Genomic DNA, 458133 nt, shown 5'->3' on the forward strand with positions numbered 1-458133 from the left:
AAGAAGCCGGACGCGCCGGCGGCCGCATAGGCCCTCTCCCGCTGCAGGGCCTCTTCGACATCGGCGCTGTTCCCGAGGAAGACGTCGGTTCGAGCGTTGATGAAGAACGGGATGCTCTTGTGCTCGGCCGCGCGACGAATTGCGGCGATGCGCTTGGCCTGCCGGTCGATGTCGTAAAGGCCTTTGCCCTTCACTACGCGGTCCTCGAAGTTGATGCCGATTACGCCTAGGTCGAGAAGCTTCGAGATATTGGATGCGAGCTTGTGATCGTCGTCGCTGTAGCCGCCTTCGAAGTCCACGGTGACTGGCACATTGACGCTTGAAGCGATCTTGCTGGCGACCTGTTCGGCAATCGCGATCGGAAGATCTTCGCCGTCATCGTATCCTTGCGCGGCCGCGACAGACCAGCTGCTCGTCGCGATCGACTTCGCTCCTGCCTCGACGATCGCTTTGGCGCTGCCCGCATCCCAGGCATTGTACAGAATTACCGGATTCCCTTTGACGTGAAGGGCGGCAAACTCCTTGGCTTTCTTTGCTTGGTTCACTGTGGTTCTCCTGTCCTAGACTCGCGAACACGCGCAGGCGGCGCGCCTCATGCGCCGTGGCACACCGGATTCGCCTTTACCGAACCATGCCGGGTGCTTGGCTATCTATCGATAGATTGCTAGTGTGATGGTTACGGGCGGACGGTGCCGCTGTCAATCTCTATCTACTGATAGAGCAGCCCCGTGGCCGGTCTTCCAGATCCGCCGGCCTTGAGCGAGACAATCGACCGATTACGCACCTGCGGTGAAGCTTTCACGAAACCGCCGGTGCGGTCCTCGAGGACCACGCCTCCACGCGTGTCGCATAGGGTGTCACCTCCTGGCTCATTGTCCGCGCAGACGAAGGGACCTTGGTTCGTTGAGGCGCTCGTCGCCGGTGATGACTATCCGCACAGGCTTGGCCTGCGCTCGCGAAGAGCAGGGGCGCCTGGGCGTGCTAACGGTCGAAATCGCTGGCGTCGTGACGCTCCTGCAACGAGCCTGGCCAGTCATTCTCCTTGCGGTTCACGAGCCGCCCGCGCTGGACAGCCGTACGTTTCGCGATCGCCGCTGCCCAACGTTCTACGTTTGGATACTCGTGCGTGCTCAGGAATTCGCGCACGTCGTTGGCCCAGCCGAGGACCAGCGCTCCGTACCAGGGGAAGATGGCGATATCGGCAATCGTGTATTCATTTCCGCTAATGAAGATGCGGTCTGCGAGACGGCGATTGAGCACGTCGAGTTGGCGCTTTACTTCCATGGTGTAGCGGTCGATGGCGTACTCAATCTTGACAGGCGCGTATCGGTAAAAGTGAGCGAAGCCGCCGCCAAGATAAGGCGCACTTCCCATTTGCCAGATGAGCCAGTTCAGGGTTTCAGATCGACCCCGCGTGTCGTCGGGCAAAAAGCGTCCGAATTTCTCGGCAAGATACAGCAGGATCGCGCCCGACTCGAACAGGTGGACGGGCTTCTCGATACTGCGGTCGACCAGCGCCGGGATCTTCGAGTTCGGATTGACTTCGACAAAGCCCGATCCGAACTGGTCGCCCTTCATGATGTCGATCAGCCAGGCGTCGTATTCTGCCCCGGTCTCGCCGACCGCAAGGAGCTCTTCCAGTAGGACCGTGACCTTGATGCCGTTCCAGGTGCCTTGCGAGTAGAGTTGCAATGGATGCCGACCAACCGGCAGATCTCTTTCATGTGTCGCACCGGCGACGGGACGATTGATCGAGGCAAAAACCCCGCCGCTGACTTTGTTTGTCCAAACTTTGGGTGGGGTGTAGTTGTCAGCACTCATCGGCCGCTCCGTCTAATTCTCGCGCAACGCAGGATTCTAGCGCGCCGGGCAGCGGCAACGTTTCGGCGCTGATCGAACTATGCCGCGTGCGATCATAAGACCCGGCTCACGCTTTCGTCGTCTTCTCCGTGAGCAGCAAGGCCGCGATCACACCATGTGTGGCTGCCAAGGCTGTTCGCACAATCAACATTCTTGAACATTTTGCAGAAGAAAATACAAAATGGCCTGTTCGCGTCCGGTGGGCATCAAAGCCGCCGGCTCCTCGATCCGTCACTTGGCGACGCCCGACGGCTACCCATCAACCAAGATCCTGTACGGCACACGTTCTCTGCTCTCGAGCAATGGCACCGCGCGTTGGAGGACCAGCTCTTTGAAATGCGGTGTCGCCTGGTGATCGGCGAAGTCCTTTTCCTCACCATAGTGTTCGTACAAGAGAAACTCGTTCGGCCGCTCGACAGACTGGTGCGCAATGAAGCTTCGGCAGCCGGGCTCGGCACGGCAATGCGGTACGAACTCCTGCAGAATGTTCTCGATTTCGCTTTGATATTCCTTTCTTGCCACCCAGCGCGCCACAACAATATAACTCATTTATTCGATCCTCCCGGCTTCGCCGTCTTGCCTGCAACCCACACCGGTTTCGCGCGCCGCAAGGTCCTTCACCCAATCAGTTTTCGCCGCATTGCTTTTACTTTAGGAGGTCGGTTTGATTATGGATGAGCTCAGCGCGGATGTCGCCTGATCGAAGGCGCCGATGTCGCCATAGGCACGAGCAAGAATCATCCCGCCCTCCAGTGTGGCGATGACGTGGTGAGCCCGCGCGGTCGCGCCAGGACCTCCGACGCGGCCGGCGAGATCCTCGATGCAGCGGCGGAAGAACGACTGCACCTCGGCCGTCACCTCCGGTGTCAGCGCGCCGGCCTCGGCACCAAGAATGCCGCAGAGGCACATGCGCCCGTCGTGCTCGATCGTCTTTCTGACCGCTGCACGATAGGCGCTGATCGCATCCTCAGGGCTCTCATCGGGTTTTGCCTCGACAGACGCGAGGAATCGCTTCGCGTAGCGCTGGGCCACGGCCGCCGCCATTTTCGCCTTCGTCGGGAAGTGGTGATGGACACTCGCGCTCTTGATTCCGACCTCAGCCGCCAGGTCGCGGAAACTAAAACCGGCGTACCCGCGATCTCGAATGTGGGCTTCGGCGAGATCCATCAAACGTTCGGCCGTTCCGCTCACGAAGCTCTCCTGTCTATCGATAGATAGACTACTTTAGCGCGATTGGCCAGTGAAATTTGTCTCGTGAGACCTAATGGAAGCGAATAACTCGCGTCATGATTCCGGAAACACCCTGTTTCGGGTGCCGGTTCTACTACTTGAGACGGCGCGCCGCCGCCTTCATCGGCGCAGGCTTCTTGCTCTTGGTGAATTCCCTTGTGGCGTTGTCGTAGACGCTGAAATCGTTCACCGCGTTGGCGACCACGAGTGCGCCGGTGATTGTGGAAAGCAACTGAGACGCCTCGTCCGGCGGCAAGCCTTCCTCGACAAGCTTGTCATGGCACATCTTGAAGAAGCGCTTGACCTCGGCGGCCACCTCCGGGGGCAGATCCTGCGATGAAGCTCCGAGCACTGCGCACGGGCACATCCGATCCTGCGAGTGAAGCGTTCCGCGAAACGCCTTCACCCAGACCTTGATCGGGTTACTCTCCTTGCCGAGCTCGCGCTCGATCAGTTCCGCGGTCTCGGCGGTGTAGCGCTTGATGACAGCTGCAGCGAGATCTTCCTTGGTCGGGAAGTGGTAATGCACGCTCGAACTCTTCACGCCGACATCCGCGGCGATCTCGCGAAAACTGAAACCGTTGAAGCCGCCTCTCCGCATCCGCCGCTCAGCGGCGTCCATGATGGCGGCAGCGACATCACTCATCAGGTCTGCTCCCATGGGCTATCTCTCGATAGGTAGGGCTTTGAAAGACCAAAAAGCAACAACTTTAATCTATCTATCGATAGGACATTGTGCTAGACGATTCGGTCGGCATTCGAATAAGGAACGGTTCTGCCTGACCAAGGTGTTGCGGACCGTGATCCGCCGAGACGGCGGCGCTGTTCCCGATTGAAACTCCAAGCGAACGGGTTCAGCAGAATGTTCTCTGTTATTTTCGAAGTCCACCCAAAGCGCAGCGAATTCGAGCTTTACCTCGCGCTCGCCAAAGACCTGAAGCCAATCCTTGAGGGGATCGACGGTTTCATTGACAACGAACGGTTTGAGAGCAAGCGCCGGCCAGGGTGGATTCTCTCACATTCGACCTGGCGCGACGAAAAGTCCGTCGTTCGATGGCGCACGATCGCCAAGCACCATGAGACGCAACAACGCGGCCGCGACGAGGTTTTTCAGGACTACCACCTGCGTGTCGGCGAGGTCGTGTCCGATTCAACGCCGCCGGACGGGGTAAAGCTCGTCGAGCAGCGGCTGGACGAGACCGAGGTCGGCGACGCAAAATTTGTTGCGCTGACTGAAATCTCTCCCGCCGGCAACCCCGTCCCCGAGAACCTCGCAGAGCTACTGGCGCTCGATCGACACCGTCCGGCTCTGCTGGACCATGACGTCTTCGCGAGCATCTACAACGAGGGGAAATTGGCGCTCCTCACGTCGTGGCGCGACCGCCGATCGGCGGAGGCGTTCGACGTCAGTCCTGCCGCCAGCGCTGGCGTGGTCAGGCATCGCGTCGTGCGCATCGTGCGCGACTACGGCATGCTCGACCGACGCGAGAGCCCGCAATACTACCCAGAGATTGCGCGCGTAGCCCAATAGGGCTTCCGCTACGGCACCCGGAGATATCGGCCGGACCGGCGCAACGGTTTTTCGGCGCTCGTTCTTCAAGATGACGCCGTGCTCGCGGCGGTCGCTTGCCGATGACAATCCCAACGGATCGTTTATCCGAGGAGATCGATCGCCGTCACCTCGCACCCTCGCTCTGCGAGCAAGGGCACGACGTGGCGCCACAGGAGGCGGGACGTCGGAATCCCGTGCAGCAGCGCGACGCGGCATCCCTTCCCGGTCTGCGAGAAGGCAATCCGCTGTCCCTCGATCAGCACGGAGTGCGGGATATCCAATTCGGCGTCCACGACCTGGCTCTTCTTTTCGGTTCAACGAAAACAACGGGAACGACCGGAACGGAGACCAGCAACGCGCCGATCTCCGTCCCGGTCGAGGTCAAGCGGATTGGGAAACCGAAGCCTCCTCCACCGCATCTGCCTTCTTTGCCCGGAACCTCTGGATCATCACATAGAAGGCCGGCGTGAAGAGAAGCCCGAAGATCGTCACCCCGAGCATCCCGAAGAACACGGCGGTTCCGAGCGATTGCCGCATCTCGGCGCCGGCGCCGGTCGCGGTCGCGAGCGGCAAGACGCCCAGGATGAATGCAAACGACGTCATGAGGATCGGCCGAAGGCGTGTCTTCGCCGCGCCGACCGCCGCCTGTTCGGGCGACTCGCCCCGCGCCTGCTCTTGCCGGGCGAACTCGACGATGAGGATCGCATTCTTTGCGGCGAGGCCTACCAGCACGACGAACCCGATTTGCGCCAGGATGTCGATCGGCATACCGCGCAGCTGCAAGCCGGCGGCTGCGGTGAGAAGGCACATCGGCAGGATCAGCACGATCGACAGCGGCGTCTTCCAGCTTTCGTACTGAGCGGCCAGGACGAGGAAGACGAAGAGCGCGGCCGCCGCGAAGACGAGGATCGTTGGCGTGCCCTGCTGCTTCTCCTGATACGACAGTTCGGTCCACTCGAACGCGACACCCATCGGAAGCGCCTGCTTGGCCAGCTCCTCCATCCGCGTCATAGCCGTGCCCGAAGAAATGCCCGCTCCGGCCGCTCCCATGATCTCGGCTGCGGGGTAGAGATTGTGGCGGGGGACTCGGTAAGGCGCCGTCTCGTTGCGGAAGGTCGCGACCGAGCCGATCGGCACCATCTCGCCGGCGGTGTTGCGCACTTTCAGACGCGCGATGTCGTCCGGCGTTCCGCGGAACTGCCCGGCGGCTTGCGCAATCACCTGGAAGGTGCGGCCGAGGTAGTTGAAGTCGTTGACGTATTGCGAGCCGATATAGAGCTGCAGCGTCGAGAACACGTCGGTCGGCGTCAGACCGACTTTCTCCGCCTTCAACCGATCGATGTCGGCGAAGAGCGACGGCGATCCGGCATTATAGAGGGTGAACACGCCCGCGAACGTCGGATCCTTGTTCGCGGCCGCGACGAGATCGTTTGCGGCTTTGGCGAGCGCCTGGGCTCCAAGACCGCCGCGATCCTCGAGCATCAGCTTGAAACCGCCTGCCGAGCCGAGGCCCTGCACGGGCGGCGGCATGACCGCGATGACATAGGCGTCCTTCAAGACGGCGAGCTTCTCGCGAAGGATCTTGAGCATCGCCGCAGCGTTCACGCCCGGAATATTCTTTCCATAGAGCGACGGCAGCGCGACAAAGATCGTGCCGGCGTTCGGCGCGACCGTGTTCGTCGTAACGTCGAAACCAGTGACCGGCGAGGTATGCTCCATTCCCGGAATGTTGAGCGCGATGTCGTTCACCTGACGGACAACCTCGTCCGTGCGGGCAAGGCTCGATCCAGGCGGAAGCTGAATGACCACGACCAGGTAGCCAATGTCCTGCTCGGGGATGAAGCCCGTGGGCATCCGCGACATCTGGAAACCCGTGAGACCGATCAGCGCGACGTAGACGAGGGCGATGATGGCGGTGACGCGGACGAAACGCGCGGTCAACTTGCCATACGCAGACGACAGCCACTCAAAGCCGTGGTTGAAGCGGCCGAATACGGCACGCGTGATCCGGCCGAGACCACGCGGCTTGGCGTGCTCGCCGGTCGGATGCGGCTTGAGCAGGACGGCGCACAGGGCGGGGCTCAGCGTCAGAGAGACGAAACACGAGATCACGGTCGAGGCCGAGATCGTGATTGCGAACTGCTTGAAGAACAGACCGCCGATCCCGGAAATGAAAGCAGCGGGAACGAAAACGGCGCAGAGCGTCAACGCGATGGCGATCAATGCCGTCGAGACGTCGGTCATCGTCTGGTGCGCGGCCTCGCGCGGCGACATGCCCGCTTGCATGTTGCGCTCGACATTTTCCACCACGACGATCGCGTCGTCGACGACGATACCGACCGCGAGGACGAGACCGAACAGCGACAAATTGTTGATCGAAACCCCGAAGACGGCGAGGATCGTGAAGGTACCGATGAGGGAAATCGGGATGGCCAACACCGGGATGATCGTCGCCCGCCAGTTTTGCAGGAATACGAACACCACGATCACGACGAGGACGATGGCTTCGAAGATTGTGTGCACGACTTCGTCGATTGACTGGCTGACGAAGGTCGTCGGATCGTAAATGTTGAGGTAGTCGAGACCGGCCGGGAAGCTTTTCTTCAGTTCCGCCATCTTGTCCCACACCGCTTTCTCGACCTGGACGACGTTTGCGCCTGGCTGAGCAATCACCCAGAACGGCGACGAGTCGTAGCGGTCGGCATAGGCTTTCGAGCCGTAGTCGGCGGCGCCAAGCTCGACGCGCGCGATATCACGGATCCGCGTCACCCGGCCTTGCGCGTCTGACTTGACGATGACGTCGCCGAACTGTTCGGGCGTAGTCAGACGGCCGAGCGCCTCGACGCTGATCTCATAGGCCGCCGGATTCGCCACCGGCGGCTTGTTGAGGACGCCTGCCGAGACCTGGGCGTTCTGGGCGCGCAATGCGCTCAGGATCTCATTTGCACTGATATTGGAGGAGGCGGCCTTGTCGGGATCGACCCAGATCCGCATGGCATATTGCCGTTCGCCGAGATTCCACAGGTCTGCAACGCCCGGCAGTCGGGAAATTTCGTCTTTGACGTGGAGGATGAAGTAGTTCGAGATATATTCTGCGCTGCGAGAACCGTCGGGCGAGTAAGGATGCACGCCGAGCAGGAGCGCCGGGATGGTTTTCTTGACCTGCACGCCCTGAAGCTGCACCTCCTGCGGGAGGCGTGAGAGCGTGTCCTGGACCCGGTTTCGGGTCAGCATCAGTGCCGTGTTGGGATCGGTGCCGACCTTGAAGATGACCGTAATGGTCAGAAGGCCGTTCCCGGTTGACTGGCTGGTGATGTAGTCCATGTTCTCGACGCCGTTCACCGCCTGCTCGAGCGGGGTGGCGACCGTGCGCGCCACGGTCTGGCCGGAAGCGCCAGGGTAGGCCGTCGTGATCTGCACTGTCGGCGGAACGATATTGGGATATTGCGCGACTGGCAGCGACGTCAGCATCGCGAGACCGATCAGCACGAAGAAGATGTTGATCACCGTCGCGAAGCGGGGATGATCGATGAAAAAATGCGCGAGCTTCATGGTTCGACTCAGCCTGGTTTTTGACTAGACGCGGCTTGAGCGAGCACGGTCGACACCGCGTGAAGTTCAAACCGTAACTATCTATCGATAGATTGTTTGGACAATTAGAGGGACGGGCGGGGGCGAGTCAATACTCTATCTATCGATAGGGCTGTGCTTTCGTGCGCTTTTCTCTCAATTAAGCCTTCGAGACGGAGGAGCGACCAAACGCTCATCCGTCTTGGAGGGGCTCGGGACGACGCCGAGACTGTCTTTCCTCATGCAGCCTGATATCGGCTGCATCGCGGCCTCATTCGGTCGCGGTCTTGTTCCACGCGACCTTGGACGGCGCAACGCGCGGGTCGACGACCGAGCCGGGACGAGCCGCCGGGATACCGTCGACAATGACCCTGTCAGTGGGAGCGAGACCCGAGCGGACGACGCGCAGGCCGTCGCGCAGGTCACCGAGCTCTACGGGCTTCGGCACGACGACGTTCTTGTCGCTGACGGTAAGGACGATATGCGACGACTGATCCGCAAGAACCGAAGCGTCGGGCACGAGGAGCGCGGGGGCCGGAGCGGTCAAGCCGATGCGAACACGGGCAAACTGTCCGGGTGCCAGGAAGAGATCGGGGTTCTTGAATGTCGCGCGAGCATGAATCGTGCCGCTCGAGCGATTGACCGTGTTGTCGAGGAAGTTGAGTGCGCCCTGGTAGCCATAGCTGGTTTCATCGCTCAGCGATGCCTCGGCCTTGTTGTCGAGCGGGCCGGCTTGCTTCTGGCGCTGCCGCTGGAAGGTCAGGTAGTCCTGCTCGCTCATGTCGAAGTCGAGGTAGATCGGGTCGAGCGAGACGAGCGTCGCGAGCAGCGTCGTCGGGCTCGTGGCGGCGCGGCTGCCGGCAATCAGGCCGCCTACTGAGACCTGCCGGGCGCCGATGCGGCCCGTGAAGGGCGCCGTCACCTTGGTGTATTCGAGATCGAGCTGTGCGTCGCGGATGCGCGATTGAGCGTCGTCGATCGCGGCTTGGGCGGCCTGCTGCTCTGAAACGCGCTGGTCGAAGATTTCCCGAGTCGAGTTGCCGGTCTTGAGTAGAGCTTGCGTCCGCTCCAGCTGGTTGGTCGCGAGCCTGTGACGCGACTTGGCAGATTCGAGCGCGGCATTCGCCTGGCCGAGCTTGATCTCATAGGGCCGAGGGTCGACGACAAACAAGAGGTCGCCCTTATGGACAATCTGCCCGTCTTCAAAGTGGATCTCGGAGAGCGTGCCGCCGACCTGGGCGCGCAGCTCGACCCGATTGATGGCCGAGAACTGACCGATCGCTCCGAGGCGCGCTTCGACGTCGCGCTGCAAGGGGTTGATGACGGTCACGGCCGCTAGTGGAGCCGCGGGGGGCACCGAGGCATGGGAGGCCTCCTGGCTGAAATATGCAAACCCGCCCACGCCACCGGCGATGAGCAGAGCGAGAAGCGGGAGCTGCCAGCGCAACATCTTGCGATGGCTGGATTTATTGGTCGCTGCGCTGTCGACCGGGGCTTTCAGAAGATTGTCGCTCATGGTGTGCCTGCCGTGTTTCGAGGGATATTCGAAAGGGTCTTTATTTTTGGAGTAACTGCTCCTATAATCATCAATACGGCGAGAGGCCAAACCAAGTCAAGCGAATTTTGGAGTAAGGGCACCAAAAATGTCAGAGCCACAAAAACGCGGCCGCGGTCGGCCGTCGACATTCGACCGCCCATTAGTATTGCGCGAGGCGATGAAGCTGTTTTGGGACAATGGCTACGAGGGCACGACCTTCGAGGAGCTCATCTCCAAGATGAGCATCAGCCCGTCGACCTTTTATAACTCGTTCGGCAGCAAGGAGCGCCTCTACCGCGAGGCGACCGAGAACTTCATGGATTATGCCCAGAACTGGATCCAGGGCGCGCTGTCAGAGGAAGGTGCGACGACGCGCGAAGCCTTTGCGCATCTCCTGGAGTCGGCTGCGGAGCAGTTCACCCGCGAGGACTTGCCGCGCGGTTGCATGGTTTCGCTGTCGGGGACGCATCAGGCGCCCGACCTCGTGCCGATCCGCGACATGATGGTCGAGTATCGCGCGGCGTCCGAGGTCTACCTCGCCGACCGGATCCGAAAGGGAATCCGTGACGGCGACATGCCGAGCACGATCGATGTCGATGCGCTTGCCGCCTTTATCCACGCGATCGTTCGCGGAATGGCCGTTCAGGCCCGGGATGGAGCAAGCCGCGCGAAGCTTGAGAACATCGGCCGGGTTGCGATGGAAGCCTGGCCAGAAGCGAGCAAAGTGGCTGAGTGACACGATTTCGGAGCTGGTCTGCGCGCGACGGCCGTCGCGTGCCGTGCTCCCTCAGGCCACGCGCCAGGCGCGAAAGGCCCTTTCAAGGTCGATGCTTCGAGAGGCAGAGAAGAACGGTCGTGCGCGTAACGTGCGACGCAGCCGGGCATGCGCTGGCGACAACAGCTGGTGCGCCCTGACCGAGATCGTGGGCAGATACGTCGCTGCCCGTCTGGTTGACGCTGCTAGTCGATGGCCGCGTGCGGCGGCGAGGCGCGCCCTGCGCCTAAGAGATAAGCGACAATCGCCGCGACCTGAATCGCAACCGATGCGACGAATATGATCTGGTCAGACCAAAGTTCGCGGAAGAGACCGAACACGGCGGGAGCGATGGCATAAGCGCCCTGCGAGATGGCGACGATCAACGCCACAGCCCGGGCAGCGTCTCCCTTGGTAAATTCGAGATTGGCGATCACCGGCGGAACAGAGATGGCATTACCGACCCCAAGGCCGAAGAGCACGACACCGAACACGAGGAGGGCCGGACTGCTTCCGTGCGCGAGGAGAAACACGCCGCATCCCAGCGCTTGCGCAACAAGGCTGTATGACGCGATAGCGCGCCAGTTCGAGGTGCCCGATGCGCGCCAGCCGACGGCGACGCGGCCGACGACGGCCGCCACGCCAGACGCGCCAGCGGCAAGCCCAGCGCCTTGCCTTCCGAGCGTGGGCGCGAGCACCGAGACGAGGTGCGCCACCAGCCCGGTTTGCGCGAACAGGGCCAGGGTCATTCCGATGCATAGCGTGAGAAAGGCGCGATCGCGGAAAAGGCGGAGGCGGGCAGGCGGGGCGGCCGTTTCAGCGGGCGCGCCGGCGAAAAGAACCGCAGCGGTGAAGGGGCCGCCGTCGGGGGCCTGGTTCAGGCCCTCCGGTGTTCGCGTCAGCACGAAGACTGCCAACGCGCCGAGAGTGGCGAGCATCGCCGCACTAACCACCAGTGCCGCGGCCGGGAAGCCGATCCTGTCGATCAAGGCGACCCAGAAGGGCGAGAAGATTACGCCTCCGACGCTGCCACCGTTGAATGCCACGCCTAGCGCCAAAGGACGTTTGGCGGCAAACCAGGGGGAGACGATGGCGTTGACGGCGACCGCGCCGAGGACGGACCATCCGATACCGGACAAGAACGCCGCCGCGTAGAGCTGCCACGGCGCGTTCGCCAGGGCCCAGCCCAGAACGCCGATCGCCATGACGACACCGCCAGCGACGGTGACGATCGGCAGTCCGAAGCGCCGATAAAGGCCGGGCAGGTTCGGGATGAGGGCGAGGCCGACCAGGAAATGCAGGGTCACGGCGCCTGAGATGAGCGCGATCGGCCAGCCTCGCGATTGGCGCACGACCTCGAGATAGACGGGCGGGCCGTAGAAGCCGGTGCCCCAGCCGAACACCGCGACGGTGAAAGCTGCGGCGACGACCCGCCAGCCGAAGAAGCCAGGCGTAGCGCTGATCGCGTCGACCACCGCCTCCACCGGCGGGTTGGTCAGATTTGTGTTGCGATTGGCCACGATGATATCTCCTGCGCGTCCGCACCCACGCGTTGCGGGCCGCCGTAGCGGCCCTCGACCGGGGCGTCAGAACATCGTGTTGTCGTTCTTCGACGCGTCGGGGATGGGGGCGAGGACGTCCCAGTGCTCGACGAGCTTGCCGTCTGCGACACGGAAGATATCGACGCCGACATCGCCATTCGGGCCGATGAGGCCGGTCCAGTGGGCGTGAACGGCGACGATGTCGCCGTCGGCGATGACGCGGCGAATGTCGCCCTTGGCGTTCGGGAAGGTCTTCAGGAAGAAGTTGATGTAGGCGCGCAGGCCCTCGACGCCGTCCTCGGCGGCCGGGGTGTGCTGGATGTAGGTGTCGCCGACATAGCGGGCGATGGCGCCATCGACGTCGCCGTCGAAATGGGCCTCCTTGTAGAAGGCCAGAACGGTCTTCTTGTTCTGTTCGGAGATACTTTCGGTCGTCATGGTGATGTCCAATCGTGTGTCGTCGACGGCGCGTGCCGTCGCGGATGAAGGGTTTCTATGCGTGGGTGACCCGGCGGGCGGGCGGCAGCGCGATGGCCTGGCCGGGCCGCTGTCACGGCGGGACGCTCGTCACGCGGCGCGCTGCTGCGGGGGATTTGCAACGCGCCGCGAGGAGAACGGCTGCTCGACGATCCGCCGAGAGACGTTCGACAGGGGTGCGATTATCGCCTATTCCGTCTTGGGTGGGATCTGCGCGTCGAACTTGTTTTGCTGGACGATGTAGATCTGGCACGGCTCCTTGGAAACGCACGCGGTCGTGTGAGCCTCCTTGCCGCGCTGATACCAGTACGAACCCGGTCCCAGCTTCACCTGCTTCTGGCCCGGCTGGTAGTTCTCCAGCTGACCTTTGATGACGACCGCATAGTAGTCGTAGGTATGGGTATGGAGCTTGCTCACAAACCCCGGATCGAAGCGGAAGAACGCGCCGTGAGCGCCCTGCGTGACGTTACCCCAGACGTTCGAAACCTGGATGCCGGTCTCGGGGTTCACGCCCCTCGCGCCGGTGTCGGTGAAGGAATAGTGGCTCGCCGGATTGGTGACCGACGTACCGCCGTTGGCCGGAGGAAAGGACGCGTCCTGCGCCTGCGAGGAGGTCGTGAAAGCAAATAGTGCGAGGCCTGCTACCGCGAGTGATCGGAACTTCATGTTACTTCGCCTTTGTGTTGCTCTGCTGGTGACGGTGACGAGGCGGCCTCAGGCCGCCTTCTTGAGGGCCTCGATGAACTTCGCGGCGAGCTCGTGGTCCGACATCGGGTTCTGAGCGGTAATCAACTCGCGGTCGACAACGACGAACGAGGTGAAGTTGTCGGCGTTGGCGACCTTGGCGCCCGCTGCTCCGAGCGCGTCGGGCATGTTGAAGATCAGCTTCTTGTGGAAGACGTTATCTTCGGCATATTCCTCCTCGCTGCGCGAGAAGACGGTCATGCGATAGCCGGCATACTGCCAGCCCTTGCCCAGCTCGCGCGCCTTCACCTCGTTGCCGTCGATCAGGGCCGCGCGGAATTCGCGTGCCTTGTCGAGCGCGGCAAGAACGCTGATCGGGCCGTGGCAGATCGCGGCGGTGGGCTTGTTGGCACCGTGGAAGTAGCGAAGCACTTCGCCCGCGTCGGGGTCCTGCATCACGTCCACGATGGGCGCGTGGCCACCCGGGAAGAAGACGCCGGCGAACCGATCAAGTCCGGCATCGATCACCGAGCGGATCGTCCGGACGTCGTTCATGGCAGGATCGTTGTTGAAGAAATTGCGAGCCTTGGTGCGGGCCTCGTTGTCCTGCGCGAAGTAGATCAGCGCATCCGAGTCCTTGTCCATGTGCGGCTTCTCGCCGGTCGGGGTGGCGAGGACGAAATCGTAGCCGGCGGCCACGAGCGTCATCAGCGGGACGGCGGTTTCGTTCAGGAATTGGCCGATCGTGATCGTGCCGCCGCCCTTTGCCTCAAGCTCGGTCCCGTTCGAACCGATGACGAGTATAGTGCCCTTACTCATTTGAATCTCCTGTGATCGAAAAGTTGGTTGTGCTTGCTTGCGGGTGATGCTGAGTGGACGCGCAACTCAAAGTCTCGGCGGCGCGCCATGTTCGATGGTCGTTTCTTTGGCGACGGCCTGCGCGGGCCGCGTCGATTTCAGGCGGTCGCCTTGGCCGCCTCGGCCATCCGGCGCACGGTCTCTTCTGTGGTCCACACCGCGTTTGCCATGAAGCGCCAGTTGATCATGGCGGCGTCCAGGCCAGAGCCTTCCTCGTTCGCCGCTGCGGCGACGGCGTCGCGGACCATCACGGTCTCAAAGCCGTCTCGAATGAGGTTGCGCATGTGATCTTCGAGGCAGAGGTTCGCTACGGGACCGGCCATGATGACGGTCTCGATCTTCCTTCGACGCAGCATATAGGCGAGGTCGTTCGTGGGCGCGTAGGTGACATGGCGCGACACGACCGTTGTATTCTCGTCTTCCATGTATTGCTTAAACCGGTCGGGAATGTCGGCGCCGCCGCCGGGGACATCGTGGGCGTGAAGCGGGCTCTCGCGCGCGACGACCCCCCGTGGAGCGCAAGGTCTTCCATCGGGCTCAGGCGGGTCTTGCCTTTGTGATCGTGCGGAAAGAAGTAATGAGGCGACATGAACACCGGATAACCGTGATCCTTGGCAGCCCGAAGCAAGGCTTCCAGGTTGGCATTCACGTTGTTCTTCTTCATCAGCTCCTCGATCATGACGAAATATTTGCCGCCGTCAGTGAGGAAGTCGTTCTGGATATCGACAAGCACGAGCGCGGTCCGATCGCCGCTGATCTCCATATTGACCTTGTGTTGGAACAACATTTGAAAGCTCCTTGCGATTTGGCGAGCGCTGACTGCGCAGCGTATGGTCTGTAAAGACAGTTGACGCTATCTATCGATAGATAGATAATGGAGCTACATCGCGGAGTCAAGCTCTATCTATCGATAGACCGACGACGTGTTGGTTGACTGAAAGTGGGTACCTGGTCGCGCCGCTCGCTTTGCCGTCACGGTCGCCTCACCTCTATCGGTAGATGGAGCTTTCGCAGACCTGCGCCAGTCAGCGTCGAACAAATCAACGCCTCGCCATTGACTGCCGTCGGCGAGGCGGAAGGACCCGCCCGCTCAAGACGCTCTCAGCTTGTACCCTTGGCGTCGAGATCTTCCAATCGCACTCTCGCAAGACGATCCTTGGCAGCGGTGAAGACGAGGTCGATCACCTTGCTGTCGTGGCCAAGCCTGAAGCACTCGACGACGACGCCAACCAGGACGCTTTCGCAGATCACGAGAAGGTCCGAATAGGAGCCGCCCGCCGCTTTGGTCTCGTTGATGATCTGTGCGACCACCTGCCGAGCGACCCGATTGTGCAGCTCGGTCGCCGCCGCAGCGGACAAGTCAGAATTCATGGTCATTTCGGCATCCCTCTCGCATCGTCGAGGCAACTGCGCGTAATGGCGGCGGCTGTGGTGCACGAACCGACCGCTCTGTTTGACCCAGGCCGCCGCGCGCCAACCGCTCGCATTATATTTCTGTTCCTCTCTATCGATAGATAGAACTTGACGACGAAGATTTCCAGCGATTAATCTCGGCGACCCCAATTGATCTATCGATAGGTAGATTTTCAGGAGAGTTTTCATGCGCTTTCAGGATAAGGTCGCGATCGTCACAGGTGGTAGCTCGGGCATCGGCAAGGAGGTTGCGACCCGGTTCGTCGCAGAGGGCGGGTCCGTCGTGGTCAACGGCCGCGACGCCAGGAAATCAGCAATCGCCGCTCAGGAAATTGACCCGAGCGGTAAGCGTGCCGTCGTCCACGCTGGTGATATCGCGCTCCCCGGCACCGGCGAAGACATGGTGAAGGTCGCGCTCGAACGCTTTGGGCGACTCGATGTCCTGTTCAACAATGCCGGCATCTTCGGCCCCAAGCCGTTCCTCGAGCTCACCGAAGTCGAATACGACCGCTTCATCGACACGATCCTGAAGGGCAAGTTCTTCGCTGCGCAGGCCGCCGCGAAGGCGATGAAGGACGCCGGCCATGGTGGTGCGATCGTGCAGACGGGCTCGATGTGGGGCCTCCAGGCGATCGGCGCCACGCCGTCCTCCGCGTACTCCGCCGCGAACGGCGGCGTCCATGCGCTCGTCAAGAACCTCGCGATCGAGCTTGCGCCCTACAAGATCCGCGTGAACGCGATCGCGCCGGGGGTGATCGAAACGCCGGTCTACAACACCTTCCTGACGCCGGAGCAGGTCAAGGCTGTCCTGCCGACCTTCAATGCGATGCATCCGCTCGGACGCAACGGCCAGCCGGCTGACGCAGCCGAAGCCCTCCTCTTCCTCGCTTCTGACCAGGCGAGCTTCATCACCGGCGTCATCCTTCCGGTCGACGGCGGCATCATGGCCGGCCGGCAGTGACCCGCACCCCCAACCGCCCAAGGCCAATGCGTCCCGCGCGGGACGCAGCACTTCAACTCGCGCCCATGGCGCGCAGCCTCAATACGACGGAGAATTCCGATGGATAACCATGCCGAAAAGACGCTATTTACGCCCGTGCAGGTCGGACCGCTCACGCTGAAGCATCGCGTGGTCATGCCGCCGATGAGCCGGCTGCGCGCGCAGCCGGGAACCGGCATCCCGAGCGACCTGCAGCTTGAATATTACACGCAGCGTGCATCGAACGGCGGCTTGATCATCACCGAGGCGACGGCGATCGCACCGTCTGCGCGCGGCTATTATCACGCGCCCGGCCTCTACACGGACGAGCAGATCGCGGGTTGGAGGCGCATCACCGATGCGGTTCACGCGAAGGGCGCCTATTTCTTCACGCAGCTTTGGCACGCCGGCCGCACCACGCACATCTCGATCACGGGCTCGGAGCCCGTCACCGCTTCGGTCGATCCAGCTTATTGGGCTGATACGAGCATCACCGTGGACACGCCCGACGGCTTCGAGCCGACGTCGCCGCACCGTGCGCTCGAGACGGCGGAGATCGCCACGATCCTGGAGCAGTATCGCAGCGCCGCGCAGAACGCGAAGGCCGCCGGCTTCGACGGTGTCGAGCTCATGGCTGCGAACGGACACCTGGTCGACCAGTTCCTGCAAGACAACACGAACAAACGCACCGACCAGTATGGCGGCTCGATCGAGAACCGGACGCGGTTTCTGGCCGAGGTCGCCCAAACGCTGGCTGACGTCTGGGGCGCCGATCGCGTCGGTGTCCGGCTCGCGCCGAGCGGCACGTTCAACGGCATGGGCGACAGCGACCCACGAGCCCTGTTCCGCCACGTTGCAGAGCGGCTCAACGACTTCGGCCTTGCCTACCTGCATCTCATCGAGCCGCGCGTGAAGGGCGGTGAAACAATCGCCGAGGCGCAGGCGCCTGTCGCCGCGCAGGAACTGAGCAAGATCTTCCGGGGACCGGTGATCGCCGTGGGCGGATTCAACCCGGAGACGGCCGAGGCGAGCGTCGCCAACGGCGATGCCAGCCTGATCGCCTTCGGGCGGCACTTCATCGCCAATCCCGACCTGCCGAAGCGCATCAAACTCGGACTGCCGCTCAACCCCTACGACCGCAGCACGTTCTATGGCTACACCGGTCGTGGTTACACCGACTATCCGTTCTACGAGGCCACGGTGCCCGATCCGCTTCCCGCGGCCTGAGATAATCCGCAACTGCCCTGCCGGATGCATCCCGGCAGGGCTCTGTCGCTGTCAGGTGGCGGTGTCAGGAATCCGTGCGGCGGTTCGGACAGTATTTTGTTTCCGGCGCGAGCTTCACGCCGTATCTCCCGCAACCGACGAGAGGCGCTTCACCGGATCGTAGCGCGAGGCCATGTCCGCCTCGTCGCCGCGACCGACAACAATCGGCAAGGCGATGTCTATGCCGAGCGCATCCAGGCGATCGCGGCCGAGGCCGGGCTGGCTACATCCGATCGCGGCCACGCGGCGACGGACTGGAACGAGGATCTGAAAGCGTTGCCGGCGAGATTTTCCCGTCCCCAACTCGTCGCGTTCGCGTGAGAGCTCGCTTTCAATCCGAATATTGACGGCCGCCTTTGCTTGACTGGGCACGGCCGCGTGTTATGCTGAACCTATCGATAGATAGATAACGATCGGACGCGACGTGCCCACAGGTGCAGGTAATGGCGTCGGCGCGGCGACGCCGGCGCCAGGGGACGAGACACTTCCGCCGCCGGCGACAGCGCGGTTTTCGGGCCGCAAGCTGCGCATGTTGCTGTGCTGCGCCGGCGCGCCGTTCCTCATCATGCTCGACACCAACATCGTCGCGGTCTCGCTGCCGTCGATCGCGCGCGACCTCAAGGGCGGCTTCACCGACGTCGAATGGGTGGTGAGCGCCTACATCCTTCCCTTTGCCGCGCTCTTGATGCCCGCCGGCGCGCTCGCCGATCGACTCGGACGCCGGCGCATGCTGATCCTCGGATTGTCGATCTTCACCTTCGCCTCTTTCCTGTGTGGCGCGGCGCCCGATCTGCTCACGCTCAATGCAGCGCGCGCGTGGCAGGCGGTCGGCGCCGCCCTGCAGCTCACATCCTCGCTCGCTGTCGTCGCCCAGGGTTTCGAGGCGCATGAGCGCGCCAGGGTCTACGCGATCTGGGGCACCGTTATGGGTATGGCGCCCCCTCTCGGGCCGATCGTCGGTGGCCTGGTCACGTCCTATCTCGGATGGCGATGGGCGTTCTACATCAACCTGCCCTTGAGTGCGGGGCTGATCGCACTCGCCCTCACCTCGGTCGGTGAGTCCCGCGACCCTAAGGCCTCAGGCCTGGATTATCTCGGCATCGTGCTCTTCGGCGCCGGCCTGTTCAGCGTGGTGTGGGCGCTCATCGACGCCAACAGCGTGGGCTGGGAGAGCCCGCGCACGATGCTGCGCCTCGTCGTCGGCGCGATCCTGCTGGTCGCCTTCGTCTTCGCCGAACGCCGGCATCAGCGCCCGATGATCGACCTGTCGATCTTTCGCGATCCGACCGTTGTCGGCGCCGCGGTCGCGATGCTCGGTTATGCAGCGGCTGCTCAGGTCATGATGACGATCCTGCCGCTCTATCTGCAGGATGCCTTCGTTCTTTCGCCGGCGATCGCCGGCCTTGCCATGACGCCCTTCGCCCTGCCGCTGCTGATCGGTCCGAGCATCGGCGGCAGGCTTGCAGCAAGCATGTCGAGCCGAGCGATCCTGTGTTTCGGCCTCGGCCTGGTCGCGATCGGCATGTTCATAACCGGGTCGGGCGCTGGGCTGCTGAACAGCGAGACGGCGAAAGCGCAACGAGCGCGCCGGCATGGCCTCGGGCCTTGCCAGCACGACGCGGTTCATCGGCATCATCACCGGCGTCGCCGGTCTCGGCGCGGTCCTCGCCGGCGTTGCGGAAGCCAACCTGCGCAACCTCGGGACATCCCTTGTGCCCGACCACGCGGTCGACTGGCACGATCTCAGCCTGCGCATCGTCGGTGGCGACGCGCAAGGCGCGTTGGCCGCGCTGCCGGCTCCCATCCAGAACGCCCTCGCCGGCGCCGTGCATGCCAGCGTGGGCGCCGGTTTCGGTGCGGCGCTTATCGTCGCGGCGTTCATCGCCGTCCTTTCAAGCCTGGCGAGCTGGCGGCTGATCCGGACCGCCGGAAACAGCCCGTCCTAAAGCGCCCTTGTCGAACTTCGGTCGGGTAGCGCGGCAGTCGACGTGTTCGGGTTGCCGAGGAGCTCGGCCACAGCGCTTCGATTGGTCCACTCCAACCGCTCGGGGAGATCCGACAGCGAGGAGGGAAGCGCGTCATCGCATCCGCCGGCGAGGGCCATTTTGACCCGGCGGCGCTGACCAGCAATACCTTCGATATCGAATGGCCGCGCCGAAGCGGTCGACGGCAGAGCTTTCCCGAAGTAGACCGCGCGGAATGGTTCGATATCGAGTTCGCGCGGACTAAGATGCTGTCCGCTCAGGTAGAACTTCTCGATCGTCTTTTGGCGATCGCGGCTGAGAGCGACGAAAAATGATGTTCAGGATTGGAATCATTTCAGACACGCACGGCCTGTTGAGGCCCGAGGCGGAACGAAGCCTGACGGGCGTCGATCACATTATTCATGCCGGCGACATCGGGCGCCCCGAGATCGTCGACGCGCTTCGCCGGATCGCGCCTGTCACCGCCATCCGTGGAAACGTGGACGATGGCGAGTGGGCTCGCGAATACCCCGACACGAACCTTGTGCGCTTGGCGGGAAAGTCGATCTACGTTCTGCACGACCTGAAGACGCTGCAGGCCGATGCCCGCGCCGGCATCGACGTCATCGTTTCCGGACATTCCCACGTACCGAAGATCGACACGGTCGGCGGCATCCTTTACCTCAATCCCGGCAGCGCGGGACGGCGACGCTTCAAGCTGCCGATCACGCTTGCGACGCTCGAAATCACGCCTGGGGGCATGCTACCGAATATCCACGACCTTGGAGGGGACTGAACACACGACCGCGGAGGGAATTCTCAGCGGAAGAGGTGAAGGCGTTAATTCGTTCCGTTTGCCAGTTACGCCCGAAGGGAAGCGCTATTTGCGCGGACGTTCTCGCTCGTGCACGACATCCTTCGCCCGCTTGTCGGACCTGAGCCCGAGGTAGACGGGTTGGCGCAGTTCGCCCTTGCCCGTCCACTCCGCGAATTTGACCTCGGCAACCAGCGAGGGCTTTACCCAGGTCGTGGCGGCCTCGTCCTTCACTTTGGCAGGGAAGGGTGATTTAGGAACCGTCAGCCTCACGAGCTTGGCATGGAGGTCTTCCAGGACCTTGTGGCTGAAGCCAGTGCCTACATGTCCGATGTAGCGCCATGCGTCGTCTTCCCGCACGGCGAGGACCAGGGCGCCGAAGAACGGCCTGGTGCGCCTGGGCGCCGTGAAGCCGGCGATCACCACTTCCTGTCGCTTTGCCGTCTTGATCTTCAGCCAATCCGGGGTCCGGCTTCCGGACGTATACGCGCTGTCGGCGCGCTTCGCCATGACGCCTTCCAAACCCTTCCGCTCTGCCTCGGCAAAGAATTTGGTACCATCCCCTTTGCGGTGAGCGCTGAAGGCGACCAGCTTGTCGCGCGGTAGAATCGCCTTCAGTCGTTTCTTGCGTTCGAGGAGAGGCTGCTTGCGCAAGTCCACTGCGTTCTTAAACATGAGATCGAAGGCGCAATACAGGAGCTTCGCTTCATGGCGCAGCGCATTTTGGAGCAGCTGGAAATGCGAGACGCCGTCCTTTCCGATCGCGACGAGCTCGCCGTCGATCACGGCGTCGCCCTTCACGCCCTCCAGCGCTTTGGCGACCTCGATATAGCTGCGGCTGATGATCTTGCCATTGCGGCTGTAGAGCGCAACCTTGCCCCGCCGGATTTCCGCGATCATCCGGAAGCCGTCGTACTTGTCCTCGAAAACCCAGCCGGGATCGTCGAACGGCGCGTCGGTGAGCGTAGCGAGCATCGGCTGCAGGCGCTTGGGCAGGGTCGACGTCCGGCTCATTCGAAGCCAATCCTTTTAAGAGCGCGTTGCGAAATGCATGGACGTCCTTCAAGGATTAGGGAACGCTTCGAGGCCGCGTCGTGTTCCGCAGGCTCCGTGGCGTGCGTGACGTTGACGATCGATCGAGGAGGGCGGATCAGGCCGATGGTCAGAAAACTGAAAACCTATCAGACCTCGCTGGGCTTTTTCGATCAGGCGATCGCCGCGCCATCCATGAAGGCGGCTCTGGAGGCGTGGGGCGCCGACAGTAATCTCTTCCACCAGGGCGCGGCAAAGGAGAGCCACGATCCGGATGTCGTCGCCGCGACCATGGCAAAGCCCGGCGTCGTTCTCAGGCGCCCGGTTGGAACCGACCGGCCCTTTAGTGAGCATGCCGAGCTCTCCACCGATCTTGGCGGTACGGGGGCAACGAAAGCCGCCCGCAAGTCGAAAGGTCCTAGGCCGAAAGGGCCTTCGTCTCGCCCCGTCGACAAGGCGGCGGAACGAAAGGCGGCTCTCGCCTACGAACGAGAGCAGAAGCGTGTCGAGCGTGAACGGGCGAAGGAAGAGGCCACCAGGCAGAAGGACCGTGAACGGCGTCAGCAGGCCATCGACAAGGCGCAGGCTGCGTTGGATAAGGCCGAGCAGGAGCACGGGAAGCGGGCCGCCGTCATCCAGGCCGAGGTCGAGGCTCTCGAGAAGAGATTGCAAGCCGAAAAAGCCCGCTGGGATAAGGAGAAGGAGCGATTGGAAGCTGCGCTGCGGCGCGCGCGAGGTTAAGTCTTTGGCCGTACCAACGGGTGCAGGCCAGCGGTCCCCTTCAAGCGTTCATCGTTCGGGATCTAGCACGCGTGCTGCAGCTTGGTTCAACGCGGCCCGGTCACGTCGGTTCTCAGGAGTGAGCTCCATGACTGCCTGATGTAGCTCGGCCGGAATCGTGAGCGGACTTTCCGACGGCTTGTCCGCCCACCGCCAGAACCGATCGAAGGCATCCATCACAAGTCCTCCCGCAGGCCCCGGAAGAACGGGTGCCGGACCTTTCCCTCAGCCGACTTCGCGCGATACTCGATCTCGGCCAGAAGCTTGGGTTCAACCCAGATGCCCTTGTGGCCGATGCGCTTGGCATAGGGCTGGGTCCTTCGGATGAGGGGTTTAAGCCGCTTCTGCAGATCGGCGGCCGAGACCTTGTCGAAGCCGTGGTCGACCTTGCCGGCGTAGACCAGATCGTCGCCCTTGCGCCGGCCGACGTAGAGCCCGTCCCACTTCGTACCATCGAGCGCGAAACCGGCAATGGTCAGCGTTTCTCGCTGCGCGCAGGTCTTCTTGACCCAGTCGTTCGTGCGTCCTGTCGGATAGGCGCTGCCCCTAGCCTTTGATACGACGCCTTCGAGGCCGAGCTTGCAGGCGTGTGCGAACATCTCCCGGCCGTCGATCTCGAAACTTTCGCTGAACTGGATATCGGTGCCGTCTAAGATCTTCTTCAATTCGGCCTTGCGCTGAAAGAGCGGTAGCTTTCGGAGATCGCGGCCGTTCAGATAGAGCAGATCGAACGCCACAAGCATGATGGTCGTCGACTTGCCCTTAAGCTCGTTCTGCAAGACCGAGAAGTCGGTCGTGCCGTCGGCGGCCGGTACCACGATCTCGCCGTCCACCACGGCCGAGTTCGCCTTGATCCGCCAGGCGTCATGGGCAACCTTCTTGAAGCGATGCGTCCAATCATGGCCGCGCCGGGTGAAGATCTTCGCAGCCTCGTTGGCTAGATGGACCTGAACACGTAGCCGTCGAACTTGATTTCGTGAATCCAGCGATCGCCGGACGGCACCCGCCCGATCGAGGATGCCAGGGCCGGCTCGACGAAGTCGGGCAGGGCCGCCTTAACGCCGATCACCTCATTCTTTCGACCCTGAAACGCCAATGAAGAACTCCACGCAACGACGATTCAAAGTGACAGACTAGGAATCGTTCCGGAACTGCTGAATCCTTGTTGCGTTGCCTCTACGCCATGAACAGGAGGAACCCATGGCGGTAGCGAAGAAGACGAAGACGGCGCGCGGGCGAAAACAGGACCGAGCGAGGGTGGCCGGCGGGCAGGACTAGAAGTGCGATATGAGGCGAAGAAGACCGGAAAGGCAGCGGCGGCGGTGAAAAAGGCCGTCAAGAAGGTCGGCAACGCGCGCAAGCGCGTGGAGAAACGGCTGGGCCGCTGAGTCGCAGGGCCGGGCTGGCGTCGATGTTCGGCGCCGGCCCTTCTAGTCAGGGGGGCATTCTGGGCAGGTATCACCGATCGAATCCAGCACGTCGCGAACCTCTGCCGCCGCTTCATTAGGGGAGATGCCAGCTGGCGGGTCTCGACGGGCGATATCGAGGGCCCGCTCCCGCGCATGCGAATCGGTGCGATCCTGCATCCAACCGTGTTCCTCGCACTCGCGGATGGCGCCCTCTTCCTGGAGCACGTGGATCGCCCATCCGCGCAGCGACCGTATCGCCGGCCTTCGTGCATTCGTCATCAGCATTGTAATAGCTCCTGATACGACGAATCTTTATGTCCGCCATTCGTTCCCCTGCTAACACAAGGCTGGGATTCGTAATGGCGGGAGCTCAAGCTTTGGAGTGCAGTGCGCGCCCGCGAACTACCCGCTTCAGGTCACGCGCTTGGAGTGGCTAGCCGACTGAAGGCCGCATTTGCGATCCGGGACGGCGCCACGGCAGTTGAAGAGGCTGTGAAAACGTTCCCAATGCTTCAGATTCGAATCTTTGACGCGCAGACCAAAGCTCGCGAGGAGGTCCCAGATTCCCTGAACTTAGTTCCTGGCTTTCGTTGGTGCGCGTGCGGCAACGGCCGCACCGGGCTCGGTGAACCGAGCCGCAGGGCGTCTCGGCCATACGGCTTCGATCCCTCGCGCGATCATGAGTCGCTCGCCGGTGGCACTCGCCTTCGGGTCCCGCCGTCATTTCATTCCGGCGTCGCTATCACTGCCCCTCTGCGGGTGCCTTCTTAACCGGTCTCGCGACTGCAGTCGGTCCCGCGTCCCGCCGCGGTTCTCGCGTCGGCGCTATGCTGACGCTCCTGCGGCGGCCTCTTTCTGCTGCCTGCGCTTCGCTCCGGCGCTATTTAGCGACTCCCTGCAAGACCGGGCTGTCGGCTGCGCTGAAGCCCCGCTTCGCAGGTCTTGACCCTTCGGGCTTCCGTCCCTGACGCAAAGACCGCCGCGCGGTCGAGAATCCCGCTTCCCAAAGTGTACGCGGCGTCACGGTCGCTAAGAGTGAGAGTGCGGGCCGGGTCTGCCGCGACGGGTTGAAGATCGGAGGAGAGGCTTCCGGCGCCCGTCGCGGAGAACCGCGATGTCCAAACACACCGCCCGAGTTCGTGCCGGCAACGACCGCGCGAGCCTTTACACCGAAATCACCGACAAGATCATCGCCGAGCTGGAGGCCGGCCGTATCCCGTGGGTGCAGCCATGGGGGACGGCGGCGATCAAGGCGCCGCTCGCGATGCCGCGCAACGGTGCGACGCAGCGCAGATATTCCGTCCGCAGGGAGCGCGACTCATCGGAATCTACGACAGCCAGGTCGCCTACGGCCAGTCGCGCACCCTCTTGGTCTGGACACGCTTGATTATGCCGAACGGCCGATCGATCATCCTTGAGCGCCAGCCGGGGGCCGACACAGCGGGATATGCTGGGCTTCAGGACGAGGTCGATCATCATTGGGGCGAGCTATTCAAGGCGGCGCTGCTGTCAACCTTGCTTAGCGTCGGGGCCGAACTCGGCGCTCGCGCCGGAAACGGTGACAGTGCCGTCCTCCAGGCGCTTCGCCGTGGGGCAGGGGACTCTATTAATCAGACCGGCCAACAGATCGTTCGGCGTAACCTCAGCATGCAGCCTACCCTGACTATTCGACCGGGTTTCCCGGTGCGAGTGATCGTCAATCGCGACCTGGTCCTTGAACCGTACAAAGTGTGAGGGAAGAAATGGCCAAGTTAAAGCTCGGCGCCATTGCCGATGCCAAGCCTGTCAAGCTACTGTGGATTTGCCAGCAAATTGTTCATCGGGACCTCGCCGTTTACGCCGACCTGCTCGCCCGTGAGACCGGACAGTCGATACCGGATCCAGCAAAGCTGGTCGCGCCGATGCTGGCGCGGTTCATGGCGACCGATCGAGCTTTTGCGAAAGCGCGCCGCAAGAGTCAGCCTGCGCAGGGCAAGGGATAGCGTTCGCTCAACAGTTTGAGAAAATTTGCGAGCGCCGGATTATCGTTATCCTTGCGCCAGTGCGCTGAATAGTGAACTTGGCTTGGCCCTGTGCCGTCACGTACCTCTCGATAGGTGAGGCCAGCAAAATTGACGCCGATGTCGGATTCTGCGACCAGGCTGACACCCAAGCCTATGGTGATGAGGGTCTTGATGATGCCTCTACTAACGTCATGTCGCTCGATTTTGGGACGATCTGCTGTCGAAACGAGCTTTGCCATCAAGAGATCTTCGAGTTCTCGTCCCGGATCATACTGGCTGAGAAGAACTGTCTCATTCCGGAGATCGGTCCAGTAGATCGATTTCTTGGTAGCTAGTTGATGACCCTCTGGCAGGGCAACCAAAATGCGTTCGCTCCACAGCGGCACGACCTTACTTTCAAAAAGAGGCCCCGCATCCGTTGCGATGACAACATCAATTGCACCATTGCATAATGCGGTCACCAAGCGCATCCGGGATCTTTCAACCATGCGAAGTTCGACCTGCGGGCACCGCTGCCTGAAATCAACCAACGTCGCCCGCAAGTTGCCGGCGGACAGAGACGTATAAAAACCCACAGCCAGCCTACCGGCCTCTCCGCGGCCGTCGTAGCGCGCGGACGTAACGAGCGCATCCATTTGTTCGAGGATAGATCGCGCCGTTCGGAGGAAGTTTCGTCCAGCCGTCGTCGTACATACGCCGCCACTCGATCGCTCGAACACGGTCACGCCAATGGATTCTTCGAGTTGGCGAATGCAACGGCTCAGCGTCGACTGCCGCATAAGCAGGACCTCGGCAGCCCGGCGAAAGCTTCCGTATTCCGCGGAAATTACTGCGTATCGGAGCTGCTGGAGGGCGACGGTCGATGATTGATTGCGAAGAGACAGGTACTTATATTCTGGTTCGTTGATCATCTTGATCGTCTGATGCTTTTGAAAAGGCAAGAGCACCGACAAAATATCCAGAATGGGGTGATTTTCAGCGGCTGGTTGTGTTCTTTCTTGGGCGTTGTCATTTGGCGCCGTGGTGCCGGCCTTTAGCGCTGGGGGACGTTGGAGCCCGCGCGTTCCTGCGTCCACGAGCATACCGTAAGCATCACGGTGCGGAAGCCAACGAGCCGATTTAATTGCGATTGGAGGACTCAGGTGAAGATTCGGGTCGGCTATGAAATAATCTACGACTTTCCGCAGCCCACACCCATGATCATGGTACTGGGTGCACATTTTACTCGCGCCTCGGATGTTATCGTACCCGATTATCTAACAACTGACCCCTCAGTTGCGATCGTCCCATACCGTGATGGCTTCGGTAATTGGTGCAGCCGCATCGTTGCTCCAACTGGTCGGATACGCCTGGCGGCTGACGGCATAATTCGCGACACAGGCTTGCCGGACATCATTGTGCCCTCGGCTTCCCAACACGCGGTCCAGGACTTGCCGGCAGAGACGATCGTATATCTCCTTGGCAGTCGCTATTGCGAAACCGACCAGCTGTCCGATGTCGCCTGGAAGCTCTTTGAGAAGGAGCCGCCCGGATGGAGGCGCATTCAAGCGATCTGCGATTTTGTTCACAATCACATTCAATTTGGCTATGAGCACGCGCGTGCAACCAAGACGGCACAGGATGTCTTCAACGAGGGCAAGGGCGTTTGTCGCGACTACGCACATCTGGCCATTACATTCTGCCGCTGCATGAACGTTCCGGCAAGATACTGCACCGGCTATCTAGGCGACATCGGCATGCCACCGCCATATGCCCCAGGCGATTTCGCTGGTTGGTTCGAAGCTTACATTGGCGGGCGTTGGTACACGTTCGATCCGCGTAACAACATCCCACGAATTGGACGTATATTGATTGCTCAAGGGCGTGACGCTGCTGACGTCCCGATTACCCAGACGTTTGGACCCAATACCCTGGTCAGTTTTAAGGTGTGGACCGATGAGATTACGTCCTAGCGCCCCGCCGATGAAGAGGCCTTTGTAACGGGATCGATTTTCTGCTGGAGCTGGTGCAGTACTGCCCATCAAAGAGCTAGTTGATCTGAATCAAAACGTCCCTTGCGCAATTTAACTACGGTATCGCACATACCGCAATGGTGATCTCTGCCTCGTAAGGTATCCGCGGGGAGTGCCATGAAGAAGCGGTGCCGCTTTAAGCAGACAAAGTCCCTCGACGAGCGCCTTGCCGAAGAGGTGAAGCGGTTGCGTGAGGCAGCCAAAATGGCTTCCGACAGGCGCGAAGCGCCAGGAACTGATACGTAAAGCCCGGCAGGCCGAAATCGGCCTGAACATAAGCGAATGGCTACGAAGACCGGGTCTCCAGCCGGCGGATTAGCTCTCCTACTTGGCCCCGGGGTGGAATACCGGGTTCACCACGACTGTTGCTTTTGGAGTAGACCATGAGTGACGCACCCACGTCTCGGCAACAAACTTTTGTTCAAGCAGCGGCATTTCAACGGCCCCAAGATTGCCCACGCGCATTTTGCATTGCGATTGAGGCGGGGCAGAAGGAAATCGAAAGGCTAAATCACACAGAAGCCCAATTACGCGACGCTCTCGCGCGCGAACAAGTGCTGTTAGATCAGAAAGAGGAATTAATTAAGCACAAAGATCTTATGGGCCGTGAGTCTGACCATAGACTGATGAACGGCCTTCAAATGGTTGCAAGCTTGCTTTCATTGCAAAGCCGTGAAACGCGGAACGCGAAGGCAGCCGAGCAATTAAAAATCGCCGCAAATCGCGTCGCCACAATAGGCAGCGTACATAAACGTCTTCACGCTCTTGATCACGTCGGAAGTGTCGAGCTTAAAAACTATCTTGAGAACCTCTGCCACGACCTGAGCGGGATCCTTCCGGGCGAGCATCGCGAGCGTAATCTTACAGTTGAAGGGATTGCGCTGGAAGTGCCGACCACGATCGGAGTACCGCTGGCATACATTGTCAGTGAGCTTGTTACGAACTCCGCCAAACATGCCCATGGAAAGATTACAGTAAGGCTGGGCATGAATGCGGGAGGCTACGAACTTTCGGTCTCTGACGATGGTCCCGGCTTTCCGAGAGGGTTTGATCCAACGAAATCGAACGGTCTCGGGATGAAGATCGTTTCATCTCTGGTCAATCAAATTGGTGGTCAGGCGATTTGGGGCGCAAATCCTCCTGGGCAAGGCGCGCGTTTCGCCGTGCGGTTCGCGCTCGACCCGCGCGCAATCGGGGCGGCTACGATTCCTGTTCCGGAACGCGTTTCATCTGGCTTGGGTGGTAAAGAGATGACTGCATCTCTAAACACGCGGCCTATGTGTCCGGTATGTAAGCACCGGATGGCATTGGCGCGCATATCTCCGGGCAAACGTGGATTCGAGGAGCGCACTTTTGAATGCTCGACCTGCGAACGCACGGAAGTTGTATCTTTCGCCGTGGATCCAATGAAGACGGATGCGGTCGGCTGGCGGGCAGGCGAGGTAAAGCCGCCGCACTAATTTGGCAGCTTCGTGTCACTGCCACTGGCCTGGTTCATCGCTCCCATGATGATCTCATTCAAGCGCGCCAAAACCACTGATCCGCTCAAGTGCAATCCGTGCGCGAGGATGCCCCGAACTCCGCTATTGATTCGGTGTTTTGAATTGGGTGTTTTCGAGTAACAAGAGCTGCGAAAGCCGAGAGCGAGCGCGGTTCACCCGGCTCTTAATCGTCCCGACGGCGCAGTGGCAAACTTTTGCTGCCTCTTGATACGAATATCCGGACACACCAACCAACGTTAGCGCTTCGCGCTGATCGATCGGGAGCTTTGCGAGCGCATCACGGAGTTCCTGGAATTCTAGATGGCTGATTTGACTGGGTTGTGATTCCAGCTTTTCGGCAAAGCTGCCGTCGACGTCTTCGACTTCCCGCCGTTGCTTACGATATTCCGACCTAAAATGATTGCGTAGAATCGTAAAAAGCTACGCCGACATGTTTGTGCCTGGCTGAAACGAGTCAATGTGAGAAAGCGCGCGCAGTAGGGTCTCCTGCACCAGGTCGTCGGCCCGGTCGATATTTCGGCACAATGAAATTGCGAAAGCACGAAGGCTCGGGACCGCAGCGAGCATTAAATCGCGGGATGCAGACACCGGACTTGCAATGACGTAGCCTCGTTGGCTGACCTCCTGAATCAAGGAAACGGGTTGCCGGATACACAAGGCGTGTGTTGGTTGAATTGCTACGAGGCGGATTGCGGGCAACTCCGCAGAACCGGTCGAACTACGGCAATCATCGAGTATACTCCAGGTGCGCTTATTCGGCGGACACCGCGCCTTTTGGCAAGTTAGTGGATTGAGTTATGATATGGGGATGCCGTCCCCGAATTGCCATGCATGATTTCAAGCACGCTGGAGACATGCGATGTGACCGCTCGACAAGTTCGTACTGATAACCGGCGATGAGATCGGGCGTAAGCCAGAACGCCACAGTATGTTAATTCGGTCTAGCTCTCAGGGAAGTTCACGTTACATCATAGACCATTGTGGCGTCGGCAGCGGATTGGACCGCCGAGTTCAAACGATACCCGCGAGTTTCATGGACGGTGGCGCTACCTATAACAGGTTGATGCAAATCAATGTTGCCCTTTCAAATTTCCGATCTGATTTCAGTGCCTCGAACGGATTGAAGTCCGCGGCTGTCAGAGATGGAGCCTAGTGATGAATTTCGTGAAAACGCTCCTCGGTGCCAGCTTCGTTGCCGCAGCAACGTCGGCGCTCGCGGCCAACGTCACCGGTGCAGGCGCCACGTTCCCGTTTCCGCTGTATTCCAAATGGGCTGACGCCTATCACAAGGAGACCGGAAACAATCTGAACTACCAGTCGATCGGCTCGGGCGGTGGCATTAAGCAGGTCCAGGCCAAGACCATTACATTTGGCGCCACCGACATGCCACTAAAGGTCGAGCAGCTCGAGAAGGATGGGTTGATCCAATGGCCGATGGTGATGGGGGCAATCGTTCCCGTGGTCAATCTCGAGTCTGTAGAGCCTGGTGAGCTTGTATTCGACGGTGAAGCGCTGGCCAACATCTATCTCGGCAAAGTCACCAAGTGGAACGATCCGGCGATCAAAAAGCTCAATCCTAATGTGAAGTTGCCGAACGAAGCGATCACTGTTGTGCGCCGTTCTGATGGCTCGGGCACGACCTTCAATTTCACCAACTACCTGTCCAAGGTTAGCGCGGACTGGAAATCCAAGGTCGGGGAGGGCACCGCGGTTGAGTGGCCGGTCGGCGTCGGCGCTAAGGGTAACGAAGGCGTCTCCGGGAACGTGGGCCAGACGAAGAATTCGATCGGCTATGTGGAGTACGCCTATGCCAAGCAGAACAAGATGACCTATAGCGCGATGGTCAATAAGGCTGGCGCGATCGTGCAGCCGAACATGGAGTCCTTCCAAGCTGCTGCCTCGAATGCCAACTGGGCCAACGCCCCGGGGTATTATCTCGTCCTCACTGATCAGCCTGGAGAGAAATCGTGGCCCGTTACCGCATCGACCTTCATCGTGATGCGCAAGGAACCGCCTGACAAAACCGCCTCCGCGGAGGCCATCAAGTTCTTCAGATGGGCATTCGCGAAGGGCTCCAAGACGGCCGAGGAACTCGACTACATTCCGATGCCTGACGCCGTGATAAAGCTAATCGAGAAGACTTGGTCGGCCGATATCAAGAGATGAGTCTAATCGTTTTCTGCCCCAAACGCGTCGGCTACCGTCCATTCATGAAGTCGAATTGAACGCATAACCCGCGGACCCGTCGGCGAAACGGATGGAGTTGCGGGTAAGAATCCTGGAGCCTTCGTTGAAGACGTTTCTCGCAAGCACAGGGCGCCGTTCCCCGACGGCATCACTGAGATGGCGTCGATAGTGCATTGGGAGGCCGTCCCTCGCCAAGGCCACTTGCGGAACGAACGAGCAATAGCCATCTAAGGTTTATCGAGTTTCGGCCGAACGACTTGGCCTCGCCGCCTAAAGCGCGCCTGACTGACGACCCTCCCTCCAGATCTCGAACTAGCTTGCTGCGCCCTTGAGCGCGGCTCCAAACACCTATCCTAAAGGACGATCACCCATGAATACGGGAACTGTGAAGTGGTTTAACGGTCAGAAAGGCTTCGGCTTCATTCAGCCAGACCAAGGAAGCCAAGATGTCTTCGTTCATATCAGCGCGGTTGAACACGCTGGCATGAGCACCCTCGACGAGGGACAGAAGGTTTCTTTCGACGTCGTTGCAGACCGCCGGACCGGCAAGTCTGCCGCAGAGAATCTGCGGGCGGCGTAAGCTCGCAATCGATGCCATGCTGTGCTTTGACCACGGATGTACTGGCAGAGCCTTTGGTTTCGCCCCGTGACCGGTTTACCGGCCGCGGGGTTGTTTTTTACTACCCCGTTAAGGCTGCCAGCCAGCGCGTGAGCCCTCCTACCGGTGCGACAGTCCCGCACTGAAACAACGAGGTCGCAAGAGTGTCTACCGATATTGATCCAGGTCAGGAACACGACGACATCATCTACCCGCAGGTCCTCCCATTTCTAATGATCCATGCTGGGTCCCTCATGGCGATCTGGTCGGGTGTCTCATGGCCAGCGATTGCGTTGTGCGTCGTACTATATTGGTTGCGCATGTTCGCGATCACCGCCGGATATCACCGATACTTCTCGCATCGAGCTTACTCAACGAGCCGGGCATTTCAATTCATTCTTGCATTCCTCGCGCAAAGCAGCTCGCAGAAAAGCGTCCTTTGGTGGGCTGCGAAACATCGACATCACCATCTTCATTCCGATACTGAGAAGGATGTGCATTCGCCAAGCCACAAAGGATTTGTTTATAGTCACGTAAGCTGGATATTCTATCGACAGAACGATGCTACAGATCTACCGAAAGTTTCGGACTTTTCGTCATATCCCGAGTTGATGTGGCTGCACAAATTCGAGCTTTTGCCAGCGATCGTGACGGCAGGTCTTTGCTTCCTCATTGCCGGATGGTCAGGACTTGTGGTCGGATTCCTCTGGAGCACAGTGCTTCTGTATCATGCAACGTTTTGCATTAACTCCCTCGCACATGTTCACGGACGCAAGCGATTTGTTACGGGTGATGACTCCCGCAACAATTGGCTTCTGGCTCTGTTTACGATGGGTGAGGGTTGGCACAACAATCATCACGCTTACCAAAGTAGCGCCCAACAAGGCTTCCGTTGGTGGGAGGTCGATGCAACCTATTGTATCTTAGTGACCTTGTCGTGGTTCGGAATTGTCTGGAATTTGAAGAGGCCGCCGGAGCAGGTTCTCCGCAACGAGCAACGCTTGGGATCTCGCGCAATAAAGCGAACGGCCGAGCAGCTCGTTGCTCGCTTCAATCCTGAAAGCATCGTGCTGGCGATCAAATCATCAGTCCATCAGACCGAGTTGTCCGTGAGGGACGTGCTTGTTCAATTGCACCATCGGGCGGACGTGCATCTGCCTAACATGCCGACTCGCGGCCAATTACTGGCTGAAGCCCAGGCCATGTTCGCGAAGACGACATCTTTGGACGACATCGTCGACCGTGCATATGAACTCTTGGTCGAAGCGGTCGGTTCCTTTTTGGTCGTTCCGACCCTCGTCGCCGTGGCAAATCCCAATCTTGAACGGAAAGTTGGCATTTTGCTCCGGCATCCCCATATAAGATGAATGGCAAAATGGCAAAAATCGAGCGCGCGGCAACCACAGAAGACGAAGGCTGAACTCCGTCAGATGCTGACCGAGGCGTTCTGCAATACGCCAAGTTTGGCCCCCCGACCGAAGCGCCTCGTGAAACGCGACGAGATTGCGAATGTAGTGGCGCCTTGCGTCGATTAGCTTCGGCGGTCACCTTCTGTCCATTGACCATCGAAAAGAAGGCCCGTGACGCTCTCGCGGCGGGGACACATTGAAGACGGCCAGATCAAGCTCACAGTGAACTGAGCAGTCTGAACAACCGAACAAGTCCAACTCTCGCAGCTAACCGCTTCCTTTGCTCTCGGGGCGTATTTTCGGCTTACGGATGCTTAGACATGTCCCGCCGCTCTTCCCGCCTGGCGGGCTCCTCCTCGTTGGCCTCTTTCTCAGCCAGCAGCTTCCGAATTATATTCCGCCTTCCTCGTCTTTCTCTTCTTCGAGAAGTTTGCGGCAGCGGCGAATGTTTTCTGGTGGATGAATCGCTCCATCGCGAACCTCCGTTGCGCTGAATACCCGACTTTAGAAGCCTATGGCTGAACAACCACAAAAGATTGCCACCCAAACTGGCGCTATAGTGAAAATAGCCCATTCTCGTTTCAATACGCAAACACAGGTACATTTCGAAGATGGTACGCAAGCTGTTCGCGAAAATCGCAAAAGAGAAGCAAAACCTAACGTGACGTACCGCGGGCGGCCGTTGGCGCGGCCATATCGCAGAGACGATATAATCCTGATTGGCTTTTCCATATTCCGCACATCTCACGCCGAGTCAGTCGGCTAAGTTGTGTGTGCGGCTGGCGTCAAACGATGTGGAACGTTATATCTCACGAGAGGAGTCGGCACTGCCACTGTCCTCGTTGAAGAGCGCTCTCAGCAAACGCCATAGCTTGCGGTGACCGGCGATTTGACCGCCTTGTGTTAGATAGGCGGCATTTTCCATCGTCGTTTTTTCGAATTCAACTGTGCCCCCACGGGCTGTCTCCAAAGCGCCACTCTCGCTCGATATCCAAGCTTTTGGTGTCTGTATCGAAGAGCGACCAGCAAACCTCGTGCGTGGTCGGGGCCCCGTACCTGACGATACAGTTCTCTCTTTAAGAAGGCCATTTTCGCTCTCGATGAGACAATGCTACAGCTGCGTGTCCTAGCTCAATAAGGTTCGGACCTTTGTAACGGCGTCATAAATTTCAATCTTGAGCATCGGATAAGCCGATTTCAGTTTACGACCCGATGATTCGGCAGCTTCGGCTGTGTTAAACTCCGACTTGAAGTGCCCGTCCACAATCACGACAAATCCTTCTGTCGGCGGTCTGTCAGCACGTGGCGCCCCCTGCTCGGGTTCGTCAATTGAGCGAACTGGCTTTTTCATCGGAGCTCTCACATCGTATCGCGGAAGCGTAGGAGGCGACTCTTTCAGACCGACAGCGGAGTCAGCCGCGAAACTCACCACGGCATTAGAAAAATGGGAATGACAAAACCCGGAGACCGCAACCGGCTTGTCTGGTCAGGAGTGCCTTCGAATGCGCTTCTCGCGACCGATCAGAGGCCGACGAAGGAAGGACGTACTCGCGGCGAAATATCAGACAAGATCTGAACCGCCGCAGTACCATTTGTCATAGATCGTTTCATCACGAAAGAGAATGTCTCGCGTCTCGAAGCCGGGCTTCCGAAACAGACCGCCCCGCGCAGGAGCTGCTTGAGCCGCTATTGGCTAAAGAGGGAACTACGTTTGCGGCGATTAACCCAAGACAAAATCCCGGCACGAACAAAGGGTCCTTCTTGAAAGCATTCCAAGACGGAATACAATGCTCAAAGCAGGCCGCGACTGGCTCGCGCCGTCAATGGTGCGTTGCCAATACGGCTGTTGCTGGCCTCGATCTCTGCGAAAAAATCCGCGAGCATTAACCGGCGGGCTCTTGTGGCGAAGTCAAAGAACTGAGGGGGCGGCCGGCGACTGGCCGCGATGTCGGTATTCGTCTGCCGCAATCTCTCCTGGCCAAAATCGCGAGATGGTCGGAAAGAAACGACGCCGCCTCCCGCTCCGAAGCCATCCGTCGCCTGATCGAGATCGGGCTTCAATTCGACGGACAGAAGCGATCTTTCGATGTCAGTCACGGAGCGCGCGCAGAGGAGCTTGCCGGAGCTCAGATCGACAAGATGGACGATGCATCGGCCACGCGAGGAACGTATGAAACGCAAGCGCCGGCTGACAAGAGGACCCTCCGAAGTTCGCGAAGGCCGCGTCGACCAGCGGAGGAAGCGGCGGTTCAGATGATGATGCAAGCTAGGGCCGAGGCGCCGCCTCCGACCGTCTTCGTGCTGGAGATCGACGGTCAGCCGATTTTGGCGTTCAGAGCCGCGACGCTTCGTCAGGCCAGAGAACTCGGCAAGGAGGACTGGCTGCAAGAGGACTTGAAGCGAATGACGATCGGGCACAGGCCGCTTTGGGATGGGAAGTCCCTGATCAGGGTGCGTCGCGCCAAGCCAGCAGAAGAAGTGTACTACATTGACGCGAAAACGGAGAACGCTGCAGGCGACTTGCCTTTGGTCTATCTGGTCCAGCGCGACGATGAAATGGATACAGCTGGTTCCGTCACTCGTGGATCATTTCCGCCCCGGAGATGATCTCGAAGTAACCACCTTATCGGCGGACTGGAGCAACCTCGTTGACGAACGAGATTATCGCGACCTGCTGCACCGATGCCCCGTTCCGAACAATCCCGAGCTAGCGCCTAAGTGCCCCGAGGAAACTCTCGCGCCACGCCGTAATGCTATTGCGGCGCAGTACCACCATCATGGCCCGCCAACGCTCGCATCGCTCCTCAAGTGGCATCCCCAGCGCAGTCTGCAATGCTTCGGCGACGGCGTCGGGGTCATACGGGTTGGCAATCACAGCAGCGTCGAGTTCATAGGCCGCGCCCGCGAATGGCGAGAGAATGAGCACGCCGGGGTCATCGGGGTGCTGTGCAGCGACATACTCCTTGGCAACCAGGTTCATTCCGTCGCGCAACGGAGTGACAAGAGCGACGCGACTGAGCCGAAAGAAGCCCGCGAGCGAGCGCTGGGAAAAGCTCCTGTTCAAATACTGGATCGGTGCCCAATCGAGTTCCGCGAACCGACCGGCCACGTCGCCCGCCAGCGCACCGAGCCTCTGCCGCAGCGCACGGTATTCAGGAACGTCGCTGCGCGTCGCGGTGGCGATCTGCAGCAAGCGGACATGGTTGTGATGTGCGGGATAGCCGTCGAGAAAGCCGGCGAACGCTTTGAACCGGTGCTCGAGACCCTTGCTGTAATCCAGCCGGTCCACCCCAATGATGAGCTGGCGCCCCCGGAGACTCTCCTGCAGCCGGCGTGCCGCCAGGGATTTCACAGCGCGATTGGCCATTTCGGCAATGGCTTCAGTATCGATCCCGATCGGGAAGGCGGCGGCGCGAAGAACGCGATCGAAAGCCTGAACGTGGCCATCGGACGAAACCTTGCCTCCTGCGCGGCGAACGATGGCGTCATGAAAGGCAGTCAGATCCTCCACCGTCTGGAAGCCGACGAGATCATAAGCGCACAGTGATTTTAGCAGGTCGCCGTAGTGGGGAAGGGTCGCCAGCACACCCAAAGACGGAAACGGCGTATGCAAGAAGAACCCGATCCGTTGTGTGGCCCCGGCGCGGCGAAGTTCCTCGGCCATCGGGATCAGATGATAGTCATGGACCCAGACGAGATCACTCGGCCTGAGCAGGGGCGCGAGGGCGTCCGCGAGTAGGGCGTTCACCCGTCGATAGGCGGCCAAGTCCCGTCGGGTAAAGTTCATGAGATCGAGCCGATAGTGGAATAAGGGCCACAGTGCCGCGTTGGAGAAGCCGCTGTAGTAGCCGTCATGGTCCGCGCGGGTAAGATCGACCGTGGCGTACGTCACTCCCTCGCTTTCGAAAACGTTCGGCTCTGGTGTTGTTTCTCCTAGCCTGCCACTCCACCCAAACCATAAGCCTCCAGCCTGATGCAGAGCGTCGACAAGGCCGGTCACAAGTCCGCCGCTGCGCTGCGCAGCTTCTCCCGGCAAGGCGACACGGTTGGAGACGATGACCAAGCGGCTCAAGCGGGTCCTCTCCGCGCTGTCAGGGTTGCGTGACGCCGAGCCGCCAAAAAATCTCGGCGAACACGGCAACGCAAATGATCGAGCGGTGACATCCGCCGGTGCCCACATTCACGCCGCTCCCCACGCGAAATCCACAAGTCCTTCCATCGGAACCAATGGTTCCGTCATCAGGCAATCTCGCGCTTGAGGTCGGGCGCGACGCATGGATGTCGAGCGGCAAGATCAAGGCGCTACTTGCAAACATATAGATCTTCTCGCGGGAAAGATAGGATACTCTGCCGAGCTGAGCTATTGGGCGCCGTCTAAACCGATCTTCGCAGTCGCGGCATTCTCGGTACTGGAAGGATTGACGCTGCGGATCGGCCCGCGATCGACCGAATGGCGCTTACCTGCGATATGTGCGATTATGTAGCATGGTCAAAAAGAAAGGTCGAAGAACAGCGCCGGAAGAAGAAATGGCAACCGCTCTCGACCGTTGGGACGAGGAAAGCGGAGCGCAGGAGTTGGCGTGGCCTTTACCCTATGAAGCCAGCGATTTGCGGGACGTGGAGCGCAGAGTCCTGGAATGTCTGGGTGCCGCCCTTGTCAGCGAATGGAATGATCTGCCTACTGACGTCCAACGCAGGCTCTTCGAGCACGCGGCCTCGGGAAAATCGCACGACGCCACCGCGTTGACCCGTTTCCTGCACGATCATAAAGGCGCCTCGCGTGTGCGCTGAAACGACCTTGGCAGATTTGTCCTCGCCGTTGCTTTTCGCTGACCTGTGTTCTGCAGTATGGGTATCGCGGATCTGATGGCTGAAGAATGAGAGCGACGATGGCGGGACGTACGGCCGGCAGGCTGGGCTGAGGTGGTGGCCCGTCGATTCATTTTTGCGCCCCGTTTTGGCAATGCGGCAGTGCGGCAAGAAGGAGTAAGCAATCATCGTCATAAGAGCGTGACGATAAAGACCGTGTCACGATCATCCCTCGAAGTGATCGAGACCTAATTCCTCTTTAAACTGTTGATGCGCTTGCTCGCAGATCAATCGCGCCTTGACCGTTGCTGCCAACCGCCGCAGGCCTATCTCGGCTGGTAGATTTGCGAGATAGCATTTCTGCTTCCCAATGCTCGCCGATCGCCAACGCATTTTTCCACTTAGCATCAGCAAGCATCTCGTCGGCCGGCATCACCAACAAATCCGGGACGTGTATTGCCTTGTATTTGGTGACTTCGCAGCCATCTCATGATAAAGAGATAGCTAATCTCGGCACAAAGATCACGGTAAACGGATTGCTTCACTATAGTGCCGATGCGAAGCTGTTTCTGACGGATAGCCGATCATGACCATGCGCTCCCGACGCGAAACGGTCACCTTCAAGCATCCCTTCCGAATCAAGGGCATCGACCGCCTCCTGCCTCCGGGTGCCTACGAGGTCATCACCGATGAGGAGATGATCGAAGGATTATCGTTCGCGTCGTTTCGCCGAGTTGCCACTGTGATCACGGTGCCGGCGGCGCCGCCGCGCACTTCAACGATGGAGATGATTTCCATCAGCCCGGTCGATCTGGCTGACGCGCAGCGCATTGATGCCGACGCGCCTCACGAGTGACGAGCCACTCGATCTCGACAAGCACCGCTGAATGGCTGCACAAGAAGCGACCGACGTCCGGCGTATTCTGGCGCACGTCGAGAACAACGCAAAAGCTGCGTGATGGGTGGCTTTCTTAATGGCCCTGCGTCCAACGACTTAGCGCCACACAGCTGGTCTTGACCGGATCCTTAGCCGCCGCTGCCTTGGCAGGTATTTCGTGACGTTCTGAGCAGAATATCATTTTTGGACGGTCTTGTTCGTCCTCCTGCGGCCGCTTATGTGCTGATTAGCACTCGTTGGCCGCGACTGCTATTTCGTCCAAAGCAACAACAACCAGAAAATAGGAGGACAGCATGAAATTCCGTCCGCTTCACGACCGCGTTGTGGTCAAGCGTATCGAAGCCGAAGAGAAGACCACTGGCGGAATCATCATTCCGGACAGCGCCAAGGAAAAACCCTCGCAGGGCGAAATCACGGCGGTCGGCCCGGGTGGCCGTGACGAAGCCGGCAAGCTGATTCCGATAGACCTCAAGGTCGGCGATCGCGTGCTGTTCGGCAAGTGGTCCGGTACTGAGGTCAAGCTCGATGGTCAGGAACTGCTGATCATGAAGGAAGGCGACATTATGGGCGTTCTCACCGATCTGCCCTCCGCCAAGAAGAAGGTCGCGTAAGCGCCAGTCAGTTTTCTTTGTCCTGAGCAGTCGGCGCAGCCGGCGTCTTGAAGGATGAAGCCTGTAAGTGCAACTCGTCATTAAGAGCTCGCGCAGTCGCGCGGTCCTTGGGATCTGACCAGTCGAAAACGGAGATCACTATGTCGGCCAAAGAAGTCAAATTCGGCGTCGACGCCCGCGACAGGATGTTGCGCGGCGTCGACATTCTCGCCAACGCCGTGAAGGTCACGCTCGGCCCCAAGGGCCGCAACGTCGTGCTCGACAAGTCGTTCGGTGCCCCCCGCATCACCAAGGACGGCGTCACCGTCGCCAAGGAGATCGAGCTTGAGGACAAGTTCGAGAACATGGGCGCCCAGATGGTGCGAGAAGTTGCCTCCAAGTCGGCGGATGCGGCCGGCGACGGCACCACCACCGCGACCGTGCTCGCGGCTGCGATTGTCCGTGAAGGCGCCAAGGCGGTTGCCGCCGGCATGAACCCGATGGACCTGAAGCGCGGTGTCGACCTCGCGGTGGAAGCCGTGGTCGCCGACCTCGTGAAGAACTCCAAGAAGGTCACCTCGAACGAGGAAATCGCCCAGGTCGGCACCATCTCGGCTAACGGCGACGCGGAAATCGGTAAGTTCCTCTCCGACGCCATGAAGAAGGTCGGCAACGAGGGCGTTATCACGGTTGAAGAAGCGAAGTCGCTCGAGACTGAACTCGAGGTCGTCGAAGGCATGCAGTTCGACCGCGGCTACATCTCGCCCTACTTTGTTACCAACGCAGACAAGATGCGCGTTGAGATGGACGATGCCTACGTCCTGATCAACGAGAAGAAGCTGTCTCAGTTGAATGAATTGCTTCCGCTGCTCGAAGCCGTGGTGCAGAGCGGCAAGCCGCTTGTGATTATCGCGGAAGACGTCGAAGGCGAAGCGCTCGCTACTCTCGTCGTCAACCGCCTGCGCGGCGGTCTGAAGGTCGCTGCCGTCAAGGCGCCGGGCTTCGGCGATCGCCGCAAGGCCATGCTGCAGGACATCGCGATCCTGACCGGTGGTCAGGCGATCTCGGAAGATCTCGGCATCAAGCTTGCGAACGTTACGCTCGCCATGCTCGGTCGCGCCAAGAAGGTGATGATCGACAAGGAGAACACCACCATCGTCAGCGGCGCCGGCAAGAAGGCCGACATCGAGGCGCGCGTCAACCAGATCAAGGCGCAGATCGAGGAGACCACCTCGGACTACGACCGTGAGAAGCTGCAGGAGCGTCTGGCCAAGCTCGCAGGCGGCGTCGCGGTGATCCGCGTCGGTGGCGCGACCGAGGTCGAGGTGAAGGAGCGCAAGGATCGCGTGGATGACGCGATGCATGCGACCCGCGCGGCCGTCGAGGAAGGCATCGTGCCGGGCGGCGGCGTCGCCCTGCTGCGTGCCTCCCTGCATCTCAAGGGCCTGCGCACCAAGAACGATGACCAGAAGACCGGCGTCGAGATCGTGCGCAAGGCGCTATCCTATCCGGCGCGCCAGATCGCGATCAATGCTGGCGAGGACGGCTCCGTCATCGTCGGCAAGATCCTGGAGAAGGATCAGTATGCGTACGGCTTCGACTCCCAGTCCGGCGAGTACGGCAACCTGGTCACCAAGGGCATCATCGACCCGACCAAGGTCGTTCGCGTGGCGATTCAGAATGCGGCTTCTGTTGCGGCGCTGCTGATCACTACCGAAGCCATGGTGGCCGAATTGCCAAAGAAGAACGCCGGCGGTGGCGGCATGCCTCAAGGTGGCGGTATGGGTGGCATGGATTTTTAGTCCAACTCGTTCAGAGCTCAACAATAGCGAAGGCCCGGCAGAAATGCCGGGCTTTCTTGCAGGAATCAGCTCAAGCGGGCGCTTCTGCTTTCAAGTTAGCGTCAACGCAGAGACGCCTGGTCAACGTCTCGCTTACTCGTCGCGCAGCGCTTCGATGGGATCGAGCGGCTCTCGCGCGGAGTAGTAGCCGAAGAAATGCCAACGGCTGCCGAGAACAGGAACCCGCCGGCGATCGCGGCCAGTGATACCGGCGCCGGTCAGCCTGTGAGGGCGGAGATGGCGACGGACCAGGTTGGCCTTGGCCTAGGTGAGCGATGCCTTGTCCTTTTCCAGCTGCGCCTTGGCGATGGCAAGACTGGTCTTCGCTTGATCGACGATGCTCTGGTACGGGCGAGGATCGATCTTGGCGCAGGTCTGGCCGCGCTTGATCTCTGTGTTGTAATCGCAGCTCAATTCCTGGATCACGCCGGATACATAGGTCCCGACAATGATCGTCAATTCCGGATTGACCGAGCCCGTGGCGTTTACGTCGCGCGCGAGGTCACCAATCGCAACAGGCACCGTTTCATACCGGACCGACGCGTCGCCGCTGAGGGACCACCAGATGCCCAGAGATGCAGCGGATAACAGCACCGCGATCGCCACGGCAATCCGATACCTCGTCGCAAATCGCGGCTGCGCGAGCGGCTCCTTGACCGGGCGCCCGGCCGGCGGCAGTGGCACATAGGGCAGAGCGTCCCTGCTTTCGGCTGTGGCACCAGTGCCGAGATGCGTGTTCGCCTTGGCCAGGCGTCGGATGGCCGCCACCTTAGGCTACCGCTGGGCCGAATTGTTGATTGGGATCAAGGTCTGGGAGCCTGGCAAGCCTTCATCGCGCTCGCCCGACGGGCGGTGACCACTAACGAATGGTGCCGTCCTTCTCGGCGACTTGCCTCGATGCCGAAAATATATCCCAAGCCGCGATGAACATGGCCGCGATCACCGGACCGATGACAAATCCGTTGAGACCGAAGGTGGCGATTCCGCCCAGCGTGGAGATGAGAACGACATAGTCGGGCATCTTCGTGTCTTTGCCCACCAGCATTGGACGCAAGAAATTATCCACGAGTCCGATGATGAGCGCGCCGAAGGCGATCAAGACTATGCCCTGCCAGATAGCAGCGGTCACGAGAAGATAGACGGCGACCGGGATCCAGATGAGGCCTGCGCCTATCGCCGGCAATAATGAAAAAACGGCCATCACAACGGCCCAGAGCAGCGGAGCGCTGATCCCAAGAAACCAGAATATCAGGCCTCCGAGCGCTCCCTGCAGCAGGGCCACAAGCATGTCGCCCTTGACCGTGGCGCGGATGACGATTGCGAACTTGAGGACGAAGGCGCTCTGCTGTTCGGCGCGTAGCGGGATAGCATCTCTGATCCGTTTGGACAGCGCGTCCTGGTCGCGGAGCAGGAAGAACAACAGATACAGCATGACGAACAGGTTCACGATGAAGTCGAACGTACTCTGACCAATGTTGAGCGCCTGTGCGGCGATGTATTGGCTGCCTGTCATGAGGGCGGCGGAAAGCTTTTGCTGCACCGCATCGAGACTCGCCAGGCCGAAGCGGTTCAGCAGATTGATCGTCCATACAGGCAAGAGGTCATGGACCTGCTGAAAGAATCGACCGAGATCCAGCTCTCCCGACTGGACTTTCCCATAGAAGCCCACCGCTTCCTGCGTCAATGCCGCCGCGATCAGCGTCATTGGCAGGATCACGATCGCGATGATGATCATGACCGCAGACAGGGCGGCAAGGGAGCGCCGCTGCCCCATCGATCTCAGCAGCCAACGATGCAATGGCGCAAACAATACGGCTGTGACGATTCCCCAGAGAACCGCTCCATAGAATGGCAACAAGATCCATGCGAATGCCAGCGATATCGCAATGGTCAGCAGCAAAAACGCATTGTTTTCAATGGTACGCATCGCGCCATTCCATCGGGTAAGAGGAGCCGTCCAGGCCAAGCCGTGCTCCGCCATGCGGCTGCTCTTAAAAGCTCAAACGACACATGACGACACCGGACGGAAAGCCACGACCAAGCATCTCGTTGGGGCTGGCTGGGCCCCGTTACGCCGATGATAGGATGGTCTGCGATAGCGCCCGGTCGACGCAGCCGACACTGAGGATCAGAGTCGACCCAGCAGCAGCACTACGACCAGGATGACCAGGATAATGCCGATGACACCCATGCCGCCGTGGCCGAAGCCGTAGCCGTAGCCGCCAAAGCGGCCGCTGAAGCCACCAAGCAGGAAGATGATGAGGATGATAACGAGGATAAGTCCGATCGACACTGGCCGACTCCTTTGGTGGGACCTTATGGGCTATTGGGCCTTTTGGCAGTCCGAGTTGTGCGCGCGGTCCTCAAGCTCCGGCGACGGTTGTCGCCAGCATAGGCCGGAAAACGGCCGTGCTATTTCTTTTCGATTGAAATGCCACGCTCGCCGATGTTGATCTCGACGCCAGTGGTTTTCTGTCGCTCCCGGTACACTTGATAGCCCAGTGTCACCGCGACGACGGCGAGCCCGCCGATGACGAGGTAAAGAATATTGCGAGACATTGTCCGGGATTCCTGATTCGTGTGCTTCGCTCTTGATGCCAAGGCATGGCGAAGCTTACGAGGGTGTCACCAAGTCATTTTGATGCAAATCAACGGACTCAAACGAGACTTCGGCTGTAGTTCAAGAAATTTGCGATGAGGCATGAGCGAGACCTGAATCAATCAAGAAGGTTTGCTCCCTCAGTTATCCTCGTCATCTGATGGAAGGCGCAAACAGGAGCTGTGAATGTTCGGGCTAAAACGACCAACTCGCATTGATCTCCGTTCCAACGACGCGGCTATCGTCGTTCGCGAAAATGGTGAGATGGAAATGTTCATCCGGCAGGCAAAGAGTGACGAGGAACTTCCGCCCGGCCAGGTCGTTCTCGCCCTTTTCGGAATGGCATTCCACGATGAGCGGGTACGCAAGCTGTTGGCGCAAATTGTAAAAGAGAAGCAAGGCCTGACATGACACACGCTGCCGTGCGCGTCGCCGGGGCAGTCAGTTGGGTGCGCAGGTCATCAGATGATGGTTGTGAAGAGGCGCGGCGAAGTCATGTCTCGCGAGAGGCGCCGTCACCGGCTGTCCTCATTGAATAGCGCTCTCAGCAAACGCCAAAGTTCGCGGTGACCAGCGGTTTGGCCACCCTGTGTGAGATAGTCCGCAATATCCATCGTCGATGTGTGGAATTCGACTGTGCCCCCGAGTCCTGTCTCCAGATGCGCCATCTCTCGCTCGACATACAAGCTCTTGGTGTCCGTATCGAAGACGAGCAAAGAACGGTCCTCGTGTGTGATCTCGGGGCCTTTCACCTGACGATATAGTTCTCTCTTGAGGAAGGCCATTCTCCGCTCCCCGATGAGGACGGTGCGATAGCTAAGTTTCCGAGTCCAATAAGGCTCGGACTTTGGTCGCGGCGTCATAGATTTCGACCTTGAGCATCGGATAGGTCGATTTCAGTTTACGGCCGGCTGATTTTGCCGCTTCGGCCGTCTCGAACTCCGACTTGAAGTGCCCGTCGACAACCACCACAAATCCTTCTGTCGGCGGCCGGTCGGCACGCGGCGCCTTCGGCTCAGGCTCGTCAGTTGAGCGAACTGGCTTTCTCAATGGAGCTCTCATCGTATCGCGGAAGCGTGACGGGGGGCCTCTCGGGGACCGACAGGCCGATCACGCTGCGCAACCTCACTCGACCACATCGGAAATGGCGACGCCGAAATCCGGAGACCGCAACCAGCTTATCTGGCTCGGACCTCCGGATTTCCGACTGCACGGGTTAGGCAGCCTTGCCGGGTGCGGGGGCCTTGTTCGGTCCGGGGCTCGCGCTCGGCGGAGTGCCTGTCTTGATATCGATTGTCTTGGTGGTCTTCACGGCCTTGGCGGGCTTCTTGATAGCGAGATGCAGCACGCCCTTGTCGAAATGAGCTTCGACGGCTCCCTCTTCCGGCTCGAAGGGCAGGGACATCGATCGATAGAATGAGCCGTAGCTGCGCTCCTCGACGTGCCAGTTCTTTTCGTCTTTCGTGCTCTCTGCCTTTTTCTCGCCGGAGATAACCAGCTGGTTGCCGTCCAGGCTGACCTTGATGTCCTTGTCGTCCACGCCGGGAAGTTCGGCCGTCACTTCGAAGGCATCCTTGGTTTCCGCCACATTGATTGCCGGCGCCCCCGCCCCAATGCTGGAAGAAGGCGAACCCTGATCGAAAGCGCGAAGCGCGTTTTCCATGTCACGCCGCATGGCCCTGAACGGGTCGAAGGCAAGCTCCTGGCTGGTAGTCCACAATCTCGGAAGGGTCATCTGGTTTCTCCACAGGTTGAAGAAATATCAGAAGACAGCGTGCTCTTCGCGGCCGCGGCGGCGTTGACATAGCGCAAAACGGCCGCGGTATTTCGAAGCGGAGGGGGCCATGATCATCATGAGGATGAAAGAGAACGCGTCAACAAAGTTGACCTAATGACACCCAATGAGCCTGCATCGCTGCGCTGAACGCCGGTAGGCTCAGCGCATGCGCCATGATGAGCAGATGCGGCAGAGGCAATCTCAAGCCACCCGTATGGAATTAGCGGAATTCTTAACCCGTGACCTGCTCACCGGCCACCCGCTTGGTCAGAGTTTGCCGAGCAAAAGCAGGATCAGCAGAATGACAATCACCAGTAGAACGGACCGCCACCGATCCCGCTAAAGCCGCCCAGCAGCGCGATGATCAGAATGATCAGAATGATGGTCCCGATTGACATTTCGATATCTCCCTTTGCGGTCTGTCGCGACGTCATTGTCTCGAACATTGCTCGGTCAGCAGCAGATCCCGAGCAAGTTCCCAACAGGGAACCCATCCTGTTACGAAGATCGCGAAGCCTGGTTGACCCAAATCAAAAATGTGGCCGTACGAAAAGTGGCCTCCCGTTATGGTCGGATAGTCTGCAGCCAGTCGTCGAGCTGCTGCAGCCAGCGCCGAGGCGGAGGTGGGGCAGGGGGCGGCTTGAGCTTGAGGCGGTCACCGTCACGTCCATGAACAAGCTGAAGCGTTCGGGTGTGATAGACGGCCAGATCCGGACGGTGACCAATGCTCAATACCGTGGCCTGCTTCAGTTCATCATCGAACAAAGCCATGAGGCGGCGCTGGCTGTCTTCGTCGAGCGCGGCCGTCGCTTCGTCCAGAAAGACCCATGCCGGCTTGTGCAGGAGAAGGCGCGCAAAAGCGAGGCGCTCCTGTTCGCCCAGCGAAAGCTCCTTGTCCCAGCGCTCGGTCTTGTCGAGCTTGGGAACGAGATCGCCGAGATCACACCGCACCAAGGCCTGTCGCACATCCGCATCAAGGAAGGCGTTGGGCGGGCTCGGATAACTCAGGGCGTTGCGTAACGTCCCCAGCGGCAGGTAAGGGCGCTGCGGCAGGAACGCCATGGCCCCGGGCGCAGGCGTGAGGATGATCCCGGATCCCCACGGCCAGAGGCCCGCCACGGCGCGAAACAGTGTCGATTTTCCTCTTCCGGTGTCACCGACAATCAGCACGCGCTCGCCTGGGGTGATGCTGACCGTCGCGTCATCGATGATGATATGTCCGTCCGGCAAGAGGATGCGCACGCCTTCGAAAGCGAGATGTCCCTCCGGGTGCAGAGCGCGCTTGATTTCCTCCGCGCCGTGTTCGATCGCTGGGAGACTGTCGAGCGCTTCGCGGAAGCGCGCGACCCGGTGCACCGCAGCACGCCAGTCGGCGAGCCGCGAAAAATTGTCGACGAACCATCGCAACGCCAATTGTACCTGGGTGAACGCGCCCGCCACCATGATCAGGCCGCCCAGCGTCAGATTGCCGCCGAAGTAGGCCGGTGCGGCCACCAGTATCGGTACGACCAGCGACAGCCAGCCAATGCCCGATGTGATCCAGGTCAGGTGAGCGAGCGAAGTGGATATCCGTCGCATCGTGTCCACGACAGCCGCGAGCCCAGCCTCGAGATGCCGTCGTTCGTCGGTCTCGCCGCCATGCAGTGCGATGCTCTCGCCGGATTCGTTGACGCGAACGAGTGCGAAGCGGAATTCCGCCTCGCGCGCATATCGCTCGCCGTTCAGGGCGATCAGCGGCCGCCCCACGATCCAGGTCAGGGCAGACCCGGTCAAAGCATAAGCCAGCGCACACCAGACCATGTAACCGGGAATGGCGATGTCGTAGCCCCCGACCTGGAACGTGACCTGCGCCGATAGAGTCCAGAGCATGCCGACGAAAGCGACGAGCTGAAGCAAGGAATAGACGATGCCGCAGCCGAGGTCGGCGGTGTAGTCGCCCAAGAGGCGCGTATCCTCCTGGATGCGCTGGTCCGGATTGTGTCCATACTCGCCAGCAAAGCCGAGCTGATAGACGCGCAACGGCTTGAGCCACTCGGCCAGGAGGTGACGGGTGATCCATTCGCGCAGTCGAAACTTCAGGCGCTCCTGGAGGAAGGTGTTTGCGACCGTGAGCGCTAGTAAAATGACGATGATGACAGCGAACGTCTGGAGATCATGGACGAAGCCCGACAGGTCCTTGCGGCCGACGGCGTCGAAGAACCGGCCGTTCCAATCATTGAGTTGGACCTGTCCATACATATTGGCGATGGTGACGACAGTCGAGGCGATGAAGATCGCTATCACCCGTCGCCCGCCTGAAGCCTGCCGAAGCACGCGCGCGAACAAGCCCAGGTCCCGGGCAAGATTGAAATCGTGTACCGGCGCAGCTCGGATGAGCGCGTCCGCGAGAGGAGGTCTGGCGGCCGCGCCCGGCATGATCGGCAGCAGCGGATCTGCGGGCTGCGGCAGCTTCGGAACTGCCTCGGCCGGAGGGGGGACGGCCTGGGGAGCCGCGGGTGATGCAACGTCAGCCTTCATACGTTCGCGTCACCCCTGTTTCATCGGCCGGAATCACTGCGTTAGCCAAGCAGGCCCGGGCGATCAGGATATTGACCCACCGCAATGACTTCCCCCGGCGGCATCATCACTATGCTACCATGAAAGCGCCTGTTTCAGGAAGAAGCCTGCAGAGCCCTGGTCACGGCACGGCCTGCAAAGCGCAATGATCGACCGGGGACATGTCAGAGATAACGGAAAAATCTGGCCGGCAGAAAGGTGCCGAAGCCGCAGTCGAGAGCTTTCGGAAGGACCTCGGCCCGTTTGTCGTCGCCGCTGAAACGACCCGAATGCCCATGCTGTTCACGGATGCGGCAAAACCCGACAACCCGATCATCTTCGCCAACGACAGTCTTCTCGCTCTGACCGGGTATGACCGGGAGGAAGTGCTCGGAAAAGACTTCAACTTTCTGATGGCCAGCGGTTCGGATGCCGAGCCTTGACGCGAGCCAAGGCCGAGTTCGAGGGTTCATCCAACGGCGCCGAAGTGTTCTGCCGCCGCAAGGATGGCAGCGAATTTTGGGCCGCGCTCTTCGTCAGTCCGGTACGCGATGAAGGCGGCGACATCGTTCAGTATTTTGCATCGCTGATTGATCTCACCAAACTCAAGGAGAAGCTCGATCCAGGATGCTGATCGACGAGCTGAACCATCGCGTCAAGAATACCCTTTCCACGGCGCAATCGATCGTCTGGCAGACGTTGCGAACGACGACCGATCCCAAGCAGATTCGACAATCCATTGAATCCCGGTTGTCCGGCTCTCCGGTCGCACGATCTGCTGACCCGCGAGAAATGGGAAAGTGCCGGCCTGCTCGATATCGCTCACGATGCGCTGGAACCATTCGGGGGGGCCGGCGGACGGGCGGATCGCATCGTGATCACGGGGGAGAACATCCGCTTTCCACCAAAAGCAGCTTTGGCCCTTGGTATCGCGTTCAACGAACTTGCGACCAATGCCGTGAAATACGGTGCGTTGTCCAACGCGGTCGGATCGATCCAGATCTCGTGGACGGCGGAGACGACACCCGCCGGGAAAAGGCTCTTGCTGAGCTGGAGCGAGAGAGGTGGTTCCCCCGTCCCGCCGCCGGTACACAAGGGATTTGGCTCGCGGGTGCTCGAGCGTGGCCTCGCCCATGAGCTGGGAGGCGCGGTGCAACTGGACTATCAGCCGAACGGGCTTCATCTGCACGATGGACATTCCGTTACCAAGAGGTGCTCCTGTTGGATAAGTTGCTTTGCGGCCGGCGAGCCCTCGTGGTCGAGGATGAGATGCTGATTGTCATGATGATTGAAGACATGCTTGCCGACCTCGGCTGCAAGTCGGTGACTTCCGCCGCGAAGGTCGATGAGGCGCTCGCGCTGATCGATGCGCAAGCCTTCGACGTCGCGCTGCTCGACATGAACCTGGGTGGCGACGATAGCTATCCGGTAGCGGAGGCGCTCTGTGCGCGCGGAGTTCCGTTCGCCTATTCCACCGGCAACACCGGTCAAAGCGTCAGAGACGGTAACCCGGACAGGGTTGTGCTGAAGAAGCCCTTCAAGCTTGAAGAACCTGGTGGCGATACTCACCCGCCTCAAGCTCGCGCCGATCGAATAAAAGGCTCGATGATTGTCAGGTTCCAGGAAGCCACAGGATCTTGAGGCACACCTTCGTCAAATCGGCGAAACCGAGCTCATGTGCGGCGATTTGCGATAGATCATTATTCTTCCACTGACGAACGGGCCGCGATCGGTGACCCGTACTACCGACTGCCCGTTTTCTTGATTGTCGACCCGGACGAGCGTCCCAAACGGCAGTGACCGATGCGCGGCGGTTCGATCGTTGACGCTGGTGTCCTGTCCGCTTGCCGTCTCTTCGCTCAGGGTCGAATAGACCGAGGCAATACCGCACTCGTCCGGCTTTGCATCGTCCGCGCGTCGGTTCGAACAGAATGAGTTGCAGCAACGCGGTCGCAATCACATGCGACCTTGCGACGGTTGCTCGCTTCGCGAAGGGCTCGCGAAGCGAACAAATTCGCACCTTTGGCCTATTTTCCTTTGAGCGTGTCCTTGAGACCGCCGACGGCATTTTGAACCTGCCCCTCGATCTTCTCGGCGTTGCCCTCTGCCTCCAGCTTGGCGTCGCCGACGATCTTGCCGACCGCTTGCTTGACGGTGCCCTTGATTTGCTTCGCCGATCCGATGACGCGGTCCTTGTCCATGAGGTATCCTCCGATGATCAGTTGCGGGAAGTAAGCTGCGGCGCGAACCGTTGGTCGTCGTTGACTTGCATCAGCGATATTCGCTATCGATTTTTGAGAGGAAGCCCGCCCATCGAACGGCCCTTCGAGCATACCGCTGATGAAGGCCGCGCTATGCCCGATGACTCTGTCCACACCACATTAGACAGCCGAGATTCCGGTTGCCATCATTAGGGGCATGGGTGTCGCAGGCCGTCGTAGCCGAGATAGGTGCCGGAATACGGGTCATAGGACCTGAAGCGTTGCGCGCAATAGCTGACCGCGTCGCCAACATAGGGAGCCGGAGCGACATAGGCCGGCCCGTAATAGCCGGGGCCGTAGCCGTAATACCCGTAGGGTTGCGTTGCGCAATGATCGCTCCGCCGATCAGGGCGCCAGCGATGCCTGCACCAACTCCTATGCCTGCATCGCCACGATAGCCGCCGCGCCAGCCGCGGCGATATTGCACCGTCTCTACCGATGGCGCCACGGCGCTGCGCAGCATCAGCGGGCGGTTACTGGTGTCGCAGAGACCGGCGCGACGAGCCACTGCGTGGTGGCGGCGATGAGCGCAACAAGCATAGTTTTGGACGACTTGTTCATGACAGCATCTCCAAATGGGTTTTCGGGTAGCGCGGCTGTCTGCAGCCGCGCCTTCGGAAAAGACGCGTAATAATGATCCAGAAAGGCTTACGTGAATTGATCTAGCGCAACGTGAGCGTGCAACGATTAGACAGACTTGATTTTGCTAATTGGAGACATTCGCGCCTTGCGCGCGAGCCAGTGGCCGATTTTTTTGTTTCATCCGCAGTAGCGCACGCGCGTCGTTGCCGCGGTAGCACAGGGGGCTTCCATGCTTTCGCTCATCATCGGGATCTTGATCATTTGCGTTGTCGGGGCACTTTGCTTCTGGGCCATCGACAGGTTCGTCAACGAATCCCGCTTGGCAAGCCTTCTCAAATTGTTGGTAGCGCTGATCTGCCTGGCGGCCATCCTTCAACGGCTGTTGCCGTTGGCGGGAATCAATTGGCTGTAGCCGATCGGCAAGCCGCCGAAGGTCGATCTAGGACGTGACAAGAACTTCTACGGACATCCCGGCGAAGGCGCCGGTGCTACCCACGAAGCTGCCGGACACCGGGATCATCTGGCGGATATCGCGCGCTACCGCGACCGGGATTAGATTGAAGCCACCGAGGCTACGATTCGTCGGATCGAATGTAATCCAGCCGGCTCCAGGTACGAAGACCTCCGCCCACGCATGGGTCGATCCCGCACCGCTCGACCCGATGCTCCGTAGTTCCGGATTGTAAAGATAGCCGGACACGAGTCTGGCTCCGAACCCGAGCATGCGTGCCGCTTCGGTGAATAGCACCGCGAAATCCCGGCATGACCCCCAGCCGCGATTTAGGGTTTCTACCGGCGTTTGGGTGCCCTCATCCTCACGGCTCTGATACCGGACAGCTTCGGACACGCCGACGCTGAGGTCTTTTAGCAGTGACAGCGTGTCAGTCCGACTTCCGCGAACGAACATTTGTGCCCAATTTCGCAGGACACCATCCTGGTCTGAGAACTGGGGAAGGGCGAGGGCGCCGAGATCGGTCCAATCGTCATCAGAATAGCGGAACGGGTACGACATGGCGGAGACCGCTATATCGAACACCGGCCACGCAACCGCGTCGAGCTGAAGCTCAGCGACGCTGGCGATCACCAGGCTGGATGCCGTCATCTGAAACGTGGCCGTCGCGATTGTATTGCCGAATACATCGTGCGCCCAGGTCAAGGCCGCAGGCGGCGTCACCGTGATGTTGCTTGAAATCAGACGAAGCTCGCGGCTTTCACGCGGACGAAGGATCAGGCGGTGGGGCAATAGGCGCACGGGTTCGTTGAATCGATAAGTCGTCGTGTGAAGAACCTTCAGCGTAGTCAACGAAAGCTCCAATCGGGTAGCGTCTGACCAGGCCCCTTATCCGGTAGTCCCTGGGAAGTATGGCCGAGTTGAGTGTGCCCATGCAAATGTCGATCCAGATCACCGAAACCCGTACGGATTTGTGGTCGAGTTATCGGACAGAAACGCTGCGATTCATCCATGTGGACATATTGACGTGTATCGAGGTGCAAGCACAACATCGGGTTCGCGATGCGACATGATCCGACGGGTGTGACGCGACCGCTGGTCGGAGGGCTGCAAATGTGCGGACGTCGCGTCGGCGCGCCGACCTTGGATGGTTGAGGTGGAGGGAATACACCATGAAAAACCGGCCACCGCTCCCGAAACATCTGGGCCGCCATAGGTATCACACGCTCCTGATCCGGCTGCAGATCGAGCTCGTGAAGCTGCAGCGCTCCGTGGTTGAGCGCGGCCAGCGTATCCCCGTCATCGTCGGAGGTCGCGACGCCGCCGGCAAGGATGGCACCATGGACAAGATGCTGGAGCGACGCACACCGCCACCTCGCCCTGGACCCTGGTCCGGGTCGGCGACAAGGAACATGCGCGACCCAACGTTATTCGCGATGTGCTATGGCGGCTGAACTATCTGGCAAAGCACCGTCGCCTCCACAGACCCGATCCGGCCGTCGTGTTTCCCTACGATAAAGCCTGTTACGAGCGCGGCCTGATCGAAGCTTAGACCGCACCCGACCGGTGATCTCGGAGCGCCGGGTTCACTCGGAAACCGTCGTCATGCGGTACCCTGTTGATTTAGATCATGACGGGAAGCGCCCAGTTCGGGAGACTAGGAACCGATCTTGATGCACCTGAGCAGTGATCGTGATCGAACATCACACGAGGGTAAAGAAGTATCACACCGGCTGTTTGCCGTTAGCAAGCTCTTCGCCAGGCCCTCCGCAGGGCAGGCAAGGGCGGTCGAGAGAGTATTGGACAGATGAGCCGCCTCCATAAAGAGACCCACCTCGTTGCGCGCATCGGCTGGTTGAGAGCGGCCGTGCTCGGCGCTAATGATGGGATCATATCAACCGCTAGTCTTATCCTGGGAGTGGCGTCGGCTGCCGTCTCCCGAAGCGATGTTCTCTTGACCGGGATCGCCGGGTTGGTTGCCGGCGCCATGTCCATGGCGGCTGGCGAATATGTTTCAGTCAGTTCGCAGTCCGATACGGAGCATGCCGACCTCGCGCGTGAGAAGCGCGAACTGGCAGGCGACCCCGCGTTCGAGAGAGAAGAACTCGCTCAGATCTATGTCGCGCGAGGCGTCGAGGCCGGTCTCGCTCGCGAGGTTTCAAAGCAATTGATGGCAAAGGACACGTTGGGCGCGCACGCCCGGGATGAACTTGGCATTTCGGAAATCAGCACCGCTCGTCCGGTGCAGGCAGCATTGGCATCGGCTGCGACCTTCTCCGTCGGAGCGGCAGCGCCGCTTGCGCTTGTTCTAGTCTCGCCATCCAATGTGTTGATGCCGGCCGTCGCTGCAGGCTCGCTCCTCTTCCTGTCGCTGCTCGGCGCGATCGGTGCCAAGGCAGGAGGCGCCGGCTTGTTAAAGCCAACCGTGCGAGTGACATTCTGGGGGTTGCGCCATGGGATTGACCGCCGGAATTGGCGCAGTTGTTGGGAGGGTTGTGTAAGCGCCGGTAGTGCTTACGACTAGCAGATCTTTGCTTGTTGCGGACTCGTCTGTAAACCCGCCACGTGTGTTGAGATGATCAAGTCTTCGTTCTTAGGATCATCTGCTTCGTCGTTCTCGACAATATCGGTCGCCCGCGTGGCGGCGTGCGATGGGCCTGCTGTCGTGGGACTTGCGCGATCACCAACCTGAGCAACTACTTTGCGCAAACTATTGGGCCATTTGCGCTGTCGCGCGCCGGAATCGGAAGAGCGCCAGGCCAAGAAATACGCCGCCGATCAAGCCGATCACCAGAAACTGCGGCCACACAACGCTTAACCCCGCGCCCCGGAATAGAATTGCTTGGGCAAAGGAGACAAAATGCGTCGGAGACGACGCCTGCAATACGACACGCAGGAATTGCGGCATGCTTTCCGGCGGCGTGTAGCTGCCCGACAGAATCATCATCGGAATCGCAACGAGCATGTAGAGCAGGCCGAACTGGGGCATCGAGCGCGCAACGGTGCCGAGAAATATTCCGATCGCTGTGGCGAAGAACAGATAGATGGTGACCCCGGCCAGAAACAGTAGAATTGAACCGTGGACGGGGATGTCGAGCAGCGCTTGGATGACAATCGTCATCGAGACGGCGACCGCTACCAAGATGACGAAGCCGTTGGCCCAGACTTTCGACACTGCGGTTTCGAACGGCGTGAGCGGCATCACCAGCAAATGGTCCGTGCCGTGTTCGCGCTCGCGAATGATGGCGGCGCCCGCGAGGATGAGCGCGAGCATCGTCACGTTGTTGACGACTTCCATCAGGCCGGTGAACCAGGCAGCCGTGAGGTTCGGATTGAACGCGATGCGAACCTGCAGATCGACTGGCGAAACGGACGGAGTATCGTTGCCGGCAAGGGTCCTGGCGATCTCGGTGGAGATGATCTGGTAGATATAGCCCGCTCCGATTCCCGCCTGCATCATTGCGGTGGCGTCGATAGCGACCTGGATTGCGGGTTGTCGCCCGCCCAGGAGGTCGCGCTGAAAGTTGGGCGGGATATGGATCGCGAACGTAATGTTTCCATCGTTCATCAGGCGATCGACGTTGCGTTCGCTGATCGCTTGCGGAGGATTGAAATAGGGCGGGGGGAATGCTTCGGAAATGCGGCGCGACAAGACCGAATGGTCCTCGTCGATGATTCCGATCGAGGCGTTGTGCAGGTCCATATCGGCGTCGCGCTGCAGGACATCCCCTCTCTCAGCGATAGTGAACGCGACTCTATCATGACGAAGCTTCACGAAGGGCCTTGTGCAGCGCTGTCGCCTGCACGTGGGCGATGTGCTTTGGATGCGAGCGGTCGCTTAGTTTCCTGTCGGAATGCGCGCCGGCGAGTTCAATGATCTTGAGCGCCGTCGTGGTCCCCACGCAGGAAAACTCGTCGACCAGAAACCGCAGCAAGGTGCGGCTTTTGGTGTTGTTCAACATCTGGATCAGCCGGCCGAGCTCGATGCCGTAGGGATGGGGCTTTATCTCGACCGGTCTTGGAGCTTCCTGGTGCTGCGGGTGAAATGCAGCTCCTCGCCGTGTGGGTCCTTGTAAGTGATGGTGAGGTGTGGATTGGCTATGGCGGCTTGCTTCAGATAGACCTCGACCGAGTGCGGCCCCTTCTGATAGTGACCCTCCATCTCCATCTCGACGCGCGTGCCGTGAGGACGGTCCCACTTCAGCCGCTTCTTCCGGTAGATGTCCGGCTGATTCCTGGCGGTATCGATCGAGACATACATTTCCGAGGCAAGCTTCTCGCCCTTGACGCGGCTGACGATGTGCAGCGGCTTGCCGACGGTGAGCTGTCCGTACATGCCCGCTGCGATCGGATGCTGGAATGCCTCGCATCCACGCATCTGCGCGTATGCAAGATGGCCCAAGCCGACCCGCGAATGGTCACCGGAGAGGGGCTTGGGATTTTGCGCGCGCAAGTAACTGAATTGTCCGCCTGGATCGATTTCATCAAGAAAGCGACCTGTTTGTGCATTGTCATTCGTCTGCAGCGCCTTGCCTAGGAGTTCGAAACGGAATCGCTCTGGCAACACAAGCACCTTCAGCAGGAAGATCTTGTCGGATAGGTTCAAGAGAACTGAACAATCGATGTCGTCACTGAACGGCATCGCATTTTCCGCTCGCTCCAAATCTCTCCAATAGGAGACCACAGAGAACAGCCTCGGAGTGAGACACTCAGGAATAGGAAGAGGATTGGCACATCTCATCTTGATATTGAATAAGCGAAGTCATTGGACCAGTGTGATCCAGATCAACATTCCTCCCTCCATCGGCTCCAGTCTTTTTTTCTTGGCGGGAAAAAGACAGGAATGACAGGCAGTATTCCGCAAGTTCGCCCAACGGGCAGGGGACAAGATTGCCTTTCGTGTGGAGCGTCTCAAGTTCGAGGTTCAAATCGAAGGCGTGGCTCGAGCGCAGGAGCCGCTAAGCAAAAAACTCCGAGGCGTCGGCGTTGCCTGCCTTCGCGTGCCTGAGTTCCACGAGCCGCGGCTCAGGGCCTCGCCGACTGTCATCAGTGTTGATGGCACAGCAGCGCTCCTTCGTGATTGCGACAGCAACATCAAGGGCGCGCTAGGATGGCTCTGATCAATAGACTGCAATAACGCAGCCGGTGGATTGAGCAGAGATTGTTCCTCCAAGCCGTGCATTGGATGAAATTCCCTGAAACTGACATTGATTTTGCTCAAAGCCGAAGGCGTTTCATGTGGTTAAAGAATTAGAAACGAGTTTGGAGACGATCATGCAAACGCCCGCCCAAATCGAGTTTGAAGGTGTCCCAGCGACACCTGAACTTCAAGCGTCCATTGACCAGCATATTGCAGAGCTCGAGAGCCGGTTTGGACGGCTTACCGCAGGCCGCGTCGTGGTAAGGGGGCCGGGCGATCGGCACCGGACTGGCGGGCAATACCAAGTGAGTATTCGACTGGCATTGCCAGATGGCCGCGAGGTCAACATTGCACGCATCCCCAAGCAGGACGAACGCTATGCCGATCTCACCTTCGCCGTCGATAATGCCTTCAAACGCGCCCGCAGAAGATTGCAGGACCAGGCCCGGCTGATGCAAGGACAGACTAAGCAGCACGAAAGTCGGCCGATAGGCACGGTCATTCGGATCGATCCGAGCGGCGAGTTCGGGTTCATCGAAAGTGCCGACAGTCAAGAAGTATACTTCAACTGCAATAGCGTTCTTGACGGCGCATCGAACATCGCGCCGGGCACGCGCGTCAGTTATGTCGAGGAGATCGGCGAGAAGGGACCTCAGGCGAGCACGGTCGAGATCCTCGGCAAACATCGCCTCCGCTTGTAGGGGTGAACATGGCCGGCAGCTTCAGAACTTGGTCGACTGCACGCTCACTGGAGCGGCTGCGGCTGTTTGCTCTGAATGGCACCGAGGTGCTCGGCGAGAAGATTGCGGGTGCGTTGGGCTGTGACCTCGCTGCGCTGGAGGAGCGCAGTTTCGAGGACGGCGAGCACAAGGTGCGTCCGCTGGAGACGGTAGCTGGCTTTGACGTCTACGTCGTGCACAGCTTGCATGGCGGGCCCAAGGAAAGCCCAAACGACAAGCTATGCAAGCTGCTGTTTTTCGTGGGCGCATTGAAAGACGCCGGGGCGGCGCGGGTGACGGCGGTCGCGCCTTATCTATGCTACGCGCGGAAGGATCGCCGGACCAAGGCGCAGGACCCCGTGACGATTCGTTACCTTGCAACCATATTCGAGGCCGCCGGCGTCGATGCCATCGTCACGCTCGAGGTTCACAACGAAGCGGCTTTTGAAAATGCGTTTCGATGCCCCTCGGTCGCGCTCAGCTCGGCGCCGCTCGTGATCGAAAGGATCAGGGAACTCGCCGCGGATCGGCCGATCTGCGTCGTTTCGCCGGACCTCGGCGGTGGCAAGCGGGCCGACTTGCTGCGCGAGGTGTTGGAGAAGGCGCTTGGTCGCCCGATCGGCAAGGCGTTCGTGGAGAAGCATCGCAGCTCGGGCATTATTTCCGGTGATCTATTTGCCGGTGAGGTGGCAGACGCGCTCTGTGTTGTCATCGATGATCTTGTCAGCACGGGAGGCACTTTGGTGCGGGCGGCCAAGGCGGCGCGCGCCCATGGCGGGAAGGAGGTGGTCGCCTGCGTCGCCCATGGCCTGTTCATGCCAGGGGCCGAGAGCGCGCTGGCGGATCCCGCGATCGACAGCATCATTGTGACGGACAGTGTGCCGCCGTTCAGGCTTCCGTCCGGGCCGGTGCTCGCGAAGCTTGAGATCATTTCCGCGTCGCCTCTGCTTGCGGAGACAGTTCGCAGGCTGCATCGTGGGGAGGCAGTTGCTGATCTGCTTCACTATCAGGCGTGACCGGCGAGCAGTCGCTCCAGTATCATGGCGTCTCCCCTAGCGATTGCAAGATAGGTGCGCGCAAGGCGCGGCCATTTTTCCGGCGTGCGCGGCTTGGGGTCGAGCATGTGCGCGATTGCCAATCGTGCGCGCAACATCGCGCGGGCGATGCGATAGAATAGGAATAGGCCTGTCGAGGGATCGTCATGCAGCAGGACCGCAAGCCGCCGTCGCAGCACCTCGCCAACCCACTGGCCTCCGAGCCGTTCGCATTCCAGGTGGAGGAAGGCCAACTCATCCAAAGCATCGAGCGTCCGCAGCTGGGCATTGAACTCCAAGCAATCTATGATCGGAAACGGCGCGTTCAGCCAGATGTGTTCGGGTCTAAGATCTCCGTGCGCATCGACTATGAACCGATGGCGGACCCGATCCGCGAGCAGCCGGCGACGTTGCCGGAGGATACGGCGCTGAATATTGAAAATGCGCTCAAGTGTACCCTGATTCAAGTCGAAAGCTTGGTTGAGCAGAACATGTCGATCAAGAATGGCGGCTTGTTCCAATGACAACAAATAGCGCTCGGGATATGATGTCGTAGACCGCGAAGCGTGAGAATAAAACTGGTGCAAATTGTCGGCCAGCCGCTGGACCTGAGCAGGCGAAACCTTGCGAGCACGTAGCAATTCTTCAAGGGTCTGGGTTTCATCGAGCCGGCGCATCACGACCAGCCAGTCCGCGACACGGCCGCTCATTCCGATCGCGTAGCCCTTTGAAGTAAGCGTAAGCTGTGCCACGCCAAGGTAGACATCCGGCGCCAGCCTCCCGTTAAGGGCAACCTCCGCCCGGCACGCCGCGGCCCGGCGTGCAAGCGTGGAAAAATCGAGATAGGGAAACCGCACCGGCTTCTTGAGCTTGAAGACGCGGTCACCCGCCATGAAGACCCAGGACATGTGGGTTTCGCGCACAGTCACCATTTCGGGCGCCGGCGTGTAGCTGTCGGGACGGCTCAGAAATGCGACTTTGCGGGCCAAGGCGAGCCAATCGTCCTCGCCGTTCAGGTCGGGTACTTCGCTTTGCCGGTCGTGCATCGTAACTCTATGGCCATTCGAGCGCCTCTCCGGTTTGACGCCGATCAATAATTGTCCCGGTCGGGCTGATAATGTGGTTATCTAGGAGGTCGCTTCGACATGCTGTTTCAGGATCGAACCGACGCTGGCCGGAAGCTGGCGCGAGCGCTGACGAAATACAAGGCGCAGCATCCTGTCGTGCTTGCCTTGCCGCGTGGAGGTGTGCCAGTCGCTGCCGAAGTAGCGGCTGCGCTTGACGCCCCTCTTGATCTCGTGCTCGTGCGGAAGATTGGCGTACCAAGCCAGCCGGAGCTTGCGATGGGCGCGGTCACCGACGGCGGGGAGCCCGCCATTGTTCGTAACCGCGAAATCATCGAAATGTGTGGCATCAGCACGCAGGAATTCGACGCGGTCTGCGATAGGGAACTTGCCGAAATCGAACGACGGCGCAACCGTTATCTCGGCGGCCGAGCGCGTGCCGAAGTCGAGGGACAGGTGGTGATCATCGTCGACGACGGCATTGCGACGGGCGCAACGACGCTTGCTGCCATCAAGGCGGTTCGCGCTCGTAAGCCGAAGGAACTGGTGCTCGCGGTGCCTGTGGCCGCGTTCGATACTGTCAAGAAGCTACAAGCGGAAGTCGACGCGATCGTCTGCCTCGATACGCCCGAGGAGCTCGGCGCGATCGGTTATTTCTATTGCGATTTTCGTCAGGTCGACGACGAGGAAGTTGTCGCGATATTGAAGTGCTTTCCGGCCAGCAGGGCATTGCATACTTCCAGCGACTCGGCCTGACGGAACAACGGGGTTTAGCTGATGGAACCGGCGCCGGGTGCCCTGCTGACCGACCTTTATCAGCTGACCATGATCCAGGCCTATCTGGACTCGGGCCAGACTGACACGGCGGTCTTTGAATTCTTTGTCCGCAAGCTGCCGCCACCGCGCGGTTTCCTGATGGCGGCGGGACTTGAACAGGCGCTTGAGTTGCTCGAGAACCTGCGCTTCACAGCGGATGAACTCGGTTGGCTGGAAATAACAGGGCGTTTCAGCGCGCGCCTGATCGATTATCTCGCCAATTTCCGTTTTAGTGGCGATGTTCATGCGATGCCTGAAGGCACCCCGTTCTTTCAAAACGAGCCTATCCTGCGGGTGACAGCGCCCCTGCCTGAGGCGCAGCTTGTCGAGACGCGTCTCATCAACATCTTGCATTTCCAGACGCTGATCGCCTCTAAGGCGGCGCGCATGGTGCAGCTTGCGCCGGACAAGCTGTTGGTCGACTTCGGCTTGCGCCGTGCTCATGGGGCGGACGCCGGCTTGATGGCCGCTCGCGCCAGCTACATTGCCGGATTTGCAGGGACTGCTACCCTTCTTGCCGAGAAAGCGTTCGGTATCCCGACATACGGCACCATGGCGCATTCGTTCATTCAGTCCTTTGACGACGAAGCTGCAGCCTTCGAGGCCTTTGCGCGCGCCCGCCCCCATAATCTTACCCTCCTGATCGATACCTACGACACGGTAGCCGCCGCGCGAAAAGTGGTTGCGCTGGCGCCGCGGCTGAAGGAACTCGGAATTTCGGTGCGTGCGGTACGGATCGACAGCGGCGATCTCGCGGCACTGGCCAAGGTGGTGCGCAGCGTTCTGGACGAAGGCGGATTGAAGGATATCGGAATTTTTGCCAGCGGCGGGATCGACGAGGAGATACTTGTCGGATTTGCGCGGCAAAATGCGCCGATCGATGGCATCGGCATTGGCACCAGCCTTGCCACTTCGTCCGACGCGCCCGCGCTCGACTGCGCCTATAAACTGCAGGAGTATGCCGGGTTACCGCGTCGCAAACGCTCGACCGGAAAAGCAACTTGGCCCGGCCGCAAGCAGGTCTGGCGACGGTATGACAGGAACGGTCGCATGATGGTGGATATTCTGTCCGTCGAGGGCGATATTCACGAAGGCGAGCCGCTGATCCACGAGGTCATGGCGAGCGGCCGCCGCATCGGGCCGCGTCACACTCTTCACGACATCAGGGCGCGTGCGCGGCACGAACTGGAGCGATTACCGACAGAACTACGGGGAGTCGGCCCGCTTGTGCCATACCCCGTGGAAGTGGCAGCCTCATTGGAAGAACTTGCGGCAGTGGCGGATCGCATGACGGGCCCGGCGGAGGTGCAATCATGAAAGTTTCCAGCAAGGATGTTCTCATCATAGTCGACGTCCAGAACGACTTTTGCACCGGGGGCGCGCTGGCCGTGCCCGGCGGCGAGAAGGTCGTTCCGGCGATCAACCGCATCGGCGAAAGATTCGAAAATGTGGTGCTCACGCAGGACTGGCACCCGGCGGACCATGTCTCTTTCGTCTCCAACCATCCGCGTAAGCGGCCCTATGACACCATCGAATTGAGCTACGGGTCGCAGGTTCTCTGGCCCGATCACTGTGTCCAGGCCAGCAGCGGCGCCGACTTTCACCGCGGACTGGAGACTGTTCGGGCGAGCCTCGTGGTCCGGAAGGGATTTCGTCGCCATATCGACTCCTACTCGGCCTTCTACGAGAATGACAAGAAGACACCGACAGGCCTTGCCGGCTATCTGCGTGAACGCGACTTGAAGACGCTATTTTTCGCCGGATTGGCCTTCGATTTTTGCGTCCGCTATTCGGCGGAAGACGCCCGCAATGCGGGATTTGACGCTGTCGTCATTGAAGAGGCCTGTCGCGGCATCGATCTCGACGGCTCGGTCGCCGCGACGCACCACAGCCTGAAATCACTCGGCATTCCCGTGGTCGGCATCGAGGCGTTCTTCTGAGCGCCGTGTCTCAAGGATCGGCCGATCTGAGTCTCAGCGTTGCGAACCGGCTACTGGACCGCGGTCACTGTCATTTGTACGTTCGCCAATTGATCGAGCACGGAGCGGTCGAGGTGGTCCATCAGGGCGCCAATGCTTGTCTCTTGATTCAATTGCCGCTCGCGCAATGCTGTCCAAACGCTGGTGCACAGGCTTTGCCGAAACCGTCCGCATTGTCGATTTCGTAGATATCGCTATGGAGCACAGCGCCGTACCTGGTAATCTGCAGCCGGGCTTTCATTCGTCCCTCCGAATAAGTACAATCACGCAAGTGATTTCAGAACATCGATGAAATCTCCGACCTCGCGCGGGTCCAGGTGAAACTCACTCCGGCACACGTGGATGGCCGGTCGATATCCCTTCAGCAAGCGCGTCTTCGAGCATTTCGACGGGATACCGCTCATGAAGCGTTCGAAAAGGAGGCGCGTCCTTTGCGCGGGCTGCGGGAGGACCGGTCGATCGAATGACAGTAAGAAGTCGTGCGTGAAGAACTTCCAAGCCATTGAGCGGGAGTCGAATTTTCTGGCGAGAGGCGTTTTGAGATTGCAAGCTTTCGGGCTTTGGGGGCCCAAAAGCTTGCAATTTTGCTTTTGAGGATTCCGTCGAATCGCGGGTCATGATTCCTTCGGTGGACCGGAGGGAACGATGAAGCCAAAGGAACGACGCGACGGCGGCCAAGCCGATCTTCTGCGCTCGCGGCTGGACGCGATCATCGACTTGAACCATGCCCTGGTAAAGCTGGCGCGGACGATCGACTGGTCGTTCCTCGAAGAGCGGTTCGGCGCGGTCTACGAGGACAAGCCGGGCCGGCCGCCGCTGCCGACACGGCTGATGGCGGGCCTGGCCATCCTCAAGCACACCTACGACCTCTCCGACGAGGTGCTATGCGAGCGCTGGGTGGAGAATCCCTATTACCAGTTCTTCTGCGGCGAGGAGTTCTTCCAGCACCGCCTGGTGTTCGACCGCTCCTCGTTGACGCGCTGGCGCCAGCGTATGGGCGAGGAGAAGCTGCAAGCCCTGCTGCAGGAGAGCCTTGCGGTCGCCACCAAGACCGAGGCGATCAAGCCGTCCGACCTCAATCGGGTCATCGTCGACACCACGGTGCAGCCCAAGAACGTGATGTTCCCAACCGATGCGCGGCTCTTGAACCGGGCCCGCGAGATCCTGGTTCGGCTAGCCAAGGGCGCCGGCATCAAGCTGCGTCAGTCCTATGGGCGAGTCGGCAAGTTTGCCCTGATCAAGCACCAGCGCTATGCCCATGCCAAGCAGTTCAAGCGCGCCAATCGGGCCTTGAGGACGCTGCGAACCTATCTCGGCCGCGTCATCCGCGACATCGCCCGCAAGCTCGACGGCAACGTCGGCTTGTTCGATGGGGTCGCGCTCGACCGCATGCTGGCGCTGGCGCGATGCGTGCTCGACCAGAAGCAGCGCCAGCGGGGCCCCAAGGTCTACTCGCTGCACGCGCCGGAGGTGGAGTGCATCGGCAAGGGCAAGGCTCACCGGCCTTACGAGTTCGGGGTCAAGGTCTCCGTCGCCACCACGCTATCGCACGCCAAAGGCGGCCAGTTCGTCACCCATGTGAAGGCGCTGCCCGGCAACCCCTATGATGGTCACACGCTCAAGATCGTGATCCCGGAAATGGAGGTGCTGATCGGCAACATCATCGAGCGCCTCGTTCTCGACAAAGGCTATCGCGGCCACAATGCGCCACCCGACTACAAGTTCAGGGTGTTCATCTCAGGCCAGAAGCGGCGGGTGACGCCAAAGATCAAACGCGAGCTGCGCCGGCGTTCCGCCGTCGAGCCGGTCATCGGCCATCTCAAATCCGAGCATCGCATGGGGCGTAACTACCTGTGGCACCGCCAGGGCGATGCCGCCAATGCCGTTCTCGCCGCAGCGGGCTACAACTTCCGGCGTCTCATCCGCTGGCTCGAGCTCTTGTTGCGCCAGTTCCTCGCCCAGCTCACGGTCCGACTTCAATTCGTCCCGAGTTGAAATCCGGCGTTCTTCACGGCCGACTAAGAACATTTGGCCCGTGCAAAGGCCTTGCCGCGCTGGACGCTGAGTGCGTCCGCCCACGCCGGAACGCTCATCGTGAAACTCAAACTGACAAGTATTGAACACACACGACAGCGAAGACGGCTGCCAGATGGGTCCGAACGTTTCCGCGCAGAAGGTGTGGACGTTTACGTGATCGCTCCTCAAGGCCTCATTCATTGCCAAGCCAAACGGCGCCTTGGCGAATAATGACGCATCGCGCGCGCCCGACTCGCTCGGCCATCTACGGATCGAAGCCAGGAAGCTTCGGGTCTACGCTAGTGTGACATCAGCGTCGGCACAGTCATCGACTGCAGCATGCCTCGCGTCACCCCGCCCAGCAGCCATTCCTGCAATCGCGAATGACCATACGCGCCCATCACGATCAGATCCAAACCCGTGGCGGCGGCGATCGAGAGAATGGTGGGCTGAACGTCAACATCGTCCGCGCTGGCGCGCTCGACCTTGGCCGTCAGACCACGCCGGGCCAGATGAGTAGCCAGGTCTGCCGCCGAAGGATTCTCCTGCTTCGAGGGTTCATCGACGCTGATAATCGAGATTTCCTTCGCGTCCTTGAGAAATGGCTTAGAATCGCGGACGGCGCGCGCAGCGAGGCGGCTCCCGTCCCAGGCAATGCCGATGCGTTTGAAGCCGACCGGGCCCTTGTGGGTGTGAGGGATGAAGAGAACGGGACCACCACACTGAAACAGGACCTCCACCGGAAGGACGTTGTCAAATGTATCGCGCTCATACTCAGGCTGCAGCAAGATCGTGAGATCCGCAAGACGTGCGATGGCGCTGACTTGTGCCGCCGCGTCGTGCAGGGCTCCGGTGACCGCCCGCAGGCTGAAATCGATGCCGGAATTGCGCGCCTCTGCCTCGAAGACCGATAGGGCCGCGTCGGCACGTTGCTGGGCGCGCTCATGTTCCAGCTCGAATACCGCGGCGACCGCCGCGCCGCCCCCAATCGGGATCCCGATGTTTGCAGATTCGTATCCGACCGAAACGGCTTGAAGGCGGGCGTTGCGCGCCATCGCACGTGAAACCGCGCCATCCACCATAGGACGGACCGGGCGCTCGCAGGGAATATGAACCAGAATATCTCTTGGCATGCTCGCCTCCGATGCCCTTTGCTGCTCAGACATCGTTAAATGCAAAAGGTGCGAGGGATTTGATGCAGGTCAATCGCGACTCGGCGGCTTGGACGAATAATCTCCACTGGAGAATAAGGACCCGAGCGAATGCACGACAACGAATTGCGGCAACGCGTCATCGACGAATTCGAGTTTGATCCGGGCTTTGATGGCGCTCATATCGGGGTTGCCGTCGAAAATGGCATTGTCATGTTGACCGGTCATGTCGAGAGCTGTGCGCAGAAACTGGCCGCCGTGTCCGCAGCCAGGCGCGTCAAATGTGTGCACGGCATCGCCGACGAGATCGAGGTTCGCTACCCCGACCAGAAGAAGACCGCGGATGATCAGATAGCGAGGCGCGCGCTCAACGTGCTGAATTGGGATTCGACGCTTTCGCCCTACGACATCGACGTTACCGTGAGCGCCGGCTGGGTCACCTTGAATGGCATTGTCGACTGGCAATTCGAGAAGGAGGCTGCGGAGCTGTGTATTCGCAAGCTGTCCGGCGTCGTCGGTGTACGCAATGAAATCAAATTGAAGCAGCGTGCGACAGTCGAGGACGTCAAGTCGAAGATCGAAGCGGCACTCATGCGTCACGCTGAAGTCGAAGCAAAGGCGATCCGGGTTTCGGTTGCCGGTGGAGATCACGTGATTCTCGAAGGCGTGGTGGATAGTTGGGATGAACGGCGCGCCGCAGAGACGGCGGCTTGGTCGGCGCCGGGCGTGATGCTGGTGGATGATCTGATCACGGTCAAATGATGTTCCCGAGGAGTGAGCCAGGGAGGTGACGATGAAGCGTTCCAAGGGCCCCGCTGAGGCTGTGGGCCGGATGTCAGGGCCGGCGAAGGGACGGCCGGCTCCTCTCAAAGGAGCTGACGAATCCATCGATACGCCAAGCGGCGATGCGGAGTATTGGCAATCTCGTGCAGAACGGACGAGGAATGAGTCGCGCCGTTACAAGCAAAATGCTGTTCGTGATCACTTTCTGAAGATTGCTGCGGGATATGACGAACTAGCGCGGCGTGCCCGCGAATCATCTCGCTAGCGAGCCGATTGTCCTCCGTAAGGCATGAATCCCACTCGGGCGCCAGACCATCGGACGCGTCTCAATGCGGCCTACCCAGTATGGACGCAAAGGGCAGGGCCAATATTTCGGTCCCGAGATCGTCGCTGACGTACAATACCCAGCGGCGCCAGTCTTGGGGACCTGGCCGCATGATGAGTGACCGGACGATAAGCTCGGCATAGGGGCGTGCGTCCGCCAGATCGGTAACGACGGCCGCGCGCCGATCGACCAACGCGCCCTTGGCGTTGGAATAGTGGAAGTAGATCTCGGTCATCGACACCTCCCGAAATGGATCATGCCAAGGCTAGCCCCGGATTGGCGGCCGAAAAACTCCGATCGATCACCTAAGGGCTTTCACGAAGTGTCAATGAGGTCGCCACAGTGACGCCTCGGTACGATCAGCCCTTGCCGGAATGGCTCGGTCGGGTCTCAGATCCGGGGGATGGGAGACTAGAAGAAACAAGCAGGACGGGAACCTGCAACAGATTCCGCCGTCGGATCGCGCGTTCGCGACCAGTAACAAGGAAGCCAGCCTTGACGTGCGCCGGCAGCAACAGATCGCCTTGGTGGAATACGGCGTCGGCCAACGTCGTCGCCACTCCAGCCGTCTTTGCCCAATCCAAGGCGCTAGCAAGAGATCCCATTGAAGACATCGTTGGAACGAAGATCAGTCTCTCCTTGGCGGATGCCGCGATAGCCACCGCGGCGGAAATACAGGGATCGTGGGGCCCGTTTGCAATGACAACAACCGGTCCGGCAAAGCGCTTGGTCTCGCTGGGCACCCATAGAACGGATGACGTGGAGCGGTCGACGTCTTCAAGCAATTCGCTGAACTGCCGGGTTGCGCGTTCGATCGGGCTCTTCGGTTCAATAACGACGATAATGTCGTCGTTCTCGGCTTCCCGTGCGGCTGCGTTTGCATTGTCAACGATCCGGAAAAACGGGCGGTGCTGTCCGGCACTTTGCAGGAACAGGCGCTCTGCCTCGCGCGAAGCAGACGCAAAATCCAGCGCGAGCTGGCTTGGATTCAACAATTGCTAGGCCCCCGCTCGAAACTCGCGTGCGTCCGGCAAACCCACCAGATTGCGGAGACTGCCATCGTCGACGTAGGTGCCGATCAGATCGGCGCCAAGCAGGTTCGCCAGCTCTGCAATCGGTGAGACTGCCGCGTAGTCGTTCGGGCTATGCGGCAGCCGCAGCAGCATTCTCTTGAAGTCAGGTTTCCGTCTGCCCATTCGACAGCGCCTTTCGCGCCAGCTCTTGCGTCCGTGCAAAAGACCGTAGTCGCGATTCAATCAGCCCATTAATGCTGTCGACGGCATAAGCGCCTTCTGGGCTACGAGAACCGGCGGCCCTCCCGGTAAGAAGTGTGATTCCTTCATCGATCGTTCCGATCGGATAAATGGAAAATGTTCCCACGGTGCATGCCGATATGACGTCCCGCCGCAACATCAAATGCTGGACGTTGGATTTGGGGATCAACACTCCCTGCTTGCCGGTCAGGCCACGCGCTGTGCAAATATCGAAAAAGCCCTCGATCTTCTCGTTGACGCCTCCGATCGCCTGAACCTCGCCGTTCTGATTGACCGATCCCGTCACGGCCAAATCCTGCTGCAGCGGAATATCCGCAAGCGCCGACATGAGCGCATAGAGCTCCGCAGACGATGCGCTGTCGCCCTCGACGCCGCCATAGGATTGCTCGAAGACGAGACTTGCAAATAGCGACATTGGCGTGTCGAGCGCGTATCTACCCGCGAGAAAGCCGGTAAGGATCAACACTCCCTTGGAATGAATTGGTCCGCCGAGTTCTACCTCCCGCTCGATATCGACAAGCTTGCCGCTGCCCGGGCGCACACGGCATGTGATGCGGGTCGGTCTTCCGAACCGGAAGCCGCCGAGTTCGAAGACGCTGAGCCCGTTGATCTGGCCAACCTTGGTGTCGACCAGGGAGATGTCGCGGAGGACGGCGTCCTTGGCGCGATCCCGGATGCGGGACATCCTTGTCGTGCCCTCATCAAGCGCGCGCTGAACATCGTGCCGCTGAGTAATATCGTGTTTGGCCTCGCCCGCCCAAAAATCAGCTTCGGCCAGGATATCTTTAAGGCGATCCGTAAGAAGGGTCAGCTTTTCCGAATCGTCTGCAAGACGAGACGAATGTTCGAGGACCAGCGCGACGCCATCCCGATCCATGGGCTGGAGGTGTTCCTGCGCGAGCAGGGAAGCGATGAGCTGTGCATGCATCGCTTCGCTGCTTGGAGTTCTGTCGATGTCATCTTCAAAATCAGCAAGAACCTTGAAGAACTCACCGACTTCCGGATCGTAAGTGGAAAGCAGATAGTAAAGCAGGCGATCACCGAATAGAATTACCTTGAGGTCAAGTGGAATTGGGTCGGGCTCCAGCGAGACCGAGTTGGTCAAACCGACAAAGCGCGTGACGTCTTCGATCCTGATCTCCTGCTGTCGAAGCAAGCGCTTCAATGCTTGCCAGCTGAAGGGTTCGCTCAAGAGATGCCTTGCATCGAGCAGGAGGAAGCCGCCGTTGGCGCGGTGCAGCGCTCCCGCCTTGATCAGGCGAAAGTCTGTAACCAGGAAGCCATGTTGGGAAACGTATTCGATCGATCCAATCAGGTTCCCGAGGGTCGGATGCAGCTCTTCAATGATCGGGATCGAGCCATTCGGATCCTGGCTGACGAGAACATTGACGTGATAGCGATCGGTAGTTTTGCCAAGAGCCGCACCGAAGAATGCGCCTAGCTCACCCTGTGGCTTGGCTAGGAAGATAGCCGTATTTTCGATCAGGTCGGCACGGACACTTTCGAAATACTTCAGTACCTCGGCAATGGTTGAAAATCGGTCCTTGGCTTCATTTATGCTTTGATCGATGGTGACCAGCGCCGTTTGCCGGTCGAGCGACTGGATTTCCTCGCGGTGTTCTTTCTCCCAGCCCGGAACATGGCGGACGATCTGCTCGAGTTCGTTCTGGAGAGCCGCAATCGTATCCTGGGCCGCCTTTTGATCTGCCTCCGGCCAGGCGTTGAACTCATCGGGCTCAACGAGCTTGCCGTCTCGAACCGGCGCAATCACGAAGCCCATTGGCGTGCGGACAATGGTCATGCTTGCCGATGCGGCCTTTTCGCTGAGGCTGCTGAAGGCGTCGCTCTGCTTTGACTGAAACTTCTGCTCAATTGCTGTGCGCCGCGCCTGATAATCGTCGCTTTCGAAGAGTGCCGGCAGGGCGACTTTCAGATCTTCGATTACTTCCTCCATGGTGCTGCGCAGCTCAGTCGCGCGGCCGGGCGGAAGGCGAATGGCAACCGGCTTGCGGCTGTCTTCGAAGTTGTTGACATATACCCAATCGTCAGGCCGGGGCCGATCCCACCGGGAGCTCTTCAGGAGGCTCTCAACGGTCTTCTGCATGCGACTGCCGGCAGAGCCGGTCACGAATAGATTGAACCCCGGCTTGTTGAGCTTGGTACCCAACTGAAGTGCGCCCAAGGCACGCTGCTGACCGACCAGCCCATCCAGCGGCTGAAGATCGGTGGTGGTCTGAAAATTGAGAGCCGAGGCATCCGCGTAGCGATAGAGCACGGCGGCAGGCAGCGGCGCAGGCTTGGCATCGGCGCTCAAGCTTATAGCCGGGCCCGAGATCGGCTCGGGCGCGCGCAGTGCGGCAGACGGCGCTGGATCGTTGGCCATTTGTTCCTCCGTCGACTTTGATAGCGTGAGGGAGAGGGTCGGGTTTTGATCCGCGTCAACCGGTCTTCAAGACGGACGGACGCGCCCGAGAGAGTTCAATGACAACACTTCTCCCGGGCTTTCCTACACGCCGACAATATTGGACCAGATCGTGCGCATAGGCATCCGCATTTACCCCTACGGGTACCGTATGCACTTTCGCACATTGATCTTGCGCAAAGTAGTGCAAGCAAGTGCGGCTAAGCTTCGCAACGTTGGAGTGCCAGAACATGCGATCGATACGGATCATGGCCATTGCCGCGAATGCGCTTCTCGCTGGTGGCCTTGTCGTGCCGACCAGCGCTGATGCTCGCAACGGTCGGATTGCCGCCGGTGTCGTCGGAGGCTTTGCGGCCGGAGCGCTCTTTGGCGCGGCAGTTGGAGGACATTGGGGCCTCGGGTCCTATTACTATGGCTATCCCGCTCCCGTCTATTATTATCCGCCGGCTCCATACTATGCGCCCTACGGCCATTACGGTTACTACGGCTGCTATCGCCGCGCCGTCTGGAGCGGGCGTCATTGGCGCCGCGTTGTTGTCTGTGGCTGAGGGGTGGGCATGCCAACGAGTCCAGACTTTGAAGCGAAGGTGCAGGTGGTCGAAGGTTGGATCGCCGCGCTCTTGTACCGTCTCGAGTGGCATGATCGCCGGCGGACGTGGTTAGCGCTGGTGGCGGTTCTTCATGCAATACGGGATTGCCTCGGCCGCGACGAAGCGGTTTACCTCGGAACAGAACTGCCGACGTTGTTGCGCGGATTCTATTATGAGGGCTGGCACCCGCGCGCCCGCAGGCTGACCAGCCGGGAAGCCTTCCTTGAACGCATCCGTGATGGGTTGAAGCATGATTTGGCGGTCGATGCCGAGGTGGTTGCCCGCGCGGTCATGCTGGAGCTTGCCAAGCGCTTACCGGCCACAGAACTGGAAGATGCCAAGGCAGCGACGCCGCCCGACATTCACGGTTTGTGGCCATCCTAGCTAGCGAGGCGTCCGCGGCCGCTGCAAACTTTTCGTTATAGGGCAGCAATCTTAGCCATTCGGACTGCTCGAGTTCGTTCTGGAGAGCTGCAATCGTATCCTGGGCCGCCTTTTGATCTGCCTCCGGCCAGGCGTTGAACTCATCGGGCTCAACGAGCTTCCGCAATCACGAAGCCCATTGGCGTGCGGACAATGGTCATGCTTGCCGATGCGGCCTTTTGGCGTCGCTCTGCTTTGACTGAAACTTCTTCTCAGTTGCCGTGCGCCGCGCCTGATAATCTTCGCTTTCGAAGAGTGCCGGCAGGGCGACTTTCAGATCGTCGATTGCTTCCTCTATGGTACTGCGTAGCTCAGTCGCGCGGCCTGGCGGAAGGCGCATGGCAACCGGCTTGCGACTGTCTTCGAAGTTGTTGGCATACACCCAATCGTCAGGCCGGGGCCGATCCCACCGGAAGCTCTTCAGGAGGCTCTCGACGGTCTTCTGCATACGACTGCCGGCAAAACCGGTCACGAACAGATTGAACCCCGGCTTGTTCAGGCTGGCACCCAACTGAGGCGCGCCCAAGGCACGCTGCTGACCAACCAGCCCGTCCAGCTGCCGAAGATCGGTGGTGGTTTGAAAGTTCAGGGCCGAGGCATCGGCGCAGCGATAGAGCAGAGCGGGAGGCAGGGGCGCAGGCCCGGTACCCGCGGCGCTCGGCGGCGACGGTGGCCGCCTGACGTGCCTCTACGACGGTGATGATGCCGCTGAGGTGGACGATCCCGTCGCGAACGATGACATTGAGGCCGAGCGGACACCAATCCTGTTTCTCCATCGCGTGGATGATGCGACTGCGGATGTGGTCGTCATCGGCCGTCGGGTCGGGCACATGTCGGGCAAGACTCGCGACAGCCTGAAGCACATTGGCGCGCGTGATGATGCCGACGTCTTCTCGCCGCTCATCACGGGCAGCCGCTTGACGCTTTTCGCCTCCATCAGGTCGACGACGTCGGCCAATGGCAAATCCTCCGTCACGGTGAAGGGCTCCGGCGTCATGACTTGCGATACTTTGCGACCATGCTCGACGACAAAATCGCTGGCCCCGGAACCCGGCCCCAAGATGAAGCTGAGCCAGCGACTTCGGCGGCGCTTGGTGCCGATTTCACTCCTGCGGAGGAAATCGTGCTCGGAGACGATACCGACAAGCTTGCCCGTCGCGTCGACGACCGGCAATCCGCTCACATGATTTCTCAACATGATCCCGGCGGCCTCGACAATTGTCGCTTCCGGCGTAACGGTGATAACCGTCTTGGTCATGATCTGGTGAGCGCGCATGGATGACCTCGATACAGCAAGTGGGTTTAGAAGCAGTGCCGGCGCCTTTCTGGTGTGGGAAAGCGCCGGAGTGGGCTGGATCACCGGTGGTGAGCCGAAACCGCACGCAGGACTTCGCCGGATTGCTCTATGCTCATCTTGTGCGAGATGTCGCCAAGGCTCAACATGCCAACCATGGCCTTGTGGACATCGGTCACCGGCATCCGACGTACTTTCTTATATTCCATCGCCTTGATTGCCATGGTGAGATCATCATCCGGCGAGCAGCAGATCACGTCCTTCGTCATGATGTCCTTAGCGGTGAGTTTGTCGATCTTGCCGTCGAGCGCGACAGCGCGGCACGCGATATCGCGATCGGTGACGATACCGACAAGCCGGCCGTTCGCGCTTACCAGTATGGCGCCGACATCAGCGTCTCGCATGCATTTGGCGATCGTGACCACCGGAGTGTCGGGATCGACGCAGTTCGTTCCCCTGCGCATGGCGTCCTTGACCTTCATTGCAGGCTCCTGAGTATTTTGAGACACTAATTCTGATCGAAGTTCAAATAGGTGGATTGATAGAAGTCAACGACGCGCGACCACTTGTTTAAGTGTTGTTTCTCTGGAGAGCTAGCAAGCCCGCTACGATGCTGCGAGCAGCGGCACCCACTTGTCGCCTCGTTTGACATAGGACCGCTTCACAGCGAACCACGCGGTTCGATGAGCGATTTCCTCCTGACGCGGATCGCCTCGATGCGAGGCAAAGGCGTGGTTGAACGCCTCCCGATAAATGTCCTGGGCGTGCGGCGGCAGATGGTTGCGCACCGTCAGAGGAAGATCTTGGTTATGGCGGTACGGCATGGCGGGCCTCGTCTGAGCGGCTGCTCAAATTCTTCCGCGGAATGGCCAAATTGCGCGAGCGCCTCTTCGAGATCATCGCCTAGAGTAGGCATCCCGAGAAGGTATTCAGCCGTCCGCTTGTTGTGGGCGCGCGCGGCTTCTGCGCGGAGGTCATCCCAGTCAGCAAGGTCGCCGTCGCCGCGCCCAAGCCAGGCCAAGGCAACTAAGTCGATCTGTTCGTCCTCATTAAGTCCGCGAATGATCGACTTCAATTCGTTTTGCACGGGACCATCGCGATCATCTTCTAGTACAGAAAGCATAGCATCATCGCTGGCGTTCGAGCTGGTATCGGTATCGGTCACGACGTCCTTGATCGAACTGTCTGGCTTTGGCGATGATGGACGAAACCTTTGCGGCCGATATCGCGAGATCCGGGATCCTGTCCATGGTCATTGACCTCTTCATTCAGTAGATGAACGCGGTCTCTCGCATGAGGTGATCGTTGACTGCTACGACGCCGGGGATGGATTCGGCCGCAACCCTAATTGCCTGCCGCTCCTTTTCGGATTCGGCAAAGCCCCAGAGATCGACAATGCCGTTTGTGACAGTCGCATTTAGCTTATGAACGTGCGACCAGGATTGCTTCTTGAGTTCCGTGATCAGCTTTTCGCGGATCATCGTGTCGGGGAGGCTGATCTCAAGCTTGGGGCGCGCGCTCGCGACGGCTTGTACGATGTTCGCTCGGCTGACAATGCCGACCAGCTCGCCGGCATCATTCACGATCGGGACTCGCTTGATGTGCTTCTTCTCGAACATGTCGGCGATTTCAACCAGAGGCGTATCGGGGTGCGCCTTTTGGACATCTGTGGCCATCACGTCCTTCACCTTTAGCGCGTGGCTTTGGATGTATTCGGCTGCGAGGGCTCGTTCGCCTGAAATGAGTGCCAACCACCAGGAGAAAGGACGCTCGGTGCCGGTCTCCGAACGATGCATCAGGTCAGCTTCACTGACAATTCCAACCACTTTACCGCCTGAATCGACCACCGGGACGGCGCTGATGCGGTTGGCGAGCAGGAGCTTGGCGAGATCGTGAATGGTGCTGTTTTCGCTGACGGTAATAACCGGTGAAACCATGACATCTCGGGCTTTCATCGGAGGGTCTCCCTTGATCAGATTCCGCTGCAAGTGAAATTCACTACTGGGTCGAGGAGGTGCAAGTGGCCACCGCGTCCGGCGGCCAGGTCCGGCCTTTTTACCGAAGATCTCGGCGGTCATCTTGTCGAGGTCGACGCCTTGGCGATCGCAACATCATGCGGGCGGTGGGTGGCGGTGACCGTGTTGCCAGCGCGGTCCAGCCGGAATTGGATTTTGGCATCGATGCCTCCTGAATTGAGCAGCCACGCCCATGGTGACGCCCGGACCCATTGCTGGCCAGATGACCAGATTGGACGTGGGCGACCTTGATCAGGATCAATCGTGCACCGACTGCGGCGAGGCTTGATAGTGGTCGGCCTCGAAGGCGCTCGGGAAACTGAGCCATGCAAACAATGTTCGCCGAGCGCCCCGACGCTCCAGATCGCGACGAGCCGAAACCACGGCGGCTGCCCCGCCATATTTTGGTGCTCGGGATTATCAGTCTGCTTACGGCCATGTCTTCCGCGATGGTCTATGGACTTTTGCCGGTGTTCCTGGTGCGGGTGCTGGGTGCCACCGTGGCCTCGGTCGGCATTATCGAAGGCATTGCGGAAGCGATGACCTCGCTTGCGAAGATCGTTTCAGGGTTTGTCAGCGATCGGATGGGCCGGCGGAAGCCGCTGGTTCTGCTGGGCTACGCCGTGTCGGCTATCAACAAGGTGATGTTTCCGCTTGCCGGCGACGTGTTCACGGTCCTGGTGGCCCGCGTCGTCGATCGCGGCGGCAAAGGCATGCGCGACGCTCCGCGCGACGCGTTCCTGACTGATGTGACGCCGGTGAGGGTCCGAGGGTCAGGATTTGGCTTGCGGCTCGCGTTCTACACGACTGGTTTTGTCATCGGTCCGCTCGCCGCGATCACCCTGATGAGATTGAGCGCCGATGATTTCCAATTGGTGTTTTGGATCGCCGTGATCCCCGCCTTCATGGCCGTCCTCGTGGTGCTTTTTGGCCTGAAGGAACCGGTGCGCAACTTCTCTGCAGGGTCCTTTCGAATGCCGCGAAAGGCCGATTTTGCCGGCCTTACAGCCCCGTTCTGGTGGGCCGTTGCCATCGCGAGCCTGTTGTCGCTGGCGCGTTTCAGCCATGCGTTTCTGGTGCTGAAGGCTCACCATGTCGGCATCGACGCGGCATTTGTACCGATCATGCTCGTTATCATGCATTTGGTGTACGCGGCGACAGCTTACCCGTTCGGCATTCTTGCAGACCACATCGATCGTCGGCTGCAACTGGGTCTTGGCGCTGGCATCCTCGTCGGTGCCGACATCGTGTTGGCGGTTGCGCAAGTCGGCTGGATTAGCGCTGCCGGAGCCGGACTGTGGGGGCTGCAGATGGCGGTGACGCAGGGGCTGCTATTGGCATCCGTTGGTGACGCGGCGCCAAGGGAGCTGCGCGGGACGGCGTTTGGGATCTATGATCTGGCGGTTGGCGTCGCGACCTTCGTCGCAAGCTCGGCCGCCGGGGCGCTATGGATGGCTGGCGGCCCGGAATTGGCATTTGGCTTCAGTGGTCTGATCGCGGTCGCGGTTATTGTGCTGCTATTGTTTCAGCCCGCGCCGAGGCTGGTCAGCCGGCCCTCATGAACGGCAGATTTGGTGGGCGCGTTGAGGCGGTCGGCGAACTTCGTCGCGTGGCCGAAAAGGTTCGGCGTATCGTGCGCTTAAGACTGTCGCACCGGGACACGATGAGGGTCGGCGAGCTGCATGAAAACTGGCTGGGCTCCCTGTGCTGTCCCTTGGTTCCTCTGCACCTCCCAAGGAGAAAGAGCACGTGAGGCTTGCGAGCGCCGATCCTCTGTTGGTCTGCTTATCCCTTGTGATCGTCGGGAAGCGTGTAAAATTAAGGGTATTCCTGGGTCGACGATTAGCTCGCAAGCCCATTTCCGCATGCTGCTCGCTTCATCACGGCGCCAGACGCAGCTGCTCGAGCTGCGATGGGTGCTTGGAGGGCCTAGGCACCTGAGATACCGAGCCAGGAGGTTCGCGGTCGCATTGCAGGACAGCCGAGGCTTTGAAGAGACAAGCTCGCGTGCGCCTCCGGGAGCCGTTATCGGCCCACCAAGTGGGAGCTAAAGCACGCCATTCTGGTGGAGAGTGTGATGCTTAGCGTGCCACTTTGGGCCGGGGCCTCGCATGTAGTGACGCTCGGGCCGATACGGATCGCGGACCGTTTCGAGCAGCTTCCGCCACCTCGTCATGGTCATCTTTAGCTGACCGAGAACCATCACTGACTTTCGGGCAACTGGCATGGCACCCTCCTCAATGTGGCTTGCCGAGCACGAAGGCGAAGGGCATGACGAAGATCTCGTCGCCGAGATCGTCACTGACGTGCAAGGCCCAACCGCGCCAATCCTCGGAGCTGCGCGTCATTAGGAGCGAGCGAACCACACGGGTGGCGTGGTCACGTGCTTCAGCCAAATCGGCGATCGCAGCGCCGTATCGATCGATCAGTGTCCCCTTAGCGTTGGAGCAATGGAAATAGAGCTGACTCATGTTCCGTCTCCTTCGAAAAAAGTACTGCCCCCTGATTCGATAGCACCGTGAATGTCAGGGGAAAATTCGGGCCGTTACCTTAAGGGGAGGTCCGGAGGACGCGATCTGGTTGCGTAGCTGCCCGGCGGGATGGTGAGCCGCCAAGTCATCACGATCCCTTTAGGTCAACGCAATGTCTCCCTAACTGCAGCCGCGCTTATCGCTTGAACTACAAACATGTTCTGGGCCGAAGGTGACATCTGTCAGTGCGTAGTGGACCTTGACGTCCTGCACAATCGCAGGCAGATCGATCTTGCCAAGCGAATGTTTTGCGAGATGCAGGGGTTATGACTGGACCCTGCATGCCGACCGGATCGAGATGAAGCCCGCCGACTTTCCATCGTAGAAGATGAAAGATGGGGGCTGCGCGGCATCCCCCGACGAACTACGCGCTAGCTTGATCAGCCGGCCCTACTTGATCAGCGCGCCGTGGGCAGTCCAATAACAGCACGTGTTGGGGCAGTATAGCGCGTTCAAAATGTGCAAAGTCCTCCTCGCTCGATGCCTTAGGGGCGAGTCCCTACGTGGAACTCCGGAGGTGCAGAACTAGGGCGCTGACCGCGGCGTCGGGCGAAAGCTCATCGATGTGCGGCTGCAGAGGCTTGCGGACCGACTAGTCGGTCCAGGCCGCATCCACAGAGCCGTTCGGCGCTGTCGGGCTTGCTTCCACTCAATCCTTAAGCGCTCCGGCCCGTATGGCCAGGCGGACCAATTCCGAAAGACTCGAAGCCTGCATCTTGGTCATCACATTGGCCCGGTAAACCTCGATGGTGCGTGGGCTGATATTGTAGTCGCGCGCGATCATCTTGTTGGAGAGTCCAGCCACCAGCCCCTCCATCACCTGCCGCTCGCGTGGACTGAGGGAAGCGATCCTTGCTGCGACGTTCTGCGTCATCGCCTCATCGTGGGCGCCGGCCTCGGCTTGCCGCAGTGCGGCGTCGATCCAGGCAACCAGGCGCTCGTCCTCGAATGGCTTTTCGAGGAAATCGACGGCGCCGAGCTTCATGGCCTCCACGGCAAGGGGAATGTCGCCGTGGCCGGTCATGATAATGACCGGCAGGGTGGCACGGCTCGCTTTGATGCGTCTCAACAGCTCGATGCCGTCGACGCCGGGCATGCGGATGTCAGAAACCACGCAGCCGAACTCGATCGTGGAAAGCCGATCCAGAAAAGTTTGCGCTGAGTCGAACAAGCTGACCTCGAAGTCTGCGGAATCGAGCAGGAATTGCAGTGAATCTCTCATCGCCTCATCGTCATCGATGACGTAGACTTTTCCCTTACGTGCCATCTGTCAAACTCTCGCTGCGGGCGGCCGGCCCCGTGAAACGGAAGGTCGCGCCGCCTGCATGATTGGACTCGGCCCACATCCGTCCGCCATGGGCCTCGATGATAGAGCGGCTGATCGACAGGCCGACTCCCATGCCGGTTTCCTTGGTCGTAAAGAAGGTCTGGAACAGGTTTTTCTCGACGTCGTCAGGAAATCCGTGACCGGTATCGAACACTGAGACCTCAACCATCTCGTCGTCGACCGGCCGGTTTGAGGCGATCAGTTCGCGCCGCGCTGACTGGGCCATGGCTTCCAGCGCGTTGCGGAACAAATTGACCAGGACCTGCTGGATCTGGACGCGGTCGACCAGCAGCAGATCATGATGCGGGTCGAGGCTGAAGCGGGTCCGCACGTCCTGCTCACGCGCGCCAGCGAGGCCGAGCGCGCCGGCTTCCTCGATCATCTTCGAGAGGCTGACGACACGTTTCTCCGATTCGCCGCGGGCGACGAAATCGCGCAAGCGCCGGATGATCTGCCCGGCGCGGATCGCCTGCTCCGAGGCGTGGTCCATCGCGTTCTCGATTTTGGCGCGGTTCGGATCGTCGCTCGCCGCGAGCAGGCGTCGCGACCCCTTCATGTAGTTGCTGATGGCGGCAAGCGGTTGGTTGAGCTCATGCGCGAGTGCAGACGACATCTCACCCATTGCGCTCAGGCGCGAGATGTGAACGAGCTCCGATTGCAATTCCTGCAATCGCGCCTGGGTCTGTTGATGCTCGGTGAGGTCGCGGACGAAGCCGGTGAAATAGGGCATCCCTCCGGATTGCATCTCGCCGATCGACAGATGCATCGGGAAGGTAGTGCCGTCCTTGCGCTGGCCGGTGACGATGCGGCCGATGCCGATGATGTGCGGCTCGCCGGTGGCGGCATAGCGAGCCATGTAGCCGTCGTGCCTCGAACGGTCGGGCTCCGGCATCAGCATGCTGACGTTCTGACCGATGCCCTCATGCTTGAGATAGCCGAACTGCCGTTCCGCCGCGCTCGAGAAGAACTGCATGATACCGCGGCCGTCGATGACGATCATTGCGTCCGGGATCGTCTCCAGGATCGACTGCAAGTGCCGTTCGCGCGTACGCAAATCCTCCTCTAGCCGCTTCTCCTCGTCGATATCGAGCACGACGCCGGAGAGATGGGACGCCGCGCCATCCTTGTCTTTAGTAAGGCTACCGCGGGCGCGGATCCAATGGCTGCGGCCGTCTTGCCGCTGTAGGCGCCAGGAAAGGTCGAACGACGCGCCGCTCTCGATCACTCGCGCAATCGCCTGTTTGGTGCGCGCGCGGTCGTCAGGCTCAAGCAGCGAAAGGAACAGGTCGTACGTGACCGGGACATCAGCGGGAACCCCGAATAACCTTCGCGCGGTCTGCGACCAGACCAATTCCCGGTTCGAGAAATCGAGATCCCAGCCAGCGACGCCGGCGGCCTCCGCCCCCAGCCGAAAGCGCTGATCATGGGTGCGGGAATCTAGTGGTGATGAAACTCGGCCACTCAAAGCATTATCCAGTTCAGCAATCCGCCGAGGATGAGTTCCCCATTATGGTCCCAATGTCCCGTTTTGCTCAAGGGAGGTGGCTGCGTCCACATACCGCTGCACCGCAGCATTAACGGGTGGCCCATGCCGAATTCCTGATCAACCCCGTCTAGGATCGCCCACACGCAAGGCTCCAAGTCGGCGGCGCAAGTCTCGTCCTCCACGCGCCGTTGTCCCGTTGGGAGGCGATCCTTGACCTTCCTCAACATCTCTGCCGCACGGCATGCTTGAATTGATTATCAAGGAAAGCGAGGGTCTGCCTTGTACAAATTCCTCGAGCAAATCGTTGCCGACTACATGACGCGTGAGCCCAGGACGGTCGCGCACGACATCACGATGCGTGAGCTCGGCGAGCTCTTCGACAAGGAAGACTTCAACGCCTATCCCGTCACCGACGGCGGGCAGGTGCTCGGCATCGTCTCGAAATTCGACTACCTGTCCTGTTTTGTGTTCACGCCAGCGCGCATGATTCCGCGCTATCGCGATCTGATGCAGCGTAAGGTGGCTGACGTGATGACGTCGGAATTCATCTATGTTGTACCGGAGACCAGGTTGACGCGGGTGCTCGAACTGATGGTCAATCACCGCCTCCGCAGCATGCCAGTGCTTGAAGCGGACCAGCGGCTCGCCGGCATCATTTCCCGGGAGGATGTAATGCGTGCCCTGCAGAGTTCCACCGCGTCGGAAGCGGCACAACCCTGATCGAGGAACTTGCATAAAAATCGGACGAGCGAGCCTCAGCTCGCCTTGGCCCAATCCGTCTTCCGGCGAGAGTACGTACAAACCCGACATCGGATCGACCCAGAACAGATGGTCATGAGCTGTCTTGACGCCGGGGGCGTTCTCGGCGGCGACAGTCGCTGCCTGCCGGGTGACCGGTGACGACGCCGCTGGGGTGCACGATGCCGTCGCGGACGATCATGGTGAGCCCATGCGGGGCACCAGTCCGTCCTGCGGTAGGTGTGCATATTCTTGCCCTCGGAGCTCGAAAAGTTCACCCGGGATGAAACGCTCGTCCTCGAAGTGGAATCCAACTTCGTCGGGCTTGGCGGGCGAGGAATCATAATACAACACCCAGCCGCCGCCCTGACAGTCGGATTGCGTTGTGCAGTTTGATTGGGTGGCGACCGCGCCGAAGCAAGGTCCCCCCGTTGCGCCCCATCTCGAAACCCCGGTCCCAGCGGCCGGGGTTTTTGTTTTGAGGGAAATCGCCAAGATTCCGGCTAGATCGCCCCGGACGTCGATCTTCAATTCGCCAGCCTCGGGAGAAGGATGATCTCCTTCACGAGGGAACGCAGGATCTCGCTAGCCCCTGGATACTGCGAGGGCCTTCGATCGGACGACCTCTGGTTCTGGCGTGCTGGATCGCATTTTGGCGTCGCGCGAAAACTTGCGTGCTTCGGCTTGATTGGAAGCCAACGATAAATGCGTCATCGGATCATGCCAAATTGGCGACAGAGGGCGGCAGCTCAACTCAGCAGATGTATTACACATCTAGATAGTTCTCGGACGTCGATCGTGCGTGCCGCTGCAAGACTTGATTTCGAAATGGTCCGACTGCACGATAGCTACGATGTTGCGAGGTCTATGCACGACGTACGCCAGATTATGGGGCTATCTTGATACTGCCGGCGCGAGCAACCGCTCGCCGCCGTTCGAGATCCGCCGTGATGATGCGCGAAAATTCTTCCGAGGAATTGCGGACAGTTAGGTCATACCACCCCAAAGCGTCGTCGCGCAGCTTCGTCTCAGCACTGCATCAAGTAGCCCGCTGGCTGATAGGGTTTCATTATGAAGGCGAGCGTCCTGCGGCACGTAGGGTGAATCGCGGCCGTTCGGGCCGGGGAATTTGCGCTTGGCGAATTGTGTCAGTTCCAAGCCGACATCGCTTCGCCAAGCTCCACATCTGCCACTAATGCTCGGGGTTCGGTGCCGGTCGAAACCAGCAATTTCGACATTCATTCCTCCGGCTGTCCAATCCCGAAACACCGCTTTGTTCAATTTGAGCTGTAAGGTGGCGCTTTAGGCACGCCGATTATTCCGCTTCTCAATGGTCATAGCAAAAACAATCCGGGCCTCCCCAGGGAAGCTCCCGCAAGCAAGGGAGGCGTCGTTCTCGGACGATCTCCACGAGGAGGAGGCGATGCTCGACTGCTGCGGACCGGCCAGTAAGCGGACGACGCTTCTGTGCCAAAAACCGACGTTGTGGGAATGGTCGCTTTCTCGCGCAAAAGCGGACGTTCGATCCCGTCACGCTCGAGCTCCTGAGCACTATTCCCCAATGATTTGGGGAGAGCCCGGTCACCATGCCGAGCCGAGCCCTGCGGAAACAGACATCAAGATCCTCGCCAAGGGAGAGCCGCCCGCCCATGGCGTCAACAGCGGTCATCATCCTTGCTGGGATTGCCGCTTCCGCATTGACTTTCGGCCGTAGAACAAGACCTTGGCTCCCTCCGTCGCTGCAATGTAGCCAATGAGGATTGCGGCGATCGTGCCCATCTGTAGGGCTGATAGCGGCACAAAGCCAAAAATCGAGCTCAAGTGTCCGAGGAACGGAATCGCGAGCGTCCCGGCTGCAACGACAAGCGTGGTCCATAATAGCAGGCGACTGGGCCTGCTGCGAAAAGCGGGTCGCTGTGTCCGCAGGACAAGCACGACGGCGAGTTCGGTCAGAAGCGAGACTATGAACCAAAACGTTTGAAACGTCGGCTGGTCGGCATGAAAAACAAGTAGCAAAGCTGCAAATGTTACGAGATCGAAGGCCGAGCTGATCAGTCCAAAGACGATCATGAAACTGCGAATGTCCTTGATGTTCCAGCGCTGAGGCCGACGCAAGCGGTCAGGATCGACATTGTCGCTTGAGATCGCAATCGACGGCACGTCGGAAAGAAAATTGTTCAGCAGGATCTGCTTGGCCGCCAGTGGCAGGAACGGAAGCAGCGGCGCGGCCAGCGCCATGCTCAGCATGTTTCCGAAGTTCGCGCTGGTGGTGATCGAGATATATTTGAGCGTGTTGGCGAAGGTTCGCCGTCCATCCTCGACGCCGCTGCGCAAGCAGTCGAGATCGCGGCTCAGGAGGATGATGTCGGCACTCCCGCGCGCGACATCCACGGCCTGCTCAACCGAGATGCCGACATCGGCCGCATGCAGGGCCGGTGCGTCGTTGATGCCGTCGCCGAGATATCCGACCGAGTGCCCGGTCTTCTGCAAGGCGCGGACGACCCGCTCCTTCTGTTGAGGATCGATTTCAACGAAAAGGTCGGTGCGTGGCGCGAGGTGCCATAATGCCTCATCTCTGAGCTTCCCCAAGTCGTCGCCGGTCAGCATCGACTTCGGATTGAGACCGACGGCTGTGGCCAAATGTGCCGTTACATGGCGGTTGTCCCCGCTGATCACTTTGATGCTTATCCCGAGCTGGGCGAGATCGTGGATCGTCCGCTGCGCGTCCGCTTTGGGAGGGTCGGAGAAGATCAGAAAGCCACGAAACGTCATGTCTTGCTCTTGATCTCGTCCATATTGCGACTTGGCCGCGATTTTGCGCGTAGCCAGAGCCAGGACCCTAAACCCCTCGGTCCCCTTCGCCTCAAAAACCCTATTGAGTTCGGTACGCAATGCAGGCGTCAGGGGGATATCGGCGGTGTTGCGCTGGAACGACGAGCAGATACCGAGTACGCTGGAAAATGCGCCCTTGGTAACAACGAGATGCTCTGTCTGATTGCCGTCTTCCGCCACGACGATGGTCAGCCGGCGGCGAAGAAAATCGTACGGAATTTCGTCGATCTTGGTGAAGCCGTGCGTCGTCAAGCCTGCGCCGCTGCCCGCGGCCATGATCGCGGCATCGAGCGGATTTTCGATGCCGTTCTCGAACGCCGCGTTGAGGAAGGCAAGCTGGCTGATTTCGGTGGAAGACCGATTGTCCGCATCCAACGCACCATTGAGAACGATGGTACCTTCGGTCAGGGTACCGGTCTTGTCGGTGCACAGGATATCCATGCTGCCAAGGTTCTCGATGGCTTCCAGGCGGCGGACGAGGACGCCCCGCCGGCCCATATCTCGGGCGCCCGCGGCCAGGGTCACACTGACGATCGCAGGCAACAGCTCTGGCGATAGGCCGACCGCAAGCGCCACGGCAAACAGCAGGGACTCGACCGCTGGACGACCGAGAAGCAGATTCATTGTCAGGACGAACAGAACGATGATGACCATCGCGCGAAGTAGAAGATATCCGAACTGACGCACGCCGCGCCCGAAATCCGTCTCGGGCTCGCGGGCTCCAAGCCGAGCCGCGATTGTGCCAAAGACAGTCCGGAGACCGGTTTTGACGACAAGAATCCTCGCCGTGCCGCTTTGGACCGAGGCACCCAGAAAGACTGCATTTGTCCGAGCAGAAACTGCCGCCTCCGCCTTTATGATCCCAGGCTGTTTCTCGACCGGAAAGGATTCGCCTGTCATGCCCGCTTCGCTGACTAGGAAGTCCACGGCCTCGATTACAAGGCCATCGGCCGGGATCAAATTCCCCGCCGACAGCTGGATGATATCGCCGGGCACGATTGTGCTAACAGGCACTACCCGTTCCACGCCGTCGCGTACGACGCGACATGTCAGCGCCAAGCTGCGTTTCAGCTCCTCGACCGCCGCCGACGCGCGGTACTCCTGAAAAAAGCCGAGTAGGGTGCTTCCAAGAACAATCGCCAGAACGATGGTCGAGTCCATCCACTGTTGCAGCACTAAGGAGATCGCCGCGGCGAATATCAGAATGAGAACGAGGGGGCTTTCGAATTGCCGCAGAAGCAAACGAAGTGCGCTTAGGCGCGATGAGTCTTCGACGACGTTGGGACCCACCAGGCGAAGCAACGCGGTGGCTTTCTCCGAGCAAAGGCCGCCAGGACCCGATCCCAACGTGGTCATCAGCGCAGCTGCGTCCTGGCTCCAGTAGGGAGTATCAAGGCATGGATCGCTCATTTACTTCAGTCCGGGGCGCGCAAGATCAAGTGTCGGGAATTTGGAGATGCGACAAAATGAGCGTTGCTTGTCTTCCGCGCCAACCAGCGCATAGTGGATTGGGTTACAAGCATCCCGCGACAATGGCGGCCGTCACGCCTCGATTTTTGCTGCATTGGCTTCGGCCTCGATCACCACAGTCATGGTGCGAAACACGCTTGAGGGATTGACGCTGATCGAATCGATACCAAGCTGGGTCAGGTAGCGCGCGATTTCCGGGTAATTTGCTGGAGCTTCTCCGCAGATGCCGACGTGACGTCCGTTTCGCTTGGCGCCCGTCACAGCCTGCCGAAACATCTCCAGCATTCCCGGATCGCGCTCATCGAAATCAAAGGCGACGATATCGGAATCCCGGTCGACGCCGAGCGTAAGCTGGGTGAGATCATTCGAGCCAATGGAAAAGCCGTCGAACAGTTCCGAAAACGCGTCGATCTGGATGACATTGTTCGGAATCTCGCACATCACGTAGATCTCAAGCCCGCCTTCGCCGCGCTTGAGTCCGTTGGCGGTCATCGTCGCGATCACACGTCGCCCTTCCCCGACGGTTCGGCAGAAGGGCACCATGATGCGCAAATTGGAAAGACCCATCTCCTCGCGCACCCGGCGGAGCGCTGCACACTCCAGCTTAAAGCCATCGGCGTAAGCGGGGTGGCTGTAACGCGAAGCCCCCCGGAATCCCAGCATCGGATTCTCCTCTTTCGGCTCGAACGCTTCGCCGCCGAGCAGACTGGCGTATTCGTTGGTCTTGAAGTCGGAAAGCCGGACAATCACGGGCTTGGGATAGAATGCCGCGGCAATCGTGCCGACGCCTTCCGCTAGCGTCTGAATGAAGAAATCGGAAGGGCTCTTGTAGCCTTTGACAAGACGAGCGATGGCAGCTTTCGCTTTGGCCGAGGCGATCATCTGCGGCTTGAGAAGCGCCATCGGGTGGACGCCGATATGTTCGCTGATGATGAATTCCATACGCGCGAGGCCGACCCCGGCTTGTGGTTGCATCGCCACCCGGAAAGCCATTTCAGGCGTGCCGACATTGACCATGATTGCGGTGTGCGGCTGCCGGAGTTCGTTCACGGGCGTCCGGGTGACGTGGAAGGCGACCTTTCCTTGATAGACGCTTCCAATGTCGCCTTGGGCGCAGGAGATCGTGACGTTTGTCCCCGTCTTGAGCTTCTCCGTCGCATGCGTCGCGCCCACTACTGCGGGGATGCCCAGTTCCCGAGCCACAATCGCCGCATGACAGGTCCGGCCGCCTTTGTCGGTGATGACCCCGGCCGCGATTTTCATGACCGGCTCCCAATCCGGACTGGTCGACGGCGCGACCAAAATCTCGCCGGGCTTGAAGGCGGCGAGGTCTCGGGCTGTGGCAATCCGGCGGGTGGATCCCGATACGATCTTTTCCCCCACCGCGCGACCGGTAACGATTACGGTTCCGGTTTCCTTGAGATCGTAGGTTTCGTAAACGTCCGGCGAGCGCTGCGAAGCAACCGTCTCGGGCCGCGCCTGAATGATGTAGAGCTTGCCATCGGCACCGTCCTTGGCCCATTCGATATCCATGGGCATGGCAATGCCAGCATGCTTTGAATAGTGCTCCTCGATGTGCACGGCAATGTCCGCAAGGCTCAACACTTCGGTATCGGAGATGCAAAACCTTTGCCGCTCGGCGCTGGGCACCGTTCGAACAAGCGTCGCCCGGCTGCCGCCGCCCGTGCCGTAGATCATGCGAATTTGCTTGCCACCGAGCCGCCGCCGCAGGACGCAGCGAAATCCTTGCTTCAGGGTCGGCTTGTGAACGTAGAACTCGTCAGGATCGACCTTGCCCTGGACGATGGTTTCGCCGAGGCCGTAACAGCCCGTGATGAAAACAACATCGCGAAACCCGGATTCGGTATCGAGCGTGAAGATGACGCCGCTGGCGCCAATATCCGAACGAACCATTTTCATCACGGCGACGGAGAGGGCGACCTTGAAGTGGTCGAAACCCTTGTCGAGGCGGTAAGAAATCGCGCGATCGGTAAAGATTGAGGCAAAGCAGCGCCGGCAGGCCTCGAACAAGTCCTTCGCGCCACGCACATTAAGGAAGCTTTCGTGCTGGCCGGCAAAGCTTGCGGTCGGCAGATCTTCCGCCGTCGCAGAACTTCGTACCGCAACGGCGACGCCGGTCCCGGATTCCCGCTCAAGCTGCCGATAAGCTTCCACGATCTGTTCGCGGAGAAGCGGCGTGTCCATTGCCCTGTATATGATCTCGCGGGCCTTGGCGGCCTTGCTCGCAAGCTGCTTGATCTTGCGCTTGTCGAGACCGTCCAGAAGCTGGTGAAGTTCGTCCGCGACATCGCCCTGCGACAGCGCATCGCGATAAGCGTCTGCCGTGATGGCAAAGCCGTTGGGGACAGCAACCCCTTGTGACGACAAAACGGAATACAATTCGCCAAGCGAGGCGGTCTTGCCGCCGACAAGCCCGACGTCGTTCAATCCGAGTTCGAGGAATGATCTGATATATTTTGCCATGCAACCAATAAATCAGGCTGGATTCGGCCGGTATTGACGAAGGTCAATCATCTCGCACGTCCGCAGCGGAGTGCCTGATGGGGTCGTGAAGGGCCAAAATTGGCCGTTAACCAGGCCGTCCCTCGGGGTATCGGGAAGGTGGAGAAGAATTGTACTTGACGCACGTCAAGCAATGGTGCGGGGCACCATGGTAATTGACAACATGGGCGATAATCGCTTGGAAACCTGCGGAGATGCGCAAATGCCTATGCAAAGCAACATCCACTTCTACGTAAATTGGGCTAAAGAGCGCCTCGATGAAATGGACGCCACGCTGACGTCATTTGAGAACAAAGTCGCTGAAGTGCAAGCCGATGCCCGCGATAGGGCAGACAAGGTTCTTTCAGCAATGCGCGAGAAACGCGATGAATTTAGGAACATCGTCAAGAAACAGGCGGAAGCGAATGAGGCCGGCTGGATCACTGCTCAGGCGCAATTGGAGTCTGAATGGGGTTCCTTCGAGACCGAATCAAGAAAATATGTCGAGAGCTTCGTCAAGCAGGTCGAGCAACAGCAGGCAACGTTTAAACTTCAGGCCGCCGCCCAACTGAACGCCTGGCGCGAAGCGGCCGACAAACTTGGCTCCGCTGCCAACGATTTCGCTGCCGACCGTCGGAACGAAATCGACGCGGCGCTGAAGCGTATGAACGCTGATGCCGTCGCAGCGGAGGCGAAGCTCCTGAAGCTGAGTGAGGCGGGAACCCAGTCCTGGTCGGTACTGACGGCCGCTCTAACGGAAACACGCGCTACCTTCGATCGCGCCAATCGGGCGTTGCGGGAGCAGTTCAAGCGATCTGCCTGATCAAGATAGCTGGCCTTTCCAGCCTGGCGGTCCTTGGCGGGATTAGTCGCAGTGGCGAAAGGCGCCACTGCATTACGATGTAGGGTAGATCCGTGCGGTTGGCCTATCGAGAGCCGTATTACAGGATCGCAGCGGCGCTGGTCGCATGGCTCTGCCTTGGCGCGCACGTCAGGATCGCGAACGCTCAAGCAAATAATCCGCCTGCAATTGTCGAGGTATGTAGGCCCTGTCATGGTGTGGATGGCACCGGGGGTGATGTTGAAAAGCCAAATCTCGCCGGACAAAAGAGCATCTATATTCGCGAGCAACTTTTGGCCTTCCGATCAGGCAAGCGCAAACATCCCGACATGAAATCGATCGCCCGGGATTTGTCAGACCGGGAGATTGATCAACTGGTAATTTATTACTCTACTTTGTCGTCCAACTGATACGTTTCCGATGCGATCCGCATCGTTGCAGACCCCGAGGTGTTTCTTGAAAGCCGAAAGATCTGAGTGGTGCTCTTGTCGGCCAATGCTACATGTCCTATGCGCTTGTAGTGGGACATCAGAGAGACTTTCCATGACGAGATTCTGTCTCGCATTTCTCATGACGTGCGCCTGGGGTGAGGCCAGTTATGCAATAGATCGCGGACACCAGCGGGCAAGGAGCATGCTCGAAACGATGTGTGGACGATGTCACGCTGTGGGTCCAACCGGACAGAGCCCGCACACCGACGCACCACCGTTTCGAACTTTCGGAGAAGACAAGCTTTACGACAATGATTTTGGAAAACGACTACAAGACGGCTTAAGCACCATCCACCGTGACATGCCAACTTTCAAATTTAGCCGGCGTGATGCTGATGCTGCAGTCAACTATCTCAAATCCGTTCAGCGTTCCAGGAAGTCAAAGCCATAGCGACACTTCCTGGATGTGGCCAACTATCTTGGCCGTGCTTTCGTGGCGTAACCCCGCGGGGTTTATGCGGCCCGTTCACTCGTAGCGTAATGCTTCGATTGGATCGAGCCGGGCGGCCTTCCGAGCAGGGTAGTAGCCGAAAAAGATGCCAACGGCTGCCGAGAACAGGAACCCGCCCGCAATGGCGGCGAGCGATATCGGCGCCGCGCAGCCGGTGAGGCAGAAATGGCGAGTGTCGCGCCGACGATATTCCCGCGGTGCCGCCGCTGAAGGGAGGGGTACATTTGCAGCGCATCTTTGCTGCCGGTTTCGCCAGGGCCCGACTGCTTGTTCATCTCGCCTAAACCTCACGGAATAGTTGTTAAATCTAGCCCGCTGGTGACCGAGGCAGCTGATCGGCATCAAGGCGATCGGTTGACACTTGGTTCAGCTGAAAGCCATGCTGCCGGTAGGAAGCAGTGTGAGGTGTGCAGCAGAGCTAACCAGACCCTTGCGGACGGTTCATGGCGTCGGTAACGCAAGTGCAAGCCGTCTGTCCTCAAGTCGCGCCTTGGCCTTGATGACATGGGCCGTCTGCGAATATTCGTTGTCAGTGTTGACGCGGACCGCGATCCCGAAGCCCGCGACTCCGATACCCGCCACCAGTGCAGCGACCACGATTTTCATGTGGGTCGTGCGATCTGCGGTATAGATCGAGTGGTTCATCGCGGACCTCCAAAAGTGGCGATTCTTGAAGTCGTATTTCCTGCCTTATGCGACTGCGATCGGGTGGACGAGAGATGTGTGCCCTCACGCATCCATATTGTGCAGGCGCTGTCTGTTACGAAGCATGATCTGGCGAGCGCCGGAAAAGCCAAGCACGCCATCATTGTGAAGTTGTGATAGGGCGCGGGAGACTGTTTCAAGCGTGAGCCCCAGATAGTCTCCGATGTCCCTGCGGCACATTGGAAGCGCCATCATGCCAGTCCCGGCCAAACGACGATCCATCTCAAGCAGGAAGCTTGCTACGCGCTCCATCGCGTTCTTGCGGCCCAGAAGCAGCATGTGGTCTTCGGCATGTCGAAGTTCGCCGGCCGTGATGGTCCAGAGGCTCCGGGCAACATGGGCGGTCATGCCGGCTGCCTGTTCGAGGCTGCGGCGTTTCACCAGGCGAACCGTGGTGTCGACAATCGCTTCGGCGGTCAGCCGATGGACCGGTCCGGACTCCAGCCCGAAGACATCGCCTGGAAGGTGGAATGCGCCAATCTGGCGCCGTCCGTCGGAAAGCAGTTTGTAACTCCGGACCGAGCCGCTAATGACCTGATAGACGTAGTCCGAAGGCTCATCCTCCCCATAGATTTCCTCATCCTTCTTGTAGGAGAATTCCGTGGCGACAAGGCCCGCATGACCGGTGATTGTATGGAATTGGTCGGGACGGCTGCTGGCAGTGCCGACTTTGGGATTTGCGACGGGAACGCTGATCGATTGAGTGAGCATGTGCCATCTCCTGAGCGGACTGATGGCCAATTGTTAGTTTAGGTCACTGCGTCGCGAAATTTCGTTTCTTTTCTTAAGGGCGGATCCCTAAGTAGTTTACCGGAGGTCTCCAGCCTTCAAAAACCCTCCTGGAAGCAAATGAGGATACGACCCTTAACCAACTTCTGAAGTCCAACGAGGTCGATATAGGTCAGCGCGGGCGTCAGGCGCCATTAAGAATGCAGGCTACAGTTGGTCGGTGCCGGTGAAATTGTCACCCGGCGACATGGCTGCGACAATCGCGGCTTGAATGGTCTTGTCCTGCAACCTTATGGCACGGGTCAGCGACAGGAGGCGCCGGCGGGTGTCATAGAGCTGATCGAGCAGGGACAGCACCACCGGAAGCGCGCTGCGATCAATCTCGAGTTCGTAGGTCAGGGTGCAGATGAGACGGATCCGGGCACATTCCATGTCCGAGAACGACAAACCCGCGTCCCGCTCTGCAATGACCAGCTCGTCGCGGATCCAGCCTTCGAGATCGCCCCGTTGCAGCGAGGGTACGGTCGCCAGCAGGTCATCGATTGCCATCATTGCTCACATCTCCCTGCGCGGATTCTGCTCGTTTTTCGGTTGCCATGTCTCCAGAAATTCGACCAGTTCGGGTTCTTCGGCTGTGGGCAGCACCACCTTGAGGGCGATCAGTTGATGCCCGCGCTGTCCGGTTTTGCGGTTGCGAATGCCCATTTCACGCAGCCGCAAGGTGGTGCCCGTATTCGATCCCTTCGGGACGGTCATCGTCACTGATTGACCTATTGTCGGCACCTGGATCCGGCCACCGAGCATCGCTTCCCTCAGGGTCACTGGAACCTCGACATGGATGTTGTCGTCCTTGCGGCGAAAGAACGGATGCGGCTGGATGTGCAGCTCGACATAGGCATCGCCCGGCGGCCCTCCGCCATAACCGGGCATTCCCTGTTCTTTCAGCCGCAGCATCTGCCGGTCCTCGGCGCCTTCGGGAACGATCACCTGCAAGGTCTTGCCCTCGGGCAAGGTGATGGTGTGGGTGGCGCCATTGGCAGCGTCCAGGAAGGCCACAGGAAGCACATAGCTCACATCCTGCCCGCGCGCCCGAAACGTCCTCTGTTGCCCCCTGCCGGCAAATGCTTTTGCCAGGAATTCCTCCAGTTCCTCGTTGTTGTCGAAACCGTCCTGCGCGGCATGCGAGGTGTAGGCGGGCCCGTCGGCGAAGTCGCGATAGAATCGTTCCTGCGGCCGCTCCGCACCGCTGGCGTCGATCTCACCCGCATCAAACTTCCGCCGCTTCTCCTTGTCCTTGAGCAGATCGTTGGCAGCCGATATGTCCTTGAATTTTGCCTCCGCCTCCTTGTCGCCCGGGTGAAGATCGGGATGAAATCTGTGCGCCAGTTTCTTGAAGGCGTCCTTGATCTCCTTGTCGGTCGCAGATCGGGCTACGCCGAGCGTCTCGTAAGGGTCTTTCATTCTTCCGATCCCTTCAAATCAGCCCGCGCGCGATCAATGTGATCCAACCCAAGCAGCAGCGATGCGACCCGATTGGCGGAGGAGGCCCATTCCGCAAGGCGTGCATAATTGTCGGTGAACCAATTGAACGCGCTTGTCACGATGACGAAGGCGGCTGCGGCCTGAACCACTTCCCCGAGACTCATCGCACCTGCAAGATATTTCGGGGTGCACAGCAGCAAGCCGACGATGGGTGTCATCAGGACGCTGGCGTGTGTGATCAGTGTCAACCGCATCAGCTGCCAACAATAGGTTCGCCAAATGGCGATCACCGCCTTCAAAGCCGAGCCAACAGCCTGGCGCCCATCCTTCTTGCTATCCTTGAGTGCGGTACCTTCACCGATTTCGCGCAGATGGGTCCCGATCGATCTCAGTTCGGCTTCGCTTCGTTTGTTCTCTTCCAGCACGTGGACCAGGTGCCGGGCAATCAGCAAGGTAGCGGCCGAAAGCAGGATGGAATAGACGACAACCGACACGACAAGGTAGCCGGGAATGTTGAGCGTAAGGCTGGCGAAGCTTACGATGAGGCCATCTCCAACGGACCAGAGCACGCCGATAAACGTAATCGCCGTGAGGAACGACGAGAATAGTCCGATCGTGAGGTCAATGGGAAGATCAGTCGCGATCCTCACGTCCTCGGCGATCCGAAATTCGGGAGTTTGATGGTCCCCGGGTACGAACCTCAGCCGGACATAGTGATCCTTTTCCAGCCAATAATCGTAGAGATGGTTGCTCAGCCACTCTCGCCATGTGCGCTGCATGGTCATCCGGCCCCAGACCGAAACGATGGCGAGAAAAATGCTGGCGGCGGCCAACGGAATGAACCGCAGCGCCTGCTCCCAGAGACCCGTCGCATCCCTGCGGCCGATTGCATCGAAGAAATCGCGATTCCAGAAATTCAGCCCGTACTGCACCCATAGTTGCAGGAGCACCGTGGCGACCAGCAGGACGACCAGCGGCCATGCGCGCCACGCTGAACGGCCGCTCCAGAAGCCGGAGGCACTTTGCCAGAAGCGAGAGAGCAACTGCCCTTCGTCCGGAGCAACGTAAACCTGATCCGGCATTTCGCTTCGTGTTGATAGCGGCGGGGCCTGCTCGATGGATGGTACGATACCACTAGTGGACATTGGCGTACCTACTTCAAAAAGGCGAACGCCATCATGGCAATGCAGGTCGCAAATCCGGCCGCCGGGACGAGAACGGGGATGGTTACATGTTGCGTTTTGGACCGCACACCGCGATAGCGAAGCCGGAGCAATGATAGATTGACAAGCGCAAAGACTACAAGGGTTGCCAGAGAAGTACCTTCTGCAAGCGATGCCAGTGGTACGAACAGCGCAAGGGGGACGACCATCGCTACAATCAGCACTGTCGCGACCAAGGGAGCTCCAGTTCGCGGGCTCACCTGCGCGAGGACGGCAGGCAACTGGCGCTCCCGCGCGACGCCGTAGATAACCCGCGCCGCCATCGTCATCTGCGCAAGTATCGTGTTCAGCGTTGCGACAATGGCGATAGCGCTGATCGTCGCGGGGCCGCCCCCGGCGACTTCACGAAAGACCAGACTCAGCGGTGCCGACGAGGACGATAGGCGGTCAATCGGCACGGCGGTCACCGCGACAGCGGCGACGACTACATACAGAGCTGTCGAGATGAGCAACGTCAGTATCATGGCACGCGGGATGTCGCGGTGCGGAACCTTCGCTTCCTCGACAACATTCGCAAGGTCCTCGAAGCCGATAAAAGCAAAAAATGCGAGCAGACTACCGAAGGCGATTCCTGACAGCCCGGTTGCATTCAATGGTGGTGTGTGTGCAGTCGTTGCGACAACGGGAAGGTCTGTGTAAACGGCAGCGACGACAACGATAACAAGACCACCGACCTCGATCAGCGTAAAGATACTCGCCAGGACAACGGATTCCAGAATTCCCCAGCATGCCACGCCTCCAAGAACCGCCAGAACCGCGATCGCGATTGCAGATTTGGGAAGGCTGACGAATTGCTGGATATAACCGGCGGATCCAAGCGTTACGGCTGCCGAGGAAATCACCCCGGTAGCAACGGTCAGCAGACCGACGGTCGTCGAGAATCCACGCGATCGAAAGGCTGCCCTGACGTAAGCCGCTTCGCCGGCGCTGACCGGAAAGCGTGTTGATAAATCCGCGTAGGAGGCAACGGTCAGACCCATCACCACCGCCGCAAGGACGAATGACCATGGAGCATAAATACCTGCATGGCCGGCAACCGCACCGATCAGTACATAGATGCCTGCGCCGAGCGTGATTCCTGTCCCGTATAAAACAAGTAGAGGCAATCCAAGACGGCGGCGCAAGGGCACAAAGGCTTCAGTCGCTCGCTCGCTCATCATTTGAAGCCTCAGGCCGCGATAGCTTGGCGCTTGCGCCGGTCCGACCGCTGAGCGATTGGTATCCGGTGTCCTCTCTTGAGATCATGATTGCGCGGATCGTTCTCGCTTTCTCAAAGAGACTGCTTGGGTCCGGAATATCAGGTCGGTTCCTGAACGTCGGGGTAGACGCGCTCTCGATGTACCTCCGCACCCGACTCGTTGATGACAACTATAGAAAGCATGGGGTCTTTGCGAGGCTGCTCGTTGCTTAACCGCCGTGCAAGCTCTTTGCTATGCTCGATTGCATCCGCGACCTCAGGAAACTCCAGTCCAGCTCTATCCCTGATCGGGATGCCGTCTTTCCTGTCAAAGTAAAATGTTGGCATGAATGGTTCCTGTATAATCGTCACGGTTTGAGCGGATGCTCTTGAAGCCGATGAGGCCTCATGAACATCCGCGAATCTGACGTCCAGAGAAGCGTGCTCAGTATCGTTTGGCCGCGGGCCTCCTTTACGCTTGCGTCCAATAGATCACTGCGAAGGCACCGACCATGCGATAGATCAAATATCCCCTTGCGTTGTTGGTCTCTCGTTCCCGACAATCGTGTGAGCAAGTCCAGCCACGCGGGCACCTGGACACGGCAGATGGGCAATCTGGGCGAGAGATCAAAAACTAGCGCGACGCCTTATTCGAGTGACTTCAGAAAGCTGATGAAATCACCGACCTGACCGGGATCCAGCCGAAACTCCGGCATCCTTGGGTGGCCTGTCGACAACCCTTCGCCGAGTGCGTCCTCCAGCGTTTCGACCGGATATCGCTTGTGAAGAGTTCGAAATGGGAGCGCGGCGACGCGAGGGCTTCGGGTCGTTCTGTCGATCGAATGACAACGCGAACAATTGGCTTGCGCAAAGGCCCTTCCGCGCCGGACACTTTCTATGTCGGCAAGTGCGGGAAAGCTCATGGCGATGCTTGAAACAATAAATATTGAAAGAACATTTGGCGTAAATGCCTGTCGCTGCGTGCTCATCTGAATGGTTCTTTCAACCTGCCAAGCAACTATCATCCATTCGTTCCGGTCTCGTTTGATGCAGATCAAGCGCGATAATTCTGCTCCAAGCCGGCGGTCGCGCTTGATCTGCGTCAATGGTAAGGCGCTCAATGTGGATAGCCTTGATCCAAAATTGGAGGCTGTGAATGCGCGCGCATCAAATCATGACCCGCAAGGTCATCACGGTGAAAGCCGATACCTCAATACGGGACGCTGCAAATCTAATGCTGCAAAACCATATCAGCGGACTCCCTGTGGTCGACGAGGCTGGCCGGTTGATCGGTATTGTCTCGGAAGGAGACTTTCTTTGCCGCAGCGAGATCGGCACGCAAACACCGCGCATCCGATGGCTCGACTTTCTCATGGGTTCCGGGAAATCGGCCGTCGATTTCGTGCGTGAGCACGGTCGCAAGGTTAGCGAGATTATGACGCAAGACGATCTCTACACCGTGACAGAGGACACGCCACTGGAGGATCTCGTCCGGTTGATGGAGCGAAAGAATGTCAAGCGTGTGCCTGTTGTGCGCGAAACCGCTTTGGTTGGAATTGTGACGCGGGCTGACCTGCTCCGGGCCGTCGCAAGCCTTGCTCGAGACATTCCGGATCCGACTGCCGATGACGACCACATCCGCGGTCGCGTGATCGCATCCATTGAGAAGAACGAATGGCAGCCGGCGCAGCTTGGTGTCACGGTGCGAGACGGGATCGTCCATTTGAGCGGTATGATCATGGATGAGCGCTTTCGGCGGGCGACCATCGTTGCCGCTGAGAATGTCGACGGGGTCAAGTTGGTCCACGATCACCTCTACCTGTTCGACGCGATGTCCGGGCTTTCGTTCCGGTCGCCAGAAGATGAGGACTGGGGCAAAGACCGGTTAATGCAGTGGCGTTTCGGGTGTACGAGGGGGATTCAAGCATGAGTGAGACCTTCTTGCGTCAAATCATCCTCGAGGAACTGGAGTATGAACCCAGCCTCGATGCCACTCATATCGGGGTTGCCGTAGAGAAGGGGGTCGTCACATTGACCGGCCATGTCGCAAGCTTCGCACAGAAGCAGGCGGCGATCGCCGCTGTGCGACGAATTCATGGCGTTCGAGCGATCGCCGACGAGATGGAGGTGCGCTATCCTTTCGAGCAGAAAATTGACGATGAGGAAATCGCCAAACGGGCTGTCGATGTCTTGGGCTGGAATAGCGTCGTGCCCGATCGAGCGATCCAGGTCCTCGTCCGAAATGGCTGGGTGACATTAACAGGCGACGTCGATTGGCACTTTCAGAAGCAATCCGCCGAAGATGCCATTCGAAAGCTCTCGGGCGTCCGTGGCATTATAAACCGTGTTGCGATCAAACCTCGAGTGCAAGCGACAGACATTAAGAAGAAGATTGAGGACGCGCTGCGGCGGCGCCTTGAGTCAGAAGTAAGAGGGATACGCCTTACTGTCGAGGACGGCGGCGAGGTTACTCTTGAAGGCGTTGTGGACAATTGGAATGAACACCAGGCTATCGAGACTGCCGCATGGTCAGCGCCAGGAGTGATAGCCGTCCACAATCGGTTGTCTGTGGGCGCATAGCAACCGATCCAGGGTAAACCACGGAGCGCGCGAAGTTGTGCGACCTAATCCTGAGTGACATATCTACGATGCTAAAACACTCAAGAGCGTCCGAGCCATCAATTGCCACTGTGATCGTCAACAGGGCACCATGCGAGCAAATGCGTCTGTTGTCAGCGTGAAGGCGGGGCAGTCATTCAGCCTTCGCCCGGGAGACGGGCGTCGAGCGCGACGCCTCAGCGGGCGGCGCTGGAAGTAGAGCTGAAGCTCGATGCTGCCGCGGAACATCTCGACATTCTGAAGAAGCACCCTCTTTTTCGCAAGAGTAGATCGAGCTGAAAAGACGAGGTATTTCGATCTATTTAGACACCAAGGACCGCGTGTTTCGCCGACATGGTCTATCGTTTCGGCTTCGGCGTAAGGGTGAGAAGGTTCTTCAGACCATCAAAGGACCTTATCGCGGAGTTCTCGATCGCAGCGAGCGAGAAACTCCGTTCACTGGCGATGGTGACGATCATCCTGGTGCAGTCGAGGTGTTTATGCGCCACCTTGATGGAAATTTGCCGACATCGCTAAGGCCCGTCTTCAAGACGAGAATTGAACGTGAAACCTACCCGATCGGAGGCATTTGAGGTTTGCCTGGACAAAGGTGAGATAATCGCCGGCCGGCGCTCCACTCCGATCGCCGAGATCGAGTTGGAGCTGAAAAGCGGCGACCGGGGACAGTTGTTCGCTCTTGCGAGACAGATTTCTGCGATTGTACCGGCTGAAATCTCCTTTAAGTCCAAATCGGAGCGGGTTACGACTTCGTAGATGGAATCAAGGACCGATGTACCATGGCGCGGTATCCGGTTTTACCGCGATTTCCCAGCACGGCCGAGGCTTTTCAAATTATCTGTGGCGAATGCCTGCATCAACTGATTGCGAACCGGGCCGGAGTGAGGGCCCACATAGCAGAAGCGCTTCACCAGGCACGAGTCGCGCTAAGGCATTTGGATGCCGCCGTAAAGCTCTTCAGAAAGATCCAGAGCGAGAAGGCAACGAAGGTCGCTGGCGAGCATGGATTGGCGATGAACTAGCAAGGGCGCGCTAGCTGGACGTGTTCATGACTGATTTCCTTGTGCCGCTCAGGAGCAAACAACCGACCAACTTGCGCTGACGAAGGTTTACCGTGCCTGCGTCCAGTTACGCGAAGAAGCGTATGAAAAGGCTAATGCCGCGCTATCCTCGCAACGATTCCGTACGTTCCTTATTGATGTCTCAGAGTGGATCGAAACCGGGAACGAAGAGCGAAAGGCGAGATCGCGAAAGGGTGAGCCATCGGCAAAGGACATTGCATCCAAGACGCTATCCAAAACGTCGCGCGAGATGATGGCCATAAGACAAATTGACAAGCTCGATCTGCGTTGTCTTCATAAGCTGCGTCTGCGTGCAAAGCGCATGCGCTATACCATTGAATTTACCAGAGGCCTGTGCGAGGTAAATCCCAATCGCGTCGAAGGAATGCTTAAGCAACTCGGGAAGCTACAGGCGGTCCTCGGGCAGTTGACTGATAGCGAGGACGATATTGAGCCGAATTGCTGGGGAGGCAGAAGCCGACCCCGAGAGTGTCCGAAGGATCACGTTCTGGATCTGAGGGCGTCTGCCGATTGCCGCGCCGGTATCGTGCTATTCAGGCCTGAAAAACATATGACCCAGGTGCCGGACCATAAGAGGGTAAGCCGCCAGCGGCGTTTGACAGGTATGATGGAGTAACTCTCACAGACGAAGAGTGGGCATCAAGCCAACGGAGCCATTCCGGCCACCATGATCCCTGTTTTTGCGAGGCTGAAGCAAGCCACGTATCGGGATCGACATATTTGTCGGAAGCGTCAGAAGTGCTGATGCGATAGTACGCGCCGGACTTTCCCGGCGGGCTCACGACGGAGCTGTTATGGCCTCCGCCCGTGAGAATGAACTCGGTGTCCGCGGAGCTATAAAGCTCCACCTTGTAGACCGACCGCCAGGGCGCGATGTGATCCCTTTCAGCTCCAAGCGCAAATAAGGGCGTCTTGATATCCTTCAGCGCCACGGCGCGGCCATCCACGAGATAGTTGCCGTGAGCGAAGCTGTTATCGAGGAACAGCTGGCGCAGATACTCGCTGTGCATTCGCGCCGGCATGCGCGTCGCATCGGCTAGCCAGGCATCGAGGTCGGTTGGGGTACGAGGCTGGCCGAGAAGGTAGCGCTCAATAAATTGAGAGAAGATCATCTCATTGGCGCGAAGGACGGAGAATGCGCCGGCCATTTGCCGTGTATCGAGAAAACCCTGGACGTGCATTATGTCCTCGAGCAAGGCGAGCTGGCTTTCGTCGATGAACAGCATCAGCTCGCCGGCTTCTTCGAAATCGGTCTGGGCTGCGAGCAGACTAAGACTTGCAAGCCTGTCATCGCGGTCTCGATCCATGGCCGCCGCGGCGATAGCCAAAATGGTACCACCCAGACAGTATCCCACGGCGTGCAGCTTCCTGCCGGGGACGATCTCGCCGATCGTGTCCATGGCAGTCATGACCCCCCTGCTTCGGTAGTCATCGAATGATGTGTCTCTAAGTTCTGCGCCGGGGTTCTTCCATGATATCATGAACACCGTGAAGCCCTGGTCGACCAGATAACGAACGAGGGAATCTGCCGGGCGGAGATCGAGAACATAGTACTTCATGATCCAGGCCGGGACGATGAGCAACGGTTCTTCGTGCACTTGCGGTGTCGTCGGAGCATATTGGATTAGCTCCATCAGTTCGTTTCGAAACACCACCTTGCCTTCGGTCAGCGCAATGTTCTCGCCGATCTTGAACTCTTCCAGTCCTTTCAATTGTTTTCCCCGGGCGAGCCGAGCAATATCCTCAGCCAGGAGCGACGCTCCGGCAGCAAAATTCGCGCCGGCTGTCCGCCAGGCGGCATCCAGAACTGCCGGGTTGGTCCAGGCGAAATTGACGGGCGCGAGCGCGTTCAGCATGAAACTGCCGAGGAAGTCGATGCGTTTGGCGTGATGGCGCCCCATGCCGGGGATATCGCGAGTGGCGGCGCGCCACTGCGCTTCAGCCGCCAGCTGAGCCTGAGCCAGAATATTGAATGGCGGACGCTTCCAACTGGGGTCACGGAAGCGGCGATCATCAGAATTTGGTCCAAGGCCGTCGCCCTGGGCTTCACCTGTCAGAAGCGCGCGATAGAGAGACAACACCGCGCCCGAAGCAAGTTCACAAAGCTCAATCTGCTTGCCGCTTGAGAGCATCAGATGGAAAGCCCAATCCTCCCAGGCTTGCAAGGCGGCCCAGGGCGACTGCCCGCCGAAAAGTATTCCAAAGCGGCCGCGACGTCTGCGATCGAACTCGCGGAGAAGCGACGTGGAGCGACCGGGGAGAACGGTTCCGGCGTCAGAGCGCGTCGCCGGCGCTTGGTCGGGAGTCATATTGGTGCTTTCTGACCATGCGGTCGGGATGCGCTCTTCCAGAGCATTTCGAGACGATCGAGAAATGGGCGCTGGCTTGCAAGAATCTTCGCCCGCGCAAGGGGAAGACTGAACCACGTAGCGCGGTCGATTTCGGGAAAATAAGTGGTCCGGCCGCTTCGGAGAGGCCATTCAATCGCGACGTCGTTGCTGTGAATGTTACTGATGTCAAGATCGCCTTCCAATGCATAGCCTTGAACAATCTTGCCGGCACGCTGGCGCACCTCGCCAAGCGGCTGCAGTGGCCCGGGACCTTTTACGCCGAGTTCTTCTTCGAATTCGCGTCGAGCTGCGACTTCGGGTCCTCTCCGTCGTTCAGTTCTCCCTTCGGCATGGACCAGGCGCCCAAATCACGTTGGCGCCAGAAAGGCCCACCCGGATGGACGAGGAGAACCTCGATCCCGTCGCCCGTGCGGCGGTACATCAGGATGCCAGCGCTGTTGATCGGCATGGTGTGAAATCCAATCACCTCATCATTCCGCAGCGGCGGTGGCGGTGGTAGCCTGTGTCTCAAGTACCGCCGCCGAGATCGCATCATCAACCCGCTCGAGCCACACGAACTCCAGCCTGTCGCGGGCACCGACGGGAATTTCGTCGAAGTCGCGACGGTTCCTTGCCGGCAGCATGACGCGGGTCAGTCCAGCGGCAGCGGCGGCGACGACCTTTTCCTTGATGCCGCCGACGGGCAGCACCAGGCCCCGCAGCGAAATCTCGCCGGTCATGGCAGTGTCGCTCCTCACGGTGCGATCCGTGAGCAGGGAGGCGAGGGCGGTGAACATCGCGACACCCGCGCTCGGTCCGTCCTTCGGCGTAGCGCCTGCCGGGACATGGACGTGGATGTCACTTTTCTCGAACACCGACGGATCGATACCGAGTTGTGCGGCGCGGCTCTTCACCAGGGTCAGGGCGGCCTGCGCGCTCTCGCGCATCACTTCGCCAAGTTGGCCGGTCAGGATCAGCGTTCCCTTTCCGGGCGTGCGCGTGGCTTCGATGAAGAGAATATCGCCGCCGACCGGCGTCCAGGCGAGGCCCGTTGCCACCCCAGGAACACTGGTGCGCATGGCGATCTCGTTTTCGAAGCGGGGTTGGCCAAGGACAGACCCTATGTCCTTCGTCGTGAGAACAACGCGACTTGTACTGCCTTCAGCGATCTGAACCGCCACGTTGCGGAATAGCTTGCCAATCTCTCGCTCCAGATTCCGCACGCCAGCTTCGCGGGTATACCCCCTGATGATGAGCTTGAGCGCATCAGCATCAATCTCAACCTGCGCGGCCTTCAGGCCGTTGGCCTCGAGCTGACGGCGGACCAGATAGCGCCGGGCGATCTCCGACTTCTCATCCTCGGTGTAGCCGGCGAGACTGATAATCTCCATCCGGTCCAGCAACGGACCCGGGACCGTGTCGAGCATGTTGGCGGTGGCCACGAACACGACCCGTGAGAGGTCGAATGGCACCCCAAGGTAGTTGTCGCGGAAGGTCCCGTTCTGCTCGGGATCGAGCACCTCGAGCATCGCAGCCGATGGATCGCCCTGAATTCCGCGCCCCATCTTGTCGATCTCGTCGAGCATCATCACGCAGTTGCGCGCGCCCGCTTTCTTGATTGCCTGAATAATGTTGCCGGGCAGCGCGCCGATGTAGGTGCGCCGGTGGCCACGGATTTCCGCTTCGTCATGTACGCCACCCAGGCTAACCCGAACGAATGGTCGTCCCATTGAGCGGGCAATGGATTGGCCCAACGAAGTCTTGCCAACCCCGGGCGGACCGACGAAACAAAGAATGGGCGCCTTGCCTTGTGGCGCAAGCTTTCGGACTGCCAGATATTCAATGATGCGGCTCTTGATCTTCTCCAGACCATAGTGATCCTCGTCAAGGATTCGCCTGGCCTCAGAAATGTCGATCGATTTCTCCTCCGGCAAGCTCCAGGGCAGTTCAATCAGCCAATCGAGATAGCTTCGGACCATGCCAGCCTCGGCGGCCGCCTCTGGCATGCGCTCATAGCGACGAACTTCCTTTCGCGCCTGGCTTTCCGCTTCGGCCGGCATCCCGGCCTTGGCGATGGCCTCGTTCAGCTCCGCAACCTCCTGTGCCTTGCCGTCCCCCTCTCCAAGCTGGCGCTGAATGGTCGCCATCTGCTCCCGAAGAATCGCTTCCCGCTGACGCTCATCAAAAGTTGCCTTTGTCTGCTGTCCAATCTCATGGCTGAGCCGAAGCACTTCGATGCGCTCGGCCAGATGGCGCGAAACTTTGTCCATACGGAGCACGAGATCGACGGTCTCAAGGATTTCCTGTTTCTCCTGAGGTTTAATGTCCATGTAGGACGTTGTAAGGTCGGCTAGGTTCGAGGGTGAGGTGGTGCCTTGCAGCACAGCGATCAGTTCCTGGGGAGCTTGTGGAAGCAGCTCTGCAGCCTCAATGGCCTGCCGCTGCAAGTTCAAAAAGCGAGCTTCAATTTCCGGAGAAGTCGCTGTCGGCTCCGGAATGTGAAGAACGCGGGCCGCTAGAAACGGAGTGCCCGGAAGATAGTCGAGCACCCGCATGCGCTGCACTCCCTGACACACGAGGTGATGACTCTCATCAGGCCCGGTGATGTAGCGCACGATATTGGCGACAGTGCCGATGCGGTATAAATCGTCGGGTCCGGGTTCACTCAACTCGCCATCACGCTGAAGCAAGATGCCGATCTGCCGCTGCTCGCGGACGGCCTGTTGTGCCGCAGCGATCGACTTCGCCCGCCCTATGGTGATCGGGATGACGACGCCCGGAAACAAAACCGTATTACGTACCGGCACAATGATGAGGGCGTCGTTCGGAATCTGAACCGGTGAATCAGATGACGAGGCAGAGGCTGGCCCCTGGGCGGGCGTTTCACTGTCCGGTGACATGGCCGTCTCCTCAGTTGGATTTGGCAAGCCGCAATCCGACGCAACCGTTTGTGGCGAAGCGGCTTATGGCGTACCGGCCGGACGGTAGAGCAATGCGACGCTCGAAACGGCCTTGCGGCAGTTCGAGGCGGAGAATGCGCGCGTCGCGGAGTTCGGTGGGCAACGTCCGGCGTCCGCTCACTACAAGGATTCCATTTTCGAGTTTGGCTTCGACCTCATTGGGATCGACGCCCGGCAAGGCGATGAAGATGAGTATCTCCCGATCGGTCTCCAGAACGTCGATGGGCGGCTCCCAGCTCGGCTCACGCGTTCCGGCCAGCGGCTTCAGATTCAAGAATTGCTGGTGCAACCGCTCGGCACGGGCGATCGTTTCGATGGCGTCGGAAAGCATCCAGTTGATGGAATCCTTCGGCGGCATTTCGCTTCTCCGTCCCAGCGTTCGGGCATGAAGTCACCCATGTTCTTTAGCCCAGCTCCCGTTCCTGGGCCGAGGTCAAAGCTGATTGTTCACGCTTGCGACGATTGGTAACGCATATGGAATAGACATTGTTCTCACAAGCCGGCGACTGGTTCGGTGCCGTTCATGCCCTGATTTGGCGAACTGGCTTCCCCCGTCGGGCTGGGCGCGCCGGAGGTTTCTTCGCCCAAAAGGGGGGCCGGTTCTGCCGTGAGTTGCTGGCCTGCGATGACTTTTCGCCAAAGCTTAAGAATATTCTGCTGGGTTATCCGCGTTATGAAACAATGTCCTTCGCGGTCAAAGCCGCAGAACGTCGCCTCCGCATCGTCGCCCACCCGACTAAACGCCTGACTAATCACATCGAGGCAGGCAATGACTTGACCTACGTTTTGGAGCCGAGCGTGGTGAGCGATATCGAGCAACCGGAACGCCTCGACATCGGGCTGGCCAAAGACAGCGCCCTGGCGACCGAATTCAAAAAATACGTTCACGGCGGGTAACACGCCCTGAATCTGTGAGAGAATTGCCGCGACGTCCTGTTCGCTGCAGGCCGCCAGATGCTCGCCGTGGCTCTTGCTGCCGTTTTCAGGCGCGGCTTGCGGACCCACGGACATCATCACTTCCCGCTCGATCCAGCGGCGAACATCCGCAGGTGCATTGCGAATTTGCTCCGAACTCAACGTAATGCCGATCATGGCCTCGCCTCCTTGATGATCCCCTTAGTGGCATCGTTCCCCAAAGCCGATATTGATCGGGATCAATCGCAACTTCGCTGACTGTGGGCCAGTACGATCTGCGTCAGCGACGCTGACGTGGAACCCAGCGGTCGCCAGATTTTTTGTATTTATGCTTCACGGCCGCCCAGGCGACACTATGGGCGATCCGTTCGCGCTGTTCGGGACCTCGCGCTTGGTACTCGGTCGAGGCGTTATTGAAGGCGGCTGCGTAGATTTCCTGGGCGTGCGTTGGCAGATGTGCCCGAACAGGGGCCGGGAGATCTTCAATCGATGGATATGGCAAGCGCTGTTCCTCCGCCTTCAGGACAGATGCCGAGAAACCATAGAGCTGACCGATGAAGCCAAATTGATCCAGAACAAGCCGCGATGTCTGAAGCCAGCTAGAGAGGTGGCAGCGTCGTTAAGGCGAATTCGGAAAATGACATGGCTCCCGATCACGCATCACGAAAACAAAAAATCGCAATTGCCATTATGGCCGCTGCTGCCCTCGTTTCGCTTGCGCTGCAATGGGTGTGGGTCTCCTACGCCGAGATCGACACAATTCCCTTCAGTCAGTTCGAACAACTGGTGGCTGCGGGCAGTGTTGCTGAGGTGGCCGTCAGTTCGGATACGATCCAGGGCAAGCTGAAGGACAAGCTGCCGAGCGGAAAATCGGCATTCATAACTGCCCGCGTCGATGCGGCGCTCGCCGAGAAATTGGAGGCGAAAGGCGTGATCGTGACAGGTGTGCCGTCGGGCGGGCTGCTTCAGAGCGTCCTGTTATGGATCATGCCCGCTCTGATGTTCTATCTGGGGTGGGTTTTCATTAGCCGCCGCCTTGGAGGTCAGCAAGGCTTCGGCGGATTGATGTCGATCGGCAAGTCGCGAGCCAAGGTCTATGTCGAAAAGGACACCAAAGTCACATTTGCCGACGTGGCCGGCGTCGATGAGGCAAAATTCGAACTGCAGGAGGTCGTATCCTTTCTCAAGGACCCCAAGAGTTACGGCCGGCTAGGAGCTCATGTTCCCAAAGGGATCCTGCTGGTAGGCCCGCCAGGCACTGGTAAAACCTTGCTCGCCCGAGCCGTCGCGGGCGAAGCCGGCGTCGCATTCTTTTCCATTTCCGGCTCGGAATTCGTTGAAATGTTCGTTGGAGTCGGCGCGGCACGGGTTCGCGACCTTTTCGAGCAGGCCCGCCAGGCGGCACCTTGCATCATTTTTGTCGACGAACTCGATGCGCTTGGACGCAGCCGAACTCCCGGCGCGTTCGGTGGCTATGACGAAAAGGAGCAGACTTTGAACCAGTTGCTCGCCGAGCTTGACGGCTTCGATCCCAGGGTCGGCGTGATATTGCTGGCGGCGACGAACCGGCCGGAAATTCTCGATCCCGCACTGCTACGCGCAGGCCGGTTCGATCGACAAGTGCTGGTGGATCGACCGGACAGGAATGGACGCGTTGCCATTCTCAAGGTGCACATTCGCAAAATCCGGGCCGGCAACGACGTCGATCTGGACAGGATTGCGGGTCTCACCACCGGCTTCACCGGCGCCGACATCGCCAATCTGATCAACGAGGCTGCCATCGCCGCAACCAGGCGGAAGGCCGAAAACGTCTGTTTCGATGATTTTACGATTGCCATCGAGCGGATCGTCGCCGGAATCGAAAAGAAAAGCAGGGTACTCAGCAAGGAGGAGCGCCGTAGGGTCGCCTTTCATGAGATGGGCCATGCGCTTGTCGCTGTAAGTCTGCCCGGCGTCGATCCCGTTCACAAAGTATCCATCATTCCCCGCGGCGTTGGTGCGCTCGGCTACACGATGCAGCGACCGACGGAAGATCGGTTTCTGCTTTCCGCCAGCGAGTTGAAAAGCCGGATAGCTGTATTGATGGGAGGCCGCGCCTCCGAACGGCTGATCTTCGACGGCGACGTGTCGACGGGGGCCGCCGACGATCTGCAGCGGGCGACGGAGATTGCAGTCGAGATGGTGACAAAATACGGTATGGATCCCGGGCTCGGGCAGCGAACCTACGCATCCCGGCCGCAGACCTTTTTGTCCGCGACGCAGGACATCGTGGTCAGCGCAGCGGAAGCGACAGGGCGTGAAATTGATCTTGCCGTGCGCCAGTTAGTCGAAGCCGGAGATGCCTGCGCCCAGCAGATTCTGGAGAAGCGGCGGGCAGATCTTGAGGCTGGGGTCGAGCTTCTGATCGCGCATGAATCCCTGACGGCTGAGCAATTCGCGCCCTTGCGCTCTTCAGGCGCCACCGGTAGCGGGCAGGCGGCAGCCTGAGGCACAATTACCTTGGGTCAGTAGACAAACGTTGAACTGACGGCGAGGTGGTCATTGACCAGCGTGACTCCCGGAATAGCCTCGGCAATCACGCGGATCGCTTGCCGTTCCTCGCCGGACTCAGCATAGCCCCAGAGATCGACAATTCCGTTGGTTACGGTCACGCTCAAATTATGGGTGTGCGCCCAGGAATGCTTTTTCAGTTCACCAAGCAATTGCTGTCGAATGGTCGCGTCGGGAAGGGTCACCTCGAGCTTTGGCCGGGCGCTGGCGACTGCCTGGATCAGGTTGGCGCGGCTAACGATTCCGACGAGATTGCCATCCTTGTTGACAATAGGAACGTGCTCGATCCGGCGTTCCTCGAGCAAGGTCGCGATTTCATGTAGGGGCGTTTCCGGGGCAGCCGTTACAACGTCGGATGTCATGACATCCTGAACCTTTGTGGCGTGCGATTTGACATAGTCTGCCGCGATCGTCGCGTTATCGGTCAGGAAATGCAGCCACCACGAATAGGGCCGTTCAGTTCCGGCTTCCGCGCGATGCATCAAATCGCTTTCAGTTACAATGCCGACCATATTGTCGGCATTGTCGACCACGGGAACCGCACTTATGCGCTCCTTGAGGAAGATGTGCGCTACTTCTCGAACGGTCGCATGTTCCCCGACGGTGATGACGGGTGAAACCATCACGTCGCGCGCTTGCATGACTAGAACTCCTCGTTGGTCTGACAGTATCTTGGGATTTGCGCATGATTCAGAATTGATCCTCCTCAAGCCGACGCACTCGCAGTGCGTCGAGGAGTGTAACGTTCAGTCCAGGGTAATGATCGCGAGGATCCATCGGAAGATCTCCCATCCCGCCGCGACCAACAACGTGCCAACGATCAAGAGCGTGCCGTACCAGGAAACGGTGATGGTTTTTCGCCGGCGTTGGCGTTTGGAAGTCGTCGCCTCCTTCGTCCGCTCTGGCGATGACGTTTCACGCGCTTTGGTCGCATGCAGAGGTTCTGGCGATGCTGTTGTCATGCGGTGTCTGATCCCGGAAAGGCCACAGTTCCTACGAAAGCCAATCAATCCTCGGAAGTTTCCTCGAAACGTGAGAGGAACGGACTTCGGATGTCCGACGATTATTGGGGTAAGCGGGATGTCGGTCTCGGGTAGCTTCAGGGCCGGTTTGCCTTCGCAGGTTCCGAGCCAACCTTGCGCAAACCCAATCCAGCACGTCCCGAGCCCAGCCGCGTGCGCCGCGAGCATCAGGTTCTCTGCTGCGAACGAAAAATCTGCGAGGGCCCAAGGACCTGCGGCTGCGGAGATCACGACCAGCCCGGGAGCGCCGTAGAAGATATCGAACTTCGGATCGTTCAGGATGTGCAGGAAGTGGTGCGAGGCCAGCGCCCTGAGAAGTTGTGAGCATATGGGCTTTGGCTTCATTCGAAATGTGCCCCAGCAACTCTCTGTCCTTGACGACCGTAAACAGCCATGGCTGCTGATTCACTGCGCTGGGAGCCTGGACCGCTGCGTCGATCAGCCCGCGCAATGCCCCTTCTTCCACCGGCTCCGTCGTGAACTCGCGCACGGCTCGCCGACCGTAGATTGCTTCTCTGACGTCCATTTCTGTTTCCAATCAAACTTGGCGACATTTGTAGTCGAGCCCGATATACTCGCATTGATCTCGATCAAGACTGCGGGGGCCGCGATGTGGATACCTTCAACTCCAATGGAGGATGGAATGAATATGCTTGGCAGGATTCGAATTGCGGCCGCTGCGATGATTATTGTCGTGTTGGCCGGGGGCGCTGTTTCGGCGGCTCCGCGGCTCCCGTCGCGCATCTCGGCAATCTCCGAGGCTGTCCCTGATGGGGTGCCAGTCCGCTGGCGTGGTCATCGCGGCGGAGGTGCGCTTGCTTACGGCACCGCGGTACTACGATGAGCCGTATCCCTAGTGCGGCTATTACGCTCCGCGATCGGCGGGCCGATCGGCTACGGCGCACCGGGCTGGGAGACCTATTGTTTCTCACGCTATCGTCTTTCGATCCTGTCAGCGGAACATATTTGGGGCGTGACGGTCGTAAGCAATATTGACGATAGTCGAGAATTCCAGCCTCGACGCGCGGCTTCTGAGGAGCGTACGAACATGGTAAAAATTCCGCATAACGCTTTGGTGTTTGTCGGCGACGGCCGGAAGGCTTTGTTTCTGCGAAATGAGGGCGACAACAAATTTCCGAATCTCAAAACTGAAAAGGTGTTTGAGGCGGAAAATCCACCGACCCACGAGCAGGGTAGCGATCGGCCAGGACGGGTCAGCGAGGCTGCCGTGGTCGGCCGCAGAAGCGCTGTCGAGCCGACCGATTGGCATGATATCGAGGAGCATCGTTTCGCCCAAATGGTGGCAGCCGCCATGGAGCAAATGGTCCGAACGAGCGAGACGAAGGCGCTCATCGTGGTAGCGCCGCCAAAGACATTGGCTGAATTGCGAAGCGCATTCCATCCCGACGTGAAGGCTTGCATTATCGCCGAGTTAAACAAGGACCTGACCAAGCACTCGATCGGAGAAATTGAAAAGCATCTTACCAGCGAGTCTTGAACCCTGGTGATGCGGCCGGCGGCCCCAAGCTCGCCGCACCAGAAGTTGATCTGGCTCAAGGTACCCGCGCCCGGACGTGGACGTAATGTGTGATCACCGAGGGTGGAGACTGCTATGTCCTATGCAACGCTGATGGTCTGGGTCAATGTCGATCACGTCTCGAAACAGCTGGTCAGCATCGCTTCCGGTCTAGCAGACAAGCTCGCGGCCAAGCTGCTCGGGTTATCGGCTCTTGCGATCATGCCGCCGTTTGTCGCCGATGGTGTCGTGATCGTCGACAACGCGACGGAGTTTGATATTGCCAAAATGAAGGCCAGTCTGGCGGAAGCTGACACAAGTTTCAGCCGCCGGAGCTGACCGCCAGATCGAATGGCGGTCAGCTCTTGAGTCTCCCACGCAGACGTTGATCGACGAGGCGCGACGTGCTGACTTGATCATGGTCGAGAAAGCAAGATCGGGCGATATCTATCGGACTGTCGACGTTGGCGCCGCCATCCTGGGAGCCGGCCGTCCTTTCCTGGTGGTACCTCCGGCAGTGAAATCCCTTGCCGCTGACCATGTCGTGATCGGATGGAAGAATACGCGGGAGGCCCGGCGAGGGGTTCAGGATGCGTTGCCGTTCCTTCATGAGGCCAAACGCGTGACCATCATGGAGATATGCGGGACGGACCAGATGGATACCGCGCGCCATCATGTTGATGACGTCGTTCGCTACCTGGCGCAGCACAGGATAAAGGCAGAACGTCGTGTCGAGATGCAGGCCCATGGGTCCGGTGCGGATCAGATCATTGGACTGGCCGAGGACGAAGGGGCGGATTTGCTCGTGACCGGGCTACGGCCATAGCCGGCTCAACGAGTGGGTCTTTGGTGGGATGACGCGTGATCTGCTAAGCTCGAGCCCGATCTGCTGCCTGATGTCCCATTGAGGAGACGAGTTAAGAGGGCGCATGAAGTACTCAGATCTAGGGAATGTCTCTGGAACAGCATCGCCTCCACGGAAAAGGCGTACGCCTCCTACTGAACAGACCGACGAAGCCTCGGGCCTGATGGGACGGGAACAGGTCGATGTCGAACGCGAGATCCCCACAGAACACAACGAAGAGATCGAGCAAGCCGAGCGCGGCGACCGGCCGGACCCACCGCTGTTCGAAGACTGAGATTCCAAGCCGTTGGCGGCAATAGGATTTCCTGGCCGACCTTGATCGTGATTTTATGATGATCGCCGGGGCGCGCCAAGGCCTTTAAATCCGGAAAAGGGTATGCCAAAGTAAGTTCCTGGAGCCGATCCTTGGCGTGGGGCGGCCCCCAGCCTCCCCAAGTTGCATCAAGGGAGAAGGCGGGTGAGTAAGTTCGTTTGCGAACAAAACATCGCTCATTTCCAGAAGCTTTTGAGCGAAACGACAGATGCGGGCCTCCAGCGCACGCTTCAAGCTTTGTTGTCCTCAGCAAAACGCGAATTTGCAATCTTGAATTCGACCTTATCCGGCGCGGAAATGTTGCCGTTTGAGGATCGTCGAAGATGGCTGATAGATGCACAAGCGGTCAGGCAGCAATTTCAATCCGAATTCGACAACTCACCGCATCCTTATATGCTCTTGGATCCGGGTCCCGGCTTGCATATCGTCGATATAAATGATGCCTACGCCGAAGCGACTTTTATTAACCGCAGCGACGTCGTCGGAAGGTCACTGTTCGAGGTATTCCCGGATAATCCTGATGACGTACTCGCCGACGGAGTAATCAACTTGTACACGTCGCTACGGACTGTGGTGCAGACTGGCCAACCACACGCTATGGCGATCCAACGCTATGATATACGAGACCGAAGCAACGAGTTTGTCGAGCGTCACTGGCAACCCATAAATACGCCGATACACGACCAGGATGGGCATCTAGTCTTCCTGTTGCACCATGTAGAAGACGTGACGGACCAAGTGCTGGCATTCTCATCTGGCAAACAGGATGGAAGCGGTCATCACCAGCAGCCTTGATACGACCTGCAGACGACCGGCGCGCTTAATTGCTGCGACTGTAGACGGGAACTCTTTCGTAGATACTTGATAGCCTTTCTTCCCTCGATCGATGTACCGATACTCCTTTGAGGCGACAGACAGCTGGCGCCAATCACATTGCCATCTCCGGCTCAGCCGGCCGTTCTCTCTTCGTCTCGGGAGTTTCCGTCATCGTCGCCTCGGTAAGCAGTAGCACGCTGGCGACTGAAACCGCATTCTCCAATGCGGTACGAACCACCTTGGCTGGATCGACGATGCCCGCCTCGACCAAGTCGACATACTCCTTGCGCGCGGCATCAAAGCCAAAATTGCCCTGGCTCGCGAGCATGCGCGCAACGACCACGCCGCCGTCAACTGCGGAGTTCTCGGCAATTTGGCGCGCCGGCGCCTCAAGTGCGCGCTTTAGGATCTGAACGCCAGTCTTCTCATCGCCTTCGCAGGAGGCTTCGTCACGCGCGACGGCCTCGATACACCTAAGCAATGCGAGACCGCCACCGGGTACAATACCTTCGGCTACCGCGGCCTTGGTGGAGCTGATAGCGTCATCCAGGGCCTCCTTCTTTGCCTTCATCTCCGCTTCGGCTGGAGCGCCGACGCGGATTACAGCAACGCCGCCGGACAGCTTGGCAAGCCGCTCTTCGAGTTTTTCGCGATCGTAGTCGCTGGTGGTCTTCTCCATTTCCCTTCGAATTTGCTGAATGCGGGCGTCGATCTGCACTCGATCGCCTCCGCTGCCGATCAACGTTGTATTTTCCTTGTCTGCGACGACGCGCGCGGCACGCCCCAGCTGTTGCAGCGTCACACTCTCGAGCTTCAATCCGATATCTGAGGAGATTACCTGTGCACCCGTCAATATTGCGATGTCTTCCAGGATTGCCTTGCGACGGTCTCCGAACCCGGGCGCTTTGACGGCGAGACCCTTGAGAACGCCGCGAAGCCGATTGACCACCAGGGTCGCAAGTGCTTCTCCCTCGATATCCTCGGCGATGATGAGCAACGGCCGGCCCGATTTGGCAACCTGCTCCAAGACAGGAATAAGGTCCGGCAAGGCTCCGATCTTGGTGTCGCAAAGCAGCACAAACGGGTCCTCAAGAACCGCTTCCATGCGCTCCGCGTCGGTGACGAAGTAGGGTGATATGAAGCCGCGGTCAAACTTCATGCCTTCGACGACATCCAGTGTGGTTTCTGTCGTCTTGGACTCTTCAACCGAAATCACGCCGTCGCCGCCGACCTTTTCGATGGCGTCGGCGACCAAGGCGCCGATCGCCGCGTCATTGTGAGCTGAAATAGTTGCGACCTGTGCCTTCTCCGCTTTGGTCTTTACCGGACGAGACATGGCATGCAGCGCTTCGGTCGCAACGCGCGCCGCCCGATCCAGTCCGCGCTTGAGATCGATGGCGCTGGCGCCGGCCACTACGTTGCGCACGCCGTCGGCGAGAATGGCGTGCGCAAGGATGGTCGAGGTACTGGTGCCATCGCCGACGACGTCGCCGGTTCTCTCGGCAGCCTGACGAAGCACTTGGGCGCCGAGGTTTTCTTCAGGATCCTTAAGATCGAATTCCTTGGCGATGGTAACCCCGTCATTACAGACGATGGGCGCGCCCCAGTTCTTTTGAATCAGGACTGATTTCGACTTCGGTCCCAACGTGACACGCACCGCGTCGGCTAGAAGGGTCGCACCCCGCAGAATCTTCTCGCGGGCTGCTGAATGAAATAGGATTTGCTTGTGTGCCATTTCGCAGTGTCTCCTGGGTTCGGAATCAACAAAAATGGGGTAGCGATACCTTTGCAGCGGCCTCACCGTTCAAGCGTGATGCGGCGAGGCCAGCAGTTGGCTTACTTGACGCTTACGGGGATCGTCTTCTGCTTCTTCTGCGCTTCCGGCGATTTCGGCAGCGTGACAGTCAGAATGCCGCCCTTGAAACTCGCTTCAATCTTGTCAGCGTCTACAGTGCCGGGTACCCGCAGCGAACGGCGGAACGAGCCGTACTGGCGTTCGGAGACGTAGCGGTCCTTGGTCTTCTCTTCCTTCTCTTCCTGCTTTTCGCCCTTGATCGTCAGGACGTTGTCGGAAAGCTGAAGGTTGATGTTCTTGACATCGAGGCCCGGCAGTTCGGCCGTCACTTCGAAGGCCTTCTCGTTCTCGATGTCGACGGCCGGTGTCACCTCGAAGCCGAAATCACGACGCCAGGACGGTTCGATGTCCAGGAGCGAACGAGAAGGAACCTGCAGCAAGCCGGCCTGGAAGTCATGAAACAGCCGATCGATCTGATTGCGCAGTGCATCGAAGGGTTGCCAGCCCGAGGCGGTCGTGACCTGCGGAGCTGAAGTCGCTTGGGTCTTGATGAGTAGCTTGGTGGCAGCTTCCGCCATGACAAATACTCCTTTTACTCCTTTGAGGTGGTTAAGGAAAAGCATATGCCCGGCAAAGAAGGCCTCTTTGATCTCAATCAAACAAAGAAACGTTCGAGGATTAGGCGGCAGGCTCATTTCACATTGAAATTTAAGTCGCATGGAAAGCTCGGATCGAGCGCTCGTCTTGTTAGGGCTTAACTGTGCAGTTGATCTGATCGGTTCTGCAAGATTCGTCCCAAAGCCGGAACGCTCCGGCTTCCGCTTTCGGTCAAACCAGAGTTCCCTCGCGCATCGTCTGCGGGATCCGTCATGACAACTCCAGAAGAGAATCAATGCGAAAGGAATGTTGGCACCGGCGGCCTTGACATCATTGATTTGGCTGCCCCGCCAAGAATGAATTCGCGAAAACGGCGGCAAACGCGGCGATCCGGCAATTCATCAAATCTGCGTACGATACGGCCCATCTGATTGCATTAATATTCGATGATTTTCGGGTAAGTAGTCAGACCTAAAAGGACATCTTTGATATTCATAATAGGCGGCTCGTAGTTGGTGTGGTGACCTATCTGCGGCGCTCATAGCGGGAGCATTCCAGGTCAACTGCCCGCGGCGTCTCCAGTCGGGACGCCGCAAGCATGGGTTTGTTCAAGCAATCGTCAGGCGATCCTCTACGGATACGACGCCTGGCGCGGACCACGCCGCGTTCTCAACGGCCCGACGCTCATCCCAATTGTCGACCTTCCCTTCGAGCACGACCTTATTGCCGTCCTTTACGGTGACGCGGATCGCCTTGGCTTCAACCTCGGCGTGGCGTTTGAGGGCGGATTCGATCTTGCCTTTTACGCTCGAAGCGTCGACGTCGGACTGCTTGATCGTGATCTTGTTTGTTACACCGCGCACTCCGGATAGCTTGCGGATATCGTCTTCGGCCGCGGTCCTATTATAGTTCCATTCGACGCGGCCGGTTAAGGTGACCCAGCCATCTTGAACTAGGACATTTACCGTGTCCTTTGGAACGAGGTCGTCCCAATTCAGAATATCGGTGGCGCGCTTGGCAAGCTGATCGTCTGCGGTCTGTTTCTGAAACGGATAGCGCACCTCAATGTTCTCGGCGATAGCGTGGACACCTTTGACACGTTGCACAGCGGCGATGGCCGCGACTTTTTGAGCGTAGCTGTTGACGTGCCCGCTAAGGCTGACGACATTTTTGTCGACGGCAACGCCAATGTGCTCGCCGTCGAAACTCGGGTCAAATTCCAACTCGTCGATAATGTCTTGCCGGAGCTCAGAGTCTGTCACGTTTGCCTCCATCGTTAGGTTGGGAGGAAACATAGTCTGCTCATCCGCGGGGATGGACTTTGATCCGAGTCAAGGTGCCGGCACCGCGGGCTACCGGCCTGACGATCCCTCCGTCCTGTCGAGCCGATTGGCCATATGTTTCAATGAAGAACTGGGGCGGACACCAAGGTGTCATCCTTCGCCAGTCGGCCATCCACCACGTGGACCCGTCGATGCATCTGCGAAGCGAGACTGAGTTCGTGTGTGACTGCGACCACAGTCTTGCCGCGAAGCGTCACTAGATCGCGAAGGATGGCAAATACTTGAGAGGTTGCGAGAGTGTCGAGGCTGCCAGTCGGCTCGTCCGCAAGGATTACCGGGGGGTCGTTGGCCAGCTTGCCGCTGTCCCCCGGACAACTGATCGGGCGTCTTGTGCCGATGATCGCCAAGCCCGAACGAGGCCAACAGTTCCTCGGCGCGTGCTCTGGCGCCGCGAGGCGACAGTTTGCCGAGCGCGCGTATCGGCAGCGCGACATTCTCGGTGATGCTGAATTCAGGTAGCAAGAAGTGGAATTGGAAGACGAACCCGATGCGGGTAAGCCGAACTTCCGCTCGCTCGTCCTCCGTCATGAGGGTCGTCGACCGCCCATCGATCAAGACGTCGCCGGCAGTCGGCAGGTCAAGCAATCCTAACAGATACAGCAGTGATGATTTGCCCGAGCCGGATGGGCCGGTTATTGCGACGAACTCGCGCGGCATAATAGCGAGATTTATACCCTGTACCAGGGTGACCGGTACGATCCCGCCGAGAACCTTGGTCACCTCGCGTGCCTCGATCAGGGCGTTCATGTTGCTCCCCTGATGATGTCCACGGGGTGCAACCGTGCCGCTGCGCGCGCCGGAAATCAGGCTGGAAACCAAGGCAACGCCCGTGGCGAGCAAGTAGTGTTTCGCCGAGTAGAGCACCGGCAGGTGGTTGTAGTCGGAGAACGGTGTCTTAAATTCCAGCGATGCCAGCCCCCGCGTCAGGAGATATCCGAGGATCCAGCCGAGCATGGCTCCGACAAGTCCGACCAGCATCGCTTCAACAATGAAGATCGCGCGAATGGTTTTGTCCCGGAATCCGAGTGATTTTAGGATCGCGATATCACGCGTCTTCTCGTGCGTGATGGTGGAAATGATGTTGTAGGTACCGAAGCTGGCGACCAGCAGAATGGCCCCGACAATAGTATACATCAGCACGTTGCGCAGAGTGATGGCCGCCAGCAGATTTTCTTGCGCCTCCTGCTAGGAAATCGACCTATAGCCGGTCTGCTCGCCGATCCGCTCGCTGATCAACCGAGCTTCCATCGGATCGCGGGTACGCACGCGGATCTCATTGACGACGCTGGTTTGTCTTTCGAGGATCTGCGCGGTCTTGAGCAGGACATAACCGGTGGTCTCGTCGGTGGCGCGGAAGCCGGAGTGGAAGGTGCCGACCACGGTGGCGCTCATGTTGGCGCCCTCAGCGGACACAAGCGTGATGCTGGAATTGACCCGGGCGCCGATCTTGTCTGCCAGCCGATCGCCCAGCAGGATTGCATTCGAGGAGCGATAGAGCGATTCCAACGTCCCGTGGCGCATGTGGGTCGCCAGGTTGGATACATTGGCTTCGGTGTGTGGATCTATTCCAATCACCGAGATAGTGAGATTGCGGCCTGCGAAGCGCAGCACCGCTTTCGACTGCACGGAGGGAGTCAGCGCGCCGGGGACCCAGGACCTCAGCGAAGCGATCGTCGCCATGGGATTTTTGATGCCTGGCCGACGCACCTCGGGGATCAGGCCGTGAAACTCGGCGGCGCGATAAATGATGTCGGCGGGCTGACGGGTCGGCGCGCGCAGTTCGTCTGCCACGGAAATATGCGGTAGCGCGTCGACCAGGGTCTTGATGAAGTCGTTCTGCGAACCCTCCATCATGGCTGTCATCATTATCGAAATGCCAACACCGGTGGTTACACCTGCGACGGCCACCAACGTCTGGCGAGCTCGGTGCCGGACATGAATCGAGGCTATCTTGAGAATCAGCTTCACGGTGCCACCGGTTCCACGACTAGCGCACGTATCTTCGATCCAATCTTGATGTTTGTTGTTGCGGGGGACGCAACCAGTTCGCCTTCGCTTGCGCCCTCAAGAACCTCCACGACGCCGGTGCCCCGTATGCCAATTTCGACCTTGCGCAGGCGGGCGCGCTCGTTCTCGATTACCAGCAGGCTGCTGTTGATGACGGCATTTGCCGGGACGAGGATAACGTCCAGTTTTTTTCACGGCTGACGATATTCGCCTCGACGCTCATCCCGACCCGGAGCGGCGTGTCCTCGGGCAGGCCGATCCTGACCCGGAAGGTCTTTGCAACGGGATCGCCAGCCGGCGTGATCTGCTTGACGACGCCGGGCAACACCTGATCGGCGAACGCATCGGTGCGCAGCAACGCCTTCTGTCCGACTTGAACACGGGGAATGTCCTCATTGACTTCCGCGACGACCCATAACGGCTTCTCGAGGCCAATCCGGTACAAGACCGTACCGGGCTCGACCATATCGCCCACTTCGCCGTCTTCCTTCAGGACGGTTCCGTCCATCGGCGCAACCAACTTGTAGTATTCCAGGCGTTGTGCCTGTGCTGCGATTTGCGCCCGGATGCGCGCCAAATCGCTTTCCGCCTTCTGATAAGCCTGAGAGGTCGCAACCCCGCGGGCGAGCAGCTGGGCCTGGCGATCGAATTCGCGGTGCTGAAAGTCTTCGAGCGCTCTCAGGTCATTCAGCGTGGCAATCGCTTCTTTATCGTCGAGACGGGCAAGAAGATCCCCTTTGCGAACGGTTCCACCTTCGCATCTGCAACGTTCGATAATGCGGCCCCGGACAAGGGGGCTCGAGCGTGACCAGGTCTCAGGTTCAACGGCCCCCGTTGCGGTAGACGATTTCCGCAGCCGATCCGCACGTCACTCGAACGGCCGTAACAGTCGGACCGCGCCACAGCCACCAAGCCGCTACTGCCAACCTAGTCCGAGCGCAATCGTGATCCCTGGCTTCCAAGGATATCGGCGCGGAGCACCTTCCACTCGCCCGACGGCTTCTTCCGTCGCTTCGATGGGCTGGACCCTCATATCCATGATGATTTACCAAACAATCTCATCTTCGTCCCAGAGTCCGAGGTGGAATGTTCGAGCCTGCGAATGTTTGATCCAGACAATCGCTCGGCCAAGGGCGGACATGTCGTCCTTGCTTAGCCTCTCGGGCATTCTGATGCAGCCGCCTCGAGCCGGTCTTGATCCAGATCAGTTTGAAGTATCGAGGCGGTCGTGGTGGGCCTTACAAGATAACCGTTCATCGTGTCGCGGACCTAAGAGCAATAGCCGGCCGACATAGTTTCAGCGTCTCCTCCGGTTCGCCGGACGCATCGATGAGTGTCCAGTCCAACGCGCCGATATCGTATCGTTCCTGAAGCGCTGCGATCTCAGGAGTGGCGTCGGAAGCGTCGTCGCTGCGGTGACCGATGCGGCGCTGTCTCGTCGCGAGGTCGGTCTGAAGATAGAGACCGACGAATCCAACGTCTAACTCGCGCCCGACATTGTGGATCGCGGTTCGTTCCCTCTGGTCGACAAAAACTGCGTCGACGACAACGGAATGACCTTGCGAAAGAATGCGAATTGCGCGTTGCGAAAGCCCTTCGTAAATCTGCTGCGTAATCTCCGGCTGGTATGCGCTCTCGGGGAGCCGTTCGTTCTCGTTGGCGTCAAACAACTGCTTCCGTAGAACGTCGCTGCGTAACACGACGGCCCCTGGATCCGGTCCCACGTGAGGCGCGAGCGCTCGCGCCAGGATGGATTTTCCGGTCCCGGAGAGGCCGCCGATCGCCACCAGCATTGGCGCAGCAGGCTGGATCAATCGAAGCGCAAGCTCAAAGTAAGCACGGGCGGACTGCCTGATATCGGCCTCGTTGTGACAAGTTGGGCCAATCCGGGCAAGCATAACATTAGCGCGGATGGCGGCGCGCAATGACATGAATAGAGGAAGCGTTCCGAGCGCATCGAGATTTTCAGGGGGCGTTCTGCCTAAATACCTGTTCAGGAGGCCGTTCGCCGCGGCGTGCCGGTCGTACCTGATGAAATCCATCAGAGGAAATGCAAGATCATAGAGCACATCGGTGGATGCGATCGTTGGATCGAACTCGATTGCATCGAATAGAACAGGCTGTTCCTCGATCAACACGATGTTCGCCAGATGCAGATCGCCGTGGCATCGCCGTATAAATCCTGCTTTGCCACGCTGTTCCATCAGCCCGCAGATTCGGCTAAATGCTAAATGAGATGCGTCTCCAAGGCCGTCGATCTCGCGTTCGGGGAAGCAGGCCGCGGCTCGGAATGCCGCTGTGTTGCCGGAGATAATGCCCGGAATCGACTGGATCCATGGCTCGCCCGGCGCGAGCGGCGCAGCGAGGTGCGAGGCCGCAATCGCATCGGCAATGGCGTCGACGAGATGAGGCGCCGGCGGACCGGCTTCCGCCAGATGGTCGACGGTCCGGCTTTCGTCGAAACGGGTCATCTCGACCGCATATTCCACCGGCGGTCCTTCACCGTCGATGCTCAACGATCCTTGGCTGTCTTGAGTAATGGGAATGACACGACGGTAAATCTGCGGCGCGAACCGACGGTTTATCGCTATCTCCTGGTCACAAGCCGCCTTTCGCTTCGCCAGCGTCGAATAATCGAGATAAGGAAAACGGATGGCGCGCTTGATCTTGAGCGCGCGTTCACCTTCGAGAAAAACCGACGCTGCATGGGTATCGATCCGGCGAACATGCGGATGGGCGGTGGGGTCCGTAAGGAAGGCGAAGATGCGCTCCTGGACCCGCGCGTCGGCTGGCCTGGAAGGTAGTACTGTCATTGAAATTGCCATGTGCGGGATCTAGGGTTGGAGAATCCCGCGCCGGAAATCTGTCCCGTCGGCAGTCTTGCAATGACCGCATTAGCCTCGATCAGCGGAAATACCGCTGTCTGTGTCCTAATGCCGGCCTGAGGTACAAGGTTTGCATGATGCCAAAAATCAAGGCGTCGTCGCGCGACAAACAATGAGGTGATTGCTGTGGCAACGGCCGAGATGAGGCGGAGGAGCCAAGCCATATCCAAATCCTTCCGCGTGGCACAGCGTCAGCTTGTGGCCTTCATGTCTTCAGGCGATTCCATGTAGAAGCCCGACCGGCTGTCGACAAAGCACAGATGGTCGTGCACCTCCTTAACGCCCGCGGTGTTTTCCGCCGCGACGATCGACGCCCGGCGCGCGCTGTCGTCGTTGATGATGAGGCCATGCAAGTGAACCACGCCGTTGCGCACGGCGACCTGAAGCCCGGTTGGCCGCCAGTCTGTGGCTTCCAGGGTTCGGATGATCCGGTCGCGGATGTGTCCATCATCCGCCGTGGGATCGGGAATCTCCCTGGCTATGCTGGCTACGGCCTGAAGCAGATTCGCACGGGTGACAATGCCGACCAGTTTGTCGTTCCGCAGCACCGGCAGGCGCCTGATGCCGTTCTTCTCCATCAGGTGTACCAGTTCATCCAACGAGGTATCTTCGTCTGCGGCGATGGGGTCGCGGGTCATGACATCTTTGACCTTGCGGCCGCGTTCATGAATGAAATCGTTGGCAGAATGAGCCGGGCTAAGAAAGTACTGAAGCCAACGCGGCCGTTTTTGCTGGGTGCCGATCTCCGAACGTCGCAAGAAGTCGCTTTCCGAGACGATGCCGACGAGCCTACCCGATGCATCGAGCACGGGTAGCCCGCTCACATGGTTTTCGAGCATCTTGTGGGCCGCCTCGAGAATGGGCGTCTCGGGCAGCACGGTGATGGCGTTTCGGGTCATGATCTGGTGCGCGCGCATGGTGATCTCCTTGCTGAAAATATAGGGCGGTGCACGAAGTCCTGTTTGATCTTCATCAAGGCGACGACCGGTGAGTAGCCTAAAGACATTGTGCCAGCGAGGTACCAGCGGAAAGGACGATGCTATGACAGACGTCTATGAATAGAGTTCCGCGACCAATGAAGCACACTCGGGACCGATGCCGCCTCGCAATTTACCAAGGCGAACAAGTATGCCTTCTCTCTCTCGACCGGCTCACAGAACGTGCTGCTCCCGACGCTTCAGATTAAACGGCGGCGCTGGCCTTGACGTGCGTCAGACCCCGGGCGCGCATGGCGCGCGGATTTCTCATTTTAGGACGTCGATCGCGGCGGTGAAGGGCAGTCGCAAGGCGTTGGCCACGGGGCGGCAAGTGACCTTGCCGTCGTGCACATTGAGTCCATTACGCAAATGCGGATCGTCGATCAGTGCTCGCGGGAATCCCTTATCAGCAAGACCAGAACGAACGGCCGCGTCGCATTGTCGAGCGCGAATGTCGATGTTCGCGGCACCGCGCCGGGCATGTTTGCCACGCAGTAGTGCACGACGCCGTCAACCAAACAGGTCGGCTGTGAATGCGTCGTCGGGCGCGAAGTTTCGGCGCAGCCGCCCTGGTCGATCGAAACATCGACGATGACGGAGCCCGGCTTCATGGCCGCGACGGTGCGCCCCGAGATGAGCTTGGGCGCCGCGCCACCTGCGACGAGGGCGGCGCCGATCACCAGGTCTGCGGCGGTGCAGAGATTTTCGATCGCGCCGGCATCGGCCGCAACCAGACGGACGCGCCCGCCAAAAAGCTCCGACAGGCGCCGTCTCGTCTCGGGGCTGTGCACCGCAACACTCACATTGGCGCCCATGCCGATCGTCATCTCGGCCGCTGCGTCCGACGACGCCGCCACCGAGAATCACGACTTCAGCAGCCGGCAGGCCCTCGATGCGGCCGAGCAGAATGCCGCGGCCCCCTTGGGGACGTTGCAGGAAATGGGCGGCGACCTGAGGCGCCATGCTGCCGGCAACCCTCGACATCGGGGCCAGCAAGGGAAGCTTTCCCGCTGCGTCAGTGACGGTTTCGTAGGCGAGGGCTGTTACGCCGGATGCCATCAAGTCATGGGTCTGTTGGGCGTCGGGCGCCAGGTGCAGATAGGTGAAGAGGATCTGGCCGGGTCGCAAGCGCTTCCGTTCGGATGCCAGCGGTTCCTTGACCTTCACAATCAGTTCGGCACGCTGAAATATCTGATCTGCATCCGCGATGATCTCGGCGCCAGCGGCAATGTATTCCTCGTCGGTGATGCCAGCGCCAGCGCCCGCCATCGTTTCGACCGCGACCCGATTTCCCCTGGCGCTCAGCGCCTTGACCGTCTCTGGAGTGAGGCTGACACGGTATTCGTCGGTCTTGAGTTCCTTTGGAACGCCGATGAACATTGTCGCCTCTCAACTTCGGTCAATTAACGGCTCGCTGTGCTTTTGCCCGCACGACCGTTCTCGATCGCCTTCACGAACGCACTGATGAGAGCGGGACGAAAGGTTGGCATCTACGGCACGACAATGACAGCGCAAGGCGCAAGACTAATCAGCTTCTGGGAAACGCTACCAAGCAGCAGCCCTGAAAGGCGACCTCTGCCTCGCCGTCCAATCACGATTGCGTCTACCTTCTCCTCCATGATCGTATCTAGGATTGCTTGGGTGGGATCGCCCCATCGCTCGAGAGTCTTGATCGGTTTCACGCCAGTCCAGCCGGCTCGTTGTTGCGCTTCCACCAGAAGTCGCTCGGCGAGGTCCGCCTTCTTTCCCTCGAAGGGCGTAAAATCCGTTTGTTGCGGCGCAGTCTGGCTTTCGCCAACGGTCAGGATCCTCAATGTGCCGTGAGCGGCTTTGGCCATCGCGGCCGCGACATCAACTGCTCGCCCGGCACTTTCGGACCCGTCGGTAGCGACCAGGAAATTCTGAATCTCTGCAGGCATTTGTTCCTCCTGTTGGACCATTTGTTGACCAATGATTTCATGGGCGGCGGCCAGAGCTGATCTTTGATCAAGCCCAATAGTTCGCTATCGCGGTGGATGTCATGCGCACGTGTGTATTAAGCTGGCCGTTCGAATTGCTACAGCGATTCAGGCCGTCTTTCGGACCATTGCGTTGCCGGCGATGAAGCCCGGAACCGGCGAACTCAGGTATTTCAGCCTGAAACGCCTGACCTGCCTTGACCTGCATCAACAACCCGGCCGACGAGGTCGGGCTATCTGACCGGCAATTTACTCGGCGCTCAGGGCAGATCATGAATGAACTAAAACTTCGTGACGATATTCTGGATGAACTCGCTTATGAGCCCATCGTCGATGCAGCTCATATTGGCGTGGCCGTAGATCAGGACGTTGTAACGCTTACCGGACATGTCAGCAGCTATGCGCAAAAGCTGGCAGCATTAGCCGCCGCGCGGCGGGTAAAGGGCGTGCATGGAATCGCGGATGAGATCGAAGTTCGCTATGCTTCGGACCTAAAGACATCTGACGATGAGATCGCCAGGCGCGCGGTCGATGTGCTGTCTTGGGACAGCGTCGTCCCCGCTAACGCAATACAGGTCACGGTGCGGGACGGCTTGGTAACGTTGACCGGCAAAGTCAACTGGTACTATCAAAAGAGCAGCGCCGAACGCGATGTTCGCAGACTGTCAGGGGTCCGCAGCATCGTCAACAATATCGAAATAGAGCCGCACGCGAAGGCCGACAACGTAAAAAGGAAGATCGAAGCGGCCCTGAAGCGGCACGCCGAAATCGAAGCCAAGGACATACGCGTTACAATTCGAGACGACGATGAAGTCCTGCTTGAAGGCAAGGTCCGTAATTGGGACGAGAAGTTTGCGGTCGAGAAGGCGGCTTGGTCGGCCCCCGGCGTTAAGAACGTCAAGGACCGGGTGACGATAGGGTCGTAGCGGACCGGCTTTAGACCGATGGCACGTCTCATCTGTCCGTCCGCCTCTATCCGATGGAGGAGAGGCTAATGCAAACGAAAGTTAAAAATAGAATTTCAGGAGATGGCTGGCAGTCCTGCGGTTGAGGGCATGATCGCGGACCATGTGAAGAAGCTTGAACAACTCTATGGTCGTATTGCAGCATGCCGGATGTCGTTAAAGTCCTGGGACGCGTCACAAAGCTGGCGGCCTGTATGACATCAACATTCGACTTGCGCTACCTGACGGTCGCGAAGTCGAAATCGGGCGGACGCCGACGGATGACGAGCGACATTCGGATTTGCCGTTTGTTATTAGCGATGCGTTCAAGCGGGCAGGCAGGCGACTTCAGGATAGTGTGCGGCGCATGGAGGGATGGTAGCCACGAAGGGCAACCCGTCGTACGAGCGGACCAAGCCGGCGAATTCGGATTCCTTCGATCAAACGATGGTGAGGAGATCTACTTCCATCGCAACAGCGTTCTTGACGGAGCGTTTCCGATCTGACCGTTGGCTCCCGGGTCGTGTTTACCGATGAGATCGGCGAAAAGGGCGCGCAGGCAACCACGGTGAAGCCGCTCGGAAAACACGGGTTTCGGCTCTGACGCCTCGTTTGTTCGCGCGCGTTATCTGTCGTGCGCTTTGAACCGACCAGCGGCGGCCAGGGCTTATGCTGCAGTTTTGAAGCAGCGACCAGTCTGTGCAGCCGTCAACTCACTCTCATCCGCCAACGGTCCGGGTGACCAGATTATCGTTGACCGTGCAAACTCCAGGGGGGATTCGGCGGCAACCTTGATGGCCTTTCGCTCGTCAGCGGACTCAGCAAGGCTCCAGAGATCCGCGATGCCCCCATTGACGGTCACGTTCAACATCATTGTATGCGCCCACGGCTGCTTCTTCAGATGAGATAGTATGTTTTCGCGAAAATGGTTGTATCGGAAAGCGGAACATCAAGCAGCTTGCGTGCCGTTGCCACGGCCTGAACGAGATTGGCCCGGCTGACAATGACGACCAACTGGTCGTTCACCAGAATAGGCACCCGTTTGACGGCGTTCTTCTCCATCAAGGCCGCGATCTCATGCAGCGGTGTCGGAGGCGAGGCCGTGATCACCTTGCGGCTCATGACATCTGCAACTTTACGGCCGTGAGATTTGACATATTCGGCCGCAAGCATGACGAGCCCAGTGATGTGCTCCACCACATGCCTCCAGTGCTACCTTGCAACTCGGCTGCGCTGCGAAGAAATCTAGCAGTTTTGCTCGGCTAATCTTCTTGCTGAACACCGCTCGACCACGCTCATCCGCCCCGTGAACGTGAAAGACGTGCTTGGCGATATCCAGACCGATTGTGATAACCTCTGACACGGACGCCTCCCTTAAGTGGTGCTCAACACCTCCACTTTGGCACATCGATGCCGTCGGGCAGGGCGTCCACCCCATCATGAATCGAGCTTGATTGCACTCTTGTCCGATATGCCCCGATAGCGGATCAAATTCCGCATCGCAGCGAAACGACGCTGAGTGCCAAAGCAGCAAAAAGGATCGTTATTCACCTCGTCTGCATGGGCTCGCGGAAACTCAGAACATTCATAAGCCTAAGCCGGAAGCCGGTTTTGATGTGCGTCAAACTATCGGGGGGCAAAGCGACTAGTAGTAAGGTTCTCCTAGCCAGCATCGGAGCGCGACATGATAAAATGTGGTGTAAAATGGTTGACAATTATCAGTCTTACCGCTGGTTTCGCGGTGGCGGCTCAGGCTGAAGATTTGGACGTCGGTAAGTCAGAATTTCGGTCTTCGTGCGCGAGTTGTCATGGTACGGATGCAAAGGGCAAAGGACCCGTCAGTGACCAGCTTAAGATACCGCCTCCCGATTTGACGATGTTGGCCAAGCGCAACAACGGGGTCTTTCCCACGGACGCTGTTTATGAAACCATATATGGATCGAAAACAATTCCCGCTCACGGCACTCGTGAAATGCCAATTTGGGGAGAACGATTCAACCCCATTATCAACTTGCCTCACTATGTTGATCCGTCTTATTGGAAGATGGCCGGGCCGGATCAAAGCCCGGAAGTCGTCGTGCGAAAACGCATCCTTGCTGTTATCGATTATCTGAGTCGTGTTCAGCAAAAGTAGCAACCGACGAGCATCAGATTACTTACCTGTCCTGCTGAGCGCCCTTTAACGCGGAGGGCAAAAAAGTTCGGAACATCGCTGCCGCCGCCTTGATGCCCGTGCACTGACGACCGGAATGCATCTTGATTGCTGCGCTTGCGCCACGAGCGGCCAAGCCGCCGCACCACCAACCAGGCCGATGAACTCCCGTCGCCTCATATTGCCTCGTGATGCACCCGCTCGCGGACAAACTTGCGATGGGGCGGTAGTGGATGGCGCCGCGCCGATCATTGTTCGCAATGAGGAGGTGATTGAGCTCTCGGGCACAACAGCGGAAGAGTTCGACGCGGCGTGTAAGGGAACTTGCCGAGATCGAACGCCGCTGCCAACTCTACATCGGAGAGCGGTCCCGGGCGGAGATCACGGAACAGGTGGTGATCGTCATCGATGACGGCATCGCAACTGGAGCGACGACGAGGGCCGCATTGCAGGCGATCCGTAACCGGAAGCCCAAGGAATTGGTACTCGCCGTTCCCGTCGCCCCGCCCGACACGATCACGGGATTGCGTGGGGAAGTCGATGCATTGATCTGCCTGGAGACGCCCGAATTATTCGGAGCGATCGGCTATTTCTATCGTGACTTCCGGCAGGTCAGCGATCAGGAGGTCGTTGCAATTCTGAAACGCTTTCCGGCCAAGCGATCGGCTTCGATCCATTGAATTAGGGTGGACGGCCATTCGTACTCGATCGGTGCCCAGCGATCGCGGTCCTTGACGTAGGATCGCTTGACGGCCGCCCAAGCGGTACGGTGAGCGATCTCTTCCTGCCGAACGTCACCAGCGTGAGCTGCGGAGGCATGGTTGAACGAAGCGCGATAGATGTTCTGCGCATGCGGCGGAACGTGATCGCGGACCGATGCAGGCAGATCGATATTCGTCCGTACGGCATGAGTTTTCCAACGAAGGATTTCCTGTCAGAACAGATCCGCCTCGGATTCTTCCGATGAATGGCCGAATTTCGAAAGCGCTTCTTCCAGATGGTCGGCCAGCATCGGCTTTCCCAACAGGTACGCGGCTGTCCGCTTGTTGTGCGCACGGGCGGCCTCGGCTCGAAGTTCATCCCAATTTCCGATGTCTCCGTCACCGCGCCCGAGCCAGGCGAGGGCAACAAGATCAATCTGCTCGTCGTCGTTCAAGTCATGGATAAAGCTTGCTAGTTCAATAAGTACCGGATCGTCGGTTCGATCCTCCAAAATGGAACGCATGCCATCATCGCTCGCATTGGAGCCTGATTCCGGGTCGGTAAGACCGTCCTTGGCGTCGAATTGGCGAGCCTTGGCAGCGATGAAGTACGCTTTTTCCGGCGAGATCGACAGAGCGGGGAGGTTCGGGAGTTTGGACATCTTGCGCCTCAAAATTTCGAAGGGCGGTCTTTCATAAGCCCTCGCAGCAAGTCAGGAGTTGAGCTAGATCAAGTGATCAAGAATTTGCCGTTCTGTAATGTATCTTCTTCCGAGCGTGCAGCGAGGCCGCTGCGCATACTGTCCTTCGAAAGGACAAGGTCGGTCACCCGGCGTTCTGCCATCTCACATGGGATTGGCCATATGTATCCCGCGACCAGCCCCTGCTGACCGATTTGTATCAATTTAACGTGCTTCAGGCCTACCTGGATCATGGCCAAACGGACACCGCCGTATTTGAGTTCTTCTTGCGTCGGCTTCGGGCTCGCAGAGGCTTCCTTGTGGCGGCAGGACCCGAGCCCTCGACTTCCTTGAGAATTTTCTCGCTGAGATCGATTGGCTCCGGCAAACTATCAGTTCACGGAGGGTTCGGGCGCATTCTGGACGAGGGAGATCTGCAGAATGTGACCATCTTTGCGGCCGGGGGTCTGGACGAAGACGAACTTGCGAGCATGTTGGGTGCGAACGCCCCGGTCGATGGCTTCGGCATTTGCACCAGCTGACCACATCCTCCGACGTGCCGGCGCTCGATTGCGCTTGCAAGCTTCAGGAGTATGCCCGTATAGCGCGACGCAAACGGTCTGTCGGAAAGACCACATGGCCGGGTCGGAAGCAGTTCTGGCGCAGCTTTGGAGACGACGGACGCATGACCGGCGATGTGCTCGCGCTCCAAGATGATCGACGGGCTGGCGAACCGCTGCTGTTACCTTTCATGCGCCATAGCCGGCGTCTCGCTGCGCCTCCGGCACTAGCCGATATCCGGAAGTGGGCGGAGCAAGGCCTTGCCCAGCTACCCGAACCACCTGAGTGACGGCAGAATGCTCCCGGTCACCGCAGTGTCGGGACTGATAGCCCTCGCGGAGGAAGTCGATGTGCGGCTATCGCGTGAGGAGAATGATCGGGTCTCGCTGTTGGGCTGCTCCGCTTCTTCTGAAATGACACCAGCCGGCGATGTCGTGTCGCCGCAAAAGGCAAAGGCGTGGGCGCGAACTTGACCCATCTCAAACCGGCAGGGGTGTACGTCTGCCAATTACGCCCTTGGGTTAATCGAGCTGCAAGGGAGGGCCGGCCAAATGCCCTGCCAATTGAACAGATATGCTCATGAACGCATCTGACATTATGCGTCGTTCCTTTGCAACAATCAAAACCGGATGCGCCACTCCTGGGCCGGAACCGAGCTTGATTTTTGATCTCGCTCAAAGCCTCCCATGGTTGGCGGGCCATACTGTTTTCTGAGGGATGCGTGGAGAAGATGAATGGCAAACCAAAAAACGGTCGTCGCCAACGATGCAACGAAGCCCTCATGCGGCCCCAAGGCTACGCGAGTTTCCGACGAAAAACGATTCATATCCGACGAACGTCGCGTTCAGGACGCCCTTGAGGATGACGAGGTCAGGGAGGTCTTGCGAGCCTTTCATGAGCGCGAGGCCAGCGACGCTGGGGTTGTCGGCCAAGGCGGACGTGTGGACGAGAGGCAGCCTGCTCCCAGCGCGCTGGAAGGGGCAAGTTCAGTTGGCGGCAATATCCCTTGCTCGAAGAAGGGCAGTTGCTCGATGACAGAAGAAGTTCGCAGCTATTCTCTTCCCGACGAACTTGAACCAGACCTTAGTCGCGTTCACGCATATTGGAATGGGTTGAAACGTGGTGCAAACGACGTTCCGTTTTGGGACGACGTCAAGTTCTCATTGCGGTCCCGGCTTGCGCGGCAATCAATGCTGATTGACGTCTTGGAAACTCCACTTCGGTTCCGCTTCGATCTCATCGGAGCGGACCTGACCGAATGGTACGGCGGAACGATTGGCAACAAGTTTCTCGGCGAAATCGATCTTCACGCGCCGTTCGATGAGCTAACGTTGCAATGCCAAGCGACTATAGAGGGCGGCGCTCCCACTTATTATTATCAAACAACGAGCAGAAAAGGCGATACCGAACATCCGGCCGGTTACACGCGCCTCTTGCTCCCGTTGTGGGGCAATGGTCGCATCGAGATGTTGCTCGGCTCTATTGTTTTCGACAAGGCGGCTAGAAAAAACTCTGGCTAGACATTCTGCAAGGGACGATCGTACTGACGGTACAACGAGAATCGCCGCTCCTTGAATGCCGACTTCCAACTGATCGCTGTGATCCAGAGAAGTGCATCCAGTCTAGATCGCTTTCCTGACTAACGAGGATAGCCAGCAATCGGCGTCACAATCACCTCAGAAGCAAGTCGATGAACGTCGTCGACACGGCAAAGCTCCGTACCGGGATTGAGTAGCGCGGCCGAACCGCCGGCAACGCCGTAGCGCAGAGCCATATCGAGACGGCCGTCGCTCACCAGGCTCCATACTATCGCGCCCAGGAAACTGTCGCCGGCGCCGGAAACACTGGCGGGCTCGATAGGAAGGCCATTTGCACGCCAAGCAGCATCGCGGCTCATGAGCAGGGCACCATCGGACCCCATGGAGAGAGCAATAACTTCGATGCAATAGCGATCGAACAGGTAACATCCTGCTTCGATGAGAGAGGCTTCATCGGCGGAGGCTATTCCTGCCAATTCGTGAAACTCGCGAAGGTTGGGCTTGATGAGATAAACACCCACTTCCAGGGCGGCTTTCAGAAAGGTGCCGGACGTGTCCACGATTACTTTGCCAAGGCCTTTCGAAACTTGAGCAACTCTGCCGTAAAAATCCGCCGGCACGCCGGCAGGCAGGCTGCCGCTTGCAATGACAAATGCCGCCTGAGGTGTGATGCGCGCAATCGCGTTAACGCATTGTTGCCATTCGAATTCGCGGAGGAGCGCCCCCGGAAAGACCAGGCGAAATTGCTCTCCTGTCGTCTCGTCGAAGACCGTGACGTCCTCCCGCGTGTCGTTCAGCGTCGGGATCACGACGCTGCGCACGCCTTCACCTTCGACCAGTGCCGCCAGTGACTGCCCGGTAGCTCCGCCGGCCGGGTAAATCGCGGTTGCTTGAGCCCCCAACCGTTTCAGAACCCTGGCTACGTTGATTCCGCCACCCCCGGGATCGCGGTGAGCCGGCGCACAGCGCATTTTGGTGAAGGGCATCATTTCTTTTACCGACGTCGAAATGTCAACGGCCGGGTTGATGGTGAGAGTGACGATCTGGGTCGATGGATTCTCAGCCAATGCCTTCGGCCTCCGCCAGGGCGCGGAGGCCAACGAATGCGACGTTCTCGTCCAGAATCAGGTAGGTCGGTATCGCTTCGAGATACCTGCTGAACCGCCCTTTTTCCTCAAAGCGTGCGCGGAATCGTGAGCGGGCAAGATATTCGGGGATGTGGCGCAGAATGCCTCCGCCAATAAATACGCCGCCTTTCGCACCGAACGTGAGCGCGAGATTGCCGGCGACGGATCCGAGCATCGCGCAAAACATATCGATGACGGCGCGACTGGTCGAACAGGTACCCTCGACTCCGGTCCGGGTAATATCGCATGCGCGACGCCTTGACGGAATAATGTCGTCCAGCGCAGCGATCGCGTCGTAGAGATTTTCCAGCCCGGCGCCCGACAGAACGCGTTCCGCCGAGACATGCCCAAATCGCCGCCGTAGATTTTCGATAACAGCATCCTCCCGCGACGAACTGCCGGCCATGGTGGAATGGCCGCCCTCGCTCGAAAGCACGACCCGGCCGGTGGCGTGCGGGATGTTGACCGCCATCCCGAGGCCCGTGCCGGGGCCAAGCGCAGCGAGCGGTGCTCCCGCGACCGGTTGTCGGCCGCCTAGCGGAAGCAGACTGTCGCGCGGAAGGCAGGGCAGAGCCCACGCCACCGCTTCGAAATCATTGATCAGACGAACCGTAGAAAATCCGTGAGAAGTGCGCAACTCTGCGACATCGATTACCCAGGAATTATTGGTCAGCGCGCAGCGGTTATCCTGGATCGTGCCGGAAGCGGCCAGAACTGCGGAAGAGATCGTGCCAGCTTCCGGCACGCCGCCGAGATACGCGCCGAGTGCCTCGCCGAAGCTGCCGTGGTCTTTGACAGCCATATGGGCCATGGCGCCGACCGTTCCGTCGGCCATCAGCGCAAAGCGTGCGTTGGTGCCGCCGATGTCTGCAAGCAGCAGCTTTTCGTTGGTTCGCGGCGAGGAGGTTGCCATCATCGTTGATGCACCGCTTTGATCAGTCCTGAATACCAACCAAAGGAGGATTTCGGAGTTCGCCGAAGTGACGCGTAATCGACATAGCTTAGACCGAACCGGATACTGTACCCAGAGTCCCATTCGAAATTGTCCAGCAGCGACCAAATGAAATAGCCGCGGACATCGACACCTTCGGAAGCGGCGTTATTCATGACCCCGATATGGGCACGCAGAAACTCAATCCGACCCGTATCGATCACGGCTCCCGCCTGGTCGGGCTGGTCGGAATTGCCATATCCGTTTTCCAGAACGTAAATCGGTAAAGCATAACGTGCGTGCACGATCCGCAGCGTTTCGCCGAAGGCTTCGGGATCGATCGGCCATCCAATCGGTGTCAGCGGAACATCGGCGGGTTTCTCACCGAAGTCATAACCCAGCATCGAATCAGCCCGCGCTTTCACATAAACCGGACTGTAGTGGTTCAGTCCAAACCAGTCGAGTGGGCGGCAAATCCGCGCCAGATCGCCGGGCTGCACATGCGGTTCGATCGCCGCCCGCATCGAGGGGGGATACTCGCCGCGGCATTGCGGATCCGGGAAGGCGTAATTCCAGTAGACACCCAGGCGCGCGGCCGCCGCGGCGTCGGCTTCGCCTGCGCTGGACGGCCAGCAGGGCTGAAGATTGTGAATGCACCCGATTGAGGCGCTGGCCACTCTCTCACGGAGTATATCCACCGCTGCACCGTGCGCCAGATTGACGTGGTGGATCATGCGGTGGAGATTGTCCTCGCTGCTTTGATCGCGCTTGCCGAGCGAACGGCTGAACAGAATGAAGATCGACGGCTCGTTGAATGTAGCGAAGCGCTTGACCCGATCTCCAAAACGCGTGGCGATCAGCGTGGTATAGTCGGCAAACCATGCCGCCGACTCCCGGTTCAACCATCCGCCGGCATTCTCAATGGCCTGCGGCAGATCCCAATGATATAGGCATAGCCACGGCTCGATGCCGGCGGCCAACAGCTCGTCGACCAACCGGTCATAGAATTCAAGCCCCGCTTCATTGGCTAATCCTCGCCCGTGCGGCAGTACGCGCGGCCACGCAACCGAGAACCGGTACGCCTGGACGCCCAACGTCTTCATCAAGGCGACATCCTCACGGTAGCGATGGTAGTGGTCGCACGCGACGTCGCCGGTGTCGTGGTTCTTGATCTCGCCGTTGTCACAATAGACGTCCCAGATACTTGGTCCACGACCATCTTCCTTGGTTGCGCCTTCGATCTGGAAACTGGAGGTGGAGACCCCCCAGATGAAACCCGGGCGCAGGCTGGCGATGGCAGGCAGCTCCGATGTCGGCATGAAATTGGTTCTCGGTTATACTCCCGGCTGGAGTTGATACGCAGCGCTTCCGTCCAGGCGAATTACTCATTGCAACATCAATAGTCAGGTCGATGAAGGTAACTCTTGAGCTATGTCAAGAAGTCCTGGCGGGACCAATGCGATAGATAATACCTTGTTGGTCTGGCACTGGAGTCTCCGCTTGCAAAGAACCAAATGGGGCGGAATCGCCGACGACTGCTTCCGCTCGAGCGGGTTCTTTCGTGTGGCCGAGCGTAACGGCGTATTCTGGCTTGTCGACCCCGATGGCGGTCGCTTCATTTCCAAGGGCGTCAACACGGTTCGCTTCGATCAGGACCACGTCGGAAATACCAATCGCGTACCCTACGCCGACGCGTGCCGGGCGAAATATGGTACGCCGCACGTCTGGCGCGCAGCGGCAGCGGACCGACTGGCCCACTGGCGATTTAACACGCTCGGCTGCTGGTCTGATGAACTTGTCGCCAGTGCAGGATCGTCGCTGCTTGCGACCGCTCCTATAGCTGCAGTTGGTGCCTCTTTCCGGTTACACCGGCGTGACGAGATCTTTCCGGATGTATTTGATCCCGCGTTTTCGTGGCACATCCGCTTAAGCGCAGAAAATCATTGCACTAAGCGGCGCAACGAGCCTGAATTGATCGGCTGGTTTATCGACAACGAGCTGTACTGGTCGCCGGATTGGCGCGGGGCTGACGAGCTTCTGACTCTGTTTCTGAACTTGCCGGCCCACCGCCCTGGGCGCGTCGCGGCCATCATAAGATTAGAGGAACGCTATCGGGAGTTTTCCCAATTCAACGCAGTATGGCGCACGCCGGCGCGATCATGGGAGGAGTTCGGCACGGTCGGACGTGCGGAGGCGCCGTTCTTCAGAATGCCGCCCGGCGGTCTGATCGACGCGCTAGAGACCCAAGCTAACCTCGCCAATCCCGCGCGCGCGGCATTTTTCGCGGACTGTGATGCCTTTGCTGCGGTTGTCGCCGAGGCATATTTCGAGTTATGCGTCGCGGCCATCAAGGCTGCCGACCCCAATCATCTTGTGATAGGTTCACGGTTCGGCTACCAGCCGCATCCTAACGTAATTGCCGCAGCCGGCCGCTACCTCGATGTGATCTCATTCAATCACTATGACTTCGACCCAGGGTCAGTTATCGATGCGTATTCAGCAGGTGATAAGCCGTGCCTGATTTCCGAATTTTCCTTTCGCGGTGACGATTCCGGCCTGCCCAATAGCCGTGGTGCCGGACCGCGGGTGGAAAGCCAGCTGGAGCGCGCCCAGTGTTTCGAACGTTACGTCACGGCAGCGCTGAAGAAGCCGGCGGTCGTTGGCTATCACTGGTTCGAACATGCCGACCAGCCGGCTGAAGGGCGCTTTGACGGCGAAAATTCCAATTTCGGCGTGGTGACGATCGACGATGAGGTCTATGCGGAGCTGACCGAAACCATGACGAGGGTCAATGCCGCCGCGGAGCAAATTCACACGAATGCCGCCCCGACAGATTAGCGGCGATCATTGACGGGGGTCATGCGTTTTGGCTGCGCGGCACCTAAAATTTCGGCCGGGATGTAGAGACATCGCGGCTCACGTCCGTCTTCAACACAGGTCAAGATGAAGTTTGTAGGGCTGCGCTCTTTCGGATCGACGCGCGTGCCCTTTTGTATGATGCGACATTGAGCGATTTTTGGGTCAATGGCGAGTGGCTTGAGGCAGCCCTCGATATCATGTGTGAGCGCGAACACGTATGACCCTGAAGGTATCCTTTCGTCAACAGCAACAGGGGGTGATAGCGGCCAGCCAGCGAGGGCGAGGGCGGCAATTGAGATATTGGTCATTATGATCATTGCTGGCACCTAGGTCTGCCAAGCACGCGAGCCGGCATCGAGCCATGAGCAAACAAAGTTAGCGCGCAAGCTCAGAACGCCGCCGAGATCATGCACAGGACCACTGTAATGCTCAAAATGATGACAGCGATGCCGGCGCATTCGAGGTGGCGGAGCTTTTCCTTCTGACATGACATAGCCCAAAGTACGCGCTCCATCGCGGCTGGAACGCATTGTGCTAGATCAAATAAATGACCCAATCCAGGCCCCGCACATAATGCGCCTCGCGCAAGGATCGCGGCAAATATTCGAAACCGTCTGGATCGATCAAGCCCGATCCTGGGGCCATCATCGTCGGCTCGCGCGCAGGGTAGATTCTGCTCGGAGCCCGAACGAGACATTTCGGCGACTTCCCGCTTTGGCTGATGAACCAGCGTGGGAAACTGCCTCCGAATTGTAGGGCCGCAGGCGATTAGGTCGTGTACTTGGATTAGCCGCGTTCGACGTCCGCTTGTTCCCCAATAGCGGTACAAAAGAGGACCTGCCGCTAGGTCGGTTCACGGCTCGCAAACAAGAGAATCGGCTTCTTGGAGCAGCCGCGAAATTCGGGCCCCACGGATGCTTGCTTCGCACCGCAACAGCCGCAAGCTTCCCTCGCCGTGCTTCCAATAAGTCGATGCGAGGGGGAAGCCATGCGATAGATCAATCACATCGGATTGCGTCATGGCAATCATTACGTCCGCGCCTGAAGCGGCATCCGCATTCGAGATTGACACAGATCAACTCCATGCGAGGGCGCGGTCCTAAGCTTTCGTCAAAGGGAGAGGGCCATGGCAATCAAGGACATTTTTCTGCCGCTTGCCAGTTATCCGACACCGACTACGGTGGCGGCGATTGAAAAGGGTGTCGCGATAGCTGGTTACCTGGGAGCCGATATTTCGGCGACCGCCGTCGAACTGGAAGTCCCCGCGCCTGCGAGTCCGTTCACCAGGGCCTTTGTGCCAGGGGGCGGTGCTCCGGTTGAGGAGGCTCCCGAACATCAAAAGAGCCTGCTCAATTCCAGGCAGATGCTGGAAGCGTTCGAAGTCGCCGCGAAATCCTCAAAAGTTGGGCACACCCGAACCATCGCACCGTGTTCCGCGGAGGATATGGCGGCTCTGCTGGTGAGCCGATCGCGACTCAGTGACCTTTCGCTCATTGCCGTCAAGGACTACGATGGTGGCCAGGAGAAGATGATCGAGAGTTTGTTGTTCGAATCGGGTCGGCCCTTACTGCTGTTTTCGGAAAAATCCGTCGACAAGCTGTCGAATTCATTCGACCATGTTGCCATTGCCTGGGACCACAGCGCACAGGCTTCGCGGGCAGTAGGCGATGCACTTCCTCTGCTTCAAAGCGCCAAGGTTGTCCATATCCTGACAGCGGCCGAAAAAAGCACTCCATCTCTGCTGGAATCCGGCAACGCCTTGGTAGGCCACCTGGCCAAACATGGCGTTGAAGCCAGTTTCAAGATTCTGAAAATCGACGGGAGCTCGGTTGGAAAGGTCTTTGAAGCTTATGTCAAAGCCAATAGCATCGACCTTCTGGTAATGGGCGCCTATCGCCACTCGCGGCTAAGGGAATTCGTGATGGGTGGAGCGACATACACCGTTCTGGGCCACCCGCCGTGCTGGGTGCTAATGGCTCATTGATCCGATCGACCACCGTGACGGAACCTTGATCGGCCTCAACAGCAAACTTGGCACCGTGACGCGATCTCGGACAGCAGTGACGTGGACGCAGACGCTCGACCTTGAGGGCGGTCGTTCTCGATTGTCTCCGGCAAAGAGGTTGCCGGAGACCGCTCGCAACAACGCAGATCGTGCTCAGATGTAGCCGCGCCACCGCCAGTAGGTGACGTCAAACAGCATCACCAAGGCCAGCGCAATCAGAGTCAGGACCAGGCCCGCGCGCACGAAGTCCTTTGCCTCAAAGGTCTCCGTGCCATAAGCCACCATATTCTGCGGCGCATTCACCACCAGAATGAAGCCGAAACTGACCACGAACTGAAGTAGCATTGTCATTCCGACAATGTTGATGCCGGGCGTTGCCACGCTTTGGAGCACGGCGATGACGATCGGAATCATTGCGGAAGCGAGCGCAGTCGCGCTGGCGAAGCCGAGATGGATTAGCGTGAGGAATAAGGTGAGTGCTCCGAGAATAAACAAGGCGGTCGCATTCTTAAGGCCGAATTGAACGACCGCGAGGTCCGAGAGCCAGGATGCACCTTTGGTCTGTAATAACGCCGTTCCAACGCTGATACCGATGCCGAACAGCACGATCGTGCCCCACGGGATCCGCGATTGGGCATCCTTCCAGGTCATGATGCCGATCCCCGGCAAGAACATCAGCGCCACGGCTGCAAGCGTGGTCGATGACGTGTCGAAGTTGTGAAGGGTGCCTTCGGTCGTCCAGAGCAGAAGCAGGGTCAGCGATATAGCCAGCAGCTTCATTTCCGAGGCCTTCATCGGACCCAAATCGGCCAAAGACTTGTGGATCTGCTCGCGGCCGCCGGGAATCTCTTTCACCTCGGGAGGCATCATCGTGGTCATCACGAAGTAGAGTGCGGTCGTCGTCAGAATTCCAAATGGCGCCGCGGCGATAAACCACTCCAGCCAGGTGATGGAGTTGTGTAGAGTCTTCTCGATGAAGCCGATCGCGACCATGTTCTGCGCGGCGGCGGTCTTGATCCCGACGTTCCAGATGCTGGCGCCGTCGCGATCATCAGCATGCCGGCAAAAGCACCCTTCCTGTTGACGCCGAACGCAGCAATGATGCCGAGCATGATGGGAACCAGGCAGGCGACGCGTGCGGTAGTGGAAGGCACCAGAAAGGCCATCACGAAGCCAACCAGAATTGCGCCCAGCACGACATGATGAACCTTGCCGCCGACGCGTGAGAGAATCGTAAGCGCAATGCGTTTGTCGAGGCCAGTCGCGGTCATGGCGGCGGCGATGAACAGTGCCGACGCCACGAGCGCTAGTGCTGTATTTGCGAAGCGCTAAAGGCGAGGCCGAGCCCGGCGCTGGTGCCCAGCAGCACTTTGGGATTTGCCGGATTCGGCGAAAACCCGAGCAGGAATGCCATCAACCCGGCGATGACAATGGCGGAGACGGCATAGTCGAGCGCTTCGGTCATCCAAACGATGACGGCAAAGGCAAGCACGGCGAGCATCCGCTGGCCGGCGAGCGAAAGTCCCTCCGGCGTCGGCAGCCATATGACGGCGCTGAAAATGTCGACGGAGCCAAGTTGGTCCACGACCACCTTTACCTGTTCGACGCGATGTCCGGGCTTTGGTTCCGGTCGTCGGAAGATGAGAGATGGGCAAGGGTTGGATAGCGCCGCCGCTCCGCCGATGCTCCGGCGATGTCTCAGAACGCCCCAGCCGCGTCGATCGGCAGTCACGATGATGCTTTCTGACCGGGCTGTCGCGACGCAATCTTCCACATCCTTTCCAGGCGATCGAGAAATGGCCGCTGGCTAGCTAGAAACCTTTCCCGCGCTAGGGAAAGCGCGAACCAGGCGGCGCGGGCAATCTCAGGAAAGTACATGGTATGGCCGCTACGAGGGGGCCATTCAATGGCTACTTCGTTGCTGCGGACGTTATTGATGTCAAGGTCACCTTCCTACGGGCGCGCTGGCGCACTTGGTCATATCCTCCATTGGATTAAGCGTGATCACATCGTTGCCTGCGCAGTTTTGATCGAGATCAAGGGCTAGGTCAGCATTTCGGGCTCGACTACAAACGTCGCTTGGCTTGCTTGGAAACGGAAATGGACGTCAGAGAACAATCTACCGCCGGCGAGCCTCTGTGCGAGTTCACAACGGAGCCGTGGACAAAGCGGCCTTGCGCTGGCTCATCGACGTACTGCCAGTGCGCGCCGCTTGATTGGGATCAATTTAGAATCAAGCGCAACTCCCAGAATAGAGGTTGTTAGACCAACAAGGAGTTCTTGTCATGCAAGCGCGCGATGTGATGGTTTTCCCCGTCATTACCGTCGGGGAACATGCGACCGTTCGAGAAGTAGCGAACGTCTTGCTCAAGGAACGCATAAGTGCGGTTCCCGTGATCGACACCGCAGACAAGGTGGTCGGCATTGTAACTGAAAGCGATTTGATGCATCGCGCGGAAGCCGGAACTGAGCGGGTCTATTCGTGGTGGCTACATTTCCTCACAGATGACGCGACGCTCGCTGCAGATTATGTCAAATCGCACGCCGCGAAGGTTCAGGATGTCATGACCTCCGACGTTGTAACGGCGGCTCCGGAAACGCCGCTACATGAAATCGCGACCTTGCTCGAGGAACGCCGGATCAAGCACGTTCCTATTGTCAACAAGGATGGCAATCTTGTCGGCATCGTTAGCCGCGCGAACTTGATCCAGGCAGTCGCTAGCGCCCGGCCAAAGATCGAGATGACCCTTTCCGATTCGACGATTCGACAGAAGTTGCTCGGCGAACTGAAAAAACATTCCTGGGCGCACACCCATAATTTGAGTGTGACGGTGACCAACGGAATTGTCGACCTCTGGGGTTATGCTAAGTCCGGCGAGGAGCGGAAGGCAATCCGCGTGATTGCCGAGGCTATTCCGGGAGTCACGCTGGTCAATGACCACCTCGCCGTCAGTTCAACGTCCCTCTTTTGACCCTCGCCACCTGCTCCTCAAGCCGGCACCTGTCCATGCCGGTAGCGCCGGCGGAGTGCAACGAAGCGAATTGTTCCACTGTCAGGGATTCATGCGCGATCAGAAACTCAACCCGGGCCTCGAGATCCGCCCCGCCGCGCGCTTGGTGCTTCCGGTTGGTGGCGTCAAGGAGAAGGTCGTTGCCGCGACCGCAGCAGGTTTGACCTGCGTCATGGCTGCCGGCGCACAATCGGCGTGACTTCGACGAAATTCCGCAGGGAGCCCGAGCAGGCTGGAGTTCGTCTAGCTTGAGCTAGTGGATGACGCGAGCTCTGGAAAGAACAGCCAGTACCCTACCGCGCAAGGCTGTTGCCGAAACAGATGCCCCTTTTCAATGATGCCCAGCGCGCCAGCGAGTTTCCGGACACGCCTCGGCTCGATGAAGAGCCGAGGCGCCATCTCCAACTTCGTTGTTAGGGACCGATTCTCAGCTGATCCCTGACATTTTTACTCCCATCCCAGAGCCTTGATGCAACCCCTGCAGACGACCGGCGCGCGCGATTCCGAATTTGATGCTGGAAGAGCCGGCATTTCAGGATCAGGACGGCGTCGGACATGATCCTGACGTGATAGGCGAGGCAGTCGTCAGTCGCTGGCTGGGGCCGAGGTGTGCCCGGCCGGGCTGCTTGGCCAGACCCAGTTGCGAATTTGCGGCATGTCTTCGCCGTGTTCGCGGACGTAGTGCGAATGTTCGATCAATGCATCGCGAAACTGCTGCTTGATATGGGCAGCAGCGACGCCGAGGCCGGGAACGCGTTCGATAACCTCAATCGCCAGGTGAAACCGGTCAAGCTCGTTCAGCACGACCATGTCGAACGGCGTCGTCGTGGTACCCTCTTCATCAAAACCGCGGACGTGCATTCCGGCGTGGTTGGTCCGGTTATAGGTGAGGCGATGAATCAGATAGGGATAGCCGTGATAGGCAAAAATCACCGGCCGATCACGGGTGAAGATGCCGTCGAAATCGCGATCACTAAGGCCGTGGGGATGCTGTTCCGTCGGCTGCAGCGTCATCAGATCTACCACGTTGACGACGCGGATTTTCAACTCAGGCAAAGATCTTCGAAGCAGGTCTACTGCGGCCAAGGTTTCTAGCGTGGGAACGTCGCCTGCACAGGCCATCACGACATCCGGCTCGGCGCCTTCGGTTTCGCTACCAGCCCATCTCCAGATTCCGATGCCTGCGTCGCAATGCGTCGCCGCCTGCTGCATGGTCAGCCATTGCGGCGAGGCCTGTTTGCCAGCCACAATCACGTTAATCCTGTCATAGGTCCGCAGACAATGGTCGGTAACCCAGAGCAGGGTATTGGCGTCAGGTGGAAAGTAGATGCGTACGATGTCGGCCTTCTTGTTGGCGACGAGATCGACAAAACCCGGATCCTGGTGGCTGAAACCGTTGTGGTCCTGCTGCCAGACGTGTGAGGTCAGTAGATAGTTGAGCGAGGCGATTGGGCGCCGCCAGGGCAGGCTGCGCGAAACCTTCAACCATTTGGCATGCTGGTTGAACATGGAATCCACGATGTGGATGAAGGCCTCGTAGCAGGAGAACAGGCCGTGCCGGCCGGTGAGCAGATATCCTTCGAGCCAACCCTGACAGAGGTGTTCGCTCAAGACCTCCATCACCCGACCATCCTGGGCGAGGTGAACATCGTAACGCTCGATGTTCTCCATCCAGACCCGCTCGGTCACCTCGAACACCGCATCGAGGCGGTTTGATGCGGTTTCATCCGGTCCCATGATTCGAAAGTTCCGGGCCTCGGCGTTCAGGCGGAAGACGTCGCGGAGGAAACGTCCCATCGTGCGCGTTGCCTCGGCCTTGACGCCGCCAGGCCGGGGCACATCAATGGCATAATCGCGACAGTTCGGCAGCGTCAGATCGCGTTTCAACAATCCGCCGTTGGCATGCGGATTGGCGCCCATTCGCTTCTCGCCGGTTGGCGCAAGTGCCTGTAATTCGGGAAGCAGGCGACCGGTGTCATCGAATAGAGTTTCGGGCTGATAGCTGCGCATCCAATGATCGAGGAGCTCCAGATGCTTGGGATTTCCGCGCGGATTGGCGATCGGGACCTGATGTGCCCGCCAGAATCCCTCAACCTTTAGGCCATCGACTTCCTTGGGGCCGGTCCAGCCTTTGGGGCTGCGGAGCACGATCATCGGCCATTTCGGGCGGTCGCTGGTCTTGCGTCCGTCCCGCGCGGCTCTCTGGATCGCATGGATGCTTTCGATGGCCCGATCGAGTACCTGGACCATCTGTCGGTGCATTAGCTGAGGTTCTTCACCGTCGACAAACAGGGGTTCGTGGCCATACCCGGTGAAGAGCTGACGGATCTCTTCGTCGTCCATCCGGCCGAGCACGGTCGGGTTGGCGATCTTGTAGCCGTTAAGATGAAGAATCGGCAGAACCGCGCCGTCATGGATGGGGTTCAGGAACTTGTTGGAGTGCCATGAGGCCGCGAGTGGTCCGGTTTCGGCCTCGCCGTCGCCTATCACGCAGGCAACGATCAGGTCAGGGTTATCGAAAGCCGCACCATAGGCGTGCACCAGCGCATAACCGAGTTCGCCACCCTCGTGAATCGATCCCGGCGTTTCCGGAGCGGCGTGACTGGGGATGCCCCCCGGGAACGAGAACTGTCGGAACAGACGTCGCAGACCATCGGTATCCCGACTGACGTCGGGATAGATTTCGCTATAGGAACCTTCCAGATAGGTGTTCGCGACCACGCCGGGGCCGCCATGACCGGGCCCGCAAACGTAAATGACGTTGAGATCCCTCGCCCGGATGGCGCGATTGAGGTGAGTGTAGATAAAATTTAGCCCGGGTGTCGTGCCCCAATGTCCCAGCAGGCGCGGCTTGATATGCTCGCGCCGCAGCGGTTCCTGCAGCAGCGGATTATCGAGCAGATAGATCTGACCGACCGATAGATAGTTGGCTGCACGCCAGTAGCGATCCAGTAGGTCCAGGTCCGCCGCGGCCAGCAGCATATCGTTCGCTTGTGTCGTTCCCATCTTTGTCCCTCCCGGACGGCCTTCACTCAACGGGCTCAAAGGGCGATCGATCCGTTTCCAAACACAGAACTGCATAGGAGTTAGAAACGCGGTTGGCGTGCTTCAACTAGAGCTGACGTCGTGCTTTCCATGCGATGGCGATGGCAGCAGCGCCAATGATCAACGTCATCATCAACAAGGTTTGCATGATGCTAAAATTCAGTGCGTCGCGCGCGACGAACAGAGAGGTAATCGTTGCGGCAACGACCGAGAGGAGACGAAGCAGCCAAGCCATTTGCAAGTCTTTCCGTGTAGCGACGGTGTCAGCCTGCCGCCGTTAGTTCTTCAGGCGAGTGCATGTAAAGTCCTACCAGGTCAGGGTTGGCCCGCGGCGCGTCGCACGTTGATCGCGTTTCGAACGCATTCGACCAGATTATCCTCCAAGTTGGGCTTCAAGACCACCTGGCGAACCCCGACCGAGGTCGCTTTGGCCGAGATGTTTTCATCCGGATAGCCCGTGATCAGAACGACTGGCGTGGAGACGCCGAGCCTTCGCAGCCGGTGGGCTAGTTCCAAACCATCGATTTCCGCCATCTTGTAGTCGACGACAAGGCAATCCGCGCGGTGCCGTGTTGAAGAGCCAAGCAACCCGGTCCCGCTGCGGAACGTGCGTACGTCGAACCCCTCGGCTTCCAACAAAAACCGCAGCGATTTACGGACGTCGTGGTCGTCATCGACGACGTAAATCATCGATTTCTGAGAGGGAGGGCCGACTCCGGCCTCACTGGTGGCGCTGTTTCGGGTGTCGGGCATGCCGACAACATAGACGTTTTGCCAGTCCCCGAATTGACTTGGCTCAATCTTCGACGACACCGGCCCGGATAGCAATGCGCACCAGTTCGGAAAGGTTACCGGCCTGCATCTTGGTCATCACGTTGGCCCGATAGACCTCCACCGTGCGCGGGCTGATATCGTATTCCCGGGCGATGGCCTTGTTCGATTGCCCCGTAACCAACCCCTGCATCACCTGGCGTTCGCGCTGGGTAAGGCTGGCGACGCGGGCAACTATGTCGGCCGACAACGCCTCGCTTTTCGAACCGCTCTCGCGCTCCGCAAGGGCGGCTTCGATCATGCCGATCAACCGGTCATCCTCGAACGGTTTTTCGAGAAAATCGAGCGCTCCAAGCTTCATCGCTTCTACGGCGAGGGGCACATCGCCATGGCCGGTCATGATAATGACCGGAAGCTTTCGCGGGCCCGAACTCAACCGACGCAGCAGCTCCATGCCGTCGATGCCCGGCATGCGCACGTCTGTGACCACGCAGCCGGCCTCCAGGTTCGCAAGCTCGTTCAGGAACATTTGCGCGGAATCGAACAGACGCACGTTGAAGCCGGCGGAGCCCAGCAGGAAATCCAGCGAGTCGCGCATCGCCGGATCGTCGTCGATGACATAGACTTTAGCGCTCTGCGGCATCGGTCATATCCTTGGCGTGTGCCGCGGGCAGCGTGAAACGGAACGTCGCGCCACCGGACCTGTTGGTTTCGGCCCACATCCGGCCGCCGTGGGTTTCGATGATGGTGCGGCTGATGGAAAGGCCGACGCCCATGCCGGTCTCCTTCGTCGTGAAAAATGGCTGGAACAGGTTCGCATGCGCATCGCCTGCAAAGCCGGGCCCGGTGTCGGAAACGGCAATTTCGATCATATCATCTGCGGCCTTGGTGTTTGAGGCAATCAGCTCACGGTGCGTCGAGACGGCCATCGCTTCCAGCGCATTGCGGAACAGGTTGACCAGCACCTGCTGGATCTGGACCCTGTCGGCTAGCACGAGATCGCAGGTCGGATCGAGGTTGAAGCGCAGAAACACGCCCTGTTCGCGGGCACCGGTGAGCCCGAGCGCGCCGGCCTCCTCGATCATTTTTGAAAGACTCTCGACGCGCTTCTCGGACGCGTCGCGGGCGACGAAGTCGCGCAGTCGCCTGATGATGTCGCCGGCGCGGATCGCCTGCTCGGCGGCGCGATCGAGCGCCGCTTCGATCTTCGGCGCGTTGGCATCGGTGCTATCAGCCAGCAGGCGGCGCGAACCCTTCATGTAATTGCTGATAGCCGACAGCGGCTGATTGAGTTCGTGGGCCAGGGCGGAAGCCATCTCGCCCATCGCGCTTAGACGCGAGATGTGGACCAGTTCGGATTGCAGTTCCTGCAGCCGTGCCTGGGTCTGTTGCTGCTCGGTGAGATCGCGGACGAAACCTGTAAAGAAGGGCTTTCCTCCCGAATGCATCTCGCCAATAGTGAGGTGCATCGGAAATGTCGTGCCGTCCTTGCGCATGCCGGTGACGATGCGGCCGATGCCGATGATGCGCCGTTCGCCGGTCTTGAGGTAGCGGGCGATGTAGCCATCATGACGGCTGCGATCCGGCTCCGGCATCAGCTCGCTGATATTCCTCCCGATCGCCTCGGATTCGGCGTAACCAAACTGACGTTCGGCGGCATTGGAGAAGAACTGCATGATTCCGTGCTCGTCGATCACGATCATCGCATCCGGGATCGTATCCAGGATCGAGCGAAAGTGCCTCTCACGCGTCGTGACTGTCTCCTCGAGGCGCTTCTCGCGGTTGATGTCGATCATGATGCCACTGAGCCGGGCAGGGGCGCCATCAGGACCATTGATGGTCGTGCCTAGCGCGCGTACCCAGTGACCTTCATCCGAATGCCGGCGCACCCGGTATTGAACGTCGAAACTGCATCCCGTAGCGATCGACTGTTGCACGGCTCTTGCCGTGCGATCGCGATCCTGCGCATCGAGCAGGGACAGGAAGAGATCGTAGTCGACAGGCGCATCCGGTCCGACACCAAAGAGCTTCCGGGTGGCGGTAGACCAGCTCAACTTCCCGGTCGACAACTCCAGATCCCAGGCGCCGACACCCGATCCCTCGGCGCCGCTGCGCGCGTTCTGGTCGAGCAGATCTTGATCTCCAAACGGGCGGTCGGGGTCAATCATCTTTCGCCTTCTAGGCAGCTCTTGCTCATCAGATACCGCATTAGATCGAGCGTGTGAAATAGCTCCGAGACGAAATTGTTAAAGGCGCGCATCTGATTGATATAGCGCCATTTTCCGATCTTTCTGTGCCGAAGTCATGCACAATGTTGGATTGCAGGCGTGGAAGAGCCGAGAGGGATTATTGATCCAGGTCAGCTTCAAACCGGGGCGGACGTCTAGGATGCCTTTGTGTGGGCTGGGCCCGCGGCATTTTCGTCCCAAGGCGTGGAGTAGGTTATGAACTACAAAACCGTCATGGTCGGTCTGGCGCTGGATCGGCCCAACGATGCCTGCCTCGGGGTGGCCGGGGATATCGCCGAAAGATTCGAGGCGCGCATCATCGGCGTTGCGGCTTCGGATCTCAGGCCGCCAATGTATTTCGCCGACGGCGATTTTGCGCAGAAGCTGCTCGATGAGGAGGCGGCCGCTATCCAGAGACGCCTATCGGAGCTCGAAGCGGAGTTTCGCGCTTCGGTCGAGAGGCGCGCGACAGCGGTGGAGTGGCGTTCCGCCCGGTCGTTGCCGGTGCCCTACCTGGCGCAGCAGACGAGAGCGGCCGATATCCTCGTGATCGGCGCCCGGCAGGAGATGCTGGTGGATCCCTGCGCGGCACCGGACCCGAGCGACCTGCTGATGCAGGCGGGACGGCCGCTCGTCGTCGTGCCATCAGCGGTCGAATGGCTCGACCTGAGAAGCGTTCTGATTGCCTGGAAGGACGTGCGGGAAGCGCGGCGGGCCGTATTCGATGCGTTGCCGATCCTGGCCGCCGCAAAGGAAGTCACGATTGCGGAAATTCCCGAGCAGGACGGCAATCACGCGGATGCGCTATCGCATGTTGCCGACCTGGCGGCGTGGCTGCGCGGCCATGGCATCGCGGCGAACACGGTCGTTCCGGAAAAGGCCGGCGGCGTGACCGAACAAATCGAGAAAATCGCTGCCCGTGTCGGAGCAGGCGCCGTGATTGCCGGCGCCTATGGCCACTCGCGCTTCCGCGAATGGGTGCTCAGCGGCGTTACACGCCACCTTGCAACTGAATCGCGTCGCTGCGCGTTCCTGTCCCGTTAACGATTTACGATGGCGAGGAACCCCGTGCATAGATTTCTCGAAGCGACCGCCGGGCAATACATGACGCGCCAGGTGAAGACGGTTACCCGCGACACCACCATGCGCGAGCTGCACAAGATGTTCGAGGCCGAAATTTCAACTGCTACCCGGTGCGCGAAGGCCATGACATCGTCGGCGTCGTGAGCAACTTCGATTTCCTGAAATGCTTTGCCTTCAACCCCGGCCGCATGGTTCCGGCCAATGATGACCTGCTGTCGCGCATGGTGACGGATGTGATGACGCCGGAGTTCATCTATGTCGATCCAGCCACGAAACTGACCCGCGTCCTGCAGCTGATGGTGGACCATCGGATGAAGAGCCTCCCGGTGCTGGATGCCAAACAGCGGCTGGCCGGGATCATCGCGCGGGAGGACATCATGTGCGCATTGACCGAGAGCGCGCGCGGATAACGCGTGCTGGAAGTGCCGGTGCTGGCCTAACTGGCTTTTGCCATCTCGACGTCTTCGGGGGACTCCAGATACATCCCCGACATGGTGTCGACCCAGCACAGATGGTCGTGAACCTTCCTCACACCTGCGACGTTTTCTGCAGCTACCATGGCCGCTTGCCGCGAACTCTCGTCGGTGATCACGCCGCTAAGATGGACGATGCCGTCGCGTACGATGACATTGAGCCCGAACGGGCTCCAGTCGATCTTCTCGATCGCGGCGATGATGCGGCTGCGAATATGGTCGTCGTCGGCGGTCGGATCGGGGATTTCGTGGACGAGACTTGCAACCGCTTGCAGCAGATTGGCGCGCGAGACGATCCCGACGAGTTTGTCGCCGCGCAGTACCGGTAGCCGCTTAACGCCGTTGGTCTCCATCGACGTCACGATCTGTTCGAGCGTTGCGTCTTCGGCCACGGTGACCGGATCCGTGGTCATGACCTCCGAAACCTTGCGGCCATGTTCATGAACGTAGTCGGTTGCAGTGACGCCGGCGCCGAGCAGGAATTTGAGCCAGCGGCCGCGCCTGCGCTGTGTGCCGATTTCGCTGCGGCGAATGAAATCGCCCTCCGAGACGATGCCGACCAGCTTGCCGGCCGCATCGACCACCGGAAGCCCACTGACATGATGTCGCAGCATGGTGTTAGCGGCTTCGAGGATGGTGGCGTCTGGTGCGACCGTAGCCACGGAACGTGTCATGATCTGATGGGCGCGCATGGCGGTCTCCTATTTTGTGCCCTGAAGGAGCGACGGAGCGCTGCGGGCTGGTGCAGCGCTCCGACTGTTTCGCTCACGCGGCCGACTTGATCTCGATCTGCTTGGTGTGCTTCGGCGCCGGCTTCGGCACGGTGACCTTCAGCACGCCGTTGGCGATCTCGGCCGAAATGTCCTCGACCTTGACGCCGGTGGGGAGTTCAACCGAACGCGAAAACGAGCCATAGCTGCGCTCGACGAGATGATAGTCCTTGTTCTTCTCCTCGCGCTCGTTCTTCTTCTCGCCGCGGATGGTGAGGAGATTGTCGGCAACGTTGAGCTCGACATCCTTCTTCTCCAATCCCGGGAGTTCGGCGGTAATTTCGATCACCTTGTCGGTCTCGCTGATGTCCATGCTCGGCATCGTCGTGGTGGTGAAGCCGGGAATATTGCGCGTAACGCCCTCGAACAGCCGGTCGATTTCCTGCTGCAGCAGTGAGAACGGGTTGGTTTCGCGCCGGGTGACGGCACCCTGGGTTCCAACCGGGATCACGGATTTGGTATTCATGTGTACCTCCTAGTTAAAGCCGTACTGGCAAACGCATGGTAGAGGGAGGCAGACCGTGGCCCTTTGACGGGGATCAAACTTCGGCCGGGTCGTCGCAGGTAGATTGGGCAGGCTTGCGTTAGGATGAACAAACGATATGTACGCCATGGTCCTGTCGGCGCCCGGCGCGCCGCTTCGGTTTGAGCCGCGGGAAGATCCGGTGCCGGGGTACGGCGAGGTGCGCGTCAAGGTGAGTGCCTGCGGCGTGTGCCGGACCGATCTGCATGTCGCCGATGGCGAATTGCCCGGCATTGCCTATCCCATCGTTCTCGGCCACGAAGTCGTCGGCCGGGTGGAAGCACTCGGTGCTGGCGTTACATCCCTGAAAATTGGTGAACGTGTCGGCGTTCCCTGGCTCGGCTATACCTGCGGCGAATGTTCCTATTGCCGGGGCGGCCGCGAAAATCTCTGCGACCGCCCGCGCTTCACGGGCTACACGCGCGACGGCGGCTTTGCCACGCATCTGGTCGCCGATGCCCGCTACTGCTTTCCGCTTGGCGAGGCCGGCGACGATGTCGCCATCGCGCCCCTGCTGTGCGCGGGCCTGATCGGCTGGCGTTCGCTGGTGATGGCGGGCGATGGAAAGCATCTCGGCATCTTTGGCTTCGGTGCAGCCGGGCATATCATCGCGCAGGTGGCCCGCTGGCAGGGGCGTTCGGTCTATGCGTTCACACGCGCGGGCGATGTCGAGGCGCAGCGTCTTGCAAAATCGCTTGGCGCAGAATGGGCCGGGTCATCCGAGGATCGGCCGCCGCTGCTACTCGACGCCGCGATTATTTTCGCGCCCGTGGGCGATCTCGTTCCGTTGGCGCTCCGCGCCGTGCGCAAAGGCGGGCGCGTGGTGTGCGCGGGCATTCACATGTCGGACATTCCCTCGTTCCCTTACAATATCCTCTGGGAAGAACGGCAGCTACTTTCGGTCGCCAACCTGACGCGAGGCGATGGCATCGAGTTTTTTAAAGTCGCAGCGCAAGCAGGCATCAGGACGCACACCAGCGTGTTTCGGTTGCGGGAGGCAAATGAAGTTCTTTCGAAGTTGCGCGCCGGGCAGATTACCGGCGCTGCCGTGCTGCATCCATGACCGAACAGCCGCCGATCGGTGCAGCCGAAGCGGCCGAAGTCGATCAGCCGCGTGCTCGATTTCCTCGATGGCTCAGCTTTAGTGCGGCAAAGACCGGCAAGCGCATCGACACCCATGCCCTTATGGCTTTCTCGGCCACGACCGGGCATTGGAGATCAAGCGCCGCCGCCATTCGCGGGCGCTGCCGGACGAAATTCCCCGGGTTTGATGTGCATCAACTTCGACCGTACACGCGTCGGTTACGCTGCATGCAGAAACCGAGGGCCGAGCGTCCTCGCGAATGTTTGGGAGAACGCGCGATGTTCAGGAACATTCTGGTTCATATTCCCTCGGAGCGTCCGGTCAGGCCGGTGATTGAGGTTGCCGTCGCACTGACAATGGCGCGTCGGTCGCATCTCGATGCGGTGGCCATCGGCTATGAATCGACGGGCACCGTCGGAATGCTGGTGGGAGGCGGTGGAGCCGCCATTGCTGCCGTAGTGGGGGCCGAACAGGAGCGTGCCCAGGAAAGGGCCGACGCGGCGATTTCCGTGTTCGAGGTCGAGGCCAAGCTGGCGGAAATTGCCTACGGCGTCAGGAGCTTAGCGGCGATCCCGGCCGAAGCCGGAGAAACCATCGGAGCGCTTGCGCGGCTTTACGACATGACAATCGTGCTCCAGCCCGACTCGTCGAAATTTAGCTACGACAATGACATTCCGCAGGAGATTTTGTTTAATTCCGGCGGACCGATGTTGATGGTTCCCTACATCCACAAGGGACCGCTCGACACGCACCACGTCGGGATTGCCTGGGACGGCAGCCGTCTCGCCGCTCGAGCCTTGCGCGATGCGATGCCGTTTCTGATGGGCGCGAAAGCCGTAACCGTGATTGCGGTTAATGAGGAAGCGAGCGAGGCGTCCTCGGACCAACTCGTTGTCCATTTGGCCCGGCGCGGCATCGCAGTGAGGGTCCAGCGGCTGGCCACGGAACGCAGCGATGTTCAGGGAGGCATTCTATCGATCGCGGCCGAAAGCAATATGGGCCTGCTGGTGATGGGCGGATACGGCCACTCGCGATTGCAGGAGCGAATTCTTGGCGGCGTCACACGGGGCATATTCGAGTCGATGACCGTGCCGGTGCTGATGTCGCACTGATCCTTCTTCAAAGAGATAAAGACATGACCGTACACAGCCACGCCGTCGTCTGAGTCGATCGCCGCGTCGCCAAGGTTTTTTTACCTGGGCCTGGAGGGTGTCGACGAGCGGACGATTCCTGCCCACCTGGCAACGCCGCATCTGCATCACAAAGGCCAATACCATCGGCTCCGGCAAGGTCGAGGGCGATCCGACCTTCTTTCCACGCATCGATGAGGCGCTGGAACGTTGCGAGCGGTCCTTATCATGGGGCCCGGAAACGAGAAGACGCTGCCGCTGAAGCATCTGAAGGAAAGCCGTCGTGCCCCGGGGATCTCGACTTTCGCGCCGAGCCCTGCGATCACCCGACCGACCGCGAAATCGTCGCGCTCGGATGCTGTCACTTTCCATCTCGGCGAGCCGGTGCGTTGAAATCGGGCACGGGGCCAACCGGCCGCTACCCGCCAGTTTGATGCATCTCAATGGCCGCCCGATGCCTGTCGGTATCGTTTCCCCAGAACCCAGAACCCAGAAATCGGAGGTAGATTGTCATGGCAGAGCTGCCTGAACGGGCCGTATCCGGCTCCTCCCAATCAGCTGCCGATGGGGAGGCCGAAGCCTCCAAATTGAACCAGAGTGCACTGGAGTTCATGTTCGGCGCGCAAAGGATTATGTTTGAGGAATTCGTTTTCTTCACCGACGAGGTGCTGGAGCGAACTCGTACCGAAATGCATCTTTTCACGGAGTTCGTGGCGAAGATGGCGGGCGCCCATTCCGTCAAGGACGTCAAGACGATGTGTCAGGAATGCGGGCAGCATCAGCTCGACTTCCTTCGCCGCGACTCCGAACGGCTGTTCAGGCATGGCGAGCGGATGATCGCCACCACTTCGAACTTAATCAGCGGTCGCCGCTGAACTGATCGGCTAAATACCATGCAGCCGAAATCAACACTGCCAATGGCGGAAGTGACCATCTTGCCGCTTCGTGCCCGTTCCGCGGACCAGGGTGGCTATCGGCAGTCAGCCGTGCCGGCCGAACAGCCAGTTGCGCCGGTAACGCAAGGAACGAACGGCGAAACATATCAGGCCGATCGCGCCCTTCATGCGATGCTGGCGCGCATGAGCGGCGGCATTTCGCCAGCAGCGCTGCTGCTGGCCTATGCGGACTGGCTTTCGCATCTCGCCTGGTCGCCGCAGCGACAGATCGAGATTTCGCAGGATGCGCTGGTCGAAGCGAAGCGGTTTCTTGAAGCCGTACAACACTTCTATTCGCCCGGGCAGGGACCGTGGTCGCTGATCAGGCCGCCAGCGCAGGACAGGCGCTTCGATCGGCCGGAGTGGGAACATCCACCATTCAATCTGATGGCGCAGGCGTTTCTACTGAGCCAACAATGGTGGCACAACGCTACCACGGGCGTACGCGGCGTGGCGAAACAGAACGAAGCGATCGTCGAATTTTCGGTCCGGCAGATGCTGGACGTGCTGTCGCCCTCCAATTTTGCCGCGACCAATCCGGAAGTGCTGCGGAAATCGTTCGAGAGCGGCGGCAAGAACTTCGTGCGAGGCTGGCATAATTTCTGCACCGACTGGATGAGCCTGGCGTCCGCGGGTCTTGGACCTGTCAAAACCGACGATTTCGTCGTCGGCGAAACCGTCGCGACGTCGCGCGGCAAGGTGGTGTTCCGCAACGAATTGGTCGAGCTGATCCAGTATTATCCGACCACCGGCAAAGTGCATCCGGAACCGATCCTGATCGTGCCGGCCTGGACCATGAAGTACTACATTCTCGATCTGTCGCCGCAGAACTCGCTGGTGAAGTATCTCACCGGCGAAGGCTTCACCCGTCTTCATGATCTCGTGGCGCAATCCGGACGCGGCCGACCGTGAGGTCGCCTTTGATGACTATCGAAAGCTCGGCGTCAAGGTCGCGCTCGACACGATCGGCGATATCGTGCCCGATCGCCAGGTTCATGCGCTCGGCTATTGTCTGGGTGGAACGCTGTTGTCGATATCAGCCGCGACCATGGCGCGTGACGGTGACGACCGCCTGAAGTCGATCAGCTTGCTTGCCGCGCAAACGGATTTCACCGAGGCCGGCGAGTTGACCCTGTTCATCAACGAAAGCCAGGTCGCGTTTCTCGAAGACATGATGTGGGAGCGCGGCGTTCTCGATACCACGCAGATGGCGGGCGCATTCCAACTGCTGCGCTCCAACGATCTGATCTGGTCGCGGCTCACCCGTGATTATTTGATGGGAGAGCGGGCCGCGCCGAGCGATCTGATGGCCTGGAATGCGGATGCCACCCGCCTGCCATACCGGATGCATTCCGAGTATCTGCGCAAGCTGTTCCTCAACAATGATCTGGCCGGGGGCCGATACCTCGTCGAGGGCAAGCCGATCTCGCTGTCGGATATTCACACCCCAATGTTCGTGGTAGGGACGCTTCGCGATCACGTCGCTCCGTGGAAATCCGTCTATAAGATTCATTATCAGGTCGATGCTGACGTAACCTTCCTTCTCACCAACGGCGGCCATAATGCGGGAATCGTGGCGCCTCCCGGCGAGCACGGCCACACCTATCGGGTCAAGACCAAGGCGGCGGAGGCCACCTACACTGGTCCAGACGAATGGCTGAAGACTGTGCCGCTGGTTGAAGGATCGTGGTGGCCGGAATGGACGAAGTGGCTGGCCGCGCGATCCAGTGAGCCATCCGAACCGCCGGGCATGGGCACCAAACCGGACGAGAGTATTCTGCCCGATGCGCCCGGCGATTACGTTCTTCACTAGTTCCCACGAAAGCCACCGATTGAGGCCAGATTTGTCATCGGTCCGAGACCCAGCCGAGTTGTTATTCCGCTCCAGAAACCACATTGCGTGGGGTACCTTCGCAAGGGCCCGCGATCTGCCGGGTATTGAACACGATGTCGACCTATCGCCTGAAAAACATGCTTGCGCCGCGTTCGGTCGCGCTGATCGGCGCCAGTCCGCGCCATGACTCGGTCGGCCGCGCCATTCTCAACAATATTCGTAAAGCACAGTTCAAAGGCGAATTCGGCCTCGTCAATCCGCGCTATCGTGAGATCGACGGTGTCGCAACCGTCCGCAGTATCGAAAAATTGGCTTTTGCGCCCGAACTGGTTGTCGTCACCGCACCGGCACGGTTTATTCCCGGACTCATCGACGAGGCAGGCCGCCGCGGCGCGGCGGGCGCAATCATTGTCAGTGCCGGACTTGGCCACGGTCCCGATTCGCTGGCGGAGGCGGCGGAGCGGGCCGCGCAAAAATACGGCGTGCGGCTGATCGGTCCGAATTGCCTCGGCATCATGATGCCCTGCGTCAGTCTCAACGCGAGCTTTTCCGCGCATATGCCGGCCGCGGGAAATCTGGCGCTGATCTCCCAGTCCGGCGCCATCGCAGCCGGTATGGTGGACTGGGCGGCGCAGCGCGCGGTCGGCTTTTCCGGCATTGTTTCGATCGGCGACCAGCTCGACGTCGATATCGCCGATTTGCTCGACTATTTCGCGCTGGATGAAAAGACGCAGGCCATCCTGCTCTACATCGAAGCGATCAAGGACGCCCGGAAGTTCATGTCGGCCGCGCGCGCGGCTGCCAGAATCAAGCCGGTCGTCGTCGTCAAGTCGGGCCGGATGGCGCAAGGCGCGAAAGCTGCCGCGACCCATACCGGTGCATTGGCCGGGGCGGATGCCGTCTACGATGCAGCGTTCCAGCGCGCCGGCATTTTGCGGGTATCGGATCTGCGCGAATTGTTTGACTGTGCGGAGACGCTCGGACGGGTCAAATCGCCGCCCGGAAAACGGCTGGCGATCCTGACCAATGGCGGCGGCATCGGCGTGCTCGCCGTCGATCGATTGGTCGAGTTGGACGGCATTCCCGCTGACATCTCGCCTGCGACCCGCGAAAAGCTCAATGCGGTGTTGCCTCCGACATGGTCGAAGTCGAATCCGGTCGATATCGTGGGCGACGCCGATCCCGCGCGCTATGCCGCGGCACTCGAAGTGTTGTTGGCCGACCCGGACAATGACGCCGTGCTGGTCATGAATGTCCAGACGGCGATCGCGCGTGCCGATGAGATTGCCACGGCCGTGACCGGGGTGGTCCAGAAATATCGCGCCGAACATCGCATGCGACCCAAGCCGATACTCGCGGTCTGGGTCGGGGCGGACCAGTCGATCGGCGACTTGCTGAGCGGCGCCGGAATTCCGAATTATCAGACTGGCGGCGACGCCGTGCTCGGCTTTATGCATCTGGTTCGACATCGCGAAGTGGTGGAGGCGCTCGCGCAGGTTCCGCCGGCCATGCCGAGCGAGTTTGTGCCCGACACGGAAACCGCGCGGCAGCTCGTTGCCGCGGCGCTGGCCGATCGCCGCTCCTGGCTCGATCCGATCGAGGTCAAGCAGCTGCTCGACGCCTATGAAATCGCCGCCGTTCCGACATTCGCTGCCGCCGATGCCGACGAGGCGGTCGCGCATGCCACAGAGTTGTTTGCGCAAGGCTCGACCGTCGTGCTCAAGATCATGTCGCGCGACATCGTGCACAAATCCGACGTCGGCGGCGTCGTACTCCATCTCACCAGTCCTGACGCTGTCCGCAAGGCAACCGCCGACATTCTGGCGCGAGCCAAATCGCTACGGCCGGAGGCGCGAATTTCGGGTGTGATAGTGCAGGCGATGGTGGTCAGGGCGAAGGCGCGCGAACTCATTCTCGGCCTCGCCGACGATCCGACCTTCGGCACCCTCGTCGTGTTCGGCCGTGGCGGGACGGCGGTCGAGATCATCAACGACAAGGCGCTGGCGCTTCCGCCGCTCGGATCTGCAACTGGCGCGCAGCCTGATCGAACGCACCCGTGTCTCCCGGCTGTTGCGCGCCTATCGCGACGTGCCGGCGGTGAAGCAAGACGCCGTCGCGATGGTTCTAGTCAAGCTGGCGCAGATGGCTGCGGACATTCCCGAAATCCGCGGCCTCGATATCAATCCACTGCTGGCGGATGAAGCGGGCGTGCTGGCGGTCGATGCGCGCGTCGTGATCGGGCGCGTGGAGCGGAAGTTTAGCGGCTCGGGCCCCGCCAATTTCGCCGTGCGGCCGTATCCTTCGCAATGGCAACGCCACATCGAGGTCAAGGACGGCTGGCGGGTGTTCGTTCGCCCGATCCGGCCCGAGGACGAACCGCTGATCCATGAGATGTTGAAACATGTCACCATGAAGGATCTGCGGCTGCGGTTCTTCGCGCCGATGAAGGAATTTTCCCACGAGTTCATTGCTCGCCTGACGCAACTCGACTATGCCCGTGCGATGGCGTTTGTCGCATTCGACGAGGCGACCAACGAACTGGTGGGCGTGGTCAGGATGCACTCGGACTCGATCTACGAGAGCGGCGAATACGCCATCCTCCTGAGATCGGACCTCAAGGGCAGGGGGCTCGGCTGGGCTCTGATGCAGATGATCATCGAATATGCGAAGTCCGAAGGACTGAAGGCCATCTCGGGCGACGTGCTGGCCGACAACACGGTCATGCTGGCGATGTGCCGCAGCCTGGGCTTCGAAGTGAAGTCGGACCCGGTCGAACACGATATCTGCAGCGTCAGACTGGCGCTCTAGAGTTTTGCTTTGGCGCTTTTTTTCGCGCGAACCGGTACCCAAACCGGATCAGGTCCGGGGCAGGCTTTCACTCAAAAACGCTACTCCTCCAGCGCACGCCGCAGGCGCCTATGATGACGCCGCGCCCGATCGTCGGCAGGGGCTTCGATACGGTCGTTGATGTCGAGGACGAGCTTCGACATGTCATTGTTCCAGTCGAGCGCAACCACGGCCTCCGGCACCAGCCGCCGGCGGCGGGCTGCCTCGAGCGGTGTCGGCACAGCGGCCGATAATTCGTAGATATCATCCAGCAGCGGCTGAAACACCCTTGCTGCCGGAATGATGCGCTCGGAAACGCGTTCGGCGAGGCCGGCGATCGCGGGCTCCTCGTCGTGGACGAGAAACGGCCGCGCGGAATCGGGCGGCGCGCGGGGATCCATCGCGCCAGTTCCGATCCGTCGGCGTGTCCGGAATAATCGTCGATGTTACGGATGCTTGCCGCGACCTTGATCTCGTTGCCCAAGATACGGACGGCCTTGGCGCCGTCGGCGAGAAACCGGCCGAGCGTTCCCTGGGCCTGGAAACCAACCAGCAACACTGTGGTTCTGGCGTTCCACAGCCAGTTCCGCAGATGATGCCGGATGCGCCCGGCGTCGCACATGCTGCTGCGGCAATAATGATGTGGAAGCCCGTGAGTTTCGCGATCGACTTGCTCTCGTCGACGGTCTCCGTGAACCGGAGATGCGGCGAACTGCTGAGAACGGCGCATCCATACTACCACAAACGGTATCGGACAATCGTTCGTCTGATAGTCAGCGCAAAAGGAATAGCGCGAAGGCGTTGACGCCGACTAGGAGAGTGGTGCTCGCCACAGTAAGCCCGAGAAACACGTCACTCGCGGAGAGAATTTTCATTGTTTGCCTCCCGCTATCGCGCTGCTCCTATTGGAGGCTCGGGCGATCTTCAATATGGTGGTGGAACAATGCGACGACCTCTCGCGCGCTGGAAAGAACTCGATGGCGGCGGCGAGAGGCGCGGGATTGATCAAGGTCAAAATCGACGAACCGCTGCGAGGTCAGACAATCCGTGTCGGTGTAGGAGTTGGGTTGCGAACTGAAAGCATTTGAAAGTGCCGTGATCATGGAAGCCTCCTGAGCTAAGTCACTGCTGCTAAGCTTGGCGTTGGGGTCACGTCGGGCAACACCGCCCGAACCCTGGGAGCTGTATCGCTCTGTTTTGATTTTGTTTGGCCGCTCATCGACCGAAACGCCTACGTCCAGTTCCTCCTTTCATATCTAAACGAGCCCGCTTTGGAAATTCGGGTGGATTGCTTAAGGACCTCTACGAATGACATCGGGCGATATCATCTGCCTCGCGCTCAACGAGGGCTTTGCCGTTGTTCTCCTTCGCCGGCATCTGGATCACTGCGGCATGTGGCGTGTTCACGTGCTTCGGTCAAATCCGGACGATAGATATTGTCAAGCAAAGAGTTTGCTAGATGGACGAGATTCATGAGGGGGCTTTGCATGCAGATCGGTTCGAGGTGAAGGCGGCCGACTTTTCATCGTAGACAATGGAAGGTAGAGGATTCAATCTCCCGGAGTGTCGCCGCGAATACTCGCGATCGGCACACGTCCAAACAGGAAGCCCCGAGCAATGCGTCGGCATTTGCTCGCGACTTATAGCGGGGTTGCGTCAACGGCGGCAAGAGATGAGCCGCCGTTGAAAGCTCGATCAATCAGACGTCCATATTGCGCAGGCGCTGGCGGTTGCGGAGCACGATCTGCCGGGCGCCGGAAAAGCCGAGCACGCCTTCATCGTTCAATTGCGACAGTGCGCGTGACACCGTTTCAAGCGTGAGGCCGAGATAGTCGCCGATATCGCGACGGCACATAGGCAGCGCCATCATGCCGGCGACAGCAAGTCGTCGATCCATCTCGAGGAGGAACGTAGCGACGCGCTCCATGGCCTTCTTGCGTCCGAGAAGCAGCATGTGCTCTTCGGCGTGCTTGAGATCGCTTGCCGTCATGGTCCAGAGCTTGTGAGCGACTTGAACATCGGTGCCTGCGGCCTGGTCGAGGCTGCGGCGCTTTACCAGGCGCACCGTCGTGTCGGTGATGGCTTCGGCCGCCAGGCGGTGGGTGGCGCCGGATTCCAGGCCAAAGACGTCGCCGGGCAAGTGAAACGCGCCGATCTGGCGCCTGCCGTCGGAGAGGAGTTTGTAGGTGCGGACGGCGCCGCGGATAACCTGGTAGACATATTCCGCCGGCTCATCCTCGCCATAGATTTCTTCGTCCTTGCGGTAGGTGAACTCGGTGGCGATCAGGCCGGCATGCCCGGCGAGGCCGCAAAAGGCTTCGACAGGGGCAAACGATCCAGGAACGACCCGGTTGACGTTGAGGGAAGCGGCGGTCGATTGGGTGAGCATTTGAGCCATCTCCTCTGCGGCGGCTGGCGTATTGGTAAATGGAACAGACCCGCTCGAAAATTTCGCTCGATGCCTTAAGGGCAAGCCCGTACGTAGAGTCCCGGAGGTCAGGGATTATCGCGCGAACGCCCGGGAATCGCTGCTGATCGCGTCCCAGATATGGCCGGAGAGGCGTCCTCGACATGCCGGCTTGACCAGCACATGCCGGATGCCGGCGGCTGCGGCCTTGGCTGGAATGGACGTGTCGGGGTGACCGGCAATGAGAATGATTGGCGTATCGATGTCGCGTTCCCGCAAGAGACCAGCGAGGTCAACGCCTCTCATGCCCGGCATCCTGTGGTCGATCATCAAGCAATCGGCTCCGTCCATCGTAATGGCGTTCAATAGCGAGTCGGCGCTGCGAAATGTACGGACTGAGAAACCCTCGGTTTCCAGCAAGAATCGGAGCGAGACGATCACGTCGGTATCGTCGTCGACGACGAAAACGAGGGGCATTCTGGTGAGCGTGGCTATCACGGAATTAATCGGCTTGCGGACTATAAGCGGAAATCTGCTGCGCGACCCGCCCGTCCGAGTCGAGCTAGGAACAGTCATTCTGACGAATATGTTGCATACCCAGCCGGCAAGGAACGGCGTTCACGCCCATTGATTCAAATCAATTCGCCAATCGCATAAACGCGCGAATAAACAAGACATTTATACCCGCGTGCAAACATCAATCCAGGAGTGCAGCATGACTAAGCTTAAGATGTTGATCGCTGCAATCGTTGCCGCCGAAATTATGTTTGGCGCACAGAGCGCGCAGGCTCACTGCGATTCACTCGACGGGCCAGTCGCAAAAGCCGTTCAAAAGGCGCTTGAAACCGGGAATATCAATCCGGTGTTGGCCTACGCGCCGGCAACGGCCGAGGCGGAAATACGTGCGGCGTTTGAGAAGTCGCGCAAGGTGCGCGGCCTCGGGGCCGATGCACGGGAGCTCGCGGACCAAGCCGTCATGGAGACGGTGATTCGACTGCACCGCGCCGGCGAAGGCGCCGCGTATACGGGGCTAAAGCCCGCCGGCATCGACTATGGGCCAGTAATTCCGGCTGCGGAGCATGCGGTAGAGACCGGCGATCTGGCGAAGCTCAAGGCAGTGCTCATGGAAAAGATAGAGCATGCGTTGAACGAAAGACTCGCGCACGTGCGCGAACTCCAGAAGGCACCTCTGGAGCCCAAGACCGCCGCCGAAGTGCCGCACAGCCGGGAGCGCGTCAGCGCAGAACTCGGCTTTATTACCTTCGCCGAGAACCTGCACCAGGCGGCGCTCGGAAAAGGCGCCGAACAGCACGCTGATTAACGTCAAAGATACTTACTAAAGGCCGGGCGCTTGGCAGCGCTCGGCCCGTGACAATGGGAGAGAGCCATGAAGTTCCAGATACCGCCTTCACTAAAGGCCGAGCACGAGGAACTACACAGCGACTTGGCACGCGCAACCAAGGCCGGCGGACGCACCGGCGAAGCGGCAAAAGCCGTCGCCAAACTGATGCATCCGCATTTCGTCAAAGAGGAAGAGTATGCCTTGCCGCCGCTTGGCCTGCTCGGTGCGCTGTCGAAGGGTCAGATCGAGTCCGGCACGGCCGAGGCACTCAAGATGACCGACAGGCTCGAAGCCGAACTGCCGCATATGCTCGCCGAGCACAAGGACATCGTGACGGCGCTCCAGGGTTTGGTTGAAGCCGCAATGGCGGAAAACAAGCTAGAATACGTGCACTTCGCCGAGAAGTTGATGGCACATGCCCGCACTGAAGAAGAAGTGTCCTATCCGACGGCATTGCTGATCGGTCGATACCTCAAAGCCGCCCTGCCTGGGCCTTAAGGTCCAGGCCGCCTGACGGTTTGAGGATCAATCAAACGTGCGAGAGCACGGCAGCGGACCGCGGCGGCTAAACGGAGGGGGGGTACGTCCATGAAAATAAAAGCAGCCATCTTCGTCGAGCCGGGGAGGATCGTGCTGGACCAGAAACGGATTCCCGATGTGGGGCCACTCGATGCCCTGGTCCGCATCACCACCACGACCATCTGCGGCACCGACGTCCACATCCTGAAGGGCGAGTATCCGGTCGCAAGAGGACTGACCATCGGGCACGAGCCTGTCGGCGTGATCGAGAAGCTCGGCTCGGCGGTGCGGGGCTACACGGAAGGACAGCGGGTGATTGCCGGCGCCATCTGCACCTCAGGTCACAGCATTGCGGCGCTGTGCGATTGCCATGCCCAGGACGGGCCCGGCACGAAGCACGGCTGGAGGGCCATGGGAGGCTGGAAGTTCGGTAACACTATCGACGGCACGCAGGCCGAGTACGTGCTCGTGCCCTACGCAACAGCGAATCTTGCACCAGTTCCGGATGGCCTGAGCGACGAGCAAGTGCTGATGTGCCCAGACATCATGTCCACCGGATTTTCTGGAGCGGAAAGCGGAGCCATTCGCATTGGTGACACGGTCGCTGTTTTTGCCCAAGGCCCTATTGGCCTGTGCGCGATCGCTGGTGCACGACTAATGGGCGCGACCACCATCATCGCCGTCGATTCCGTGCCCGCCCGCATGGAGATGGCCCGTCGCATGGGCGCTGACCACGTGGTGGACTTCACCAAAGCAAATCCGGTGTCGGAGATCATGCGGCTCACCGATGGTCGCGGGGTCGACGTGTCGATCGAGGCTCTCGGACGTCAGGAGACCTTCGAGGGGGCGCTGCGCGTGTTGCGACCCGGCGGCACGCTCTCGTCCTTGGGCGTCTACTCGGGCGACCTTAAAATCCCGCTCGATGCCTTCCTGGCCGGGCTCGGGGACCACACCATTCGGACTACGCTTTGTCCGGGCGGCAAGGAGCGCATGCGCCGTCTGATGGAAGTGATCGCATCGGGGCGGGTCGATACTCGTCCCCTCGTTACTCACCGCTTCAAGCTGGACGAGATCGAGAGGGCTTATGACCTATTCGCGAATCAGCGGGACGGAGTGCTGAAGGTGGCAATCACGCCGTGATGAGCATCAGATTTGTCGGGACACGGTAGTGAGGCGAGGGTCCCCCAAGCATCTGAAATAGGCTGACGCTGACGACTAGCTCGAACTTTCCGCATGCTGCTCGCTTTCAATACGGCGCCAGCAGGTTTGCGCGCATTCGAAGGACGACAGAGCCCCTTTGCCGAGATGGGCCAGGCGTTCCGGCAACCGCCAATTTCGCATCTATAGGGAACTAGAGCACGCCGTTTTGGCTAAGCTGATGCTTCGCGTGCCACTTTGGGCCCGGGCCTCGCATGTAGTGACGCTCGGGCCGATAGGGATCGCGGGCAGCTTCAAGCAGCTTCTGCCACTTCGCCATGGTCATCTTCAAGTGCTGACCTATAACCATCACTGACCGTCGGGCGACTGACATGGCGCCCTCTCAATGTGGCTTGCCGAGCACAAAGGCGAAGGGCATGACGAAGATCTCATCGCCGCGATCATCACTGACGTGCAAGACCCAGCCGCGCCAATCTTCGGAGCGGCGCGTCATAAGGAGCGAGCGCACCACGCTAGTGGCGTGGTCACGTGCCTCGGCCAAATCGGCTACCGCGGCGCCGGATCGATTAGCCAATGTGCCTCTCGCGTTGGAGCAATGGAAATAGAGCTGACCCATGTTCCGCCTCCTTCGGGAAACGAAATTCACGGTGTCATCGATAGCACTGCGAATATCAGGGGAAAATTCGGGGCGATGCCTTAAGGGCAGGCCCCGAGGGACCGTCGGTATCCGTGGGCATGATGGCTATCACGCTCCGGACGCCGGCTCCGCCAGTCAGTGGATGGTCCTTGTCAAAAGGCAGCGATCGTAGGAACTCAAGCGCCTTCCGCGCGTCCATTCCGTGTAGAGCGGCAGCTCCGGCTTGTGCTTGGAGAAGCCGTGGCGATTGGCGAACTCGGCGTCCTTCTCCTGCAGGTGTCCTGAGTCCGGCAGGACGTCAGGTCGATGGACGCGAACAGAAGATTTTGCCGGAAAAGTCAAGCTTCACAAGGAGGGGTAGGGCGCCGGAGTGATCGAGATTCGTATGGGTCAGGACAACGCTCGCCGCAGGCGCCTGATGATGACGCCGCGCGCGCGATCGTCGGCGGCGGCCTCGATGCGGTCGTTGATGTCGAGGACGAGCTTCGACATGTCATTGTGCCAGTCGAGCGCAACCACGGCCTCCGGCACCAGCCGCCGGCGGCGGGCTGCCTCGGCCGGTGTCGGCACAGCGGCCGATAATTCGTAGATATCATCCAGCAGCGGCTGAAACACCCGCGCCGCCGGAATGATGCGCTCGGAAACGCGTTCGGCGAGGCCGGCAATGGCGGGCTCCTCGCCATGGACGAGAAACAGGCCGCGCAGAATCGGGCGGCGCGCGGCGATCCATCGTGCCAGTTGCGATCCGTCGGCGTGTCCGGAATAATCGTCGATGCTGCGGATGCTTGCCGCGACCTTGATCTCGTTGCCCTGGATGCGGACGGCCCTGGCGCCATCGGCGAGAAACCGGCCGAGCGTTCCCTGGGCCTGGAAACCAACCAATAACACGGTAGCTCTGGCGTTCCACAGCCAGTTCCGCAGATGATGCCGGATACGCCCAGCGTCGCACATGCCGCTGGCCGCGATGACAATGTGAAAGCCAGTCAGCTTGGCAATCGCCTTGCTCTCATCGACCGTCTCGGTGAACCGCAGCTGCGCCGAGTTCAACAGCCGGCGGAGGTCGACTTCGGGATCGAGGCTTTCTGCGTGCTTGCGGAATACCTCCGTCGCGCGGATCGCCAACGGAGAATCGAGAAAGATCGGAGCAGGGGGGATGTCGCCGCGTTCCATCAGGTCGACCAGATCGACGAGAAGTTCCTGGGTGCGCTCCACCGCGAAGGCCGGAATTAGCAGCGCGCCCTTGCGGGTTGCGGCGTCGCGGACTTCCTCGGCTAGACGCGCGCGACGCGCATCTGGGGAGGTCACCGGCCGCTCCCTGTCGCCGTAGGTCGATTCAGCGATGACATAGTCGAAGCTCGAAGGGGCGTCGGGATCGGGCTGGAGCAATTTGGCGTCCGGTCCGATATCGCCGGATGCGAGAATGCGCATTGGCTTACCTGGTGTATTCCCATCGGCAAACTCGATCTCGATCGAGGCAGAGCCGAGCAAATGCCCGGCGTTCCAGTAACGCGCGCGAACTCCCGGAATCACGTCGAGCCATTTTTCGTACTCGACCGGGGTAAACGATTGCAGCGAGGCGACCGCATCGGCCTGCGTATAGATCGGACTGACCTCGCCGCGTCCGCGTGCGGCGTTGCGCCGGTTCAGCGCCAGGACTTCCGACTCCTGGATGCTGCCGGCGTCAGGCAACATGAAGGAACAGAGATCGATGGTGCCGCGTGTTGCCAAGATGCGGCCGGCAAATCCGCTGCGCACGAGCTTGGGCAACAGGCCGCTATGATCGATATGCGCGTGAGTCAGCAGCACCGTATCGATGTCGGCGGGGCGAAATGGAAAGGCCCTGTAATTCAACTCCTTCAGGGTCTTCTGTCCCTGAAACAGGCCGCAATCGACCAGGAAACGTCCGGCCCGGGCTTCAAAGAGATAGCAAGAGCCCGTGACGGTGCGCGCCGCGCCGCAAAACCGGATGGTCACACTCATCGAGAAATCTCCGAAGCATGTTCGTGCATCAATTCGCCTTTCACGGCATCGACGAGCAAGTTGTCGAGCGCGATGGCGTTGGTGGAATGAGGCACGCTGTAGGTCGATCGGATCGAGCGAATGCCTGTCGAAGTCATTTCACGGCAAAGTTCTTCCGGAAACAGCGCGTGGGTGACGACGGCATCGATCGTCGTCGCGCCGGCCGCGGAGAGCGCCTTGGCGCAGGCGATCATGGTGCTGCCGGACGACACGATATCGTCCACAATCAGGGCGGGACGGCCGGCAACGCATGCCGGGTTCGGAAATTCGATTGCGACGGAGCGGTCGCCGCGGCGGGTCTTTTTCGCAACTGTATAGGATAGGCCGAGCCGGTCGGCGAGGTCGCTGACCCAGGGCAGAGACTCCGCATCCGGTCCTGCCACAACGGTCATGGGATCGAGACCGGTCTTGCGCAACGCGTCTGATATGGCCGGCATGGCCGAGAGATTATCGGACTCGATACCGGGAAATACGATCCTGATGTCAGCGGTGCGATGCAAATGTGCATCAACGGTGATGACGCGGTCCATGCATCGGGCGAGGAGCGGGCCGATCACCCTCTGGCTGATCGCTTCACCCTCGTGGAAGACCGTATCCTGCCGCATGTAGCAAAGATAAGGCGCGACCAGCACGAGGCGTTGCGCGCCGCCCCGCCGCAGTGCTTCGGCAGCAAGTGTCAGGGCAATGAGCTTGTCGTTGGGACGGTCGAGCGAGGCATAGATGATCGTCGTGGACGCTGCCCGTCCGGCGGTCACCCGCATTTCGCCGTCGGGGAACGTATGGATGGCGATCTCGTGAATCGGTAAGGCAAGTCGCGCGGCGAGCCGGGATGCGTCGCGGGATGACGATGGCAGGCTTTGAATGACGGCTACGCTCACGGGGCGGCCTCGATGGGAGCCGGATGGCGGGCGCCGACGAAGTAGCCGCTGTTGCGCCTTGCAGCGGCGACGGCAAGATCGAGTTCCGCCTGGTCGTAGGCGTGGATTCGGTAGAGTGGCTGGCCCTTCTCTACACGATCGCCGATCTTGCAGAACAGCTTAATGCCAGCACCCTTGTCGATCGGCGCGCCCGCGGTCCGTGCCAGACGGTTCAGTTGCAGGCAGTCGATCTCGGAAATGGAGCCATCATTGTCAGCGCGAACGTCAAATGTCAGTTTTCCGATGTCGTTGCGGCAGGTCGAAGGCCCCTGCGCATCAATGATCTCCTGCATTTTCTTTAAAGCCGCGCCGCTGTCGAGCAGTTCGCGAGCGCGCGCGTAACCTGCCCCGCCGCGAAGCTGGGGATCATATTCCAGTAGATGCGCGGCAAGTCTCAGGGATTTTTCGCGCAGATCGGCTGGCGCGCTTGCGTCCTTGGCGAGAACAGCCATCACATCGCCGGCCTCCAGAACCGGGCCGATGCCGTTGCCAATTGGCTGCCGGCCGTCGGTCGTTATCACCTCTACCGCAATGCCGAATTGGTCGCCGACGAACTCAAACAGCTTGCGTAACCGCATCGCTTCTGTCGCATTGGCAAGCTTGGCCATCGGTCCGACTGGGAGGTCGATCAGCAGATGGGTCGAACCCGCCGCGAGCTTCTTCGAAATGATCGAGGCAACCATCTGCTCGCGGGTATCGAGGCATAGCGGGCGTTCGACGGAAATGAGAATGTCGTCGGCCGGCGACAGATTGACGTGCCCGCCCCAGACCAGGCAGCCGCGGCACGCGGCGACGACTTCCTTCATCTCTTCCACCGACACGTCAACCCGTGCCAGCACTTCCATGGTGTCGGCTGTGCCTGCCGGGGAGGTGATCGCGCGCGATGATGTCTTGGGAATGGTGAGGCCATGCGCCGCGACGATTGGGACCACGATCATGGAAGTTCGATTTCCCGGAATGCCGCCGATGCAATGCTTGTCGACGATGATGGGGCTTGGCCATTTCAGTTGCGTCCCGGCCGCCGCCATCGCGTGGACCAAAGCAAGCAACTCGCGGCTGGTCATGAAGCTTGCCGAGCCGATCAGGAACGCCGCGATCTCCATGTCCGAATAGCGGTAATGCGTGAGGTCGCTGATGATGGCGTCGATCTCAGCGGGCTCGAACGTTCGGCCCTGAATCTTGCCGCGAACGGCATCGAGGCTTTCAGGCGGTGCAGCGGGGCTGACCGTCACGAGACTGCCCGCTGGCTCGGCAAAGCGCCGGAACGCCGGCTCGGAAAGCCCGACTTCATCGGATCCAATCAGCGCGTCGTCGTCCGTGATCACGAGCGTGGCAAGTAACACCTTCGAGCCGCACTGCAATTCCACCCGGCTGAAGCCGCGGAATAGGTCGGGCCGCAGTGCGCTGGAGTGGCGCGAAATTACGACGACGTTTTCGCGTCCCGTGTCCAGGCTGACCCGGCGGACTTTCAATGGCGGACGGGAATTATCTCTGTTGGTGTCTTCCGCCATCGGACCTCCACGGCGCGCCGAAGGCTGACGCGGCCCTCAATGCGAAAATAGGATCGGGAGCGGCGGCTTCGACAGCAGGCTCTTGGTGGCGCCGCCCAAGATGAACTCGCGCCATCGCGAGTGCCCATAGGCCCCCATCACGAGAACGTCGATCCGGTGCGAAACGGTGTAGGCTTCGAGCACCTCGCCGATCCCTCGGCCATTGGCATCGACCTTGTCGAGCACCACGTCGATGCCGTGGCGCGCCAGGTTTTTGGCCAGTGCTTCGGCGGAATGCCTGCTGTCCAGCTTCTTTTCGTTGGTGACGGTGACGATCCGCACCTTCCTCGCCTTTTCGAGCAACGGCATGGCATCGGAAATAGCGCGGGCCGCGGCGCGGCTGAAGTCCCAGGCGATGGCAACGGTGCCCAGTTCGAACGGGCGCGCACGCGGGCTCTCGGGCAGAACGAGGGTTGGCCGCCCCGACCCGAATATCACGGCTTCTGCGTACCACTGGTCGTAGCTTTCCGGCACCGGCACGATAGTGAGGTCTCGAAGCCGTGCGTGGTCTACCAGCAGATCCGGCACGGCGTAGGTCGGGCATTTTTCGAGATGGGCTTCGTGCAGAATACCGGCCTTGTTTGCGGCGGCGTCGAATGCCGCCAGCATGGCCTTGGCGCTGTTTCGGCTCTTTTCCGTTTCCCCCGCAATGATCCCGGGAATATTAGCCGTCGATCCGGAAAGGAAGTGCCCGGGCACTTCCACATGCACCTCGCAGGCCACCGCCGCCAGGTGAGCGCCGAAAGTTGCGGCAATCGCGACCGCATCCTCGGTAACCGACGCCGGGGTGGGATCGGGATAACTCGTCAATGTCACCAGAATGTCCTTGAACGCCATGGGGCTCTCCTTTTTCCGAGACGCAATCTAGCGTTCCGTCGGCTTCGGCGTTTGATCCATCGCAAGAGGTTGGCTTGGCCGGCTCTGGGACTGCAGCTGCGGGCGTAGCAGCGGCTTCAGCATTTCCAGCGCGAGCAGCGCAATGAAGCCTGCACCGAGCGTCAGGGCGAGATCGTCGGCGTGGAGGGGGCCGAAGGCGAAGAGCTGGTTCGCAAATGGCCAAAGCATAGTGAGGGCCAGGATAACGGCGACGGCGGCGAGCACCGCGGCCAGCGTCCGGTTCGGTCGCCGCAGGGCGGTGAGCAGCGATGCGCTGAAGGATCGGTTGACCAGAATCAGGCTGACGATCACGACGATGAGCGAAAAGAACGTCAACGCCCGCACTTCGGGCACTGGCATGTCCGATCTCAGCGCCACGACGTAAACCGCAGCGACGACCACAAACGCCAGCACCCCCTGCAGCAGGCTCCATTCTGCCAATTCAAGCGTTCAACCGGGTGTCTCGCCCGGGCGATGATTTCCACTCCAATGCCGCCGCAGCCGGCCTTGTTTTGTTGGCGATTACGCTTCTTCTCAACGGTGTCGCCATTTACTTCCGCTATCGGCTTCGAAAGAAGCTGCAATGGTAAGGCCTGATTTGCGAGCGCATACGGCAAGCCCGGAGTTACGGAGTTTTCAATGAACACCCACAGCGCACCAACAATGCCATCGGTGACGATTGGCGCATCTAGCGAAGTTCTCGCAAATCGGTCGAAAATTACCGCAAAGAATGTCAACGTCTTCTACGGAGAGAAACAGGCGCTTTTTGACGTTACGGTCAATATTCAGGAGAAGTCGGTCACCTCGTTCATCGGTCCCTCCGGTTGCGGCAAGTCGACGTTCTTGCGTTGTCTCAATCGAATGAACGATACGATTCCGATATGCCGCGTTACCGGCGACATTGAGATCGATAACACCGATATCTATGAGCGTGGCCTTGACGTGGTTCAACTTCGTGCCCGTGTAGGTATGGTGTTTCAGAAGCCAAACCCGTTTCCCAAATCGATTTACGACAATATCGCCTATGGGCCTCGAATTCATGGTCTCGCACGCAGCAAGACGGATATGGACGGGATTGTTGAAACCAGCCTCAAAAAAGCAGGACCGGCGAACGCTTTGAACCGGTGCTCGAGGCCCTTACTGTAATCCAGCCGGTCCACCCCAATGATGAGCTGGCGCCCCCGCAGACTCTCCTGCAGCCGGCGTGCCGTTCGAGACGTCACAGCGCGACTGGCCATTTGGGCAATGGCTTCAGTATCGATCCCGATCGGGAAGGCGCCGGCGCGAAGAACGCGATCGAAAGCCTGAATCTGGCCATCGGACGAAACCTTGCCTTCTGCGCGGCGAACGATGGCGTCATGGAAGGCGGTCAGATCCTCCACCGTTTGGAAGCCTACGAGATCGTAAGCGCACAGTGATTTCAGCAGGTCGCCGTAGCGGGGAAGGGTCGCCAGCACCCCCAAAGACGGAAACGGCGTATGCAAGAAGAACCCGATCCGTTGTGTGGCCCCGGCGCGGCGAAGTTCCTCGGCCATCGGGATCAGATGATAGTCATGGACCCAGACGAGGTCACTCGGCCTGAGCAGGGGCGCGAGGGCGTCGGCGAGTAGGGCGTTCACCCGTCGATAGGCGGCCAAGTCCCGGCGGGTAAAGTTCATGAGGTCAAGACGATAGTGGAATAAGGGCCACAATGCCGCGTTGGAGAAGCCGCTGTAGTAGCCGTCATGGTCCGCGCGGGTAAGATCGACAGTGGCGTACGTCACTCCCTCGGTCTCGAAAACGTTCGGCTCTGGTGTTGTTTCTCCTAGCTTGCCGCTCCACCCAAACCATAAGCCTCCAGCCTGATGCAGAGCGTCGACGAGGCCGGTCACAAGTCCGCCGCTGCGCTGCGCAGCTTCTCCTGGCAAGGCGACACGGTTGGAGACGATGACCAAGCGGCTCAAGCGGGTCCTCTCCGCGCTATCAGGGTTGCGTGAAGCCGAGCCGCCAAAAGATCTCGGCGAACACGGCGCAAATGATCGAGCGGTGACATCCACCGGAGCCCACATTCGCCTCGCTCCTCGCGCGAAGATCCGCACGTCCTTCTACCGGAACCGATGGTCCCGTCATATTGAGCGGCAAGATCACGGCTTACCCGTAAAACATATAGATCTTCTCGCAGTAAATATAGGATACTCTGCCGAGGAGCTGGGGTTCTCGGGCGCCGTCTAAGACTGATCTTCCGCAGGACTTCGACGGCAGAGGCCCGGGGTGTGCCTCTCGATCTCAGCCAGTGCAGCGTCGAGCGAGGCGTGCGGCCCTTGCTGTATGCTGGCCATGGTTTCCGATGCGTGGCCCTCCGGATAGATCATGAACTGACGGGGGCGCTTGCCGTGATGCGCCCCATCGAGCGCCCGAGCAGGTCCGTCAGCTGCCAAACCGTGCCTGCCTCTGCAGGTGTAACGATCACATCCATGGTGAACCTTGAGCCTCTACGCCGCGCGAACAAACCCTTGCAATAACCGATGGGCGAACTACCGAGTTCCGCGGCCGCGGCATTCTCGGTACTGGAAGGATTGCCGCTTCGGATCGACCCGCGATCGAGCGAATGGCGTTTAATGCCGATATGTGCGATTATGTAGCATGGTCAAAAAGAAAGATCGAAGGCCAACGTCGGGAGAAGAAATGGTAACCGCTCTCGACCGTTGGGACGAGGAAGGCGGAGCGCAGGAGCTGGCGTGGCCTTTACCCTATGAAGCCCGCGATTTGCGGGACGTGGAGCGCAGAGTCTTGGAATGTCTGGGTGCCGCCCTGGTCAGCGAATGGAATGATCTTCCTGCTGACGTCCAACGCAGGCTCTTCGAGCACGCGGCCTCGGGCAAATCGCACAACGCCACTGTGTTGAAGACGCGGATCGCCCGTTTCCTGCACGATCATAAAGGCGCCTCGCGTATGCGCTGACACTACCTTGGCAGATTTGTTCACGCCGTTGCTTTTCGCTGACCCGTCTTCTGCAGTATGGGTATCGCGGATCTGATGGCCAAAGAATGAGAGCGACGATGGTGGACGCACGGCCGGCAGGCTGGGCTGAGGTGGCCCGTCGATTCTTTTTTCTGTCCCGTCTTGGCAATGCGGCAGTGCTGCAAGAAGGCGTAAGCAATCATCGTCATAAGAGTGTGACGGGGAAGACCGTGCTAGGACAGTCCCTCGAAGTGATCGAGACCGAATTGCTCTTTCAACTGTAGATGCGCTTGCTCGCAGATCCATCGCGCCTTGACGGTTGCAGCCAACCGCCCCAGGTCTATCTCGGCGGGTAGATTTGCGAGATAATATTTCTTATCCCCGAGTCGCTATGCTCGCCGATCGCCAACTCGCATTTCTCCACTTGGCATCAGCAAGCATCTCGTCCGCCGGCATCGACAAGAAGTCCGGGATGTGTATTGCCCTGTATTTGGTGACTTCGCAGCCATCTCATGATAAAGAGATAGCCAGCTAGGCACAAAGAGCACGGTAACGGATTGCTTCACTATAGCGCCGATGCAAAGCCGTTTCTGAAGGATAGCCGATCATGACCATGCGCTCCAGACGCGAAACGGTCACCTTCAAGCATCCCTTCCGGATCAAGGGCATCGACCGCCTCTTGCCTCCTGGTGCCTACGAAGTCATCACCGATGAGGAGATGATCGAAGGATTGTCGTTCGCGTCGTTTCGCCGGGTTGCCACCATGATCACGGCGCCGGCGGCGCCGCCGCGCACTTCAACGATGGAGATGATTTCCATCAGTCCGGTCGATTTGGCTGACGCTGGGCCGTAAAGGGAAAAGAGGCATTCGCTTTGGAACGGGCGACCGATGCGCCCACCATCTCGCAGGAAAGGCCACAGGATCGGGCATGACCGATGGCGGGCGGCGCGGGGATTGCAAATTTCGCAGCGCTGCCCGCGATCGCGCGGCTTGGCGCCTGTGAGGGCGACGCTCTATCCAGCTGAGCTACGGGTGCTTACTGCTTACGCAGTGCATACGCGGATTTCGCGTATGAGTGAACCCCAACGCGAAGCCCTCGCGAGCCATTGCAGTATAATACTTCTTCCTCACTTTTCGCACCCGCCGGCTTGACACGTGCCTTCGGAGGGCAATGGTCGACTTAAAGCTGCCAGCCGCGGAATGATCTGCTCGACCAATCGCAAGAATCGGGAGTTACGAGCGGCGGTTCTTCCGAACACTTTGATGTTGCAGCCAGTGAGCTGGCGCAGATCACGCTGCGCTCGGTCGTTGCCCAACATGAGCTCGCTCACGGCGAGCGAAGGTCATCGATGCCGAAGGCGAGCAGCACATTTAAATCATTCGCCGCGTTGCCGTCAGGGACGCTCCCTCTATTGAGTTATCCAATCACAATCCAAGCGTCGTCAATCATCACGTGTGGTTTCGAGCAAAAGCCAAGCGCAGTTGCTTTTCGGTCTCGATAATCGCAAAGAACACCACACCGACGGCCACAACAAGCGCTCCGTCGAAGAACGGAACTGATTGCGTTCCGAACACAAGCTGCAAGGGAGGGAGGTAGGTCACCGTAAACTGTGCGCCCGTGATGACGATCACGGTGCCCCAGATCACCTTGGTGCCCCGGACAGCCTCCCAAGTCAGCGAAGTTCCGTAGATATTGCGGATAAAGAAGAGATGGAAGATTTCCAGCACGACCAAAGTGTTTAGCGCCATGCTGCGCGCGAGCTCGGCCGAGTACCCCTTGTCGATTGCGTAAGCATAGATGCCGAATACGCCGCCGAGGAACAACGTGGAAACGAAGACGATGTGCCAGACCAGTCCCGCGTTGAGAAGCGGCTCGTCCCGTGGACGCGGTGGACGGCGCATGGTGTGTGCCTCTGTCGGTTCGAAGGCCAACGCAATACCGAGCGTGATGCCGGTGATCAGGTTGACCCAGAGTATTTGCACAGCCGTCACTGGTAACGCCATCCCTAAGAGAAGCGCCACGACAATCGTGAAAGCCTCGCCAGCATTTGTGGGGAGCGTCCAGCTGATTACCTTTTTGATGTTGTCGTAGACCGTGCGTCCTTCGCGCACCGCCGCTACAATCGATGCAAAATTATCGTCCCCGAGCACCAGTTCCGATGCTTCTTTGGCCGCTTCGCTGCCCTTGCGGCCCATTGCGATTCCTGCATCGGCCCGTTTCAACGCCGGCGCATCGTTTACCCCATCGCCGGTCATAGCGACCGTTAGACCGCGAGACTGAAGAGCCCCGACCAGGCGGAGTTTGTGCTCGGGGCTGGTGCGGGCAAAGATATCAGTATCGAGCGCCGCCGCGGCCAGGGCCACGTCGTTCATCCTATCCAGGTCGGATCCGGTCAGAACCATGTCGGAGTTTTGCAACCCGATCTGCCGGCCGATAGCGGCGGCCGTGCCGGCATGGTCGCCGGTGATCATTTTCACACGAATACCTGCGCCGTGACATTCAGCCACCGCAGCGACAACTTCGGGACGTGGCGGATCAATCAGGCCGACGAGACCGATCAAAACAAGCTGTTCTTGGAGGTCTGCTGTTTCCAATACCGTATGGTCAGGCGGCACTTGGCGCGTCGCAAAAGCCAGCACGCGTTGGCCCTTGGCGGCGATGCTGTCGGATATCCCGTGCCAATACGCCCCGTCCAGCGGGTCGGTGCTGCCCAGCGCATTGCGCTGCATGGAGCACATCGCGAGAACTTGCTCGGGCGCGCCTTTGACATGGACGAACGCGTGGCCTTCATGGTCGTGATGGAGGGTCGCCATGTAACGGTGCCGGGCGTCGAACGGGATGACATCCGTCCTGGTCCATCGGGAGAGCTCCATCGGTTGACTGCACAAAATTTTCCTGGACAGCGCCAGCAAGGCACCCTCCATGGGATCGCCCTCGACCGTCCAAACGCCGTCGCGCTCGTGAATCGCCGCGTCGTTGCACAGCAGCGCAGCCGGAGCCAATTCATCTAGGATGGCGTGGTCATTCGGAGCAATAATCGTATCGCCGAATCGGATCTCGCCTGTCGGGGCATAGCCGCAGCCATCGACCGAGAAGACATCGCGCCCAGCAGCGACCGAAGCGACCATCATCTCGTTACGCGTCAGCGTGCCTGTCTTATCGGTGCAGATCACTGAGACCGACCCCAGCGTCTCGATCGCAGGCAACCGGCGGACGATGGCGTTTCGCCGCGCCATGGCCTGCACGCCGATTGCGAGCGTGATGGTCAGCACGGCGGGTAATCCCTCCGGAATCGCTGCTACCGAAAGACCCACGACGGCCATGAACAGTTCGGAAAATTGATGGTGCTCGACGAAATAGCCGAAGATGAGCAGCACCGCCGCGATCAGCAGGATCAGGATCGTTAGCCATCGGGCGAAGGCGTTCATTTGACGGATCAGCGGCGTGGTCAGGGTCTCCACCCTGGAAAGCATTCCGCTGATCCGTCCGATCTCCGATGCTGCGCCGGTGGCCACCACCACACCACGCCCGATGCCGCCTACCACCAGCGTGCCGCTGAAAGCCATGGACGAACGATCGCCGAGTGCTGCATCTGTCGCAACCGGCTTCGTTGCCTTATCGGCTGGCACGGATTCGCCACTCAGAATCGCTTCCTCGATGCGCAGCCCATCTGCCTGGAACAACCGCAGGTCGGCAGGCACTTTCTCGCCGGGCTCCAAAAATACGATGTCGCCGGGAACGACCAGTGCGCTATCCAGACTCTGACGCTGGCCATCGCGCAGCACGGAGGTATGGGGTGCCAGCATCTGGCGGATGGCGTCCATCGCCTGTTCCGCCCGACCTTCTTGGATGAATCCAATCATGGCGTTGGCGACGACAACGGCAAGGATGACCCCGGTGTCAATATAGTGCCCAAGTCCGGCTGTGATGACTGCGGCACCGAGAAGTACATAGATCAGCACATTGTGGAAGTGCGCCAGGAGCCGGAGGACAGGATTAATTCGTGGAGCCTCAGGAAGACGATTGGCGCCAAACTTGCTCAGACGACGTTCTGCTTCATCCTGGCTCAGACCTTTCGCCGTCGCATCGAGTGCGTTGAACGTCGCATCCACCGGAGCAGCGTGGTGCACAATCGGCGTGCTTTCGTCGCGCATGCGGTAACCTCCAGGATGAACAAGCCCGCCCGATAACTGGCATCGCATGCGACTGGATCGGGAAGCGACATAGACGTCGCGACTGACGTCTGCGAACACAGGAATTCAATATCTCTGGCGTTCGAAGATCCTATTGATCCGGCTCAATGCTGAAGCGTAGGGCACGCTTTTGCTGACATACAGTGGTGCACGACCGCACGCTTAATGCGGCGCGCACAGACTTGCCGTGCCATAGGGGCGCTCGCAAGCCGGCTGGCAAAGGCAACAATCATCCGAGAATCGCCGGTGAACAACTCCGCACCACCGACGATCGCCAGAACAAGTCCGAGCGAAAAGACCGGGCCAGGAATTAGACGCGCAATACCCCACGGCAGATCGCCAGCTCCCGTCAGAATTACGGTCATAAAGACATGAAGGCGCCTGCCAGCAATTCCAATGTGATGAGCCCGATTGCATCTCGTCCGGCCTTCGCGGCACCAGTTGCCTCGCAGGCCAACGCTGCCTCTGGTGGCAGCGGCGTGTTGGTGCCGGGGGGCATCTAACGAACCCTCTGGCGCCTACTTCATGCGGTCTCCCAGCTGCGGTAGAAAATTGTAGGACGTTGTCGTCGCTCATCGGCTCGGGGTTAGCTGTGGTCCGCTGCCGATCGTTGCCCAATCAGGAGCCAAGACCCAAAACACCGATTTTTACGGAGAGCGGCCCTGAACAGAACATCACGAGGTTCCGCTCAATGATAGATAAAGAGCGCGCAATGAGGAGCCTCAACGAGAGACGCCGTGGTCGAGCCAAAAAGAAGTTCCCGGAAACCACGATGCCCGTAAGCGCCCATAACTAGGGTTCCAATCTTTCGGTCCGAGATCTCAATTCGCAACACTTCGGACGGATGAACCGTCGACGTAATTGGATTCGCTTCAACTCGGTAGCCGTGGTTGTGAAGATAACCCATGACGCCACTCGTGCGTCGCGCAGCGAGTTCTTGGCTCGTATCGATGGATGTAACATGAATACGTCTGGCCTTTCCGATACCAAGCAATGCAAACAGCTGAACAGCTCGCATGGCAGGCAAGCTGCCGTCGTAGGCGATCAGGATGTCGTCACCCTTCGGCAATTCATCGGGGCATACGACAACGGGCCGCGGCGGCATCAATAACAGCTGCGAAAGCATTTCAGGCAGTTGTTCACGTATGTTGCCATGGAATGCCGTGTCGTGGCCGGTGATGACCAAGTCACGTGTTTCGACGGCCATCTGTAACGCTTGGAGCGGATCGCCTACAAACGAGAGCCAATCGAGCTCATTATGGTGGGCAATGCATTCCCGCTCGAAAGTCTCATGCAAGCGTAGACGCATATCATCAGCCTGCTTTCGCAACTGTTCTTCCAGCCTCCACTTCCAGTCTGTTCCGCCAGCGACGCCAGGCATACGCGTCTCAATGTAACTCAGGTCAATGCCAGCCAATCCGGACAGCTCCGCTCCGGTCTGCTGTGCCAAAGCAAAGGCGTATGTCCGTGCGCTTACGGACGATGGTGTTTCGCCTAAAAGAAGCAATATTCGCTTGAGCATGACTGCGCCTCATATGAACAAATATACTCAGCAGTGCGCTTGTCTTTCATTGACTAAGATCAATTTAATGGCACGGATAATTCCGCGGTATTCCTGCCGCTTGAGGCCGACTGGCTGGATACTTTGTCTGTGGTCGGCCGCTCATGACGATTAGCGTAAGTCAAACCGGCTCGTTTCGGAACGCCCCGAGGGAGGGGGGATGATAGCGCCGATTCTGTAGCATGCGGCCGATCCTTCGACCGACCTGCGATTTTCAACCGAGTCGCTCCGCACCCAGCTGACCCCATCAAGTGCCGAATTGAGCACGCAAAGAACACACGCACCCGACGACGTCATGCAACGCACTGAATCGAGTTGTTGTCCTTGACCGCTTAAAGAACACAATCGACCCGAAGCGGCCCTTTGACGCGAGAGGGCATTTTAGAGTCAATTGGTTCAAGCCTTACGCTTTGCGGGGGTGGCAATGTCGTGCGCAACTACGAAGTCAGATTTCGCCGCTATGGGTCGAAATGAGGCGGACATGGGTAACACCTACTGCATTGGTCGTGACGTAATCCTGAGCTGCCGCAATCAGACGCCGTACCGCGAGATGATTGAACGCAGCGTGCTTCGAATTTAGATGCAGATCGGTTTCCACGACCATTACGTTCGTGGTTTCGGCTGGTGTAATCTCAATGGTAAACGAAACGAAGCATACGTGGGGACCTTTGAATGCCATTTTGACCTCACACCCTCGATTTCTTGTCTTTGACTAGCAGCGCGCCCCAACACAAACCGAGGCAAGCCGCCAGTACCGAGCCCGCTATCACGCCGAGCTTCGCCGCGCCCAACAGGTTTTCATCATCAAAGGCCAGCAGTGCAATAAAGATCGACATCGTGAATCCGATGCCGGCCAGCAGACCGACCAGGCAGACGCCAGCCCAAGAAACTTCGGGCGGCAGTCTGCCCCATCCGATTTGGACCATAAGCCACGTTACGCCCACAACGCCAATGGGCTTGCCGGCGAGCAGGGCAATGGCGACGCCGCTCATCACCAGTTGCGATCCCCCAACGGATAGATCAACGCCGCTCAGGCTGACGCCTGCATTCGCCAACGCGAACAGTGGCATTACGCCGTAGGCGACCCATGGGTGAAGTACTGTTTGTACACGAACGACCGGAGGCAGCATTTCCCGGTTGGCCAGCTGAAGTTGCTGTAGCGGGCGCTCCATCCGGTGAGCGCTCTTCGCAGTCCCGACAAGTCTGCGCAATTCGGCTGCGACGCGGGTCACCACGTCCACCGGATGTTCCCGCATCGGCATGGGTTTCACAGGCGTCATCAACCCAAGAACGACACCGGCGAGGGTCGGGTGAGCACCAGCCATCAGCAGACCAGCCCAAATCACCGCGCCAGCGGGCACGTAGGCGTAGGCTGAACCGATGCCGATCCGCTGAAGCCCCAGCACCAGGAGCGAGCCCAAGCCAGCGACCACGAACCCGCCGTAGGAAAGGCCTCCCGAGTAGAGGACGGCAATGATCAGTACGGCAATGACGTCGTCGATGATTGCCACGGCCAGAAGGAAGACGCGAATGTTGACGGGGATAGACCGCCCCAGCAAGGCAAGTATTCCGACAGCAAAAGCGATGTCCGTAGCGGTGGGCACCGCCCAGCCATGGCGGCGGATGGGGTCGGCGTTGATCGCGATATAGATCAAAGCGGGGACAATGACGCCGCCCAGCGCCGCGGCTATCGGGAGTGCGGCCTGCCTAAGATTGTTCAGCGCGCCTTCATGGATTTCACGCCTGATCTCCATGCCGACCACCAAGAAGAAGACGGTCATCAAGATATCATTGATCCAGAAATGCAGCGTCTTGGAAAAGACGAAAGGCCCAAGGCCGATCGAAAGGGGCATATGCCAGAGAGCATCGTAACTCTGGGCGAAGGATGAGTTTGCCCAAATCATCGCTGCAATAGCTGCAATCAACAGCACGACACCGCTGACGGCTTCGACGTGCAGAAATCGCTGCAGCGTCTCAAACAAACGTTCAGCCAAAACTTGGGGCCGTGGTAGCTGTCGATGTGGTGCTTCGTCCATGGACACGCGCATTCTGCGCGGCGGCCCGACCAACGCACCAGCCTGTCTCGCTGCACCATGCAGCCGACACCCGTGCTCTTATTTCACACGTAAAGGATAAATCAAGCAATCGCAAAGCGGCGTGGAGGGCCTAAATCTTTCCTTAAGTCCAAAGGAGCGGAGGACCGCGGGAGTTCAAAAGCGCGGAACTCGGGCGCAATTGGTTTCATCCCGACCGCTTCCACGACCGCTACTGTTGGATTTTGTTGTAAAGGTCGGTTGCTGCAGATGGGCAGTCGGCCAACTCGTTGAAGAGGCCGGCTTTGATCCGCCGGCCTTACGAGATCGAGCGACAGCCAGCAGAACGTCTTTATCAAGAAAGGCGCGTTGCCGGTCGTAGGGAACTGCCGCGTCTGATTGAGAGCGGCATGGCGTCGACGGCACTCGTGATCACGTGGTCTCGAAGTTCGCGTGTATCGGCAGGTTGAGGCCGAGCAGATGGGGCTCATGCAAACCCCGTCATCCGTTTCACGGTCCGGTTAGCGAACCATAGAGGTATCCGGGCAGCCACAACGCAATGCCCGGGAAGATATAGACCAGCGCCATGGTGAAGAAGACCAGGCCGACGAAGGGGAGCGTGCCGGAGAAGATGTCGGTCAGCTTCACCTGCGGCGGCGCAACGCCCTTCAGATAGAAGGCGGACATCGCGACGGGCGGCGTATTGAACGCGGTCTGCGTGTTCAGTGCAACCAGGATGCCAAAGAAGATCGGATCGATCCCATAGTTGGGAAGCAGTGGGAGGAAGATCGGCACGAAGATGATGATGATCTCGGTCCATTCCAGCGGCCAGCCGAGCAGGAAGATGATCACCTGGGTCAACAGCAGGAACCCGATCGGCGACAGGTTCATCGAGGTGAAGAACTGTTCAACCACCGATTGTCCGCCAAGGACGGCAAACACCGCGGAGAACGTCCACGACCCGATGAACAGGTAACAGACCATCGCGGTGGCGCGCACGGTCAGATACACGGATTCGCGCATCATCGTGAAGTTGAGCGAACGATAGGCGGCCGCCAGAACGATGCTCATGAGGGCGCCTACCGCGGCCGCCTCGGAGGGCGTCGCGAGCCCGAACAGGATCGCACCGAGCACTGATGCGATGAGCAGCGCGAGCGGCAGGAATGACGTGGCGAGGGCCCAGATTACCGTGCTGAGAGGCACGTTGGTCTGCTCCGGCGGCAGCTTCGGCGCGAGCGCAGGATTGATGATCGCGCGTGCCATGGCATAGAGAATGTACAACAGAGCCAGCAGGAACCCCGGAATAAACGCGGCCGCATAGAGCTTGACCGCCGAAACGCCGGCAGTGGCTGCATAGACGATCAGAAGAATGCTCGGCGGAATCAGGATGCCGAGGCAGCCGCCGGCACAGACGACGCCCGCCGACAGCTTGGTGTCGTAACCGGCTCGAAGCATCGCGGGCAAGGCCAATAGACCCATTAGCGTGACGACGGCGCCGACGATTCCCGTGGCAGTCGCGAACATCGCACAGGTGATCAGCGTGGCCACCGCCAGCGCGCCCGGCACGTGCTTCATCGACAGTTGCAGCGATTGGAACAGGCGGTCGAGAATGTTCGCGCGCTCGACCAGGTAACCCATGAAGAGGAACAGCGGTACCGCGACCAGCACGTCGCTGGATGTGACCTCGAACGTCTTCTGCACAAGAAGCGTGAAGATCCGATTCTGGAAGAAATCCTGGCCGGCCGTGTAGTAGGCGTAGTAGCCGAACGATACGCCCATCGCCATCAGCGTAAAGGCGATCGGAAATCCGAGCATGATGATGAAGATGAACAGACCCAGCATCAGCATGCCGAGTTGAGGATCGGTCATGCGCCTGCTCCCTTCTCGCTCCGCTGCGCAGCCGCCTGCTGCTGCTGTCCGCGAATGATGAGGCTCTCGGTTTCCTCAACGTCGTGCAGGCGTTGCGGCCAGCGGCCGGTGCGGATGCAGAGCACACAGCGGATGACTTCAGCCACCCCTTGCAGAAACAGAAGGACACCGGTGGCTGGTATCAGCGCCTTCAGCGGAAACACCGGCACGCCAGCCGGACTGAAGATGCTGACTTCGCGGAAGCGCACCGACATGGCGGCATAATTCCAGCCCGAATACATCAATGCCGCGATCGCCGGCAGGAAGAACAGAATGTAGAGAACAAGGTCCATCGTCGCCTGGGTGCGCGGCGACCAGAGGCGGTAGACCGCGTCGGCGCGCACATGGCCGTTGCGCGAAAGGGTATAAGCACCCGCCATCAGGAACATCGCGCCGTAAGTGATGTAGCTGATGTCGAAGGCCCAGGTGGTCGGCGCACGCAGCACGTAGCGCATGAACACCTCGTAGCTGACGCCGAGCGTGAGGACCAGGATCAGCCAGGCGAACGCCTTGCCGACCCAGGTGCTGAGTTGATCGATGAAAAAAAGAAATTTCGTCATGCGAGCTGAACTCGCGGCAAGTCGCACATCCAGATGGCCCCCACCAGTTCCTGGCTGGGCGGCGCGTCAACCGCGCCGCCCAGCCTATTCATGCCGCGCCGCGAAGGTCGTCACACCTTGAGCACACCCGGGAAGTGATGCTCGAAGGCGCCGCGATAATCCGTCGCGTTGTTCATATTGTAGTAAACCACGCGGCGCACCCATTCCTTCTGCGAGTCCATCACCTTCTTCATGAATGGATCCGACCCTAGCTGGGCGATCAGGCCGTCCCATGCCTTGATCTGCGCATCGAACACCGACTTCGGCGTCCGCTGAACGTTGACCTTGTCCTTGCTGATCAGCTCCTGCAGGTCTTTGGAGTAGTAATCCATGGCCTTCCATTCGTTGGCGGACGATACGGCTTCCGCTGCATATTGCAGAATGGCCTTGTGCTCGGCGGGAAGGGCGTTGAACTTGGTCTTGTTGAACATGATCTCGAAATATTCCGTCGCCTGATGGTGGCTGCCCATCATGTAGTATTTAGCGACGTCCTGCGCGCCGAAGCGCCGGTCCGAGGTCGGGTTGTTGAACTCGAATCCGTCGATCACGCCGCGCTCCATGGCCGGCACGATTTCGCCGCCCGGAAGCTGTGCGACGGAAGCGCCCATCACCTGGAACAGGTCGGCGGCCAGACCCACCGTGCGGTATTTGAGCCCCTTCAGGTCGGCGTCGCTGGTGATAGGCTTCTTGAACCAGCCGAGCGGCTGGGTCGGCATCGGCATCGCGAAGAAACTCTTGATATTGACCTTCATGATCTGGTTCTGGAGCTCTTCGAACAGCTCGCGACCGCCGCCGTTGTGGATCCAGCCAAGGCCTTCATTGGCGTTGAAGCCGAACACGGGACCCGTGCCGAACAGCGATGCTGCCTTGTGCTTGCCGTACCAGTAGACCGTCACCGTGTGTGCCGCGTCGATCTGGCCGCCATGCACGCCGTCGAATACCTGGAACGGATGCACGACCGAGCCGCCGACCAGATAGTCGATGCGCAGCCGGCCCCCGGCCATCTCGTTGACGCGCTTCACATAGTCTTCGGCCATCTCGTTGAAGACGTCGGCCTTGCCCCACGAGCCCTGCATCTTCAGGGTCGCTGTCTGCGCCCGGCTGACTTGCGGCATGGCGATGGCGGCGGCGCCGGTAGCGCCGGCGGCCAGCAAAAATTTGCGACGGGTTGCCTTGGTCTTTTCAGACTTTGCAGTCATGGACGTCCTCCCTGGCGGCGTTGTTGTTCGAACGGCACTTAAGTGCGCTTCTGCAAGACGCTCACTGGTTATCCGTTCGTTACGCGCATCGAATGGCTGTCAAGATCCTCCGCAGCAAACCCCAGGACGTAGCTCAACACTAGAATAGTCGCGGAGATCGCGGTAATATCGACACACGAGAGGAAAGGCTTGGCTAGTCGCCGCGGCAATGACGGATGCCGGAATCGATAGACCCGGCCGGCCAGCGTAATCACTTCAAACGTTCGAATTGCTCGCGATCCGTTAGGTATCTTCCTCGTCGACATCTGGATATCTCCTCTCCAGCTCTTCGACCATAGCGCGGGCAATTTCCCGCTTCTTCCATGATGACGGTATCAGCGCCCAAATCCCGTACGTGATCACCCCGGACATGCGCCCCTGTGATGAGCAAGTCGGTACAAGCATCGCCTATTCTGCGGTTGATCTAGTCAGCTGCGTTTGTTTCGGGCTTGCCTCCTTCATTCCCGAAATACCGAAAAAAGTCGGAATTTGGCTTGAGCAGCATGCGCGTGTCTTCGGAGGCAAAGCCCTTTTCGTAGGCCTGGATGGTGCGGTAGAAGGTGAAGAAATCCTGATCCCGGTCGTAAGCTGCAGCAAAAATCGCGTTTCGCTCGGCGTCGCCTCGACCACGAATTTGCTCAGACCTGGAGTTCGCTTCCGCTACCAGAACCGTGACCTCCCGGTCTGCGCGCGCGCGGATCTCTTGAGCACGTTCATTGCCGAGCGCGCGAAACTCCGCCGCTTCCCGCTGGCGCTCGGTCTGCATGCGCTGGTAAACAGCCTGGCTGTTCTGCTCTGGCAGGTCCGCGCGGCGGATACGCAGATCTACGACCGAAATGCCCATGGCGGTCGCCTCCCGGTCGACTTGTTCGCGCATGCGGCCAGTCAACTGTGGACGCTCGTCCCGAACGACCTTTATGAAACTCGACTCGCCAAGGACTCGGCGTAGCGACGAGATAGCCAGTATGGACAGGCGCGAATTCGCGCCTTCGATCGAATTGACGGTCTGATAAAACTTGAGAGGATCCTGAATACGATAGCGAACAAACGCGTCGACAATGAGACGCTTTTGATCGGAGGCGATGACTTCCTGAACTGGTGCTTCTAGATCGAGAACTCTGCGGTCGATGGGGACGACCCGATCGATGAACGGCCACTTAGCATTGAGGCCAGGCTCCATTATCACTCGTATCGGGTCTCCGAATCGTAAGACGAGCGCTTGCTCGGTCTGATGGACGCTGAAAAGAGAGCCGTATATGAGCAGGGCTGCAAGAACGGCGAGTACACTGGCGTAGGTCACGCTAGGTCTCATTGCAATTCCCCTTTGCCTCTGGCGTCTGCTGCAGTCGGTCGCCGCACTTGCCGCGTTAGTTCGTTGAGCGGCAGGTATGGCACCACTCCGGTGCCGCCAGCATCAGCATCGATGATGATCTTGTCCTTGCCCGCGAACAGGCGCTCCATGGTCTCGATGTGCAGGCGCCGTCGCGTGACCACGGGAGCTTTGGCGTACTCGCCATAGACCTGAAGAAACCGCGCTGCCTGGCCCTTCGCCTCCACGACTGACTGCTCCCGATACGCCTCGGCGGCCTGGATGATCTGTGCCACTTGACCGCGAGCCTCGGGGATAACGCGGTTGGCATAGGCTTGCGCCTGGTTCTGAGCCCGCTCGCCGTCGGCGCGCGCGGCCTGCACGTCGCGGAAGGCGTCGATCACCTGTTGAGGCGGGTCAACTTTTTGCAGCTGTACCTGAGTGACCAGAATGCCGGCGCCATACTGATCGAGGGTGGTCTGCATCAGCTCTTGAACGGCACTTTCGGCGATTTGACGGCCCTCGGTCAGGATGGGCTGCAACAGCGAACGTCCAATCACCTCGCGCATCGCGCTTTCGGCGACCGCCTTCACCGTGCTCTCCTGATTGCGGACATTGAAGAGGTAGTCGGTCGTGCCATTTCGATCGGGACTGACGCGCCAGAACACGGCGAAGTTAATATCGACGATGTTCTCATCGCCGGTCAGCATCAAACCCTCTTCCGGAACTTCCTGCCCGACAGCGACCCGCCGCGTGTCCCCAGCGAGACGCATTCCGACATCGACCCGATTGATGCGAGTGACCTTCGGCGTCAGAGCTTGTTCGATGGGGTAGGGCAAATGATAGTTCAGGCCCGGCTGGACCATGCGGTTCATCTTGCCGAACCTCAATACGACTCCGTGCTCATCGGGTTGGACGCGGAAAAAGCCCGAGCCGGCCCACACGAATACGGAGGCCAGTGCAAGAACAAAAAGTCCCTTGCTGCCGAAATTGCCGCCGGGGTAATTCCGTTTGACCCATTCCTGAAGCCGCCGGATATACTCCTCCAGATCAGGCGGCTGAGAGTCCCTTCGCAAGGGGGGAGGGCCCCAAGGTCCAGTTGGCATGGTGGTTCCTCCGAGGCATGCATCTCGCCTCCAGCAAACTAGCCTTGAGATTGAGTAGGGCTTCGAAAAAAACCAGCTGTAAACATTGACAGTGTGGTGCAATGCCGCGTTGTTCGGTCAGTCTGGAATAGGGCGGCGTTGCGAGATCTACGAAATGAGATCGTACGCGTTTTGGACAGCATACGGTATCAAGTCTCAATGAGCCCCAGGAGCGCGCAACGGATTGCCGCTTGAACTCTCGTCGCCACACCGAGCTTGCGGATCACATTGTTTACGTGGAAATTGACAGTGCGCTCGCTCACGTTCATCAATACGGCAATGTCGGTGGACGATTTTCCTTTCGCGACCCAAGTCAGTGCTTCGATCTCCCGCCCGGTCAGGGAAAAATCGACGTGCTCCTGGTTTGGATGTTGGGCAAGACGGCTCCGGATGATTTCCACTAACAGCTCGAAATCAAGGGGTTTGGCGATGAAGTCGTCGCACCCCATTCGGCGCGCCTGCAGGTGGCTTTCGCGGTTGCCATACGCCGTAATGAACAGGAAAGGAACATTGCGCAACTGGCCCGCATCTTTGCGAAAGGCGCCGAGGACATCGAATCCGGTCAGGTGCGGCATGTCTATGTCGCACAGGATGAGATCCGGATGATGAGATAACTGCCTAATTCCTTCGACGCCATCCGTGGCGACAATGGTCTCGAATCCCTCATCCTCCAGAACCTCGACCAGCAGGTCGAGGGTTGCGGGATCATCCTCAATGCATAGGACTCGCGGGAGACGTGTCATCAAGGCTACGCATCCCTGCTTTGCGGAAGGTCTATGATTACCCTGGTGCCCTTGCCGAAATCGGTTTCGATGAGAAGTCGTCCGCTATGTGCTTCGACGATGCGCTCGACGAAATAGAGGCCCAGGCCCGCGCCGCTGGTCCCTTTACTGTTTTTCCCGCGGTAGTAAGGCTCTCTCACTCTCGGCAATTCATCCGGTGCGATGCCCCCACCCCGGTCCGCGATTGCGACGCGAACCATACCCGCGTGGGTCGCGATGTCGATCGAAATCGGCGCGTTGAATGAACCGGAATACTTGACGCTGTTCAGGACAACGTTCTCGAACAATTGGCGTAGCAGCATTTCGTCACCTTCCACTACTTGGGGTTCGGACGACGCATGCAATTCGATGGGGCCGCCTCGTTGGTCCTCCTTAAGCTGTTCCAAGAGCTTGGTGAGCAGAACCGTGACATCGATCCTCTGGCGTTCAACCGGGATAGTGCCGTCGCCCAGCGATGAAGCGAATTGTACCCGACCGACGATTCCCTCGATGCGTTCCGCGGCGCCACGAATTTTGTCGGCGCGCGCTTTCAGGTCGCTGGGAGAAATCCGCTCCGAGAGCTTGGCGAGACGGTAAGCCTGGCCCGTGATGGTGGTTAGCGCGGTGCCGATCTCGTGCGAGAGAATGGCCACGAAACGGCGCTGGTACTCGGCTTGCTGCTGCATGTCGACTTGGCGCCGATATTGGACTTTAACAAGCACTGCAACGACCCACTGCGTGGCAATGGCAATGAAGCGGTTAGCGAGCACCGCCGTCAATGGCAGTTCGCTCGACGGCAGAGCGAAAGATCCAGCGATTGATAGTGCGGTCGCCGTTGCGGCGTAAAGAAATGGTCGCGGCTGCAGCTCGAACAAGCTCACGAAAATCGGAATCGCGTATGCAAAGCAGGCTGAGACATTTTCGGGGTGGGTCCATATGTCAAAAAGGAAAATGGATCCCAGCAGCAGCCAAATGACCGCCCTGACTGAGCGCGTGCTGACGAACAAACGGGGTCGTTCGGTATGTCTCGTCCTCACCATCGATCCTCAGGTGCTGGACGCAGGTCGTGTATCGGGGCGCAGCTCGACCCAGGATACCTGACAAGGTTAACAGGTATGAAAGCCCGCGACCATGTGCAATCTCGTCACGGTGTTCGGAAGAATTCGAAGATGTTCTGCTGCTCCGGAGGCGCGACGACTTCGGAAGAGGGAGAAGGTCGTGACGACGGGCGATAGCCTTGGCGCAAAGACGAGCTCCAGCAAGCCCAAAAAGCATGTGTCCGATGGAGCAAAAGCGCTGGCTGTCTGGAGCAACGGCGGCTGCATAAGGACTGCAGCGTCGGCGGGGAGTTCGCGGGATCGAAAGCGGCCTCCGGTCAAGCGTCGCAATCTGGGCAAAGTCGTCACGCCGACCTAAGCCGATACGGTCGAAGTCTGCACCGAACGCCGAGAACCGCAGTACAGGCCAGAATCTTCATGTAGCGACAAGGCGTCACTCTTGCGGTCGCGATAAAGCCGCTTGCAGAGACTGGCCCGCACGACAATTCCAATAGGGAGGACTCAGATGAGCTATCTATTGCTCAAGATCTGCTTCAGCGCTGCAGCAATGCTCGCCACTGGAGCGGCCAGTGCAAACGATGAACTCATCAAGATGTCGCAGAACCCGAAGGAATGGGTGATGCCGACAGGGAACTATGCCAACCATCGCTACTCACAACTCAAGCAGATCACGTCCGACAATGCCGTCAAGCTGCAGGTAGCGTGGACGTTTTCGACCGGTGTCTTGCGCGGGCACGAAGGCGGACCCTTGGTGATCGGCAATGTTATGTACGTCCACGGTCCGTTCCCGAACCCGGTTTTCGCGCTTGATCTAAATGACGATGGCAAGATCCTTTGGAAATACGAGCCGAAGCAGGATCCCAATGTGATTCCGATCATGTGCTGCGACACGGTCAATCGTGGTGCGGCCTATGGTGATGGCAAGATCTTTCTGTACCAAGCTGACACCACGCTGGTCGCTCTGGACGCTAAAACCGGCAAGGCAGCCTGGTCGGTCAAGAACGGCGATACGTCGAAGGGCGAGACGGGCACCTCGGCTCCGATGGTGGTCAAAGACAAGGTGCTCGTCGGCAATTCCGGTGGCGAATTCGGAGTTCGCGGTTCGATGACAGCGTACGACATAAAAACCGGCAAGCAGGCATGGCGTGCGTATTCAGTCGGACCCGATGGCGAGATGCTGATCGATCCGCAGAAGACCACAGAACACGGAAAGCCCGTCGGCACTGATTCCAGTCTCAAAAGCTGGGAAGGTGACCAGTGGAAGATTGGCGGATCCACGACCTGGGGATGGTACTCCTACGATCCCGAACTTAACCTGGTCTACTACGGCTCCGCTAATCCCGGGACATGGAATCCGAGCCAGCGGCCGGGCGACAACAAATGGTCAATGACGATATTCGCACGTGATGTCGATAGCGGAATGGCCAGATGGGTTTACCAGATGACTCCGCACGACGAGTGGGACTACGACGGCGTCAACGAAATGATCCTCGTCGACCAGAACATCGGCGGCACGCCGCGGAAGCTGCTCGTTCACTTCGATCGAAATGGCTTCGCGTACACACTCGACCGAACGAACGGCGAACTCCTCGTCGCGGAGAAGTATGATCCGGTGGTCAATTGGGCTACGAAAGTCGACATGGACAAGAGCTCACGAACCTATGGTCGTCCCATCCTCGATCCGAAGTACTCGACCCAAAAAGCGGACGTCAATGTGAGAGGGATTTGTCCGGCTGCGCTGGGAACGAAGGACCAGCAGCCCGCTGCATTCTCGCCTGAGACCGGCCTGTTCTACGTGCCGACGAACCATGTCTGCATGGACTACGAGCCGTTCAAGGTGAACTACACGGCTGGGCAGCCCTATGTCGGGGCAACGCTGTCGATGTACCCACCGCCCGGTGAAAACCGCATGGGCAATTTCATTGCCTGGGATGCCCGGACCGGCAAGATCGTTTGGTCGAACAAAGAGCAGTTCTCGGTCTGGTCCGGCGCCTTGGTGACCGCAGGCAACGTGGCCTTCTATGGAACGCTCGAAGGCTATCTGAAGGCTGTCGATGCCAAAACGGGCAAAGAACTCTACAGGTTCAAGACGCCGTCAGGAATCATCGGCAACGTGATAACTTACGAACATAATGGCAAACAATACGTTGCTGTTCTGTCTGGAGTGGGCGGTTGGGCCGGCATCGGGCTCGCTGCCGGGTTGACAGAGCCCACCGCTGGCTTGGGCGCCGTTGGCGGCTATGCGGCCTTGAGCAATTACACAGCGCTGGGAGGTCAGCTCACGGTTTTCTCGCTGCCTTGAGACTGAGCCGCAAACGAAATGACTGCAGTCATGGCGCCGCAGGGCCGTGCCAGCCGCAGCCGCGCTGGAGCATCAACCTCCAACTAGCGTTGTCGACCGGACTCGCTTTGTAAAATGCTCACCGCTATGACGACAGCTCGCAGATCACAAACCAACGCCCGCCGACACTTAACTGGGACCGCACGGGACATGAACAGAAAGCTCGCTGTATCTGGACGCTTGGTTCCATCGTCGCGACGCTCCAGACTGGCACAGCATCGTACCGCCACAGCCAGAGCTCGCAAGGTGGGACGCTGTATCGATGACGCTACACGATTAAGGAATCTCGCCGAAGAGTGTCGGGTCATCGGTGAGATGACGACGGACGCGCAGGCGCGGCAAAGCTACTTTGATCTTGCCTGTGTCTATGAAGCGCTCGCGAATGATCAGGAGGCGCTAGGGCGGCGATCAACGGGCTACCAGCAGATTGACCGGGTAATGGGCGCATACTTGCCACACCGGCATTCTGTTGCTGGCGATGCCCCCGCATATGGAACGGATGGTCGCGCCCTTGAAGCGTAGGGACCATGTGATGGGAGGTGTCAGCAAAGTGGCTAGTCCGGGTTTCCTGCTGAAGCCGCCTCATGACTCGCCGCTTGGGGCGGGCAAATGCATATCCTAGCAGCGACGAACTTTTCCACGCGGTCTCAGCGGGCATTGCGTCGGGCAGGCCAGTTGGCACAAGTCGAGGGCGCGGAGCTCGCGATCGTTAATGTTGTAGATTACAATCAACCGCAGCACCGGGTCGAGATGGATATGCGCGAGGCTGAACGTATCCTCGCCGAGCTGACCAGTTCAATGCCCGAATTGCGTGAGGTTCAATGCTGTCCGCTTGTCGTGAGCGGCGATCCTTTCGACGCCATCCTGCGCACGGCAGCGGCGCAAAGGGCGGATCTCATCGCGATGGGTGCGCACCGCAGGCAGCCACTACGCGACATCTTCGTTGGGACGACAATTGAGCGCTTGATCCGCACGGGACCTTATCCGGTTCTCATAGTGAATAATGACGTGAAAGCGCCCTACGGGACCGTGCTGGCTCCGATCGACATGTCCGAGCCGTCGGCGAACGCGATCAGGGTTGCCCGAGCCACGGGTCTGATGGACGAAGCTCACTTCACGATCCTCCACGCCTTCTTGCCTCTGGCGAATGGGATGATGTTCTTAGCCGGTTTAGATCGAGCCAGAATCGACAAGTATGTTTCCGGTGAGCGCCAGAAAGTAACCGAGGAACTAGCCGCGTTCTTGGTCGAGAACGATCTCGGTGTCCCCGGATCGTCGCTACGTGTCGAGGAAGGCGGAGCTTTCGAGGTGATCTCAGGTGCAGTCGATAAGATGAGGCCTGACCTCTTGGTCATTGGAACTAACGGCCGTTCTGGGATGCTGAACGCACTGCTCGGGAGCGTCGCTGACGAGGCATTGCGTTCGTTGAATGTGGACATCCTGGCCGTTCCACCGGTCAAACAGCAGCATTCGGTCCAATCTCTACGGGGTTGATCGAGGCTTCTAGCTCCTGATTGCGATCCCGGAGGCATTCGAAGCCAGACGAATCGTGCAACAGGCTCGCGCCGCCAATCCGAGCATCCAGATCATGGCACGTGCTCATTCAGACGCCGAAGTCGAGCATTTGAAGAGCCTACCAGGTGCGGATCTCATTGTCATGGGAGAGCGAAAGAATGCGCTCGGAATGATTCAAAGACATCATTGGCTCGCCACAACCAACAAATCGCACCGCGGAGCAGCGGCAAAGTCTTGCGCGAGACATATTCGATGCTCGCGAGTTTCTTGAAGCGCGGAGTATGCATCGACGACCAGAAGGTTGGCACTAACTCGGTCAACAACGTTGAGCAGCACATCGATTGGATCGCCGGTCGCCTGAACCAGGCTGTCCGGCATCCACCGCGTTCCAAGTACCCGACGGTCGTGCCCAGGTGAAATGATTAGTTGTACGGATCGTGCCGGAGGTGGTCCTTTTTTCGAACTGCCGACCGCAAACTGGGAGCGGACATAGACGAAGTGGGATATCGCAGTTGGGGCGAGGCGAACCGCCGCGCTTGCAGTACATCGCGGGATCGCAGATACATCAACGACCGAGCAATGATAGGGACCTGCTGGCCGTCGCGTGATCAACAGAACCGGTTTGTTGGAGAAACGGACGACAGCTGTTGCCGTCTGGCCTTGGCCATCCAGACCGAGGATGATCGTGTCGCTTCCAAGCTCAATGGACTCTCGAACGATCTCGAAGCAAGGCTCCCCAATCCGCACGTTGGTTGAGATGTGGCTACGCACGTCAGGAGACAATATCTGAACTCGCCTCTTGAGGGCTTCGTGAGCTTCATGTTGGCGGCACTTGGTGATCTTTCTCGAGAGCCCAGGCTCGATGACGTGAAGAAGCGTGACTTGCGCCTTAAGCCTGTTTCCGCATTCCACGGCACGTTCGATTGCGTATTCTGAGCGCTCTGTGAAATTTGTGGCAACGAGCAAATGCTCGACCGGCCTGCTCAACAGACATGAGTTCGCAAGCGTCTCATCATTCTCAAATGAAACCCCTAGCGTGCGGTAGCCAGGATGCGGTTTGCTATCGTTCTTATTGCCGTGGAGTTCCATGGCGAACTCTCCCGATATTGCCCTTTTCATCGCGGCGTAATCAATCCCACTCACTCAAACCATTTGGGAATGACTGATGCATTGTGGCGGAGGCTAGGCTGTTACACCCTGTCGTGACGTCCACCCTGCGGTGGGCTCTTGGCTCGTTGCGCTGCGCGCGCGAATTGAGCCAAGTCGCGTGCGACGATGGGCAAAAACGCCGGCCTGTATAATTGAACAATCCCTCGGCCAGCCGCCTATCGGGTGCGTTCAGAGTCGCTTCCGTGGCCATTGGTGCGCAAGCCGTTGGACAACAACTGCGTTCCCGTCTTCGTCAACTTCTGAGCATCAGCGAAGATCCGCTTGGCGTCCTCGGCTGCCATCTCCATACGATGGGTTGCCCATTCCTGATAGGCGGTTGCGGCTTCAGGGATTGAACGAACTGCCGTTAGCTTGGCGGCCAGTTCGGATGCAAGCGCAGCTTCCGATTGCATCCGGTCGAAGCAACTCCAGCCTATTTCTCGGAGGTTCTCGAATTGCTGCGTCTGAGCTGCAACAAGCTCGTCGAGACGCTGCTTCCCCATCGCCGCAAATTCCGGCGGAATTAGATTTGGCGCTCCCGATTGCTCCGCCTTGCCAGCGTGGGTGTCATTTCTGGACATAGCATACCTCCTTCATTAAACGAATAAGATTTCAGCGCGAATGCAACGTCCACGACGTTCACAAGCTCTGAGGCGAAGCACGATGCCGGATAGATCTCCGCCACCCTGGAAATCCCGATCGATCCAAGTCAGCGCATAGAATATCAGGGCCGCCAAGTGGGGGCTTGACGGCCCTGTCGCGCCAAATGTCGATCTTGGGTGCGGCCCAATCGCGACGTTACAAGCGCGAAATCGATTAGTTCGGACGACGTATCTTAACTCTGGTCTGATCTTCCCCCGAAAAAATGGACAGGGTTAAGCTGCTTTTAGCTCCATCTCGATCGGGCTGATAAAGCCGATGGCGGAGTGACGACGAGTCCGATTGTAGAAGCCCTCGATATAGGCAAAGATATCCCGTGTGGCTTCTGCCCGTGTTGCATAGTGCCTGTGGTGGACGAGCTCCGTCTTGAGCGTGTGAAAGAAGCTCTCCATCGGAGCATTGTCATAGCAGTCGCCCTTGCGGCTCATTGACGCCCTGAGGCCGGCGGATTGCATCAGCTTGCGGTAATCCGCCGAGGCATATTGAACGCCGCGATCGGAATGGTGGATCAGGCCGGCACTTGACCGCTGCGCCGAGATCGCCATCCGCAAAGCCGCCAAGGGCAGGTCGGCGCGCAAATGATCCGCCATCGCCCAGCCGACAATCCTGCGGCTGTACAGATCCATGACGGCGGCCAGATAGAGCCAACCCGGATCGGTCTCGATGTAGGTGATATCGGCCAGCCAGATCTGGTTCCGAGCAGTGGCGATGAAGTTGCGGTCGAGCAGATTCGGGGCGATCGGCAGGTCGTGGCGGCTGTCGGTGGTCCGCACCCGGCGTGGCCGCGCCATGATGGCCCTGATGCCGTGACGCCGCATCAACCGCTCGATGCGACCACGGCTCGCCCCGCGGCCCTGAGCCTTCAACTCGACATGGATACGCGGGCTGCCATAACGCCCGCGGGTGTCGCGGTGGACCCGCCTGATGTCGTCGACGAGGTCACGATTGGCAGCAGATCGTCGGCTCTCCGGGCGCGAGCGCCAGGCATAATAGCCGGCCGGCGAGACGCCGAGCACGTCGCACAGGAGCGTCACCGGATAGTCGGCGCGGCGATCTTCGATGAAGCGGAATCTCATGTCCGTGTTCCAGCAAAGATCGCGATCGACTTTTTTAAAATGTCGCGCTCCATGCGCAGCCGCTCGTTCTCTCGCTGCAAACGCGCGATCTCTGCCGCGTGGTCCGCCGACGGCAGCGTCGCCTGCGTTGTGGGGCGCCGCGTCGCCGCCGTCGGCTCCAGCCGAGCCCCTCGCTGCTCCATCCACCGCCGCAGCACGGAATCGCGCAGCCCAAGCTCCTTGGCAACAGATCCGATCGAGCGCCCGCTCGACGCTACGAGATCAACCGCTTGCCGCTTGTAGTCGTCCGTAAACGACCGACGTTGACGTCCTTCCATCCGACACCTCCTGGCTCTTCGAGCCTACTACAGGTGTCCATCAATTCGGAGGAGGTTCAGTCTTTTCCTTGGCGTTTTCTCAGCGAGCTTGGCGCATTGGCGCATGCCAGGTCCCTATCTCCTTGTTGTATTGACCAGGTCGTGGCCACCTGCCCGGCGCGGTACACTTATAAATCAGCGCCATAAGCCAAGTTCGCATTGGTTGCGTTGCCCGTTTGTGGCAGGAAGTTGAAACTCGATCTGGCGATAATTGCTCCACATGGATAGAGGCTTGGCGCCATCTGACATGTCTCTACTACTCACCGTTGTGGCGAGCTGGGTCTCCGTAAGTGCTGTCCGATGGTGCAGCATCTGGACAGCATGTCTCCTGTAAGACGAAGCCAGGATCGGCATTTGCATTGTGCTTGCTACACTGTCGCCAATGGATTTTATACTGTCAGACTTGACAGGTGGATGATGGCCGCATTTCTCTGGGTATTCTCGTTGTGCCTGTTTAGAGAAAGTCGGCTTGACTGGCGCACAGCTTCGTCGGCACTCACTTAGTAGGTGTTGCCATTCAGGCGATGCGGGCGTCGGTCTTCGTGCTCGACATTTTGACGACACCCGAGAACGTCTCGGTGCTTCCCCAATGCGATTCCAGCCTTCGTGAGTCTACTCGAATGGCGGCTGCGTCGTATTGTCTACGCGAGCATGGAGACCGCGTTGATGCTGGTCGGATCTTTCGTCCGACCGGGAAGCAACATAGCGGGCCGTCGATAGGGGAGGCGCGTGTCCCCCCTCACAAAATCACTGGATTTTGAACTGCTTGTGAAAATCGTACAACCATCTTGCTCGAAGCACCATCAACGTGACTTAGCGTACGGTAACTTTCACATCAACAACGTCATGCGAAAGCTCGGAGTTGCAACGCGAGTTCAGGCGGCAGTTCGCTGCGCTCTCCTTGGCCTGATCGACACCTAGAGGCTACAAGGCATGAGCTCAAGAGAGACGTCGTAACTTGAACGGAGGTAGGAGCGCTCGTTCCGATCATAGGCGACTCGCTTTGAAATCTGGCGAGGATAGTTATCCAAATTGGATTCTCCGAGAACGAAGTAAGCCTACCCCAATACAGCCCATTGCCTTAACCCAGCAATATTGTCGCGCGCGCTAGCGCCGCTCTCTCTTGGGCTCGGGTATTATCGCAGCGCGAAGACGATTGCGCCTCCAATCGCGATTAGCGTCTCGCCGATACAAGTCAGAAGGATCAGTCGTTGGCGCATCTGGGTTCCATTATTCGTACTTGAACTTCTCTGAAACGATTTGGCGTAACGGAACGCCGAGCCTTCCCAAAGCGTTCTCGACACTATCGATCATCGGTCAATTCCTAGCATGCCAAGCCAGTACCTAGCCACAACGGGATGTTCACTGTACCGCCCGGAATCGGGCGCTTGGCATGCCCAAAGCGGCAGATAGCCCGATCGGCGCGAGGGCGATTATCGCGTAAAGAAACATAAGCGAAATCGAAGAGATTCCGCGTGTCGCCGTGCGTGCCGTCGGCTTCGTCATAGTGGCATGACCTCCACCATCTTACAGCGAACAAAACATTGACCTTTCGCGCGCGGTTCGCATTCGATAGTCACCTCTCGCGTTAGCCCGCTGTATCTATTGTCGCTCCTTCTTTTGCTGCCACTGAATGAATTTTTCCAGCAGAGCTTGAGGTCTTTCCGATCCTTCTTTGGTCGGTCCAGCAGGCCTGAGTTCTAGCCCCGCATGCTCGAGTTTTCGATTTGCATCGTTTGAAACATCATGAATCCTTGAAGCAGGGCTTGGGAGTCTTCGGATGTCACTTGAGACGGCGTAGCCGAAGCGGGGGTGGAGATCGGAACGGTGAGCTTCGAGGGATCACTTTTTGACTCCGGAAACAGGGTAAAAAAGACGTGCGCTCCAACTGCAGTGACAGCAATCGCTGCGCTAATTCCGCCCGCGATGCCGAGCAGTGCGCGTGATCGACCACGTAAATGAATTCGGACTCCCTCTGACGGGTGAATTTCGCGGTGGCCTCCTCGTGTATCTTGTCAAGAGCGGCAGAGGAACGAGGCAAATGTATCCCGTCTGTTGTATCGCACTAAATCGTGGGTCCGTTCGGACTGAACGTGGGGCGTAGTACAACGGATCTTCCGGACTAAGCGGAGTGGGATGTTCGTTCGCGCTGACGAAACTCATTCGCGCTCCTCCTCACAATACTAAGACCAGTAGAATGCTTTTGCCGCTGTGGTCGATTGATTTTTTCGGCGGGGAAGTCCGTCCCGAAGTCTAGCGAGTCGTTGGGGTTGAGTCATCTCTAGAACCCACTATCGACGCACCTTGCAGGATCCTCTTGTAGTAGGTGAACCGCACTGACCATTTGCAGTCTCAACCCTAGAATGCAGGGCGGTCATGGACGTTCTCAGAAAGGGGCAGCGCGCAGCTGCTTGGAGCTTTGCTGCCGTCTACTACGCGCAATATGCTGAAGATCATCATCGCCCACGCTGGTCACGATGGACAAGTTGATCAATGACGTCGTCAGCAAATGCATTCGGGGGCTTGGCGGGTGAGCATTCCAATCTCGTTCACGATGCGCCAGGTTGTGATCCGGCAGAGTTCAGCGGTGCCGCTTGCGAATTCCCGTGAGTGGAGCACGACGCCTGATGAGCCGACATCAAAGGCCACAATCATCCTGTACTTATGAGAGTTGCAGTGGCTGCCATAATCGCTCGCCTTCTCACCTCGTGCGACGTCGCTGAAGGGGAAGGAGCTACAATCCCATCTTCCATTCGGGGGCTATCTGATTTGATGCACCGCAGGATGGAAATTGGCTCTCAGCTATGTGAATTGTCTCAGCCGCCATCAACGCCGCACACAATCGTGAGGGAGGGAAGAGCCGCTTTTGGGCGGCTTTTCTTTTCTTAGAAGCATCGCAAGGGCCGGCGGGTGTCCTTGCGGAAAGTTAGAAACCGCCTCGGCCAAGCGGCGCGCTGCCTACGCTGAAGTTCACATTACAAGACCGCCGACCTGAAAAGTTACAATCATGAGTAGGAACGTTCACGAGCGCCTCAAGTACCCAGCTGAATCCGAGAATGAAGATCGTGATGAAAGCTAGGGCTGCCAAGTTGGCCCTCATGCGCTCGCGATAATCATCTACAGGTCGCGAAACCCTCTTTCCAGGAAATTTGACTATACTATCCGCCATCGAGCAGCTGCCGAAAGATCGAGCGAATTTAAGGTTGGGCATCCTACCATCCAAATCATCGCTCTGCCACAGAGAAGCCGGTGCCTTGGTCAGGAGAGCCGTATGGTGAGGAGTCTTTTGTTAGCAGCAGGAATGATGCTTATGCTTGGGCTGTTTTTGCTCGATGAGCATCTCGGTTCTGAAGCGAACCGATCTTGGCAAGCGAAGTCTCCAAGACAAATTCGGTTAGCGGCCGATCCCTCGTTGAAGCGGGCTTCGGAAGACAGTCCATACATGCGGAGTGAGCGCTAAAAGCTCTGTTACCCGACCGCTCTCCTCCCTTGCTGCTGTCAGGAAAATCCTGACAGGCCGAGACGAGTTTTGAAGGGTGGTTAGCGGTAGAATTCCGAATCAGAGCTGTTTTGCCTGCTTATCTGGCGAAGGCGGTGTTTTCGGAACGCGCTCGCTAGCTTAACATGACTATGGAACTGGCTCGAAAGGCCTGGGTGGTCAGAGTCGGCCCCGGCAACGGGCCGTTAAGTTTGTTGACTCTTCTGTGTGGGCCATCGCACCAAGCAATCGGCTGTAGATGTACTGCGAAGCAACAGGGATCCGTCGCCAGTCTGCGGTGGGTGAAGGCAGAGCGGTAATCATCTGCGAACGAGATCGCTCGCCACGGCTGCGATATCGACAAGTGAAGTACTTCGCTAAGAGGACTGAGCCTCCAAAGCGCGATCGTGCTAGGAAGCGCGCTTCCTAGCTGGAATCCGAAGAGCCAGCTAGTATCCCGCTTTTCGAACGCCGTTGCGTGTCACCATCGCGTCCCAAAAGACGGGACACCCGCCATGCGCTGGTGTATGTCAATCGGTGCGATGCTAGTTATGGGAGCAATGGCCGATTGCATTGCCGCCCCGATCCAGAAGAATGAATTCGCTGACACCAGATCCGCAGCGTTCGTCGATCTTGAACTAGTGATAGCGGTCGATGTTTCATATTCCATGGAAACGGAGGAACTTGCGCTTCAGCGGGAAGGGTATGCACAGGCCCTCGTCTCTAAAGAATTCTTGCAAGGGGCAGGATGGCAATTGCCTATTTCGAGTGGTCGGCGTGGAGCGATTAGAAGGTTATCGTTCCATGGCGTGTGATTGAGGGACCGGAGTCCGCCGATGCGGTCGCCAGTGAGATCATGAAAGTACCGATCCGTAGGGGGTCTCGCACCTCTATCTCCGGCGCCAGTAGTTTCTCAATCCCGCTGCTTGCAGAGAATCCCTATCCCGGGTTGCGGCGCGTCCTCGACATCTCAGGCGATGGTCCGAACAACAATGGTCCGCCAGTGACTGGCGTGCGCGACGAGGCGTTGGCAAAGGGCGTGACCATCAATGGCCTGCCGATCATGATGAAAGAGCCGTCCTATCCATGGACAGATATAAAAAGCCTTGATGCATATTACAGGAATTGCGTCACCGGAGGGCCGGGCTCGTTCGTTTTGCCGATCAAGGATCGGAATCAAATCAAGGAAGCTATCCGCACCAAGCTCGTGCTCGAGGTGTCAAGTCGGACGCCAGAGTGGACGACGGTGCCGGTAGTCGAGGAACTGCGGGTGAATTGTTTGGTCGGCGAAAAAATGTACCACGATCGGTGGGGACGGTGACGGTCTGTCACGCATCAACACTGCTGGAAGCCTTACAGGGGGCGCACACACCCTTGTTTGTCGGGGATATCCTGACACAAGCGAAGGCCAAGGTCGGGTACAACACGGAACGATTCGATTGGTGGGATCTCGGGACAGGGCGATCGAATGGAAGAATGCGCGAGAAAGGCGTGGGTCGTAAGCATCGGCCGGCGCCAAAGAGGTGGTGCATTCTTTGAGTACTGCTTTTTCTACGTGGGGCATCCGACCAGGCAATCCGCAGTGGACGCAGTGCGCCGCAGCCTGCGTTCGCAAATCGATCTTCGGCGGGTGAAAGCAGAGCGGGAGTTGAGTTCAGACGAAATCGCCAAGGAAGGCTTGCGATACCGGCAAGTGAAGTATGCTGTGAAAGGCTCCGCCCCGCCGTGAAGAAGCTTGGAGGATCGATTCCTCTCCTCCAGCCGGAGCGGCCATGGTTCGTCGTTTAGCCCCTTGTGCGACAGCCGTGGTCGCGTCTGGCCGCGGCTCGGTGCAAGCGGGTCATTCAAGCGGGTCTTTTGTGAAAAGGAAAGCAGCACCAAGGATAATCGCCGCGTTCTCACCCCAACTTCTCCGCAGACTGCGGCCGGATATCGTGATTGTGTCGGCTCTCGATCGTCTCACGCGGGCGGCCCCTTCAAGATGCCGAGCGTCCTCGCCGAGATCACATCGCGTGGTGCGGCTTATAAATCGCTGGCGGAGCCGCGGGCGGACACCATGCACGAATTGGGCGAAGTGCTGGCCGCACTGGTCGGGTACATCGTGCGAAAGACACGAGAGGACATTCTTAGGCGGACCGCCGGCGGTCGCGAGCGAGCCCGGCTGCGCGGTGTGAAGTTTGGCGCAGCCCAAGCTCTGGCCGGAGCAACATAGTCAGGCGCTTCGCCGACGCCAATCCGAAGAGCACCTGAAGTCAATAGCGGCCTGTTTCAAGGTCAGCTCGACGATGATATCAAGGCTCAAGCCGAAGCGTCTAGAAACGCCTCCTAGCGCGGTTTCCGGGTCAAGCCACGGGCAAATGCCTAGACCTGGGCATTGGTGATGCCGGCCCGTTGCGCCGTCACGGCAGCACGTCAAGGGTGGCTTGCCGCTCGTATCACCTTTGACGTGGCGACGGAACGGAGCTGCCCCGGCAAGGATCACTCGGCCGAGTTTACGCGGATTTCGGATTGGACGAGCCTGCATCCCTTAGCTTCGGCGCAGCGGCCCATCGGAACAACAAGCATCTCCCTCAACCTGCGTTGCTTCTCTCCTTGGGAAAAAGGGGGCGCTAACTGGTCGGCTCTTCTCCGAATCTCACTTTCCAAAGTGGCTCGCTGGTCAGGAGTAAGAGCCTTTCCAGCAGTCATTAAAAGGAAACCAACTAGGTCATGCCGCCGTAAGTCCAAATCCAGAATGATGAGCCCGAAAGGACCATCGGGGATGCTCACCCGCTTGAAAATGCAATCATAGCTATTCTGGCAAAGCGAATATTGCTTCAAGTTCACATACTGCATGCTGCATTCCGGAGGCGTTTCCAAACGAACGACGCAGACCGCCAGATCCGGCGGCGCATTTTTGTTGGGGATGGGAATGGCCGTCGGACCGCGCCCCCAGCCAAGGCCTGGAATGCCGTCCCAGGGTTCACCGTTGGCCTTCGTGTGGTCGGCCACCACGGTGATGCTGATGGGTTTCCCTTCACCGGCTAGGCAGTAGGCGGTAAACAGCAAAATGAACAAAATGGCCCACAAAAACCGTCGGCTTATGCGCGAATGCCAACTAGCGACCTGGTAAGAGCGCCTGAACAAGCACAATTGGTGGATTTCCATATTGCGCATCCGACAGGCTTTCCTGACACGGGCTCGCGATTCATTGATGATACTTCTGCGAGATCAACATATTCTGCCAAGCGGCGTACGGATGCGTCAACGCCTAAGCGACAAGCTCTATGGCAGAGGCCTGAGAGAGGTATCCATATTTCGTTTCTCCGCGAGTGCTTCGGAAGGAGAGATAACATGGATGATGGCCAACTAATGAGGATTACACGGCGAGCTTACGAGCTGTGGCAGCAAGCAGGCGAGCCGAAAGGTAGAGACGAAGAGTTTTATCGTCAGGCCGCGCGAGAACTCAACGAAGGTGCCAACAAATCCAATGAAGGCAACAATCAGCTTCGGATTGTAAAGGGCGGCTATGACTTTACCTTCGACTGGATCTGCTGCAAACTGCATTGATCCGTCCGCAATATGGTACTCTTGAACCGAACGGGTGAAGGAGCAAATCGGCAGATCAGTTTTCGGTCGGCACTTGCCGACGGCTTGAGCGCTACGCATTGACCGCAATGCAGCTCGCGCGCAGGCTTCGAACGAGCGGGCCATCAGCGACTTGAATGCTCTACCTCAGCCAGGAAAAATCGTCGGCTCATGTCAATCGGATTCCAGAGGGGAATGCAGGATAAGGAAGAGCCCGCCGTGCCAGATTTTGGCCGGCGAAAGGATAAGCGTAGTGCTCCGACTGAATTTTCAAATCCGCCCGGTTCGTCGCGAAGCAAGGAGGGAATGTGGCTCTTCACCGCGCTTGTCCTGACCGCCCGCCGTCCCGGTCGTTATTCTCGCCGCGTGGATGGCCTGGCAAGATCTCGAAAGGCATCTAAGGGTCCCGATATTATGCATAGAATCGTCGCAGAAGTTGGCGTCCATGGTAGATTCGCGAGCTACGCGGACACTAGATGAACGCGTGTTTGCTTGATCGGAACCGAAACAGTGCGCCTGGAAGTTAGACCGACGGCTGCAAGCGTCAGGATTTACCTGACCTCCGTCGGCGACGGGGGGCTTGGCAGACTAACGTAAGGCTGGTCCGGTCCGGGAATGCATCGTAAGGAAGCCCACAGCTTCGTCAGTCCACACCGGCGGGGATATGCGCGCATCCGTGATTGCGGACCCAAGTACCAGGCTTTCATTTGGTTCAGGCCGCACGAAAGAAGCGGTTTGGCTTTTCACTGCGCTTGTTCTGACGGCCGCCATTCCGGTCCTGCTTCTCGGGGGATGGATGGCCTATATTACAGCTGACCAGGAACGGAGCTACGCCCGCAAGGCGGCCACCGAAGCGCTGACGCAAGTTGCGCATCGGATTGAAGGCGAAATTACTCAGGAAATGCAGGTCGCGGAAACGCTTGCAAGCTCGGCCGCGCTCGACCATGGGAATTTGGGTGATTTCTACCGCGAGGCAACACGAATAGTGGCCGCCCGCCCGTTATGGGAGACTGCTGCTCTGACTAAGCCGGATCAGGAGCACGTACTGAACGTGCTGCGGCCGCTCGGTGCGCGGCTCGGACCAGTAGCCGACGCCGAAAGTTTCAGCGCGGTCCTCCGCACGCGGAAGCCGGTCCTGGGTGGACTTGGTCCGTACCAGGCTGCGATAGGTAAGCAGTTGGTGTCCCTGCGTATCCCGGTTATCAGGGATGGTGAACTCCGCTACATCCTGACGATCGGGTTGTTGCCTGATCAGATCGGCACGATCCTTGGTCAAGCCGGGCTGCCCGCCGGATGGGCGGGAACCGTGACTGATGCCAAGGAAAAGATCGTCGCGCGCACGCCGGACACGAAAACTGCCAGTGCAAACGCGAAAGCACCCGCGGTGCAGGAAGCGATTGCTCGCGGTGGCTCCAATTCGTTGCGAACGCAGACGCGTGAGGGCATGGACGTTGAAACCGTCCACCGTGTCCTGGCCGGGACCGAAGGATGGTCGGTACATGTGGGAGTTCCCGTCGCTGAACTGAACGCTCCCGTATCCCGTTCCTTACGGCTGTTGTTTGCCGGAACGGCGGCGAGCGTCGGGCTCGGCATCGCACTGGGACTGGTGATCGCCCGGGAAATTGCACAACGGCGTCGCATGGAAGCGCTTCAGTCGGCGGCAGCCTTGTTGGACAGCGAAAAACGGGGGGCGCTGGCCATCGATGCAGCCGAACTCGGTACTTGGCGCTGGGATATGCATGCAAACGAGTTCAGTGGCTGTAGCCGCTTTTGCGCACTGATGGGCCTACCAAGCGCCCGATCGGGGGAAACAAAATGGCCTGCCGATGAGATTTTCGCTGTAGTCGAACCATCGCATCGCTCGACCTTGGCCTCGTTTGGTTACGCCTGCCTGGAGAGCGGCAAGTCAAGCAGCGTTGAATTCCCGATTCAGTCCGACGATCGCGGCGAATATTGGTTGCGTGCGGCAGGGAGGGCGGAAGGCCCGCCCAACCGGCGTCACCTGATTCACGGCGTGCTGGCGGACATCGATGTTCTAAAGCGCGCAGAGGCCGAGCGGTCTCATTTGCTTCGTCGCCTGGCTTCGGCGCAGGAAGAAGAGCAGCGCCGGATTTCGCGAGAGCTGCACGATCAGATTGGCCAGACGGTGACGGGATTGTCCCTTGGCCTGAAAGCGCTTGAGCAAGGATTGGCTAAAGGCGACGCAGGGGCGACGACCGAGCAGGTACGATGGCTGGAGCAACTGGCAGCACAGATCGGCAGTGACATTCATCGCACGGCCTCTGATCTGCGGCCCACGGCCATCGACGACCTCGGAATTTTCAGGGCAATCGAAGCCTACGTTGCGGATTGGCAGGAGCGCTATGGCGTTCGTGTCGATATTCAGACGTTCGGGCGAGACAATCCGCTGCCCGCTGACGTGGCGGCGGTGCTGTACCGGTTGGTGCAGGAAGGATTGACCAACGTTCTGAAGCACGCCCAGGCCGGCAAGGTCAGCATTGTGCTTGAGAGGAAATCAGAAGGCCTGGCGCTGGTTTTCGAGGACGACGGAATAGGTTTCGATCCGGAAAACGTCGAAAGGGATGTCCCGGGCGGAGATAGGGTGGCGCCCGGATTGGGCCTCTCCGGCATGAAAGAGCGGGTTGGGCTTCTCCGCGGCACGATTGCGGTGGAATCCGCGCCAGGAAAAGGGAGTACGATTTTTGTCCAGATACCGCTGGAAGAGCCGGTGACCGTCGGATGACTCCCATTCGCATCGCCCTTGTCGATGATCATCCTGTCGTGCTAGCCGGCATTCGAGCGTTGCTGCAGGGCATCCCTGACGTCGAACTTGTCGGTGAGGCGAATACGGGGGCAACGGGTTTGAAGGCGATTTGCGAATGCTCCCCGGATATTGCGGTAATCGATCTCTCGCTGCCGGATTTCAGCGGCATGGAACTCGCGCGCCAGGTAAGCGAGAGGTGCCCGGAGGTGAAGATCATTGCTTTGACCGTTCATGAAGATCGTGCCTATGTTCATCCGGTTCTTGAAGCCGGCGCGAGGGGATATCTCCTGAAGCGATCGGCCGGAGACGAATTGCTTCGAGCCATCCGTGCCGTCAACCAGGGCACAATCTACCTCGATCCTGCCATAGCCGAGAAGGCGTCGATGAAGGCGCCCGAACTTACCCTAGCGAGCGAGGGCGATGGCGGTGAGCTCAGCCGGCGCGAAGAGGATGTGCTCAAACTCGTGGCGCAAGGATTCAGCAATAAGCAGATTGCCGGACAGCTCGAAGTGAGCGTCAAGAGCGTCGAGACCTACAAGGCGCGGGCATCCGAAAAGAAGGGGCTGCATAGCCGGGCTGATATCGTTCGCTACGGCATCAAGCAGGGCTGGCTCACGACTCCAAATTGAGCGCGCCGGAACTCGTGGCAGCGAATGACGCTTCCCGCAGCATTCTGAGATGGCGCATGAGAGGCACCTTCCTAGGCGGTTCGGGCCAAACGTCAGGATTAACCTGTCAGAACGATCCCGCTACGGAGCGCGTTGTCGCTCGAACCTGGAGATGAGACTCGACAAGGAGTATTCAGATGCAACTGTGGAAGTTTGTTTCGGCTGCCATCGTCGTCGGGGCCTCGTCCCTGATCTCACTCCCGCCTGCCGCCGCTACGCTGATGATGTCGGCCGCCTGGGGAGAGAGGCTCGCCGCGGGATCAGCCCGGCCGCTTGAGACCGTGCAGTATCGTCGCTGGCATCACGGACACCGCCATCACCGCTGGTATCATCGCCGGCTCCCCGGCACAGGTGCGGCTGTGCTCGGTGGGGTTGCCGCTGGCGCGATCATTGGTGGGGCCATCGCCAACAGTCAGGCACGGGCCAATGATGCGGTCGCATACTGCGCGCAACGATATCGCTCGTACGATCCGGCATCGGGCACCTATCTGGGATACGACGGCTATCGACATCCCTGTCCATGAGGAAGCGCGCCGGTGCTGCGGACAATCGTCTATGGCCTGCTTGCCGCATGACAGCTCCTCGGCTACCTCGACGCCCCCGAACGCGGGACCTGCAGGTCACTCATCGGCACACAGCTCTTCTTCCGCCGTTGATTCCGCGGCGCCCCCTGCACCTTTAAGACCTTGCCCGCCGAACACGAGTTGTTATCGACATAGATTGTGGAATACGGGTCCATCATCAGCGGTTCGTAGGAATAGAGCTTTTGGGCAGAGGACGGATGCGCGGCCATCAACGCCGCCAGAATCGCGCCCGAGCCAGCCAGCTTGTGCCAAACACTCCTTAACCCCGCAATGGATGCGGCGTCCTTGCTGCGAGCGCCGCACACGATCACTGGCACTTTATCGGTCCTTTCGAAGCCGAAACGGATCAGCCGTTGGAGGACCATTTTGGGAATTACTGTGAATGACATCTGTCACCTGGATGAGGTTGCGGGCGTACACTTCCTGAAGGTTTCGAATCATCTCGACATTTTCTGCCGACGCGTTCAAGCAGAAGACCCCGTCCATGCAAACCAGCAACCCGTCGGCACAAAGCCCGTGGAGCGCCTTCGCCGTTTCCGTCTCGCTGGTGTAGATGTGGGCTGCTATCTGAGGAACTCCCCAGCGCTCTTCCGGGCTGGACCAGATGAGAAGCAGCGCTTCGATTTGCGCCACTGAAGCGACGTGCTCCAGTATGAATTTGCGTACCGGGCCGGGGACGTATTGCATTGTCATGACTTGTGCTGACGTAACATATGCGAACAAGACCAGATGCCTGAATCGGCTGAATCAGTGATCTTCTTCGAAAATTGCTGGGGTGAATCCGTCGGCAAGGTCACTCAGCCAGTGAGCTCCGCATAAGCGTTACGACCCTCGGCCAGCTCTCGCGCCGTAGCGGGCGTTTCCATCTGTGTCTCAGCTCGCGCGGCCTCGCCTTCATACCCGTCGGCCAGCGCCTGCAGCATAGCCGCGAATTTTGGTCGGCTGCGCCCAGTGCCAGACGCTTACAAAAGGTAGCCCGCTCACGCAGTTGCTTGCTTCGAGATGGCTTGATCAACTTTCGGTTGGTTCGGCCCACCGTCGCGCTCCCCGTTCCATACGTGCCGTCGCTCGCCGATTGCGGGCCATCCTAAAGTGCAACGAAATGCGAGCGCGTCAGGAAAAACCTGTCAGGCTATCATCCAGCCTGCGAGCCCCTCGTTCGGCAGAAAGGAGTTGCGGTCATCGGTAAGTCGCGGGTCGAGCGCCGGGGGCACTCATGGAGACGGATACGATCCCGCAGCGGTTTGCGGAGCCTTCTGGCTGCGTGAATCATTGTTGCAAACCAGGCAGACAGCCCTAGATGTCAACCGTCCATCAACGCCTAACAGCTCGTATCGGTGCGGCGTTCTTTCCGAACACGGAACGCAGTACGCCAAAGGTCGATTATTGACTATCTTGCTATTGAACATTTTCAAGCCCCCGATCTTGAACTGCGACTATCGCGATAATTCTCCAGCTACTTCTCCCTCTCGTCAGCCCCCCAAACATCGCCACCACGAGCACGAAGCTAAGGACGCCAGCCGAGATGAGAGCATTCAGCCCCAATACCGCTGGAGGGACTCCCAGCCCGCAATGGATAAGCAGTACCGTCAACAATGCGGTCACGCCGGCACTTCCGATAAAGACGGTGAGCGCAACAGCCAAGTCTATGATTCTCATCGGTCGGCTCACCTACTATCTCTCCGTGGTCGTGAGCATTTCGATCACGACAAGGCCCGCAACAAGAGTCGCGCAGATCAACGCTTGCTCCCGAAGCGCGGAGCGGGCAAAGCCCAAATCGTAGTGTGCGATGTGCGCGATCGAGTACGCCACGATCGCTCCACTGCCCACGGCAAGAAGGAATGTAATTGCGAGATGGGCGATCCTCTTCACCTTATTCACCTCGTGCTGTAGCCATATTCGAAGATGGTTTTGATGACACGGATCGGTCTATGACGGATTCGATCCGCTGCTCGCGCAACGAAGGCATATTAAAACGGTGCCTAGATCGAGGATGTCAGGAAAAGCCCGTCAGGGCGTTGCGGCAGACCTTCCGTGGCGGCCGGCGGCCCTAGTCACGTCGTTGTCGAGGAGAGAGGACGAGGGGAGGGCGCTATTCAGCTTGCGTTATTGACCCAGGGCATACTGAATTTGCGATCGTCGAAGCTCCTGAATGAGCTCCCATAGTAGTCATCCACAGCAACTCGGCGGCGTGGCCGCCGTGTACGGCTTCACGTACCGCGATGCGCGGGCCGCTCTCAGGAAGTGCTTCGTCGTAAGTAGCAGGGTAAAGGTTACAGACGTCCTTGAGACGCCGCCGGCGGGTTTGTTGCCATGATTGCCTTTTCGGGAGCTTCGTTCAATTCTCGCGCAGCCTGAAGATAGAACTTTTCGTCTCTATCTTTCGGCTCGCCTGCTTGCTGCCACAGTTCGTAAGCTCGCCGTGTGATCTTCATCTTCTGGGAATCTGCCACTGTCATCTCCTTCGAACGGGAACGATCCAAATATGGGCGTCTCCCACGTACGCGCTCAACCAGAGAGTTTCTGAGCCGACAATATGAATTTGCGGCTTGGAGGTGAGACCAAAGGCATCCTTTCGACAGCTGCAAGAGGTGTTGTCGGTGGCGGAATTCTCCGCACCGCGGACTGAAACTTTATCGTAATGCCTTCTTCGACGACTGTCGCTATCATAACCACAGCGTGGTTCGCGTGGTAGTGAAGAGCTCGAAATGCGCCACAAATGACATTACGGGACAAGGGCGCAGCGGGCGTAAGGTGTCAGGAATTTCCTGACACGAAGCGTAACGGGGAGGACGAGATCATCAGCATCCAACTCCATTGTTGGACGTTCCGGAGAGCGGACTAGGACTGGGCGCGGCATCCGCTAATGCCCAGGCTGTGAACAAACGCGCACGAGCCAACGATATCCAGAATTCTCAATTGCCTGTCTTCCGACAGAAGCCACCAGTGCATTTGGTGTCTTCATCAACGAGATCGAGATGGAAACTGCGCAGGTAGACGTCGGAGTCGGCCTTTCCAAGCACGCAGGCGACGGAGAGAAAAGCAGATAATTCGTACGGACGATGCCGCGCCGTGGGCACGACAGGCCGCAGTCCGCACGTTGATGCCCCGCCATTTCGGAGCTTTTTCGACGAAACGCTTTACGACGAGAACTTCGTACAACGGTTGCATAAAGGTCTGCCCAGTGGCCATCGTGACATGCCAAACTTTCATTTTGATTGGGATAACACTACGGACGCTGTCAACTATCTCAAGTCCATTCAAGAGCATAGGAAGTCCAAGTAGCCGTCGCCGCACCATTACCTTTAGTTGACTTCTAAACTGAACCGCAGATGGCCACATTGAGGGGTAAAGCGGACGTGGGCAGGCTAGTTCTGGACTTAGGCCTCTGACCCACAACGGGCGTCCGGTTTTCTATTCCGACATCCGCCTTCCGATATAGAGCGGGACTTTGAGCAGGGCAGGCTAGGCTCTCAGCTTTGCTTGAGCCGTCCGCTGGCGGCGCGCGCATTGAAACAACAGAGGTCCCCAACGTGTTTTTTTTGGGCGGCCTCGGGAATCGGCGTTTCGGGCAGCACGGTGATGGCGTTTCTGGTCATGATCTGGGTGGGTGCGCATGGTGAAATATAGGGAGGTGAACAAGGTCCTGTTTGATCCTCATCAAAAGCGCCGACCGGAGGGTAGCCTAAACACGCTGCGCCAGCGAGGTATCAGCGCAAAGGACGATGCTAATGTCAGACGTGTCTCAACGGAGTGCCGCGACCGATGAACCGCTTGCGACCGACGCTGCCTCACAACTTGTCAAGGCGAACAAGTATGCCTTCTCTCTTTGGGTGAGCTCACAGAACGTGCTGCTGGACGAGATGATGTTTGCCGGCAATGAAATTCTCGTGCGCGCAGTCGAGGAGACGAGAATCTTCAACGAATTTCTCGTCAAACTGGCCGAGGCTCATTCCGTCAAGGACCTCGGGACGATCTACCAGGAGTGCACCAGGCATCAGCTGGACTTCGTCCGTCGCGATACCGAACGGTTGTTGAAGCACAGCGACCGAGTGATCCACAACACCGCAAAGCTGGTCGAGACGTGGCGGCTGAACTGAGTTATTGATTCGGCTGATCGGTCCTAAAGCATGGTGCTTTGAGGTGATCAAGTAGTCGGCATGAACGTGCTATCTGCGAGCCCTGGGTATCGCAAGACGAAGATCTGCTCATCAGCACGCTGCCGCCGCGATGCGGAAGTCGGGGGTGCGGAGCGACATCTGCAACGCCAATATCAACGAAGCCCCGCGCCTTGTAGTACTCGCGTGCCGGGAGATTGTCTGCCCAAACGTGTAGGCTCAGCCGAGGCAGTCCGAGGTCACGCGCGCGAGTCAGCGCCCAGTCGAGCAGGTGGCTGCCGATTCCGCGGCCATGGCATTGGTCGCTGACCGCGAGCGCGTTCAGAAACATGCTGCCCCAATCCAGCAGGCTCAGCATCGGCCGGATATGTTCCGCGCGCTCGCCGGGCAGCAATCCGTCGCTGGGATCGCTCAGCAAATCGGCTGGAAAGGCGTTGGCAATGCCGATGATGCTCCCGTTGTCGTCATTGACCGCCACGTGGCAATTGCGGTGTGAAAACGGATTGCCATCGCTGGCGATCGCAATCGCGAGCAGTTCGTCGGCAGATAGTAGCGGCACGAGGTTATCAAACAGAAATTCGTACAGGCCGCCTCCCGCCATGCGAATGAAGCGGGCGACGTCGAGACTTTCGGTCAGATGGGGTGTTCGATAAAGCATCCGGTTCGCGATCAGCCACTTATTAAAAATACTACGTCAGGCCGGTTGCGAGATATTGAGTTAGCTCAATCTCCAACGATCCTTAATGAATCGGCAGGTAGCCGCGCTGACACCTACATTCAACATGGTTTTCGTGCACGGCACACGCCCTCTATGCGATCGGAGATACCGGCGGCGAATGCGCGCCAAATTTAGTTCATGAATCATGATGCGCGATCCTGTTTGCGTCGATGACGAAAGCTCCCTTAACGAGGCTCGTGAATTGTCGGTGATGAACTTGATCCAAATCAACGAACCTCGACCGCGCTAGGAACATACTTTCAAGTATGGGGTCCAGCATGCAGCTATTTAATTCGACGAAGGACTACGGCGCGATTCCGAAGGCGCTGCCCTGGGCTGAACGTCTTCCTCGTTGCTTTCGCGTGGGCACTTGGCACTTTCGACGATGTGCTGCCCAAAGGTGGGCGGCGTGATTCCGGCCTGTTCGTTCACATTTGCGCAGGAATAGTCATCCTCGCCCTTCTCGTGGCGCGGCGGACCTGGCGGTTGGTCGATCCGGCTCCGCCGCCGGAAGCGACCGACAAGTAGTGCGGACGGCATTCCAACAATAGCGTTTGATACTGGGCGTCGTTTACCGATCGGATTCGGCGCAAGGGAACGGCTACTGGGCGGCTAGGTGAGCGAGCGTAGCTCCTATATGCCGTCGATGACCTGCCGCAGCAGGACCTGAACGCGCTCCGCCGATTTCTTGAGGCTCGGATTATCGATTGCTTGCATCGAGGCGACAGGATCAATTGCAGCGATCTCGGTCCGATCTTGACCGATTTCTTGAACGACGACGTTGCACGGCAGCATAGTGCCGACCTTGTCCTCAAGCTGAAGTGCTTCGTAGGCGAGCCTGGGATTACACGCCCCAAGGATACGATAGTTTCGGAAATCGACCCCGAGCTTTTCTTTGAACGTTCGCTTGACATCGATTTCGGTAATAATGCCGAAGCTTCCCTGCTTTAGAGCTTCGGTGGCGCGCCGCACGGCTTCGTCGAACCTGACCGGCAGGGTCTTGCTGAAATAGTAACTCATGATGGGACTCCTCCTAGTCAGCCTACTTCAGGCCTTCTTGAACGCTACTTGCACAAAAATCTGCAGGCCCAATCGTTGACGCCAAGTCGATTGATCTACCAAAGGTTCCGCCAAAAACGCCCCCAGCCCGAAGGCGAATCCAGTCGGCTCTTCTGCTCGTCGCTGAGAGCAGCGTAGAAGGCCTCGAACGCGGGTCGCATAGTTTTGATGGACTGTAGCATCGCGTCCATACGCTTTTCCATGAACTCCATTCGACCGACAGCGGTGGTTGGTACTTCGGTTGGACAAGAGAGGCGCAGGGCCTCGGAGGCTTTGTTGGATGCCGTCTTCAATTCATCAAACTTGGCACGTTGCGCATCTGTTGGTTTGATCAACTGTTCAAGTCGGTCGATTCGCCATCCGGAAAAGCCAGCGGCAGCAGGGCTGCACATGCCTCCGAATTTGCCTCGGCCCATCATTCCCGGACCCATCATCATGCCGGGGCCCACCATACCTTGTCCCCATCCATGCTCCCCGGGCCGGTTAGGCTGTGCGTTGGCACCTCCAGGAAACATTGCGATTGCGAGCGACACGGAAGCGACTGCAGCCAGTTGATGGAATTTGAGCACGGCATGATCCTCCATTGTTTCTAATCTGTGGGTCGAGACCTGGATCGTCGCGGTTCGCGTGATCACTCGAACGAACGAAGGTATCCTCTTGTTACGAGGTTCAATCGATGTCCTATTGAGGTGGATCAACAGCGCTGCAAACAGGCGATCGAGGCTCTCCGCGTCTAGGTGCGTCACCCGGATGAGGCAGGGCATGCCGGCGGTCAGAATGAACCAGGGCGGCGTGTCAGGAAAATCCTGACGCTCGCTCTCATCCAATTCCGATTTGTGCGTCGCACGATGGAAGTTGCCCATTGGCCATGTAAAGTGGCGGTCTTGGAAGACGGCGCATAACGCCGCACACAATCAGCTGCCAAGAAGAAAAGGCCGCTTTTGGGCGGCCTTTTCTATAGGTCAGGAGTGGAAGAATGGCTCGAAGAATCCGGCGGCAGAGCCCTCGAAAAGAAAGGCAAATACGTCCTCAAAGTGAAATCCTCCGCGCAAGGGCTGAAAGATGTCGTAAGCTTGCTGACGCTGTGGGGGATCTGGAGTTTGCAATTAGGCTTCACGCCCTTTCCGAGGAGTATGACCGCAGAGCGAGCCGGGCAGACATAGGCGTCGCGGATGGCGCAGAGAATGCGCGGGTCCATTGGCGCTGGTCCACGTTGATGAAAAATGAATGTCGAACAACGTCATAAAATTTCTAGGAAGGAAAAATCGCCAAAGGTGATGAGTATCGTGCGCGTATGCGGGCTAATTTACTCGCCTTGGCCTTTATCTCTCTCTTTCTGTTGGCATCCCGTTGGGCGATTGATGTTTTGCTCAGCATTCCAAACCGACCGGACTGCAATTGTTCTGTGCGACGCCCATGCCGTGCGAACCTCAGCCCCGGCACCGACGCGCCAGGTTCAGCCGGATTCTCGTGGACCATTCGTCAACAGCTTTCAGCCGCAAACAAAGCTGAACACTCGATCAGCTAAGCGCGCACGAGAGGGCGAGTGCTTTTTTCAGGCGACAGTGCCGGCGTCGTCGTTGTACCTGGTTTGCAGTCAGGCCTAATCGCTTAGCTGGCCATCGAGCGACCGATCCTTATTGCTATGAGATATGACAACGGCATCGCGATCAGGAAGCCGACGGATGCGGCCACCGGAATCATCTTCATTCTCTGAATGGCGAGACTGGGGATGCTCAAAACCGCGATCATCGCGCTTCCCGCGAGCGCAGTTCTCAAGACTATCCACACAGCGATCGAAATCTTCAGCATGATCTGTACTCGTGGTGACGTGAGGTCAGATCAAGCCTATCAGGTTGGATCGTGCGAATGATTGATCTAAAACAATCGGCACAACCGATGAAATGGAAGTTTTTTGCCGACAGAATGTTCCATCCCGGCGGCTAACCTTGGGAGGGGCTCGATGATCTATCACGCAGCGCAATGTAGATTGCGGGAATGACCAGCACGGTCAGCAACGTCGATGATGCGAGCCCGAACAGGAGCGAGATCGCAAGCCCCTGAAAGATCGGGTCGAGCAGAATAGTCGCGGCGCCGATCATGGCCGCGAGCGCGGTCAGCAGGATCGGCTTGAAGCGCACGGCGCCTGCTTCCAGGACCACGTCGCGCAGCGACTTGCCCTCTCCGCCGCTGTGCCGGATGAAATCGACCAGCAGGATCGAATTGCGCACGATGATGCCAGCGAGTGCGATGAACCCGATCATCGAGGTCGCGGTGAAGGGAGCACCGAGCAGCCAGTGGCCGATCAGGATCCCGATCAACGTCAGCGGAATCGGCGTCAGGATCACCAGCGGCAGCCTGAAGCTGCCGAACTGGGCCACCACCAGCACGTAGATGCCGAGGATCGCGGCACCAAACGCAGCGCCCATGTCGCGGAACGTCACGTAGGTAATCTCCCACTCGCCGTCCCACAACAATGTGGGACGTGATTCGTCCGCCGGTTGCCCGTGTAGCCCGATGACCGGCTTCGGCAGCGCGCCCCAGTCATGGGCGTCGACGCGGCTTGCCACCTCGAGCATGCCGTAGAGCGGCGCCTCGAAACGGCCGGCGAGCTCGGCCATCACCATGTCGGCGAAGCGCCCGTCGCGCCGGAAGATGGTCGGGGAACCCTCCTCGACCGTTGCCTTCACGACCTGTCCCAGTTCGACCACCGTCTTGCTGCCGGGCAGCGTATTGGCAGGCACCGGCGTGGATGCGAGCGCCTCGCTCCACGCGAGATCGCGCTTCGGCAGTTTGACCGCGATCTCGATCGGATTGCGGTCTTCGCCGCGGTGGGAGTAGCCGACCGAGACGCCTCCGAACAGCGTCTGGATGGTGTCGTAGACGTCGCGCTGCTCGACGCCGAAAAATTCGAGCCGGTCCTGGTCGATTGACAGCCGCAGCCGCGGCCGCTTCTCGCCGATCGAATCGTCGGTATCGACGATGAACGGTACTTCGGCGAAAATCTTCTTGAGCTCGCCGGTGACCGCCCGCCGTGTCGCCGCGTCGGGTCCGTAGATCTCGGCAAGCAGGGTCGCCAGCACCGGCGGACCGGGCGGCACCTCAACGACCTTGATGCTGGTGCCCTTGGGAACGCCAACTGCCTTCAGCCGCTGCCGCAGATCAAGCGCGATGTCGTGGCTCGCCCGCTTGCGGTCGGTGCGCGCGGCGAGGTTGACCTGCAGCTCGCCCAGTTCGGGGCGTTCGCGCAGGTAGTAGTGACGCACGAGGCCGTTGAAGTTGAATGGTGCCGGCGTGCCGGCATAGGCCTGCACGGAAGTGATCTCGGGCAATCCGCGCGCAATGTCGGCCGCGGCGAACAGCGTCCGCTCGGTGTCCTCCAGGCTCGCGCCCTCGGGCAGATCGACCACGACCGCGATCTCGGACTTGTTGTCGAACGGCAGCAATTTGACGGTGACGGATTTGGTCGCAAACAGCGTCATCGACAGCAGCGTCGCGACGCCGACGCCGATCAGGAAGATCCAGGACGTGCGCTTGCTGCGGATGATCGGGGTGGCGAAGCGGCGGTAGACGCGCCCGAGTACACCTTCGTCATGCGCAGCGTGAGCCGGGCCCGCGGCGCCTTCCTTCGGCGCTAGCCGCAGCATCAGCCACGGCGCTACCACCATGGCGAGGAAGAACGAGAACAGCATCGCTGCCGACGCATTGGCCGGGATCGGCGCCATATAGGGGCCCATCAGCCCCGACACGAACAGCATCGGCAATAGCGCGGCGACGACGGTCAGGGTCGCAACGATAGTCGGATTACCGACCTCGGCGACGGCCTCGATCGTCGCCTGCACGCGGGGACGGCCGTCCTTCATCGCCCAATGGCGGGCGATGTTCTCGACCACGACGATGGCGTCGTCGACCAGGATGCCGATCGAGAAGATCAGCGCGAACAGGCTGACGCGGTTGATGGTGTAGCCCATCAGGTTGGCGGCAAACATCGTCAGCAGGATCGTGGTCGGGATTACGACCAGCGTCACCAGCGCCTCGCGCCAGCCGATCGCAATCGCGATCAGGCCAACGATCGAAACCGTCGCCAAGCCGAGATGAAACAGCAACTCGTTGGCTTTTTCGTTGGCGGTCTCACCGTAGTCGCGGGTGACAGTGACTTCCACGCCATCGGGAATTAGGCGCGACTTCAGCCCCTCGAGCCGGTGTGCGATATCCTCCGAGACCACCACCGCATTGGCGCCGGCCCGCTTGGCTAGCGCCAGGCTGACCGCGGGAACGCGCTGCCAGTTGCCTTTACCGTCGCGCGCATCGTTCCAGACGCGGCGCTCGCTCGTGTTCGGCCCGATGACGACGGAGGCGACGTCCTTGACGTAGACAGTCCGACCGTCTCGGGTCGAGATCAGCAACAGGCCGATATCGGGAATGCCCGAAAGCGTTTGCCCGGCCGCGACGCCGCGAACTATCCCGGCTTCACGAACCTGGCCAGCCAGGAACGAGCGGTTAGCGTCCTTCACCTTGCCGACGAGCTGCTGCAGCGTGACGCCAAACAACGACAGCTTCTCCGGATCGGGTTCGACCCTGATCTGTTGGGCGGCGCCGCCGGAGATGTAAGTCAGCCCGATGCTGTCGACTTTCATCAATTCGGCGCGCAGCTTGTCGGCGAGCTCGTAGAGATCCTTGTCCGTCCAGCGGTCGGCGGCTTCGGGTTTAGGTGAAAGCGTTAGCACGGTGACGGCGACGTCATTGATGCCGCGCCCGATGATCAATGGCTCGGGAATGCCGACCGGGATGCGGTCCAGATTGGCGCGGATCTTCTCGTGGACGCGCAGGATCGCGTCCTCCGACTTGGTGCCGACCAAAAAGCGCGCCGTGACCAGGACGCGGTCGTCTTCGGTCTGGCTATAGACGTGCTCCACGCCGTCGATGCCCTTGACGATGGCCTCGAGCGGTTTGGTGACCAGTTCGACCGCGTCAGGTCCCCGCAAGCCGTCGGCGTTGACGCGGATGTCGACCATGGGGACGCTGATCTGCGGTTCTTCCTCGCGCGGGATAACGACGACGGCCATGAGGCCGACGATGAGTGAGGCGAGCAGGAAGAGGGGCGTCAGCGGCGAACCGATGGTCGCGCGCGTTAGCCGCCCGGACAGGCCGAGATTCATGGCTGCACCAACTGGTCGCCGGCCCGGATGCCGGAGAGAATTTCGAGGCCGTTGGGAAGCTCAGGCGAAGGCCGGTCGCGGCCGCGCTGCACTGGCGCGCTGATGGTGCGATCGCCTTGGCGGATTTGGACGTAGTCGATGCCGAAGCGCGTGGTCACGTAGGAGGAGGGGATCACAAGGGCGGTCCGCTCGCCGCCGGAAATCCAGACTCTGAGCCGGTCGCCGACGAAATATTCGCCGAGGTTTTCCACCGTGGCATCGGCGATGACGCGGCCGTCCTCGATCTGCGGATAGACGAGGTCGATCGTGCCGGATTTTGAAATCTGTTCGCCGAACTCGGCGCCATCGACGCGGATCTTGTCGCCGGCCTTCAGGAAGCGGGCATGCCGTTCCGGCACCCGCAGCCGCAGCTTGAAATTCTGCTGCGCGATCATCGCAATAGGGTCGCCGGGCAGGACAACGGAACCGACTGCCACCAGCTTTTTCAGGACGCGCCCGCCGGCCGGAGCAAGCACCTTTCCTTCAGTAAGCTGCTGCTGGACGACCGCGCGCTCCGCAGTCCTGGCCCGCAGACCGTTTTCGGCGACGTTGAGTGCGGTCCGCGCTTCTTCGAGTTTGACGCGGGGAAGCGTACCGCGCTCCACCAGACCTTCGATACGGGTAAAATCGATTTGCGCCTGGTTCGATTGCGCCTGCAACGCGTCGATCTGGGCGTCGAGCGCCTTCATCTGCAAAGCGAGCTTTTCGTCTCCGATCGCTGCGATCGCTTGGCCGCTGGTAACCGGATCGCCCTCGCGGACGTTGAGCTGGACAACGATGCCGCCAATGCGCCCGCGCGCCGGCACGACGCTGATGCTCTCGACGGTGGCGAACACCGCCTTCTCGTCGGCGACTGACCGTGAAGCCACCGTCAGGGTTTCCGCGGCGGCCCAAGGCGCGCTGAACGCCGCTGCCGCGACAATGCCGAATGTCATCAATCTACGCATGTTTCATCCACCCGGTGGGAAGCGCGCCTCAGAGCGGCGCTCTCTGATTTCTCGCGGAATGGCCGCTGAGATATTGACCTGCCTCAAGATGCCGTTGCACCGGGCTCTATGGCTTTTTCTTCGGCTTCGCAGCCTTCGGAGGCGCGCAATAGACCTGATAGAGCGCTTTCAGGACTTGGCGCGCGGGTTCGCTGGCGATCGAGTAGTAGATCGTCTGGGCGTCGCGGCGCGCTGACACCAGGCCATCCTTGCGCAGGAGGGCAAGATGCTGGGACACCGTGGAGTCGCGAAGACCCAGGAATTGCGCGAGATCGCCGACCGAGCGCTCGCCATCGATTAATTGGCAGATGATCAGCAAGCGGTGCCGGTTGGAAAGCGCCTTCAGGAGGTCGCTGGCCTGATCGGCCGCGGCTTCCATTTCCGTGCTATTTATTTTCATACTTGCGTATATACGAGATTACGAATATATGGTCAAGGGACGCGGTTGAAAATGTCACAACAGATCGGCGCGGCCGCACAGGGAAATGCAGCAAAAGGAAGCGAGCATGGCAGAAGTTGTGGTGATTGGAGCCGGACTCAGCGGCACATTGATGGCCTACGAGTTGTTGCCGCAGTTGCAGCAGGATGACCGCCTGACCGTGATTTCGCAGGGGCCAGTCTATCATTTCGTCCCATCCAACCCCTGGGTTGCGATCGGCTGGCGCAAGCGCGGCGACATCGAGATCGATCTGGCCGACGTGATGAAGCGCAAGGGCATCCGGTTGCTGACGCAAGGCGCGCAACGGGTGCACCCGGAGGTCAACCGCGTCGAGCTCGCGGACGGCACGTCGATCGACTACGACTATCTGGTCGTCGCCACTGGGCCGCAACTGGCCTTCGATGAAATTCCGGGACTCGGTCCCGAGGGCCACACCCAATCGATCTGCCACGTCGATCACGCCGCGCAAGCCAAGGATACCTTCGAGAAGCTCGCGGCAAATCCGGGGCCGGTGGTGATCGGCGCCGTTCAGGGCGCGTCCTGCTTCGGGCCAGCCTACGAATTCCTGTTTATTCTGGAGACCGAGCTGCGTCGGCGAAAGCTGCGCGATCGCGTGCCGATGACGTTCGTGACGTCAGAGCCCTATATCGGCCATCTCGGCCTCGATGGCGTCGGCGACACCAAGGGCCTGCTCGAGCGCGAAATGCGCGAGAAGCACGTCAAGTGGATCACCAGCGCGCGTGTCAAGAATGTCGAGCAGGGCAAGATGACGATCGAGGAGGTTGCGGACGACGGGTCGGTCCGCAAGACCCACGAACTGCCATTCGCCTATTCGATGATGCTGCCCGCGTTCCGCGGTGTCGACGCGGTCAGAGGCATCGAGAAGCTGACTAACCCCCGCGGCTTCGTGATCGTCGACAAGCACCAGCGCAATCCGGCGTTCCCGAACGTGTTCGGCATTGGCGTCTGCGTCGCGATCGCGCCGGTCGGCGCAACGCCGGTTCCGGTCGGCGTGCCGAAGACCGGCTTCATGATCGAATCGATGGTCACGGCGACAGCGATGGACATCGGCGCTCTGCTGCGTGGCGAGGCGCCATCGGTGCAGCCGACCTGGAACGCGATTTGTCTGGCGGATTTCGGTGACTCCGGCGTCGCCTTCCTTGCGCAGCCGCAAATCCCGCCCCGCAACGTCAACTGGTCGTCGAAGGGTGAATGGGTTCATCTCGCCAAGGTCGCCTTCGAGAAATACTTCCTGCGCAAGATCCGGCGCGGTGAAAGCGAGCCATTCTATGAGCGCTTCCTGCTCGACAAGCTGAACATCGCCAAGATCAAGGAGGTGAAAACGGGGACATGAGCGAAGGTCGAAAGGTCGTCTGCGGCAATTGTGGAAAGACCAACCGGCTGCCCGCCGAACGGGCGCCGGCGGCGGCGCGCTGCGGATCCTGCCACCAGCCGATCTTCAGCGGTCATCCCATCGAGGTCGACGAAGCGGGCCTCAGTCGCCACCTGGCGAACAGCGACATCCCGCTACTGGTCGACGTCTGGGCGCCGTGGTGCGGTCCGTGCCGCGCGATGGCGCCGATGTTCGAGCGCGCCGCCGGCGAGCTCGAACCGAACGTTCGCCTCTTGAAACTCAACTCCGACAAAGCGCCCGCCGTTTCCCACCGCCTTGGCATCAGCGGCATCCCGACGCTGCTGTTGATGCGCGGCGGCCGCGAGATTGCGCGCACCGCCGGCGCGATGGACGCGCAGCGAATTGTGGCATGGACGAAGGCCGGGCTCGCCCGGCCGTGACTCTCAAACCTCGGAATCTAAACCTAAGCAAAGGAATGCATCATGAATATCGATAAAGCAGTGCTGATGTTCGCCGGACTTGTCGTGCTGCTCGGGCTGACGCTCGGCTGGCTGGTCAGCCCGTACTGGTACCTGCTGACCGCATTCGCCGGGCTGAACATGATCCAGGCGTCGATCACGGGGTTCTGTCCCGCCGCGATCGTATTCAAGAAGCTCGGCGTGCGCGGCGGCTGTGCGTTCTCGTAACGAAGATCTTATGCGAAAATGATCGCGCATCACGATTGCCTGCACATGCTCAGAGAATATACGTCTCCGTCAAATCGATCGGCGAGAGCATGCCAAACGTTGCGTTCTCGGCTTGCGGGAACACGAGCGACGCGATGAAAAAGGCAGAGGGCAAGGAAATTCCGCTGGTCACACAGGCCAGGAATGTCCCAGCTGGTGTTGTCCGTCTGATGGAGCTTCAAGAGAAAGGATGGAGCTACGTACGTCCCTGAACACTTCGCTGTGACGGACGATGACGTATGTGTCCTCACAAGATCGTCGAGCAACTTCAAGAGGCATTCGAGAAACGGATAGGCCAATTTCAAAGCTGGACCGTAGTGCCCCGATCGCGTTGATCTAGCTCAATTGGCGCCCGCCCGTGGATATTCGGCGAGGATGGGTTTTCTGGAAGGTGGACAACATGGGCCACGTCGTGGTCGGTGCTGGGCGGACGAGATGAGCTCGCGCGCAATCAAGGTGGGGGCCGCGCTGGCCGTCATATCTCTTATTATGGCTGGCGGCTACTACTGGCGCTTTATGCGCGAAATTCCGGTTCGGACGATTGCGCCCGAGCAGAATGTGGAAATCCGCGTCTTCGGGGTCGGGAGCATCGAGGCGCTGGTCGTTTCAAAGGTGGGATTTCAGATCGCCGGAAAAGTAGTTGCCGTTGAAGCTGATCAGGGCGACTTGGTGAAGGCGGGTTCGCTGCTGGCAAAACTCGACGATGACGCCCAGCGCGCCAAGCTCAGGAGGAGCGAAGCCGCGCAACGACAGGCGGCCGCCAATCTAGCCAAGATCGAGGCGCAGCGCGGGCGCGCCGAAATTTCCTACCAGCAGAAGAAGAGCGTCAATGCGCGCCGACAGACGCTCGCCGGTCGCGGGAGTGTGTCGCAAGAGGCTGCCGAGGATGCCCAGGCCGCGGAAGAAATCGCTCTTGGCGATGCCAAGATTATCGAGGCTGATACCAAGGTTGCCGCCGTGCTGCAGGAAGATGCCGCGTCTCAGCGTCAGCTCGATGCAGTTGTGCTTGCTCAGCACGAACTTCGGGCTCCGTTCGACGCCAGAATTATTGCTCGCAGCAAGGAGCTCGGCGGCATCGCGAACGCGGGCGAAGCTGTCTTCACACTGATCGCGCCTGCCTCCATCTGGGTAAAAGCGTATGTCGATGAAGCATTGGCCGGGGGCCTGACAACAGGCCAGCGTGCCCGAGTGCGCCTGCGATCTGACATGAATAACCTTTTCGAGGCGGAAGTCGTCCGCATCGATCAGGAGGACGATCGTCTTACCGAGGAACGCCGCGTCTATGTGCGGTGCCGGGCTTGCGATCCGCGGCATCAGCTCCGGTACCTTGGCGAACAGGCCGAAGTCGAGATCGTCAAGGCAACTGCGAGCGGTCTGTTCGTGCCGCTTAGATTTGTAGAAGGTTACGGCGGCCGGTCGGGCACGATCTGGTCGCTGCACAATGGCCGGCTTGCCAGGCAGCCGGTCCAGCTCGGCGAACGCCTGCTCGACGGGCGCATCCAGATTATTTCCGAGGTTCGGGGAGAAGTGGTGGCCGACGACCGGACCGACTTGCGTGAAGGCCGTGCGGCACGCCGTTACGGTGGGTCATGAAGTGAATCTCGCTCTCAAAGACATCAGTCACAATCTCGGGCGCTTTCTGCTGACGTGTCTCGGGCTCAGCCTTCTTCTCGGCATTGTGCTTGCGATGGTCGGAATCTACCGCGGCCTGATCGAGGAATCGCTCGGGTTCGTGCGCGCGGCAGGCGGGCAGGTTTGGGTCGTGGAAGGCGGAACGCGCGGTCCCTTCGCCGAGGCTTCACGGATTCTCGGGGATACGCGCATCTCCATAGCTGCGCAATGGGGGGTTGCCGCAGCTGGCGGCGTCTCGTATCAGAACGTCGAAGCGCAGCATCGTGGGCAAACCAAGCGGCTGCTGGTTGTCGGTGCACAGATCGCACGGCCAGGCGAGGCGCGGTTGGTGGACGAAGGCCGGCCGATCATTCGCAGCCGTTACGAGGCTGTTGCTGACCGCGGCGCCGGGCTCGTGCTCGGAGAGCAGATCAAGCTCGGGCGCGATACGTTTACCGTGGTCGGATTGACCAGTAACCTTGTGGCTTCGGGCGGAGATCCGGTCATATTCATCACGCTGAGAGATGCTCAGAAGCTGCAATTCGACCTGACGCCGGCGGCTGCGCGAAGAGAGGCCGTACGCAGTTCCGCGACAGCAGGAACGACCGACACGGTGAACGCAATCCTGGTGACGCTGATGCCCGGGATGGACGCAAAGCGCTTCGCGCAGGACATCACGCGGTGGAAGCATCTCGCGGCGCTAACTCAGGAAGACCAGGAAACTGTTCTGGCACGTTCCGTTATCGATCGTGCGCGCCGTCAGATTGGCTTGTTCACAACCTTGTTCCTCACTGTTTCCACAGTGATTATCGGTCTCATCATCTACACCATGACAATCGACAAGAAGAAGGCGATTGCAACGTTGAAACTGATCGGGGCGCCCGATCGACGTATCATCGGGCTCATCGTTGAGCAGGCCCTTGCTATGGGAATAATCAGCTTCGTCGCCGGCGCTGCGTTGATAAATGCCGGTCAGGGCTATTTCCCGCGTCGGGTGGTTCTAGAGCTTACGGACGCGGCGATGCTGTTCGGGGTGGTGCTTATCGCCTGCTTGATTGCGAGTGCGCTGGGCGTGCGCACGGCGCTCAGAATTGATCCTGCCTCAGCACTCGCGGGGTAGTCATGGCCGGGTCTCCTGTCGTCGAAGTCAGAAGGATCAGCAAGCATTTTGGCGAGGGGCCGGCCCGCGTCGACGCGCTTCGTGAGGTTTCGCTCGATTCTTTCCAGGAACCGTGATCGGCTTGCGTGGGCCCACGGATCGGGCAAGAGTACGTTGCTCAATGTAATCGGCTGCATTCTCGAACCGAGCTCCGGAGCCATGCGGTTCAACGGCGAATTGGTTTATGATGGCAAATGGCTGCGCGCCGACCTGCGCGGTTTGCGGCTGGAGAGGATCGGCTTCATCTTCCAATCCCACAATCTTCTGCCGTTTCTAAATGCCTGGGAGAATATCGCGGTAGCTCGCATATTGGCGGGGGCCGGCCCAGCACAAGCCAAGGGTCGCGCACTCGAAGTGCTCACCTATTTGGGAATCGAACGCCGCCAAGACGCCATGCCGAGTGAGCTTTCAGGTGGGGAGGCGCAGCGAGTCGCAATTGCCCGCGCGCTCGCTAATGATCCGCGCATCATTTTGGCAGATGAGCCAACGGCAGCGCTCGATTCGCCGCGCGCGGGGGCCGTCATGGACCTGTTGAGGAAGGTGGCCACGGAGCGCCGTACCGCCGTGATCGTGGTCACGCATGATGAAAAAATCTTCGACCGGTTCGACCATATCTATTCGTTGCGAGACGGAGCACTTGAGCCCACTCGCGCCAGCGCCGCGTAGCCCATAACTCAATCCGATCAAGAATCGCTTGATCACACGTAAGCCTCGGCCCCACCCTTCGGTCTTACAGGAATCAAGAGATAGCGCACGCCGTTGTTTTCCTTAGGCGGGAATTTTCCTGCCCGGATGTTGACCTGAATTGAAGGGAGCAGAAGCCGTGGCGCGGAGAGCGTCGCATCGCGCTTGGATCGCATCGCAACGAACTCGTCCTCCGTCACACCTTTCTTCACATGAATGTTCTTTTCGCATTGTTCTCTGACGGTCGTCTCCCACGCATATTGATCGCGGCCGGGAGCCTTGTAGTCATGGCACATGAAAAGTCGCGTTCCGGGTGGTAAAGCCTGCAAGCGCTTGATCGACCGATAGAGTTGGTGCGCATCGCCGCCGGGAAAATCTGCCCGTGCTGTCCCGTAATCCGGCATGAAAAGTGTGTCGCCTACAAATACCGCATCCTCAATCCTGTAGGAAATGTCTGCCGGTGTGTGACCGGGCGTGTAGAGAACTTCGGCCGCCAGGGTCCCGATAGCGAAGCGCTCGCCATCCCTGAACAGATGATCGAAATCGCTTCCGTCGGTCGCCAAATCGGTTGCATTGAAGACGGGCCGGAAAATCCGCTGAACGTCCTTGATGTGTTCGCCAATTCCGATTCTGGCGCCAGTCCTCGCCTTTACAAAGGGCGCGCCGGATAGATGGTCGGCGTGAGCGTGGGTCTCCAGCACCCACTCGATCGAATATTCGGCCTCATTGGCCGCATGTATGATCGCCTCGACGGAGTGCGTGTCGACCGTTCCGTCGTTTGGATCGAAATCGAGCACCGGGTCGATGACGGCCGCCTTCTTCGTCGCCGGGTCCGCCACCAAGTAACTTACCGTATTGGTGGGTTCATCAAAGAAGGCTCGGATGATCGGCTGTTTTGTCATTGCTCGCACCTCCGCAAAGAACTGAACGCATCCTATCTTGACATATATATTAGAGGAATCTAATTAAGCAAGGTCGAAATAAGGGTCGAGCATGCCGTCCAAGATCTTCAGTCCACAAGGCATCGAAAAAGCTGCTGTGGAGGTCGCGGGCGTGCTTCGCGCGCTCGCCAACGAGCGGCGGCTGGTGATCCTCTGCAAGCTTGTCGAGCGGGGCGAGGCCAATGTGAATTCGCTTGCGGAGACCGTCGGCCTTTCTCAGTCAGCTCTCTCTCAGCATTTGGCAAAAATGCGTGAGGAGGGACTGGTGACCTACCGCCGCGAGAGCCAGACGCTCTGGTATCGCATCGCCGACCCTAGGATCGAAGATCTCTTGGCCACCTTGCACACGCTCTACTGCAAACCACTCAATCCACGCTGAACCATGGAGTACAATCATGTCGCTTCCGAAAATTGGACCTGCCGAAGCCTGGCGGCTTCTGAATCAAGGTGCAATCCTGGTAGATATCCGCGAGACAGATGAGCATGCCCGGGAGAAGATCACAGGGGCCCAGCACCTGCCGTTATCCAAGCTGGACGAGGCCAAGCTTGCGCTGGACGAAGGCAAGCCCGTCATCTTTCATTGCAAGAGCGGTGCGCGAACTGCGGGTAATGCGTCCCGGCTGGCACAGAAAGTAGGTGGCGCTTGCGAAGCCTTCGTCCTTGAAGGAGGCGTGGACGCCTGGAAAAAGGCAGGGCTGCCTTTGTAAACGAGGATCGTCAGCGCGCTGCCGCGCAAGTACGGATGACGCAGTAGTCTGGGCTGTTCGGAACCATTCCGGTCTGTTCGATGATGGTGGCCGCCGCGACTGGAGATTGCGGGATGCCCTGGATTCTCACGCGAGCACCTTGAATCAGCGCAGTCTACGGCAGCGCCCCACAAACTAAGGCCGCCCGATAATCACGGCAGCGGGCGGCTTGGAGTAGTCGTGATGGTGTTGAATCTGACGCAAGCCGCGCTCGCGATCGCTTCCGGGTCCTTGGTTGGGTTCTCGCTCGGGGTGGTCGGTGGCGGTGGCTCGATCCTCGCGGTTCCGCTGCTGGTCTATGTCGTTGGGCTGGACAATCCGCATGTTGCGATCGGAACCAGCGCGATCGCGGTTGCGCTGAACGCCGCGGCAAATCTCACGATGCACGCCCGGGCGGGAAATGTGAAGTGGCGTTGCGCGAGTGTCTTTGCGGCGGCCGGCGTCACCGGAGCATTCCTCGGTTCGACGCTAGGCAAGATGATGAATGGGCAACGGTTGCTGGCCCTGTTCGCCGTCCTGATGATGGTGGTTGGCGCGTTGATGCTGCGAGACCGCTCATATAAGGGCGACCCCACTGTCAGGTTGTCGCCGGAGAACCTGCCGAAGCTGCTGGGGCTTGGCCTCCTGGTCGGTTTGCTGTCAGGGTTCTTCGGGATCGGTGGCGGGTTCCTCATCGTGCCTGCGCTGATGCTGGCAGCCGGGATGCCGATGCTCAACGCGATCGGCTCATCACTCCTGTCTGTCACCACCTTCGGGCTGACCACGGCGGGAAACTATGCCTGGTCCGGTCTGATTGACTGGCCGGTTGGGGCGCTCTTCGTGGCAGGAGGCGTGCTCGGTGGATTGCTTGGCACGCGTGCGGCGAAATCGCTTGCCAGCCGCCGTGGCGCTCTGACGACAGCATTCGCGACGCTAGTCTTTGCAGTGGCTCTCTACATGCTGGTCCGCACCGTTAGCCTGATCTGAGAGGCAAAGCGCGCCAATCGGGCGGACCAGCTTGGTTTTGGCAGTCGATGACGCAACCGCGGGAGCAGTTTGCGATCTATTTTGCGCCAAATCAAAATACTCTCGTCAACAGGGGCCATGTAGCAATAAACATAAGCATAGGGCCGATCCATGCTGCCCTTTACAGTCGAGCAATTCCTGGCGGTGTTCGTAAACTACAACAATGCCATCTGGCCGAGCCAGATCGCAGCATATCTGCTCGGCGGTATCTCTGTTGCATTACTCTTTTGGAAAACACGAGAAGCAGATCGTGCAATCGCCGGTATTTTGGTGGTGGCGTGGCTATGGACCGGTGTTGGCTATCATGGACTTTCGTTTTCCGTGATCAACAAGGCGGCGTATCTTTTTGCTGCGCTGTTCATTGTTCAAGGCTGCTGTCTCTTCTATGCTGGCGTATATCGTCATCAAATTAGTTTTGGCCTACGGCCGGACCTAGCGACTTGGGTAGGCGCGGCGTTCGTCGTGTACGCCGCGATTGTCTATCCATTGATAGGCGTGGCAACTGGCCATCATTATCCCGAGATGCCAATGTTTGGCGTCACGCCGTGCCCGGTAACAATTTTCACGCTCGGAATGCTTCTATTGACGGTCCGCCCCGTACCGCGCTTGCTCTTTGTTATTCCGTTTGCTTGGTCTTTGATTGGCGGCAGTGCCGCCATTCTCCTCAATGTACCGCAAGACTGGTTTCTGCTCCTCAGCGGCTGCATCGCTGTACCGCTAATGGTTTTTCGAGACAGACCGCCGACAGAGGGCGCTCGGATAGCTTGAAGAAAAGTTTTCGATTTTATGAGCGCTAACTGGTATCGCGGCAACTTCGGGCAGGATGCTTTGGCACGAGCCATTTTATCGAGGCAATACAATTCGGGCACGGAGGCCAGTGGTTGCCCTGTTGCTCAGGACGAGTTCGCCTCGGTGGGCCTGCACAATCGATCTGGTAATCGCCAGACCCAGGCCAACTCCGCCGGTCTCGCGGTTTCGGGATTCTTCAAGACGATAGAACGGATCGAACACCCGCGCCAGCTCTTCCCGGGGAATTCCGGGACCTTCATCATCAATCAGGATTTCGATCGTTTCCGGCGTCGTTTGGATAGCTACGCTTGCTGTCTTGCCGTACTTGACCGCATTGTCGAGGAGGTTGCGGATCGCTCGCTTCAAGACGTCAGGCCGGCAGTCGTACACAATCGATTCGACTGGCGCCATTTTGACGGGCATGCCGGCGTCGGCCATGTCATCGACTATGCTCTGGACAAGCGCTGCAATGTCGGTGGGACGCCGTAGATCGGTTGCGGCCTCGTCTCGGGCGAACTGCAGAGTTACGCCGACCATCGAGTCCATTTCAGCGATGGTGGCCAGCATCTTATCGCGCTCCTGCTCATTTTGAACGTTTTCGGCGCGCAGACGTAACAGCGTCAAAGGCGTACGCAGATCGTGCGAGATCGCCGCCAACATGCGCGTCCGGCTTTCGATCAGGCTGCGTAGCCGGGCCTGCATTGTGTTGAACGCGCGCGCAGCTTGACGTGTCTCGATCGTGCCAGTCTCTGGCATGGGCGAAGCATTCAAGTCATTGCCGAGCCGTTCGGCAGCTGCCGACACTTCGGCAAGCGGCGCTGACACGCGGCGCACCGCCCATACCGAGACCGCGAGAATAACGATTGCCATAATCCCCATCGAAAGCAGGAACTGGCGCGAAAAACCTGAGCCGCTCTCCGGCAGGGCGGTCGCGAAGGAAAGCCATTGGCCATCGGGCAGTGGGACCGCGACCTGCAAATCACGGAAGCCTCCGAATCTACCGAAGCCGTGCAATCCGTGCATCATCGGACCTCGCCCCATCATCGGATGTGGGCCGCCAAACAGGGGCGTGTCCGGCACCGATGCAGATACGCGCGGTTGTTGGCCCGGCGCCAGCGAAAGCTGATCGATAAGAAATTCCTTAATAGCCTCAGCAACAGGCCCTTCCTGGTCGCCCGGGATCAACGCAGGGGCTTGGGCCGAGAGTGAGACTTGAAACGTCTGGTCGCTCAGGCCAGCAACAATCCGTTCGCGCCACTCGCGTGGAGTGTCCTGCACCAGTTTCGCGAGATTCGTAATGCGTTGTGCGGCGGAAAATCCGCCGACTGCCCGCACGGCCTGCTCGCGGTCCAGCGTGTAAATCCATGATCCAACGAACAACGACACGATTAGACCGGCGACCAAGATCAGCAGGGTCTGGCCAAACAGGCTCTTGGGTAGAAACCCACTCATTTGCGGCTCACATCAGGCGTGAACATGTAGCCGCCGCCCCATATCGTCTTGATGATCTTGGGATCGCTGGGATCAAGTTCGAGCTTCTTGCGGAGTCGACTGACCTGGGTGTCGATACTGCGGTCGAGACCTGCAGCAGAGCGACCCCGTGCCAGATCGAGCAGTTGGTCGCGATTAAGCACCCGCTGCGGTCGCTCGACTAGCGCAATCAGCAGATCAAATTCACCGGTACTCAGCGGCACCGTGACACCATCATCGCGAAGGAGCGCGCGTAAGCCAGTATCCAGACCCCATCGGTCGAAATGGTAGCTCTTTGGGCGTGGCTCCGAATCCGCTTTGGATACGGTCTCCTTAGTGCGGCGCAGAACGGCTTTGATCCGCGCGATCAGTTCGCGGCTGCCGAAGGGCTTCGAGAGGTAATCATCGGCCCCCATCTCCAGGCCGATGACGCGGTCGACTTCCTCGCCCTTGGCGGTCAGCATGATGATCGGGACATTCGATTCCGCGCGAAGCTTCCGGCAGAGCGATAATCCATCCTCGCCCGGCAGCATGAGATCGAGAAGTATGAGGTCGATCCGCCCGTCGGCCAGCATCTTTTGCATGGCGCGGCCGTCGGCCGCCGTACTGACCCGGAATCCCTCCTTGGTCAGCGCGCGCGAGACGAGATCGCGGATCTCGCGGTGGTCATCGACGATCAGGATGTGTGGCGCACCTTGCATCCCGGTAATATAGACCAAAGCATCCGCGGCGTTTTCGGAATGTGTGTCCGACTATGACTGCCGGCGGCTTTGACAAGCTTTGTCACAAAATGCCCCGCGGCTGAAAAACTTAGGTGAAATCCGGCCTCTCCAATGTCCAGAAGCAACGGACTCTCTGTTGCACAGGCATTGGAGATTCAGATGAAGAAGGTTCTAGTTATCGGCGGCTTTGTAGCGGCTACCTTACTAGTCGGCGGCTGGGCTCTGGCGCAGTCAGCCGGTCATGGCCCGGGTGGAATGCGCGGTACGGGAATGGGTATGCACGGCCAGATGGGTCGGGGCATGCACGGCACGATGGGGCAAGGCATGCGGGGCCAAATGGGTTCCGGCATGATGGGTATGGGCGCCAGAATGATGGGGATGAACGGAGGCTCCGCAACCATGGACGAGCGCCGCGACATCCATGGGCTTCTCTTCAACCATGATCGTATCAAACGGACGGTGACGAATCTCCCGGACGGTATCCGCACGCTTACGGAATCGGACGACCCCGAGGTTGCGGCGACGATCAAAAAGCACGTCGCAGATATGGGAAAACGGGTCGAAGAAGGACGTGATCCAGGCTTGCCCATCGAAAGCCCGGCGCTGCATTCGATCTTCCGGGAAAAGGATAAGATCAAGACCACGTATGAGACGACCGAGAACGGAATCGTCGTCGTCCAGACCTCGACCGACGCGACTGCCGTCAAGGCCCTTCAAGATCATGCCGCAGAGGTGACCGATTTTGCCCAACGCGGGATGGTCGCAGCGCACGAGGTCATGATGAAGAACGGCGGTGGTATGACGGGGCGTGGGATGCATATGCGCGGTGCCCTGGCTGAACCGCAGCACCAACACTGAAGCCGATAACGGCACGGCACGCGACCTTGTGATCGTGTGCTGTGCTGGAAGGCCCGAACTGCGGGTGAAGGAAGTGCCTTTACGCAGGATCTCATGCGGAGGTTCTCGTTCGCTTCAACAGTATTGGCCGCGTGGAATTAGTCGCAATCCGCGGCGCCAAGATGGAGACTTGTCATGTCTGCTAATCGATTTTTCCTGACCTTGATTGTCGCCGGCGGGGTTGCGACTGGTGCCATATTTGTCGGGACTAGTCTGGGTAAATCCGCGAACACGGAGCACCTTGATCACGCCCGGCAAATGCGGGGCGTCAAAGCGGCGAAACCGACGATGCCGGGGCAGGAGGTCTTCGGCACGATCCAGGAGATCGTACATATCCTGGAAGCTGACTCCACCACCAACTGGTCAAAGGTAAATATTGCAGCACTACGCGAGCATCTGATCGATATGGACGAGGTGACAATGCGAGCCGTCACAACCAACAGACGCTTGCCGACGGCATCGCAATCACGGTGACTGGCGAAGGCCGCACCCTTGATGCAATCAAGCGGATGGTGCCGGCTCACACCCATGAGCTAGCTGCGCTCGGTTGGCAGGCCAGAACCGAAGATCTGCCGAATGGTGTAAAGCTGGTGGTCACCACAAGCGATCCTCGCCAAGTCGTGAAGCTCAATGCGTTCGGCTTCATGGGCATCATGGTCCAGGGCGCCCATCATCAGATTCACCACCTCATGATGGCAAAGGGCGCCTTTGCGCACTGAGGATCGCGACGCGGCGCCTAAAGGTCAGGGAGCTCCCTCAATTGGCTGCCACGAACGAGAGGCAGCTTTCGATCGAAGGATGAAGCGATTGATGCCGCATTTGATCCACCGCAACATTTGGTCTCCATCGCTTTGCTATGAAGATCACTGGCCTCCAGGGGCTCTTCTGTAGGGTAGCTACTGTCGGCATTCCGGTGCAGCGAGCCTGTCCGCGACGGCATGTTGTCGCGTTGGTACTCAAATGAGGAGATGGGATCATGGCCAATAGAGACGTCGTCATTTGTTCACCCGTGCGCACAGCGATTGGAACCTACGGTGGCTCCTACAAGGAGATGCCTGCGACCGACCTCGGCGCTACGGTCGTCCGGGCGACGTTGGATCGGGCGAAACTTCAGCCTGGTGAGATCGGTACCGTCGTGATGGGCAACGTGATCCAGGCCGGCAACAGAATGAACCCGGCCCGACAGGCGGCAATAAATGGTGGCGTCCCCGTCGAGGTCCCCGCGATGACGGTCAACCGGGTTTGCGGCTCGGGCGCGCAGGCCATCGCCAGCGCTGCACAGGAAATCATGCTCGGATTCATCGATAGCGCAGTTGCCGGCGGCATGGAGAACATGGATCGAGCGCCCTATCTCATGAACTCCGGGCGCTGGGGCTACCGCATGGGCGATGCGCAGATCTTCGATTCGATGCTGATGGACGGTCTCAACGATGCATTCTCTGGTCAGCACTCCGGCTGGCATACCGAGGATCTCGCAAGCTCCCATCAGATCACCCGGGAAGACCAGGACTGCTGGGCGGAGCGCTCGCAGAAGCGGTTCTCAGCGGCTCAATCGGCCGGCAAATTCGCCGCGGAAATCGCGGCGGTCGAAATTTTCTCACGAAAAGGCCCGGTGAAATTCGACAAGGATGAGCACAATCGGCCCGAGACGACACTGGAGAGTCTCTCCAAGCTTAAGCCGGCCTTTCGCAAGGACGGAACCATCACGGCCGGCAACGCGCCGGGCCTCAATAGCGGCGCTGCGGCAATGGTCGTGGCCGACAGAACTTGGGCGGAGAAGAAGGGCCTGCAGCCGATGGCGCGGCTTGCCGCCTACGGCATCGGCGCAGTCGAGCCCGGCATGTTCGGCCTTGGTCCGGTACCCGCAGTGAAGCAGGCGCTCGACCGCGCCGGCTGGAAGATCGGCGATATCGGTCGGATTGAGATCAATGAGGCATTTGCGGCCATCGTCCTCGCGGTCACGAAGGACCTCGGACTGTCTCCCGATGTAGTCAACGTGGAAGGCGGCGCGATTGCACACGGTCACCCGATCGGTGCGAGTGGCGCAGTGCTTACGACACGTCTCCTGCATTCGATGCAGCGCGACGGGATCAAAAAAGGGGTCGTCACGCTGTGCATCGGCGGTGGTCAGGGAATCGCGTTGGCATTGGAAACAATGACTTGATCTGTACGAACGCTGCCAGGAGCACGGCATGAGCAAGAATTTTGCAGAGATCGCCCATGATGTGATCGCGGGCGTGGGACTGTTGCAGAAAGGCGAGCCTGAATCGATGAAAGCTTTTGGGGCTCTCTCGACCGCGGCGACGGCCTCCAACGCCATTGACACGAAAATGAAGGAGCTGATGGCGCTCGCGATCGGCATCGCCGTCCACTGCGACGGCTGCGTCGCCTACCACACGAAGATGGCCCATCAGCACAGAGCAAGCCGGGAGGAGGTCGCCGAGACGGCTGCTCTCGCCGTTTACATGGGTGGTGGACCCGCGGCTGTGTACGGCGCGGACGCGCTACGCGCCTACGATCAATTTGCCGGCACAAAGCCGTAGCCACACAAATCGCGGTGCGGTATGATTATTTCCATAATTCTAGAAGTATCGTTGACGATGTCTAGTATCAGGCCTATTTTCCCGCTGAGAATAGACTAGTGAAACTGGTATTCGGAACGAATAGGGTGAGGTTGAACGCATGGACGCTCCGGCGCTTGCTACTGCCACGTCCGACACTCGGTCTATCTCCGAGTTCTTGAACCGTGAGTGCTTCTGCATCACGCTGGACCGAGGCGCTTTGTGCGAGGCTCTCGAGCGGGAGGCCGAAGATCCGGAATTCTGCAGGACCTTCATCGGGCCGAAGACGCATCTGTTCTCGAACGTGCCGGTATTCCTGCCGGAAGCCGGCGCCGGCGAGATGCTTCGGATCGTACACGCGGTCGAGGCCGCGACACGACTGCCCGGCTACCGCGACGCGGCGTTGTCCTGGGCTCCCGACATCGCTCGACATGATTTCGGGCCGGTTGGCGTATTCATGGGTTACGACTTCCACCTTGCCGCTGACGGCCCCAGGCTGATCGAGGTCAATACAAACGCCGGCGGCGCTTTCCTGAACGCGCTGCTGGCCAAGGCTCAGCGAGCTTGCTGCAAAGAGGTCGAAGTCGCCCTTGGCCGACCAGAGGCCGACGATTTCGAACCGGCGGTGATGCGCATGTTCCAGCACGAGTGGGAGCTCCAAAAGGGGCAGGGCATCCCGCGGCGGGTAGCCATCGTCGATGATCGGCCGACAGAACAGTATCTTTATCCAGAGTTTCTGCTGGTGCAGCGCTTCTTCCAGAAGAATGGCATCGATGCCGTGATTGTGGATGGCAATCAGCTCCGGTACGAGCATGGCCAACTGCTCGCGGAGGGCAAGCCGGTCGATCTTGTCTACAATCGATTGGTCGACTTTTCCTTCGGCGATCCCGAACACCAGGATCTCCGCGCGGCCTATCTCGACGGCGCAGTCGTCGTTACACCCAATCCGCGTGTGCATGCACTGTACGCAGACAAGCGCAACCTGGCGCTCCTGTCCGATCACGCGGCGCTTCATTCCTGGGGGGCGCCGCCGCAGGTGCTTGCTGACCTGGCGGGCGTGCCACATACGGTTCTCGTTACCTCGGACAATGCGCAGGAACTGTGGATGGCAAGAAAGTCATTGTTCTTCAAGCCAGCGGGTGGGTATGGGAGCAAAGCGGTTTATCGCGGGGACAAAGTCACCAGGGGAGTTTGGGCGGAGATCATCCGTGGCGGGTATGTCGCCCAGGATTTCGCCGCGCCGAGCGAGCGCATGGTCAGGCTCGATGGCTCTCCGGAGGCCCGAAAGGCCGACGTCAGGTTATACGTCTACAACGGTCAGGTTTTGCTCACTGCGGCGCGTCTATATCAGGGACAGACCACGAATTTTCGGACGCCGGGCGGCGGGTTTGCGCCGGTATTCGTAATTTAGGCGTGTAGCCTAAGCTGGAGGAAATCCGTTCGCATGACTGGTATTCCCTTGGCTACGCATCAACGTCGGAAATCTATCACGATAGATTCCGAAGCTCCTCCACACCAATCGGGGGTTTGTTTCGCCATCCGATCATGTATGTCCGCTTCGCGAGCCCATTCCGAACGCGAGCTATCTGCGCTCGCTCTGTAACAAGCCGCAACCGCAGCAAGGGATCGTGGGTTCCCGAGGCGGCGAGGCTCTTGTTGATGACCCAGCCGAAGGGTTCGATGCTGGCGCGCCGCAAGTCATCCTGGAGGGCTGCGGCTTCGGAAACCGGAGTTGTCTCCGGCAGGGTTGCTAGGATCACGCGGGTGTACACGGGGTCTTGCAGCCTCATCAGTGGGGTGATGATGCGCCCAGGTCCGCTGGGATCGAGTTGGCGTGTCATCTGCCGATGATAAGCGCCGGTCGCATCCAGCAAGAGCAGAGTGTGGCCTGTGGGAGCCGTGTCGAGCACCACGAAGGCGGCTCGGGCCTCCACGACAATGCGCGAGAAGGCATGAAACACGGCAACCTCCTCCGTGCAGGGCGAAGCAAGATCCTCGCGCAGCAGCGCAATACCCTGCTCGTCGAGTTCACCGCTCCGGCTCGCCAATATTTTCGCAACATACCTTTCTGTCTCGACCGCGGGATCGATCCGATCGACCGTGAGGCCCGGCATCGCACCATCAACGACGAAGGCTACGTGAGCTGCCGGATCGGTAGTGCTGAGGTGGACGGCATGACCTCGCTTCGCGAGTCCCACGGCGATCGCGGCGGCAATCGTCGTCTTTCCGACGCCCCCCTTGCCCATGACCATGATTAGGCCACGCTTGCCCTGCGCGATCGCATCGACCAGCCGGTCAAGGCCGGGCAGGTCAACCGGCTCGGCTTCGGGTTCGCCGGCTGCAGGGGGCGGCGGATTTGAGGGTGACAATAGGGCCCTGAGAGCTGTGAGACCGACGAGGTCGAAGCCGAGCAATGGAATTTCGTCTCGCGGCAGTTTCGCGAGTGACGCTGGCATGGCGGCCAGAGCCTCATCCTGATCCCGCTCCAGCGCAGCGGCAACGACATCAGTCAGGTCGGCGGCGTGGAAGCGTCCGTTCACTGCGAGCAACTGGTTCGAAAGATCTAGCGCATCAAGTTCGCTGGAAGTCCTGGCCGCCTCACGGATTGCGCCTCGATCGGCGCGGGTGACCAGAATAATGGTGGTCCGCTTGGAGTCGCCCAAAGCCTGAAGTGCCTTGCGGAAGCGATCCTCCTGCATCTTCAAACCTGAATGTGGACCGAGACAGGACGCCCCTCGGTCGTTGTCCTTCAGAAAGCCAGTCCACGCTTTGGGGAGGCTCAGCAGCCGCAGAGTGTGGCCGGTCGGGGCCGTATCGAAAATGATGTGGTCGAACCCCGCCATATCGCCGTCCAGAAGTCCCACGAACTCGTCGAAGGCGGCGATCTCGGTGGTGCAAGCGCCGGAGAGCTGCTCGCGCACGGTCGATCTCTCGTCAGGGCTAGCCGCAGGTCCGAGCTGTGCGAGCACGCGGGTTCGATAGCTCTCGGCTGCTGCCTCGGGGTCAATGTTCATTGCCGAAAGCCCAGCCACGTTCGGCACCGGCGTTGGGCTATCGGTCAGGGCGACTTCGAGCATCTCGTCGAGGTTCGACGCAGGATCGGTGCTGACGAGAAGCACCCGGCATCCACGATCGGCGAGGCCGATAGCGGTGGCACATGCCAGAGAGGTCTTGCCGACGCCGCCCTTGCCGGTGAAGAAAAGAAACGGCGTGGGAGCGTTCAAAGCGCGAAAGACAAACATTGAAACCTATCGGTGCGGAGGTCGAATTGTTCACGTTACCCGGCACTGCGCCGAGGTCTCAGTCTGCGGCCACGCCCAATTTATCTATGCGCTGATTGTCACAAAACGTGTCGGACACCGCCATAGCTTGATCGACCAATTGCCGAGCAACAATTTGACCGCCGCGGGCTGCAACCAATTCGCCTTCAGCAAGCGGGACCCAGAATTCGTTCGTCAGAGGGACGCTCGCGAAGAGAGTCACCTGTTGATTGTCGCCGCGGATGGAAAGGCCACTGGCCACCAAGCCAATCGTGTCCTGCTGGCACTGCCGCTGAATTGACACGAGACCCGGCGCCTCGATTTTGCCGGTTTCAGCATGCTTCCGCCGGTGTCCGTGAGCGAAGAGCATATCGCCGTCGGAGTAAAGAAAATTTGCTGGTCCCAGTTTTCTGAGTTCGCCAGCAAACGAAGACACGATGAGGAATCTCTGGCGGAGCGTCGGCACAGCGCCTTGCACCGTCCAGATCGCCGCCATTTGGTCGAGGAGAGCGCAGAAGGCGAGCTCGGAGTCGCTCTCGCCGATTGGATTGAACCGATCGGCCTGGAGTGCGCTCGACTTGAGTATGCCGGGCAGATCGCCGTTGTGCGCAAATAAATGTGCATGCCCGGCCAGCTCTCGAACGAACGGCTGGGCGTTGGCGTAGGACCGTATTCCGCGTGTTGCCTTGCGGGTATGTGCGATCACAAACTGGCTTCGTAGATTATGGCTGGCGATGAATTGAATCCATTCACTGTCGCCGACAGCGGCGGAGTCCTTCATCAAACGCACGTCCGCTCCCTCATAATAGCCGACGCCCCAGCCATCATTGTACGTTCCGGAGAGGCGACCATGTTCGGCGAGTTTGGGCAGCGAAACATTCACCGTTGCAGGGGCATTGCTGGATAGTCCGAGGAGTTCGCACATGGATCCGCCAAATTAGACTGTGCACAACATCGCAAAATTCCGAATATCGAGCCCTCGTTTTCGAGCGTTCAATCGACTTGGTCGAAGAGGCGCGTGCGGAACCACAGTACTGTGCAACCGAGTTGCGTTCGTAGCAGCCGACGTCCCGCTTGAATTGACGTGCATCAACCCGCCGGAATCCTCTGCCGCTGGAAGGCTAGGATACCGGATGCTGCAAATGATTTCTGAGGGCCCTTGCATAACTGCTGAGAGTTTGTTTGTATGCGGTTATGCGCATAAGCGCATAGAATTGAGTAAGCCTGTGAATTCAATCACGATTCTTTCCGCACTCGCAGAGCCGGTTCGGCTCGAAGCCCTCCGAATGGTGTGGGATGGGCGCGAGCATTGTGTTTGCGATCGATCGTTTGGAATGGCCGCAGAGACTTGCGGCTACTGCGAGCGAGCAGGGTATGCGTCGTCAGCGATTTGAGCGCTGAACTCCAATTGATCGAAACGTCCCAAATCGCTCTGGGGTGGTGGGGCAGTCTGGGCGCAGAACGCTGCGCGGCTCGACGCGTTTCGGTCTGACAGCGATTAGCACTCATCGCGTGTGATAGGCATCGAGCGCATGGAGTGCGAATATGATCACGCTGACAAATGCGAGTATTGCCACAATGGTCATCGTCGTGTCTCCTGGCTTGCGATTCCAGAAAGGACACTCTTAACGTATTCCCGATATGCCACGTTCAGGATGAGCGCCATTAAAAACTGACCCATTTTTGGCGATCGAGATTAGCTCGCCATTGTACCAGGATCACTTCTCGTACAACGGACATGGTACGCTGCGGGACCTTGTTCGTTGTGCCAAGGCGATCTGCTCGCTCTCGCGAGAAGCCAAGGCCATGGGAGACCCGCAGCGCTATGCTTGGGTCGCAAAGCATAGCGGCGAGCCTCGCCGCATTGCGGTCCTGCTGCGCGTTCACCCCGCAAAGACATGCACAGGGATTGCCGCTGCCCCATGAGCAAAACCTGCGAGCGCCGTGTCATTAGTGAGCGGAACCATTACGAACTTACCTGGCAGCAGCGTACGCGCCAGAGCCCAAATCGGTTCCAATGACTATTAAAGTGATTTTGCCGGGGTATCGGACAGTTGTGCGCAACTTGTCAGGCATTCGCCGGCTCCTTGTTTCATGACCCGACACCCAAGCCGACGTCGCGGGCGACCAGAAAGAGGAAGGCCGGAACGTTGCCGACTAGAATGAAGCGATGTTTGCAGCGGACCAAATGTCGAGACCTTTTGGGGATCGTCGCGGCAGCGACCGGAGGCCCGGTTGCCAATCCGGTATGCGAAACACTCCAACGGACTTTCGCTTCAGCTTTGAAGCTGTCGGCAGACAGCTCTCTCGCCCGAGCTTTCCGATGATCCGGCACCATCGTGACCTGGTGCGAAGCTTCGGCCGGCCTCAACTTGTAGCTCAACGGCAAGCATGCCTGATGGCGAGATGGTTGTGACTTTTTGCCGCGAAATCCTAGCGCTTGGCGACCTCAATCCAAACCTTACCGCTGCCGATGAGCTTCTGCTGCCCCGACTTCGCTGATCGAGTCGTGGTTCTTCCGACAGGCAGCCTGCAATGCGTCCAGGTAGGAGCGACGCCAACGGTGAACATCGTTTTGTTCCAGCTTGGTCATCATGCGACGCCAACGCAGTACCCGCTCGGTTCGCGGAAGCTCGATCGCCGCGAACAGACTTTCAGCCAGTGCATCGATATAGTAGGGGTTGACGAGGATGGCGTCGGTCAGTTCATCGGCCGCGCCCGCGAAACGGGAGAGAACCAGTGCGCCCGGATCGGAAGGATCCTGGGCGGCCACGTACTCCTTCGCGGCAAGGTTCATGCCGTCCCGCAAGGGCGTGACGAATCCTACTTTGCTGGCACGGTATAGCGCCGCGATCTCCGGCTGTGATACCGGGCGGTAGATGAAGTGCCTACCAGCCGACCGATCCGCAGATCGCCTTCCATCTGGCGCGCTTTATCGAAAACGTCCGCGGGCTTTCGAGTGACGCTATCGTGCTGCGGCAGGAATGGCTGCGCGCCTACGACTTTACGACCGATCGCGGCGCCGCCGCCCTCAATGACCACGCCCGCGTAGACGAGATAGCAGCCTTGGACAATGAACAGCCAGCAAAAAGATACGCGGCCTTGTTGATCACTGAGAACGAAAGTCCGTGATAGCCGAAACCGGTCCACAGCCACATCATTGCCAAAATGCCGGCAATGAACACGGTCTCCTTCTCGTGTTTTGCGGACGAGCAATACTGCCAAGAAGATATGCCGCGATCTGGACCGGCCAGATGGCATTATTGTAAGTCACAAAAACCGCAAGAAATTGCTCCGGCGTAAAAGGCAGCATGGATCGGCGTCCACGCCTCGATACTTCACATAACCGCCATTCACGAGGGGTGCTTTGATTTGTCGCAAAGACCGATTGCAGAGCGACTAGGCCGACGCCACACCATAGGACATGTTGGCCCTCATTGTCGTCGAGAACTGATGATCAGCGGGTTCCGATATTGCACCTTTGAGACATGGCGACCGACCCTGACGATGTCCGTTTCCAGGGGGAAAACCGGAAATAGTCGGCCGACGACCAAAGATCCTAAGCGGACATTCGGGCGGAGGGACCTGTAACGCTGACCTGCCGAGCTTTAAAGAAGCAGTCAGCGCACGGTTCCTGTGGTCGTCTCTGAGCGACCGGTGGCCGGCGGTGGGGTCTCGTCCCGCACCGTTGATCCCGGTGTTCCGCTTGGTCCAGGATTTGGGGGAACATGCGTAGTGCTCTCCCATGCAAGGGCGGCAATCGCAAAAATGATTGCTCCAGCGACAACGGCGAGAGTGCGAATACTGATCGAGCCTTTCTGATCCTGATTATTTCGCATTTGGCCCTCGCGTGATGGTTCCATTGTGTGCTCATGCAGGGACATACATATGTGCTGCGGCGATGTTGTGGTGACGTTACGGCTGCGCGCCCAGAAGAAGGTTCCCAGTGTTATACCTAGACCTCGGGATCGTTACGATCCTGATTGTTATCAATGGCTTACTCGCAATGTCGGAGTTGGCTATCGTATCATCGCGCCCGGCCCGGCTGGCCGGCCTTGTCGAAAAGCGCGTCAAGGGGTCCCGCCGTGCCCTTGCACTCGCATCCGATCCCGGCAAATTCCTGTCCACGGTTCAAATCGGCATCACGCTGATTGGCGTGTTATCCGGCGCTTTCTCGGGCGCTACGTTAGGGCTGCGCCTTGCATCTTGGCTGATCGAGGCCGGACTCTCGCCGACCGTCGCAGAGACAATCGGGGTTGGCGTTGTCGTGGCCGTCATCACCTATGCCTCACTGATTATCGGCGAGCTTGTTCCAAAGCAGATTGCGCTACGCGATCCCGAGGCTGTGGCCGTCAGGGTTGCGCCTGCAATGGTGCTGCTGGCCAGCATATCGATGCCCTTGGTCTGGCTATTGGATCGTTCTGGCAAGGCGCTGCTGTGGCTTCTGGGCCATCGTGGTGAAGCCGAAGAGAAAGTCAGCGAAGATGAAATTCGCTCGCTTGTTGTCGAGGCCGAAAATGCCGGTGTGCTGGAGCCGGGAGAAAAAGAGATGATCGCTGGCGTAATGCGATTAGGTGATCTTCAGGTAGGAGCCGTCATGACGCCGCGCCATGAAGTGAGCATGATCGACTTGGCCGATCCGGCTCCGACGATCTACAGCGCCTTGCTAAACAGCGATCACTCACGATTGGTGGTTTTCGAAGGCAATGGGGAACACGCCCTTGGGATCGTGCAAGCCAAGGATGTGCTCAATGCTTACTTGTCCGGACAGACGCCGGACATTCGGAAACTAACCCGGCAAGTTCCCGTCATTTCTGAATCCGTCGATGTGCGAGATGTTATCGCGATCTTGAGGGAATCCCCTGTGCACATGGGACTAGTGCACGACGAATATGGCGTTTTCCAAGGTGTCGTGACGACCGCAGATATTCTCGAAGCGATTGTCGGCTCTTTTCATACGAACGACGGGCCTGCTGAACCTGCTGCCGTAAGGCGCGACGACGGCTCCTATCTAATCTCGGGTTGGATGCCCGCGCTTGAATTTGCACAATTGCTCGGGATCACTCTTCCTCCATCGCGGCCATATCAGACGTTTGCCGGTTTTTTGCTTCAGGAGTTCGGCAAGATCCCGGGCATTGGCGATAGAATTGAAGTTGATGGATGGCGATTCGAAATCGTCGATGTGGACCGAAGGCGCATAGACAAGGTGTTGGCCAGCCAGTTGGAAGTCGCATGAATATCAAAGCCCGCTTCTGGCACGTTTGAGAAATGCCGACAGGGCCCTTCTGATGTCCGTTTCATCGGGGTAGACCGGAAGTGATCGGCGCAGCGCCGAAGCGGCGCGATTGACCGGAAGCGGACGTCTCATTCGGTCTGGCCCCAAACATTCAAATGAGCTGGCTCACAGGAAAAAGATGAGAGTCACCACCACGAATATTGGCAGAAGAAACGCCACAGCCCATGCCAGATAGCCGAAAAAGCTCGGCATTTTTACACCGTTTTTTCTCGCGATAGCATAAACCATGAAATTCGGAGCGTTGCCGATGTAAGTATTCGCTCCCATGAACACGGCCCCGGCTGAGATGGCTGCGAGCGTCAAAGCACCGCTTGCCATCAAGTTTTTTGCATCCCCGCCCGCGAGCTCGAAGAACACTAGATAAGTTGGGGCATTGTCCAAGAACGAAGACAACAAGCCGGTCATCCAGAAATAAGCGGCATGATTTGGGGTCCCATCTGAATGGGTGACAATGCTCACAAGCGGAGCGAATGCGCCGGATTTTCCAGCGTTGAGCATGGCAATAACAGGGATGATGGTAACGAAAATCCCTGCGAAAAGTTTGGCGACCTCAACCATTGGCGCCCATGAAAAGCCGTTGGCGTCGTGATCAGAGGAGGACGTCCATGCGAGCGACGCGAACACCACTCCTAACATAACTGCGTCACGGACGACGTTGCGCAGCTCGATCGTTGTGCCGAAAACCTCGACGCTTCCGAGGTTGACCGTTGCACTGAAAAGGAGAGCGCCAATAATTCCGCCCATCAGGACAAAATTGACGCCGCCGCTGACGCGCAGCGGGTCGTCAGGGGTCGGGTCCGGCGGGCTATGTCCATCTTTGCGATAGAAGTAGGTATCGATCACGAAGAAGAGGGTCAGTAGGAGGCCGACAATCAACGCCGTCTGGGGCAATAGATGGGTCGTCGTCCAGAAGAAATCGACGCCTCGCAAGAAACCGAGGAATAGAGGGGGGTCCCCGAGCGGGGTAAGAGAGCCGCCAATGTTCGAGACCAGGAATATGAAAAAGACGACTATGTGCACGTTTCTCCGACGATCGTCGTTAGCCCGCAGCACAGGTCGGATCATGACCATCGACGCGCCCGTTGTCCCGATCAGGCTCGCCAGAAGTGTGCCTACCGCTAGCAACATGGTATTCACGACGGGCGATCCGTGCAGATTTCCTCTCACGGCGATACCACCTGCGACCGTGAACAGTGCAAGGAGCAGCAGAATGAACGGGATATATTCTAGCAATAGCGTGTGCAGGAGCGCCTGCGTCGTCGTGGATACACCTGCCGAAATCACGAGTGAAACCAGAATCAATCCCGCCCACGCGAACGCTATCTTGCCTTGGTGATGCTCCCAAAAATGGGGTGCCACGAGTGGGAACAGGGCGATAGAGAAAAGCATCCCAGCAAAAGGCAGTGCCCAGCCAAGACCCATCCGCGCCCCATCCAGATCGGCCGCAAGCGCTTCTGATGGCAAAAATATCGCAATGACAATGGCGAGGAGACCCCCCCGATCGCTCCGCATTTCAGCTCACGTCCGGCCAGATCGCTGATGGAGGTAGTGCGAGGCTAGCCCTGCGGCCGCTACCATGAACGGAAGCGCTAACAGGAACGCAAAGGAGCGATCGAGCGTAGCAAGCCAAAGACATAGTTCAGAAAGGTAGCTCATCCTCCATTTCTAGCACGAACCTTGCCGACGGCCAACGGTCTGACCTCGTTAGCCAAACTATCTACGGTGTCACGACGCAGATGACCTAAGTGACGCCGCCGCGGTTGCTGACCAGCCTGATGACGGCTTCGCGCCCATCATCCTTGAGATAAGCCTGTGCCGCTTGAACCAGACGTTGAACCGCCGCTGGATTGTAATCCGGGTGACGCGAATTGAGGTGTAGGTCGGTTTCAATCACCATCACCTCGGCAGTGCCTGATGGCCCAACCTCGACGCAGAACGTGACAAACGAAACGTGCGGACTTTTGAAGGGCATCAATGTCACCGATATGAGAAGCTCTTTGCACAGAGGTTAACCATTGGAGTGGCGGCTGTCACTACTCTCGGACTGTTGCTATTCAAGGGCCAAGTTGTGCAAAGATGGACGACCGACAGCAAAAGCCCGTTCCGGGCCGGATTGGCGTTGGACTCTCGCTTGTCTTGTTCGGCGTCCCTGCGCTGCTGCTTTGGCTGGCTACAACTCAGTTGCTTCCTCTCCTGGTGGCACGGGGGTGGGAACCACTTTCGGCGTGGTTCGCGAGCGGCGCGCTTGTCTTGGCACCGCTCCTCGCCGCCGCATTGCTCGGCGCGTGGATGGCACTGCCAGCGCCATCCCTTCGCACTGTCCTGGAGCACTTGCGCGTTCGCCATCTGAGCGGCGAAGAGTGGCGCCTCGCCGGCCTTGTGCTGCTGTTTACCTTCGCGGCTGTCGCTGGTTTGCAGCTGTTCAACGCAAGCGTCTGGCCGGGATTGCCGCCTCATCCTTCCTTCATGGCGGTTAGGCCGCTAGAGATTGGTCAATACTACATTCTTGCGCTCTGGCTGCCGTTCTTTGTGCTCAACATTATCGGCGAGGAGTTCTGGTGGCGCGGGTTCATCCAGCCGCGCCAGGAGCCGGTGTTCGGTCAAAGCACCTGGCCCGTCCAGGGACTTCTTCATGGCCTCTTTCACTTCAGTTTCGGCTTTGGCGTCGTGTTTCTCCTGATGCCGGTCGTGCTCGCCATACCGTGGGCCGTACAGCGCACGCGGAATACGTCGGTCGGCATCGTCATCCATGCGGGCGTCAATGGTCCGGGGTTCTTGGTTGTGACGCTCGGCCTTATACCAACCTGATGCCCACGGCAGCATAGTGTAGGCACGTCCGCTATTGGCAGATTTTGTTGCAAAAAGGGCTTCGGCACGCAGTTCGATGCGGTGCGCGAGCTTCTGGAGGAAATGAACCGCGCTCCACCGGCCACTAGACCAGTGCCCCGACTCCGCAGCCTCGCGCTGCCTCCGATCCGGAAAATACGAAGCCGCCACAGGAATGGCCAGCGGGCCTACGGCCCCTTTGTTCGACTGCCAACTTCATCCGGTCCAGGTCATCGCAGAACACGCATTTCAATTCCGTGCGTCCGTTCGATCCAGATATCGGCACCATTCTCCTCCCGCAGTGCATACAACGCGTCACTCGGTCCAAGGGCTTTGCGCCTGCCAGGATCGCCTTATCTTCCTCGTTGAGGTGCTCGCCACCCAAAGTCGAAATCGGAACGAGAGTTCAAGCATTTCAATTGGCTAGAAGGCGATGTGTGCATGGCGCGTGCACCGAGCGATCAAGGCGTCGGCGCGGCAGATCCCTATGCCCCGGTCGGATCGAAAACGTCATACGTGCGCAAGCGCGGGATGCGTATTCCTCTCTCCTTCATGTCACGCAATGCGACATACATCATCGCAGTCATCAACGCGTCGTTGAAAGCGTCGTGTTGAGGAAGAGTGGGGATATTGAGGTCTTTGAGAATTGCCGCGAACGAGAGATCGATCGAGGTGTTGGGCGGCGCGTCACCGTACTTGCGCTCGTAGTAGAGCTTGGAGACCTCGATGCGGGGATTTGGCAGTTCGATCTCAATAAAGGGAAGAATATACTTATCCAGCATGGCGATATCGAAATCGACGTAGTACCCGACAAGCGGCCGTCCTCCGACGAAATGCAGGAAGCTTGGCAGCGCCTTCCGGATCAGGGGGCCCTGTGCAACGTCGACCTGACGAAGGCGATGTACCTTGATCGCTTCCGGCTGCATGCTGGCCTCGGGGCGCACAACCGCCTCGAAGCGTTCGCTGGTCAGGATACGGTTGCCCCGTATCTTGATCGCAGCGATGGTTATGATGTCGTCGGTGTGCACATTCAGCCCCGTTGTTTCGCAATCGATCGCAACAACTTCGTCCGTGGGGCCACGCTCGAACATGAACCGGTAGGACTGGTCTCCGATCGAGGCTTGATGGAACAGGCGTTTGATAGCGCGGGGGATCACGTCAGAAGGCACCTAGATTGAAATGACGACGAGTGAACTCGCGAAACTGCTTCACAACCTGAAACGCATCGCGCAGGAGGTCACGCTCCATGCTTGACAACGACGACGGTCGTACAAGCGTACCGGAGGTACCGGCTGACGCTGCCAATTGCCCATCGAGCCTCAACATCAGCATGAACTGAAAGGCTTGGCTCAACTCGCGAGCGAAGTCCGCATGCAGCACGCCGATATCGCGCAGCCGCGCGATGCGCTTGTCGGTGGCGGTCTCCATCAACCCATGCTCGAGAGCAAGACTGCGGACGCCATGCACGATCGGAAAGATGCCACCCTTCTTGAGGTCCAGCGCGTCGCCATTGCCCGCAGATGTGATTAGATTTTTGAACAGACCGATCGGTGTGGCGAAGGTGTCAATCGCGCGCGCGAAATGGGCCAGGAAAGCCTGCTCTCCGCGGACCATCTCGATGAGCGTGGTCTTGGCTTTGGTGAGCAGCTGTGCGTTGCCAGCGACGGCCCGCGCATCATAGAAGATGGCGACGTTCAAATGGGAAGTGTTATCGGGTAGCGCGATCCAGTTGCGAAAATCCGCGAGATAGTCGGAGAGTGGCTTGGACCACGCCGGACTACTCACCATCACGTTCCCGGGGCAGGGTGGAAAACCAAAGCTTGCCAGCGCCCCGGAAAAATCGGCTCGAAACGCGTCCAGCGTCGGCTTGTCGACCGGTTCGGACAGGATAAGGCCGTTGTCCTGATCCGTGCGAACGGTCTGCTCGCCGCGGCCCTCACTCCCCATGACGATGAGGCAACCGCTGGTGCGAAACTCGGCTGGCGCTACCATCTCGAACAATCTGGAAAAAAGGCGCTGATTGAGATCGGAGACGATCTCGCCAATCAGCTCGACACCGACGCCCTGGCGGCGCAGCGTGCGTACCTGCGCCGTCGTTTCGCGCGCAGCGACGGCCAAATCATCCTGGGTCGAAGCACGCTCGATGCGGCCGGCGACGACCTGGGCGCTGCCGGCAAGAAAGCCCAGCACGTCGATATCCTCCAGGACGCCGACAAAGCGCTCGCCGTCACGGACCGCGACGCGCCGCTTGTTGAGCTTGGTCATGAGCACAAGAGCCGAGGATACGAAGTCATCCGGTCGCACCGTGATCACGTCGAAGTGTGCGAATTCGCGCACAGGTGTTTGGATCGATTGGCGGCGCAATACCACCGCCTTGGACAGGTTCATGCCGGTAATGATGCCGATCCGTTCGCCGTCGCGAACGAACAATGCGTTGCTATCGATCTCGTGCATCATGTGGCCTGCGGCTTCGACGGTGTCTCCCGCATCAATGAAGGCGGCGGGGTGCAGGAATAGCTCGGAGATCCGAGAACGCATCAACGAACCATAACGCTGCTCCTCCTCGTCGCGGACGAATTCATCCAGCTTGCGCGATATATCGCGGTAGAAGAACGAAGCAAACCGTGGATTGCTTTGAATCAGGTCGACTATCGCGGCTTTCGGAGCGGCGTAACATAGCGTCTCTTCGCGAGCGAGAAAGGTGTGTCCGCTCTTGCCATGGACGAGGGCGCGGCTATCGAAACTGTCTTTGGGGCCGAGCAGCGCCAGCAGGTCGCTGCCGTCCCGCTCCTCGATCGTACCTTTGATGACGACGTAAAGAGCGTCGGCAGGCGTGTCTTGCTCGATAATCGCTTCACCCGGCCGGAAGTAGACGATGTCGAGCGCCGCACGCAGCGTCTCGACCTCTTTTGGCGTCAGACGATCAAAAGGCGGATTTGCGGCATCGAAAGCCTTGGGCATTGCACTCGAGCCCCCTGGCTTGGAATAATGCGCAAGCTAGCCTTTCAAGGTCCGGGTCTCAATGCGCGGTCGCTCCTGCTGCGCCGATTCCGGTTTGGCAGCGCACAAACTGTGCGTCGAAGCCATCCCGGTCGACCGCAGCCCGCGTGCTGCGGTCCAGGATCGAAAACAGCCAGATGCCAACGAACGCAAGGGACATCGAGAAAAGCGCAGGGTTGTCCAACTTAACCGGCGCCGACCCCTTGGCAAAACCGAGGGTCACTTCCCATACGGCGGGCGAGAGTATAACGCCGACCACGGCACTTGTCAGGCCAAGGAAGCCCCCGATCAATGCGCCCCGCGTGGTAAGACCTTTCCAGAAGATCGACATCACCAGCACCGGGAAGTTGCAGGATGCCGCGATGGCGAAGGCGAGGCCAACCATGAAGGCGACGTTCTGGTTCTCGAAGATGATGCCAAGGATGATCGCCAGTACGCCCAGGAACAACGTTGCTATCTTGGAGACGCGAACTTCGTCTTGTTCATTGGCATTTCCGCCCTTGATCACCATGGCGTAGATATCGTGGCTGATGGCCGAGGCTCCGGCGAGTGCCAACCCGGAGACTACGGCGAGGATGGTGGCAAAAGCGACCGCCGATATGAAGCCAAGGAACAGATTGCCACCAACGGCGTCGGCCAGATGGATAGCGGCCATGTTGGATCCGCCCTTGATGGCCGCGATCCCGCTCTTGGTCTTCTCTAGAATCCCGGCATCGAGGAATGCCAGATCGGTCGAGACGAGCGTGATGGCGCCGAAACCAATGATGAAGGTCAGAATGTAGAAGTAGCCAATGAAGCCGGTTGCATAGAACACCGACTTGCGCGCTGCCTGGGCGTCTTTCACTGTAAAAAAGCGCATCAGGATATGCGGTAAGCCCGCGGTGCCGAACATCAGGGCCAAGCCAAGCGAAATCGCCGACAATGGGTTGGAAATCAAGCTGCCGGGTTCCATGATCGCGATCTTCTTGGGGTGCACTTCCGTTGCCTTGGCAAACAGCGCTTCCGGGCTGAACCCGAACTTGTAAAGTACCGCGCCGGCCATGAACGTTGCGCCAGAAAGCAGTAGCACGGCCTTGATGATTTGCACCCAGGTCGTGGCTTTCATGCCGCCAAAGGTCACGTAGATCATCATAAGGCCGCCGACCAGGACCACTGCGATCCAGTATTCCAGACCAAAAAGGAGTTGGATCAGCTTGCCGGCACCAACCATCTGCGCGATCAGATAGAATGCGACGGTCACCAGTGAGCCACTCGCCGCCAACACGCGAATCCGTGTCTGCCCGAGCCGGAACGAGGCAACGTCGGCAAATGTGAACTTGCCCAGATTGCGCAGTTGTTCGGCAATCAGGAACGTGACGACGGGCCAGCCGACAAGCCAGCCCACCGAGTAGATCAGACCGTCGTAGCCGGAGGTATAGACAAGGCCCGAGATGCCCAGGAACGAGGCCGCCGACATGTAGTCGCCGGCGATCGCGAGGCCGTTTTGGCCGGCAGTGATGCCACCGCCTGCGGAGTAGAAATCCGCAGCTGATACCGTCCGTTTTGACGCCCAATAAGTTATGGCAAGGGTCAAGGACACAAAACCGATGAACATGCCAATGGCGGCCCAGTTGGTCGCCTGCTTGCCGCCTCCGTCGATGGTTCCGGCCGCAAGCGCAAGCGTGGGAAAGCAAACAAGCAATGTCACCAACAGACAGGAAATCTTTTTCATGGCCGGTTCGCTCCAACAATCTTGCGGATCAGCGGATCGTATTTGGAATTGGCCTTGCTGACGTAGATGCCGGTGAGCAGGAACGCCGAAGCAATGACAAGCAGGCCGATCGGAATACCGATGGTCATCACGCCCGTCCCCAGTGGTGTACCGAGGAACTTTGGTGCATAGGCGACCAGGAGGATAAAGCCGAAATAGATGATCAACATGATCAGCGATAACGTCCAGCCGAGCGACGAGCGTCGGCGAACCAGTTCCTGATAGTTGGGGTCTTGCTCGATCTTTTCGTGACTGCTCAACATGCATGGTCCCTTCAGAGTTCGTGGAAAGAAAGTCGGACCCGCGCGTTCAAGCTGCCGCACGGCGTCCATTTCCTGCGTATTCGAAGTCGGGCACATGTAAGCGTGAACCAAAATTGCTCACGACAAACAGCTTTAGAGCTACATCACGTATGTACGAGCAGGCGGCGAGCGCTTTGATACAGATCAATCTGCCAGACAGTGCGCGTTCTCGCCCGCAAGCAAAATAAGTTTGCAGGTCTCGCGCTTGACCAAGATCAAATCGGCGCCCGTCGTATGGCCGTATGGGAATGCGGTGGACTGCGTCAAACTGGCTTGCCGTTACGCTCCGCGTAGCGAGCCAGACTACTTCTAGAGCGCGATGACATTCTTCGAATCGTGATCCCGCTCTATCTCTTTTGTTTGGCACGATCTCCGCGCAAACGCGTGGCGTTTGTCGCAAGAGAAAACCGGTACCCACTGCTCCGGATAATGCTCCGGAACTCCAATAAGAGAGAGCGCGGACTCGAACCGTGCCAGCACCGTTGACGAGAAGGGTTGCCTGCAGAGAGCAGCGGCTATGGGAGGATTTCTGATGAACACGGGCGGCGCCAACCTCGTTGCACAAGAGAAGATCTACAATGTACCAGCCGATTGGGCCAAGCACGCCTTTATCGATGACGCCAAGTACCGCGAGATGTATGCCCGCTCGGTCAGCGATCCCAACGGATTCTGGGCCGAACGGGCCAAGCGCATCGACTGGATGAAGCCTTTCCAAAAGGTCGAGAACGTCTCCTTCGCTCCTGGCAATATCTCGATCAAATGGTTCGAAGATGGCGTCCTGAACGTCGCCTGGAACTGCATCGATCGGCATCTCGACAAGCGCGGCGACCAGGTAGCCATCATCTGGGAGGGGGATGATCCGAACACCGACAAGAAAATTACCTACAGACAGCTGCACGCCGAGGTGTGCAGATTTGCCAATGTATTGAAGGCGCGCGGCGTCAAAAAGGGCGACCGCGTCACGATCTATCTGCCGATGATTCCGGAAGCGGCCTACGCGATGCTGGCCTGCGCGCGGATCGGGGCGATCCATTCCGTCGTATTCGGCGGCTTCTCGCCGGACTCGCTTGCCGGCCGGATCGACGGCGCCACGTCGGCCGTCGTCGTTACCGCCGACGAAGGGGAACGCGGCGGCAGGAAGGTGCCGCTGAAGGCCAACGCTGACGTTGCGGCCCAAAAGCTCGGCTGTATCGAGAGCATCATCGTGGTTCGCCATACGGGCGGCGATGTTGCCATGAAGGCGGGCCGCGATGTCTATTACGACGAAGCCGCGAAATCGGTCTCGACCGATTGCCCATGCGAGGAGATGAACGCGGAGGATCCGCTGTTCATCCTCTATACCTCCGGTTCAACCGGTGCCCCGAAGGGCGTAGTTCACACCACCGGCGGCTATTTGGTCTACGCGTCGATGACGCATCAATACGTGTTCGACTATCACGACGGCGATATCTACTGGTGCACCGCCGACGTCGGCTGGGTCACCGGCCACAGCTACATACTCTATGGACCGCTGGCGAACGGCGCGACCACGCTGATGTTCGAAGGCGTGCCGAACTATCCGGATAATTCCCGCTTCTGGAACGTCATCGACAAGCACAACGTCAATATCTTCTACACCGCGCCGACCGCGATCCGCGCGCTGATGCAGGCCGGCGATGCGCCCGTGCAGAAGACCTCGCGCAAGAGCCTGCGTCTGCTCGGCACCGTCGGCGAGCCGATCAATCCGGAGGCCTGGGAATGGTACTATCGCGTGGTCGGCGACGGCCGCTGCCCGATCGTCGACACCTGGTGGCAGACCGAGACCGGCGGCATCCTAATTACGCCGCTGCCGGGCGCCACAAAACTCAAGCCGGGTTCGGCGACGCGGCCGTTCTTCGGCGTGGTGCCTGAGATCGTCGATGCCGACGGCAAGGTGCTGGAGGGCGAAGCCACAGGCAATCTCTGCCTCATCAAGTCCTGGCCGGGGATGATGCGCACGGTCTATGGCGACCACGCCCGTTTCGAGCAGACCTATTTCTCGACCTACAAGGGCAAGTACTTTACTGGCGACGGCTGCCGCAGGGATGCGGACGGCTATTACTGGATCACCGGCCGCGTCGACGACGTCATCAACGTCTCCGGCCACCGCATGGGCACCGCCGAAGTCGAGAGTTCGCTGGTCGCACACGCCAAGGTGTCGGAAGCCGCCGTGGTCGGCTATCCCCACGACATCAAGGGCCAGGGCATCTATGCCTATGTGACGCTGATGGCCGGCACCGAGCCGACCGAGGAGTTGCGGAAAGAATTGGTCGCCTGGGTGCGCAAGGACATCGGCCCGATCGCTTCCCCCGACCAGATCCAGTTCGCGCCGGGCCTGCCAAAAACCCGCTCGGGCAAGATCATGCGGCGCATCCTGCGCAAGATCGCCGAGGACGAGCCGTCCAGCCTCGGCGACACCTCGACGCTCGCCGATCCACACGTGGTCGAAGACCTCGTCCAGAACCGGCAGAACAAGAAGGGCGCGCCGGCGTAGTCGCGTTGCCACGCAGTGTGGGTGCCGACGATCAGAAACATGAACGAGAGAGGCAATGCAATGAGGATTGTTCTATTGGGACCGCCCGGCTCCGGAAAGGGAACTCAAGCGACCCGATTGGCTCAACGGTTGGCCATTCCGCAATTGTCCACCGGCGATATGCTGCGCGCCGCAGTGTTGGCACGAACTCCGATCGGGAGAAAAGCCAAGGCGGTGATGGAACGTGGTGAGCTTGTTCCAGATGAGCTTGTGGTTGCGGTAGTCGCAGAGCGCATTTTGCGGCCTGATGCCACGAATGGGTTCATCCTCGATGGATTTCCTCGCACCATTGCCCAGGCCGTGGCGCTTGATGACCTGCTGCTGACCGAAGGGCTCAATCTTGACTATGTGGTTGAGCTGAAGGTGGATGAAGAAGTCTTGTTGCATCGTATTCTCAATCGAGCCAAAGAGGCAAAGACTAACGGACAGACTGTAAGAGCAGATGACACGGAAGGCGCATTGAAGGTCCGTTTGGAAGAATACCGCAGGCAAACTGAACCGCTCGCCGACTATTATCGCGCGAAGGGAATTATGAAAAGCATCGACGGCTTACAACCAGTGAAGAGCGTGGCGGCTTCACTCCTCGAGGCGCTCGACGCTTGATCGCGAGCGGGCAAATATTGTCCGCGGCTAACTATGACGGCTGGGGCAGCCGTGATTGGGAGTCCAGCGGAAAAAGTTGAGGTTCCCACCCGGACCTTTGATGTCCCTCAAAGCTGCATTCGGCGACAATCGTAAGAACTCCCAACGTCACCGCCGAACCGCCCATAGAGGGTGCCGACCGCTCGACACGGGCGGCTGAGGAGTTGGCGGGAGCCCCGGCGATCGGGGCCGGGGCTCCAACCGGCCGACAGCCGGGTTAGCAATTTTGGGAACCTGCTCTCGTTAGGCCCGATGTTGGTGCTGACGAATGTCTAGAGGCGAGTGCGCAGATCGGCCTGACGGTTGCTGCGTTCTTACTCTTGAAGCAGGAGGCTCTGATGCCTATAGCCGCCGACGCTGACGACTTGGAATTGGCGGTGCGCCACGCGCTGTTGACGACGCGCGCTACCGCGGCTTGCCCCTTCCATCCCGACGTAACGATCCGGGTCGGCGATGACGCCGCCGAGACCCACGCGTTCTATCGTGCTCGGAATCTCGTCAAAAGCGACGGCACCGGCTGGAATCATGACTTGCTGATGGAGCAAATCGCGCGCCAACTAGCCAACGCAGCCGACCGCGTGTGTCCCAAATGTTCAGGCGCGCCGCTTACTTGATCTAAGAGCCCTCGATGGTGTGGCAATGGCTAACATTGTCTTCCGATGTCCGAAGAGCGGGCAACTTGTTCAACAGGTGTTTGATCTGACGTTGCCTCTCGAGTAGGTGGCGGAGGCCTACCGAGCGATGGATGAGCGCCGTGCCATCAAGGCGCTGTTGCGCCCGTAAAGCAGGAACATCTTTCCTGGCTCTCGCATTGGCGGTGGCTCTCAGCCGAGACGGCATGTGCCGACGACTATCGCCAAAATCAGCGAGGCTGTTCATGAAATGCGGTTTCCTCTTTGATCCAGCGCAACGACCCGGGCCCGACCTGCGCTCACCTTGGGTCATTCAGCTACCTAGGGAGCCCTACCATGACCGTTCAGGAAACGCCCTATCCCGTCGTCAGCCGCATGGTCGACATCTTCGGCGACTGGCTAAAGCACCGGCGCGAGCTGAGGGGAATGCGCCAGATGGACGCCGCCAACTTCGGCCGGATCGCGGGCGAATTGCGGATGTCTTCCGCCGATCTGGAGGCGCTCGTCCGCCAGGGCCCGCACGCCACCGATGAGCTGCCGAAGATGCTGACGGCACTCGGCATAGACCAGGACGATCTGGCGCGCAGCGAGCCGCTCGTGCTTCGCGACATGGAGCGTGTCTGCGCGCTGTGCAGCCAAAAACGCCGATGCGACCGCGATCTCGCCGCCGGCACCTCCGCCGCGCATTATCAGGAATATTGCGCCAACGCTCCCACGATCGATGGCCTCGGCCCGGCGAACCAGTAAGGCGGTCGAGGCCGCGGCCATTCAAGGGCGGTTGTCGGAACTCGAGGCAGAGTTTCGCGCAGCGCTCGAGAAGCGCGCTAAACCGTATGTCGGCATTCCGACCAAAAATATTAGTGCGACATCAGCGTCGGCACCGTCATGCACCGAAGCATATCGCGGGTGACGCCGCCGAGGATCCTTTCCTGCAAGCGCGAATGTCCGTAGCCGCCCATCACCAGTAGGTCCAGGCTTTGATCCGCCGCAACGGAAAGAATGGTCGGCTGAATTTCAGAATGTCCTGCCGGGAAGGATACGATCTTGGCGGGCAATCCAACTCGCGCCAGATGCTGGACAAGACGCTCGGGCGTGGCCTCGGCCGGAATCGAGCTTGAATTCGTGATGGTGATGATCGTGAGTGCATCTGCCTTCCGGAGCAGCGGCATTGCGTCCTGCAACGCGCGGCTCGCGAGACGGCTCCCGTCCCAGCAAACTCCGACACGGCGTGCCGCAAATGCGCCACGGAATGTATATGGCATGAACAGTACCGGGCCGCCTGCCTGGAACAAGATTTCCGTAGAAAGGTAGTTGTCGAACGTGTGGCACTCGAATTCTGGCTGCAAAGCGATGGTCAACTCATGAAGTCGCGCAACTGCACCGGCGATCGAGATTGCTTCGGCCGGAATTGCGCTGATCGTGCGGCAGTTGTAGGAAATTCCAGCCTCTTTTGCTTCGAGCTCAAAAACGCTCATTGCAGTTTCTCCGCGCTCGATAGCGCGTATCCGATTTTCCTGAAAGATCATTGCGGTCGCCGGGCCGGCTATTGCGGCCAACGGAATATTGGTGGTCTCGTAGCCAATCGCGAGAGCATTGACATGGGCGTGGCAGGCCATAGCCAACACGACTGAACCGTCAACAACCGGCCGAACCGGACGTTCGGAAGGGATGAGTGCCAGGACGCTCTTGAACATGGTCGTTCTTCCCTGGACTTTGTGGCCATCGACGCAGACATAAGAGCAGAGAATCATCGACATATTGAGCTAGGTCAAAATCCCTTTGGCTTTTCGGCCCAAACTAAGAATCGTTCGCCACTGCACATTGGATTGCGGCGACGCACATGCTGGCAACGGATGTCATGCGAACCTGGTTCGCGACCGCTGCTCGATTCCGTCCGCCTCTTGCTGAAAACCAACCAGCGCGGATTGCCCGTAATCGACAACAACGGGTCGTTGGGTCGGGGTCATCTCGGAAGGCGATTTTTTTCACCGGCGGGAGCTGGGCGGTGCGCGAGGTGAAGTCCGTCCTGAAGGACGGTTGAGCGCGCATAAGGAAGTTCGGCTTTCAGCCCGTAGTTTCACCGAATGCAAATCTCGCGGCCACCGTGCTGTAGTGTCGCCACACCAGGCAGGCGCATTTCATCAGCTATCGAAGTTCGGTGGCCGCAGGCCGATCGGCTGCGGCCATTATATTTTGACTCCGCCTGCTCGCCTCGCAAGCAGACCGGCGTTCGCCGATCACTCTTGCGGCGGGGCAGGGCCCGGAGTGCCTAGGAGTCCGGGCCCCTGCAACCGTAACAGTGCCTGAGCGCGCTCAGGTCCGCTCGGTTACGAACTCAACTCTACAGGCTCGCTTCCGGTTCGCTTTGATTCATCTCAAGTTCGCGTGCCCTCGTCAGCAGCGCTTCCGCTCGCGGCAGACACTTCGGCAACTTGATTTCATTGGTCCCTGACCGAGTGCAAACGCCACTAGGGCGGCGCAGAGCACTCGGGCAGGCAAAAGTTTTCTGAAAGCGGCCTTCGTAGCGGTCGCAGAAATCTTGCAGGAAGAAGGGAATGTCACGCCGCTGAAGGTCGCAACGCTGGCGGAGCTCGCGGGCGGTTTCAGCCCAAGCACACCGAACTTGCCATAGTCGACAGCGACCAGATAGGCGGTCGCAGCCTTTTGTCGGGCACGATCGAAGGCATCCAATCCGATCCACGCATCAAAGCGAGTCCATGCCATGCCACTCTCGCGAGTCAAGCTGAGCCGTGCTGATTCATTCCGGCACGAAAAAGCTCCGGAAGCGTGTCCGAAGCCCTTGGCCGTTCGAACCGTCCTTGATCAAGAGCAACGTGAGGCTTGCTACGCCGACGTACCTATGCACCGGGCACCGCGAACGATCACAGGGGATTGCCAGGTTGGCAGTTGTTGAGCACGCGCGAATTCACGGAGAGGTCGCCAAGGGCTTCGAACCTGTCCGGGCCGCGTTCCTCGAGAACTTCACCCGCCGAGACGAACTCGGGGCGGCGTGTTGCGTGTACCGCCACGGCGAGAAGGTCGTCGACCTCTGGGGCGGAATCCGCAACAAGGCAACGGGCGAGCCTTGGGAAGAGGACACCATGGTCCTGGTGCACTCAGCCACCAAAGGATTGGCGGCGATGACGCTCGCCCTCGCGTTCTCGCGCGGTTGGCTCGACTATGAGGAGCGCGTGTGCACCTATTGGCCCGAGTTTGCTCAAGCTGGCAAGGACAGGATCACCGTCCGGCATCTCTTGGCGCATCAGGCCGGCCTACACGCCTTCGACGAGCCGGTCGACCGCGGGGTCATCGCCGATCTCGACCGCCTGGCGGGCGTCATGGCGCGCCAGAAGCCGGCCTGGGATCCGGGAACGCGGCAGGCCTATCACGGCATTAGCCTCGGCTTCTATCAGAACGAGCTCCTCCGGCGGCTAGACCCGCAGCATCGCACGCTGGGTCGCTTCTTCCACAACGAGATCGCGAAGCCCTTGAAGCTCGAGTTCTATATTCGCCTACCCGAGACGATCCCGAACTCGAGGCTCGCCAAGCTCGAGCAGCCAGCCTGATCGCGCGGCTGCTCGGCTTTCCCATTAAGCTGCAGCTCGATGCACTGAATCCCCGCTCGCACTTCTATCGCTCATTGGTAGCAAACCCCGGTACGGCGCTGTCGTATGACGCCGAGCGCATCTACGCGCGCAATTTCGAGGTGCCTTCGGGGGGCGGCGTCGGCACAGCCCGCGCCATTGCACGAGCCTATGGCGTCTTTGCCGCGGGGGGAGACGATCTGAAGATGCGGCCCGAGACCACGCGCTTGCTCATGGCGCCGGCGATACCGCCAGAGCGCGGCTTCTATGACGAGTGCCTGAGAGGCGAGGCGCAGTTCTCGTTGGGTTTCATGAAGCCGAGTCCGCAATGGCCGTTCGGACATGCAGGTGCGTTCGGTGCACCGGGGGCGGGTGGATCGCTCGGTTATGCCGATCCGGAAGCCGGCATCGGCTACCGCTATGTCACCAACGGATGGGGACGGCCCTGACCGGCGACCCCCGCGACGTTGCTCTGCGACACGCGTTGGCCTCGATATAAGCGTGAGGTCGGCGCGGGTCGGTGAGATCGAATTGGTCGGCTCGGCTTTAACAACAAGGAGAAGCCCAGCTACAAGGCGAGCGGGCCCGCCAAATCCTTCCACCGGCCCACCGATTTCGTCTCGCGCACCAGGGTGCGACCTTGATCTCAGGCGCTGATGCCTATGCCAATGACGACGATTGACACGCTTCTGGTTCATAAAGCAATACCAGTCATTCGGCACGGTGGACTGCGGACTAGGCCGCGCAGCCGCGGCACGCTGCATCGCGGAGGCGGCATCTGGACGCCTGCGGCGTTGCTACCGCGGTCGGGCGTCATCGCGTCACTTCAGCAGTGGGTCATTCGCGACGGATTGGCGATCCCGCCTTACGTGTGCTTTGCATCAATGAGCCGACATTGATAGGCGCGCTTGAAGGTGCGTTAGGTGCGCCTTATTTTCGTAGCGATCCGATGTAGGCGGCGATATCGCCTGCTTCGTTTCGGCTGAGCGGAAAGTTCGGCATCTTGGGATGCGGCTCGAGCAGAAAGAACGCCAGTTTCTCGGCATTGAAATCCGATCTACGCGCTATGGCGGCGAACGGCGGAACGTCCGCACTTGCTTGCTTTTGATCGGCGCCGACGACGTGACAAGAGGCGCACCAACGTTTTGCGAGTTCTGCACCATGATCCGCATCGGCCGCCGCCGCCGGCGACAGGGCCAAAACGACGAGACCGGCGACAAAAAGCAGACCTTGGCGCGGCGTGTTTCGCCTGGAGCAAATTCGCTGGATGCGCATCAGAATCGATTGGTATCGCAGTTCCCTCATTGGATCACCTCTTGTGCGCGCCTCGTTGGCCAAGCCTCGACGAGGCTTTTGATATCGCTCAATCCGGCGTTTGGCGACAGTCATAAGGTCACCAATGCACCGTCGACCCCCGAAGAGGAGCTTGACCTGCATCAATCGTGGGATGCTTATCTCGAATAACCTTTTGGCCTGATAGGGGGATCGAAATGCGCGCGCATCAAATTATGACCCGCAAGGTGATCACGGTGAAAGCCGAGACACCCATTCTCGAAGCTGCAAACCTGATGTTGCAACATCACATCAGCGGGCTTCCGGTGGTCGATAACACGGGCAGGCTGATCGGTATTGTCTCTGAAGGCGACTTCATGCGTCGCAGTGAAATCGGGACGCAAGGGCCGCGCATCCGGTGGTTGGACTTCCTGGCGCGGCGCCGAAGAGCTTTCGAGTGGCGTTGGACCAGTTCAACCGCCGGGTTGAAAGATCCAAGTCCCAGGTGCCGACGCCCGATCCGTCGGCGCCGACGCGGACATTCCCATCGAGCGGATCCTGACTTCGAAACGGTCGGTCGGCGTCAATCATGCTTGGCTTTCGTGCTCTATCTTGCCAGATATTGCATCCAATCGCGCGCTGGGGAATGGATGCGCGACGAAATTATGAGCATCCATTGAAATAAAGACGATATCAACGGATGTAGGCGGTGTCCGCGTCCTGAAATGATCGTGTTTGCAATGCCTTCGGGAGCTGCAGGCTCCCTGATCTAGATTAGTTTCGACCCAGGAGGACCTCTATGATGCAGCTTTGTGGGCAGATGCCGATACGGCTTTTTCGCCCCAAGGCGCGAGCAGGCTAATGGACTACAAGACTGTCATGGTGGGGTCTGGCGCTGGATCGGCCTGACGATGCCTGCCTCGGGGTGGTCGGAGATATCGCCGAACGATTCGGGGCGCGGATCGTCAGTGTTGCCGCCTCGGACCTCAGGCTGCCAATGTACTTCGCCGAGGGCGATTTGCGCAGAAAACTGTTCGATGCCACCGCGGCTGCGAGCGAACTGGTGATGCAGACCGGCCGCCCGCTCATCGTCGTGCCATCAGCGGTGCAATGGCTCGATTTGAGCAGCGTTCTGGTCGCGTGGAAGGATGTTCGGGAAGCCCGCCGTGCAGTGGTCGACGCGCTGCCGATCCTAGCTGTGGCAAAAGAAGTTGCGATCGCAGAATTTCCCGAGCAAGGCGCATCGCGCCGATGTCGCGAACCGTCGCCGATGCATGACGCCCGAATTCATCTATGTCGATCCGGCGGCGAAGCTGACCCGGGCATTGCAACTGATGGTGGATCCCCGGATGAGATGCCGGATTCCGAACAGCGGCTGGTGGGGATCATCACGCGAAGATATCATGTGGGCGTTGATCGGCAGCGCACGCGGGTAAGGCGCTGCCGGGTGTGGATGCGGGGCGTCGGCGCCCATTGGCCTAACCGGTTTTCGCCAACTCGACGGACCGGGTCCTGATCTGATGGGCGCGCATTTGGCGATCTGCGCTTCAAAATCCCGGAGCGCCGGGACCTGGCGCAGCGCTCCGACGGCTTTGTTCAGGCGGCCGATTTGATCTCGATCTGCTTGGTCTGCTTCGGCGCTGGCTTCTTCACGGTGACCTTCAGTACGCCGTTGGCGATTTCAGCCGAAATGTCCTCAACCTTGACGCCGGAGGGAAGCTCGACCGAACGCGAGAACGAGCCGTAGCTGCGCTCGACAAGGTGATAGTCCTTGTTCTTCTCCTCGCGCTCATTCTTCTTCTCGCCGCGGATGGTGAGGAGATTGTCGGCCACGTTGAGCTCGACGTCCTTCTTCTCCAGCCCCGGGAGTTCGGCAGTAATTTCGATCACCTTGTCGGTCTCGCTGATATCCATGCTGGGCATCGCCGTTGTGGCGAAACCGGGGATGTTGCGCGTGACGCCCTCGAACAGCCGGTCGATCTCCTGCTGCAGAAGCGAGAACGGATTGGTTTCGCGGCGGCTAACGGCACGCTGGGTTACAACCGGGATGACGGATTTCGTATTCATGTGTACCTCCTGGTTAAAGCCGTACTGACCTTGGCCATGCTAGAAGGAGGCTTGTCGCGGTCCTTTGATGAGGATCAAAATTCAGCCATGTCGCCCCGGCTAGGCTGCACACGCTTGCGTGAGGATGACAGACGAAATGCACGCCATGGTCCTGCTGGCGCCCGGCGCGCCGCTTCGGTTTGAGCCGCGGGAGGATCCGGCACCCGGGCCTGGCGACTTGCGCATCCACGTCAGCGCCTGCGGCGTGTGCCGGACCGATCTGCACGTCGTTGACGGAGAATTGCCCGATATCGCCTATCCGATCGTTCCCGGCCATGAGGTGGTCGGCCGGGTGGATGCGCTTGGCCCCGGCGTCACGTCCCTTCGAATTGGCGAGCGCGTCGGCGTTCCCTGGCTCGGTTACACCTGCGGCGAATGTCCCTATTGCAGTAGCGGCCGGGAGAATCTTTGCGACCGGCCGCGCTTCACTGGCTACACGCGCGACGGCGGCTTTGCCACGCATTTCGTCGCAGACGCCCGCTATTGCTTTCCGCTCGGCGAAGCCGACGACGACATCGCGATCGCACCGCTGCTTTGCGCGGGCCTGATCGGCTGGCGCTCGCTGGTCATGGCGGGGGACGGAAAGCATCTCGGCATCTTCGGCTTCGGCGCAGCCGGGCATATCATCGCGCAGGTGGCCCGCTGGCAGGGGCGCTCGGTCTACGCATTCACGCGCGCGGGCGATGTTGAGGCCCAGCGTCTTGCGAAATCGCTCGGTGTGGATTGGGCCGGAGGGTCGGAAGACCGGCTGCCGGTTCCGCTCGACGCGGCCATCATCTACGCGCCGGTCGGTGCTCTCGTGCCGTTGGCGTTGCGTGCCGTGCGAAAGGGCGGGCGGGTGGTCTGCGCCGGCATTCATATGTCGGATATTCCTTCGTTCCCTTACCGCATCCTCTGGGAGGAACGGCAGTTGCTTTCGGTCGCCAACCTCACACGCAAGGACGGAACGGAGTTTTTCAAGGTCGCCGCGCAGGCCGGCATCAGGACGCATACGACCGCGTTCCCGTTGCGGGAGGCGAACGAGGTGCTGACCAGGCTGCGCGCCGGGCAGATGACCGGCGCTGCTGCTGCAGCCATGACCGCGCAACGCCCAGTCAATACGGCCGCACTCGATGAGTCTGAGCCGCAAGAGCGGGTGCTCGCCTTCCTCGATGGTTCGTGCTTCGGCGCGGCGAATGGCGGCAAGCGCATCGACACCCATGCTTCGATGGTTTTTCTTGGGGGCGACCGGACATTGAAGATCAAGCGCGCCGTTCGGCTGCCGTTCCTCGACTATTCGACGCTCGAGAAACGCAAGCGCGCCTGCGAGGAGAAACTGAAGGTCAACGCCGGCAACGCCCCGGAGCTCTACCGGCGCGTTGTCGCCATTACCCGCAATTCCGACGGCGCGCTTGAAATCGGTGGCGCCGGGACCCCTGTCGAGTAGGCAGTTGAAATGACACGGTTCGATGAGGAGCGGGCGCTTGACCGTGTCGCTGCGTCGGAGACGATCAATCCATCCCTTGCAATGGCCGTTGCCGATGCGATCCTGCGGTCCCACGACAACGCACCGCCCGCCGACGGCGAGTCCTGGATCGCCTCCATTCCCCCCATCATCGCACCCAACACCGCAAAGTTTCGCAATGTGCTCGGACTTGACGCCGCGGCCATCGATCGGCTCGACGCCGCCAGCCGCGATCTTGCAACGACGCTGCTACCGCTGCTTGGTCGGCGCGCCGCTCAGGGGTTTGTTCGGCGTTGTCATGGCGATCTCCATCTGGCCAACATCGTGCTGGTGGACGGCCGGCCGCTGCTGTTCGATGCCATCGAATTTGATGCTGTTATCGCGACCACGCGCGTTTACGCTGATGGATCTCGTCCATTTCAATCAGGGCGTGGCGGCAAACGCGGTGTTCAATCGCTACCTTGCGGTTGCAAAGGTTGAAGATATAGATGGCCTCGAGCTGTTGCCGTTGTTCCTGTCGGTGAGGGCGGCGATCCGCGCCCATGTGCTGTTCATGAAGAGCGAGCATGCCGAGGATGGCGAAGCGGTTTGGCAAGAGGCCAGGCGCTATTTCGACCTGGCCGGACGCCTCATCAAGCCGAAGGCGCCGATGTTGGTTGCGATCGGCGGCATGTCGGGGACTGGAAAGTCGGTTCTCGCGCGTGGGCTTGCAGGCTTGGTCGAGCCGCCGCCTTCGAATACCGCACAGCGTGTACTGGCCCAGGGCTGCTCGGTCGTGCTCGATGCTGCCTTCCTGCAGGAGGCAGAGCGGGCAGAGCCCGCCAGCCTGGCGCGCAAGCACGGCGCGCGCTTCGTTGGCCTGTTCCTGACTGCGGATCTGGCGGCCCGGCTGGCGCGGATCAAGCAACGCAAGAGCGATGCATCCGATGCAACCCGGGATGTCGTCTTGATGCAGGAGACCTTCACCATTGGTGCGGTGGATTGGCACATGGTCGATGCCTCGGGTACACCCGACCAGTCGCTGCGTAGCGCGCGTGTTGTGCTAGAACCGGCTCCGGGCGAGGGCTGACGATGGCAGCATCCACCGAAGGTTGCCGCAGGCATATCATGACTTCAAGCAGGCCGGAGCACGTTGACGCCGCCATTCGCAGGGCTGCCGGACGACATTACCCGGGTTTGATGCGCATCAACTTCGACCGTGCACTCGTCGGTTACGCTGCAAGTAGAAACCGAGGGCCGAGCGTCTTCGCGAATGTTTGGTAGAACGGCGATGTTCAGGAACATTCTGGTTCATATTCCCTCGGAGCGTCCGGTCAGACCGGTGATTGAGGTCGCCGTCGCGCTGGCGATGGCGCGCCGGTCGCGTCTCGATGCGGTGGCCATTGGCTATGAATCGATGGGCGGCGTCGGAATGTTGGTGGGGAGCGGTGGAGCCGCCATTGCTGCCGCAGTGGGGGCCGAGCAGGCGCGTGCCCAGGAAAGGGCCGACGCGGCGATTTCCGTTTTCGAGGTCGAGGCCAAGCTGGCCGAAATTGCCTACGACGTCAGGAGCTTGACGGCGATTCCGGCCGAAGCCGGAGAAGCCATCGGAGTGCTTGCGCGGCTTTACGACATGACCATCGTGCTCCAGCCCGACTCGTCGAAGTCCAACTACGACAATGACATTCCGCAGGCGATCTTGTTCAATTCCGGCGGACCGATGTTGATGATTCCCCACATCCACAAGGGGCCGCTCGACACGCACCACGTCGGGATCGCCTGGGACGGCAGCCGTCTGGCCGCTCGTGCGTTGCGCGATGCGATGCCGTTTCTGATGGGCGCGAAGGCGGTGACCGTGATTGCGGTTAACGAGGAAGCGGGCGAGGCATCCTCGGACCAACTCGTTGGCCATCTGAGCAGGCGTGGCATCGCAGCGAGGGTCCAACGGCTGGCCACGGAACGCGGCGATGTTCAAGCAGCCATTCTATCGATCGCAGCCGAAGGCAATATGGGCCTGCTCGTGATGGGTGGATACGGCCATTCGCGATTGCAGGAGCGAATTCTCGGCGGCGTCACACGGCGCATGTTCGAATCGATGACGGTGCCAGTTTTGATGTCGCACTGAGGTGATTTCGATTCGGTTTTGCCTCACCTGGATCAACCGCTCGGGCGTGGCGTGAAGACTGACGACCAGTGGCTTTTTCAATGTCTCCAGCTGGTGCGGCAGCGGAATGCCCGGCACCAGTGGCACATTCGCAGTACGGACGCCGCGGTTGGCAAGATAGATCGAGGTCGGCGTCTTCGAGGTGACCGTTCCTTGATAAAGAGAAAAATATGACCGTACACAACCACGCCGTGGTCTGGGTCGATCACCGCGTCGCTAAGGGCCTGGAGGCCGTCGACGAGCGAACCATTCATGCCGACCTGGCAACGTCACATCTGCATCATAAGGCCAACACGATCGGCTCCGGCAAGGTCGAGGACGATCCGACCTTCCTTCCGCGCATCGATGAGGCGCTGGAACATTGCGAGGCGGTCCTTGTCGTGGGTCCCGGAAACGAGAAGACGCTGCTGCTGAAACATCTGAAGGAGAGCCGTCGTGCCCCGGGGGATCGCGACGTTCGCGCCGAGCCCTGCGATCATCCGACCGACCGCGAAATCGTCGCGCTCGGGCGGCGTCACTTCCATCTCGGCGAGCCCGTGCGTTGAAATCGGGCGCCGGGCTGACCGGCCGCAATCTGGCAGTTTGATGCATCTCAATGCGCGCCCGATGGCTGTCGGTATCGTTTTGCCGGAACCCCAGATATCGGAGAGGGATTGTCATGGCAGGGCTGTCTGAACGGGCCGTATCGGATTCCTCCCAATCGGCCGCCAATGCGGAGGCGGAAGCCTCCAAATTGAACCAGAGTGCACTGGAGTTCATGTTCGGCGCGCAAAGGATTATGTTTGAGGAATTCGTTTTCTTCACCGACGAGGTGCTGGAGCGAACTCGTACCGAAATGCATCTTTTCACGGAGTTCGTGGCGAAGATGGCGGGCGCCCATTCCGTCAAGGACGTCAAGACGATGTGTCAGGAATGCGGGCAGCATCAGCTCGACTTCCTTCGCCGCGACTCCGAACGGCTGTTCAGGCATGGCGAGCGGATGATCGCCACCACTTCGAACTTAATCAGCGGTCGCCGTTGAACTGATCGGCTAAATACCATGCAGCCGAAATCAACACTGCCAATGGCGGAAGTGACCATCTTGCCGCTTCGTGCCCGTTCCGCGGACCAGGGTGGCTATCGGCAGTCAGCCGTGCCGGCCGAACAGCCAGTTGCGCCGGTAACGCAAGGAACGAACGGCGAAACATATCAGGCCGATCGCGCCCTTCATGCGATGCTGGCGCGCATGAGCGGCGGCATTTCGCCAGCAGCGCTGCTGCTGGCCTATGCGGACTGGCTTTCGCATCTCGCCTGGTCGCCGCAGCGACAGATCGAGATTTCGCAGGATGCGCTGGTCGAAGCGAAGCGGTTTCTTGAAGCCGTACAACACTTCTATTCGCCCGGGCAGGGACCGTGGTCGCTGATCAGGCCGCCAGCGCAGGACAGGCGCTTCGATCGGCCGGAGTGGGAACATCCACCATTCAATCTGATGGCGCAGGCGTTTCTCCTGGGCCAACAATGGTGGCACAACGCCACCACGGGCGTGCGCGGCGTGGCGAAGCAGAACGAAGCGATCGTCGAATTTTCGGTCCGGCAGATGCTGGACGTGCTGTCGCCCTCCAATTTTGCCGCGACCAATCCGGAAGTGCTGCGGAAATCGTTCGAGAGCGGCGGCAAGAACTTCGTGCGAGGCTGGCATAATTTCTGCACCGACTGGATGAGCCTGGCGTCCGCGGGTCTTGGACCTGTCAAAACCGGCGATTTCGTTGTCGGCGAAACAGTCGCGACGTCGCGCGGCAAGGTGGTGTTCAGCAACGAATTAGTCGAGCTTATCCAGTATTGTCCGACCACCGGCAAGGTGCATCCGGAACCGATCTTGATCGTGCCGGCCTGGATCATGAAGTACTACATTCTCGATCTGTCGCCGCAGAACTCACTGGTGAAGTATCTCACCGGCGAAGGCTTCACCGTCTTCATGATCTCGTGGCGCAATCCGGACGCGGCCGACCGTGAGGTCGCCTTCGATGACTATCGAAAGCTCGGCGTCAAGGCCGCGCTCGACACGATCGGCGATATCGTGCCCGATCGCCAGGTTCATGCGCTCGGCTATTGCCTGGGTGGAACGCTGTTGTCGATATCGGCCGCGACCATGGCGCGTGACGGCGACGACCGCCTGAAGTCGATCAGCTTGCTTGCCGCGCAAACGGATTTCACCGAGGCCGGCGAGTTGACCCTGTTCATCAACGAAAGCCAGGTCGCGTTCCTCGAAGACATGATGTGGGAGCGCGGCGTTCTCGATACCACGCAGATGGCGGGCGCATTCCAGCTGCTGCGTTCCAACGATCTGATCTGGTCGCGACTCACCCGTGACTATTTGATGGGAGAGCGGGCGATGCCCAGCGATCTGATGGCCTGGAATGCGGATGCCACCCGTCTGCCTTACCGGATGCATTCGGAGTATCTGCGCAAGCTGTTCCTCAACAATGATCTTGCCGGGGGACGATATCTTGTCGAGGGAAAGCCGATCTCGCTTTCGGACATTCGCACGCCAATGTTCGTGGTAGGCACCCTTCGCGATCACGTCGCGCCGTGGAAGTCCGTCTACAAGATCCACTACCAGGTCGATGCCGACGTGACCTTCCTTCTTACCAGCGGCGGCCATAATGGGGGAATCGTGGCGCCTCCCGGCGAACACGGTCACAGCTATCGGGTCAAGACTGAAGTGGCGGACGCGACCTATACCGGCCCCGACGAATGGCTGAAGACTGTGCCGCTGGTTGAAGGATCGTGGTGGCCGGCATGGACGAAGTGGCTGGCAGCGCGATCCAGCGAGCCATCTGAGCCGCCGGGCATGGGCACAAAATCGGACGAGAGCGATCTGCCCGATGCGCCGGGCGACTACGTTCTTCACTAATTCCCCGAAGCCACCGATTGAGACCAGATTTGTCATCGGTCCGAGACTGTGCCGGGTTATCTTGCCGCGGTGGCAACACATTGCGTGGGACACCTTCACAGGGCCCGCGATCTGCCGGGTACTGAACACCGATGTCACCTATCGCCTGAGAAACCTGCTTGCACCGCGTTCAGTCGCGCTGATCCGAGCCAGTCCGCGGCATGGCTCGGTCGGCCGCGCCATCCTCAACAATAATCGCAAGGCCCAGTTCAAAGGCGAATTCGGCCGTCGTGATCGGCCGCGTGGAGCGGAAGTTTCGCGGGGCGGGCCCAGCGAATTTCGCCGTGCGGTGAATATGCGATCCTGTTGCGGTCGGATCTCAAGGGCAGGGGACTTGGCTGGGCCCCGATGCAGTATCGAATATGCGAAATCGAGGGATTGAAGGCCATTTCCGGCGACGTGCTGGCCGAAAACACGGTCATGCTGGCGATGTGCCGCAGTCTGGGCTTCGAGGTGGAATCGGATCCGCTCGAGCACGACATCTGCAACGTCAGGCTGACGCTCTAGTTATTGCACGAGCGCCCGCCGTAGCCGCGCACGGTCGACGGCGGCGGGATGCCCTTAATGCGAAAACAGGATCGGTAGCGGCGGTTTCGACAGCAGGCTCTTGGTGGCGCCGCCGAGGATGAACTCGCGCCATCGCGAATGCCCATAGGCGCCCATCACGAGAACGTCGACCTGATGCGAAACGGTGTAGGCTTCGAGCACGTCGCCGATCCTTCGGCCGTTGGCATCGACCTTGTCGAGCACCACGTCGATGCCGTGGCGCGCCATGTTTTTGGCCAGTGCTTCGGCGGAATGCCTGCTGTCCAGCTTCTTTTCGTTGGTGACGGTAACGATCCGCACCTTCCTGGCCTTTTCGAGCAGCGGCATGGCATCGGAAACCGCGCGGGCCGCGGCGCGACTGAAATCCCAGGCGACGGCGACAGTCCCGAGTTCGAACGGGCGCGCCCGCGGACTCTCAGGCAGAACGAGGGTAGGCCGCCCCGATCCGAATATCACGGCTTCGGCGTACCACTGGTCGTAGCTTTCCGGCACCGGCACCATGGTGAGGTCGCGAAGCCGCGCATGGTCTACCAGGAGATCCGGCACGGCGAAGGTCGGGCATTTTTCTAAATAGATTTCGTGCAGAATGCCGGCCTTGTTTGCGGCGGCGTCGAATGCCGCCAGCATGGCCCTGGTGCTGTTCCGGCTCTTTTCGGTTTCGCCCGCTATGATCCCGGGAATGTTGGCCGTCGAGCCGGAAAGGAAGTGCCCGGGCACTTCCACATGGACCTCGCAGGCCACCGCCGCCAGGTGAGCGCCGAAGGTTGCGGCGATCGCGACCGCATCCTCGGCAACCGAGGCCGGGGTGGGATCGGGATAACTCGTCAACGTCACCAGAATGTCCTTGAACGCCATGGGGCTCTCCTTTTTCCGGAACAAATTAGCGTCCGGTCGGCTTGGGCGATTGATCCATCGCAAGCGGCAGGATTTGCCAGCTCTAGGATTGCAGCCGCGGGCGCAGCACCGGCTTCAGGAGTTCGAGGGTGATCAGCGCGATGACTCCCGCGCCGAGCGTTAGGGCCAGGTCGTCGGCGTGCAGAGGTCCGAAGGCGAAGAGCTTGCTTGCCAACGGCCACAGCAGGGTGAGGGCCAGGATGGCGGCAACGGCCGCGAGTACCGCGGCCAGGGTCCAGTTTGGCCGCCGCAGCGCTGTCAGCAGTGACGCGCTGAAAGAACGGTTGACCAGGATCAGACTGACGATCACCACGACGAGCGAGAAGAATGCCAGCGCCCGCACTTCCGGCACCGGCATGCCCGACTGGAGCGCCAGGACGTAAATGGCTGCGACCACTGCGAAAGCCAGCGTCCCCTGCAGCAGGCTCCAGGCGACCAGCGCCCGCGAGAACAGCGGCTCGTCGGGCGAACGCGGCGGGCGACGCATGACGTCGTCCTCCTCGGTTTCTGCCTCGAATACCAGCGAGCAGACGGGATCGATGACCATTTCGAGAAAGGCGATATGGATCGGCCCGAACAGCAAGGGGAGGCCGAACAGCAACGGCAGCAACGCCAGTCCAGCAATGGGGACGTGAACGGCGAAGATGAAACTCATCGCCTTGCGCAAATTGTCATAGATGCGGCGGCCCAGACGGATCGCCTTGACGATCGAGCCAAAATCGTCGTCGAGCAGCACGATGGCGGAAGCTTCGCGCGCCACATCGGTTCCGCGGCCGCCCATCGCAATACCGATATGGGCGGCCTTCAGTGACGGCGCATCGTTGACGCCATCGCCCGTCATCGCGACGACCTCGCCATTGCCTTTGTACGCATTGACGATACGAAGCTTCTGTTCCGGCATGATCCGCGCGAAAACGCTTGCTGTCTCCACTCGGCTTGCCAGTTCAGCATCGCTCATTTTCTCTAGCCGTTCGCCGGTAATGAGCTCCCCGCGTTCGAAGCCGGCCTGATGTGCGATTGCATTTGCGGTCGCCGGATAGTCGCCAGTAATCATGACAGCCTTGATGCCGGCCGACTGGCATTCGCGCACCGCCGCGATGACGCCGGCGCGCAGCGGATCGGCCAGCCCGACAAGTCCCAGGAATTCGAACGTCAGTTCGCGCGGTGACCCAGGCCAGCTCGGCCCGGTATGCGTGGCACGGGCGGCACCCAATACCCGCAGACCAGCCGCGGCCATCTCATCGATCGATTGCATCAGCGCCGCGCGGTCCGTGGCGCCCAGCTTGCAAAGACCGGCGATTGCCTCGGGGGCACCTTTGGCGGCGACGACATATTCCTGACGCGAGCTGTCCGGCTGCCAGATATGGGTCACAGCAAGCAGGTCGGGACGGAGACCATAGGCGTGAACGAGCTTCCAGTTCGGGTGCTGACACGAGGGCTCTGCCAGCCGCTCGCGCGCCAGGGTATGGAATGCCCGCTCCATCGGATCGAATGGCTCCGGTGCGCTCGCGAGCAAACCGAATTCGCTCAAGTCGCGGAATTGCGCAGGCATTTCCGCCCCGTTGCCGGGTCGAAAAGCGTTCTCTCCTTTCAGCCTCAGCTCCACGATCGTCATCCGGTTCTCGGTGAGGGTGCCTGTCTTGTCGGTACACAGTACGGTGGCTGAACCCAGCGTCTCGATGGCGGCCGCGCGCCGCGTCAGCACGCGCGCGAGCGAGATTCGCCATGCGCCCATGGCCATGAAGACGGTCAGGACGACCGGGAATTCTTCCGGCAGCATCGACATGCCAAGCGCAATTCCGGCCAGTACAGCGTCCAGCCAGCCGCCGCGCATGGTTCCGTAAAGCAGGACCGCGAGCACGCTCACCGCGCCGCCCAAAACGGCAAACAGCCTGACAACACGTTGGGTTTGCGCCTGTAGGCGCGGCGGTTCGGTTTGGAGCCCGGCCAGCGATTGGCCGATCTTGCCGATCTCGCTTCGCACTCCGGTTGCCGTCACCTCCGCCAGTCCCGAACCTCGCACCACTAGCGAGCCGGAGAATACCTGAGGCAGATCGTCGCCTCCCGGCCGCTGAGGTCCGAACTCGGTACGATCGTCCCAAGCGACCTTGCGCACGGGGACGGATTCGCCGGTCAGAGTTGATTCGTCGGCTTGGAGATCCTGGCACTGGAAGAGAACGGCATCGGCAGGAACCCGATCTCCTTCGGAAAGGACGATGAGGTCGCCCCGTACCACATCGCGGCCTGTGATCCGCTTGCGCTCACCGTCGCGAATGACCAGCGCGCGGGGGCTTGTGAGGTCGCGCAGCGTCTCCAGAACGCGCTCGGTGCGGGTCTCCTGCACCACGGTGATCACGATCGACATTGTGGCAAAGGCGACCAGGATGATCGCCTCCTTCAGGTCGCCAAGCGCCAGGTAGACGATCCCGCCGACCACGAGCAGCGCCAGCATCGGTTCGCGTAGTACCTCGACCGCTATTCGAAACGGCGTGCGACGGTCGGGTTGTGGGAGCTCGTTATGTCCCTCGGCCTTCAGCCGGGCCTGGGCATCCGCTTCATTGAGGCCGCGGTACCGTCCTTGCGATTTCAGAAAATGAAACACTATGCCTCGTGATCTGCTCGGATCGATGTGAACATGGAGGGTGTCTCGACCTTGATGGCGTACGGCTTGAGCTCGACGCTTGCTACCGAGAGACGGTTAAACAGATCACGTCGGCGCGCGAGCGGCCACCAATCGTAGAGGAAAATTTCGAGAGGTCGCCAGTTGGCCACCCAGCCGAGGATCAAGAAGCTCTCTTCAGCCAGTCTCTTGAACGCGGATTCCGCCAGATAGCCCCCAGCTAAATGGGCCAGCAAAAAGCAGGCTACAAGTATTGAGGCGCCAATTGCCAGAGAGCGCCGGCCTACACGAAATAGCTCATTGAGATCACGTTGAACGACGAGGGCACGGCCGGAAAAATAGTGGTTGAAGGCCTCAACAAGCTCGTTGGAAGTCATTATCTGTGACTGCGTGTCTGGACTGTGCACCACAATCCTGATGGGGCGGTTAGCCAGCATCTCCTGTGCCCACCCCACGATGTAGTCCTCGGCCTCGTCGGCGAGATCTTTTTCCCGAAACGGAAAGGGATCGAGCGTGTGAAACAGCTGCGCGATGTCGTTTACGCGAATTTCGATCAGGTTTTCCGTGGCCTCAGACGTCGGCTCGCTGTTTGTCGCCATAGACTGTTGCCTTGCTTCGAGCGTTCCGAACCGCCAAGGACGTCGGGCTGCAAAACGGCAGGCCGAAAACGCCCCTGGTGTTCAGAGATACGACACTGCCGTTACGCGGTAGGTGTGCATTTTGCCGCGCTCGTTGATCGAAACATATTCGCCGACGACGAACCGCTCATCCGCAAAATGAAAACCGACCTCATCGGTCAGATCGCTTTCGCCGTCATAATGGAAGGCCCAGCCGCCGCCCGACCGACGAACGAGGTGACCATGCTTGTCTTGCTGGTCCGGGCGCTGGCGTACGACCCGACAGGCGTCGCGATGGTCGCGCCACAGTCCTGCATCGATGCGATCCTCGGAATCGAGCGGCGCCACGATGATATAGGCCACCTCGGCATCTCCCTCGGGATGGCCGGGCTCGCGGGCCAGCGCGAGGCGGAATTGCCGGAATTGCGCCGGCAGGGAAGCGTTCAGGATCGGCTTCGGCTTGGTCTTGGTTCTGGTCTTGGACATCTCGTATGGCTCCTTGGTTTTTCCGGTATGAGGCTGCTACCTTCGCCGTGATCAGTTCGGCTCGGACATGACTTTCGCCGCAGGGGCGGTTGCCCTGGATTTCTTCAGGCTCTTGACGATGATCGTGATCAGCGGCACCAGCACCAACGGCAGTACGCTGTTCAGGGGATGCTGCACCATGCCGGTGAATTGCGATTGCAGCGCGCGGACTTCGCTTTGCAGGGCCTCGACCGCGGAGCCGTGAATGTCAGTGGCCAGTTCGAGTTCGCGGCCCGAGGGCGGCCTACCGCCAACCACGAACAAGACGGCCGCGATCACGAAATTGGCGACGGCAAGAATCGCGGCCGCGGAAATCGCGCTCCAGATCTGCACCAGCGCGAAATACGCTGACAGCTCCAGCATCAGCAGGCCAAAAACCGCGATCAGCGCGGCAAACGCCCGCAGGCCCAACCCGACCAGCATGTGCCGCATCCGGATCTCGGCGATGATGCGGTCGGTGCGCCACAGCGCCCGCAGCTGCTTGACGACGTTCTCGCTGTTCACGTCAATGCCTCCTCAGCATGAAACCGATGGCAATGCCGAGCGCGAAGGCCGATGCCAGCGCCGCAATCGGCCGCTCCGCGATCAACCGCTCGACATGCTCCTCTTCCTCGCTCAAGGTTTCGCCGAGTTCGCGCAGGGTCGTCTTGATCGGCTCGGCGAGCGCTTCGGATCGGCTCTTTGCGGCCTCAAGCATGTCGTCGGCAGGCATGTTCAAGAGGCGCGACATCTCGCTTTTGAGCGCCTGCAACTCGTCACCCAGCCCGCCTGATTTGAACATCGCGCTCGCTCGCTTTCCTTGCGGTTCAAATTGTAGGTGAGACCGCAGCGACGCCTTTTGATTTGGGTCAACCGGGTTACTCAGGCGCGTCTGCCTTGAGGCAGGTCAACATGGGTGCCGCGCCCCGGGTCTAGAAAAAGGGAGCTATCTGATTGAGGGAACATCATCTTGGCGACCGCACCTCTGTTAACGGCGACGCCATCAGGCGATGCGCTCGAACTGCGTCCGGCGGGCTCCTGGACGGCTGCGAATGCGACGACGCTCGAACGGCTTTCCAATGACGTTGCGCCGCAGCTCGATCGCGCCGCCGCCATCAAGGTTGATATGACCGGGGTACGCGAACTCGATACGCTCGGCGCTTGGCTATTGGAAAAAATGTCGCGGCGGGCCACTTCGGCCGGCCACCGCGCCGATATCATTGGCGTTGCCGACAATTACGCCGGCCTGATCGACGAGGTCCGCCAGGTCAACCGGCGAATGCCGGCGCCGGCCCCGGCGCGCAATCCCGTCGTGGCAAAGCTCTACGATATCGGCCGTGCCACCATCGGTGCAGGCGAAGACGTCGCCGCATTCCTGCAGATGCTGGGCGCGCTATGCGTCGCTATCCTGGGCGTCCTGCGCCGGCCGCGATCGTTGCGGCTGACGTCGCTGACCTACCAGCTCTATCGCGTCGGCTGGCAGGCGATACCGATCATCGTGCTGATCACCTTCCTGATCGGCGCCATCATCGCGCAGCAGGGCATCTTCCATTTCCGCAAGTTCGGCGCGGATTCCTACGTTGTCGACATGGTCGGCATTCTCGTGCTGCGGGAGCTCGGCGTGCTGATCGTCGCCATCATGGTCGCGGGGCGTTCGGGCAGCGCCTATACCGCCGAACTCGGTTCCATGAAGATGCGCGAGGAGATCGATGCGCTTTCGACCATGGGACTGGACCCGATCGAAGTCCTGATGCTGCCGCGGGTTCTGGCGCTGGTCTGTGCGCTGCCGATCCTGAGCTTCATTGGTGCGATGGCGGCGCTTTACGGCGGCGGCCTCGTGGCCTGGTTCTACGGCGGCATGGGGCCGGCGATCTTCCTCGCGCGGCTGCATGACGCCGTCTCCGTCACCCATTTCGAGGTCGGCATCATCAAGGCGCCGTTCATGGCGCTGGTGATCGGCATTGTCGCCTGCAGCGAAGGCCTGCGCGTGAAGGGCAGTGCGGAGTCGCTCGGCAAGCAGACCACCACGTCGGTCGTCAAGTCGATCTTCCTGGTGATCGTGCTCGACGGGTTGTTCGCGGTGTTCTTTGCATCGATCGGAATGTAGCGATGCAGGATACGGCTGAACAATTTGCCATTCGGGTGCGCGATCTCGTGGTCGGCTTCCGCCGCCACGTCGTCATCAATCACCTCGCACTGGATGTCCGCCGTGGCGAAATCCTCGGCCTGGTCGGAGCTTCCGGCGGGGGCAAGTCGGTGCTGATGCGGACCATCATCGGGCTGATCCCGCGGCAGGGCGGCGAGATCGAGGTGATGGGTTCGCCGATCAACCACGATCGCGCCACGCGGAGCGCGGCCGGGCGATGGGGCATCCTGTTCCAGCAGGGGGCGCTGTTCTCCTCGTTGACGGTGCGACAGAACATCCAGTTTCCGTTGCGCGAGAATCTCGAGCTGTCGGACGCCCTGATGGACGAGATTGCGACCGCCAAGCTCGAAATGGTCGGGCTCAAGCCGGAGGATGGCGACAAGTTTCCCTCGGAATTGTCCGGCGGCATGACCAAGCGCGTGGCGCTGGCGCGTGCGCTCGCGCTCGATCCCGCGATCGTGTTTCTCGATGAGCCGACCTCGGGGCTAGATCCGATCGCCGCCGGCGATTTCGACGCCTTGATCAAGACACTGCAGCAAACGCTGGGGCTGACGGTCTTCATGGTCACCCATGACCTCGCCAGCCTCAATACCGTCTGCGACCGCGTCGCGGCGCTGGCCGACGGCAAGATCGTCGCCATCGGACCGATGCGCGAACTTCTTCAATCCGAGCATCCCTGGGTGCGGGCCTATTTTCACGGCAAGCGCTCCCAGATGCTGCAACCCAGAGCGAGCTAAAGAGATGGAAACCCGCGCTCCCTTCGTCATCGTCGGCGCCTTCGTCTTGGCGGCCATCGTTGCCGTGTTCGGCTTCGTCTACTGGCTGCAGAACACCGGCGGGCTCGGGCCACGCTCCAGCTATCGTGTGCAGTTCGAGGGCTCCGTTCCGGGACTGCTTGTCGGCGCGGCAGTGCTGTTCAATGGCATTCGGGTCGGCGAGGTGACGGAACTCGGCCTCGCGCCCGGCAACCCGCGCGGCGTTAATGCGACCATATCAGTCGCTTCGACGACGCCCGTGCGCGCCGACACCAGGGTCGGCCTGGAGTTCCAGGGCCTGACCGGCGTGCCTGTGATCGCACTCGAAGGCGGCATGCAGGTCGCGCAGAGTGGCGAGGTGCCGACGCTGGTCGCCGAGCAGGGCGCAGGGCAGGGCATGACACAGGCCGCACGCGATGCGCTGCGCAAGGTGGATACGGTGCTGTCGGAAAATTCGGGGGCGTTGAAGGACACCATCGCCAATTTCAAGGTGTTTTCGGAAGGCCTGGCCCGCAACACCGGTAAGCTCGACGGCATCGTCGCCGGCCTCGAGCGCATGACCGGGGTCACCGGTCCGCCGCCGAAGATCACCTATGATCTGCGCGCGCTGCAGAATCCGGGACCGGTGGGCAAGGCGATCAGCGTGCAATGGGCGATTCCAGAGCCAACGGCGGTCGCGATGCTGGAGACGCAGCGTTTCCTGTTCTCGCCGGCGCAGGAATACCCGGGGTTCGCGGAGGCGATGTGGGCCGATGCGTTGCCGAAACTGATCCAGGCCCGGCTGATCGAAAGCTTCGAGAACTATGACATCGCGCATGCGCCGCTGCGCATGGCCGACGTCGGGCAGACCGAATTCCAGCTGCTGATCGATGTCAGGCGGTTCCGCATTGCCGTTGAATCCGAACCGGCTGCCGAAATCGCGTTATCGGCCAGGATCGTCGACAAGAACGGCAAGGTCGTCGCCTCGCGGCTGTTCGAAGAACGCGAGAAGTTTGCGACCGTCGCGCCGGCCGAGGCGGTCGCCGCGTTCAGCGAAGCGTTCGGCCGAATTGCGAAGAACATGATCGCCTGGACGGTGCAGGCCCACTAATGTACCAGGACGGCCGGCCTCAACGATATATTATTCGGCGGTAGCAGGCGAGTGATCATCGCCTAACCAGACTCGAACCGACCACGCCGGCGGTTGCGCCTTCTGCAGTGTAGACGAACTGATCAATCGAAAACTCCGTCATTTGCGCCTTGACAATGGAGACTCGAGTTAGCGTTCGGCGCAAACTCTCGGTTCTCACAGGAATCCTTCAATGCCGACTTACAACGCCCTATCCGAACAATTATTGACGTGGGGGACATCGAACCGCGGTTTCGCCATAGCCGAGACGGAATTGATCGATCTGTCAAATGTGACCGAACCCGCCTGAGTTCGGGGCCTTCCTCCAGATAGGCCCATCGATACCGGCGGCCCTAGCGCATGCGTCACCATCAGCGAATGTCGCTGCTGTTCATCGCAATGGTCTTGGGGTCCTAAGATACGTCAGCGCAGAGAGGTGATCTTCACGGAGTAACATCTGATCGAGGGTGTCCAGGCAAGGTGGAGGCTAAAACTGGACCTGATCGTTTTGGCAGTTACGGCGAGGTGTCGTGCCGAAGCCATTCAGCACTGATGAGCGCGGTTGAAAATTACGTCCCAATTCAATTGATCGTATGCCTAGATGTGAGCTTTCAGGAGGTTGTCCATCCAGTCCTGAACGAGGAAGCTGAAGTTGTCGAAGCTTTAGCCAATCCCCGGAGGACCGAATGGACACCCATAAGAATGCGCCTCTGACGCCGAAAGGTCGAGAGGCCATGGTGCGGAGCGTGATCGAGGGCGGCCTGACGAAGGCCGCAGCCGCGCTCCGGTTCAACGTCACAGCGAAGACGGTCGCCAAATGGGTCAAGCGCTCCCGGGAGGAAGGTGTTGATGGGTTGCGTGATCGCTCCTCACGGCCCCATTCATTGCCAGGCCAAACCCTGCCTGCCACATGCGCTGCGGTCGAGGCGCTGCGCCGACAGCGCCACACGGGCAAGCAGATCGCGGCCGAACTCGGCATCTCTCCGGCGACTGTCAGTCGTGTCCTGCGGCGACTGGGATTGAACCGGTTGCGCGACCTGGAACCGGCCGAACCGGTGCGGCGCTACGAGCGTGAACATCCCGGCGAACTGATCCACATCGACATCAAAAAGCTCGGCAAGTTCAACCAGGTAGGCCATCGCATCACCGGCGATCGAACCGGTCAGAGCAACCTGCGTGCCCGCGGCGAAGGGCCTGGCTGGGAATACGTCCACGTCTGTATCGACGATGCTTCCCGGATCGCCTTCAGCAAGGTCATGAAGAGCGAACGGCAGGGTTGCGCCGTGGCCTTCCTCAAAGCTGCGATCGCTTACTACGCCAGCCTGGACGTCAGGGTCGAGCGGGTGATGACCGACAACGGTTCTTGCTATAAATCGCGCGCCTTCCGCAAAGCCTGCCAGCGCCTCGGCCTCAAGCACATTCGCACCAAGCCATACACGCCGAAGACCAACGGTAAGGCCGAACGCTTCATTCAGACCAGCTTGCGCGAGTGGGCTTATGCCCGCGCCTACAACACCTCAGGAGAACGCGCCGCCGAACTGCCAAGATGGCTTCACCGCTACAATTGGCATCGCCCTCATGGCAGTATCGGCGCGATGCCACCCATCAGCAGACTCGCTCTAACCGGGAACAACCTGTTGAGGCTCCACACCTAGAGCGCCTGCAGCGGCCTATCTTCGAAGCGATCCGATATAGGCGGCGATATCGCCCGCTTCGTTTCGGCTCAGCGGAAAATTTGGCATCTTAGGATGTGGCTCCAGCAGAAAGAACGCCAGTTTCTCGGCGCTGAAATCCGATTTTTGCGCTATTGCCGAGAACGGAGGAACATCTGCACTGGCCTGCTTCTGCTCGCTGCCGACGACGTGACAGGAAGCGCACCAGCGATTTGCGAGTTCTGCACCATGATCCGCATCGGCCGCCATCGCCGTCGATAGGGTCAAACTGATCATACCAGCGACAAGAAACAGACCCCAGTCCCGGTTCATCCGCGTAGGGCGTTGTATTGACCTCAGAATTGACTGGTATCGCAGTCCGCTCATTCGATCACCCCTCTGGGCGCGCGGATTCGTTCGTGAGGTATCCTCGACGTGCCTTTGATATCGCTCAATGCGACGTTTGGCGAGACTCATAAAGTCACTAAAGTCGCCAACGAACCGCCTGAACGGGGTGCCGACCGCTCGACGCAGGCGGCTTAGGAGTTGGGGCAGGCCCCGGCGGTTTTCGTCGGGGCTCCAACTAAATCGGGCGCCGGCCATGACTGTCATTTCCGTGCCCTTTCGCGCCGTGCTCGTGATGCGATCAAGGTTCACCGAGAATGCCTCGGCATCGCGTGCATCGGTCGATCCAAGAGACTCAACGAGCAAGAGCAGGTGAAACGATCGCCGGGCCACGCTTGATAGGAACGTTTTGAATTTCTTTCGCAATCGGTCAGCGAGTTGCCCGCCGGTAGAGCCGGAGTTGATGCACAAGCTGGAAATGAGCCACCCACCTGATTCTTTCGACTGGACATCGCGCTATTGCGAGGGCTTTGCATAAGTTGGCGTCGGATGATTCTTTAGCGAGAGATTCGCTCCCGATGGCGGAGCGGCAGATCGGTCAATTGAGCTTTAAGGACGAGCTGGTGAGTGATGGTGCTCGGGCCAACGCGCCGCCGGAGCGGGTGTCAGAGCTGCTGCTGTTACTGCAGCATTGGTATGGGCTCTCTGCGATGGATCTAGCTTAATCTGTTTGGATTTCGGTGCGCGGTTGATCCTCGCCGTTCCAGGGATATATGCGCGGGATTGCGTAATTCAGCCCCGAAGCGACCGCCACCGCAAGCGCGGTCGCCCAGACAAATTGCATCCAGTCGCTTGGTCGCAGCGCACCAAGCGAGACAATCACCAGAAGTATCGGAATGTCCAAGAAATGCGTGAACGACGCGAGCTGCTCGTTGCGCGCTCGCGCAAGCTCCGGGGTCACTCCTCGTGCGGCAATGGCTTGGCGCGTCAGACGCCGCAGCCGCATGAAGTACAGGCGCGTGATCGTGTTCCTCTCGATGAATTCGAAGGCGAAGAGAAGGACCATTCCGGCAAGCCACGGGACACTCAGAAAGTCCCACCCACCGTGGTAGGAGACGATCAACCACGTGCCGCTCGCGAGCAGAAGGAGCGCCCCCGGAACGACTAGCCCATCGTAGAACACGGCGATCAAGGTCACCGCCTGGGCGAAAAGCTTCAGGTCGCGCACTTGGCGCGAACGCATATCAGAGACGAAGACGCCGACGAGGCCGGCCGACATAAGCATGAGGCCGAGCAGATGGGCAAAGCGCAGTAGCAGGTAGGCGTCCATTGCACCATTCGTCCTCACGCCCCCGAGCGGCATACCAGAATGTCACATTGCCCCCGGGAAACGTTGAGATTCCTCAAAGGTGCCCATTCCACCGCTGCTAAAATAGCTGTTATTGATGTGGAGGCGATCGATGGATGACTCATTCAGGCGGAAAATCCTTGCGCTCCTGGATCAACACCGCACCATGAGAATTGCGACGCTCCGGCCGGACGGATGGCCACAGGTGACCACCGTGGGATATGCGAACGACGGCTTTGCGATCTACTTCCTGTGCGGCCCGGATAGCCAAAAAGCGTCGAACCTGGCGTGCGACGACCGCGTGTCACTGGCCATCGATGACGATCCCGCCCAGGTTATGGACATCACTGGGCTATCCATGGCGGCGCGGGCAAACGTCGTGGCCGACCCTGCCGAAGCCGAAAAGGCCATGGAGCTCCTGATGTCGCGGTACCCGGACCAGAAGGGGGTCGACCTACCGATACCGAAACCTTCCGAAGTCCGCATCTTCCGCCTGACACCGACGGTCATCTCTGTGCTCGACTACTCCAAGGGCTTTGGGCACACCGATCTCGTCGCCTGCTGAAGACACACCCGGCTGATCGAGCCGAGCCTTGACTGCGGCTACCGCATGCGGCGGAACAGCGGCTCGGTTGGCAAAGCAGCCGCGGAACGTTTTCCTGCCCTGCGCTCGATCATGAGCTGCAAGGAGTCTGCCCATGGAGGAGCCGCGCAACCGGGTTGTTCAAGTCAACCGCTTCGGCGGTCCTGACGGGCTGGAGGTCGTCGAAGCTCCGCTGCCGTCGGCCGGCCGGGGCGAGGTGCGGGTCCGCGTGCTCGCCTCGAGCGTGGTGTACACCGATGTCGTCATCCGGCGCCACCTCTACCCGCAAACGATGCACCTCCGGCCGCCGTTCGTGCTGGGCTACGACGTCGTCGGGGAAGTCGATCAGCTCGGCGAGGGCGTGAGCGGTTTTCAGCTTGGCGAGCGCGTGGCCGATATGACGGTCGTGGGGTCGAATGCCGCCTATCGCACGCTCCGGGCCGACGAAGTGACGCGCATGCCGGCGGGCGTCGACGCGGCGGAGGCGGCAACGCTGATCTTGAGTTGGACGACCGCATACCAGCTCCTTCACCGGACGGCCCGGGTGCAACCGGTCCAGCGCGTGCTGGTGCATGGAGCCGCCGGCGCCGTCGGTCAGGCACTCCTCACGCTTGGCCGGATGGCCGGACTTGAGCTGTGGGGCACCGCGCGCGGCGAGCACGCGGCGCTGGTTCGCGAGCTGGGCGGCACGCCGATCGACTACCAGCGCGAGGACTTCACACGCGTCCTGCCAGGCGGGTTCGACGTCATCTTCGACGGCATCGGTGAGGGCGGCGGCCGCCGCTCGTTGGCGGCGCTCAAGCCCGGCGGCCAACTCTGCGCCTATGGCTACACGGCGGGCGTGCAGGCACAGCGTCGGATGCTCGCCATTCTGGTGTCGATGGCGCGCCTGTATCTGTGGGGGTGGCTGCCAGGCGGCAAGCGTGTCCGCTTCTACTCGATCAATGCGATGCGGGCGCGCCATCCGGCCTGGTTCCGGGAGGACCTTGAGCGGCTCTTCGAGCTGTTGGCTAGTCGCGCGATCCAGCCGCGCGTCGCCGAGCGGATTTCTTTCGATGAGGTCGCCGAGGCGCACCGCCGGCTCGAAGCGGGCGGTCTCGAGGGTAAGCTCGTCCTCTGCCCGGACCTCCCGCCGCGGCGCGACCGGACGCCACCTCAGCGCGAGCCGGACTCCACTTCCCTCTAGGCCACGCTTGCGACCTTGCTCCGGGTGTCGGTTCGCAAATTTCGCGCGCAGTGATCGATGATGGTCCCGGCCGTGTTCCTGACCACGAGCGCTCGGATCAAGGAAGTTTGACAGCCTCGAAATCGGCCTTGGGGCCAAATCCGAGTGTCTTGACGAGCGACACGTGGTGACCGCGCGTCGTGATGTTGTCGTCATGCACGGCGAAAGCCCACGTTGTAGACGCCACCCTCCCCAAGGGGTTTGTCGTCATCATTCGTCAGACCGAGCGGGCGGACCATCATGTTGGTCCACAAGCCGTCCTTCCAGCTGGCGATCGCGTTATTGTTGGCTGCTGACCTCGCGGAATCCTCGCGGCTGATCGCGTAGTCGGAAATTAGATCGCCCGCTTTCCAACCTGCATTGGGGTCGAACGGCACCGCATTCTGCTCGCGGATCAGGAAGTGGTCGCTCTTGCGCAGTTGGTCGGCAGATATCGATTTGTGAATGCGCTTGAAGTCGAGGCATGTGAATTCCTGCGGTGAACCTTCGTCGCTTCAAAAATAGCAAATCTTCCAGTCTTTCCCCGGACATCGTTCTCCTATGTCAATTAAGGGGCAGGATCGCCATTTAGGTGGCAGGTTGAGCGATGATCTCGCAAAAGGGGAATTGTTTGCCGTTTGATCGAGATCAATGCGGATGACGACTAGGTAGCTTGATTCTATTCCAAATAAAAAAGACTCCTCGTTCTCGAGGCGGACGATAAGGGCAAACAAGGGAGGGCGTAATAATGGAAACAGAATCCAATATTCGGCGCCAGTGGGGAAAGGTTTGTCCCGGATGCGGCGAGGAGGTGGTTGCTCCAGATCGGTCCGAATTTGTCAGCGAACGGCTTGTTCTCAATCTCTGGTCTTGCACGGAATGCGGTAATCGGTTCGAAACTGCGTGGACGCCCAAAGGGGTCGCACCAAAGCAAAGCGACATAGATTGGGAAGCGGTATTTCCGCCACTCTTGGTGGCTTAAAATTATCGCAGGCCAACAAAGATGGTTTTATGCCGTGAAGTTTCATCCGGCTGACACGCGAGCAGCAGCAGGATGTCATCAGCCGCACCTTCCACGACCCAGTCTGAGGGAGGGCTACCATGTCACATCTCGGAATCCTAGAGCCCGGTAACCGCCACGATCTACGCGTCGAATTTCCCCGAACGCGCCGGATAAAAGCCAGGCGCCGGAGGAGGCCGGCGGCGAATTCGGCTACGCCCATTCCTACGAGACCTCATCACGCTACGACGGGCCCGGCGTCCGGGTCGTCCTCTTCGTCTCGGGCTGCCTGCTGCGCTGCTCGTATTGTCACAACCCCGATACGTGGCATTTAAAAGATGGAACATACGTTCAGCGCAACAGATCATCGCTCGGTTCGGCGGCTTTGCGCCGGCACTACGCGCACTTGACGGCGGCCTGACTATTTCGGGCGGCGAGCCAATGGTGCGGCATGCCGGAACCGATACTTGCTGGCGCCAAGAAGATGGGTCTCCACACGGCAATCGAGACGTCTGGATATCTCGGAGATAAAATCGACCACAAATATCTGTTGCGTTCAAATGGAAGGCAATGAAGCTCGACTATCAGCACACCGGAACGCCCACTCCGACGCCCGAGCTTGTCAGTCGCGTGATCGGACAATTCCGCAACGCGGGCTGCAATGTCCGCTAGTCGGCTCAATAGCGCGGGGCGAACGATCTCGGTAGTCAATCACGGCAGCGTGTGCGGAACTAATTGGGGGATGATTTTCTGAGGAGGTTCGAAATGTACAGGCGCGTTTTAGGACTCACGATATCTGCTCTCATGCTGGCGTATGGTGCTGTCGGTGCGATTGCTCAGGACCGAATGATGTCTCAGTCAGATCAGCAACAAGCACAATCCCATCCCGTGGGCCACGAAGGGGCCGGCACGACTGGGCAAGGAGGTATGATGGGAGGAGGCATGATGGGTCGCGGCATGATGGGCGGGGGCGGAATGGGGCCCCCCATCATGTTGCGTATGATGTTCGCTCTGATGGACGGCGAGGGCGACGGGACCATCTCATTAACGGAGTTTCAGGTGCCTCACGAGCGAATTTTCAAGGCAATGGACAGCAACAAAGATGGACGGCTTACCCAGGAAGAGATGCAAGCGTTTATGCACGGGAAATCGGTTCGGCAGCAGTAGGAAGTTCGATCGATCCCTTCCATGCCCGTTATCCTGAACGCTCTGAGAGCTCTGGGTGATTGGAAATTGTCTCAGTCGGCCGCGGCTGTGGAGCGTCGAGACCATGCGTGAACGAACGGCAGGTTTTGACGCAATGCGACGGTTCATTTTTTACGAGCAATAAAACGTCGCAAGAGCTTATCGATTCGCAATCAAAGCGGGCATCGGCTCGAAGCGGCGGACTGCCGGCGTTGTTAATCGGCCTCCCGTTCGGACCGCCTTCCTTATTTGGAAACGGCTGCCAACGTATTGAAATTGCTAGAGGGCGTTCTCGCGCCTTCATCCGAAGCGCAGGTGGAGCGTACCCATGTTGCCCTTTACGTCAGAGCAATTCCTTGGGGTGTTTGTGAATTACAACCAAGCCATTTGGCCTATCCAAATTGCAGCGTATGTGCTCGGCACCCTCTCAGTCGTATCACTCTTTCGGAAAACACGAGCCGCTGATCGCGTCATCACCGGGATTTTGGCCGCGATGTGGCTGTGGACCGGTGTTGCCTATCACGCACTTTCATTCTCCGCGATCAATAACGCTGCCTACATTTTTGCTGCGCTGTTCATCGTCCAGGGCTGCTATCTTGTTTATGCAGGCGTGTATCGCGATCAAGTTCGTTTTGGCCTGCGACCCATCCTAACGACCGGAGTGGGAATTTCCTTAGTGGCCTATGCAGCGATCGCTTATCCATTGATTGGCTTAGCCACTGGGCATCGTTATCCCGAGATGCCAATGTTCGGCGTCACGCCTTGCCCAATAACAATTTTCACGTTTGGAATGCTGCTGCTGACCTTGCGTCCTGTGCCGAGCTGGCTTTTTGTTGTTCCTTTCGTCTGGTCATTGATTGGTGGCAGCGCCGCCGCTCTCCTGAATGTGCCGCAAGACTGGCTTCTGCTCGTGAGCGGCTTCATCGCTTCGCTATCAATCTTTTTCCGAGATCGACATCGGACCCTACAGAGTACCCGGGCTGCGTAGGAGCAAGTTTGTGCACTTCTTCGACCGGGTCGAGCTATCAGCAAGTCGGGCCATATCCGCAATGCCGCGAAAACAGAAGCAAATTCCGAGCATTTGCTGCTCCACAATCGGCCACCGCGGCCCGCCGGCAGGAATGCGAAGAGAAAGCTCGACTGGAGCCGTGAACCGGTTCGCCTATTCGAGGGACAGATACGCCAGCAGGTTGCCAAGCTGGTCCGGCTCGAGCTGAAAGGCGGACATGGTGGGATGGCCGGTTGAGATGACTTGGCCAGTGCCTCTACAAGGGTCTCGATCGGGTAACGCTCATGCAGCGTCCGAAACGGCGGCGCAATCTTGAGCCGGCTCGGCGAGACCCTGTCGATTGAATGACACTTCGCGCAATTCTTCAGCGCAAAGGTTAGCCGGGCTACTCTTGAGGCGAAGCCGACTCTGCCGGCGTCAAGGTGGCGAGACTAAACGCCAGCATCATCAGAACTCGTTCCTTTGCAGCTCCGCCTCTGTGGAATGCGCCATTTACTCAGGACGTCGCAGGCAAAGATTAGGGACGATAGACCGGAGGTAGTCGTAATCCACCTCACCGATACAGGACCCCCCGGGCGGGGCCTTGATATACCTCAAGCAAGGCTTGCTGCTTGCGCCTATGATCGCCGAAGGGCTTCACAGGATAGATATTCCCGACTGCATCGATACTGCCGAAGTCTCGACGCCTGTCAAATGTGGGCTAGGAGTAAATGAAGGTCGAGCTTGCACTGCCACCGTCGAAGCGGGATTTGCGGCTAGATCTGTTCCGCGGCCTCGCCAACTGGCTGATGTTCCTTGGCCACGTCTCCACCAGCGTGCTGGCCTGGTTTTCGTTCCGGAATTACGGCTTCAGCGACGGCGCCGACCTGTTCGTGTTCATCTCCGGCTACACCTCGGCGCTCGTCTTCGGCAGACGAATGCTCGAGGGCGGCTTCGTCTTCGGAACGACAAGGCTGCTGCGGCGCGTGTGGCAGATCTACGCCGCCCACATCCTGCTGTTCGTGTTCTATCTGGCTTCCGTCCATTTGCTCTCAAACAGCTTCAACGCGCCCGGTCTCATAGACCGGTTCAATGTCGTGCCGCTGCTGAACGCACCGGTCGAAACCATCACGCAAGGGCTGTTGCTCCGGTACAAGCCGCTGAACCTCGACGTGCTGCCGCTCTACGTCGTCCTGATGGGTGCCTTTCCGCCGGTGCTCTGGCTGATGCTCAGGCACCGCAACTGGGTGATGCTGGGATCTGTATCGCTGTATTTCGCCGCCCGGCAATTAGGCTGGAATCTGCCCTCCTATCCATCGGGCGTTTGGTATTTCAACCCGTTCGCGTGGCAGCTTCTTTTCGTGCTTGGCGCATGGCTGGCGCTCGGTGGCGCCAATACGCTGCATTTCCTGGTGCGCTCCCGGGCCGTCCTCGTGGTCGGGCTGGCTTATTTGCTTTTTGCGGCCGTCATGACGCTATCCGGGCTGATACCGGAGCTTCAGACGTTGTTTCCGCGCGTTCTGTTCGACGCCTTCAACCCGAACGACAAGACCAATCTGGCGCCCTATCGCTTCCTGCATCTCGCCATCGTGATCATTCTGGGTGCGCGGTTCATACCGATCGATGCGGCAGGGCTGCAGGCTGCGATCTGGAAACCGCTGATCAAATGCGGCCAGCAATCCCTCGAAGTGTTTGCCGTCGGCATCTACCTTTCATTCATCGGGTATTTTATCCTGACGATGACTTCCGACGGGATTATCGCTCAATTGCTGGTTGGAACCGCCGGCATCGTAATCATGACGGCCGTCGCCTACTACCGGTCCTGGTCGAAGCGCGTTGAAAAATCTGCTCACGGCTATGCTAATCAGCCTGCTAACCAAAATCGTCACGCGCCGGCTGCCGAACTGGTCCAGCCAGATATTAAGTTAGTCGGCTCCGCCTGAAACCAGAGGACGATTACCGGCAACGAGCGGAGAATCGAACGGCGCCCAAACTGCCGGCGTGGATCTCCGGGATTCGATCCATCGCGATCAGATAATCACGCGACGCGATTCCATGTGCGCTTGCAGGGCGCGGGCGAATGATTCGAGGGATGCTCGAATTCATGATGGCCGCCCGTCCGGTGCATTACCTCTATGCAGTCGGCATTCAGGCGCTCGTTGTCGACCAGACGTTCCGCAAGCACAAGCGCTTCAGACGGACCCTCCGACCGGACATCGACCTGACGCTGGAGACACTTGGAACTATGGCCATCGGAATTCAACAGATCCTTGTAGAAGGAAACGCGATAATCGTTCATCTCGCACTCCGATCCTTCCGTCACGCTCGGGCGGCGTAGCCTCAGGCTTCCAAATCTGCCAGCCGCTGGCGAACGCGGAGCGCGGGTGTTCTTAATGCCGTGGCCGACGTTACTTTGGCCCAATGTGATGGGGGTCGCTCCTCGGGCCGCCGCTGTAGTGATGGCTGCCGCGGGGGCCAGCCTTACCGGTGGTTACGCCGGTATGCTTCTTCTTGCCCATGTGATGAGGGTCGCTCCTCGGGCCGCCACTGTAGTGGTGGCCCGTTGTTTCGGTATCGGTCTTCTCGGTCTGGGCCATCGCCGGCAAGGCGACGAGCGAAAGCGCAGTAGCGGCGACTAGGAGGTTGCGGGTGATCATGTCTGTTTCTCCGAGCTAGAGGACAGACTGAATTAGATCAGGGTGGCGGTTTCGCACTTTGCGGTAGATCAATTTTGCACGACTTTGAAAGACTGAAACTTCCAGCCCGTTAGGGAGCGGAGTTGCTACGACAGGAGATCGTCATGAGCGGGGACGCGCCAGTGTCAGTGTTGCGGTGCCGGGCGCGGCATAGAATCGAGCTTCGCATCGGTGGAATGACCTGCGCCCATTGCCCGCCGGCCATCGAGAAGGCTGTCGCGGCGGTGCCGGGGGTAAAGTCGGCAAGCGTCAACTCAAGCACCAGAATTGCGAGGATTGATTACGATCCTGCACGAACGAAGGTCTCGGACATACTTCATGCCATCCGTACCGTTAGATATACGGCAGGGACCGCCACGATGCGCGTTCCAATCCAGAACATGCATTGCAGCTCTTGCCTCGTTCGTGTCGAGCTTGCGCTGCAGATGACGCCTGGGGTTGTTGCGGCTCGTGCGAGCCTCGGAACCAATGCCGCGGATATCGAGTATCAACCGGAGAAAGCAGACTTTGCGACCATCCGAGAAACGATCGAGTCGGCCGGTTACCGGGTTGCCGAACCAAAAATCGACGCGAAAGCCGAGTTGCTCGATCCCGCCGAAGCAGCCAACGAGCAAGAATACCGCACATTGATGCGAAAGTTCTGGTTTGCAGCCGTGATTTCGGTTCCAGTCATGGCGCTAAGCTATCCCGATCTGGTTCCGGGTTTGCGGGATTGGATGCCGATGGGCAGCGAAACCCGCCGGATCGTTTGGGCGCTTCTCGGCGTGCTGAGTTTTCCCGTGCTAGTCTGGGCCGGTTCGCAATTCTTCGTCGGCATGTGGGACGCGCTGAAACATCGTGCCGCCAACATGCATACCCTGATCGCAGTCGGCATCAGCGCGGCCTTTGCCTATTCGGTCGTTACCGTTGCGTGGCCGCAAATCTTTCCGAGTATGGCACTTGCCGAGGTTTTCTGGGACGTCACCGATGTTGTCATTGCACTGGTCGTCCTCGGGCTTGCGCTTGAAATCAAGGCCAAGGGCCGAACCTCGCAGGCGATCAAGAAGCTGATTGGATTGCAGGCGAAGACTGCGCGCGTAATCCGCGAAAACAAAGAGATCGATATCGCCGTTGAAGAGGTGGTTGTCGATGACACGGTAGTCGTGAGGCCGGGCGACAAGATTCCCGTCGATGGTCGTGTGAACTCTGGCTCGAGCGCCGTGGATGAATCGATGATCACTGGGGAATCCATGCCTGTCGAGAAGCAGGTGGGCGACGAGGTGATCGGTGGTACGCTCAACAAGACGGGCAGCTTCCGCTTTACTGCAACCAAGGTCGGCAAGGACACCGCACTTGCAACGATCATCAACATGGTCAAGGACGCGCAGAGCTCGAAGGCCCCGATCCAGCGCGTTGTAGATACGGTGTCCGGCTATTTCGTGCCATCGGTGATGATCCTGGCGGTTCTGGCCGCGATCGTCTGGTACGATTTTGGACCGGAACCGCGACTTGTATTTGCAATCGTGGTTTTCGTGACGACCCTGATCATTGCCTGCCCGTGCGCGCTCGGTCTCGCCACGCCAACTTCTCTAACGGTTGGAATCGGCAAAGGAGCTGAGAATGGGATTCTGATCCGGTCGGGTGACGCACTTCAGGCCGCCGAAAGGCTCGATGCCGTCATTCTCGACAAGACCGGAACCATCACCAAGGGCGAGCCGGCGCTTACGGATGTGGTCGTTACCAAAGGTTACGACGAAGCAGAAGTGCTCCGCCTGACGGCGTCACTGGAGCGCGGGTCCGAGCATCCCCTCGGCGAGGCAATCGTAAGGGGAGCTAGGGCCCGTGACCTGAAGCTTTCTGATGCGACTGAATTTTCCGCTATTCCCGGACACGGCGTCGGCGGCAAGATCGATGGCCGTGGAGTCTTATTTGGCAACGCCAAGCTGATGCGCGATCGCGGAATCGCAATCGATATGCTGGAAGGGGATTGGGGCCGTCTGGCCAATGAAGGCAAGACGCCAATGTATGTCAGCGTTGACGGCAAGTCCGCCGGACTGGTGGCGGTCGCCGATACGGTGAAGCCGGATTCGAAGGCCGCGATCGACACCTTGAAGGCGCTCGGTATCGAAGTCGTGATGCTCACCGGCGACAATGAACGGACCGGACGCGCTATTGCGAGGCAGGTTGGCATCGAGCGGGTGCTGGCTGAGGTCTTGCCCGATGACAAAGCTCACGAGGTGCAGAAGTTGCAGCTCGAAGGAAAGTCGGTCGGGATGGTCGGCGACGGCGTCAACGATGCTCCGGCGCTGGCTCAGGCTGATGTGGGCTTTGCGATAGGGACGGGCACCGACGTCGCCATCGAAGCCAGCGATGTCACCCTGATCAGAGGGAGCCTGATAGGCGTTGTGACCGCAATCGAGATCAGCCGCGCAACCATGAGGAATGTGCGCCAGAACCTGGTTGGCGCATTCGGCTACAATGCCCTCGGCATTCCCGTAGCAATGGGCGTGCTTTATCCCTTCATGGGACTTCTGCTCTCGCCCCTGATTGCCGCGGTCGCCATGGCATTCAGCTCGGTTACCGTTGTAACCAATGCCAACCGGCTTCGACTGTTTAATCCCCGGAGGACCGCATCATGAGCCCCGATCGTTGGATCGCTACCGCGGCCGGCTTGGCGCTGATCGCATTTATCGTCTGGTTTTTCTGGCTTAAACGCTCGACGGGGTTTCGCGCCAGCGAAACCACGGGCGGCTACCAGGAAGCAATGATTTTGGTAAAGGGGGGCTATACGCCCGACACCATCATTGTTCGAAGCGGGCGGCCTGTCCGGCTGAACTTCCGGCGGGAAGAGACGGCGTCCTGTTCGGACAAGGTGATCTTCGCCGACTTCCAGAAGAGTGCCGACCTCCCCACAGGGCAGACTGTCGCCGTGGAGTTACTGCCGAAGTCGCCCGGCGAGTTTGGCTTTGGCTGCCCGATGGGGATGTTCCGGGGGAAGCTGGTCGTTGAGTAGCTTTGCGCACTGATGATCCTGTTCTTGGACGCAGGGTCGTCGGCGAGAGTGGCTCGGCTTTAAGTCCGGCTTCGAGTTTCTTCAGGTGCCGATATTGCAGGCTTGGGACCGATGATGCCGTCGGCAAGCTTGCAAACGCGGGCAAGCAGAATGCCGAAGCATCGTATTCACCCCCGTTCGTAGTCCGAGCCTCGATTGCGGACTAATGCCTCTTGATCTGAGTCAAAACGGCATCTTCGAATCAACCTAGATTGCCATCGGTTAGGAGGAATTGCCGATGTCAGTGCAAGATCATTCCAGCCATCAAGAGCCCACCCGCGCGGGAATGTCCACGAAATCGCGCGTGGGGCTGGTCCTGGTCGGGTTCCTGATCATCGCCGGCGCGCTCCTGTTCACCGAACATCAGGCCCATGTTTTGGGATTGCTGATCTGGTTGCCGCTGCTCGCCTGTCCATTGATGCACCTGTTTATGCACGGCGGACACGGTCGTCACGGAGGTCGTCAACACGATAGCGACGGGAGATTGTCATGAGCGGGGACGCGCCAGCCTATGGCTTATGGGGTCTTGTCATTATCAATTCAGCGGTCTTTATCCTGTTTGCCTATAGCTTCTTCAAGCCTCAGACGCCGCGGGATTGGCGTTCGTTCAGCGCCTTCAGTGGCTTTCTGGTGGCATTGTTCGCGGAGATGTACGGCTTCCCACTGACGATCTATTTTCTGTCTGGTTGGCTGCAGTCGCGCTTTCCGAGCATCGATTGGTTCTCGCATGACGCGGGTCATTTGCTGGAAATGATGTTCGGCTGGAAGACCAATCCGCACGCAGGTCCATTCCACATCCTGAGCTTCGTGTTCATCGGCGGAGGGTTCATCCTGATCTCCACCGCCTGGAAAGTTCTCTATGACGCGCAGCAGACGCGTTCGCTCGCCACCACCGGTCCTTACAGCTACGTGCGTCATCCGCAGTATGTCGGATTCATCCTGGTGATGTTCGGCTTCCTGCTGCAATGGCCGACCATCCTGACGCTCGCGATGTTTCCCGTGCTGACGGTGATGTATGTCAAGCTGGCGCGAAGCGAGGAGCACGACGCCAGGTCCGAGTTCGGCGAAGCGTACGCCAAATATGCCGCCGAGGTGCCCGGATTTATTCCGAAGCTTGGACGGCTCCTGGGCCAGCCTCCCACAGACGAGTATCGGCATGGTTAGCTGTTCGCGACGGCAAGCTATTGCGGCGGCTCTTCGCGCTCTCTGTGTTGGCGCGCTGCCGCTCGTTGGAGCGATGTCGCTGCAGCGCAGGACACGCGGCAATCCAAAACGGCCGGCGGGATGACGGTCTATCTCGGTGTCGTGCCGGCGGAGATTGTGAAAGGGTTGGGAGCAGCCGGCCACGAGTAAGAGCCGATGCACGGCCGCGTCCCAAAAGGCTCGCATGCGTATCACGTTGTCGCTGCCGTGTTCGATTCCGCGAGCGGTGCCAGGGTGGCGGATGCGGCAGTCAAGGCTCAGGTTTCCGGGATCGGTCTCTCTGGCATCAAGAAGTATCTCGATCGGATGGAAATCGCGAACACCACCAGCTATGGCGGGTTTTTCGATTTGCCCGGGCGCGACCTCTATACGATCAGGTTGACAATCGAGCGCCCGGTCAGCCGAAACCGGTTGATCTGGAATTCAAGTACGACCATAGGCGCTAGTCACGGGAGCTTGGCATGCGACCTTCTTCGACCGGTTGCTTCAAAGATTTTCGCTGCGCGCGTGAGCGGAGCTACCGCTGCTTCTATCGGGACTGCCATGGAACCTGATCACAGGTCTTGGGCGCCCTCATCGATCGTCCTGGCGACGGCAGGCGTAACTCTGATTGGCACCGGGTTTTATTTCCTTCTCCTGCGCCCGCCGCTGTTGCCCGAAGACATCCGTTACATGGCATTGCCGCCGGCGCAGTTCGATCCCCGGCTGGAACTGTGGCTCACCCATGTCTTCCGGGTCATGGGGGACTACGTCCTGGCGACCGGCGTATTGATTGTTACATTGGCCGTGACGTCATTTCGCCAGCATTCGACGCCCGCAGCCATCGGCGCGCTGATCGGAGGCGCTGCCTCGATCGGCTGGATGGCCGTAGTCAACTTCCTGATCGATTCGGACTTCAAATGGGTTCTGCTGGCAATGGCATTGCTATGGGCCGCCAGCCTTGTGCTGTTCTGGGTGGAGAAGCCCAACGCGCGTGCGTTCCTGATTATTGCAACGGATCGCCACAACTGCCGAGGCGCTGATGCTGGACGCGGGAAATCATAATTCGATCGATGCGCTGTTGCCGTCGGAAATGGCGGAGCGGGCGGAGCAGATCGGCGTGCAGAAGACCCGCCTCGATACACTGAGCTTGATTGCGCTCGCCGTGCTCGCCGGCGCTTTCGTCGCTTTCGGCTCAATGTTTTCGGTTGTCGTTATGGCGGGCGCTGAGAGCAACCTGCCTTACGGTTTCACACGCCTTTTAGGCGGCACGGTCTTTTCGCTTGGCCTCATCCTCGTCATCGTCGGAGGCGCGGAGCTATTTACCGGCAACAATCTCATGGTGATGGCGTGCGCAAGCGGCCGCATTCGGGCGAGCGAGCTGCTGCGGGCATGGGCATTTGTGTACGTTGGCAACTTTGTCGGCGCCATTGCAATTGGTTTTCTCGTGTTCCTGTCCGCGGGATATGACCATGGGAACGGCGCAGTCGGTCTTACGGCGCTGGCGAGTGCCAACGGCAAGGCGTCCCTGTCGGGCCCGCAGGCCCTCATTCACGGAATCCTCGCGAATATCCTCGTTTGTCTGGCGACCTGGCTCTGCTACAGCGCGCGCACAACGACGGACAAGATCCTGGCGATCATCTTCCCGATCGCGGCATTCTCGGCAGCTGGATTTGAGCATTCGATTGCCAATATGTACTTACTCACGTTCGCGCTGCTGACCAAGCTCTGGGCGGCAACTACGTTCTGGGGCGCGATTGGGAAAACCCGTCCGCGTTCCCGCACCTGACCGTGTTCGGTGCACTCATGAATCTGCTGTGGGTGACGATCGGCAACATGATCGGGGGTGTGGTGGTCGGTATCACCTACTGGTTCATCTATCTGCGAAAGCCCGAAAGCGGGAGTTCACGCGGCTGAGAGGTCACCGCCATGCTTCCCATCATGATTTCGCCGCTGCGGACGATCGATGATGTCGAAATCGTCGAACGCAAGGGGTTTGGTCATCCGGACACGATCTGCGACGCCTTGGCGGAAATGCTCTCCCGCAATCTTTGTCGCGAGTATGAGCACAGATTTGGTCGCGTGCTCCACCATAACGTCGACAAGGCGCTGTTGAGCGGAGGCCAGGCTGCGCCGGCGTTTGGGGGCGGGAGCCTCATTGCTCCGATCAGGATATTCCTGGCCGGCCGCGCCATCACCACCGCGGGCAACGAGGCCATTCCGGTCGATGAAATCGCGATCGAAGGCTCGCGTGCATGGCTGACGGAAAATCTCCACGCGCTCGATGTGGAACGCCACGTCCGCATCGAAACTCTGGTTCACCAGGGATCGCAGGATTTGCAGGGGCTGTTTTCCAGGAAAGGCAGGCAAGGCGTTCCGCTCGCCAATGACACCTCGTTCGGGGTCGGCCACGCGCCGTCGAGTGCGCTGGAGCGCTTGGTGCGCGCCATCGAACGAGGGCTGCATGGCCGGGACCGCGGGCGTGATCATCCGGCATGGGGCGAAGACGTCAAGGTGATGGCCGTTCGCAACGGCAGCCGCCTTGATCTGACCGTCGCCTGCGCGATGATCGGAGGGTTTCTTGCCGGGATCGGGGACTATCTGGAACAAAAGGCCCAACTCGCTGCCTGGGTCCGCGAAATCGCCGGCAGACACGGATTTCCGGATTGCGATGTCACCGTCAATGCCGCGGACGATGCATCGTCGGGGAGCGTCTATCTGACGGTCACCGGCACCTCGGCCGAGTCAGGGGATGACGGACAGGTAGGCCGGGGCAATCGCGTCAACGGTTTGATCACGCCGTGCCGACCGATGAGCCTTGAGGCGGCGGCCGGTAAGAACCCAGTCAGCCACGTCGGGAAGATCTACAACGTTCTCGCCGCGCAGCTGGCGGAGGCTATGGTGGCGAGCTTTCGGCACATCGTCGAAGCACGGTGCCTGATCGTCAGCAAAATTGGCGCACCTGTGTCGGAGCCTGCTCTGATCAGCGTTCAACTTGCCACACCGGAGCAGTTGCCGCTCGACCAGTTGAGAGGCCCTGTGAAGGACCTCGTCGCAGACCATCTGAACCGAATTTCGGAACTGATCAGGCAAATGGTGGCCGGGAACGTGGATGTATTCTGACCGTTCGCATCCAGCATTCTTAAGGATTGTGCCTGCTATCAGAAATCTTGCTGATTTAGGTCAAGTTCCTCGGATGAAGCTGGTTCAAGTTAGCGCCATGTCCGAAGCGATCTTTACAGCCACGGCCCTGACCAAGACCTACGTCTCCGGCGATGTGCAGGTTCATGCGCTGAACAACGTCGATCTGGAGATCTCCGAGAAGGAAGTGGTCGTGCTGCTTGGCCCGTCCGGCAGCGGCAAGACCACGCTGCTCAACATCATGGGCGGACTCGATCATCCGACTAGCGGTGAGCTGTTCTTTAAGGACCTCGAGCTGACTGGCCTGAGCGACCGCGAGTTGACAGATTACCGGCGCCGGCACGTCGGATTTGTGTTCCAGTTCTACAACCTCGTTCCCAGCCTGACCGCTTATGAAAACGTTGCACTGGTAACCGAGATTTCGGAGCGGCCAATGCGTCCGGCCGAAGCCCTTGAGCTGGTAGGGCTCGAAGGGCGTATGCATCATTTTCCAGCCCAGCTTTCGGGTGGCGAGCAGCAGCGTGTTGCGATCGCCCGCGCCATCGCCAAGCGTCCCGCGGTGCTGTTGTGCGACGAGCCCACGGGCGCGCTCGACTCGAAAACCGGAATCAAGGTCATCGAGGCGCTGCTCGGCGTCAATCGTCAGCTCGGCACCACGACGCTGATCATCACCCACAATGCAAGCATCCAGCAGGTTGCGGACAGGGTCTTGTTCTTCGCTGATGGCCGGATATCGAGGATCCAGCAAAACGAAACGCGCCGCGAGGCGGCGCAGTTGGTCTGGTGACATCATGTCGGCGCTCGACATCAAGCTCTTTCGCGATGCGAGGCGCTTGTGGGCGCAGGTGCTGGCGATTGCGCTGGTGATCGGCGGCGGGGTGGCGACGCTGATCCTCGCGGTCGGCTCACACCGCTCGCTCGATGAAACCCGGATTGCCTATTACGAGCGATACGCATTCGCCGATGTTTTTGCGCTGGCCAAGCGTGCGCCCAAGGCGCTGGTGGACCAGATCGCGCAAATTCCGGGCGTGACCGCAGTCGATGCGCGCATTGCAAGGCTCGCATTGGTCGACGTGCCCGGATTTTCCGAACCTGCCAGCGCGCAATTCGTCTCGCTGCCGGATAGCGGCGAGCTCACGCTCAATCGGCTCTATCTGCGCGCCGGGCGTTTCCCTGAACCCGGACGGGCGGAAGAGGTGGTAGTCAACGAGAGTTTCGCCCAGGCGCATGGCTTTACACTTGGCGCCGGCTTTTCCGCCATCTTGAATGGCAGGAAGCGCCAGCTCGTCATCGTTGGTACGGCGCTGTCTCCCGAGTTCATTTACACGGTGGGACCTGGAGACCTCATGCCGGACGACCGCCGCTATGGCATCGTATGGATGTCGGAAAAAGCACTTGCGAGCGTCTACGATCTCGACGGTGCATTCTCTTCAGTCTCCGTCAAGCTGCAACGCGGCGCGTCGGAGTCAGAGGTTATCGCCCGGCTTGATTCCCTGCTGGACGCCTACGGCGGGCAAGCGGCCCACGGCCGCAAGGATCAGACCTCGCATGCCTGGCTCGACCATGAGCTTGATATGCTCAACAACATGAGCCGGACGCTGCCCCCGATTTTCCTTTTGGTGTCGGCGTTTCTCGTTAACCTCACGCTCAGCCGGCTGGTGGCGCTGGAGCGCGAGCAGATTGGGCTGCTGAAAGCCTTGGGTTATCGCGACAGCAGCATTGCATTGCACTATCTGAAGTTTGTGGCGCTCATCGTTCTGATCGGAATTGTGATCGGCAGCGTGGTCGGGACGCTGTTGGGATTGCGCGTCACCGCGCTATTCGGCGATTTTTTTCATTTTCCGTTCCTTCTGTTCGCTCGATCACCGGATCTTTATGCGATCGCGGGCGCGTTAAGCGCCGCCGCAGCCATCGTTGGTGCAATCCGCGCACTAAGGGAGGTTGTGAAGCTGCCGCCGGCAATCGCGATGCAGCCGCCCGCGCCACCGAGTTTTCACCGCCTGGTGCCCGTAACATTTTCGCTGGACCGAATCGTTTCGCAGCCGACGCTGATGATGCTCCGCAACATCTCGCGCCATCCGGTCAGAGCCGCGTTCACGACCCTCGGAATGGCGCTTGCGACCGCAATACTCGTGGTATCGCTGTTTACCCGCGACACCATGGAGCAGCTGATCGACGTTACCTACTTTCTGGCTGATCGGCAGGATGCGACGATCGGCTTTGTCGAGAAGCGGACCGAGAATGTTGTCCTGCAGGTGGCGCGACTCCCTGGCGTGCTTGCAGCCGAACCGTTTCGAGAAGTTCCGGTGCGGATCCGGCACGGCAATGTAGAGCGTCGCGTCACGATCAGCGGCCGCCGTCCAGAGTCCGATCTCAGGCGCATCATCGATGTCGATCTGCGGCCGGTGGTGCTTCCCGCAACAGGTCTAGCGATCTCCAGCATGCTCGGGGATATCCTGGGCGTCGGGGTCGGAGATTCGGTGGAGGTCGATCTGCTGGAAGGGGCGCGGCGAACGACATCCCTGCAGGTCGTGGCGCTGGTAGAGGACTACTTTGGTATCCGGGGCATGATGGACATGCAGGCTCTGGCGCGCCTGATACGCGAAGGGCCTGTCGTGAACAGTGTCAACCTCAGCTTGGACGATAATCGCAGAGACGAATTCTACGCCGCCATCAAGGCGATGCCGGCGGTAAGCGGAGTGGCGCTGCAGAGGGTTTCGCTGGCAAATTTTCGCAAGACGGTCGCACTCCTCATCACCACCATGGCCAGCATTTACACGGGACTCGCGGCGGTCATCGCGTTCGGGGTTGTCTATAACAACGCGAGAATCTCGCTCTCGGAACGGGCGCGGGAACTGGCGAGCTTGCGGGTGCTCGGCTTCAGGCGCGGTGAAGTCCTGCGCATCCTGCTGCTCGAACTGGCGATCCTGACCCTGATCGCCCAGCCGCCGGGATGGGCCGTGGGTTACGGCCTGGCGTGGATCATGAAAACCAATCTGGCCGGCGAGCTGATGCGTGTGCGTCTGGTCGTCGAGCATTCGACCTATGTAAGCGCAAGCGCGGTCGTCCTTCTGGCGGCTATTGCATCGGCCTTCATCATCCGAGAGCGCATCAACCGACTGGACCTCGTGGCCGTCCTCAAAACGCGGGATTGACCGATGCCGGCAAACTGGACGAAGCGGATCATAGGCATTGTTATCGTCAGCGCGATCGCCGCGCTGTTGGCGTGGTTTGCCTGGCCGCGGCCGCTCGCTGTCGATCTTGCAACCGTCGCAAGAGGGCCGCTCGAAGTAACCGCCGACGACGACGGCAGGACCAATGTGCGGCACATCTACACGGTATCAGCGCCTGTTGGCGGCAAGGTTCTAAGAATTTCCCACCCTATGGGTATGAAGGGTTCCTCGCTCCATGTCGGAGACCAGGTGACCGCCAACGAGACCGTCGTCGCGCTCATGCAGCCGACGCCGCCGAGCTTTATCGACGTGCGCTCTCGCGATCAGCTTGAAGCGGAGGTGATCGCGGCGGACGCTTCAATCCAGCAGCAAGCTGCCGAAATCCGTCGGCTCGAAGCTGCGCTCGATTTTGCCCGTACGGAATTCCAGCGAGCGCAGGCACTGGCGCGGACGCAAACGATCTCCACTCAGGCCTTTGACAAAGCTAGATTTGAAGTCGCCAGCAACGAAGCCGCGCTGGCGAGCGCGAAGGCCCAACTGGACTTCCGCCGCAACATGCGGACAAGCCTCGCCGCACGATTGATCGACCCATCCAACGTGGCTGCGCCGACAGATCCGGCGTGCTGCGTGCGGGTGCTTGCTCCGGCCAGCGGGCGGATCCTGAAGATCGTACAGGATAATGAAACGGTGGTTCCGCCTGGTGCGCCGTTGGTCGACATCGGTGATCCGAACGACCTTGAGATCGTATGCGATCTGCTGTCCACCGACGCGGTGCAGATCAAGGTCGGTGCGCCGGTCCGGATCGACGGGTGGGGCGGCCCGGCGGTTCGGGGCAAGGTGGTCCGTGTCGATCCGGCCGGTTTCCTCAAGGTGTCGGCCCTCGGCATCGAGGAGCAGCGGGTTCGCGTTACCATCGACTTCGTCGACCCGCCGGAGCTTTGGTCCCGGCTGGGGCACGATTACCGGGTCATCGTACGTGTAACCATCTGGAGCGCGGATGACGTTCTGACGGTGCCCGTGAGTGCGTTGTTTCGAAAGGGAGAAGACTGGGCGTTGTTCGCTGTCGAGGACGGCCGCGTGCGTCTAACGTCGGTCAAGATAGGCCATCGCAACAACCGCATGGCGGAAGTGCTGGAGGGCTTGGCCGCGGGACGACAGGTGGTTCTCCATCCCAGCGATAAAATCTCTGATGGGGTCCGCGTTGCCCAAAGGTAGGCTTGGCAATTAACCTCTTTGTTCGCTCTCACATGGTTTGACGATCGATGAAGACCCTAACCCCGAAATTGGTGAAGTGGGCAGTGCTTCTATACGCAAAAAAAGATGGCAAGACCGTGTACCGCCTGGCGCTCCAAGACGTGCCGGTCGACGGATTCTGGTCGATCAGCGTGTACAACCGAAAGGGCTTTTCGAGAAGAACGCGCTCGGCGCCTATTCACTCAACGACCTGACGGCCAAGCCGGCCGCGAGCGGTGTCCACACGATCTAGTTCGGCGATTGCCGCATGGATACGCCGAACTGCCTGCCCATCGTGAAGGGATAGAACTTCACCATGCGCCTCTACCGACTGCGCAAGGAAGTTCTCGACGGAAGCTGGAAGGCGCCGGAAGCGCAGCCCGTATTCTGATTACCGCACGCCCTTCCACAGAGCGAGGTTCGCGGCGAGAGGATCGTCAACGATCTCTGACTTCGTATCGAAGTGCATTGTCGGTCTGCGGGCGACATTGTACTTCGGCCAACCACAATCGCCGTTGGAGGCGAATGCCACCCAGGCGCGGTGCATCACGTCCGCAATGGATTGTGGCGGGTCTCGACCGAGAAGCGGCTCCGTTCCGAGGCCGAGCGTGTCGAAAACGAATGGGATCTCTACTGAATGCGCCGCGCCGAGACGTCCTCCGCACTGCGGCGAGCGCCAGGCAAATTCGTACATATAGGTGGAGGCTCGGGCGGCTGATGCATGGGCATCCGCTAGTCGCACAGCGGGGATGCGCCAGTACCAGTCGGTCTGGATGGCTGAGAGAAGTTCGCCGGCACTCGCGCCCGGATGTGCCGCGCGGTAGCCGCTTAAGCCCTCCGTCGGCAAACCATAGGCAACCACCATAGCTAGCAGGGCTTCGTCGGTGATGCGGTCGATGGAGCCATCGATCACGAAGAACAGCCGTGTCTCCTCTGTATTCGATCCCACCAGCAGGTCGATGTCGGCAGCCGTGCCCGCAAAAATGCGTTGGATCGGATGATCCGGGATCGTTTGCCCATCTACCGTTGGCGCCCAAGGTAGGTAGTTGAGCGCCACTTCGCCCCAAAACGCCGGGTCAGGACGATTCAGAAGGTCGTCCCGCATCTTCGCCTGCGCCTGAAGGACACGCTCGGGCGGCGTCGTGGCGATCGCTTCCCTCGTCGCCTCAACCCCCAGAAGCTCTGCCAGCCGCCGACCAATCCGCTCTGCCGTAGCGGCCGAATTGACGTGGGGCGCGTTACCGCTCTGCACGATGGCGCGTCGGAACAGCCGCTTGGCGAGGGGCATCGTGAGGAGCGTAGCGACGCTCATAGCGCCGGCCGACTCGCCGAAGATGGTGACCTTAGCCGGATCGCCGCCGAAGGCTGCGATGTTCTCCTGCACCCATTCGAGTGCAGCGATCTGGTCGAGAAGGCCGAGATTAGCAACTCCATCGCCCAGGTAGAGAAAGCCTTCGGCGCCCACCCGGTAACCGATCGTCACGCACACCACGCCATCACGGGCGAATCGCCCGCCGTCGTAAAAGGGCGTCGCTCCGGTGGCATGGAACTCGAACATACCACCGGGAATCCACAACATCACTGGCAGCCCCGTAGCTCCCACGTCGGGTGTCCAGATGTTGAGCGACAAGCAGTCCTCGCCCGAGCCGACCAACTCGGGAATAGCCTCGGCAATGCCCGGCGGATAAGCCACCTGAGGTGACTTCGGGCCGAACGCCCGCGCATCGCGCACTCCGTCCCAAGGTTTCGCCGGGTGCGGGGGTCGTAGTCGGTTCGCGCCGAACGGCGGCGCGGCGTAGGGCACTCCTTTGAAGGTGGCCACACCATCGCTGACGCAGCCTCGTATTTTACCACGTCTGGTTTCAATGACTGAGTGCATGACCGCGTCTCTCAAAGCACCACACAGTATGCTTGCATGTGCGCGCACTTGGGCGCTTGCGCTAGGTCAATCGCACGGCTGATGCGGAACGTGCGGCGACTTCTGGAACTCTTGAGCCATGCCCACCAAATCGACAATGATCGCTTTTGGGCGCCAAGCAGATGCGGAGCCTTCCAACAGATGCCTGGTTTTGATGAATAACTAGGTCGAGACGGGTCCGACGATATTCGATCCTATTCCCTGCTGCCTCCGCAAAATTCGCTGTGTTCCTAATTGTTTTCCCTAACTCGAGTAGGGAAATGCTAGAAAAGCGGCTACGCGAAGGCCAGTTGCGGCTCCGCAATCGTCTCTGTAAGCCAAAGCTTGCAATTCTCCCTGCAAGATTCCCGTTTGTAGGGAGTCTGGCCCGGAGACCGGTGCGGTCGGCACTGCGTCGCCAGGACCGCTTCACCGCGCTTACGCTCTAGATGTGGAGCCTCAACAGGTTGTTCCCGGTTAGAGCGAGTCTGCTGATGGGTGGCATCGCGCCGATACTGCCATGAGGGCGATGCCAATTGTAGCGGTGAAGCCATCTTGGCAGTTCGGCGGCGCGTTCTCCTGAGGTGTTGTAGGCGCGGGCATAAGCCCACTCGCGCAAGCTGGTCTGAATGAAGCGTTCGGCCTTACCGTTGGTCTTCGGCGTGTATGGCTTGGTGCGAATGTGCTTGAGGCCGAGGCGCTGGCAGGCTTTGCGGAAGGCGCGCGATTTATAGCAAGAACCGTTGTCGGTCATCACCCGCTCGACCCTGACGTCCAGGCTGGCGTAGTAAGCGATCGCAGCTTTGAGGAAGGCCACGGCGCAACCCTGCCGTTCGCTCTTCATGACCTTGCTGAAGGCGATCCGGGAAGCATCGTCGATACAGACGTGGACGTATTCCCAGCCAGGCCCTTCGCCGCGGGTACGCAGGTTGCTCTGACCGGTTCGATCGCCGGTGATGCGATGGCCTACCTGGTTGAACTTGCCGAGCTTTTTGATGTCGATGTGGATCAGTTCGCCGGGATGTTCACGCTCGTAGCGCCGCACCGGTTCGGCCGGTTCCAGGTCGCGCAACCGGTTCAATCCCAGTCGCCGCAGGACACGACTGACAGTCGCCGGAGAGATGCCGAGTTCGGCCGCGATCTGCTTGCCCGTGTGGCGCTGTCGGCGCAGCGCCTCGACCGCAGCGCATGTGGCAGGCAGGGTTTGGCCTGGCAATGAATGGGGCCGTGAGGAGCGATCACGCAACCCATCAACACCTTCCTCCCGGGAGCGCTTGACCCATTTGGCGACCGTCTTCGCTGTGACGTTGAACCGGAGCGCGGCTGCGGCCTTCGTCAGGCCGCCCTCGATCACGCTCCGCACCATGGCCTCTCGACCTTTCGGCGTCAGAGGCGCATTCTTATGGGTGTCCATTCGGTCCTCCGGGGATTGGCTAAAGCTTCGACAACTTCAGCTTCCTCGTTCAGGACTGGATGGACAACCTCCTGAAAGCTCACATCTAGATCACGATCTTTTTGGTGGCGGGGATTCGTTCGCGTGACGCTCATGACTGGCTTCGTGAAATCGTCTCGAATATTGCGCCAGCACAATCTCCGGCGCTTGGACGGTCGCTATTTTTGCTCAGGCTAACCGTTAACGGCAAAAACGCCACGGCCCACATTGGTCCAGGAGGAAAGCGACATGCTCACTACCAACTTGTTTATGTCGGGATTGATTGCGTTCGGCTTGGCGTTGGCCCCGACCGGCGTTGTTGCGGCCGAACCCCACGCCCACGCAGCCACCGTCAAAATCAAGCTCGACAACGGCAAGAAGTGGCCGACCGACGAGGCGTTGCGGCGGGGGATGGGTGAGATCCGCACGGTAATGTCGGAGGCGCTCGCCCCGATCCACGCTAACAAATTCTCTCGTGAAGCCTTCGACAAACTGGCTGGACGCGTGCAAGAGCAGATCGATCATGTCACTGTGAATTGTAAGTTGCCCGAGGAGGCCGACCACCAGCTTCACGTCGTCCTGGAGCAGATCCTCGACGGCATTGCTGTCATGAAGGCGGGCAAAGGGCGCGCCGACGGCGCCGTCAAGATTGTGCAAGCGCTGGAACTTTATGGCTCACACTTCAACCACGTCGGCTGGAAGCCGTTGAAGCACTAGGCCGCAACGCGCGCATTATGCCGCCGGTACCGATGGCCCCGCGAGCTGCGGCTTCGTGCCCGCTTGTGTCACAAGCTGACGAAACCCGTCGCCGTAGTGAATGTGCGCCCTCTCAGTTGCAATCCGGACTTGGAACACTTGCTTAGACCGGATCAGACCAAGAATTTAGCAGATGATAAACAAGACTCATCGTCACACTGTACGCGAGCAACATTACAAGCAAGAGAATTGCTGGGGCCATTCCTAACCCAAGCTTGACAGCGAAAATACCCCGATCAACGAGCGGGAAGAATACAAGCCCCATCGCAATCCAGGCGCAGACGCCAAAGAAGACCCCCTTCCGCCAAGGCTTTTTGCCGGGAAGAAAGCGGTATGCTTGACCAAACACGAACCCCCAGATCATGGCTCCATTCACGAACACTAGCAGCCACGCGACGCCTGGGTGCATTTCGGTACCTGTCAGCCACGACAGGCCCCTCTGAATGTCATCATTGGGGTTGAACTCCGGCAACGGTCCGCTCTTGCCATGGACCAATACAAGGAGCGAGTGCACACTTGCCCCACAAAGCCCAGCAATCAGTGAGTTCCGGATTCTTGTCAGGGATATCCGCGCTCCAGCGCCCGTGACTGCTACCGCCCTCATACACTACCCCTTGATGTTTTCACGGATAACGAAATCCTCCGCTCCCTTCACGCTCCAACGATCAGAGCGGTGATCATCAGGAGCGCTTAGCATACTTCTGGAAGCGGCAGACCATCCGGAGTTCTGTTGTGCTCGGCTAGCGTCCGGAAGTAGGGCGAGCAGCATTTCATATCGACGGTAGGTCGCTCTCGGCTATGAGTTTTCGGTAAAATGCCTGTGTTCCAATGGGCGAAGCGCCGTATTGCGACCACCAAACTGTGATCAGCGAAGGGTGGCACAGGCACCGGACATGTGTGTCTGGTTCCCCGAAAGACGCGAGGGCAATCTGGGTCAGCCCTACCGCCTCATCGAGCCGCGGCACAAACGGCCCGCCTTGGGTTAGGGGGCTGTGGGGCCGCTGGACTAGGGCGCCTTCCTCTTGCGCAGATCATCGCATCGCAGTCCCGATTCGGAGGCGAGATGGCGGAGCCCCGCCAGTCGCATGATAGATTGCGCCGCAAGTCTCTGCGCCAATTCCATGCTGCTTTGGTCGGCTGCTCGATCGGCGTCATCGAGGTAGATGTTGGACAACTGCTCTGCACGGCGCAGCGCACGGCGTTTGATTCCTTCGATCTCAACATTCCCAGACCCCCGTGAGGCCATTGCCCGGCGTTCGGAGCGGGAAGGATATTGAACCCGGATCGAGGATCAAAAGCCGTTCACGCTGAAGCGGGGTAAGGTGCTGCGACCAGGCAATCAAGTTCTTGAGAAGAAGACTCTCCAACATCGCTGCTGAGCAAAGTAACTGCAGTCTTGTCGCCTCTTTGGTAGCAAACGCCATTTTGTGAGGACGTCGCAGCGCCGCGGGCCCTCCCGGCGGAGTCTGCGCGGTTGATTTTGCTCAAGCAGCGAAGTTGCGTTTCGGGAGAGGATCATGAACGTTTAGCCACGGAACCGATCGATGCCGTTTGAGCGCGTCCTGCGGTGGACACTAGTTACGATAGCGGTCGCCGGGCTTACCGCGGGGCTTGCCGCGCATGCCGTTGGCCGACCGGGTTTGGCTGATCTTGCGTGGACGCTCGGCACGGCGCCTGTGATCATCGGACTTGCGATCTCGATCGTCAGGGATTTCCTGGCTGGCCGACTGGGCGTCGACGCGATCGCGTTGTTGTCGATGAGTGCGGCGCTTGTGCTCGGGCAGCCCCTGGCCGCCGCGGTGGTCGCCCTGATGTATTCCGGCGGCAATGTGCTCGAGGAGATTGCGATCGCCCGTGCTGAGCATGATCTGCGCTCACTGGTGGATCGTGCCCCACGCCAGGCACACCGACGAATCGGTGAAGAAATCGAGCAGGTGCCGATCGAAGCGGTCTCCGTTGGCGATCACCTCCTGGTGCGTGCTGGCGAGATCGTGCCGGTGGACGGCGTCGTCTCTTCGATTGCGGCGACCATCGACGAGTCGGCGATCACGGGCGAGCCGATCCCGCTCGCCAAGGTCCGCGGCGCCGCGGTCCTTTCCGGCTCCCTTAATGCAGGCGAAACCTTCGAGTTGACAGCCACTTCGCTCGCCGGCGAAAGCACCTATGCTGGCATCGTACGGATGGTGACGGCGGCGCAGACCGCAAAAGCGCCTTTCGTGCGGCTCGCCGACCGCTATGCCCTGATTTTGCTGCCCGTGACGCTCGTGGTTGCGCTCGTCGCGTGGCTGATCTCTGGCGATCTCACCCGCAGCCTGGCCGTGCTGGTGGCGGCGACGCCCTGTCCGCTAATCCTGGCAGCACCGGTTGCTTTCATCGCCGGCGTAGCGCAGGCAGCCCGGCGCGGCGTCTTGGTGAAAGGCGGCGGTGCGCTGGAGGCACTGGCGCGTGCGCGTACTGTGCTGTTCGATAAGACCGGCACGCTGACGGTGGGTGGCGCGCGGCTGCTCTCCGTCGAGGCTGCGCCGGGTCAGAGCGCGGAGGAGGTGCTAACGTTGGGAGCCTCGCTCGAGCAGGCTTCGCACCATGTGCTCGCCAAGGCGGTCGTCGCCGCGGCCGTCGAGCGCGGCCTGAAGCTGAAAGTCCCCGAACAAGTCAGAGAGAGCATGGGTGCCGGCTTACACGGTGTCATCGAGGGCCGACAGGTGAGTGCGGGCTCGCGCGAAATGATTCTCTCAAGTGAACGACCGTCGCCATGGGAGCTGCGCGCGATCCGACGCGCCTCGTGGCGATCGGCGCTGATCGTCTTTGTGTCCGTGGACGGGCGCCGGATCGGAGCGCTGCTGTTAGCCGACGAGCTTCGATCTGACACACCGCGAGCGATCCGACTGCTACGAGAAGCAGGCATCGCGCGAATGGTCATGGTCACCGGGGACCGGGCGGCTGCCGCGCAGGCAATCGGGGCAGCGCTTGATCTCGATGCCGTGCTCGCCGACCGCGTACCTTCCGACAAAGTCGAAGCGGTACGCACCGAACAGCGGCTCAATCCGACCATTATGGTCGGCGACGGCATTAACGACGCGCCTGCGCTGGCTGCGGCGGATATAGGGGTCGCACTTGGCGCGCGGGGCGCCAGTGCCTCGTCGGAAGCGGCCGATGTGGTGATCCTCACCGATCGTCTCGATCGCGTCGGCGAAGCGATCACCATCGCGCAGCGGGCGCGGCGCATAGCGGTCGAGAGCATTATCGTGGGCATGAGTTTGTCCCTGCTGGCGATGGGGGCCGCAGCCATCGGCTGGCTCGATCCCGTGCCGGCGGCAATCGTCCAGGAGGTGATCGATGTCGCCGTGATCCTGAATGCGTTGCGCGCCCTGACCCCGGCCCATGGCAGGAGCGGCGGTCGCATTACCTTGGAACAAGGACAGGAGCTGCAGCATGACCATCAAGCCCTGCTCAAGGATCTTGATCGATTGCGCAATATCGTCGACGCGCTCGACGATGCGGCGGCCGAGAAAGGAGCGGCGCTGATCGCGGAAGCCAATGGGCTGGTCCAGAATAGGGTCGTGGCGCATGAGCGCGATGACGAGGGCAGTGTCTATCCGCAGCTCGCTCGGGTGTTGCGCGACCGTCACGGCCTCTCCGCGATGAGCCGGGCGCACCGTGAGATCCTGCACCTCGCACGGCTTTTAGCCCGCGTGGCGGAAGACCTGCCGACCGAGAAGGTCGACCGCTACCTTCTCCGCGACGCACAGCGGGTGATCGAGGCGATCGAGACCCTGGTGCGTATGCATACCGCCCAAGAAGAGGACATCTACGAAGCCGTAGCGTCGCAGGGCGCAGTTTAAACGAACTTCTCAGGCAGGTTGGAAACCCCTTCGCCGAAAAACACGTCTCAGATTTCATATCCTGCAACCGCGACGATGTGGGTTCATCTGTGTCAACCGGTCCTGCGATGCAGGTGGGAAATTACGTCGCCGAGATAATGACTAGAGGCACGCGCAAGAGCCGAGCTGAAGCTTCGGTCGATTCCCTCGATCCATCCTCGGCAATGGAGACTAAACTGCTTTTTCCTACGAGATTTGAGGAGAAGGGCCGTGAATCCAATCAAAATCGCTTCGATACATACGAGCGGTCTTCTTGCGGCCTTTGGGTTTCTCCAGCCAGCGCTCTCTCATAGCGGGACGGCCCAAGACCCCTGGAATCCTGCGCACCTTGAGAGGCTGCCCTTCTGAAATACGGGCGGAAGTGAAAAAATGGGACGTGCTGTGCGGTGGCTCAGTAGCCGCGGCACAACGTTTTGCTCTTTATCTGACCGTTCCGAGCGCCCGGTTCCCAGCTCTCCATTTCGAATGATTTCCGTTGCCGCAATAAGACGGTTCATTGCAGCAGCGCGGGATGCTTGCACGAAGTGTACGTCTCGACTACTGCCGGTATCGTCGTGTGCTTGCCGTACATGCTCATGACGTTCGGTTGTCTTCTTCCAACAATCAAGTTTTCCTTCAACCCCTGGACTTGAATGGTAACAGCCGCGCGCTGCGGTGGAACGGGAGCCGATTTGTCAAACAGTGAGAGTAGTCTTCTTGCTCCGACGCTAGTTGGAAGATTTTCGCCAATCAAATTGCAAGTTCTCGCACTTTACTTTCGATCAACAACAATCGGTTGACAAAGAGCAGTCGCACGGGATGGCGACGAGCCGCGGGGGACCATCCGCAACGCTCAGCATTGGAAAATCCTAACCGAGCGGTTTGCCGGAGGAGGGATTGACGGGAATGAAATAAAAAGAGCGACGACGACGCATTATCGCTGGCCATGACCATAGGACTGGCTCTGAGCAGACGCGCCGGGCTAGAGCGCCCATCCGAACACGCGTTGCAAAGTCGCCCTGGCGTTTGAATCGAACCAGCGCCCGTGGCTGAGAATAATGCGTTCTGGCTGCCATGACAGCATTCTTTGGGCCGCCGCTCGCGTCTTTCGTTTCTGCAAAAGGAGCGGCAACCGCATGCCGAAAAATATTTGGCCGCGCGGATAGTACATTCCGGTCAGCTTGGCGGCGAACCGCCAGGGCTGCCTGATCTTGTCAAGTTCAAGGTTTATGATGGTGTCAGCCAGTATGAGGGTTTTCGACTCCTTGTGGAAGAAAACCATCTCCCCGAAAATTCCTCCGGGAACGGCGGTCTGATCAATTTCGGCGCGCCATTCCTCCGGCGGTTCGATGCCGATGTCTCTATCGAAATGCACATCGATGCCCCGCGAGCGGGCACGCTTGCGTGCGCGCGGAGAGGCCCAGGCAACCGCATCCGGAAACGCACGCGACCACTCGCCAATGTGCGCGTAATGGAACTGGTTCGGCGATACAAGGTGACGGACTGTGCCCATCGCCTGCAGGCGGTCAGCGAGCGCAGGCTCGAATGCGATGGGGGAGTGGATGAACAGGTCGCCGTTGCCGAGCCGCACCACGGTCATCCGAGTAGTAAACGGCAATGGAAGCCTTACTCCGGCCGTCGTCAAATACTCGAAAGGACCGTCCACGATACCGATATTCCGGGCGACCGGCTTATATTGATTTACAGGTTCGTAGAGCTCTGAGGGGGCATCGGCCATTGTCGTATCGCCAATCAACATGGCTTCGAACTCGATCACGCCGATGATAGCACGTCTAATCCCAATCCCATGCAAGCTTCATTTCGGTGAACCCAAGCCCCCGCATCGCGCGACAGGGTCGATTCTGCTCGGAGCCCGAACGAGACATTTCGGCGACTTCCGCTTTGGCTGATGAACCAGCGTAGGAAACTGTCTCCGAATTGTAGGGCCGCGGGTTATTAGGTCGTGTACTCGGATTAGCCGCGTTCGACGTCCGCTTGTCCCAAAAATCATCCGTTCGGAACGATTTTTGGTTTTAGCATCGGCGCGGGACCACCTCCGGGGGGCGCCCGCCTCGTTCTCCGCTGAAAGCGCGGTGGCGGCGGCGGGACCTACTTCCTGGTCCCGTGCATAAAGGCTTGCATCTCTTCCAGGACGAGCTTGCTATCCTTGTTGCTGTCCATTGCCTTGAAGACTCGTTCGTGGGCCGCCTGAAACTCTGCCAACGAGATGGCTCCGTCGCCATCGGCGTCCATAAGCGCAAACATCATGCGGAACATCATCGGAGGCCCCATCGCGTCCCCGCCCATCCCGCTGCGACCCTTCATACCGCGACCCATCATATCTCCACCGCCCATCATGCCTTGTCGCTCTCCAGACTGGCCTGAAGGAGGTGTCGTTTGCGCTGGCGCCGGTACTTGGTCCGATCCCGGATGATGGGCCCCGTGATCGGATGGTGATTGAGCGAACGCGGAATAGCTCAGGGTAGTAAATAGCAGCGCTGCTGCAATGATTGGACCTCGCATGGCTGTCCCTCCGGCGTTAACCTGAAGTAACAATGATGCCGATCTGGACCGAGTTCGGCTTGAGGCAGATCAATATGCGTGCGCAAGAAACGCCACACGATTGAACATAGCTGGCCGCCGACGAGGGCCAGCTTGCGCCATCGATCGAGACGGAGCGCTTGAGATGGCGTCCATCATGACTGAATCCCTGATCAGGAATCGGCTTGCTTAGAGGTAGGCCTCGGCATCACCTTTCAGTTTCACAGGGATCAGGAGATAGCGCACCCCGTTGGTTTCCTTCGGCGGGAACTTTCCTGCGCGAATGTTGACCTGAATGGAAGGGAGCAAGAGCCGCGGCGCGGACAGCGTCGCATCGCGCTTTGACCGCATGGCGACGAATTCGTCCTCCGTCACACCTTCCTTCACGTGAACGTTCTTTTCGCACTGCTCCTTGACGGTCGTCTCCCATGCAAATTGATCGCGCCCAGGTGCCTTGTAGTCGTGGCACATGAAAAGGCGAGTCTCGGGTGGTAACGCCTGCAGCCGCTTGATAGACCGGTAAAGTTGGTGCGCGTCGCCGCCGGGAAAATCTGCACGTGCCGTCCCGTAATCCGGCATGAACAGTGTGTCGCCGACAAACACCGCATCCTCAACCCTGTAGGAAACGTCCGCCGGCGTGTGGCCGGGCGTGTACAGGACTTCGGCGGTCAGCGTGCCGATCATGAAGTGTTCGCCATCCCTGAACAGATGATCGAAGTCGCTTCCGTCGGTCGTCAGATCGGTCGCATTGAAGACCGGTCGGAAAATCCGCTGAACGTCCTTGATGTGTTCGCCGATGCCGATCTTGGCGCCAGTTTTTGCCTTGATGTAGGGCGCGCCCGACAGATGGTCGGCGTGGGCATGCGTTTCCAGCACCCACTCAATCACATATTCGGCCTCATCGGCCGCTTTCAGCATCGCGCCAACGGAGCGCGTGTCGACAGTTCCATCGTTCTGATCGTAGTCGAGCACGGGGTCGATGATGGCGGCCTTCTTCGTCGTCGAGTCCGCCACCAGGTAACTCACCGTGTTGGTGGGCTCATCGAAGAAGGCCCGGATGATGGGCTGTCTAGTCATGGCTTAATCTCCTCGCAGGACTGAACGCTTCGTGTCTTGACATATATATTAGAAGAAGCTAATTAAGCAACACCGAAAGTAAGAGAGGCTGGGACGTGCCGTCTAAGACCTTCAGTCCACGGGGGATCGAAAAAGCCGCGGCGGATGTTGCGGGCCTGCTGCGCGCCCTCGCCAACGAGCGGCGCCTGATGATTCTCTGCAAGCTTGTCGAATGGGGCGAAGCCAACGTGAACTCGCTTGCGGAGACCGTCGGGCTTTCGCAGTCCGCTCTTTCTCAGCATCTTGCGAAAATGCGCGAGGAGGGACTGGTGACCTACCGCCGCGAGAGCCAGACGCTCTGGTATCGCATCGCGGATCCCCGGATTGAAGAACTCTTAGCCACTCTGCACAAGCTCTACTGCAAGCAACTCAATCGACGCTAAAACACGGAGTTAGTCATGTCGCTTCCAAGAATTAGACCTGCCGAAGCCCTGCGGCTGCTACAGCAGGGCGCAACTCTGGTCGACATCCGAGAGGCAGATGAGCATGCCCGGGAGAAGATCACTGGGGTGCACCATCTGCCGCTATCCAAATTAGACGAGGCTAACCTCGCGCTGCACGAAGGCAAGCCTGTCATCTTTCATTGCAAGAGCGGTGCGCGAACGGTGAGCAATTCGTCCCGGCTCGCACAGAAGGTAGGTGGCTTTTGCGAAGCCTTCATTATCGAAGGCGGTCTCGACGCCTGGAAGAAGGCAGGGCTGCCCGTTGCAGTCGACCGTCGTCATCCGATTGAGCTGCAGCGCCAAGTTCAGATTGTCGCCGGCGGCCTGGCATTTTTCGGAACGATGTTGGGTCTGTTTGTTTCGCCTTGGTTTTTCGCGGTAACTGCGTTCGTCGGCGCGGGATTGATGGTAGCTGGCGCGACTGGATTTTGCGGGATGGCTCGGATCCTCATGCGGGCGCCTTGGAATAGGACGACCTACGACACCCCGGCGCAAGGCAAGACCGTCTAATATTCACGTCCGCGGCCGTCTTGGAGCAATTGGGATGAATTTGAGTTTGATGCAGGCCGCACTTGCGATCGCCTCCGGCTCCGTGGTCGGCTTCTCGCTCGGGCTCGTCGGTGGCGGTGGCTCGATTCTGGCGGTCCCGCTGTTGGTCTATGTGGTCGGGCTGGATGATCCGCATGTCGCGATCGGCACCAGTGCGATGGCGGTTGCGCTGAACGCCGGGGCCAATCTCGCGATGCACGCCCGGTCTGGAAACGTGAAGTGGCGTTGCGCGACCGCCTTCGCGGTGGCCGGTGTCGCCGGTGCATTCCTCGGCTCGACCCTCGGCAAGATGATGGACGGGCAACGGTTACTTGCGCTGTTCGCGGTCCTGATGATGGTGGTAGGTACGTTGATGTTGTGGGATCGCGCACGCATAGGCGATCCGACCGTCAAGTTGTCGCGGGAGAATCTGCCGAAGCTGCTGGGACTTGGTCTGTTGGTCGGATCGCTATCAGGCTTCTTCGGGATCGGAGGCGGTTTCCTCATCGTCCCTGCACTGATGCTGGCAGCCGGGATGCCGATGCTCGATGCAATCGGTTCGTCGCTCCTGTCCGTCACCGCATTCGGTTTAACCACGGCTGGAAACTATGCCTGGTCCGGCCTGATTGACTGGCCGTTGGGCGCGCTCTTTGTGACAGGAGGCGTGCTCGGTGGATTGCTCGGTGCGAATTCGGCAAAATTGCTTGCCAAACGCCGGGGTGTGCTGACGAAGGTGTTCGCATTGCTGATCTTTACTGTGGCGATCTACATGCTGGTCCGCAGCCTCAATCTGATCTGAAGGAAGTTTTTCGAGATACGAGGTCCTTTGTGAGCCGCTGAGCTGGCGAAGGTGACCCGATGAAGTAACCGCCGGAGCAGATCGCGCCGCCCCGGAGCAAAGGGGCGTATCGTTCCTACCTTGAAGGGCCGATACGAGTGGGCGGCGGCAGCGGCGCACTAGTTCCCTGGTCTGCTCAATTTCTCGTGCCTTCACTCTCCTTCACCACCACGATAGACGCAGGCGCAAGCTCGATTAGGCGCAACGCCAGATCCGAGCTAGCCCAAACGCGCATCGTATTGGGCATCCAGCGCTCGATACCTTCGGAGGGCGCGCCAACCAAGGTCACATTGCAAGCATTCTCAGCCGCACAGCGCAGTATCGTCGCCACCGGATCGCCTATTTCAGCCTTCGACAAGCAAAGAATGCCAGCTTTCTCAAGTCGACTGCTGATACTGTTCAAGATCGGAAGGACATTCGTTGATTAGCCGACCATCGATCTCATCCCTCTTGAAGTTCTGGTAGCGGTTCATCATACGATAAGGTCGACTAGGAGAAGCAGGACACTGGAAACAAGGCCCGCAAACGGTACCCATCGCGGACAAATAAACGTTCCCAATGGCGGGGCTTCATTGCCGCTTTTAATTCGGATCAGCGCGAGGTTCACGACCGTGAAAATCACGAGCGTGAAGCCGGCCGTCAGATCGGCAAGGCCCGCGAGCGGAATAGTCAGCGCAAGCACGAGAATCGCGCCGACGCCGATCGCGGTCGCCAAGAGAGGCGTGTGTGTCACCGGGTTCAGGCGCGTAAGGGCCTTCGGCAGATTGCCTTGATCGGCTAGGCCATAGATCACCCGGGCAATCATAATCATGTGCACGATGATACCGTTAAGCGTCGCTACAATGGCAATGGCGCTCATGGTAACGAGCGGCAAGCCCGTGAGCCGTTCGAAGACAAGGGCCAGGGGCGCCGAAGAGCGGGCGAGCTCCTGCGGAGGCACCGCTGTCACCGCGATCCACACAACCAATGCGTAGATCAGCGCCGTCAAGCCCAGCGTCAGGAACAACGCGCGCGGCAAGGTACGACTCGGTTCCTTCATCTCTTCCGCAACATTCACGAGATGCTCGAAGCCGATGAAGGCAAAGACGGCTGTGAGCGCCGTTCCGGCTATTCCGATCCAGGCCCTCGTATCGCCAGTAGCAGGCCAAATCTCAGGAAGACGGGTGACAACGTCGGTTCCGTGACCGAGGCCGGCAACGATGATCAGCATGAGGCCGCCAACCTCGATGAGCGTCATGACCCCCGCGAAAGTGACAGACTGAACTGTGGCGAGACATGCCACGACTCCCATCGCAAGCACTACCCCGGAAATTATCCACGACGCGGGGAGGGGTAGAAACACCGCAACATAGCCTGCGCTACCGACGCTGATAGCCGCGGCCGAGACGATTGCCGTCGTGACCACGAGAAGCCCGACACCGAGACTAAGCCAATCAAGCCTGAACGCGGCTTGGATGTAGGCCGCTTCGCTGGCGCTTACCGGCATGCGCGTTCCCAATTCAGCAAACGATGCCGCACTGAAAACCATGACGAATGCAGCACCCACGAAGGCAAGCGGCGCATGCATTCCGCTGCTCCCTGCCGCGAGACCGACAAGAACGTAGATGCCGGCTCCAATGGTTACGCCAAGTCCATAGAGCACCGCGTGTGTCAGCGTGAGTGAGCGAATAAGGCGCGGCGAAGCGTTCAGCGTTGCTAAAGACCCGACAGACATTCAGCGTTCTCCTCGTTCGGTCCAGCCGGTATGCCTCACGGAAGACAGCCGCCAAGTATGCCATAATTCGGGAGCAAGACATCGAATATTGGCGCAAACTGCGTCCGCTCGTGTCGCGGGCGCGCGTGGCGCCGGCAGCCAAGCGGCACCGACCGGCAGGTAGCAACGCGCGTCTTCCATTACATTCTTATGCGCGAGCGTATTTGATTCGCGTCAAGGAACTCATCATTATGAGCCAACTCTCGGACGGGCCGCAAGCGCGAAGGTCACTGCGTGAAACGATCGTCGAGGCTGCTACGACACGGTTGCCCAGCCTCATGCGACCTATCCTCGGCTTGCGCCGAACCTACCTGCCGCTGCTGATGGTCTATTTTGCGTATGGCGCCCTCGGCATCATCGATGTGAGCCGCGACATGTGGATCAAGGAGCATCTGACTCTCGCTCCGGCGGAGCTCGCCGCAATAGGTGTCTGGCTCAGCTTGCCGTGGACGGTGAAAATGGTGTTCGGCCAGCTCGTCGACAGCGTTCCGATCTTCGGCTCGCAGCGGCGGTCCTACATCTTGATTGGGGCCGCTTTTACGGCCTGCGGGTTGTTTACGCTGGCCGGCACCGCCGGCGGATGGATCGCGTTCGCCCGGGCCGACCGCCTTTACATCCTCGGTACGATGCTGATCGTGGTCGGTACCGTGATCCAGGACGTCGTTGCGGACGCGATGTCAACCGAGGTCGTCTCTCGCGTGGACATGGCTGGGAATGCCCGCGGGGAGGATGAGATCCGCACCGAGCTGGGCATGGTACAGGTCCTCGGCCGCCTTGCCCTCGGCATCGGAATTCTTGCGGTGGCCGGACTATCCGGATGGCTCGCTCAGTTCTTCGCCCGTGAAACCGTATTTCTTCTTGGCCTCGTCATTCCCGCCATCTCGGCTTTAGGCGTCCTGCTGATCCGATCGGAATCGACTGAGCGACGGCCGCTAGACTGGCGTATCCTCGGCGGCGGCATCGGCTTTGGACTTATCGTCCTTGCCGTCGCCCTCGGCGGTCTGCCGTTTGGGCAGGAGCTGGTCTTCGTCCTGTCGATGCTGGTAATTTGCACGATGTTGTTCTTCGTGACCCGCGAACTCGACGCCAAGACCAGGCGCGCCATTCTGTTCACGAGCATCATAATCTTCGCCTTCCGTGCCACGCCATCGGTTGGAGACGGCTATTTCTGGTGGACGCTCGACGTGCTCAAGTTCGACGAGGCCTTCTACGGCAGCCTTCGTCAGACCTCGGCCATCATCGCCATTGTTGCGATGTGGACATTCAGCAAGCAACTTACGGAATATTCCGTAACCAAGGTGTTGTTCTGGATTGCCGTCGCTGGAGCGATCTTGTCGCTGCCCAACATCGGTTTGTTCTTTGGCCTCCACCATTGGACCGAGCAGACATTCGGATTCGGCGCGCGCGCTATCGCTGTCATTGACGCCGCTGCTGCCTCGCCGTTCGCGCAGCTCAGCATGATCCCACTGCTCACGCTGATTGCGTTCTACGCGCCGGCCGGCCATCGTGCGACCTGGTTCGCCCTCATGGCCTCGCTGATGAATATGGCGCTTGTCGCAGGCCAGCTGCAGACCAAGTATCTCAATGAAGTTTTCGTCGTCCAGCGGGGCGAGTACTCGGAGCTAGGTCCGCTGTTGGTTATTGCGGCCTTGCTTGGTTTCATCCTCCCAATTGGCGCGATCCTCTTGTTCGGCCGGCGCGCGTGATCAACAATTGGAAGATATTCACTGCGTTCGGGACGCAATGGAGTTGAAAGCAAGCAAGGAACTCTGTCACTTTGCGCAACACCGCCGGACGCACACAGTCAGCCTTGGGCCTCAATCTGCGGGCGGTGATGTCGGCCATGGTTTGCTCATGACAAAGCCCCATGTGACGTTCCGGCCTGATGCCATTTCGGTCAGGCGGTTGCACGTCCGGGATTTGAACCTATCGGCAACGCCGCGACGCGTTACGCCGCGACCGACGCATACACGTCAGCCACAAGGGCCTCTGAAGTGAGCGCTCTAGACACGCCCGCCCGATATTGTAGCAAAACGCCAGTTTTCGGCCGTAGCTCAAATGGTGAGGAGTGCCTAAGCGCACGGTGAACGATCCTTCAAACAAGGTGTTCCACGGCCTGGGTCGCTATCTAATCCCCGCTTCCAAGTCCACCGACGTTTTCTAGGCCAACGCAAAAGATTGAATATCCGAATGCGTAAAAGCCCTTCAATGTCACTAGTTGGAACATGAAGTCGAAAAAGTCCGCGACGGCATGTCGCCAAGCCCAGAACGAGGGCGTAAAGGACAAGTTGCTCGAGAACGCAGAGCATCGAGGGAGAAGTGGGTTTATCGAGATCTCCATTGCTCGCGAAATTGCCGTGGCGTAACACCGGCAATCCGGCGGAAGGCGCGGGTAAAGTGCGCAGGATCCGCGTAGCCCGAAGAGAACGCGACCTCGATAACCTTGAAATCTGTGTCTCGTAACAGCTTGCTGGCGTTCTCAAACCGGACGGTATCGAGCAGGTCTGAATATGTAAGGCCGGCGTGAGCGAGTTTGCGTTGAAAGCTTCGCGTACTGACGCCGGCCATTTCCGCGATTTCAGCGAGAACTGGGGGTCCTTCGTCCAGGTAGGATGGCAGCATCAACTTGAGTGTTTCGATGATTTCATAGCCGGAATGGTCGACCTCATCGCTCTGCAGACGCGGAAGACTTTCGTTTGCGCGGTTGGGGAGGGCCAGCAACGAGATTGGCACATCGATCCATGATGCCTCTTGGCCCGATAGGAATCGTGAGTTTGGCCAGAACGACTGACACGCAGGACTCGGCGTGTAGCGAGCTTCAAAGGCGATAGTTGCCGGAGCCCAGTCGGGGCCGGCGAATTGTCGGACGATGTGTATCGGAAAAATGTTCTGGAGCCACTGTGAATGCTCGAGATGCTGAAGCCCTTTGGTTCCGGCGAGCCTGCTGCAAATCCTCACGTGATCGTCGTGGCGCTCAAGCCAGTTACTCAAGTTTGAGTCCTCGAGCGACGCCCATTTGCAGGCGTGCTGCAGCGCGACAAGCAGCGTCGGGGAATGGCCAATTAGATTCCGGGTTTTTTCGCTCAGGTGCCAAAAATGTATCTGCTGAGACGCGTGGAATCCGAAATCCACAATGCCTTGCGATCTTTGGGCGAATTCCGCGAAGTCGATTGCAGGCAATATTGGGACGTAATGATTGGCCTTTTCTTCCAACGACGTCGGTAGGCGAAACTTTCCCAGGAGCGAAGCCGTTGGTGCTCCAAGACCATTTAGAATGTCCACGAAAGGACTAAGGTGTTGGCAACGCGTTAAATGAATCTTGGCCATTGGTACGCACATCGACGACGAACTTGAGAAGCTTACATAAAAGATCAATCGAAAGGCAATTTAGCCTAACCGGCTGACCGGGATCGCTGCTGAATGCTCGCAGAGGTTGGCCTAGCTAGGGCTTGCTTGTCTAGTCGTGGATTCAAGCCGGCCGCTATCAGTGGAAGGTAGTGATCCACCTTTACGGACGGCGCCCGCTCGCTTCCATTTGACGAAAATTTTGGCGGCTGATGGCCAGATTGGCCTCCGAAATGCCTGTAGCCTCGAAGATCGATTTTCTATCGAGGGAGGATGGGCTTCACGCCTCACATCAACCGATGAGAGCTGTCCGGTTGCCTTCAGCCCAAGCTGCCCGCGCCGCGATGGTCGCCTCGCTGCGACACGGTGACGCAACTCTCGATGGTACCGCTCGCGCCCTCCAGGTCAGCGCGCGCACCTTGCAGCGGCATCTCGGTCGCATGGGCACAAGCCACAGCGAATTGCTTGCAGAGGTTCGCCTGGACATCGCGTGCCGCCTGTTGGCGGATTCAGGCAAGCGCCTGTCGGATATCGCCAAAATCCTCGGCTATGCCAACGCAAGCAGCTTTAGCCGCTCTTTCGCGCGTTTGATGAAAATTCAACCCATTTTTTACCGGCGGCTGCAACTTGCCCGTAAGCAGGAGATAACGCGCCCTCGCGGTCGGCCTCACGCGATCGTCCGCTGAGCTATTCACGACGATTGGCGCGAAATGGCAAGACGCGCGATCTGAATTGGCGCGAAATGCTTAGCGAAGGTGTTTGCCAGGATTGCCGGGGTTCTGAAGGAGCCATCTGTTTGTTGACGGCGGGGGCGATGCGCTGGGCGCTTCTAAAAGCCACGCGAGCCGGCCGAAGAGAAACAACGCATTTCAGGGAGAGAAAAACCATGATACTTCGCGCTGCTCTGATCGCATTTTGCGCCTGCGGATTGATGGCCTACCCGCAGGACCTTTCTGCTCAATCGGCATCCGAACAAAGGCCGCACGTGCCGCTTGAGAAGTCTATCGGGCAGGCAAAACCGGAAGTCGTACCGTCTCTCTTCGTCCTCAACTCGCGCGGTGCGAGCTTGAAGGACGGCAAACTTGTGCTCACCGGAATTTCGCCGAATGCGATCGTGTTTGCCGATCGGCCCGTCCGTGCCGCCGGCCATGATCTCACGACGCGAATTGTCGAGGATTGGGGCAACGGCAGCGACAATTTCGCGAAAGACCCTCCAAACGCCACGGTTTCCGGATTCAAGAAAGACGGATCATCGGTGCTCGACGCGGTTGTCGTGCTGAAGTCGCCCAAGCTTGAAGGCGACAAGCTGACTTTCGATGTCGACATACTCGAAGGCGATCTTGCGGGAGCCGATGGACCGGCTTCGGTCTTTATCGACATCATTGGCCGCCCGTTCACACCGCTGTCCTTTGCCGGCGTCGCCCGCCGGACAGCGTGGCGCGGTGCTTTCTACCGAGGCGCTGCCTTTGCGGGAGCGGCCGCCGTGGCCGGAGCCGCAGCCTATCCGTACTACGCTCCCCGGTGCGGATACTACCCCTATCCGCCTTGCTACTGAGTACGAGACCAGCCGCACTACAGCCGCTTCGTAAGCAGACTTTGCTGAACGTGAGAGGTCGCGCAAGACAGGCGCGGCCTGAGCTAAACACATAAGTTGGTAGGAGGGAGCATGCGACGAACAGCCGTCATTGCAGCGTCACTAAGCCTCGCGATTATTCAATCGGCGCATGCACAGACTGATCTGAGCGCTTATGCCGACGCTGACGGCTATCTCGATGTTCAGAAACTGACATGTGCACAGTTGGCCGGGACGTGGCAGGGAGACGCCGATCTTCTCACTGCCTGGTACAGCGGCTGGTATAACGGCCTCGCACGCAAGCACTACCTTGACATTAAGAAGTCACGGCAAGCCGAGCACGAAGTGATTCAACATTGCAAGGCCCATCCTGACCAGCCACTTTCCCGACGATCGTTTTGAAGGCGTTTCAATAAGCGCACCATGGAGATAACAATGAAGATTACCCGTCGATCCCTTGCATTTGGTGGAATGGGGCTGCTGGCAGGCGCGGCCGCAACACGATCAGCTCTAGCCCAGGATTCCTTTTTTGGAGTGGGGGAAGGCCTGGAGGACTTCTGGATTGCAAGCGATGCCTACATCTTCGGCTACCCGTTAGTTACGATGGAGATGACCCGCCGGATCATTACTAACGTCGCCGAACCCGTGGGCACGCGAGGGCCGATGGGCCAGATCATCAAGCTGCGCCAATATCCGGACGCATCTTTCCGGGATGTCACGGCGCCGAACGCGGACACTCTCTACACGACTTCCTTCTTCGACGTGGGGAAAGAACCATGGGTTCTCAGCATCCCTGACATGAAGGGTCGCTATTTCTTGATGCCAATGCTGGACGGCTGGACGACGGTGTTCCAGGTTCCGGGAAAGCGCACCACCGGCACCGGTGCGCAGACCTATGCCATCACTGGACCCGGGTGGAAGGGCACGCTGCCGGCTGGCGTAAAGGAGTACAAGTCGCCTACCAACATCGTCTGGCTGCTCGGGCGCATCTATTGCACCGGCACCCCGGAGGACTATGCCGCCGTTCACAAGCTGCAGGACGAGTGCAAGCTTGTTCCGCTCAGTGCTTATGGCAAGGCGTACACGCCGCCGCCAGGAAAGGTCGATTCTTCGATCGACATGAAGACGGCGGTCCGCGAACAGGTCAATCGCATGGACGCAGTGTCGTATTTCAAGCTGCTGTGCGAGCTCATGAAGGCCAATCCGCCTTACGCGGCGGACGCGCCCCAGTTGGCCAAGTTTGCCCGCATCGGCATCGTCCCCGGGCAGGATTTCGATGAGAGCAAGCTGAAGGCGGACTTCCTGAAGCGTTTGCCGGAACTCTCCGTCGACAGGATCATGCTCCAGTTCAGGATCAACAAGGCCATCAAGGACGAGAACGGCTTTGCCTTCACGACGAAAGGCGGAATCTACGGCACGGACTATCTGATGCGGGCGCTCATCACCGCGATCGGACTCGGCTGCAACCGTCCGCAGGACGCGGTCTACCCGACCTCGGAAAAGGATGCGGAGGGCCACAAGTACAATGGCGCAAACAAGTACGTCATGCGGTTTCCCAAAGGCCACCTGCCGCCCGCGGAGGGATTTTGGTCGCTCACGATGTACGACAGTGGCTACTTCTTCGTGAGCAATCCGCTCAACCGCTACTCGATCAGCGCGCGGCAAGAACTGAAGGAAAATCCGGACGGCTCGACCGATCTCTACATTCAGAAGGACTCCCCCGGCAAAGACAAGGAGTCGAACTGGCTTCCGGCGCCTGCGGGAGATTTTGTACTCATGCTGCGCATGTATTGGCCGCAGGAGACGGACCCGTCGATCATCAACGGCACATGGACGGTACCCGGCGCCAGGAAGGTAGTTTGAGAGCTTGAGCTTCATGCCGGCCCCGGGCAAGGGCCGGCATGAGCCAGAGGGTTATTCGTTTCGTCACCGCCGCGAAGTTGGGTGAACTGTCATGCGGCGGCGGTTGCGCGATAGGCTCAAAACATGGGGAAGAGTGTGGTGCACCTTGTTGATTACCAGACCGAGGCAAGGACCAATTGTGGATTAAGTGGCGCACTCCTACTCACGATTTCGGTCGCCGTGGCGATGGCCTTGTCGACCCTCCCATCTGTAACTGTCTATGCCGACGAAGGTGGTGTTTCATATTGGCTCCCGGGACGCTTCGGCAGCCTCGCAGCGACCCCTCAGGTACCAGGCTGGTCGATGGCCGAGGTTTACTATCACACTAGTGTAGGCGCCTTTGGCGCTACAGCGGCCGCCAGGGAAATCCACGTTGGCAGAATCCCTGCCACAATAAATGTCGATCTGAACCTGCGACTCAATGCGCAAGCGGACCTTGTCCTTCTCAATCCCACCTATACGTTCGCAACGCCGGTGTTGGGCGGACAGCTTGCCATCGGCGTGACTGGTCTATTCGGGCGGTCGAGCGCAAATCTGGATGGAACGCTGACGGCGGCCGTCGGACCGCTGGCGGTGACGCGCACGGGCAGTTTCGGTGATTCGATCACATCGGTCGGCGACCTCTACCCGCAGGCGACGCTCAAGTGGAACGCCGGTGTGCACAATTTCATGACCTACGTGACGGGAGACATTCCTGTTGGGGCGTACAGTCCGAACCGCCTTGCCAATCTCGGTATCGGTCACGCGGCGCTCGATGCAGGCGGCGGCTACACCTACTTCAATCCGCAAGCAGGGCATGAGTTTTCTGCGGTCGCAGGGTTTACCTACAACTTCAAGAATCAAGATACGCAGTATCAGAACGGCATCGACTTCCATGTTGATTGGGGCGCTTCCCAATTTTTGTCCAAGCAGATTTTCGTTGGCCTTGTCGGTTATGCCTATCAACAGGTCACCGATGACTATGGCCAGCACCCGGCTCTCGGCGGCTTTCGCTCTCGGGTGCTAGGTGTCGGCCCTCAGATCGGCTTCCTATTCCCCGTGGGCGACATGCAGGGTTACCTGAACCTCAAAGGATATGGTGAATTTGCTGCAGAAAATCGTCCCGCCGGTTGGAATACGTGGCTGACCTTTTCGGTTTCTCCGATGGCGCCCACCACCGTGGCGTCAACTCGGCGATTAAAATAGTCACGCGGCCAGGGCGCACGTAGCCAATGTTGCCAGACACGCCATCGGTCAGCCAGCTATCTCACGTTATTTCCCAAGCGGCCGCCCCGGCATTTCTTCTCGGCGCATTGGCGGCCTTCATTGCGGTGCTGATATCTCGCCTGAACAGGATCATCGACAGATCGATCTATCTGAATCAAATTCCCGATGACGATCAGATTAAATGCCGCCTCAAGGCGGACTCGCCGCGCCTTATTCGACGCGCTGCCATGATCAATCGCGCGATCTTCTGGTCCATCATGGGAAGTATCTCGATAAGCGTTGTAATAGTCGTCGGCTTCGTAAGTGCGTTTCTCCAGATCCAACATGAGCGAGGCGTTGCTATCCTCTTCATTATCGCCGTAGTAGCTTTCATCGTATCGCTAGTTGATTTTGCGCGGGAGGTCCGAATCGCCCTAAGCGAATTTGATCATTACGGCTAACTTCGTTTGGCTCGAGTGATTCTGTATATTTGCGGGGTTACTGTTTGTTTCGCGCGATGAGGCGGCCGCCGCCGTGCCGCCAACCGGGCTGAATGGTTTGACCTTGCCGGATCGAGATCCCAGCGCCAGTCCTGACCAGCGATCGAGCGCTGCTTATTGGCATCGGCCGCAATAGACTCGCATCGACTGCAAATCCTTCGCCGCCAACCAAGTCGGCGGCAATGCATCTCTCGACGACCCGTTCGAACACACGACGGAAAACATCTCCATCGCGGAAGCGCTCGTTGCGGGCGCGCAAATCTGGATGATCCGGGATAGCGTCCTCGATACCGAGCTTGCAGAACCAGCGATAGGCCGACCGGCGGAAGAAGCCGCCGGCCAGGGGCGAATGACCTCACGCCAACCTGAGCGCGCCAGGGAGGATAATCCCTTGGTGATGTCCGTTTCATGTTCCCGCTTGATATCATTACTCTAATATCATGTTTTAGATATTCATATTGATGGTTGACATATCAATTGAAGCTATCGCACATAAGGGCAAATATCTCACGCAGAGCATACACCATGATCACTGCTGCCCAACTGCGGGCTGCGCGCGCGCTTCTTTGCATCGATCAGAAGACCCTGGCCGAACTATCCGGCCTGTCCGTGCCGACGATCCAGCGAATGGAAGCCAGCTCCGGCAACGTTCGCGGGGTCGTGGATAGCCTGACAAAGGTGGTGGAGGCGCTCGATCTGGCAGGGATCGAACTCATTGGCGATGGTGCCCCCAGTCCCCCAGGTGGGCGTGGCGTGCGGCTGAAAACTTCTTCCCCGAAACCCTGAACCGAAAAGCAACCCGCGACGGCGACCGCCGACGGAAAGCCGACGATCCCGCCGCTCCCACAAAGGCGCGGCCAGACATGAAAGCGACGAAACTACAACAGAGCGACGCGCCTAGTTTCGCGGAGCTCTATACGCCGAAACTGCTGACGGTCTTGCGCGAAGGATACGGTCTGCCCCAGCTTCGGGGAGATGCCATTGCTGGGCTGACTGTCGCCATAGTGGCGCTACCCCTCTCCATGGCCATCGCCATCGCCTCCGGCGCGACTCCGGCGCAAGGACTCTACACCGCCATCGTCGGTGGCTTTCTTGTCTCCGCCCTTGGCGGGTCGCGCCTCCAGGTCGGCGGTCCTGCCGGCGCATTCATCGTGCTCGTGTCCGCGACCGTGGCGCAGCACGGCATGGACGGACTGGTCCTCGCCACCTTCCTCTCGGGGCTGATGCTCACTGCCGTAGGCTTCTTCCGCCTGGGGACTTTCATCAAGTTCATTCCCTTTCCCGTGACCGTCGGCTTCACCGCTGGCATCGCGGTCATCATCTTCGCCAGCCAGATCAAGGAATTGCTCGGACTGTCGCTTGCTCACGAACCGGGCGAATTGCTGAAGAAGCTGCCCGCCCTTTGGGATGCGCGCGGCAGTCTCACACCGACCGCAGTCGGGCTGTCGGTCGCCACCGTCGCGATCGTCCTGGGGCTGCGCAAGCTGCGGCCGCACTGGCCGGGAATGCTCATTGCGGTCGGCATGACCGCCGGCGCGACGGGACTATTGGGGCTGCCCGTCGCGACGATCGGCACGCAATTCGGCGGCATCCCCTCGACGCTGCCGTTCCCCAGCCTGCCGAACCTATCCGTCGAAAAGATATTGGCAGTCTTGCCGGCTGCGGTCTCTTTCTCGCTGCTCGGCGCGATCGAGTCGCTGCTTTCGGCCGTGGTCGCGGACGGCATGAGTGGGCGACGGCATCGCGCGAACTGCGAGCTCGTCGCGCAGGGGGCGGCCAACATCGGCGCGTCGCTTTTTGGCGGTTTTTGTGTCACGGGGACCATCGCCCGGACCGCCACCAACGTGCGGGCCGGGGCGCACGGGCCGATCGCGGGGATGCTCCACGCCGTTTTCCTGTTGCTCTTCATGCTGATCGCCGCACCCTTGGCCGCCTACATTCCGCTGGCGGCCCTTGCAGGCGTGCTGGCGGTGGTGGCCTGGAATATGATCGAGATGCCAGCGGTCGCCATTCTGCTGCGTTCTGGCTGGGGCGAAGCCACCGTGCTGGCCTCGACTTTCCTACTTACGATCTTCCGCGATCTCACCGAGGCGATCCTTGTCGGCTTCGCGATCGGTTCCGTGCTCTTCATCCAGCGCATGAGCCGCACGACGGCAGTTGCCTTGGACAAGCCCTTCGTGGCGCGCGACGAGGCCGACTCTACTAGGCCGCGTGGAGCTTACAACGAGGATATTGCGGCGAACCCTGACGTGGCCGTCTACCGCATCACCGGGGTTCTGTTCTTTGGCGCAACAGCATCCATCGGTTCGATTCTCGACCGCATCCAGGACGACTACAAGGCATTGATCGTGGATTTCTCCGCCGTTCCATTTCTCGATTCTACCGGCGCAAACATGATCGAAGGGCTTGCCCACAAGGCACACAAACGCGGCGTTGCGCTGTGGCTGACGGGGGCCAATCGGGACATCCGCCGCTTGTTTCTGGCCCATGGGCTGAGGAGACCTCTCGTCAAATATGCTTCGACCGTCGAAAGCGCGATCTCCTCGCTCCGGACGGGCGATAGGGCAGAACATGAGGCCGCGTGAGCGCCCCGTCAGCCCCTCTGAAAAAGCAATTTGAGATGGTTGCAGGTCTCCGCAACCGAAAATCTCTTGTCGAAAAGCTATTCTACATGGAGCGCCAACCCCGGGATAACCCCGGCTACGTCAGCAACGAACGCAAATAACCAATATCGTATGAGGCCAAAACTCTCGACTTTTCAGCGCTATGCGGCCCGATAACTGGGTTCGGGACGCAGGGGACCGTCCGCCTCAGACGGCCACGATCAGCGAATGTCGCTATCGGTGATTGCGAGTCCCGGCGAAAAAGCTGAGACGCCAAACATGGGTTTGAGCCACGACTTCCGTCGCGGTCCAAATGGACTCCAACACCAATCGGGCAGGGCTCCCGAGTCGGTGAATCATGAGTTAATTTTCCGGCAAATTTCGCCGCTCGGCGCCCCCGCGACTCAGTCTATGACGTCTTCGTCGCACGAAAAATGCGGGTGCACACAGATGCCAAATTCGAATGATGTCGCCAGCAGCGAGACGCTTTGGGAGCGGGTCCTGTCCCTGCTCGTCGTGGGTGCCAGCGTTTTGGGTGGAAGCACCGTGTTGCTGATACAGGCGCTACCACCATTACTTCACGGATTTCCATAGAGGGCGCAAAACGGGTTTTGACTGCGACCATGGGGTTTGCAGCTGCCATTCTGACAACGAGAAATTCTGTAATGATCTCAATGGGCCAAAAACACCGAAAATGTCAGAACGGCCTTTGAAAACACTACTCCAGATCTTCGCCTCGGCCGAAGCTCACTGTTAGCTCCGCAATCCCGCGTCATGCAGGCGTAGGATCTAGCCGCGCGGTTGTGAAGTTCTTCGGTGAGGTGCCGATTGAACTGGTTGAGCTTGTCAACACTGATAACCACTTCCATCCCGCATATTTATCGCCGGTTTGGCGCAGATGTGTGTAGCGCTTGAGACTCGACCAAGAACGATGACCTGAGACGGCGGCAACTTGTGGGATATTCCGACCGAGTTCGAATAGGCGTGAAACACCATCGTGACGAAGGTCGTGCAGGTGCAAGTCAACGATCTCGAGGAATTGACATGCACGCGTGAAATTCGTTCCGATAGTGTCGCCACTATATGGAAAGATCTCTTCAGAGCGCTTAGGCATTGAGAGGACTATCTGGAGCGCTTCCGGAGGAAGATCGCACCATACGTCATTGCCGATCTTCTCTCCAGGGTTCTTCATATCCCGAACCAAAACACGACTTCCGCCCAGGTCGAGGTCCTCCCATAGGATCCGCGTAATCTCCTCGAGACGACGTGTCGAGAATATCGCGAAGCCGATGACTTTCTGCATCGGAATAGACGATGGTCGGCGCTTCAGCCGTTGGCCAAAATGCTCCAAAATCTTGTCGAGCTCATCGAGAGCGGGCCGCCGATCGCGTTCACGGCTCTTGCTCGCGATGCCAAGACGCTTGGCAACTACAAACGCGTCCTTCATAGCAGTCTGATCTAGAGGGTACGCCCATGCCGGCTTGGCAACAGCAAACACGGCCGCCAAATGGGAGAGATAGTTGGCGACTGTTTGCGGCGTAACATTAATGACGAGCTGATTGGCAAAGGAGATCACGTCAGCGCTCGTGATTTCGGAGCATGCTTTGCTGGCTATGTCGTAGCCCTTGATCGCGCGCAGAACCTGCGCCTTTGTGCGACCGATCTTTTTGATAGATTCATCCGTATAACGGTCGATAACAGCGGATAGGGTAGGGTCAGGTGCTGCAAGACGCTCGAGCGCGCCGGGCTTGGCAAGCTCCTTCTCCCGCTTTTCGAGCCAAGCAGAGGCTGCCTGTTTCCGATCGAACGTGCGGCCTTCTCGATGAACGATCTTGCCAGCGCGCTTGATAAGGAGTTGTGCCTGGTATCCTGTTGAGCCGTCGCTTCGCTTGCGTGGTATGACCGTTCCCACTGTAAGAGCTCCATTGGCGGTACTGCATGAGCGGCTTTGGTACTGCGCCGCAGTACCGTACGCCACAAAATGGGGGAAAATGGGCGAAAACGGGCTAAAACAAAGAATCTGCAAATGACCGTAAGTGGTTGAAATGAGCGAAAAAAGTACGAAATCATACGATTTTCTTTTCTCCGTCGCGCCGATGATGGATTGGACCGAGAGTTCAGGTCTTTCAATCGGTTAGAGGGCGGCATGTGCACGACGTGTGCACCGAGAGATCAAGAAAGATCCAGCGACAGCCAAAGTACCCGGCTCTCAGAAGCGGGGCGTAGTATGTGGGATCGGGTTAGTCGGACATTCTGTTCGGCGCATCGATTGATGCTGCAGTGCTGCGGATTGGAATCGTCTCGGATACCCACGGGCTCCTGCGGCTCGAGGCTGAGCACGGCTTGGCGGGGTGGCGCATATCATCCACGCTGGCGATATGGTCGTGCGGAAATTCTTGTCAGACTCCGTCGGATTTGCGCCTCACAGCGATTAGAGGGAACACCGATACCGCCGAGTGGGCGAAACATTATCCTGACACTCAGGCGGTACAGCTCGGAGAGCGATCGTTCTATGTCTTGCACCCTCAGGAATTGCAGATTGATCCAGCAGTTTGCGGATTGATGCGCATCGACCGCGGATCCAACGATTGATGATGTGCTGTATCTGAATCCTGGAAGTGCAGGGCCACGTCGTTTCAAGCTGCCCGTCACACTTGCTACTTTGGAGATAACCTTCAAGCGGCCTTCGACCGGTCATACATGACCTCAGTCGCACCGAGTGAAGTGTCCGATGAAATGCGCGCTCGACCGCTGCATCAGGTAGCCGAACTGCTGCAGTCTTGCACCACCGGCAGTTCCTCGGCATTGGAGTCGCCCGGCGCAGTCGCCCAGGCCAGTTCGACTAGCATCACGATCCGCCGACCGGCACTGTCAAGCGGGCAAACGATGAAGCCCTGCTCCTCGATGTAGATCAAAAGACGCCGTGCACGTCGCAGCGAATGAGAGCCATAGGCGCGCGCAATCGCTACCTTTATCGCACCTGCCCAACGGCAACGCCGCGCTGTCCGCTGACATGGCAGCGCGGCTGGAGAAAGCATTCAAGAAATTCACCCGCAAAGAGCTTCTCGACATGCAGGCGGAATACGATGCCGCGCAGGCAAGCAAAAGGATGCGCCGGCCAATGCCACGGCTTATGTGCCCCGTTTCTGACGATCAAAGCCAACAACATTGAAGGATGGGTCCCACAATATCCTCGTACGCAGCCGCCTTGCGGTTTTCTTGCGTACGCTGGTCCATTCCAGGTGCCGTGCGGGTACCGCGGGACAGGAGCAAGTGCGAACGGGTGCTGGGATTGGGCGTCGCATGCGCCAATGACTTAGAGGGTTCCGTGGATCGATGCAGGTGGAAAAATGAGCTAGGCGCCGATCCCAACTGGCGTGCTACTTTGCATGGGGTTGTTCCCGATATTTTGGTTGGATCAGACGAGCAACATCATATTGCATTGAACCGATATGCGCGTGCTTGATGCTGATCAACGAGACGCCGACTGGCGCGATCTCTCTCGCATCGTGCTGCGCATCGACCAGACATTTAGACCAACCGCGCGCGGCTCGCATACGAAAGCTGCCTCTCGCGTGCCAGATAGCTGACCGAGTAAGGTTATCGGCATCTGTTGCAACGACGCCTAATCATCGCGACGCCTGCCTTCTACAACCCTCGATCATCGCAGGCGTCACGTCGGTAGGATAGTAAAGCGGCGAGGCACCGGCTGGTCGAGAATATGCGCTGCGAGGGCACGCCCTGCCGTTGAGCATGGTGTCATCCGGGCAGGCGCACGGTCCGCCGGTTGCGTGATATTGGTCCCGACTTGCTTTGATAGGATCGCAGCAATAGCCGTGGCCGTCAGTGCGACCTCAGCCTTGCGCTTGATCTCAGGCGGTGCAGGTTTCTCTGGGGCATGGGTGGTCGCGGACTTCTCGGAGTGGCTTTTGATGGCGGGTGCCGAATTGTTAGAGGTTGCTGCCGCTACAATAGGAGGTGATACAGGGTACGTGAGGCAACGGGGTTGGCCACGGAAGCCTGCGACTGCGCGACCGCCGCGACTGGCGCGTTGTTCACCGGACTGCTGTGGCGGCTTATAGTGTAAGCCCCTAACGCCGTGACGCTCAGCATAAAGAGTAGCGTTCTTGCCCGCATACTCGCGCCGCCACCATTAGCCGGTCTTTCGAGCATTCATGGCCCGCTCGACCTCATGGCTAGTTCATCCAGATGTTGCGCAAAACGATCGAGCATTTCGCGCTTCGCTTAGTCAGTAGCTAAGTCTCGGACGAGCGCACATTCGGCCGCGTCTTTGTGCAGCTTCTCCAAATGGGCTTGAATCCTTCATCATCCCCCCGCGTGCCTCCATTTTCCAACGAAGGAAGTGACACGGCTCGACATCAAATTGAACTAACAAATCTTAGGTCGGGACTGGACTGCTGCTTATTACCCTTGGCTTTTATTGAACGTCTCAAGCATTCCTTCGGCAGCGTCTGCGTGCTGAGCACGGCCCGCCCGGGGCTTGGGGGCATCGTGAGGCGGGCGCAGTGCCGAGCCAACCGATACGCTCAGTGAGAAGCCCTCGCGGATGATAGTATAGGGGAACGAGCGTATTGTCCGTAACGACTTAGCGATCATTCTTGTTTCAACCTGAGCGCGCTGGTTTCCAAGCCGTACTTGCAAAATGAAAATGCCATTGTTGCCGCTGTTGCCATAGCGGTCTCGGCGGCCGGCCTCACACGCTGAAGCCGTGTATCGGAGTGAGCAGTGGGCGACATTCCAGACTGACGGCTGCCGCCGCGATGCCGACGGCTATTACTGATCACCGGCCGTGTTGACGACGTGAATCAACGTCTCGGGTCACCACAAGGGCACTGCCGAGCTCGAAACTCGCTAGTCACGCATGCCGAGGTGTCCGAGGTCGCTGTCGTTGGCTATCCCCACGATATCAAGGGCCAGGGCATTTACCCCTACGTCACGCTAATGGCGGCACCGAGCCGACCGAGGAGTTGCGGAGTCATTGGAAATGAGCGATCGATGTCTTCATTATCGGCCCCCTTCGTCTCTAGCAGTCGTTTGCCTTTAATCAAAAGACCCGCTAGGGCCGGTCATCCAAATTGCTATGCTTCAGCACATGCTACCACGCAGTCAATCATTAGCAAACGCAAGAAGGCGGATCTCGCTGGCAAAAAGATGATCTCGCCGGAAGGGCTCGGGCTGCGTGTGGTCCACTACAGCCGCGTGGTAGTCCGATCAAGCTCTGACATGATCCAATCGGCGAATGCCCGCACTGCGCGGCGCTGCCGGTTGGCGCGAGGGAAGACGAGATGGTGGCCGACATAGCGGATATCGACGGACCGGCCGGCGAGCGGGGCGACCAATCTGCCCGTCTCGATCTCGCGCTCGGCAAGTCGCGTGGATTCCAGGGTGACGCCGAGACCGCTTGAAGCCATAGCAATCGCCAGGAAGCTGCGGTCGAAACGCATCCCATGAATGGCGGGCGCCTCAAGCCCATTCGCGGCAAACCATTGGTGCCATTGAACCTTCTTGACCTCTGAACGAATAAGCACCTGGCCGAACAAATCCTTCGGTTTGCGGATCTTCTTTGCAAGCGCCGGCGTACACAGGGGCGCAACGGTCTCCTCGCCGAGCGGAATGATTTCCAGAGACTCGCTCCTCGGCTGCCCATAGACGATATCGAGATCGAAATCGTCATTGCCAAAGCGGGCATACTCGGTGCTGGCGGCGAGCCGCACTTCCAGCTTGGGTTCGGCGGCAATGAACTGGTCGAGACGCGGCGCCAGCCACTGCGCTGCGAAGCTCGGCGCGCAATGCACCCGAAGCAGTTGCGGCCCGCGGCCGGCCACTTCCTCGATTCCGTGCCGCAGATTGTCGAATGCGGAGCCGACGTGACGCATCAGGTTTTGTCCGGCCGGTGTCAATCGGGTCGATCGGGCGCTGCGCTCGAACAGCGTGGTGCTCATCGTGCTTTCCAGTTTGCGGATCGCGTGACTGACGGCGCTCGGCGTCAAATGAAGTTCGCTTGCAGCGTCGCGAAAGGAGCCGGTGCGCGCGGCTGCCTCGAAGGCGCGGATTGCGGAAATCGGGATGCTGGACAGCAACATCCCATAAGTGAACCAGATTCATCTATGGGCGACAACTGTGCGTTTGTCGCCGTTGCGGCCCCGGAATAGTAGGTACGGTCAAAGAAACAGGCGCGGGTCGACGGCGTCTCGGATCAATGCCAGGGAGGAGACATGCTGCTACGCGGGAAGACGGCGGTTATCTCGGGCGCGGCCTCGCCGCGCGGCATAGGCTTGGCGACCGCCCGGCGGTTCGCGGCAGAAGGTGCCCGGGTCGCGATCCTCGACATCGATGGCGCCGCGGCCGAAGCCGCCGCGAAGAGCCTGGACGTCGTTTCGGGCGGATCCCACCTCGGCCTCGGCTGCGACGTCGCCGACCAGAAATCCTGTATGAATGCGATCGACGCTGTGATCGGCGCTTTCGGCCAGATCGATATCCTGATCAATAACGCCGGCATTACGCAGCCGGCGAAGCTGCTCGAAATCACGCCCGCGGACTGGGCGCGCATCCAGGATGTCAATCTCAAGGGCGTGCTCTTTCTGTCCCAGGCGGTGATCCCGCACATGCGCCGGCGCAGGTCCGGCTCGATTGCCTGCATGTCGTCGGTCTCGGCGCAGCGCGGCGGCGGCATTTTCGGCGGGCCGCATTATTCCGCGGCCAAGGCTGGCGTGCTCGGCCTCGCCAAGGCGATGGCGCGCGAGTTCGGACTCGACGGCATTCGCGTCAACTGCGTCACGCCCGGCCTGATCGGAACCGACATCACGGCTGGCAAGCTCACCGACGAGATGAAGGCGAAGATACTCGAGGGCATTCCGCTCGGCCGCCTCGGCCAAGCAAAGGACGTTGCGGGAATCTACACGTTCCTTGCTTCCGACCTCTCCGCCTACGTCACGGGGGCGGTGATCGACGTCAACGGCGGCATGCTCATCCACTGAGCACGATAGGAGGAGATCGCCATGGAAACGGCTCCGGCGATTGCAAACGCGCCGACGCTGGCGAAGCGTGCCCACAACATCCGCCGCAACGCGCTGAGGATGGGCGAAATCCAGGGCCAAGGTTATATAGCGCAGGCGCTTGACATCGCCGACGTGCTTGCCGTCGCTTACTTCCACGCCATGCATTACCGGCCGGAGGAGCCGTCCTGGGAGGGACGGGATCGCTTCCTGCTCTCGAACGGTCACTATGCCATCGCGCTCTATGCAGCCTTGATCGAGGCCGGCGTCATCCCGGAAGCAGAGCTCGATACCTATGGCAGCGACGAAAGCCGTCTGCCGATGTCCGGCATGGCCTCCTACACGCCCGGCATGGAGATGTCGGGCGGATCGCTCGGGCTGGGTATAAGCATCGCCGTCGGCATGGCACTCGGGCTGAAGCGCAAGAGCTCCAGCGCGCGGGTCTACACGGTGTTCTCCGACGGCGAGCTCGACGAAGGCTCCGTCTGGGAAGGGATCATGTCCGCAGCTCACCACAAGCTTGACAACCTGATCGCCATCGTCGACGTCAACAACCAGCAGGCCGACGGTCCTTCGACGGAAATGATGGCGTTCGAGCCGCTGGTGGACAAGCTCAACGCATTCGGTTGGTTCGTGCAGCGCGTGGATGGTAACGACCTCGATGCAGTGGTGGCGGCATTCGATGCCGCCAAGTCCCACGCCGAGGCGAGGCCCCGTATCCTCGTTGCCGACACGCTGATGGGCAAAGGCGTTCCGTTCCTGGAGCAGCGGGAGAAGAACCACTTCATTCGTGTCGAGCTGCACGAATGGCAACTCGCGCTTGGCGCGCTTGAAGCGGGGACGCAGTCATGAATACCACTGTATCAGCAACGCCGCCCGGCAAGCCGCGCCTGACCACCTCGGCCATGATCGCCTCGATCGCGGCCGAAGGACAAAGGACGAAGTCTGCGCCCTTCGGGCACGCGCTCGTCGAACTCGCGCGAAACCGCACCGACGTGATTGGCATGACCGCCGATCTCGGCAAGTACACTGACCTGCACATCTTCGCCAAGGCATTCCCGGATCGGTACTACCAGATGGGCATGGCCGAGCAGCTGCTGTTCGGGGTCGCCTCGGGGCTGGCTGCCGAAGGCTTTACCCCCTTCGCCACGACATATGCGGTGTTTGCCTCTCGTCGCGCCTACGATTTCATCCACCAGACGATTGCGGAGGAGGACCGCAACGTGAAGATCGTCTGCGCGCTGCCCGGTCTGACCTCCGGTTATGGCCCGAGCCACCAGGCGGCCGAGGATCTCGCGCTATTCCGCGCGATGCCGAACATGACCGTGATCGATCCCTGCGACGCGCATGAGATCGAGCAACTGGTGCCTGCTATCGCCTCCCATCAAGGCCCGGCCTATGTGCGGCTGCTGCGCGGCCAGGTGCCGGTGGTGCTTGACGAGTACGGCTACAAGTTCGAGCTTGGCAAGGCGGCCCTGATCCGGGAGGGCGGGGATGTCCTGATCATCTCGACCGGCATCATGACGATGCGCGCGCTCGAGGCCGCGAAGGAGTTGGCTGGTGACCGCGTGGATGCAGCGGTGCTGCACGTTCCCACCATCAAGCCGCTCGATGCCGAGACGATTCTGCGCGAAGCCCGCAAACCCGGGCGACTGGTCGTGGTTGCTGAGAACCATACCGTGATCGGGGGCCTCGGAGAAGCCGTTGCCGGCTTATTGATGCGTTCCGGTGTTCATCCGGTGTTCCGTCAGATTGCATTGCCGGACGAATTTCTCGCCGCCGGTGCATTGCCGACCCTTCATGACAGATACGGAATTTCGACCCCGGAAGTGTCAAGGCAGATAAAGCATTGGCTAGGGCGTTGAGGTTCGAGGCGCCGCTTCACAGCAGGCTTCGGCAACATAGTCGCTTCGCAGCTCCGCTGCGAGGATGACGGCTACCGCCTATGGCCGGCCTTCGAGTTCCGGTAAAGAAGAGATCAACGGACGGACCAGCTCCACACCGCGGATCGCAGCTTCACTCCTGCCTCAAGGTCCGCCGCATTGGCTGCACCCATCGCCATCTCCCCAAAAAAGACCTTCCAATTGCATCAACCATTCCGCTGCGCTTTCCGTCCAAAACTGAGCACCTTAGACTTGGCATCGATTGGGGCCGCGAAAGAGGGTGCCGCTTGGAAATCGGAGATCTCCAGTCGCTTCGTACTTGGGTGTACTCGCGAATCTGTGGACGTTTGACTGACAATTGGCACTAACTATTGTTCCTCTCAGTTTTGGCAGGTCGACTTAAATTCCCCGGCGTTCTACATTACAGATTGATCACGGCAGACAGAGTTTGAAATGGCAGTAAAAGCGACCCAATCGCGCTCTTTGCGTCAACGCGCCATCAGGAGTTGCGATGTTCATAGTTTCTGTGAAGTGCAACGCACCTACGCGCTGCGCTCGCGCAGATCTTTCTCCGGCTTTCCCCGATGATGTCGGTGGATCGCCCGGCCGCCCGGCTCGCGACGCGCCTTGCATTTTTCGTCGCCGGCTTTGGCATCGCGGGCTGGGCGCCCCTGGTGCCGTTCGCGAAAGACCGGATGGCGGTCGATGAGGGAGTCCTCGGCTTTTTGCTGCTCTGCCTCGGAGTCGGCTCCGTCGTCGCGATGATCGTGACCGGTGTGTTGAGCGCGCGCTACGGCAGTAGGCCGATCATCCTGATTGGCGGGTTCGGCCTTGCCCTCATCCTGCCGTGGCTCGCGCTTGCTGGTACACCTCTGGCGCTTGGGGCTGCGTTGTTTGCCTTCGGCGCCTTGCTTGGCTCTTTCGATCTGGCCGTGAATATCCATGCGGTCGAAGTGGAACGTGCAGCGAAGCGGCCGCTGATGTCCGGCTTTCATGCACAATTCAGCATTGGCGGCGTTGCCGGTTCTGGGGGGATGACCGCTTTGCTCTCGCTCGGCGCTGGCGCCTTCGCATCAACTTTGATCTGCTCGGCCCTTATGGCGATAGCTATGCTGCTGGCCTGCCCGCGATTGCTCCGAACCGCGCAGGCCCAGCAGGTGCCCTTGTTGGTCATGCCACACAACACGGTGCTGCTGCTCGCAATGCTTGCGGCAATCACTTTTCTCGTGGAAGGCGCGATGCTCGATTGGAGTGCTTTGCTGCTCGTGGGCAGAGGTCTCGTCCCGGAGGCGCAGGGTGGTCTCGGCTACATGTTGTTCTCTATTGCCATGACGGTCGGTCGTCTCCGTGGCGATGCCATCGTGGCGCGCGTCGGCGACCGCGCCACGCTGGTGTTTGGCAGTCTACTGGCGGTAGCGGGCTTCGCGGTCCTGCTGACCGCCGTGGGCGCAGCCTTCGCCATGGCGGGCTTGCTGCTCATCGGCCTCGGGGCGTCGAACCTGGTGCCAGTCCTGTTCCGCCGGGCTGGCACGCAGAAAGCGATGCCCGCCAGCCTTGCGATCGGTGCGATCAACACGGCTGGCTATGCTGGCGTCCTCCTCGGACCTGCTGGCATTGGCTTCCTCGCCAAGTTCGCTGGATTGCCGAGCGCATTTGCGATATTGGCGGCACTCATGTGTCTAGTCACGCTGTCGGCGCACAGCGTGACGCTGGAAATACCGTGAAGAGGAGGCGATGGTTCCACACGAGCAACTCGGCAAGATGGTGCGAGTGGGCTCGTGCGCCTCTCAGCGCCTGTGATTCGCGGCCCTTCTACATGCATCAATCTGTCTTCAGGCAATTCTCCAGATGAGAGAGCCCACGCAAGTGAGCTGATGAGGGTCCGCGCGCGCAACACGGCACGCCGCTTAACGGCGCATGGCGCAAGTTACTGTCGACAAAACCAGGCGAGACCCCGTCCCTCGTATGCGAGAAAGGATCTGCGACAGTAGATCGATTAGCCTCCACGGCTCCTTACTTCGAACGCGATTTCTTGAAAAGAGCCAGTCTCGAGAATCTGAACGAGGCGATAGCTGGAGTTTCTTCCTGACAGCGGGCAGGGTGTGCGTCATGAAACAGGAGAGAGAATGAGCAGGCGAGCTCGTTGGAACCACTCAGCGGCCTTCAAAGGTCAAGGTTGCATTTGCCGCCACCATTGGCGATCGGACGTTAGCTCAACTGCCGGAGCATTTGAGCGTCCACCCCAATCAGATCACGTCGTGGAAAGCTCGAAGGTGGCGGCGCCGATTGTTCGGCCCTCGTTGAGGCCATGGGGCAGGGCCACGCGTCGTTGAAGTGAAGTCGCTGCATGCCAGATCGGCGGGCTGATACTGGAGAACGATTTCTTAGAAGGAAGGCTCAGCAAAGCGGGCCTGCTGAGCGCAGAACGATGATCGACCGTGCACACGAGCTGCCGATCAGCCGGCAGCGGAAGCTCTGAACATCAGCCGGGCTAGCGCCTACTACCTGCCGGTAGCCGATCTAGGTCACCGCTGCGGCCGGTTCAGATTTGAACCTCCCCGGCAACAGGCGTCAAATTTCAGGCATTTCAGATCGGACAAGAGCTGCGCGTGATTGCCCGCGTAAGGGTGTTGGCTCAGGACGTTGTGTGGGATGAATGAAAATCAGATCTCATGCGTAATCCATGCGTTCATTTAGACGTGATTTATCCGCGCCGCATCCAACACCCGATCAATTGGCAGTTGGCACTTGCACTGCCCAACCGTCGATCTTTCGGCTGAAGAGGTCCATGATGCCTGCCAGATACAGAGCCTTCCGTCGTCGGGATGTACGTGATATTGGCAAGCCAGACCCGGTTCGAGTCTGCAGTGGTGAAGTCAAGCGCGATCACGTTTGCGATCGGCAGATCGTGGCAATTGTCCGTGGTGCGGACCCGACGTGGCGGCGCCATGATCGAGCGAGTGCCATTCCTTCGTATCAGCCGTTCGACCCCGCCATGGCTGGCGCCGCGTCCCCGCGCCCGTAGGACAGGATGGACCCGAGGACAGCCATACGGCTGTCAACTCTCGCGATGACCTGCCGGATCTCGGCCAGCAGCACGGCATTGGAAGTTGCTCGAGGCTCGCGCCAGGCGTAATAACTGGCTGTCGAATCCTCGAGTACGGCACACATCAGCCGTACCGGATAGCTGTCGCGGTGGTCCTCAATGAAGCGGGTTTCCGGCAAAGATCGCGATCGACTTTTCAAAATGTCGCGCTCCATGCGCAGCCGCTCGTTCTCCTGGCGCAGCTTAGCGATCTCTGAAGGCTGGTCCGCCGACATCGGCGCCGCGCCGCCGATGCCTGCTCCTGCCGGACATCCACCCAGTGTCGCAGCACCGAATCGCGCAGCCCGAACCCCTTGGCCGACCCAATCGATCAACTAGTCGATATCGCCAGTTTACAGCCTGGCGCTTGAGTCCTCCGTGAACGATCGACGTGGATGTTCTGACTTTCAACACGTCCGGGCTCTCTGAGCCTACTACAGGTGTCCACTCATTCGGAGGAGGTTCACTGGGGCTTGAGTCGGTTTGCGCAGAGATGGACGCGCTGGAGCAGACTTCCCGGTTACCATACATGGAGAAACTCAGGCACAGGATGGGCATCTATTCCGTCCCGTCCCGCAGCGGCTCATTCAGCGCATTGCGGACGCTTTCCACGCCGCGCGTCTCGCTTAGGGAATCGACTGGGCAACAGTAGTAACGGTAAAATTCGCGCGCGACCTGAAGCGGAAGACTCGGGCGTTAGCATCGCGATTTGCTCGACGGAGCACAGCGAACCAGCCTAGTAGGTGCCTTGCGGGTCTTCACGGCAGTATAACTTGGCGGTTGCGGACAACTCCGATGCGCGCTCGCGCTGCTTCCAGTGGCCGAGGTACGATGAGCACGGTGGGTGCGCGCCTTTGGCGTTCAACCAATTTAGGTAGCTGTCCTGACGGGGTTTTCGAGGATAGCATGCGGTGCACCTTGGCTGCCACGGAAGGAGGGGCGCTTCATGAATGGAAGTTGGCGGCGCGTGATACCGAAAGCAAGGAGAGGGCTTAATTTTCTGCAGCGTTCCCCGCTCTCCAAAACAAGCCGAGCCAAGGGCGAGCAGCTGGTGCAAAGCAGGGAGGATATCAAATGTCTAGTGCTGATCCCGTCATCATCAGAACTGCACAGGCGCACCGTTGCACCGCTGACGGCAGCGCTTGTTATGTGTCGTCAGGCACGCCCTGGTCGCCGCTGGAAGTGCTCGATGTCTATGAGGATTTTCACCACTTGCTCTATCCCAACACGGGAAGCGGAGCGTGTCAGGCGAAGAGGGTCACCTCCGATGAACGCCTGAAAAAGATCTACGGCGTGAGCAGAGACGCATGAAGTGGAGGTATGAGGCGCCCGCCGGAACGGCTGAGATTATTCTCCTCCCGGATGGATGCGCCCTCGTGTTTGACGGTCAGGTTTTAGGGAAATACGCTACCGCTGCGAAGGCCGCAGAAGAACTATCGAACGGCACATGCCACTGGCCCTCCGCTGGAGACCCAACGGAGATGAACATCCCCAAAGAGCTGGCCCAATGGCAACGAGTTCTGTAGTGCGGCGCCGGGGCTCGATGCTCTCTCTCTCTCTCTCTCTCTCTCTCTCTCTCTCTCTTTGATAGTGCGTGTCGCCCAGGAAAGGCATTGAGAACAAAAGTGGCGAGTAAATAAGAGGACAAGTCCTGCAGTTCCCATCCGTTATGGTGGTGACGCTGGGGAGCCTCCGATGGCCGATTCGATTTTCGAGAACAGCAGCGAGCTCACAGCGTGCTCGACCCGTGTGTGTCAGGACCAAACCGGGATCTCCGGTTTGTGACGGCCTCCTCTCAGATGGGGTAGTTGATCAGCGCATCAACTTGCATTCGAATTGGTTCGTCTTTCTACGTCGGGCGCAGACCATGATTGAAATTTTCCGTCGAGATGCATTTGCGACACTTAAGCCGGGCATGAGTGTCATCGCCGAAGGGCGTCGCTGGGTCTGGCTAGACATGCGGGCTGGTGACCGTGTGCAGCTGCGCTGCGAACTCACAGGTGAGCGCGCTTGGCTTGCTACAAGCGCTGTCGAGATCGCTACGGCGCACTGGGATCTGAACCATCCTGTGGTCAAAGAAGCGGGGCGTTCTCGTGCGGACGTCCGGCATCACTTTGCGAAAAAATCGAAACGATAAACGTCGCTCCATTCGCAGTCGAGGCACGCGCGGTCCGACGCAAGGTGGATCACGTGCTGCAGAGTTGTGGGCGCGTTGGCTGTTGCGCTTTAGGAGGTAGCTGCCGAGATGAGACGAGAAAGGGTGAGTCATTCATCCGAGGTCGATTGATGAAACCAGAAGCGCGAACCAGCGGGAGGTTTGTTGTACTGCATGCGCGGCCGAACCGTTGGTGCGATGTTAAAGCGTGCCCAGGGCAGGATCGGGCGCGCAAATGGTCAGGACGCTATGCTAGCTTCAAATGGAATGGCTACATCAGGTGGTCGCAGGCCCGCACCATTTGGCGGCCGGGCAACATCGACGCTTGTCGAGAAACGCGCCAAGCAGCCATATGACTTTTAAGCAAAAGGAGGAGTTATGCTGCATATTCACCGATTCAATGAATTCTGCATTGAGTGGCGTCACCTTTCCTTTTGAGATGTGCTTGGAAGCTGCCTATGCGCTTTTACTATAGTCGTCGGTTTGGCTATTAGCCGGGGATTGTAACTTATGGTCGGCGAGCACTTCCCTGGAACATCGGCGGATGCGACGGTCATGCTATCATCATTCGCGTTCCGATCGAGATAGAATAGCCCTTGCCTCAAGAGTATCGGCGCGCGTGTTAACTTGTCGAACTTATCGCTGAGATCAAAGACGAGCGATTCGACACTCGCCTGCTTGAGCTCAAGCGCGATCGCTAAAGTCAGCAGATCGAGCTCAATCGCATTTGCTGGCCAGCGGGGGCTTGTCGGCGTCGGAGGGTTCGCTTCGGCGCGCAATCAATTAATTTTTAGCGTGGAAGAATTGTGCAGATCGAGGAGCGAGCGGATTGCCGAAACGAAGGCGACTCAAGACACTGCGACCGCGCGCTTGCGGCAGGCGGACGCAGAATTCAGCGCGCAAACAGAGTAAGTACGCGCTGTGTGCTTAGGCCGTAACCTGGATCGAGCTCGTGCCCCATACGACGTGGCCCAGCACGAACTGGAGAGTACGCAGCAGCGAGTCAATTATGTAGCGACGGAGCTGGCGCCGGCCCGCGCGCCGACGTATCTGTTGGCGAGTCTTACAATTGAGGCGCGCTTCTCAAGCCAACGTATTGGTGAGCTCGATCAACGTTTGGCCGAACGTAATGTTGACAAGGAGTAAGTGAAGATACGCATCATCCAGCTCGATTGGCAAATCGACGCGGAGCGTCTTCGTGTGAGTCGCTTAACCTCCGCCAACGCTCAATGCCGGCATTTCTGGCTTTGTCTGGGACATCCTGGTGGACGATGGCCATTACGCGCGACGCGGCGCCTCGTCTTAATCGACGACTACGAAACTGAGACGCAGCGGGGCTTCCGAGTCGCTCTACGATGGTATTTTTCGGCGCGCCGGCGCAATTCCGGCTGTTCGGCGTCGAGTGAGGACCGGGTCCTCCAAGCCGAATTGTGGTTTCATCAAACCGGATTCGCAAGCCTTGCGGTGGGTCCCACTCTGCAGCATCTGCAGCGCTTTGATGTCACGAGAACTTACTCGATCAGGCACAACAGCCCGATCTCGGCTGCGCCACACTGGCAGGGCCATTGTCGGTTTTGAGACAAGTATCGACCTGTTGATCGTCTCGCACATACTACAACGCACCTGCAACCTGAATTCTTGATGCGGCACGCCGCTTGCTTTGTTCGCGGCATCATCATCGAACGCTTTCAGGGGGCGGTGATGCTGGGGTAGAGCGAGCTGCGTGATCAGTTAGTCGGCGATCCCTCTCCCCATTTGGGTGGTGGAGCCCATTTCCATGGTGACACATCGATCGAGTTCACTAGCCGAATGTTTGGGGCACCTGTATCCCGCAGGATTCATGTTGCTCGCGACCTTGTTTGTGTCAGTGGTCAGCATCCCTGGAGCCACGGCAGACGACACGATCGATCCACCTGATTACTTCGGGATGTTAACTGCTTCTCATAACTTTCGTGCCGATGTTTTTTTGAAGTTCTATGCGCGATACATTTTGAGTGCCGAACAGTCGAAACGTGGTCCTGTGCTGACCGCGGTTGCGGATCTGTTCTGTGTTAATCGGGCCGGCGCTGATGCAATGGCCAATGCTCAGCTGGCCGCGACGACGTTTCTGGCTCTCTCGGGTCTCCAGTATCGCGTGGGGGCGCGGAGTAGCAAAGAGCAGCCAAATTGCATTAACCAAGACATTTTGCGAAAGAGAGCAGACAACAGGGCAGAACGAGTTGCCGCGTTTGCTGAGCCAGCTTTCAGACAGGGTCGTCCGGAGCTCCATGTGGATGGGCCATCCGATTTGGGCCTGATATTTGAGCCGGTTTCTGCGAAATTCCGTACTTTTACATCGTCGGGGGGCACCACAATTACATACACGCTAATCATGGCCCCAAACGCCAGCGGCACTGCCTTTGGTCCTCAGGTGTATATGGACGAAAACAATAAAGCGGCGGTGTGCGCGGTTTCGCCCATGGACACTGAAACAATCTCCGCATTCCGGAACTCGTTAGCTGACGCCTTCGTTCAAGAGGCTGCCGATCCCGGCAGAGGACTGCCGAGCATAAATGTCGACCGATCGGTTGCCGCCAATTGGGCCATCAGCGCAACGAGTGGCATTATGGGCCGTTGTCTCCTTGTGAACAATGATGAACGCGATCCGACAACATAGTACAGATCGACTCCACCAATCCGCACGAGAAGGTCCGACGTTCATTGGCTCGGGTGCCCATGGGGAGCAACTAACTCCAGCGGAGATTTTGCAGGCTAGATGGATAATGGCTGCCTTTGATCTGAGCCCAGCATTTCTAACACTCAGATTAAAGCAACAGCTGCCTCCGAGTAGACCCAGCATCAGCGAAAACCTGTGATTGCTTCCTTTACTCTTGGTCCGCTCAGGAAAACGAGTGACCTGCTGCTCCGGCGCATCTGCAGGGAGTCATCTTGGCCGCGGGCGAGACCCTATAACAGCGGCGGGAGCATGCGAGCCAAGCAAGGCTGATTTCGCGCAGTTGCTGTTTCTGGAATCGTCGCCATAGACCGCCCCGGTTGTTGCGCGGGCCATGTCCGGTCCAAGACGTCGATGTTCCAGGCCCGACAGTACGACGGCAGTTTTCCGCCAGCGCGGCGAGAGACACGATGTTCAGTGAGGAAAGCAGGCAGAACGACATTGGCACGTCGGTTGCTTGATATGGGGCGTTTTTGTTACGTCCCCATAACGGGTCTCGCACGCCTTGTCACAGAGTTCAGATGAACCTTGCTGAGTTGATTCAAATCAGTGCCATGCTGATGCTGCCGCGTACGTCGTGCGCGGCTGTTCGGTCCGATTGCTGTGACGTGGCCGTTGGTTGGCGGCGGTATCAGATTGTAGACCTCGTTGCCTCCGTGGGAGGGGTATTGACTGTGGTCGGTCGTCGCCGCGGCATATTGCTTGCTATCGCCGTTGTTATCGCGCCTGCGTGCGACTTGATCGTCTCGGTGAAGGTATCGGCGCAAAGCTTCACCCACAATCCGCGCCAACCGCGACCTACGCGGCCGAAAGTGGCTAACGACAACCAGATGCTCGTGCAAGCGATCGAGGTGGATTACGACTACAACAATCAGCGCGTGTCGGCGGTCGGCAACGTGCAGATGTTCTACAACGGCACCAGCGTGGAGGCCGACAAGGTCATCTATGACCAGAAGACCAAGCGGCTGCATGCGGAAGGCAACATCCGCCTGACGGATGCGGAAGGCAAAGTCGCCTACGCCAACATCATGGACCTGAGCGACGACTACCGTGACGGTTTCGTCGATTCGCTGCGCGTCGATACCGCAGACGCGACGCGGATGGTGGCGACGCGCGCCGACCGCTCGGCCGGCAATTACACCGTGTTGGAAAACGGCGTCTATACCGCCTGCGCGCCGTGCAAGGACAATCCGAAGAAGCCGCCGCTGTGGCAGGTCAAGGGTGCGCGCATCATCCACGACCAGACCGACAAGATGCTGTACTTCGAAAACGCGCAGCTCGAGTTCTTCGGCGTGCCGATGGCGTATCTGCCGTATTTCTCGACGCCCGATCCGACGGTGAAGCGCAAGACCGGCTTTGTGATGCCGGCCTACAGCACCAACTCGACGCACGGCTACGCGGTCGAAACCCCGTTCTACTGGGCGATCGCGCCGGATTATGACGCGACCTTCAACCCGCGCTTCACGACGCGGCAAGGCGTGCTGTTCCAGGGCGAATTCCGCCAGCGCCTGATCAACGGCTCGTATCAGATCCGCGCCTACGGCATCGACCAGCTCGACCAGATTGCGTTCACCGGCCAGCCCGGCGACCGCCAGTTCCGCGGCGGCCTCGACACCAAGGGCCAGTTCGCGCTCAATGACAAATGGGTGTGGGGTTGGGACGGCGTCCTGCTGTCCGACTACTACTTCTTCTCGGACTACCGGCTGGCCCAGTACAAGGATCCGCTGGGCTCGTTCCTGAGCCTGCCGACGGAAGCCATCTCGCAGCTCTATCTGACCGGCGTCGGCAATCGCAGCTTCTTCGATGCGCGCACGATCTATTACCTCTCCTACTCCGGCAGCCAGGACAAGGTGCCGGTGATCCATCCGGTGATCGACTATTCCAACGTCATCAACCACCCGATCCTCGGCGGTGAGGTCAGCTACAAGACCAACTTCACCGGCCTGTCGCGTACCACGGCGGCCTTCGACCCGATCACGACGCTGGCCAATACCACCGGCCTGTGCCTGAACGCATCGGCCGACCCGCTCGCCCGTATCCCCTCGCAGTGCCTGTTGCGCGGCATGCCCGGCACGTATACGCGGCTGACGGCTGAAGCACAGTGGCGGCGCTCGTACACCGATCCGATCGGCCAAATCTGGACGCCATTTGCGATCCTGCGCGCCGACGCCATCGACGCCTCGATCTCGAACCAGCCCGGCGTATCGAACTTCCTGCCCGTCGGCGACACCCAGGCGGTCCGCCTGATGCCGGCGATCGGCCTCGAATATCGCTACCCCTTCATCAACGTTCAGCCGTGGGGCACGACCACGATCGAGCCGATCGCGCAGGTCATCGCTCGTCCGAACGAGACCTATGCCGGCCGGCTGCCGAACGAAGACGCGCAGAGTTTTGTTTTCGACACCTCGAATCTGTTCAGCGTCGACAAGTTTTCCGGCCACGACCGCGTCGAGGGCGGCGGCCGCGCCAATGTCGGCGTGCAGGCGACCACGCAGTTCGATCACGGCGGCAGCGTCAATGTGCTATTTGGCCAATCCTACCAGCTGTTCGGCATGAACTCCTTCGCGGTCCAGGATTCCATCAATTCCGGTCTCGATTCCGGCCTCGACAAGCCGCGCTCCGACTATGTCGCGAGCGGCAGCTACTCCCCGAACCGGACCTATATGTTTAGCGTCCGCAGCCGGATGGACGAGCAGACCTGGAACGTCCAGCGCTTCGAGGCTGAAGGGCGCGCCAATTTCGATCGCTGGTCGGTCAGCATGCTGTATGGCAACTATGCCGCCCAGCCCAAGCTCGGCTATCTGACACGGCGCGAGGGCATCTTGACCACCGGCTCGCTGAAGGTCGCGTCCAACTGGGTGGTTACGGGTTCCGCGCGCTGGGATCTCGAGGCCAACAAGATCAACCAATATATGGTCGGCGCCGGTTATGTGGACGATTGCTTCGTGCTGGCGGCCAACTATGTAATTTCCTATAGCTACTCCGCCGGCACCACGCCGCCCGTGCTGAATAAGACCTACCTGCTAACTATCGGTCTACGAACGATCGGGGTGAATTCGATCGGCCTCTGAGGCAACGATGTCGCTGCCTGCGCATGGACAAGTTGACATGCCGCTCTCTCGTGGCCTCTGCTGTGCATCATCACGCCGACAGGCGCGGAAAGGTCGAGAGGTCAAGGTGGCCTGACGAAGGAGGCGGCCGCAGTTCGATTACTACAGCGAAGGCGGTCGCCAAATGGATCGTAGGGTTCCGCAATAGTGCATGTATCGCGCGATCGCTCCTCAAGCCCGTTCAATTGCCAAGCCAAACTCCGCCTGACGTGCGCCGGAGTCGAGGCGTTAAGCCGGCAGCTCACACCGGCAAGCAGATCGCTGCCGGAGTCGGAATGTCAGCGGGAACCGTTAGCCGCATCCTGCACCGGTTTTACTAGAACAGGCTCGCCGCTCTGGATCCGGCCGAACCGAGCCGTCGCTGCGAGCGGTAACATCCGGGCGAATTGATCCACATCGACACCAACAAACCTCGGCAAATTCAATCGCGTTGGTCATCGCATTACTAGCTATCGGACTGGCCCGAGCAATCTGCGGGGGGCATGGCCAGGGGCCGCTACGATGTACCGCATCGCCTTCAGCCAGGTCATGAAGGACAAGAGCGGACCGCTGTCGCCTTTCGACCGCCATTCCCTGCTGTGCGAGCCTAGACGGACGGCGGGCCTGTCATGACCAACAATTGCTCCTGCTGCAAGGTAGCTTTCAATTACCCATAACCGCTGCGTGAGGCAATCAGCGATGCACATCCTCCGAGCAATCGGCGCGCAGTCAATGAAATGGCTGACGGAATATTTTGATGCGCCGGCAATGATCGCCTCCTGACTCACTCGGCTGGCGTCGCTGCCACGCATCATTTGAACGTCAATCAACGGGGTGAGATGGGAGTCTCGCCGGGATTGAACCGAATAGCCGATCGCCAGTGTGAACAAATCGGGCCGCAGCATCGACGTGCTGCGCCGACGGCGGCGCCATGCCGTTCGGGCGCGGATCATGGCGACGGCATGCTTGACGCGGGTCGCATCGCGCTGGTCCGGAATGAAGCGCGCCAGGCGCTCGGCATGCCAAGCGCGGCGCTCAGCTTGGGCGAGGAGCATGATGCCGCAGTCGGACGACAAGCGCCCGGGTCGAAAGCGGCGGTGATCTTCTTGCGGCCAACAGCTGGAAACAGGAATGTCGCGGTTGTACAGTCCGGCATGGCGGGTGAGGCGGCCTAGAACGGGGAGCAGGATCGGCAACCAATTCCTACGCTGCTTCAAGGCTTAAGCTACACTTGCCCACCCTTATCAGCCCTCCCATACATAAGAACGTTTAGGATGTCAGACATACTGAACCAGTTTGAGGTAATCGTCTGTGAGGATAGGTGAGCGGATGGAAGAAGCTGCGTCTTGAAGGAAGGTATTCAGAGTCCGACCAGCGCGGATGCGGCGGTCAAAAGATAGCCTTGCCGGCGCGCGAGTACGGAGGGTTGCAAATTCGGAACTGACTAGGTCAGCCGCGGCTGCGGCACAATCTGAGGCGGAGAAGCAACCAGCAGACATGACAGCTTGTGCCAGTCCTAGTGTGGTGAGCCAACCTGCATGGATTAGCACGGCACCGTCTGTCTGATTGAGCCCGTTGAGCGGGAGTCGATTTTTTTGCCCTCCCGTTCGTGCGCCGCTGCCGCGGATTGCGCCGGCTTCTTGCAGCACCGAGATCGCCCAGCCCTGCAGCGTTCGGATCGCCGGGCGGCAGCCGCTCAAATATCAGCATCCACATGACTCCTGCTCAGGACGAATCCTATGCGTGTCCCGCATTCCGCGCTCCTAACACAGACAGGTCTTCCGAACTGCCATAGGTCTGGGTTTCCATGGTATCCCGTTCCCAGGCGGGACTTAGGGATGCGTGATGGTGTGCCGCGGTCCGATCCACGTAGATGACAGCTGCAGCGCAGAAGCCCATACGCGCGGGCCCACTCCTAATCTGTGCGGAAGCGCGAGAAGCGTGGCTACCGCGCCAAGCCGGGAATGATCGAACTTCTGGCAAGGAGCCACATTCCATCGTTGTCTGGGAAGTCCGAAGCGAAGGATAGGCTTCGGCAAGGCATTTTACCTGGTCGGCGGCGACTTACTCCGCACCGCCTGCGCGCCGGCCTCAGCACTCAAATGGGCGAACAGCTTCGGCCCGCAAGTCCACGTGCAATCGGGTGCGAGGCCCGGCGTGTTCGGTGATAGCTTGGCAGGTTACGCAGACGAACTTCTCGCGCACGTGCTGGATCACTGGACGAACTTGGGGCAAGGCTCGCCAATAATCGGCTCGCCAGCATTTTTGTTTGAGTTCGGGATGTTGGTATTTGTGTTGGTATCAGTTAGGAGACAGAAAAAGAAATTCTTGCGAGTTCAAGTGGTTAGGCGGCAAAATCCATTACCTCGGACGTAATGGAATGGCTGAAATTCGCATGGTAGATTTTCCACCATGAACGCACATGCTGCCACGGCGCGAGCCGAACGAACCCAACCCGTCCATATCGGCGACCATCTGCGCGAATGGCGGCAACGCCGACATTTGAGCCAGCTTGATCTGGCGGGAGATGCAGAGATATCGGCGCGTCACCTCAGTTTTGTCGAGACCGGCCGCGCGGCGCCGTCGCGCGAGATGGTGCTGAAGCTCGCCGAACGATTGGAGGTTCCCTTGCGTGAACGCAACGTACTCCTGGTCGCGGCCGGTTTTGCGCCGGCCTTTCCGCAGCGCTCGCTCGACGATCCCGCGCTCAAATCCGCCCGCCAGGCGATCGACCTCGTACTGAAGGCGCATGAGCCCAATCCGGCGCTGGCCTATGACCGACACTGGAATCTGGTGACGGCCAACCGCATGGTGGCCCCGCTGCTCGAAGGCATTCCGCCGCATCTGCTCGGGCAGCAGCCCTTCAATATTCTGCGGCTTGCCTTCCATCCCGAAGGACTTGCGCCGCGCACGGTCAATCTCGCCGAATGGAGTGCGCATCTTTTGGAGCGGCTGCACCGCCAGTGCGAGGCGACGGCCGATCCCGAGCTGCTCAAGCTGTATCAGGAGCTGAAGGCCTATAAGATGCCGGCGCGGTCCGGCCCGATCTCGGCTGACAATGTCGCGATTCCGTTCAAGCTGCGGCTTGGGAACGAGGTGTTAAGCTTCATCTCCACCACCATGGTGTTCGGCACGCCCGTCGACATCACGCTGCAGGAGCTCGCGCTGGAAACCTTCTTCCCGGCGGATGATCTGACCGCCGAGCGGATGCGGCAGGTGGCGGCGGGTCTCGGTTAGGCGCGGCGTCACGAACCGTTTACACCGCTGCGTCCGCTTCGCATAATCGGCACATGGACTCTCGCCAACATGCACCGCTGCCGATCAATCCGGTCGGCGATCTCCTGCGCGGCTGGCGCAACCGCCGCGCCATGAGCCAGGCCGATCTCGCGTTCGAGGCCGGCATCTCGATCAAGCATCTGAGCTATGTCGAAACCGGCAAGGCCGCCGGCAGCCGCGATATCCTGCTGCAACTGGCGGCGGCGCTCGGTCTCTCCTTGCGCGATCGCAACGCGCTGCTCGAGGCCGGCGGCTTTGCGCGGCAATATGGCGAGCGCGATCTTTCCGCGCCTGAAGTCGCGGACGCGAAACGCGCCATCGATTTGCTGCTGCGGCGGCACGAGCCATTTCCGGCCATCGTCACCGACCGACGCTGGAACGTGATGCAGGCCAACCGCGCGGCGTCACGGCTGATGATGATGCTGCTGGGAGAAGAGCGGATGACACGGCCGCTCAACCACATGCGGATGTTTCTGGCGCCCGATGAGCTGCGTCCGTTTGTGGTGGATTGGCCGGATGTCGCAGCGGCCCTCTTGGCGCGCGCCCGTCATGAGGCGATGGCCGCGCCGCTCGATCTGGCACTGCAGTCGACCTGGCGCGAACTATTGAAGCTGCCTGATTTGCCGACGCCGCAGCTCAACGAAACCGATGCGCCGGGGCCGCTCTGCGAAGTGCGCCTGAAGAAGGACGACGTCAGCATCGGGCTGATCGGCGCAGTGCTGACGCTAGGCACGCCTCAGGACGTCACGCTGCAGGAATTGCGTGTGGAGATGTTCATGCCGGCCGACGCCGCCTCCGAAGCGGCGCTCACCGCGTTCGCCGCTCAGGATGCCTGAGCCTGCGCGGCACGCCGCTCGAAGGTCATGGCCTGCAGCACTTCGGCAAATGGGCCCTTGCGATCGCTTAAGCTCGCCATGGTCAGCCCCGCACCGTCGGCGCCCGCACGGGTGCGCGAGCGAATCAGGATCCACTCGCCCTCCGGCGGGCGGAAGAAATACAGGCTGATCTCGGGATTGATGAAGGTCCATTCGCGCATGTCGACGATCTGGCCGACGCCGCTGGCAAAATCCGCGGCCTGCACCGCCTGCAACAGCGGCGTGTTGGTCTCGCCTTCGACCATGGGCACGTCGAGCCGCATCCAGGCGGCTGCAGGGCCGGGCTTTTCCAGCGCCCCCTCGATCAACCGCACCGAGACGTTCTGGAAATAGCGGCTCCATTTCTGCGCAAAGGACGGCGGCTGCTTTCCGGTCTCCGGCGCGGCGTCACCCGCGTCCTTCGAGAATGGATCGGCCGGCGACTCGCCGCCTTGCACCGTCAATAGCGCCGTGCAGCGGCCGATCTCGACGTCGCCGTCCAGTAGGCGCACCTGCATGGTCTTGGCCTTGCGGCCGTCGCGCAGCATCTCGGTCTCAAGGCCGAAGGCGCGCAGTCCGGCCGGCCGCCACAGATCGAAGGTGAGGCGGCGCACCGCAAAGCCGGAGGCTTTCGCCAGCCGCTCGACCTCGCGGGTCATCAGCGCGGTGGTCGCGCTGCCCTGCAGCATATCCGGCGACCACGGCCCGCCGGCATGTTCGGTGGCGCGAAACAGGGGGCCTTCCGGCTTGAAAATGGCAGTCATTGCAGGGCTCCGGTCCAAATCGATCCGCGGAGTTCTAGAAAGGCCGGCCGGCTGCCACAATAACCGCGGAGGTGAAGTGATACGAGACATGCTGATATCGCCCTTGTCTCGCTGTCCGATCTCATTACCTTCCGGGCATCATTTTGCGAGGACGCCCCGATGAGCACCTTAAAGCCCCTGAAGATCGACATCGTCTCCGACGTGGTCTGCCCCTGGTGCTACATCGGCAAGCGCCGGATCGAGAACGCGCTGGCGCTGGTGCCGGATGTTCCGGTCGAAGTGCGCTGGCGGCCGTTCTTCCTCAATTCCTGGGTGCCGCGCGAGGGCATCAGCCGTGACGAATATCTCACCGCCAAATTCGGCTCGGTCGAAGCCTACAAGGGCATCGCCGGCCGCGTCGTGGCGGCCGCGGGCGAGGAGGGGCTGACCTATAGGCCGGAGCTCGTGAAGCGCCAGCCCAACACCATCGATTGCCACCGGCTGATCCATTGGGCGGAAGCGGAAGGCAAATCCGCCGAGATGAAGCAGCGCCTGATGGAATTGTATTTCCGCGACGGCGGCGATCTCACCGACGTGAACGTATTGGTGCAGGCGGCCGCCGATATCGGCCTCGATGCCGACAATGTCCGCAAGCGCCTTGCTACCGACGAGGACGTCGCGCTGATTTCCGGCCAGGCGCAGGAAGCGTCCGACAAGGGTATTTCGGGTGTTCCCACCTTCGTCTTCGCGCAGAAATACGCGGTGTCAGGCGCACAGCCCGCCGACCAGCTCGCCCGCGCGATCCGTCAGGTGTCCGCCGAGGTCAACGCGCAGGCGGCGGAGTGACTTTCTTCTCCCTCGCCCCGCTCTTGCGGGGAGAGGGGCGGGGTGAGGGGCTTCTCTCCGCAAACGCAGTGTAGCGGTTGACGACGTGCGTTGCCCCATGGAACTAGCAACAACAAGACTTGGGGAGACACCATGATCTACGAACTGCGCACCTACACCGTAAAGCCCGGCACGCTCGGTGACATGATCAAGGCCGCGAGCACGATATCGCGCGAGATCCGCAAGGACGATTACGGCAAGCTCGAAGGCTACTGGTCGACCGAGATCGGGCCGCTCAATCAGGTCCTGCACATGTGGAGCTACAACAGTTTTGACGAGCGCGCGCGGATGCGGGCCGAACTTGCAAAGAATTCGCGCTGGACCGGCGAGTATGTGCCGCTGATCCGCCCCTTGCTCGTACGTCAGGAGGTCCGCCTGATGAACGCGGTGAGGCCGCCGGTAGCGCCGGCCTCGACGGGCAATGTCTACGAACTGCGTAATTACCGCGCCAAGGCGGCGGGCGGGCTCAAGCAATGGCTGGATGCGTTCACCGGCGTGCTGCCGGAGCGCGAGAAATACTCAAAGATCGTTGGCCTCTGGACGACCGAAGCGGGTCAACCGAACGAGGCCTGCCATATCTGGGCCTATCCCAGCCTCAACGCCCGCGCAGAGGCGCGTGGCAATGCGATGAAGGATCCGGCGTGGCAGGAATTCCTGGGCAAGGGGCCGGGCTTCCTCGAGGAAATGCACTCGACCATCATGCTGCCGGCGCCGCATTCGCCGTTGCAGTGAGGTTTCCCGTAGCCCGGATGAAGCCAACGGGTCGCGCGAATGCGCGCCCGATGACAGGCTCCGCGCAATCCGGGATTCTCGCATCTTGCTGCACCGGCCCCGGGTTACGCTTCGCTTCACCCGGGCTACGGCTTACGCTTCGCTTCACCTAGGCTACGGCTTACGCGCCCTTCAAATAATAATTCGCCCGTTTCCCGAGCGCGATCCGCCGCAGCACGCGGCGCATCGCCATCGAGGCGCGCAGCGGCTTGATCGCCGTCGTCACCGTGCGATAGAACGCGAGCTTCAGCGCATCGAGCGCGGGCTGCTTGCCGGGTGGCTGCTGCGGCAGGCCGATGCCGCGCAGCATTGAATTGAAGAAGTGCAGATCGTTCATCCGCCGCACCTCGCGCGTCTTCCAGGTGATCGCCATCGAGATCGAAAACGAACCGGCCGTGCGTACCCAGTGCGGCCATTGATAGGGCACATAGCAGCCGTCGCCGGCGAACAGGTGGAACTCCGTGCCCCGCAACGCAATGCTCTCGTCGTATTTCAGGTTGCGATGCTTGGTCATCGAGCGCTCAATCTCGTCGTCGGAGACGATCGAGCGGTCGCTATTGTCGAAGATCGTGAAGAATTTTTCGCCGTGGATGTGCACGAAGAAATTGTCTTCGCTGTCGAGATGGAACGGCGTGGTCGAGTTCGGCGAGGACACGAACAGGAAACCCTCGACCTGTTCGAAACCGGCGTCGCCTAAGCTGTTGAAGCCGCGGGCGCGGGCGACCGACAGCAGCGTGTCCTCCAGCAACGCCCGATATTCCGGCGAGTTCTCCACGCGCTTGAGCACCATCCAGGCGCCGGCGGTCTCGATGCTTTTCACGACTTCGACGGGGTCGAGGTCGACGGCGGGGATCGCATCCGGATCCTGGCTGATCGCGACCTTGCCGGAATTATATTCGATCAGGTCGCGCGGCAGTTCGGAGGCCAGTTGCGCGATGCGCGGCAGCGTCAGCAGCGGATGGCCGGCGAGCTTGTGACGGATCGCAAACGGTTTCAGCGGAAAGTCGCGGCGGAGCGCGTCGTGATCGGCCGTAATGACAGGCGCGATGGCGGTGAGGGTATTCATGCGGATCGCTCCTGCCGTTTTCTGATCAAATGAACCATCCGGCGCGCCGGCTTGCGGATCGCGTCGCGCAATGCCAGGGCGGCGCGGATCAGCGCGACTACGGGATCGTTCCGCCGCAGCGGGATCAGGACGTCGCCGATCGCAAGGCGTCCGCGCCAGATCGGGTTGATCATGGGATGATCGGGACTGGCGGTGGAATCCACCGTGGCAATGGCCGGATCGGCGCAGAGATGCTGCGTCAGTTCCAGCGTCAATTGCACGCCCGGCGAAAACTTCGCAAAGCGCTCGTCAACGCCGAGCTTGAAGTAGAAGGCACGGTCCTGGTGGCGCAGCACGATCGCGGCCGCCACCGGCGTTTCGCCGGCGCGCAGGGTGACGATCTCGCATTGGCCGGTCTCGGCCAGCGCCGACGTGGCGCGGCGGATGAAGGTGGCGTCGCCGTCGTCCTGGCTGAGCGCGGTGCCGCGCTGGCCTTTCCAGCCGCTCGCCTCCAGCACCAAAAATGTTTCGATGGCGGCGGTGACCTCGGTTGGCGTCCGCGCCACGTCGAATTGGATGGCACCGTGTTCAGCGAGGCGGTTGCGCTGGCGGCGCAGTTCTTTCAACTTCTTCGCGCCAAGCGCCTCGCGCAGCAGCGCATCGACATCACCGGTGGCGTCGAGGCAGGCGCGGACATGTGATTGCAGCACCAGCGGCTGCATGCCGCCGCGATGCAGGACGTCGGCAAAGGCCTTCATGGCTGCGCCATCGAGCGAGGTGGCGCGGAGGATCAACGCACGCGCGCCGGCACGCCGAGCCCGCCGCAAGATGCCCGCTACCGCTTCCTCCGCCATATCAGCGTCGAGCAGCGGCGTGGAAAGCGTGCCGTAGGGATCGGCGCTGACCAAAGCGGGCAAAGGAATTCTGTAGGCGCGCCACATCGAAATCACGGGCACGAGGCCGATCAGGGTGGATGCATCGCGCCACGCGCCGAGCGCGGTGGCATTGCCACGTCCCTGTGCAGAAGCGTTCACCGCCAATTCCCAATCGGGCAGGTAATAGCCGTTCGGCTCCGCGGCGCGCGTCGAGAGCGCGTGCCACTGGCGCGCGGAAATACCCGCAAGCGGCGTCAGCACCCCGCCGGAGACCGGCGTGCGGGTGTCTGCGTCCTTGCCCGATGCGCGGCGCACCGTCGATGTATCGGCAATATCGGCCACTTTCCCCGAATCCCCGTTCGCGACTTATGCGGCCAGCGACGTCCGGAGGACACCGCGTGGTCATCGCGTTCACGAGGCAAGGCTAGTGGAAAGAGGTGGAAAATCGCGTTGTGGCGAGGGTCGGATTTGAGCGGTCGCGTTAACGGATCGTTCAGCCTGAGCAGGCCGCTCAGCCGCTACGCCACCTCGGCGGCGGGAGCGGTGAGGAATTTGGCTTCAAAATCGCGGGCCGGCATCGGCTTGCCAAAGCAATAGCCCTGTCCTTCTTCGCAGCCCATCTTGACCAAGAAGTCGGCCGTGCCGCGGTCCTCGATGCCTTCGGCGATGATGGACAGGCCGAGCTGCTTGCTCAGCCCGATCGTCGAGCTGACGATCGCCGCGTCGTCGGGATTGGTCAGCAAGCCCAAGACGAAGGAGCGGTCGATCTTCAGCCCGTCGAGAGGGAATTTTTTCAGATAGCTCAAGCTGGCAAAGCCGGTGCCGAAATCGTCGAAGACGAGGCGAACGCCAAGCTCCTGAATCTCGAGGAACGTATTCAGCGCCTCCTGCTCGTCGTGGAGCAGGATGTCTTCGGTGACCTCGAGCTCCAGGCTGGTCGGACTTAAGCCGGTGCTGGCAAGCACCTGCGCGACCGAGATGGCGAGGCCGCCAGACTCCAGTTGGGACGGTGAAAGATTGACGCCGATGCGGAGCTTGTGTCCCGCGCGTTCCCAGGCGGCGCCCTTGGCGCAGGCGGTTTGAAGAACCCAGTCGGCGATCCGCTCGGAAATCGGCGAGGTATTGACGACCGGCATGAATTCCGCCGGAGAAACCAGGCCCCGCTCAGGATGGCGCCAGCGGATCAGGGCTTCGGCGCCGATCAGGCGGCCGTCGGCCAGATGCAGTTGCGGTTGGTAGAACAACTCGAACTCATTGCGTTCCGCGGCCAGCGCCAGCTCCGCCTCCAGCGTCAGGCGCTTCTCCAGTTCGCGGCGGATCGAATCTTCGAACAGCACATAGCCGCCGCGGTTGGTGGCCTTGGCGCGACTCAGCGCCAGATGCGCGTTGCTGAGGAGCTCGTCCGCCGTTCGTCCATCGGCCGGGCAAACGGCGGCGCCGATGCTGACCTTGACGCGGAGGTGGCGGTTTCCGGCCAGCAGCGGCGCGTCGAAGCTGTCGCCGATCTGTTCCGCAAAGCGGTTGAGGTTTTCTGCGATGTCGCTCGTCGGAACTGCGATGGCGAATTCGTCCCCGCTCAAACGAGCGACCTGACCCGCCGACGGAACAGCCGCGGTCAGTCGCTGCGAAATGGCGCGAAGCACGAGATCGCCACAGGTGGTGCCGAGCATGTTGTTGATCTGCTGGAAGCCGTCGATGCCGATCACCAGCAGGGCCACCTTGCCGCCGTTTGCCTCGGTCGCGGAAATTTTCGCGTCGAGTTGGGCGTGAAGGGTGTTTCGGTTGATGAGCCCTGTCAGCGTGTCGTGCTCCGCCAGATACTTGATCCTCTCGGCTTCGCGCTTGCGTACCGAGATGTCGCGCAGGATAGCCCCGAATTGAAACCCGTCGGCGCCTTGCCAGCCGGAGAAGGAGGCCTCCACCGGAAACACCTCGCCATTGCTGCGGCGCCCGTCGAACTCGACCACCGATCCGGCAGCCAGATGGGCTGCGTCCTCGATCGAAAAGGAAGAAGTGGGGAGGGCTTCGTCGCGGGCGCAGATTTCGTCGAAGGGGCGGCCGATCATTTCCTCCGGCCTGTAGCCGAAGATCGCCGTCGCGCCCGGATTCCAGACCGTAATCATGTAACGGGAATCCGTGCAGATCAGGCCGTCGCCAAGCGACATCGCCACGCGCTGGAAGCGGCTCTCCGCGACCCTGCCGAGCAGATCGCGGATGTCGATTTCGTCGAGCGCGATGGCCGCGACATAGACGACGATGGCGATATGAAACAGCGACGTGTCGAAAATGAGCGGGAAGGCCGCCTGCAGGGCAAAGGCCCCGGCCTCGAGGGCGACCGCCGTTGCGCCGAGCATCGCTACGCGCTTGCGGGCGGAAAGGCGGCGCCATGAGAACAGCATGATCAAGGCAAGGACAGCGAGGCCGGTCAGCGTGACGACGTGCGAAGTCCATTGCAGCGCGCGGTTCTGCAGCAGCGATTCCGCCGCCAGGGTCTGCAGCACGGGGCCGGACAGGATCACGCCATTCGGGACACTGAAGCGATCACCAAGTTCGAGTGCCGTGCCGCCGACGATGACCTTCTTGCCCTGAAGCTTTTGCAAGGTCGCCGGGTCGCCGCGCAGGACGTCGACAAAGGATACTTTGGGAATGCCGGCCGTTCGGATGCTGTAGTCGATCAGGAATGGCGTTCGCTTTTCGCCGTATTGGCCGGAGAGGACGGAAGCCATCGAGGGCACGAATTTGCCATCCAGCTTCTCGCCGAACGGATAGCGGCGGACGAGGCCGTCGGGGCCGACCTCGACATTGACGAGCGCGGGCCAGGAATGCTCGGCGAACTGCTGCAACGGGCGATTGATGTGAAGCGTCGTCCTGTCGGTGCGCGGCTGCTGGAAGGAGGGCAGCACGATCGATCCGCCAGCAGCCTGCAGGGCTTCGGCAAAGTTTCGGTCCGACGCGGCGTCGGAAGGCGTGGAGAAATCGACATCGAGCGCGATGTCCTGGACGTCCGCCTTCTGAAGCTGCCGGATCAGTTCGGCGTGGAACAGGCGCGGCCACGGCCAGACGCCGATCCTTTCAATCGACGATGCGTCGATCGCGATCACCACGATGTCGCCGCTGGCCTGGCGCGACTGCCACGCGAATCGCAGGTCGGCCAGTACATTGCGAAGCGAGCTATGCCAGTCGCCCGCCAGGACGATCGCCAACGCGATCATCACGAAAAGATGCGACCGATACTGTTTCACGTGGTCACCATTCTGGTGGTCGAATGCGGCGTCGTTGGGCTTGTGGCTTTTAGCTCGTGCTACGCGCGTGGCTCACCGGTTCAGCTTCTGCCCCGGCCGTTGCCATTGCCGTTGCCGTTCCCATGCCCATTCGCGTTGCCGTTGCCCCTGCCGTTGCCATTGGCCCCGTTCCCATTGCCGTTTCCGTTGCCGTTCCCATTGTTGTTTTTGCCATTGCCGCTTCCGCCGCCTTCCGAGCCGCTGGAGGCAGCTATTGCGGCGCTGACGCTGGAAGCGCTGCTTGCGCCCGCTGTGTTGGTGGCGCCGTTGCCCTGGCTGTTGTTCGCGGTGTCGGACGCGTCCCAGACCGTGTTGTCCCTGGCGGCGTTACGCGATCCGCCATGCACCGCAGACTTCTCGCGGGCGAGGCCGTGGGTGACGCGATTGACGTTGAGGCGGACCTCGCCGATCGAAGACGAAATGCGGGTCACACCTGGCCTGACGAGATGCACGCCCGATTGACGGGACGGTTGGACGACCTGTCCATTGGCGGCGCTGCGCATCGCCGTAAAGCCTCCGCGCGGCACTGGCGTGCGATCGACCGAAGGCGCACGGGGCCTGCCCTGCTCGATTGGCGCGAGGACGCCGGCTCCGCCCAGTGACAACCCGGTCTTGCCGCTCGCGAAGGCCGTCGCATGCTGGCCGGCCATCACTTGCGCGATCTGGCCGGTCTTAAAGTCCGAAACTTCAACCTGGCCGCGGATCACGTCGACGCTGGTCTTCCCCGCATTGATGGTGACGCGGAATTGCGTGCCCTTCACCACGGCGGCGAGGTAAGGCGTCTCGACTTCGAAATGCTTGACGTTGCGCTTTTCGACGTCGAGCAGGATCGAGCCCGCCTTCTGCACGATCGTCGTCGACAGCCCTTCCTTCTTCTCGATGGGGACGCCGACCACGGAATTCGGCGCGATCAGGATCGCTTCGTCGCCGCGCGTCAACAGCGCGCGGCCGTTACGGCCGGTGCGAACGGTGTCGCCCGGCTTCAAGACGTCTTCCTGCTGCAGCGATGCCTGCTGCACGCCACTGCCGGCGAGCCAGACTTCGCCGGAGGATTTGCTGACTATCCAGTCGCCACCATCGGCGGCGAACACGCTGGACGCCGCCGCGAGGAAGAACGCTGCCGCGAGGGCTTTTGAGACGTGAGGAATCGCACGCATGAAACTCTCTTCGATTGCCGCTTTATCCCGAATGCTATCGGGAATGTTTCAACATTGAGTGAGCAGGAATCGTGTTCTGCGCCGTGCGCATTAACCATTCGTTGACCATAATTTTCTATTAAAAATCAGATGGCTAGCGGTTTCACTAAAGTTCGCGGTTCGTTGTCCGTACAATTACGGAAGTTGACCTCTTCAGCTTTATCCCGCGCGGTGGTGATTGGCCTCGGGTTGTGTGCTTCGGCCGGCTGTTTCGCGGCGAACGCGCAGCACGCGAACCAGCCCGCGTACGATCCGAAGCAGACCGAGAAACGTTTGGAGGACCAGCAATCGGGGCAGGGCGCGAACGGGCGCCCGAAGCTGCCGTCGCCGCATTTCGCCGGCGCGGAGCGGCAGGGAAACGCGATGCCGCTATTCGTGCTTCGGCGAGTTTCGATTACCGGCGCGGTCGCGATCCCGCAGGACCGGCTGGTGATGGCCTATCAACCCTACATCGGAAAAAAAGTATCCCAAGCCGACCTGGCTGCGATGTCTGCTGCGGTCGGCGATATCTATCGCGCCGCCGGCTTTCATCTCAGCCGGGCGATCGTCCCGCCGCAGGACGTCCAGAGCGGTGTGCTTCGCATTCAAGTCATCGAAGGTAGCATCACGGAACTGACGCTGAAGGGCGACGGCGCCGAGCAATTCGGCGTCCAGCCGATGCTTGCTGCGGTGCTGGCGGAACGGCCGTCGCGGCTTGCAATGCTCGAACGCGCCTTGCTGCTGATCAACGGCCGGCCCGGCGTGCGGATCGAGGACACTGCGATCGAGGAGATCGGCATCGCGACCGGCCATTTCCGCCTGATTCTCTCGTTGAAAACCTGGCACGTCTTCACCTCGTTCGGCGTCGACAATCTCGGATCGTCCTCCGTCGGACCGTGGCAGAGCTACGGGACGGCGGCGTTCAACTCCTATCTCGCGCCCGGCGATTCCTTCGTGGTGAATCTTTCGACGACGCCCGGCGATGTCAGGCAGCTCGCATTCGGCCGCATGTCCTATGAGGTGCCCGTCGGCACCGATGGCGCCCGCGTCGGCGCGTCGGGCTACTACAGCGAGGTCCGGCCCGGCGATTACCGCCGTCTCTATGGCGACACCATCAAGACAGAGTCGTTCGAAATTCGCGGCAGCATCGTTCCCTTGCAATCGCAGAAGTCGGGCCTGACGTTGACCGCGGCAGCCGGCTTCACCAATGCGTCCGAGAAAGACGTGTTCGGCCCGATCTACGCCGATCGCATCCGCACCGCTAGCTTCACGGCCGACTACCGCCTGCAGGACGATTTCGGCGGTACCAACTATCTGACGGCGAACTATCGCCAGGGCCTCGACATCCTCGGCGCCTCGCATCGCGGCGACGACGACCTGTCGCGCTTCGGCGCGTCAGGCAGATTCTCCGCGCTGAATTTCTGGTTCACGCGCTATCAGACGCTTACGGACGCGTGGTCGCTGAAACTGGCCGCGGCCGGCCAGACCGCGTCCGGTCCTCTCTTTACTTCGCAGCAATTCTATCTCGGCGGCATCGCGTTCGGCCGCGGCTATGGCAGCGCCGAGATCAGCGGCGACAACGGTCTTGCCGGCACCGGCGAACTGCGCTTCGACCAGAAAACAAACCTGTCATATCTCAGCGGCTACCAGCTCTACGCCTTTGTCGACAGCGGCGTCGCCTGGAATGACGGCTACCGCCTCAGCGACGGCCTGTCGCTGTCCTCGGCCGGCGGCGGCGTCCGCTTCTTCCTCGCCGACGGCCTGCAAGCCGACATCGGCGCCGCCGCGCCTCTCAGCTATCGCGCCCCCGATAATCCCACCCGCGGCGCACGCGTGCTGTTCTCGCTGACGAGCGCGCTGAAGCTCTGTCCGGTGCGCGCGACGACAAGGTGTTTGTAGCGCTAGACCGGCTCGTAGCTTTCGTTGTTACAGGTATCCTCAGCCTCGACCTTCTGCCGGTCGGCAATCACCCCGTCGGCAATCTCGATCCGGTAGGTCTGCGTGCCCAATGGCTTGCCGGTCACCGAAACGACTTCGGCCTTGACGCAGGCGGTCCAGCCCGGGCCACGGAGGTTGGGGCGTGGCTCGGAGACGCGAACGTGGGTCGGTTGCGAGGCCGCCACGAACACCGAGTCCAGTTTCTGCCGCAGCAGCATCTTGACGTCGGGCGGCGTTCCCAGCGTGGGCGGGTCGGGCGCCTTGCCGCGCATGAAGTCGGGCACCGGCGCGCGGACGTCGGCGAAGCCGCAACCCGCGACCGTCAGCGCCGCGCCCACCACCAGCGCTATATGAACCACGATCCGCCGCATCGGAGGTTGTTTTACCCCGGCGGCGCCATTCCGGACAGGGGATTGCCGCACACAAAACGATCTCGCGACTGTGATTTGGATCACTGCACGGGATTCCGGGCCTGCGACAACATCCGCTTTCAATCGGGTCGCCGTCGCCTCACGTGGCGCGGCCGGCTTGAACCTTTGGCTTCGGGGACGTGACCAATCCGAAGCCTGCATTGTCGGGAGGTGACATCATGTTCCGTCACACGTTGTTTGGGTTGATGGTTCCCGCCGCGTTGCTTTTGGGCGCACCGTCTGCTTTCGCCGAAAACCGGCTCGCGCTGGTGATCGGCCAATCCGCCTATCGCTCGGTGCCGGCGCTGCCCAATCCGGCCAATGACGCCAAGGCGGTCACCCAGTTGCTGACCGATTCCGGCTTCGAGGTTTCGACGGCCTCCGACCTTTCGCAAGGCCAGATGCGGGATAAGGTCAGCGAATTCGCCGGCAAGGTGGCGGCCAAGGGTCCCGACACGGTGGCCCTGGTGTTTTACGCCGGCCATGGCCTGCAGATCGACGGCGAGAATTTTCTGATTCCGGTCGACATCGATGCGAAGCGCGAAGCCGACATTCCGATCCAGGCGGTGCGCCTCAACGACATCCTCAATACGCTTACCTCGGTGCCGAGCAGGATGCGCATCCTGATGCTCGATGCCTGCCGCAACAATCCGTTCCCCGAGCTGAAGACCGCCGGCAGCGGGCTGGCGCTGGTCGATGCCAAGGTTGGCGCCCCCGGCACCTTCCTGTCGTTCTCGACCTCGCCCGGCGCGGTCGCGGAAGATGGCTCCGGCAACAACAGCCCCTATACGACCGCGCTGCTCGCGGCTGGCAAGGAGCAGGGGATTCCGATCGAAGAGACCTTCAAGCGTGTCCGGCTGGCGGTGAACAAGGTCACCGAAGGCCGGCAGACGCCGTGGGACAGCTCTTCGCTGACCGAGGATTTCCGCTTTTCCGGCGCCTCCATCGCAGGTCCCAAGCCTGCCGCGCAGCCCAAGAAGAGTGTCGCCGAATGGACGCGCGACCTGAACGGCAAGCCGGTCGAGGCGGCGAACGATTTGATCGTGGCCGACGGCACCGACGAAGCCTATGAGGCCTTTGCCGGCCTCTATCCGCAGACGTCGCTCGGACGGCTAGCGCGCGACTGGCTGGTCCGGCACCGGCGCATGGTGGCGTGGAATAACGCCGTGCTGATCAACACCGCGTCCGGCTATCGCTCGTTCCTGACGCGATTCCCCGACAGCGATCTCAGCGCGACCGCGCGCAAGCTGGAGGAGCGGCTGCGCAACCGTCCCGAGTTCACCCCGGCCGTTGCGGCCGCCAACGCCGCGCTGCCGCAGAACGTTGCGCTCGCCGCGCCGATGTGTCCCTGCAACGTGCAGCCGCCGCAGCAGCAACCAATCAAGGTCAATGCGCCGGTCCGGCGCGTCGAGCCGGATCCGCCGAAGAAGCGGGTCGATCGCAAGCCGCCGCGCCGGAGCGAGCCGGATGACGACGTCGTGGTCGTTCGCCGTCCGCCCCCGCGCGTGGTGTACGACCCGCCGCCGCGCGAAGTGTACGAACCATCGAGACCGCCGGTCAGCATCGGCATCGGAATTGGCCTCGGCGGATTTGGCGGCGGCCGCGGCGGCAACTACGGCGATCATGGCGGCCGGGGTAGATACTGACGTGCCAATAGGGTAATCGATCCCGCAAGCGTTGCATTGCGCTTGCGGGGGCAGGATGCGAAATCCGGTTTGTCTGTTCGCTTTCGTCATGGCTATTTTTGGCGCGGGTAACTTGCTTCCTGCTTCCGCCTGGGAGCATTGGGGCGGCGATCGCGGGGGATCGCGGTTTTCGCCGCTCAACCAGATCACATCAGACAATGTCGGCAATCTCGTTCGCGCCTGGGAGTTTCGCACCGGCGATCTGAACGCCCGCGCGCCCGAAGTGATGAGGCGGACCAAGTTTCAGGCTACCCCGCTGCTTGTCGAGGACAGCCTGATCTTCTGCTCGCCCTTCAACGAAGTCATCGCGCTCGATCCCGGCAGCGGGGTGCAGAAGTGGCGATACGATCCCAAGATCTCGACCGCGCAGCGCCCTGCCAACCGCTACAACTGCCGGGGCGTCGCCTATTGGGTTGATGGCAACGCGTCCGAGACCGCCGCCTGCCGCGCGCGCATCTTCATGGGCACCAACGACGCGCGCGTGATCGCGCTCGACGCGAGGACCGGCATTCCCTGCGCCGATTTCGGCGCCAATGGCGAGATCAGGCTCGAGACCGGCATGCCGCTGGAATGGCCCGGCGAATTCCAGATCACATCGGCGCCCGTCATTATCAGCGACACCGTCATCGTCGGCTCCGCAATCGCCGACAACCGCCGCGCCGAGGCGCCGGCCGGAACGGTGCGCGCGTTCGATGCACGGACGGGACGGTCGCGCTGGAGTTTTGACCCGCTGCTGCATGATGGCGTCACCGCCGGCCACGCCAATGTCTGGGCGCCGATGTCGGTGGACGAGGAGCGCGGCCTGGTGTTCCTGCCGACATCCTCGCCGAGTCCGGACTTCTGGGGCGGCAAGCGGCCCGGCAACAACGACTATGCCAATTCGGTCGTGGCGCTGCGCGCCAAGACCGGCGAACGGGTCTGGTCGTATCAGATCGTGCATCACGACGTCTGGGACTACGACCTGCCGGCGCAGCCCACGCTTGCACGCATCGATACCGGCGACGGCCAGCGCGACGTCGTGATCCAGCCGACCAAGCAGGGTTTTGTGTTCGTGCTCGATCGCGACACCGGCAAGCCGATCTGGCCGGTGGAGGAGCGCGCGGTGCCGCAAGGCGGCGCCGAAGGCGAGCAGCTCTCGCCGACACAGCCGTTTCCGACCCATGTGCCGGCGCTGGTGCCGCAGCAAATTTCGGCCGATGACGTGTTCGGCCTTATTCCGCTCTGGGACGGCGAGGCCTGCCGCGCGCAGGTCGCATCGGCGCGTAACGACGGAATCTACACGCCGCCATCAACGCAGGGCTCCGTGGTGTATCCGATGACCGGCGGCGGCGTGAACTGGGGTGGGGCGGCATTCGATCCGGTCAACCAGATCCTTTACGTCAACACGACGCGGGCGATCCACATCATCAAGCTGTTGCCGCGCGCGACGATCGCCGATGGATTCAACCCGCCGCCGGGTCACGACTTCGGACGGCAGCAGGGCACGCCGTTTGCTATGACGCGCGCGGTCGCGTTGTCGCCGCTGGGGTTATTGTGCAACAAGCCGTCCTGGGGCGAGATGGTTGCGGTCGATCTCAAGGCGGGGAAGATTGTCTGGCGCTCGCGTGTGGGCACCACGGAGGATCGCGCGCCGCTCGGCATCGCTCTTCCGTTCGGCACGCCGCTCGTCAGCGGCGTCGCGATCACCGCCGGCGGCCTTGTCTTCAGCGGCGCGATGGATGCGTACCTGCGCGCCTTCGACGCGCGATCGGGACAGGAACTGTGGCAGGGAAGGTTGCCGGTGCCGGGCGTTGCCAATCCGATGACCTATCTATGGAAGGGCGAGCAATATGTCGCGATCGGCGCCGGCGGTCATTCCGAGTCGGGCACGACCATTGGCGACAGCGTGGTCGCGTTTCGCCTGGCACGGCGGGGCGAGTCGCCTTCGCTGTGGTCGCGCACCATCGACCGCCCCGGCGGGCGCTTCATCAGCGGCGCGATCGCGGCCGGGTTGGTGGTGCTGCTGATGGTGGGACTCGTGTGGCGCTGGCGCCGGAGCAGGGTGAGGGCGTGAGCTGACGCGTCTTTGCCTGCCTTGCAAGTCCCTACAGCATTGCGAACGCGCTCGAGACCATCGCCACCGGCTTGTTGTCGGTGGCGGAAAGCAGCGTGACGCGGCCAAAACTCATGGTGCGGCCGAGACGGACGACGCGCGCGTCCGCCAGCACGTCGGAGGTGGAGACTGCGCGCATGAAATGCGTCGTCTGGTCGACCGTCGTCATCGGCCGGTAGCCGCGATTGGCGGCGAGGTTGGCGATCACCATCGCAGTGTCGGCGAAGGCCATCAGCGCCTGGCCCGACACGGTGCCGCCATTGCGGCACAGCCGCTCCGAGAACGGCAGGCGCAGCACCGCGCCCGGCTGCCAGTCGGCGGCATCGTCGGGCGGGACAACGTCGAAGCGCTCGATCGACAGATTGAGATCCATCACCCATGGCGCAAAGACCTCGCCGAGCACCCGCCTGGCTTCCGCGATGCCGAATTCCGCCGCTTGTGGCTGTTGTTGCATGAACGTGCGCTTCCTCGTCCGATCTTGATGTCGGCGCATTGTAGTGGTCATTGCGGCGAAGGGAACAGCGGCGGCAGGCGGCAGATGCGGTGTCATTTTGCAGCGATTCAGTGCCATCGCCGCAAACAGTGCGATTCCGGCATCGAACCATAGGCGGGGAGCCCGCGCGCTTGGCGGGGCGGTCAGGCCGGTGGTATCTTCCCCGAAACGCCGAAAGCGTCCCAAAGGAGAGCGTCATGAGAATGCTGAGCGCGGCCGTGGTGGTGGTGTTGTTGACGACGCCGGCCTACGCGCAGACCCCAAACATCAACCTGATGCCAGAATTCCAGTCCAAATCGCCGGAGGAAAAGGAGCAGGATGCGATCAAGGACAGGGCCTATAAGGATTCCTTGAGGAAGATCCCTGATGCCAAGGTCTCTTCCGATCCCTGGGGTACGGTGCGGAGCACGGACGCGCCCAAGGCCGCCGCGCCCGCCAAGCAGTCGAAGAGCAAGACCGGCAGCACCAGCCAGTAATGCCTTACGATAACGGCGAGTAGGATTCGCTCGCCGCGCCCCCTATATTTGACCTGTCGTCATCGTGTCTGGAGTTGCGACATGGTCTTTCGTCCGCGTGATCTCGCGAGTCGGATGGCCGGCCGGCGCAAGCCGGGCGACGGCTATCTGCGCGAGACGTTTACGCTGCCGCGCGACGAAGCGCGGGCGAGGGCGCGCGACTTCCTCACCCGCTATCCCAAGGCCGCCTATATGAGCTCGGTCGAAAGCTGGCGCGAACTGCCCGGCGGCGAGATCGAATTCACGATGCGCAGGCTTGCCAGCGCCGATTAGGCTTGGGTTGTGCCGGAATTAATATCGACTCCCCGATTTTTGCCGAATTCCGATAACTCGGTATTCAGGTGTTCCGCCTAGTATTTCTACGTACTGGAGAAATCATGGCGAGAGACCGCAAAGACCTGGGGGCCCGCAAGTTCGTTCGGGTCGACCTGCACAAGCAGGGATTCCTGATCCCGGCGCCGGATGCGCCATGGATCCAGTGCTACATCCTCGACATATCAGACAATGGCGCCTGTCTTGATGTCGGCGACCTCGCGGTGCCGAAGATGTTCGGCCTTTCGCTGACCGCAGGCGGCGAGGTGCGGCGGGTCTGCACGTTGATCTGGCGCAGGGGCGAACTGGTCGGCGTCCGATTTGTATCGGCCAAGGAGCTTCGGGGTGAGGTGGCGCCGCCAGGCGAACACGAGCCCGCTTCCCGGAAGGCGCCCGCCAACTAGCGTTCGTCGGTGTCCTGCAGCGTCTCCGCAACCAGGCGAATCCGGAACACCGGCTTTCTGGATTCATCCAGCAATTCCATCTGCCACTCGGCGTTTTCGGAGAGTTTCCGGGAAATGTCCGCGATCATGTCGCCGCATACCCCGGTCATTTCCTTCCAGGCGGCGTTATGGTCGACAAATTCCGCGCCGTCATTGCTGACGCATCCATCTTCGCCATGTCGAACGCGGAAGAAAAAGACCGGCATGGCAAGCTGACCAAATGCAAATTGGGCCGCCGCCGGCCCCGTGATCCCCAAGCGCCGGGAGTGGATTCCTGGCGTATCGAAAGATCAACTCCGGGTTTTTACGGGCCCAAGCACGTTGCCGGGCATATAAAGCGGGTGATCCCTCAGCCTTAACCTGATGTAATTGCTGAAATCTCTTCTATGGAAGACCTGTGGAAGCCTCCAGCCAGCGAGTTATTTCCGTTCGGCTTTTTTTAGCTCCCGATCGATCCGAAGCTGGACCCGCCGGATAGCAAGCAGATTGAGCTTGGCCTCGGTCTTTCCCACGACTACCCGCTCGCCGATACGGAATTGCCATTTCCAGATGCCCGGAGCGACCGCGGTCACGCTGTATTCGACGCCCTTGTGAATCATATAAAAATCCCGTTGCGGGTCCCCACCGCTTCAAAATTCAATCCTCATACTTAAAATTGCAATTGTTATTCAGTACAGCTAGACAGAGAGAGTCTGTCACATGCCGGTTTGAACCGGCGAATGGAGCGGGAGAGGCTTGGAATTACCTGCGCGGCCCCAATTCAGGGCGTTAGCCTGGCGCGCCGTTGCGCCAGCTCGCGACAATCTTCAACTGGATGCGACGCACGGCAAATAGCGAAAGCGTTGCCTCGATCTTTCCCGACCCCACCAGGTCGTCGATCCGAAATTGCCACTTCCAGAATGCGCCACTTCCAGGACCCGCCGCTTCCAGAATCCCAAGGCTTCCCATCGTCGTCAGCGCATATTCTGCGCTTTGTGATTCATGGAAATCGCCCGCACTCCTGCAATAGCGCGAGCGGAATGCAAAGTACCATAGATCGCCCGTTCGATAAATAACGGTTGCCGCGCGGGAGCGCGCGCCGGGAAAATCCTCCTCCGCTGCAAGCGTTCAACCCCGCGGACGCGCCCAAATTCCCGGGCCGCTTTCATGCCCGCAAAAAAGCACTGCGCCGCGCAAGCGGAATATCGTCGCTTGGCGGCGCAGGCCTATTCCCCGAGTATGCAATTGCCCAGGCAAGAATTTTGTCTGCGCGCAACGAAAAAGGTTCAACGCCATTCGAGCGAATTTGCCGGGCGATTTGCCCGCTGAAACGGGCGGCGTGGGGCGGACGTATCTGCTCGCGAGGGCGGGGTGGTCCTCCAGATTTTCCCCGCCGTCGGCGACCTCGCTGCATAGCCCCATGCGGCGGGGTCGTTGGGCTGGCGCGGGCGGTCAGCCTTGCTTGCGCAGGAAAAACCGGTGCCGGCTTTTACGGATCGTGCGCTAGATCCTGGTCATGCCGGCGTAGTGTCTGCCGCTGTAGGGGCCGACGTGAACGCCGGTCTTCATGCACTCCGTCTTGGCCGTGCACATCTGAACGCTGTCGGATTGGTCGGCGGAATCGCGAATGCAGGAAGCTGCGTAGGCGCTGCAGGTGTGCGCGATCGCGCGCCGGTTCATTTGCCTGACGTAAGCGGCCAAGCGGCCGCCATCGGACGACTGGCAGCACTTGCCGTTCATTCATTTCGGCAATGTGCGAGGATTTGGCTGGCCCGGCCGAACCATGGGCAGGATGCAGTTGGGCAGGCGACGCGTTGAAGGGAGAAGGCCGCCGACGGCCGCTGCTCTCAATCCTGACGCGATGGATAAGGTTGCCGCGACGGAATGTGGGTTCGCGACGGCGCGTCCCCGGGCCGGACGGGCGGCGGCACTCGCGCGGGCTCCGGTGAGCGGCTGAGGCTCAGGAGCCGGGTGAAGAGATCGGCGCCATGGCGTTGAAGCATTGGCAGGATGGGCTCGTAGGCGGGGGCGGTCATTTGTATCTGCATACGGTGATGCATAGCGCACGCGCCTTGACGGACGGTGCAGGTAAAGCCGCAAGCACATCTAAAATTGTAAGTGATCTCGTTCGGCGTCTACCGTGCAGGCCAGCCAATAACGATGAGGCCGCCCCGGTGGCGGCCTCATCGGAGAGCTAGCCTTTCGGCTGCTCTACATCAGGCGGCCGGGGGCTGGCGTCCGGCGCCTTTTCACTCCTGGCCGAAAGGTCGGCGGCCTTGTCGAGAAAGCCCGCGGCGACATCCGGATCCGTGGTGGCCATTGCAAACTTGAGAAAGGTTGCCGCTTGTTCCGTCAGATATTTTTTTCCCGGCACAATCCTGGTTCCCCTTTACTACCCGTTACTAGCCTTCGCGCTGCACCCGATCCGATTACGCACTGCGGTCGAATCCGTTCCGGAGAAAAAGTACAAAAGTGAACTTAAGGCGGGCCAAGCTTGGCACGATCGTGCGCTCGGCCCTTTTCCGAGCCCATGGTGCCAATGGAACCGAGGGCCGGTCCGGCCGGCAACAGCCGATCAGTCCTCGCCCAGAAGCTTGCCGGTTTCCTTGTGGATGAAATGAAGCCGGGTGCAGGCCAGACAGAGGACGGAAACATACGAATTGGGCCCGTCCTCCGGGGCGGTCGCCGGAAGCCAATGCTGAACGTTCGTGCCCAGCCGTGGACATTTGAACAGGATATGTCGGCCCATGGGCGGGAAATATGCCGGTCCTCCCGCGCCGGGTCACTTCCGTATGTTTGCGTAGTTGGGGGCCGGGCGGCCGGAAAGATGCAGCGTTCGCTTGGGTGAGTATGCCGCGAAACGCAACCACGGCGCTCCTAGGGTTCGGGTACGAAAACACCGTGGTGTTACGGAATCCCCAAGGCGCGTCGAAAGCCCTATGGTGGCTGTCGCCGGGGGCTGCTTTTCATCCCGAACCAATTTGTACCGGCTGGGGGCCGCCTGCGAGGCGGCCCTTTCATTTTGCGCGCAGGCCGGACCAGGGTTTGCTCAAGAGAGGTCGCCGGCCAATGCGGCCCAGGCAGCTATTTCTTTGCTGGCCGGAGCAGGTCATCACGCCGGTGCTGAGGCGGCCCTTTCTGTCCACTTGTATGCACAACGCGAGTTGGGACACCGCCAACTTTAGACTAGGACAGGGCCTCGGAATACGGACGGCAGCCGCAATTGCCGTGCTGCCCTAAACGAAAGAGGCCGCCAACTGAGGCGGCCTTACTCTTCTAGGCTGGTTCTGGCGGTTGAAGTCCCGGCGAGGAAAGCCATTCGTTGATGTGGGAGGCAGTTTCTAGCTGTCTGATCTTCTGGAGCAGCCCGTCCCTCTGAGGACCAGGTTTGAGCTGGGCAATTTGGGCTTCCAGCTTCGCCTTCTCGGCTGCGATATTTTCCTCGAACGTGTGGGGAAGAGATCGGCGACGCTGCATGACACCATCTCTAACCGTAGGGTTTTGCAAGTTCCGATCCTAACATGCAGATGCCCGGCCGTCGGTTCCGAATTGAACAATCCAGATCAGGCCACGGTGAATTTCAAACTAGGCGACTGGGGTCGGAAACAGGCTAGTGCCTTATGGTGCTGTCCTAAGGCGGCCTACGGCCGTTGTCGTTCAAGTTCAAGCCTCCGCGCTGACGAAAATATCGAACGCCTCGTAAGCCTGTTGCGGCGTCTTTCCCTCCTTGAATGCGTTCGGGAAACTGAAGATCGCATTCGCTAGAAGGAATTCATCCGGCACAGGAAACAGGGTGCGAAGTTCGGCGAGCCAGCTCGCGTATGAGGGAGGGTTGAACTTGCCCAAGGTGTAGCTATCGCTGAATGTGTGCATTTAGCTCGGAGCCTTCAGGCCGGGAGATCGCAGCCACTCGCTCAGGTGCGATCCGGTTTCGGCTTGTCGCGCCTTGCGGATTGTGGCCTCCCGAACCTCGCCGGGCGGGAGCAATCTGGCTTGCTCGCGCAGGCGGCAGGCCTCGTCGGCAAGACGTTGCTCTAGGGTGGTTTCAGGTCGTGTGTAGCGGCGTCGCTGCTGCATAGGGCTGTGCTCCGTTCCATAGAGGAAGGCGGGAGCGCAATCGGGCGTTCTCATCACCGATAGAAGCCGAGGGCTGGGCGGTGATCGGGGCAACCTGGCATGTTCGGCAGCCGATATACTGATCAATACAGCTCACATCGCGAAATCGTTAACAACTCAAATTAGGCGCTGTGATTTTCAACTTAGGCCACCAGGGGTCGAAACAGGCCAGTGCCCCAACAAGAAAAAGAACATATTGCGAACATAGAACAAACGTGGTACAAAAATCCCTAGACGAAATCGAATCCAAAAAGCCTCTCGCCGCCGTTTGTCCCGCTCGCGAATCCCCGCCATAAGGAGCACGTATTATGTCCGCCACTGCCCTGCGTATCGTTGAAGGATCCTCCATGGATAAGACCAAGGCCCTGTCCGCCGCGCTCTCCCAGATCGAGCGCCAGTTCGGCAAGGGCTCGGTAATGAAGCTGGGCAAGAACGACCGTTCGATGGACGTCGAGACGGTGTCCTCGGGCTCGCTCGGGCTGGACATCGCGCTCGGCGTCGGCGGCCTGCCGAAGGGGCGGGTGGTCGAAATCTACGGGCCGGAATCGTCAGGCAAGACCACGCTGGCGCTGCACACGGTGGCGGAAGGGCAGAAGAAGGGCGGCATCTGCGCCTTCATCGACGCCGAGCACGCGCTCGATCCGGTCTATGCCCGCAAGCTCGGCGTCAACATCGACGAACTCCTGATCTCGCAGCCCGACACTGGCGAGCAGGCGCTGGAAATCTGCGACACGCTGGTGCGCTCGGGCGCGATCGACGTGCTGGTGGTCGATTCGGTGGCGGCGCTGGTGCCGAAGGCCGAGCTCGAGGGCGAGATGGGCGATGCGCTGCCCGGCCTGCAGGCGCGGCTGATGAGCCAGGCGCTGCGCAAGCTCACCGCCTCGATCAACAAGTCCAACACCATGGTGATCTTCATCAACCAGATCCGCATGAAGATCGGTGTGATGTATGGCTCGCCGGAAACCACCACCGGCGGCAACGCCTTGAAATTTTACGCCTCCGTCCGCCTCGACATCCGCCGCATCGGCGCGATCAAGGAGCGCGACGAAGTCGTTGGTAACACCACCCGCGTCAAGGTGGTGAAGAACAAGCTGGCGCCGCCCTTCAAGCAGGTCGAATTCGACATCATGTATGGCGAGGGCGTCTCCAAGATGGGCGAGATCCTCGATCTCGGCGTCAAGGCCGGCATCGTCGAGAAATCCGGCGCCTGGTTCTCCTATGACAGCCAAAGGCTCGGGCAGGGGCGCGAGAACGCCAAGGCGTTCCTCAAGGCCAATCCCGACATGGTCGCCAAGATCGAGCTGGCGATCCGCCAGAACTCCGGCCTGATCGCCGAGCAGATTCTGGCCGGCCCGGCCGAGCGCGACGCCGATGGCGAGGAGCCGGCGGACGACGAATAAGCTTCAGAAACGCTTCAGGGGTTAAGGCCTAACGTGACAGACGGGTGCTGTAGACGTTGAGTTGCCGACGTCTTCAGCGCCCGTTTTGTTTGGTGGGTAGGTATCATCGGAGAGTGCAATGAAGCCTCTGGTCCTGACCGGCTGGTTGACGCCGGACTTTATAAAGAATGACTTCGCGGACCTCCTGCTGGATCTAGCCTTTTTCGACTTTGTCTGGGGACCGCAGCCCTCATCGGATGAACTCGCAGCCCATCTTGGTCCGCGTCTCGCAAGCCACGACGAAGGCACACACTGGTCGGACTGGGGCGTCCACCGGAAACAGAGCGAAAACAGGACGCACCCTGATGCGAGCCTGGCCGAATTCTGCGAGCAATACGAAGCCGTCGAATTGTGGTTCGACGTGCGACCGAGCGCGCAGCTGAAACTGATCTGGCTGCTTGATTACTTCCGTTCCTATCCGGAAATCGTTGGCAGGTTGAAGCTGCGTCTCGTCGATCTGGATATGAGGGAGCTTGAGACGTTCGGCCGGTGGGACCCGCCGGCTGTTGACGTCACGGAAAGGGAGTTGGCGACGGCGAGCGCGGCCTGGCAGGCTTGGCGATCGCCCACGCCGGTTGCCTGCTTCGATTTGCTCAGAAGGGATTTGAGCGCGTTGCCGCTGCTCAAACCTGTCCTGATCGATCTGCTCGAAGAACTGCCGTCAGGTTCGACAGGGCTTGGCGCCTCGGAAATGCGGATGCTCGAGTTGATCGCGCGAGGGTACTCGCTCACAAATGCGCTCTTCCATCTCTACCAACTGCGGCAAACGCGCATCTTCGGCGAGTGGGAATACGGCTATTTGCTGGATGGGCTTGCGTTTGGCCCGCGCCCTGCCGTGGCAGGCCTCGAGGAGGAACTGCGCACGCTCTCGCGGGAAAATTACCGGGACCGGCACGCCGCTTACCTGCGAAGCGAGCTGTCGATCACCGAATTCGGCAAGGCTGTTCTCGCCCACAAGGAAGACTTCAGCCGGCACAATCCAATCGACCGTTGGTGGGGCGGCACGCATCTGACCAACGATCGGCTCTGGCGCTGGAATCCGGCGCTGATCAAGCCCTGATGCGTACAGTCTGAGCGAGGCGTACCGTGACGCGTTTGATCCTGACGGCAGATTCCTCCAGCGCGGGCGGCGTTGTATCGGCCGGCCACGCCGATCTGGCTGCCGCCATCGAGCTTCGGATGGTTTGGGGGCCACCGCGTTCCGATGCGGAGCTTGCAGCGTTTTTGGCGGCAAGGACAACGCAAAGGCCGGACTCGCAATTGGCTCGATTCCGTGCCGCCGCGACGCCGCCAGAAATTCGGCATCAAGGATCTCGGGTTGATCGAGGCTAGCGAGCATTTTGAAACGGTCGAGCTCTGGATGGAAACCGAGCCGAATGCCCAACTGGTATTGATCTGGCTGCTGGATTATCTCGGCCCGCGGGCGAAAACCTTAAGGATCATTTTGCAGCACGTGGATGTCTCTTTCGGCGAGACAGAACCTGCGCGTCTCGCCGAATGGAAGTTCCCGGGCGTCGCGATCAACGACCATCACCTCGAGATCGCAAGCCTTGCGTGGCAGGCCTACCGGGCGCCGACGCCGCATGCCTGGTTCAATCTGCTCGGGAGGGATTTGAGCATCCTGCCGCAGCTTCGGCGATGTGTGCTGGAAATGCTCGAAGAGCTACCAGCGCGCGCAACCGGGCTCGGCGCGTCCGAACTGCGAATTCTGGAATTGATCGCGGCGGACTACGAGCGTCCGTTCGAGGTGTTTCCGCATTACAGGCAGCGCTTTCAGCGTCGCGTGTTCGGCTACTGGGAGGCTGGTGTTCTCCTGGAAGGGCTTGCGCTTGCTCCGGTGCCCGCTGTGTCGGGCCTCGCGGAGTGGCCGTTCACGCTTGAAATGCACAATTCAAGCGACCGATTGAAGCGATATAAGGAAAGCCGGCTCTCGCTCACCGCGCTCGGCAAGGCCATTTTAGCGGGCACCGAAGATTTCAGCCGGCATAATCCGATCGATCGCTGGTGGGGCGGCACGCGGCTGACCAACGACCGGCTGTGGCGCTGGGACCCCGTCCTGCTCGTGCCGTAGCGTGACCCGCAGGAGGGGGCGAGCGAAAGCGAACGCCTCACCTTAGACCGTAGGATGCGTAGAGCGCAGCGAAACCGATCTCATGCCGCATCGGCGGTGATAACAGCGATGGGTTTCGCTTTCGCTCAACCCATCCTACAAGGATCTCACTCCGCCGCCTGCGCGTAGTCCGCCACCGGCGGGCACGAGCACACCAAATTGCGGTCGCCATAGACGTTGTCGACGCGGCCGACGGGGCACCAGTATTTGTCCGTCCGCGAGGTGCCGGCCGGGAAGCAGCCCTCGGCGCGGCTATAGGCGCGCTGCCATCCGTCGTCGGCGATGTCGTGCACGGTGTGCGGGGCATGGCGCAGCGGCGAGGCCTCGATCTTCCAGCGGCCCTTTTCGACCTCTGATATCTCGTTGCGGATCGCGATCATGGCATCGCAGAAGCGATCGATTTCAGCCTTCGATTCCGATTCGGTAGGCTCGATCATCAGCGTACCTGCGACCGGAAAACTCATGGTCGGGGCATGGAAGCCGTAGTCGATCAGCCGCTTGGCAATATCGTCGACGGTGACGCCGCTCGTCGTCTTGAGGGCGCGGGGATCGACGATGCATTCATGCGCGACGCGGCCCTTCGCATTCTTGTAGAGCACCGGGAAATGCGGATCGAGCCGGCTTGCGATGTAGTTGGCGTTGAGAATCGCGATCTCGGTGGCGCGCGTCAGGCCTTCGCCCGACATCATCAAAATGTAGATGTAGGAGATGGTCAGGATGGACGCCGAGCCGAACGGCGCCGCCGACACCGGACCGACGGAAGCCGGCGCCGTGCCGTCGGTGGCGGGATGGCCGGGCAGATAGGGCGCCAGATGCGCTTTGACGCCGATCGGGCCCATGCCCGGGCCGCCGCCGCCATGCGGGATGCAGAAGGTCTTGTGCAGATTGAGATGGCTGACGTCCGCGCCGTAATCGCCGGGCCGGGACAGACCGACCTGCGCATTCATGTTGGCGCCGTCGAGATAGACCTGGCCGCCATGGCTATGGACGATGTCGCAGATCTCCGTGATGTGCTCCTCGAACACGCCGTGGGTCGAGGGATAGGTGATCATCACCGCGGCGAGATTCTTCGAATGCTTCTCGGCCTTGGCGCGGAGGTCGTCGACGTCGACGTCGCCGCGCGCATCGCAGGCCGTTACCACCACCTCCATGCCGACCATGCTGGCGGACGCCGGATTGGTGCCGTGCGCGGAGGAGGGGATCAGGCACACCTTGCGGTGCGGCTCGCCGCGCGCCGCGTGATAGGCGCGGATCGCCAGCAGCCCGGCATATTCGCCCTGCGCGCCCGAATTCGGCTGCAGCGAGATCGCGTCATAGCCGGTGATGTCGCACAGCGCCTTCTCGAGCCGTCTGAACAGCACGTGATAGCCCCTGGCCTGCTCGGATGGCGCGAATGGATGAAGCGAGCCGAACTCGGGCCAGGTCAGCGGGATCATTTCCGTGGTCGCGTTCAGCTTCATGGTGCAGGAGCCGAGCGGGATCATGGCGCGGTCGAGCGCGAGGTCGCGATCGCTGAGCTTGCGCATGTAGCGCAACAGCTCGGTCTCGGAACGGTGCGCGTGGAACACGGGATGGGTAAGAAACGCACTGTCGCGTTTCAGGGCGGCGGGCAGGGCCTCGCGCGCGGTGATCTCGAATTCGGCATAGGAAAGCTTGCCGCCAAACGCGCGCCATACCGCCTCGACGGTCGCCGGCGTAGTGGCCTCATCCAGCGCGATGCCGAGCGTGCCGTCACCCAGGCGCAGATTGATTTTCTCAGCGTGTGCCCGGACGACGATCTCGCCCTGTTTGGCCCCGACATCCAGCGTCACGGTGTCGAAGAACGCTTCGCTCTTCAATGCAAAACCAAGCTTGCGCAAGCCCGCCGCCAGCACCGCTGTGCGCCGGTGCACGTTGCGCGCGATATGGGTCAGCCCTTCGGGGCCGTGATAGACCGCATACATCGAGGCGATCACCGCCAGCAGCACCTGCGCGGTGCAGATGTTGGAGGTGGCCTTTTCGCGACGGATGTGCTGCTCGCGAGTCTGCAGCGCCAGCCGGTAGGCCGGCGCGCCCCGCGAATCCACAGATAAGCCGACGATGCGGCCGGGCAGCGAGCGCTTCAGCGCGTCGCGCACCGCCATATAGGCCGCATGCGGTCCGCCATAGCCCATCGGCACGCCGAACCGCTGCGCCGAGCCGATGGCGATATCCGCGCCAAGTTCGCCGGGCGAGGCGATCAGCGTCAGCGCCAAAAGATCGGCGGCGACCACTGCGAGCGCGCCCTTGGCGCGCAGCGCGGCGATCGCCGGCTGCAGGTTGCGCACCGTACCTGACGTCCCCGGATACTGCAGCAGGCCGCCGAACACGTCGGCCTTATCGAGATCAGTGAGGGGATCGCCGACGACGAGATTCCAGCCTAGCGGCTCGGCGCGGGTGCGCAGCACCGCGAGCGTCTGCGGATGCACTTCGGCATCGACGAAGAATGACTTTGTCCTGACCTGCGAGGCGCGCTCGGCGAGCGCCATCGCTTCCGCCGCGGCGGTGCCCTCGTCGAGCAGCGAGGCGTTGGCGACGTCGAGCCCGGTGAGATCGCAGATCATGGTCTGGAAGTTGAACAGCGCTTCCAGCCGGCCCTGGCTGATCTCGGGCTGATACGGGGTATAGGCGGTGTACCAGGCCGGGTTCTCCAGAATGTTGCGCTGGATCACCGCGGGCAGGATGGTGCCGGAATAGCCCTGGCCGATCAGCGAGGTGAACACCTCGTTCTGCGCGGCCAGCTCGCGCATATGCGACAGCGCCTCGGTTTCGCTCAACGCCGAGCCCAGATCGAGCGGCGCCTCCTGCCTGATGGAGCCAGGCAGCGTCTGGCCCATCAACTCGGCAAGGCTGCTCGCGCCGACGCTGTCCAGCATGGACTGGATGTCGCGGGGCGAGGGGCCGATATGCCGGCGCACAAAATCGGTGGCGGCTGCGGCAGTGGTCTTGAGCGGCGCGTTCATGGCGTGCTTTCCTTAAGCCGTATGGGCCTTGTAAGCGGCCTCATCCATCAGGCCGCCGAGTTCGCTTTTGTCCGCGATCTTCAACTTGAAGAACCAGGCCTTGCCGCCGGCGTCGGAATTCACCAGCGCGGGCTCGGCGGCGAGCGCTTCGTTGACTTCGATCACCTCGCCAGAGATCGGCGCGTAGACGTCGGAGGCGGCTTTCACGGATTCGACCACCGCGGCGGCTTCGGCCTTCTTCAGGGCGCGGCCGACCTTGGGCAGTTCGACGAACACGACGTCGCCGAGCTGCGACTGCGCATAGTCGGTGACCCCGATGGTGGCGACATCGCCCTCGATGCGGAGCCATTCGTGGTCGGATGTGAACAGCGTGGTCATGAAACTTCCTCTGGCGTTTGAATCAGCGTTTATAGGTGTTGGGAACGAAGGGCATGGAAGCGACCTGCAGCGGCAGGCGTTGACCGCGCACTTCCGCAAAAACCTGCGTGCCGTTCTTGGCGAGCGATGTCGGCAGATAGCCCATCGCGACCGGCGCATTGAGGCTCGGCCCGAAGCCGCCGGAGGTAACCTTGCCGATCGGCTCGGCAGCGGCGCTATCGGCGAACAACAGCGCGCCTTCGCGCACCGGCGCGCGGCCTTGCGCGAGCAAGCCGACGCGGCGGCGCGTTGCGCCGGTTTCGAACTGGGCGAGAATCTTGTCCGCGCCCGGAAATCCTCCGGCGCGGGCGCCGCCGCTGCGGCGGCTCTTCTGCACCGACCATTCCAACGCGCCCTCAACCGGCGTCGTCGTGGTGTCAAGGTCATGGCCGTAGAGGCACAGGCCGGCCTCGAGCCGCAAGCTGTCACGTGCGCCAAGGCCGATCGGCAACACGTCAGGGTTTTGCAGAAGCATCGTCACCAGTGCCTCGGCCTGTGCGGCCGGCACAGAAATCTCAAAGCCGTCCTCGCCGGTGTAGCCGGAACGTGAGACGAAGCAGTCGAAGCCGGCGACCTTGCGCGGGCCGCTATCCATGAACCGCATGGCGGTGACGTCGGCACCAAGTTTCGCCAGTGCCGATTCCGCCTTTGGTCCCTGCAGTGCAATCAGGCCGCGATCGCTCAGAGAATCGATAATGCAGCTCTCGGAGAGATGCGCGCGCAAACGCGCTTCGTCCTCGGCCTTGCAGGCGGCGTTGACCACCAGAAACAGGTGGTCGCCGAAATTCGCCACCATCAGGTCGTCGAGAATCCCGCCGTCATTATTGGTGAACTGGGCGTAGCGCTGCCGTCCCGGCGGCACCGCCACGATGTCCTGCGGTACCAGCCGCTCCAGCGCCAGCGCCGCGTCCTCGATCCGGCCCGATTTCGCCCGCAGCGCGAGCTGGCCCATATGGGAGACGTCGAACAGGCCGGCGGCGCTGCGCGTGTGCAGATGCTCCTTCAGCACGCCGGCCGGGAATTGCACTGGCATCTCATAGCCCGCGAACGGAACCATCTTGCCGCCGCGCGCCACATGGAGCGCGTGCAATGGGGTGCGTTTAAGGGGAGATTCGTCGCGTGCCAGCATCCGTTAGGCCCTCATGGGTTCCGGAGACCAGCCTCCGAAAACCCTAAGAAAGCCCCATCTGTCGCTGTGCCTGAGAGTATTATCCCGTCGGCGGACGCCCTGGGCACATGCCGCCCGGCGTCACTTTCCAGATGCTATTTCGTCACGCGGTCCGTTTGCCTGAGAGTTTCCGGGGCGGTTGCTCCTTCGGCGCCGGCGCTGAAGCCGATCTCTCCCGACGTGACGTCTTACAGATAAGAGGGAAACACAGGCCTGCCAAGCCTGTCAACGCAGCCGCAGCATTATCAACGGGATGTGCGTGCCCATCTTGTGTGCTGCGGCAAGCCTATGATCCGCCTGCACAGTTTCTGGACACCGCAGGCGGCCTTGTCTAAAAGCGTTCCGCCGGAGGGTTAAGGGCTGGTTGCCGCCTGATCCGGCCCTTTGCCCGATTGGATGAACATGAGCAGCGTCAACGACATCAGGTCGACCTTTCTGAACTTCTTCAAGGAGAACGGCCACGAAATCGTGCCGTCGTCGCCGCTGGTGCCGCGCAACGACCCAACGTTGATGTTCACGGCGGCCGGCATGGTGCAGTTCAAGAACGTCTTCACGGGGATCGAGAAGCGTTCCTATCAGCGCGCCACCACCGCGCAGAAGTGCGTGCGTGCCGGCGGCAAGCACAACGACCTCGACAATGTCGGCTACACCGCGCGCCATCTCACCTTCTTCGAGATGCTCGGCAACTTCTCCTTCGGCGACTACTTCAAGGAGCGCGCGATCGAGCTCGCCTGGAACCTGGTCACCAAGGATTTCGGGCTGAAGAAGGATAAGCTGCTCGTCACCATCTACCACGACGACGATGAGGCGGCGGCCTACTGGAAGAAGATCGCCGGCTTCTCGGACGATCGCATCATCCGCATCGCGACCTCGGACAATTTCTGGGCGGCGGGCGATACCGGCCCGTGCGGTCCATGCTCCGAGATCTTCATCGATCGCGGCGAACACATCTGGGGCGGACCTCCCGGCAGCCCGGAGGAGGACGGCGACCGCTTCCTCGAATTCTGGAATCTGGTGTTCATGCAGTTCGACCAGATGACGAAGGAGGAGCGCGTGCCGCTGCCGCGTCCCTCGATCGACACCGGCATGGGGCTGGAGCGCATGGCCTGCATCCTGCAGGGCGTCGAAAGCGTGTTTGAGACAGATCTGTTCCGTAACCTGATCGACGCGACGGGTTCAGCGCTCGGGCATGGTCCCAAGAAGGATAACATCGCGTCGTTCCGCGTCATTGCCGACCATCTGCGTGCGTCGTCGTTCCTGATTGCCGACGGCGTGCTGCCGTCGAACGAGGGCCGTGGCTATGTGCTGCGCCGGATCATGCGACGCGCCATGCGCCATGCGCAGTTGCTTGGCGCGAAGGAGCCGCTGATGCACCGCCTGGTCTGGGCGCTGGTCCGCGAGATGGGCCAGGCTTATCCGGATCTGGTGCGTGCCGAGAGATTGATCGAGGAGACACTGCGGCTGGAAGAGACCCGCTTCCGCAAGACGCTGGAGCGTGGCCTGTCGATCCTCGACGAGAAGAGCGCCGGCCTGAAGAAAGGCGACATGTTCGACGGCGACACCGCGTTCACGCTGTACGACACCTATGGCTTCCCGCTCGACCTGACGCAGGACGCGCTGAAGTCGCGCGGTATCAGCGTCGATCAAGCGGCGTTTTCGGACGCGATGGAGCGGCAGCGCGTCAAGGCGCGCGCGTCGTGGGCCGGCTCGGGCGATACCGCCAGCGAGGCCATCTGGTTCCCGTTGCGCGAAAAGCTCGGCGCCACCGAATTCCTCGGCTACGACACCGAGAGCGCCGAGGGCGTTGTGACTGCACTGGTGAAGGACGGCGCGGATGCCGACAGCCTGAAGACGGGTGAGAGCGGCGCGATCGTGCTGAACCAGACGCCGTTCTATGCGGAGTCCGGCGGCCAGGTCGGCGACATCGGCCTGCTGACCGGCGACGGCGTCAAGTTCCGCGTCACGGACACGCAGAAGAAGGCGGGCGATCTGTTCGTACATCTGGGCACGGTGGAGCAGGGCACGCTGAAGGTCGGCAGCGCGCTGCAGCTCGAAGTCGATCATGGGCGCCGGTCTTCGATCCGCGCGCATCACTCGGCGACGCATCTCTTGCACGAGGCGCTGCGCCAGGTGCTCGGCGATCACATCGCCCAGCGCGGCTCGCTGGTGGCGCCGGATCGGCTGCGCTTCGACTTCGTACATCCGAAGCCGATCACGGCGGAAGAACTCGCCCGTGTCGAGGACATCGCCAACGATGTGGTGTTGGAGAATGACGAGGTCACCACCCGCATCATGGCGGTGGATGATGCCCGCGAGGCCGGCGCGCGCGCCCTGTTCGGCGAGAAATATGGCGACGAGGTCCGCGTGGTGTCGATGGGCAAGCAGGATCGCGCGCACGGCCAGAACGCGCTCGGCTGGTCGGTCGAACTGTGCGGCGGCACCCATGTGCGCCGTACCGGCGATATCGGCCTGATCTCGGTCACCAGCGAAAGCGCGGTGTCCTCGGGCGTGCGCCGCATCGAGGCGCTGACCGGGCGTCACGCGCGCAAGCACGCCAACGACACGATGGCGCTCGCCAGGAACGCTGCAGCGGAGCTGCGCACCTCGGTCGACGACATGCCCTCGCGCATCGCGGCGCTGATGGAAGAGCGCAAGAAGCTGGAGCGCGATCTGTCGGATGCACGCAAGAAACTCGCGATGGGCGGTGGCGCCACCAATGGCGGGGGCGCGGCCGGCGGCGTGCGCGAAGCGGGCGGCGTCAAGCTGCTGGCACGCGCGGTCGAGGGTGTCGAGACCAAGGACCTCAAGAGCCTGGTCGACGACGGCAAGAAGCAGATCGGCTCCGGCGTCGTCGCGATCGTCGGTGTCACCGAGGACGGCAAGGCCGGCATCGTCGTCGGCGTCACCGCCGATCTCACTGCGCGCTTCAACGCGGTCGAACTGGTACGCAAGGGGTCGGAAGCGCTCGGCGGCAAGGGCGGCGGCGGAAGGCCCGACATGGCGCAGGCCGGCGGCCCCGACGGCGCCAAGGCCAACGCGGCGCTCTCGGCGATCGAGCAGGCGATGGGCGGGGCCTGATCTGGCAGGCGCTCGAAAGCGTCATATCGCGCCGCCGTCATTGCCTGCGACAAACCCGAAGCGTTTTGCGCAAGGGAGCAAAGCGACGACTTGTCCGCGTAGCTCGGAGAGCGAAGGCGGAAGCAATCCTTGTCACGGGATAATAGTGTGCGGTGCACCGTTCTATTGTTTGTTCGAGCTGTCACTGGCAATTCGGCCTCAGGGCGAGCATAGTTGCCGGGTCACAATTCCGGATAGGTTCATCGGCGTTGATGACGTGGATTCTCGCGGTCAATGTCGGTGATCCCCGGTTCGGACAACCGGAGTCCCGCCATGTCTGTCACGGCTTCCAGCGAAACACATCACCAACACATCTTCAATTCTGCTGAGATGGGCGCCATCGCTCATCTTTACCGGGGCGAGGTCTACCGTTCGACGATCTGGCGAACGCGGCTCGACAACACGACCAACTGGGCGATCGTCACAATGGGCATCGCCCTCTCAACGACATTTTCGAGCCCCGAGGCTTCACCGCTGCCGCTCCTGCTCGTGGGCCTGCTCATTGCCGTGTTTCTCGGCATGGAGGCGCGACGCTATCGCTACTTCAATGTCTGGCGCGCCCGAGCGCGGTGGATGGAGATGAATTTCTACGCGCCAATATTCACCGGCGAAGCCCGCGACGATAGCTGGCAGGTGACGCTCGGGCGCGACTACACCGCGCCCCGCCACCACATCTCGTTTGTTCGCGCGGCGGGGCGGCGACTGCGCCGCAACTACGTCTGGATTCTCGCCGTGCAGGTGATTGCCTATTACGGCAAGATCGCAATCCATCCGGCGCCCGCGTCAACCCTCGCGGAATTTGTCGATCGCGCCGCAGTCGGACCGATTCCAGGCTGGGTCGTTCTGATAATCGGCTTCCTCTACAATTTCGGCTGGCTGGCGTTCGCGCTCGGCACGCTGTGGCTCGACGGACGCGAGCACGGGGACGGCAAGGTGGCGATGGGTTAGCGATCGCGCGAAGCGTGGTCGATGCACCTGGATAGTCGGTCGCAATGTGCAGGCTGACGCTGGCGGGGATGTGATGCCGGGATCCCGAACGCGTTGGTAGACCGGGATCGGGTCCTGGTTCTTGAAGCGCTCGATCACCATGAACAGCATCGGCAATTCCCCGGGTGGCGGCGTAGCGTGATGTCAGCCCTTGCGCAGGAACACGTAGTCCGCGGAGTAGGGCGCGTTGTGGTAACTCCCGGCCTTGTCGCAGGCACCTTCGAATTTTCCGCCCACCGTATTGATCCGCTGCACCGTGGTGACGCCGGAGAGGATGCCGGTGCCGCGCCCGGACGTCACCGTCAGCTTCAACAAGGGAATATCGTTCGCTGTCGCGCCGGGCGCGTTGCCGACGGCCTTGCCGACGACGGCGCTCGAGTCGATGTGTTCCCAGTTCGGCCCGGCATAGTGCCGGCCGACAGTCTTGCCGTCGAGCAGCAGCGTCGCGGTCGGCTCGCGGAACGCCCAGGCCAGCTTGCCGTCGGCGGCAGCCTTGCATTCGTAGACCTGCGCGCCTTCGGCGTGGAGTGTGAGGACGACGGTTTCGCCGGGTGCCGCGACGGCCTCGGGAAGCAGTGTCTGCGCCCTCGCAGCCAGGGCTGAGGTCGACAACAAGAACGCGGCGAGCGCGATATTTCCGAGATACGGCATCATAGATCCCATGATGTTGGCCCCGAAGGACCAACACCATCGCCGGCTCATTATGCCGCCATTGCCCTTGGCGAGATTGTCCGAGCCCTTGTCGGGGAAGCCGGTGGTGGACAGCCGGCGCCGGTTTGGGCGCAGCCTTTCCGCATGCCGATTGGGGGCGCCGCCGTTGGGCAATGCCGTTTCGACATGGTCAGGGGCGCTACATGACGGAGAAAGCGTTCAGCCCTTGCGCAGGAACACGTAATCGGCCGAGTAGGGGACGCTTTCATAGGTGCCCGCCTTGTAACAGGTGCCGTTGAGCCTTCCACCCGCCGTGTTGATCCGCTGCACCGTCGTCGCTGTACTGAGAACACCGTTGCCGCGCCGGGAAGTCACCGTGAGCTTCAGCAAGGGAATGTCGTTCGCGACCATGCCCGGGGCCGTGCCGGCGACCTGGCCGACCACCGCGCTGCCGTCGCTGAATTCCCAGTTCGGTCCGGCATAATGCCGGCCGACCGTCTTGCCGTCCTGGAAAAGCGTCGCGATCGGCTCCCGAAACGCCCAGGTGAGCGTGCCGTCGCCGCCGCTCTTGCATTCGTAGACCTGCGCGCCTTCGGCATGCAGCGTAAGTATCGCGGTTTCACCCGGAGCTGCGATGGCTTCGGGAAGTGCTTTCTGGGCGGTCGCGTTGACAAGCGACCCGATCAATAGGAAGGCGGCGAGCGCGATGCTCTTAGTGAACGACACAGTAATGCTCCGTCGTGGATTTTCTATTATTGCGAGCCAGTCGGCCGCGCGAATGCGCGCCCGACGACAGGCGTCGAGCAATCCATCGTGCTCCAAGACGTGGATTGCTTTGTCGCTCTGTCCCCGTGCGCAAACGCTTAGCGTTTGTCGCAGGGAATGATGTGGGGGAGTTGCGAAGGCGGCTTAGGCCGCCATCGCCTTTTCGAGATTGGCGGCGACCTTGTCGAGGAAGCCGGTCGTGGACAGCCAGCGCTGGTCGGCGCCGACCAGGAGCGCGAGGTCCTTGGTCATGTAGCCTTCCTCGACGGTCGCGACGCAGACCTTTTCCAACGTATCGGCGAATTTCGCGAGCTGCGGGTTGTTGTCGAGCTTGGCGCGGTGGGCGAGGCCACGCGTCCAGGCGAAGATCGACGCGATCGAGTTGGTCGAGGTCTCCTTGCCCTTCTGGTGCTCGCGATAGTGCCGGGTCACCGTGCCGTGCGCGGCTTCGGCTTCCACGGTCTTGCCGTCGGGCGTCAGCAGCACCGAGGTCATCAGGCCGAGCGAGCCGTAGCCTTGGGCAACCGTATCCGACTGCACGTCGCCGTCGTAGTTCTTGCAGGCCCAGACGTAGCCGCCGGACCATTTCAGCGCTGATGCCACCATGTCGTCGATCAGGCGGTGTTCGTAAGTCAGGCGCTTGGCTTCGAACTCCTTCTTGAACTCGCGGTCGAAGACATCCTGGAAGATGTCCTTGAAGCGGCCGTCATAGACCTTCATGATCGTGTTCTTGGTCGAGAGATAGACCGGATAGCCGCGCAACAGGCCGTAGTTGAAGGAGGCGCGGGCGAAGTCGATGATGGAGTCATCGAGGTTGTACATCTGCATCGCGACGCCGGAGCCCGGGGTCTTGAACACTTCCCTCTCGATGACCGTGCCGTCCTCGCCGACGAATTTCATGGTCAGCGTCCCCTTGCCGGGGAACTTGATGTCGGTGGCGCGGTACTGGTCGCCATAGGCGTGGCGGCCGATGATGATCGGCTTGGTCCAGCCGGGAACCAGGCGCGGCACGTTCTTGCAGATGATCGGCTCGCGGAAGATCACGCCTCCGAGGATGTTGCGGATGGTGCCGTTTGGCGACTTCCACATCTCCTTCAGGCCGAACTCCTTCACCCGGGCTTCATCAGGGGTGATGGTGGCACATTTGACGCCGACACCGACCTTCTTGATGGCGTTGGCGGCATCGATCGTGACCTGGTCGTTGGTTTGGTCGCGGTACTCCATTCCGAGGTCAAAATACAGAAGCTCGACATCCAGGAACGGGGTGATCAGCTTGTCCTTGATGTACTGCCAGATGATCCGGGTCATCTCGTCGCCATCGAGTTCGACGACGGGGTTGGACACCTTGATTTTTGCCATGACGGAAGGGGCCTTTTCTCGGAAAACCGCTGATACGGGCGGGGTGGAGTGATTATACGCGGCCTATAGCACCGCAAACCGGCCGGCGGAAGCCAAGCTGTTATGCAGTTTCAGCCCATCCTTTAGATTAGATTGCTGCCTGGGTCGCCGTCCCCGCTACCACATACCAAGTCACGAACAGGCCACAAATCAGGGCACCGGGCAGGCTGGAGCCGGTCCGCCGCCAGGTGAAGGTTGCGATCACGGCGCAGATCGCCAGAAGCGGAACGAACTGGATGGCGACGATGGTCGAGAGCGGCACGAAGCCGGGGTCGGGCAGCGGGTTGAACAGCTTTCCGGTGAGCCAGAGGATGGCGTATTGCCCGCCCACGAGCACGATGAAGCCCAGTGTCAGTGCAAGAATATTGGTCAGGTACAGCGCCCCGCGGGGCGCCGCCATGGTCGAGAAATTTCGGTGCAGGACATGCAGCGCGATGACGAAAAATGCCGTGAATGGCACCAGATAGATCACGAAGATCAAAAACTGCTTCGCACTCATCAGCTTCAGCGCAACGATCCAGAAGCGGAAGTCGATCTTGAAGGCGAGGTCGGCAAGCCACAGCGCGGCGTAGCCGGTTGCCGCAGTGGCGACGGCGATCACGGCCGACTGCAGGACAATGCCGCTTCGGCTGGCGCGCTTGGGCGCGAACCGCATCAAGGCCAGCGTGATCAGGCCGTTGATGACGGCCCAGACCAAGATCTGGTTGGTAATGCCCTGCGGCAGCAAGGCGGAGGGTTTTAGGAATGTCCCGCCCAGCGCGAATGCCGGATAGTACGTCAGCGCCGGAATGAAGGCCGACAGGATGAAGGCGGCGGTCCAACGGCGGCCGCTCGCGGCGACATGTTCCGGCATGGTGCCGTCGGCAATCTCCGGCAGCCGCAGGCGGGAATACATCGGCGCTTCCAATAGCGCATCGAAGGCGCCGATCAAGAGCGCGACGAAGCCGAGCAGGGCGATCAGCGTGCCGATTTCTTTCCGGAACCAGATCTGGTCATCGACCGGGCGGGGCGTGCCGCCCTGCAGGGTTTTGGCGAACCAGTCGAGGCTGTAGCCGATCGCCTCGTGGGAAATGTGCTCCGCCGGGTGGGTGATGGCGGGGGTATACAGCACCCGGGCGGTGCCTTGCGCGATGTCGCCATAGACCTTGCCCGGCTCGACCGGGCCCTGAGTGCCGAACAGCGCCCAGAGTTTCGGGCTCTGGGTCACGTCGCGGGCAAGGTCGACGCCCCACATCAGGGTGGAGAATTCCTCGTATTTGGCGAACACCAGCGCCACGTTGCGTGGCCAGGTGGTCGTGCCCTCGGCCGCAAACGGTTTTCCGGTCGAGGAGCCCTCCAGCACCATCGACTTGTAGTCGTTGGGCGCGGCCGTCGCCGCCGCCAGCACGGTCCAGCCGCCCATCGAGTGGCCCTCGAGCCCGATATTGTTCTTGTCGACGATTTCAAGGCTGCGCAGATAAGCGAGGCCATCGGGGCCGCCGAATCCGTTGGCGAAAGCGGGCGGGTCGCTATAGCCGTGGCCGGTCTGATCGAGCGCGAGGACGACATAACCGCGGCGGGCGAACTCGATAGCGAAACCGTCCTGGGTCTCGCGCGAATTGATGTAGCCGTGAACCGCGAGAATGCCGGGAACGGGGATCTGCGGCGTGGCGTTGGGCGGGATGTAGAGCAACCCACTCATGGTGTTGCCCTTGGCGCCCTTGAACCTGACATCCTCGATCCGGATGCCGCCGACGGTCTGGGTGAGATGGGCGAGCAGGCCGCCCGCCAGGATCAGGACCACGCCGACAATCGCCAACGACCACCTGCCGCGCATGGACGCCTCCCGTTGATGCCCTTCACCGTTGAACCGGCGCTCGGGATTGTTTGCAGCTTCGCTTCGCTTTGCTTGTGATTGTTAGCCTATCCGAAAGTCTAATGCGCGCAAGCGACGGTGCGGGATCAGGGCCTCCTTGAGGCTTTGAGCGAGCGCGCGGAGAGGTTAGTAAGCCGCGCAGCAGGCTCGCGAATTGGGCCGCCATCCGAAACGAACTGAATCCATCGCGGTGATTCAAAACCTTCAGAGGTTGAATCAACTTCGGAAATTGAATCAGAAGGTGAAGTCGAGAAATGTCCGGCACCGATAAAACCAAGTCTGGTTTCGACTTAGCCGGACCTGTTGTGATCCTCGTCGAGCCGCAGCTCGGCGAGAATATCGGCATGGCCGCGCGGGCGATGGGCAATTTCGCGCTGTCGCGCTTGCGGATCGTCAATCCGCGCGACGGCTGGCCGAACATCGCCGCGCAGCGGGCGGCGGCCGGCGCCGACCAGATTCTGGAACAGGCGCAGTTGTTCGACACCGTCGAACAGGCGGTCGCGGACCTGACGCTGTTGTTTGCCACCACGGCCCGCGCCCATGACCAGGCCAAGCAGGTGGTCGCGCCGGTGGAAGCGGCGGCCGAGATCGTGGCCCATGTCGGCAGCGGCGGCGGGGCCGGCATCCTGTTCGGCCGCGAGCGCTATGGCCTCCAGAACGAGGAGGTCGCGCTCGCCAACCGGATCATCACCTTCCCGGTTAATCCGGGTTTCGCCTCGCTCAACCTGGCGCAGGCGGTGTTGCTGATCGGCTACGAGTGGTTCAAGCTGTCGACCGGCGGCGCGCTGCCGTTCGCGATGCCCGAACGGTCTGAGCCGGCCTCGCAGCACCAGATGCAGGCCTTCTTCGACAATCTGGTCCGGGAACTCGACAAGGTCGAATTCCTCCGCCCGCGGGAGAAGCGGGACACCATGCTGGTGAATCTGCGCAACATCTTCACCCGTATGGACCCGACCAAGCAGGACATGCACACCCTGCACGGCGTGGTGATGGCGATCGCCGAAGGCCGCAAGGGGCCGGCCAAGGGCGGCGTGCTGGACGGCGAACAGGCGACGCGGCTGCGGGCGCTGTTGGCCGAGCATGGGCAGGGGCCGGCGGCGCCCGGCGACAGCTCTACCGTGCGCGGGCTCGCCCGGCTGCTTCGCCGCAACCCGACCGATGCCGAGCGCATTCTGTGGCAGGCGCTGACCCGCGACCGCCGATTTGCCGGCCAGTTCAAGCGCCAGACGCCGGTCGGCCGCCACATTCCCGATTTCGTCTCCTTCGTGCATCGCCTCGCGGTCGAACTGGTCAACCCGAACGAGTCGGACGCGATCATTGCCGACCGCGCCGGGCGGAAGGCCTGGCTGGAGGCGCGCGACTATCGCGTGATCGAGATGAAGGTGGCGGATGTGGAGGGGGATCTGGCGACGGAACTCGGGCGGCTCGAAGCGCACCTGAGCGAGGGAAGCTAGCCGGCCCTTTTCGGTTAGCCGACGTCTCTGTCTTTGCGCCCTCAAACGGAGTAAGCTTGGCTTGCTCGGACAAGTCGCTGGAAGTGCCACCTGTCGTGGCATGGGCCGATGCTTTGACCGCGACCCGCTCGCATCGATCGCGCATTTGACGCCGGCGAAGCTTTCAAGCGGCTGCAGTCCAATCGACAACGCAACGCGGAGGTCTGCCATGGCTACGTCCGACTGGCGTCTCGAAGGCGAATGGATCAAGAACTGCACGTGCGCATTCGGCTGCCCGTGCGATTTCAATGCCCTGCCGACCCAAGGCTATTGCAAGGGCATGGTCGGCATGCGGATCACCAAGGGACATTTCGAAAAAACCAAACTCGACGGCCTGGTTTTCGCGGCGACCGTCGATTTTCCCGGAGCGCTGCACGAGGGCAACGGCCAGCTACAGCCAATTGTCGATGAGCGTGCCACGCCGGAACAGCGCGAAGCGCTGTTCAACATCATGTCGGGCAAGCATTCCGCCGAAGGCACGCTGTTCCAGATCCTCAGCCTGATCGTGACCAAGATGCATGAGCCGGTGTTTGCGCCGTTCGAGTTCTCGTTCGACAAGAATGGGCGCGTGGCGCGTGTCGTCGTGCCGGGTGTGCTGGAGACCGAGGTTGAGCCGATCAAGAATCCCGTGACCGGAGAGCCTCACCGCGTGCAGGTTGTGATGCCAGAAGGCTTCGAACACAGGGCGGCGGAGGTTGCCTCGGCCAATATTCGTTCGACCGGCGCCATAAAATTCGAGACCAAGGGCACGCATAGTTCGCTCGCCAACGTGGTCCAGACGCCGGAGGGCGTCGCGGCCTAGCGCCGCAGCAGAATCCAACTAGGTGCCGTTCCAGCATCGGGAGCGGATTCATGACGGGGACCTGGACGCTCGAGCAGACCCTGCGGCACGATCGCCTGATCGTGGCCATCGGAATAGCCACCGTGGTTGCGTTCTCCTGGGGCTATCTGCTTGCCGGCGCCGGCATAGACATGAGCATGGCCGATATGCCGATGGACCCTGAGCCGTGGTCGCTGGCGCAGGCCGGGCTCATGTTCGCGATGTGGTGGGTGATGATGGTTGCGATGATGGTGCCGAGCGCAGCGCCGACGATCCTGCTGTTCACGGCGATCAAGCGCAGGCAGGCGACGACGGATAGCCCCGTCGTTGCAAGCTGGCTGTTTCTCGCCGGCTATGTCGTGATCTGGGCAGGCTTCAGTCTCGTTGCGGTCTCGCTGCAGTGGGGACTTGATCAGGCCGGATTGCTGTCCGGCATGATGGCGAGCACCAGCACTGTGCTCGCCGGGGCCATCCTGCTCACCGCCGGGCTCTATCAGTTCACGCCGCTCAAGCACGCCTGTCTGCATTATTGCCAGAGTCCCATAATGTTCCTGAGCTGGTATTGGAAACCGGGCACACTTGGCGCGTTCCGCATGGGCCTGCTGCACGGCGGCTATTGCGTCGGCTGCTGCTGGTTTCTGATGGCGCTGCTTTTCGTCGCCGGCGTCATGAACCTCGCCTGGGTCGCCGCTGTTGCGATCTATGTCGCCTTCGAGAAATTGCTGCCTCGTAGCCAATGGCTCAGCCGTGCCGCTGGCGTCGCCCTGATCGTGGCCGGCGTTCTCTTTCTGGCTTTCGGTGCTACGGCTTTCGCGTCGCACTAGCGGCCGTCAGACGGCGACCAGCTCGGCGGGACTACCGGTCCGCTTCGGCTTCTTTGCTCTCGAAGACCCGAACAGATTGCTGGCGGCAAGGCCTGCGGTATCGGCGACCGAGGGATCGCGCGAGACCATCGCGGCGACGATGGCGCCGTCGATCAACAGCGCGAGTTGATGCGCGAGCACCTGCGGTTCGGCGGCGCCCATCTCACTGGCGAGCTTCTCGATATGCGCCAGCACCACTTTCTTGTGGCGCAGCGCGATGTTGCGGAATTGCTTGGCGTCCTTGTCGTGCTCGGCCACCGCGTTGATGAAGGGGCAGCCGTAGAAGCGTTCCTCGGCGAACCAGCGCTTCAGCGCCGGAAAAATCCGCTTCAGCTTTGCCTGCGCGTCGCCGCCGCCATCCTCTATGGCGCCGATGAACCATTCGCGCCATGCCTTACCTTCGCTCTCCAGCACGGCGTTGACGAGGTTGGTCTTCGATCCGAACAGTTTGTAGAGCGTGGTTTTCGCGGTGCCGGCCTCGTCGATGATGGCGTCGATGCCGGTGGCGTTGATGCCGTTCTTGCAGAACAGATGCGTCGCCGCGCTGAGCAGGCGGCCGCGCGCGGTTTCCTCGTCTCCCGCGGCGAACTGCTTCTTCTTCGGAACTGATTTGCCCATGTGCGCCAGTTAATCGAACCGCGCCGCAATCATCAAGCCGCATCTTTGCGCCGAAAATAATCGCAGGCCGCGCGGCAACTGCATCCCGCGTGAGCAGCGCGGCGCTGATCAATTTCCGGGCATGTATGGCTAAGCAGCGAGAGAAGTTCGGCTTTTGGTTTCGGCCGGTTCTGGCACGCTTAATGCAGGAAACAGAACGTTCGGTATCCTACCTCAGGGAGAGAAAAGATGACTGCGGTTGCTCAAAAAACAGTGCTGACGGGCTGCCTGGCCCCGATCGACAGAGGCGGGCTCGAGCAGCTCATCGCCAACGGCAAGGCCAATCCGAAGGTCATCAAGACCTTGAAGTGCAAGACGGTGGCGGAGGGCAAGTTTCGCCACGCCAACTACATCCGCAACCTCGCGCCCTATATCGTCGACGAGCCGCCGGGCCTCTTGGGCGACGACACCGCGCCCAATCCTTCCGAAGCATCGCTGGCTGCGCTCGGCTCGTGCCTTGCCGTCGGCCTGCACGCCAACGCCGTTCACCGCGGCTGGATCGTCAACAAGCTCGAACTCGAACTCGAGGGCGACCTCAACATCACGGCGGTGTGGGGCACCGGCGACGTCAGCGAGAAGCCGGTCGGCTTCACCGATGTGCGCGTCAAGGTCGACATGGAATGCGAGGGCGTTTCCAAAGCCGAGATCGACGCGCTGGTCACCCACGTCAAGAAGTGGTCGCCGGTCGCCAACACCTTTACGCGGCCCGTCAATCTCGAGGTCGGCATCTAACGTAACGCACGCGTGCAAGAGGGAGCGGGAGATCATGGGTTCACTGGCTTTGTCGCGGGTCGAAGTTGCAGATCAGCCTGCTCCCACGATTGTTGACGAGGTTGCCAGACTGGCTCGCCGCGACCTGGCGCCGCTTGCGCTGGCCATCGATGCCGGCTCCGCCTATCCCGACGCGTTGCTGCGCGGTTTCGGTGAGATCGGCGCGTGGGGCAGCCATGTCCCGCAGGAGGGACCGGCCGACCTGCGCTGTGCCATCCAGTCTATCGCTGCGATCGGGGAGGTCTGTGGCGCGACGGCGTTCATGGCCTGGTGCCAGAACACGCTGGTCTGGTACGCAGCGAACTCGACCAATCTGAAGCTTGCAAGGCGCTTCGGCGACAGTTTTTCGAGCGGACGGGTGCTCGGCGGCACCGGGCTCTCCAATCCGATGAAGAGTTTTTTCGGCATCGAGAAGCTCAAATTGAAGGGACGTAAAGTCGAGGGCGGCTACGTCGTCAAGGGGGCGCTGCCGTGGGTGTCGAACCTTGGTCCCGATCATTTCTTCGGCACCATCTTCGAGCGCGAGGACGAGGGCGGCGGCATTGTGATGTTCCTCGCCGACTGCTCCGATCCCGCGATCACGCTGCAGCCGTGCAAACCTTTTCTCGCGATGGACGGCACCGGCACCTATGGCGTGCAGTTCCGCGACGCGTTCGTGCCCGATGAATTGATCCTGGCCGAACAGGCCGCGCCGTTCGTGAAAAAGATCCGCGCCGGCTTCATTCTGCTGCAGACCGGCATGGCGCTCGGCCTGATCAAGGATTGCATCGAGATCATGGACGAGGTCGAGGCGCCGCTCGGGCACGTCAACCGCTATCTGCCGCAGCAGCCGACGCAATTCCGCGAACTCCACGCCGAGTTCGAAAAGGAGGTGATGGCGCTGGCGAGCGATCCTTATAACTCCGACGACAGCTATTGGCGGCGCGTCGTCGCACTTCGCTTGCGGCTCGGCGACGCCAGCGTCGCGGCCGCGCATGCGGCGATGCTCCATTGCGGTGCGCGCGGCTACCTCAAGAGCCATCGCGCGCAGCGCCGGCTGCGCGAAGCCTATTTCGTTGCCATCGTTACGCCCGCCACCAAGCAGCTCCGCAAGATGCTGGCAGGCGACGAGCACTGACTTCCGACCGACCCTAACCCGCAACCTTGAAACAGGAGAAGCCTGCCATGACGGACGTTCTGATAACTGCCGGCGAACTCGCGGAATTCCTCAAGCAAGAGCCGTGCGTCGTCATCGACACCCGCAATCCCGAGGCTTACGGCGCGGGGCATCTCCCCGGCGCCGTCAACGTCCATGAAATCTTCACCTATCTGGCGACCTCGACGCCGGAGGGCATTCACGAACTGAAAACGAAATTCGCCGACGCGTTCGGCGCGGCCGGCCTTTCGGGCAAAGAGACCGCGGTCATCTACGAACAATCGATGAATTCGGGCTTCGGCCAGTCCTGCCGCGGCTATTATCTCCTGACCATGCTCGGCTATCCCAAGGTCAAGGTGCTGCATGGCGGTTACGATGCCTGGGCGGCTGCGGGCCTGCCGGTGACCAAGGACGTGCCGTCACCGGTGAAGGCGTCGTTCTCGGTTCTGCCAGAAGCCGGCGACATCCTGATCGACGCCAAGACCATGCTCGCCGCCGTCGGCAAGCCCGGTATCGCACTGCTCGATGTCCGCGACATCGACGAGTGGATCGGCGAAAGCTCTTCTCCGTATGGGAAGGATTTCTGCCCGCGCAAGGGACGCATCCCCGGCGCCGTCTGGCTCGAATGGTACCGCATGATGAAGCCGACCGCGGAAGGGCCACGCTTCAAGTCCAAGAACGAAATCCTGGCGGAATGCGCCACCGTCGGCATCACGCAAAGCACGCCGGTCTATCTCTACTGTTTCAAGGGCGCGCGCGCCTCGAACACGTTCCTCGCCTTGAAAAACGCCGGCGTGAAGGATGTGCGGATGTATTTCGGCTCCTGGAACGAATGGTCGCGCGATCCCGCGCTGCCGATCGAGGAGGGGCTGCCAACGGAGGCCAAGCTCACCACCAAGGCGGCATAAGGACGCGTCCGATGTTGCAGTCTGATTCAACCGGATCAGACTGCAACCACGCGGTTGCGACCTCGATGTGACCATCGCCAACTGGTGGAACCGCGCACCACCGCCGCTCTGGCGTTCCCGATATCCGGTGCGTATAATCACGGCGCAGTCGGGTGGTCGTGGGATGTCGATGTTCTCAGGCAGATTAGGTTTCGCATTGGTCGTGGCGATGCTGTGTCTCAGCGCGCCGGCGGCCCATGCCCAGGCCTCGCCGGTAAATTACTGGATCCCGGGCTGGCCGATGGGATTCAGCGGCACTGCGGGCGAGAGCCCCGATGCCTACGGCAACTTTCCGAGCTTCGACTTCCGCGACCTCGGTAACGGCTCTTCCTATGCGCGCTACAATTTCTCGAACGGCTTTTTTGTCGGCAGCCAGCGCAGCACCATGGGCTTCAGCGGTCTCAGCCAGAGTGCGTTCGGCAGTTTCGGATCGATCTACAGCGAAGGCGCGCAGTTCGGTTATAGCCTGAAGAACGGCGGCGGGCCGCCCATCACCTTCTATGCCGGTTTCGACACGCTGAAATACAATACCGGCATCGGCGGCCCGTTCGCGCCGTTCGATTCCAAATCCGGCACGTTGCCCGTCAGTAGCGCGTATGCTGGCGTCGAATTCCAGGCGACGTCGAATCTCAGCCTGTCGCTCGGGGTCGGCTACGTCCAGCAGTCAGGCCGCCTCGACAGCGAGATCAATTCGCTGCCCGGCGCTTCGTCCTTCGCGGTCGGCGGCCGCCGCTACTAGGGCATTGTCCTGGTAGTTAAGTCAGGTCCGCTTTGCTCTCGAAAGGCGCATGTCGCCTTTGGGCCATGACCGGCCAGTTAATGAGGCCTCGGCACCCCGTGTCGCGCAAGTTTTGTCGTCGATCCGCAGTGGATCGCTGTCAAGCCCGCTCATCGGCACTCGCAAAGTAGAGAAGCGCCGCAACAGAGCTGATCACCAACGCCGCGCCCGTTAAGCTCAGCATCGCAATCCGTTCGCCAAGAATCCATGCTCCAAGCATGAGCGCGACGACTGGATTGACGAAGGTGTAAGTGGCGACAACCGGGGCGGACATGCGATCGAGCAGCCACAGGTAGGCTGTGTTCCCGACGACGCTACCGAGGAGCGCCAGATAGAGCATACCCCCGAGCGACACGATTGAGACCTGGCGAGGCGAGAAGTCGATCCATTCGCCGACCAAATGACTCAGCACCAACAGGCCGACGCTACCACAGATAAGCTGCATGCCCGCAAGATCATGGGGCGGAATATGGGCTGCACGCCTTTGCACGTACACGCTGCCGAGTGCCCAGGACAGAGAGGATACCAGCAGCAAAAGAATCGCACCGATCGGCAGCGAATTGTGCGTATTCGACGTTTCATTCCATGCGATTAATGCGACGCCGGCCAAGCCGGGCACAAGCGCCAAGAGTCTTCTCAAAGCTTCGCTTTGACCAGTTGATACGTTGACAAGCACGATCCAGAACGGAATGGTCGCCAAGAAGATGGCCGATAACCCCGAAGGGACATAACGCTGGGCATATGCGAGGGTCCCGTGACATCCGATGAAGAGGAGCGCGCCACTGATTGCAGCGTGCCACCAATCTTCCCGCGATCGTGGGTTCAATCTCCTCAATTGCGAGAAGCCAAGCAATACAGCGCCACCGAGAATGGAGCGCGCTCCAATCAGCAGCAAAGGAGGGATTGACTGCAAGCCTAGCGCGATCGCTAGATATGTCCCACCCCATAACAGATAAATGGCGCCGAATGCGCCTATTAATTGGGCTCGGCGTGTGCCTATCGACATTGATGGCCTCTTGCTGTTGACAATCAAGACAACAGCATGTCAACGCATCGACAAGCGGCGAGGTTTCCGTTGCTGATAAGGGCTCGCTCGAGGTGAAATTTCCCGAACACCTTGCCGGAGCAGGCCTGAAGCGCGGCAAGAATGTTGGCACTCTCGTGCGCGCGCATTTCCGCTGCGGTCATGACCACGGGGGCGGGCGTCGGCTTTCACGCGCCGATCCCGGAGTGGGCTGGACGCCTGCGGCATCGGGCAGGTCGATGCGGAGCTGGCCCGGATTAGGCGGCCCGGATATTGCCCCTTGCCGCCTTGGTCTCTCGGATGGGCGGCAAACCGAACATGCGGGCGTATTCCCGGGTGAACTGAGAGACGCTCTCGTAGCCGACCGCGAACGCAGCGCTGCTTGAGGTCATTCCATCCGACAGCATCAGCCGTCTCGCCTCGATCAGACGTAATTGTTTCTGGAACTGCAGCGGAGAAAGAGACGTCACGGTGCGAAAGTGCTGGTGGAAGGCCGATGGGCTCATCCCGGCAATAACCGCGAGGCGCGCGACCCGCAATGGCTGAGCGAATTCGGCTCGAAGCACCGCGACCGCGCGCGCCACGCGTTGCACATGGCCGTCCGGCCAGCCAAGATGTCGGATCGCCGCCCCATGCCGTCCGGCCAGGAGCCAGTAGTGCATCTCACGCACCAACTGTGTGCGCAGAACTGGCACCGATGCCGGGCGCTCAATCAGGCGCATCAGCCGAAGCGCTGCGTCGGTGACTTCGGCGTCGGTCGGCTCGTGGCGCACGGGCGCGCCCTCGGCGATCGGCACCGCCTTCATCTCCACGGCGAGGTCTGCGATCACCACCGGATCCAAGTCCAATACAAGCGAGAGGTAGGGTGCGGCGATGCTCGCCCGTGTGACCTGGCTTACCGTTGGCACGTCAGCCGTGATCAGCAGAGAGTCGCCGGCACTGAACGTGAAAGCCCTATTGCCCATCGTCACTTGCTTGGTTCCCTGCAGCACAAGGCAGGCGAGCGGGCGGGAGATCGCATAGTCCATGCCGCTCGGTGCGGTCGCACGAATGGTCGTCAGGCCAGGAATCGGCGTTCGGGCAACCCCAGCCGGATCGGCATGGACCTCGGCATAGCGGCGAACAGCCTTGAGGAGAGTGTCGATCATACAGCGATCCTATCGCGCCTGAACCGATGCGTAAATTCGATCTGTAGGAATAGGCAAAGATCGTCGAGGTTCCGGCAACAAAGGCCAGCTCCCAGGCTGCATATCAGAGTGGCCACGCAAGCAATAGGAACCTAGCATGACCAAGATCGCTCTCATTACCGGAGCAAGCCGCGGGCTTGGCCGGAACACTGCGCTCAACATCGCCCGCGAGGGTAGCGATGTCATCATCACATATCAGAGCCGTGAGGAACGCGCTCGAGCCGTTGTCGCCGAAATCGAGGCGATGGGCTGCACGGCGATCGCACTCCAGCTCGATGTTGGCGATGTCTCCGCGTTCAAGCCTTTCGCCGAGCGCCTGCGGACCGCGCTGCGGAAGACCTGGCAGCGCGATACGTTCGATCACCTTGTCAACAACGCCGGCCATGGCGACATGGCTTCGATTGCGGAGACGACCGAGACGCAGTTCGACAAGCTGGTCAATGTCCATTTCAAGGGCGTGTTTTTCCTCACCCAGGCGCTGTTGCCGCTGATCGCGGACGGCGGGCGGATCGTGAACCTGTCCTCCGGCCTGACCCGCATCTCCTTCCCCGGCTTCTCCGCCTATTCGGCGGCGAAGGGAGCGGTCGAGGTGCTCAGCGTTTACATGGCGAAGGAACTCGGTAGCCGCGGCATTGCGGTCAATACCGTGGCGCCGGGAGCGATCGAGACAGACTTCCTCGGCGGCGCCGTCCGCGACACGCCGGATCTCAACAAGACCTTCGCGGGCATGACAGCCCTTGGTCGTGTCGGTGTGCCTGACGACATCGGCCCGATGATCGCGAAGCTGCTGACCGACGACAATCGCTGGATCAACGCCCAGCGGATCGAAGTCTCCGGCGGCCAAGTCATTTGACCGATAGGCTGGACCGGATCGCAGCCCGACCAGACGAGCCGGGTTGGGCTGACGGCCGCGTCTATCCGCTGAGACCCGCGGCGCCACGCGAGCGTTCGGTAATCCCCAGCGCCTTGATGCGTGAGGCCAGCGTGGTCGGCTTGATGTCGAGCATCTCGGCGGCGCCGCCGGGGCCGAACACCTTGCCGGAGCAAGCCTGAAGCGCGGCGAGGATGTTGGCGCGTTCGTGCGCGCGCATTTCCGCTGATGTCATGACCGCGGGACGGCTATCTGCTTTCACGCGCGGCGCGCCGGGGGAGGGCTGAGTACCGGGTGCGTCGGGTAGGTCGATGCGGAGCCGGCCGCTCTGCGCTAGAATCGCCGCGCGCTCGATCACGTTCTGGAGTTCGCGGACATTGCCGGGCCAGTCGTAGCGTGCGAGCCTGCGCGCATCGCCTTCCGACAGACGCAGGTCGGATTTCAGCGCCTTGCTCTCGCGTGTCAAAAAATGCTGCGCTAGCAGCGGGATGTCCTCGCGCCGCTCGCGCAGCGGCACCGACTCCACCGGAAAGACATTGAGGCGGAAGTAGAGATCCTCGCGAAAGCGGCCGCGCTGCACTTCCTGCTTGAGATCGCGGTTGGTTGCGGCGATCAGGCGCACGTCGACGGCGCGGGTGCGCTCTTCGCCGACGCGTTCGAAATTGCCCTCCTGCAGCACCCGCAGCAGCTTGCCCTGCAGCTCCAGCGGGATTTCGCCGACTTCGTCGAGGAACAGCGTGCCACCATCGGCGAGTTCGAACCGGCCGATGCGATCGCGCATCGCGCCGGTGAAGGCGCCTCTGATATGGCCGAAGAACTCGCTTTCAAAGAGTTCGCGCGGGATCGCCGCGCAGTTGACGCGGATCAGCGGGCGGTCGCGGCGGCTGCTCGCCTCGTGGATGGCGCGCGCGATCAATTCCTTGCCGGTGCCGGATTCGCCGGTGATCATGACGGCCGCCGACGTCGGCGCCACCAGCTTGACCTGGCGCAGCGTCTTCTGGATCGCCTCGCTCTGGCCGATGATGCCGCGCGGGTTGGTCTCGATGCGGATTTCTTCCTGCAGATAAGCGTTTTCCAGCTCCAGCCGCTCGCGCAGGCGATCGACTTCGGCGAGCGCGGCGTGCAGCTTCTCGTCGGCCTCGCGGCGCTGGCTAACGTCGCGGAATACGATGACGGCGCCGACCACGACGCCGCGGTCGCGGATCGGAGTCGAGGTGTATTCGACCCAGACCGGCGTGCCGTCCTTGCGCCAGAACACTTCGCCCTCGACCTGGTGCACGGCGCCGTCGCGAAAGGCCGCATAGATCGGGCAGTCGTGATCGGGATAGTGCCGCCCATCATGATGGGTGTGATGGACGATCGGGTGGATTTCCTTGCCGACCAGTTCTTCCGCGCCCCAGCCCAGCATGCGTTCGGCCGCCGGGTTGACGAAGGTGGTCTTGCCCTCGGCGTTGACGCCGTAGATGCCTTCGCCGGCGGCGCGCAGGATCAACTGATTTTCCCGTTCGATATCCTGGAACACGCGCTCGACGCGCTGCCAGGTCGCGATCCCGCCGCGCATGTGGTCTTCGGCCGCCGCATCGACGTAGCGGCGGCGGCGCGCGTCGAGATCGCTCATGGTGAGCAGCACCAGCGAACGTCCTCCTTCCGGCACCAGCGAGCCGGCATATTCCAGGCGCAGGCTTTGCCCCGTAGCGTGGCGCGGCGTCAGTGCGTTGGTCCAGTACGCGCCCTTGTCGAGCACCGCCTGGGTAAAGACGATCAGCGCCGGCAACTGGCCGCTGTGCAGCGTGCTGACCTTGGTCTGCCGCAGCAGGGCGCGATCGTAGCCGAGCAGGGTGCAGGCGGCCGGATTGGCGTCGACGATCTGGTCGGCATGGGGATCGAGCAGCAGCGTCGGCTCGATCGCGAATTCGAACGTGGCGGCGCGGAGTTCGACGTCCTGCGGCGGGACGGTTGAACCGAGGGCGAGATCCATCCGTTACTCCGAAATCTCGTAATTCAATTACGATATTTCGTGTAACACGAATTTTCGTAATCGCCAATATCAGCAAAATCCCTGTGATGTCAGCGCCATCGCCGCAAAGCGTGGCTGGCATATGCCTTGCTTAATTAGGGGGCAAACGTCGCGCAGGAGGGCTGATGTCTACCTTCGACAACCCATTCGATCCAAACCGTGGTCTTCATGCCGGTGGCTGCTCTTGCGGCCAGCATGTCAGCGAAGCCGATCATCAGGCCGCGCAACTGCAGGCCCAATCCGCCATCGAGAGCGAGCAGAAGCGCTACGAGGGTGTCGTCGCCTCCGCCGTGATGCGGGCGATGTTTCCGCAGGACGTTGCACGACGCGCATTTCTGAAATCGGTGGGCGCGGCAACCGCCGCGGCCGCGCTGTCGCAATTCTTCCCGCTCAAGACCGCGACCGAAGCGTTCGCGCAGGGCGGGCCGCTCGAGAAGAAAGACCTCAAGGTCGGCTTCATCCCGATCACGTGCGCCACGCCGATCATCATGGCGGCGCCGATGGGGTTTTATTCCAAGAACGGCTTGAACGTCGAAGTCATCAAGACCGCCGGCTGGGCGGTCATTCGCGACAAGACTCTCAACAAGGAATACGACGCCGCCCACATGCTGTCGCCGATGCCGCTCGCCATCACCATGGGCGCCGGCTCCAATCCGATCCCCTACACCATGCCGGCGGTCGAGAACATCAACGGGCAGGCGATCACGCTGTCGGTCAAGCACAAGGACAAGCGCGACCCGAAGAGCTGGAAGGGTTTCAAGTTCGCAGTGCCGTTCGACTATTCGATGCACAACTATCTGCTGCGCTACTATCTCGCGGAGCACGGCCTCGATCCCGATACCGACGTGCAGATCCGCGCGGTGCCGCCGCCGGAAATGGTCGCCAATCTGCGCGCCGACAATATCGACGGTTTTCTCGGGCCCGATCCGATGAACCAGCGTGCCGTGTTCGACGGCGCAGGCTTCATCCACATCCTGACCAAGGACATCTGGGAAGGGCACCCGTGCTGCGCCTTCGCCGCGTCGAAGGAATTCGTCACGACGATGCCGAATACCTATGGCGCCTTGCTCAAGTCGATCATCGAGGCGACTGCGTACGCGCACAAGGCGGAGAACCGCAAGGAGATCGCAAACGCGATCGCGCCGGCCAACTATCTGAACCAGCCGCCGATCGTGCTGGAGCAGATCTTGACCGGCACCTTCGCCGACGGTCTCGGCAACATCGTCACCCAGCCGAACCGCGTCGATTTCGATCCGTTCCCGTGGCAATCTTTCGCCGTCTGGATCATGACCCAGATGAAGCGCTGGGGTCAGATCAAGGGCGACATCGACTATGCCGGCATTGCCGCGCAGGTCTATCTCGCCACCGACGCCACAAGGCTGATGAAGGAAGCCGGGCTGACGCCGCCCACCACGACGACCAAGAGTTTTTCGGTGATGGGCAAGAATTTCGATCCCGCCAAGCCCGAGGAATATCTGAACAGCTTCAAGATCAGGAAGGCGTCGTGATGGGAAGCATCGCTCTTTCCTTACCTCGCCCCGCTTGCGGGGAGAGGTCGCCGCGCTCTTGCGCGGCGGGTGAGGGGGTACAGGTCTATCAATTGACACTAGCAGCGCGGAGAGCGCCCCTCATCCCGACTTTCTCCCCGCAAGCGGGGAGAAGGAGAAGATGACCTCATCCCTTCGCTTCCGCGCGGCCGTGGTCTCGATCGTGCTTTTAGCCGCGTTCCTCGGCATCTGGCATCTCGCCACGCGCCCGACGTCGGCCGCCACCAACATGTCGCCGGAATACGCCAAGCTGATGGGGCTGACGGCTACCCAGGGCAAATCGGCGATGCCGGGACCGCTCGATGTCGGCGCCAAATTGTGGGAGCATCTCAGGCAGCCGTTCTACGACAACGGGCCGAACGACAAAGGGCTCGGCATCCAGCTCGGCTATTCCATCGCGCGCGTCGGCCTCGGCTATCTGCTCGCCGTCATGGTCGCGATCCCGCTTGGCTTTTTGATCGGCATGTCGCCACTGATCAGCAAGGCACTCGATCCCTTCATCCAGGTGCTGAAACCGATCTCGCCGCTCGCCTGGATGCCACTCGCGCTCTACACCATCAAGGATTCTTCGATCTCCGCGATCTTCGTAATCTTCATCTGCTCGGTGTGGCCGATGCTGCTCAACACCGCATTCGGTGTCGCCTCGGTGCGGAAGGAATGGATCAACGTCGCGCGTACGCTGGAAGTCGGCACCGTCAGGCGCGCCTTCACCGTGATCCTGCCGGCCGCGGCGCCGACGATCCTCACGGGCATGCGGATCTCGATCGGCATCGCCTGGCTCGTGATCGTCGCGGCCGAGATGCTCGTCGGCGGCACCGGCATCGGTTACTTCGTCTGGAACGAGTGGAACAACCTCTCGATCACCAACGTCATCATCGCCATCCTGATGATCGGCATCGTCGGCATGCTGCTCGACCAGATCCTGGCGCGGTTCACGCGCATGGTCACCTTCCCGGAATAGCTGTCATGACCGACAAATTCATTTCCATCGAGGGCATCGCGCGGCGTTACCCGGCGGCAGGCGGCGGCGAGACCACGATCTTTGAGGATCTCTGGCTCTCGATGAACCGCGGCGAATTCGGCTGCGTGATCGGACATTCCGGCTGCGGCAAGACCACGGTCCTGAACATTCTTGCCGGACTCGACGAGCCGAGCGAAGGCGCCGTCATCGTCGATGGGCAGGCCATCGAAGGCACGAGCCTCGACCGCGCCGTGATCTTCCAGAGCCACGCGCTCTTGCCGTGGCGCACCGTGCTCGGCAACGTCGCCTATGCCGTCACCTCGAAATGGCGCAACTGGGACCGCGCCAAGGTGAAGGCGCATGCGCAGAAGTTCATCGACCTGGTCGGGCTGACCGGCTCCGAGCACAAGCGTCCGTCGGAATTGTCCGGCGGCATGAAGCAGCGCGTAGGCATTGCGCGCGCGCTCTCGATCACGCCAAAGATCATGCTGATGGACGAGCCGTTCTCGGCGCTGGACGCGCTGACACGCGGCACGCTGCAGGACGAGGTGCGGCGCATCTGCCTGGAGACCGGACAGACCGCGTTCATGATCACCCATGACGTGGATGAAGCGATCTATCTCGCCGACAAGATTTTTCTGATGACCAATGGTCCGGGCGCCGTGCTGGCCGAGATCGTGGAAAATCCGCTGCCAAAGGATCGCGGCCGCATCGATCTGCACCGCCATCCGCTGTACTACGCGCTGCGCAACCACATCGTCGATTTCCTGGTCAGCCGCAGCAAGACGTTTGCGTCAACGGTGACCGATCACGATCCCCGCAACGTGCCGGTCGTGCGGCCCGGCAAGCCGGAATTGGTGGTTGCCGCGGAGGCCGAGGATTCAACACAGGCGTCATGGCCGGGCCTGGCCCGGCCATCCACGTCTTCCTAGGCCCGCCAACAAGACGTGGATGCCCGGCACAAGGCCTGGCAAGACGAGTTAGAAGGAGACGGAGCATGAAGCGCGAAGACCTCACCGAAAAGCTGCTCGACATCAAGCGCGAGAAGGGCTGGAGCTGGAAACATATCTGCGAAAAGATCGGCGGCTATTCGGAAGTGCTGATCGTCGGCGCCATCATGGGCCAGATGAAACTGACAAAGCCGCAAGCAGCGAACGCCGGCGAGCTGTTCGGGCTGTCGAAATCGGAAGTCGCGATGCTCAACGAGGTGCCGATGCGCGGCACCGGCACGCCGATGCCGCCGACTGATCCCTTGATCTATCGCTTCTATGAAATGGTGATGGTCAACGGCCCGGCGTGGAAGGCGCTGATCGAGGAGGAATTCGGCGACGGCATCATGTCGGCGATCGATTTCGACATGGCGATCGACCGCGTCGCCAATCCGAAGGGCGACCGGGTCAAGATAACGATGTCCGGCAAATTCCTGCCGTACAAATATTACGGCGCCAGCGGGAATGTGCCGGAATACGGGTTCAAGGAGGAGTGATTCCCTCCGTCATTGCGAGGAGCGAAGCGACGAAGCAATCCATGCCTCCGCTTGTGGAGAGATGGATTGCTTCGCTTCGCTCGCAATGACTGGGAGAGACCGGATCATCCGAACGCCGCCCTGATTTCCCCAATCGGCGCCATCTCCCGCACAAAAGTGAACGCACCTCGCTCCTTCATCTCACGCGCGCATTTTAAGAACGCCGCCAGCGCGTAGCGCTCCATCGCGCCGCCGACGCTGATGCGCTTGACGCCGGCCTCGGAGAGTTGCGGAAGCGTCAGCGTCGGATCAGCAAATCCCATCACCAGGTTGAACGGCTTGCCGACCGACGACACTACGGTGCGGATCGTCTCGAGGTCGTACAGGCCGGGGGAATACAAAACATCCGCGCCGACCGTCTCGAACGCCTGCAGCCGCTTGATGGTGTCGTCGAGATCCTTGCGGCCGTGCAGGAAATTTTCGGCGCGCGCGGTCAGCGTGAACGGAAACGGCAGTTTGCGTGCCGCTTCGACCGCCGCCTGCACGCGTTCGACCGCGAGCGCAAAATCGTAGATGGGGTTGCGTGGATCGCCGGTCGAATCCTCGATCGAGCCGCCGACGCAGCCTACCTCCGCCGCGCGCGCGATCGCCTTTGCCGCGGTGTTCGGATCGTCGGCGCCGCAGTTTTCCAGGTCGGCGCTGACGGGGAGGTCGGTGGCGTCAGCGATCATCCGGCAGTTCTCGATGATGGCGTCGAGGCTGACGGTCCTGCTGCCAAGCGTGTTGGCGAGGCCGAGGCTCGTGGTCGCAAGCGCCTCGAAGCCCGTCGCGGTGAGCAGTTTCGCGGTGCCGGCGTCCCAGGGATTGGGAATGATGAATGCGCCGGGCCGCGCATGCAGCGCGCGAAACGCTTCGGCTTTTTCCATCTGACTTCGCATCGGGTGCTCCGCTTGGTTTTGTCGGTTCTGATGGCCACGAAACTAGCGGGCTATCGCCCATCAGCCAAATTTGTTATTTCTCTGGATATCATCAGCTTTTTGCATGAGGCGGACATGGACAGCGATGCGCTTCTCACCTTCCTGACCGTCCATCGCCGTGGCGGCATTTCGAGCGCGGCAAAGGCGCTGCACCGCTCGCAGCCGGCGATCTCGCGGCGCATTGCGCTATTGGAACAGGAGCTCGGCGTGCCGCTGTTCGAGCGGATTGCGAGCCGCACCATGCTAAGCGATGCGGGTCGGGTGCTGGTGCCCTACGCCGAGCGCGCCGTCGCCGCCGCGCAGGATGCGGAGAACGCAGTTCGCGCGCTGGCGCGGCCGAATTCCGGGCCGGTGGCGCTAGCCGTGGTCGGCACGCTCGCGGGCGGACGGCTGTCGGCGATCCTAAAACGCTTCGCCGCCGAACATCCCGAGGTCGAATTGAGCCTGCGCACGGCGACCAGCGCGGAAGTCAGCGACCTGATCCGGCGCGGAGAGGTGACCATCGGCCTGCGTTACGACCGTGACCGTTCGCGCGATCTCGACTGCGAATTGCTGTGCTCGGAGCGGCTGCAGGCGGTGTGCGCGCTGGATCATCCACGGGCCGGCCGCCGTGTCGCAAAGCTCGCCGATCTGCGCGGCGAGCGCTGGATTGCATTTCCGATCGTGCCGGGCAGGCGCGAGATTACCGCCGCGCATGTGTTTGCGCTATTTCAGACCCATGGATTGGGTGAAATCGAGTGGACGCCGGTCGACAGCCTGACCGCGCAGAAGCGTCTGGTGGAAGCCGGTCTCGGCATCGCCCTTTTGTCTGAGAGCAACGCCGCCGAGGAGCTGCGGCACAAGACGATCGCGACCATCGGCGTTGGCGATCTCAGGGCGAGCCACGATGTGGTGGCAGTAACGCGCCGCGGCGGCTTCTTGAGCGCGGCGGCGCGCCGGTTGCTGGAGGTCGTTCGGAAGGAGTATCGGGAGACGAAGGCGCTTAAACGTTAGCGCCGTCATTCCGGGATGGTCCGAAGGACCAGACCCGGAATCTCGAGATTCCCCGATGCGCAATTGCGCATCTGAGATCGCCGCTTCGCGTCGTCCGGAATGACGCTCAGCGTTAGGTTCCCGCCTTCACCTGGGCGGCGGCGGCCGCCATCAGCTCATCCATCTTGGCGCGCACTTCCGGCGCCGAAATGGCGACGCCCTTGGCGGCAAAATCCTTCACCACCTTGTCCTGGACGTCCCTGTCGCCGGCTTCCTCGAAATCGGCCGCGACCACCTCTTTGGAATAGGCGGTGGCGGCGTCGCCGGTCAGACCGAGCTTTTCGGCTGCCCAAAGACCGAGCAGCTTGTTGCGGCGCGCCTCAGCCTTGAACTTCTGCTCCTCGTCGAGGGCAAATTTCTTCTCAAAACCTTCTTCGCGCTTGTCAAAAGTGCTCATTCTTCGGTTCCAATCCCGGAAATGGTAAGCAAGGCCGCGTTGTCGTGGCCCGATCGCCTACCTAGATAGAGGGAGCGAATCGGTAAAACAACGGGCCGTTAGGCCGCAGGTAACCGGGATAAGTTGGCCTCAATCGGGCCGGGTCGATTGTGCTGGATGGGCCAATCGGATAGGTTGCCGGTAGGCGTGGTTCTCGTTCTGTTTCCGGTCGCTTGAGTTCGGGATCTTGCCTTCACGGCAGCTCCGTCGTGGTCACAAACCCTTGTCATCCGGAGCACACCAATTTCATGGATTTCAACAAAACACGGTACATCCCAATGAGCCGTCGACGCCGTATTTATGAGGGTAAGGCCAAGGTCCTGTATGAAGGCCCGGAGCCGGGAACCCTGATCCAGCACTTCAAGGATGATGCGACCGCGTTCAATGCCAAGAAACACCAGGTGATCGAGGGCAAGGGCGTCCTCAATAACCGGATTTCGGAGTACCTGTTTCAGCACCTCAACGACATCGGGGTGCCGACCCATTTCATCCGCCGCCTCAACATGCGCGAGCAGCTGATTCGCGAGGTCGAGATCGTGCCGCTGGAGGTGGTGGTGCGGAACGTCGCGGCGGGCTCGCTGTCGCAGCGCCTCGGCATCGAGGAGGGCACGCAGCTGCCGCGCTCGATCATCGAATTCTATTACAAGAACGACCAGCTCAACGATCCCATGGTGTCGGAAGAGCACATCACCGCGTTCGGCTGGGCCACACCGCAGGAAATCGACGACATCATGGCGCTCGCCATCCGCGTCAACGACTTCCTCACTGGGCTGTTTCTCGGCATCGGCATCCGTCTGGTCGATTTCAAGATGGAATGCGGCCGCCTGTTCGAGAACGAGATGATGCGGATCATCGTCGCCGACGAAATTTCGCCCGACTCTTGCCGGCTGTGGGACATCAAGTCGAACGAGAAGCTCGACAAGGACCGTTTCCGCCGCGACCTCGGTGGCTTGCTCGAAGCCTATACCGAAGTGGCGAAGCGTCTGGGCATTCTGATGGAGAACGAGCGCCCGGCCGGCACCGGCCCGGTGCTGGTGAAGAGCTGAGAAGAACTGGGGCAAGTCTCGTGAAGGCACGCGTTACCGTTACGTTGAAGTCGGGCATTCTCGATCCGCAGGGCAAGGCCATCGAAGGCGCGCTGAAGTCGCTCGGCGTCGACGGCATCGCCAGCGTCCGCCAGGGCAAGGTGTTCGACATCGAACTGTCAGGCGCCGACAGGGCCAAGGCCGAGGCGGCGCTGAAAGACGCCGCCGACAAGCTGCTGGCGAACACCGTTATCGAGAATTACCGGGTCGAACTTCTCTAGGCACTTTCCATGAAATCAGCCGTTCTCGTCTTTCCCGGAATCAACCGCGAGCGCGACATGGCGCGCGCGCTCAAGCTTGCCTCGGGTAATGAAGCCGCGATGGTCTGGCACGCGGAGACCGAACTGCCGAAGGGCACCGATCTGGTCGTCGTGCCAGGCGGGTTCTCGTACGGCGACTATCTGCGCTGCGGCGCGATTGCCGCGCGCGCGCCTGTCATGGACGCGGTGCGTAAACATGCGGCCGATGGGGGCCTGGTGCTCGGCGTCTGCAACGGCTTCCAGATCCTCTGCGAGGCGGGGCTGTTGCCCGGTGTGCTCATGCGTAATGCGCGGCTGAAATTCATCTGCAAGGACGTCCATCTGCGGGTCGAACGCTCCGACTCGCCGTTCACGCGGGGCTACAATGCCGGGCAGGTTATCCGTGTGCCGGTCGCCCATGGCGAGGGCAATTACGAGGCCGATGAAGAGACGGTGAAGCGGCTCGAGAGCGAGGGGCGGGTGCTCTATCGCTACTGCTCCGCCGACGGCGTCGTCGACGAGGAGTCCAACATCAACGGCGCGGCGGAATCGATCGCCGGCATCGTCAACGAGCGCGGCAATGTGCTCGGCATGATGCCGCACCCCGAGAACCACGTCGAAGACATCATGGGCTGCACCGACGGCCGCGGCCTGTTCGCAGGCCTTGCCGCGCATCTGGAAAAAGCCGCGTGAAGTTGTTCGCGATGCGCGTGTCAGCCGTCGTTGCGACGCTGCTGCTAGCCGTGCCGGCCCATGCGCAGGACTATCCGAAGCGTCCCGTCAGCATGATCGTGCCGTTCGCGGCCGGCGGCACCTCCGACGTGATTGCGCGCGTGGTGGCCGAGGAGATGAGCAAGTCGCTCGGGCAGCCGATCGTGATCGAGAATGTCGCTGGCGCCGGCGGCTCGACCGCGCTGTCGCGCGCCGCGCGCGCGGACGCCGACGGCTACACCATCGCGATCGGCAATGCCGGCACCAGTGCCGCGACCTACACGATCTATCCGAAACTGCCGTTTACGCCGGAATCCTTCGTGCCGATCGCGGTCGTTGCGAAGACCTTCGGCATCATCGCGCTGCGCAAGGATTTCCCGGCGAAGAACCTGCAGGATTTCATCGCCTATGCGAAGAAGAATCCCGGCAAGGTCAATCTCGGCCATGCCGGCGTCGGCTCCTCGAATTTCCTGATCTGCAAGAGCTTTGTGCAGGCCGCCGGCATCGAGGTCCAACTCGTCGGCTATCGCGGCGCGGCGCCGGCGCTGACGGACGCGATCGGCGGCCAGATCGACGGCGTCTGCGATTCCGCCGCCTCGGTGTCGCAGGCGATCGACGACAAACTGGTGAAAGGCATCGTCGTCGGCTCAACGGTGCGGCTTGCGACCTTGCCCGACCTGCCGACGTCGGCAGAAGCGGGACTTCCCGATTTTGAAGCACAGGGCTGGAACGGCCTGTTCGCGCCGAAGGGGACGCCGGCTGCGGTCATCGCGAAACTGAACGCCGCGGCGAAAGCCGCCGTCGAGAGCGAGGCGGTGAAGAAGCGCTTTCACGATCTCTCCACCGTCGCCCCCGACGCCCATGAGCACGCCAGCGAGGTGCTCGGGCAGTTGGTGACGCGCGACGTCGAGAAATACAGGAAGTTGCTGGAAGAGAAGAAATAGCCGCGACGACCATGTTAATAAAAAAGCCCCGCTTGAAGCGGGGCTTTTTGTTTTCTGCCTATCATCTGCCGGTCGGCGAGCCGGGTCCTGCCGGCGCGAGCGTCGAACCGCTGGGCGAGGGGTTGATGTGCGTGTTTCCCGACGGGTTCACCGCGCTGTTCCGCCCAGCAGCCGCACTGCCGGCGTCGTTGCTCATGCCGGTGCTCGGGTTCGTACCCGTCGCGCTGCCGGTGGTCGTTCCGCCGGTGGAAGATCCCGCCGTCGCGCCGCCGGTCGCCGTACCGCCCGTGCCCGAACCTCCGCCTGCGGAGCCGCCGCTCGACTGCGCGAATGCGAAACTGCTCGTGAAGACAAGCGCCGTCGCCAATCCGAGTGTTGCGAGTTTCATGATTGCTCCTTTTTGTTGCATCGGGAGCAAACGAGGTCCGCCAGCACAGCGTTCCTGCCTGCCAATCACAGTTCGTTGCTGTTCCGTCGACGTGGCTCGCGCGCCACAGGTGTGGAATCACAGCGATCTATTCGTGTCCATTCACAACTGAAGATTGTCTGATTGAACTTGCCGCGCTAACAAGGCCACTAAGGACCGTCTGCCCGGTTTGACTGGAATTGCCCACATGCCTGTTGCTATCGTTGTTTTGCTGCTCGACATCACCCTGATCTGGCACGCATCGAAGACCGGGCGCCTGCAGCCCTGGGCTTTCATCATCCTGATGATCCCCTTTGTCGGCGCGCTCGCCTACATCGTCGTCGAGCTGATCCCGGAATGGTTCGGCAGCCCGGGCGCGCAACAGGCGCGCAAGCGGATGGCTGATAGACTCGATCCGGAAAAGCGCTATCGTGAGCTGTGCGACCGGCTCACCGGCAGCGACACCATTGCGAACCGCGACGCGCTTGCGGCCGAATGCCTGAAGGTCGGGCGCTTCGATGAAGCCGAGCGGCACTACGATCACGTCCTCACGCTGCCGATGGGGCGCGAGCCGGCCTACGCGCTGGGCAAGGCGCAGGCGCAATTCGGTCTCACCCGTGCGGCGGATGTGCTCGCGACACTGGATGATCTGAAACAGCACTGGCCCGATTTCGAATCGGCCGACGGGCATCTGCTCTATGCCCGCGCCTTGGCCGAGGTCGGCCGCATCGACGAGGCGCTCGACGAATACCATGCGCTCGTCGCCTATTTTCCGGACGCCGAGGCCAAGGTGCGTTACGGCATGCTGCTGAGCATGGCGGGACGCACCGCCGAAGCCAGGATCGTGTTCAACGAATTGCTGCTCTCGATGCGGCGCGCGCCAAAATATCTGCGCGATGCCCAGGCGGAGTGGCTTGCGATCGCCGAAAAGCAATTGTCGGCGTGAGCACGCCGGCGGGGTTCATTCGTCCTTGTTCCCACGGAGGCGATCGATCCACTTGCGATAATGGCCGCGCGGGATGGTCATCGCGGCGACGCCCGTCATGACGAGCACGAGGCCGAGCGCAAGGTTCGCCGGTACGGCTTCGCCGAGCAGCAGCACCGAGAGGCCGACGCCGATCGGGATGCGCAAATAGCCCTGCGCGTTGGTGGTCAGCGTACCGAGCCGCGTCAGGCACATGTAGAACAGCATCAGCCCGAAGGCGCTGGACACGATCCCCATCGCGGCGGTGGCGACCAGCGCTTCAGTCGTCGGCCGCAAGGTCCAGGGATGATCGACGAGCAGCGCGAATGGCAATAGCACCGTGCCGCCGAACAGGAGCGAGCCCGCGGCCACCACCATGGGGTCGTAGTCCGTCAGCCGCAACCCGAAGATCGTGGCGCATGCGAACGAGATGGTGGCGATCAGGATGACGATCTCGGCCAGGATGTTGGCATCGAGCGCGGCGAGCGCGTCGAGGCCGATGATCACGGCCGTGCCGGCCAGCCCCAGAACGGCGCCGATCAGCTTCAGCAGCGTGGCCGGCTCATGCCGCGTGATGCCCCAGGTGATGAGAAACGCGAAGATCGGCGTCGTCGAGGCCAGCACCACCGTATTCGATGCCGGCACATATTGCTGCGCCCAGGTGATCAACAGAAACGGCAGTGTCGAATTGATGGTCTGTTGCTGCGCGAACAGCTTCCAGGCCTTGGCGTCCACGGGCATCCGCACGCTGCGCACGCGCAGGACCGCGAACAGAAAGGCTGCCGCAATCAAGGAGCGCGCCGAGATGAAGGTGATCGGCGGAATCGAGCCGAGGCCGATCTTGGTCAGCGGATAGGTCGAGCTCCAGCAGCACGCCAGCGCGAGCAGCAACGCATAGTCGCGCCAGCCGCGACGGGGCTGTGGCGCATCAGGTGGCAACGGCGTCCGTCGGCTTCTTCCATTTCACCCGCTTGATGGTGCCGGAGAAGGTGAACAGCGACCGTTCGCCGGATTTCAAGATGCCCCGCACGAAGATCAGCGAGCCGCCGGCGCGGGTGACCTCGCCGGTGCATTCGATGAGCTCGCCCTGGCGGGCGGCATCGAGGAACTCGGACGAAAACGACACAGTCACCCCCGGGCTCTGCAGCACCGAGCCGGCCAGCGCGAACAGGCAGTAATCGGCAAAGGTCATGAAGCAGCCGCCATGGACATTGCCGCCGCCGTTGAGGTGTTTTTTCGCGACCCGGAACGCGCAGGTGATGCGGCCGTTCTCGTCCATCCGGTGGTAGAACGGGCCGGCATGGGTCTCGAAATGGTCGCGTTTCCAGGTCCGCCAGCCCTCGAATTCGCCCTCGGTTTCGACGTGGAGATCGGGGCGGAGGTCGAATGCGGTCTTGGCGAGCTGGTTCACGAAATCTGGCCTTCAATTGTCGGTTTGGGTCCTTAAATCCGATCCATCCCCGCAGTGCAAATCCGCATCCCTGCGGCCAGCCGCCGCAAAGCTCTGGACAGGCCGAAAATGCCCCCTAAAAGGCCTTTTCGCCCCCGTTCGATCTACCTATTAAGGGACCCATGAACGCGCCCAAGAACGAGCCCCAGATCACCCCCGACCTCGTCGCCAGCCATGGTTTGAAGCCCGACGAGTATGAGCGCATCCTCAAGCTGATTGGGCGGGTGCCGACCTTCACCGAGCTCGGGATTTTCTCGGCGATGTGGAACGAGCACTGCTCGTACAAATCCTCCCGCATCCATCTACGGGGGCTGCCGACCAAGGCGCCATGGGTGATCCAGGGCCCGGGCGAGAACGCCGGCGTGATCGACATCGGCGACGGCCAGGCGGTCGTGTTCAAGATGGAGAGCCACAACCACCCGAGCTACATCGAGCCCTATCAGGGCGCGACCACGGGCGTCGGCGGCATTTTGCGCGACGTCTTCACCATGGGCGCGCGGCCCATTGCCTGCCTCAATGCGCTGAGCTTTGGCGCGCCGGAACACCCGAAGACGCGGCACCTGGTGTCGGGCGTGGTCGCCGGCGTCGGCGGCTACGGCAACTCCTTCGGCGTGCCGACGGTCGGCGGGCAGGTGCGTTTTCACACCCGCTATGACGGCAACATCCTGGTCAACGCGATGGCGGTTGGGCTGGCCGAATCCAGCAAGATCTTCTATGCGGCGGCCTCCGGCGTGAACATGCCGATCGTCTATCTGGGCTCCAAGACCGGCCGCGACGGCATTCACGGCGCCTCGATGGCCTCAGCCGAGTTCGACGACAATTCCGAGGAGAAGCGCCCGACCGTGCAGGTCGGCGATCCCTTCGCCGAAAAGTTGCTGTTAGAGGCTTGCCTCGAGATCATGGAAAAGGGTTGCGTCATCGCAATCCAGGACATGGGCGCGGCGGGGCTGACATGCTCGGCGGTCGAGATGGGCGCCAAGGGCGACCTCGGCGTCGAGCTCGATCTCAACGCAGTGCCGACGCGCGAAACCGGCATGAGCGCCTACGAGATGATGCTCTCGGAGAGCCAGGAGCGCATGCTTATGGTGCTCAAGCCCGAGAAGGAAAAAGAGGCCGAGGCGATCTTCACGAAGTGGGGATTGGACTTTGCCGTCGTCGGCTACACCACGCCGACCAAGCGCTTCGTGGTCAAACATGGCGGCGATGTCATGGCCGACCTGCCGATCAAGGAACTCGGCGACGAGGCGCCGGTCTATGACAGGCCACATGTCCCGTCCGTGGCACTGCCGGTCGTGCAGGCGCGCGAGGTCAAGGCGCCGATCGGAATTATGCCGGCGCTGGAGAAGCTGGTCGCAACGCCCGAGCTGTGCTCGAAGCGCTGGGTGTGGGAGCAGTACGACCACGTCATTTTGGGCAATACCGTGCAGCGCCCTGGCGGCGACGCCGCCGTGGTGCGGGTCGAGGACGGGCCGAAGGGGCTCGCGCTCACCGTCGATGTGACGCCGCGCTATTGCGAGGCCGACCCGTTCGAGGGCGGCAAGCAGGCGGTGGCGGAAGCCTGGCGCAACATCACCGCGGTCGGCGGCCGGCCGCTCGCGATCACCGACAATCTCAATTTTGGCAATCCGGAACGGCCCGAGATCATGGGCCAGTTCGTCGGCTGCCTGAAAGGTATTTCGGTAGCCTGCAGCGCGCTCGACTTTCCGGTCGTCTCCGGCAACGTCTCGCTCTACAACGAGACCAATGGCCGCGGCATCCTGCCGACGCCGTCGATCGGCGGCGTCGGCCTGCTCGACGACTTCACCAAGTCCGCCTCGCTGGCGTTCAAGGCCGATGGCGACGCGATCCTGTTGATCGGCGACACGCAAGGCTGGCTCGGTCAGTCCGTGTACCTGCGCGACGTCTGCGGCCGCGAGGAGGGCGCGCCTCCGCCGGTCGATCTCGCTGCCGAAAAGCGCAATGGCGACGTGGTGCGCGGCATGATCCATGCCGGCACGGCCACGGCCGTGCATGACGTCTCCGACGGCGGGCTGTTGATTGCGCTGGCCGAGATGGCCATTGCCAGCGGTATCGGCGCGCAGCTATTGGCCGCGCCAGCCTCGACCGTGCCGCACGCCTACTGGTTCGGCGAGGATCAGGCGCGCTACATCGTCACCGTGCCGGCGGCAGACGCCGGCCTCGTACTGGCGAAGATGAAGGGCGCGGGCGTGCCATGCGCGCGGATCGGCACCACGGGCGGCGATGCGATCGCGGTTGCGGGCGAGGGGCAGGTGGCGGTGAGTGCGCTGAAGTCGGCGTTCGAGCACTGGCTGCCCGCCTATATGAGCGGCAAGGCGGCGTAGGTTCGCACCGTCATTGCGAGCGAAGCGAAGCAATCCATCTTTCCCCGTGTTGAGGTGTGGATTGCTTCGCTGCGCTCGCAATGACGCTGCGAGGCCAGTGTCGCTTCGCTATAACACCTTGCTCGCCCCGGGGATCTGCCGCAACGCGCGCGTCAGCGCCCAGCTGAACGCGACCGTCAGCACGAATCCGACCGTCGCCTTCACGATCGCCGGCAGGTCGTAGTCGAACAGCCAGTATTGCAGCCAAAGCGCGATCGGATAATGCACCAGGAACATGCCGTAGGCGTCCGACTGCATCGGATCGAGCAGCTTGGCCGAGCCTGATTGCCTGAACCTTTGGAAAAAGGCCAGGATCAGAAACATGATGGCCACGCTGAAGACAGTGAAGCAGATGGCATAGAGCGCTTCATACCAGTCCGGCAACGGCGACGGGTTGCCCAGTATTTCGCGCTTGATGAAGATCAGCACCCACAGCAAGCAATACGGAACGATCGCCAGCACCATCCAGTCCCAGCTGACCTTCGCCATCCGGCCGTCTGCAGAGAGCAGCCCGCGATCCATTTGCGCAACGCCGATGCCGGCGCCGAAAAAGAAGTAGCTCGCATAGAGCATCACGCGCCCGTGCTGGACCGAGAACGGCCCGAACTCAAACCAACTGCTATGTCCGTAGTGAACCAGCCCGGGAATATAGAATGCAGCGGTGACAGCAAGCATGACCGCGAAGAACACTGCGGGTCGGCGACGGCCATGCAGCGAGAGCCGGTTGATCGGATCGAGCAAGTTGGGTGACAGCCGATACAGGATGCAGGCCACCACGTCGAAACTGAGCAGGACCCAAAGGAACCAGATCGGCCCGCTCGGCCACGGGCCTTTCGTGATCATATTCCACCAGTATTCCGAAAAGCCGATCTCGGGATGGTGCCGCAGTGAGATGGCGTAATAGGCCAGCGGAATGACCGTGAAGGCGCAGATCACGAAGGGTAAGCCAAGTCGAATCAGGCGATCTGCCAAATAGCTCGCCGGTCCTTTGCGGGCGATACCAGACCAGGCGAACAGTCCCGACAGGAAGAAGAACATCGCCATGAAGAAGCTGTCAGTGGCGAGCACGATCATGTCGAAGCCGAAGAAGTGCGTCGGATCGGTATGACCGAAATAGGTATAGGGGATGACGGCGTGGTGGAGCAGCACCACCAGCGTCAGGAAGGTGCGGGCGCGATCCAGCGAAAGGTTTCGCGATTTGGCTTTGGGCACGGCGCTGACGTCGGCATGCCCCACGGTGGAAATCGATGTCATGCAGGCCTCCCGGCCAGGCTAGATAGTCAAATGTTGCAGCGGGGAACCCGATTCAGCAAGGCCCAATCGGGCGCTGACGAACCGCTCTTCCACACGAGGTTGCTTCGGAACCGGCAGCGCAACCCGCCGTTAAAACCGGTGAATTTGAGTTAAGGGGGCACCATTGGCGTGGCCCAGAGGTCCCGGAGCAAGCAATGACAATTCTCAAATGGGCGCTGATCTTCTTTCTGGTGTCGATCGTCGCCGGCCTTCTCGGCTTCACCGGCATTTCGGCGGCTTCCGCCGACATCGCCCGCTTCCTGTTCTATGTCTTCGTCGCAATCTTCCTGGTGCTCCTGATCCTCGGGCTTACGATATTCAGAGCGTAGCTACGCACGCCGGACATTCCGGTTTCGATGCATCGTCCCGGATGACGCCGTCTCTGCCTTACCCCACTTCCTCGATCGTCACCTTGTCGGGGTAGAACGCCAGATGGCCCGCGATTTCGGCCATGGCCGGGAAGGGCGTCTCATAGGTCCAGATCGAATTTTCGATGCGGTTGCCGTTGGCATTGATGCTGAAATAGTTCGCATCCCCCTTGTAGGGGCAGTGCGTGGTCCGCTCGGTGCGGGCGAGCAGCGCCATATTGGCGTCCTCGCGCGGCACATATTGCACTGCCGGATAGCTGGCTTCCTTGAGGGTCAGCGCATGGGTGGTATCGGCGATGACCACGCCGCCCGCCGAGACCCGGACGCGCCTGGGATTTGCCGTTATCGTGATCGGATGGTCGGGACCGGGCAATTTCATGGTTTTTAGCCTCTTTTTAGGTCAGCCCTATGTGAGCGGGCGCGACCGGATCTCGCGGTGTCAAACCGTTCGGCCGGGAATATAGTGGCGGCAGGCGTGACCTAGAAGAGCGTACGCGCTAGGTTTGGCCGTCACGGTCGCGCGAGCCGGCCGTGATTCGAAACACCTGACGGAGACATGCTGGATGCCGATGGACGCCCACGATATCGAATCGATGATCAAGGCAGCTATCCCCGATGCCGAGGTGACGATCCGCGATCTCGCAGGCGATGGCGACCACTACGCCGCGACCGTGATCTCGGAATCCTTCCGCGGCAAGTCGCGCGTGCAGCAGCATCAGATCGTGTATCAGTCGCTCAAGGGCCAGATGGGCGGCGTGCTGCACGCGCTGGCGCTGCAGACCGGGGTACCTGCCGGACCCGGAGTGCCGGAGCGCTAGTCCGCGACCAGCCACGCAGGGGCACCAATGACGAACGATCCGCACGGCGCGATGTTTCGCGTGATCGTGCCGCACCAGCACAACCGCGTCACCTATGCGGAGCTGTTCTTCGACCTCGTTTTCGTCTTTGCCGTTACCCAGATCTCGCACACGCTGCTCGCGCATTTCACCCTTCTCGGCGCGCTGCAGGTCACGCTGCTTTTTCTGGCAGTGTGGTGGGTCTGGGTTTTTACATCCTGGATTACCAACTGGCTCAATCCCGAGAAGACTCCGGTCCGGCTCCTGCTGTTTGCAATGATGCTGGGCGGGCTGGTGCTGTCGACATCGATCCCGAAGGCGTTTGACGAGCGCGGCCTGTGGTTCGCCATCGCCTATGCGACGATGCAGGTCGGCAAGACGATATTTCTGTGGCTGTCGACGCCGGTCTCGCGCCCGCGCATCAGGATGAATGCCATCCGGATCGCCGCCTGGCTCTCGACATCAGCCATCTTCTGGATCGCCGGCGGGATTGCCGAAGGTCAGTCGCGCCTGGCGCTATGGGCCGTTGCGCTCGCCATCGAATATATTTCGCCGGCGGTGCGGTTCTGGATTCCGCGCTATGGCGCGTCATCGGTCGCGGACTGGATGATCGAAGGCGGCCACATGGCCGAGCGTTGCGCGCTCTTCATCATCATCGCGCTCGGCGAATCCGTCGTCGTCATCGGCGCGACTTTCGCAGAACTCACCTGGACGAGCGAAAACGTTCTGGCGTTCGTCTCGGCCTTGCTCGGCAGCATCGCGATGTGGTGGATCTATTTCCACATCGGCGCCGAGGCCGCCTCCGAAGAGCTTTCAAAATCGAGCGAGCCGGGCAGGCTGGCGCGGCTCGCCTATACCTATCTGCACATGCCGATCGTGGCCGGCATCATCGTCGCGGCGGTGGCCGATGAGCTGGTGCTGAAGCACCCGGGTGGTCATTCCGATCTGAACACGGTGACGAGCGCGATCGGCGGTCCCTTGCTGTTTCTGTTTGGGACCGTCCTGTTCAAGTACAGTTTTCGCGGCTTTCTTCAACTCTCGCACGGCGCCGGCATCATCGCACTCTGCGCGATTGCGTGGTTTGCCGGCGAGCTTTCGCCGCTGATGCTATCCATCCTGACCACCGCGGTCCTGATCGTCGTCGCGATGTGGGAAACGATGTCGCTGCGATCCGGACAGGCCGAATAGCGCCTTCAATCCAGCCTTGAATTCAATCAAACCTTGGCCGCTTGACCGGGATCAGTTGCGGCGAGTTATGCTGATCGACGACGTTCTTGAGCACGAGCGTTGAGAGCTGGACGACGAGCGCCCGAAGCCGTGCATTTTCCTCGATAAGCGCCACCCGCTCCGTGTCGGCTTCGTCGTCCCAGTCCGTATCATTGTGAGCCGATCCGGCACTGTGGCTGCTGGACGCTGGATATGCATTGGCCATGACTGAAATCCCCTGACACGAACTCACCCCGAGCCATGCTACTGGGAAAGATACGGCTGAGTCCGCGTCAAAAATTGGACCTTTCGAAGGGGAAACGAGAGCGTAGATGGACCCTTTTGCGGGCGGGGCGATAAAGATGAATACTTGTTAAGAAGTTTGGTTATAGTGAGGTTCGGCAAAGGTGTGGGGACGCGCGGCGGCGTATGCACCTTTCCAGCTAACCTTGACCAGCGCGATCACTCAGTGCCCACGGGGTACCGTGGTGGGATACGCGCCTATGAAACAGAGCGAAGCAAGAGTACGGATCATTCAAGAGTGGGACCGCTGGATATTGACGCAGGCGATCGAGCCGGACGGACCGACTGGAAAAGACTCATTGAAGTTCTTTCACGAACTGCAGGACGCAGGATCACCGCTATTGGATTTCCAATCACGCGGACAGGACAAGTGGCGGATCATTCATGCATGGCTCTTGGGAGCGGACCGATTGTCCGATGATTGGATATCCGTCGCGCCCCGGATTGCGCCGACACGCAGGTTCCGGCCGGAGCGCAAGCGATCGGTCTGCAAGACGTGAACTGCAAAATCCGCAGCCAGCCTCAGTCTGAGGCCACCAGCGCGTGAACCGAAAACATCTCGTCCCGGTCGGTCCAGGATTCCCGCACCGACCAGCCTGATTCGCGCGCCAAGGCGGTGAAGCGGTCGAGGCTGTATTTATAGCTCGACTCGGTGTGGATGCTCTCGCCCGGACGGAATGAAAAATTCCGTCCCAGGATGCGCACGCTCTGCGCTTTCTTGGAAATCAAATGCATCTCGATGCGATGGCGCTCGCGGTTATAGACCGAGCGGTGCATGAACGCGGATACGTCGAAATTGCCGCCGAGCTCGCGGTTGATGCGGACCAGGACGTTGAGATTGAATTTCGCGGTGACGCCGGCGGCATCGTTATAGGCGTCGTAGAGCACACGCTCGTTCTTCTCGAGGTCGACGCCGATGATCATCTGCGCGCCTTTGCCCAGAATGTCGCGCGCGCTGCGCAGGAAGGCACGCGCCTCGTGCGGCTCGAAATTGCCGAGCGTCGATCCCGGAAAGAAACCGACCTTGGGCATGCCTTCAATCTCGGGCGGCAGGGCAAACGGCGCAGTGAAATCGGCGGCCACCGGATGCACGGCGAGATCGGGAAAATCCCTGCGCAAGCCGCCGGCCTGCGCGGTCAGGAAGTCGCCGGAGATATCGACCGGGACATAGGCGGAAAAATCGCAGCGCTCCAGCAGCAGCCGGACCTTGGTGGTGGCGCCGGCGCCGAACTCTACCAGGGCTGCGCCCTTCGGAATGATGGCGGCGATCTCGTCGCCGTGGCCGCGCAGGATGCCGAGTTCGGTCCGGGTCGGGTAATATTCCGGCAGCACGGTGATCTGCTCGAACAACTCGGAGCCTGCGGCGTCGTAGAAATATTTCGGCGACAGGCGTTTTGGAAACTGCGAGAGGTCGCCGATCACGTCGCCGGCAAAGGCGGAGGTCTGCTCATCGAACTGATACGTCTGGGCCAAAGCGGCGGCGCGCACATTCATGATACTCTCCTGAACGCGCTTTCCGGCGCGCATTGATGATCGAAAACATCAGGCGTAGTCGGCGAGGCGTAACCCCGTGAATTGCCAGCGGTGATGTGGGTAGAAGAAGTTGCGGTAGGTGATACGGCTGTGGCCGGGCGGAGTTGCAAGCGAGGAGCCGCGCAGCACCAGCTGATTGACCATGAACTTGCCGTTGTATTCGCCGAGCGCACCCTCGATGGCGCGGTAACCGGGGTAGGGGGCGTAAGCGCTGCGGGTCCACTGCCAGACGATGCCGAAGGCATCGTTGAGCTGACCGGCGCGGGCGGCGACTTCCCATTCCATCTCGGTCGGCAGATGCCGGCCGGCCCAGCGAGCGAACGCATCCGCCTCGTAATAGCTGACATGGCTGACCGGGGCGGTGGGGTCGATCGGCTGCAAGCCGCCAAGCGTCATGATCCGCCATTCGCCGCCAGTCTGGCGCCAGTGGCCGGGCGCCTGCCAGCCCTCGTTGGTCGCGGCGGCAAAGCCGTCCATCAGCCACAGCGTGGCCGTGGCGTAGCCGCCGTCCTGCATGAAGGCCAGCCACTCGGCATTGGTCACGAGGTTGCGGGCGAGCCGGACCGGACCGACGAGAGCGCGGTGCGCGGGCTTTTCATTGTCGAAATGGAAGCTGTCGTCGCTGTGCCCGACGGTGTGGATGCCCTCGTTGAGGGTGACCCATTCCTCCGCCGAGCGGCGCGATGCCGGGAAGCGCCATGCCGGGTCATAGGCCGGCGGGATCGGGTTCTGGGCAAAGGCGTGCAGGATGTCGGTCAGCATCAATTCCTGATGCTGCTGCTCGTGGTTGAGGCCGACCTCGACCAGCGGGACGAGCCTGGCGAGGCGCTCCTCGCCGGCCATCTGGAAGAATTTGATCACGGCGGCGTCGACATGGCGGCGATAGGCGGTGACCTCGTCCGCGCTCGGGCGGGTCAGATGGCCGCGCTGGTGACGGGCGTGCCGCGGGCCCGCGCTGACATAGTAGGAGTTGAACAGAAATGCGTAGTCGGGGTGAAAGGGCTGGTAGCCCTCGCAGTGCTCGCCCAGCAGGAATTGCTCGAAGAACCAGGTAGTATGGGCGCGATGCCATTTGGCCGGACTGGCGTCCGGCATCGACTGGATGAGCTGGTCCTCGGGGCTCAGGGGCGCGGCGCGGCGCTCGGTTTCGCCGCGGACGGCCAGATAGGCTTCCACCAAATTCTGGGCGAGGGTGCCTGAATCGGAGAAAAGTGACGGGGTAGGGCTGGCAAACGACGCTGCGGATACTGGTTTCGTCACAGGTGTCTCCGGTGAGCGGGGAGAACGTTAGTCTGGCAAACTGGTTCCCCTTGGGCAGTCCGTCCTACATAGGAGTTCCCCTCCGGGAAAAAAGCCTTCCACCCCCTACGATGTTAATGTTGTCGCACATGGGCGGCGGCTGCCTAGGACCGCTCCGATCCGGCCCCGCGCATGCCAGCTCTTCGGCATTTTACTTTGGATGAACAACGGTTTGGGCTACATATAGGACCGGTAACCGGGTTACATGGTCGGCCCAACGGGTGAAGCCGCAGGGGGCTGTGCCCTAAAAGGAAGCGAATATGAGCATCGAGCAATTTATCGACAACGAGGTGAAGTCGAACGACGTCGTGCTGTTCATGAAGGGCACGCCGCAGTTTCCGCAGTGCGGCTTCTCCGGCCAGGTGGTTCAGATCCTCGACCACGTCGGCGTCGGCTACAAGGGCCTGAACGTCCTGGAATCCGCCGAGCTTCGCAATGGCATCAAGGAATATTCGAACTGGCCGACCATTCCGCAGCTCTACGTCAAGGGCGAGTTCATCGGCGGCTGCGATATCATTCGCGAGATGTTCCAGGCCGGTGAATTGCAGCAGCTCTTTGCCGACAAGGGCGTCACCGTCAACGCAGCGGCCTCCGCCTGAGCGCGTCAGCGCGCCAGGTCGGCCAGGCGCGGCTCGAAGTCATCGTTGCCGACATCACAAGTTTGCGCGTTGACGCCATCGTCAACGCGGCGAATTCGTCGCTGCTTGGCGGGGGTGGTGTCGATGGCGCTATTCATCGCGCCGCGGGGCCGGAACTCGTCGCCGAATGCCGAACGCTCCACGGCTGCAAGACCGGCGATGCCAAGATCACCAAGGGCTATCGGCTCAAGGCCAAGCACGTGATCCACACGGTTGGGCCGGTGTGGAACGGCGGCACACTCGGCGAGGACGACCTGCTTGCTTCCTGCTATCGCCGCTCGATGGAGCTGTGCCAAAAGCACGGGCTCGCATCAGTCGCCTTTCCCGCGATTTCTACCGGCATCTATCGGTTTCCTGCCGACCGCGCCGCCGGTATTGCGCTCTCCACCGTGGTTGACGCGCTGACGGCGGCGCCGCTTGTCACAAAAGTCGTCTTCTGCTGCTTTTCCCCTGACAGCGGCAGGCTTCATGAAGAGGCAATGACCGCCTTCGGCAGCCCTTGTCCCTGATCGTGCCTCCGCTACACTCCCCCGTGAGTTCCGGGGAGAGGGGTCCAATGAATTCACGCCAAATCCTGCGCGCGCTAGCCGCTGGCGCGCTGATGCTAGCGGCATCGCCGGTTCGCGCCGAAGGCACTTTCGACATTCCAGCCGGCGCGCGCTTCAACCAGGACAAGCTTGCGAAGATCACCGAGTTCTTCAAAAACGAGGTGGCGACCGGCAAGATCGCCGGCGCCAACGTCCTGATCCAGCAGCACGGCAAGCCGGTCTATCACGAGACCTTCGGCGTGCAGGACGTGGTGTCCAAGGCGCCGATCACGGACAAGACGATCTTCCGCCTGTCTTCGCTGACCAAGGCGATCACCTCTGTCGTGGCGATGCAGTTGGTCCAGGACGGCAAGATCAAGCTCGACGATCCCGTCTCGAAATACATTCCCTCCTTCGCGAATATGAAAGTTGGCGTGGAGAAAAAGGCCGAGGACGGCACCAAGACGCTCGAACTGGTGCCGCTGGCGCGGCCGATCACTGTCCTCGACCTTTTTCGTCATACCTCTGGCATCACCTACGGCTTCTACGGCGACAGCCTGGTGCGCAAGGCCTACAAGGAGGCCAACCTCTACGCGGGCGAATTCGACCTAGCCGAATTCGCCGAGCGGATCGCCAAGCTGCCGCTGCACAACCAGCCGGGAGCGCTCTGGCAATACGGACATTCCACCGACATCCTGGCGCGGATCATGGAGATCGTGTCCGGAAAATCATTGCTAGAGCTCGAGAAGGAAAAGCTGCTCGATCCGCTCGGCATGGTCGATACCGGCTTCTTCGTCACCGAACCGGAGAGGCTGCAACGGCTCGCCCAGCCGCTGCCGAACGACAGTGATTTCCGCGTCGGCCGTCTATACAGGACCGAGGTTCGCCAAAAATGGGAATCCGCCAGCGGCGGCATGGTTTCGACCATGTCGGATTTTTCGAAATTTGCGCAGATGTTGACCAATGGCGGCACGTTCGAGGGCAAGACATATCTTTCGCCGAAGACGTTCGAACTGATGACGTCGGACCACGCCGGCAAGGACTCTGGCGTCGCGCGGGATCATTACTATTTTCCCGGTGACGGCTTCGGCATGGGGCTTGGACTTGCCGTGCGCACCGATCCCGGCAACGCCAAGCCGCCGCCGCCGGGATCGCTGGGCGAACTGAAATGGGACGGCGCCAGTGGCTGCTATATGGTGGTCGACCGCAAGCAGGATATGTTCTTTGTGGTGCTGGAGCAGACGCCGACGGAGCGCCAGCGCGTCCAGCGGACGCTGAAGCAGTTGGTCTATGAAGCGATGGAGAACTGACGCCGCCGCCGGGCGCTGCCTTGTCGCGGCGGCGCTCGCGGTGCTTTCTCTCGGCGGCTCGCCGCATGCGTTGCGGGCCGAACCGAGGGCGCCTGACGCGCCAACTTTCTCGCGCGCAGCGCTTGACCAGTTTGGCGACTACGTTCGCAGCGAGGTCACGGCCGGCAAAATTCCCGGCGCCGTCATGCTGATCCAGCAGCATGGCAAGTTGGTTGATCTCGAATGTTTCGGCGTGCGGGACCCGGCGACCGGCGCGCCGATGACGCCGGATACCATTTTCCAGATCTATTCGATGTCGAAGGCCGTCACCTCGGTTGCCGCGATGATGCTGGTCGACGACGGCAAGCTGGCCCTCGACGATCCCGTGTCGAAGTACATTCGCTCCTTTGCGGATGCAAAAGTCGGCGTCGATCTTTCCGATGAAGCAGGAAAATATCCGCTTAAGCTCGAGCCTCTGAAGCGCCCGATCACGATCAGGGATCTGCTGCGGCACACGTCGGGTATCACTTACGGCTTCTTCGGCGAAACCGCGGTGCAGAAACTCTATGCCGATCCCAAACTGTACGCTGGGGATTTCGACAACGCTGAATTTGCCGACCGGATCGCGATGCTGCCGCTCGCCGATCAACCGGCAACGCGTTGGAACTACAGCCATTCAACCGACGTGCTCGGACGTGTCGTCGAAGTGGCGTCGGGCCAGACGCTTTTTCAATTCGAGAAGCAGCGGCTGTTCGATCCGCTCGGCATGTCCGAGACAGCATACTATGTCCCAGATGAGTCGAAGTGGGCACGCATCGCCCAGGCCTATCCCGTCGATCGTTTTCGGGTGGCCGGAATCAGGGATCCGGCATTGCCGCGGCGTTGGGAATCCGGCGGCGCGGGCCTGGTCTCGACGGCCGGGGACTACGCCCGCTTCCTGCAGATGCTGCTGAACGGCGGCGAACTGGACGGCAAGCGGTATCTCAAGCCCGAGACGGTTGCACTGATGACGTCGGATCAGATCGGGCCGGAGACCGGGATCCTTCACGATCCCTTCTATTTCCCGGGCCCGACCTCTGGCTTTGGCCTCGGCTTCGCGGTGCGAATCTCGCCGCCGCCGGGTACGACATGGCCGCTCGGCGAATACCGCTGGGACGGAGCGGGCGGCAGCTTCTATTTCGTCGATCCGAAGGACGACCTGCTCGTGGTCTTCATGGTGCAGGCCCCGACACAAGGCGGACGAATTCAACTGGCGCTGAAGACGATGATGTTTGAAGCGCTCGGCAAGGGTCAGCGCAAGGATTGACTCTTCGCTTGATTACGCGACGGCGTTTCGCGCGATCGTCTCGCGATAGAACGACGCGCTCAGCTTGGGCGTACGACGCTGCGTACCGAAGTCGACATGATAGAGGCCGAAGCGCTGTTCATATCCATCCGACCATTCGAAATTGTCCATCAGGCTCCACAGGAAATATCCGTGCACGGGCACGCCTTCTGATGTCGCGCGCTGCAACTGCGTCAAATAGTTGCGCAGGTACATGATGCGATCGACGTCATAGATGGTTCCGTCCGCAGCAGGCTCGTCGCTTCCCGACGTTCCGTTCTCGGTGATATAGATCGACTTCACGTTCCACAGCTTGGCCACATGACGTGGCACCCAGTACATCGTCTCGGGGCCAGGCCTGAGCCACGTCGCCTTCATGTGCGGGAACGATTTGGGAAATGGCGCTAGCGCGAAGCCGCGCTCGTTGTCGGCGGCAACGACGTAATGATCGGGCATATAGACATTCAGCCCGACAAAATCGATCGGGGAGGCGATGATGCGCAGATCCTCGGCGGTGTATTTCGGAGCATCTTTGCCAGCCTGCGCGAGATATGCATCGGTGTATTTTCCCTCGAGCATCACGGTCAGATAGCCGGCATTGAGCTCGCGCGTCGCCATTTCGGCGGCGCGGATGTTCGCAGGCGTTTCGATGGCCGGAATGCAGCTCACGGCATTCTCCGCCGGACCGACACTGATTCCGGCCTGTCCATGAGCCCGGATCGCCTGAACCGCGAGACCGTGTCCCAGCGCGACGTTGTGCCGGACCTGCTTCACATCAGATGGGGATAGTTTGAGTCCTGGCGCATCGGCGCCAAACTCATGGCCGAGATGGACGAGGCGGGAGCATTCGTTGATGGTGAAGAAGTGCTTCACGCGGTCGCTTAGGCGACCCGTGACATGGGCTGCGTAATCCGCAAAGGCCTTGGAGGTGTCGCGCGAGGTCCAGCCGCCGAAGCGGTCCTGCAGCGGCTGCGGCAGGTCCCAGTGATAGAGGGTCGCAAACGGCTCGATGCCGTTCGCCAGCAACTCGTTGACTAGGCGGTTGTAGAAATCGAGGCCCTTTGGGTTCGGTGTGCCGACGCCTTCCGGGAACACGCGCGGCCATGCGATCGAGAATCGGTAGGCCTTCGCGCCCAGCGCCTTCATGAGCTGGATGTCTTCCTTGTAGCGGCGATAGTGATCGGTCGCGGTGTCGCCATTGCTGCGATCGGCAATGGTGCCGGGCGTGTGGGAAAAACGGTCCCAGATCGAGGGGCCGCGGCCATCCTCGTTCACGGCGCCCTCGACCTGATAGGCCGAGGTCGCCGTACCCCAGAGAAAACCGTTCGGAAAGCCGGAGGAGGGCCTTTGATTCTGTGTTCCGGTCGCTTGATCCGATTGAGCCAGACTGGACCTCGCCGACAGCATCGGCATTCCAAGCGCCGACCAGGCTGCAATTCGGCCAAATTGGCGCCGGGAAAATCGCGTGAACGGCATCATTTCACTCATCAAAGCGGGATCAATTTTGAGCAAACAAGGCTCACTTTTGAAGGAGCTGAATATCACCGTTTCCGTACTCTCGCGCAATTGTACACCCGGCAGGATCAGCGGGTCGACATGCCTGCCGCGCACGGTTAAACAGGCCCATCTATTCGTCTGTCAGGGGAGCAGGACCAATCGGCTTTCGTACGCCGCTGGCGCTTTTATTTCTATCGCTGGGCATCGTTGCTGCGGTGTGGTGGTGGCTGGCCACGCCGGTGGCGCTGACGCGCGCGCCGATCGATGACTCGGCGAAGCTGGAATGCGTTTCCTACGCGCCGTTCCGCAACGAGCAGACGCCGCACGATCCGACGCTCATCGTGAAGCCGGAGCAGATCACAGAAGACTTGGCCGAACTAGCCAAGGTCTCCAAATGCATCCGCACCTATTCGATCGACAACGGGCTCGACAAGGTGCCCGAGCTTGCAGCAAAGGTCGGATTGAAGGTTCTGCTCGGAGTCTGGCTCGGACGCGATCGCGCCAAGAACGCTCAACTCTGCGACATTGCGATCTCGCTGGCGAAGGATCATCCCGGTACGGTCGCGGCGCTCATTGTCGGCAGCGAAGTGCTGCTGCGCGGCGACATGACGGTGGGCGACCTTCGTCAAACGATCCAGTCGGTCAAGCCACGCGTAAATGTGCCGGTGACGTATGCCGATGTCTGGGAATTCTGGCTGCGTTACCGCGAAGTCGGTGCCGATGTCGATTTCGTCACCGCCCATTTCCTGCCCTATTGGGAGGACGTTCCGCCGCGTGCCGAAGAGGCGGCCGCGCATGTGGACGACATGCGCAAGCAGGTGGTGGCAGCCTTTCCCGGCAAGGAGATCCTGATCGGCGAAACCGGTTGGCCAAGCTTTGGGCGGATGCGCGACGGCGCGCTGGCTTCGCGCGTCAACCAGGCACGTTTCATTTCCGAGATTCTCGAGCGGGCGAGACAGGACAATTTTCGCGTCAATTTTTTCGAAGCCTATGACGAGCCGTGGAAACGCCGCTGGGAAGGAACTGTGGGCGGCTATTGGGGGCTGTTCGACGGGACCGAACGCAAGCTGAAATATCCGGCAGGCGTAGCCATCAGCAACTATCCGTTCTGGAAGCTGCAGATGGCATGCGGGCTCTTTCTCTGCATAGGCATATTCGCGGTTGCCTTGATCACGCTGAAGCGCCGGCCAACGTCACCGCCATTGGCGTCGTGGGTGGCGGTTGCCATGTCCGCGACCGCCGGCGGAATCCTGCTGGGAATCGGCGCCGACAAGATGCTGCACGAAAGCTACGGGCTCGGCGGCTGGCTGGTTCAAGGCTTCATGCTGATGGTGGCCGTGATCGCGCCACTATTGTCCACCTACGCACTGATGTCGGGGCGGGCGCTTCCGTCATTTCTTGAAGTGCTGGGGCCGCCCAAGGGCCTCACTCCATTCTTCATGAGCAACATGCTGGGCGTCACGCTGATCGTGACGACGATTTTGGCCGCGCAGACCGCGCTCAGCCTGATCTTCGATGCGCGCTGGCGCGATTTCCCATTTGCTGCCCTGACCATGGCCGTAGTGCCGTTCTGGACATTGGCGTTTCTCAACGGAGCGAAATCCGGCGAGCGGCCGCTCTCGGAAGCCGTATTCGCCGGACTGTTTGCGCTGGCGGCGGTCTATGTCGTCTTCAACGAAGGGTTCGAGAACTGGCAGGCGATGTGGACCGGCGCGGTCTATGTCCTGCTCGCCAGCGCGCTGTGGCGCGCGCGCACGCCTGCCACAGCCTGAGCTCGGATCGGTTCACGGCCTGGGGCTGACGCTACTCACCCCCGCGTACGATCTCGCGCACGATACCGACCGTCTCCTCGATCATCGCTGCGCTGACGTCGAGATGCGTGCAGGCGCGGATGCGGCCGTCCATCATCGCGAGCAGCACGCCGCGCTTGCGCAAGGCTTCGACCAACTTGTCGCCGGCGATGCCGGCGCCGTCAGGCTTGAAGAACACCAGATTGGTCTCGGGCTCCTGCACCTTGATGCCGTTGATCTGCGACAGGCCCCGCGCCAGCGCCCGCGCATTGGCGTGATCGTCGGCGAGGCGGTCGACGTGATGGTCGAGCGCATAGACGCAGGCAGCCGCGCAAACGCCGGCCTGCCGCATCGAGCCGCCGAGGCGCTGCTTCCAGCGCCAGACGTCATCGATGAAGGCGCGCGAGCCCGCGATCACGCCACCGATCGGCGCGCCGAGGCCTTTCGAGAAATCGATCCAGGCAGAATCCCAGCCTGCGGCCATGTCGCGCGCCGATATTTTGGTGGCGACGCAGGCGTTCAGCAGCCGCGCGCCGTCCATGTGGGTGATAAGCCCGTTCGTCTTGGCGATCTCGACCACTTCATCGAGCGCCGCCTTCTTCCAAATGGTGCCGCCGCCGATATTGGCGGTCTGCTCGACACTGACGACAGTCTGCGGCGGCTGGTAGCGCGAGCGCGGGTGCAGCGCCGCGCGGAATGTTTCCGGCGCGAACTGTCCATCGTCGCCCGGCAGCGGCGTGATCTGGAATCCGCCAAGTGCGGCATGCGCGCCACCTTCGCGGGCAATGATATGCGCGCTGGCATGGGCGAGAATTTCGTCGCCGGGCCGGCAATGGGCCAACGTCGCCGCGACGTTGCACATGGTGCCCGAGGGCATGAACACGGCGGCTTCCTTGCCGAGCAGGTCAGCCACGCGCTCGCACAGCAAGTTCACCGTCGGGTCGTCACCGATCTGCTCGTCACCGACCTCGGCCCGCGCCATCGCCTCGCGCATCGCTTGTGTGGGGCGCGTCTGCGTGTCCGACAGCAGGTTGATGCGGATGGGATCGGCGTTGGGATCGCGCGGGGCAGGGGTGTAGTGCATGGATTGCTCACAATTTTTGCATGGCCGGGCTTGTCCCGGCCATGCACGTCTTCTTTTGCCGCGGTGACAATAAAGGCGTGGATGCCCGGGACAAGCCCGGGCATGACGGAACAAGCATCTGCGCCAAACAAAAAGGCCCCGGCAAAACCGGGGCCTTTGATATCTCGGAACTCAAAAACCGATCAGCGCGAATAGAATTCGACGATCAGGTGCGGCTCCATCTGGACTGCGAACGGCACGTCCGACAGCGCCGGGATGCGGGTGAACTTCGCGGTCATCTTGGAGTGATCGGCTTCGATGAAGTCGGGCACGTCGCGCTCGCCGAGCTGGCTTGCTTCCAGGACGGGGGTGAGCTGCTTGGAGGATTCCTTGATCTCGACGACGTCGCCGGGCTTGAGCTTGTAGCTCGAAATGTTGACGCGGCGGCCGTTCACCTTGATGTGGCCGTGGTTGATGAACTGACGCGCGGCGAACATGGTCGCCACGAATTTGGCGCGATAGACCACGGTGTCGAGACGGCGCTCGAGCAGGCCGATCAGGTTTTCACCGGTGTCGCCCTTCATCCGGCCGGCCTCGACATAGATGCCGTGGAACTGGCGCTCGGAAATGTTGGCGTAATAGCCCTTCAGCTTCTGCTTGGCGCGGAGCTGGACGCCGAAGTCGGACAGCTTGCCCTTGCGGCGCTGGCCGTGCTGGCCGGGGCCGTATTCACGGCGGTTCACGGGGCTCTTCGGGCGGCCCCAGATGTTCTGGCCCATACGGCGATCGATCTTGTATTTCGCCTCACTGCGCTTTGTCATCGCGTCCTCTGCTTTACGAGTTTGAATGTTGAGGAAACGCGCCCTCCTGTGCACCGGCATGGCCGGCGCCGACAGGTCCGCCTCGAAAGCTCGGGGAAGACCACGGGTCGCGAAACGCATCGCGGGCCGAAACCGGCCCGCGAGCAAGCGGGGTATTAGGGAGAAACCGCCGTTCTGTCAACGAAAACGGCTGTCATTCCGGGGCGATGCGAAGCATCGAACCAGGAATCTCGAGATTCCGGGCCTGGTCCTGCGGACCATCCCGGAATGACCGCCAAGAGGCGGTCAGGTCGCGACCGCCCGGACCGGTTTGGGCTCGATTTGCTGCCGACTGCCCCGCAATTCAGCCGATATTTCGCCGTTCAGCACCTGTTCCAGCCGGTTCAGGGCCTTGGCCATCGGGGCCGCGTCGGTAACCCGGTGATCCCAGCGCAGGACGACATCGATGGTCTGGTCGGGCTTTTCCACCCCATAGCTCAGGACGAAGGGCCCGGGGCTGATGGCTTGGAGCTGGCCCGCCCCATAGGCGGCCACGGAGGTCACGCCAAAACTGCCGAAATAGTTGGCCCGCTGGCGGCCGAAATTCAGCCCGATCGCCCAGAACAGGCGGCGGAGGGGCAGCGGCAACCGGGTGGTTCGCAGGATCTTCCGGAACGCCGGCACCTCGTTGATCGGGGCCTTCTTGGCGTGTCGGATCAGTGCCTCGACCTCGGCAAGCGGCATTTCGTCGGGCGCAGCGACCTTTTGCGGCAGCACGCAATCCTGGCCGTCCTCGACCCGGGCGATTGCCACCATCGCAACGCTGCGCGGCAGCTCATAGAACGCAGGTCTCGGCCACTTGACGTAGAGGGTGCGCAGGATCGGCTCTTCCTTGGCCACCAGCGCGAACGCCTTGACGAAGATCGCGGCCCAGCCCGCCCGCTGGGCGGCCTGCGCGCGGGCTTCGTGCAGGGTGCGGATATGAAGCGGACGCGTCAGCGAAACAAAGGGAACGCGGATTGAGGCGTGCATGAGGTCGGCGACCAGGCGGCGCGGTAGTGTGATTTTTCGAACCGTTCCGCGCATCGTTCCGCTCGGGTTTCCGCAATAGAGAAATCAAATGACCGAAGGGCCGCTTATAGCCTGCCGGCCCTCATCTAGCACGAACAAGGCGTTTTGACGCCAGTAGGTTCTCGCGCCGAGTGGTCAGCCGGCGGGGCAGCTCGCAGGGCGACGTAAACTCCAAGGACTTTGAAGGGCTTGCCGCCATCTCGGCACCTATCGCCTGATCCCGTCAAAGCTCGCAGCGATGCCGCGCTGGAACAGCGACCAGTCAAAGCCGAGCGCCAGCGCGACATAGCCGCGGTCGATCATCCTGTTGGCCTGCTCGGCGGTACGCGCCACGCCGCCGATCGGCACGCCGCTCCTGAGGATGCCTTCCTCGGCCCGCTTCATCAGTTCCACGACTTCTGGATCGTCAGGCAGGCCGCGCTTGTTGATGGAGGTCGCAAGGTCGCCGGGACCGATCACCGCGAGGTCGATGCCCGATGTTGCCATGATCTCGTCGATGCGCTCGACCGCCTCGACATGCTCGATGGTGATCATGCAGATTACGTCATCGTCGGCGGTCGCCATGTATTCCGGCATCGACACGCCCCAGCGGAGTGGTGCGTGGAACGGGCCCCATAGCCGCTCGCCCTTCGGTGGATAGCGCACGCTGCGCACGGCCTTTTCGGCGTCCTCGCTGCTGCAGATCATCGGGAAGTTGATGCCGAGCGCGCCGAGGTCCATCGGCGCTTTCGCCAACCACGGCTCGTTGGCGGCAATCCGCACCATCGGCACGCAGGGCGTGCCCGCGGTGGCCGTGATCATCGCATGCGCCGAGCCGAGGTCGATAGGCCCGTGTTCGAGATCGACGATGATGAAGTCGATGCCCGAACGAGCCATGATCTGCACGGTCTGGATCGAGGGGATGGTCGCGATCGCGCCGAAGGTCGGGCGTCCCTCCCGCCATAGTTGGCGCAGACGGTTGAGCGGCGCAGGTTTTGCGGAGGTCAAGGCAGAAAACTCCCTCATCAAATGACTCGTTCAAAAATTCGGCGTTCGGTTTCACATGGATAAATCAGGCAGTTCGAAGCAGTCTTCGGAAATCGGACGGACGGCTGGCCGGCAATTGGGCCGAGCGTACACGCATGTCGAGCGCTTGGCTGGCCCTAACCAGGAGCTTTGCGGCATCATAGACCGGACATCGACGTTTCGTCCCGGTATAATCCCTTGCACAATAAACCCAGGGGAGGAGACAAAGATGAGGACAATACTGGTCGCTGCCGCACTTGCCGCCCTTACCGTCGGCGCATCTGCTCAAGACAAGCGCCCCGATTACGGCACAGCAGTCAACGCCGCGGGCGCGAAGAAGATCGCAGCCGGCGTCGTCGCCGAATGTCAGAAAAACGGATGGAACGTGGCAGTCGCTGTCGTCGATAATCACGGTTTCCTCGTGTACTTCGAACGCATGGACAATACGCAGACGGCCAGCATGGACATCGCCGTCGGCAAGGCGAAGGCTGCGGCGACCTATCGGCGCCCGACGCGCGTCTTCATGGAGACGATCAACAAGGGCGGGCCGGCCACGGCCACACTTCCCGGTATCTTCGCCTCGCCTGGCGGATTGCCGATCATGGTCGACGGCAAAGTCACTGGCGGCGTGGGGGTGAGCGGCGTCACCGGCGACCAGGATGAGCAATGCGCCAAGGCCGGCCTCGGGACTACATAAAAAAGTTGCATCCTGCGCACAGGCGTCGGCACGGTTCTGCTGTAGCGCGTGCCGCGCCTTCGTCTGCGCATCACGATGGGCAGCTCGCTGCGATCGTAGGGGACTCCGCTGCCAACACTTTTCACGTGAGCAGTTCGTGGGGCGAATGTGCTATGGAATGGTGCCGACCGTTATTGTCGTGACTGGTCGCGTGTTCCTCCAAAGCAGGTGAGCCCATCTCAAGGATTGCCGCCAGCTCGGCGCCGTGAAGAACGGGCGTATCGTTAAGCGCTTCTGGCTCAACGGTCGCGGTGAGGGTGGAAGGGGGAGGCTGATCTTTGAAGTGGAATGCCTGGCCAGCGCCGCTGGTCCCGAACGCGGGTTCGGCCGGCTGGGGGGTGGCCGTTGATGCCTTTGCAGAGGCCGAGTGTGACGGGTGCGGCGAGTTGCCATGGCCGTCACTATTACCCCGTGCGACGCCAGGTTCGACCGGCTCGGCCGCTTCCACGGTGCTTGCGGATGCCTGATGTGAAGAGTGCGAGTTGTTGTGGCCGACGCCGTGGCCCGATGTGACGCCCGGTTCGGTTAATTCGCCGGCCGCCGATGCCTTTGCAGAGGCCGAGTGTGACGGGTGCGGCGAGTTGGCGTGGCCGTCACTATTACCCCGTGCGACGCCACGCTCGACCGGCTCGGCCGCTTCCACAGTACTTGCGGATGCCTGATGTGAAGAGTGCGAGTTGTTGTGGCCGACGCCGTTGCCCGATGTGACGCCCGGTTCGGTTAATTCGCCGGCCGCCGATGCCTTTGCAGAGGCCGAGTGCGAAGGGTGTGGCGAGTTGCCATGGCCGCCACTATTGCCCGGTGCGACGTCAGGTTCGCCCGGCTCGGCCGCTTCCACAGTACTTGCTGATGCCTGATGTGAAGAGTGCGAGTTTTTGTGGACGCCGTTGCCCGATGTGACGCCCGGTTCGGTTAATTCGCCGGCCGCCGATGCCTTTGCAGAGGCCGAGTGTGAAGGGTGTGGCGAGTTGCCATGGCCGCCACTATTGCCCGGTGCGACGTCAGGTTCGACCGGCTCGGCCGCTTCCACAGTACTTGCTGATGCCTGATGTGAAGAGTGCGAGTTTTTGTGGACGCCGTTGCCCGATGTGACGCCCGGTTCGGTTAGTTCGCCGGCCGCCGATGCCTTTGCAGAGGCCGAGTGTGACGGGTGCGGCGAGTTGGCGTGGCCGTCACTATTACCCCGTGCGACGCCACGTTCGACCGGCTCGGCCGCTTCCACAGTACTTGCGGATGCCTGATGTGAAGAGTACGAGTTGTTGTGGCCGACGCCGTTGCCCGATGTGACGCCCGGTTCGGTTAATTCGCCGGCCGCCGATGCCTTTGCAGAGGCCGAGTGCGAAGGGTGTGGCGAGTTGCCATGGCCGCCACTATTGCCCGGTGCGACGTCAGGTTCGACGGGCTCTGCGACTGCGACCGGGGCGGCGCTTTGCATTGCCAACTCGAGAATTTCAAACCCGGCGGTTGCGGGCGCCTTGCCATTCCCGGCTTCCTTAGACCCGGTGTTCGCGTGGACCGGCTCCTTCTTGAAAGTGAGATTGTCCTCGGTCAGGACCGTCGCTTGGCTATGAGCAAGCTCGATTGATGATACGTGCACCGGCACAGTAGCCGCACCATCGTCGTCGCTCTCCTCGGTTGCATAAGTTGGATCGTCGCCGAAATTGATGAGCCTACTCGAAACGTTGGAACCGACCCGGTCTCGCCCGAAATGGAACCTCAATCCGTCGTCGGCAGGCATGGTCCAGATACCATCCGTTTCGACCGCGCTCTCGCTCGCATCCGTTTCAATGGCGGTGCCAGCCGTGAGAACGGTCCCATCGCTAGCAGCCGCCGCCAGCAACGCAGGATCGATTCCTTCCAAGACCGCCGCGCCAGCCGCCGCTTCCTGCTCGTAGACGAAATCCAACTCGGCAACGGACACAACTCCCTGCAAATGGATTTCCAGCAGGGCCGGATCGCCGATATCAAGGCTGCGATCCGTCGGATTCACATAGACGATCGTTTCATTGCTCGCGGGGTTGTAGATCCAGGCGAGGGTATGCGGCGGCACGGACTTGCTTGTTGACGTCATGTGCAGGAACGCCAGGGCGCCGAAAGCCGCCAGGTTGATCTTGTCCTCTCCCGATGTGAAGTCGATGATAGTGTCGAACCGGGTAGAGTTGGAGTCGATCGCTGAAAGATAGACAAAGATGTCATCATCCTTGCTGCCCGTCAGCCGGTCACCGTTATATCCGCCGATGATGGTATCGTTGCCGTTGTTGCCGTTGATGGTGTCGCTGCCTGATCCTCCGTAGATCGTGTCGTCTCCACCGGTACCCGCAATCGTATCGTTCTCCGAGCCTCCGTAGATAACATCCACTAAGCCGGTGCGATTGAGGGTGTCGTCACCGGCGACGCCATGGATTATTTGGCCCGCGTTACCTTCTCCTGTGACGCTGTCCTGTCCAAACGCGAGCGGCAGACTGGAGTCGTGGACAACTGGCCCCGAAGCCGGGTTATCGACATCGTTGGGATCTGCATGGCCGGCGCCATGAATGGTGATCGTCGCCACTTGTGTGGTGCCATCCATGGTGGCGATCGCGGATGCGTCGATCACGCCCGGGTCGAGCACCTGCACTGCGGCATGGGAGTTGTTGAGCGTGTAGATCCCCACGCCGGCGGCTATGCTGAAGGCGCCATAGCCTCCACGACTCTTTATCGGATTCGAGGCAAACTCCAGTGGCGGGAACTGCTGCTGCGCCGTGGGGCTGCCGGTCTGGTTAATCGCTTGCAGCAGCGGCGAAATGAAAGGATAGGGTGTGCCGGACCCGATCGGGCCGTAACTTCTCCCGAAGTTGGAGAGGACGGCCTGCTCAGCCGCGTGCAGCTCTTCCATTCTCGCCGTCGAGTGCGTGACTTGGTTCGCCTTAATTGGGGAGTCTCTCTGGGTGAGCGCGACCGTCTCGCCGGGATCTGCAGCGATGACGTGCCGGAGGATCGCTTTCTTCCAGAGCTCAAATACGGAGTGCTCAAGATCCTTGTAGGCGGTGCTGTCCTCATCCAGGAAGGTGTTGTTCGCGTCCGACGCCTTGAGGTCGCTCGAAATTGCGAAGGCCAGGGCGGCAAGCGAGAGCGTGCCGAAGCCGGTGGATCGTTGCAACAACGCGATCGTGGCGAGCACGGTCCTATTACTGATTTCAAGCTTATGAAATATGTTGTAGAGGTGTACTTTGACTGTGCCTGGGGAAAGGTTCAGCTGGCGCGCAATCTCCTTGTTCGACAAACCTTCGGCCACTAGTCGTATGATTTCGCGCTCGCGGTGCGTGAGCACCCTCAGCATTTTTTCGATTTTGGCGCCGTATGCTTCCTTCCCGTTTGGCGAGAGGTCTTGGCGCGCACTGGTGCGCTCCGTCATCAGCCTCAGGGAACGCAGAATGGTGTCGGGGTTTGCGTAGCTCGAAATTGCACTGCAAGCGCCGGCCGCGATTGCCGCAGTGAGATCGTCGTCTCCTTCGGGTTCGGCAAAGAACGCCAGCCGAGTGGGAAGATTCTCTGCTTTCGCAATAGCGAGGATCTCGGATACCGTCAGGTCAGGCAACGTGTCAGCTACGAGCGCAACGTCGGGTGTTAAATTCCGAATCGCATCGAGGCAGTTTGATCCGGAACTACACGACGCAACAATCTCAAAGTCGTCCTGAGCTGCGAATACCGACCTCAACCCCTGCAGAACGATTGGTTGTCGATCTGCGATCACCAGCCGGATGCAGCGCGTGAATGTTCCTTGGTCCAGGGACACATCTAACATAGACTTGGCCTCGCATGCCCAGCGGGGTGCCTTAATCCTCTTGCTATCCCAGCGCCAAGTCTAAATTGTCTGGCGCCGGCAGCCCGGGCTACCCGCCGCAATCTCCGAACCGGATAATTCATTGCGCAAAGGGAAGGCGAAAAAGCTGCCATCAGTTTGCGTCTTTGCGCTGCGAGATTCGTCCAATCCACTTAGAACTCTCAAATATGCGTTCAGGATGAACCTTTTTTGTATCCCACCGCAAGCCCGATTCTAGCTTGATCGACTAGACGCGAAATAGCCGATTGTGCATGTCGCAGTTGCATCTGGCAAGCTGATCATCCTGCACTGGTGTTGAACATTTCCCGCTTTGTCCGTATCTTGCGTTTATGGATCGCGAGCGGGAAGAATTGGCAGTCCATGAAAAGTTGGCGCGCTGTAGACAGCTTGCCAAACAATACGTTAGTGAACCAACGGCAACTCACCTTCGGGAATTAGAGGCAGAGTTACTGGCGCAGCTTCGTCGATTAGAGGAGCAGTAAGGCCCAGCCAAGCCGCGGCCTCTTGGTGGTGCTCCAACGCCGGGGCGGGCAGACCTGCCTCCGGGATGGGGGTGTTTGGGAAGACGGACACGGAGGTGGCCGTAGTACGCCGGCGTGACAGTTTGTTCCTAAATTGTCCGCGTAGTTCTACGAAGGCCCCAGGTCTCGGCAGATGTTCTTACCGGTGGACGCTGGCGAGCTGTGGCTCTGCTGCCTGATAATCCCGCCGCACGTTGGCGCCGCGATGGCCGCAAACCGAGCAGACGAATAGGGCCTCCAGATCAGACAGCCGCAGGCTCTCGGGCCAGCAGTCAGCGTCCATCACAACCGAATGCGAGCACTTGTTGTCGCCGCAGAACACATGCAGTCGGCGAGAGCCGGACTGCCGCATTTGCCCAAGGGTGATCGTCTGCTCGAGTAGCATGCGCGAAATTCTGCCAAGAGTCGCAGCCAGCCTGAATATGGCATCCGGCATAGATTGACTAAGTGGCACGGTCCGGGGGGCATCCGGAAAGGTGGCTCGGTGCCTCCTACCAGAAAGTCTTACAGTTTCGTGTGGAGGAATTCTCGATGCCGCGAGAGTAATCGAGACCATCGCCGGTGCGTTCTCTACTTCAGCGGTGCCTTCTCGACTCTTCCTTTTTGATACATGCCCACAGGCGCCTTTATGCCAGGACGCGCCCGCCGAAAAACGGCATCAGTGCCTGGCTCAGCCTGTGTGGCCGCTGGGAGGTGAAGATCATCTCGGCCCCGGCGTCATCGCGTTGCCGGCCCGGTGATCCCAGCAGTTCGGATGCGCGCCGGGCGATGGCGGGGGCCGGATCGATCCAGTCGACCGGCCACGGCGCGAGCCGTGTCAGGCGGTCGAGCAGCAGCGGATAGTGGGTGCAGGCCAGCACGACGGTGTCGGTGCGGACAGCGCCATCTCCGACAAAGCAGGGGGCAAGCTCGGCGGCGATATCCTCGTCGCGGACGTCGTTGCCGCTGAGCGCGGATTCGGCGAGCGAGGCGAGCTCTGCCGATCCCACCAGCGTCACTTCGCAGCCTTGCGCGAAATCGTCGATCAGGCGCCTGGTATATTCGCGCTTGACCGTGCCCTTGGTGCCGAGCACCGACACGCGCTTGGTCCTCGAACTGGCGCAGGCCGGCTTGATCGCAGGCACGGTGCCGACAAACGGCACGCTATAGGCGCTGCGCAGATGCGACATGACCAGCGTGGACGCGGTGTTGCAGGCGATCACCACCAGAACGGGGGCGTGGCGCGCGATCAGTTCGCCGACCAGCGGCACCACGCGGGCGATGATCTCTTCCTCGCTGTGATGGCCATAGGGAAAGAACGCGTCGTCGGCGACATAGACGTAGTGCGCCTCAGACCGGACCCGCACGATCTCGCGCAGCACCGTGAGGCCGCCAAGGCCGGAGTCGAAGACGAGGATTTTGGGCGGTGATGACACGCTGCGACCTTAGCCGATTTGCGGTTACCGTTAGGTTGCTTTGAGGGGGCCGACGGGGCATGCAGATTGTCGACGGCGAATACGACGATTTGGAGCCATTTAAATCGGCTTGGCAAGGCCGGAAAACTGCCGGGGGCGGGCCAGCCGGCGTACACCGGCAAGGTTCGACCAGTGTGCGAGAGAAGCCCTGCCAAGCGGTTGCATCGGTTGGAACTTCCCCCAATTGAGAATGCGGCTTAACGTTCATCGACGACGACGATTACGGCCTCGCCGACGCTTCCCGTCAGCTCTCGCCGAACACGCGCTTGAAGATCGTGTCGACGTGCTTGAAGTGATAGCCGAGGTCGAACTGCTCCTCGATTTCGGCATCGCTCAGGTGCTTCTTCACGTCCGGGTCTTTCTTCAGCAGCGTCTGGAAGTCGCCTTCGCCGCGCCACACCGGCATGGCGTTGCGCTGGACGTATTTGTAGGCGTCCTCGCGGCTGGCGCCCTTCTGCGTCAGCGCGATCAGGAGCCGCTGCGAATGCACGAGACCGCCGAGGCGGTCGAGGTTCTTCTGCATGTTGGCGGGATAGATCAACAGTTTCTCGATCAGCCCGGCAAGGCGCATCAGCGCGAAGTCGAGCGTCACGGTCGCGTCCGGCCCCATCATGCGCTCAGCCGAGGAGTGCGAGATGTCGCGCTCGTGCCAGAGGGCGACATTCTCCATCGCCGGCGTCACATAGGCGCGCACCATGCGCGAGAGGCCGGTCAGGTTTTCCGACAGCACCGGATTGCGCTTGTGCGGCATTGCCGACGAGCCCTTCTGGCCCTCGGAGAAGAATTCTTCGGCTTCAAGCACCTCGGTGCGCTGCAGATGGCGGATTTCGATCGACAGCCGTTCCACGGAAGAGGCGATCACGCCGAGCGTTGCAAAATACATCGCGTGGCGGTCGCGCGGGATTACCTGCGTCGAGATCGGCTCGGGCTCCAGCCCCATCGCCTTGGCGACGTGCTCTTCGACGCGCGGGTCGATCTGGGCGAAGGTGCCGACGGCACCCGAAATCGCGCAGGTCGCGACTTCCTTGCGGGCGGCGACGAGCCGCGCGCGGGCACGGGAGAACTCCGCATAGGCATAGGCGAGCTTGAGACCGAACGTCACCGGCTCGGCATGGATGCCATGGGAGCGCCCGATGGTCGGCGTCATCTTGTGCTCGAAGGCGCGCTTCTTCAGCGCGGCCAGCACCTTGTCTAGGTCGGCAATCAGGATGTCCGCGGCGCGGGTCAGCTGCACGTTGAGGCAGGTGTCGAGCACGTCGGAGGAAGTCATACCCTGGTGGACGAAACGCGCCTCGGGGCCGACGATTTCGGCGAGGTGGGTCAGGAAGGCGATGACGTCGTGCTTGGTCTCGCGCTCGATCTCGTCGATCCGGGCGACGTCGAAGGTGACGTTGCGCGCCTTGGCCCAGACGGTCTTCGCAGCTTCCTTCGGGATGACGCCAAGTTCCGCCTGCGCGTCCGCCGCATGCGCCTCGATCTCGAACCAGATCTTGAAGCGGGTCTGGGGCTCCCAGATCGAGGCCATTTCCGGGCGGGTGTAGCGGGGGATCATCGACGACTCCGGGCAGGTGGGCGGGCGCTTGCGGGCGGGTCCCGGCCAAATGTTTTTTACGCTGCGCTTTAGCAAATCGTGCCGGAGGAGGCCACCCGTACGGGGCTGCGAGAGCGGGAAAACTGCCCCGGCCGGGCCAAAAAAAGGCGTGGAGCCCCGCAGCTACAGGGTCGCCAGCCCGCACTCCACGGCGAGGCGGACAAGCTGGGCATCCGTGCGCATGCCGGTCTTGGTCTTGATCAGGTAGTGGTAGTTCTGCACGGTCTTGATGCTGAGGTTGAGGTTTGCCGCGATCTGCTCCGTGGTCGCGCCGGCTGCCAGTTGTCTCAAAATCTCGATTTCCCGCTCGCCGAGCTGATCGAGCATCGATCCCGAAGGGGAGAGGCTGTCCATCGCCAGAACACGGGCGATGTCATCACTGATCGCCTGCTCGCCGCGGATAATCGAGCGGATCGCCCGGATCAGCTCGGCAGGGGCGGAGCCTTTGGTCACATAGCCGTTCGCCCCGGCATTGAAGGCCGCCTTCACCTGCGCTGCCTCGCTATGCATGCTGAAGACGAGAATGCGGGTGCTGGAGCTGCGCGAGCGGATGTTCCTGACAGCTTCGAGGCCGCTGGCGCCCGGCATCAATATGTCCATCACCACGACCGCGGGAGCGTGCGCCTTGAATGCACGGTAGGCGTCGGCCGCATTGTCGGCCTCGGCCACCACATGGAAATCGTCCTGGTGTTCGAGGACGCGCCGATAGCCTTGCCGGACCACGGGATGGTCGTCGACGAGCAGGATCGAAATGCCTTGCGTCTGCGGCGCGGTCATCAGGCTGCAAGCGGGATCGTGGCGGCCACGCTCACCCCGCGATGGGCATCCGCGATCGACAGCGAGCCGCCCAGCGCGGTGATCCTCTCGCGAATGCCCGTCAGCCCGAAGCCGGTGGACGCTGCCACCCTGGCCGCATCGCCGCCGCCATCGTCCTCGACATGGACCAGCAGCGCGTTTTCCGTCCCCGTGCGCCGCTCGATCCGGAGCACGATCTCGCGCGCCGAACTGTGGCGCAGGGAGTTGGTCAGGCACTCCTGAGCGACCCGATAGGCAGTCGCGGCGACGGCACCGCGGACGTCGGCGAGATCGCCCTTGAGGTCGAGCTGGATCATCGGCTGCGCGGCATTCCGTGACCGCCAGCTATCGACGAGGTCGACAAGGCAGGCCTCCAGCCCGAGTTCCTCGGCGGGCGGATGGCGCAGGCGGTTCAGTGCATCCCGCAGGCTGGCCATGATGCGATCGGTGGCTTGCGAGATCATCCGCGCATCCTGCGCGACTTCGCTCCTGTCGTTTTCCCGCGTGCTTGTCGCTTCGATCGTGCTGGCGAAAGCCAGGATCGCGGTCAGGTTCTGCCCGAACTCGTCGTGCAATTCGCGGGCGAGCGCACGACGTTCGTCGCTGCGGATTTCGAGCAGACGCCGGGTCAGCGCGGCGCGTTCCTCCATGGACTGCGCGAGGCGGTCGCCGAGATCGCCGACGGCCTGTCCGATCATGGCAAGTTCCATCGACTGGAAGCGGGGCAGTGACGGCCGGTATTGGCCGCGGGCCATGCGCTGCAGGGCGGTGACGATCTGTTGTGCGGGCGCCAGCGTATGCGCGATCGCCAGCGATGCGAGAAGCGCGATTGCCACCGCCATCAGCAAAGCGAGGTTGATATTGTCGAGGACGTGTTGCCAGGCCAGCGCGATGGCGGCATTCGGATCGGGCGTGGCCGAGACACTGCCTGCATTGGCGGCGCGCGTGCTGATCGGCCGGACGACCGGACCGTGACTGCCGAGCAGGGTGTGCACGGCGGCTGCGAACCAGCGCGGCGGAGTTTGGCCGATCCCCTTGCTCTGGCCGCAGAGCGGCCCCTCGAATGCGCCGGCGGGCTCGATCTGAACGCAGATGCCCGGCGAAATCAGGCTCATCGTTTGAATGGTGCGCCATTCCGGCACCGGCACCAGCTGCTCGCGCATTCTGCTGCTGCGCAACATCAATTCGCGCCAATACAGCGCTTCCAGCGCGACCGAGACGCGTTCGGCCGAGGCGGCCGTGGCGCGATCGACGCTGCGATAGGCGTCGATCGTCGCCCAGATGGTGGCTGCTCCAAGGCACAGGGTGACGACGATAAGCAGGCGGGCGACGAGTTGAAGCACGAGGCGCATGCGATCACTCCGCGGCGTGTCGGTAAGCCTAACAGCACCCCCGATTGGTGCCAATTGCAAGCCGGGCGGCGCGGTGCAACTCGGGAAATTTTCCCAACCAATCCTGGGCGTATGTCTTTGGACGAAACCGGGACGGCTGATCTAACAAAGGCCAGAGGCCCGTTCGCTGCCCCGCGTCGGGTGGAAGCCTGCGGCCTGCCCAAGGAGCTGCGCAGCATGAGTACCACGGCAAGCGCCGACATCTTATCGTCCGCGGAGACGTCGGAACGCAGCGTCCTGCTGTTGTGGATGATCTTCACCGGATTGTCGGTCTTCGCCGTCGTCGTGCTCTGGCGCTACGGGTTGCTCCATCTCATCGTCGTCTCCGACCGCACCTATATTTCGAGCGTCATCGGCGTCCTCTACATCCTCACCTGCTTCCATTGCTTCTGGCGCAGCCGCGCGATCGCGCGCGAGGGCGAGATCACGCGACGCTGCCGCGCCCTCCTGTCGGCGCCCGGGGAGCTAAGGGGACTTGATGACGTGCGTGCACTTCCGGGCGGCCTGGTGCCGGATCACATCCGCAACCTGGTGATGAAGGCGCAGGCGCAGCCTGCCGGGCGGATCGACCAGACCCTGCTGCTGCGCTCGCTCGCCGATCGCCTGCGCGGCTCCAACGGGTTTGGCGCCTTCGTGTCCGACACGCTGATGAAGCTCGGACTGCTCGGCACCATCATCGGCTTCATCATCATGCTGGCGCCGATCGCAACCCTCGACGCGGCGGACAAAGCCGCGATGAAATCATCCATGGGCCTGATGAGCGACGGCATGGCGGTGGCCATGTACACGACGCTGGCCGGCCTGATCGGCTCCATACTCGTGAAGATTCAATACTACATGCTGGACGCCGCAACCCAGCGGGTGTTTTCCGACGCCGTCATGCTGACCGAGACGCACGTTACGCCCGCGCTGGAACGAAAGTCATGATCGATGACTTCGGTCTCTATCCGCGCGAGGAGCCGTTCGATCCGCTCGGCGTGATGCTGTTCAAGGCGCTTCAGGTGATCGCGTTCCTGTTCTTCCTGGCGCTGCTGGCGGTCTCGCCGGATGCGAAGGACGGCAAGATCGATTCCAAGGCCGAGTTCATCATCACCATGGACTGGCCCGACAATCATCCCGACGACCTCGACCTGTTCGTGCAGGACCCCGCCGGCAACGTTGCCTGGTACCGTCGCCGCGAGGCCGGCTTTCTCACGCTCGACCGCGACGATCGCGGCGGCGCCAATGATTTCATCGTCGTCAACGGCAAGAAGATTCACTCGCCGATCCGGGAGGAGATCGTCACCGTGCGCGGCGTCGTCTCCGGCGAGTATACGGTCAACATCTCGCACTTCCAGGCTACGACAGGGCAGCCCGTCGCGGTGAAGGTGAAGGTCCAGAAACTCAATCCGACCGCGCAGGTGATCTTCGACGACCGCCTGACGGTGGACCACACCGGCGACGAAAAGACTGCGTTGCGCTTCTGGCTCGATGCCGAGGGCAAGGTGGTCGACGTCCAGCAGCGGCACAAGTCGCTGATGGAGACGTTCCGCAATGTCCGCGCCAACGGTGCCGACCTCGATCCGAAAACCGGTGTCAGGATGCGCCGTGAATAACCTGCAATCGGTCGTCCTCACGCTCTCCGTCAGCTACGCGCTAATCGGCGCGCTGCTGCTGATTGTCCTGGTCTATGCACGGCTGCCCTGGTCGGCCAAGGCGGTCTTGGTGGTCGTGACCAGCGCGTTCTACATTGCGAGCTTCATCGGCGTTCGCGGACTGTTGGGCTGGGCCAGCGTCGACGCTCTGCCCGCAAGCTTCAAGCTGCTGCAGGCCCGGATCGTGGAGCCGCACTCGCTGGAGGGAGATCCGGGTTCGATCTATCTCTGGGTCGAGGCGCTCGATGACGGCAATCGGCCGAGCGGCGTCCCGCGGGCTCATCGGCTTCCCTATAGCGACAAGCTCGCGCAAAAGACCGACAAAGCGGCCAGCGAGATCGCCGCCGGGCGACCACAGGGCGGCCGCGCCGCCGATTTTGGCGATGGCGGGGGTAACCTTCTCCAGGCCGCCCGGGAGTACATCATGCCGACAGCGATCATCGATACTTCGGGCGGCGACCCCTCCACGGGCGGGGCATTGGCCGCAGCGCCCCGCGACGGCGACGGAGTGTCGTTTACACCGCTGCTTCCGCCGCGGATGCCGCCCAAGGACCAGCAGTAAGGCTTCCGCTGGGGATGGGGAGCGGGCGCTCGAAGGCCGGTCAATCACGGATTATTGACTGACAGATATTGAAATCTGTCAGCGAGACATGCTATATCCATTGCCGACGCCGGTATTGGGGCGTCATCCGGCTCGTTGGCTCTGAGTCCGGGTACTTGCAAAGGACTACTGCCATGACTGCCCAAATCATTCAAAAAATCCAACACTGGCTTAACCAGAGCGTTGCCCGCCATCTGGCGGCGCAGGCCGAGCGGCTGGAACCGGTGAAACATTAACCTCGTCCGGGGCACTACAGGGGGACTAGAATGACCACCCATCCCGTCGTTTCGCAGGTGCGCGCATGAACGAAGTCGTGGTTCTGACCCCCGAACGAATCCTGGAGGTCACTGAGGACGTTCTGCGCCGCTACGGGCTCGCCAAGGCAACGGTGGTCGATGTCGCCCGTGCCCTCGACGTCAGCCACGGCAGCGTCTACCGCCATTTCCCCAGCAAGGCCTCGTTGCGCGAGGCGGTGGCCAAGCGCTGGCTCGACCGTCTCAGCGCACCGCTCCTGAAGGTCGCGGAAGCGTCCGGCCCGGCGCCGGCGCGGCTCGACAAGTGGCTGCGCACGATGTTTGCGATCAAGCACGAGCGGCTTGGCGACGATCCCGAAATGTTTGCGACCTACCTGACGCTGGCGCGCGAGGCCTGCAAGGCCGTGAGCTGCCACAAGGACTGCCTGGTCGATCAGATCGCGCTGATCCTGTCCGACGGCGTGAAGCAGGGCGCGTTTGAGGTCGCCGACGTCAAGGCGACGGCGCGCGCCATTTTCGACGCCACCAGCCGCTTCCACCATCCCGCCCATGCCGAGGAATGGAACGAGCCCGGTGCCCCGGCGCGGATCGATGCGCTCCTTGGGCTGCTGCTCAAGGGGCTGGAAGCGCCACGCAAGCGCTGACCCTTTCCCGCATTATTGATCGCCGTTGCGAGCGGAGCCGCGTGACCCTCGCGCCTTCCGTCTGATTGCAACCCGCAAGCCGCCTGTTGTTTGATATCCATCAAGACAGGCGCAGGTGCGTGCGCGATGATGGATGCGGAGGAAAATGTGCGTCTGGCGCTGTTTGCGGACATCCATGCAAACCGGCAGGCATTCAGCGCGTGCCTCAATGCCGCGCGCGCCCGCGGCGCGGAACGGATCGTCTGCCTCGGCGATGTCGTCGGCTATGGCGCCGATCCCGAATGGGCGGTCGATACCGTGATGGGCCTTGTCGACGAGGGCGCGCTTGCCGTCATTGGCAATCACGATCACGCCGTCAGCACCCCGTCCGAGAACATGAATGCCGCAGCCACGGCCGCGATCGAGTGGACGCGCGGCCGGCTGAGCGTCGCGCAACGGCGCTTTCTGGCGGAGTTGCCGCTGAGCGTGCGCGAAGACGATCGCCTCTACGTGCACTCCGAAGCATCTCACCCGGCGCGCTGGCACTATGTGCGCGATACGCCCGATGCCGCGCGCAGCATCGAGGCCACCGATGCCCATGTCACGTTCTGCGGACACATCCACCGGCCGGCGCTGTATTCGATGTCGTCGGCGGCGAAGATGACGAGCTTCGTCCCGACCACGGACGTGCCGGTGCAGTTGCTCGGCGGCCGGCGCTGGCTTGCCGTTCTCGGCTCCGTCGGGCAGCCGCGCGACGGCGACCCGGCGGCCTCGTTCGCAATGCTCGACACGACCTCGCGCGAGATCAGCTATTGCCGCGTGCCTTATGACGTGGAGACGGCGGCAGATCGGATCCGCGCCAACGGCCTGCCGCATTGGCTGGCCGATCGTTTGCTCATGGGGAAGTAAGGGATGGCGAAGCCTGCAATCGCGCCGGGCGCTGAACTTGACGGCTTCATGATCGGCGAGCGCGTCCACCAGGGCGGCATGGCGACGCTGTGGACCGTGACCCATCCCGGCATCACCGTGCCGATATTGATGAAAGTGCCGCGGGTTTCCGAGGGCGAGGATCCAGCCGCCATCGTCTCATTCGAGATGGAGCAGATGATCCTGCCGCGGCTGGCCGGGCCGCACGTGCCGGGCTGCTTCGGCAGCGGCGATTTCGACCGCCAGGCCTATGTCGTCATGGAGCGCATCCCCGGCAAGACGCTTCTGAGCCGGATCGATAAGCTGCCGATCCCCTATGAAGAGGCGAGGGTGATCGGGGGACAGATCGCGACCGCGCTGGCGGACCTGCACCGGCAGAACGTCATCCACCACGACATGAAGCCAAGCAGCATCATGTTTCGGCCATCAGGCGAATGCGTGCTGATCGATTTCGGCCTGTCGCATCACAACCAGTTGCCGGATCTGCTGCAGGAAGAGTTTCGTCTTCCCTACGGCACTGCGCCCTATATGGCTCCCGAGCGCCTGCTCGGCGTTCGCGACGATCCGCGCAGCGATCTGTTTTCGCTCGGCGTGCTCCTGTATTTCTTCACGACCGGCGAGCGGCCGTTCGGCGAGAGCGAAACGTTGCGCGGCATGCGCCGGCGGCTGTGGCGCGATCCCTATCCACCACGCAAATTGCGGCCGGACTATCCGCCATGGCTACAGGAAATCGTGCTGCGCTGCCTGGAGATCGAGCCGGTGTGGCGCCATCCGACGGCTTCCCAACTGGCGTTCGAGCTGGCCCATCCCGATCAGGTCAAGCTGACGGCACGATCGGAGCGGCTAAAGCGCGATCCGCTCAGCACGGTCTGGCGCCGCCGCTTCAACCAGGGCGTGACTTTGCCGAAACCGAAATCCGATGTCGCGGCGCAACTGGCTTCGGGGCCGATCGTGGTCGTTGCGCTCGACACCGAGGAGGGCTCGCCAACCCTCAACGAATGCCTGCGCCGGACCACTGCCCAGCTATTGGCGACATTGCCATCGGCGCGGCTCGCCTGCCTGAACGTGCTCAAGCTCGGGCGCATCACCATCGACCGGACGCTCGACGAGCAGGGCAACAACAAGCATATCGATCGCATGGTCGCGCTCCGGCATTGGGCGCAGCCGCTGGAGCTCGACGAAAGCCGGCTTACGGTGCACGTGCTGGAGGCGATCGATCCCGCGTCGGCGATCCTGGAATTCACCAGGGTCAATCACGTCGATCACATCGTGATGGGCGCGCGACAGAATTCAATGCTGCGCTCGTTGCTTGGCAGCGTTGCCGGTAAAGTCGCCGCCGAAGCCGCCTGCTCGGTGACGGTGGTGCGTCCGCCGCGGTCGGCTGTGGTCGTGGACGGCGAGGGGTAGCGCCGGATCGCGGCGTGCGTTCACTCGAGTGTCTGGACCGGCGGCGCTTTTGAGCGCGGCGGGTTCGGCACGGGATAGCTGGTGGCGCGGCCGCTTCGCTCGGCTGGACCGGCGGATGCGGGGCCGACGGCTTCCGCCCGCGCGCCGCGCACGCTGTCCCGTGACGACTGCCGCCGATGCCGTGACGAGCGCGAGCCCTCCAGTCCCCACGAGCGCGAGATCGAAGGCCCGGCCGTATAGCCGACAAAGGCGCCGGCCACAGCCCCGACCGGACCCAGCACGACGGCGCCGGCGACCGCGCCCAGCGCGGCGTCACCTGCGCGCTGCGCGAGCGCGGCGGAAGGCGCGAGGACCAGGAGCATTGCGGCTGCGGTGAAGGCCTTGATCATATTCTTGTCCCATCCGTGAAAGGCGAGATGCTGATCTGCCTTTATGGCGAGATGCGTGATGCTTTGTGGCCGCAGCATGGACTTTAGGGTTCCATGGCGTGCGGCACGCCGTTGTGGCTTTCCTGCCGCCCCGCTTACGGGGGCCGACGCCGTGCGCGCTCCAGAATGTCGCCGACACCTGAAGGATTTCGAACGCAGCGGAACCCGTAGCGGCCGCTGTAATCGGTATCCGGAGAGCGGTCGATCTTCCCGACGCGAAGTTCAGATGGCCGGCGCCGCGGCCGATGTCGGCTAGCTCGAATGTCTTATCCATGTCTTCAAAGCGCGTCGCCGACACCGTCTGTTTGCCCCAGGCCGTGACCGCGAAAAGCGTCTGCAGGTCGTGCAGCCACATCATCATGCGGGCGACGCCGTCGGGGTGGCCCTGCCAGAGCACGCGCTCGCCGGGTTGAAGTGCTTCGGTCAATAGCCGCTGTAAGGCGCGAGAAAATATCGAGGAAAATATCGTGGTGCGGAGTTCGTCCATGCCCGGTTGGTCGCGACGGGATAAGGAATGGTTCGGCGCGCCGGGGGCGGGCAGTCCACCTCAGACCGCTTCGCCGCGCGCCAGCGCCGCCGCGTGGCGGATCGCGGAAATGTTGGCCTTGTAGCTATCCACGGTGCCGCCCTTGAATACCGCAGAGCCCGCGACGAGCGCGTTGGCTCCGGCGGCGGCGAGCTGGCCGGCGACGTCGGGCGCGACGCCGCCATCGACTTCAATGTCGATCGGACGTCCCGCCGTCATCGCCCTGATATCGCTGACCTTGCCGAGCGCGGACTTGATGAAGGCCTGGCCGCCGAAGCCGGGATTGACCGACATGACAAGCACCAGGTCGATCAGGTCGATGACATATTCGATCGCGCTCGCCGGCGTGCCCGGGTTGAGCGAGACGCCGGCCTTCTTGCCGAGCGCGCGGATCGCCTGCAGCGAGCGGTGCAGATGCGGGCCGGCCTCGGCATGGACGGTGATGTGATCGCAGCCGGCCTTTGCGAACGCCTCGAGATAGGGATCGCAGGGCGAGATCATCAGATGCGCATCAAAGATCTTCTTGGTGTGCGGGCGCATCGCCTTGATGACATCAGGGCCGTAGGAAATGTTCGGCACGAAATGTCCGTCCATCACGTCGAGATGGATCCAGTCGGCGCCCGCCGCGTCCACAGCGCGGACTTCCTCGCCAAGCTTGGCAAAATCCGCCGCCAGGATCGACGGCGCGATGACGAGGGGACGTGACGCAAATTGCTGAGACATGTGCGCTTTCCCGAAACGCTTGCGAGAGGGTGGAACGGCCCCGCGTATCATGCAGAGCGCCCGGGGGCAATGCGGCCGAAAACGTCTCCTGTGGGCGGAAAAATCTGCCGCAGCTTGGCAGTTATTGCCGACCGTGTGGGATCGCAGGGATGCGGGAAAGCTCGGTTTTATTGGGTTTTTCCCGGTGGCACGGCGCTTGCTGCGGGAAGGGGAACACGGTCAGCCGCTGTCTGTGCGGCATGTTGGAGTTCCGCCATGTTCTTTGCTCTGGGCGCCGCGTCGTCGGCCATCGATGCCCTCAAGGCGCTAGCGTCGTCGAAATCATCAACGCCATCCACCGGCGTTAGCGAGAACTCCGCAAACTCGTTCGCTTCGATGACCTCGAATGCGTCGGCTTCGATCGGTCCGGGAGCCGGCTCGGGCGGCACCGGCAGTTCGTCGATATCGCCGGAAACCATGAGCGCGCTGCTCGACGCGCAAAGCCGGTCCTCGACGGGATCGACCACGGCATCCAAGAGCCGCCACAACGCGCTGAAGGACCTGTTCGGGCAGATCGACGGCGACGGTGACGGCAAGATCACCAAGGCGGAATTCGAGGAGGCGCTCGGCGCCGGCGGTACCAATGTCGCGAATGCCGACAGCGTGTTCGGCAAGCTCGACAAGGACGGCGACGGCTCGGTCAGTTTGAAGGAACTGGCCTCGGCGCTGCGGCCCAACAAGGGACACCGCAAATCTGACGACGCCAGCGGTAGCGGCGGATCGGGCTCCGATCCGTTCTCGCAGGCCTTGCAGGGCGCCACCACCACGACCGTCGCCAACAGCGACGGTTCGGTGACGACGTCACTGACCTATGCTGATGGTTCGAAGGTGACGATGACGTCGCCCGCGAGCGGAAGCTCATCCAGCGCGACGTCGTCCTACAATTTCATCGAACAGATGATCCAGCGCCAGGCCCAGGCAATTTCGTCGGGCGCCACCGCATCGCTCTCAATGAGCGCCTAAACACGAGATCCGGCGAGATCCCTTCGGATTGCGACCTTTTTATCTTGAGTATGATCTCTCCGGAAAAGGGGTACCCACTTTTCCGGATCATGCTCTAGCCGAAGCGATCGCCCCACGCCGGTAGCGCACCCAGAAAGGGTAGCGCGGTCGCAGCATGGACGCCGCGCGCAATCGCGCGCGCGACCGTGTTGGCGGCCACCATGCCGAGTTCGGTGAGGCCGAACAGCGGATCGATCGGTTTCTTGCCGGTCGCTGCGGCAAATACCACGTCGCCATCCGTCGTTGCATGGACGGGATAGATGGCGCGCGCCATGCCAGTGTGCGCGATCATTGCCAGCCGTTTGGCCTGCGGTTTTGTCAGCACGGCGTCTGTGACCACGACCACCAGCGTGGTGTTCTCCGCAGGCGTTACCGCCGGTCCGCCCTTCAGACGCGCCCGCAGCATATCCGGCGTGAACGCGGGCGGCAGTCCGCGCCCGCCAAACTCGTTGTCCTTCTCGAACGGCGCCGCCCAGAACCACGGGCCGTCACCGACGGTCACGCTGCCCACCGCATTGACTACCGCAAGCGCACCGACGGTGACGCCGCTTTCGGTCTGTGCGGAAGCGGAGCCAAGGCCGCCCTTTAAATTGGCCGTCGTCGCGCCGAGGCCGGCGCCGACGCTGCCCAGCGCGAAATCGCCGCCCACCGCGCACGCTGCGGCGTAGCCGAGATCGCGATAGGGCGGGAAGCGTCCCCATGCCTTGTTGCCGCCGTTGAGCAAATCGAAGCAGATCGCGCCCGGCACGATCGGGATCAGCGCGTCGCGCACCCGAAAGCCGCGTCCCTGTTCTGCAAGCCACGCCTGTACGCCGCCCGCGGCATCCAGCCCGAGCGCCGAGCCGCCGGAAAGCGCGATGCCATCGATCGCCTCAAGGGTGCTTTCGGGCCTGAGCAGGGCTTCCTCACGGGTGCCGGGGCCGCCGCCGCGCACGTCGATCGACGCGACGGCGGGAGTGTCGAACAGGATGGCGGTGACGCCGGAGGCGAGGGCTTCATCCTGGGCGTGGCCGACGCGAACGCCGGAAACATCGGTGATGAGATTTTTCAAAGCGCCGGTCCCTGGGGCTGCACCCGCGTGGGGTGTGCCATCCACGGATATATCAGCCGCAGGGCTTGCTCAACTGGCAAGCGCCAGTCGGATCATCCGGGCGAGCTCGGATTTGCGATATGGCTTTGCCAGCAGCAGCACGCCGGAATCCAGCCGGCCATGATGAACGATGGCGTTCTCGGTATAGCCCGACGTGTACAGCGTCTTAAGGCCCGGCCGCCGCTTCAGCGCCTCGTCGACGAGCTGCCGACCGTTCATGGTGCCGGGCATGATCACGTCGGTGAAAAGCAGGTCGATGGCAGGCACGTCGTCGATGATGCGCAGCGCATCGGACGCATTGGCCGCCTCCAGCGTGGTGTAGCCCAGGTTCTCGATCTGGGTCATTACATAGCGCCGCACCAGCGCGTCGTCCTCGACCACCAGGACCGTTTCGTTGCCGCCTTCGATATTGGCCGCGACCAGCGCTTCCGCCGCGGTCTGCTGCAATCCCGTTGCCCGTGGCAGGTAGATCTTGACGGAGGTGCCGTGCTCTTCCTCGCTGTAGATCTTGACGTGGCCGCCCGACTGCTTGACGAAGCCGAACACCATGCTGAGACCAAGGCCGGTGCCCCTGCCGACTTCCTTGGTCGTGAAGAAGGGTTCGAATACCCGTTCGAGCAGGGCGGGCGGGATGCCCGAGCCGGTGTCGCTGACGGCGATCATCACGTAATGGCCCGGCGCGACCTCGTCGTGCATGCCCGCGTAGTTTTCGTCGAGGAAGACGTTGCTGGTCTCGAACGCGAGCTTGCCGCCATTGGGCATGGCGTCGCGCGCGTTGATGGCCAGGTTGAGGACGGCCGTGGTGAGCTGGTTCGGATCGGCCAGCGCGGTCCATGCATCCTCGGCCAGCAATGGTGTGATTTCGATGTGTTCGCCGAGCGTGGGTCGCAGCAGCTTCGCCGCTTCCAGCACCAGCGCATTGACGTCGATCTCGAGCGGCTGCAGCGGCTGCTTGCGGGCGAAGGCGAGCAGGTGCTTGGTCAGATTGGCCCCGCGGTCGGCAGCTTCGTCGATCAGCTTGGCAACGGCTGCGAGCTGCGGCTGATCGGCGACGGCTTCCTCGAGAATGCCGATGGTGCCGGTGATCACGGTCAGGATATTGTTGAAGTCATGCGCGACGCCGCCCGTGAGCTGGCCGACCGCGTCCATCTTCTGCACATGCCGCAATTGGGCTTCCGCCGCCTGCTTTTCGGTCAGGTCGCGGCCGATGAAGAAATGGCGGCGGACTGGTTCCGACCACGTCCCGGTCCAATTCAGCGTGACGGACTTGCCGTCCTTGTTGATGTAGCGCGTCTCGAAATTGCGCTTGCGTTTTCCCCGGCGTCCCGCCCGCATCTCCTTGCGGGTGTGTTCGAGATCGTCGGGGTGGATGAAGTTGATCGCGTTGTGTCCGACCATTTCAGACGGTTGATATCCGAGGATGTCGGTGACGCTCGGGCTGACCTGGATCAAATTCCCCATGGAGTCGCTCACCAGGATGAGATCGTTCGAAGATTCAAATATGCGCCGCCGTTCTTCCATCTCCTGGCTAAGCGCCTGCTCGGTTCGCCTGCTTTCCGTAATGTCGCGCGCAATCTTGGAAGCGCCGATGATCTGGCCGGAAGCCGACCTGATCGGGGCGATGCTGAGCGAAACCTCGACGGTGCGTCCGTCCTTGCAGACGCGCGAGGTTTCATAGTGCTCGATCCGCTCGCCGCGGCCGACTCGCTCCAGGATATCTCCGATCTCCGCGCGCCTGTCCGGCGGCACAATGAGATCGATGCTCTTGCCGACCGCTTCCGCCGCCGTGAAGCCGAACAGGCGCTCCGCGGTGCCGTTCCAGCCCGAAATCGTTCCATCTAGCAGATTGGTGATGATGGCATCGTTGGACGATTCGACGACGGCGCTGAACAGGCGCTCGCGTTCGGCCCGAAGATTCCTTTCCGAGACGATTTCCCGGCGCGATGTTCCAAGCAGGCGCGCCAGCTTGCCTTGCAGGCCGACATTATCGATCAGCAATACGGTGAGCACGAAGCTTGCGGCGCACAGGCCGTAGATGCGGCCGAGATAGAAGCCGACATCGAAGCGCGCCACGTTCAGGATCGCCGACAGGGCGATATCGAACAACCAGGCGCTCATCACGACCATCAGCCAGATGTCGAGAACGAAATGCGGCCTGCGCAGCCACAGCACCGCCAATGCCGCGAGGCTCAGGCACCATACGGTGGAGACCACCCCAAGCATGACCGGCGTGTAATGACCGCCGCTCAGAAGGATCGGCAGACGGTCGTGCTGGGCGGTGACGATCCAGGTGAACGCGGCCATCACGGCGCCGACCGCAACGATGCTCGCAATGACGGCCGTGCCGGCCGAGCCTTGCATCTTGTCGTTGTCCGTCGCCTTCAGCAGCGCATAACCGAGCACCAGTAGCGGGAATACGCCGTGCCATACCATGTAGAGCCAAACGGTGGTCTGTGTTCCCGCACCGAGCAGCCCGCTTGGTGCGAACAGGCCGGGAAAGGTGAGGGCGTGGACGATGGCCGCCATGGCCGTGAAAAAATATCCGCTCGCGAGCAGCAGCAGCGCACGCGAACGGGTAATCGCGAACTGTGAGAACAAGAGGACGGCGGTGATCAGGTCGTTGATGGCCAGTGCGGACTGATAGCTCGCAACGAAGGCCGGGACGGGGGAAAGCGGCACACCGGCAAACGGCACGGCGACGGCGAACAGCACTGCCGAGACGCCGACCACGGCGAGCGCGGACATGCGATCGCCACGGGTCGCCGGTAAGGTGGAAAGAAAGATGTTGCGCTCGTCACCCAAATGTCAGCTCCGGAAAAAGTGGCAGCGAACGCACCATCACAAAGGTTTCAAATACGCATAAACAATCCATCCGATGCGGCCGAACATCGAGCCGATACCATCCGCGGGAATCGCCCGTTCGAGATTACGCTAGCGGCGCCTCTGCAGGAATCCCTATCTGAGGAGACAGCAGGGAGCCCGATGAGGGTAACCACCTCTTTACCGACCGGCTGAATAATGCCTGCGGAACCGCCGCGTCCCGCGAATTTCATCGTAAGCTGTTCGCACGACCGATCCGGGAGGCTTCGATGCCCCGCGTGCTTGTTGTTGACGATCAGGCCGCCGTTCGTACGATGATTTCCATCGTGCTGCGCATCCATCAGTTCGAAATCGTGGAGGCAGACAGCGTCGCATCCGCGCTGAAGCTGTTCGACGAAACAAGCTTCGACCTTGCGATCGTCGATATCTTTCTGCAGGGCGCCAACGGCTCGGAATTGATTGCAGCGCTGCGCGCCCACGTGCCGGGCCAGCCCGTGATTGCGATTTCGGGAATGACCGCGCTGGACTTTCTGTCCGGAACGCCGGAATTTTCCGATGTCGTCTGTCTGCAGAAGCCGTTTCGTCCGCCGGATTTGATGCGCGCGATCGAAGCGTCGATGGGATCGGTTCGCCAACGGGGCGGTGCCGTTGCAGGGGCCGCGCTCTAGCCGACCGGCGTATGACAACAGCTTCTGCATGGCTGCTGGTCCGCCGCTTACCGCTCGGCGCGCCGCAGACCGTTGCCGTCGGTGACAGCCTCGGCGAGCGAAACCGGACGGGTGGCAAACTGCCGTTGCGACAAGGGCACCGAGAGGTGGCACAGCAAGCCTTCGTGGCGCCAATCGAATTCGGCCTGGCCGCCGAGCTGCGACTCGATGCTGGCGATCACGCTTCTGGTTCCGAACCCTCGTGACACCGGCTTTTCGACCGGCGGTCCGCCGGTCTCCGACCATGTGATCCTGAGAACGCCTGCCTGGTCCACCTCCCAGATCACCGACAGCCGGCCCGACAACGCGGACAGGGCGCCGTACTTGGCGGAATTGGTGACGAGTTCGTGTAGCGCCAGCGCGACGGTCTGCGCCGTTGCCGGCTCGAGTTGCACTTCGGGACCGGACAAGTCGATCTGCTCACCGGTGGAATAGGGCGCCAGCTCCTCGGCGATCAGCTTCCTTATTTCGGCGCCTTGCCAGCTCGACAATGAGAGCACAGTGTGCACCCGCGCCAGCGCATTGATCCGCCCCTCCACCGAACGGACGTAGGTCTTCACATTGTCGCCGCGCGTCAGCCGGACGATGGATTGCGCCAGCGCCAATGCGTTCTTGGCGCGGTGATCGACTTCCCGCGCCAAGAGGTTCTGCCGCTCCTCGGCCTGCTTGCGCTCCGTGATATCGACGGTGACGCCGCTGACGCGGATGACGCGGCCGCCCTTGTCGGTGCTCGCCGCGGCCGTGCCTGCGCACCAGCGCATCTCGCCATTCGGCCGGATGATGCGGAATTCCGCTTCGTATGATTTCGCGCCGCGGGCGAAGCTCGCCCACGCATCGTGCAATTCCTGAACGTCGTCGGGATGAAACAGCGCCTGGATATTGGCGGGCGTCAGTTCGAACTTGTCGGGATCGACCCCGAGGATCTGGTACTGGCCTTCGTCCCACATGAAGTCGCCGTTGACCCAATCCCAATCCCATGAGCCCATCTTGCCGGCGGCGATCGCGAGACTGCGACGCTGCTCGCTTTCCAGAAGGCGAGCGTGCGATTCCTCCAGTTCGGCGGTCCGGGCGCGCACGCGATCTTCGAGCTCGACGTTGAGGCGCTCGAGCTGGCGCGTCTTGCGATAGAGCTCCGCGAACACCTTGATCTTGGCGCGTAACACCTCCGGCACCACCGGCACCGGAACATAATCGACCGCGCCCATCTCATAGCCGCGCAGCCGGTCGATATCGCTGACCTGGATCGCAGAGATGAAGATCATTGCCGTCTTCTGGAAGCGGGGATGTTCGCGGATCATGGCGGCGAGCTCGAACCCGTCGAGCTCCGGCATGCAGACGTCGACCAGGATGATGGCGACGTCGTTCTTGAGCAGGAACTCCAGCGCTTCGCGCCCGGACGAAGCCTTGACCAGGTTCTCGCCCAGTTCCTTCAGGATGACTTCATAGGCGAGCAGCTTCGCCGGCTGATCGTCAACCAGAAGAATGTTTACCTTTTCCTGATCCATCATCTGCTTACGCTGGTCAGCGGTGTAGCCACATTCGGATGGCGAGCAGCAACTGCTCGGTATTGACGGGTTTGGCGAGATAGTCCGAAGCGCCGGCTTCGAGGCATTTCTCGCGGTCGCCTTTCATTGCCTTGGCGGTCAACGCGATGATCGGCAGGCGGCCGAAGGACGGGTTTTGCCTGATGACGCCAATGGTCTGATATCCGTCCATTTGCGGCATCATGATATCCATCAACACGATGGCGATGTTGGGGTTCGATTCGACCAGCGCAATCGCCTCATGGCCGGTGGTTGCGGTTAATACCTTCATACCGCGACGTTCCAGCACGCTGGAAAGGGCAAAGATGTTGCGGGCGTCGTCGTCGACCAGCAGCGCGGTCTTGCCAACCAGATCCTCATCGGAACTGTTGAGCTTCTCCAGCATCCTCTGCTTCTCGACCGGCAATTCCGTGATCACACGGTGCAAAAACAGCGACGTTTCGTCGAGCAACCGTTCCGGCGACTCGACGCCTTTCACCACGATGCTTCGTGCCATGGTGTGAAGTTCCGCATCTTCCTCGGCCGAAAGTTCCCGTCCGGTGAACACCACGACCGGCACGTTCGACAGCGTTTCGTCCATGCGGAGACGGTCGAGCACCTCGAAGCCGCTCATGTCGGGCAGTCGCAGATCCAGAACGACGCAGTCGCACGGCTGGTTCCGCAACGTCGACAACGCTTCGGCGCCGGTATCGGCGGTCAGGATCTCGATGTCGTCGTGCCCGAGCAGTTCGGTGATGCTCATCTGCTCGGCCGCGTTGTCCTCCACGATCAGAAGGCGCTTGCGGCGGGGTTTGGCGTACTCCTTGATCTGCGACAGCGCCGCGCTGACGCCTTCCGTCGTCGTCGGCTTGTTGACGAAGGAGAACGCACCGCGCGCCAGCGCATGCTGGCGGTCTTCGTCGAGCGTGATGATCTGCACCGGAATGTGCCGCGTCAGCGGATTGTGCTTGAGCTGGCTCAGCACGGTCCAGCCCAGCATATCCGGCAGGAAGACGTCGAGCGAAACCGCGGCCGGCTGGAACTGCTTGGCGAGTTCGAGCGCCTCAGCGCCGCGGCTGGCGACCAGCACCTTGAAGTTCTTGTCGCGGGCGAGGTCGATCAGCACCCGCGCATAATGCGGATCGTCCTCGACGATCAGGAGAATGGTGTCTCCCGGCTCGAGGTTGAGGCGGTCGTCGGGTAATTGCTCGATGGCCCGCTCCTGCGTCGAAGCGACCTGCAGCGCCGGCGCCGGCGTGAATGGCGAGGGGGCAGGGGTGCGCGGCGCGATCGTGGGGCCGGAATATTTCAGCGGCAGATACAGCACGAAGGTGCTGCCCTTGCCGGGCGCGCTGCGCAGATGGATTTCGCCGCCGAGCAGGCTTGCGAGCTCACGGCTGATCGCAAGGCCGAGGCCGGTACCGCCGTATTTGCGGCTGGTGCCGGCGTCCGCCTGCTGGAACGCCTCGAAGATCAGCTTCTGCTTCTCCAGGGGAATGCCGATGCCGGTGTCGGTCACCTCGAAGGCGACGACGGCGGGCGCATGATTGAGGATCGGGTGCTCGGCGCTCCAGCCGCCGACTGCGGCCGATACCTTCAGCTCCACGCCGCCCTCGGCGGTAAATTTGAACGCGTTCGACAGCAGATTTTTCAGAACCTGCTGCAGGCGCTTGGAGTCGGTCACCATGCTGCGGCTCAAATTCTCGTCGACCGAGATCTTGAACGACAGGCGGCGGTTTTCAGCCTCGTGCTTGAACGGCCGCCCCACGGTCTCGAGCAGATTCGAGGTCAGGATCTCCTCGGCATCGACCGTCACCGTGCCGGATTCGATCTTCGACAGGTCGAGGATGTCGCTGATCAGGTTGAGAAGGTCGGTGCCGGCGCCGTGGATGGTGCGGGCGAACTCGACCTGCTTCGCCGACAGATTGCCGTCGGGATTCTCGGTGAGCTGCTGGCCAAGGATCAGGATGCTGTTGAGCGGCGTGCGCAGCTCGTGAGACATGTTGGCGAGGAATTCGGACTTGTATTTCGACGTCAGCGCAAGTTCCGTTGCCTTTTCCTCGAGCGCGCGCCGCGCCTGTTCGATTTCCTGATTCTTTCTCTCCACCTCGACGTTGCGTTCGGCGAGCTGCTGCGCCTTCTGCTCGAGCTGTTCGTTGGTCTGCTGCAATTCCTTCTGCTGCGTCTGCAATTCGCCGGCGAGCTGCTGGGATTGTTTCAACAGGCCCTCGGTCTGCATCGTGGCCTCGATGGAGTTGAGCACGATGCCGATGCTGTCGGTCAGTTGCTCCAGGAAGGTCATCTGTGAGGTCGTGAACGAGGAGATGGAGGAAAGCTCGATCACGGCCTTGACCTGGTTCTCGAACAACACCGGAAGCACGACGATATTCCGGGGGATCACGCGCAGCAGCGCCGAATTGACCGGCGCCGTATCGTGGGGAATGTCGGCTATCAGCCGCTGGCGCTTGTCCATGGCGCACTGGCCGATCAGGCCCTCGCCGAACTGCACGATCAGTGGATGCGGGATGGCGCCGTCGCCGGCGTAGGACGAGAGCAGGTGCAATTGCGGGTAGTCGGCGGTCTCGACCTGATAGATCACGCCCATATGCGCGTTGACCAGCGGCGCCAGTTCGGTCAGCAGCAGCCGGCCCACGGTGGAGAGCTCGCGCTGCCCCTGCAGCATGTTGGTGAAGCGGGCGAGGTTGGTCTTCAGCCAGTCCTGCTCGGTGTTGACCTGCGTCGTGAGGCGCAGGTTGCCGAT

General features: G+C 60.4%; 417 protein-coding genes, 38 pseudogenes and 1 riboswitch (2 of these 456 running past the window's edge). Of the genes and pseudogenes, 221 read left to right on the forward strand and 234 right to left on the reverse strand.

The features are described from left to right. From ACH79_RS25215 to ACH79_RS25235, 5 genes are all read right to left on the reverse strand, one after another. Positions 1-545: the 5' portion of an isocitrate lyase/phosphoenolpyruvate mutase family protein gene (locus tag ACH79_RS25215; RefSeq protein ID WP_161853396.1), read on the reverse strand. The gene continues 214 nt to the left of window position 1, outside the view; only the first 545 of its 759 coding nucleotides appear in the window; the start codon lies at positions 543-545; the stop codon falls past the left edge of the window. A 436-nt stretch (positions 546-981) separates the two neighbouring features. Beyond that, positions 982-1821 (reverse strand): glutathione-dependent disulfide-bond oxidoreductase, encoded by an 840-nt coding sequence (yghU, locus tag ACH79_RS25220; protein ID WP_161853397.1) that lies wholly within the window; start codon positions 1819-1821, stop codon positions 982-984. A 291-nt stretch (positions 1822-2112) separates the two neighbouring features. Continuing rightward, positions 2113-2409: a putative quinol monooxygenase gene (locus tag ACH79_RS25225; RefSeq protein WP_161853398.1), complete on the reverse strand. Its 297-nt coding sequence runs from the start codon at positions 2407-2409 to the stop codon at positions 2113-2115. Positions 2410-2511: 102 nt separating this feature from the next. Continuing rightward, positions 2512-3051 carry a TetR/AcrR family transcriptional regulator gene (locus ACH79_RS25230; protein ID WP_161853399.1) on the reverse strand — a complete coding sequence of 180 codons (540 nt, stop codon included), beginning with the start codon at positions 3049-3051 and terminating at the stop codon, positions 2512-2514. Positions 3052-3184: 133 nt separating this feature from the next. Beyond that, complete coding sequence (locus ACH79_RS25235; RefSeq protein WP_246738107.1) at positions 3185-3736, reverse strand: TetR/AcrR family transcriptional regulator; 552 nt, start codon at positions 3734-3736, stop codon at positions 3185-3187. A 216-nt stretch (positions 3737-3952) separates the two neighbouring features. On the opposite strand from ACH79_RS25235, the gene ACH79_RS25240 reads away from it, so the two are divergent. After that, the gene (locus tag ACH79_RS25240) at positions 3953-4621 is read left to right on the forward strand and encodes an antibiotic biosynthesis monooxygenase (RefSeq protein ID WP_161853400.1); all 669 of its coding nucleotides are present in this window, start codon (positions 3953-3955) and stop codon (positions 4619-4621) included. A gap of 122 nt (positions 4622-4743) precedes the next feature. On the opposite strand, the gene ACH79_RS25245 is transcribed toward ACH79_RS25240, so the two are convergent. The 3 genes from ACH79_RS25245 to ACH79_RS25255 form a co-directional block, all read right to left on the reverse strand. After that, the gene (locus ACH79_RS25245; RefSeq protein ID WP_161853401.1) at positions 4744-4935 is read right to left on the reverse strand and encodes an alpha/beta fold hydrolase; all 192 of its coding nucleotides are present in this window, start codon (positions 4933-4935) and stop codon (positions 4744-4746) included. 88 nt (positions 4936-5023) lie between these two features. Continuing rightward, complete coding sequence (locus ACH79_RS25250) at positions 5024-8194, reverse strand: efflux RND transporter permease subunit (RefSeq protein WP_161853402.1); 3171 nt, start codon at positions 8192-8194, stop codon at positions 5024-5026. Between the two features lie 289 nt (positions 8195-8483). Next, a complete protein-coding gene (locus ACH79_RS25255) occupies positions 8484-9728 on the reverse strand; it encodes an efflux RND transporter periplasmic adaptor subunit (RefSeq protein WP_161853403.1) in 1245 nt (414 codons plus the stop codon). Positions 9729-9927: 199 nt separating this feature from the next. On the opposite strand from ACH79_RS25255, the gene ACH79_RS25260 reads away from it, so the two are divergent. After that, a complete protein-coding gene (locus ACH79_RS25260; RefSeq protein ID WP_161856549.1) occupies positions 9928-10485 on the forward strand; it encodes a TetR/AcrR family transcriptional regulator in 558 nt (185 codons plus the stop codon). Between the two features lie 224 nt (positions 10486-10709). Here the strand turns inward: ACH79_RS25260 and ACH79_RS25265 are convergent, their stop codons facing one another. The 7 genes from ACH79_RS25265 to ACH79_RS25295 all read right to left on the reverse strand — a co-directional run bounded on the left by ACH79_RS25265 (position 10710) and on the right by ACH79_RS25295 (position 15440). Next, complete coding sequence (locus tag ACH79_RS25265; RefSeq protein WP_246738108.1) at positions 10710-12023, reverse strand: MFS transporter; 1314 nt, start codon at positions 12021-12023, stop codon at positions 10710-10712. Positions 12024-12089: 66 nt separating this feature from the next. Beyond that, entirely contained in the window at positions 12090-12482 is a 393-nt protein-coding gene (locus ACH79_RS25270; RefSeq protein ID WP_161853404.1) for an ester cyclase, read from the reverse strand. A gap of 228 nt (positions 12483-12710) precedes the next feature. Then, positions 12711-13187 carry a cupin domain-containing protein gene (locus tag ACH79_RS25275; RefSeq protein ID WP_161853405.1) on the reverse strand — a complete coding sequence of 159 codons (477 nt, stop codon included), beginning with the start codon at positions 13185-13187 and terminating at the stop codon, positions 12711-12713. A 48-nt stretch (positions 13188-13235) separates the two neighbouring features. Further along, positions 13236-14024 carry a type 1 glutamine amidotransferase domain-containing protein gene (locus ACH79_RS25280; RefSeq protein WP_161853406.1) on the reverse strand — a complete coding sequence of 263 codons (789 nt, stop codon included), beginning with the start codon at positions 14022-14024 and terminating at the stop codon, positions 13236-13238. A gap of 137 nt (positions 14025-14161) precedes the next feature. Next, positions 14162-14488, reverse strand: a complete 327-nt coding sequence (locus tag ACH79_RS44810; protein WP_256380270.1) for an isochorismatase family protein — start codon at positions 14486-14488, stop codon at positions 14162-14164. Beyond that, entirely contained in the window at positions 14371-14850 is a 480-nt protein-coding gene (locus ACH79_RS45170) for an isochorismatase family protein (protein ID WP_371419272.1), read from the reverse strand. Before ACH79_RS45170 ends, ACH79_RS44810 begins: the two co-directional genes overlap by 118 nt. A 314-nt stretch (positions 14851-15164) precedes the next feature. Next, positions 15165-15440 (reverse strand): hypothetical protein, encoded by a 276-nt coding sequence (locus ACH79_RS25295; RefSeq protein ID WP_161853409.1) that lies wholly within the window; start codon positions 15438-15440, stop codon positions 15165-15167. A gap of 223 nt (positions 15441-15663) precedes the next feature. Here ACH79_RS25295 and ACH79_RS25300 point away from each other — a divergent pair, with 223 nt between their 5' ends. From ACH79_RS25300 to ACH79_RS25320, 5 genes are all read left to right on the forward strand, one after another. Next, positions 15664-16437: an SDR family NAD(P)-dependent oxidoreductase gene (locus ACH79_RS25300; RefSeq protein ID WP_161853410.1), complete on the forward strand. Its 774-nt coding sequence runs from the start codon at positions 15664-15666 to the stop codon at positions 16435-16437. Between the two features lie 174 nt (positions 16438-16611). Next, positions 16612-17682, forward strand: a complete 1071-nt coding sequence (locus ACH79_RS25305) for an alkene reductase (RefSeq protein ID WP_246738710.1) — start codon at positions 16612-16614, stop codon at positions 17680-17682. Between the two features lie 96 nt (positions 17683-17778). Continuing rightward, the gene (locus ACH79_RS25310; RefSeq protein ID WP_371419273.1) at positions 17779-18042 is read left to right on the forward strand and encodes a toprim domain-containing protein; all 264 of its coding nucleotides are present in this window, start codon (positions 17779-17781) and stop codon (positions 18040-18042) included. Between the two features lie 103 nt (positions 18043-18145). Further along, the gene (locus ACH79_RS25315; RefSeq protein WP_202639031.1) at positions 18146-19696 is read left to right on the forward strand and encodes an MFS transporter; all 1551 of its coding nucleotides are present in this window, start codon (positions 18146-18148) and stop codon (positions 19694-19696) included. Between the two features lie 320 nt (positions 19697-20016). Beyond that, positions 20017-20481: a metallophosphoesterase family protein gene (locus ACH79_RS25320; protein ID WP_161853412.1), complete on the forward strand. Its 465-nt coding sequence runs from the start codon at positions 20017-20019 to the stop codon at positions 20479-20481. A gap of 84 nt (positions 20482-20565) precedes the next feature. Here ACH79_RS25320 and ligD (ACH79_RS25325) read toward each other — a convergent pair whose 3' ends face one another. After that, positions 20566-21513 carry a non-homologous end-joining DNA ligase gene (gene ligD, locus ACH79_RS25325; RefSeq protein ID WP_161853413.1) on the reverse strand — a complete coding sequence of 316 codons (948 nt, stop codon included), beginning with the start codon at positions 21511-21513 and terminating at the stop codon, positions 20566-20568. 144 nt (positions 21514-21657) lie between these two features. On the opposite strand from ligD (ACH79_RS25325), the gene ACH79_RS25330 reads away from it, so the two are divergent. After that, the gene (locus tag ACH79_RS25330) at positions 21658-22272 is read left to right on the forward strand and encodes a cell envelope biogenesis protein TolA (RefSeq protein WP_161853414.1); all 615 of its coding nucleotides are present in this window, start codon (positions 21658-21660) and stop codon (positions 22270-22272) included. 215 nt (positions 22273-22487) lie between these two features. Here ACH79_RS25330 and ligD (ACH79_RS25335) read toward each other — a convergent pair. Next, positions 22488-23407: pseudogene (ligD, locus tag ACH79_RS25335) on the reverse strand (non-homologous end-joining DNA ligase). A gap of 104 nt (positions 23408-23511) precedes the next feature. Here ligD (ACH79_RS25335) and ACH79_RS25340 point away from each other — a divergent pair. Further along, positions 23512-23699 (forward strand): annotated as a pseudogene (locus tag ACH79_RS25340) (DUF3606 domain-containing protein). Between the two features lie 42 nt (positions 23700-23741). Here the strand turns inward: ACH79_RS25340 and ACH79_RS25345 are convergent. Then, positions 23742-24005 carry a hypothetical protein gene (locus ACH79_RS25345; RefSeq protein WP_161853415.1) on the reverse strand — a complete coding sequence of 88 codons (264 nt, stop codon included), beginning with the start codon at positions 24003-24005 and terminating at the stop codon, positions 23742-23744. An 829-nt stretch (positions 24006-24834) separates the two neighbouring features. On the opposite strand from ACH79_RS25345, the pseudogene ACH79_RS25350 reads away from it, so the two are divergent. From ACH79_RS25350 to ACH79_RS25360, 3 genes and pseudogenes are all read left to right on the forward strand, one after another. Then, a pseudogene (locus tag ACH79_RS25350) lies at positions 24835-25020 on the forward strand (ArdC-like ssDNA-binding domain-containing protein); the annotation flags it as partial. A gap of 2 nt (positions 25021-25022) precedes the next feature. Then, a pseudogene (locus tag ACH79_RS25355) lies at positions 25023-25454 on the forward strand (TrbI/VirB10 family protein); the annotation flags it as partial. An 8-nt stretch (positions 25455-25462) separates the two neighbouring features. Next, positions 25463-25702, forward strand: a complete 240-nt coding sequence (locus ACH79_RS25360; protein ID WP_161853416.1) for a DUF2274 domain-containing protein — start codon at positions 25463-25465, stop codon at positions 25700-25702. Here ACH79_RS25360 and ACH79_RS25365 read toward each other — a convergent pair. Then, on the reverse strand, positions 25678-26799 hold the full coding sequence (locus ACH79_RS25365; protein ID WP_371419274.1) for a LysR family transcriptional regulator: 1122 nt from the start codon (positions 26797-26799) through the stop codon (positions 25678-25680). The two genes, ACH79_RS25360 and ACH79_RS25365, sit on opposite strands and share 25 nt — an antisense overlap. A gap of 66 nt (positions 26800-26865) precedes the next feature. On the opposite strand from ACH79_RS25365, the gene ACH79_RS25370 reads away from it, so the two are divergent. Then, positions 26866-27675, forward strand: coding sequence for a transglutaminase family protein (locus tag ACH79_RS25370; RefSeq protein WP_161853417.1), 810 nt, complete (start codon positions 26866-26868; stop codon positions 27673-27675). A 443-nt stretch (positions 27676-28118) separates the two neighbouring features. After that, on the forward strand, positions 28119-29195 hold the full coding sequence (locus ACH79_RS25375) for a sensor histidine kinase (protein ID WP_161853418.1): 1077 nt from the start codon (positions 28119-28121) through the stop codon (positions 29193-29195). Between the two features lie 123 nt (positions 29196-29318). Here ACH79_RS25375 and ACH79_RS25380 read toward each other — a convergent pair. Further along, positions 29319-29804, reverse strand: a pseudogene (locus ACH79_RS25380) (sigma-70 family RNA polymerase sigma factor). Between the two features lie 588 nt (positions 29805-30392). Here ACH79_RS25380 and pstS point away from each other — a divergent pair. The 3 genes from pstS (at position 30393) to ACH79_RS25395 (ending at position 33389) form a co-directional block, all read left to right on the forward strand. Beyond that, positions 30393-31403, forward strand: a complete 1011-nt coding sequence (pstS, locus tag ACH79_RS25385; protein WP_161856552.1) for a phosphate ABC transporter substrate-binding protein PstS — start codon at positions 30393-30395, stop codon at positions 31401-31403. Between the two features lie 391 nt (positions 31404-31794). Next, positions 31795-32004 (forward strand): cold-shock protein, encoded by a 210-nt coding sequence (locus ACH79_RS25390; RefSeq protein ID WP_161853419.1) that lies wholly within the window; start codon positions 31795-31797, stop codon positions 32002-32004. Positions 32005-32186: 182 nt separating this feature from the next. Further along, positions 32187-33389 (forward strand): acyl-CoA desaturase, encoded by a 1203-nt coding sequence (locus ACH79_RS25395; RefSeq protein ID WP_371419275.1) that lies wholly within the window; start codon positions 32187-32189, stop codon positions 33387-33389. A gap of 1168 nt (positions 33390-34557) precedes the next feature. Here the strand turns inward: ACH79_RS25395 and ACH79_RS25400 are convergent. After that, the gene (locus ACH79_RS25400; protein WP_161853420.1) at positions 34558-34782 is read right to left on the reverse strand and encodes a hypothetical protein; all 225 of its coding nucleotides are present in this window, start codon (positions 34780-34782) and stop codon (positions 34558-34560) included. 902 nt (positions 34783-35684) lie between these two features. Here ACH79_RS25400 and ACH79_RS25410 point away from each other — a divergent pair. Next, positions 35685-36038, forward strand: coding sequence for a hypothetical protein (locus tag ACH79_RS25410; protein WP_161853421.1), 354 nt, complete (start codon positions 35685-35687; stop codon positions 36036-36038). Positions 36039-36138: 100 nt separating this feature from the next. Here ACH79_RS25410 and ACH79_RS25415 read toward each other — a convergent pair whose 3' ends face one another. Continuing rightward, positions 36139-37503: a trehalose-6-phosphate synthase gene (locus ACH79_RS25415; protein WP_161853422.1), complete on the reverse strand. Its 1365-nt coding sequence runs from the start codon at positions 37501-37503 to the stop codon at positions 36139-36141. A 413-nt stretch (positions 37504-37916) separates the two neighbouring features. Between ACH79_RS25415 and ACH79_RS25420 the strand changes: the two genes are divergently transcribed. Next, entirely contained in the window at positions 37917-38222 is a 306-nt protein-coding gene (locus tag ACH79_RS25420) for a hypothetical protein (RefSeq protein ID WP_161853423.1), read from the forward strand. Here the strand turns inward: ACH79_RS25420 and ACH79_RS25425 are convergent. Beyond that, positions 38195-38694 (reverse strand): annotated as a pseudogene (locus ACH79_RS25425) (IS701 family transposase); the annotation flags it as partial. The gene ACH79_RS25420 and the pseudogene ACH79_RS25425 overlap by 28 nt on opposite strands. A gap of 132 nt (positions 38695-38826) precedes the next feature. On the opposite strand from ACH79_RS25425, the gene ACH79_RS25430 reads away from it, so the two are divergent. The 3 genes from ACH79_RS25430 (at position 38827) to groL (ACH79_RS25440) (ending at position 41530) form a co-directional block, all read left to right on the forward strand. After that, positions 38827-39096 (forward strand): hypothetical protein, encoded by a 270-nt coding sequence (locus ACH79_RS25430; RefSeq protein WP_161853424.1) that lies wholly within the window; start codon positions 38827-38829, stop codon positions 39094-39096. A 335-nt stretch (positions 39097-39431) separates the two neighbouring features. Further along, the gene (locus ACH79_RS25435) at positions 39432-39749 is read left to right on the forward strand and encodes a co-chaperone GroES (protein ID WP_161853425.1); all 318 of its coding nucleotides are present in this window, start codon (positions 39432-39434) and stop codon (positions 39747-39749) included. A gap of 140 nt (positions 39750-39889) precedes the next feature. Continuing rightward, complete coding sequence (groL, locus tag ACH79_RS25440; protein WP_161853426.1) at positions 39890-41530, forward strand: chaperonin GroEL; 1641 nt, start codon at positions 39890-39892, stop codon at positions 41528-41530. 303 nt (positions 41531-41833) lie between these two features. On the opposite strand, the gene ACH79_RS25445 is transcribed toward groL (ACH79_RS25440), so the two are convergent. The 4 genes from ACH79_RS25445 to ACH79_RS43120 form a co-directional block, all read right to left on the reverse strand. Continuing rightward, the gene (locus ACH79_RS25445) at positions 41834-42175 is read right to left on the reverse strand and encodes a hypothetical protein (RefSeq protein ID WP_202639032.1); all 342 of its coding nucleotides are present in this window, start codon (positions 42173-42175) and stop codon (positions 41834-41836) included. Between the two features lie 253 nt (positions 42176-42428). Further along, entirely contained in the window at positions 42429-43496 is a 1068-nt protein-coding gene (locus tag ACH79_RS25450) for an AI-2E family transporter (protein WP_161853427.1), read from the reverse strand. Positions 43497-43697: 201 nt separating this feature from the next. Then, a complete protein-coding gene (locus ACH79_RS25455) occupies positions 43698-43862 on the reverse strand; it encodes a DUF3309 family protein (protein ID WP_161853428.1) in 165 nt (54 codons plus the stop codon). A 119-nt stretch (positions 43863-43981) separates the two neighbouring features. After that, the gene (locus ACH79_RS43120) at positions 43982-44128 is read right to left on the reverse strand and encodes a hypothetical protein (protein WP_202639033.1); all 147 of its coding nucleotides are present in this window, start codon (positions 44126-44128) and stop codon (positions 43982-43984) included. Positions 44129-44354: 226 nt separating this feature from the next. Between ACH79_RS43120 and ACH79_RS25460 the strand changes: the two genes are divergently transcribed. After that, on the forward strand, positions 44355-44579 hold the full coding sequence (locus ACH79_RS25460) for a hypothetical protein (protein WP_161853429.1): 225 nt from the start codon (positions 44355-44357) through the stop codon (positions 44577-44579). 104 nt (positions 44580-44683) lie between these two features. Here the strand turns inward: ACH79_RS25460 and ACH79_RS25465 are convergent, their stop codons facing one another. The 5 genes and pseudogenes from ACH79_RS25465 to ACH79_RS25485 all read right to left on the reverse strand — a co-directional run bounded on the left by ACH79_RS25465 (position 44684) and on the right by ACH79_RS25485 (position 48360). After that, a complete protein-coding gene (locus ACH79_RS25465) occupies positions 44684-44953 on the reverse strand; it encodes a hypothetical protein (protein ID WP_161853430.1) in 270 nt (89 codons plus the stop codon). Positions 44954-44984: 31 nt separating this feature from the next. Next, on the reverse strand, positions 44985-45218 hold the full coding sequence (locus ACH79_RS25470) for a hypothetical protein (protein WP_161853431.1): 234 nt from the start codon (positions 45216-45218) through the stop codon (positions 44985-44987). A 166-nt stretch (positions 45219-45384) separates the two neighbouring features. Next, positions 45385-45903 (reverse strand): Hsp20/alpha crystallin family protein, encoded by a 519-nt coding sequence (locus ACH79_RS25475; protein WP_161853432.1) that lies wholly within the window; start codon positions 45901-45903, stop codon positions 45385-45387. A gap of 309 nt (positions 45904-46212) precedes the next feature. Then, a pseudogene (locus tag ACH79_RS25480) lies at positions 46213-46343 on the reverse strand (DUF3309 domain-containing protein). A 166-nt stretch (positions 46344-46509) separates the two neighbouring features. After that, a complete protein-coding gene (locus ACH79_RS25485; RefSeq protein WP_161853433.1) occupies positions 46510-48360 on the reverse strand; it encodes an ABC transporter ATP-binding protein/permease in 1851 nt (616 codons plus the stop codon). Between the two features lie 410 nt (positions 48361-48770). On the opposite strand from ACH79_RS25485, the gene ACH79_RS44820 reads away from it, so the two are divergent. The 4 genes from ACH79_RS44820 to ACH79_RS25495 all read left to right on the forward strand — a co-directional run bounded on the left by ACH79_RS44820 (position 48771) and on the right by ACH79_RS25495 (position 50121). Then, entirely contained in the window at positions 48771-48923 is a 153-nt protein-coding gene (locus ACH79_RS44820) for a PAS domain-containing protein (protein WP_256380272.1), read from the forward strand. After that, on the forward strand, positions 48920-49114 hold the full coding sequence (locus tag ACH79_RS44825) for a PAS domain S-box protein (protein WP_256380273.1): 195 nt from the start codon (positions 48920-48922) through the stop codon (positions 49112-49114). Before ACH79_RS44820 ends, ACH79_RS44825 begins: the two co-directional genes overlap by 4 nt. After that, the gene (locus ACH79_RS44180) at positions 49108-49617 is read left to right on the forward strand and encodes an HWE histidine kinase domain-containing protein (protein ID WP_246738111.1); all 510 of its coding nucleotides are present in this window, start codon (positions 49108-49110) and stop codon (positions 49615-49617) included. The genes ACH79_RS44825 and ACH79_RS44180 overlap by 7 nt, the downstream gene beginning before the upstream one ends. 84 nt (positions 49618-49701) lie before the next feature. After that, a complete protein-coding gene (locus ACH79_RS25495; protein ID WP_246738112.1) occupies positions 49702-50121 on the forward strand; it encodes a response regulator in 420 nt (139 codons plus the stop codon). Positions 50122-50133: 12 nt separating this feature from the next. Here ACH79_RS25495 and ACH79_RS25500 read toward each other — a convergent pair whose 3' ends face one another. From ACH79_RS25500 to ACH79_RS25510, 3 genes and pseudogenes are all read right to left on the reverse strand, one after another. Continuing rightward, positions 50134-50436, reverse strand: coding sequence for a septal ring lytic transglycosylase RlpA family protein (locus ACH79_RS25500; RefSeq protein ID WP_246738113.1), 303 nt, complete (start codon positions 50434-50436; stop codon positions 50134-50136). Between the two features lie 71 nt (positions 50437-50507). Further along, positions 50508-50681, reverse strand: a complete 174-nt coding sequence (locus ACH79_RS25505) for a CsbD family protein (protein ID WP_161853434.1) — start codon at positions 50679-50681, stop codon at positions 50508-50510. 209 nt (positions 50682-50890) lie between these two features. Next, positions 50891-51249: pseudogene (locus ACH79_RS25510) on the reverse strand (BA14K family protein). A 303-nt stretch (positions 51250-51552) separates the two neighbouring features. Between ACH79_RS25510 and ACH79_RS25515 the strand changes: the two are divergent. Further along, positions 51553-51735 carry a hypothetical protein gene (locus tag ACH79_RS25515; RefSeq protein WP_161853435.1) on the forward strand — a complete coding sequence of 61 codons (183 nt, stop codon included), beginning with the start codon at positions 51553-51555 and terminating at the stop codon, positions 51733-51735. Between the two features lie 27 nt (positions 51736-51762). On the opposite strand, the gene ACH79_RS25520 is transcribed toward ACH79_RS25515, so the two are convergent. After that, a complete protein-coding gene (locus tag ACH79_RS25520; protein WP_161853436.1) occupies positions 51763-52626 on the reverse strand; it encodes a transglutaminase family protein in 864 nt (287 codons plus the stop codon). Positions 52627-52946: 320 nt separating this feature from the next. On the opposite strand from ACH79_RS25520, the gene ACH79_RS25525 reads away from it, so the two are divergent. The 3 genes and pseudogenes from ACH79_RS25525 to ACH79_RS25530 all read left to right on the forward strand — a co-directional run bounded on the left by ACH79_RS25525 (position 52947) and on the right by ACH79_RS25530 (position 54275). After that, complete coding sequence (locus ACH79_RS25525; RefSeq protein ID WP_161853437.1) at positions 52947-53228, forward strand: hypothetical protein; 282 nt, start codon at positions 52947-52949, stop codon at positions 53226-53228. Beyond that, positions 53162-53326 carry a hypothetical protein gene (locus tag ACH79_RS45175; protein ID WP_371419473.1) on the forward strand — a complete coding sequence of 55 codons (165 nt, stop codon included), beginning with the start codon at positions 53162-53164 and terminating at the stop codon, positions 53324-53326. Before ACH79_RS25525 ends, ACH79_RS45175 begins: the two co-directional genes overlap by 67 nt. Positions 53327-53581: 255 nt before the next feature. Then, positions 53582-54275 (forward strand): annotated as a pseudogene (locus ACH79_RS25530) (VIT family protein). Between the two features lie 209 nt (positions 54276-54484). Here ACH79_RS25530 and ACH79_RS25535 read toward each other — a convergent pair. From ACH79_RS25535 to ACH79_RS25545, 3 genes are read right to left on the reverse strand one after another with little or no spacing between them, the layout of a single operon-like run. Then, on the reverse strand, positions 54485-55516 hold the full coding sequence (locus ACH79_RS25535; protein WP_246738711.1) for an ABC transporter permease: 1032 nt from the start codon (positions 55514-55516) through the stop codon (positions 54485-54487). Positions 55517-55532: 16 nt separating this feature from the next. Then, entirely contained in the window at positions 55533-55736 is a 204-nt protein-coding gene (locus ACH79_RS25540) for a hypothetical protein (RefSeq protein WP_161853438.1), read from the reverse strand. Positions 55737-55777: 41 nt separating this feature from the next. Further along, positions 55778-56416, reverse strand: a complete 639-nt coding sequence (locus ACH79_RS25545) for a hypothetical protein (protein WP_161853439.1) — start codon at positions 56414-56416, stop codon at positions 55778-55780. Positions 56417-57048: 632 nt separating this feature from the next. Between ACH79_RS25545 and ACH79_RS25550 the strand changes: the two genes are divergently transcribed. Next, positions 57049-57615 carry an HPF/RaiA family ribosome-associated protein gene (locus ACH79_RS25550; protein WP_161853440.1) on the forward strand — a complete coding sequence of 189 codons (567 nt, stop codon included), beginning with the start codon at positions 57049-57051 and terminating at the stop codon, positions 57613-57615. Between the two features lie 8 nt (positions 57616-57623). Then, on the forward strand, positions 57624-58649 hold the full coding sequence (locus ACH79_RS25555) for a ribose-phosphate pyrophosphokinase (protein ID WP_161853441.1): 1026 nt from the start codon (positions 57624-57626) through the stop codon (positions 58647-58649). On the opposite strand, the gene ACH79_RS25560 is transcribed toward ACH79_RS25555, so the two are convergent. Next, on the reverse strand, positions 58640-59713 hold the full coding sequence (locus tag ACH79_RS25560; protein ID WP_161853442.1) for a hypothetical protein: 1074 nt from the start codon (positions 59711-59713) through the stop codon (positions 58640-58642). The genes ACH79_RS25555 and ACH79_RS25560 overlap by 10 nt on opposite strands. A gap of 99 nt (positions 59714-59812) precedes the next feature. Between ACH79_RS25560 and ACH79_RS25565 the strand changes: the two genes are divergently transcribed. The 3 genes from ACH79_RS25565 to pncA are packed head-to-tail and all read left to right on the forward strand — an operon-like array spanning position 59813 to position 62487. After that, positions 59813-60487, forward strand: coding sequence for a phosphoribosyltransferase (locus tag ACH79_RS25565; protein WP_161853443.1), 675 nt, complete (start codon positions 59813-59815; stop codon positions 60485-60487). A 21-nt stretch (positions 60488-60508) separates the two neighbouring features. Continuing rightward, the gene (locus ACH79_RS25570; RefSeq protein WP_161853444.1) at positions 60509-61864 is read left to right on the forward strand and encodes a nicotinate phosphoribosyltransferase; all 1356 of its coding nucleotides are present in this window, start codon (positions 60509-60511) and stop codon (positions 61862-61864) included. Next, complete coding sequence (gene pncA / locus ACH79_RS25575) at positions 61861-62487, forward strand: bifunctional nicotinamidase/pyrazinamidase (protein WP_161853445.1); 627 nt, start codon at positions 61861-61863, stop codon at positions 62485-62487. Before ACH79_RS25570 ends, pncA begins: the two co-directional genes overlap by 4 nt. A gap of 148 nt (positions 62488-62635) precedes the next feature. Here the strand turns inward: pncA and ACH79_RS44830 are convergent, their stop codons facing one another. After that, complete coding sequence (locus tag ACH79_RS44830) at positions 62636-62767, reverse strand: hypothetical protein (protein WP_256380274.1); 132 nt, start codon at positions 62765-62767, stop codon at positions 62636-62638. A gap of 22 nt (positions 62768-62789) precedes the next feature. Continuing rightward, a pseudogene (locus ACH79_RS44185) lies at positions 62790-63070 on the reverse strand (cytochrome c). A 101-nt stretch (positions 63071-63171) separates the two neighbouring features. On the opposite strand from ACH79_RS44185, the gene ACH79_RS25580 reads away from it, so the two are divergent. Beyond that, positions 63172-64521 carry an IS5 family transposase gene (locus ACH79_RS25580; protein WP_161853446.1) on the forward strand — a complete coding sequence of 450 codons (1350 nt, stop codon included), beginning with the start codon at positions 63172-63174 and terminating at the stop codon, positions 64519-64521. A 320-nt stretch (positions 64522-64841) separates the two neighbouring features. Here the strand turns inward: ACH79_RS25580 and ACH79_RS25590 are convergent, their stop codons facing one another. After that, complete coding sequence (locus ACH79_RS25590) at positions 64842-65675, reverse strand: universal stress protein (protein ID WP_161853447.1); 834 nt, start codon at positions 65673-65675, stop codon at positions 64842-64844. A 129-nt stretch (positions 65676-65804) separates the two neighbouring features. Here ACH79_RS25590 and ACH79_RS25595 point away from each other — a divergent pair, with 129 nt between their 5' ends. Beyond that, positions 65805-66455 (forward strand): BON domain-containing protein, encoded by a 651-nt coding sequence (locus ACH79_RS25595; RefSeq protein WP_161853448.1) that lies wholly within the window; start codon positions 65805-65807, stop codon positions 66453-66455. Positions 66456-66802: 347 nt separating this feature from the next. Here the strand turns inward: ACH79_RS25595 and ACH79_RS25600 are convergent, their stop codons facing one another. The 4 genes from ACH79_RS25600 to ACH79_RS25615 form a co-directional block, all read right to left on the reverse strand. Then, positions 66803-67036 (reverse strand): hypothetical protein, encoded by a 234-nt coding sequence (locus ACH79_RS25600; RefSeq protein ID WP_161853449.1) that lies wholly within the window; start codon positions 67034-67036, stop codon positions 66803-66805. Between the two features lie 124 nt (positions 67037-67160). Then, positions 67161-67796, reverse strand: coding sequence for a hypothetical protein (locus ACH79_RS25605; RefSeq protein WP_161853450.1), 636 nt, complete (start codon positions 67794-67796; stop codon positions 67161-67163). A gap of 3 nt (positions 67797-67799) precedes the next feature. After that, the gene (locus ACH79_RS25610) at positions 67800-67997 is read right to left on the reverse strand and encodes a hypothetical protein (RefSeq protein ID WP_161853451.1); all 198 of its coding nucleotides are present in this window, start codon (positions 67995-67997) and stop codon (positions 67800-67802) included. Next, complete coding sequence (locus ACH79_RS25615) at positions 67978-70458, reverse strand: Lon protease family protein (RefSeq protein WP_161853452.1); 2481 nt, start codon at positions 70456-70458, stop codon at positions 67978-67980. Before ACH79_RS25615 ends, ACH79_RS25610 begins: the two co-directional genes overlap by 20 nt. A gap of 269 nt (positions 70459-70727) precedes the next feature. On the opposite strand from ACH79_RS25615, the gene ACH79_RS25620 reads away from it, so the two are divergent. Beyond that, positions 70728-71045 carry a hypothetical protein gene (locus ACH79_RS25620; protein ID WP_161853453.1) on the forward strand — a complete coding sequence of 106 codons (318 nt, stop codon included), beginning with the start codon at positions 70728-70730 and terminating at the stop codon, positions 71043-71045. 39 nt (positions 71046-71084) lie between these two features. Beyond that, positions 71085-71471, forward strand: coding sequence for a DUF2267 domain-containing protein (locus ACH79_RS25625; RefSeq protein WP_246738114.1), 387 nt, complete (start codon positions 71085-71087; stop codon positions 71469-71471). 196 nt (positions 71472-71667) lie between these two features. Here the strand turns inward: ACH79_RS25625 and ACH79_RS25630 are convergent, their stop codons facing one another. The 6 genes and pseudogenes from ACH79_RS25630 to ACH79_RS25655 form a co-directional block, all read right to left on the reverse strand. After that, positions 71668-72036, reverse strand: coding sequence for a Lon-like protease helical domain-containing protein (locus tag ACH79_RS25630; protein WP_246738115.1), 369 nt, complete (start codon positions 72034-72036; stop codon positions 71668-71670). A gap of 130 nt (positions 72037-72166) precedes the next feature. Beyond that, positions 72167-72786, reverse strand: a pseudogene (locus tag ACH79_RS25635) (CBS domain-containing protein); the annotation flags it as partial. A gap of 80 nt (positions 72787-72866) precedes the next feature. After that, the gene (locus ACH79_RS25640) at positions 72867-73286 is read right to left on the reverse strand and encodes a CBS domain-containing protein (protein WP_161853454.1); all 420 of its coding nucleotides are present in this window, start codon (positions 73284-73286) and stop codon (positions 72867-72869) included. Positions 73287-73409: 123 nt separating this feature from the next. Next, positions 73410-73628 (reverse strand): ChaB family protein, encoded by a 219-nt coding sequence (locus tag ACH79_RS25645; RefSeq protein WP_161853455.1) that lies wholly within the window; start codon positions 73626-73628, stop codon positions 73410-73412. Then, positions 73595-73969, reverse strand: coding sequence for a DUF3775 domain-containing protein (locus tag ACH79_RS25650; RefSeq protein WP_371419276.1), 375 nt, complete (start codon positions 73967-73969; stop codon positions 73595-73597). Before ACH79_RS25650 ends, ACH79_RS25645 begins: the two co-directional genes overlap by 34 nt. A gap of 103 nt (positions 73970-74072) precedes the next feature. Continuing rightward, complete coding sequence (locus ACH79_RS25655) at positions 74073-74759, reverse strand: CBS domain-containing protein (RefSeq protein WP_161853456.1); 687 nt, start codon at positions 74757-74759, stop codon at positions 74073-74075. A gap of 395 nt (positions 74760-75154) precedes the next feature. Between ACH79_RS25655 and ACH79_RS25665 the strand changes: the two genes are divergently transcribed. Continuing rightward, entirely contained in the window at positions 75155-76381 is a 1227-nt protein-coding gene (locus ACH79_RS25665) for an MFS transporter (protein WP_161853457.1), read from the forward strand. Between the two features lie 675 nt (positions 76382-77056). On the opposite strand, the gene ACH79_RS25670 is transcribed toward ACH79_RS25665, so the two are convergent. From ACH79_RS25670 to fixL (ACH79_RS25680), 3 genes are all read right to left on the reverse strand, one after another. Further along, positions 77057-77290 (reverse strand): hypothetical protein, encoded by a 234-nt coding sequence (locus ACH79_RS25670; RefSeq protein ID WP_161853458.1) that lies wholly within the window; start codon positions 77288-77290, stop codon positions 77057-77059. 709 nt (positions 77291-77999) lie between these two features. Next, entirely contained in the window at positions 78000-78617 is a 618-nt protein-coding gene (fixJ, locus tag ACH79_RS25675; RefSeq protein ID WP_161853459.1) for a response regulator FixJ, read from the reverse strand. Continuing rightward, complete coding sequence (fixL, locus tag ACH79_RS25680; RefSeq protein WP_161853460.1) at positions 78607-80142, reverse strand: sensor protein FixL; 1536 nt, start codon at positions 80140-80142, stop codon at positions 78607-78609. The genes fixJ (ACH79_RS25675) and fixL (ACH79_RS25680) overlap by 11 nt, the downstream gene beginning before the upstream one ends. Positions 80143-80442: 300 nt before the next feature. Here fixL (ACH79_RS25680) and ACH79_RS25685 point away from each other — a divergent pair, with 300 nt between their 5' ends. After that, entirely contained in the window at positions 80443-80883 is a 441-nt protein-coding gene (locus ACH79_RS25685; protein WP_161853461.1) for an HPP family protein, read from the forward strand. A 57-nt stretch (positions 80884-80940) separates the two neighbouring features. On the opposite strand, the pseudogene ACH79_RS44190 reads toward ACH79_RS25685, so the two are convergent. The 3 genes and pseudogenes from ACH79_RS44190 to ppsA all read right to left on the reverse strand — a co-directional run. Then, positions 80941-81143, reverse strand: a pseudogene (locus tag ACH79_RS44190) (hypothetical protein); the annotation flags it as partial. A gap of 1426 nt (positions 81144-82569) precedes the next feature. Further along, positions 82570-85143 (reverse strand): magnesium-translocating P-type ATPase, encoded by a 2574-nt coding sequence (gene mgtA / locus ACH79_RS25690; protein WP_161853462.1) that lies wholly within the window; start codon positions 85141-85143, stop codon positions 82570-82572. Between the two features lie 132 nt (positions 85144-85275). Next, positions 85276-87687 carry a phosphoenolpyruvate synthase gene (gene ppsA / locus ACH79_RS25695; protein WP_161853463.1) on the reverse strand — a complete coding sequence of 804 codons (2412 nt, stop codon included), beginning with the start codon at positions 87685-87687 and terminating at the stop codon, positions 85276-85278. Positions 87688-87874: 187 nt separating this feature from the next. Between ppsA and ACH79_RS25700 the strand changes: the two genes are divergently transcribed. From ACH79_RS25700 to ACH79_RS44195, 3 genes are all read left to right on the forward strand, one after another. Further along, positions 87875-88528 carry a hypothetical protein gene (locus ACH79_RS25700; protein WP_246738116.1) on the forward strand — a complete coding sequence of 218 codons (654 nt, stop codon included), beginning with the start codon at positions 87875-87877 and terminating at the stop codon, positions 88526-88528. A 92-nt stretch (positions 88529-88620) separates the two neighbouring features. Further along, positions 88621-88956, forward strand: coding sequence for a c-type cytochrome (locus tag ACH79_RS25705; RefSeq protein WP_161853464.1), 336 nt, complete (start codon positions 88621-88623; stop codon positions 88954-88956). A gap of 235 nt (positions 88957-89191) precedes the next feature. Then, positions 89192-89428 carry a c-type cytochrome gene (locus ACH79_RS44195; protein WP_371419474.1) on the forward strand — a complete coding sequence of 79 codons (237 nt, stop codon included), beginning with the start codon at positions 89192-89194 and terminating at the stop codon, positions 89426-89428. Between the two features lie 75 nt (positions 89429-89503). On the opposite strand, the pseudogene ACH79_RS45180 reads toward ACH79_RS44195, so the two are convergent. The 9 genes and pseudogenes from ACH79_RS45180 to ACH79_RS45185 form a co-directional block, all read right to left on the reverse strand. After that, positions 89504-89611: pseudogene (locus ACH79_RS45180) on the reverse strand (ABC transporter permease); the annotation flags it as partial. Positions 89612-89929: 318 nt separating this feature from the next. Beyond that, positions 89930-90133, reverse strand: coding sequence for a hypothetical protein (locus tag ACH79_RS25710; RefSeq protein ID WP_161853465.1), 204 nt, complete (start codon positions 90131-90133; stop codon positions 89930-89932). A gap of 84 nt (positions 90134-90217) precedes the next feature. Continuing rightward, positions 90218-90904: a helix-turn-helix domain-containing protein gene (locus ACH79_RS25715; protein WP_161856559.1), complete on the reverse strand. Its 687-nt coding sequence runs from the start codon at positions 90902-90904 to the stop codon at positions 90218-90220. Between the two features lie 225 nt (positions 90905-91129). Beyond that, positions 91130-91474, reverse strand: a complete 345-nt coding sequence (locus tag ACH79_RS25720) for a hypothetical protein (RefSeq protein WP_161853466.1) — start codon at positions 91472-91474, stop codon at positions 91130-91132. Positions 91475-91477: 3 nt separating this feature from the next. Continuing rightward, positions 91478-92383: a DnaJ C-terminal domain-containing protein gene (locus ACH79_RS25725; RefSeq protein ID WP_161853467.1), complete on the reverse strand. Its 906-nt coding sequence runs from the start codon at positions 92381-92383 to the stop codon at positions 91478-91480. Next, on the reverse strand, positions 92380-93549 hold the full coding sequence (locus tag ACH79_RS25730; protein WP_371419277.1) for an SbmA/BacA-like family transporter: 1170 nt from the start codon (positions 93547-93549) through the stop codon (positions 92380-92382). The genes ACH79_RS25725 and ACH79_RS25730 overlap by 4 nt, the downstream gene beginning before the upstream one ends. Before the next feature lie 8 nt (positions 93550-93557). Then, entirely contained in the window at positions 93558-94787 is a 1230-nt protein-coding gene (locus ACH79_RS25735) for an APC family permease (RefSeq protein ID WP_161853469.1), read from the reverse strand. 137 nt (positions 94788-94924) lie between these two features. Continuing rightward, positions 94925-95152 carry a hypothetical protein gene (locus tag ACH79_RS25740; RefSeq protein WP_161853470.1) on the reverse strand — a complete coding sequence of 76 codons (228 nt, stop codon included), beginning with the start codon at positions 95150-95152 and terminating at the stop codon, positions 94925-94927. 299 nt (positions 95153-95451) lie between these two features. Then, complete coding sequence (locus tag ACH79_RS45185; protein WP_371419278.1) at positions 95452-95910, reverse strand: cytochrome c; 459 nt, start codon at positions 95908-95910, stop codon at positions 95452-95454. A 50-nt stretch (positions 95911-95960) separates the two neighbouring features. Between ACH79_RS45185 and ACH79_RS25750 the strand changes: the two genes are divergently transcribed. From ACH79_RS25750 to ACH79_RS45200, 5 genes and pseudogenes are all read left to right on the forward strand, one after another. Continuing rightward, on the forward strand, positions 95961-96734 hold the full coding sequence (locus tag ACH79_RS25750; protein ID WP_161853471.1) for a CBS domain-containing protein: 774 nt from the start codon (positions 95961-95963) through the stop codon (positions 96732-96734). Next, positions 96731-97384 carry a BON domain-containing protein gene (locus ACH79_RS25755; RefSeq protein ID WP_161853472.1) on the forward strand — a complete coding sequence of 218 codons (654 nt, stop codon included), beginning with the start codon at positions 96731-96733 and terminating at the stop codon, positions 97382-97384. Before ACH79_RS25750 ends, ACH79_RS25755 begins: the two co-directional genes overlap by 4 nt. A 359-nt stretch (positions 97385-97743) precedes the next feature. After that, positions 97744-98176, forward strand: a pseudogene (locus ACH79_RS45190) (CYTH domain-containing protein). 23 nt (positions 98177-98199) lie between these two features. Continuing rightward, the gene (locus tag ACH79_RS45195) at positions 98200-98442 is read left to right on the forward strand and encodes a CHAD domain-containing protein (protein WP_161853475.1); all 243 of its coding nucleotides are present in this window, start codon (positions 98200-98202) and stop codon (positions 98440-98442) included. Positions 98443-98518: 76 nt separating this feature from the next. Beyond that, entirely contained in the window at positions 98519-99118 is a 600-nt protein-coding gene (locus ACH79_RS45200; RefSeq protein WP_161856561.1) for a CHAD domain-containing protein, read from the forward strand. Here the strand turns inward: ACH79_RS45200 and ACH79_RS25780 are convergent. The 6 genes and pseudogenes from ACH79_RS25780 to ACH79_RS25805 form a co-directional block, all read right to left on the reverse strand. Next, positions 99036-100811 carry an alpha/beta hydrolase gene (locus ACH79_RS25780; RefSeq protein ID WP_161853476.1) on the reverse strand — a complete coding sequence of 592 codons (1776 nt, stop codon included), beginning with the start codon at positions 100809-100811 and terminating at the stop codon, positions 99036-99038. The genes ACH79_RS45200 and ACH79_RS25780 overlap by 83 nt on opposite strands. Continuing rightward, positions 100808-101301, reverse strand: a pseudogene (locus ACH79_RS25785) (NUDIX domain-containing protein). The gene ACH79_RS25780 and the pseudogene ACH79_RS25785 overlap by 4 nt, the downstream one beginning before the upstream one ends. 22 nt (positions 101302-101323) lie before the next feature. Beyond that, on the reverse strand, positions 101324-103732 hold the full coding sequence (gene lon / locus ACH79_RS25790) for an endopeptidase La (RefSeq protein ID WP_161853477.1): 2409 nt from the start codon (positions 103730-103732) through the stop codon (positions 101324-101326). A 10-nt stretch (positions 103733-103742) separates the two neighbouring features. Further along, positions 103743-104150: an Hsp20/alpha crystallin family protein gene (locus tag ACH79_RS25795; protein WP_161853478.1), complete on the reverse strand. Its 408-nt coding sequence runs from the start codon at positions 104148-104150 to the stop codon at positions 103743-103745. Between the two features lie 134 nt (positions 104151-104284). Further along, the gene (locus ACH79_RS25800) at positions 104285-104884 is read right to left on the reverse strand and encodes a hypothetical protein (RefSeq protein ID WP_246738118.1); all 600 of its coding nucleotides are present in this window, start codon (positions 104882-104884) and stop codon (positions 104285-104287) included. Positions 104885-104987: 103 nt separating this feature from the next. Further along, positions 104988-105209, reverse strand: coding sequence for a ChaB family protein (locus ACH79_RS25805; RefSeq protein ID WP_161853479.1), 222 nt, complete (start codon positions 105207-105209; stop codon positions 104988-104990). Between the two features lie 140 nt (positions 105210-105349). Between ACH79_RS25805 and ftsH the strand changes: the two genes are divergently transcribed. Beyond that, entirely contained in the window at positions 105350-107194 is a 1845-nt protein-coding gene (ftsH, locus tag ACH79_RS25810) for an ATP-dependent zinc metalloprotease FtsH (RefSeq protein WP_161853480.1), read from the forward strand. Between the two features lie 17 nt (positions 107195-107211). Here ftsH and ACH79_RS25815 read toward each other — a convergent pair whose 3' ends face one another. From ACH79_RS25815 to ACH79_RS44205, 3 genes and pseudogenes are all read right to left on the reverse strand, one after another. After that, positions 107212-107898: a CBS domain-containing protein gene (locus ACH79_RS25815; protein ID WP_161853481.1), complete on the reverse strand. Its 687-nt coding sequence runs from the start codon at positions 107896-107898 to the stop codon at positions 107212-107214. Between the two features lie 105 nt (positions 107899-108003). Continuing rightward, positions 108004-108624, reverse strand: a complete 621-nt coding sequence (locus ACH79_RS44200) for a nitroreductase family protein (protein ID WP_246738119.1) — start codon at positions 108622-108624, stop codon at positions 108004-108006. Positions 108625-108628: 4 nt separating this feature from the next. After that, a pseudogene (locus ACH79_RS44205) lies at positions 108629-108805 on the reverse strand (nitroreductase family protein); the annotation flags it as partial. A 522-nt stretch (positions 108806-109327) separates the two neighbouring features. Here ACH79_RS44205 and ACH79_RS25830 point away from each other — a divergent pair. The 5 genes from ACH79_RS25830 to ACH79_RS25845 all read left to right on the forward strand — a co-directional run bounded on the left by ACH79_RS25830 (position 109328) and on the right by ACH79_RS25845 (position 111768). Beyond that, positions 109328-109777, forward strand: coding sequence for a host attachment protein (locus tag ACH79_RS25830; protein ID WP_161856562.1), 450 nt, complete (start codon positions 109328-109330; stop codon positions 109775-109777). Positions 109778-109891: 114 nt separating this feature from the next. Next, entirely contained in the window at positions 109892-110134 is a 243-nt protein-coding gene (locus ACH79_RS44210; protein ID WP_246738120.1) for a hypothetical protein, read from the forward strand. Between the two features lie 46 nt (positions 110135-110180). Then, a complete protein-coding gene (locus ACH79_RS44215) occupies positions 110181-110621 on the forward strand; it encodes a universal stress protein (RefSeq protein WP_246738121.1) in 441 nt (146 codons plus the stop codon). A gap of 103 nt (positions 110622-110724) precedes the next feature. Continuing rightward, the gene (locus ACH79_RS25840; protein ID WP_161853483.1) at positions 110725-110934 is read left to right on the forward strand and encodes a hypothetical protein; all 210 of its coding nucleotides are present in this window, start codon (positions 110725-110727) and stop codon (positions 110932-110934) included. Between the two features lie 183 nt (positions 110935-111117). Then, entirely contained in the window at positions 111118-111768 is a 651-nt protein-coding gene (locus ACH79_RS25845) for a PAS domain-containing protein (RefSeq protein WP_161853484.1), read from the forward strand. A gap of 133 nt (positions 111769-111901) precedes the next feature. Here ACH79_RS25845 and groL (ACH79_RS25850) read toward each other — a convergent pair whose 3' ends face one another. From groL (ACH79_RS25850) to ACH79_RS25895, 11 genes and pseudogenes are all read right to left on the reverse strand, one after another. Next, complete coding sequence (gene groL / locus ACH79_RS25850) at positions 111902-113524, reverse strand: chaperonin GroEL (RefSeq protein WP_161853485.1); 1623 nt, start codon at positions 113522-113524, stop codon at positions 111902-111904. A gap of 101 nt (positions 113525-113625) precedes the next feature. Next, positions 113626-114162, reverse strand: coding sequence for an Hsp20/alpha crystallin family protein (locus ACH79_RS25855; protein WP_161856563.1), 537 nt, complete (start codon positions 114160-114162; stop codon positions 113626-113628). 627 nt (positions 114163-114789) lie between these two features. Beyond that, a complete protein-coding gene (locus ACH79_RS25860; protein WP_161853486.1) occupies positions 114790-115443 on the reverse strand; it encodes a BON domain-containing protein in 654 nt (217 codons plus the stop codon). A 140-nt stretch (positions 115444-115583) separates the two neighbouring features. Beyond that, positions 115584-116271 (reverse strand): annotated as a pseudogene (locus ACH79_RS25865) (ABC transporter ATP-binding protein). 105 nt (positions 116272-116376) lie between these two features. Then, positions 116377-116658 (reverse strand): annotated as a pseudogene (locus tag ACH79_RS44220) (ABC transporter permease); the annotation flags it as partial. 51 nt (positions 116659-116709) lie between these two features. Beyond that, positions 116710-117378: an ABC transporter permease gene (locus tag ACH79_RS44225; protein ID WP_246738122.1), complete on the reverse strand. Its 669-nt coding sequence runs from the start codon at positions 117376-117378 to the stop codon at positions 116710-116712. A 283-nt stretch (positions 117379-117661) separates the two neighbouring features. Continuing rightward, the gene (locus ACH79_RS25875) at positions 117662-118387 is read right to left on the reverse strand and encodes an efflux RND transporter periplasmic adaptor subunit (protein WP_246738712.1); all 726 of its coding nucleotides are present in this window, start codon (positions 118385-118387) and stop codon (positions 117662-117664) included. A 397-nt stretch (positions 118388-118784) separates the two neighbouring features. Next, positions 118785-120356, reverse strand: a complete 1572-nt coding sequence (locus ACH79_RS25880; RefSeq protein WP_246738123.1) for a bifunctional aminoglycoside phosphotransferase/ATP-binding protein — start codon at positions 120354-120356, stop codon at positions 118785-118787. Between the two features lie 251 nt (positions 120357-120607). Continuing rightward, entirely contained in the window at positions 120608-121333 is a 726-nt protein-coding gene (locus ACH79_RS25885) for a CBS domain-containing protein (RefSeq protein ID WP_161853487.1), read from the reverse strand. A gap of 327 nt (positions 121334-121660) precedes the next feature. Further along, positions 121661-122773, reverse strand: a pseudogene (gene ald / locus ACH79_RS25890) (alanine dehydrogenase). 110 nt (positions 122774-122883) lie between these two features. Continuing rightward, positions 122884-123312, reverse strand: a complete 429-nt coding sequence (locus ACH79_RS25895; RefSeq protein WP_202639034.1) for a universal stress protein — start codon at positions 123310-123312, stop codon at positions 122884-122886. Between the two features lie 311 nt (positions 123313-123623). Here ACH79_RS25895 and ACH79_RS25900 point away from each other — a divergent pair, with 311 nt between their 5' ends. Further along, positions 123624-124277: a BON domain-containing protein gene (locus ACH79_RS25900; RefSeq protein ID WP_161856566.1), complete on the forward strand. Its 654-nt coding sequence runs from the start codon at positions 123624-123626 to the stop codon at positions 124275-124277. 915 nt (positions 124278-125192) lie between these two features. Here ACH79_RS25900 and ACH79_RS25905 read toward each other — a convergent pair. Further along, positions 125193-125468: a CBS domain-containing protein gene (locus ACH79_RS25905; protein ID WP_371419279.1), complete on the reverse strand. Its 276-nt coding sequence runs from the start codon at positions 125466-125468 to the stop codon at positions 125193-125195. Position 125469: 1 nt separating this feature from the next. Next, positions 125470-125658: pseudogene (locus tag ACH79_RS44230) on the reverse strand (IS110 family transposase); the annotation flags it as partial. A gap of 321 nt (positions 125659-125979) precedes the next feature. Between ACH79_RS44230 and ACH79_RS25910 the strand changes: the two are divergent. Both ACH79_RS25910 and ACH79_RS25915 read left to right on the forward strand, forming a co-directional pair. Then, positions 125980-126429, forward strand: coding sequence for a cytochrome c (locus ACH79_RS25910; RefSeq protein WP_161853489.1), 450 nt, complete (start codon positions 125980-125982; stop codon positions 126427-126429). Between the two features lie 290 nt (positions 126430-126719). Further along, on the forward strand, positions 126720-127127 hold the full coding sequence (locus tag ACH79_RS25915) for a phosphoribosyltransferase (protein WP_246738124.1): 408 nt from the start codon (positions 126720-126722) through the stop codon (positions 127125-127127). Here the strand turns inward: ACH79_RS25915 and ACH79_RS45205 are convergent. Further along, complete coding sequence (locus ACH79_RS45205; protein ID WP_161856567.1) at positions 127067-127375, reverse strand: ChaB family protein; 309 nt, start codon at positions 127373-127375, stop codon at positions 127067-127069. The two genes, ACH79_RS25915 and ACH79_RS45205, sit on opposite strands and share 61 nt — an antisense overlap. A gap of 6 nt (positions 127376-127381) precedes the next feature. Continuing rightward, on the reverse strand, positions 127382-127810 hold the full coding sequence (locus ACH79_RS25925; protein WP_161853490.1) for a DUF3775 domain-containing protein: 429 nt from the start codon (positions 127808-127810) through the stop codon (positions 127382-127384). 1313 nt (positions 127811-129123) lie between these two features. On the opposite strand from ACH79_RS25925, the gene ACH79_RS25930 reads away from it, so the two are divergent. Continuing rightward, a complete protein-coding gene (locus ACH79_RS25930) occupies positions 129124-129909 on the forward strand; it encodes a hypothetical protein (RefSeq protein WP_161853491.1) in 786 nt (261 codons plus the stop codon). A gap of 119 nt (positions 129910-130028) precedes the next feature. Here ACH79_RS25930 and ACH79_RS25935 read toward each other — a convergent pair whose 3' ends face one another. The 3 genes from ACH79_RS25935 to ACH79_RS25945 are packed head-to-tail and all read right to left on the reverse strand — an operon-like array spanning position 130029 to position 133304. Further along, complete coding sequence (locus tag ACH79_RS25935; protein ID WP_161853492.1) at positions 130029-130994, reverse strand: 1-phosphofructokinase family hexose kinase; 966 nt, start codon at positions 130992-130994, stop codon at positions 130029-130031. After that, complete coding sequence (gene glk / locus ACH79_RS25940) at positions 130987-131970, reverse strand: glucokinase (RefSeq protein WP_246738125.1); 984 nt, start codon at positions 131968-131970, stop codon at positions 130987-130989. The genes ACH79_RS25935 and glk overlap by 8 nt, the downstream gene beginning before the upstream one ends. Continuing rightward, on the reverse strand, positions 131967-133304 hold the full coding sequence (locus ACH79_RS25945) for a GH1 family beta-glucosidase (RefSeq protein ID WP_161853493.1): 1338 nt from the start codon (positions 133302-133304) through the stop codon (positions 131967-131969). Before ACH79_RS25945 ends, glk begins: the two co-directional genes overlap by 4 nt. Before the next feature lie 181 nt (positions 133305-133485). Here ACH79_RS25945 and ACH79_RS25950 point away from each other — a divergent pair, with 181 nt between their 5' ends. Then, positions 133486-134823, forward strand: coding sequence for an agarase (locus ACH79_RS25950; protein ID WP_161853494.1), 1338 nt, complete (start codon positions 133486-133488; stop codon positions 134821-134823). Here ACH79_RS25950 and ACH79_RS25955 read toward each other — a convergent pair. Then, the gene (locus ACH79_RS25955) at positions 134820-135152 is read right to left on the reverse strand and encodes a hypothetical protein (RefSeq protein WP_161853495.1); all 333 of its coding nucleotides are present in this window, start codon (positions 135150-135152) and stop codon (positions 134820-134822) included. The genes ACH79_RS25950 and ACH79_RS25955 overlap by 4 nt on opposite strands. A gap of 818 nt (positions 135153-135970) precedes the next feature. Between ACH79_RS25955 and ACH79_RS25960 the strand changes: the two genes are divergently transcribed. Continuing rightward, complete coding sequence (locus ACH79_RS25960) at positions 135971-136828, forward strand: universal stress protein (protein WP_161853496.1); 858 nt, start codon at positions 135971-135973, stop codon at positions 136826-136828. A 174-nt stretch (positions 136829-137002) separates the two neighbouring features. Here the strand turns inward: ACH79_RS25960 and ACH79_RS44835 are convergent, their stop codons facing one another. Genes ACH79_RS44835 through ACH79_RS44845 form a run of 3 tightly spaced genes read right to left on the reverse strand, consistent with a single transcriptional unit; the run spans position 137003 to position 138434 of the window. Next, on the reverse strand, positions 137003-137842 hold the full coding sequence (locus ACH79_RS44835; protein WP_202639035.1) for an SLC13 family permease: 840 nt from the start codon (positions 137840-137842) through the stop codon (positions 137003-137005). Next, a complete protein-coding gene (locus ACH79_RS44840) occupies positions 137752-138120 on the reverse strand; it encodes an anion permease (RefSeq protein WP_256380333.1) in 369 nt (122 codons plus the stop codon). Before ACH79_RS44840 ends, ACH79_RS44835 begins: the two co-directional genes overlap by 91 nt. A 35-nt stretch (positions 138121-138155) precedes the next feature. Further along, the gene (locus ACH79_RS44845) at positions 138156-138434 is read right to left on the reverse strand and encodes an anion permease (protein ID WP_202639037.1); all 279 of its coding nucleotides are present in this window, start codon (positions 138432-138434) and stop codon (positions 138156-138158) included. A 700-nt stretch (positions 138435-139134) separates the two neighbouring features. Here ACH79_RS44845 and ACH79_RS25970 point away from each other — a divergent pair. Both ACH79_RS25970 and ACH79_RS43140 read left to right on the forward strand, forming a co-directional pair. After that, positions 139135-139821 carry a CBS domain-containing protein gene (locus ACH79_RS25970; protein ID WP_161853497.1) on the forward strand — a complete coding sequence of 229 codons (687 nt, stop codon included), beginning with the start codon at positions 139135-139137 and terminating at the stop codon, positions 139819-139821. A gap of 142 nt (positions 139822-139963) precedes the next feature. After that, positions 139964-140087 (forward strand): annotated as a pseudogene (locus tag ACH79_RS43140) (S16 family serine protease); the annotation flags it as partial. A gap of 358 nt (positions 140088-140445) precedes the next feature. On the opposite strand, the gene ACH79_RS25975 reads toward ACH79_RS43140, so the two are convergent. From ACH79_RS25975 to fixL (ACH79_RS25990), 5 genes are all read right to left on the reverse strand, one after another. Next, entirely contained in the window at positions 140446-142866 is a 2421-nt protein-coding gene (locus ACH79_RS25975) for a phosphoketolase (RefSeq protein WP_161853498.1), read from the reverse strand. A gap of 106 nt (positions 142867-142972) precedes the next feature. Continuing rightward, complete coding sequence (locus tag ACH79_RS43145) at positions 142973-143140, reverse strand: hypothetical protein (RefSeq protein WP_202639038.1); 168 nt, start codon at positions 143138-143140, stop codon at positions 142973-142975. A gap of 80 nt (positions 143141-143220) precedes the next feature. Next, on the reverse strand, positions 143221-143718 hold the full coding sequence (locus tag ACH79_RS25980) for a response regulator transcription factor (protein ID WP_371419280.1): 498 nt from the start codon (positions 143716-143718) through the stop codon (positions 143221-143223). After that, positions 143702-144319, reverse strand: a complete 618-nt coding sequence (gene fixJ / locus ACH79_RS25985) for a response regulator FixJ (RefSeq protein ID WP_161853499.1) — start codon at positions 144317-144319, stop codon at positions 143702-143704. Before fixJ (ACH79_RS25985) ends, ACH79_RS25980 begins: the two co-directional genes overlap by 17 nt. Next, positions 144303-145844, reverse strand: coding sequence for a sensor protein FixL (gene fixL / locus ACH79_RS25990; protein WP_161853500.1), 1542 nt, complete (start codon positions 145842-145844; stop codon positions 144303-144305). The genes fixJ (ACH79_RS25985) and fixL (ACH79_RS25990) overlap by 17 nt, the downstream gene beginning before the upstream one ends. Before the next feature lie 276 nt (positions 145845-146120). On the opposite strand from fixL (ACH79_RS25990), the gene ACH79_RS25995 reads away from it, so the two are divergent. Together ACH79_RS25995 and ACH79_RS26000 are read left to right on the forward strand one after the other, a co-directional pair. Further along, positions 146121-146948: a universal stress protein gene (locus ACH79_RS25995; protein WP_161853501.1), complete on the forward strand. Its 828-nt coding sequence runs from the start codon at positions 146121-146123 to the stop codon at positions 146946-146948. 24 nt (positions 146949-146972) lie between these two features. After that, positions 146973-147397: pseudogene (locus ACH79_RS26000) on the forward strand (HPP family protein). Positions 147398-147423: 26 nt separating this feature from the next. Here ACH79_RS26000 and ACH79_RS26005 read toward each other — a convergent pair. Together ACH79_RS26005 and ACH79_RS26010 are read right to left on the reverse strand one after the other, a co-directional pair. Continuing rightward, a complete protein-coding gene (locus ACH79_RS26005; protein WP_161853502.1) occupies positions 147424-148152 on the reverse strand; it encodes a CBS domain-containing protein in 729 nt (242 codons plus the stop codon). A gap of 73 nt (positions 148153-148225) precedes the next feature. Then, positions 148226-148696 carry an Hsp20/alpha crystallin family protein gene (locus ACH79_RS26010; protein ID WP_161853503.1) on the reverse strand — a complete coding sequence of 157 codons (471 nt, stop codon included), beginning with the start codon at positions 148694-148696 and terminating at the stop codon, positions 148226-148228. Positions 148697-148832: 136 nt separating this feature from the next. Between ACH79_RS26010 and ACH79_RS26015 the strand changes: the two genes are divergently transcribed. From ACH79_RS26015 to ACH79_RS26035, 5 genes and pseudogenes are all read left to right on the forward strand, one after another. Further along, a complete protein-coding gene (locus ACH79_RS26015) occupies positions 148833-149816 on the forward strand; it encodes a zinc-dependent alcohol dehydrogenase family protein (RefSeq protein ID WP_161853504.1) in 984 nt (327 codons plus the stop codon). Then, positions 149813-150949: a universal stress protein gene (locus tag ACH79_RS26020; RefSeq protein WP_246738126.1), complete on the forward strand. Its 1137-nt coding sequence runs from the start codon at positions 149813-149815 to the stop codon at positions 150947-150949. The genes ACH79_RS26015 and ACH79_RS26020 overlap by 4 nt, the downstream gene beginning before the upstream one ends. Before the next feature lie 530 nt (positions 150950-151479). Then, entirely contained in the window at positions 151480-151842 is a 363-nt protein-coding gene (locus tag ACH79_RS26025; RefSeq protein ID WP_161853505.1) for a hypothetical protein, read from the forward strand. Between the two features lie 192 nt (positions 151843-152034). Then, positions 152035-153715, forward strand: a pseudogene (locus tag ACH79_RS26030) (PHA/PHB synthase family protein). 134 nt (positions 153716-153849) lie between these two features. After that, a pseudogene (locus ACH79_RS26035) lies at positions 153850-156544 on the forward strand (GNAT family N-acetyltransferase). An 80-nt stretch (positions 156545-156624) separates the two neighbouring features. Here the strand turns inward: ACH79_RS26035 and ACH79_RS26040 are convergent. From ACH79_RS26040 to ACH79_RS26055, 4 genes and pseudogenes are all read right to left on the reverse strand, one after another. Beyond that, positions 156625-157282 (reverse strand): annotated as a pseudogene (locus tag ACH79_RS26040) (MBL fold metallo-hydrolase RNA specificity domain-containing protein); the annotation flags it as partial. A gap of 182 nt (positions 157283-157464) precedes the next feature. Further along, complete coding sequence (locus ACH79_RS26045) at positions 157465-157665, reverse strand: hypothetical protein (RefSeq protein WP_161853506.1); 201 nt, start codon at positions 157663-157665, stop codon at positions 157465-157467. A gap of 596 nt (positions 157666-158261) precedes the next feature. Beyond that, positions 158262-158951 carry a helix-turn-helix domain-containing protein gene (locus ACH79_RS26050; protein ID WP_371419281.1) on the reverse strand — a complete coding sequence of 230 codons (690 nt, stop codon included), beginning with the start codon at positions 158949-158951 and terminating at the stop codon, positions 158262-158264. Between the two features lie 114 nt (positions 158952-159065). Further along, positions 159066-159446 (reverse strand): response regulator, encoded by a 381-nt coding sequence (locus ACH79_RS26055; protein WP_161853508.1) that lies wholly within the window; start codon positions 159444-159446, stop codon positions 159066-159068. A 238-nt stretch (positions 159447-159684) separates the two neighbouring features. On the opposite strand from ACH79_RS26055, the gene ACH79_RS26060 reads away from it, so the two are divergent. The 3 genes from ACH79_RS26060 to ACH79_RS26070 all read left to right on the forward strand — a co-directional run bounded on the left by ACH79_RS26060 (position 159685) and on the right by ACH79_RS26070 (position 161970). Continuing rightward, complete coding sequence (locus tag ACH79_RS26060; protein ID WP_246738127.1) at positions 159685-160290, forward strand: DUF6448 family protein; 606 nt, start codon at positions 159685-159687, stop codon at positions 160288-160290. A gap of 66 nt (positions 160291-160356) precedes the next feature. Continuing rightward, entirely contained in the window at positions 160357-160809 is a 453-nt protein-coding gene (locus ACH79_RS26065) for a hemerythrin domain-containing protein (protein WP_161853509.1), read from the forward strand. A 90-nt stretch (positions 160810-160899) separates the two neighbouring features. Further along, on the forward strand, positions 160900-161970 hold the full coding sequence (locus tag ACH79_RS26070; protein WP_161853510.1) for an NAD(P)-dependent alcohol dehydrogenase: 1071 nt from the start codon (positions 160900-160902) through the stop codon (positions 161968-161970). A 400-nt stretch (positions 161971-162370) separates the two neighbouring features. On the opposite strand, the gene ACH79_RS26075 is transcribed toward ACH79_RS26070, so the two are convergent. The 6 genes from ACH79_RS26075 to ACH79_RS26100 all read right to left on the reverse strand — a co-directional run bounded on the left by ACH79_RS26075 (position 162371) and on the right by ACH79_RS26100 (position 168401). Next, a complete protein-coding gene (locus tag ACH79_RS26075; RefSeq protein WP_161853511.1) occupies positions 162371-162604 on the reverse strand; it encodes a hypothetical protein in 234 nt (77 codons plus the stop codon). Positions 162605-163015: 411 nt separating this feature from the next. After that, positions 163016-164605 carry an MBL fold metallo-hydrolase gene (locus ACH79_RS26080; protein ID WP_161853512.1) on the reverse strand — a complete coding sequence of 530 codons (1590 nt, stop codon included), beginning with the start codon at positions 164603-164605 and terminating at the stop codon, positions 163016-163018. Further along, the gene (locus tag ACH79_RS26085) at positions 164602-165522 is read right to left on the reverse strand and encodes a ribose-phosphate diphosphokinase (protein ID WP_161853513.1); all 921 of its coding nucleotides are present in this window, start codon (positions 165520-165522) and stop codon (positions 164602-164604) included. The genes ACH79_RS26080 and ACH79_RS26085 overlap by 4 nt, the downstream gene beginning before the upstream one ends. Further along, complete coding sequence (locus ACH79_RS26090; protein WP_161853514.1) at positions 165519-167072, reverse strand: thymidine phosphorylase family protein; 1554 nt, start codon at positions 167070-167072, stop codon at positions 165519-165521. The genes ACH79_RS26085 and ACH79_RS26090 overlap by 4 nt, the downstream gene beginning before the upstream one ends. A 36-nt stretch (positions 167073-167108) precedes the next feature. Then, complete coding sequence (locus ACH79_RS26095) at positions 167109-167948, reverse strand: universal stress protein (protein ID WP_161853515.1); 840 nt, start codon at positions 167946-167948, stop codon at positions 167109-167111. A gap of 27 nt (positions 167949-167975) precedes the next feature. Then, complete coding sequence (locus ACH79_RS26100; RefSeq protein WP_202639039.1) at positions 167976-168401, reverse strand: cation transporting ATPase C-terminal domain-containing protein; 426 nt, start codon at positions 168399-168401, stop codon at positions 167976-167978. Between the two features lie 249 nt (positions 168402-168650). Between ACH79_RS26100 and ACH79_RS26105 the strand changes: the two are divergent. Next, positions 168651-169091: pseudogene (locus tag ACH79_RS26105) on the forward strand (phosphate ABC transporter ATP-binding protein); the annotation flags it as partial. On the opposite strand, the gene ACH79_RS26110 reads toward ACH79_RS26105, so the two are convergent. Beyond that, complete coding sequence (locus tag ACH79_RS26110) at positions 169025-170035, reverse strand: trehalose-6-phosphate synthase (RefSeq protein ID WP_371419282.1); 1011 nt, start codon at positions 170033-170035, stop codon at positions 169025-169027. The pseudogene ACH79_RS26105 and the gene ACH79_RS26110 overlap by 67 nt on opposite strands. A gap of 574 nt (positions 170036-170609) precedes the next feature. Here ACH79_RS26110 and ACH79_RS26115 point away from each other — a divergent pair. Then, complete coding sequence (locus ACH79_RS26115; RefSeq protein WP_161853517.1) at positions 170610-170927, forward strand: hypothetical protein; 318 nt, start codon at positions 170610-170612, stop codon at positions 170925-170927. Positions 170928-170947: 20 nt separating this feature from the next. On the opposite strand, the pseudogene ACH79_RS26120 reads toward ACH79_RS26115, so the two are convergent. Continuing rightward, positions 170948-171413: pseudogene (locus ACH79_RS26120) on the reverse strand (IS701 family transposase); the annotation flags it as partial. A 121-nt stretch (positions 171414-171534) separates the two neighbouring features. Here ACH79_RS26120 and ACH79_RS26125 point away from each other — a divergent pair. Continuing rightward, on the forward strand, positions 171535-171780 hold the full coding sequence (locus tag ACH79_RS26125) for a hypothetical protein (RefSeq protein ID WP_161853518.1): 246 nt from the start codon (positions 171535-171537) through the stop codon (positions 171778-171780). Between the two features lie 597 nt (positions 171781-172377). On the opposite strand, the gene ACH79_RS26135 is transcribed toward ACH79_RS26125, so the two are convergent. From ACH79_RS26135 to ACH79_RS26185, 11 genes are all read right to left on the reverse strand, one after another. Further along, positions 172378-175083, reverse strand: a complete 2706-nt coding sequence (locus ACH79_RS26135) for an HAD-IC family P-type ATPase (RefSeq protein ID WP_161853519.1) — start codon at positions 175081-175083, stop codon at positions 172378-172380. Between the two features lie 727 nt (positions 175084-175810). Further along, positions 175811-176644, reverse strand: a complete 834-nt coding sequence (locus ACH79_RS26140) for a universal stress protein (RefSeq protein WP_161853520.1) — start codon at positions 176642-176644, stop codon at positions 175811-175813. 484 nt (positions 176645-177128) lie between these two features. Beyond that, complete coding sequence (locus ACH79_RS26145) at positions 177129-177362, reverse strand: hypothetical protein (protein WP_161853521.1); 234 nt, start codon at positions 177360-177362, stop codon at positions 177129-177131. A gap of 7 nt (positions 177363-177369) precedes the next feature. Continuing rightward, positions 177370-178719 (reverse strand): Na+/H+ antiporter NhaA, encoded by a 1350-nt coding sequence (gene nhaA, locus ACH79_RS26150; protein ID WP_161853522.1) that lies wholly within the window; start codon positions 178717-178719, stop codon positions 177370-177372. A 507-nt stretch (positions 178720-179226) separates the two neighbouring features. Further along, complete coding sequence (locus ACH79_RS26155) at positions 179227-180585, reverse strand: TRAP transporter large permease subunit (protein ID WP_161853523.1); 1359 nt, start codon at positions 180583-180585, stop codon at positions 179227-179229. Beyond that, positions 180582-181184 carry a TRAP transporter small permease subunit gene (locus ACH79_RS26160; protein WP_161853524.1) on the reverse strand — a complete coding sequence of 201 codons (603 nt, stop codon included), beginning with the start codon at positions 181182-181184 and terminating at the stop codon, positions 180582-180584. Before ACH79_RS26160 ends, ACH79_RS26155 begins: the two co-directional genes overlap by 4 nt. A 110-nt stretch (positions 181185-181294) precedes the next feature. Then, the gene (locus ACH79_RS26165) at positions 181295-182422 is read right to left on the reverse strand and encodes a TRAP transporter substrate-binding protein (RefSeq protein ID WP_161853525.1); all 1128 of its coding nucleotides are present in this window, start codon (positions 182420-182422) and stop codon (positions 181295-181297) included. Positions 182423-182885: 463 nt separating this feature from the next. After that, on the reverse strand, positions 182886-183773 hold the full coding sequence (gene hflC, locus ACH79_RS26170) for a protease modulator HflC (protein WP_161853526.1): 888 nt from the start codon (positions 183771-183773) through the stop codon (positions 182886-182888). Beyond that, complete coding sequence (hflK, locus tag ACH79_RS26175) at positions 183770-184876, reverse strand: FtsH protease activity modulator HflK (RefSeq protein WP_161853527.1); 1107 nt, start codon at positions 184874-184876, stop codon at positions 183770-183772. Before hflK ends, hflC begins: the two co-directional genes overlap by 4 nt. 188 nt (positions 184877-185064) lie before the next feature. After that, on the reverse strand, positions 185065-185658 hold the full coding sequence (locus ACH79_RS26180; RefSeq protein WP_246738716.1) for a response regulator transcription factor: 594 nt from the start codon (positions 185656-185658) through the stop codon (positions 185065-185067). A gap of 5 nt (positions 185659-185663) precedes the next feature. Next, positions 185664-186683, reverse strand: a complete 1020-nt coding sequence (locus tag ACH79_RS26185; RefSeq protein ID WP_161853529.1) for a sensor histidine kinase KdpD — start codon at positions 186681-186683, stop codon at positions 185664-185666. Between the two features lie 556 nt (positions 186684-187239). On the opposite strand from ACH79_RS26185, the gene xoxF5 reads away from it, so the two are divergent. The 3 genes and pseudogenes from xoxF5 to ACH79_RS44250 all read left to right on the forward strand — a co-directional run. Then, positions 187240-189036, forward strand: a complete 1797-nt coding sequence (xoxF5, locus tag ACH79_RS26190) for a lanthanide-dependent methanol dehydrogenase XoxF5 (protein ID WP_161853530.1) — start codon at positions 187240-187242, stop codon at positions 189034-189036. Positions 189037-189684: 648 nt separating this feature from the next. Continuing rightward, positions 189685-190569: a universal stress protein gene (locus ACH79_RS26195; RefSeq protein WP_161853531.1), complete on the forward strand. Its 885-nt coding sequence runs from the start codon at positions 189685-189687 to the stop codon at positions 190567-190569. Positions 190570-190582: 13 nt separating this feature from the next. Beyond that, positions 190583-190861, forward strand: a pseudogene (locus tag ACH79_RS44250) (NAD-binding protein); the annotation flags it as partial. On the opposite strand, the gene ACH79_RS26200 reads toward ACH79_RS44250, so the two are convergent. From ACH79_RS26200 to ACH79_RS26210, 3 genes are all read right to left on the reverse strand, one after another. Next, positions 190774-191679 (reverse strand): universal stress protein, encoded by a 906-nt coding sequence (locus tag ACH79_RS26200; protein WP_161853532.1) that lies wholly within the window; start codon positions 191677-191679, stop codon positions 190774-190776. The pseudogene ACH79_RS44250 and the gene ACH79_RS26200 sit on opposite strands and share 88 nt — an antisense overlap. A gap of 236 nt (positions 191680-191915) precedes the next feature. After that, entirely contained in the window at positions 191916-192242 is a 327-nt protein-coding gene (locus ACH79_RS26205; protein WP_161853533.1) for a phasin family protein, read from the reverse strand. A gap of 372 nt (positions 192243-192614) precedes the next feature. Next, positions 192615-193792, reverse strand: a protein-coding gene (locus ACH79_RS26210) for an IS3 family transposase (protein WP_246738128.1) whose coding sequence is annotated in 2 segments (ribosomal slippage) — positions 192615-193495 and positions 193495-193792 — 1179 coding nt in all. Because the reading frame shifts where the segments join, the coding sequence is not laid out codon by codon here. Positions 193793-197824: 4032 nt separating this feature from the next. Here ACH79_RS26210 and ACH79_RS26215 point away from each other — a divergent pair. Further along, positions 197825-198630 (forward strand): annotated as a pseudogene (locus ACH79_RS26215) (DUF1194 domain-containing protein). Between the two features lie 1157 nt (positions 198631-199787). Here ACH79_RS26215 and ACH79_RS26225 read toward each other — a convergent pair. After that, positions 199788-200465, reverse strand: coding sequence for a hypothetical protein (locus ACH79_RS26225; RefSeq protein ID WP_161853535.1), 678 nt, complete (start codon positions 200463-200465; stop codon positions 199788-199790). 177 nt (positions 200466-200642) lie between these two features. Between ACH79_RS26225 and ACH79_RS26230 the strand changes: the two genes are divergently transcribed. The 4 genes from ACH79_RS26230 (at position 200643) to ACH79_RS26245 (ending at position 204832) form a co-directional block, all read left to right on the forward strand. Then, on the forward strand, positions 200643-200858 hold the full coding sequence (locus ACH79_RS26230) for a DUF2934 domain-containing protein (protein WP_161853536.1): 216 nt from the start codon (positions 200643-200645) through the stop codon (positions 200856-200858). A gap of 814 nt (positions 200859-201672) precedes the next feature. After that, positions 201673-203619 carry an ATP-binding protein gene (locus ACH79_RS26235; RefSeq protein ID WP_161853537.1) on the forward strand — a complete coding sequence of 649 codons (1947 nt, stop codon included), beginning with the start codon at positions 201673-201675 and terminating at the stop codon, positions 203617-203619. Next, positions 203616-204269, forward strand: coding sequence for a response regulator transcription factor (locus tag ACH79_RS26240; protein ID WP_161853538.1), 654 nt, complete (start codon positions 203616-203618; stop codon positions 204267-204269). The genes ACH79_RS26235 and ACH79_RS26240 overlap by 4 nt, the downstream gene beginning before the upstream one ends. 176 nt (positions 204270-204445) lie before the next feature. Then, on the forward strand, positions 204446-204832 hold the full coding sequence (locus ACH79_RS26245; protein WP_161853539.1) for a BA14K family protein: 387 nt from the start codon (positions 204446-204448) through the stop codon (positions 204830-204832). A 62-nt stretch (positions 204833-204894) separates the two neighbouring features. On the opposite strand, the gene ACH79_RS26250 is transcribed toward ACH79_RS26245, so the two are convergent. The 3 genes from ACH79_RS26250 to ACH79_RS26260 form a co-directional block, all read right to left on the reverse strand. Then, entirely contained in the window at positions 204895-205209 is a 315-nt protein-coding gene (locus ACH79_RS26250) for a hypothetical protein (protein ID WP_246738129.1), read from the reverse strand. A 1-nt stretch (position 205210) separates the two neighbouring features. After that, positions 205211-205579: a hypothetical protein gene (locus ACH79_RS26255; protein WP_161853540.1), complete on the reverse strand. Its 369-nt coding sequence runs from the start codon at positions 205577-205579 to the stop codon at positions 205211-205213. Positions 205580-207165: 1586 nt separating this feature from the next. Beyond that, positions 207166-207345, reverse strand: a complete 180-nt coding sequence (locus ACH79_RS26260; RefSeq protein ID WP_246738130.1) for a DUF2934 domain-containing protein — start codon at positions 207343-207345, stop codon at positions 207166-207168. Positions 207346-208623: 1278 nt separating this feature from the next. Here ACH79_RS26260 and ACH79_RS26265 point away from each other — a divergent pair. Next, entirely contained in the window at positions 208624-208992 is a 369-nt protein-coding gene (locus tag ACH79_RS26265) for a hypothetical protein (protein ID WP_161853541.1), read from the forward strand. A gap of 1 nt (position 208993) precedes the next feature. Here ACH79_RS26265 and ACH79_RS26270 read toward each other — a convergent pair whose 3' ends face one another. From ACH79_RS26270 to ACH79_RS26300, 7 genes are all read right to left on the reverse strand, one after another. Further along, on the reverse strand, positions 208994-209668 hold the full coding sequence (locus tag ACH79_RS26270; protein ID WP_161853542.1) for an N-acetyltransferase: 675 nt from the start codon (positions 209666-209668) through the stop codon (positions 208994-208996). A 693-nt stretch (positions 209669-210361) separates the two neighbouring features. Next, positions 210362-210748, reverse strand: a complete 387-nt coding sequence (locus ACH79_RS26275) for a DUF302 domain-containing protein (RefSeq protein WP_161853543.1) — start codon at positions 210746-210748, stop codon at positions 210362-210364. Positions 210749-210843: 95 nt separating this feature from the next. Continuing rightward, positions 210844-211650, reverse strand: a complete 807-nt coding sequence (locus ACH79_RS26280; protein ID WP_246738131.1) for a Spy/CpxP family protein refolding chaperone — start codon at positions 211648-211650, stop codon at positions 210844-210846. 748 nt (positions 211651-212398) lie between these two features. Then, on the reverse strand, positions 212399-212599 hold the full coding sequence (locus tag ACH79_RS26285; RefSeq protein WP_161853544.1) for a hypothetical protein: 201 nt from the start codon (positions 212597-212599) through the stop codon (positions 212399-212401). 131 nt (positions 212600-212730) lie between these two features. Beyond that, positions 212731-215946 (reverse strand): efflux RND transporter permease subunit, encoded by a 3216-nt coding sequence (locus ACH79_RS26290; RefSeq protein WP_161853545.1) that lies wholly within the window; start codon positions 215944-215946, stop codon positions 212731-212733. Then, positions 215943-216932 (reverse strand): efflux RND transporter periplasmic adaptor subunit, encoded by a 990-nt coding sequence (locus ACH79_RS26295; protein WP_161853546.1) that lies wholly within the window; start codon positions 216930-216932, stop codon positions 215943-215945. The genes ACH79_RS26290 and ACH79_RS26295 overlap by 4 nt, the downstream gene beginning before the upstream one ends. Positions 216933-217038: 106 nt before the next feature. Beyond that, complete coding sequence (locus ACH79_RS26300) at positions 217039-217350, reverse strand: helix-turn-helix transcriptional regulator (RefSeq protein ID WP_161853547.1); 312 nt, start codon at positions 217348-217350, stop codon at positions 217039-217041. A gap of 127 nt (positions 217351-217477) precedes the next feature. Between ACH79_RS26300 and ACH79_RS26305 the strand changes: the two genes are divergently transcribed. The 6 genes from ACH79_RS26305 (at position 217478) to ACH79_RS26330 (ending at position 222925) form a co-directional block, all read left to right on the forward strand. Beyond that, positions 217478-218764: an NAD(P)/FAD-dependent oxidoreductase gene (locus ACH79_RS26305; protein WP_161853548.1), complete on the forward strand. Its 1287-nt coding sequence runs from the start codon at positions 217478-217480 to the stop codon at positions 218762-218764. After that, entirely contained in the window at positions 218761-219204 is a 444-nt protein-coding gene (gene trxC, locus ACH79_RS26310) for a thioredoxin TrxC (protein ID WP_161853549.1), read from the forward strand. The genes ACH79_RS26305 and trxC overlap by 4 nt, the downstream gene beginning before the upstream one ends. Before the next feature lie 42 nt (positions 219205-219246). Further along, positions 219247-219450 carry a YgaP-like transmembrane domain gene (locus ACH79_RS26315; RefSeq protein ID WP_161853550.1) on the forward strand — a complete coding sequence of 68 codons (204 nt, stop codon included), beginning with the start codon at positions 219247-219249 and terminating at the stop codon, positions 219448-219450. 474 nt (positions 219451-219924) lie between these two features. Further along, on the forward strand, positions 219925-221082 hold the full coding sequence (locus ACH79_RS26320; protein ID WP_161853551.1) for an efflux RND transporter periplasmic adaptor subunit: 1158 nt from the start codon (positions 219925-219927) through the stop codon (positions 221080-221082). Further along, the gene (locus tag ACH79_RS26325) at positions 221045-222220 is read left to right on the forward strand and encodes an ABC transporter permease (protein WP_246738132.1); all 1176 of its coding nucleotides are present in this window, start codon (positions 221045-221047) and stop codon (positions 222218-222220) included. Before ACH79_RS26320 ends, ACH79_RS26325 begins: the two co-directional genes overlap by 38 nt. Before the next feature lie 81 nt (positions 222221-222301). Continuing rightward, entirely contained in the window at positions 222302-222925 is a 624-nt protein-coding gene (locus ACH79_RS26330) for an ABC transporter ATP-binding protein (RefSeq protein WP_246738133.1), read from the forward strand. 32 nt (positions 222926-222957) lie between these two features. Here the strand turns inward: ACH79_RS26330 and ACH79_RS26335 are convergent, their stop codons facing one another. Further along, the gene (locus tag ACH79_RS26335; protein WP_161853552.1) at positions 222958-223845 is read right to left on the reverse strand and encodes an MBL fold metallo-hydrolase; all 888 of its coding nucleotides are present in this window, start codon (positions 223843-223845) and stop codon (positions 222958-222960) included. 91 nt (positions 223846-223936) lie between these two features. Here ACH79_RS26335 and ACH79_RS26340 point away from each other — a divergent pair, with 91 nt between their 5' ends. The 4 genes from ACH79_RS26340 (at position 223937) to ACH79_RS26355 (ending at position 226403) form a co-directional block, all read left to right on the forward strand. Next, complete coding sequence (locus ACH79_RS26340; protein WP_161853553.1) at positions 223937-224263, forward strand: helix-turn-helix transcriptional regulator; 327 nt, start codon at positions 223937-223939, stop codon at positions 224261-224263. A 16-nt stretch (positions 224264-224279) separates the two neighbouring features. Next, a complete protein-coding gene (locus ACH79_RS26345) occupies positions 224280-224591 on the forward strand; it encodes a rhodanese-like domain-containing protein (RefSeq protein ID WP_161853554.1) in 312 nt (103 codons plus the stop codon). A gap of 222 nt (positions 224592-224813) precedes the next feature. Continuing rightward, a complete protein-coding gene (locus ACH79_RS26350) occupies positions 224814-225596 on the forward strand; it encodes a sulfite exporter TauE/SafE family protein (protein ID WP_202639040.1) in 783 nt (260 codons plus the stop codon). A 150-nt stretch (positions 225597-225746) separates the two neighbouring features. Then, positions 225747-226403, forward strand: coding sequence for a DUF6064 family protein (locus ACH79_RS26355; protein WP_161853555.1), 657 nt, complete (start codon positions 225747-225749; stop codon positions 226401-226403). 75 nt (positions 226404-226478) lie between these two features. Here the strand turns inward: ACH79_RS26355 and ACH79_RS26360 are convergent, their stop codons facing one another. Then, positions 226479-227876 (reverse strand): ATP-binding protein, encoded by a 1398-nt coding sequence (locus tag ACH79_RS26360; RefSeq protein WP_202639041.1) that lies wholly within the window; start codon positions 227874-227876, stop codon positions 226479-226481. Beyond that, positions 227873-228595, reverse strand: coding sequence for a response regulator (locus ACH79_RS26365; protein ID WP_161856579.1), 723 nt, complete (start codon positions 228593-228595; stop codon positions 227873-227875). Before ACH79_RS26365 ends, ACH79_RS26360 begins: the two co-directional genes overlap by 4 nt. Positions 228596-228775: 180 nt before the next feature. On the opposite strand from ACH79_RS26365, the gene ACH79_RS26370 reads away from it, so the two are divergent. The 6 genes from ACH79_RS26370 to ACH79_RS26395 all read left to right on the forward strand — a co-directional run bounded on the left by ACH79_RS26370 (position 228776) and on the right by ACH79_RS26395 (position 233485). Further along, the gene (locus ACH79_RS26370) at positions 228776-229474 is read left to right on the forward strand and encodes a hypothetical protein (RefSeq protein ID WP_161853556.1); all 699 of its coding nucleotides are present in this window, start codon (positions 228776-228778) and stop codon (positions 229472-229474) included. Positions 229475-229648: 174 nt separating this feature from the next. Next, positions 229649-229987: a hypothetical protein gene (locus ACH79_RS26375; RefSeq protein WP_161853557.1), complete on the forward strand. Its 339-nt coding sequence runs from the start codon at positions 229649-229651 to the stop codon at positions 229985-229987. After that, on the forward strand, positions 229984-230232 hold the full coding sequence (locus tag ACH79_RS26380; protein WP_161853558.1) for a hypothetical protein: 249 nt from the start codon (positions 229984-229986) through the stop codon (positions 230230-230232). Before ACH79_RS26375 ends, ACH79_RS26380 begins: the two co-directional genes overlap by 4 nt. A 257-nt stretch (positions 230233-230489) precedes the next feature. After that, on the forward strand, positions 230490-231677 hold the full coding sequence (locus ACH79_RS26385; RefSeq protein WP_161853559.1) for an acetyl-CoA C-acetyltransferase: 1188 nt from the start codon (positions 230490-230492) through the stop codon (positions 231675-231677). A 28-nt stretch (positions 231678-231705) separates the two neighbouring features. Further along, on the forward strand, positions 231706-232056 hold the full coding sequence (locus tag ACH79_RS26390; RefSeq protein WP_161853560.1) for a carboxymuconolactone decarboxylase family protein: 351 nt from the start codon (positions 231706-231708) through the stop codon (positions 232054-232056). Between the two features lie 139 nt (positions 232057-232195). After that, positions 232196-233485, forward strand: coding sequence for a hypothetical protein (locus ACH79_RS26395; protein WP_161853561.1), 1290 nt, complete (start codon positions 232196-232198; stop codon positions 233483-233485). 76 nt (positions 233486-233561) lie between these two features. On the opposite strand, the gene arsA is transcribed toward ACH79_RS26395, so the two are convergent. The 3 genes from arsA to ACH79_RS26410 form a co-directional block, all read right to left on the reverse strand. Next, positions 233562-235316, reverse strand: coding sequence for an arsenical pump-driving ATPase (arsA, locus tag ACH79_RS26400; RefSeq protein ID WP_161853562.1), 1755 nt, complete (start codon positions 235314-235316; stop codon positions 233562-233564). 58 nt (positions 235317-235374) lie between these two features. Beyond that, complete coding sequence (locus tag ACH79_RS26405) at positions 235375-236259, reverse strand: class II glutamine amidotransferase (RefSeq protein ID WP_161853563.1); 885 nt, start codon at positions 236257-236259, stop codon at positions 235375-235377. A 1536-nt stretch (positions 236260-237795) separates the two neighbouring features. Continuing rightward, positions 237796-238215 (reverse strand): trehalose-6-phosphate synthase, encoded by a 420-nt coding sequence (locus tag ACH79_RS26410; RefSeq protein ID WP_371419475.1) that lies wholly within the window; start codon positions 238213-238215, stop codon positions 237796-237798. Between the two features lie 8 nt (positions 238216-238223). Between ACH79_RS26410 and ACH79_RS44255 the strand changes: the two are divergent. Both ACH79_RS44255 and ACH79_RS26420 read left to right on the forward strand, forming a co-directional pair. Further along, positions 238224-238389, forward strand: a pseudogene (locus tag ACH79_RS44255) (VirB8/TrbF family protein); the annotation flags it as partial. 891 nt (positions 238390-239280) lie between these two features. Then, positions 239281-240570: a hemolysin family protein gene (locus ACH79_RS26420; protein ID WP_161853565.1), complete on the forward strand. Its 1290-nt coding sequence runs from the start codon at positions 239281-239283 to the stop codon at positions 240568-240570. 165 nt (positions 240571-240735) lie between these two features. On the opposite strand, the gene ACH79_RS26425 is transcribed toward ACH79_RS26420, so the two are convergent. Both ACH79_RS26425 and ACH79_RS26430 read right to left on the reverse strand, forming a co-directional pair. Then, a complete protein-coding gene (locus tag ACH79_RS26425) occupies positions 240736-242142 on the reverse strand; it encodes a sodium:proton antiporter (RefSeq protein ID WP_161853566.1) in 1407 nt (468 codons plus the stop codon). A gap of 229 nt (positions 242143-242371) precedes the next feature. Further along, positions 242372-242602: a hypothetical protein gene (locus ACH79_RS26430; RefSeq protein WP_161853567.1), complete on the reverse strand. Its 231-nt coding sequence runs from the start codon at positions 242600-242602 to the stop codon at positions 242372-242374. A gap of 104 nt (positions 242603-242706) precedes the next feature. Here ACH79_RS26430 and ACH79_RS26435 point away from each other — a divergent pair, with 104 nt between their 5' ends. Then, complete coding sequence (locus ACH79_RS26435; protein WP_161853568.1) at positions 242707-243438, forward strand: CPBP family intramembrane glutamic endopeptidase; 732 nt, start codon at positions 242707-242709, stop codon at positions 243436-243438. 503 nt (positions 243439-243941) lie between these two features. Here the strand turns inward: ACH79_RS26435 and ACH79_RS26440 are convergent. The 4 genes from ACH79_RS26440 to ACH79_RS26455 are packed head-to-tail and all read right to left on the reverse strand — an operon-like array spanning position 243942 to position 248469. Beyond that, entirely contained in the window at positions 243942-244613 is a 672-nt protein-coding gene (locus tag ACH79_RS26440; RefSeq protein WP_161853569.1) for a 3'-5' exonuclease, read from the reverse strand. Between the two features lies 1 nt (position 244614). Continuing rightward, the gene (locus tag ACH79_RS26445; protein WP_161853570.1) at positions 244615-246417 is read right to left on the reverse strand and encodes a putative nucleotidyltransferase substrate binding domain-containing protein; all 1803 of its coding nucleotides are present in this window, start codon (positions 246415-246417) and stop codon (positions 244615-244617) included. Positions 246418-246475: 58 nt separating this feature from the next. After that, entirely contained in the window at positions 246476-248167 is a 1692-nt protein-coding gene (locus ACH79_RS26450; protein WP_161853571.1) for a cation acetate symporter, read from the reverse strand. Then, positions 248164-248469: a DUF485 domain-containing protein gene (locus ACH79_RS26455; protein ID WP_371419283.1), complete on the reverse strand. Its 306-nt coding sequence runs from the start codon at positions 248467-248469 to the stop codon at positions 248164-248166. Before ACH79_RS26455 ends, ACH79_RS26450 begins: the two co-directional genes overlap by 4 nt. 571 nt (positions 248470-249040) lie before the next feature. On the opposite strand from ACH79_RS26455, the gene acs reads away from it, so the two are divergent. The 4 genes from acs (at position 249041) to ACH79_RS26475 (ending at position 253080) form a co-directional block, all read left to right on the forward strand. Then, positions 249041-251020, forward strand: coding sequence for an acetate--CoA ligase (gene acs / locus ACH79_RS26460; protein WP_161853572.1), 1980 nt, complete (start codon positions 249041-249043; stop codon positions 251018-251020). A gap of 60 nt (positions 251021-251080) precedes the next feature. After that, positions 251081-251662, forward strand: a complete 582-nt coding sequence (locus ACH79_RS26465) for an adenylate kinase (protein ID WP_161856581.1) — start codon at positions 251081-251083, stop codon at positions 251660-251662. A 377-nt stretch (positions 251663-252039) separates the two neighbouring features. After that, positions 252040-252315, forward strand: a complete 276-nt coding sequence (locus ACH79_RS26470) for a hypothetical protein (RefSeq protein WP_161853573.1) — start codon at positions 252040-252042, stop codon at positions 252313-252315. A 354-nt stretch (positions 252316-252669) separates the two neighbouring features. Further along, complete coding sequence (locus ACH79_RS26475) at positions 252670-253080, forward strand: hypothetical protein (RefSeq protein ID WP_161853574.1); 411 nt, start codon at positions 252670-252672, stop codon at positions 253078-253080. A 110-nt stretch (positions 253081-253190) separates the two neighbouring features. Here the strand turns inward: ACH79_RS26475 and ACH79_RS26480 are convergent, their stop codons facing one another. After that, positions 253191-254027: a universal stress protein gene (locus ACH79_RS26480; RefSeq protein WP_161853575.1), complete on the reverse strand. Its 837-nt coding sequence runs from the start codon at positions 254025-254027 to the stop codon at positions 253191-253193. A gap of 1206 nt (positions 254028-255233) precedes the next feature. Between ACH79_RS26480 and ACH79_RS43150 the strand changes: the two genes are divergently transcribed. Together ACH79_RS43150 and ACH79_RS43155 are read left to right on the forward strand one after the other, a co-directional pair. Further along, positions 255234-255899 (forward strand): serine hydrolase domain-containing protein, encoded by a 666-nt coding sequence (locus ACH79_RS43150; RefSeq protein WP_202639042.1) that lies wholly within the window; start codon positions 255234-255236, stop codon positions 255897-255899. 74 nt (positions 255900-255973) lie between these two features. Continuing rightward, a complete protein-coding gene (locus tag ACH79_RS43155; RefSeq protein ID WP_202639043.1) occupies positions 255974-256366 on the forward strand; it encodes a serine hydrolase in 393 nt (130 codons plus the stop codon). 481 nt (positions 256367-256847) lie between these two features. Here ACH79_RS43155 and ACH79_RS26490 read toward each other — a convergent pair whose 3' ends face one another. Continuing rightward, on the reverse strand, positions 256848-257192 hold the full coding sequence (locus ACH79_RS26490) for a c-type cytochrome (protein ID WP_161856582.1): 345 nt from the start codon (positions 257190-257192) through the stop codon (positions 256848-256850). A 215-nt stretch (positions 257193-257407) separates the two neighbouring features. On the opposite strand from ACH79_RS26490, the pseudogene ACH79_RS26495 reads away from it, so the two are divergent. After that, positions 257408-257623, forward strand: a pseudogene (locus ACH79_RS26495) (CBS domain-containing protein); the annotation flags it as partial. A gap of 563 nt (positions 257624-258186) precedes the next feature. Beyond that, positions 258187-258705 carry a hypothetical protein gene (locus ACH79_RS43160; RefSeq protein WP_202639044.1) on the forward strand — a complete coding sequence of 173 codons (519 nt, stop codon included), beginning with the start codon at positions 258187-258189 and terminating at the stop codon, positions 258703-258705. A gap of 80 nt (positions 258706-258785) precedes the next feature. Here the strand turns inward: ACH79_RS43160 and ACH79_RS26505 are convergent, their stop codons facing one another. Beyond that, positions 258786-259256: an Hsp20/alpha crystallin family protein gene (locus ACH79_RS26505; RefSeq protein ID WP_161853576.1), complete on the reverse strand. Its 471-nt coding sequence runs from the start codon at positions 259254-259256 to the stop codon at positions 258786-258788. Positions 259257-259392: 136 nt separating this feature from the next. Between ACH79_RS26505 and ACH79_RS26510 the strand changes: the two are divergent. The 4 genes and pseudogenes from ACH79_RS26510 to ACH79_RS26520 all read left to right on the forward strand — a co-directional run. Next, positions 259393-260361: pseudogene (locus ACH79_RS26510) on the forward strand (zinc-dependent alcohol dehydrogenase family protein); the annotation flags it as partial. 369 nt (positions 260362-260730) lie between these two features. Beyond that, positions 260731-261219 carry a phosphotransferase gene (locus ACH79_RS44260; protein ID WP_246738134.1) on the forward strand — a complete coding sequence of 163 codons (489 nt, stop codon included), beginning with the start codon at positions 260731-260733 and terminating at the stop codon, positions 261217-261219. Continuing rightward, positions 261143-261808, forward strand: a complete 666-nt coding sequence (locus tag ACH79_RS44265) for an AAA family ATPase (protein ID WP_246738135.1) — start codon at positions 261143-261145, stop codon at positions 261806-261808. Before ACH79_RS44260 ends, ACH79_RS44265 begins: the two co-directional genes overlap by 77 nt. A gap of 201 nt (positions 261809-262009) precedes the next feature. Continuing rightward, entirely contained in the window at positions 262010-262843 is an 834-nt protein-coding gene (locus ACH79_RS26520) for a universal stress protein (protein WP_161853577.1), read from the forward strand. 9 nt (positions 262844-262852) lie between these two features. Here the strand turns inward: ACH79_RS26520 and ACH79_RS26525 are convergent. Next, positions 262853-263026: pseudogene (locus ACH79_RS26525) on the reverse strand (kinase/pyrophosphorylase); the annotation flags it as partial. Between the two features lie 26 nt (positions 263027-263052). Between ACH79_RS26525 and ACH79_RS26530 the strand changes: the two are divergent. The 4 genes and pseudogenes from ACH79_RS26530 to ACH79_RS26545 all read left to right on the forward strand — a co-directional run. Next, entirely contained in the window at positions 263053-263427 is a 375-nt protein-coding gene (locus tag ACH79_RS26530) for a hypothetical protein (protein WP_161853578.1), read from the forward strand. A gap of 113 nt (positions 263428-263540) precedes the next feature. Next, positions 263541-263903 (forward strand): hypothetical protein, encoded by a 363-nt coding sequence (locus ACH79_RS26535; RefSeq protein ID WP_246738136.1) that lies wholly within the window; start codon positions 263541-263543, stop codon positions 263901-263903. 18 nt (positions 263904-263921) lie between these two features. After that, the gene (locus tag ACH79_RS26540; protein ID WP_161853580.1) at positions 263922-265775 is read left to right on the forward strand and encodes an alpha/beta hydrolase; all 1854 of its coding nucleotides are present in this window, start codon (positions 263922-263924) and stop codon (positions 265773-265775) included. A 327-nt stretch (positions 265776-266102) separates the two neighbouring features. Next, positions 266103-266321: pseudogene (locus ACH79_RS26545) on the forward strand (N-acetyltransferase family protein); the annotation flags it as partial. A gap of 54 nt (positions 266322-266375) precedes the next feature. Here ACH79_RS26545 and ACH79_RS26550 read toward each other — a convergent pair. The 6 genes from ACH79_RS26550 to ACH79_RS26575 form a co-directional block, all read right to left on the reverse strand. Then, a complete protein-coding gene (locus tag ACH79_RS26550) occupies positions 266376-267215 on the reverse strand; it encodes a universal stress protein (RefSeq protein ID WP_161853581.1) in 840 nt (279 codons plus the stop codon). Positions 267216-267297: 82 nt separating this feature from the next. Further along, entirely contained in the window at positions 267298-269856 is a 2559-nt protein-coding gene (locus ACH79_RS26555; RefSeq protein WP_202639045.1) for a cation-translocating P-type ATPase, read from the reverse strand. Continuing rightward, complete coding sequence (locus tag ACH79_RS26560; RefSeq protein WP_161853582.1) at positions 269856-270473, reverse strand: hypothetical protein; 618 nt, start codon at positions 270471-270473, stop codon at positions 269856-269858. Before ACH79_RS26560 ends, ACH79_RS26555 begins: the two co-directional genes overlap by 1 nt. Positions 270474-270554: 81 nt before the next feature. Then, complete coding sequence (locus tag ACH79_RS26565) at positions 270555-270977, reverse strand: hypothetical protein (protein ID WP_161853583.1); 423 nt, start codon at positions 270975-270977, stop codon at positions 270555-270557. A 51-nt stretch (positions 270978-271028) separates the two neighbouring features. Further along, the gene (locus ACH79_RS26570) at positions 271029-271520 is read right to left on the reverse strand and encodes a phage holin family protein (protein ID WP_161853584.1); all 492 of its coding nucleotides are present in this window, start codon (positions 271518-271520) and stop codon (positions 271029-271031) included. A 1-nt stretch (position 271521) separates the two neighbouring features. Further along, the gene (locus ACH79_RS26575; RefSeq protein ID WP_161853585.1) at positions 271522-271797 is read right to left on the reverse strand and encodes a hypothetical protein; all 276 of its coding nucleotides are present in this window, start codon (positions 271795-271797) and stop codon (positions 271522-271524) included. A 168-nt stretch (positions 271798-271965) separates the two neighbouring features. On the opposite strand from ACH79_RS26575, the gene ACH79_RS26580 reads away from it, so the two are divergent. From ACH79_RS26580 to ACH79_RS26595, 4 genes are all read left to right on the forward strand, one after another. After that, positions 271966-273102: an MlaE family lipid ABC transporter permease subunit gene (locus tag ACH79_RS26580; protein WP_161853586.1), complete on the forward strand. Its 1137-nt coding sequence runs from the start codon at positions 271966-271968 to the stop codon at positions 273100-273102. A 2-nt stretch (positions 273103-273104) separates the two neighbouring features. Next, positions 273105-273878, forward strand: a complete 774-nt coding sequence (locus ACH79_RS26585; RefSeq protein WP_161853587.1) for an ABC transporter ATP-binding protein — start codon at positions 273105-273107, stop codon at positions 273876-273878. Between the two features lie 4 nt (positions 273879-273882). After that, the gene (locus tag ACH79_RS26590; RefSeq protein WP_161853588.1) at positions 273883-274986 is read left to right on the forward strand and encodes an MlaD family protein; all 1104 of its coding nucleotides are present in this window, start codon (positions 273883-273885) and stop codon (positions 274984-274986) included. 704 nt (positions 274987-275690) lie between these two features. Then, on the forward strand, positions 275691-276659 hold the full coding sequence (locus ACH79_RS26595; protein WP_161853589.1) for an IS481 family transposase: 969 nt from the start codon (positions 275691-275693) through the stop codon (positions 276657-276659). 15 nt (positions 276660-276674) lie between these two features. On the opposite strand, the gene ACH79_RS26600 is transcribed toward ACH79_RS26595, so the two are convergent. Both ACH79_RS26600 and ACH79_RS26605 read right to left on the reverse strand, forming a co-directional pair. Continuing rightward, positions 276675-276953, reverse strand: a complete 279-nt coding sequence (locus tag ACH79_RS26600; protein WP_246738719.1) for a cytochrome c — start codon at positions 276951-276953, stop codon at positions 276675-276677. 769 nt (positions 276954-277722) lie between these two features. Next, entirely contained in the window at positions 277723-278331 is a 609-nt protein-coding gene (locus tag ACH79_RS26605; RefSeq protein WP_161853590.1) for a DUF2269 family protein, read from the reverse strand. Positions 278332-278515: 184 nt separating this feature from the next. Between ACH79_RS26605 and ACH79_RS26610 the strand changes: the two genes are divergently transcribed. After that, a complete protein-coding gene (locus tag ACH79_RS26610) occupies positions 278516-278914 on the forward strand; it encodes a pyridoxamine 5'-phosphate oxidase family protein (protein WP_246738720.1) in 399 nt (132 codons plus the stop codon). Positions 278915-279047: 133 nt separating this feature from the next. Beyond that, on the forward strand, positions 279048-280118 hold the full coding sequence (locus ACH79_RS26615) for a medium chain dehydrogenase/reductase family protein (protein ID WP_161853592.1): 1071 nt from the start codon (positions 279048-279050) through the stop codon (positions 280116-280118). A 191-nt stretch (positions 280119-280309) separates the two neighbouring features. Here ACH79_RS26615 and ACH79_RS26620 read toward each other — a convergent pair whose 3' ends face one another. Beyond that, positions 280310-280534, reverse strand: a complete 225-nt coding sequence (locus tag ACH79_RS26620; protein WP_246738137.1) for an ethylbenzene dehydrogenase-related protein — start codon at positions 280532-280534, stop codon at positions 280310-280312. An 894-nt stretch (positions 280535-281428) separates the two neighbouring features. On the opposite strand from ACH79_RS26620, the gene ACH79_RS44270 reads away from it, so the two are divergent. The 3 genes from ACH79_RS44270 to ACH79_RS26635 all read left to right on the forward strand — a co-directional run bounded on the left by ACH79_RS44270 (position 281429) and on the right by ACH79_RS26635 (position 283309). Then, entirely contained in the window at positions 281429-281557 is a 129-nt protein-coding gene (locus ACH79_RS44270; protein WP_246738721.1) for a hypothetical protein, read from the forward strand. Between the two features lie 344 nt (positions 281558-281901). Beyond that, the gene (locus ACH79_RS26630; protein ID WP_161853593.1) at positions 281902-282303 is read left to right on the forward strand and encodes an EF-hand domain-containing protein; all 402 of its coding nucleotides are present in this window, start codon (positions 281902-281904) and stop codon (positions 282301-282303) included. 346 nt (positions 282304-282649) lie between these two features. Beyond that, the gene (locus ACH79_RS26635; RefSeq protein WP_161853594.1) at positions 282650-283309 is read left to right on the forward strand and encodes a DUF6064 family protein; all 660 of its coding nucleotides are present in this window, start codon (positions 282650-282652) and stop codon (positions 283307-283309) included. Between the two features lie 174 nt (positions 283310-283483). Here ACH79_RS26635 and ACH79_RS44275 read toward each other — a convergent pair. Beyond that, positions 283484-283704, reverse strand: a pseudogene (locus ACH79_RS44275) (c-type cytochrome); the annotation flags it as partial. Positions 283705-284040: 336 nt separating this feature from the next. On the opposite strand from ACH79_RS44275, the gene ACH79_RS26640 reads away from it, so the two are divergent. Then, a complete protein-coding gene (locus ACH79_RS26640; RefSeq protein ID WP_161853595.1) occupies positions 284041-285252 on the forward strand; it encodes an OpgC domain-containing protein in 1212 nt (403 codons plus the stop codon). A 95-nt stretch (positions 285253-285347) separates the two neighbouring features. Here the strand turns inward: ACH79_RS26640 and ACH79_RS26645 are convergent, their stop codons facing one another. Both ACH79_RS26645 and ACH79_RS26650 read right to left on the reverse strand, forming a co-directional pair. Continuing rightward, positions 285348-285608 (reverse strand): hypothetical protein, encoded by a 261-nt coding sequence (locus ACH79_RS26645; protein ID WP_161853596.1) that lies wholly within the window; start codon positions 285606-285608, stop codon positions 285348-285350. Positions 285609-285717: 109 nt separating this feature from the next. Further along, complete coding sequence (locus ACH79_RS26650; protein ID WP_161853597.1) at positions 285718-285966, reverse strand: hypothetical protein; 249 nt, start codon at positions 285964-285966, stop codon at positions 285718-285720. Positions 285967-286181: 215 nt separating this feature from the next. On the opposite strand from ACH79_RS26650, the gene ACH79_RS26655 reads away from it, so the two are divergent. The 10 genes from ACH79_RS26655 to ACH79_RS26705 all read left to right on the forward strand — a co-directional run bounded on the left by ACH79_RS26655 (position 286182) and on the right by ACH79_RS26705 (position 297747). Continuing rightward, positions 286182-288623 (forward strand): heavy metal translocating P-type ATPase, encoded by a 2442-nt coding sequence (locus ACH79_RS26655; protein ID WP_246738722.1) that lies wholly within the window; start codon positions 286182-286184, stop codon positions 288621-288623. Next, a complete protein-coding gene (locus tag ACH79_RS26660; protein ID WP_161853599.1) occupies positions 288620-288997 on the forward strand; it encodes a cupredoxin domain-containing protein in 378 nt (125 codons plus the stop codon). The genes ACH79_RS26655 and ACH79_RS26660 overlap by 4 nt, the downstream gene beginning before the upstream one ends. Before the next feature lie 277 nt (positions 288998-289274). Then, on the forward strand, positions 289275-289529 hold the full coding sequence (locus ACH79_RS26665) for a DUF2933 domain-containing protein (RefSeq protein ID WP_161853600.1): 255 nt from the start codon (positions 289275-289277) through the stop codon (positions 289527-289529). After that, a complete protein-coding gene (locus tag ACH79_RS26670) occupies positions 289526-290200 on the forward strand; it encodes an isoprenylcysteine carboxylmethyltransferase family protein (protein WP_161853601.1) in 675 nt (224 codons plus the stop codon). Before ACH79_RS26665 ends, ACH79_RS26670 begins: the two co-directional genes overlap by 4 nt. A 195-nt stretch (positions 290201-290395) precedes the next feature. Beyond that, positions 290396-291283: a hypothetical protein gene (locus tag ACH79_RS44280; protein WP_246738138.1), complete on the forward strand. Its 888-nt coding sequence runs from the start codon at positions 290396-290398 to the stop codon at positions 291281-291283. Beyond that, the gene (locus ACH79_RS26685; RefSeq protein ID WP_246738139.1) at positions 291261-292007 is read left to right on the forward strand and encodes a formate/nitrite transporter family protein; all 747 of its coding nucleotides are present in this window, start codon (positions 291261-291263) and stop codon (positions 292005-292007) included. The genes ACH79_RS44280 and ACH79_RS26685 overlap by 23 nt, the downstream gene beginning before the upstream one ends. Before the next feature lie 152 nt (positions 292008-292159). After that, the gene (locus ACH79_RS26690; RefSeq protein ID WP_246738723.1) at positions 292160-293341 is read left to right on the forward strand and encodes a methionine adenosyltransferase; all 1182 of its coding nucleotides are present in this window, start codon (positions 292160-292162) and stop codon (positions 293339-293341) included. A 97-nt stretch (positions 293342-293438) separates the two neighbouring features. Continuing rightward, positions 293439-294146, forward strand: a complete 708-nt coding sequence (locus ACH79_RS26695) for an ABC transporter ATP-binding protein (RefSeq protein WP_202639333.1) — start codon at positions 293439-293441, stop codon at positions 294144-294146. Between the two features lie 4 nt (positions 294147-294150). After that, positions 294151-296514, forward strand: a complete 2364-nt coding sequence (locus ACH79_RS26700; RefSeq protein WP_161853603.1) for an ABC transporter permease — start codon at positions 294151-294153, stop codon at positions 296512-296514. Between the two features lie 3 nt (positions 296515-296517). After that, positions 296518-297747 carry an efflux RND transporter periplasmic adaptor subunit gene (locus tag ACH79_RS26705; protein ID WP_161853604.1) on the forward strand — a complete coding sequence of 410 codons (1230 nt, stop codon included), beginning with the start codon at positions 296518-296520 and terminating at the stop codon, positions 297745-297747. A gap of 409 nt (positions 297748-298156) precedes the next feature. On the opposite strand, the gene ACH79_RS26710 is transcribed toward ACH79_RS26705, so the two are convergent. Further along, positions 298157-299644, reverse strand: a complete 1488-nt coding sequence (locus tag ACH79_RS26710) for a carboxylesterase/lipase family protein (protein ID WP_161853605.1) — start codon at positions 299642-299644, stop codon at positions 298157-298159. A gap of 463 nt (positions 299645-300107) precedes the next feature. Further along, positions 300108-301076 carry an IS481 family transposase gene (locus tag ACH79_RS26715; protein WP_161849586.1) on the reverse strand — a complete coding sequence of 323 codons (969 nt, stop codon included), beginning with the start codon at positions 301074-301076 and terminating at the stop codon, positions 300108-300110. Positions 301077-301343: 267 nt separating this feature from the next. On the opposite strand from ACH79_RS26715, the gene ACH79_RS26720 reads away from it, so the two are divergent. Continuing rightward, positions 301344-301811 (forward strand): hypothetical protein, encoded by a 468-nt coding sequence (locus ACH79_RS26720; RefSeq protein WP_161853606.1) that lies wholly within the window; start codon positions 301344-301346, stop codon positions 301809-301811. Positions 301812-301953: 142 nt separating this feature from the next. Here the strand turns inward: ACH79_RS26720 and ACH79_RS26725 are convergent, their stop codons facing one another. Next, on the reverse strand, positions 301954-302454 hold the full coding sequence (locus ACH79_RS26725) for a DUF6789 family protein (protein WP_371419284.1): 501 nt from the start codon (positions 302452-302454) through the stop codon (positions 301954-301956). A gap of 459 nt (positions 302455-302913) precedes the next feature. Here ACH79_RS26725 and ACH79_RS26730 point away from each other — a divergent pair, with 459 nt between their 5' ends. Both ACH79_RS26730 and ACH79_RS26735 read left to right on the forward strand, forming a co-directional pair. Beyond that, complete coding sequence (locus ACH79_RS26730; protein ID WP_161853608.1) at positions 302914-303090, forward strand: hypothetical protein; 177 nt, start codon at positions 302914-302916, stop codon at positions 303088-303090. 304 nt (positions 303091-303394) lie between these two features. Next, positions 303395-305692 carry a heavy metal translocating P-type ATPase gene (locus ACH79_RS26735; RefSeq protein WP_161853609.1) on the forward strand — a complete coding sequence of 766 codons (2298 nt, stop codon included), beginning with the start codon at positions 303395-303397 and terminating at the stop codon, positions 305690-305692. Between the two features lie 1000 nt (positions 305693-306692). On the opposite strand, the gene ACH79_RS26740 is transcribed toward ACH79_RS26735, so the two are convergent. The 3 genes from ACH79_RS26740 to ACH79_RS26750 all read right to left on the reverse strand — a co-directional run bounded on the left by ACH79_RS26740 (position 306693) and on the right by ACH79_RS26750 (position 309328). Then, on the reverse strand, positions 306693-307487 hold the full coding sequence (locus tag ACH79_RS26740) for a DUF4336 domain-containing protein (RefSeq protein ID WP_246738140.1): 795 nt from the start codon (positions 307485-307487) through the stop codon (positions 306693-306695). A gap of 332 nt (positions 307488-307819) precedes the next feature. Further along, positions 307820-308233, reverse strand: coding sequence for an EF-hand domain-containing protein (locus tag ACH79_RS26745; RefSeq protein ID WP_161853610.1), 414 nt, complete (start codon positions 308231-308233; stop codon positions 307820-307822). A gap of 207 nt (positions 308234-308440) precedes the next feature. Beyond that, a complete protein-coding gene (locus ACH79_RS26750; protein WP_161853611.1) occupies positions 308441-309328 on the reverse strand; it encodes an MBL fold metallo-hydrolase in 888 nt (295 codons plus the stop codon). Between the two features lie 95 nt (positions 309329-309423). Here ACH79_RS26750 and ACH79_RS26755 point away from each other — a divergent pair, with 95 nt between their 5' ends. The 3 genes from ACH79_RS26755 to ACH79_RS26765 are packed head-to-tail and all read left to right on the forward strand — an operon-like array spanning position 309424 to position 311137. Beyond that, entirely contained in the window at positions 309424-309750 is a 327-nt protein-coding gene (locus ACH79_RS26755) for a helix-turn-helix transcriptional regulator (protein WP_246738141.1), read from the forward strand. 15 nt (positions 309751-309765) lie between these two features. Next, the gene (locus ACH79_RS26760) at positions 309766-310320 is read left to right on the forward strand and encodes a rhodanese family protein (RefSeq protein ID WP_161853612.1); all 555 of its coding nucleotides are present in this window, start codon (positions 309766-309768) and stop codon (positions 310318-310320) included. 34 nt (positions 310321-310354) lie between these two features. Beyond that, entirely contained in the window at positions 310355-311137 is a 783-nt protein-coding gene (locus ACH79_RS26765) for a sulfite exporter TauE/SafE family protein (RefSeq protein ID WP_161853613.1), read from the forward strand. Between the two features lie 175 nt (positions 311138-311312). Here the strand turns inward: ACH79_RS26765 and ACH79_RS26770 are convergent, their stop codons facing one another. Both ACH79_RS26770 and ACH79_RS26775 read right to left on the reverse strand, forming a co-directional pair. Then, positions 311313-311579 (reverse strand): hypothetical protein, encoded by a 267-nt coding sequence (locus ACH79_RS26770; protein WP_161853614.1) that lies wholly within the window; start codon positions 311577-311579, stop codon positions 311313-311315. A 69-nt stretch (positions 311580-311648) separates the two neighbouring features. Then, on the reverse strand, positions 311649-312890 hold the full coding sequence (locus tag ACH79_RS26775; RefSeq protein WP_161853615.1) for an APC family permease: 1242 nt from the start codon (positions 312888-312890) through the stop codon (positions 311649-311651). Positions 312891-313015: 125 nt separating this feature from the next. On the opposite strand from ACH79_RS26775, the gene ACH79_RS26780 reads away from it, so the two are divergent. After that, positions 313016-314635 (forward strand): hypothetical protein, encoded by a 1620-nt coding sequence (locus tag ACH79_RS26780; protein ID WP_246738142.1) that lies wholly within the window; start codon positions 313016-313018, stop codon positions 314633-314635. 619 nt (positions 314636-315254) lie between these two features. Here the strand turns inward: ACH79_RS26780 and ACH79_RS26785 are convergent. Then, a complete protein-coding gene (locus ACH79_RS26785; RefSeq protein WP_161853616.1) occupies positions 315255-316256 on the reverse strand; it encodes an AraC family transcriptional regulator in 1002 nt (333 codons plus the stop codon). 332 nt (positions 316257-316588) lie between these two features. Here ACH79_RS26785 and ACH79_RS26790 point away from each other — a divergent pair, with 332 nt between their 5' ends. The 8 genes from ACH79_RS26790 to ACH79_RS26825 all read left to right on the forward strand — a co-directional run bounded on the left by ACH79_RS26790 (position 316589) and on the right by ACH79_RS26825 (position 324019). Next, positions 316589-316960 carry a helix-turn-helix domain-containing protein gene (locus tag ACH79_RS26790; RefSeq protein ID WP_246738143.1) on the forward strand — a complete coding sequence of 124 codons (372 nt, stop codon included), beginning with the start codon at positions 316589-316591 and terminating at the stop codon, positions 316958-316960. Positions 316961-317160: 200 nt separating this feature from the next. Next, the gene (locus tag ACH79_RS26795; RefSeq protein ID WP_246738144.1) at positions 317161-317829 is read left to right on the forward strand and encodes a hypothetical protein; all 669 of its coding nucleotides are present in this window, start codon (positions 317161-317163) and stop codon (positions 317827-317829) included. Positions 317830-317940: 111 nt separating this feature from the next. Then, on the forward strand, positions 317941-318249 hold the full coding sequence (locus tag ACH79_RS26800; protein ID WP_161853617.1) for an HdeA/HdeB family chaperone: 309 nt from the start codon (positions 317941-317943) through the stop codon (positions 318247-318249). Between the two features lie 33 nt (positions 318250-318282). After that, on the forward strand, positions 318283-319710 hold the full coding sequence (locus tag ACH79_RS26805) for a DUF1254 domain-containing protein (RefSeq protein WP_161853618.1): 1428 nt from the start codon (positions 318283-318285) through the stop codon (positions 319708-319710). Between the two features lie 225 nt (positions 319711-319935). Next, positions 319936-320934, forward strand: a complete 999-nt coding sequence (locus ACH79_RS26810) for a transporter (RefSeq protein ID WP_161856592.1) — start codon at positions 319936-319938, stop codon at positions 320932-320934. Positions 320935-320960: 26 nt separating this feature from the next. Next, entirely contained in the window at positions 320961-321395 is a 435-nt protein-coding gene (locus ACH79_RS26815; protein WP_161853619.1) for a DUF2721 domain-containing protein, read from the forward strand. Positions 321396-321959: 564 nt separating this feature from the next. Beyond that, on the forward strand, positions 321960-322220 hold the full coding sequence (locus ACH79_RS26820; RefSeq protein ID WP_161853620.1) for a transcriptional regulator: 261 nt from the start codon (positions 321960-321962) through the stop codon (positions 322218-322220). Between the two features lie 77 nt (positions 322221-322297). Beyond that, positions 322298-324019, forward strand: coding sequence for a SulP family inorganic anion transporter (locus tag ACH79_RS26825; protein ID WP_161853621.1), 1722 nt, complete (start codon positions 322298-322300; stop codon positions 324017-324019). 790 nt (positions 324020-324809) lie between these two features. On the opposite strand, the gene xerC is transcribed toward ACH79_RS26825, so the two are convergent. Continuing rightward, positions 324810-325949, reverse strand: a complete 1140-nt coding sequence (xerC, locus tag ACH79_RS26830; RefSeq protein WP_161853622.1) for a tyrosine recombinase XerC — start codon at positions 325947-325949, stop codon at positions 324810-324812. 368 nt (positions 325950-326317) lie between these two features. Here xerC and ACH79_RS26835 point away from each other — a divergent pair, with 368 nt between their 5' ends. Next, on the forward strand, positions 326318-326629 hold the full coding sequence (locus ACH79_RS26835) for a metallophosphoesterase family protein (RefSeq protein ID WP_161853623.1): 312 nt from the start codon (positions 326318-326320) through the stop codon (positions 326627-326629). Between the two features lie 164 nt (positions 326630-326793). On the opposite strand, the pseudogene ACH79_RS26840 reads toward ACH79_RS26835, so the two are convergent. Beyond that, a pseudogene (locus ACH79_RS26840) lies at positions 326794-327006 on the reverse strand (ATP-binding protein); the annotation flags it as partial. Between ACH79_RS26840 and ACH79_RS43165 the strand changes: the two are divergent. After that, positions 326961-327209: a hypothetical protein gene (locus tag ACH79_RS43165; protein ID WP_202639368.1), complete on the forward strand. Its 249-nt coding sequence runs from the start codon at positions 326961-326963 to the stop codon at positions 327207-327209. The pseudogene ACH79_RS26840 and the gene ACH79_RS43165 overlap by 46 nt on opposite strands. A 1584-nt stretch (positions 327210-328793) precedes the next feature. Continuing rightward, a pseudogene (locus ACH79_RS26845) lies at positions 328794-329031 on the forward strand (acetyl-coenzyme A synthetase); the annotation flags it as partial. A 216-nt stretch (positions 329032-329247) separates the two neighbouring features. Here ACH79_RS26845 and ACH79_RS26850 read toward each other — a convergent pair. Beyond that, the gene (locus ACH79_RS26850; protein WP_161856593.1) at positions 329248-330138 is read right to left on the reverse strand and encodes a LysR substrate-binding domain-containing protein; all 891 of its coding nucleotides are present in this window, start codon (positions 330136-330138) and stop codon (positions 329248-329250) included. Between the two features lie 135 nt (positions 330139-330273). Between ACH79_RS26850 and ACH79_RS26855 the strand changes: the two genes are divergently transcribed. The 4 genes from ACH79_RS26855 to ACH79_RS26870 all read left to right on the forward strand — a co-directional run bounded on the left by ACH79_RS26855 (position 330274) and on the right by ACH79_RS26870 (position 334660). Next, positions 330274-331035 carry an SDR family NAD(P)-dependent oxidoreductase gene (locus ACH79_RS26855; RefSeq protein WP_161853624.1) on the forward strand — a complete coding sequence of 254 codons (762 nt, stop codon included), beginning with the start codon at positions 330274-330276 and terminating at the stop codon, positions 331033-331035. 21 nt (positions 331036-331056) lie between these two features. Further along, a complete protein-coding gene (locus ACH79_RS26860) occupies positions 331057-331905 on the forward strand; it encodes a transketolase (protein WP_161853625.1) in 849 nt (282 codons plus the stop codon). Further along, positions 331902-332918, forward strand: coding sequence for a transketolase family protein (locus tag ACH79_RS26865; protein ID WP_161853626.1), 1017 nt, complete (start codon positions 331902-331904; stop codon positions 332916-332918). Before ACH79_RS26860 ends, ACH79_RS26865 begins: the two co-directional genes overlap by 4 nt. 602 nt (positions 332919-333520) lie before the next feature. Further along, a complete protein-coding gene (locus ACH79_RS26870; RefSeq protein ID WP_202639046.1) occupies positions 333521-334660 on the forward strand; it encodes an MFS transporter in 1140 nt (379 codons plus the stop codon). A 1252-nt stretch (positions 334661-335912) separates the two neighbouring features. Here ACH79_RS26870 and ACH79_RS26875 read toward each other — a convergent pair. Continuing rightward, a complete protein-coding gene (locus ACH79_RS26875; RefSeq protein ID WP_161853627.1) occupies positions 335913-336356 on the reverse strand; it encodes a hypothetical protein in 444 nt (147 codons plus the stop codon). 739 nt (positions 336357-337095) lie between these two features. Here ACH79_RS26875 and ACH79_RS26880 point away from each other — a divergent pair. The 4 genes from ACH79_RS26880 (at position 337096) to ACH79_RS26895 (ending at position 343960) form a co-directional block, all read left to right on the forward strand. Next, a complete protein-coding gene (locus tag ACH79_RS26880; RefSeq protein WP_161853628.1) occupies positions 337096-337332 on the forward strand; it encodes a hypothetical protein in 237 nt (78 codons plus the stop codon). Between the two features lie 556 nt (positions 337333-337888). Next, a complete protein-coding gene (locus ACH79_RS26885; RefSeq protein ID WP_161853629.1) occupies positions 337889-338158 on the forward strand; it encodes a hypothetical protein in 270 nt (89 codons plus the stop codon). 1858 nt (positions 338159-340016) lie between these two features. Beyond that, complete coding sequence (locus tag ACH79_RS26890; RefSeq protein WP_161853630.1) at positions 340017-340832, forward strand: hypothetical protein; 816 nt, start codon at positions 340017-340019, stop codon at positions 340830-340832. A gap of 713 nt (positions 340833-341545) precedes the next feature. Next, positions 341546-343960: an LPS-assembly protein LptD gene (locus ACH79_RS26895; RefSeq protein ID WP_371419285.1), complete on the forward strand. Its 2415-nt coding sequence runs from the start codon at positions 341546-341548 to the stop codon at positions 343958-343960. A 956-nt stretch (positions 343961-344916) separates the two neighbouring features. Here the strand turns inward: ACH79_RS26895 and ACH79_RS44290 are convergent. Beyond that, positions 344917-345134, reverse strand: a pseudogene (locus ACH79_RS44290) (transposase); the annotation flags it as partial. A gap of 1256 nt (positions 345135-346390) precedes the next feature. On the opposite strand from ACH79_RS44290, the gene ACH79_RS26905 reads away from it, so the two are divergent. Together ACH79_RS26905 and ACH79_RS26910 are read left to right on the forward strand one after the other, a co-directional pair. Continuing rightward, positions 346391-347215 carry a helix-turn-helix domain-containing protein gene (locus ACH79_RS26905; RefSeq protein ID WP_161853632.1) on the forward strand — a complete coding sequence of 275 codons (825 nt, stop codon included), beginning with the start codon at positions 346391-346393 and terminating at the stop codon, positions 347213-347215. Between the two features lie 53 nt (positions 347216-347268). After that, positions 347269-348090: a helix-turn-helix domain-containing protein gene (locus ACH79_RS26910; protein WP_161853633.1), complete on the forward strand. Its 822-nt coding sequence runs from the start codon at positions 347269-347271 to the stop codon at positions 348088-348090. Here the strand turns inward: ACH79_RS26910 and ACH79_RS26915 are convergent. After that, positions 348078-348872 carry a thioesterase family protein gene (locus ACH79_RS26915; protein WP_161853634.1) on the reverse strand — a complete coding sequence of 265 codons (795 nt, stop codon included), beginning with the start codon at positions 348870-348872 and terminating at the stop codon, positions 348078-348080. The genes ACH79_RS26910 and ACH79_RS26915 overlap by 13 nt on opposite strands. A 159-nt stretch (positions 348873-349031) precedes the next feature. Between ACH79_RS26915 and ACH79_RS26920 the strand changes: the two genes are divergently transcribed. Both ACH79_RS26920 and ACH79_RS26925 read left to right on the forward strand, forming a co-directional pair. Then, entirely contained in the window at positions 349032-349697 is a 666-nt protein-coding gene (locus ACH79_RS26920; RefSeq protein WP_161853635.1) for a DsbA family oxidoreductase, read from the forward strand. A 132-nt stretch (positions 349698-349829) separates the two neighbouring features. Continuing rightward, a complete protein-coding gene (locus ACH79_RS26925; protein ID WP_161853636.1) occupies positions 349830-350468 on the forward strand; it encodes an NIPSNAP family protein in 639 nt (212 codons plus the stop codon). A 160-nt stretch (positions 350469-350628) separates the two neighbouring features. On the opposite strand, the gene ACH79_RS26930 is transcribed toward ACH79_RS26925, so the two are convergent. The 4 genes from ACH79_RS26930 to ACH79_RS26945 form a co-directional block, all read right to left on the reverse strand. Further along, entirely contained in the window at positions 350629-351573 is a 945-nt protein-coding gene (locus tag ACH79_RS26930) for a cupin-like domain-containing protein (RefSeq protein WP_161853637.1), read from the reverse strand. Continuing rightward, positions 351570-352769 carry a GNAT family N-acetyltransferase gene (locus ACH79_RS26935; RefSeq protein WP_161853638.1) on the reverse strand — a complete coding sequence of 400 codons (1200 nt, stop codon included), beginning with the start codon at positions 352767-352769 and terminating at the stop codon, positions 351570-351572. The genes ACH79_RS26930 and ACH79_RS26935 overlap by 4 nt, the downstream gene beginning before the upstream one ends. 176 nt (positions 352770-352945) lie before the next feature. Beyond that, positions 352946-355669 (reverse strand): EAL domain-containing protein, encoded by a 2724-nt coding sequence (locus ACH79_RS26940; RefSeq protein WP_161853639.1) that lies wholly within the window; start codon positions 355667-355669, stop codon positions 352946-352948. Positions 355670-355749: 80 nt separating this feature from the next. Further along, positions 355750-356865, reverse strand: coding sequence for a FecR family protein (locus ACH79_RS26945; RefSeq protein ID WP_161853640.1), 1116 nt, complete (start codon positions 356863-356865; stop codon positions 355750-355752). 129 nt (positions 356866-356994) lie between these two features. Between ACH79_RS26945 and ACH79_RS26950 the strand changes: the two genes are divergently transcribed. Then, a complete protein-coding gene (locus tag ACH79_RS26950; RefSeq protein WP_161853641.1) occupies positions 356995-358782 on the forward strand; it encodes a ShlB/FhaC/HecB family hemolysin secretion/activation protein in 1788 nt (595 codons plus the stop codon). 2 nt (positions 358783-358784) lie between these two features. Here the strand turns inward: ACH79_RS26950 and ACH79_RS26955 are convergent, their stop codons facing one another. Next, positions 358785-359180 (reverse strand): hypothetical protein, encoded by a 396-nt coding sequence (locus tag ACH79_RS26955; RefSeq protein ID WP_246738145.1) that lies wholly within the window; start codon positions 359178-359180, stop codon positions 358785-358787. 230 nt (positions 359181-359410) lie between these two features. Between ACH79_RS26955 and ACH79_RS26960 the strand changes: the two genes are divergently transcribed. Both ACH79_RS26960 and ACH79_RS26965 read left to right on the forward strand, forming a co-directional pair. Further along, positions 359411-360877: a caspase family protein gene (locus ACH79_RS26960; protein WP_161853642.1), complete on the forward strand. Its 1467-nt coding sequence runs from the start codon at positions 359411-359413 to the stop codon at positions 360875-360877. A gap of 88 nt (positions 360878-360965) precedes the next feature. Beyond that, on the forward strand, positions 360966-362969 hold the full coding sequence (locus ACH79_RS26965; protein ID WP_246738725.1) for a pyrroloquinoline quinone-dependent dehydrogenase: 2004 nt from the start codon (positions 360966-360968) through the stop codon (positions 362967-362969). A 31-nt stretch (positions 362970-363000) separates the two neighbouring features. Here the strand turns inward: ACH79_RS26965 and ACH79_RS26970 are convergent, their stop codons facing one another. Next, on the reverse strand, positions 363001-363462 hold the full coding sequence (locus tag ACH79_RS26970) for a PaaI family thioesterase (RefSeq protein WP_161853644.1): 462 nt from the start codon (positions 363460-363462) through the stop codon (positions 363001-363003). Between the two features lie 236 nt (positions 363463-363698). Here ACH79_RS26970 and ACH79_RS26975 point away from each other — a divergent pair, with 236 nt between their 5' ends. The 3 genes from ACH79_RS26975 (at position 363699) to ACH79_RS26985 (ending at position 364732) form a co-directional block, all read left to right on the forward strand. After that, complete coding sequence (locus ACH79_RS26975) at positions 363699-363977, forward strand: hypothetical protein (RefSeq protein WP_161853645.1); 279 nt, start codon at positions 363699-363701, stop codon at positions 363975-363977. Positions 363978-364058: 81 nt separating this feature from the next. Beyond that, positions 364059-364289, forward strand: a complete 231-nt coding sequence (locus tag ACH79_RS26980; RefSeq protein WP_057838826.1) for a hypothetical protein — start codon at positions 364059-364061, stop codon at positions 364287-364289. A 104-nt stretch (positions 364290-364393) separates the two neighbouring features. Continuing rightward, positions 364394-364732 (forward strand): PilZ domain-containing protein, encoded by a 339-nt coding sequence (locus ACH79_RS26985; protein WP_161853646.1) that lies wholly within the window; start codon positions 364394-364396, stop codon positions 364730-364732. Here the strand turns inward: ACH79_RS26985 and ACH79_RS26990 are convergent. The 5 genes from ACH79_RS26990 to ACH79_RS27010 form a co-directional block, all read right to left on the reverse strand. Continuing rightward, positions 364729-364977 carry a hypothetical protein gene (locus ACH79_RS26990; RefSeq protein WP_161853647.1) on the reverse strand — a complete coding sequence of 83 codons (249 nt, stop codon included), beginning with the start codon at positions 364975-364977 and terminating at the stop codon, positions 364729-364731. The genes ACH79_RS26985 and ACH79_RS26990 overlap by 4 nt on opposite strands. A gap of 213 nt (positions 364978-365190) precedes the next feature. Continuing rightward, a complete protein-coding gene (locus ACH79_RS26995) occupies positions 365191-365370 on the reverse strand; it encodes a hypothetical protein (RefSeq protein ID WP_161853648.1) in 180 nt (59 codons plus the stop codon). A gap of 883 nt (positions 365371-366253) precedes the next feature. Next, positions 366254-366490 (reverse strand): hypothetical protein, encoded by a 237-nt coding sequence (locus ACH79_RS27000; RefSeq protein WP_161853649.1) that lies wholly within the window; start codon positions 366488-366490, stop codon positions 366254-366256. A 454-nt stretch (positions 366491-366944) separates the two neighbouring features. Then, positions 366945-367070: a hypothetical protein gene (locus tag ACH79_RS44850; protein WP_256380278.1), complete on the reverse strand. Its 126-nt coding sequence runs from the start codon at positions 367068-367070 to the stop codon at positions 366945-366947. A gap of 1343 nt (positions 367071-368413) precedes the next feature. After that, on the reverse strand, positions 368414-368596 hold the full coding sequence (locus ACH79_RS27010; protein WP_161853651.1) for a hypothetical protein: 183 nt from the start codon (positions 368594-368596) through the stop codon (positions 368414-368416). A 578-nt stretch (positions 368597-369174) separates the two neighbouring features. Here ACH79_RS27010 and recA point away from each other — a divergent pair. From recA to ACH79_RS27025, 3 genes are all read left to right on the forward strand, one after another. After that, a complete protein-coding gene (gene recA, locus ACH79_RS27015) occupies positions 369175-370266 on the forward strand; it encodes a recombinase RecA (protein ID WP_161853652.1) in 1092 nt (363 codons plus the stop codon). Positions 370267-370384: 118 nt separating this feature from the next. Beyond that, positions 370385-371365, forward strand: a complete 981-nt coding sequence (locus ACH79_RS27020; RefSeq protein WP_202639047.1) for a hypothetical protein — start codon at positions 370385-370387, stop codon at positions 371363-371365. Positions 371366-371578: 213 nt separating this feature from the next. Then, positions 371579-372376 (forward strand): hypothetical protein, encoded by a 798-nt coding sequence (locus tag ACH79_RS27025; protein WP_246738148.1) that lies wholly within the window; start codon positions 371579-371581, stop codon positions 372374-372376. A gap of 146 nt (positions 372377-372522) precedes the next feature. Here the strand turns inward: ACH79_RS27025 and gcvP are convergent, their stop codons facing one another. The 3 genes from gcvP to gcvT are packed head-to-tail and all read right to left on the reverse strand — an operon-like array spanning position 372523 to position 376942. Then, positions 372523-375396: an aminomethyl-transferring glycine dehydrogenase gene (gene gcvP, locus ACH79_RS27030; RefSeq protein WP_161853653.1), complete on the reverse strand. Its 2874-nt coding sequence runs from the start codon at positions 375394-375396 to the stop codon at positions 372523-372525. 12 nt (positions 375397-375408) lie between these two features. Next, complete coding sequence (gene gcvH / locus ACH79_RS27035) at positions 375409-375774, reverse strand: glycine cleavage system protein GcvH (RefSeq protein WP_065728594.1); 366 nt, start codon at positions 375772-375774, stop codon at positions 375409-375411. A gap of 22 nt (positions 375775-375796) precedes the next feature. Continuing rightward, a complete protein-coding gene (gene gcvT / locus ACH79_RS27040; RefSeq protein WP_161853654.1) occupies positions 375797-376942 on the reverse strand; it encodes a glycine cleavage system aminomethyltransferase GcvT in 1146 nt (381 codons plus the stop codon). Positions 376943-377079: 137 nt separating this feature from the next. Further along, positions 377080-377170, reverse strand: a riboswitch (glycine riboswitch). A 213-nt stretch (positions 377171-377383) separates the two neighbouring features. On the opposite strand from gcvT, the gene alaS reads away from it, so the two are divergent. Then, positions 377384-380059: an alanine--tRNA ligase gene (alaS, locus tag ACH79_RS27045; RefSeq protein WP_161853655.1), complete on the forward strand. Its 2676-nt coding sequence runs from the start codon at positions 377384-377386 to the stop codon at positions 380057-380059. A 312-nt stretch (positions 380060-380371) separates the two neighbouring features. Beyond that, the gene (locus ACH79_RS27050) at positions 380372-381046 is read left to right on the forward strand and encodes a DUF2270 domain-containing protein (protein WP_161853656.1); all 675 of its coding nucleotides are present in this window, start codon (positions 380372-380374) and stop codon (positions 381044-381046) included. Between the two features lie 183 nt (positions 381047-381229). Here ACH79_RS27050 and ACH79_RS27055 read toward each other — a convergent pair whose 3' ends face one another. The 4 genes from ACH79_RS27055 to ACH79_RS27070 all read right to left on the reverse strand — a co-directional run bounded on the left by ACH79_RS27055 (position 381230) and on the right by ACH79_RS27070 (position 385715). After that, positions 381230-381736, reverse strand: a complete 507-nt coding sequence (locus tag ACH79_RS27055) for a DUF3455 domain-containing protein (protein ID WP_161856598.1) — start codon at positions 381734-381736, stop codon at positions 381230-381232. A gap of 219 nt (positions 381737-381955) precedes the next feature. Next, positions 381956-382462 (reverse strand): DUF3455 domain-containing protein, encoded by a 507-nt coding sequence (locus ACH79_RS27060; RefSeq protein ID WP_371419286.1) that lies wholly within the window; start codon positions 382460-382462, stop codon positions 381956-381958. 183 nt (positions 382463-382645) lie between these two features. Continuing rightward, on the reverse strand, positions 382646-383860 hold the full coding sequence (locus ACH79_RS27065; RefSeq protein ID WP_161853657.1) for an NADP-dependent isocitrate dehydrogenase: 1215 nt from the start codon (positions 383858-383860) through the stop codon (positions 382646-382648). A gap of 127 nt (positions 383861-383987) precedes the next feature. Further along, entirely contained in the window at positions 383988-385715 is a 1728-nt protein-coding gene (locus tag ACH79_RS27070) for a S9 family peptidase (protein WP_161853658.1), read from the reverse strand. A gap of 293 nt (positions 385716-386008) precedes the next feature. Between ACH79_RS27070 and ACH79_RS27075 the strand changes: the two genes are divergently transcribed. From ACH79_RS27075 to ACH79_RS27085, 3 genes are all read left to right on the forward strand, one after another. Further along, positions 386009-387208, forward strand: coding sequence for a TrmJ/YjtD family RNA methyltransferase (locus ACH79_RS27075; protein ID WP_161853659.1), 1200 nt, complete (start codon positions 386009-386011; stop codon positions 387206-387208). A 208-nt stretch (positions 387209-387416) separates the two neighbouring features. Next, the gene (locus ACH79_RS27080) at positions 387417-388049 is read left to right on the forward strand and encodes a DUF1326 domain-containing protein (protein ID WP_161853660.1); all 633 of its coding nucleotides are present in this window, start codon (positions 387417-387419) and stop codon (positions 388047-388049) included. Positions 388050-388099: 50 nt separating this feature from the next. Next, positions 388100-388891 carry a DUF2182 domain-containing protein gene (locus ACH79_RS27085; RefSeq protein WP_161853661.1) on the forward strand — a complete coding sequence of 264 codons (792 nt, stop codon included), beginning with the start codon at positions 388100-388102 and terminating at the stop codon, positions 388889-388891. A 6-nt stretch (positions 388892-388897) separates the two neighbouring features. Here ACH79_RS27085 and ACH79_RS27090 read toward each other — a convergent pair whose 3' ends face one another. Then, complete coding sequence (locus ACH79_RS27090; RefSeq protein ID WP_161853662.1) at positions 388898-389548, reverse strand: TetR/AcrR family transcriptional regulator; 651 nt, start codon at positions 389546-389548, stop codon at positions 388898-388900. 228 nt (positions 389549-389776) lie between these two features. On the opposite strand from ACH79_RS27090, the gene ACH79_RS27095 reads away from it, so the two are divergent. From ACH79_RS27095 to ACH79_RS27110, 4 genes are all read left to right on the forward strand, one after another. Continuing rightward, positions 389777-390319, forward strand: a complete 543-nt coding sequence (locus tag ACH79_RS27095; protein WP_161853663.1) for an OsmC family protein — start codon at positions 389777-389779, stop codon at positions 390317-390319. 34 nt (positions 390320-390353) lie between these two features. Beyond that, on the forward strand, positions 390354-391475 hold the full coding sequence (locus ACH79_RS27100) for an acyl-CoA dehydrogenase family protein (protein ID WP_161853664.1): 1122 nt from the start codon (positions 390354-390356) through the stop codon (positions 391473-391475). A gap of 47 nt (positions 391476-391522) precedes the next feature. Next, positions 391523-392401: a sulfurtransferase gene (locus tag ACH79_RS27105; protein WP_161853665.1), complete on the forward strand. Its 879-nt coding sequence runs from the start codon at positions 391523-391525 to the stop codon at positions 392399-392401. A 163-nt stretch (positions 392402-392564) separates the two neighbouring features. Further along, positions 392565-393179 carry a hypothetical protein gene (locus tag ACH79_RS27110; protein ID WP_161853666.1) on the forward strand — a complete coding sequence of 205 codons (615 nt, stop codon included), beginning with the start codon at positions 392565-392567 and terminating at the stop codon, positions 393177-393179. A gap of 139 nt (positions 393180-393318) precedes the next feature. Here ACH79_RS27110 and ACH79_RS27115 read toward each other — a convergent pair whose 3' ends face one another. Together ACH79_RS27115 and ACH79_RS27120 are read right to left on the reverse strand one after the other, a co-directional pair. Beyond that, positions 393319-394224 carry an EamA family transporter gene (locus ACH79_RS27115; RefSeq protein ID WP_161853667.1) on the reverse strand — a complete coding sequence of 302 codons (906 nt, stop codon included), beginning with the start codon at positions 394222-394224 and terminating at the stop codon, positions 393319-393321. 275 nt (positions 394225-394499) lie between these two features. Continuing rightward, positions 394500-395390 (reverse strand): AraC family transcriptional regulator, encoded by an 891-nt coding sequence (locus ACH79_RS27120; RefSeq protein ID WP_202639048.1) that lies wholly within the window; start codon positions 395388-395390, stop codon positions 394500-394502. A 136-nt stretch (positions 395391-395526) separates the two neighbouring features. Between ACH79_RS27120 and ACH79_RS27125 the strand changes: the two genes are divergently transcribed. Next, positions 395527-396282: an SDR family NAD(P)-dependent oxidoreductase gene (locus ACH79_RS27125; RefSeq protein WP_161853668.1), complete on the forward strand. Its 756-nt coding sequence runs from the start codon at positions 395527-395529 to the stop codon at positions 396280-396282. Between the two features lie 61 nt (positions 396283-396343). Here the strand turns inward: ACH79_RS27125 and ACH79_RS27130 are convergent, their stop codons facing one another. Beyond that, entirely contained in the window at positions 396344-398278 is a 1935-nt protein-coding gene (locus tag ACH79_RS27130; protein ID WP_161853669.1) for a sigma 54-interacting transcriptional regulator, read from the reverse strand. A gap of 164 nt (positions 398279-398442) precedes the next feature. On the opposite strand from ACH79_RS27130, the gene ACH79_RS27135 reads away from it, so the two are divergent. The 4 genes from ACH79_RS27135 to cynS all read left to right on the forward strand — a co-directional run bounded on the left by ACH79_RS27135 (position 398443) and on the right by cynS (position 402311). Next, positions 398443-399825, forward strand: coding sequence for a CmpA/NrtA family ABC transporter substrate-binding protein (locus tag ACH79_RS27135; RefSeq protein WP_161853670.1), 1383 nt, complete (start codon positions 398443-398445; stop codon positions 399823-399825). Positions 399826-399985: 160 nt separating this feature from the next. Further along, on the forward strand, positions 399986-400825 hold the full coding sequence (gene ntrB, locus ACH79_RS27140) for a nitrate ABC transporter permease (protein WP_161853671.1): 840 nt from the start codon (positions 399986-399988) through the stop codon (positions 400823-400825). 5 nt (positions 400826-400830) lie between these two features. Next, positions 400831-401757 carry an ABC transporter ATP-binding protein gene (locus ACH79_RS27145; protein ID WP_161853672.1) on the forward strand — a complete coding sequence of 309 codons (927 nt, stop codon included), beginning with the start codon at positions 400831-400833 and terminating at the stop codon, positions 401755-401757. 65 nt (positions 401758-401822) lie between these two features. After that, positions 401823-402311, forward strand: a complete 489-nt coding sequence (gene cynS / locus ACH79_RS27150) for a cyanase (protein WP_057838855.1) — start codon at positions 401823-401825, stop codon at positions 402309-402311. A gap of 104 nt (positions 402312-402415) precedes the next feature. Here cynS and ACH79_RS27155 read toward each other — a convergent pair whose 3' ends face one another. Beyond that, positions 402416-403228, reverse strand: coding sequence for an oxaloacetate decarboxylase (locus ACH79_RS27155; protein ID WP_161853673.1), 813 nt, complete (start codon positions 403226-403228; stop codon positions 402416-402418). Between the two features lie 114 nt (positions 403229-403342). Here ACH79_RS27155 and ACH79_RS27160 point away from each other — a divergent pair, with 114 nt between their 5' ends. Further along, the gene (locus ACH79_RS27160) at positions 403343-404260 is read left to right on the forward strand and encodes a LysR family transcriptional regulator (protein WP_161853674.1); all 918 of its coding nucleotides are present in this window, start codon (positions 403343-403345) and stop codon (positions 404258-404260) included. Positions 404261-404372: 112 nt separating this feature from the next. Here the strand turns inward: ACH79_RS27160 and ACH79_RS27165 are convergent, their stop codons facing one another. Beyond that, positions 404373-404696 carry a DUF1476 domain-containing protein gene (locus tag ACH79_RS27165; RefSeq protein WP_161853675.1) on the reverse strand — a complete coding sequence of 108 codons (324 nt, stop codon included), beginning with the start codon at positions 404694-404696 and terminating at the stop codon, positions 404373-404375. A 317-nt stretch (positions 404697-405013) separates the two neighbouring features. On the opposite strand from ACH79_RS27165, the gene purC reads away from it, so the two are divergent. The 6 genes from purC to ACH79_RS27195 all read left to right on the forward strand — a co-directional run bounded on the left by purC (position 405014) and on the right by ACH79_RS27195 (position 409066). Beyond that, entirely contained in the window at positions 405014-405781 is a 768-nt protein-coding gene (gene purC / locus ACH79_RS27170; protein ID WP_171708996.1) for a phosphoribosylaminoimidazolesuccinocarboxamide synthase, read from the forward strand. Positions 405782-405801: 20 nt separating this feature from the next. Further along, a complete protein-coding gene (gene purS, locus ACH79_RS27175) occupies positions 405802-406041 on the forward strand; it encodes a phosphoribosylformylglycinamidine synthase subunit PurS (protein ID WP_161853676.1) in 240 nt (79 codons plus the stop codon). Between the two features lie 9 nt (positions 406042-406050). Then, positions 406051-406752, forward strand: a complete 702-nt coding sequence (purQ, locus tag ACH79_RS27180) for a phosphoribosylformylglycinamidine synthase subunit PurQ (RefSeq protein WP_161853677.1) — start codon at positions 406051-406053, stop codon at positions 406750-406752. Positions 406753-406763: 11 nt separating this feature from the next. After that, positions 406764-407714 carry a tripartite tricarboxylate transporter substrate-binding protein gene (locus ACH79_RS27185; protein WP_161856601.1) on the forward strand — a complete coding sequence of 317 codons (951 nt, stop codon included), beginning with the start codon at positions 406764-406766 and terminating at the stop codon, positions 407712-407714. A 32-nt stretch (positions 407715-407746) separates the two neighbouring features. Then, the gene (locus ACH79_RS27190) at positions 407747-408253 is read left to right on the forward strand and encodes a hypothetical protein (protein ID WP_161853678.1); all 507 of its coding nucleotides are present in this window, start codon (positions 407747-407749) and stop codon (positions 408251-408253) included. 75 nt (positions 408254-408328) lie between these two features. Continuing rightward, entirely contained in the window at positions 408329-409066 is a 738-nt protein-coding gene (locus ACH79_RS27195; RefSeq protein WP_161853679.1) for a tetratricopeptide repeat protein, read from the forward strand. 15 nt (positions 409067-409081) lie between these two features. Here ACH79_RS27195 and ACH79_RS27200 read toward each other — a convergent pair whose 3' ends face one another. Together ACH79_RS27200 and ACH79_RS27205 are read right to left on the reverse strand one after the other, a co-directional pair. Further along, positions 409082-410023, reverse strand: a complete 942-nt coding sequence (locus ACH79_RS27200) for a DMT family transporter (RefSeq protein WP_161853680.1) — start codon at positions 410021-410023, stop codon at positions 409082-409084. Next, on the reverse strand, positions 410013-410495 hold the full coding sequence (locus ACH79_RS27205) for a PaaI family thioesterase (RefSeq protein WP_161853681.1): 483 nt from the start codon (positions 410493-410495) through the stop codon (positions 410013-410015). The genes ACH79_RS27200 and ACH79_RS27205 overlap by 11 nt, the downstream gene beginning before the upstream one ends. A gap of 161 nt (positions 410496-410656) precedes the next feature. Between ACH79_RS27205 and purL the strand changes: the two genes are divergently transcribed. After that, positions 410657-412876: a phosphoribosylformylglycinamidine synthase subunit PurL gene (gene purL, locus ACH79_RS27210; protein ID WP_161853682.1), complete on the forward strand. Its 2220-nt coding sequence runs from the start codon at positions 410657-410659 to the stop codon at positions 412874-412876. A 108-nt stretch (positions 412877-412984) separates the two neighbouring features. On the opposite strand, the gene ACH79_RS27215 is transcribed toward purL, so the two are convergent. Further along, a complete protein-coding gene (locus ACH79_RS27215) occupies positions 412985-414169 on the reverse strand; it encodes an acyltransferase (RefSeq protein ID WP_161853683.1) in 1185 nt (394 codons plus the stop codon). Between the two features lie 194 nt (positions 414170-414363). Here ACH79_RS27215 and ACH79_RS27220 point away from each other — a divergent pair, with 194 nt between their 5' ends. Next, complete coding sequence (locus ACH79_RS27220; RefSeq protein ID WP_082649994.1) at positions 414364-414537, forward strand: DUF1328 domain-containing protein; 174 nt, start codon at positions 414364-414366, stop codon at positions 414535-414537. Between the two features lie 58 nt (positions 414538-414595). On the opposite strand, the gene ACH79_RS27225 is transcribed toward ACH79_RS27220, so the two are convergent. Then, the gene (locus ACH79_RS27225) at positions 414596-414955 is read right to left on the reverse strand and encodes a DUF427 domain-containing protein (protein WP_161853684.1); all 360 of its coding nucleotides are present in this window, start codon (positions 414953-414955) and stop codon (positions 414596-414598) included. A gap of 184 nt (positions 414956-415139) precedes the next feature. Between ACH79_RS27225 and ACH79_RS27230 the strand changes: the two genes are divergently transcribed. Together ACH79_RS27230 and ACH79_RS27235 are read left to right on the forward strand one after the other, a co-directional pair. After that, positions 415140-415394 (forward strand): BolA family protein, encoded by a 255-nt coding sequence (locus tag ACH79_RS27230; RefSeq protein ID WP_161853685.1) that lies wholly within the window; start codon positions 415140-415142, stop codon positions 415392-415394. 27 nt (positions 415395-415421) lie between these two features. Beyond that, a complete protein-coding gene (locus ACH79_RS27235; protein WP_161853686.1) occupies positions 415422-416600 on the forward strand; it encodes a low temperature requirement protein A in 1179 nt (392 codons plus the stop codon). Between the two features lie 22 nt (positions 416601-416622). Here ACH79_RS27235 and ACH79_RS27240 read toward each other — a convergent pair whose 3' ends face one another. Beyond that, complete coding sequence (locus ACH79_RS27240) at positions 416623-416844, reverse strand: hypothetical protein (protein WP_161853687.1); 222 nt, start codon at positions 416842-416844, stop codon at positions 416623-416625. 277 nt (positions 416845-417121) lie between these two features. On the opposite strand from ACH79_RS27240, the gene ACH79_RS27245 reads away from it, so the two are divergent. Next, positions 417122-417421 carry a hypothetical protein gene (locus ACH79_RS27245; protein ID WP_161853688.1) on the forward strand — a complete coding sequence of 100 codons (300 nt, stop codon included), beginning with the start codon at positions 417122-417124 and terminating at the stop codon, positions 417419-417421. A gap of 22 nt (positions 417422-417443) precedes the next feature. Here the strand turns inward: ACH79_RS27245 and egtD are convergent, their stop codons facing one another. Together egtD and egtB are read right to left on the reverse strand one after the other, a co-directional pair. Further along, complete coding sequence (egtD, locus tag ACH79_RS27250; protein ID WP_161853689.1) at positions 417444-418415, reverse strand: L-histidine N(alpha)-methyltransferase; 972 nt, start codon at positions 418413-418415, stop codon at positions 417444-417446. A 48-nt stretch (positions 418416-418463) separates the two neighbouring features. Next, on the reverse strand, positions 418464-419714 hold the full coding sequence (gene egtB / locus ACH79_RS27255; protein WP_161853690.1) for an ergothioneine biosynthesis protein EgtB: 1251 nt from the start codon (positions 419712-419714) through the stop codon (positions 418464-418466). Between the two features lie 299 nt (positions 419715-420013). Here egtB and grxD point away from each other — a divergent pair, with 299 nt between their 5' ends. Genes grxD through ACH79_RS27275 form a run of 4 tightly spaced genes read left to right on the forward strand, consistent with a single transcriptional unit; the run spans position 420014 to position 423513 of the window. After that, positions 420014-420352 carry a Grx4 family monothiol glutaredoxin gene (gene grxD, locus ACH79_RS27260; protein WP_161853691.1) on the forward strand — a complete coding sequence of 113 codons (339 nt, stop codon included), beginning with the start codon at positions 420014-420016 and terminating at the stop codon, positions 420350-420352. Beyond that, positions 420349-420900 (forward strand): O-acetyl-ADP-ribose deacetylase, encoded by a 552-nt coding sequence (locus ACH79_RS27265; RefSeq protein WP_161856602.1) that lies wholly within the window; start codon positions 420349-420351, stop codon positions 420898-420900. Before grxD ends, ACH79_RS27265 begins: the two co-directional genes overlap by 4 nt. A gap of 47 nt (positions 420901-420947) precedes the next feature. Continuing rightward, on the forward strand, positions 420948-422228 hold the full coding sequence (locus ACH79_RS27270; protein ID WP_161853692.1) for a serine hydrolase: 1281 nt from the start codon (positions 420948-420950) through the stop codon (positions 422226-422228). Then, complete coding sequence (locus tag ACH79_RS27275) at positions 422209-423513, forward strand: serine hydrolase (protein ID WP_161853693.1); 1305 nt, start codon at positions 422209-422211, stop codon at positions 423511-423513. The genes ACH79_RS27270 and ACH79_RS27275 overlap by 20 nt, the downstream gene beginning before the upstream one ends. Positions 423514-423525: 12 nt before the next feature. On the opposite strand, the gene ACH79_RS27280 is transcribed toward ACH79_RS27275, so the two are convergent. After that, positions 423526-424944, reverse strand: a complete 1419-nt coding sequence (locus tag ACH79_RS27280) for a GH1 family beta-glucosidase (protein ID WP_371419287.1) — start codon at positions 424942-424944, stop codon at positions 423526-423528. Between the two features lie 52 nt (positions 424945-424996). Here ACH79_RS27280 and ACH79_RS44305 point away from each other — a divergent pair, with 52 nt between their 5' ends. After that, complete coding sequence (locus ACH79_RS44305) at positions 424997-425296, forward strand: hypothetical protein (RefSeq protein ID WP_246738789.1); 300 nt, start codon at positions 424997-424999, stop codon at positions 425294-425296. After that, complete coding sequence (locus ACH79_RS27285; RefSeq protein WP_246738727.1) at positions 425205-426800, forward strand: beta-(1-6) glucans synthase; 1596 nt, start codon at positions 425205-425207, stop codon at positions 426798-426800. The genes ACH79_RS44305 and ACH79_RS27285 overlap by 92 nt, the downstream gene beginning before the upstream one ends. 31 nt (positions 426801-426831) lie before the next feature. Here ACH79_RS27285 and ACH79_RS27290 read toward each other — a convergent pair whose 3' ends face one another. The 4 genes from ACH79_RS27290 to ACH79_RS27305 all read right to left on the reverse strand — a co-directional run bounded on the left by ACH79_RS27290 (position 426832) and on the right by ACH79_RS27305 (position 430739). Beyond that, on the reverse strand, positions 426832-427902 hold the full coding sequence (locus tag ACH79_RS27290) for a low specificity L-threonine aldolase (protein ID WP_161853695.1): 1071 nt from the start codon (positions 427900-427902) through the stop codon (positions 426832-426834). Between the two features lie 182 nt (positions 427903-428084). Further along, complete coding sequence (rpsD, locus tag ACH79_RS27295) at positions 428085-428702, reverse strand: 30S ribosomal protein S4 (RefSeq protein ID WP_065750309.1); 618 nt, start codon at positions 428700-428702, stop codon at positions 428085-428087. A 285-nt stretch (positions 428703-428987) separates the two neighbouring features. Next, a complete protein-coding gene (locus ACH79_RS27300) occupies positions 428988-429767 on the reverse strand; it encodes an acyltransferase (RefSeq protein WP_161853696.1) in 780 nt (259 codons plus the stop codon). A 192-nt stretch (positions 429768-429959) separates the two neighbouring features. Continuing rightward, entirely contained in the window at positions 429960-430739 is a 780-nt protein-coding gene (locus ACH79_RS27305; protein ID WP_246738149.1) for an HpcH/HpaI aldolase/citrate lyase family protein, read from the reverse strand. A 247-nt stretch (positions 430740-430986) separates the two neighbouring features. On the opposite strand from ACH79_RS27305, the gene ACH79_RS27310 reads away from it, so the two are divergent. After that, positions 430987-431454 (forward strand): heme-binding protein, encoded by a 468-nt coding sequence (locus ACH79_RS27310; RefSeq protein WP_161853698.1) that lies wholly within the window; start codon positions 430987-430989, stop codon positions 431452-431454. Positions 431455-431575: 121 nt separating this feature from the next. Here the strand turns inward: ACH79_RS27310 and ACH79_RS27315 are convergent, their stop codons facing one another. The 5 genes from ACH79_RS27315 to ACH79_RS27335 form a co-directional block, all read right to left on the reverse strand. Continuing rightward, the gene (locus ACH79_RS27315) at positions 431576-435277 is read right to left on the reverse strand and encodes a LuxR C-terminal-related transcriptional regulator (RefSeq protein ID WP_161853699.1); all 3702 of its coding nucleotides are present in this window, start codon (positions 435275-435277) and stop codon (positions 431576-431578) included. A 1186-nt stretch (positions 435278-436463) separates the two neighbouring features. Further along, the gene (murI, locus tag ACH79_RS27320; RefSeq protein ID WP_161853700.1) at positions 436464-437252 is read right to left on the reverse strand and encodes a glutamate racemase; all 789 of its coding nucleotides are present in this window, start codon (positions 437250-437252) and stop codon (positions 436464-436466) included. Between the two features lie 283 nt (positions 437253-437535). After that, positions 437536-438843 (reverse strand): adenylosuccinate lyase, encoded by a 1308-nt coding sequence (purB, locus tag ACH79_RS27325; protein WP_161853701.1) that lies wholly within the window; start codon positions 438841-438843, stop codon positions 437536-437538. A 162-nt stretch (positions 438844-439005) separates the two neighbouring features. Beyond that, entirely contained in the window at positions 439006-439659 is a 654-nt protein-coding gene (locus ACH79_RS27330; protein ID WP_161853702.1) for a response regulator transcription factor, read from the reverse strand. Continuing rightward, positions 439659-441029, reverse strand: coding sequence for a histidine kinase (locus ACH79_RS27335; protein ID WP_161853703.1), 1371 nt, complete (start codon positions 441027-441029; stop codon positions 439659-439661). The genes ACH79_RS27330 and ACH79_RS27335 overlap by 1 nt, the downstream gene beginning before the upstream one ends. A gap of 216 nt (positions 441030-441245) precedes the next feature. Between ACH79_RS27335 and ACH79_RS27340 the strand changes: the two genes are divergently transcribed. From ACH79_RS27340 to ACH79_RS27365, 6 genes are all read left to right on the forward strand, one after another. Further along, the gene (locus tag ACH79_RS27340; RefSeq protein WP_161853704.1) at positions 441246-441995 is read left to right on the forward strand and encodes a MotA/TolQ/ExbB proton channel family protein; all 750 of its coding nucleotides are present in this window, start codon (positions 441246-441248) and stop codon (positions 441993-441995) included. Next, positions 441992-442663 carry a hypothetical protein gene (locus tag ACH79_RS27345; protein ID WP_161853705.1) on the forward strand — a complete coding sequence of 224 codons (672 nt, stop codon included), beginning with the start codon at positions 441992-441994 and terminating at the stop codon, positions 442661-442663. Before ACH79_RS27340 ends, ACH79_RS27345 begins: the two co-directional genes overlap by 4 nt. Next, the gene (locus tag ACH79_RS27350; RefSeq protein ID WP_161853706.1) at positions 442656-443264 is read left to right on the forward strand and encodes a hypothetical protein; all 609 of its coding nucleotides are present in this window, start codon (positions 442656-442658) and stop codon (positions 443262-443264) included. Before ACH79_RS27345 ends, ACH79_RS27350 begins: the two co-directional genes overlap by 8 nt. Before the next feature lie 340 nt (positions 443265-443604). Next, on the forward strand, positions 443605-444201 hold the full coding sequence (locus tag ACH79_RS27355; RefSeq protein WP_161853707.1) for a TetR family transcriptional regulator: 597 nt from the start codon (positions 443605-443607) through the stop codon (positions 444199-444201). Positions 444202-444348: 147 nt separating this feature from the next. Next, a complete protein-coding gene (locus ACH79_RS27360; protein ID WP_161856604.1) occupies positions 444349-445089 on the forward strand; it encodes a metallophosphoesterase in 741 nt (246 codons plus the stop codon). A 3-nt stretch (positions 445090-445092) separates the two neighbouring features. Continuing rightward, on the forward strand, positions 445093-446514 hold the full coding sequence (locus tag ACH79_RS27365; RefSeq protein ID WP_161853708.1) for a bifunctional serine/threonine-protein kinase/universal stress protein: 1422 nt from the start codon (positions 445093-445095) through the stop codon (positions 446512-446514). 20 nt (positions 446515-446534) lie between these two features. On the opposite strand, the gene ACH79_RS27370 is transcribed toward ACH79_RS27365, so the two are convergent. The 3 genes from ACH79_RS27370 to ACH79_RS45210 form a co-directional block, all read right to left on the reverse strand. Then, positions 446535-446903, reverse strand: coding sequence for a DNA-directed RNA polymerase subunit N (locus tag ACH79_RS27370; RefSeq protein WP_161856605.1), 369 nt, complete (start codon positions 446901-446903; stop codon positions 446535-446537). 586 nt (positions 446904-447489) lie between these two features. Further along, positions 447490-448191, reverse strand: coding sequence for a ribulose-phosphate 3-epimerase (gene rpe / locus ACH79_RS27375; protein ID WP_161853709.1), 702 nt, complete (start codon positions 448189-448191; stop codon positions 447490-447492). 167 nt (positions 448192-448358) lie between these two features. Continuing rightward, a complete protein-coding gene (locus tag ACH79_RS45210; protein WP_371419288.1) occupies positions 448359-448649 on the reverse strand; it encodes a hypothetical protein in 291 nt (96 codons plus the stop codon). On the opposite strand from ACH79_RS45210, the gene ACH79_RS27380 reads away from it, so the two are divergent. Continuing rightward, complete coding sequence (locus tag ACH79_RS27380; protein ID WP_371419289.1) at positions 448648-449193, forward strand: EF-hand domain-containing protein; 546 nt, start codon at positions 448648-448650, stop codon at positions 449191-449193. The genes ACH79_RS45210 and ACH79_RS27380 overlap by 2 nt on opposite strands. A 94-nt stretch (positions 449194-449287) precedes the next feature. On the opposite strand, the gene ACH79_RS27385 is transcribed toward ACH79_RS27380, so the two are convergent. Both ACH79_RS27385 and ACH79_RS27390 read right to left on the reverse strand, forming a co-directional pair. Continuing rightward, positions 449288-450283 (reverse strand): P1 family peptidase, encoded by a 996-nt coding sequence (locus ACH79_RS27385; RefSeq protein ID WP_161853711.1) that lies wholly within the window; start codon positions 450281-450283, stop codon positions 449288-449290. 69 nt (positions 450284-450352) lie between these two features. Beyond that, complete coding sequence (locus ACH79_RS27390; protein WP_161853712.1) at positions 450353-453067, reverse strand: PAS domain S-box protein; 2715 nt, start codon at positions 453065-453067, stop codon at positions 450353-450355. Positions 453068-453411: 344 nt separating this feature from the next. Here ACH79_RS27390 and ACH79_RS27395 point away from each other — a divergent pair, with 344 nt between their 5' ends. Further along, positions 453412-453810: a response regulator gene (locus tag ACH79_RS27395; protein ID WP_161853713.1), complete on the forward strand. Its 399-nt coding sequence runs from the start codon at positions 453412-453414 to the stop codon at positions 453808-453810. 47 nt (positions 453811-453857) lie between these two features. On the opposite strand, the gene ACH79_RS27400 is transcribed toward ACH79_RS27395, so the two are convergent. Beyond that, entirely contained in the window at positions 453858-455354 is a 1497-nt protein-coding gene (locus ACH79_RS27400; protein WP_161856606.1) for an HWE histidine kinase domain-containing protein, read from the reverse strand. 16 nt (positions 455355-455370) lie between these two features. Then, positions 455371-458133 carry the end of a HAMP domain-containing protein gene (locus ACH79_RS27405; protein ID WP_161853714.1) on the reverse strand. The gene runs 3528 nt beyond the window's last position, so only the last 2763 of its 6291 coding nucleotides appear in the window; its start codon lies off the right edge, out of view; the stop codon is at positions 455371-455373.

Source organism: Bradyrhizobium sp. CCBAU 051011 (assembly GCF_009930815.1).
GTDB lineage: Bacteria > Pseudomonadota > Alphaproteobacteria > Rhizobiales > Xanthobacteraceae > Bradyrhizobium.

What these genes read in the sequence shown, in the direction of transcription:
- yghU (WP_161853397.1), bottom strand. Translation starts at nt 1,821, where the DNA reads ATGAGTGCTGACAACTACACCCCACCCAAAGTTTGGACAAACAAAGTC.
- ACH79_RS25225 (WP_161853398.1), bottom strand. Translation starts at nt 2,409, where the DNA reads ATGAGTTATATTGTTGTGGCGCGCTGGGTGGCAAGAAAGGAATATCAA.
- ACH79_RS25235 (WP_246738107.1), bottom strand. Translation starts at nt 3,736, where the DNA reads ATGAGTGATGTCGCTGCCGCCATCATGGACGCCGCTGAGCGGCGGATG.
- ACH79_RS25240 (WP_161853400.1), top strand. Translation starts at nt 3,953, where the DNA reads ATGTTCTCTGTTATTTTCGAAGTCCACCCAAAGCGCAGCGAATTCGAG.
- ACH79_RS25250 (WP_161853402.1), bottom strand. Translation starts at nt 8,194, where the DNA reads ATGAAGCTCGCGCATTTTTTCATCGATCATCCCCGCTTCGCGACGGTG.
- ACH79_RS25255 (WP_161853403.1), bottom strand. Translation starts at nt 9,728, where the DNA reads ATGAGCGACAATCTTCTGAAAGCCCCGGTCGACAGCGCAGCGACCAAT.
- ACH79_RS25260 (WP_161856549.1), top strand. Translation starts at nt 9,928, where the DNA reads ATGAAGCTGTTTTGGGACAATGGCTACGAGGGCACGACCTTCGAGGAG.
- ACH79_RS25270 (WP_161853404.1), bottom strand. Translation starts at nt 12,482, where the DNA reads ATGACGACCGAAAGTATCTCCGAACAGAACAAGAAGACCGTTCTGGCC.
- ACH79_RS25275 (WP_161853405.1), bottom strand. Translation starts at nt 13,187, where the DNA reads ATGAAGTTCCGATCACTCGCGGTAGCAGGCCTCGCACTATTTGCTTTC.
- ACH79_RS25280 (WP_161853406.1), bottom strand. Translation starts at nt 14,024, where the DNA reads ATGAGTAAGGGCACTATACTCGTCATCGGTTCGAACGGGACCGAGCTT.
- ACH79_RS44810 (WP_256380270.1), bottom strand. Translation starts at nt 14,488, where the DNA reads ATGGAAGACGAGAATACAACGGTCGTGTCGCGCCATGTCACCTACGCG.
- ACH79_RS45170 (WP_371419272.1), bottom strand. Translation starts at nt 14,850, where the DNA reads ATGTTGTTCCAACACAAGGTCAATATGGAGATCAGCGGCGATCGGACC.
- ACH79_RS25295 (WP_161853409.1), bottom strand. Translation starts at nt 15,440, where the DNA reads ATGACCATGAATTCTGACTTGTCCGCTGCGGCGGCGACCGAGCTGCAC.
- ACH79_RS25300 (WP_161853410.1), top strand. Translation starts at nt 15,664, where the DNA reads ATGCGCTTTCAGGATAAGGTCGCGATCGTCACAGGTGGTAGCTCGGGC.
- ACH79_RS25305 (WP_246738710.1), top strand. Translation starts at nt 16,612, where the DNA reads ATGCCGCCGATGAGCCGGCTGCGCGCGCAGCCGGGAACCGGCATCCCG.
- ACH79_RS25320 (WP_161853412.1), top strand. Translation starts at nt 20,017, where the DNA reads ATGATGTTCAGGATTGGAATCATTTCAGACACGCACGGCCTGTTGAGG.
- ligD (WP_161853413.1), bottom strand. Translation starts at nt 21,513, where the DNA reads ATGAGCCGGACGTCGACCCTGCCCAAGCGCCTGCAGCCGATGCTCGCT.
- ACH79_RS25330 (WP_161853414.1), top strand. Translation starts at nt 21,658, where the DNA reads ATGGTCAGAAAACTGAAAACCTATCAGACCTCGCTGGGCTTTTTCGAT.
- ACH79_RS25345 (WP_161853415.1), bottom strand. Translation starts at nt 24,005, where the DNA reads ATGCTGATGACGAATGCACGAAGGCCGGCGATACGGTCGCTGCGCGGA.
- ACH79_RS25360 (WP_161853416.1), top strand. Translation starts at nt 25,463, where the DNA reads ATGGCCAAGTTAAAGCTCGGCGCCATTGCCGATGCCAAGCCTGTCAAG.
- ACH79_RS25375 (WP_161853418.1), top strand. Translation starts at nt 28,119, where the DNA reads ATGAGTGACGCACCCACGTCTCGGCAACAAACTTTTGTTCAAGCAGCG.
- pstS (WP_161856552.1), top strand. Translation starts at nt 30,393, where the DNA reads ATGAATTTCGTGAAAACGCTCCTCGGTGCCAGCTTCGTTGCCGCAGCA.
- ACH79_RS25390 (WP_161853419.1), top strand. Translation starts at nt 31,795, where the DNA reads ATGAATACGGGAACTGTGAAGTGGTTTAACGGTCAGAAAGGCTTCGGC.
- ACH79_RS25400 (WP_161853420.1), bottom strand. Translation starts at nt 34,782, where the DNA reads ATGAAAAAGCCAGTTCGCTCAATTGACGAACCCGAGCAGGGGGCGCCA.
- ACH79_RS25410 (WP_161853421.1), top strand. Translation starts at nt 35,685, where the DNA reads ATGATGATGCAAGCTAGGGCCGAGGCGCCGCCTCCGACCGTCTTCGTG.
- ACH79_RS25420 (WP_161853423.1), top strand. Translation starts at nt 37,917, where the DNA reads ATGGTCAAAAAGAAAGGTCGAAGAACAGCGCCGGAAGAAGAAATGGCA.
- ACH79_RS25430 (WP_161853424.1), top strand. Translation starts at nt 38,827, where the DNA reads ATGACCATGCGCTCCCGACGCGAAACGGTCACCTTCAAGCATCCCTTC.
- ACH79_RS25435 (WP_161853425.1), top strand. Translation starts at nt 39,432, where the DNA reads ATGAAATTCCGTCCGCTTCACGACCGCGTTGTGGTCAAGCGTATCGAA.
- groL (WP_161853426.1), top strand. Translation starts at nt 39,890, where the DNA reads ATGTCGGCCAAAGAAGTCAAATTCGGCGTCGACGCCCGCGACAGGATG.
- ACH79_RS25450 (WP_161853427.1), bottom strand. Translation starts at nt 43,496, where the DNA reads ATGCGTACCATTGAAAACAATGCGTTTTTGCTGCTGACCATTGCGATA.
- ACH79_RS43120 (WP_202639033.1), bottom strand. Translation starts at nt 44,128, where the DNA reads ATGTCTCGCAATATTCTTTACCTCGTCATCGGCGGGCTCGCCGTCGTC.
- ACH79_RS25460 (WP_161853429.1), top strand. Translation starts at nt 44,355, where the DNA reads ATGTTCGGGCTAAAACGACCAACTCGCATTGATCTCCGTTCCAACGAC.
- ACH79_RS25465 (WP_161853430.1), bottom strand. Translation starts at nt 44,953, where the DNA reads ATGGCCTTCCTCAAGAGAGAACTATATCGTCAGGTGAAAGGCCCCGAG.
- ACH79_RS25475 (WP_161853432.1), bottom strand. Translation starts at nt 45,903, where the DNA reads ATGACCCTTCCGAGATTGTGGACTACCAGCCAGGAGCTTGCCTTCGAC.
- ACH79_RS25485 (WP_161853433.1), bottom strand. Translation starts at nt 48,360, where the DNA reads ATGCCGGGCGCGGCCGCCAGACCTCCTCTCGCGGACGCGCTCATCCGA.
- ACH79_RS44820 (WP_256380272.1), top strand. Translation starts at nt 48,771, where the DNA reads ATGCCCATGCTGTTCACGGATGCGGCAAAACCCGACAACCCGATCATC.
- ACH79_RS44180 (WP_246738111.1), top strand. Translation starts at nt 49,108, where the DNA reads ATGCTGATCGACGAGCTGAACCATCGCGTCAAGAATACCCTTTCCACG.
- ACH79_RS25505 (WP_161853434.1), bottom strand. Translation starts at nt 50,681, where the DNA reads ATGGACAAGGACCGCGTCATCGGATCGGCGAAGCAAATCAAGGGCACC.
- ACH79_RS25515 (WP_161853435.1), top strand. Translation starts at nt 51,553, where the DNA reads ATGCTTTCGCTCATCATCGGGATCTTGATCATTTGCGTTGTCGGGGCA.
- ACH79_RS25525 (WP_161853437.1), top strand. Translation starts at nt 52,947, where the DNA reads ATGAAAAACCGGCCACCGCTCCCGAAACATCTGGGCCGCCATAGGTAT.
- ACH79_RS25540 (WP_161853438.1), bottom strand. Translation starts at nt 55,736, where the DNA reads ATGTTGAACAACACCAAAAGCCGCACCTTGCTGCGGTTTCTGGTCGAC.
- ACH79_RS25545 (WP_161853439.1), bottom strand. Translation starts at nt 56,416, where the DNA reads ATGCCGTTCAGTGACGACATCGATTGTTCAGTTCTCTTGAACCTATCC.
- ACH79_RS25550 (WP_161853440.1), top strand. Translation starts at nt 57,049, where the DNA reads ATGCAAACGCCCGCCCAAATCGAGTTTGAAGGTGTCCCAGCGACACCT.
- ACH79_RS25555 (WP_161853441.1), top strand. Translation starts at nt 57,624, where the DNA reads ATGGCCGGCAGCTTCAGAACTTGGTCGACTGCACGCTCACTGGAGCGG.
- ACH79_RS25560 (WP_161853442.1), bottom strand. Translation starts at nt 59,713, where the DNA reads ATGCACGACCGGCAAAGCGAAGTACCCGACCTGAACGGCGAGGACGAT.
- ACH79_RS25565 (WP_161853443.1), top strand. Translation starts at nt 59,813, where the DNA reads ATGCTGTTTCAGGATCGAACCGACGCTGGCCGGAAGCTGGCGCGAGCG.
- ACH79_RS25570 (WP_161853444.1), top strand. Translation starts at nt 60,509, where the DNA reads ATGGAACCGGCGCCGGGTGCCCTGCTGACCGACCTTTATCAGCTGACC.
- pncA (WP_161853445.1), top strand. Translation starts at nt 61,861, where the DNA reads ATGAAAGTTTCCAGCAAGGATGTTCTCATCATAGTCGACGTCCAGAAC.
- ACH79_RS44830 (WP_256380274.1), bottom strand. Translation starts at nt 62,767, where the DNA reads ATGAAAGCCCGGCTGCAGATTACCAGGTACGGCGCTGTGCTCCATAGC.
- ACH79_RS25580 (WP_161853446.1), top strand. Translation starts at nt 63,172, where the DNA reads ATGAAGCCAAAGGAACGACGCGACGGCGGCCAAGCCGATCTTCTGCGC.
- ACH79_RS25590 (WP_161853447.1), bottom strand. Translation starts at nt 65,675, where the DNA reads ATGCCAAGAGATATTCTGGTTCATATTCCCTGCGAGCGCCCGGTCCGT.
- ACH79_RS25595 (WP_161853448.1), top strand. Translation starts at nt 65,805, where the DNA reads ATGCACGACAACGAATTGCGGCAACGCGTCATCGACGAATTCGAGTTT.
- ACH79_RS25600 (WP_161853449.1), bottom strand. Translation starts at nt 67,036, where the DNA reads ATGACCGAGATCTACTTCCACTATTCCAACGCCAAGGGCGCGTTGGTC.
- ACH79_RS25610 (WP_161853451.1), bottom strand. Translation starts at nt 67,997, where the DNA reads ATGGGCAGACGGAAACCTGACTTCAAGAGAATGCTGCTGCGGCTGCCG.
- ACH79_RS25615 (WP_161853452.1), bottom strand. Translation starts at nt 70,458, where the DNA reads ATGGCCAACGATCCAGCGCCGTCTGCCGCACTGCGCGCGCCCGAGCCG.
- ACH79_RS25620 (WP_161853453.1), top strand. Translation starts at nt 70,728, where the DNA reads ATGCGATCGATACGGATCATGGCCATTGCCGCGAATGCGCTTCTCGCT.
- ACH79_RS25640 (WP_161853454.1), bottom strand. Translation starts at nt 73,286, where the DNA reads ATGAAGGTCAAGGACGCCATGCGCAGGGGAACGAACTGCGTCGATCCC.
- ACH79_RS25645 (WP_161853455.1), bottom strand. Translation starts at nt 73,628, where the DNA reads ATGCCGTACCGCCATAACCAAGATCTTCCTCTGACGGTGCGCAACCAT.
- ACH79_RS25655 (WP_161853456.1), bottom strand. Translation starts at nt 74,759, where the DNA reads ATGAAAGCCCGAGATGTCATGGTTTCACCGGTTATTACCGTCAGCGAA.
- ACH79_RS25665 (WP_161853457.1), top strand. Translation starts at nt 75,155, where the DNA reads ATGTTCGCCGAGCGCCCCGACGCTCCAGATCGCGACGAGCCGAAACCA.
- ACH79_RS25670 (WP_161853458.1), bottom strand. Translation starts at nt 77,290, where the DNA reads ATGAGTCAGCTCTATTTCCATTGCTCCAACGCTAAGGGGACACTGATC.
- fixJ (WP_161853459.1), bottom strand. Translation starts at nt 78,617, where the DNA reads ATGGCACGTAAGGGAAAAGTCTACGTCATCGATGACGATGAGGCGATG.
- mgtA (WP_161853462.1), bottom strand. Translation starts at nt 85,143, where the DNA reads ATGAGCGATCCATGCCTTGATACTCCCTACTGGAGCCAGGACGCAGCT.
- ppsA (WP_161853463.1), bottom strand. Translation starts at nt 87,687, where the DNA reads ATGGCAAAATATATCAGATCATTCCTCGAACTCGGATTGAACGACGTC.
- ACH79_RS25700 (WP_246738116.1), top strand. Translation starts at nt 87,875, where the DNA reads ATGGTAATTGACAACATGGGCGATAATCGCTTGGAAACCTGCGGAGAT.
- ACH79_RS44195 (WP_371419474.1), top strand. Translation starts at nt 89,192, where the DNA reads ATGTGTGGACGATGTCACGCTGTGGGTCCAACCGGACAGAGCCCGCAC.
- ACH79_RS25710 (WP_161853465.1), bottom strand. Translation starts at nt 90,133, where the DNA reads ATGAACCACTCGATCTATACCGCAGATCGCACGACCCACATGAAAATC.
- ACH79_RS25715 (WP_161856559.1), bottom strand. Translation starts at nt 90,904, where the DNA reads ATGCTCACTCAATCGATCAGCGTTCCCGTCGCAAATCCCAAAGTCGGC.
- ACH79_RS25720 (WP_161853466.1), bottom strand. Translation starts at nt 91,474, where the DNA reads ATGATGGCAATCGATGACCTGCTGGCGACCGTACCCTCGCTGCAACGG.
- ACH79_RS25725 (WP_161853467.1), bottom strand. Translation starts at nt 92,383, where the DNA reads ATGAAAGACCCTTACGAGACGCTCGGCGTAGCCCGATCTGCGACCGAC.
- ACH79_RS25730 (WP_371419277.1), bottom strand. Translation starts at nt 93,549, where the DNA reads ATGTCCACTAGTGGTATCGTACCATCCATCGAGCAGGCCCCGCCGCTA.
- ACH79_RS25735 (WP_161853469.1), bottom strand. Translation starts at nt 94,787, where the DNA reads ATGATGAGCGAGCGAGCGACTGAAGCCTTTGTGCCCTTGCGCCGCCGT.
- ACH79_RS25740 (WP_161853470.1), bottom strand. Translation starts at nt 95,152, where the DNA reads ATGCCAACATTTTACTTTGACAGGAAAGACGGCATCCCGATCAGGGAT.
- ACH79_RS25750 (WP_161853471.1), top strand. Translation starts at nt 95,961, where the DNA reads ATGCGCGCGCATCAAATCATGACCCGCAAGGTCATCACGGTGAAAGCC.
- ACH79_RS25755 (WP_161853472.1), top strand. Translation starts at nt 96,731, where the DNA reads ATGAGTGAGACCTTCTTGCGTCAAATCATCCTCGAGGAACTGGAGTAT.
- ACH79_RS45195 (WP_161853475.1), top strand. Translation starts at nt 98,200, where the DNA reads ATGGCGCGGTATCCGGTTTTACCGCGATTTCCCAGCACGGCCGAGGCT.
- ACH79_RS25780 (WP_161853476.1), bottom strand. Translation starts at nt 100,811, where the DNA reads ATGACTCCCGACCAAGCGCCGGCGACGCGCTCTGACGCCGGAACCGTT.
- lon (WP_161853477.1), bottom strand. Translation starts at nt 103,732, where the DNA reads ATGTCACCGGACAGTGAAACGCCCGCCCAGGGGCCAGCCTCTGCCTCG.
- ACH79_RS25795 (WP_161853478.1), bottom strand. Translation starts at nt 104,150, where the DNA reads ATGCCGCCGAAGGATTCCATCAACTGGATGCTTTCCGACGCCATCGAA.
- ACH79_RS25800 (WP_246738118.1), bottom strand. Translation starts at nt 104,884, where the DNA reads ATGATCGGCATTACGTTGAGTTCGGAGCAAATTCGCAATGCACCTGCG.
- ftsH (WP_161853480.1), top strand. Translation starts at nt 105,350, where the DNA reads ATGGCTCCCGATCACGCATCACGAAAACAAAAAATCGCAATTGCCATT.
- ACH79_RS25815 (WP_161853481.1), bottom strand. Translation starts at nt 107,898, where the DNA reads ATGCAAGCGCGCGACGTGATGGTTTCACCCGTCATCACCGTCGGGGAA.
- ACH79_RS44200 (WP_246738119.1), bottom strand. Translation starts at nt 108,624, where the DNA reads ATGAAGCCAAAGCCCATATGCTCACAACTTCTCAGGGCGCTGGCCTCG.
- ACH79_RS25830 (WP_161856562.1), top strand. Translation starts at nt 109,328, where the DNA reads ATGGTAAAAATTCCGCATAACGCTTTGGTGTTTGTCGGCGACGGCCGG.
- ACH79_RS44210 (WP_246738120.1), top strand. Translation starts at nt 109,892, where the DNA reads ATGTCCTATGCAACGCTGATGGTCTGGGTCAATGTCGATCACGTCTCG.
- ACH79_RS25840 (WP_161853483.1), top strand. Translation starts at nt 110,725, where the DNA reads ATGAAGTACTCAGATCTAGGGAATGTCTCTGGAACAGCATCGCCTCCA.
- groL (WP_161853485.1), bottom strand. Translation starts at nt 113,524, where the DNA reads ATGGCACACAAGCAAATCCTATTTCATTCAGCAGCCCGCGAGAAGATT.
- ACH79_RS25855 (WP_161856563.1), bottom strand. Translation starts at nt 114,162, where the DNA reads ATGGCGGAAGCTGCCACCAAGCTACTCATCAAGACCCAAGCGACTTCA.
- ACH79_RS44225 (WP_246738122.1), bottom strand. Translation starts at nt 117,378, where the DNA reads ATGATGGAGGGTTCGCAGAACGACTTCATCAAGACCCTGGTCGACGCG.
- ACH79_RS25880 (WP_246738123.1), bottom strand. Translation starts at nt 120,356, where the DNA reads ATGGCAATTTCAATGACAGTACTACCTTCCAGGCCAGCCGACGCGCGG.
- ACH79_RS25885 (WP_161853487.1), bottom strand. Translation starts at nt 121,333, where the DNA reads ATGCGCGCGCACCAGATCATGACCCGAAACGCCATCACCGTGCTGCCC.
- ACH79_RS25895 (WP_202639034.1), bottom strand. Translation starts at nt 123,312, where the DNA reads ATGCCTGCAGAGATTCAGAATTTCCTGGTCGCTACCGACGGGTCCGAA.
- ACH79_RS25900 (WP_161856566.1), top strand. Translation starts at nt 123,624, where the DNA reads ATGAATGAACTAAAACTTCGTGACGATATTCTGGATGAACTCGCTTAT.
- ACH79_RS25905 (WP_371419279.1), bottom strand. Translation starts at nt 125,468, where the DNA reads ATGCTTGCGGCCGAATATGTCAAATCTCACGGCCGTAAAGTTGCAGAT.
- ACH79_RS25910 (WP_161853489.1), top strand. Translation starts at nt 125,980, where the DNA reads ATGATAAAATGTGGTGTAAAATGGTTGACAATTATCAGTCTTACCGCT.
- ACH79_RS25925 (WP_161853490.1), bottom strand. Translation starts at nt 127,810, where the DNA reads ATGTCCAAACTCCCGAACCTCCCCGCTCTGTCGATCTCGCCGGAAAAA.
- ACH79_RS25930 (WP_161853491.1), top strand. Translation starts at nt 129,124, where the DNA reads ATGGCAAACCAAAAAACGGTCGTCGCCAACGATGCAACGAAGCCCTCA.
- glk (WP_246738125.1), bottom strand. Translation starts at nt 131,970, where the DNA reads ATGATGGCAACCTCCTCGCCGCGAACCAACGAAAAGCTGCTGCTTGCA.
- ACH79_RS25945 (WP_161853493.1), bottom strand. Translation starts at nt 133,304, where the DNA reads ATGCCGACATCGGAGCTGCCTGCCATCGCCAGCCTGCGCCCGGGTTTC.
- ACH79_RS25955 (WP_161853495.1), bottom strand. Translation starts at nt 135,152, where the DNA reads ATGACCAATATCTCAATTGCCGCCCTCGCCCTCGCTGGCTGGCCGCTA.
- ACH79_RS25960 (WP_161853496.1), top strand. Translation starts at nt 135,971, where the DNA reads ATGGCAATCAAGGACATTTTTCTGCCGCTTGCCAGTTATCCGACACCG.
- ACH79_RS44835 (WP_202639035.1), bottom strand. Translation starts at nt 137,842, where the DNA reads ATGGTCGCGATCGGCTTCATCGAGAAGACTCTACACAACTCCATCACC.
- ACH79_RS44840 (WP_256380333.1), bottom strand. Translation starts at nt 138,120, where the DNA reads ATGACCGCGACTGGCCTCGACAAACGCATTGCGCTTACGATTCTCTCA.
- ACH79_RS25970 (WP_161853497.1), top strand. Translation starts at nt 139,135, where the DNA reads ATGCAAGCGCGCGATGTGATGGTTTTCCCCGTCATTACCGTCGGGGAA.
- ACH79_RS25975 (WP_161853498.1), bottom strand. Translation starts at nt 142,866, where the DNA reads ATGGGAACGACACAAGCGAACGATATGCTGCTGGCCGCGGCGGACCTG.
- ACH79_RS43145 (WP_202639038.1), bottom strand. Translation starts at nt 143,140, where the DNA reads ATGGCTTGGCTGCTTCGTCTCCTCTCGGTCGTTGCCGCAACGATTACC.
- fixJ (WP_161853499.1), bottom strand. Translation starts at nt 144,319, where the DNA reads ATGCCGCAGAGCGCTAAAGTCTATGTCATCGACGACGATCCGGCGATG.
- fixL (WP_161853500.1), bottom strand. Translation starts at nt 145,844, where the DNA reads ATGATTGACCCCGACCGCCCGTTTGGAGATCAAGATCTGCTCGACCAG.
- ACH79_RS25995 (WP_161853501.1), top strand. Translation starts at nt 146,121, where the DNA reads ATGAACTACAAAACCGTCATGGTCGGTCTGGCGCTGGATCGGCCCAAC.
- ACH79_RS26005 (WP_161853502.1), bottom strand. Translation starts at nt 148,152, where the DNA reads ATGCGCGCCCATCAGATCATGACACGTTCCGTGGCTACGGTCGCACCA.
- ACH79_RS26010 (WP_161853503.1), bottom strand. Translation starts at nt 148,696, where the DNA reads ATGAATACCAAATCCGTGATCCCGGTTGGAACCCAGGGTGCCGTCACC.
- ACH79_RS26015 (WP_161853504.1), top strand. Translation starts at nt 148,833, where the DNA reads ATGTACGCCATGGTCCTGTCGGCGCCCGGCGCGCCGCTTCGGTTTGAG.
- ACH79_RS26020 (WP_246738126.1), top strand. Translation starts at nt 149,813, where the DNA reads ATGACCGAACAGCCGCCGATCGGTGCAGCCGAAGCGGCCGAAGTCGAT.
- ACH79_RS26025 (WP_161853505.1), top strand. Translation starts at nt 151,480, where the DNA reads ATGGCAGAGCTGCCTGAACGGGCCGTATCCGGCTCCTCCCAATCAGCT.
- ACH79_RS26045 (WP_161853506.1), bottom strand. Translation starts at nt 157,665, where the DNA reads ATGATCACGGCACTTTCAAATGCTTTCAGTTCGCAACCCAACTCCTAC.
- ACH79_RS26050 (WP_371419281.1), bottom strand. Translation starts at nt 158,951, where the DNA reads ATGCTCACCCAATCGACCGCCGCTTCCCTCAACGTCAACCGGGTCGTT.
- ACH79_RS26055 (WP_161853508.1), bottom strand. Translation starts at nt 159,446, where the DNA reads ATGCCCCTCGTTTTCGTCGTCGACGACGATACCGACGTGATCGTCTCG.
- ACH79_RS26060 (WP_246738127.1), top strand. Translation starts at nt 159,685, where the DNA reads ATGACTAAGCTTAAGATGTTGATCGCTGCAATCGTTGCCGCCGAAATT.
- ACH79_RS26065 (WP_161853509.1), top strand. Translation starts at nt 160,357, where the DNA reads ATGAAGTTCCAGATACCGCCTTCACTAAAGGCCGAGCACGAGGAACTA.
- ACH79_RS26070 (WP_161853510.1), top strand. Translation starts at nt 160,900, where the DNA reads ATGAAAATAAAAGCAGCCATCTTCGTCGAGCCGGGGAGGATCGTGCTG.
- ACH79_RS26075 (WP_161853511.1), bottom strand. Translation starts at nt 162,604, where the DNA reads ATGGGTCAGCTCTATTTCCATTGCTCCAACGCGAGAGGCACATTGGCT.
- ACH79_RS26080 (WP_161853512.1), bottom strand. Translation starts at nt 164,605, where the DNA reads ATGAGTGTGACCATCCGGTTTTGCGGCGCGGCGCGCACCGTCACGGGC.
- ACH79_RS26090 (WP_161853514.1), bottom strand. Translation starts at nt 167,072, where the DNA reads ATGGCGGAAGACACCAACAGAGATAATTCCCGTCCGCCATTGAAAGTC.
- ACH79_RS26095 (WP_161853515.1), bottom strand. Translation starts at nt 167,948, where the DNA reads ATGGCGTTCAAGGACATTCTGGTGACATTGACGAGTTATCCCGATCCC.
- ACH79_RS26110 (WP_371419282.1), bottom strand. Translation starts at nt 170,035, where the DNA reads ATGTGGGCTCCGGTGGATGTCACCGCTCGATCATTTGCGCCGTGTTCG.
- ACH79_RS26115 (WP_161853517.1), top strand. Translation starts at nt 170,610, where the DNA reads ATGGTCAAAAAGAAAGATCGAAGGCCAACGTCGGGAGAAGAAATGGTA.
- ACH79_RS26125 (WP_161853518.1), top strand. Translation starts at nt 171,535, where the DNA reads ATGACCATGCGCTCCAGACGCGAAACGGTCACCTTCAAGCATCCCTTC.
- ACH79_RS26135 (WP_161853519.1), bottom strand. Translation starts at nt 175,083, where the DNA reads ATGCGCGACGAAAGCACGCCGATTGTGCACCACGCTGCTCCGGTGGAT.
- ACH79_RS26140 (WP_161853520.1), bottom strand. Translation starts at nt 176,644, where the DNA reads ATGCTCAAGCGAATATTGCTTCTTTTAGGCGAAACACCATCGTCCGTA.
- ACH79_RS26145 (WP_161853521.1), bottom strand. Translation starts at nt 177,362, where the DNA reads ATGGCATTCAAAGGTCCCCACGTATGCTTCGTTTCGTTTACCATTGAG.
- nhaA (WP_161853522.1), bottom strand. Translation starts at nt 178,719, where the DNA reads ATGGACGAAGCACCACATCGACAGCTACCACGGCCCCAAGTTTTGGCT.
- ACH79_RS26155 (WP_161853523.1), bottom strand. Translation starts at nt 180,585, where the DNA reads ATGACCGATCCTCAACTCGGCATGCTGATGCTGGGTCTGTTCATCTTC.
- ACH79_RS26160 (WP_161853524.1), bottom strand. Translation starts at nt 181,184, where the DNA reads ATGACGAAATTTCTTTTTTTCATCGATCAACTCAGCACCTGGGTCGGC.
- ACH79_RS26165 (WP_161853525.1), bottom strand. Translation starts at nt 182,422, where the DNA reads ATGACTGCAAAGTCTGAAAAGACCAAGGCAACCCGTCGCAAATTTTTG.
- hflC (WP_161853526.1), bottom strand. Translation starts at nt 183,773, where the DNA reads ATGAGACCTAGCGTGACCTACGCCAGTGTACTCGCCGTTCTTGCAGCC.
- hflK (WP_161853527.1), bottom strand. Translation starts at nt 184,876, where the DNA reads ATGCCAACTGGACCTTGGGGCCCTCCCCCCTTGCGAAGGGACTCTCAG.
- ACH79_RS26180 (WP_246738716.1), bottom strand. Translation starts at nt 185,658, where the DNA reads ATGACACGTCTCCCGCGAGTCCTATGCATTGAGGATGATCCCGCAACC.
- xoxF5 (WP_161853530.1), top strand. Translation starts at nt 187,240, where the DNA reads ATGAGCTATCTATTGCTCAAGATCTGCTTCAGCGCTGCAGCAATGCTC.
- ACH79_RS26195 (WP_161853531.1), top strand. Translation starts at nt 189,685, where the DNA reads ATGCATATCCTAGCAGCGACGAACTTTTCCACGCGGTCTCAGCGGGCA.
- ACH79_RS26200 (WP_161853532.1), bottom strand. Translation starts at nt 191,679, where the DNA reads ATGGAACTCCACGGCAATAAGAACGATAGCAAACCGCATCCTGGCTAC.
- ACH79_RS26205 (WP_161853533.1), bottom strand. Translation starts at nt 192,242, where the DNA reads ATGGGGAAGCAGCGTCTCGACGAGCTTGTTGCAGCTCAGACGCAGCAA.
- ACH79_RS26225 (WP_161853535.1), bottom strand. Translation starts at nt 200,465, where the DNA reads ATGCGCAATATGGAAATCCACCAATTGTGCTTGTTCAGGCGCTCTTAC.
- ACH79_RS26230 (WP_161853536.1), top strand. Translation starts at nt 200,643, where the DNA reads ATGGATGATGGCCAACTAATGAGGATTACACGGCGAGCTTACGAGCTG.
- ACH79_RS26235 (WP_161853537.1), top strand. Translation starts at nt 201,673, where the DNA reads ATGGCCTATATTACAGCTGACCAGGAACGGAGCTACGCCCGCAAGGCG.
- ACH79_RS26240 (WP_161853538.1), top strand. Translation starts at nt 203,616, where the DNA reads ATGACTCCCATTCGCATCGCCCTTGTCGATGATCATCCTGTCGTGCTA.
- ACH79_RS26245 (WP_161853539.1), top strand. Translation starts at nt 204,446, where the DNA reads ATGCAACTGTGGAAGTTTGTTTCGGCTGCCATCGTCGTCGGGGCCTCG.
- ACH79_RS26255 (WP_161853540.1), bottom strand. Translation starts at nt 205,579, where the DNA reads ATGCAATACGTCCCCGGCCCGGTACGCAAATTCATACTGGAGCACGTC.
- ACH79_RS26265 (WP_161853541.1), top strand. Translation starts at nt 208,624, where the DNA reads ATGTCAGACGTGTCTCAACGGAGTGCCGCGACCGATGAACCGCTTGCG.
- ACH79_RS26270 (WP_161853542.1), bottom strand. Translation starts at nt 209,668, where the DNA reads ATGCTTTATCGAACACCCCATCTGACCGAAAGTCTCGACGTCGCCCGC.
- ACH79_RS26275 (WP_161853543.1), bottom strand. Translation starts at nt 210,748, where the DNA reads ATGAGTTACTATTTCAGCAAGACCCTGCCGGTCAGGTTCGACGAAGCC.
- ACH79_RS26280 (WP_246738131.1), bottom strand. Translation starts at nt 211,650, where the DNA reads ATGGGCAACTTCCATCGTGCGACGCACAAATCGGAATTGGATGAGAGC.
- ACH79_RS26285 (WP_161853544.1), bottom strand. Translation starts at nt 212,599, where the DNA reads ATGCTGAAGATTTCGATCGCTGTGTGGATAGTCTTGAGAACTGCGCTC.
- ACH79_RS26290 (WP_161853545.1), bottom strand. Translation starts at nt 215,946, where the DNA reads ATGAATCTCGGCCTGTCCGGGCGGCTAACGCGCGCGACCATCGGTTCG.
- ACH79_RS26295 (WP_161853546.1), bottom strand. Translation starts at nt 216,932, where the DNA reads ATGCGTAGATTGATGACATTCGGCATTGTCGCGGCAGCGGCGTTCAGC.
- ACH79_RS26300 (WP_161853547.1), bottom strand. Translation starts at nt 217,350, where the DNA reads ATGGAAGCCGCGGCCGATCAGGCCAGCGACCTCCTGAAGGCGCTTTCC.
- ACH79_RS26305 (WP_161853548.1), top strand. Translation starts at nt 217,478, where the DNA reads ATGGCAGAAGTTGTGGTGATTGGAGCCGGACTCAGCGGCACATTGATG.
- trxC (WP_161853549.1), top strand. Translation starts at nt 218,761, where the DNA reads ATGAGCGAAGGTCGAAAGGTCGTCTGCGGCAATTGTGGAAAGACCAAC.
- ACH79_RS26315 (WP_161853550.1), top strand. Translation starts at nt 219,247, where the DNA reads ATGAATATCGATAAAGCAGTGCTGATGTTCGCCGGACTTGTCGTGCTG.
- ACH79_RS26320 (WP_161853551.1), top strand. Translation starts at nt 219,925, where the DNA reads ATGAGCTCGCGCGCAATCAAGGTGGGGGCCGCGCTGGCCGTCATATCT.
- ACH79_RS26335 (WP_161853552.1), bottom strand. Translation starts at nt 223,845, where the DNA reads ATGACAAAACAGCCGATCATCCGAGCCTTCTTTGATGAACCCACCAAT.
- ACH79_RS26340 (WP_161853553.1), top strand. Translation starts at nt 223,937, where the DNA reads ATGCCGTCCAAGATCTTCAGTCCACAAGGCATCGAAAAAGCTGCTGTG.
- ACH79_RS26345 (WP_161853554.1), top strand. Translation starts at nt 224,280, where the DNA reads ATGTCGCTTCCGAAAATTGGACCTGCCGAAGCCTGGCGGCTTCTGAAT.
- ACH79_RS26350 (WP_202639040.1), top strand. Translation starts at nt 224,814, where the DNA reads ATGGTGTTGAATCTGACGCAAGCCGCGCTCGCGATCGCTTCCGGGTCC.
- ACH79_RS26355 (WP_161853555.1), top strand. Translation starts at nt 225,747, where the DNA reads ATGCTGCCCTTTACAGTCGAGCAATTCCTGGCGGTGTTCGTAAACTAC.
- ACH79_RS26360 (WP_202639041.1), bottom strand. Translation starts at nt 227,876, where the DNA reads ATGAGTGGGTTTCTACCCAAGAGCCTGTTTGGCCAGACCCTGCTGATC.
- ACH79_RS26365 (WP_161856579.1), bottom strand. Translation starts at nt 228,595, where the DNA reads ATGCAAGGTGCGCCACACATCCTGATCGTCGATGACCACCGCGAGATC.
- ACH79_RS26370 (WP_161853556.1), top strand. Translation starts at nt 228,776, where the DNA reads ATGAAGAAGGTTCTAGTTATCGGCGGCTTTGTAGCGGCTACCTTACTA.
- ACH79_RS26375 (WP_161853557.1), top strand. Translation starts at nt 229,649, where the DNA reads ATGTCTGCTAATCGATTTTTCCTGACCTTGATTGTCGCCGGCGGGGTT.
- ACH79_RS26385 (WP_161853559.1), top strand. Translation starts at nt 230,490, where the DNA reads ATGGCCAATAGAGACGTCGTCATTTGTTCACCCGTGCGCACAGCGATT.
- ACH79_RS26390 (WP_161853560.1), top strand. Translation starts at nt 231,706, where the DNA reads ATGAGCAAGAATTTTGCAGAGATCGCCCATGATGTGATCGCGGGCGTG.
- ACH79_RS26395 (WP_161853561.1), top strand. Translation starts at nt 232,196, where the DNA reads ATGGACGCTCCGGCGCTTGCTACTGCCACGTCCGACACTCGGTCTATC.
- arsA (WP_161853562.1), bottom strand. Translation starts at nt 235,316, where the DNA reads ATGTTTGTCTTTCGCGCTTTGAACGCTCCCACGCCGTTTCTTTTCTTC.
- ACH79_RS26405 (WP_161853563.1), bottom strand. Translation starts at nt 236,259, where the DNA reads ATGTGCGAACTCCTCGGACTATCCAGCAATGCCCCTGCAACGGTGAAT.
- ACH79_RS26425 (WP_161853566.1), bottom strand. Translation starts at nt 242,142, where the DNA reads ATGCGGAGCGATCGGGGGGGTCTCCTCGCCATTGTCATTGCGATATTT.
- ACH79_RS26430 (WP_161853567.1), bottom strand. Translation starts at nt 242,602, where the DNA reads ATGCCCTTCAAAAGTCCGCACGTTTCGTTTGTCACGTTCTGCGTCGAG.
- ACH79_RS26435 (WP_161853568.1), top strand. Translation starts at nt 242,707, where the DNA reads ATGGACGACCGACAGCAAAAGCCCGTTCCGGGCCGGATTGGCGTTGGA.
- ACH79_RS26445 (WP_161853570.1), bottom strand. Translation starts at nt 246,417, where the DNA reads ATGCCCAAGGCTTTCGATGCCGCAAATCCGCCTTTTGATCGTCTGACG.
- ACH79_RS26450 (WP_161853571.1), bottom strand. Translation starts at nt 248,167, where the DNA reads ATGAAAAAGATTTCCTGTCTGTTGGTGACATTGCTTGTTTGCTTTCCC.
- ACH79_RS26455 (WP_371419283.1), bottom strand. Translation starts at nt 248,469, where the DNA reads ATGTTGAGCAGTCACGAAAAGATCGAGCAAGACCCCAACTATCAGGAA.
- acs (WP_161853572.1), top strand. Translation starts at nt 249,041, where the DNA reads ATGAACACGGGCGGCGCCAACCTCGTTGCACAAGAGAAGATCTACAAT.
- ACH79_RS26465 (WP_161856581.1), top strand. Translation starts at nt 251,081, where the DNA reads ATGAGGATTGTTCTATTGGGACCGCCCGGCTCCGGAAAGGGAACTCAA.
- ACH79_RS26470 (WP_161853573.1), top strand. Translation starts at nt 252,040, where the DNA reads ATGCCTATAGCCGCCGACGCTGACGACTTGGAATTGGCGGTGCGCCAC.
- ACH79_RS26475 (WP_161853574.1), top strand. Translation starts at nt 252,670, where the DNA reads ATGACCGTTCAGGAAACGCCCTATCCCGTCGTCAGCCGCATGGTCGAC.
- ACH79_RS26480 (WP_161853575.1), bottom strand. Translation starts at nt 254,027, where the DNA reads ATGTTCAAGAGCGTCCTGGCACTCATCCCTTCCGAACGTCCGGTTCGG.
- ACH79_RS26490 (WP_161856582.1), bottom strand. Translation starts at nt 257,192, where the DNA reads ATGCGCATCCAGCGAATTTGCTCCAGGCGAAACACGCCGCGCCAAGGT.
- ACH79_RS43160 (WP_202639044.1), top strand. Translation starts at nt 258,187, where the DNA reads ATGTACTTCGCCGAGGGCGATTTGCGCAGAAAACTGTTCGATGCCACC.
- ACH79_RS26505 (WP_161853576.1), bottom strand. Translation starts at nt 259,256, where the DNA reads ATGAATACGAAATCCGTCATCCCGGTTGTAACCCAGCGTGCCGTTAGC.
- ACH79_RS44260 (WP_246738134.1), top strand. Translation starts at nt 260,731, where the DNA reads ATGACACGGTTCGATGAGGAGCGGGCGCTTGACCGTGTCGCTGCGTCG.
- ACH79_RS44265 (WP_246738135.1), top strand. Translation starts at nt 261,143, where the DNA reads ATGGATCTCGTCCATTTCAATCAGGGCGTGGCGGCAAACGCGGTGTTC.
- ACH79_RS26520 (WP_161853577.1), top strand. Translation starts at nt 262,010, where the DNA reads ATGTTCAGGAACATTCTGGTTCATATTCCCTCGGAGCGTCCGGTCAGA.
- ACH79_RS26530 (WP_161853578.1), top strand. Translation starts at nt 263,053, where the DNA reads ATGACCGTACACAACCACGCCGTGGTCTGGGTCGATCACCGCGTCGCT.
- ACH79_RS26535 (WP_246738136.1), top strand. Translation starts at nt 263,541, where the DNA reads ATGGCAGGGCTGTCTGAACGGGCCGTATCGGATTCCTCCCAATCGGCC.
- ACH79_RS26540 (WP_161853580.1), top strand. Translation starts at nt 263,922, where the DNA reads ATGCAGCCGAAATCAACACTGCCAATGGCGGAAGTGACCATCTTGCCG.
- ACH79_RS26550 (WP_161853581.1), bottom strand. Translation starts at nt 267,215, where the DNA reads ATGGCGTTCAAGGACATTCTGGTGACGTTGACGAGTTATCCCGATCCC.
- ACH79_RS26560 (WP_161853582.1), bottom strand. Translation starts at nt 270,473, where the DNA reads ATGGCGACAAACAGCGAGCCGACGTCTGAGGCCACGGAAAACCTGATC.
- ACH79_RS26565 (WP_161853583.1), bottom strand. Translation starts at nt 270,977, where the DNA reads ATGTCCAAGACCAGAACCAAGACCAAGCCGAAGCCGATCCTGAACGCT.
- ACH79_RS26575 (WP_161853585.1), bottom strand. Translation starts at nt 271,797, where the DNA reads ATGTTCAAATCAGGCGGGCTGGGTGACGAGTTGCAGGCGCTCAAAAGC.
- ACH79_RS26585 (WP_161853587.1), top strand. Translation starts at nt 273,105, where the DNA reads ATGCAGGATACGGCTGAACAATTTGCCATTCGGGTGCGCGATCTCGTG.
- ACH79_RS26590 (WP_161853588.1), top strand. Translation starts at nt 273,883, where the DNA reads ATGGAAACCCGCGCTCCCTTCGTCATCGTCGGCGCCTTCGTCTTGGCG.
- ACH79_RS26595 (WP_161853589.1), top strand. Translation starts at nt 275,691, where the DNA reads ATGGACACCCATAAGAATGCGCCTCTGACGCCGAAAGGTCGAGAGGCC.
- ACH79_RS26600 (WP_246738719.1), bottom strand. Translation starts at nt 276,953, where the DNA reads ATGATCAGTTTGACCCTATCGACGGCGATGGCGGCCGATGCGGATCAT.
- ACH79_RS26605 (WP_161853590.1), bottom strand. Translation starts at nt 278,331, where the DNA reads ATGGACGCCTACCTGCTACTGCGCTTTGCCCATCTGCTCGGCCTCATG.
- ACH79_RS26610 (WP_246738720.1), top strand. Translation starts at nt 278,516, where the DNA reads ATGAGAATTGCGACGCTCCGGCCGGACGGATGGCCACAGGTGACCACC.
- ACH79_RS26615 (WP_161853592.1), top strand. Translation starts at nt 279,048, where the DNA reads ATGGAGGAGCCGCGCAACCGGGTTGTTCAAGTCAACCGCTTCGGCGGT.
- ACH79_RS26630 (WP_161853593.1), top strand. Translation starts at nt 281,902, where the DNA reads ATGTACAGGCGCGTTTTAGGACTCACGATATCTGCTCTCATGCTGGCG.
- ACH79_RS26635 (WP_161853594.1), top strand. Translation starts at nt 282,650, where the DNA reads ATGTTGCCCTTTACGTCAGAGCAATTCCTTGGGGTGTTTGTGAATTAC.
- ACH79_RS26640 (WP_161853595.1), top strand. Translation starts at nt 284,041, where the DNA reads ATGAAGGTCGAGCTTGCACTGCCACCGTCGAAGCGGGATTTGCGGCTA.
- ACH79_RS26645 (WP_161853596.1), bottom strand. Translation starts at nt 285,608, where the DNA reads ATGAACGATTATCGCGTTTCCTTCTACAAGGATCTGTTGAATTCCGAT.
- ACH79_RS26650 (WP_161853597.1), bottom strand. Translation starts at nt 285,966, where the DNA reads ATGATCACCCGCAACCTCCTAGTCGCCGCTACTGCGCTTTCGCTCGTC.
- ACH79_RS26655 (WP_246738722.1), top strand. Translation starts at nt 286,182, where the DNA reads ATGACCTGCGCCCATTGCCCGCCGGCCATCGAGAAGGCTGTCGCGGCG.
- ACH79_RS26660 (WP_161853599.1), top strand. Translation starts at nt 288,620, where the DNA reads ATGAGCCCCGATCGTTGGATCGCTACCGCGGCCGGCTTGGCGCTGATC.
- ACH79_RS26665 (WP_161853600.1), top strand. Translation starts at nt 289,275, where the DNA reads ATGTCAGTGCAAGATCATTCCAGCCATCAAGAGCCCACCCGCGCGGGA.
- ACH79_RS26670 (WP_161853601.1), top strand. Translation starts at nt 289,526, where the DNA reads ATGAGCGGGGACGCGCCAGCCTATGGCTTATGGGGTCTTGTCATTATC.
- ACH79_RS44280 (WP_246738138.1), top strand. Translation starts at nt 290,396, where the DNA reads ATGCACGGCCGCGTCCCAAAAGGCTCGCATGCGTATCACGTTGTCGCT.
- ACH79_RS26685 (WP_246738139.1), top strand. Translation starts at nt 291,261, where the DNA reads ATGCTGGACGCGGGAAATCATAATTCGATCGATGCGCTGTTGCCGTCG.
- ACH79_RS26690 (WP_246738723.1), top strand. Translation starts at nt 292,160, where the DNA reads ATGATTTCGCCGCTGCGGACGATCGATGATGTCGAAATCGTCGAACGC.
- ACH79_RS26695 (WP_202639333.1), top strand. Translation starts at nt 293,439, where the DNA reads ATGTCCGAAGCGATCTTTACAGCCACGGCCCTGACCAAGACCTACGTC.
- ACH79_RS26700 (WP_161853603.1), top strand. Translation starts at nt 294,151, where the DNA reads ATGTCGGCGCTCGACATCAAGCTCTTTCGCGATGCGAGGCGCTTGTGG.
- ACH79_RS26705 (WP_161853604.1), top strand. Translation starts at nt 296,518, where the DNA reads ATGCCGGCAAACTGGACGAAGCGGATCATAGGCATTGTTATCGTCAGC.
- ACH79_RS26710 (WP_161853605.1), bottom strand. Translation starts at nt 299,644, where the DNA reads ATGCACTCAGTCATTGAAACCAGACGTGGTAAAATACGAGGCTGCGTC.
- ACH79_RS26715 (WP_161849586.1), bottom strand. Translation starts at nt 301,076, where the DNA reads ATGGACACCCATAAGAATGCGCCTCTGACGCCGAAAGGTCGAGAGGCC.
- ACH79_RS26720 (WP_161853606.1), top strand. Translation starts at nt 301,344, where the DNA reads ATGCTCACTACCAACTTGTTTATGTCGGGATTGATTGCGTTCGGCTTG.
- ACH79_RS26725 (WP_371419284.1), bottom strand. Translation starts at nt 302,454, where the DNA reads ATGAGGGCGGTAGCAGTCACGGGCGCTGGAGCGCGGATATCCCTGACA.
- ACH79_RS26730 (WP_161853608.1), top strand. Translation starts at nt 302,914, where the DNA reads ATGGCGGAGCCCCGCCAGTCGCATGATAGATTGCGCCGCAAGTCTCTG.
- ACH79_RS26735 (WP_161853609.1), top strand. Translation starts at nt 303,395, where the DNA reads ATGCCGTTTGAGCGCGTCCTGCGGTGGACACTAGTTACGATAGCGGTC.
- ACH79_RS26745 (WP_161853610.1), bottom strand. Translation starts at nt 308,233, where the DNA reads ATGCGAGGTCCAATCATTGCAGCAGCGCTGCTATTTACTACCCTGAGC.
- ACH79_RS26750 (WP_161853611.1), bottom strand. Translation starts at nt 309,328, where the DNA reads ATGACTAGACAGCCCATCATCCGGGCCTTCTTCGATGAGCCCACCAAC.
- ACH79_RS26760 (WP_161853612.1), top strand. Translation starts at nt 309,766, where the DNA reads ATGTCGCTTCCAAGAATTAGACCTGCCGAAGCCCTGCGGCTGCTACAG.
- ACH79_RS26765 (WP_161853613.1), top strand. Translation starts at nt 310,355, where the DNA reads ATGAATTTGAGTTTGATGCAGGCCGCACTTGCGATCGCCTCCGGCTCC.
- ACH79_RS26775 (WP_161853615.1), bottom strand. Translation starts at nt 312,890, where the DNA reads ATGTCTGTCGGGTCTTTAGCAACGCTGAACGCTTCGCCGCGCCTTATT.
- ACH79_RS26785 (WP_161853616.1), bottom strand. Translation starts at nt 316,256, where the DNA reads ATGGCCAAGATTCATTTAACGCGTTGCCAACACCTTAGTCCTTTCGTG.
- ACH79_RS26795 (WP_246738144.1), top strand. Translation starts at nt 317,161, where the DNA reads ATGATACTTCGCGCTGCTCTGATCGCATTTTGCGCCTGCGGATTGATG.
- ACH79_RS26800 (WP_161853617.1), top strand. Translation starts at nt 317,941, where the DNA reads ATGCGACGAACAGCCGTCATTGCAGCGTCACTAAGCCTCGCGATTATT.
- ACH79_RS26805 (WP_161853618.1), top strand. Translation starts at nt 318,283, where the DNA reads ATGAAGATTACCCGTCGATCCCTTGCATTTGGTGGAATGGGGCTGCTG.
- ACH79_RS26810 (WP_161856592.1), top strand. Translation starts at nt 319,936, where the DNA reads ATGGCCTTGTCGACCCTCCCATCTGTAACTGTCTATGCCGACGAAGGT.
- ACH79_RS26815 (WP_161853619.1), top strand. Translation starts at nt 320,961, where the DNA reads ATGTTGCCAGACACGCCATCGGTCAGCCAGCTATCTCACGTTATTTCC.
- ACH79_RS26820 (WP_161853620.1), top strand. Translation starts at nt 321,960, where the DNA reads ATGATCACTGCTGCCCAACTGCGGGCTGCGCGCGCGCTTCTTTGCATC.
- ACH79_RS26825 (WP_161853621.1), top strand. Translation starts at nt 322,298, where the DNA reads ATGAAAGCGACGAAACTACAACAGAGCGACGCGCCTAGTTTCGCGGAG.
- ACH79_RS26855 (WP_161853624.1), top strand. Translation starts at nt 330,274, where the DNA reads ATGCTGCTACGCGGGAAGACGGCGGTTATCTCGGGCGCGGCCTCGCCG.
- ACH79_RS26860 (WP_161853625.1), top strand. Translation starts at nt 331,057, where the DNA reads ATGGAAACGGCTCCGGCGATTGCAAACGCGCCGACGCTGGCGAAGCGT.
- ACH79_RS26865 (WP_161853626.1), top strand. Translation starts at nt 331,902, where the DNA reads ATGAATACCACTGTATCAGCAACGCCGCCCGGCAAGCCGCGCCTGACC.
- ACH79_RS26870 (WP_202639046.1), top strand. Translation starts at nt 333,521, where the DNA reads ATGATGTCGGTGGATCGCCCGGCCGCCCGGCTCGCGACGCGCCTTGCA.
- ACH79_RS26880 (WP_161853628.1), top strand. Translation starts at nt 337,096, where the DNA reads ATGTCTAGTGCTGATCCCGTCATCATCAGAACTGCACAGGCGCACCGT.
- ACH79_RS26885 (WP_161853629.1), top strand. Translation starts at nt 337,889, where the DNA reads ATGATTGAAATTTTCCGTCGAGATGCATTTGCGACACTTAAGCCGGGC.
- ACH79_RS26890 (WP_161853630.1), top strand. Translation starts at nt 340,017, where the DNA reads ATGTTGCTCGCGACCTTGTTTGTGTCAGTGGTCAGCATCCCTGGAGCC.
- ACH79_RS26905 (WP_161853632.1), top strand. Translation starts at nt 346,391, where the DNA reads ATGAACGCACATGCTGCCACGGCGCGAGCCGAACGAACCCAACCCGTC.
- ACH79_RS26910 (WP_161853633.1), top strand. Translation starts at nt 347,269, where the DNA reads ATGGACTCTCGCCAACATGCACCGCTGCCGATCAATCCGGTCGGCGAT.
- ACH79_RS26915 (WP_161853634.1), bottom strand. Translation starts at nt 348,872, where the DNA reads ATGACTGCCATTTTCAAGCCGGAAGGCCCCCTGTTTCGCGCCACCGAA.
- ACH79_RS26920 (WP_161853635.1), top strand. Translation starts at nt 349,032, where the DNA reads ATGAGCACCTTAAAGCCCCTGAAGATCGACATCGTCTCCGACGTGGTC.
- ACH79_RS26925 (WP_161853636.1), top strand. Translation starts at nt 349,830, where the DNA reads ATGATCTACGAACTGCGCACCTACACCGTAAAGCCCGGCACGCTCGGT.
- ACH79_RS26930 (WP_161853637.1), bottom strand. Translation starts at nt 351,573, where the DNA reads ATGAATACCCTCACCGCCATCGCGCCTGTCATTACGGCCGATCACGAC.
- ACH79_RS26945 (WP_161853640.1), bottom strand. Translation starts at nt 356,865, where the DNA reads ATGCGTGCGATTCCTCACGTCTCAAAAGCCCTCGCGGCAGCGTTCTTC.
- ACH79_RS26950 (WP_161853641.1), top strand. Translation starts at nt 356,995, where the DNA reads ATGGCTAGCGGTTTCACTAAAGTTCGCGGTTCGTTGTCCGTACAATTA.
- ACH79_RS26960 (WP_161853642.1), top strand. Translation starts at nt 359,411, where the DNA reads ATGTTCCGTCACACGTTGTTTGGGTTGATGGTTCCCGCCGCGTTGCTT.
- ACH79_RS26965 (WP_246738725.1), top strand. Translation starts at nt 360,966, where the DNA reads ATGGCTATTTTTGGCGCGGGTAACTTGCTTCCTGCTTCCGCCTGGGAG.
- ACH79_RS26970 (WP_161853644.1), bottom strand. Translation starts at nt 363,462, where the DNA reads ATGCAACAACAGCCACAAGCGGCGGAATTCGGCATCGCGGAAGCCAGG.
- ACH79_RS26975 (WP_161853645.1), top strand. Translation starts at nt 363,699, where the DNA reads ATGAGAATGCTGAGCGCGGCCGTGGTGGTGGTGTTGTTGACGACGCCG.
- ACH79_RS26980 (WP_057838826.1), top strand. Translation starts at nt 364,059, where the DNA reads ATGGTCTTTCGTCCGCGTGATCTCGCGAGTCGGATGGCCGGCCGGCGC.
- ACH79_RS26985 (WP_161853646.1), top strand. Translation starts at nt 364,394, where the DNA reads ATGGCGAGAGACCGCAAAGACCTGGGGGCCCGCAAGTTCGTTCGGGTC.
- ACH79_RS26990 (WP_161853647.1), bottom strand. Translation starts at nt 364,977, where the DNA reads ATGCCGGTCTTTTTCTTCCGCGTTCGACATGGCGAAGATGGATGCGTC.
- ACH79_RS26995 (WP_161853648.1), bottom strand. Translation starts at nt 365,370, where the DNA reads ATGATTCACAAGGGCGTCGAATACAGCGTGACCGCGGTCGCTCCGGGC.
- ACH79_RS27000 (WP_161853649.1), bottom strand. Translation starts at nt 366,490, where the DNA reads ATGAACGGCAAGTGCTGCCAGTCGTCCGATGGCGGCCGCTTGGCCGCT.
- ACH79_RS44850 (WP_256380278.1), bottom strand. Translation starts at nt 367,070, where the DNA reads ATGGCCACCACGGATCCGGATGTCGCCGCGGGCTTTCTCGACAAGGCC.
- recA (WP_161853652.1), top strand. Translation starts at nt 369,175, where the DNA reads ATGTCCGCCACTGCCCTGCGTATCGTTGAAGGATCCTCCATGGATAAG.
- ACH79_RS27020 (WP_202639047.1), top strand. Translation starts at nt 370,385, where the DNA reads ATGAAGCCTCTGGTCCTGACCGGCTGGTTGACGCCGGACTTTATAAAG.
- gcvP (WP_161853653.1), bottom strand. Translation starts at nt 375,396, where the DNA reads ATGAACGCGCCGCTCAAGACCACTGCCGCAGCCGCCACCGATTTTGTG.
- gcvH (WP_065728594.1), bottom strand. Translation starts at nt 375,774, where the DNA reads ATGACCACGCTGTTCACATCCGACCACGAATGGCTCCGCATCGAGGGC.
- gcvT (WP_161853654.1), bottom strand. Translation starts at nt 376,942, where the DNA reads ATGCTGGCACGCGACGAATCTCCCCTTAAACGCACCCCATTGCACGCG.
- alaS (WP_161853655.1), top strand. Translation starts at nt 377,384, where the DNA reads ATGAGCAGCGTCAACGACATCAGGTCGACCTTTCTGAACTTCTTCAAG.
- ACH79_RS27050 (WP_161853656.1), top strand. Translation starts at nt 380,372, where the DNA reads ATGTCTGTCACGGCTTCCAGCGAAACACATCACCAACACATCTTCAAT.
- ACH79_RS27055 (WP_161856598.1), bottom strand. Translation starts at nt 381,736, where the DNA reads ATGCCGTATCTCGGAAATATCGCGCTCGCCGCGTTCTTGTTGTCGACC.
- ACH79_RS27065 (WP_161853657.1), bottom strand. Translation starts at nt 383,860, where the DNA reads ATGGCAAAAATCAAGGTGTCCAACCCCGTCGTCGAACTCGATGGCGAC.
- ACH79_RS27070 (WP_161853658.1), bottom strand. Translation starts at nt 385,715, where the DNA reads ATGCGCGGCAGGTGGTCGTTGGCGATTGTCGGCGTGGTCCTGATCCTG.
- ACH79_RS27075 (WP_161853659.1), top strand. Translation starts at nt 386,009, where the DNA reads ATGTCCGGCACCGATAAAACCAAGTCTGGTTTCGACTTAGCCGGACCT.
- ACH79_RS27080 (WP_161853660.1), top strand. Translation starts at nt 387,417, where the DNA reads ATGGCTACGTCCGACTGGCGTCTCGAAGGCGAATGGATCAAGAACTGC.
- ACH79_RS27085 (WP_161853661.1), top strand. Translation starts at nt 388,100, where the DNA reads ATGACGGGGACCTGGACGCTCGAGCAGACCCTGCGGCACGATCGCCTG.
- ACH79_RS27090 (WP_161853662.1), bottom strand. Translation starts at nt 389,548, where the DNA reads ATGGGCAAATCAGTTCCGAAGAAGAAGCAGTTCGCCGCGGGAGACGAG.
- ACH79_RS27095 (WP_161853663.1), top strand. Translation starts at nt 389,777, where the DNA reads ATGACTGCGGTTGCTCAAAAAACAGTGCTGACGGGCTGCCTGGCCCCG.
- ACH79_RS27100 (WP_161853664.1), top strand. Translation starts at nt 390,354, where the DNA reads ATGGGTTCACTGGCTTTGTCGCGGGTCGAAGTTGCAGATCAGCCTGCT.
- ACH79_RS27105 (WP_161853665.1), top strand. Translation starts at nt 391,523, where the DNA reads ATGACGGACGTTCTGATAACTGCCGGCGAACTCGCGGAATTCCTCAAG.
- ACH79_RS27110 (WP_161853666.1), top strand. Translation starts at nt 392,565, where the DNA reads ATGTCGATGTTCTCAGGCAGATTAGGTTTCGCATTGGTCGTGGCGATG.
- ACH79_RS27115 (WP_161853667.1), bottom strand. Translation starts at nt 394,224, where the DNA reads ATGTCGATAGGCACACGCCGAGCCCAATTAATAGGCGCATTCGGCGCC.
- ACH79_RS27120 (WP_202639048.1), bottom strand. Translation starts at nt 395,390, where the DNA reads ATGATCGACACTCTCCTCAAGGCTGTTCGCCGCTATGCCGAGGTCCAT.
- ACH79_RS27125 (WP_161853668.1), top strand. Translation starts at nt 395,527, where the DNA reads ATGACCAAGATCGCTCTCATTACCGGAGCAAGCCGCGGGCTTGGCCGG.
- ACH79_RS27130 (WP_161853669.1), bottom strand. Translation starts at nt 398,278, where the DNA reads ATGGATCTCGCCCTCGGTTCAACCGTCCCGCCGCAGGACGTCGAACTC.
- ACH79_RS27135 (WP_161853670.1), top strand. Translation starts at nt 398,443, where the DNA reads ATGTCTACCTTCGACAACCCATTCGATCCAAACCGTGGTCTTCATGCC.
- ntrB (WP_161853671.1), top strand. Translation starts at nt 399,986, where the DNA reads ATGACCTCATCCCTTCGCTTCCGCGCGGCCGTGGTCTCGATCGTGCTT.
- ACH79_RS27145 (WP_161853672.1), top strand. Translation starts at nt 400,831, where the DNA reads ATGACCGACAAATTCATTTCCATCGAGGGCATCGCGCGGCGTTACCCG.
- cynS (WP_057838855.1), top strand. Translation starts at nt 401,823, where the DNA reads ATGAAGCGCGAAGACCTCACCGAAAAGCTGCTCGACATCAAGCGCGAG.
- ACH79_RS27155 (WP_161853673.1), bottom strand. Translation starts at nt 403,228, where the DNA reads ATGCGAAGTCAGATGGAAAAAGCCGAAGCGTTTCGCGCGCTGCATGCG.
- ACH79_RS27160 (WP_161853674.1), top strand. Translation starts at nt 403,343, where the DNA reads ATGGACAGCGATGCGCTTCTCACCTTCCTGACCGTCCATCGCCGTGGC.
- ACH79_RS27165 (WP_161853675.1), bottom strand. Translation starts at nt 404,696, where the DNA reads ATGAGCACTTTTGACAAGCGCGAAGAAGGTTTTGAGAAGAAATTTGCC.
- purC (WP_171708996.1), top strand. Translation starts at nt 405,014, where the DNA reads ATGAGCCGTCGACGCCGTATTTATGAGGGTAAGGCCAAGGTCCTGTAT.
- purQ (WP_161853677.1), top strand. Translation starts at nt 406,051, where the DNA reads ATGAAATCAGCCGTTCTCGTCTTTCCCGGAATCAACCGCGAGCGCGAC.
- ACH79_RS27185 (WP_161856601.1), top strand. Translation starts at nt 406,764, where the DNA reads ATGCGCGTGTCAGCCGTCGTTGCGACGCTGCTGCTAGCCGTGCCGGCC.
- ACH79_RS27195 (WP_161853679.1), top strand. Translation starts at nt 408,329, where the DNA reads ATGCCTGTTGCTATCGTTGTTTTGCTGCTCGACATCACCCTGATCTGG.
- purL (WP_161853682.1), top strand. Translation starts at nt 410,657, where the DNA reads ATGAACGCGCCCAAGAACGAGCCCCAGATCACCCCCGACCTCGTCGCC.
- ACH79_RS27215 (WP_161853683.1), bottom strand. Translation starts at nt 414,169, where the DNA reads ATGACATCGATTTCCACCGTGGGGCATGCCGACGTCAGCGCCGTGCCC.
- ACH79_RS27220 (WP_082649994.1), top strand. Translation starts at nt 414,364, where the DNA reads ATGACAATTCTCAAATGGGCGCTGATCTTCTTTCTGGTGTCGATCGTC.
- ACH79_RS27225 (WP_161853684.1), bottom strand. Translation starts at nt 414,955, where the DNA reads ATGAAATTGCCCGGTCCCGACCATCCGATCACGATAACGGCAAATCCC.
- ACH79_RS27230 (WP_161853685.1), top strand. Translation starts at nt 415,140, where the DNA reads ATGCCGATGGACGCCCACGATATCGAATCGATGATCAAGGCAGCTATC.
- ACH79_RS27235 (WP_161853686.1), top strand. Translation starts at nt 415,422, where the DNA reads ATGACGAACGATCCGCACGGCGCGATGTTTCGCGTGATCGTGCCGCAC.
- ACH79_RS27240 (WP_161853687.1), bottom strand. Translation starts at nt 416,844, where the DNA reads ATGGCCAATGCATATCCAGCGTCCAGCAGCCACAGTGCCGGATCGGCT.
- ACH79_RS27245 (WP_161853688.1), top strand. Translation starts at nt 417,122, where the DNA reads ATGAAACAGAGCGAAGCAAGAGTACGGATCATTCAAGAGTGGGACCGC.
- egtD (WP_161853689.1), bottom strand. Translation starts at nt 418,415, where the DNA reads ATGAATGTGCGCGCCGCCGCTTTGGCCCAGACGTATCAGTTCGATGAG.
- grxD (WP_161853691.1), top strand. Translation starts at nt 420,014, where the DNA reads ATGAGCATCGAGCAATTTATCGACAACGAGGTGAAGTCGAACGACGTC.
- ACH79_RS27270 (WP_161853692.1), top strand. Translation starts at nt 420,948, where the DNA reads ATGAATTCACGCCAAATCCTGCGCGCGCTAGCCGCTGGCGCGCTGATG.
- ACH79_RS27275 (WP_161853693.1), top strand. Translation starts at nt 422,209, where the DNA reads ATGAAGCGATGGAGAACTGACGCCGCCGCCGGGCGCTGCCTTGTCGCG.
- ACH79_RS27280 (WP_371419287.1), bottom strand. Translation starts at nt 424,944, where the DNA reads ATGCCGATGCTGTCGGCGAGGTCCAGTCTGGCTCAATCGGATCAAGCG.
- ACH79_RS27290 (WP_161853695.1), bottom strand. Translation starts at nt 427,902, where the DNA reads ATGCACTACACCCCTGCCCCGCGCGATCCCAACGCCGATCCCATCCGC.
- rpsD (WP_065750309.1), bottom strand. Translation starts at nt 428,702, where the DNA reads ATGACAAAGCGCAGTGAGGCGAAATACAAGATCGATCGCCGTATGGGC.
- ACH79_RS27300 (WP_161853696.1), bottom strand. Translation starts at nt 429,767, where the DNA reads ATGCGCGGAACGGTTCGAAAAATCACACTACCGCGCCGCCTGGTCGCC.
- ACH79_RS27310 (WP_161853698.1), top strand. Translation starts at nt 430,987, where the DNA reads ATGAGGACAATACTGGTCGCTGCCGCACTTGCCGCCCTTACCGTCGGC.
- ACH79_RS27315 (WP_161853699.1), bottom strand. Translation starts at nt 435,277, where the DNA reads ATGTTAGATGTGTCCCTGGACCAAGGAACATTCACGCGCTGCATCCGG.
- purB (WP_161853701.1), bottom strand. Translation starts at nt 438,843, where the DNA reads ATGATCCCCCGCTACACCCGCCCGGAAATGGCCTCGATCTGGGAGCCC.
- ACH79_RS27330 (WP_161853702.1), bottom strand. Translation starts at nt 439,659, where the DNA reads ATGACCGCGCCGCAGACGCAAGGCATTTCGATCCTGCTCGTCGACGAC.
- ACH79_RS27335 (WP_161853703.1), bottom strand. Translation starts at nt 441,029, where the DNA reads ATGCGCCTCGTGCTTCAACTCGTCGCCCGCCTGCTTATCGTCGTCACC.
- ACH79_RS27340 (WP_161853704.1), top strand. Translation starts at nt 441,246, where the DNA reads ATGAGTACCACGGCAAGCGCCGACATCTTATCGTCCGCGGAGACGTCG.
- ACH79_RS27345 (WP_161853705.1), top strand. Translation starts at nt 441,992, where the DNA reads ATGATCGATGACTTCGGTCTCTATCCGCGCGAGGAGCCGTTCGATCCG.
- ACH79_RS27355 (WP_161853707.1), top strand. Translation starts at nt 443,605, where the DNA reads ATGAACGAAGTCGTGGTTCTGACCCCCGAACGAATCCTGGAGGTCACT.
- ACH79_RS27365 (WP_161853708.1), top strand. Translation starts at nt 445,093, where the DNA reads ATGGCGAAGCCTGCAATCGCGCCGGGCGCTGAACTTGACGGCTTCATG.
- ACH79_RS27370 (WP_161856605.1), bottom strand. Translation starts at nt 446,903, where the DNA reads ATGATCAAGGCCTTCACCGCAGCCGCAATGCTCCTGGTCCTCGCGCCT.
- rpe (WP_161853709.1), bottom strand. Translation starts at nt 448,191, where the DNA reads ATGTCTCAGCAATTTGCGTCACGTCCCCTCGTCATCGCGCCGTCGATC.
- ACH79_RS27380 (WP_371419289.1), top strand. Translation starts at nt 448,648, where the DNA reads ATGAGCGCGCTGCTCGACGCGCAAAGCCGGTCCTCGACGGGATCGACC.
- ACH79_RS45210 (WP_371419288.1), bottom strand. Translation starts at nt 448,649, where the DNA reads ATGGTTTCCGGCGATATCGACGAACTGCCGGTGCCGCCCGAGCCGGCT.
- ACH79_RS27390 (WP_161853712.1), bottom strand. Translation starts at nt 453,067, where the DNA reads ATGTCCGCGCTCGCCGTGGTCGGCGTCTCGGCAGTGCTGTTCGCCGTC.
- ACH79_RS27395 (WP_161853713.1), top strand. Translation starts at nt 453,412, where the DNA reads ATGCCCCGCGTGCTTGTTGTTGACGATCAGGCCGCCGTTCGTACGATG.
- ACH79_RS27400 (WP_161856606.1), bottom strand. Translation starts at nt 455,354, where the DNA reads ATGGATCAGGAAAAGGTAAACATTCTTCTGGTTGACGATCAGCCGGCG.